Origin of the sequence: Pseudomonas sp. R38(2017) (assembly GCF_002112395.1) — a bacterium.
In the GTDB taxonomy this organism is placed as follows: Bacteria; Pseudomonadota; Gammaproteobacteria; order Pseudomonadales; family Pseudomonadaceae; genus Aquipseudomonas.
This window is the reverse complement of the sequence record NZ_NEHN01000006.1, coordinates 228,485-599,437: the sequence shown is the minus strand read 5'-3', so window position 1 is coordinate 599,437 and position 370,953 is coordinate 228,485. Positions and strand designations below refer to the sequence as shown.

The 370,953-nt window shown below is 60.5% G+C and carries 300 protein-coding genes, 11 tRNA genes and 1 other RNA gene (1 of these 312 running past the window's edge); 134 read left to right on the top strand and 178 right to left on the bottom strand.

The window, feature by feature from the left end; translation table 11 throughout:
* Positions 1 to 172 precede the first annotated feature (172 nt).
* Positions 173 to 1,096: a LysR family transcriptional regulator gene (locus CAF87_RS18685; protein ID WP_085732531.1), complete on the bottom strand. Its 924-nt coding sequence runs from the start codon at positions 1,094 to 1,096 to the stop codon at positions 173 to 175.
* 45 nt (positions 1,097 to 1,141) lie between these two features.
* Positions 1,142 to 2,125 carry an MBL fold metallo-hydrolase gene (locus tag CAF87_RS18680; RefSeq protein WP_085732530.1) on the bottom strand — a complete coding sequence of 328 codons (984 nt, stop codon included), beginning with the start codon at positions 2,123 to 2,125 and terminating at the stop codon, positions 1,142 to 1,144.
* Between the two features lie 244 nt (positions 2,126 to 2,369).
* Here CAF87_RS18680 and CAF87_RS18675 point away from each other — a divergent pair, with 244 nt between their 5' ends.
* Positions 2,370 to 2,771 carry a helix-turn-helix domain-containing protein gene (locus CAF87_RS18675; protein WP_085701207.1) on the top strand — a complete coding sequence of 134 codons (402 nt, stop codon included), beginning with the start codon at positions 2,370 to 2,372 and terminating at the stop codon, positions 2,769 to 2,771.
* Positions 2,772 to 2,778: 7 nt separating this feature from the next.
* Here the strand turns inward: CAF87_RS18675 and CAF87_RS18670 are convergent, their stop codons facing one another.
* A complete protein-coding gene (locus tag CAF87_RS18670; protein WP_085732529.1) occupies positions 2,779 to 3,348 on the bottom strand; it encodes a flavodoxin family protein in 570 nt (189 codons plus the stop codon).
* Positions 3,349 to 3,680: 332 nt separating this feature from the next.
* On the opposite strand from CAF87_RS18670, the gene CAF87_RS18665 reads away from it, so the two are divergent.
* Positions 3,681 to 6,464, top strand: a complete 2,784-nt coding sequence (locus CAF87_RS18665; RefSeq protein WP_085732528.1) for a winged helix-turn-helix domain-containing protein — start codon at positions 3,681 to 3,683, stop codon at positions 6,462 to 6,464.
* Here CAF87_RS18665 and CAF87_RS18660 read toward each other — a convergent pair.
* Together CAF87_RS18660 and CAF87_RS18655 are read right to left on the bottom strand one after the other, a co-directional pair.
* The gene (locus tag CAF87_RS18660) at positions 6,429 to 7,898 is read right to left on the bottom strand and encodes a winged helix-turn-helix domain-containing protein (RefSeq protein ID WP_085732527.1); all 1,470 of its coding nucleotides are present in this window, start codon (positions 7,896 to 7,898) and stop codon (positions 6,429 to 6,431) included. The genes CAF87_RS18665 and CAF87_RS18660 overlap by 36 nt on opposite strands.
* 90 nt (positions 7,899 to 7,988) lie before the next feature.
* The gene (locus CAF87_RS18655; protein ID WP_085732526.1) at positions 7,989 to 8,939 is read right to left on the bottom strand and encodes a GlxA family transcriptional regulator; all 951 of its coding nucleotides are present in this window, start codon (positions 8,937 to 8,939) and stop codon (positions 7,989 to 7,991) included.
* A gap of 210 nt (positions 8,940 to 9,149) precedes the next feature.
* On the opposite strand from CAF87_RS18655, the gene CAF87_RS18650 reads away from it, so the two are divergent.
* A complete protein-coding gene (locus CAF87_RS18650; protein ID WP_085732525.1) occupies positions 9,150 to 9,872 on the top strand; it encodes a pirin family protein in 723 nt (240 codons plus the stop codon).
* Positions 9,873 to 9,922: 50 nt separating this feature from the next.
* Here the strand turns inward: CAF87_RS18650 and CAF87_RS29545 are convergent, their stop codons facing one another.
* Complete coding sequence (locus CAF87_RS29545) at positions 9,923 to 10,717, bottom strand: hypothetical protein (RefSeq protein WP_256576029.1); 795 nt, start codon at positions 10,715 to 10,717, stop codon at positions 9,923 to 9,925.
* Between the two features lie 328 nt (positions 10,718 to 11,045).
* Entirely contained in the window at positions 11,046 to 11,921 is an 876-nt protein-coding gene (locus CAF87_RS18640) for a LysR family transcriptional regulator (protein ID WP_085732524.1), read from the bottom strand.
* Between the two features lie 112 nt (positions 11,922 to 12,033).
* Between CAF87_RS18640 and CAF87_RS18635 the strand changes: the two genes are divergently transcribed.
* From CAF87_RS18635 to CAF87_RS18620, 4 genes are all read left to right on the top strand, one after another.
* On the top strand, positions 12,034 to 13,254 hold the full coding sequence (locus tag CAF87_RS18635) for a YbfB/YjiJ family MFS transporter (RefSeq protein ID WP_085732523.1): 1,221 nt from the start codon (positions 12,034 to 12,036) through the stop codon (positions 13,252 to 13,254).
* Between the two features lie 64 nt (positions 13,255 to 13,318).
* Complete coding sequence (locus CAF87_RS18630; RefSeq protein WP_085732522.1) at positions 13,319 to 14,317, top strand: NAD(P)H-quinone oxidoreductase; 999 nt, start codon at positions 13,319 to 13,321, stop codon at positions 14,315 to 14,317.
* A 112-nt stretch (positions 14,318 to 14,429) separates the two neighbouring features.
* Positions 14,430 to 15,374, top strand: coding sequence for an alpha/beta hydrolase (locus CAF87_RS18625; protein ID WP_085732521.1), 945 nt, complete (start codon positions 14,430 to 14,432; stop codon positions 15,372 to 15,374).
* Positions 15,375 to 15,532: 158 nt separating this feature from the next.
* Positions 15,533 to 15,946: a VOC family protein gene (locus CAF87_RS18620; RefSeq protein WP_085732520.1), complete on the top strand. Its 414-nt coding sequence runs from the start codon at positions 15,533 to 15,535 to the stop codon at positions 15,944 to 15,946.
* 57 nt (positions 15,947 to 16,003) lie between these two features.
* Here the strand turns inward: CAF87_RS18620 and CAF87_RS18615 are convergent, their stop codons facing one another.
* The 5 genes from CAF87_RS18615 to CAF87_RS18595 all read right to left on the bottom strand — a co-directional run bounded on the left by CAF87_RS18615 (position 16,004) and on the right by CAF87_RS18595 (position 21,288).
* A complete protein-coding gene (locus CAF87_RS18615) occupies positions 16,004 to 16,333 on the bottom strand; it encodes a hypothetical protein (RefSeq protein WP_007956060.1) in 330 nt (109 codons plus the stop codon).
* A gap of 80 nt (positions 16,334 to 16,413) precedes the next feature.
* Complete coding sequence (rtcA, locus tag CAF87_RS18610; RefSeq protein WP_085732519.1) at positions 16,414 to 17,439, bottom strand: RNA 3'-terminal phosphate cyclase; 1,026 nt, start codon at positions 17,437 to 17,439, stop codon at positions 16,414 to 16,416.
* 8 nt (positions 17,440 to 17,447) lie between these two features.
* Positions 17,448 to 18,236 carry a nucleotidyltransferase domain-containing protein gene (locus CAF87_RS18605; RefSeq protein WP_085701219.1) on the bottom strand — a complete coding sequence of 263 codons (789 nt, stop codon included), beginning with the start codon at positions 18,234 to 18,236 and terminating at the stop codon, positions 17,448 to 17,450.
* 39 nt (positions 18,237 to 18,275) lie between these two features.
* Positions 18,276 to 19,502 (bottom strand): RtcB family protein, encoded by a 1,227-nt coding sequence (locus tag CAF87_RS18600; RefSeq protein WP_085732537.1) that lies wholly within the window; start codon positions 19,500 to 19,502, stop codon positions 18,276 to 18,278.
* Between the two features lie 238 nt (positions 19,503 to 19,740).
* Positions 19,741 to 21,288: a TROVE domain-containing protein gene (locus tag CAF87_RS18595; RefSeq protein ID WP_085732518.1), complete on the bottom strand. Its 1,548-nt coding sequence runs from the start codon at positions 21,286 to 21,288 to the stop codon at positions 19,741 to 19,743.
* Positions 21,289 to 21,493: 205 nt separating this feature from the next.
* Between CAF87_RS18595 and rtcR the strand changes: the two genes are divergently transcribed.
* Both rtcR and CAF87_RS18585 read left to right on the top strand, forming a co-directional pair.
* Entirely contained in the window at positions 21,494 to 23,095 is a 1,602-nt protein-coding gene (gene rtcR / locus CAF87_RS18590; RefSeq protein ID WP_085732517.1) for an RNA repair transcriptional activator RtcR, read from the top strand.
* A 131-nt stretch (positions 23,096 to 23,226) separates the two neighbouring features.
* Positions 23,227 to 23,484, top strand: a complete 258-nt coding sequence (locus tag CAF87_RS18585) for a hypothetical protein (protein WP_085732516.1) — start codon at positions 23,227 to 23,229, stop codon at positions 23,482 to 23,484.
* Between the two features lie 93 nt (positions 23,485 to 23,577).
* On the opposite strand, the gene CAF87_RS18580 is transcribed toward CAF87_RS18585, so the two are convergent.
* The 11 genes from CAF87_RS18580 to iolC form a co-directional block, all read right to left on the bottom strand.
* Entirely contained in the window at positions 23,578 to 24,600 is a 1,023-nt protein-coding gene (locus CAF87_RS18580) for an ABC transporter permease (protein WP_007956055.1), read from the bottom strand.
* A 57-nt stretch (positions 24,601 to 24,657) separates the two neighbouring features.
* The gene (locus CAF87_RS18575) at positions 24,658 to 26,223 is read right to left on the bottom strand and encodes a sugar ABC transporter ATP-binding protein (protein WP_085732536.1); all 1,566 of its coding nucleotides are present in this window, start codon (positions 26,221 to 26,223) and stop codon (positions 24,658 to 24,660) included.
* 70 nt (positions 26,224 to 26,293) lie between these two features.
* On the bottom strand, positions 26,294 to 27,220 hold the full coding sequence (locus CAF87_RS18570; protein WP_085732515.1) for a sugar ABC transporter substrate-binding protein: 927 nt from the start codon (positions 27,218 to 27,220) through the stop codon (positions 26,294 to 26,296).
* A 160-nt stretch (positions 27,221 to 27,380) separates the two neighbouring features.
* The gene (locus CAF87_RS18565) at positions 27,381 to 28,430 is read right to left on the bottom strand and encodes a Gfo/Idh/MocA family protein (protein WP_085732514.1); all 1,050 of its coding nucleotides are present in this window, start codon (positions 28,428 to 28,430) and stop codon (positions 27,381 to 27,383) included.
* 67 nt (positions 28,431 to 28,497) lie between these two features.
* Positions 28,498 to 29,523, bottom strand: a complete 1,026-nt coding sequence (locus CAF87_RS18560; RefSeq protein ID WP_085732513.1) for a Gfo/Idh/MocA family protein — start codon at positions 29,521 to 29,523, stop codon at positions 28,498 to 28,500.
* Between the two features lie 36 nt (positions 29,524 to 29,559).
* Positions 29,560 to 31,491 carry a 3D-(3,5/4)-trihydroxycyclohexane-1,2-dione acylhydrolase (decyclizing) gene (iolD, locus tag CAF87_RS18555; RefSeq protein WP_085732512.1) on the bottom strand — a complete coding sequence of 644 codons (1,932 nt, stop codon included), beginning with the start codon at positions 31,489 to 31,491 and terminating at the stop codon, positions 29,560 to 29,562.
* Positions 31,492 to 31,536: 45 nt separating this feature from the next.
* Positions 31,537 to 32,358 (bottom strand): TIM barrel protein, encoded by an 822-nt coding sequence (locus CAF87_RS18550; RefSeq protein WP_085732511.1) that lies wholly within the window; start codon positions 32,356 to 32,358, stop codon positions 31,537 to 31,539.
* 25 nt (positions 32,359 to 32,383) lie between these two features.
* Entirely contained in the window at positions 32,384 to 33,886 is a 1,503-nt protein-coding gene (locus CAF87_RS18545) for a CoA-acylating methylmalonate-semialdehyde dehydrogenase (RefSeq protein ID WP_085732510.1), read from the bottom strand.
* 30 nt (positions 33,887 to 33,916) lie between these two features.
* Positions 33,917 to 34,726 carry a 5-deoxy-glucuronate isomerase gene (gene iolB, locus CAF87_RS18540; protein ID WP_085732509.1) on the bottom strand — a complete coding sequence of 270 codons (810 nt, stop codon included), beginning with the start codon at positions 34,724 to 34,726 and terminating at the stop codon, positions 33,917 to 33,919.
* The gene (gene iolE / locus CAF87_RS18535; RefSeq protein WP_085732508.1) at positions 34,723 to 35,616 is read right to left on the bottom strand and encodes a myo-inosose-2 dehydratase; all 894 of its coding nucleotides are present in this window, start codon (positions 35,614 to 35,616) and stop codon (positions 34,723 to 34,725) included. The genes iolB and iolE overlap by 4 nt, the downstream gene beginning before the upstream one ends.
* A gap of 43 nt (positions 35,617 to 35,659) precedes the next feature.
* On the bottom strand, positions 35,660 to 37,597 hold the full coding sequence (gene iolC / locus CAF87_RS18530) for a 5-dehydro-2-deoxygluconokinase (RefSeq protein ID WP_085732507.1): 1,938 nt from the start codon (positions 37,595 to 37,597) through the stop codon (positions 35,660 to 35,662).
* Positions 37,598 to 37,907: 310 nt separating this feature from the next.
* On the opposite strand from iolC, the gene CAF87_RS18525 reads away from it, so the two are divergent.
* Together CAF87_RS18525 and CAF87_RS18520 are read left to right on the top strand one after the other, a co-directional pair.
* On the top strand, positions 37,908 to 38,828 hold the full coding sequence (locus tag CAF87_RS18525) for a MurR/RpiR family transcriptional regulator (protein WP_085607793.1): 921 nt from the start codon (positions 37,908 to 37,910) through the stop codon (positions 38,826 to 38,828).
* A 117-nt stretch (positions 38,829 to 38,945) separates the two neighbouring features.
* Positions 38,946 to 40,067 (top strand): Gfo/Idh/MocA family protein, encoded by a 1,122-nt coding sequence (locus CAF87_RS18520; protein WP_085732506.1) that lies wholly within the window; start codon positions 38,946 to 38,948, stop codon positions 40,065 to 40,067.
* Between the two features lie 143 nt (positions 40,068 to 40,210).
* On the opposite strand, the gene CAF87_RS18515 is transcribed toward CAF87_RS18520, so the two are convergent.
* The 9 genes from CAF87_RS18515 to thrS form a co-directional block, all read right to left on the bottom strand.
* Positions 40,211 to 40,287 (bottom strand) — tRNA-Pro (locus tag CAF87_RS18515).
* A gap of 89 nt (positions 40,288 to 40,376) precedes the next feature.
* Positions 40,377 to 40,733 (bottom strand): MerR family transcriptional regulator, encoded by a 357-nt coding sequence (locus CAF87_RS18510; protein WP_003179985.1) that lies wholly within the window; start codon positions 40,731 to 40,733, stop codon positions 40,377 to 40,379.
* On the bottom strand, positions 40,714 to 41,016 hold the full coding sequence (ihfA, locus tag CAF87_RS18505) for an integration host factor subunit alpha (protein ID WP_002553164.1): 303 nt from the start codon (positions 41,014 to 41,016) through the stop codon (positions 40,714 to 40,716). Before ihfA ends, CAF87_RS18510 begins: the two co-directional genes overlap by 20 nt.
* A 3-nt stretch (positions 41,017 to 41,019) precedes the next feature.
* On the bottom strand, positions 41,020 to 43,398 hold the full coding sequence (gene pheT / locus CAF87_RS18500; RefSeq protein ID WP_085732505.1) for a phenylalanine--tRNA ligase subunit beta: 2,379 nt from the start codon (positions 43,396 to 43,398) through the stop codon (positions 41,020 to 41,022).
* A 26-nt stretch (positions 43,399 to 43,424) separates the two neighbouring features.
* Positions 43,425 to 44,441: a phenylalanine--tRNA ligase subunit alpha gene (gene pheS, locus CAF87_RS18495; protein ID WP_085732504.1), complete on the bottom strand. Its 1,017-nt coding sequence runs from the start codon at positions 44,439 to 44,441 to the stop codon at positions 43,425 to 43,427.
* Between the two features lie 109 nt (positions 44,442 to 44,550).
* Positions 44,551 to 44,907: a 50S ribosomal protein L20 gene (rplT, locus tag CAF87_RS18490; protein ID WP_007913489.1), complete on the bottom strand. Its 357-nt coding sequence runs from the start codon at positions 44,905 to 44,907 to the stop codon at positions 44,551 to 44,553.
* A 30-nt stretch (positions 44,908 to 44,937) separates the two neighbouring features.
* Positions 44,938 to 45,132 carry a 50S ribosomal protein L35 gene (gene rpmI, locus CAF87_RS18485; RefSeq protein WP_002553160.1) on the bottom strand — a complete coding sequence of 65 codons (195 nt, stop codon included), beginning with the start codon at positions 45,130 to 45,132 and terminating at the stop codon, positions 44,938 to 44,940.
* Positions 45,133 to 45,192: 60 nt separating this feature from the next.
* A complete protein-coding gene (gene infC / locus CAF87_RS18480; protein WP_170929631.1) occupies positions 45,193 to 45,744 on the bottom strand; it encodes a translation initiation factor IF-3 in 552 nt (183 codons plus the stop codon).
* A complete protein-coding gene (gene thrS, locus CAF87_RS18475; RefSeq protein ID WP_085732503.1) occupies positions 45,744 to 47,666 on the bottom strand; it encodes a threonine--tRNA ligase in 1,923 nt (640 codons plus the stop codon). The genes infC and thrS overlap by 1 nt, the downstream gene beginning before the upstream one ends.
* A 371-nt stretch (positions 47,667 to 48,037) precedes the next feature.
* Between thrS and CAF87_RS18470 the strand changes: the two genes are divergently transcribed.
* Complete coding sequence (locus CAF87_RS18470) at positions 48,038 to 48,337, top strand: hypothetical protein (RefSeq protein ID WP_085712030.1); 300 nt, start codon at positions 48,038 to 48,040, stop codon at positions 48,335 to 48,337.
* 292 nt (positions 48,338 to 48,629) lie between these two features.
* Positions 48,630 to 48,842, top strand: a complete 213-nt coding sequence (locus tag CAF87_RS18465; RefSeq protein WP_003179963.1) for a cold-shock protein — start codon at positions 48,630 to 48,632, stop codon at positions 48,840 to 48,842.
* 72 nt (positions 48,843 to 48,914) lie between these two features.
* Here CAF87_RS18465 and CAF87_RS18460 read toward each other — a convergent pair whose 3' ends face one another.
* On the bottom strand, positions 48,915 to 49,232 hold the full coding sequence (locus CAF87_RS18460) for an I78 family peptidase inhibitor (protein ID WP_085732502.1): 318 nt from the start codon (positions 49,230 to 49,232) through the stop codon (positions 48,915 to 48,917).
* Positions 49,233 to 49,398: 166 nt separating this feature from the next.
* Entirely contained in the window at positions 49,399 to 49,704 is a 306-nt protein-coding gene (locus CAF87_RS18455) for a hypothetical protein (protein WP_085732501.1), read from the bottom strand.
* Between the two features lie 132 nt (positions 49,705 to 49,836).
* Between CAF87_RS18455 and CAF87_RS18450 the strand changes: the two genes are divergently transcribed.
* Positions 49,837 to 50,049, top strand: a complete 213-nt coding sequence (locus CAF87_RS18450; RefSeq protein ID WP_085712027.1) for a hypothetical protein — start codon at positions 49,837 to 49,839, stop codon at positions 50,047 to 50,049.
* A gap of 33 nt (positions 50,050 to 50,082) precedes the next feature.
* Here CAF87_RS18450 and CAF87_RS18445 read toward each other — a convergent pair whose 3' ends face one another.
* From CAF87_RS18445 to CAF87_RS18410, 8 genes are all read right to left on the bottom strand, one after another.
* Complete coding sequence (locus tag CAF87_RS18445; protein ID WP_085732500.1) at positions 50,083 to 51,111, bottom strand: nucleoside hydrolase; 1,029 nt, start codon at positions 51,109 to 51,111, stop codon at positions 50,083 to 50,085.
* A gap of 44 nt (positions 51,112 to 51,155) precedes the next feature.
* Complete coding sequence (gene rbsD, locus CAF87_RS18440; RefSeq protein WP_085732499.1) at positions 51,156 to 51,560, bottom strand: D-ribose pyranase; 405 nt, start codon at positions 51,558 to 51,560, stop codon at positions 51,156 to 51,158.
* Positions 51,557 to 52,474 carry a ribokinase gene (gene rbsK, locus CAF87_RS18435; protein WP_085732498.1) on the bottom strand — a complete coding sequence of 306 codons (918 nt, stop codon included), beginning with the start codon at positions 52,472 to 52,474 and terminating at the stop codon, positions 51,557 to 51,559. Before rbsK ends, rbsD begins: the two co-directional genes overlap by 4 nt.
* A gap of 24 nt (positions 52,475 to 52,498) precedes the next feature.
* Positions 52,499 to 53,518 (bottom strand): LacI family DNA-binding transcriptional regulator, encoded by a 1,020-nt coding sequence (locus CAF87_RS18430; protein ID WP_085732497.1) that lies wholly within the window; start codon positions 53,516 to 53,518, stop codon positions 52,499 to 52,501.
* 3 nt (positions 53,519 to 53,521) lie between these two features.
* Positions 53,522 to 54,499 (bottom strand): ABC transporter permease, encoded by a 978-nt coding sequence (locus tag CAF87_RS18425; protein ID WP_025111208.1) that lies wholly within the window; start codon positions 54,497 to 54,499, stop codon positions 53,522 to 53,524.
* Positions 54,496 to 56,049, bottom strand: coding sequence for a sugar ABC transporter ATP-binding protein (locus tag CAF87_RS18420; protein WP_085732496.1), 1,554 nt, complete (start codon positions 56,047 to 56,049; stop codon positions 54,496 to 54,498). Before CAF87_RS18420 ends, CAF87_RS18425 begins: the two co-directional genes overlap by 4 nt.
* A 56-nt stretch (positions 56,050 to 56,105) precedes the next feature.
* Positions 56,106 to 57,065: a sugar ABC transporter substrate-binding protein gene (locus CAF87_RS18415; protein ID WP_085712021.1), complete on the bottom strand. Its 960-nt coding sequence runs from the start codon at positions 57,063 to 57,065 to the stop codon at positions 56,106 to 56,108.
* Between the two features lie 201 nt (positions 57,066 to 57,266).
* Complete coding sequence (locus tag CAF87_RS18410; protein ID WP_085732495.1) at positions 57,267 to 57,716, bottom strand: hypothetical protein; 450 nt, start codon at positions 57,714 to 57,716, stop codon at positions 57,267 to 57,269.
* A 348-nt stretch (positions 57,717 to 58,064) separates the two neighbouring features.
* Here CAF87_RS18410 and CAF87_RS18405 point away from each other — a divergent pair, with 348 nt between their 5' ends.
* The 3 genes from CAF87_RS18405 (at position 58,065) to CAF87_RS18395 (ending at position 60,317) form a co-directional block, all read left to right on the top strand.
* Entirely contained in the window at positions 58,065 to 59,153 is a 1,089-nt protein-coding gene (locus tag CAF87_RS18405; RefSeq protein WP_085732494.1) for an asparaginase, read from the top strand.
* Between the two features lie 179 nt (positions 59,154 to 59,332).
* Positions 59,333 to 59,623 carry a DUF1654 domain-containing protein gene (locus tag CAF87_RS18400; RefSeq protein WP_085732493.1) on the top strand — a complete coding sequence of 97 codons (291 nt, stop codon included), beginning with the start codon at positions 59,333 to 59,335 and terminating at the stop codon, positions 59,621 to 59,623.
* 4 nt (positions 59,624 to 59,627) lie between these two features.
* Complete coding sequence (locus CAF87_RS18395) at positions 59,628 to 60,317, top strand: endonuclease (protein WP_085732492.1); 690 nt, start codon at positions 59,628 to 59,630, stop codon at positions 60,315 to 60,317.
* 55 nt (positions 60,318 to 60,372) lie between these two features.
* Here CAF87_RS18395 and CAF87_RS18390 read toward each other — a convergent pair whose 3' ends face one another.
* Together CAF87_RS18390 and CAF87_RS18385 are read right to left on the bottom strand one after the other, a co-directional pair.
* Entirely contained in the window at positions 60,373 to 61,284 is a 912-nt protein-coding gene (locus tag CAF87_RS18390) for a siderophore-interacting protein (RefSeq protein WP_085732491.1), read from the bottom strand.
* An 87-nt stretch (positions 61,285 to 61,371) separates the two neighbouring features.
* Positions 61,372 to 61,740: a penicillin-binding protein activator LpoB gene (locus tag CAF87_RS18385; protein WP_085732490.1), complete on the bottom strand. Its 369-nt coding sequence runs from the start codon at positions 61,738 to 61,740 to the stop codon at positions 61,372 to 61,374.
* Between the two features lie 250 nt (positions 61,741 to 61,990).
* Here CAF87_RS18385 and csrA point away from each other — a divergent pair, with 250 nt between their 5' ends.
* Positions 61,991 to 62,185, top strand: coding sequence for a carbon storage regulator CsrA (gene csrA, locus CAF87_RS18380; protein ID WP_003179932.1), 195 nt, complete (start codon positions 61,991 to 61,993; stop codon positions 62,183 to 62,185).
* A 223-nt stretch (positions 62,186 to 62,408) separates the two neighbouring features.
* Here csrA and CAF87_RS18375 read toward each other — a convergent pair whose 3' ends face one another.
* Both CAF87_RS18375 and CAF87_RS18365 read right to left on the bottom strand, forming a co-directional pair.
* Positions 62,409 to 62,864, bottom strand: coding sequence for a DUF2214 family protein (locus CAF87_RS18375; protein ID WP_085732489.1), 456 nt, complete (start codon positions 62,862 to 62,864; stop codon positions 62,409 to 62,411).
* Positions 62,865 to 63,833: 969 nt separating this feature from the next.
* Positions 63,834 to 63,910 (bottom strand) — tRNA-Val (locus CAF87_RS18365).
* Between the two features lie 184 nt (positions 63,911 to 64,094).
* On the opposite strand from CAF87_RS18365, the gene CAF87_RS18360 reads away from it, so the two are divergent.
* Positions 64,095 to 65,378, top strand: a complete 1,284-nt coding sequence (locus CAF87_RS18360) for an FAD-binding oxidoreductase (protein ID WP_085732488.1) — start codon at positions 64,095 to 64,097, stop codon at positions 65,376 to 65,378.
* Between the two features lie 53 nt (positions 65,379 to 65,431).
* Here CAF87_RS18360 and CAF87_RS18355 read toward each other — a convergent pair whose 3' ends face one another.
* The 23 genes from CAF87_RS18355 to leuC all read right to left on the bottom strand — a co-directional run bounded on the left by CAF87_RS18355 (position 65,432) and on the right by leuC (position 90,150).
* Entirely contained in the window at positions 65,432 to 66,403 is a 972-nt protein-coding gene (locus CAF87_RS18355; RefSeq protein ID WP_085732487.1) for an XdhC family protein, read from the bottom strand.
* 2 nt (positions 66,404 to 66,405) lie between these two features.
* Complete coding sequence (locus CAF87_RS18350) at positions 66,406 to 67,641, bottom strand: cytochrome c (protein WP_085732486.1); 1,236 nt, start codon at positions 67,639 to 67,641, stop codon at positions 66,406 to 66,408.
* A 2-nt stretch (positions 67,642 to 67,643) separates the two neighbouring features.
* Positions 67,644 to 68,183 carry a (2Fe-2S)-binding protein gene (locus CAF87_RS18345; RefSeq protein WP_039771584.1) on the bottom strand — a complete coding sequence of 180 codons (540 nt, stop codon included), beginning with the start codon at positions 68,181 to 68,183 and terminating at the stop codon, positions 67,644 to 67,646.
* On the bottom strand, positions 68,176 to 71,007 hold the full coding sequence (locus CAF87_RS18340) for a xanthine dehydrogenase family protein molybdopterin-binding subunit (RefSeq protein ID WP_085732485.1): 2,832 nt from the start codon (positions 71,005 to 71,007) through the stop codon (positions 68,176 to 68,178). The genes CAF87_RS18345 and CAF87_RS18340 overlap by 8 nt, the downstream gene beginning before the upstream one ends.
* A gap of 409 nt (positions 71,008 to 71,416) precedes the next feature.
* Positions 71,417 to 71,493: transfer RNA gene (locus CAF87_RS18335), tRNA-Asp, on the bottom strand.
* Between the two features lie 93 nt (positions 71,494 to 71,586).
* Positions 71,587 to 71,663 (bottom strand) — tRNA-Asp (locus CAF87_RS18330).
* 54 nt (positions 71,664 to 71,717) lie between these two features.
* Positions 71,718 to 71,793: transfer RNA gene (locus CAF87_RS18325), tRNA-Val, on the bottom strand.
* Between the two features lie 90 nt (positions 71,794 to 71,883).
* Entirely contained in the window at positions 71,884 to 72,660 is a 777-nt protein-coding gene (locus tag CAF87_RS18320) for an SDR family oxidoreductase (protein WP_085712008.1), read from the bottom strand.
* The gene (locus tag CAF87_RS18315; protein WP_085712007.1) at positions 72,657 to 73,868 is read right to left on the bottom strand and encodes an O-succinylhomoserine sulfhydrylase; all 1,212 of its coding nucleotides are present in this window, start codon (positions 73,866 to 73,868) and stop codon (positions 72,657 to 72,659) included. Before CAF87_RS18315 ends, CAF87_RS18320 begins: the two co-directional genes overlap by 4 nt.
* An 80-nt stretch (positions 73,869 to 73,948) precedes the next feature.
* Positions 73,949 to 75,454 (bottom strand): amidophosphoribosyltransferase, encoded by a 1,506-nt coding sequence (purF, locus tag CAF87_RS18310; protein WP_007956466.1) that lies wholly within the window; start codon positions 75,452 to 75,454, stop codon positions 73,949 to 73,951.
* Between the two features lie 41 nt (positions 75,455 to 75,495).
* Positions 75,496 to 76,056: a CvpA family protein gene (locus CAF87_RS18305; RefSeq protein ID WP_007956464.1), complete on the bottom strand. Its 561-nt coding sequence runs from the start codon at positions 76,054 to 76,056 to the stop codon at positions 75,496 to 75,498.
* 98 nt (positions 76,057 to 76,154) lie between these two features.
* On the bottom strand, positions 76,155 to 76,829 hold the full coding sequence (locus CAF87_RS18300) for an SPOR domain-containing protein (protein WP_085732484.1): 675 nt from the start codon (positions 76,827 to 76,829) through the stop codon (positions 76,155 to 76,157).
* On the bottom strand, positions 76,813 to 78,120 hold the full coding sequence (gene folC, locus CAF87_RS18295) for a bifunctional tetrahydrofolate synthase/dihydrofolate synthase (RefSeq protein WP_085732483.1): 1,308 nt from the start codon (positions 78,118 to 78,120) through the stop codon (positions 76,813 to 76,815). Before folC ends, CAF87_RS18300 begins: the two co-directional genes overlap by 17 nt.
* Positions 78,117 to 79,037 carry an acetyl-CoA carboxylase, carboxyltransferase subunit beta gene (accD, locus tag CAF87_RS18290; RefSeq protein WP_085712004.1) on the bottom strand — a complete coding sequence of 307 codons (921 nt, stop codon included), beginning with the start codon at positions 79,035 to 79,037 and terminating at the stop codon, positions 78,117 to 78,119. The genes folC and accD overlap by 4 nt, the downstream gene beginning before the upstream one ends.
* 192 nt (positions 79,038 to 79,229) lie before the next feature.
* Positions 79,230 to 79,844: a phosphoribosylanthranilate isomerase gene (locus tag CAF87_RS18285; RefSeq protein ID WP_085732482.1), complete on the bottom strand. Its 615-nt coding sequence runs from the start codon at positions 79,842 to 79,844 to the stop codon at positions 79,230 to 79,232.
* Positions 79,845 to 79,908: 64 nt separating this feature from the next.
* Positions 79,909 to 80,733 carry a tRNA pseudouridine(38-40) synthase TruA gene (gene truA, locus CAF87_RS18280; protein ID WP_085732481.1) on the bottom strand — a complete coding sequence of 275 codons (825 nt, stop codon included), beginning with the start codon at positions 80,731 to 80,733 and terminating at the stop codon, positions 79,909 to 79,911.
* Positions 80,734 to 80,956: 223 nt separating this feature from the next.
* Positions 80,957 to 83,608, bottom strand: coding sequence for a FimV/HubP family polar landmark protein (locus CAF87_RS18275; protein ID WP_085732480.1), 2,652 nt, complete (start codon positions 83,606 to 83,608; stop codon positions 80,957 to 80,959).
* Between the two features lie 209 nt (positions 83,609 to 83,817).
* On the bottom strand, positions 83,818 to 84,828 hold the full coding sequence (locus CAF87_RS18270; protein WP_085732479.1) for an aspartate-semialdehyde dehydrogenase: 1,011 nt from the start codon (positions 84,826 to 84,828) through the stop codon (positions 83,818 to 83,820).
* Between the two features lie 113 nt (positions 84,829 to 84,941).
* Positions 84,942 to 86,054, bottom strand: coding sequence for an aspartate-semialdehyde dehydrogenase (gene asd / locus CAF87_RS18265; protein WP_011333354.1), 1,113 nt, complete (start codon positions 86,052 to 86,054; stop codon positions 84,942 to 84,944).
* Between the two features lie 66 nt (positions 86,055 to 86,120).
* Positions 86,121 to 87,203, bottom strand: a complete 1,083-nt coding sequence (gene leuB, locus CAF87_RS18260) for a 3-isopropylmalate dehydrogenase (RefSeq protein WP_085732478.1) — start codon at positions 87,201 to 87,203, stop codon at positions 86,121 to 86,123.
* A 69-nt stretch (positions 87,204 to 87,272) separates the two neighbouring features.
* Positions 87,273 to 88,040 (bottom strand): class I SAM-dependent methyltransferase, encoded by a 768-nt coding sequence (locus tag CAF87_RS18255; RefSeq protein WP_085732477.1) that lies wholly within the window; start codon positions 88,038 to 88,040, stop codon positions 87,273 to 87,275.
* A gap of 36 nt (positions 88,041 to 88,076) precedes the next feature.
* Positions 88,077 to 88,721 carry a 3-isopropylmalate dehydratase small subunit gene (leuD, locus tag CAF87_RS18250; RefSeq protein ID WP_064594825.1) on the bottom strand — a complete coding sequence of 215 codons (645 nt, stop codon included), beginning with the start codon at positions 88,719 to 88,721 and terminating at the stop codon, positions 88,077 to 88,079.
* Between the two features lie 10 nt (positions 88,722 to 88,731).
* Complete coding sequence (leuC, locus tag CAF87_RS18245; protein ID WP_085732476.1) at positions 88,732 to 90,150, bottom strand: 3-isopropylmalate dehydratase large subunit; 1,419 nt, start codon at positions 90,148 to 90,150, stop codon at positions 88,732 to 88,734.
* Positions 90,151 to 90,290: 140 nt separating this feature from the next.
* Here leuC and CAF87_RS18240 point away from each other — a divergent pair, with 140 nt between their 5' ends.
* Positions 90,291 to 91,181, top strand: a complete 891-nt coding sequence (locus CAF87_RS18240) for a LysR family transcriptional regulator (RefSeq protein WP_085732475.1) — start codon at positions 90,291 to 90,293, stop codon at positions 91,179 to 91,181.
* Positions 91,182 to 91,249: 68 nt separating this feature from the next.
* A complete protein-coding gene (locus CAF87_RS18235; protein WP_085732474.1) occupies positions 91,250 to 94,528 on the top strand; it encodes a PAS domain S-box protein in 3,279 nt (1,092 codons plus the stop codon).
* A 46-nt stretch (positions 94,529 to 94,574) separates the two neighbouring features.
* Here CAF87_RS18235 and CAF87_RS18230 read toward each other — a convergent pair whose 3' ends face one another.
* The 10 genes from CAF87_RS18230 to gltX form a co-directional block, all read right to left on the bottom strand.
* Positions 94,575 to 95,018 carry an Hsp20 family protein gene (locus tag CAF87_RS18230; RefSeq protein WP_085732473.1) on the bottom strand — a complete coding sequence of 148 codons (444 nt, stop codon included), beginning with the start codon at positions 95,016 to 95,018 and terminating at the stop codon, positions 94,575 to 94,577.
* 120 nt (positions 95,019 to 95,138) lie between these two features.
* Positions 95,139 to 96,098, bottom strand: coding sequence for a tRNA-dihydrouridine synthase (locus tag CAF87_RS18225; RefSeq protein ID WP_085732472.1), 960 nt, complete (start codon positions 96,096 to 96,098; stop codon positions 95,139 to 95,141).
* A 35-nt stretch (positions 96,099 to 96,133) separates the two neighbouring features.
* Complete coding sequence (locus CAF87_RS18220) at positions 96,134 to 96,595, bottom strand: thioesterase family protein (protein ID WP_085732471.1); 462 nt, start codon at positions 96,593 to 96,595, stop codon at positions 96,134 to 96,136.
* Between the two features lie 47 nt (positions 96,596 to 96,642).
* Positions 96,643 to 97,476: an alpha/beta fold hydrolase gene (locus CAF87_RS18215; RefSeq protein ID WP_085732470.1), complete on the bottom strand. Its 834-nt coding sequence runs from the start codon at positions 97,474 to 97,476 to the stop codon at positions 96,643 to 96,645.
* Positions 97,477 to 97,506: 30 nt separating this feature from the next.
* Entirely contained in the window at positions 97,507 to 98,046 is a 540-nt protein-coding gene (locus tag CAF87_RS18210; RefSeq protein WP_085732469.1) for a TetR/AcrR family transcriptional regulator, read from the bottom strand.
* 182 nt (positions 98,047 to 98,228) lie between these two features.
* Positions 98,229 to 98,304 (bottom strand) — tRNA-Glu (locus tag CAF87_RS18205).
* Positions 98,305 to 98,382: 78 nt separating this feature from the next.
* Positions 98,383 to 98,458: transfer RNA gene (locus tag CAF87_RS18200), tRNA-Ala, on the bottom strand.
* Positions 98,459 to 98,511: 53 nt separating this feature from the next.
* A tRNA-Glu gene (locus CAF87_RS18195) sits at positions 98,512 to 98,587 on the bottom strand.
* A 79-nt stretch (positions 98,588 to 98,666) separates the two neighbouring features.
* A tRNA-Ala gene (locus tag CAF87_RS18190) sits at positions 98,667 to 98,742 on the bottom strand.
* Positions 98,743 to 98,944: 202 nt separating this feature from the next.
* Positions 98,945 to 100,426, bottom strand: a complete 1,482-nt coding sequence (gltX, locus tag CAF87_RS18185; RefSeq protein WP_085732468.1) for a glutamate--tRNA ligase — start codon at positions 100,424 to 100,426, stop codon at positions 98,945 to 98,947.
* A 230-nt stretch (positions 100,427 to 100,656) separates the two neighbouring features.
* On the opposite strand from gltX, the gene CAF87_RS18180 reads away from it, so the two are divergent.
* Together CAF87_RS18180 and CAF87_RS18175 are read left to right on the top strand one after the other, a co-directional pair.
* Positions 100,657 to 101,706: an HlyD family secretion protein gene (locus CAF87_RS18180; RefSeq protein ID WP_085732467.1), complete on the top strand. Its 1,050-nt coding sequence runs from the start codon at positions 100,657 to 100,659 to the stop codon at positions 101,704 to 101,706.
* Between the two features lie 49 nt (positions 101,707 to 101,755).
* Entirely contained in the window at positions 101,756 to 103,246 is a 1,491-nt protein-coding gene (locus CAF87_RS18175) for an MDR family MFS transporter (RefSeq protein ID WP_170929632.1), read from the top strand.
* Positions 103,247 to 103,252: 6 nt separating this feature from the next.
* Here CAF87_RS18175 and uvrB read toward each other — a convergent pair whose 3' ends face one another.
* Positions 103,253 to 105,268, bottom strand: coding sequence for an excinuclease ABC subunit UvrB (uvrB, locus tag CAF87_RS18170; protein ID WP_085732465.1), 2,016 nt, complete (start codon positions 105,266 to 105,268; stop codon positions 103,253 to 103,255).
* Positions 105,269 to 105,604: 336 nt separating this feature from the next.
* Here uvrB and CAF87_RS18165 point away from each other — a divergent pair, with 336 nt between their 5' ends.
* The 3 genes from CAF87_RS18165 to CAF87_RS18155 all read left to right on the top strand — a co-directional run bounded on the left by CAF87_RS18165 (position 105,605) and on the right by CAF87_RS18155 (position 107,259).
* Positions 105,605 to 106,801, top strand: coding sequence for an amino acid aminotransferase (locus tag CAF87_RS18165; protein ID WP_085711985.1), 1,197 nt, complete (start codon positions 105,605 to 105,607; stop codon positions 106,799 to 106,801).
* Positions 106,802 to 106,912: 111 nt separating this feature from the next.
* Entirely contained in the window at positions 106,913 to 107,113 is a 201-nt protein-coding gene (locus tag CAF87_RS18160) for a hypothetical protein (protein ID WP_065257405.1), read from the top strand.
* A 70-nt stretch (positions 107,114 to 107,183) separates the two neighbouring features.
* Positions 107,184 to 107,259: transfer RNA gene (locus CAF87_RS18155), tRNA-Asn, on the top strand.
* A 124-nt stretch (positions 107,260 to 107,383) separates the two neighbouring features.
* On the opposite strand, the gene CAF87_RS18150 is transcribed toward CAF87_RS18155, so the two are convergent.
* A complete protein-coding gene (locus CAF87_RS18150) occupies positions 107,384 to 108,904 on the bottom strand; it encodes a nucleobase:cation symporter-2 family protein (RefSeq protein WP_085700168.1) in 1,521 nt (506 codons plus the stop codon).
* Positions 108,905 to 109,159: 255 nt separating this feature from the next.
* On the opposite strand from CAF87_RS18150, the gene CAF87_RS18145 reads away from it, so the two are divergent.
* Together CAF87_RS18145 and CAF87_RS18140 are read left to right on the top strand one after the other, a co-directional pair.
* Positions 109,160 to 109,444: a BrnT family toxin gene (locus tag CAF87_RS18145; RefSeq protein ID WP_085732464.1), complete on the top strand. Its 285-nt coding sequence runs from the start codon at positions 109,160 to 109,162 to the stop codon at positions 109,442 to 109,444.
* 3 nt (positions 109,445 to 109,447) lie between these two features.
* Positions 109,448 to 109,777 (top strand): BrnA antitoxin family protein, encoded by a 330-nt coding sequence (locus CAF87_RS18140; protein WP_085732463.1) that lies wholly within the window; start codon positions 109,448 to 109,450, stop codon positions 109,775 to 109,777.
* Positions 109,778 to 109,780: 3 nt separating this feature from the next.
* On the opposite strand, the gene CAF87_RS18135 is transcribed toward CAF87_RS18140, so the two are convergent.
* Positions 109,781 to 110,608 (bottom strand): arylamine N-acetyltransferase, encoded by an 828-nt coding sequence (locus tag CAF87_RS18135; protein WP_085732462.1) that lies wholly within the window; start codon positions 110,606 to 110,608, stop codon positions 109,781 to 109,783.
* Between the two features lie 101 nt (positions 110,609 to 110,709).
* The gene (gene xth, locus CAF87_RS18130; RefSeq protein ID WP_085732461.1) at positions 110,710 to 111,504 is read right to left on the bottom strand and encodes an exodeoxyribonuclease III; all 795 of its coding nucleotides are present in this window, start codon (positions 111,502 to 111,504) and stop codon (positions 110,710 to 110,712) included.
* 118 nt (positions 111,505 to 111,622) lie between these two features.
* Here xth and CAF87_RS18125 point away from each other — a divergent pair, with 118 nt between their 5' ends.
* Complete coding sequence (locus CAF87_RS18125; RefSeq protein WP_085732460.1) at positions 111,623 to 112,210, top strand: GNAT family N-acetyltransferase; 588 nt, start codon at positions 111,623 to 111,625, stop codon at positions 112,208 to 112,210.
* 6 nt (positions 112,211 to 112,216) lie between these two features.
* Here CAF87_RS18125 and CAF87_RS18120 read toward each other — a convergent pair whose 3' ends face one another.
* Together CAF87_RS18120 and CAF87_RS18115 are read right to left on the bottom strand one after the other, a co-directional pair.
* The gene (locus CAF87_RS18120) at positions 112,217 to 113,659 is read right to left on the bottom strand and encodes a mechanosensitive ion channel family protein (protein ID WP_085732459.1); all 1,443 of its coding nucleotides are present in this window, start codon (positions 113,657 to 113,659) and stop codon (positions 112,217 to 112,219) included.
* Between the two features lie 146 nt (positions 113,660 to 113,805).
* Positions 113,806 to 114,672 (bottom strand): pirin family protein, encoded by an 867-nt coding sequence (locus CAF87_RS18115; protein ID WP_085732535.1) that lies wholly within the window; start codon positions 114,670 to 114,672, stop codon positions 113,806 to 113,808.
* A 220-nt stretch (positions 114,673 to 114,892) separates the two neighbouring features.
* Between CAF87_RS18115 and dkgB the strand changes: the two genes are divergently transcribed.
* Positions 114,893 to 115,696 carry a 2,5-didehydrogluconate reductase DkgB gene (gene dkgB / locus CAF87_RS18110; protein WP_085732458.1) on the top strand — a complete coding sequence of 268 codons (804 nt, stop codon included), beginning with the start codon at positions 114,893 to 114,895 and terminating at the stop codon, positions 115,694 to 115,696.
* A 4-nt stretch (positions 115,697 to 115,700) separates the two neighbouring features.
* Here the strand turns inward: dkgB and CAF87_RS18105 are convergent, their stop codons facing one another.
* The 7 genes from CAF87_RS18105 to CAF87_RS18075 all read right to left on the bottom strand — a co-directional run bounded on the left by CAF87_RS18105 (position 115,701) and on the right by CAF87_RS18075 (position 126,192).
* Entirely contained in the window at positions 115,701 to 118,922 is a 3,222-nt protein-coding gene (locus tag CAF87_RS18105; RefSeq protein WP_085732457.1) for an ATP-binding protein, read from the bottom strand.
* A 10-nt stretch (positions 118,923 to 118,932) separates the two neighbouring features.
* Positions 118,933 to 119,559, bottom strand: coding sequence for a response regulator transcription factor (locus CAF87_RS18100; RefSeq protein ID WP_085732456.1), 627 nt, complete (start codon positions 119,557 to 119,559; stop codon positions 118,933 to 118,935).
* Positions 119,560 to 119,694: 135 nt separating this feature from the next.
* Positions 119,695 to 120,132, bottom strand: coding sequence for a chemotaxis protein CheY (locus CAF87_RS18095; protein ID WP_085732455.1), 438 nt, complete (start codon positions 120,130 to 120,132; stop codon positions 119,695 to 119,697).
* Between the two features lie 145 nt (positions 120,133 to 120,277).
* On the bottom strand, positions 120,278 to 120,994 hold the full coding sequence (locus CAF87_RS18090; RefSeq protein WP_085711975.1) for an MgtC/SapB family protein: 717 nt from the start codon (positions 120,992 to 120,994) through the stop codon (positions 120,278 to 120,280).
* A 54-nt stretch (positions 120,995 to 121,048) separates the two neighbouring features.
* Positions 121,049 to 123,748 (bottom strand): magnesium-translocating P-type ATPase, encoded by a 2,700-nt coding sequence (gene mgtA / locus CAF87_RS18085; protein ID WP_085732454.1) that lies wholly within the window; start codon positions 123,746 to 123,748, stop codon positions 121,049 to 121,051.
* Between the two features lie 491 nt (positions 123,749 to 124,239).
* Positions 124,240 to 125,577 (bottom strand): lysine N(6)-hydroxylase/L-ornithine N(5)-oxygenase family protein, encoded by a 1,338-nt coding sequence (locus CAF87_RS18080; RefSeq protein WP_085732453.1) that lies wholly within the window; start codon positions 125,575 to 125,577, stop codon positions 124,240 to 124,242.
* 132 nt (positions 125,578 to 125,709) lie between these two features.
* Positions 125,710 to 126,192 carry a sigma-70 family RNA polymerase sigma factor gene (locus CAF87_RS18075; RefSeq protein ID WP_085732452.1) on the bottom strand — a complete coding sequence of 161 codons (483 nt, stop codon included), beginning with the start codon at positions 126,190 to 126,192 and terminating at the stop codon, positions 125,710 to 125,712.
* A 320-nt stretch (positions 126,193 to 126,512) separates the two neighbouring features.
* Here CAF87_RS18075 and CAF87_RS18070 point away from each other — a divergent pair, with 320 nt between their 5' ends.
* Genes CAF87_RS18070 through CAF87_RS18060 form a run of 3 tightly spaced genes read left to right on the top strand, consistent with a single transcriptional unit; the run spans position 126,513 to position 131,061 of the window.
* Positions 126,513 to 127,685 (top strand): efflux RND transporter periplasmic adaptor subunit, encoded by a 1,173-nt coding sequence (locus tag CAF87_RS18070; protein ID WP_085732451.1) that lies wholly within the window; start codon positions 126,513 to 126,515, stop codon positions 127,683 to 127,685.
* Positions 127,686 to 129,659: a MacB family efflux pump subunit gene (locus CAF87_RS18065; protein ID WP_085732450.1), complete on the top strand. Its 1,974-nt coding sequence runs from the start codon at positions 127,686 to 127,688 to the stop codon at positions 129,657 to 129,659.
* A gap of 7 nt (positions 129,660 to 129,666) precedes the next feature.
* Complete coding sequence (locus tag CAF87_RS18060; RefSeq protein ID WP_085732449.1) at positions 129,667 to 131,061, top strand: efflux transporter outer membrane subunit; 1,395 nt, start codon at positions 129,667 to 129,669, stop codon at positions 131,059 to 131,061.
* 33 nt (positions 131,062 to 131,094) lie between these two features.
* Here CAF87_RS18060 and CAF87_RS18055 read toward each other — a convergent pair whose 3' ends face one another.
* The gene (locus CAF87_RS18055; protein ID WP_085732448.1) at positions 131,095 to 132,705 is read right to left on the bottom strand and encodes a PvdJ/PvdD/PvdP-like protein; all 1,611 of its coding nucleotides are present in this window, start codon (positions 132,703 to 132,705) and stop codon (positions 131,095 to 131,097) included.
* Between the two features lie 184 nt (positions 132,706 to 132,889).
* Between CAF87_RS18055 and pvdM the strand changes: the two genes are divergently transcribed.
* The 5 genes from pvdM to CAF87_RS18030 all read left to right on the top strand — a co-directional run bounded on the left by pvdM (position 132,890) and on the right by CAF87_RS18030 (position 142,431).
* Positions 132,890 to 134,260, top strand: a complete 1,371-nt coding sequence (gene pvdM, locus CAF87_RS18050) for a pyoverdine-tailoring dipeptidase-like protein PvdM (RefSeq protein ID WP_085732447.1) — start codon at positions 132,890 to 132,892, stop codon at positions 134,258 to 134,260.
* Positions 134,257 to 135,552 carry an aminotransferase class V-fold PLP-dependent enzyme gene (locus CAF87_RS18045; protein WP_085732446.1) on the top strand — a complete coding sequence of 432 codons (1,296 nt, stop codon included), beginning with the start codon at positions 134,257 to 134,259 and terminating at the stop codon, positions 135,550 to 135,552. The genes pvdM and CAF87_RS18045 overlap by 4 nt, the downstream gene beginning before the upstream one ends.
* Positions 135,553 to 135,591: 39 nt before the next feature.
* Complete coding sequence (locus CAF87_RS18040) at positions 135,592 to 136,500, top strand: formylglycine-generating enzyme family protein (RefSeq protein ID WP_085732445.1); 909 nt, start codon at positions 135,592 to 135,594, stop codon at positions 136,498 to 136,500.
* A gap of 86 nt (positions 136,501 to 136,586) precedes the next feature.
* A complete protein-coding gene (locus CAF87_RS18035) occupies positions 136,587 to 138,245 on the top strand; it encodes a cyclic peptide export ABC transporter (RefSeq protein ID WP_085732444.1) in 1,659 nt (552 codons plus the stop codon).
* A 34-nt stretch (positions 138,246 to 138,279) separates the two neighbouring features.
* Positions 138,280 to 142,431: a non-ribosomal peptide synthetase gene (locus tag CAF87_RS18030; RefSeq protein WP_085732443.1), complete on the top strand. Its 4,152-nt coding sequence runs from the start codon at positions 138,280 to 138,282 to the stop codon at positions 142,429 to 142,431.
* 163 nt (positions 142,432 to 142,594) lie between these two features.
* On the opposite strand, the gene CAF87_RS18025 is transcribed toward CAF87_RS18030, so the two are convergent.
* The 5 genes from CAF87_RS18025 to CAF87_RS18005 all read right to left on the bottom strand — a co-directional run bounded on the left by CAF87_RS18025 (position 142,595) and on the right by CAF87_RS18005 (position 176,855).
* Positions 142,595 to 145,075 carry a TonB-dependent siderophore receptor gene (locus CAF87_RS18025; RefSeq protein WP_085732442.1) on the bottom strand — a complete coding sequence of 827 codons (2,481 nt, stop codon included), beginning with the start codon at positions 145,073 to 145,075 and terminating at the stop codon, positions 142,595 to 142,597.
* Between the two features lie 346 nt (positions 145,076 to 145,421).
* The gene (locus tag CAF87_RS18020; RefSeq protein ID WP_085732441.1) at positions 145,422 to 148,634 is read right to left on the bottom strand and encodes an amino acid adenylation domain-containing protein; all 3,213 of its coding nucleotides are present in this window, start codon (positions 148,632 to 148,634) and stop codon (positions 145,422 to 145,424) included.
* Positions 148,631 to 158,959, bottom strand: a complete 10,329-nt coding sequence (locus tag CAF87_RS18015; protein ID WP_256576028.1) for a non-ribosomal peptide synthetase — start codon at positions 158,957 to 158,959, stop codon at positions 148,631 to 148,633. The genes CAF87_RS18020 and CAF87_RS18015 overlap by 4 nt, the downstream gene beginning before the upstream one ends.
* Positions 158,959 to 175,923, bottom strand: coding sequence for a non-ribosomal peptide synthase/polyketide synthase (locus CAF87_RS18010; RefSeq protein WP_085732439.1), 16,965 nt, complete (start codon positions 175,921 to 175,923; stop codon positions 158,959 to 158,961). The genes CAF87_RS18015 and CAF87_RS18010 overlap by 1 nt, the downstream gene beginning before the upstream one ends.
* A 194-nt stretch (positions 175,924 to 176,117) precedes the next feature.
* A complete protein-coding gene (locus tag CAF87_RS18005; RefSeq protein WP_085732438.1) occupies positions 176,118 to 176,855 on the bottom strand; it encodes a thioesterase II family protein in 738 nt (245 codons plus the stop codon).
* Between the two features lie 127 nt (positions 176,856 to 176,982).
* Here CAF87_RS18005 and CAF87_RS18000 point away from each other — a divergent pair, with 127 nt between their 5' ends.
* Complete coding sequence (locus CAF87_RS18000) at positions 176,983 to 178,113, top strand: cupin-like domain-containing protein (protein ID WP_085732437.1); 1,131 nt, start codon at positions 176,983 to 176,985, stop codon at positions 178,111 to 178,113.
* Between the two features lie 5 nt (positions 178,114 to 178,118).
* Here CAF87_RS18000 and CAF87_RS17995 read toward each other — a convergent pair whose 3' ends face one another.
* The gene (locus tag CAF87_RS17995) at positions 178,119 to 179,291 is read right to left on the bottom strand and encodes an MFS transporter (protein ID WP_085732436.1); all 1,173 of its coding nucleotides are present in this window, start codon (positions 179,289 to 179,291) and stop codon (positions 178,119 to 178,121) included.
* A 207-nt stretch (positions 179,292 to 179,498) separates the two neighbouring features.
* Between CAF87_RS17995 and CAF87_RS17990 the strand changes: the two genes are divergently transcribed.
* The 4 genes from CAF87_RS17990 to CAF87_RS17975 all read left to right on the top strand — a co-directional run bounded on the left by CAF87_RS17990 (position 179,499) and on the right by CAF87_RS17975 (position 183,726).
* A complete protein-coding gene (locus CAF87_RS17990; protein WP_085732435.1) occupies positions 179,499 to 180,299 on the top strand; it encodes a glucose 1-dehydrogenase in 801 nt (266 codons plus the stop codon).
* On the top strand, positions 180,292 to 182,118 hold the full coding sequence (locus CAF87_RS17985) for a glycoside hydrolase family 15 protein (protein WP_085732434.1): 1,827 nt from the start codon (positions 180,292 to 180,294) through the stop codon (positions 182,116 to 182,118). The genes CAF87_RS17990 and CAF87_RS17985 overlap by 8 nt, the downstream gene beginning before the upstream one ends.
* A gap of 308 nt (positions 182,119 to 182,426) precedes the next feature.
* On the top strand, positions 182,427 to 182,816 hold the full coding sequence (locus CAF87_RS17980; protein WP_085732433.1) for a hypothetical protein: 390 nt from the start codon (positions 182,427 to 182,429) through the stop codon (positions 182,814 to 182,816).
* A 10-nt stretch (positions 182,817 to 182,826) separates the two neighbouring features.
* Positions 182,827 to 183,726: an alpha/beta fold hydrolase gene (locus CAF87_RS17975; RefSeq protein ID WP_085732432.1), complete on the top strand. Its 900-nt coding sequence runs from the start codon at positions 182,827 to 182,829 to the stop codon at positions 183,724 to 183,726.
* Here CAF87_RS17975 and CAF87_RS17970 read toward each other — a convergent pair.
* Positions 183,695 to 184,678: a GlxA family transcriptional regulator gene (locus tag CAF87_RS17970; RefSeq protein WP_085732431.1), complete on the bottom strand. Its 984-nt coding sequence runs from the start codon at positions 184,676 to 184,678 to the stop codon at positions 183,695 to 183,697. The two genes, CAF87_RS17975 and CAF87_RS17970, sit on opposite strands and share 32 nt — an antisense overlap.
* Positions 184,679 to 184,767: 89 nt before the next feature.
* Here CAF87_RS17970 and inhA point away from each other — a divergent pair, with 89 nt between their 5' ends.
* From inhA to CAF87_RS17955, 3 genes are all read left to right on the top strand, one after another.
* Positions 184,768 to 185,454 (top strand): isonitrile hydratase, encoded by a 687-nt coding sequence (gene inhA / locus CAF87_RS17965; protein ID WP_085732430.1) that lies wholly within the window; start codon positions 184,768 to 184,770, stop codon positions 185,452 to 185,454.
* 133 nt (positions 185,455 to 185,587) lie between these two features.
* A complete protein-coding gene (locus tag CAF87_RS17960) occupies positions 185,588 to 186,379 on the top strand; it encodes a CPBP family intramembrane glutamic endopeptidase (protein ID WP_085732429.1) in 792 nt (263 codons plus the stop codon).
* A gap of 102 nt (positions 186,380 to 186,481) precedes the next feature.
* Positions 186,482 to 188,047, top strand: a complete 1,566-nt coding sequence (locus CAF87_RS17955) for a PAS domain-containing methyl-accepting chemotaxis protein (protein WP_085732428.1) — start codon at positions 186,482 to 186,484, stop codon at positions 188,045 to 188,047.
* 76 nt (positions 188,048 to 188,123) lie between these two features.
* Here the strand turns inward: CAF87_RS17955 and CAF87_RS17950 are convergent, their stop codons facing one another.
* Both CAF87_RS17950 and CAF87_RS17945 read right to left on the bottom strand, forming a co-directional pair.
* On the bottom strand, positions 188,124 to 188,483 hold the full coding sequence (locus CAF87_RS17950; protein ID WP_085732427.1) for a DUF6124 family protein: 360 nt from the start codon (positions 188,481 to 188,483) through the stop codon (positions 188,124 to 188,126).
* Positions 188,484 to 189,383: 900 nt separating this feature from the next.
* Complete coding sequence (locus CAF87_RS17945) at positions 189,384 to 190,061, bottom strand: alpha/beta family hydrolase (RefSeq protein ID WP_085732426.1); 678 nt, start codon at positions 190,059 to 190,061, stop codon at positions 189,384 to 189,386.
* Between the two features lie 99 nt (positions 190,062 to 190,160).
* On the opposite strand from CAF87_RS17945, the gene ccoN (CAF87_RS17940) reads away from it, so the two are divergent.
* The 17 genes from ccoN (CAF87_RS17940) (at position 190,161) to CAF87_RS17865 (ending at position 205,997) form a co-directional block, all read left to right on the top strand.
* Positions 190,161 to 191,585 carry a cytochrome-c oxidase, cbb3-type subunit I gene (gene ccoN, locus CAF87_RS17940; protein WP_007969190.1) on the top strand — a complete coding sequence of 475 codons (1,425 nt, stop codon included), beginning with the start codon at positions 190,161 to 190,163 and terminating at the stop codon, positions 191,583 to 191,585.
* A gap of 10 nt (positions 191,586 to 191,595) precedes the next feature.
* On the top strand, positions 191,596 to 192,204 hold the full coding sequence (gene ccoO / locus CAF87_RS17935; RefSeq protein ID WP_007960355.1) for a cytochrome-c oxidase, cbb3-type subunit II: 609 nt from the start codon (positions 191,596 to 191,598) through the stop codon (positions 192,202 to 192,204).
* 5 nt (positions 192,205 to 192,209) lie between these two features.
* Positions 192,210 to 192,407: a cbb3-type cytochrome c oxidase subunit 3 gene (locus tag CAF87_RS17930; RefSeq protein ID WP_085690240.1), complete on the top strand. Its 198-nt coding sequence runs from the start codon at positions 192,210 to 192,212 to the stop codon at positions 192,405 to 192,407.
* Complete coding sequence (gene ccoP, locus CAF87_RS17925; RefSeq protein ID WP_085732425.1) at positions 192,404 to 193,357, top strand: cytochrome-c oxidase, cbb3-type subunit III; 954 nt, start codon at positions 192,404 to 192,406, stop codon at positions 193,355 to 193,357. Before CAF87_RS17930 ends, ccoP (CAF87_RS17925) begins: the two co-directional genes overlap by 4 nt.
* A gap of 481 nt (positions 193,358 to 193,838) precedes the next feature.
* Entirely contained in the window at positions 193,839 to 195,281 is a 1,443-nt protein-coding gene (gene ccoN / locus CAF87_RS17920; RefSeq protein ID WP_085732424.1) for a cytochrome-c oxidase, cbb3-type subunit I, read from the top strand.
* On the top strand, positions 195,281 to 195,889 hold the full coding sequence (gene ccoO, locus CAF87_RS17915) for a cytochrome-c oxidase, cbb3-type subunit II (RefSeq protein WP_007905434.1): 609 nt from the start codon (positions 195,281 to 195,283) through the stop codon (positions 195,887 to 195,889). The genes ccoN (CAF87_RS17920) and ccoO (CAF87_RS17915) overlap by 1 nt, the downstream gene beginning before the upstream one ends.
* Before the next feature lie 6 nt (positions 195,890 to 195,895).
* Entirely contained in the window at positions 195,896 to 196,081 is a 186-nt protein-coding gene (locus CAF87_RS17910) for a CcoQ/FixQ family Cbb3-type cytochrome c oxidase assembly chaperone (RefSeq protein WP_003175465.1), read from the top strand.
* Positions 196,078 to 197,061, top strand: a complete 984-nt coding sequence (ccoP, locus tag CAF87_RS17905) for a cytochrome-c oxidase, cbb3-type subunit III (RefSeq protein WP_065259705.1) — start codon at positions 196,078 to 196,080, stop codon at positions 197,059 to 197,061. Before CAF87_RS17910 ends, ccoP (CAF87_RS17905) begins: the two co-directional genes overlap by 4 nt.
* 170 nt (positions 197,062 to 197,231) lie before the next feature.
* The gene (locus tag CAF87_RS29330) at positions 197,232 to 197,405 is read left to right on the top strand and encodes a hypothetical protein (protein ID WP_170929628.1); all 174 of its coding nucleotides are present in this window, start codon (positions 197,232 to 197,234) and stop codon (positions 197,403 to 197,405) included.
* A gap of 239 nt (positions 197,406 to 197,644) precedes the next feature.
* Complete coding sequence (ccoG, locus tag CAF87_RS17900) at positions 197,645 to 199,060, top strand: cytochrome c oxidase accessory protein CcoG (protein ID WP_085732423.1); 1,416 nt, start codon at positions 197,645 to 197,647, stop codon at positions 199,058 to 199,060.
* 11 nt (positions 199,061 to 199,071) lie between these two features.
* Positions 199,072 to 199,611 (top strand): FixH family protein, encoded by a 540-nt coding sequence (locus tag CAF87_RS17895; RefSeq protein WP_085732422.1) that lies wholly within the window; start codon positions 199,072 to 199,074, stop codon positions 199,609 to 199,611.
* 12 nt (positions 199,612 to 199,623) lie between these two features.
* Positions 199,624 to 202,074, top strand: coding sequence for a heavy metal translocating P-type ATPase (locus CAF87_RS17890; RefSeq protein WP_085732421.1), 2,451 nt, complete (start codon positions 199,624 to 199,626; stop codon positions 202,072 to 202,074).
* Between the two features lie 22 nt (positions 202,075 to 202,096).
* Positions 202,097 to 202,309 carry a cbb3-type cytochrome oxidase assembly protein CcoS gene (ccoS, locus tag CAF87_RS17885; RefSeq protein ID WP_085732420.1) on the top strand — a complete coding sequence of 71 codons (213 nt, stop codon included), beginning with the start codon at positions 202,097 to 202,099 and terminating at the stop codon, positions 202,307 to 202,309.
* Positions 202,302 to 202,985 carry a sulfite exporter TauE/SafE family protein gene (locus CAF87_RS17880; RefSeq protein WP_085711936.1) on the top strand — a complete coding sequence of 228 codons (684 nt, stop codon included), beginning with the start codon at positions 202,302 to 202,304 and terminating at the stop codon, positions 202,983 to 202,985. The genes ccoS and CAF87_RS17880 overlap by 8 nt, the downstream gene beginning before the upstream one ends.
* An 85-nt stretch (positions 202,986 to 203,070) precedes the next feature.
* A complete protein-coding gene (gene hemN, locus CAF87_RS17875) occupies positions 203,071 to 204,453 on the top strand; it encodes an oxygen-independent coproporphyrinogen III oxidase (protein ID WP_085732419.1) in 1,383 nt (460 codons plus the stop codon).
* A gap of 182 nt (positions 204,454 to 204,635) precedes the next feature.
* Positions 204,636 to 205,370, top strand: coding sequence for a fumarate/nitrate reduction transcriptional regulator Fnr (fnr, locus tag CAF87_RS17870; protein ID WP_007951654.1), 735 nt, complete (start codon positions 204,636 to 204,638; stop codon positions 205,368 to 205,370).
* Between the two features lie 78 nt (positions 205,371 to 205,448).
* Positions 205,449 to 205,997: an adenine phosphoribosyltransferase gene (locus CAF87_RS17865; RefSeq protein WP_003223345.1), complete on the top strand. Its 549-nt coding sequence runs from the start codon at positions 205,449 to 205,451 to the stop codon at positions 205,995 to 205,997.
* A gap of 46 nt (positions 205,998 to 206,043) precedes the next feature.
* Here CAF87_RS17865 and CAF87_RS17860 read toward each other — a convergent pair whose 3' ends face one another.
* The 5 genes from CAF87_RS17860 to dnaX all read right to left on the bottom strand — a co-directional run bounded on the left by CAF87_RS17860 (position 206,044) and on the right by dnaX (position 211,618).
* Positions 206,044 to 207,192, bottom strand: a complete 1,149-nt coding sequence (locus CAF87_RS17860; protein WP_085732418.1) for an acyl-CoA dehydrogenase family protein — start codon at positions 207,190 to 207,192, stop codon at positions 206,044 to 206,046.
* 71 nt (positions 207,193 to 207,263) lie between these two features.
* The gene (recR, locus tag CAF87_RS17855; RefSeq protein ID WP_085711931.1) at positions 207,264 to 207,866 is read right to left on the bottom strand and encodes a recombination mediator RecR; all 603 of its coding nucleotides are present in this window, start codon (positions 207,864 to 207,866) and stop codon (positions 207,264 to 207,266) included.
* A 66-nt stretch (positions 207,867 to 207,932) separates the two neighbouring features.
* Positions 207,933 to 208,967 (bottom strand): NADP-dependent oxidoreductase, encoded by a 1,035-nt coding sequence (locus CAF87_RS17850; protein WP_085732417.1) that lies wholly within the window; start codon positions 208,965 to 208,967, stop codon positions 207,933 to 207,935.
* 148 nt (positions 208,968 to 209,115) lie between these two features.
* Positions 209,116 to 209,454, bottom strand: a complete 339-nt coding sequence (locus CAF87_RS17845) for a YbaB/EbfC family nucleoid-associated protein (RefSeq protein WP_007951650.1) — start codon at positions 209,452 to 209,454, stop codon at positions 209,116 to 209,118.
* Positions 209,455 to 209,521: 67 nt separating this feature from the next.
* Positions 209,522 to 211,618, bottom strand: coding sequence for a DNA polymerase III subunit gamma/tau (dnaX, locus tag CAF87_RS17840; protein ID WP_085732416.1), 2,097 nt, complete (start codon positions 211,616 to 211,618; stop codon positions 209,522 to 209,524).
* 145 nt (positions 211,619 to 211,763) lie between these two features.
* Here dnaX and CAF87_RS17835 point away from each other — a divergent pair, with 145 nt between their 5' ends.
* On the top strand, positions 211,764 to 212,513 hold the full coding sequence (locus tag CAF87_RS17835; protein WP_085732415.1) for an ABC transporter substrate-binding protein: 750 nt from the start codon (positions 211,764 to 211,766) through the stop codon (positions 212,511 to 212,513).
* Between the two features lie 23 nt (positions 212,514 to 212,536).
* Here CAF87_RS17835 and CAF87_RS17830 read toward each other — a convergent pair whose 3' ends face one another.
* The 7 genes from CAF87_RS17830 to CAF87_RS17800 all read right to left on the bottom strand — a co-directional run bounded on the left by CAF87_RS17830 (position 212,537) and on the right by CAF87_RS17800 (position 223,917).
* Complete coding sequence (locus tag CAF87_RS17830; protein ID WP_085732414.1) at positions 212,537 to 214,492, bottom strand: hypothetical protein; 1,956 nt, start codon at positions 214,490 to 214,492, stop codon at positions 212,537 to 212,539.
* A 245-nt stretch (positions 214,493 to 214,737) separates the two neighbouring features.
* An RNA gene (ffs, locus tag CAF87_RS17825) (signal recognition particle sRNA small type) lies at positions 214,738 to 214,834 on the bottom strand.
* Positions 214,835 to 214,945: 111 nt separating this feature from the next.
* Complete coding sequence (locus CAF87_RS17820; protein WP_085732413.1) at positions 214,946 to 216,112, bottom strand: putative zinc-binding metallopeptidase; 1,167 nt, start codon at positions 216,110 to 216,112, stop codon at positions 214,946 to 214,948.
* 84 nt (positions 216,113 to 216,196) lie between these two features.
* Complete coding sequence (ligA, locus tag CAF87_RS17815; protein ID WP_085732412.1) at positions 216,197 to 218,554, bottom strand: NAD-dependent DNA ligase LigA; 2,358 nt, start codon at positions 218,552 to 218,554, stop codon at positions 216,197 to 216,199.
* 87 nt (positions 218,555 to 218,641) lie between these two features.
* Positions 218,642 to 219,508 (bottom strand): cell division protein ZipA, encoded by an 867-nt coding sequence (gene zipA / locus CAF87_RS17810; protein ID WP_064378762.1) that lies wholly within the window; start codon positions 219,506 to 219,508, stop codon positions 218,642 to 218,644.
* A 258-nt stretch (positions 219,509 to 219,766) separates the two neighbouring features.
* Positions 219,767 to 223,255, bottom strand: coding sequence for a chromosome segregation protein SMC (gene smc, locus CAF87_RS17805; RefSeq protein WP_085732411.1), 3,489 nt, complete (start codon positions 223,253 to 223,255; stop codon positions 219,767 to 219,769).
* A gap of 2 nt (positions 223,256 to 223,257) precedes the next feature.
* The gene (locus CAF87_RS17800; RefSeq protein WP_065259722.1) at positions 223,258 to 223,917 is read right to left on the bottom strand and encodes a GntR family transcriptional regulator; all 660 of its coding nucleotides are present in this window, start codon (positions 223,915 to 223,917) and stop codon (positions 223,258 to 223,260) included.
* 266 nt (positions 223,918 to 224,183) lie between these two features.
* Here CAF87_RS17800 and xdhA point away from each other — a divergent pair, with 266 nt between their 5' ends.
* The 4 genes from xdhA (at position 224,184) to guaD (ending at position 230,326) form a co-directional block, all read left to right on the top strand.
* Entirely contained in the window at positions 224,184 to 225,638 is a 1,455-nt protein-coding gene (gene xdhA / locus CAF87_RS17795; protein WP_085732410.1) for a xanthine dehydrogenase small subunit, read from the top strand.
* Positions 225,631 to 228,024, top strand: a complete 2,394-nt coding sequence (gene xdhB, locus CAF87_RS17790) for a xanthine dehydrogenase molybdopterin binding subunit (RefSeq protein WP_085732409.1) — start codon at positions 225,631 to 225,633, stop codon at positions 228,022 to 228,024. The genes xdhA and xdhB overlap by 8 nt, the downstream gene beginning before the upstream one ends.
* A gap of 126 nt (positions 228,025 to 228,150) precedes the next feature.
* Entirely contained in the window at positions 228,151 to 229,008 is an 858-nt protein-coding gene (gene xdhC, locus CAF87_RS17785; RefSeq protein WP_085732408.1) for a xanthine dehydrogenase accessory protein XdhC, read from the top strand.
* 13 nt (positions 229,009 to 229,021) lie between these two features.
* Positions 229,022 to 230,326: a guanine deaminase gene (guaD, locus tag CAF87_RS17780; protein ID WP_085732407.1), complete on the top strand. Its 1,305-nt coding sequence runs from the start codon at positions 229,022 to 229,024 to the stop codon at positions 230,324 to 230,326.
* Between the two features lie 69 nt (positions 230,327 to 230,395).
* Here the strand turns inward: guaD and CAF87_RS17775 are convergent, their stop codons facing one another.
* Complete coding sequence (locus tag CAF87_RS17775) at positions 230,396 to 231,160, bottom strand: GntR family transcriptional regulator (protein ID WP_064378756.1); 765 nt, start codon at positions 231,158 to 231,160, stop codon at positions 230,396 to 230,398.
* Between the two features lie 224 nt (positions 231,161 to 231,384).
* Here CAF87_RS17775 and CAF87_RS17770 point away from each other — a divergent pair, with 224 nt between their 5' ends.
* A complete protein-coding gene (locus CAF87_RS17770) occupies positions 231,385 to 232,575 on the top strand; it encodes a benzoate/H(+) symporter BenE family transporter (protein WP_085732406.1) in 1,191 nt (396 codons plus the stop codon).
* Between the two features lie 61 nt (positions 232,576 to 232,636).
* Here the strand turns inward: CAF87_RS17770 and CAF87_RS17765 are convergent, their stop codons facing one another.
* Positions 232,637 to 232,981, bottom strand: coding sequence for a YggL family protein (locus CAF87_RS17765; protein WP_007952029.1), 345 nt, complete (start codon positions 232,979 to 232,981; stop codon positions 232,637 to 232,639).
* Positions 232,982 to 233,214: 233 nt separating this feature from the next.
* Between CAF87_RS17765 and dacB the strand changes: the two genes are divergently transcribed.
* On the top strand, positions 233,215 to 234,675 hold the full coding sequence (gene dacB / locus CAF87_RS17760; RefSeq protein WP_085732405.1) for a D-alanyl-D-alanine carboxypeptidase/D-alanyl-D-alanine-endopeptidase: 1,461 nt from the start codon (positions 233,215 to 233,217) through the stop codon (positions 234,673 to 234,675).
* A gap of 129 nt (positions 234,676 to 234,804) precedes the next feature.
* Here dacB and CAF87_RS17755 read toward each other — a convergent pair whose 3' ends face one another.
* Together CAF87_RS17755 and rlmKL are read right to left on the bottom strand one after the other, a co-directional pair.
* On the bottom strand, positions 234,805 to 237,189 hold the full coding sequence (locus tag CAF87_RS17755; RefSeq protein WP_085732404.1) for a diguanylate cyclase: 2,385 nt from the start codon (positions 237,187 to 237,189) through the stop codon (positions 234,805 to 234,807).
* Positions 237,190 to 237,335: 146 nt separating this feature from the next.
* Entirely contained in the window at positions 237,336 to 239,606 is a 2,271-nt protein-coding gene (rlmKL, locus tag CAF87_RS17750) for a bifunctional 23S rRNA (guanine(2069)-N(7))-methyltransferase RlmK/23S rRNA (guanine(2445)-N(2))-methyltransferase RlmL (RefSeq protein ID WP_085732403.1), read from the bottom strand.
* Between the two features lie 531 nt (positions 239,607 to 240,137).
* On the opposite strand from rlmKL, the gene rmf reads away from it, so the two are divergent.
* A complete protein-coding gene (rmf, locus tag CAF87_RS17745; protein WP_003223300.1) occupies positions 240,138 to 240,353 on the top strand; it encodes a ribosome modulation factor in 216 nt (71 codons plus the stop codon).
* A 138-nt stretch (positions 240,354 to 240,491) separates the two neighbouring features.
* On the opposite strand, the gene CAF87_RS17740 is transcribed toward rmf, so the two are convergent.
* Entirely contained in the window at positions 240,492 to 241,511 is a 1,020-nt protein-coding gene (locus CAF87_RS17740; RefSeq protein ID WP_011333259.1) for a quinone-dependent dihydroorotate dehydrogenase, read from the bottom strand.
* A gap of 223 nt (positions 241,512 to 241,734) precedes the next feature.
* Between CAF87_RS17740 and CAF87_RS17735 the strand changes: the two genes are divergently transcribed.
* The 8 genes from CAF87_RS17735 to cobA all read left to right on the top strand — a co-directional run bounded on the left by CAF87_RS17735 (position 241,735) and on the right by cobA (position 253,205).
* A complete protein-coding gene (locus CAF87_RS17735; RefSeq protein WP_085732402.1) occupies positions 241,735 to 242,946 on the top strand; it encodes a CmpA/NrtA family ABC transporter substrate-binding protein in 1,212 nt (403 codons plus the stop codon).
* Between the two features lie 15 nt (positions 242,947 to 242,961).
* Positions 242,962 to 243,537, top strand: a complete 576-nt coding sequence (locus tag CAF87_RS17730; RefSeq protein WP_085613283.1) for an ANTAR domain-containing response regulator — start codon at positions 242,962 to 242,964, stop codon at positions 243,535 to 243,537.
* 220 nt (positions 243,538 to 243,757) lie between these two features.
* Complete coding sequence (locus CAF87_RS17725; protein WP_007952035.1) at positions 243,758 to 244,969, top strand: NarK/NasA family nitrate transporter; 1,212 nt, start codon at positions 243,758 to 243,760, stop codon at positions 244,967 to 244,969.
* A gap of 7 nt (positions 244,970 to 244,976) precedes the next feature.
* Entirely contained in the window at positions 244,977 to 246,647 is a 1,671-nt protein-coding gene (locus CAF87_RS17720) for a bifunctional protein-serine/threonine kinase/phosphatase (RefSeq protein WP_085732401.1), read from the top strand.
* A gap of 310 nt (positions 246,648 to 246,957) precedes the next feature.
* On the top strand, positions 246,958 to 249,411 hold the full coding sequence (gene nirB / locus CAF87_RS17715) for a nitrite reductase large subunit NirB (RefSeq protein WP_085732400.1): 2,454 nt from the start codon (positions 246,958 to 246,960) through the stop codon (positions 249,409 to 249,411).
* Positions 249,408 to 249,725 carry a nitrite reductase small subunit NirD gene (nirD, locus tag CAF87_RS17710; protein WP_007951992.1) on the top strand — a complete coding sequence of 106 codons (318 nt, stop codon included), beginning with the start codon at positions 249,408 to 249,410 and terminating at the stop codon, positions 249,723 to 249,725. The genes nirB and nirD overlap by 4 nt, the downstream gene beginning before the upstream one ends.
* Positions 249,725 to 252,439 carry a nitrate reductase gene (locus tag CAF87_RS17705; protein WP_085732399.1) on the top strand — a complete coding sequence of 905 codons (2,715 nt, stop codon included), beginning with the start codon at positions 249,725 to 249,727 and terminating at the stop codon, positions 252,437 to 252,439. Before nirD ends, CAF87_RS17705 begins: the two co-directional genes overlap by 1 nt.
* Positions 252,440 to 252,452: 13 nt before the next feature.
* Complete coding sequence (gene cobA / locus CAF87_RS17700) at positions 252,453 to 253,205, top strand: uroporphyrinogen-III C-methyltransferase (protein WP_085732398.1); 753 nt, start codon at positions 252,453 to 252,455, stop codon at positions 253,203 to 253,205.
* Between the two features lie 76 nt (positions 253,206 to 253,281).
* On the opposite strand, the gene CAF87_RS17695 is transcribed toward cobA, so the two are convergent.
* The 8 genes from CAF87_RS17695 to ppsA all read right to left on the bottom strand — a co-directional run bounded on the left by CAF87_RS17695 (position 253,282) and on the right by ppsA (position 261,457).
* Positions 253,282 to 254,331 carry an OmpA family protein gene (locus CAF87_RS17695; protein ID WP_085711904.1) on the bottom strand — a complete coding sequence of 350 codons (1,050 nt, stop codon included), beginning with the start codon at positions 254,329 to 254,331 and terminating at the stop codon, positions 253,282 to 253,284.
* A 107-nt stretch (positions 254,332 to 254,438) separates the two neighbouring features.
* Entirely contained in the window at positions 254,439 to 255,029 is a 591-nt protein-coding gene (sigX, locus tag CAF87_RS17690) for an RNA polymerase sigma factor SigX (protein WP_011333251.1), read from the bottom strand.
* A gap of 90 nt (positions 255,030 to 255,119) precedes the next feature.
* Positions 255,120 to 255,944 (bottom strand): mechanosensitive ion channel domain-containing protein, encoded by an 825-nt coding sequence (locus CAF87_RS17685; protein WP_065259736.1) that lies wholly within the window; start codon positions 255,942 to 255,944, stop codon positions 255,120 to 255,122.
* Between the two features lie 2 nt (positions 255,945 to 255,946).
* The gene (locus CAF87_RS17680; RefSeq protein WP_065259737.1) at positions 255,947 to 256,195 is read right to left on the bottom strand and encodes a CrfX protein; all 249 of its coding nucleotides are present in this window, start codon (positions 256,193 to 256,195) and stop codon (positions 255,947 to 255,949) included.
* A gap of 63 nt (positions 256,196 to 256,258) precedes the next feature.
* Complete coding sequence (locus CAF87_RS17675) at positions 256,259 to 257,254, bottom strand: zinc transporter ZntB (protein WP_085732397.1); 996 nt, start codon at positions 257,252 to 257,254, stop codon at positions 256,259 to 256,261.
* A gap of 25 nt (positions 257,255 to 257,279) precedes the next feature.
* Positions 257,280 to 257,771 carry a ribonuclease E activity regulator RraA gene (gene rraA, locus CAF87_RS17670; RefSeq protein ID WP_085732396.1) on the bottom strand — a complete coding sequence of 164 codons (492 nt, stop codon included), beginning with the start codon at positions 257,769 to 257,771 and terminating at the stop codon, positions 257,280 to 257,282.
* A gap of 226 nt (positions 257,772 to 257,997) precedes the next feature.
* On the bottom strand, positions 257,998 to 258,987 hold the full coding sequence (locus CAF87_RS17665) for an alpha/beta fold hydrolase (protein ID WP_085732395.1): 990 nt from the start codon (positions 258,985 to 258,987) through the stop codon (positions 257,998 to 258,000).
* A 94-nt stretch (positions 258,988 to 259,081) separates the two neighbouring features.
* Positions 259,082 to 261,457, bottom strand: a complete 2,376-nt coding sequence (gene ppsA, locus CAF87_RS17660) for a phosphoenolpyruvate synthase (protein ID WP_085732394.1) — start codon at positions 261,455 to 261,457, stop codon at positions 259,082 to 259,084.
* Positions 261,458 to 261,631: 174 nt separating this feature from the next.
* Between ppsA and CAF87_RS17655 the strand changes: the two genes are divergently transcribed.
* The 3 genes from CAF87_RS17655 (at position 261,632) to CAF87_RS17645 (ending at position 265,828) form a co-directional block, all read left to right on the top strand.
* A complete protein-coding gene (locus CAF87_RS17655; RefSeq protein ID WP_085711899.1) occupies positions 261,632 to 262,450 on the top strand; it encodes a pyruvate, water dikinase regulatory protein in 819 nt (272 codons plus the stop codon).
* Between the two features lie 295 nt (positions 262,451 to 262,745).
* A complete protein-coding gene (locus tag CAF87_RS17650) occupies positions 262,746 to 264,491 on the top strand; it encodes an ABC transporter permease subunit (protein ID WP_085732393.1) in 1,746 nt (581 codons plus the stop codon).
* 14 nt (positions 264,492 to 264,505) lie between these two features.
* A complete protein-coding gene (locus tag CAF87_RS17645) occupies positions 264,506 to 265,828 on the top strand; it encodes an AAA-associated domain-containing protein (protein ID WP_085732392.1) in 1,323 nt (440 codons plus the stop codon).
* Between the two features lie 20 nt (positions 265,829 to 265,848).
* Here the strand turns inward: CAF87_RS17645 and prpD are convergent, their stop codons facing one another.
* The 6 genes from prpD to CAF87_RS17615 all read right to left on the bottom strand — a co-directional run bounded on the left by prpD (position 265,849) and on the right by CAF87_RS17615 (position 274,133).
* Positions 265,849 to 267,333, bottom strand: a complete 1,485-nt coding sequence (prpD, locus tag CAF87_RS17640) for a 2-methylcitrate dehydratase (protein ID WP_085732391.1) — start codon at positions 267,331 to 267,333, stop codon at positions 265,849 to 265,851.
* Between the two features lie 117 nt (positions 267,334 to 267,450).
* On the bottom strand, positions 267,451 to 268,641 hold the full coding sequence (prpF, locus tag CAF87_RS17635; protein WP_085732390.1) for a 2-methylaconitate cis-trans isomerase PrpF: 1,191 nt from the start codon (positions 268,639 to 268,641) through the stop codon (positions 267,451 to 267,453).
* 54 nt (positions 268,642 to 268,695) lie between these two features.
* Positions 268,696 to 271,290 carry a Fe/S-dependent 2-methylisocitrate dehydratase AcnD gene (gene acnD, locus CAF87_RS17630; RefSeq protein ID WP_085732389.1) on the bottom strand — a complete coding sequence of 865 codons (2,595 nt, stop codon included), beginning with the start codon at positions 271,288 to 271,290 and terminating at the stop codon, positions 268,696 to 268,698.
* 62 nt (positions 271,291 to 271,352) lie between these two features.
* Complete coding sequence (prpC, locus tag CAF87_RS17625; protein WP_085732388.1) at positions 271,353 to 272,480, bottom strand: 2-methylcitrate synthase; 1,128 nt, start codon at positions 272,478 to 272,480, stop codon at positions 271,353 to 271,355.
* A 43-nt stretch (positions 272,481 to 272,523) separates the two neighbouring features.
* The gene (prpB, locus tag CAF87_RS17620; protein ID WP_085732387.1) at positions 272,524 to 273,414 is read right to left on the bottom strand and encodes a methylisocitrate lyase; all 891 of its coding nucleotides are present in this window, start codon (positions 273,412 to 273,414) and stop codon (positions 272,524 to 272,526) included.
* Positions 273,411 to 274,133: a GntR family transcriptional regulator gene (locus CAF87_RS17615; protein WP_169432611.1), complete on the bottom strand. Its 723-nt coding sequence runs from the start codon at positions 274,131 to 274,133 to the stop codon at positions 273,411 to 273,413. The genes prpB and CAF87_RS17615 overlap by 4 nt, the downstream gene beginning before the upstream one ends.
* 298 nt (positions 274,134 to 274,431) lie before the next feature.
* Between CAF87_RS17615 and CAF87_RS17610 the strand changes: the two genes are divergently transcribed.
* The 4 genes from CAF87_RS17610 to pabB all read left to right on the top strand — a co-directional run bounded on the left by CAF87_RS17610 (position 274,432) and on the right by pabB (position 278,947).
* Positions 274,432 to 274,968, top strand: coding sequence for an ATP-dependent zinc protease (locus tag CAF87_RS17610; protein WP_085732386.1), 537 nt, complete (start codon positions 274,432 to 274,434; stop codon positions 274,966 to 274,968).
* A gap of 5 nt (positions 274,969 to 274,973) precedes the next feature.
* Positions 274,974 to 276,509: an inactive transglutaminase family protein gene (locus CAF87_RS17605; RefSeq protein WP_085732385.1), complete on the top strand. Its 1,536-nt coding sequence runs from the start codon at positions 274,974 to 274,976 to the stop codon at positions 276,507 to 276,509.
* Positions 276,509 to 277,495: an alpha-L-glutamate ligase-like protein gene (locus CAF87_RS17600; RefSeq protein ID WP_085732384.1), complete on the top strand. Its 987-nt coding sequence runs from the start codon at positions 276,509 to 276,511 to the stop codon at positions 277,493 to 277,495. Before CAF87_RS17605 ends, CAF87_RS17600 begins: the two co-directional genes overlap by 1 nt.
* A 108-nt stretch (positions 277,496 to 277,603) precedes the next feature.
* A complete protein-coding gene (gene pabB / locus CAF87_RS17595; RefSeq protein WP_085732383.1) occupies positions 277,604 to 278,947 on the top strand; it encodes an aminodeoxychorismate synthase component I in 1,344 nt (447 codons plus the stop codon).
* Between the two features lie 41 nt (positions 278,948 to 278,988).
* On the opposite strand, the gene thrH is transcribed toward pabB, so the two are convergent.
* Positions 278,989 to 279,606: a bifunctional phosphoserine phosphatase/homoserine phosphotransferase ThrH gene (thrH, locus tag CAF87_RS17590; RefSeq protein WP_085732382.1), complete on the bottom strand. Its 618-nt coding sequence runs from the start codon at positions 279,604 to 279,606 to the stop codon at positions 278,989 to 278,991.
* 162 nt (positions 279,607 to 279,768) lie between these two features.
* Between thrH and CAF87_RS17585 the strand changes: the two genes are divergently transcribed.
* Complete coding sequence (locus CAF87_RS17585; RefSeq protein WP_085732381.1) at positions 279,769 to 280,503, top strand: phosphoadenylyl-sulfate reductase; 735 nt, start codon at positions 279,769 to 279,771, stop codon at positions 280,501 to 280,503.
* 107 nt (positions 280,504 to 280,610) lie between these two features.
* Here the strand turns inward: CAF87_RS17585 and CAF87_RS17580 are convergent, their stop codons facing one another.
* Positions 280,611 to 280,943, bottom strand: coding sequence for a hypothetical protein (locus CAF87_RS17580; RefSeq protein WP_085732380.1), 333 nt, complete (start codon positions 280,941 to 280,943; stop codon positions 280,611 to 280,613).
* A gap of 39 nt (positions 280,944 to 280,982) precedes the next feature.
* Here CAF87_RS17580 and CAF87_RS17575 point away from each other — a divergent pair, with 39 nt between their 5' ends.
* Together CAF87_RS17575 and CAF87_RS17570 are read left to right on the top strand one after the other, a co-directional pair.
* Complete coding sequence (locus CAF87_RS17575) at positions 280,983 to 282,527, top strand: NCS1 family nucleobase:cation symporter-1 (protein WP_085732379.1); 1,545 nt, start codon at positions 280,983 to 280,985, stop codon at positions 282,525 to 282,527.
* Between the two features lie 54 nt (positions 282,528 to 282,581).
* Positions 282,582 to 283,310: an aspartate/glutamate racemase family protein gene (locus tag CAF87_RS17570; RefSeq protein WP_085732378.1), complete on the top strand. Its 729-nt coding sequence runs from the start codon at positions 282,582 to 282,584 to the stop codon at positions 283,308 to 283,310.
* On the opposite strand, the gene CAF87_RS17565 is transcribed toward CAF87_RS17570, so the two are convergent.
* Positions 283,279 to 284,220, bottom strand: a complete 942-nt coding sequence (locus CAF87_RS17565; RefSeq protein WP_085732377.1) for a LysR family transcriptional regulator — start codon at positions 284,218 to 284,220, stop codon at positions 283,279 to 283,281. The two genes, CAF87_RS17570 and CAF87_RS17565, sit on opposite strands and share 32 nt — an antisense overlap.
* A 125-nt stretch (positions 284,221 to 284,345) precedes the next feature.
* Between CAF87_RS17565 and CAF87_RS17560 the strand changes: the two genes are divergently transcribed.
* Positions 284,346 to 285,092 (top strand): 3-oxoacyl-ACP reductase family protein, encoded by a 747-nt coding sequence (locus CAF87_RS17560; protein ID WP_085732376.1) that lies wholly within the window; start codon positions 284,346 to 284,348, stop codon positions 285,090 to 285,092.
* Positions 285,093 to 285,168: 76 nt separating this feature from the next.
* Here CAF87_RS17560 and CAF87_RS17555 read toward each other — a convergent pair whose 3' ends face one another.
* Positions 285,169 to 285,864: an HAD-IA family hydrolase gene (locus CAF87_RS17555; RefSeq protein ID WP_085732375.1), complete on the bottom strand. Its 696-nt coding sequence runs from the start codon at positions 285,862 to 285,864 to the stop codon at positions 285,169 to 285,171.
* Between the two features lie 247 nt (positions 285,865 to 286,111).
* On the opposite strand from CAF87_RS17555, the gene CAF87_RS17550 reads away from it, so the two are divergent.
* Both CAF87_RS17550 and CAF87_RS17545 read left to right on the top strand, forming a co-directional pair.
* On the top strand, positions 286,112 to 290,899 hold the full coding sequence (locus CAF87_RS17550) for an RHS repeat-associated core domain-containing protein (RefSeq protein ID WP_085732374.1): 4,788 nt from the start codon (positions 286,112 to 286,114) through the stop codon (positions 290,897 to 290,899).
* Positions 290,892 to 291,287: a hypothetical protein gene (locus CAF87_RS17545; protein WP_085732373.1), complete on the top strand. Its 396-nt coding sequence runs from the start codon at positions 290,892 to 290,894 to the stop codon at positions 291,285 to 291,287. The genes CAF87_RS17550 and CAF87_RS17545 overlap by 8 nt, the downstream gene beginning before the upstream one ends.
* 63 nt (positions 291,288 to 291,350) lie before the next feature.
* Here CAF87_RS17545 and CAF87_RS29325 read toward each other — a convergent pair whose 3' ends face one another.
* The 4 genes from CAF87_RS29325 to CAF87_RS17525 all read right to left on the bottom strand — a co-directional run bounded on the left by CAF87_RS29325 (position 291,351) and on the right by CAF87_RS17525 (position 293,059).
* On the bottom strand, positions 291,351 to 291,518 hold the full coding sequence (locus CAF87_RS29325) for a hypothetical protein (RefSeq protein WP_167443766.1): 168 nt from the start codon (positions 291,516 to 291,518) through the stop codon (positions 291,351 to 291,353).
* 120 nt (positions 291,519 to 291,638) lie between these two features.
* Complete coding sequence (locus CAF87_RS17535) at positions 291,639 to 292,055, bottom strand: hypothetical protein (protein WP_085732371.1); 417 nt, start codon at positions 292,053 to 292,055, stop codon at positions 291,639 to 291,641.
* Between the two features lie 135 nt (positions 292,056 to 292,190).
* Complete coding sequence (locus tag CAF87_RS17530; RefSeq protein WP_085710666.1) at positions 292,191 to 292,559, bottom strand: bacteriocin; 369 nt, start codon at positions 292,557 to 292,559, stop codon at positions 292,191 to 292,193.
* A 311-nt stretch (positions 292,560 to 292,870) separates the two neighbouring features.
* Entirely contained in the window at positions 292,871 to 293,059 is a 189-nt protein-coding gene (locus tag CAF87_RS17525; protein WP_085701198.1) for a hypothetical protein, read from the bottom strand.
* A 243-nt stretch (positions 293,060 to 293,302) separates the two neighbouring features.
* On the opposite strand from CAF87_RS17525, the gene CAF87_RS17520 reads away from it, so the two are divergent.
* On the top strand, positions 293,303 to 293,587 hold the full coding sequence (locus CAF87_RS17520; protein WP_085732370.1) for a hypothetical protein: 285 nt from the start codon (positions 293,303 to 293,305) through the stop codon (positions 293,585 to 293,587).
* Between the two features lie 54 nt (positions 293,588 to 293,641).
* Here the strand turns inward: CAF87_RS17520 and CAF87_RS17515 are convergent, their stop codons facing one another.
* The 4 genes from CAF87_RS17515 to CAF87_RS17500 all read right to left on the bottom strand — a co-directional run bounded on the left by CAF87_RS17515 (position 293,642) and on the right by CAF87_RS17500 (position 296,561).
* Entirely contained in the window at positions 293,642 to 293,962 is a 321-nt protein-coding gene (locus tag CAF87_RS17515; protein ID WP_085732369.1) for a YbjQ family protein, read from the bottom strand.
* Between the two features lie 130 nt (positions 293,963 to 294,092).
* Positions 294,093 to 294,716, bottom strand: coding sequence for an adenylyl-sulfate kinase (gene cysC / locus CAF87_RS17510; protein ID WP_085732534.1), 624 nt, complete (start codon positions 294,714 to 294,716; stop codon positions 294,093 to 294,095).
* Positions 294,717 to 294,775: 59 nt separating this feature from the next.
* On the bottom strand, positions 294,776 to 296,239 hold the full coding sequence (locus CAF87_RS17505) for a hypothetical protein (protein ID WP_139831734.1): 1,464 nt from the start codon (positions 296,237 to 296,239) through the stop codon (positions 294,776 to 294,778).
* A 232-nt stretch (positions 296,240 to 296,471) separates the two neighbouring features.
* Positions 296,472 to 296,561 (bottom strand) — tRNA-Ser (locus CAF87_RS17500).
* Positions 296,562 to 296,868: 307 nt separating this feature from the next.
* Between CAF87_RS17500 and CAF87_RS17495 the strand changes: the two genes are divergently transcribed.
* From CAF87_RS17495 to CAF87_RS17485, 3 genes are all read left to right on the top strand, one after another.
* On the top strand, positions 296,869 to 297,558 hold the full coding sequence (locus CAF87_RS17495; RefSeq protein WP_085732367.1) for a crotonase/enoyl-CoA hydratase family protein: 690 nt from the start codon (positions 296,869 to 296,871) through the stop codon (positions 297,556 to 297,558).
* Between the two features lie 215 nt (positions 297,559 to 297,773).
* Positions 297,774 to 298,496, top strand: coding sequence for a 1-acylglycerol-3-phosphate O-acyltransferase (locus tag CAF87_RS17490; protein WP_085732366.1), 723 nt, complete (start codon positions 297,774 to 297,776; stop codon positions 298,494 to 298,496).
* 132 nt (positions 298,497 to 298,628) lie between these two features.
* A complete protein-coding gene (locus CAF87_RS17485; protein ID WP_085732365.1) occupies positions 298,629 to 299,600 on the top strand; it encodes a magnesium and cobalt transport protein CorA in 972 nt (323 codons plus the stop codon).
* A gap of 40 nt (positions 299,601 to 299,640) precedes the next feature.
* Here the strand turns inward: CAF87_RS17485 and CAF87_RS17480 are convergent, their stop codons facing one another.
* The 3 genes from CAF87_RS17480 to CAF87_RS17470 form a co-directional block, all read right to left on the bottom strand.
* On the bottom strand, positions 299,641 to 300,363 hold the full coding sequence (locus CAF87_RS17480; protein WP_085732364.1) for an amidotransferase: 723 nt from the start codon (positions 300,361 to 300,363) through the stop codon (positions 299,641 to 299,643).
* 95 nt (positions 300,364 to 300,458) lie between these two features.
* Entirely contained in the window at positions 300,459 to 302,603 is a 2,145-nt protein-coding gene (locus CAF87_RS17475; RefSeq protein WP_085732363.1) for a 3-hydroxyacyl-CoA dehydrogenase NAD-binding domain-containing protein, read from the bottom strand.
* Positions 302,604 to 302,620: 17 nt separating this feature from the next.
* Positions 302,621 to 303,826: an acetyl-CoA C-acetyltransferase gene (locus CAF87_RS17470; RefSeq protein WP_085732362.1), complete on the bottom strand. Its 1,206-nt coding sequence runs from the start codon at positions 303,824 to 303,826 to the stop codon at positions 302,621 to 302,623.
* 583 nt (positions 303,827 to 304,409) lie between these two features.
* Between CAF87_RS17470 and CAF87_RS17465 the strand changes: the two genes are divergently transcribed.
* Positions 304,410 to 305,237, top strand: a complete 828-nt coding sequence (locus CAF87_RS17465; protein WP_085732361.1) for a cytochrome c — start codon at positions 304,410 to 304,412, stop codon at positions 305,235 to 305,237.
* A 14-nt stretch (positions 305,238 to 305,251) separates the two neighbouring features.
* On the opposite strand, the gene CAF87_RS17460 is transcribed toward CAF87_RS17465, so the two are convergent.
* The 10 genes from CAF87_RS17460 to CAF87_RS17415 all read right to left on the bottom strand — a co-directional run bounded on the left by CAF87_RS17460 (position 305,252) and on the right by CAF87_RS17415 (position 314,203).
* Complete coding sequence (locus CAF87_RS17460; RefSeq protein WP_085705298.1) at positions 305,252 to 306,061, bottom strand: transglutaminase family protein; 810 nt, start codon at positions 306,059 to 306,061, stop codon at positions 305,252 to 305,254.
* Entirely contained in the window at positions 306,058 to 307,008 is a 951-nt protein-coding gene (locus tag CAF87_RS17455; RefSeq protein WP_007959974.1) for an alpha-E domain-containing protein, read from the bottom strand. Before CAF87_RS17455 ends, CAF87_RS17460 begins: the two co-directional genes overlap by 4 nt.
* Positions 307,009 to 307,020: 12 nt before the next feature.
* Positions 307,021 to 308,430: a circularly permuted type 2 ATP-grasp protein gene (locus tag CAF87_RS17450; protein WP_039769936.1), complete on the bottom strand. Its 1,410-nt coding sequence runs from the start codon at positions 308,428 to 308,430 to the stop codon at positions 307,021 to 307,023.
* A gap of 476 nt (positions 308,431 to 308,906) precedes the next feature.
* A complete protein-coding gene (locus tag CAF87_RS17445) occupies positions 308,907 to 309,254 on the bottom strand; it encodes a ribonuclease E inhibitor RraB (RefSeq protein ID WP_007960698.1) in 348 nt (115 codons plus the stop codon).
* 210 nt (positions 309,255 to 309,464) lie between these two features.
* A complete protein-coding gene (locus CAF87_RS17440; RefSeq protein ID WP_085710655.1) occupies positions 309,465 to 309,698 on the bottom strand; it encodes a hypothetical protein in 234 nt (77 codons plus the stop codon).
* A 154-nt stretch (positions 309,699 to 309,852) separates the two neighbouring features.
* The gene (gene speE / locus CAF87_RS17435) at positions 309,853 to 310,728 is read right to left on the bottom strand and encodes a polyamine aminopropyltransferase (RefSeq protein WP_085690505.1); all 876 of its coding nucleotides are present in this window, start codon (positions 310,726 to 310,728) and stop codon (positions 309,853 to 309,855) included.
* A gap of 135 nt (positions 310,729 to 310,863) precedes the next feature.
* Positions 310,864 to 311,055: a PLDc N-terminal domain-containing protein gene (locus tag CAF87_RS17430; protein ID WP_003223221.1), complete on the bottom strand. Its 192-nt coding sequence runs from the start codon at positions 311,053 to 311,055 to the stop codon at positions 310,864 to 310,866.
* A gap of 71 nt (positions 311,056 to 311,126) precedes the next feature.
* The gene (locus tag CAF87_RS17425) at positions 311,127 to 311,657 is read right to left on the bottom strand and encodes a hypothetical protein (RefSeq protein WP_085732360.1); all 531 of its coding nucleotides are present in this window, start codon (positions 311,655 to 311,657) and stop codon (positions 311,127 to 311,129) included.
* Between the two features lie 91 nt (positions 311,658 to 311,748).
* Complete coding sequence (locus tag CAF87_RS17420) at positions 311,749 to 312,267, bottom strand: ankyrin repeat domain-containing protein (protein WP_085608799.1); 519 nt, start codon at positions 312,265 to 312,267, stop codon at positions 311,749 to 311,751.
* Between the two features lie 97 nt (positions 312,268 to 312,364).
* A complete protein-coding gene (locus CAF87_RS17415) occupies positions 312,365 to 314,203 on the bottom strand; it encodes a long-chain-acyl-CoA synthetase (protein WP_085732359.1) in 1,839 nt (612 codons plus the stop codon).
* Between the two features lie 388 nt (positions 314,204 to 314,591).
* On the opposite strand from CAF87_RS17415, the gene CAF87_RS17410 reads away from it, so the two are divergent.
* On the top strand, positions 314,592 to 314,870 hold the full coding sequence (locus tag CAF87_RS17410) for a DUF3509 domain-containing protein (protein ID WP_085732358.1): 279 nt from the start codon (positions 314,592 to 314,594) through the stop codon (positions 314,868 to 314,870).
* A 77-nt stretch (positions 314,871 to 314,947) separates the two neighbouring features.
* On the opposite strand, the gene mtnC is transcribed toward CAF87_RS17410, so the two are convergent.
* The 5 genes from mtnC to aroC form a co-directional block, all read right to left on the bottom strand.
* Positions 314,948 to 315,631, bottom strand: a complete 684-nt coding sequence (mtnC, locus tag CAF87_RS17405) for an acireductone synthase (RefSeq protein ID WP_085732357.1) — start codon at positions 315,629 to 315,631, stop codon at positions 314,948 to 314,950.
* 4 nt (positions 315,632 to 315,635) lie between these two features.
* Positions 315,636 to 316,181 carry an acireductone dioxygenase gene (locus CAF87_RS17400; RefSeq protein ID WP_085710649.1) on the bottom strand — a complete coding sequence of 182 codons (546 nt, stop codon included), beginning with the start codon at positions 316,179 to 316,181 and terminating at the stop codon, positions 315,636 to 315,638.
* 93 nt (positions 316,182 to 316,274) lie between these two features.
* Entirely contained in the window at positions 316,275 to 316,901 is a 627-nt protein-coding gene (locus tag CAF87_RS17395; RefSeq protein WP_085710648.1) for a methylthioribulose 1-phosphate dehydratase, read from the bottom strand.
* Positions 316,898 to 318,043 (bottom strand): MFS transporter, encoded by a 1,146-nt coding sequence (locus CAF87_RS17390; RefSeq protein ID WP_085732356.1) that lies wholly within the window; start codon positions 318,041 to 318,043, stop codon positions 316,898 to 316,900. Before CAF87_RS17390 ends, CAF87_RS17395 begins: the two co-directional genes overlap by 4 nt.
* 31 nt (positions 318,044 to 318,074) lie before the next feature.
* Complete coding sequence (gene aroC, locus CAF87_RS17385) at positions 318,075 to 319,166, bottom strand: chorismate synthase (protein WP_085732355.1); 1,092 nt, start codon at positions 319,164 to 319,166, stop codon at positions 318,075 to 318,077.
* A gap of 130 nt (positions 319,167 to 319,296) precedes the next feature.
* Here aroC and CAF87_RS17380 point away from each other — a divergent pair, with 130 nt between their 5' ends.
* Positions 319,297 to 320,250, top strand: a complete 954-nt coding sequence (locus tag CAF87_RS17380; protein WP_085732354.1) for an alpha/beta hydrolase — start codon at positions 319,297 to 319,299, stop codon at positions 320,248 to 320,250.
* Between the two features lie 97 nt (positions 320,251 to 320,347).
* Positions 320,348 to 321,139 carry a hypothetical protein gene (locus CAF87_RS17375; RefSeq protein ID WP_085732353.1) on the top strand — a complete coding sequence of 264 codons (792 nt, stop codon included), beginning with the start codon at positions 320,348 to 320,350 and terminating at the stop codon, positions 321,137 to 321,139.
* A gap of 42 nt (positions 321,140 to 321,181) precedes the next feature.
* Here the strand turns inward: CAF87_RS17375 and prmB are convergent, their stop codons facing one another.
* Complete coding sequence (gene prmB / locus CAF87_RS17370; protein ID WP_085732352.1) at positions 321,182 to 322,090, bottom strand: 50S ribosomal protein L3 N(5)-glutamine methyltransferase; 909 nt, start codon at positions 322,088 to 322,090, stop codon at positions 321,182 to 321,184.
* A 239-nt stretch (positions 322,091 to 322,329) separates the two neighbouring features.
* Between prmB and CAF87_RS17365 the strand changes: the two genes are divergently transcribed.
* The 5 genes from CAF87_RS17365 (at position 322,330) to CAF87_RS17345 (ending at position 325,101) form a co-directional block, all read left to right on the top strand.
* A complete protein-coding gene (locus CAF87_RS17365; RefSeq protein WP_085732351.1) occupies positions 322,330 to 322,920 on the top strand; it encodes a cysteine hydrolase family protein in 591 nt (196 codons plus the stop codon).
* A gap of 131 nt (positions 322,921 to 323,051) precedes the next feature.
* Entirely contained in the window at positions 323,052 to 323,372 is a 321-nt protein-coding gene (locus CAF87_RS17360) for a hypothetical protein (protein WP_085732350.1), read from the top strand.
* 74 nt (positions 323,373 to 323,446) lie between these two features.
* Positions 323,447 to 324,004, top strand: a complete 558-nt coding sequence (locus CAF87_RS17355) for a Smr/MutS family protein (RefSeq protein ID WP_085732349.1) — start codon at positions 323,447 to 323,449, stop codon at positions 324,002 to 324,004.
* 77 nt (positions 324,005 to 324,081) lie between these two features.
* Positions 324,082 to 324,627, top strand: coding sequence for a GTP cyclohydrolase I FolE (folE, locus tag CAF87_RS17350; RefSeq protein WP_003204506.1), 546 nt, complete (start codon positions 324,082 to 324,084; stop codon positions 324,625 to 324,627).
* A 102-nt stretch (positions 324,628 to 324,729) separates the two neighbouring features.
* Positions 324,730 to 325,101: a glutathione S-transferase N-terminal domain-containing protein gene (locus CAF87_RS17345; protein ID WP_007960011.1), complete on the top strand. Its 372-nt coding sequence runs from the start codon at positions 324,730 to 324,732 to the stop codon at positions 325,099 to 325,101.
* A 30-nt stretch (positions 325,102 to 325,131) separates the two neighbouring features.
* Here the strand turns inward: CAF87_RS17345 and CAF87_RS17340 are convergent, their stop codons facing one another.
* Positions 325,132 to 326,298 (bottom strand): PLP-dependent aminotransferase family protein, encoded by a 1,167-nt coding sequence (locus CAF87_RS17340; RefSeq protein WP_085732348.1) that lies wholly within the window; start codon positions 326,296 to 326,298, stop codon positions 325,132 to 325,134.
* Between the two features lie 82 nt (positions 326,299 to 326,380).
* Between CAF87_RS17340 and CAF87_RS17335 the strand changes: the two genes are divergently transcribed.
* The 4 genes from CAF87_RS17335 to CAF87_RS17320 all read left to right on the top strand — a co-directional run bounded on the left by CAF87_RS17335 (position 326,381) and on the right by CAF87_RS17320 (position 330,888).
* Positions 326,381 to 326,824, top strand: a complete 444-nt coding sequence (locus CAF87_RS17335) for a MarR family winged helix-turn-helix transcriptional regulator (protein WP_085732347.1) — start codon at positions 326,381 to 326,383, stop codon at positions 326,822 to 326,824.
* Between the two features lie 198 nt (positions 326,825 to 327,022).
* Positions 327,023 to 328,372: an NCS2 family permease gene (locus tag CAF87_RS17330; protein ID WP_085732346.1), complete on the top strand. Its 1,350-nt coding sequence runs from the start codon at positions 327,023 to 327,025 to the stop codon at positions 328,370 to 328,372.
* Between the two features lie 87 nt (positions 328,373 to 328,459).
* Positions 328,460 to 329,089, top strand: coding sequence for a LysE family translocator (locus CAF87_RS17325; RefSeq protein WP_085732345.1), 630 nt, complete (start codon positions 328,460 to 328,462; stop codon positions 329,087 to 329,089).
* A 158-nt stretch (positions 329,090 to 329,247) separates the two neighbouring features.
* The gene (locus CAF87_RS17320) at positions 329,248 to 330,888 is read left to right on the top strand and encodes a hypothetical protein (RefSeq protein ID WP_085732344.1); all 1,641 of its coding nucleotides are present in this window, start codon (positions 329,248 to 329,250) and stop codon (positions 330,886 to 330,888) included.
* A 104-nt stretch (positions 330,889 to 330,992) separates the two neighbouring features.
* On the opposite strand, the gene uraH is transcribed toward CAF87_RS17320, so the two are convergent.
* Positions 330,993 to 331,346 carry a hydroxyisourate hydrolase gene (uraH, locus tag CAF87_RS17315; RefSeq protein ID WP_085732343.1) on the bottom strand — a complete coding sequence of 118 codons (354 nt, stop codon included), beginning with the start codon at positions 331,344 to 331,346 and terminating at the stop codon, positions 330,993 to 330,995.
* Positions 331,347 to 331,766: 420 nt separating this feature from the next.
* On the opposite strand from uraH, the gene puuE reads away from it, so the two are divergent.
* The 8 genes from puuE (at position 331,767) to CAF87_RS17270 (ending at position 339,837) form a co-directional block, all read left to right on the top strand.
* Entirely contained in the window at positions 331,767 to 332,693 is a 927-nt protein-coding gene (puuE, locus tag CAF87_RS17305; protein WP_007960032.1) for an allantoinase PuuE, read from the top strand.
* Positions 332,690 to 333,205: a 2-oxo-4-hydroxy-4-carboxy-5-ureidoimidazoline decarboxylase gene (gene uraD / locus CAF87_RS17300; RefSeq protein ID WP_065258076.1), complete on the top strand. Its 516-nt coding sequence runs from the start codon at positions 332,690 to 332,692 to the stop codon at positions 333,203 to 333,205. Before puuE ends, uraD begins: the two co-directional genes overlap by 4 nt.
* A 90-nt stretch (positions 333,206 to 333,295) precedes the next feature.
* Positions 333,296 to 334,291, top strand: coding sequence for an allantoicase (gene alc, locus CAF87_RS17295; RefSeq protein WP_007960036.1), 996 nt, complete (start codon positions 333,296 to 333,298; stop codon positions 334,289 to 334,291).
* A 120-nt stretch (positions 334,292 to 334,411) separates the two neighbouring features.
* Complete coding sequence (locus CAF87_RS17290; RefSeq protein ID WP_027613342.1) at positions 334,412 to 334,915, top strand: ureidoglycolate lyase; 504 nt, start codon at positions 334,412 to 334,414, stop codon at positions 334,913 to 334,915.
* A gap of 51 nt (positions 334,916 to 334,966) precedes the next feature.
* Positions 334,967 to 336,280, top strand: coding sequence for a urate hydroxylase PuuD (locus tag CAF87_RS17285; RefSeq protein ID WP_064378710.1), 1,314 nt, complete (start codon positions 334,967 to 334,969; stop codon positions 336,278 to 336,280).
* Between the two features lie 170 nt (positions 336,281 to 336,450).
* Entirely contained in the window at positions 336,451 to 337,809 is a 1,359-nt protein-coding gene (locus tag CAF87_RS17280; protein WP_085732341.1) for a nucleobase:cation symporter-2 family protein, read from the top strand.
* 84 nt (positions 337,810 to 337,893) lie between these two features.
* The gene (locus tag CAF87_RS17275; protein ID WP_085732340.1) at positions 337,894 to 338,679 is read left to right on the top strand and encodes an outer membrane protein OmpK; all 786 of its coding nucleotides are present in this window, start codon (positions 337,894 to 337,896) and stop codon (positions 338,677 to 338,679) included.
* A 372-nt stretch (positions 338,680 to 339,051) separates the two neighbouring features.
* Positions 339,052 to 339,837, top strand: coding sequence for an outer membrane protein OmpK (locus tag CAF87_RS17270; RefSeq protein ID WP_085732339.1), 786 nt, complete (start codon positions 339,052 to 339,054; stop codon positions 339,835 to 339,837).
* A 38-nt stretch (positions 339,838 to 339,875) separates the two neighbouring features.
* Here the strand turns inward: CAF87_RS17270 and CAF87_RS17265 are convergent, their stop codons facing one another.
* Together CAF87_RS17265 and CAF87_RS17260 are read right to left on the bottom strand one after the other, a co-directional pair.
* Positions 339,876 to 341,048 (bottom strand): patatin-like phospholipase family protein, encoded by a 1,173-nt coding sequence (locus tag CAF87_RS17265; RefSeq protein ID WP_085732338.1) that lies wholly within the window; start codon positions 341,046 to 341,048, stop codon positions 339,876 to 339,878.
* A gap of 35 nt (positions 341,049 to 341,083) precedes the next feature.
* Positions 341,084 to 342,016, bottom strand: coding sequence for a lipid A biosynthesis lauroyl acyltransferase (locus CAF87_RS17260; RefSeq protein ID WP_085732337.1), 933 nt, complete (start codon positions 342,014 to 342,016; stop codon positions 341,084 to 341,086).
* Positions 342,017 to 342,133: 117 nt separating this feature from the next.
* On the opposite strand from CAF87_RS17260, the gene minC reads away from it, so the two are divergent.
* From minC to CAF87_RS17225, 8 genes are all read left to right on the top strand, one after another.
* The gene (gene minC, locus CAF87_RS17255) at positions 342,134 to 342,871 is read left to right on the top strand and encodes a septum site-determining protein MinC (RefSeq protein ID WP_085732533.1); all 738 of its coding nucleotides are present in this window, start codon (positions 342,134 to 342,136) and stop codon (positions 342,869 to 342,871) included.
* Between the two features lie 169 nt (positions 342,872 to 343,040).
* The gene (gene minD / locus CAF87_RS17250; RefSeq protein ID WP_085690474.1) at positions 343,041 to 343,853 is read left to right on the top strand and encodes a septum site-determining protein MinD; all 813 of its coding nucleotides are present in this window, start codon (positions 343,041 to 343,043) and stop codon (positions 343,851 to 343,853) included.
* A complete protein-coding gene (gene minE, locus CAF87_RS17245) occupies positions 343,853 to 344,107 on the top strand; it encodes a cell division topological specificity factor MinE (RefSeq protein ID WP_007960071.1) in 255 nt (84 codons plus the stop codon). Before minD ends, minE begins: the two co-directional genes overlap by 1 nt.
* A 91-nt stretch (positions 344,108 to 344,198) precedes the next feature.
* Positions 344,199 to 344,834 (top strand): RluA family pseudouridine synthase, encoded by a 636-nt coding sequence (locus CAF87_RS17240; RefSeq protein WP_085732336.1) that lies wholly within the window; start codon positions 344,199 to 344,201, stop codon positions 344,832 to 344,834.
* Positions 344,835 to 344,880: 46 nt separating this feature from the next.
* A complete protein-coding gene (locus tag CAF87_RS17235) occupies positions 344,881 to 345,981 on the top strand; it encodes a hypothetical protein (RefSeq protein ID WP_085732335.1) in 1,101 nt (366 codons plus the stop codon).
* Positions 345,982 to 346,057: 76 nt separating this feature from the next.
* On the top strand, positions 346,058 to 347,347 hold the full coding sequence (locus CAF87_RS17230) for a M18 family aminopeptidase (RefSeq protein ID WP_085710626.1): 1,290 nt from the start codon (positions 346,058 to 346,060) through the stop codon (positions 347,345 to 347,347).
* A gap of 126 nt (positions 347,348 to 347,473) precedes the next feature.
* The gene (locus CAF87_RS29320; protein ID WP_170929629.1) at positions 347,474 to 347,650 is read left to right on the top strand and encodes a hypothetical protein; all 177 of its coding nucleotides are present in this window, start codon (positions 347,474 to 347,476) and stop codon (positions 347,648 to 347,650) included.
* 76 nt (positions 347,651 to 347,726) lie between these two features.
* Complete coding sequence (locus tag CAF87_RS17225) at positions 347,727 to 349,886, top strand: mechanosensitive ion channel family protein (protein WP_085732334.1); 2,160 nt, start codon at positions 347,727 to 347,729, stop codon at positions 349,884 to 349,886.
* A 364-nt stretch (positions 349,887 to 350,250) separates the two neighbouring features.
* Here the strand turns inward: CAF87_RS17225 and CAF87_RS17220 are convergent, their stop codons facing one another.
* Positions 350,251 to 350,964: a UTRA domain-containing protein gene (locus CAF87_RS17220; RefSeq protein WP_085732333.1), complete on the bottom strand. Its 714-nt coding sequence runs from the start codon at positions 350,962 to 350,964 to the stop codon at positions 350,251 to 350,253.
* A gap of 351 nt (positions 350,965 to 351,315) precedes the next feature.
* Here CAF87_RS17220 and CAF87_RS17215 point away from each other — a divergent pair, with 351 nt between their 5' ends.
* From CAF87_RS17215 to CAF87_RS17190, 6 genes are all read left to right on the top strand, one after another.
* Positions 351,316 to 352,380 carry an ABC transporter substrate-binding protein gene (locus CAF87_RS17215; RefSeq protein ID WP_007960206.1) on the top strand — a complete coding sequence of 355 codons (1,065 nt, stop codon included), beginning with the start codon at positions 351,316 to 351,318 and terminating at the stop codon, positions 352,378 to 352,380.
* Positions 352,381 to 352,495: 115 nt separating this feature from the next.
* Positions 352,496 to 353,302, top strand: coding sequence for an alkaline phosphatase family protein (locus CAF87_RS17210; protein ID WP_085732332.1), 807 nt, complete (start codon positions 352,496 to 352,498; stop codon positions 353,300 to 353,302).
* A 5-nt stretch (positions 353,303 to 353,307) separates the two neighbouring features.
* Positions 353,308 to 354,144: an ABC transporter permease subunit gene (locus CAF87_RS17205; RefSeq protein ID WP_170929633.1), complete on the top strand. Its 837-nt coding sequence runs from the start codon at positions 353,308 to 353,310 to the stop codon at positions 354,142 to 354,144.
* A complete protein-coding gene (locus CAF87_RS17200; protein ID WP_065261898.1) occupies positions 354,131 to 354,931 on the top strand; it encodes an ABC transporter permease in 801 nt (266 codons plus the stop codon). Before CAF87_RS17205 ends, CAF87_RS17200 begins: the two co-directional genes overlap by 14 nt.
* Positions 354,928 to 355,917 (top strand): ABC transporter ATP-binding protein, encoded by a 990-nt coding sequence (locus CAF87_RS17195; protein WP_085732330.1) that lies wholly within the window; start codon positions 354,928 to 354,930, stop codon positions 355,915 to 355,917. Before CAF87_RS17200 ends, CAF87_RS17195 begins: the two co-directional genes overlap by 4 nt.
* Before the next feature lie 34 nt (positions 355,918 to 355,951).
* Positions 355,952 to 356,605 (top strand): HAD family phosphatase, encoded by a 654-nt coding sequence (locus CAF87_RS17190; RefSeq protein WP_085732329.1) that lies wholly within the window; start codon positions 355,952 to 355,954, stop codon positions 356,603 to 356,605.
* A gap of 45 nt (positions 356,606 to 356,650) precedes the next feature.
* On the opposite strand, the gene CAF87_RS17185 is transcribed toward CAF87_RS17190, so the two are convergent.
* The gene (locus CAF87_RS17185; protein ID WP_085732328.1) at positions 356,651 to 357,613 is read right to left on the bottom strand and encodes a zinc-binding dehydrogenase; all 963 of its coding nucleotides are present in this window, start codon (positions 357,611 to 357,613) and stop codon (positions 356,651 to 356,653) included.
* A 181-nt stretch (positions 357,614 to 357,794) separates the two neighbouring features.
* On the opposite strand from CAF87_RS17185, the gene CAF87_RS17180 reads away from it, so the two are divergent.
* On the top strand, positions 357,795 to 359,879 hold the full coding sequence (locus CAF87_RS17180) for a carboxy terminal-processing peptidase (RefSeq protein WP_170929630.1): 2,085 nt from the start codon (positions 357,795 to 357,797) through the stop codon (positions 359,877 to 359,879).
* A gap of 133 nt (positions 359,880 to 360,012) precedes the next feature.
* Complete coding sequence (locus CAF87_RS17175) at positions 360,013 to 361,803, top strand: bifunctional diguanylate cyclase/phosphodiesterase (RefSeq protein WP_085732326.1); 1,791 nt, start codon at positions 360,013 to 360,015, stop codon at positions 361,801 to 361,803.
* Between the two features lie 16 nt (positions 361,804 to 361,819).
* Here CAF87_RS17175 and CAF87_RS17170 read toward each other — a convergent pair whose 3' ends face one another.
* The 8 genes from CAF87_RS17170 to CAF87_RS17135 all read right to left on the bottom strand — a co-directional run bounded on the left by CAF87_RS17170 (position 361,820) and on the right by CAF87_RS17135 (position 370,354).
* The gene (locus tag CAF87_RS17170; protein WP_349016896.1) at positions 361,820 to 362,236 is read right to left on the bottom strand and encodes a hypothetical protein; all 417 of its coding nucleotides are present in this window, start codon (positions 362,234 to 362,236) and stop codon (positions 361,820 to 361,822) included.
* 72 nt (positions 362,237 to 362,308) lie between these two features.
* Positions 362,309 to 362,656 (bottom strand): hypothetical protein, encoded by a 348-nt coding sequence (locus CAF87_RS17165; protein ID WP_085732324.1) that lies wholly within the window; start codon positions 362,654 to 362,656, stop codon positions 362,309 to 362,311.
* Positions 362,653 to 367,422 carry an RHS repeat-associated core domain-containing protein gene (locus tag CAF87_RS17160; protein WP_085732323.1) on the bottom strand — a complete coding sequence of 1,590 codons (4,770 nt, stop codon included), beginning with the start codon at positions 367,420 to 367,422 and terminating at the stop codon, positions 362,653 to 362,655. Before CAF87_RS17160 ends, CAF87_RS17165 begins: the two co-directional genes overlap by 4 nt.
* 224 nt (positions 367,423 to 367,646) lie before the next feature.
* On the bottom strand, positions 367,647 to 368,054 hold the full coding sequence (locus CAF87_RS17155) for an SEL1-like repeat protein (RefSeq protein ID WP_085732322.1): 408 nt from the start codon (positions 368,052 to 368,054) through the stop codon (positions 367,647 to 367,649).
* Entirely contained in the window at positions 368,055 to 368,426 is a 372-nt protein-coding gene (locus tag CAF87_RS17150; protein ID WP_003223109.1) for a hypothetical protein, read from the bottom strand.
* A complete protein-coding gene (locus CAF87_RS17145) occupies positions 368,423 to 368,764 on the bottom strand; it encodes a helix-turn-helix transcriptional regulator (protein ID WP_007950435.1) in 342 nt (113 codons plus the stop codon). Before CAF87_RS17145 ends, CAF87_RS17150 begins: the two co-directional genes overlap by 4 nt.
* A gap of 114 nt (positions 368,765 to 368,878) precedes the next feature.
* Positions 368,879 to 369,334, bottom strand: a complete 456-nt coding sequence (locus CAF87_RS17140; RefSeq protein WP_085732321.1) for a YkvA family protein — start codon at positions 369,332 to 369,334, stop codon at positions 368,879 to 368,881.
* Positions 369,335 to 369,634: 300 nt separating this feature from the next.
* On the bottom strand, positions 369,635 to 370,354 hold the full coding sequence (locus CAF87_RS17135; RefSeq protein ID WP_085732320.1) for an FKBP-type peptidyl-prolyl cis-trans isomerase: 720 nt from the start codon (positions 370,352 to 370,354) through the stop codon (positions 369,635 to 369,637).
* Positions 370,355 to 370,624: 270 nt separating this feature from the next.
* Here CAF87_RS17135 and CAF87_RS17130 point away from each other — a divergent pair, with 270 nt between their 5' ends.
* On the top strand, positions 370,625 to 370,953 hold the 5' end (the start) of the coding sequence (locus CAF87_RS17130; RefSeq protein WP_085732319.1) for a di-heme-cytochrome C peroxidase. Its footprint extends 1,480 nt past the window's final position; 329 of the gene's 1,809 nt are visible here — the first part of the coding sequence; the start codon lies at positions 370,625 to 370,627; its stop codon lies off the right edge, out of view.

Sequence of the window (370,953 nt, the reverse complement as noted above, 5' to 3'; positions counted from 1 at the left end):
CGCGAACTCCGATCGAATGGCGGGGCGATGGAGGCATTGAACGGCGCTGTAGCGGGGTTGACTACTGTCAGAAATTACAGGTGCGTGTGGGTTTAAGACAAACGGCCCAACAACGCTATATGGCACCGATAAAAAAATGATCCGCTGGCCGTTTTCTTTGTAACCGGAGCAACTAGATCGCCGGAATATCCAGCGACGCCGACATGAATTGACTGATCCGTGAACGCAGCCATTTCTCTGCCGGATCGTTGTCATGCACCCCGCTCCACGCCATCGACAGTTGCGCCGCATCAATCGGAAACGGTGGATCTTCAGCCCGCAACGCACAACCCTCAACCAACGCACACGCCGCGTAATCCGGCACGGTCGCGATCATCTCGGTGCCGGCCAGCAGCGCGCGCAAACCGCTGAATTGCGGCACGCCGAGCACCACACGACGGCTGCGACCGACCTTGGCCAGGTCCACGTCGATGTTGCCGCTCAAATCCCCCGAGAACGACACCATCGCATGAGGCCGCTCGCAATATTCGTCGAGGGTCAGCGGGCCCGGGCGGTTATCGCCGCGCAGGACCTTGCAGGGAATGTCGCGCAGTTTCTTGCGCTTGGCGTTGGCCGGCAGATCGGTGGTGTAACTCACGCCCACGGAGATTTCCCCGGACGCCAACAACGTCGGCATCAGTAGATAGTTGGCGCGGCGCACCACGACCACGATCCCCGGCGCCTCTTCCTGCAACTGGCGCAGCAATGGCGGGAACAGTCCGAACTCGGCGTCATCCGACAGACCGATGCGGAACACATCACAACTGGTCACCGGATCGAATTCCTTGGCCCGGCTGACCGCGCCGGAAATCACGTCCATCGCCGGTTGTAGCTCCTGAAGAATCGCCAGCGCCCGCGCTGTCGGCTCCATGCCGCGACCGTTGCGCAGCAGCAGCGGATCGTCGAACAGATCGCGCAAGCGGCCCAGCGCCGCGCTCACCGCCGGCTGGCCCATGAACAGTTTTTCGGCGACGCGGGTCAGGTTCTTTTCGAACATCAGCGCTTCGAAAATCACCAGCAGGTTCATGTCGACGCGGCGCAGATCGTTTCGGTTCATGGGGCACGTTTTCCTTGTTTGAGCCTGACGTGAAAGGTGGGCACTTTACTCGATCAGCGGCACTTTGGCCGCGCGTTTGTAGGGGCCGTACTCGACCGGTACCCACTGGAAGTGCTTGTCGACCGCCGTGATGTGGCCGATACCCGGAAACGGCAAATGCGCGGCCGTTACCCAGGTTTTGCTCGCGGCCGCTGCGCTGAACACTGCATGACGGCTTTTGATCGCTTGCTGATTGTTGACGTCAAAACTGATCGACACTTCGGGATGATCGAACTGCACCGCGAGGTTGTGCACCAGGTCGCCCATGAACACGATGCTCTGGTTCTGCGAAGTGAAGCGATAGGTGGTGCTGCCCGGCGTGTGCCCGGCTTCCAGTGTAGCTTCGACCACACCCGGCAAAGGCGACTGCCCCTCTGCGAATGTCTTGAAGCGTCCGGCCGCCACGTAAGGCGCGGTGGAGTCCTGAGCGATCTTGAAGAATTCCCGGGCGCCGGCCGGCACCTTGGCCATTGCCTGCGGATCAAGCCAGTAATCGGCTTCAGCCTTGGCGGCGTAGACCGTAGCGTTGGCGAAGATCGGCTGTTGCTGGCCGTCGACCAATCCACAAACGTGATCCAGGTGCAGATGGGTCAGCAGAATCGTATCGACCTGTTCAGGCTTGTATCCGGCGGCCTGCATGTTTGCCGAGAGCTGACCGGCGGTGGCGCCGATGCACTGCCCCGCACCGGTATCGACCAGAATCAGTTGCTTGCCGGTATTGACCAGAAACGCATTGAACGCGGTCTGCACACCCGGCGTTTCAATCGAGCGACGGGCCAGCAGTGCACGGATCTGACTCTGGCTCATGCCCTGCAACAGTTTCGGCGACAGATCGTTGTAGCCGTCGAATAACGCGGTGACTTCGTAATCGCCCAGTGCCAGACGGAAATAACCGGGTGCCTGAGTACCGATCTGTGGCGCTTGCGCCATGGCACTGCTCATCACACCGGCAAGCGCCAGGCCAGTCACTGCGCTGAATAATCCTTTCATGCGTATCCCCTTGGTCGAGCCCGAAACTGCGGCCCCCAATGGCCCGCCTATCCTCGCCATCCTGCCCGCCCTGCGCCGCGAGGACTTGCAGCGGTGTGCTGTGTTCAGGTTCCGCCAGCGTAATTAACAACGTTTAACTCGTCAGCCCTCGCCTCTCGCCGAACAATGAAACCCTCTGCGCAACGTTGTTTTTTGAACCAAGGGAAAGCCTGACAGTGCATTCCCCCCAACACGGACCCTGGCCATGGCTCATTCACAACAAACCGTCGCCCTCGCTCCTGCCATCGAACCACGCAGAACCGGTACGGGCGGCCTCAGCCCGCAGCGCGAGCGGCTGGTGAAGCAGCTGATCCTCGAACGCCTGGGCGACAGCCTTGAGGTCACCGAACTGGCGAGCGCCTGCTCACTCTCACGCAGCCATTTTTCCCGGGCGTTCAAGTGCAGCACCGGGTACTCGCCGCAAGACTGGATTCGTACCCAGCGCATTGCCAGGGCCAAGTTGTTGATCCAGCACACCAACCACAGCCTCACGCAGATCAGTCTGGAATGCGGATTCTGCGATCAGGCGCACTTCTGCCACATCTTCACCCGCAGCGAAGGGATCAATCCGTTTGCGTGGCGGTGTCAGGTCATGAAAAACCGCTGAGGCGGTTTCAGTCCCGAGCCATCCGCTGAGCCAGTCGCGCCACCCGCTCGCCCAGGTGAGCGGCGGTGTGTTGGTCTTCCAGAGGAGGTACCTGCTCGGGCGGTTGTTCGACGCAGGATTGGGACATCGCCCCGAGGGAGCTGCCGAGGCGATTCAACTGGCCGTCGAACACACCTTCGCACGCACGCGCCGGCAGCAGATCGAGTCCGACCCAGATCATCGAATGCTGGGCGGCGAACACTGCCATTTGCAGCAAGGTATTGAGTTTGTCGCCGCACAGACTGCCGGAATTGGTGAAGCCCGCCGCGAGCTTGTCGCGCCATGGCCGAGCGAGATAGAACGAGGCCGTGGCCTCCATGAATTGCTTGAACGCGGCCGAGGCGCTGCCCATGTAAGTCGGCGCGCCGAAGATGATGGCGTCGGCGCGGTGCAGGTCATCCCAGTGGGCTTCGACGTCTTCCACCGCCAGCAACAGGCAGGTGCTGCCCACATGGCGCTCCACACCCTGGGCCACCGCCTGCGCAATGACGCGGGTGTGCCCGTAGCCACTGTGATAGACCACCACTACTTTGCTCATCGCAGCGTCCTCCGGACGTATGCATTCCATTGCCCCGAAGTTTTGGCTTTGACGCGGGCGCGGACGAGTTAATCGTTGTTAATTTTTCCCGGCTGTCGGGTGAGCGGACACAGGTTCTGCCCTTTAAATACAGTGGTGACTGCGCTGGATGCCGAGCGATGCCCGAACGTATGCCTCTCGCGCACGTTGCACTGGCGGCAAATCCTGAGGAATATGCCGGGATACAGCGGATCAGACGGCTTGCGTGACCTTCGAGTCGCTCTGCGCCCTGCCCGTCACGGATTCTTCACCCCGACGGATCAGGATCAAAAAAACGTCGAAGGAGTGAGCGGTTGAGTCTTTCCCCGAATCAGGCCATCGGTTTCGGCCCCTATCGGATCCACCCCGGCCAGCGGCTGGTGCTTGAAGGCGACCAGCCTTTGCGCCTGGGCCGGCGCGCCATGGACATTCTGCTGATCCTGCTGGCCAACGCCGGCGAGGTGGTGAGCAAGCAGCAACTGATCGCTGGGGTATGGCCGGACAGTGTGGTGGAAGACATCAATCTGCGGGTGCACATGGCGGCCCTGCGCAAGGCCCTCGGCGACGGTCAGGCCGGCCAGCGCTACATCGTCACGGTGGCGCAGCGCGGCTACAGTTTCGTCGCGCCGGTCGTGCTGCAATCGATTGAACAACGCCCCGCCGCCAACCTCGGCCAGCATAACCTGCCACTGCGTCGCACACGGATGATCGGTCGCCAGTCGGTGGTCGACAGCCTGATGACCCAACTGCCGCGCCAGCGCTGCATCACCCTGGTCGGCCCCGGTGGCATCGGCAAAACTACCGTGGCCCTGCGGGTCGCCGAGCAACTGATCGGCCATTATCGCAACGGTATTCGTCTGCTGGATCTGGCACCGCTAGATGACCCTGATTCGATCTGCTCGCACCTCGCCGCCCTGTTGGATCTTTCGCTGCACGACAGTGAACCGATGGCGTGCCTGATCAACAGCCTGCGCGAGCGGCAGATGCTGCTGGTGATCGACAACTGCGAGCATTTGATCGATGCCGTGGCATTGCTCAGTGAAAGCATTCTGCGCGGCGCGCCGCAGGTGCATATTCTGGCCACCAGCCGCGAAAGCCTGCGAGCTGAGGGCGAGTATGTGCAGCGTCTGGAATCTCTTGATTGTCCACCGCCGATTGCGGTGCTCGAACGTGATCAGGCGATGGGGTTTTCTGCGCTGCAACTGTTCGTCGAACGGGCGATGGCGGCCCACGAACATTTTGAGCCGGGCAACGCTGATCTGCCCTCGATCATCGAAATCTGCCGCCGACTGGATGGCATCCCGCTGGCACTGGAACTGGCCGCCGCGCAGGTGGCGGGTCTTGGGCTGGACGGTTTGCTGAGTCAACTTCAGGGGCGGTTGCCGGCAGGCAATCAGACGCGTCTCGGCAGGCACGAAACGCTGCGCGCTACGCTGGACTGGAGCTTCAATCTGCTCAACGCCTGCGAACAGACCGGCCTGCGCCGATTGGGTGTGTTCCGTGGCGCGTTCACGCTGGAATCTGCGGCGGCGGTCATTGTCGGTCAGCACATCGAGCCGAACGAAGTGTTCGCCTCGATCACGCAACTGGTGGCCAAGTCGCTGCTCACCGTAGAGGTCGGTGATGAAGAGGTGTTCTATCGCCTGCTCGACACCACCCGCCGCTATGCACTGGAAAAACTCGATCAGGCTGCCGAACTCGGCGAAACCCGCGAACGCCATGCCGAACGCAGCCTGGCGCTGATGCACCAGGCCCAGGCCGACTGGGAGAACACCGCGACTGAAGTCTGGATCGAGCGCTACGCCCGTAGCCTCGAAGACCTGCGCGCGGCGCTGGACTGGACGCTGAATGACGAAGGCTCGCGCCCTCTCGGCGTTCGACTGACGGCGACCTCGGCGCCGTTGTGGCAAGAGTTGTCTCTGCTAAAGGAATACGGCGTTCACGTGCGGCGGGCACTCGCATTGCTGGCGTCATCCGACGAGCCCTGCCCGCGACTGGAAATCGCCTTGAAACTGGCCCTCGGCAGCGCCTGCTATCACACCTGGGGCGGCACACCGGAAACCATCGAAGCCTTCGTCAGCGCCCGTCTGCTGGCGCAACGGCACGACGACATGGCCGGGCAATTGCGCGCCATATCCGGGCACATGGCGGTCAATCTCAGTTGCGGGCATTACCAGATGGCGCTGGAGCAGAGCGAGCAATTCGAAAGCCTCGGCGTGCAGGGCGATGCGCAGTTGTCCTTGAGTACCCACCGTTTGCGAGTGCTCGCGCTGCATTACGCCGGCGATCAGCATCAGGCGCGGATCCACGCCGAACAAGTGATCCAGCGCATGGCCCACAGCGGCCACCTCAACCGCTTCACGCACGGTTTCGGCGTGCAATACGATCAGAGCGTCGCCTCGCTGACCGTCCTCGCCCGGGTGCTGTGGCTGCAGGGTTTTCCCGAGCAGGCCTGGCGCACGGCGCGGCAGGCGCTGGACATCGCGGTGCAGATCAACCACGGCACCTCGATCTGCTACACCCTGGCACTCGCCTCGTGCCTGATCGCCTATTACAACGGCGATGAGCAGAACGCTCGCGCGCTGCTGCAACTGCTGCTCGAACAGGCGCAGAAACATTCGGTGCTGCTGTTCTACACCTGGGCGCGGCATTACGCGCAGGTGATCGACGCCGACAAGGCTCCCGCCATCCCGCCCGCCGATAGCGGTCTGGTCAGGGAGATCATGGTCACGCTGGATCCGGTTTTCGTTGATGATGCTTTGCTCGAACGAGCACAAAGCGGCGCGGCCGGCTGGAGCACTGCGGAGATTTTGCGGGCCCGCGCCGAGCGATTGCTGGCGGCTGAATCGCCCTGCCATCACACGGTCGAAAGCACCTTGCAGCAATCCCTTGAGATCGCCCGGACACAAGGCGCACTGGCTTGGGAACTGCGCAGCGCAACGTCGCTGGCTCAATTGTGGCAGCGCCAGTCGCGTTTCCGTGAAGCACTCGAATTGCTGACACCGATCTACCAGCGCTTCACCGAAGGCTATGCCACCCCCGATTTGCGCAAAGTGCGTTTACTACTCGACGAATTGGGCGGTCAGTCGGCTGCGTGAGGCTGGCCGTGTGCGGCCCAGGTAACGCGCGTGCCGACGCTCGACATCGTTCAGTTCGCCGCCCTGCTCGAGTTGCTCGCGGGCATACCGGCGCGTGGTGTTGAGCATTCGATAGCGCAGTGTTCCGCTGGATCGATCAATTGCCAGCAGCGACTTGGCCGCCAACTGTTCAACCACAGCCACCAGCGTCGAGGGTGGTAATTGCGCACAACTGATCACGCCGATGGCGGCGTCCAGGGTGAATGCCATCTTGAACACCGATAACCTTTGCAGCACACGTTTTTCCTGCTCGCTCAAGCGCTGATAGCTCCAGTCCAGCGCAGCTTTCATCGACTGATGGCGTGGCACAGCGGTACGGCGTCCATGGCTCAGGACTTGCAGACCCTGATCCAGTTGCGTCTGAAGGCCGACCAGCGCCAGCGCATCGATCTGCGCCGCTGCCAGTTCGATCGCCAGCGGCAGGCCGTCGAGGCGTCGACAGATATCGCGCACCGTTTCCAGATCCTGCTCACGCAGACCAAACCCGTGTTGACGCGCACGGGCACGACTGACAAACAGCTGCACCGCCGAATAGCCCATGACCTCATCGACGCTGTTAAGCGCCGTGGCTTTGGGAAGGGTCAGGGACGGCAGTGGTTGCAATACTTCCCGACCGAGGCGCAATGGTTCGCGGCTGGTGGCAAGAATCGACAGACGGGGGGCAACGTCGAGCAGCGTTTCCAGCAGGCTCCGGCAGGCTTCGTGCAGGTGTTCGCAGTTGTCCAGCACCAGCAAGGCGTGGCGCGCGGCCAATGTGGGGAAGTCGATGTCGAGGGTTTTCAGCAGGTGATCGAGGAGCGGAATGTCTTCATCGATCAGCGATAGATCGACCTGCCAAACGCCGTCACGAAAATGTTGCAGCAGCAGTTCCGCTGCGCGCAGCGCCACGGTGCTTTTGCCGACGCCGGCAGGTCCCGTCACCGTCAGGAGCCGGGACAACGGCAGTTGCCGGACCAGACCGCCGACCAGTGAGTCGCGCCCGGTGACCGGCGTAAGCCGTGCGGGCAAGTTATGCTGGGGCGCTTGCAGGCTTTCGAAAACCACCTGAGCGACGCTGTCGCCCTGCACCGGTGCCACGAAGCTGTACCCGCATTGCGGCACATTGACGATGTAGCGCTGACCGTTCTCGCCGTCGCCGAGAGCCCTACGCAACGCGGCGATGTGCACACGCAGGTTGATCTCCTCGACCACCGAGGTCGGCCACACCAGAGCAATCAGTTGCTCTTTGCTGACCACCCGCCCGGCGCGCTCGACCAGCACCTGCAGGATATCCAGCGCACGACCGCCCATGTGCAATTGCCGATCCCCTTCGAGGATCAGCCGTTGGCGCAAATGGAACGCGTACGGGCCGAAACGCAGGACCGACGCCGAGTTCAATTGGTTGAGGCTGTTCATGTCCGTTATCTTCGCAGGCCTCGATGACGGTACAACCGTCACACGGGGCGCAGCACGGACATCCGGGTGCGTTTGACGGACAGAACCGCTCTAGCTGAACTGTTCGCGATATTGCGTGGGGGTCAGCCCGAGCTTTTCGCCGAACAGAAAACGCATGTGCCGCACGCTGCCGAAACCGCTTTTATAGGCAACGGTCTTCAACGGCAGATCGCTGGTTTCCAGCAGATTGCGCGCGCAATCGATGCGCGCACTTTGCAGGAATTCCATGGGTGTCATGTTGACCTCGCGGGCGAACACCCGAGCGAAGTGTCGTGCACTCATATTCGCAAGACTTGCCATGCGCTCGACGGTGAAAGCTTCCTCCAGATGCTCCAGCACATGGTTCTGCACCCGGGTAATCGGTGTTTCCTGGGGCGCCACTGCTGCCATCAACGGGCTGAACTGCGCTTGCCCACCCTGACGTTTCATCACCACCAGCAACACCTTGGCCACGTCCTGGGCAATCTTTTTGCCATGATCGCGAGCGACCACCGCCAACGCCATATCGATGCCGGCCGTAACGCCCCCGGACGTGATCAGATTGCGATCCTCGACAAAAATCTGGTCAGTTGCGACGTTTGCCATTGGAAAGCCCTTGATCAGGCGTTCGGTGTAATTCCAGTGGGTGGTTACACGGTAGCCGTCGAGCAAACCGGCGTGTCCAAGCACGAAGGCGCCGGTACAGATCGAGCCATATTGCCCGGCACGCGTGACCGCGTCCTGCAGCCAGGCGAGCAACGGCGGGTGTTTTTCGTTGTAGGCGCCGGGGCCACCCGGCACCAGCAACAAGTCATAGCACTCATCGGCTTCGTCGATGTGCCGATCGGCGTGCACGAGGACGCCATTGGACGCACGCAACGGCCCACGCTCGGTGCCCAGGGTCGTCAGGTGATAGTGGGCTTGCGGTTTCAGGTAACGGTTGGCAACTGAAAAGACCTCCAGCGGCCCGGCCATGTCGAGCAGCAGAAACTCCGGGAACAGCACCATTGCCACGGTCTTCATGGGAGTATCACCAAAATCCATGCAAAATCATAAGTCTGCGCATTATGGCCAGATACGGTGGAACCGTTGGAAAGAATACGTGATCCAGTGCACACAACTGTCAACTCAAAAGGGACAGTATTTCAATTTTTATCTACTTATTGCATCACAGGGTTACCAGTAACCTTCTCCTCACTCGGACGAATCAACGTCCTGAAAGGAGATTTCATCATGCTGACCCTTCGTAAAGCTTCCGACCGCGGTCTGGCCAATCATGGCTGGTTGAAGTCGTTCCACACCTTTTCCTTCGCCAGCTATCGTGACCCGCGTGAACAGGGTTTCTCCGACCTGCTGGTGATCAACGATGACCGCGTCGCCGCCGGCAAGGGCTTCGGCCAACACCCCCACCGAGACATGGAGATTTTCTCCTATGTGCTCGAAGGCGCCCTGGAACACAAGGACACCCTCGGCACCGGCTCGGTGATTCGCCCCGGCGATGTGCAACTGATGAGCGCCGGCAGCGGCGTGGCCCACAGCGAGTTCAACCATTCGGCGACCAAACCTGTGCACTTCCTGCAGATCTGGATCGTACCGGACGTCAGCGGCGCGAAACCGCGTTACCAGCAAGAGCACTTCAGCGAGCAGAAAAAACGCGGTCGTCTGCAACTGATCATCTCGCCCGAAGGCAACCACGGCTCGCTGAAAGTGCGCCAGGATGCACGGGTGTATGCCGGGCTGTTCGATGGCGAGGAAAGTGCCACCCTCAAGCTGCCTGCCAACCGCTTCGCCTACGTACACGTTGCTCGCGGCAGCGTTGAACTGAACGGCGTGCAGTTGAAGGAAGGCGACGGCGTACGGGTTCGTGAAGAGCAGGCACTGACCCTGAGCAATGGCCATGATGCCGAAGTCCTGGTGTTTGATCTGCGCCCGCAGGAACTGCCGGAAATGCCATGATTCGGTGGTTTCATCGCTCGAAAAAAACGGCCTTCGTTGAAGGCCGTTTTTCATTCTGCCGGCAATATCATCAGCGCTGCCGGCGCAGAGCTTCCAGCCTCTTTCACCGACTGAACCATTGCCAGAGTGGTCTGCATCGTGACGAGTACGTTTGCCTGATTCGCGTAGTAAGAACCCGCGAGTATGGCAACCATCCCGAGAAAATGTACGGCCGTTGCCGCCCAGTAATTCGCCTTGATCGTCGAGACCTGCCTGACGGCTTCGTCAATTCGCTCCAGAGACCTGTCAATGCGAGCCGAAACGATCGCGTAACGCTGGTCGCGCTCAAGGTGAGCCTTTTCCTGCTCCAGTCTGACTTTTTCGTAGGCTTTCTCTCGCTCGACCCGAGCGGTTTCCCGCTCCTGTCGGGCTGTCTCCAAGACCTTTTCAGACCCCAGTTGAGCCTTCAAGCGCTCCTGCCGCAGGTTTTCCATATTCTGCTCATGCGCCAGCTGAATTTTATTCTCAGCCTGCTCCCGTTCAAGGCGCACCTTCTCCAGGGCCTGCTCTCGCTCAAGGCGCACCTTCTCCTGAGCCTCCTCCCGCTCAACGCGCGACTTCTCCTGAGCCTCCTCCCGCTCAACGCGCGACTTCTCCTGAGACTTCTCCCACGTCTGCCGTGAAGCCTCCTGCTCTCGTTTCTGCTCCAGCCGCGCGCCCTCCTGAGATCGCTCCCAACCGAATCGGGCCTCCTCCATGGAGCGTTTTTGCTCCAGTCGGGCCTGCCCCTGACTTTTCTCGAGCTCCAGCCGTGCCTGATCCCGCTCGGCCTGCTGGGTCAGAAAGCCATCGATCTTGGCGGACATGGACTCGATCCGTGCATCGATTCTTGTCTCGATGACTTCGATCCTGGCGCTGAATTCGTCTCGTGTTATGTAGTTCATAGACTCACTACTATCCGTTTGCCCGGCCATGTCGCTTGCTTGAAATTGGCTGAATTCCCTTGCAATCAATTCCGCACCCCTGACGTTTATCAATACTTCCCTGGATTGATCACCTCGGAGCGTTTCACCTGCTCACTCCGGGTGCGAGAAACGATAGGGCCCGGCCAAAAAACTCACAAGCCAGCGGATTCTGGCGCTGTTGTAGGCAAGATCGTCAGCTGATGTAGCCGTCCTACACAGCCTCAATGAACTACTCATTCTCCAGCGCGAACGCCTCGACAATGTGTTCGATCACAGCCCTGACCCGCGCGGTATGGCGCAAATCCGCGTGGGTCACCAGCCACACGTCATAAGGCTCTGGCCGTGTACGCTCCGGCCACAGCCTGACCAGACCATCGCGCTCGCCCATATAGACCGGGATTTCTCCTGCACCCAGCCCGGCGGCAATCGAGCGTCGTACCAGCAAGCTGGAGCTCAGACCGGCGACGATCCGCCCGCGAGTCACGGGCTCGTTCACCAAAGTCAGGTCCTTGTTGCCTTGCAGATAAGGCTGGTACACCACCAGATCATGGCCCTCGAACGCACTGCCAGGCACCGGCACACCATGGCTGTCGACATAGGCCTGCGAGGCGAACAAACCCACCGGCCAACGCGCGATGCGCCGGGCGATCAGGTCCGGGTTGTCCGGACGGGTGTTGCGCACGGCGATGTCTGCTTCGCGCTTGGCCAGGCTGAGGATCTGCGTAGAGGCGTCCAGGTGTACGCGCACGTCCGGATGCCGTTCGTGCAACTGCGCAATGGCCGGGATCAGGAAATCGATGGCCAGCGAATCGGTGGTGCTGACCCGCACGCTGCCGGTCAGGCGATCGTCCAGGCCCTGGATACGCCGCTCCAGCTCCAGCGCCGAATGCTCCATTTTTTCCACCGACTTGAACGCAGCTTCACCGACTGCCGTCAGCGCATAGCCCTCGGAGGTGCGCAGGAACAAGGTTGCGCCCAACGACTTTTCCAAAGCCGTGATGCGTCGCCCGACCGTCGCCTGATCCACGCCCAGCACACGTGCGGCGCCGCGCAATGTCGACTCGCGGCAGACCGCAAGAAAGACCCTTGCATCATCCCAGTTCATAACGTTCTCCATTGATGCATAAACGCATCACAACAACGCAAACTCGCTGCATTAACGCAGCAACGATAGCCGATATGCTGGGCGCCATAAACCTTTCCACAGGACCGCCGTCATGCGCACTTCAACTGCTTCGCCCGAACGTCCGGACACGAGTGTCTGGCTGGCGATCTTCGCCGGACTCTGCGCCAGCCTGGTCAGCATCGGTCTGGCGCGTTTCGCCTACACGCCGCTGATCCCTTCGCTGATTCAGGCGCAATGGTTTTCCGCCCATGATGTGGTCTACCTCGGCGCGGCCAACCTGGTCGGTTACCTGATCGGCGCCCTCCTCGGCCGACCGCTGGCACGCCGGGTCACTCAGAGAAACGCCTTGCGCCTGATGATGCTGGCGGTGACCGCGGCGTTTTTTGCCTGTGCGTACCCGGTGTCGGTGAGCTGGTATTTCGGCTGGCGCCTGCTGTCCGGCATCGCGGGCGGCGCGATCATGGTGCTGGTGGCCGCGACTGTATTGCCCCATGTACCCGCCGCGCGCAAGGGCCTGGCCAGTGGTGCGATTTTCCTCGGCATCGGTCTGGGCATCGCCGGCTCCGGCACGATCGTCCCCATGCTGTTGAGTCTGGGCCTGCAAGCGACCTGGCTGGGACTGGGCGCGCTGTCGCTGGCACTGACGGCATTGAGCTGGTTCGGCTGGCCTTCGGAGCTGCCCCATGCAATTACCACAACGGCTCAGGTGGATCCGGCAGAACCCACACCGCCTGCGGTGTATCTGTTGTTTGCCCAGTACGCGTTCATGGCCGCCGGGCTGGTGCCGGCCATGGTTTTCCTGGTGGATTACGTCGCCCGAGGGCTGGGCGCCGGGGCGCACGTCGGCGCGCTGGTCTGGGTCATGTACGGTCTGGGTGCCATCGTCGGTCCGGTGAGCTATGGTTTTCTCGCCGATCATCTAGGTGCGCGGACCGGCATTCGTCTGGTGCTTGTGATACAGGCGATCACCCTTGGCTTGCTGGCCGTTTCGCATTCGTTCCTGGCGCTGGCACTGCTGGCGGTTGTGCTCGGTTCGTTTCCGCCGGGCATTGTCCCGCTGGCGTTGGCCCGGGTGCATGAACTGGTACCGGATCATCATCGCCAACAGGTGGCGTGGAGCCGCGCCACGGTGTCGTTCGCCACGTTTCAGGCGCTGGCCGGCTTCGCCTACTCGGCGCTGTTCAACGCCACAGGTGGACAGCATGTGCTGCTCTTCGTGATTGCCGGCGGTGCCATCGTGATCGCACTGATACTTGAGCACGTCATGAAACTGCTGCCCTCCTCCATCGAACAACGCCGCTGCGCCCATTGACGGGAATCATTAGGCCCTGACTGCGCTCCCATCTACTGATCACTTGTTTCAAGAGGAATCGAAAATGACATTGCCCACTGAAATGACCCGCATCGAAATCACCGAACCGGGCGGGCCCGAAGTTCTGCAATCCCGACGCGTGCCGCTGCCGATTGCTTCAGAAGGCGAAATACTGATCCGCGTGCACGCCGCCGGCATCAATCGCCCCGACGCTCTGCAACGCGCCGGCAAGTACCCGATGAAACCCGGCATGAACCCGATTCCGGGCCTTGAAGTGGCCGGCGAGGTCGTGGCGATTGGCAGCGGTGTCAGCAGATTTACGGTGGGTGACCGGGTCTGCGCGCTGACCAATGGCGGAGGATATGCCGAGTACTGCACAGTCCCGGCCGGCCAGGCCCTGCCAATCCCCGATGGGCTGGACTGGATTCAGGCAGCGGCCATTCCGGAAACCTTTTTCACGGTGTGGGCCAATCTGTTCGGCCTCGGCGGCGCCAGCCGTGGTCAGCGCGCCCTGATCCACGGCGGCACCAGCGGCATTGGCACCACCGCATTGATGCTGTGCCGCGAGTTTGGCATCGAAGCCTTCGCCACCGCCGGCAGCGCCGACAAATGCGCAGCGATCCGCAATCTGGGCGGCGAAGCGATCAACTACCGGGAACAGGATTTCGCGACTGTCATCGCCGAGAAAACCGCTGGCCAGGGCGTGAATGTGATTCTCGACATCATGGGCGGCTCGTACCTCAACGGGAACATCAGCGCCTTGGGGATGGATGGGCGGTTGGTGATGCTTGGTTTCCTCGGTGGCGCGCGAGCCAATGACATCGATCTGCTGGCGATCCTCGGCAAGCGTGCGGTGGTCACCGGTTCCCTCCTGCGTGCCCGGACCTCTGCGGAAAAGGCAGCCATCGCCGATCAATTGCGCGAACACGTCTGGCCAGTGCTGGCTGCCGGGCGCTGCCTGCCGATCATCGACCAGATCTACCCGCTCGCCGAAGCGGCCAAAGCCCATGCGCACATGGAAGCGGGCGACCACATCGGCAAGATCGTGCTGACGGTCAACTGAGTCGTTGCAGCATTTTGTAATCGTTGCAGGCGTGCGGTGGTCGAAAATGTCACGCGCGGGTCAAGGCATCTGGTAAAAAGCGTTCTTTGTCCACGCCGTGGTGAAACGTTTAATGTTCCTTGCCTTCATGACCCGACTTCGACGCCGCCGTCTGGCGTTCGCCTGCATGGCTGCCCTGATCATCGGCGTGCCGGCGAGTTGTGCTGTGCTGGAACACACCGAGCGCAAACTCTTGTTTCGCATTGAACCGGGCACCGCCGGCTGGTATCACGGATTGCCCGGCAGCGTGCAGGAACTCGACCTGCAACCGAAAAGCTTCAAGGCCGGGCAAAACATTCACGCCTGGTGGTGGCCGGCGGAACGCGCCGATGCGCCGGCGATCCTTTATCTGCACGGCGTACGCTGGAATCTGACCGGGCAACTGTTCCGTATCGAGCAACTGCGCGCGGCGGGTTATTCGGTACTGGCCATCGACTATCGCGGCTTCGGCCAGAGTCATGGCGACCTGCCGTCGGAGAGCACGGTGTATGAGGATGCGCGGGTGGCCTGGGAACGCTTCCAGCTGTTGCAACCCGACCCGAACAAACGTCTGATCTACGGGCATTCATTGGGTGGCGCAGTCGCCATCGATCTGGCTGCCGAACTCGGTCGCGATGCCGCCAGCCATCACACCCCATTGCCGGTGCGCGGACTGGTTATCGAATCCACCTTCACTTCATTGGCAGATGTGGCGGCAGCCGTGGCCAACACCTCCCTTCCGGTCCGTTGGTTACTGTCGCAGAAGTTCGACTCCATCGACAAGATCGCCGAGATCCACATGCCGTTGCTGGTGGTGCACGGTCTGGCCGACGCATTTGTGCCGTCACGCTTCAGCGAGCAACTGTTCGCCGCCGCCCGGCAACCGAAACGCCTGCTGCTGGTGCCCGGTGCTACGCACAACAACAGCATGGCGCTGGGCGGACAGAACTATCGCAAGGCGATTGATGCGCTGATGCAAACCCGACCTGCCGCCCGGGTGGCGGGCGCTGCGGTGCAGAAGAACCCGCGCGACTCCTGACGCCCTTCCAACAGACCATCGGTCACCTTGAACAGAAATTCTTGCAGCATCGGCTGGCAATCCGGCGTTCTAACGCTTTGCTGGATGGAGTCAATCCATGATGCTGCTTCGGCACACCCGGCCGCGCAGCGTTCCACTGCCTATTCGGGAGCACCACCATGAAAATCAACCCGTACCTGATCTTCAACGGCGACTGCCGCGCTGCCTTCACGTTTTACGAGCAATGCCTGCAAGGCAAGCTCGAAGCGATGATGACCTTCGGCGAAACCCCAGCCGCCGAACATGTACCCAAAGAGCATCACAACCTGATCATCCACACCTGCCTGAAAGTCGGCGATCAGATGCTCATGGCCTCGGACACCACTCCCGACCGCCCGACCCAAGGCATGAGCGGTTGCTCGATTTCCCTGAATGTCGACACCATCGCCGAGGCAGAACGGGTGTTCAACGCCCTGGCCAAGGATGGTCGCGTCGACATGCCGCTGGAAGCCACCTTCTGGGCCGCGCGCTTCGGCATGCTGGTGGATCGTTTTGGCGTGTCGTGGATGGTCAATTGCGAAAGTGACAAATGATGCTGCCACTGCTCCGGACATGAAAAAGCCCGACCTCTTCAGGTCGGGCTTTTTCGTTCATCGCTGGGCCAGTTCGTGCCGAACGCACTGTTCGTAATAGGTTTGCTTGACGGCCGCCGGCTTGAGTCGCGACGCGCTGTCGTAAGTCTGCTCGGTAATACCCATGGCGGTCATGCGCATCCACGGTTGCTGGAACTTGCGCGCCTGCAAGCGCTTGCGCGCGCCATACAGGGAAATGCCTGACAGCTTCGACTGTTGCGCACCGGCGGCGATGTCCGAACCCCAGGTACACGCAAAACGATGGCTCTTGCTCAGCTCCCTGGCTTGGGCCTCCAACGCGAACAGAGCGAGGGAAAGCGTTGCTACGGTGATGACAATCGTCCGCATATGGCCCACCTAACCTTTTGAAAAAAGGCGAGTTTGCCGGGACTTGAAACGTTCGGGGGCCAGCAATTTGCCGCCTATTGCTACCGGGTGCGGATTTCCACCTTCAACCGGTCTGTGCCTTCTTCCCGGCACTGGATGACGACGGGGACAAAACGCTGGATTACCGAAATATTGCTGTACAAATGCTCGGTCATCCTGGGCGTGGTAAACGATCCACCCCCGGCCAGCACCATCGGCAACAACAGTTGATCGGCCATATGCTCTGCCACCGCTGCACCGCTGTGCAACCAATCGGCCGCCTGATCGATCGCGGCGTCCGCCACTTTCTCCGAACGCAGTGAGGCTTGACCGAAAGCGCTGAAGATCTCCGTGACGTGTTCAAACGCATATTCCAGCAGCAACACATTGCCCGGGCCACATGCGGGATCAAGGGTGACGGCGTTCAATTCTGCTGACGCCATTTTCAATCGCAGGGCCACCCTGTCGAGCTCGCGCACACCGACGCTCGGTGCCAGTCCGGCCGTTAGCGCAAACGCCTGTTGCGAGAGCGGCAAGCCGCGCTCACACAGGTGCAGTGCTGACAGTTTCGATGGTTGCACCCTGACGTCAATTTCACCGCCGCCCGCCGGTACGAACCCGTGGCGCAGCAACGTCAGTTCAACCTCCGCGCCCATCCGTCGCAGCAGCGGCAACCAGCTGCGGCTGAGAAAATCGGTCGGTGGCGCCAGCGGATTATGCGTGCCGCCGCTGATCCGCACACGGCTGGCTTGCGGCGCCAGCAACAAAGCGGGCAGCAAGGTCTGTAACACCAGTGTGCAACTGCCGGCGGTTCCAATGGCAAAGCGATAATCGCCGCCACGAATCGGCCCCGGCTCGAAGCTCAATGTCTGCGAGCCCAGCTCAGCCCCCTGGATCTTTGCACCGCAGACTTGAGCCGCCGCCATCACGGCGGTCAGGTGCTGGCGTAACAGTCCCGGACGACTGCGTCTGGCCCGAATCCGCTCAATGCGAAACGCCTGGCCCGTCACCATCGACAGACTCAGCGCACTGCGCAACACCTGGCCACCACCGATGGCGCCGTCCAGTTCAATAACGTCCTGTTTCATTTTTTTCCTTATGCGTACAAACCAACGGTTTCCCGCAGATATCGATCGAGCTGCCGCGAATCTTCCCGGGTTCTTGGCAATGCTGGCACCGCACGCTCGAGTTCCGCTTCGATGAACGCATGCAACGCCGGACGACGAGGACCGTAAGCGCTCTCGTCGGCATTGCGTTTGAGCGCGAGCAGTTCGTCGACTTCATCGAGCAATGCACGATCATCGACCGTACTCAGCAGATCGCTGAACGTCATCGGCGGCCGACCCCGCCCCTGATCGATCCAGCGCACCGCCAGCAGCGGCCGCAGTACGTAGAAATACTTCTTGAACCGCACGCTTTCACCCTGCAGATAACCACGGAAGTTCTTCTTCGCCATCGACAGATAATGATTGCGCGCGGCCGGCGGGCTGTAGAACGCCTCGGCCAGCGCCCGCAGTTGCGCAACCGCTGCGGTCTCGCTGCGATAAACCAGCGGGGAGTCGAGCCACTCCAGCAAGGTCGGGTTGGATTTGCGCAACAGCCCGAGGGTCTTGCGCAGCTCCCAGCCACTGACATCCAGCTCGTCATCCAGCGGTCGCTCGATCACATCACTTGGCGCATCGACCTGGACGAACCACTCAGGTTTCTCCACATAAACGAAGCGCACATCGTAATCACTGTCCGGCGAGGCAAAACCCCAGGCCCGGCTGCCTGATTCGCAGGCATACAGCACCGTGACATTGCGTTCGCGTTCTATGCGCGCCAGTTCTTCCAACACCCGAGCGCGCATGGCGCTGCATAGCGGGTGTCGTTCTTCAAATTTCATGTCCTTTAATCCTTTTTCCGGCGCGCCTTGCGGCACGCGTTATCCCTTGACGCACACCACCTGACGCAGGGTGTGCAGCACTTCAACCAGCTCACGCTGGGCGTGCATGACTTTGTCGATGTCCTTGTAGGCCATCGGAATTTCATCGATCACCTCAGCATCCTTGCGGCATTCAACGTGCGCAGTGGCGCGGATCTGGTCTTCGACGGTGAAGGTGTTTTTGGCCTTGGTACGGCTCATGGTCCGACCGGCACCGTGGCTGCAGGAGCAAAACGATTCTTCGTTGCCCAGACCGCGCACGATAAAACTCTTGGTGCCCATCGAACCGGGGATGATCCCCAACTCGCCCTTCTTCGCTGACACCGCGCCTTTGCGGGTAACCAGAATGTCCTCGCCGAAATGCCGTTCTTTCTGCACGTAGTTGTGGTGGCAGTTCACCGCCTCCAGCGCGACTTCGAACGGCTTGCGGATAATCTGCCGCGTGGCCTGAATCACCGCTTGCATCATCAGCGCCCGGTTCTGCTTGGCGAAATCCTGGGCCCAGCCCACGGCTTCTACGTAATCATCAAAGTGTCGGCTGCCTTCTTCGAAGTACGCCAGGTCACGATCCGGCAGGTTGGCGATGTGCTGACGCATATCCGCTTGGGCCATCTGAATGAACAGGTTGCCGATGGCGTTGCCGACACCGCGCGAGCCGCTGTGCAACATGAACCAGACCCGGTTGGCCTCATCCAGGCACACTTCAATGAAGTGGTTACCGCTGCCCAGTGTTCCGAGATGCCCGCGGTTATTGGTGTTGGCCAGTTTCGGGTACTTGTCGGTGATCGCCTTGAACCGTGGACTCAGCGCCGCCCAGGCCTGATCGGCCTGTTGCGGAATCTCGTCCCAGGCGCCTTTGTCCCGGCGCGACCGGGTCGAACTGCGGCCATGAGGCACCGCTTGCTCGATGGCACTGCGCAGGCCATGCAGGTTGTCCGGCAGATCGGCCGCAGTCAGCGAGGTTCGCGCGGCAATCATGCCGCAACCGATGTCCACCCCGACCGCTGCCGGGATGACCGCGCCGACCGTGGGAATCACGCTGCCGATGGTCGAGCCCTTGCCCAGATGAACGTCCGGCATGACCGCCAGATGCTTGAAGATGAAGGGCATCTTCGCCGTGTTCATCAACTGCTCGCGCGCTTCGTTTTCCACCGGGACGCCTTCGGTCCAGAGCTTGATCGGTTTGCCGTTGGCGACTTCCAGCAATTGGTAAGTGTGTTCTTTCATCATCTCGATTCTTCAGGTAGTTCCACCGGCATTCGCCGGCAGATTCAAAAAAGGTGGCACGACAAAAGTTGATGACTGTTGCGCGTTGCCGCGCACCGGGGTTAGCCGGCCTCAGATGTACAGCCATCGGCATTCGTGCCGTCACGCACACTGACAAGGGTTTGGTGAGACGTCTTGGATGTAGTCCCACCGGCATTCAGTGCCCGTGACAAATCAATTCATTGGGTGGCTCATCGCGTCATCCCATGCTTTCAATCGCTTCGACCCAGTGCTGCGGTCCGTACCGGCCGGCGGTGAACTGCTCGATCACATCGAACACCGCGTCACTGAAACCGCCGACATTCAGGATGTCATCACGATCCGCCGCTGGTGTTGCCCAACCCGGTTGCAGGTCAATGCAGACCAGGCGTGCCTGCGGGTTGATCCGCTTTATCCGCTCCCATTGCAGCATCGTCTCGCTGGCGCCCTGGCGTCGCGCATCAATCCAGGATTCGTTGTCCGACACCATGATCAGCGTATCGACCCTGGCCTTGCTGTCCGCCAGTTTCTTCAACGGCGCCGAACAGCAGGTTCCGCCGCCGAAAATGCCCGCAAGTTTTTCGGCATTGCTGATCACACTGTCGCGCGGGTTGAGGGTGATATCCACCACCTTCCATTCGAACGGCATCACCCGTGCCGTCGGCTGTTTACGCAACACCGCCGCCGTAATCAGCGCCGCCACATCGATGCAGCGCACCGCGGTGGTCGCGCCCTGACGATAACCGGTCAGCGGGCTGCCCATCGAGCCGGAAACATCCGGGCAAACCACCACTGCACCCTGAAGGTTCGGCACATTGGTCAACGATAGCTCCAGCGCATCCTGCAAAGCCTCGCGAATCAGCGCCGGCACGTCATCGCCGACCATCCGGTACGCCGCCAGCAACTGGTACGGATACACCCGCGCCCTGGCCACTGCTTCGGGATCCGCCAACCGCGCGGCCACGTATTCGGCGCACCCCGGCACTTCAAAAGCGCCGTGGCGCGCCAGCGTATTGAGGTTGATGCGCAGCCCCTGCCAGCCCATGTTCCGCGCCTGCACCGCCCATTGCTCCTTGCTCAATGTTTCGTTACCGAGCAATTGAAAAGGCACTTCAGGCACTTGATCACTCGCGCCACTGCGAAAGACCAGCAAATCGCGAGTGAGGGCGGGCAACGCCTGTACATCCACCGGTTTGCCGATCAGCCAGGCGAAAAACGCTTCGCGCCAGGCCTCGGACGGTTTTGGGTGAACCATCTTCACCACATCCGCCAGCGAAGGCTGATTGCCGATCGATGCCTGCAACAGCTGTCGTTCGGTTGCGCTGTTCAGCCAGTTCTGCACCAGACGCTTGGGTTGAGAACCCAGGGAGCGGCGACCGGTGGCGCCACTGCGCAGGATCTGCACGAAATTGCGCAGCATCTTGCCGCTGTCCACGACTTGCCCGAACACCTCCGGCACCAAAGCCGAACGCTGAGCCGTCAGCGCCGCCAGCAACAAGGCCGGCATGTCTTTCATATGGCCTTTCTGGCGAGCGTAAAGAGCAGCATTCGCCACGTAGCGGCTGTCCAGCTCCGCCACCAGCTTCAACACCTGATCCAACTGACTTTGAGCAGATGCGTAAAAAGTCGAATTCAGGCAACCGGTGACGGCCAGTTGGGCCAGTTGATGCTTGGGCGTGTAGGCATAAGCCGCAGCTCCGGAAGCATTCAAGGTGTCGCAGGCCGGCAGGCTTTTCGATTGCGTGTTGAAGAGGTTGAAGTTGGCCATCGTGGCATCTCGCTGTGTTGTCCTGTTCGTTGCGACAGGTATTGCAGCCGCTGTGCCAGTTTTTGAAAACATTCGTGAGTTATTTTTATCTATTTGATTTTTAAAGGTTTTATTTCAATAGCGAGTACTCCTGAATTTTCGTCACGACAAATAACGCCCTCGAACACTATCATTGGATATCGTCATTTATCTTTCAGGATAATCAATGTCCAGCAAGCGCACCGTCGCCATCGGTTTCATCGGCGCCACTCTTGATCGCGTCGGCAAAGGCGCCAACCGCTGGAACCATTGGCGCCCGAGCGTGGGCCTGTGTCAGCAACCGGATGTCTTGATCCATCGACTGGAACTGATACACGGCACGGATGTCCGGGACGCGAGCCTGGCCGAACGCATTCGCGAGGATATCCGTCAGGTGTCACCGGACACAGAAGTGCGCCTGCACCCGATGGCGCTGCGCAACCCCTGGGATTTCGAAGAGGTCTACGGCGCCCTCCACGACTTCACCTCCGAATACACCTTCGATACCGAGCGTGAGGACTATCTGGTGCACATCACCACGGGGACCCACGTCGCGCAGATCTGCTGGTTCCTGCTGACCGAGGCGCGCTACCTGCCGGCACGCCTGATCCAGACCTCCCCCGCCCGCCGCAAGAGCGAAGAAGAGCCGGCCACCGGTACCCACGCCCTGATCGACCTGGATCTGTCGCGCTACGACCGGATTGCCTCACGCTTCACCCACAAACGTCTGGAAGGCCTGGAATTTCTCAAGTCCGGCATCGCCACCCGCAACACCGCGTTCAACCGTTCCATCGAGCAGATCGAACGCGTGGCTGTGCGATCCAAAGCGCCGATGCTACTGGTCGGCCCGACCGGCGCCGGCAAGTCCTTTCTCGCCCGACGCATCTACGAGCTCAAACGCAGTCGCCATCAAATGCAGGGGCGTTTCGTTGAAGTCAACTGCGCCACCCTGCGTGGCGACGGTGCAATGTCCGCGCTGTTCGGCCACGTCAAAGGTGCCTTTACCGGCGCGCAAAATGCCCGCGACGGCCTGCTGCGAGCGGCTGACGGCGGCATGTTGTTTCTCGACGAGATCGGCGAACTCGGGGCGGACGAACAAGCCATGCTGCTCAAGGCCATCGAAGAGAAGCGCTTCTTTCCGCTGGGCTCGGACAAGGAGGTCGACAGCGACTTCCTGATCATCGCCGGCACTCACCGCGACCTGCGCAGTCGCGTCGCCGAAGGTCTGTTCCGGGAAGATCTCTACGCTCGGATCAACCTCTGGACGTTCGACCTGCCAGGCCTGGCAGGCCGCCGCGAAGACATCGAACCCAACATCGATTTCGAGCTTGAACGCCACGCGCGCGAACACGGCCAAATGGTGCGCTTCAACCTTGAAGCCCGACGGCGCTACCTGGGGTTCGCCAGCTCACGGGAAGCTGCGTGGCTGGGTAACTTCCGTGAACTTTCGGCCTCGATCACGCGCATGGCGACACTGGCCGACAGCGGGCGAATCGATGAAGCGCAGGTCGAGGAGGAAATTGATCGGCTGCGGTATGCCTGGGGGCTGGCGCAACCGGGCGGTGTTGCGGATGACCTGCCGGGTGATGCCAAGACGCAGGATCTGTTTGATCGATTGCAATTGAAGGCGGTGCTGGAGGTTTGCAGACAGGCAGACAGTCTGTCGGATGCCGGCAGGCGACTGTTCGGCGTCTCGCGACAGGCGAAGGCGCAGCCCAACGATGCCGACCGTTTGAGGAAATACCTCGCACGGTTCGGCATTGACTGGAGCCAGCTGCGCGAGCAGTGAAGCGTCCGTGAACGAATGGATGCCGTCGGGGCTAATGCCGGTGACTCCCGAGTTCCCGCCCGTCAGTTGACCGGCACTTTCCCCCGCGTCAGATCTTCCAACATTTATTCACCTGATGCGGAAGCCCGACGATGAACAGAACCATTGCAGCCCTCATGCTTGGAAGCCTTTTATCCGCCACCGCACCGCTTGCGATGGCGGGAAGCACCGTCCCGCCTACCGGTATTCCCGGGGTCAACCAGGGAGGCACCGAGTCCAAGGAAGAAAAGGCCGACAAAAAGGGTGAAGAGGCCTCGGGCTCGAACTCCGGTGCAGAGGCCCATGAAACCGAGAAGGATGCGCAAACGTCCAGCGGCTCAAAGGATGGGATGAAAGAAAAGAAACCCTGAACGACTTAGCCACCTCAGCAGTTTTCACAGGCATAAAAAAGCCGATCTCTCGATCGGCTTTAATCCCGCCTTGGCAGGCCAGGACGATTAATTTCAGCGCTTGAGCTTGCGTTTGTTGCGGTACTGGTCGATCACTACCGCGACCACGATAATCAGCCCCTTGATGATGTCCTGGATGTACGCATCAACCCCGACGAACGTGAACCCGCTGGCCATCACCCCCAAAATCAGTGCGCCAATCACCGTGCCGGTGATGCGCCCTACCCCGCCCGCCAGACTGGTACCACCGATAACGGCAGCGGCAATCGCGTCCAGCTCATAGGACATGCCCATCCCGGCCTGCCCGGTGGCGGCGCGGGCCGAAGCCACTACGCCTGCCAGCCCCGCCAGCAATCCGGCGATGCTGTAGACGATGACCAGATGGCGTTTGACGTTGATGCCTGAAGTGCGCGCCGCCTGCATGTTGCCGCCGATGGCGTAGGTGTATTTGCCGTACTTGGTGTAGCGCAGCGCGATGTGGAAGATCACCGCCACCACCAGAAAAATGATCACCGGCATCGCGCCGTGGCCGATGGCCGTATAGGAGTCCGAGAGCATGCTCACCGGCTGGCCTTCGGTGTAGTAACGCGCCAGGCCGCGAGCCGAAACCATCATGCCCAGTGTGGCAATGAACGGCGGAATCCCGGTGATGGCGATGATGCTGCCGTTGATCGCCCCCGCCAGCAGCCCGACACCGAGCCCGGCAATCACGGGAATCCAGACCGGCAAATCGGTCAGTGACGGGAACACCGCCCGGGCGAAATCCGAGGTCTGCGCCAGACTGGCCGCGATCATCGCAGACAAGGCGAGGACCGAGCCAGACGACAGGTCGATTCCGGTGGTGATGATCACCTGGGTCACGCCAATCGCCAGCAGGCCGATGATCGACACTTGCAGGATCATCAGCACCAGCCGCTGGGAGTTCATCAGGAAGCTCTGGTCGCGCACGATCCAGCCGAACAGTTCGAACACCAGGCCAATGCCGATCAGCACCAGGAAAATGCTCAGTTCCGTCGGAAAGCGCCGGCGACTCTTGACCGGTGCCGTGGCCGGTTTGTTTTCCAGTATCGCGTTCATAACCACTCACCTTTCTATCGCATCATCGACGGCGGCCTCGGCCACCAGCGGTATCCATTAATGAACCGAGGACAGGCCCGAAGCCAGTTGCATCACCCGCTCCTGAGTCGCCTCGCTGCGGTCGAGGGTGCCCATCAGGTCGCCCTCGTGCATGACCATCACCCGGTCACTCATGCCGAGCACTTCCGGCAGCTCCGAAGAAATCATGATCACCGCCATGCCTTCGCTGGCGAGGTAAGCGATGAGCCGGTAAATCTCGGCCTTGGCGCCGACATCGATGCCGCGGGTCGGCTCGTCGAGAATCAGGATTCGCGGATTGGTCATCAGCCAGCGGGCCAGCAAGGCTTTCTGCTGATTGCCACCCGACAGGGTGTCGATGCACTGCTCCAGCGACGGAGTTTTCACTCGCAGTTTCTTGCACATGTCTTCGCACAAGGTGCGCAAGGCTTTTTGCTGGATGAACCCGTGGCCGGCGTAGTGCGGCAGGACGGCCATTTCCATGTTTTCCAGCACCGAGAGGCACGGGAACAGGCCGCTGAGCTTGCGGTCCTCGGTCAACAGCGCGAAGCCCTTCTCGATCGCCATGTGCGGATCGCTGATGCGCACTACCTCGCCATCGAGACGGATCTCGCCACCGTCGCTGGGCGTGATGCCGAAGATCGCTTCGGCCACGTTGGTCCGGCCGGAGCCCATCAACCCGGCGATGCCGAGGATTTCCCCGGCGTGCAGGTCGAAGGAAACGCCCTTGAAAATGCCATCGAGCTTGAGGTCGCGCACCGACAGCAGCAGATCGCCGATCGGCTTTTCACGCACCGGAAAAAGCTGGCTCAACTCGCGACCGACCATCATCGAGATCAGGCTGTCGCTGTCCATCGAATCGGCCCGCTGCAGGCCGATGTAGGCGCCGTCGCGGAACACCGCCACTTCATCGGCGATCGCGAACACTTCGTTCATTTTGTGGGTGATGTAGATGATGCCTTTGCCCTGGCTTTTCAGGTCGGCAATGATCGAGAACAGGTGGGCGACTTCCTTGTCGGTGATGGCCGACGTCGGTTCGTCCATGATCAGGATGTCGGAGTCGTAGGACACGGCTTTGGCGATCTCGACCATCTGCCGCTCGGCAATACTCAGGTTGCCGACCAGTTCTTCAGGATCGAGATTGATCCGCAGGCGCTCCAGCAGTTTCGCCGTGCAGCGGTGCATCTCCCGGTGGTCGATCATGTGAAAGCCGTTGAGTTGCTCGCGGCCGATCCAGATGTTTTCGGCGATGCTCATGTGCGGCATCAGGTTGAGTTCCTGGTGGATCATCGCGATCCCGGCCTGAAGCGCTGCCAGCGGCGTTTCGAATATCACGGGCTTGCCCCGCAGGCGCAGTTCGCCGGCGTCTGGCTGGTAAATGCCGGCAATGATTTTCATCAGGGTGGATTTGCCCGCGCCATTTTCGCCCATCAGCGCCAGCACGGAACCGGGGCGTACCCGCAGTTGCACATCGGACAACGCCACCACACCGGGGAATCCCTTACTGACGTTGAGGATCTCCAGCAGGTACGGCTCTTCGACAGGTATTGCAGTGGGCGGGCTCCCCGTCACAGGGGTGCTCGAAGCAGTCGCTGAAGCGAACATGGTCAGGTACTCCATCAGCAAGGCAGCGATCGCCACCTTGCGGGCTTATTGTTGTTATTGAACGGACGGACTATTTGAACTGGTCAACGTTTTGCGGCGTGATCAGGCGGAACGGCACCCAGACCGCCGGCTCGACCGGCTCGTTCTTCGCCATTCTCACCGCCGTATCGATGGAACCGTCGGCCTGCCCCTTTGCATCCTGGAACACGGAAGCGGCCAGCGAGCCCTTCTTCACGGCGTTCAAGCCATCCGGCGTACCGTCGACACCCGCAATCAAGACGCTGCCTTTGGCGACGCCGGCCTGTTGCAGGGCCATGGCGGCACCGATCGCCATTTCGTCGTTGTTGGAGACGACCGCGTCGAACTTACGGCCCTGGGTCAGCCAGTCGTTGACCAGCGTCATGCCCTTATCCCGCAGCCAGACGCCGCTCTGCTCCTGCTCGACCTTGATGTCCGGATATTTGGCCAGCACCTCCTTGACGCCCTTGGTGCGGTTGGTGGTGGAGTTGTTCGCCAGATCACCCAGCAGAATCACAATGTCGCCCTTGCCGCCCATCTTGTCGGCCAGGTACTGCATCTGCATCTCGCCGGCCTCCAGGTCGTTGGAAGCAACAGTTACTACGCCTTTGGGCAGGTTCAAGTCATCGGGGCGGCGGTTGACGTAGACCAGCGGAATGCCAGCCTTCACCGCCGCTTCAGTAATCTTTTTGGTGGCGGCTGTATCCACCGGATTGACCACGATGGCGTCGACCTTCTGGCTGATGAAGCTTTCGACCTGGCTCAGTTGCTTGACCACGTCGCTGCGGGCGTCTTCGAACTGCAGCTTGACGCCGTCGGGATAGGACTTGGCTTTCTTGTCCATGGATTCGCGCAGGTAGGTCAGCCAGGTGTCATCGAACTGGGACATGCTGACGCCGATCTTCATATCGGCCAGCACAGCGCCGCTGGCGAACATCAGGGACAAGGCCAGTGAGGCAAAACGGGTCTTGGTCTTCATGAAAAGTCTTTCTCCACATTCTTGTTGGTTTTATGGATGAGGCATGACGATTTCAGTAAGCGGACAAGCAGTCGAGGCGTTGGAACGTGTCGCGAGACAGTGAATCTGGAATCGACTTTATTGGAAAATATTTTCCATATCAACCTGTTTTAGAATTTTATTATGATTTCATTCCATGGCTTGCAAACTCACTCAGTTCCACCACCTGACGGCGCTTGAAACTCAGTCGCGCAGCGTCTAGCACGCGGGTTGTCGCCAGTGCATCACGGGCATCCACGGGCAGGGGGCCCCCGTTTTGCAGCGCGATTTGTAGCTGCAAATAGAACTGACTCCAGCAGCCACGTTCGGAAGGAACCCGTTCGCGCTCTTCTCCGTGTTCTAACCAGCCCCAACGTCGATGTTCCTCGACGCCCCAGCGCTCGCCTTCGGTTTTCGGCGAGAGCCCGGCCAGCGCCTGGGCCTCCTGCCCGTCCAGCCCCTCGACGCTGTAACAACCCAGCGTACCGCTCACCCGAAAGCGCGGGCCGGGGCTGTTTTGCAGGCAACTGCCACCCAGATGCGAGGTCACGCCGTTGGCGTGGGTCAGGGACATGAAGAAGCCGTGATCGCATGCCTGGTCTTTTTCCAGGTAGTCCAGTTCGGCGTAGACCCGCGTCACCGGGCCGAACAGCAACAGCGCCTGATCGACCAGATGACTGCCCAGATCGCGCAGGAAACCACCGCCGCTGCCGTTGTGAACCGATGACGGCGAGTAACGCTCGATCCGCGACTCGAACCGGCCGACCTGGCCCAATGCGCCGGATTCGATGAGTTTGCGCACGGTTAGAAAGTCCGAGTCCCAGCGCCGGTTCTGATAGACGCTGAGCCGTACATTCTGGCGCTCGGCCATGGTGATCAGGGTTTGCGCCTGCTGCCAGTCGGCGGCGAACGGCTTGTCGCTGACCACCGCCACGCCGTGTTCGATGCCGTCCAGCACCAGTGCCGGCCGCCCCTTGAGGGGCGTCGATACCACCAGCACATCGATCCCGGCTTCCACCAACTGGCCGATGCTGTCGAAGGCCGGCACACCCGGATGTTCCGCCGCCAGCAACTGTCGGCGCTCCGGCGAACGGGTGACCACGCCGACGAACGTCGCCGCCGGCAGACTGCTGATCAGCGGAGCATGAAAAAACCGGCCGCCATGGCCGTAACCGACAAGTCCGATGCGCATGTCTGAACTCCTTCTTATTGTTATGTCACCGCGTTTCGGGAAAACCGCGGTGATTGTGGGAGCAGCGTTAGCCGTAGAACCTCGGGCGATCAGGCAGTACAACATTGACGATCGCCCCACTGCTCTGCGCTTCGATGCACGCATCGGCAGCAACAGCGGCGGCGAAGCCATCCCACGCCGAAGGCCCACCGACCTGCCCGGCCCGCACGCCATCGATGAACGCCTGCAACTCGACGTCATAGGCCGCTATGAAGCGATCCTTCCAGTCCATCAGAATCGCGTTGGACAGCTTGGCCCCGCTGCGCAATTGAACCTGGGACGGTTCCGGCAGTTTGGCGATGCCGGTCTCCCCCACCACTTCGCACTGGATGTCGTAGCCGTACTGGCAATTGACGAAAACTTCCACGTCGATGCGCGTGCCCTTGGCGGTTTCCAGCAGCACGATCTGCGGATCCTTCAGGTGCGCGAGCGCCTTGCTGCTCTTGCGCGGGAACACCACCTGCACCGAGACGTAATCGTCGTCGAGCAACCAGCGCAACACGTCCAGCTCATGAATCAGCGTGTCGGTGATCGCCATGTCGGTCTTGTAGTTTTCACCCACTTTCGGGTTGCGGTGCGCGCAATGCAGCATCAACGGCTCGCCGATCTGGCCACTGTCGATCACCGACTTCAACGCCCGATAACCTTCATCGTACGGGCGCATGAAACCGACCTGCACCAGCCGTTTGCCGTGGGCCATTTCAGCCTCGACAATCTTGCGGCAGCCTTCGGCAGTGACCGCCAGCGGCTTCTCGCAGAACACCGGTTTGCCCGCCGCAATCGCGGCCAGCACGAACTCTTCGTGGCTCGGGCCCCAGGAGGTGACGAGGATCGCCTCGACGTCCGGCGCCTGGATCACCGCGTGGCCGTCGGGATAGACCTCGGCGGTCAGTTTCAGGTCATCCACGACCTTGGCCGCCTGCTGCAGATTGATGTCGGTGACCGCCACGACCTGACTGTTGAGCAAGGTCTGGCTGCAACGACGGATGTGGTCCTGGCCGATGGCCCCGGTGCCGATGACGCCTAGCCGCAACGCTTGGGAAAGCAATGACATGAAAGGGATTCCTTGTGGTTGTTCGATTCAGGGCAATCAGTACTGACGGGCCTTGGCCAGTCGTTCGTTCAGGGTTTTGGCCACCGCATCGGTGCGGGCGCTGGTGGAGACTTGCGCCACGCCGACCCGCCACCACGACAGGTAACCGTGAATCATGGTCTTGGGCAGAACCTTGATGTCGATCAGGGTCGAGACCGTCTGCAAGCGCGCATCGGCCAGCGCCGCCTGTAGCTCTTCAACGGTGTTCACCTTGTAGGTCTTGCAGCCGTAAGCCGCCGCGCTCATGGCGAAATCCACCGGCACGAAAGCACCGTCGAGCTTGCCGCTCTGCGGGTTGCGGAACCGGAACTCGGTGGCGAAGCTGTCCATGCCGTTGCCCATCTGCAGGTTGTTGATGCAACCGAAGGTCATGTTGTCGAACAGAACCACGTTGATCTTGCGCCGCTCCTGGATCGAGGTGGCGAGTTCCGAGTGCAGCATCATGTAAGAGCCGTCGCCCACCAGCGCATAGACCTCGCGCTCGGGCTCGGCGAGCTTCACGCCCAGCGCGGCATTCACCTCATAGCCCATGCACGAATATCCATATTCGACGTGATAGGTGTTCACCCCCTTGCTGCGCCAGCTGCGTTGCAAGTCACCGGGCAGGCTGCCGGCGGCGGCGACGATCACCGCGTCATCGGCGAGGCTGTTATTGAGCACGCCGAGCACGCGGCTCTGGGTCAGGCAGGAACCGGTCAACTCGATGAATTCGCGCAACACCGCCGGATCGAGGTGGTCGTTGATTTCCGGGATGAAATCCCGAGCCTGATAGTCGATCTGATACAGCCGATCCACTTCCTCATCCAGTTGCGCCCGAGCCTGACGAGGCTGATCGCCCCAAGCGGAACGGTAGTCGCCCAGCGCTTCGGCCAGCGCCGACAAACCTGTTCGGGCATCCGCCAGCAGTTGCACGCCGTCGAGTTTCAGGGCATCGCACGGGCTGATGTTGAGGTTGAGAAACTGCACGTCAGGGTGCTGGAACAAGGATTTCGACGCCGTGGTGAAATCGCTGTAGCGGGTGCCGACCCCGATGATCAGATCCGCCTCCCTGGCCAGCAGGTTTGCCGCCAGACAACCGGTTTCGCCGATGCCGCCGACGTTCAGCGGATGGCTGGACACCACCGCGCTCTTGCCGGCCTGGGTCTCGGCGAAGGGAATATCGAAACGCTCGGCAAACGCCTGCAACGCCGCGTTGGCGCTCGAGTATTTGACGCCGCCGCCACAGATGATCAGCGGTTTGCGCTTGCCTTTGAACAGCGCCACGGCATCGCCGAGCATTGCTTCAGTAGCCGGGCGACGCTCGATCCGGTGCACACGTTTTTGCAGGAAATAATCGGGATAGTCGTAGGCCTCGGCCTGCACATCCTGCGGCAAGGCCAGGGTCACGGCGCCAGTTTCAGCGGGGTCGGTGAGCACGCGCATGGCGTGAATCGCCGCGGTCATCAATTGCTCGGGACGGTTGATGCGATCCCAGTATTTGCTCACGGCCTTGAACGCATCGTTGGTGCTGATGCTCAAGTCGTGGAACTGCTCAATCTGTTGCAACACCGGGTCCGGTTGACGACAGGCGTAGACATCGCCCGGCAACAACAGCAAGGGAATCCGGTTGGCGGTCGCGGTGGCGGCAGCGGTCAGCATGTTCGCCGCGCCCGGCCCCACGGACGAGGTACAGGCGTAGATCTTGCGCCGCAGATGCTGCTTGGCGAAACCGATCGCCGCATGGGCCATGCCTTGTTCGTTGCGGCCCTGATGGACGATCAGGTCACCGCTGTCCTGCTCCAGCGCCTGCCCCAGACCCAGCACGTTGCCGTGGCCGAAAATGGTAAAGATCCCGGCGACGAACTTGCTCTGAACGCCATCGACCTCGATGTACTGGTTGTCGAGAAATTTCACCAGGGCCTGGGCCATGGTCAATCTTGTTGTGGTCATAACCGCACCTTTCAAATTCAGATCCGATCCCTGCAAGGGGCACTGTCAACTCAGGGATTTGCTCAGGTGGTCCATGCTCGCGCCGATCGCCGTCTGGATATCCGCCAGGCCATGGACGCTGTCGGCGAACGGTTCAAACGACAGATAGCCGCTGTAGCCGCCAGCGAGCAGGCTGTTGATTTGCGCCGCGTTGCCGAGAATGTCATCCGCGCCCACCAGCACCCGGTGGCCATCGCCAAGGGCCGCCAGAGGCGCCTCGTTTTCCTCGACCCCGGAGATGTGCACCAGCCCGGTCAGCTCGGGGAAAAACTCCTGTTCAGCGGCCAGGTGGTGGTGAAAGGTGTCATGCACCAGACGGAACACATCCAGACCGCCGACGGCCTTGATCGCCTCCGCAGCCGTGCGTTTGCGGCGCAGCGAGCAGGCTTTGAAACCCAGCGGCTCGATGAAACCCAGCAGGTCGTGATCACGCAGGATCGGCGCCAGCTCACTCAACGCGGTGCGCAGGCCTGACGAACGTTCGGCGACGCCGCGCGGATCGGCGCGGTCGTTCAACGGACACATCACCAACCCCCGCGCACCACAATCGCGGGCATAGGCCGCCAGCTTCAAGGCCTGCTCGCGGCGCTCGTCGTTCCACACATCAAACGGATACAACGCGTTGATCGACAGCACGCTGATGCCGTTGGCCGCGCACAACTCACGCACATATTCGGGTGCGGTGCCGTCCTCGATCTCGATGCCTTTGAGGTCGTTGCGGATCTCGATGGCGTCGGCCTTGAGGGTCACCGCCAACTCGATGAACGCCGGCAGGGACAAACGTGGAGCGACCATTCGGTTCAGGGCAAAACGCAGTGGAGTAATCATTCTTGTTGTTCTCCGCGCAGATGAGTTATTTGGCCGTCGGCATGCTGAATTCCGGCCCCTTGGCAATGCTGTCGGGCCAGCGCTGCATCACGCTTTTGTAGCGGCTGTAGAAACGAATGCCTTCTTCCCCGTAGGCGTGGTGATCGCCGAACAGCGAGCGCTTCCAGCCTCCGAACGAGTGCCAGGCCATGGGCACCGGAATGGGCACGTTGATGCCGACCATGCCGACCTTGATGCCGCGGGCGAAGGCGCGGGCGATCCCGCCATCGCTGGTGAAGCACGACACGCCGTTGCCGAATTCATGGGCGTTGATCAACGCCACGGCACTGGCGAAATCCGGCACGCGCACGATGCCCAGCACCGGGCCGAAGATTTCCTGTTGATAGATGCTCATGTCGGTGGTGACGTGATCGAACAGCGTCGCGCCGACGAAAAAGCCCGCCTCGGCCCCCGACACCTTGAAGCGGCGGCCGTCGACAATCAGCTGCGCGCCCTGGGCCACGCCCTGATCGATAAAGCCTTCCACCCTGGCCTTGTGTTCGGCGGTGACCAGCGGCCCCATGTCGTTATCGCCTTGCAGACCGTTGCCGACTTTCAACTGATCGATGCGCGGCAACAGTTTGGCGATCAATTGATCGCCGACTTCGCCGACCGCGACTGCAATCGAAATCGCCATGCAGCGCTCACCGGCCGATCCGTAAGCGGCGCCGATCAAAGCATCCGCCGCTTGATCCAGATCCGCGTCGGGCATGACGATCATGTGATTCTTCGCGCCGCCCAGCGCCTGCACCCGCTTGCCGCGCGCGGTGGCCTGCTGGTGGATGTACTCGGCAATCGGCGTTGAGCCGACAAAAGAAATCGCCTCAATGTCCGGGTGCTGCAGCAAGGCGTCGACCGCCGTCTTGTCGCCCTGGACCACATTGAACACGCCGTCCGGCAAACCGGCTTCGGTCAACAGGCGAGCCATCAGCAAACTGGCGGACGGATCGCGCTCGGACGGCTTGAGGATGAAGCAGTTGCCGGTGACCAGCGCCAGCGGAATCATCCACAACGGCACCATCACCGGGAAATTGAACGGCGTGACCCCGGCGCAGACGCCGAGCGGCTGACGCAGGTTCCAGTTGTCGATGCCGCCGCCGATGTTGTCGCTGAACTCGGTTTTCAACAGGTTCGGCGCACCACAGGCGTACTCGACGATTTCAATGCCTCGGGTGACTTCGCCCTTGGCGTCGGAAAACACCTTGCCGTGTTCGCGGCTGATGATTTCGGCCAGTTCGTCGTGATGACGATCAAGCAATTCCTTGAACTTGAACATCACCCGCGAACGGCGCAGGGACGATTGCTCGGACCACGCCGGGAAAGCCTTCAGCGCCGAAGCAACGGCAGCGTCCACGGTCTTCTGGCTGGCCAACCCAACCCGCGCCTGAACAGAGCCGGTGGCCGGATTGAAGACATCGCTGAATCGTTCGCTACCGTTGTCCTGCACCTGACCGTCGAGGTAATGGCCTATGACCGGGGCGTCGCTCATTGTTCTTGTTCTCCGTGCGAAAGTTGGAATTCAGAGATCCAGCAGCCAGCTGTGCTGCGGGTCGTTATGGAACTGCCAGACGCGTTTCGGCCCGGCCATCACGTTCAGGTAGTAGGACTCGTAGCCATACGGCACGCTGACCGGGTGATAGCCCCTGGGCACGACGACGAGGTCGCTGTTTTCCACGGCCATGGCTTGATCGATGCTGCGGTCGTCGGTGTAGACCCGCTGGAACACGAAGCCTTGGGGCGGGTTGATCTGGTGGTAGTAGGTTTCTTCGAGGAAGCTCTGATGCGGCAGGTCGTCGGTGTCGTGTTTGTGCGGCGGGTAGCTCGAGGAATGCCCCGACGGCGTGCGCACTTCCACCACCAGCAGCGAATGCGCCGGCTCGCTGTCCGGCAGGATGTCGCAGACATAGCGGGTGTTGGCGCCCTTGCCGCGCACGCTGCGCTTCATGGTTTCAGGTCTGATCAGGCGCGGGCCCAGGTCCGTGATGGTCGAACCGGGAGCGGCGCAGACCGCCACTTGCGCATCACTCAACGCCACCACTTGAGCCTGACTGCCGGGTGGCAGGTACGCGGCGAACGGAGATTTATCTTCGAACACCGACTGGCGATCACCGATGTTGTCCCAGCTGAACGTACCCTGCCCCGGTGCTTCGCCGTGGATGCCGACCCGACCGCTGAGCAGCACCAGGCACAACTCTTTGTCGCCCGCCGCGACAGGCAAGGTTTCACCCAGGCTCAAGCGATAGGCGGCGAATCCCACGTATTGCAGTTCACCTTCAGCCAACTCGACCATGGTCCGGCCACGGGCATTGCTTTTGACCAGCAGGCTCATCGTGCAGCCCTCTCGTCGAGCAGCGCACGCAAGGTGTCGAAGCCTTTTTTCGCGTAGACATAACTCGGTGCCACTGCCGGATCCTGCTCGGCCTCGACCACCAGCCAGCCGTGGTAATCGGCCGCCAGCAGCACGTCCAGCAACTCGGCGAAGTCGATGTCACCATCCCCCGGCACGGTGAAGGTGCCGTTGATGATGCAGTCGGGGAAACTCCACAGATTGTTGCGCGCCAGTTGCACCACCGGTTTGCGCACGTCCTTGAAATGCACGTGGCAGATGCGCGACAGGTGTTTGCGCAGCACCTGCAAGGGTTCACCGCCGCCCATGTAGCAATGGCCCGAGTCGAACAGCAGCCCGACTTCATTGCCGGTCAACGCCATCAGGGTGTCGATGTCCGACGGCGATTCGACGTAGGCGCCCATATGGTGGTGGTACGCCAGACGCACGCCCTGGGACAGGGTGAAGCGTGCCAGTTCGGTCAGCTTGTCGGCGTATTGTTGCCACGCCTGTTCGGTGTGAAAACGCGGGCGTTCGACCAGCGGAATTCGCTGGCCCTGAATGGAATCGGCGACTTCACCGTAAACCAGCACGTTCGCGCCGTTCTTCGCCAGCAGCTCGACATGGCTGGCAATCGCGTCGATTTCCTCGGCCACCGAACGCCGCGCCAAACGACTGGAATACCAACCGGACACTAGGGCCAGGTCATACGGACGCAGTACATCACCAACGCCTTTGGCGTCCTTGGGAAACTTGCCGTTGAGTTCGAAGCCTTCATAACCGATGGCCTTGCCTTCGCTGAGGGCGGTGCTCAGCGGTGTTTCACCGCCGAGGGACGGCAGGTCGTCGTTGCTCCAGGAAATCGGGTTGATGCCAATTCGGATAGCGGGCATGGCTGCACCTTTTATTGTTATTTCTAGAATGTTCAACCGCGGCTCAGGCCCGGGCCGTTCGCCAGGCATCGATCAGTTCGACGAAGGTGCCCTGTACCTGGCGGATCAGCGTCTCGTCATCGATTTCCCCGGCCAGCCAGGCGCGGCTCGGCTCCTGGAAAATCGTCCGGCCCACGGCAAACCCGCGGCAGGTCTGGCTCTGACTGGCCTGCTGGAAGCCTTCGGCCAATGCTGATGCCGGGGCATTCAGGCCCAGCAGCACCACACCTCGGCAATAGGGATCGCGCGCCTGGATCAGTTCGTCGAGCTGTTGCCATTGCTCGGCACTCTGCGCTTCGATCTTCCACCACGCCGGATAGATGCCCAGGTTGTAGAGGCGCTTGAGCGCGCGATACAACACGTCGGGATGCGCTGAGGGGTGATCCTTAGGCGGGATGATTTCCAGCAGCAGTTCATGACCGCTGACCTGCGATGCTTGATACAGCGCCTTGATCTGCGCTTCCTGCTCCAGGCGCAGCATCGGTTCGTCGTCCGGGTGGAATTGCACCAGGCATTTGATGATTTGCTCCTGCGGCCAGGCGATCAGGTTGCTGCCGATCGAGCGCCCGTGTTCGAAGGCCAGCGGCCGCGAGCCCTGCATCTCGACCGGCCGCGCCACCCACCAGCCACGACCGGTCGCGGCGTTCAGCGAGTCCTGACCGAAACGCTGATCCGCCAGCAGCCCGACATCGGCTTCGATGCCCTGCTCGCGCAAATCACTTTCGACCCGCTCCACGGCCTTGATAAACAGTTGCTTGAGTTCACCGATGGCGCCGAGGTCGCGTCCGCCCTTCTGGGCCAGTTCCACCAGTTGCCCGCGATGGTCGAAGGCAAAGATGAACAGTTGCTTCCACTGTTTGCGCGGCACACTGACCTGATGCAGGCGTTGCAGGGTGGCGTCCTGATCCGGCCGGGTAATCGGTACCGGGCTGCTGAACAGGTAATCGAGTTCGGCCCGGGTCGGCATCGCCGGCGCGCAGGCATGGCGCGACACCACCAGCCCCCCGCAGGCATTGGCCAACTGGCAGCAACGCTCGTCGCTGGCGTCCTCCAGCCAACCGCTGAGGAAACCCGACATGAACGCATCGCCGGCGCCCAGTACGTTCAGCACTTCAACGCGCACCCCGGGATAAATCGCGCCGTCTTCAAGACGCGCCGGAATCTCTCCGTGAATCACCGTGCAACCTTGCGGTCCGAGCTTGACCACCAGGGTTGCCGCGCTCAATCGCCGGACATTGCGCAGGGCGGTGAGCAAATCCTCGGAACCGCCGGCCATCAGAAACTCTTCTTCGGTCCCGACCACAAGGTCGAAGCGCGGGAGGATTTGTTGCACATGCTGAGTGACATTCTGATCGGCAACGAACCGGGTTTCGCCGTCCGCCTTACCGGCGACCCCCCACAGGACCGGGCGGTAATCGATGTCCAGCACCCGTTTGACATTGTGCTTTTCGGCGTAGTCCAGCGCCTGGGTGCTCGCCTTGTAGACGCCGTCGGTGGAGAAATGAGTGCCGGTGATCAGCAAGGCTTTGCTGGAGGCGATAAAGGCTTCGCTGATGTCTTCGGCCCGCAGCGCCATGTCGGCGCAATTCTCACGGTAGAAGACCAGGGGAAAGGTTTCCCGATCCTTGAGACCGAGCAGCACCATGGCGGTCAGTCGCTGCGGATCGACCTTGATGCCGCTGACATCGCAACCTTCACGGGCCAGGGATTCAATCAGGAAACGCCCCATGTGATCGTCGCCGGTGCGGCTCAACATCGCCGACCTGAGCCCCAACCGGGCGGTGCCGAACGCGATGTTGGCGGAGGAGCCTCCAAGGTATTTGGCGAAGCTGCTCACATCCTCCAGCCTTGCCCCGACTTGCTGCGCATAGAGGTCGACGCCAAGGCGTCCGAGGCAAATCAGATCCAATTGACGTCCACTGGCAAAACGAGTCTGGCCCATGCTGGCTCCTGTTATTTTTATCAGCCTGTGCCCGACGCGGTGACCGCGCCGGGCACTCTTGGTGGATGCAGACTAAAACGAGCCGGATCGAACAATCAATAAATATTCCAATTATTTTTCACATGGAATATTTTTTCCAATAAACTTCAGTGCAGGCGCTCCAGACACAGTGCATCGTTTCAGCAGGCATCCTGCTGGCGCAAGCTCAAGATTTTGTCCGGGCCGAGCCTGTAGACTGCGCACAGCCAACCTATTGTCAGGGGACGATACGTACAACCGTCCCTATAAGAACAAGCCAGAAGGATTATTTATGTCCCGCACCGATCAGCCGGCTACCGCCGAGAGCACGCCCGAGAGCGATCTTGCCAGCCCCCCGATCAATGCCGAGCGTCTGCTACAACTCATTACCACTGAATACGAAAGCCTTCCGCGCCAGCTCAAACGTATCGCCAGTTACATGAGCCAGCAGAGTGATCGGATCATGGTCGACCGCATCAGCGACATCGCCCGCGAGTGCGAAGTGCACCCGTCGGCCATCGTGCGTTTTTCCCAGCGTTTCGGTTTCAGCGGTTTCAGTGAAATGCAGGCGCTGTTCCGCGAGGCGTATACCCACAAAGCTACGCCGGTGCAGAACTACCAGCAGCGCATTCGCAGCATGATCGCCAACAAGTCGCAGAAAGCCAGCGGCGGCGACCTGGCCCGCGAATGCATCGACGCCACCCTGTCGGGCATCGAACGTCTGGGACAGGAACTCGATGACCAGGCCTTCGAAAAGGCCGTGGACCTGGTGGTCAATGCCGACAATATCTACGTGGTCGGCGTGCGCCGCTCGTTCGCGGTGGCCGATTATCTCGTCTACAACCTGCAACACACCAACAAGCGCATCCATTTGGTCTCGGGCCTCGGCGGCAGCTATCGCGAACAGATGCGCAGCGTGCGCGCCAATGATCTGGTGATCGCCATCAGCTTCACGCCGTACGGCAAGGAAACCCAGCACTGCCTGCGCATCGCCCAGCACCATCAGGCGAAAACCTTGATCATCACTGACAGCAATCTCTCGCCATTGGCCAAGCGCGCCAACACTTTGCTGCTGGTCAACGAAGGCAGTTCGTTCGCGTTCCGCTCCTTGAGTGCGACCCTGTGCCTGTGCCAGGCACTGTTTATCGCTGTGGCTTATCGACTGGAGTTGAAGGTGGACGAGATTCACGAGCAGGTCGGGTTTGAAGACTGAGCAGATCGCCATCCCAGCAAATACGGCAATTCAAAATATTTATTCCATTATTTGAATGACGGGAATATTTATTCTATAACCAGGATCTCTGAAAACAAGAACTCAAAGGATCCTGTCATGCGTGAACTCGGAATCGGCCTTATCGGCACGGGCTTCATGGGGCGCGCCCACGCCCTGGCCTTTCGCAATGTCAGCGGGGCATTCGAACTGCCCTTCACCCTTCGCCTGGCCGCCTTGGCTGACGCCGATCCCGCACGCGCAAAAGCCTGCGCCACCGCCTGGGGCTTCGAGCAGGCCCATGGCGACTGGCAGAGATTGATCGACGACCCCAAGGTCAACCTGATCGCCATCACCACACCCAATCACCTGCACTATCCGATGGCCATGGCCGCCCTTGCCGCTGGCAAGCCGGTGTACTGCGAAAAGCCGCTGGCGGTGAATCTTGAGCAAGCTCATGCGATGCACGTGGCGGCGAAGCATGCGGGCGTCGTCACCCGGGTCGGCTACAACTATCAGCACAACCCGATTATTGGCCTGGCACGCGATCTGATGCTGAGTGGCGAACTCGGCGAGATCATCAGTTTTCAAGGTGAATTCAGCGAAGACTTCATGGCCGATCCAGCCTCCCCCTGGTCGTGGCGCTGTGAACCCGAACATGCCGGTGGAGCACTGGCGGATCTGGGCAGCCACCTGCTCGCCATGGCGCGCTACCTGCTGGGCGATGTCGAAGCGGTGTGCGCCGATTCCCAGACCGTCCATGATCAACGACCGGCCACAACCGGCAGTCAGGAACAACGCCGCATTGGAGTCGACGATCAGACCCACGCACTATTGCGCTTTGCCAGTGGTGCGCGCGGCACCTTCAGCAGCAGCTGGCTCAAGCATGGCTACAAGAATCATCTGAGCTTCGAAATCAGTGGCACCCGAGGCACCTTGGCGTTCGATCAGGAGCGCCTGAACGAGCTACGCCTGTGTCGCGCCGGCCAAGGCGGCTTCCAGCGTTTACTGGCCGGACCGGACTTGCCCGGCTACGCCGCATTCAGCCCGGCGCCGGGGCATCAGTTGGGTTACAACGAATTGAAGACGCTGGAAGTGCATGAACTGATCGTAGCGTTGGCCGGGAACGGGCAAACCGGGACTGATTTTGAGGAGGCGTTTGAAGTGGAGAGGCTGGCGACGGCGATTCGGATCGCGGCTGAAGAGCGGCGCTGGGTGTCTGTTAGTGAAGTCACTGGCTAGTTTTGTGCGGGTACAAAAAAGCCGATCTGGATGATCGGCTTGAGTGTCTGCCTTCGATGAGGAGGAGAACTGGATCCCCTGCAAAAGTCACTGTGCATGAAAAAGCCCAACTCACTAAAGTTGGGCTAAGTCATTGAATTATATGGTCGGGACGGAGTGATTCGAACACTCGACCCCTAGCACCCCATGCTAGTGCGCTACCGGACTGCGCTACGCCCCGACTAGGCGTGAAACTCGTTCTTCACCTCGAAGAACGCTCAAGAATATATCGCAAGCTTTTGAAAACTGGAAGTATTTAAAAGCAGGAAATTATTTCTTGAGCACCACCAACACATCTTCGAGCTCGGCGATCATCTGGCGGATCATTTGCTTGTATTGGGTGGTGTCGTCTTTGGCTTCATCGCCGGACAGACGCAGGCGCGCGCCGCCGATGGTGAACCCCTGATCGTAAAGGAGCGCGCGGATCTGCCGGATCATCAGCACGTCCTGGCGCTGATAATACCGGCGGTTTCCGCGGCGTTTGACGGGGTTGAGCTGAGGAAACTCCTGCTCCCAGTAGCGCAGCACGTGCGGTTTTACCGCACACAGCTCGCTGACTTCACCAATGGTGAAGTAGCGTTTGCCCGGGATGACGGGTAGTTCGTCGTTATGACTTGGTTCCAGCATAAGCCTCAACTCGGGCCTTCAACTTCTGCCCTGGACGAAAGGTGACCACACGGCGAGCCGTGATCGGGATTTCTTCCCCCGTTTTCGGGTTGCGGCCAGGCCGCTGGCGTTTGTCCCGAAGGTCGAAATTGCCGAAACCCGACAATTTGACTTGCTCGTTGTCTTCAAGAGCGTGCCTGATTTCCTCGAAAAACAATTCAACCAATTCCTTGGCTTCCCGCTTGTTCAGGCCCAGCTCTTCATACAGACGTTCCGCCATCTCAGCTTTCGTCAAAGCCCCCATACGTCACTTCCTTAACGTGGCGTTCAACCTTTGTTCGAGCGAGGTGAGGATATTTTGCGTCGTCGAATTCACCTCATCGTCATTAAGAGTGCGCGATGGATGCTGCCAGGTCAAGCCGACTGCGAGGCTTTTTCTATCAGGATCAATACCTTTACCTTGATACACGTCAAATAGCCTGAGGTCTGTCAGCCATTCGCCTGCATTTTCACGGATTACGTCCAGTACAGCCGAGGCTGCAACGTCTTTGTGCGCAATCAGTGCCAGGTCACGACGCACTTCAGGAAAGCGCGACAACTCATGGAATTTCGGCATTTTACCCAGAGCGACTTCAGCCAGAACCAGCTCGAATACGAAGACCGGACGGTCGAGACCGAGGGATTTCGACAGTTCAGGGTGAATCGCACCGATAAAGCCGACTTCACGCCCTTCACGCTCGATGCGCGCGGTTTGACCCGGGTGGAGCGCTGGGTGCTTGCCCGGAGTGAAAGTGAACGAATCCAGCGCACCGGCAAAACCCAGCACCGCTTCCACGTCAGCCTTGACGTCGAAGAAGTCGACGGTATCACGACCTTGCGCCCAACCCTCCGGCAGACGGCTACCGCAGACAACACCGGCCAGCATCGGCTCTTGCTTCAGGCCTTCCAACTGACCGACGAAGCGCAGACCGCTCTCGAACAGACGGACACGATCCTGCTGACGGTTGAGGTTGTGCTGCAGCGCCTTGACCAGGCCCGGCCACAGCGACGAACGCATGGCGGCCATGTCATTGGAGATCGGGTTCGCCAACAGCAGCGGCTCGACACCTGGATTGAACAGCTCGAATTGCTTTGGATCGATGAAGCTATAGGTGATCGCTTCCTGATAACCACGAGCAACCAACAGACGACGCAGCTCCGGTAGATCGCTGCGCGCTTCAGCCTTGGCTTGCGGCGCCAGACGAGCTTGCGGGTAACGAACCGGCAAACGGTTGTAACCGTACAGACGCGCCAGCTCTTCGATCAGATCGACTTCCAGGCTGATATCGAAGCGATGGCTTGGCACTTCTACGCGCCACTGCCCTGCTCCCTCGGCGGAAACTTTCAGACCCAAAGCGTTGAGCAGACGCTCGACTTCGGCCGAATCCATTTCCATACCCAGCATCTGGGTGATGCGCTGAGCACGCAGAGTGATCGGCGCGATCGACGGCAAGTGCTGCTCGCTGACGGTTTCGATGATCGGGCCGGCTTCGCCACCGGTGATTTCCAGCAGCAGGCCAGTGGCGCGCTCCATGGCTTCACGGGCCAGTTGCCAGTCCACGCCACGCTCGTAGCGGTGCGAAGCATCAGTGTGCAGACCATAGGAACGAGCCTTGCCCGCCACAGCGATCTGGTCGAAGAATGCACTTTCAAGGAACACGTCGCGAGTGGTCGCGGATACACCACTGTGCTCACCACCCATCACGCCGGCAATGGCCAGAGCGCGAGTGTGGTCGGCGATCACCAGCGTATCGCTACGCAGGCTGACTTCCTGGCCGTCGAGCAGAACGAGCTTCTCGCCCTCTTCCGCCATGCGTACACGAATGCCGCCGTTGATTTCAGCGAGGTCGAAAGCGTGCAGCGGCTGACCGAGTTCGAGCATCACGTAGTTGGTGATATCGACCGCGGCATCAATACTGCGGACTTCAGCACGACGCAGGCGCTCAACCATCCACAGCGGCGTAGGCTTGGACAGGTCAACGTTGCGGATGACACGACCCAGGTACCGTGGGCAGGCGGCAGGCGCCAGCACTTCGACCGAGCGCACTTCGTCGTGTACGGCAGGAACCGTGAGAACCACAGGACGAGTGACCGGAGCGTCGTACAACGCGCCGACTTCACGCGCCAGACCGGCCAGGGACAGGCAGTCGCCGCGGTTCGGGGTCAGGTCGACCTCGATGCTGGCGTCTTCCAGATCCAGATAAACGCGGAAATCTTCGCCCACCGGCGCATCGGCCGGCAGCTCCATCAGACCGTCATTGCCCTCACCGACCTGCAGCTCGGTTTGCGAGCACAGCATGCCGTTGGACTCGACACCACGCAGCTTGGCTTTCTTGATCTTGAAGTCGCCCGGCAGCTCGGCACCGATCATCGCGAAAGGAATCTTCAGGCCCGGACGCACGTTTGGTGCACCGCACACGACCTGGAAGGTTTCCGCGCCATTGCTGACCTGACACACACGCAACTTGTCGGCATCCGGGTGCTGCTCGGTGCTCAGCACCTCGCCCACCACCACGCCACTGAAAGCACCGGCGGCCGGCGTAACGCTATCGACCTCAAGACCGGCCATCGACAGACGGGCAACCAGCTCGTCGCGATTTACCTGCGGGCTAACCCAGCCACGCAGCCATTGTTCACTGAATTTCATCCTGCTCTCCTAAGAATTCGTTACGACTAGCGAAATTGCGCGAGGAACCGCAAGTCGTTGTCGAAGAACAGACGCAAGTCGTTCACGCCGTAACGCAGCATGGCCAGACGCTCAACGCCCATGCCGAAGGCAAAGCCCGAGAACTCTTCCGGATCGATCCCGGACATGCGCAACACGTTCGGGTGAACCATGCCGCAGCCCATCACTTCCAGCCAGCCAGTCTGTTTGCAGACGCGGCAGCCTTTACCGCTGCACATCACGCACTCCATGTCGACTTCAGCTGAAGGCTCGGTGAACGGGAAGTACGAAGGACGGAAACGCACGGCCAGTTCTTTTTCGAAGAACACTCGCAGGAACTCTTCGATCGTGCCTTTGAGGTCGGCGAAGTTGATATCGCGATCAACCAGCAGGCCTTCGACCTGGTGGAACATCGGCGAGTGGGTGATATCGGAGTCGCTGCGATACACACGGCCTGGGCAGACGATGCGGATCGGCGGCTGTTGCGATTCCATGGTGCGGACCTGTACCGGTGAGGTATGGGTGCGCAACAGCATGTTCGCATTGAAATAGAAGGTGTCGTGCATCGACCGGGCCGGGTGATGGCCTGGGATGTTGAGCGCTTCGAAGTTGTGATAATCGTCTTCGACCTCAGGGCCTTCGGCAATGCCGTAGCCGATATGGGTGAAGAACTGTTCGATACGTTCCAGAGTCCGGGTTACCGGATGCAGACCACCGGAGGTCTGACCACGGCCCGGCAGGGTTACGTCAATGGACTCGGCGGACAGTTTGGCAGCCAGTTCGGCTTCCTCAAACAGAGCCATGCGCGCATTGAGAACGCCTGTGACACGTTCCTTGGCAACGTTGATCAGGGCGCCGACCTGCGGACGCTCCTCTGCCGGCAAATTCCCCAGGGTCTTCATCACCTGAGTCAATTCACCCTTTTTGCCAAGGTATTGAACCCGGATTTGCTCCAGGGCATTGATATCTTCAGCGCTTTGCACAGCCTCTAGTGCTTGAGAGACCAGCGCATCCAGGTTTTCCATGTACAGACTCCAGATACAAAATAGGGGAAGAGCTTGAAGGCTCTTCCCCTATTTATGACGTTTACCACCTGCCCTCACAGAGGTGAGGTCGGGTGACTGTCGGGGGTACTTAAGCCAAGGTGGCTTTAGCTTTCTCGACAATCGCGGCAAACACCGCTTTTTCGTTCACTGCCAGATCAGCCAGAACCTTACGGTCGATCTCGATGGACGCTTTTTTCAGGCCAGCGATGAAACGGCTGTAGGACAGACCGTTAACACGAGCACCAGCGTTGATACGAGCGATCCACAGAGCGCGGAACTGACGTTTTTTCTGACGACGGTCACGGTAGGCGTATTGGCCTGCCTTGATTACCGCTTGCTTGGCAACACGGAATACGCGCGAGCGAGCGCCGTAGTAGCCTTTAGCAAGTTTCAGAATTTTTTTGTGACGTTTACGGGCAATGACGCCACGCTTTACACGAGCCATGAGTTACTTCCTCTATTCTTGATCCAAAAATTAACGAAGGCGCAGCATGCGCTCGACTTTTGCCACGTCAGACGGATGCAGCAAGCTGCTACCGCGCAGTTGACGCTTACGCTTGGTCGACATTTTGGTCAGGATGTGGCTCTTGAAAGCGTGCTTGTGCTTGATACCGTTAGCAGTTTTCAGAAACCGCTTAGCAGCACCACTTTTGGTTTTCATCTTTGGCATGTTCGGATACTCCGCATTCAGTTGATAAACATAATCAGAAGGCCTGCCGTGCCCTGTTGATTACTTCTTCTTTTTCGGGGCGATGACCATGATCAGCTGGCGTCCTTCCATCTTAGGATGCTGTTCGACCGAACCGTACTCGAGCAGGTCTTGTTCAACCCGCTTGAGGAGTTCCATCCCCAGCTCCTGGTGGGCCATCTCACGGCCGCGGAATCGCAAGGATACCTTGGCCCTGTCCCCGTCACTCAGGAAACGTACCAGGTTGCGCAGTTTTACCTGGTAATCCCCTTCCTCCGTCCCTGGACGAAACTTGATTTCTTTTACCTGAATCTGCTTCTGGTTCTTCTTCGCCGCAGCAATCTGCTTCTTCTTTTCGAAGATCGACTTGCCGTAGTCCATCACACGGCAAACCGGTGGGACTGCGTCTGCGGAGATTTCTACCAGATCAAGCTTTGCTTCTTCAGCGATACGAAGCGCTTCATCAATCGAGACGATGCCAATCTGCTCGCCGTCAGCGCCAATTAACCGAACCTCGCGTGCCGAGATATTCTCGTTGATCGGGGCTTTCGGTGCAGTTCGTTTATCTTGTCTCATTTCACGCTTAATAATAATTACTCCGAATCTGGGCGACCACGCCGGGAAACCGCTTGCGCGAGAAACTCAGCGAACTGGGCGACGGGCATCGAGCCCAGGTCAGCACCTTCACGAGTACGCACAGCGACAGTCTGCATCTCGACTTCCTTATCCCCAATAACCAAGAGATATGGAACCTTGAGCAAAGTATGCTCGCGGATTTTAAAGCCGATCTTTTCATTTCTCAAGTCAGACTTGGCACGAAACCCGCTTTCGTTGAGAGTTTTTTCGACCTGAGCAACAAAATCTGCCTGTTTATCAGTGATATTCATGATCACTGCCTGGGTTGGCGCCAGCCACGCAGGGAATGCACCTTCGTAGTGCTCGATCAGAATCCCGACGAAACGCTCGAACGAACCGAGGATCGCACGGTGCAACATGACCGGATGCTTGCGGCTGTTGTCTTCGGAGACGTATTCGGCGCCGAGACGCACTGGCAGGTTGAAATCGAGCTGCAAAGTACCACATTGCCACACGCGACCGAGGCAATCTTTCAGCGAGAATTCGATTTTCGGACCGTAGAACGCTCCCTCACCCGGCTGCAGATCGTACGGCAGGCCAGCACTGTCAAGTGCAGCAGCCAGTGCCGCTTCGGCGCGATCCCACAGCTCATCGGAGCCAACGCGTTTTTCCGGACGAGTGGACAGTTTCATCTCGACGTCGGTGAAGCCGAAGTCGCGGTAAACATCCATGGTCAGCTTGATGAACGCAGCGGATTCAGCCTGCATCTGCTCTTCAGTGCAGAAGATGTGGGCGTCGTCCTGAGTGAACGCACGCACACGCATGATGCCGTGCAGCGCACCCGATGGTTCGTTACGGTGGCAGGCACCGAACTCGGCCAGGCGCATCGGCAGCTCGCGGTAGCTCTTCAGGCCCTGGTTGAACACCTGCACGTGGCAAGGGCAGTTCATCGGTTTGATGGCGTAGTCGCGGCTTTCCGACTCAGTGGTGAACATGTTGTCGGCGTAGTTGGCCCAGTGCCCGGATTTCTCCCACAGGCTGCGATCAACGACTTGCGGCGTCTTGATTTCGAGATAGCCGTTGTCGCGCTGCACCTTGCGCATGTACTGCTCGAGTACCTGGTACAACGTCCAGCCATTCGGGTGCCAGAACACCATGCCCGGCGCTTCTTCCTGGGTGTGGAACAGGCCCAGGCGCTTGCCGATCTTACGGTGATCGCGTTTTTCAGCTTCTTCAATACGCTGGATGTATGCAGCCAGCTGCTTCTTGTCAGCCCAAGCAGTGCCGTAAACGCGCTGCAGTTGCTCGTTCTTGGCATCACCGCGCCAGTAGGCGCCGGACAGCTTGGTCAACTTGAAGGATTTCAGGAAGCGAGTGTTCGGCACGTGCGGACCGCGGCACATGTCGACGTATTCTTCGTGATAGTACAGGCCCATGGCCTGCTCGTTCGGCATGTCCTCGACAAGGCGCAGCTTGTAATCTTCGCCGCGAGCCTTGAAGACTTCGATCACTTCGGCGCGCGGAGTGACTTTCTTGATGACGTCGTATTCGGTATCGATCAGCTGTTGCATGCGCTGCTCGATGGCAGCCATGTCGTCCGGAGTAAAAGGACGTTCGAAGGCGATGTCGTAATAGAAGCCTTCGTCAATGACCGGACCGATGACCATTTTGGCCGTCGGGTACAGCTGCTTGACCGCATGGCCAACCAGGTGAGCGCAAGAGTGGCGAATGATTTCCAGCCCCTCTTCATCCTTTGGCGTGATGATTTGCAGCGTTGCGTCGCTGTCGATGATGTCGCAGGCGTCGACCAGCTTGCCGTTGACCTTGCCGGCCAGGGTGGCCTTGGCCAGGCCTGCACCGATAGAGGCAGCGACTTCGGCTACGGAAACCGGGTGATCGAATGAACGTTGACTGCCGTCGGGAAGAGTAATAGTTGGCATGGCGCCTCCTCTCCTAGTGGTGACCCCTACCAAAGGTCACGTGGGTTGGGATGAGCCAGTACAAGATCCGATCCAGGCCATTCAATGACGAACGCCTGCCTTACAGCGGCAGGAGCCTTGCGGCCAACCGGAAAACCGAACCAGAGTGACTGGGATTCAAATCAGAGTATTCGTACGCTGCCGCCACCGGGACTGAAGGTCATCCGGAGCCTGCGAACGCCCGAGTCGGCCATGCTAGCACAGATGAACGGTCACACACGCACTCTGGTTTTACCGGCAGGCAAATCGTCAGTTTTATGCCAGAGTGATGAACTTGATCGGCCACTCAGCCATCAGATAACAAGACATCGACCCACAAGGAGCATCCTCGCATGCGTCTGAACACCCTATTCGCCGCAGTCGTCCCTTTAGTTCTGCTGTTGCCGCTGAGCGCGCAGGCTGCATGGCCGAAAGGCGTCAAAGAGCAATACATGAACGACTGCACAAAAGCGGCCAGCCAAAGCGTCAATCCGACCGTAGCCAAACAACATTGCACCTGTGGAGCTGATGTCCTGGAGAAGAAATTCACCACACAGGAAATCTCTCAGCTGATGGACAAGAACACCCCGCCCAGCGGTGAGCTGGGTCAGCGCGCACTGAAGGAAATCTCGGTTTGCCGAGTGCAGAAATAGCCCCTGGCGAGCGGATTTACGGGCATTCAGCGAGCGAAAAACGGCCAGAATGCCCCTGAATCCGATATTTTATGCAGGTTTTATAGCTTTTTTTACACCCCGCCGAATTGGCTGAAAGCCTCTGAAACCGGGGGTTACAGACATTCAAACTGTCGAGACGTCTGCAATATGAAAGCAAACAGCACGTCCGGGGGGCTACCAAAGCGAACATTTCGACTATGATACCCCGGTGTGCCCAGTTGGCCTGAGCAGCACAGTACTACTGAAAATATATGTTTCTTGGAGATACACCATGTCTAATCGCCAAACCGGCACCGTTAAATGGTTCAACGATGAAAAAGGCTTCGGCTTCATCACTCCTCAAGGTGGCGGTGACGACCTGTTCGTACACTTCAAAGCTATCGAATCTGACGGTTTCAAAAGCCTGAAAGAAGGCCAGACCGTTTCCTTCGTGGCTGAGAAAGGCCAAAAGGGTATGCAAGCTGCACAAGTTCGCCCAGAGTAATTTCCCGGCGCACTAAAAAAACCCCGTCCATGTGACGGGGTTTTTTATACGCGTGACAAAAGTCTGTACAACTCAGCCGCAGCTTGCCCGGGTGACCAGCAGATTATTGTCGGTATTGAGGTTCAGCCGATCAGACCGGTACTCAAGGGTGATCATGTCGTCAGGCTTGAGGAACCGGGCATTCTGCGCTCCGGCCTTTTTGCGCGCCTGCTCCAGCAATTCCGGCGAAGCCTTTTTGCCAACGGCGAACTCTGCAGCGGTTGCCTCGCAACGACTGTGACCGGTTTCGGTCGCCACGGGATCCTTCTGCGACTCGCTGGACGTGGTAGTGCAGCCAGCCAGCATGGCAACCGCCATCAGAGTACCCAGTGACGCGAGCTTCCAAGGCATGAAGCCTCCTTTTTTCAATAGTTGAGCGAACATCGTGCGACCGCCAATACAGCGTTTGGTTTCATGACCTGCGTCACGCCCCTGCCCCACGATCAGAAAAACGGCGAGTTTGCCTCAGCAACGCCTGATACTTCCTTACACAATCGTCACTGAATATGACCAGTGCTCAGTAGACGTCAATGTAGTCATAGGGCGGGTTCGGCCAATTGTCCTTGAGCGCGTTGAATATCTGCATCACCCAGACCTCGTCGCTCGCCGCAACGTTACCCACATAGCCCGAACCCTTGGCCCAGGTTTCCAGGCGAAACGACAGCCCGTCGATATCCTGACCACCCGTGACACCCGAAGAAATATAGGCGATGCCGCCCTTGGTCACGCGCAACTGGGTGTGCTCGTCGTCACTGGCTGAAGCCAGCAACAGACGCACAGCGTCCAGCGTCAGGCCGTCGGGGGAATTCAAATCGATCTGCACAGCTCAGTCCTTGGTTTTTTCGGATACGACCAAGTGTCGCATAGCCCTGCGCTCATGCCTAAGTCGCAGTGCCAAACGCCAGACAACGTGGTTAACTCAAGACTCAAATCCTGCGACCTGCCGAGCCCCATGATGACGACCGTAAGCATCTCAGCTGACATCAAGGCCCACTGGCCACAAGGGCACAGCTCTTACAGTCCGGGCAGCCCGGAGGAATTGGCATTGATCAGCATCGACCTGCTGGTCAAGACACTGGGAACGCAAGCCGCGCAATCATTTATCGCCCAGCTGTTCGAGAAGTATCCGGATGACTTCAAAGGCACATCGGACATCGAGAAAGAATAAAGGCCCGCGGGTTCGCACCTGCGGGCCTGTTGCTTACTTCAGACGTTTCAGGCGTTCGGTCAACAGATCGAAAAAGCCTTGAGCATCACCATTTTCCACCCAGAAGGCATTTTTCGGGGCTTTCAGGCCGTCATACCAGTCGACGATGGTCTGCCCGAAGGTCGGACCTTCACGGCTATCAACCACCACGTTCACCGAACGGCCGGTGAACAGTTCTGGCTTGAGCAGGTAAGCCACGACCGTGGCGTCATGCACCGGACCACCCGGAATGCCGTAGTGCTCCATATCGCCCTTGATGTACTCGTTGAGGATATCGCCGACAATCTTGCTCGCATTGTTGTTCAGCGCCGCGATCTGCTTCAGGCGTGCATCGCTGGTGAGGATCTTGTGGGTCACATCCAGCGGCAGATAAGTCAGTTTCACACCGCTTTTGAGCACGACTTCAGCCGCTTGCGGATCGGCATACAGGTTGAACTCAGCCACCGGCGTGATGTTGCCGCCGTTAAAATGGGCGCCGCCCATGATGACCACTTCCTTGATGCCCTGAACGATTTCCGGCTCCTGGATCAGCGCTAGCGCCAGGTTGGTTTGTGGCCCAAGCATGGCAATGGTGATGCTATGCGGCTTGGCTTTTTTCAGGGTGTCGATCAGGTAGTTGACCGCATTGCCTTCAGCCAGGCCTTTTTTCGGTTCGTGCACGGTGACACCCGACAGGCCTTCCTTGCCATGGATGTTCTCGGCGTAGATCGGTGTACGCATCAACGGTTTCGGTGCGCCGGCGTAGACCGGCACCTCTTCGCGCCCTGCCCACTCACGGGCCAGTCGCGCGTTGCGAGAGGTCTTGTCGAGACGCACGTTGCCAGCCACGGTGGTCAGCGCGCGAATATTCAGTTCCTCCGGCGATGCCAGAGCAAACAACAGGGCCACCACATCATCGGCACCCGGATCGGTATCGATGATCAGATCGATCTTTTCCGCCGCCTGGGCGCCGGTCGCGGTTATCACGGACAAAAGCAGCAGGCTCCGGATCAGTTGGTGAATTTTTTGAGCATAGCGGTGCATGGCGCATTCCTTGTGCATTTGAAATTGAAAGGGACTGAACCCCTTTAAAACGTAACCCCGGCCACCAGCACGATGTTGCAGTACGGCTGACATTCGCCTGTACGAACAATCGCTCGTGCCTGTCGGCTGAGAACCTTGAATTGCTCATGACTGAGCAGATCGCGTCGCCCGATTGCACCTTCTTCATTCAATGCGTCCAGCGAAGCCAGCGCAGTGGGTTGTTTGTCGAAGATTTCCTGGGCTAGCACATGACTCTCCACCTGCATTTCGCTGAGCACGACCTTCAAGGTGGTGACGAAATCCGGAATACCGTGGGTCAGCGTGAGGTCGATCAACTCGACGCCCGGCGGCACGGGCAAGCCGGCGTCGCCGATCACGACCATGTCGCCATGGCCAAGGGAGGCGATAAGCCGAGACAGCGCGACATTGAGCAAAGGAGTCTTTTTCATGCGGGTTTGAACGCCTGTACGTCGGACGAAGTGGGAATGGACGGCTGGGCACCCGCCCGAGTAACAGACAGCGCCGCGGCTATCTGACCAAAACGAATGGCCTCGACTTCAGTTTTGCCAGCGGCCAGCGCCGCCGCGAAACCGCCGACGAAGGTATCCCCGGCAGCCGTGGTATCGACCGCTTTCACTTTGGGTGCAGGAAAATGCTGGCTACCCGAGCCGTTGGCGAACAATGCCCCCTGAGCACCCAGCGTGACGATCACGTTGCCCGCCCCCATGGAAATCAGCTGGGCAGCCGCTTTTTCAGCGCTTTCCAGCGAATCAACCGGTAAACCGCTGAGGGCAGCAGCTTCGCTTTCATTGGGAATCAGGTAATCGATGGAGGCAAACCAGTCTGCAGGCAGCGGATGGCTGGCCGGGGCCGGGTTCAGGATGACCGTCTTGCCTAGTTCGCGACCGCGCTTGAGCGCATGACCGACGGTGGCATCGGGAACTTCCAGCTGACAAATGATCACATCCGCCGCCTGCAGCACCGCGTCGAATTGGTCGATCACCGCTGGCGTCATCGAGCCGTTGGCCCCGGCAACGATGACGATTGCGTTCTGACTGTTGTCATCGACCACAATCAGCGCTACGCCACTGGAGTCCTCGACCACGCTGACCGCCTGGCAATCGATCTGCTCGACCAGCAATGCCTCGCGCAATTGCACGCCATAGTCGTCATTGCCGACGCAGCCGATCATCGACACTCGCGCCCCCAGCCGGGCAGCGGCCACCGCCTGGTTGGCACCCTTGCCACCCGACACAGTGGCGAACGAATGACCGATCAGTGTCTCGCCACCCCGAGGCAAACGAGGCGCCCGGGTGACCAGGTCCATGTTCAGGCTGCCTATTACCACTACATTTGCGGGCATACATCACTACTCATCAATTCGGTTTCAACGATATTCGGTAAACACACCGGGCAGCGGCGCAGTCGACTCTCGCAAGACAATACTTGGGGTCACGATCCGCTGATCAGTGGCCAGATCCGGGGTGGCAATTCTTCGCAGCAACACTTCCGCCGCCATTTCACCCAGCTGCAAGATCGATTGGCCAACAGTGGTCAGCGCCGGATAAACGTAACGGCTCATTTGAATATCGTCGAAGCCGATCACCGACAACTCCGCAGGCACGCGCACATTGCGCTCGGCAGCCGCCCGCAGCACACCAATGCCGATCATGTCGTTGCCAGCAAAGATTGCACTGGGAGGATTGCGCTCAAGCAGAACCGCAGCCGCGTTATAACCACCGGTGCTGGTGAAATCGCTCTCCAGCATCCGCGATGGCGGCACTTCAATACCTGCCTCTTTCATGGCGCGGCAAAATCCGGCCTGACGCATTTGCGCAACACTGGTGCTCGCCGGACCGCCAATGGTGGCGATATCACGATGTCCGAGTTCGATCAGGTGTCTTGTTGCCAGATAGGCGCCATATTCATGGTCGATGCGCACGAGATCGGCGTCCACCCCTTCCAGGCCCCGGTCAACGATCACCATCGGCGTCTTGACCCCGGCCAGACCTTGTACCAGGCCACTGTCACCGCCAGCGGAGGCGACGATCAAGCCATCGATACGCTTCTCCAGCAACACCCGAAGGTAACTGCGCTGCTTTTCCGGATTGTCGTCGGAGTTGCAGAGAATTACGCAGTAGCCATTACGCTCACAGTAATCCTCGATCCCCCGGGCCAACTCGGCAAAGTACGGGTTAAGACTGTTGGGCACCAGCAAGCCAATGGTGGCAGTGGTCTTGGCCTTCAGCGATCGGGCAACGGCGCTCGGCACGTAGTCGAGGCTTTTGATCGCCGCCTCGACTTTCAAGCGCACTTCCTGGCTCACCGGCCGGGTGTTGTTCACAACATGGGAGACGGTCGTGTAGGAAATTCCCGCGAGCGCCGCCACATCCTTGATTGTCGCCATGTCTCAGCCCCGCCGGCTTGCGCGTTGGCTGCGATACGTATCAAGCACTACCGCGATGACGATCACTGCGCCGGTGATGATGCGTTTGGTCGGCTCAGTTGCGCCGATCTGCGCCAGACCGGCCGCCAGGACGGAGATGATCAAGACCCCGAAGAATGTACTGATGACCGAACCACGGCCGCCCATCAGGCTGGTGCCGCCGATGACCACCGCAGCGATCACTTGCAGCTCGAGGCCTGAACCGGCATTCGGGTCGGCAGCTTCCAGGCGGGAAATCTGGAACAGCGCCGCGATACCGGCCAGCAGCCCCATCAGGCTGAACACCAGAATCTTGTAGGGCTTGGGATTGATGCCCGCCAGCCGCACCGCTTCCTCGTTGGTACCGATACCGATCAGGTAGCGACCGAACACGGTCCGGGTCAACACCGCCTGAGCAATGAAGATCACCAGCAAGGCAATGATGAACGACGGCGAAATACCAAAAGCGATCGGGTTCGACAGCCACGCGAACGAGTCACCGATGTAGGCCGTGCGCGAACCGGTCATCTGATAGGCCAGGCCCCGGGCCATTTCCAGCACACCGAGCGAAACGATGAACGACGGAATTCGCCACGCAACCGTGATCGAGCCAGTCACCGTGCCGGCCAGTGCCGCCACTGCCATGCCAAGCAGCGCAGCCGGCAAGACACTCCAGCCCCAGCCCAGGATCGCCACGCTGACAGTCGATGCCGCAAGCGCCAGCACCGAACCCACCGACAGGTCGATCCCGCCGATGATCAGCACGAAGGTCATGCCCACCGCCAACACCATCAGGTCGGGGATCTGGTTGGCCAGGGTGCTGAAGGTGTTGTACGACAGGAAGTGGCTGCTCATGACCGAGAACAGCGCAACCATCGCCAGCAAGGCACCGGCCAGGCCCAGGTAAGTACCCAGACCGTAGAAGTTGCCACTACGTTTACCGGCAGAAGATGCAGTTTTCATGGGAGATCCCTAGGCGCTGCTTCGTTGAGCAACGCATCACGTTTTTGGTAGCCGGCGAACGCGGCGGCAAGCAAGTCATCCTGGGTCCAGCTGTCGCGCTCGAACGTGTCGATCAGACGCCCCGCCGACAGCACCCCGATGCGGTCGCAAATCAGCATCAACTCGCGCAGGTCGCTGGAGACAACCACCAACGCCTTGCCCTGCCGGGTCAACTCGCCAAGCAGGTTATAAATGTCGAACTTGGCACCGACATCGATACCGCGGGTTGGCTCATCGAACAGCAACACCGAACAATCGCGCTCTAGCCAGCGGCCGATCACCACTTTCTGCTGATTACCGCCGGACAGTTCGGATACCAGTTGAGTCGGGCTCGAACTGCGGATACGCATGGCATCGATCTGCCGCTTGGCAAGGGAGATTTCGTCGCCATTGTTGACGAACCCACCGCTGGAAATCTCCGGCATATTGCCCAACGCGATGTTCGCACTGATCGATTGGCTCAGCAGCAGGCCTTCACCCTTTCGGTCTTCAGTGATCAGGGCAATGCCGTTACGCACAGCGTCGACCGGGGAGCGGATACTCACCACTTGCGCCGGTGAACCGAGGGCAACGCTGCCGCTGTCGGCGAGATCGGCGCCGAAGATCAGGCGCAGCAATTCCGTGCGCCCTGCTCCGATCAATCCGGAAATGCCGAAAATCTCACCGGCACGTACTTCGAAGGACACATCGCGCACCTTGTCGGAACGGGTGAGGCCTTTCACCGTCAACGCAGGAGCACCGATATTGCGCGGGCCCATGTCCATGTGTTCGCCCAGCTCGCGGCCAACCATCAGGGTGACCAACTGTTCGCTGTTGTAATTGGCCATCGGCTCGACGCAAACAAGATTGCCGTCACGCAGCACGGCAATACGCTGTGCAACTCGGGCCAGCTCTTCAAGACGGTGGGAGATATAGATGATCGCAACCCCGCGCGCCTGCAGCCGGGTGATCTGTTCGAAGAGCATTTCGACTTCGCGAGCGGTGAGCATCGCGGTCGGCTCGTCGAGAATCAGCACATGGCAATCGCCGATCAGGTTACGCGCGATCTCGACCATCTGCTGGTGACCGATACCCAGCTCGCCAACCAGCGTGTCGGGATCGATGGCATCCAGGCCGACTTGAGCCATGGCCTCGATGGCAGCCTTGCGCAGCTGTTTGCGACTGATCCAGCCACCGTTGCTTGGCAGGTTGTCGAGAAACAGGTTTTCCGCCACCGAAAGGGTCGGCAACAGATTAAGTTCTTGCATGACCATGCGCACGCCAAGCTCTTCGGCTTGGGTACGGCTGCCAGGGCGGTACTCCTTGCCCTGGAACTGCATCTGCCCGGTGGTCGGGGTCACCAGACCACCGATAATTTTCGACAGGGTACTTTTACCCGCACCGTTCTCGCCGGTCAGTGCCAGCACTTCACCGCGCATCAACGTCAAGTCGATGCCGGTGAGCACCGGCTGCGCATAGGTCTTACCGATACCGCTGACCGAGAGGACAGCGTTCGGGGCGGAAACTGACATAAAAAACTCTCCATGTGCTCGCCCGGACGGGCGAGCGCCATTGTGTCGCCGAAGGACTACTTCTTGGTGACCAGCTCGACCGGGGTTTCGATGACGCCGTTGGCGCCACTGTCGACTTTCTCGCCCTTGATGATTTTCAGCGCGGTCTCGATGCCGAACACGGCCTGCTTGGCGGCGAACTGATCGGCGGTTGCCAGGACACGACCATCCTGCAGCATCGGCTTGATGGCGTTGATGTTGTCGTAACCGACCACTTGTACCTGCCCCGCCTTGCCGGCAGCACGCACAGCGGAAACAGCGCCGACGGCCATGCTGTCGTTACCGGCCAGCAGTGCCTTGACGTCCGGGTACTCGCTGAGGATCGACGCGGCTACCTTGTTGCCCTTGTCGATTTCCCAATCGCCGGACTGCAGGGAGACAACCTTGATCTGCGCGGCTTCCATCGCATCCTTGAAGCCAGCGGTACGCTGCTGAGCGTTGGTCGTTGTGGAAACGCCTTCGATAATGCCGACTTCGTCACCGGCCTTCAGCTGTTTGGCCAGGTACTCGCCCACCAGACGTGCGCCCTTGCGGTTATCCGGTCCTACGAACGGTACGGAGATATTCTTGCTTTTGATGACGGCGGGATCGAGCTGGTTGTCGATGTTGATCACGGTGATGCCGGCGTCGACGGCTTTCTTGATCACAGGCACCATGGCCTTGGAGTCAGAAGGTGCGATGACCAGTGCATTGACCTTCGCCAGAATCATCTGCTCGACGATGCGGGTCTGGCCTGCTGTGTCGGTTTCGTCCTTGATGCCGTTGGAGATCAGGTCGAAATCGGCGGAGTGTTCTTTCTGGTAAGCCTTGGCGCCGTCTTCCATGGTGAGGAAGAATTCGTTGGCCAAAGACTTCATGACCAGTGCGACCTTGGGTTTTTCGGGGGACTCGGCGAAAGCCGAAGAGACAGGCAGTGCGGCGGATGCGGCAGCCAGCATGGCGACAGCGAGAAGACGTCCAGCGAATGGCAGCTTCATGGGTTCACTCCGATCTTATGATTATTGTGAGCAACGCTTGCGCTGGCGTAAGCTTCGTCGGCATCTTCCAGACAACAGGGTCTCAGGAAAGCCGCGCAAACGTTTGCGTAGACCGAACTATGCGAATCCTGCCAACGTTTGTCAACAATCAGAAATCGGTATTGATTGTAGGGCGAATCTGCAGATTCGCCCCTTAAGTGCTCAAGCCGTAGTGTTGACCACATTACCGGCGGAAGAACCTTTCGACATTTCCTTGACCAACGCGGCGGAGACTTCCAGCAGCGCACCGCTGGTTTGAGCGATCTCCCCCTGAACGGCCATGACCGCCTGCGACTTCGCTTCCGGAGTCGGATAGCTCGCAGCTTGCGCTGCAGCCAGGCGTTGCTGCTGCTCTTGCAATTGCTTCTGTAATTCTTGCATCCGCTTCAGCAGCATCTTTACGGTGATACTCAGGTTATCGCCCCCCCCTTCAGTCTTGCTGTCTTCTTGCGCGGGACCGCCGGTTCTGACCTGATTGCTCTCGGGTTCTTCTACGCCCAGCGCCTCGGCAGAAGCGTCCGCTTGCGCTTCATTCATCGCATTGATCGTTGCTGCGGTTTTGCCACCAATGGTGACGGCACCGGGGTTAGAAAAACCGATCGTCAGTGACATGTGAACTCCCTCAATTCCAGTTTCCTTGAACACCCATCGGCCTGCGAGAAGCTTTCTTTAGCAGAGAATGCAAATCCGGCAACCTCACTTGTCCTGCAAAAGATGTAGTCCTTTTCGGAGAGCCGAACGCGAAAGCCTCCAATGTTCGGAATACCGGATCAACAATTCAGCCCGGAACTCACCATTCCATAAAATCTTGATATAAATCATCAAGTTAAACATTTCTCTAACGCAAAGTACGGCTGGTACAGATCCTGCTCTTTCCCTGCACCCCTGGCATTCAGATCGGCCCGGGGCGCATCTAGATGAACCTGCACCAGCACCGTCTCACTACTAGAGAGAAAAATAATGAAATCTGCTTTCAAGACATTGGTTCCGGGCGCTTTGGCCCTAATGCTGCTCCTGCCCTCCGCCCTCCAGGCAAAAGAAGTCGAAACCCAGACCAAACTGGCCAACGTGGTGGTGCTCGCTACGGGCGGCACCATTGCCGGCGCTGGCGCCAGTGCCGCCAACAGCGCTACCTATCAGGCCGCCAAGGTCGGCATCGAGCAATTGATCGCCGGCATTCCCGAGCTGAGCAAACTGGCCAACGTGCGTGGCGAGCAAGTCATGCAGATCGCGTCGGAAAGCATCACCAATGAAAACCTGCTGCAACTGGGTCGCCGCGTCTCCGAGCTGGCCGACAGCAAAGACGTCGATGGCATCGTCATCACCCACGGCACCGACACCCTGGAAGAAACCGCCTACTTCCTGAACCTGGTGGAGAAAACCGACAAGCCGATCATCGTTGTCGGCTCGATGCGCCCAGGCACCGCCATGTCAGCGGACGGCATGCTCAACCTGTACAACGCCGTCGCCGTCGCCAGCAGCAAAGAAGCCCACGGTAAAGGCGTGCTGGTGACCATGAATGATGAAATCCAGTCCGGCCGCGATGTCAGCAAGATGATCAACATCAAGACTGAAGCATTCAAGAGTCCATGGGGCCCGCTGGGCATGGTGGTCGAAGGCAAATCCTATTGGTTCCGCTTGCCAGCCAAGCGCCACACCATGGATTCGGAATTTGATATCAAGAACATCAAGAGCCTTCCTGACGTAGAAATCGCTTATTCCTACGGCAATGTCGGCGACACCGCCTACAAAGCCCTGGCCCAGTCCGGCGCCAAAGCCATCATCCACGCCGGCACCGGCAATGGTTCGGTGTCTTCCCGTGTCGTCCCGGCCCTGCAGGCTCTGCGCAAGGATGGCGTTCAGATCATTCGTTCTTCCCACGTCAATGCCGGCGGCTTCGTACTGCGTAACGCCGAACAGCCTGACGACAAGTACGACTGGGTCGTGGCCCATGACCTGAACCCACAGAAGGCCCGTATCCTGGCAATGGTCGCCCTGACCAAAACCAACGACAGCAAAGAGCTGCAACGGATGTTCTGGGAGTACTGATTCACCCTCGCCCGGTCAGATCTCGGCCTGGCACCCGCCTCACCACTCGCCGTCCTGGCGGGTGGTGCAATTACCTACACCAGCCCTGCCTCCTTCCTGCACAAAAAATCCGGATGAGCCACATCAAAACCGGAAAACCGTTGTCAGAGGATTTTCTTGATTTTTAAGCAGTTGCGAAAATGCTTACAGTTAAATACTGTATGCACGTACAGCTTAATAAGGATAACCTCGTGGCCTCCTCCTCTGATGCTCCCGATGCTTACGAACGCATGGGCATGCGTGTTCAAAAGATCATCAACTCCCCCACCGCACAAAAAGCCAAAGCCGCTCTGATCTTCCGTCTCCCGGATGAACCGGTGGATGAGTGGGAGCGCCTGCTGGAAGAGATTGACGAGAACGACAACGTCACCCTCGCCTATCGAGACGATGGTGGCGTGCAGATTTTCTGGGTTGTACCGAAGGAAGATTGACTCAATGATTGTCCGTTTTTTTGCTTTGCTTTTACTGCTCATTTCTCTAGGCGCCCACGCTGGCGCGCCCCGCACATTCAACGAGGCCAAGAAGGTCGCCTGGAAGCTGTACGCCCCACAATCCACCGAGTTTTATTGCGGGTGCAAATACACGGGCAACAAGGTCGACCTGGCCGCTTGCGGTTATGTACCGCGTAAAAATGCCAAGCGCGCCTCCCGCATTGAGTGGGAACACATTGTTCCGGCCTGGGAGTTCGGCCATCAGCGCCAGTGCTGGCAGGACGGCGGACGCAAGAATTGCACACGCTATGACCCGAGCTACCAGAAAGCCGAAGCCGACCTGCACAACTTGGTACCCAGCATCGGCGAGGTCAATGGTGATCGCAGCAACTTCAGTTACGGTTGGCTACCGGTCGAAAAGGGTCAGTATGGCTCCTGCCTGACCCAAGTCGACTTCAAGGCGAAGAAGGTCATGCCCCGCCCTTCGATTCGCGGCATGATCGCTCGCACCTATTTCTACATGAGCAAACAATACGGCTTGCGCCTGTCGAAGCAGGATCGCCAATTGTATGAAGCGTGGGACAAGACGTACCCGGTGCAAGACTGGGAGCGCCAGCGCAATCAGAGCGTGGCGTGCGTGATGGGTCGCGGCAACGAGTTTGTCGGGCCGGTGAACATGAAAGCCTGCGGCTGATCGTTCGCATAAAAGAAAAGGCCTCGCGCTGCAAGCTCGAGGCCTTTTTTTGTGGTTAGCTGCCGGGCTTGTTGTAACGCCAGTAGCCCATCAGATTGAGTGATTCGCGAGGAATACCGCGCTCCTTGATCAGGTATCGGCGCAAATTCATGACCGCAGCCGACTCACCGGCGATCCAGCCATAAAAACCGTCAGTAGCGGTTTCAGCGAGTTCCCAGAGAATCTCCTGATCGATATCGACGTCAGCCAGCTCTATAGCCTGATTGACCATCGATGCCTCGACAGGTAGCGCCGCCTTTCGCACCGCCTCCACCATCAGCGTCCCGGCAACCATCGCACCCGCCTGCTCTCGGATCAACCACTGCACCGAAAGGCCAGGCCAGTCCGGGACTGCAAGCATGTCCTGAGCACTGTCGACCTCGAAGAACACTTGAGTCTGGGGTGGCTGTACAAGCGCTGCCAGCTCCTCGAGAATCCCCATCGCGGCGGGCAATGCTGTCGAGTCGGCGACCAACAAGAGTTGTTGAAGGGTTTGCGGCGGCTTCCATTCAAAGCCACCCGCCTCCTCAGCCGAAAACCGGCTGTCGGGCCCCAGAATTTGCATCGACTCGCCAGGCTGCGCTCGAAGAGCCCAGCGAGAAGCCGGCCCGGTTTCGCCATGCAGTACAAAGTCGATGTCGACTTCGCCCCGATCGGCACGCAAATGACGAATGGTGTAGGTGCGCATCGCCGGGCGTCGATCCGCCAGCATTGAGCGGAAACGAGCGTACCAACCCTCACCCTGAGAGAGCCCGGCTGGCGAACCGTCCGCGGCCGGGAAAAACAGTTTGACGCGCTGATCAGGCGCCCAGGTTGCCATCTCGGCAACAGCCTCGCTGGCGAGCGTGATCCGCATGAGGTGCGGACTCAACTGATGCTTATGACGTAAAACAACGTCGAACAACTTGTAGGGACTGGCGGAGGCCATGCGGAGCTCCTTCTGAGAATCTTCGGTGACTCCTGTAAAAACGAATCACATCGGACACCCTTTAGTCAGCTCCGCTGAAAGGAATGTTTACTGTGCTGCGGTACGTTCGATCACAAGCGTCTCGATGTTCTGTTTTTTCGCCTTGATCAGCGCCGCATTCACATCAGCCTGTTTCGCTTCGGCTTCGGCCCTGGAGTTGAATGGTCCCAAAAGGATCCGGGTCTTTCCGCTGGCATCCTTGATGACATTGGCGATAAACGCATGCTCGATCAACCAGCCGCTCAGATCACTGACGGCTTGAGGTGTTTCGCCGCGCACCTCCAGATCCCATTGCGGCCCGGAGACGGCTGCCGGCGCTGTCACCGCTACGGATTTTGACCTTTGCGCATCCACGCTCCTGCCTTCACCACATCCCGCCAATGCCAGTGCTGCGACCAACCAGACCAATTTGCGCACAACGCTTCCCTCTGAATTCTTGAAAGGGGGATCTTAACATTCGCGAATACTTTCAGAGCCCAGCAAAATGGGCACAAAACTACGAGATTGATGATTGCCGCACCTGTATAGTTACGCGCTGGGAATTAATGCCACATCTGCGCGTCAGAAAGAGGCACCCAAACCGTGAGACTTCGCACTAATCTATACGTACCACCGACCTCTGCACTGTCTGAATCAGGTGCCCTACAAAGCAATCAAGGAGAAGACCATGCTGATACTCACCCGCAAAGTCGGTGAAAGCATAAACATTGGTGATGACATTACGATCACCATCCTCGGCGTAAGCGGCCAGCAGGTTCGCATCGGCATCAACGCGCCAAAGAACGTTGCCGTACACCGCGAAGAGATCTACCAGCGCATTCAGGCTGGCCTGACCGCACCGGACAAGCCACAAACCCCCTGAGCCCTTTCGCAGTCAGTAGCCAGTCTGTTCACCCTCGCGTCATGACTGGCTAAAGATCCGAGCGCCGTATTGCCATCCACCCCCCCACCTCATTGGTGACGGCGCAGGCTATTTCCCCTCCTGCTGCAACTCCCTCCCCCCCCTTCTTCGCAACCGATACTAACCATCATTTCAATGGCTGGCTGTCGGACGTTTCCGAATAAAAGCAGGGAATCGCGCCCGCCTAGCCGAACGTCACCCCACGCGCCATCCCGGTGGCCGCTATCACCATCAGAACCAACAACAGCGCCTCGGCATGACTGATTCGTGCAAATACCTTGGCCCGCCCAGTCTCGAGGGGAGTTCCGCGTGCCTGACCGACGCGCCATTTGATCAACGTAATCATCGGTGCAAGCTCCAGAAGCAGAATCAGCACAAACAGCGTCATCTTCAAATGGAACAGCGGCTGATGCAGATAGTAATCGGCGCCCTTTTCGTAACCGCCAAAAGCTCGCATGCCACCCGTGATCAGCAGCACCAGCGCAGATATCCCCCATAGATTGTCAGCGAGCAGAACCCGCCGAACCTCACCAGTCCCAGCAGCCAGGCGGCTGAATGCCGTTCCGCGTGTCAGGACGGCCCAGAACCCCAGGGCAAATGCCAGCAGATGAACCGCAGCAAGAAACCAATGGACCAGCATCGATGACCCCCCGTCAGACTGAGATGAAAAATCGGCCAGACAGTAGTAGTCGAAAAAGTGTGGACTTGCCCGATGCCGCGCCAGAAAGGCGCACGGGTTTAGAGCGTCGGCAGGACGAAAGCCTGGGGGGAGGTAAATCGCAGGCAAAAAAAATCCCAAGCAGCTGATGGAAGCTTGGGATTTAAAAATGCATAAACCGTGGTGGTGAACGCGGGGCGGATAATACTGATTTTCTCAGTATGTAACAACGTATTTTTGATAACCGGATAGTTAAAAAAAACCGTAACCCCTTAAATATCCACACTTTTTAAATGGACGCCAAGGCTTTCGGCGACGAACGGCGGTACGACTATCACGAAACCGCAACCCAATGCCGACACGCGCTTAACTCAAGAACTTGACGAAAATGAGCTCGGGATCGCCCGGATCAAGATTCTCCACCATTCCGCTGAGTCGATAACCAAGACCTGCCAGAAGCTGTCGCATCGGCAAGTTGGACACATTGGTCGAGGTAAAGATCTTTTCCGCCGAGGAGTGGCACTCCATACAGCTCACAATTTGCCGACCTGCGCCGGAGCGCCTGATCTCACTGGAGACAACCACAAGAGGAATAAACCATTCCCCAAAAAACTTCTATCCAGGCAACCATAGCCGATGGGAGCACCAGGATCGTTCCGCTCGCAGACAACCCAACACTCCCCCGCCTGGACAGCCCTCGCAATGTATTTTCGGCGGCCGTCATCTCTTCCGGCGACAGGATCAATCTGCAACAGGCTTTCGATATCGCCCCGGATGGCTTGTCTGACTTGGCGACTCACGCACTCCCCCCTCACAGATGACGTTCGCCGCAGTGTAGCCGTCATGAACCGAGCTGATGCTTCAGGGCCGGGCTTTACAAATCGCAGACAACAAAAAAGGGCCCACCTTTCGGTGAGCCCTTCCAGACCGCCCAGCAGAGCGGATTTTGTTTGGTAGGCGCGATTGGACTCGAACCAACGACCCCCACCATGTCAAGGTGGTGCTCTAACCAACTGAGCTACGTGCCTGCTGTGAGGCGGCATTCTACGGAATTCCGGAGGGGTGTCAACACCTTTTTTTCACCTAACCCTATGAATATGCAAAATATTTAATTTCGACCCATCGCAAGAAGATTTCCCGGTGGCTGGCGGAGGTTTTTCAACTCGGGTAGGATCGTCGCACTCGTAAAATATATTAAACAGAGGCTGCAGGATGGCGAACACCCCTTACCCAGAGTCTTATTACGCTGCGTCGGCCAACGCCGTACCGCCACGTCCTGCCCTGCAGGATGACGTGGAGACGGATGTCTGTGTGATCGGCGCTGGCTATACGGGACTTTCCTCGGCCCTGTTCGTGCTGGAGAACGGTTTCCGCGTGACCGTGCTGGAAGCCGCCAAGGTCGGCTTCGGTGCATCGGGACGCAACGGCGGGCAAATCGTCAACAGCTACAGCCGTGACATCGACGTGATCGAACGCAGTGTCGGCCCGAAGCAGGCTCAGTTGCTCGGGCAGATGGCGTTCGAGGGCGGCCGGATCATTCGTGATCGCGTCAGCAAGTACAACATCCAGTGCGACTTGAAAGACGGCGGCGTATTCGCGGCCCTGTCGGCCAAGCAGATGGGCCACCTGGAATCACAGAAGCGCCTGTGGGAACGCTTCGGCCACACTCAACTTGAACTGCTCGATCAGCGCCGCATCCGCGAAGTGGTAGCCTGCGATCAATACGTCGGCGGCATGCTCGACATGAGCGGCGGCCACATCCACCCGCTGAATCTGGCACTTGGCGAAGCCTCTGCCGTGGAATCTCTGGGTGGCACTATCTATGAACAGTCTCCGGCCGTGCGCATCGAACGCGGCGCCAACCCGGTCGTGCATACACCAAAGGGCAAGGTCAGGGCCAAATTCATTATCGTTGCCGGCAACGCCTACTTGGGCAACCTGGTACCGGAACTGGCAGCCAAGTCGATGCCGTGCGGCACTCAGGTCATCACCACCGAACCGCTCGGCGATGAACTGGCGAAATCCCTGCTGCCACAGGACTACTGCGTCGAGGACTGCAATTATCTGCTCGATTATTACCGCCTCACTGGCGACAAACGGCTGATCTTCGGCGGCGGCGTGGTGTACGGCGCGCGGGATCCGGCGAATATCGAGGCGATCATCCGCCCGAAAATGCTCAAGGCTTTCCCGCAACTCAAGGACGTTAAGATCGACTACGCCTGGACCGGCAATTTCCTGCTGACCCTGTCGCGTCTGCCTCAGGTCGGGCGCCTGGGCGACAACATCTATTATTCTCAGGGCTGCAGTGGCCACGGCGTTACCTACACGCACCTGGCCGGCAAAGTACTGGCCGAGGCGCTACGTGGACAAGCCGAGCGCTTCGATGCATTTGCCGACCTGCCGCACTACCCGTTCCCAGGCGGGCAACTGCTGCGCACACCGTTTGCCGCGCTGGGCGCGTGGTATTACGGACTGCGCGACAAGCTCGGCTTCTGATGCGCAAAAAAAAGGGCCGCTGAAAAGCGGCCCTTTTTTACATTCAGCACAGATTACAACTGATCCCGCGCAATCCCGCTACGAATCCGCAGGATATCCGCGAGCACCGCCAAAGCGATTTCCGACGGCGTCTTGCTGCCCAGGTTAAGACCGATCGGCGCATGAATCCGCGCCAGCTCGTCATCTCCCAATCCGCCAATCCGGCGCAAACGCTCGAAGCGCTTCTGCGACGTCTGCTGCGAGCCCATGACGCCGATGTAGAAAGCCTCTGTACGCACCGCTTCCATCATCGCCAGATCGTCGATACGCGGATCATGGGTCAACGCCACCACCGCCGTATCACGGTGACAGCCGCCATCGGCGATGAACACCGACGGCAGTTGCCGGCGAATTTCCACGCCATTAAGCACCACGCCTTCCAGCACTTCATCACGTGGGTCGCAAAGAATCACCTCGAAACCGAGAGCCACTGCGAATTCCGCACACGCCTGTGCCACGCTGGAATACCCCGCCAGCAGCAAACGCTGGGCAGCGCCGATACGAATCCGTACCCGATCGATTTCACGCTCGATCCGCGCACCCTGCTCGTGATCGGCAAACAGGCTACGCGCGCCGGTCGCCAGATCGACCTCGCGAATCAACCGGCGCTGACCCAGCAATGCCGATTCAAGCTCACGCAGATGCGCCTGCACATCGCAGTCGGCGTCAAATTTCTCTACCAGCACATCGAGAATGCCGCCACAAGGCAGGCTGACCCGCGAGCGCGGATCGTCACCTTCGCCATAACGCACGACGTTGATTGCATCGAAAAATGCACCTTCGGCGACGCGCTCGAGAAAATCTTCCTCGACGCAACCACCGGACAGCGACCCGATCCACTGGCCGTTGTCGTCCACCGCCAGCAGCGAACCCGGCGCACGAGGCGCCGAGCCGTAGGTCGTCAGCACGGTGCAAAGCCAGATGCGTCGCCCCGCTGCCGACCACTCCAACGCCCGCCGCACAACCTGCAGATCGAGATGCTGCATGATCAGTGCACCTTGCGCTCGATAGACGGAGCGTCAGCCTGAAGCTTCTGCACATCGCCCACCGCCAGTTCAGCAGATTGACCACCCCAACCCTGACGGAGGTAGTTCAGCAGATCGGTCAGTTGTTCGGCACTGAGCTTGTCGGCAAAACCCGGCATCGGCTGCATATGTTCGAATCCGGCGAATTTCTGTTCGCCGATACCGTCCTCGATCACTCGAACCAGATTGCGCGGGTCTTCCAGACGCAGCGTGGTATTGCCGCGCATGGCCACCGCGATATGCGGCTTGCCTTCGCCACCGGCCGCGTGACAGCCGGCGCAGACGTTCAAGTATTCCTGACGGCCGCGTTGAGCGCTGGCACTGAGTTTCTCTACTGGCACATCGTTCAGCTCTTTCGCTGCCGGCGGCTTGTCGCCGAGCAGGAAGGTTGCCATCGCCGCCAGATCCGGATCATTCAGGCCCTGGGTGCTGTTGTGGAACACCGGGAACATCTCGTTGAACATCGTGCCTTGGGCGCTCATGCCGTGTTTGAGGAACGTGCTCAGGTCCTGTTGATTCCAGCCGCGAGCCGCCAGATCCGTCGCCAGCAGGCTCGGTGCCAGGTAGCCGTTGAGGATGCCGCCGGTCAGGCGTTTGTCCAGTTGCATCGCGCCAGGCAAGCCGCGTGGCGTGTGGCATTCGCCGCAATGACCGAGCACTTCGACCATGTACTGGCCGTGCTTCCAGGCGTCGCTTTTACCTTCGGCCGGCTCCAGCTTCAAGGCTTTGCCGTACATCATGTTCCAGCCCATCAGGCCCGGACGCACGTTGAACGGAAAGCTCAGGCTCGTCACCGGCGCGGCGCGCTCGATCGGCTCGATGGTTTTCAGATACGCATGAATCGCATCCGAATCCGCACGCGGCATCAAGTGATACGAGGTGTACGGCATCGCCGGGTACAGATTGGCGCCGTCGCGACGCTTGCCTTCGGTGAGCGCGGCGAAGAACTCTTCATCGGTGTAGAGACCGATGCCGTGCTCCTTGCTTGGAGTGATGTTGGTGCCGTAGATCGTGCCGAACGGCGACACGATCGGCAGGCCGCCGGCAAACGGCGCGCCGCCTGGTGCTGTATGGCAAGCCATGCAGTCGGCGGCGCGGGCGAGGTATTCGCCGCGCTTGACCTGATCATCTGCATGCGCCGCCAGCACAGGCACGGCAAACCCGACCGCCAGGGTCAGGCGGGTCAATAAACGCTTCATGCTTAACCCTCCTTGACCAGGCCGAGATCGGTCAGCACGTTGCGTGTGGCGTTGTAGTAACGCACATACCCGGTGCAACGGCAGATGTGATGGCCGAGGCTGTCCTCGATGACTTGTTCCAGTTTGCTTTTGACGATCGGCTGGCGTTGCAGCTTTTCCACCAGCACGGTCGCGGCGTTGACGAAGCCCGGTGCGCAGTAGCTGCACTGGAAAGCAAATTCGTCGACGAAACGCTGCTGGATCGGGTTCAGCTCGGTGACCTGGCCTTGCTCGTCACGCTTGGCGTGGCCTTCGATGGTGCGGACTTTCTTGCCCTCGAAGTAATGCGCGCCGGTGATGCAGGTGCGCACTTCCTCGCTGGTGCCGTCCGGGTTGTCGACGATCACCACACAGGCGTGGCAGATGCCCTGGCCGCAGCCCAGGCGCGAGCCGGTGAGGTTCTTGTATTCGTGCAGGTAATCGATCATCGGCAGGTCATCAGGGATGTCCACCGGGCCGACGGATTGACCGTTGAGGGTCAGTTGAAGCGGACGGTTAGCCATTGAGGGCCTCCTTGATGCGCGCAGCAGTGATTGGAAGATCGCGGACACGTTTGCCGATGGCGTGGGCCACGGCGTTACCGATGGCACCGACCACCGGGATCATCACCACTTCGGCGATGCCTTTTGACGGGTCGCTTGGGGACAGCGGCGGCAGGATTTCCGACGTCTGCTTCCACACCGCCACATGGCGCGCCATCGGCAGGCGATAACGGTTGAAGTTCCAGTCACCCTCCCCCGGCCCGCCTTCGTACAGCGGCATCTCTTCCATCAAGGCGTGACCGATGCCCATGGCGATCCCGCCTTCGAGCTGGCCACGAACCAGTTCTTCAACCAGCACCCGACCGCACTCCAGCCACGAGTGATGGTTGAGCACTTCGACTTCTGCCGAACCTTTGTTGACCTTCAGCTCGACCAGCGTTGCGACCGGGCTGTAGTAGGTCACGGCGGCGTTATTCAGTTGAACCACCGGATAGGCGATGTTCTGCCGATCCAGCAGGTGGAAACCGGCACTGGTCATCTGTGCCTTTTTCGCTTTTGGCGCACCATCACCGTATTTCACCGCCAGACCGTCGAGCGGCAGACGTTCGCGCACGCCGTCGATGCTGTATTCGGCTTCTGCCCAGCTCCAGCGGTTGAAACCGTGAACCGTGGCGCCAGTGACCAGACCGCGCTCGTGCGCACGCTTGGCCAACTCTTCGAAGGTCAGTGGCTGCATGCCGTTGGCGGTCAGTTTGCCGTCAACCCAATGCGCATCTTCGCGACGCACCACGTAAGAATTGGCCTGGCCGCCGTACGGACCCTGACGCCAGATCTCCAGCGCTGCAGGCCACAGACCGTGGTTGAATAGCACGCGCGCCGCTTCACGGGTGGCGTGGCTGAAGTAGTAGGCAGAGTTGGTCGCGGACGACGCGGAAGCCAGCTTGCCGACCCAACGCGGGTTACGCAGGAAGTTGTCCTGCTCGGCCTGGCTCATGATGTAAGGGTTGCCGGCGGTCACCAGCTGCATTTCCTTCCATTCGGTTTCGCCCGTCTTCACGTCGTGCGCCGGGCTGCCGAGGAAATCGGCGACCACCAGGGCTTGCGAAGTGGACATGCCGGTACCGATCTCGATACCGATGTGACGCAGGGAAATGCGTCCTTCAGCGGTGAACTCGATGCTGGCCATCGGCGCTTCGGAACCGGTGCCGAAGTCTTTCTGGCAAATGGCGAAACCCACGCCATACCAGTTGTCCGGGTCTGCTGCTTCACGCTGTTTCTTGATTGCGTCGCGGTTTTTCCAGACTTCGTGCAGCGAAGCCTTGTCGAGAATCTCGTGCAGGCGCAAGGCACCGGCCGGGATCGCGCCCTGGGTGTTTTTCATTCCCGAACGCAGTGCGTTCTTGCGGCGCAGATCGATGGCATCGACACCAAGGCGATCGGCGATTTCGTCGACCATCATTTCGGTGGAGGCCATGCTCTGCAGCGTGCCGTAACCACGCATCGAACCCGCTTCAACGGCGCGGGAATGGTAAGCAGTGACCTGCAGGTCGTTCTGCGGCATGTAGTAGATCGACTGCGCCGCAGTGGCGCCAACAGCGGCCACCGACGGGCTGTAGTTGATCCGGCCGCCACCATCGACGCTCATTTCGGCGCGGAAAATCTTGAAGCTGTGGTCGGTCTTGTCCACCGCCAACTGGTAGCGAATGTCGAACGGGTGACGCTTGATGCCGCTCTGGAACTGCTCGTAGCGGTCGTTGGCCAGGCGAATCGGCACACCTGCGCCGTACAACGCTGCCAGGGCCGCGTAGTAGACGAAAATGTTGTGGTCCTTGGAACCGTAACCGACGGTGTAACCCGGGTGCATGTTCAGGTTGGCCAGGCCGAAGCGCGACGGCGAGATCATCTTCGCGGTCTCGGTTGCCGCTTCCAGCGGGCACTGGGTGGCAACGACGAAGTGCAGGGTCTTGGTGGCCGGGTCGTACCAGCCGTTGCCGTTGTCCGGTTCCATCGCGGCCGGTTCGATCGACGGGGTCTTGTAGCGCTCGTCGAACACCAGCCAGTTGTCCGGTGGGGTGTCGATCTCTTTCTTCATGCGGTCGGCGTAAAACAGGCCGCGCTCGGTCAGATTGCCGTGCAGGTTCGGCTGGGAATTCCACACCGGACGACGGTTTTTCAGCATCGGGAACAGGATCGAGTCCTTGAGGCTGGCAAACTCGTCTTCATCCGCCGACGTCGGGCCACCGACGCGCACGTAGCGGAAGCTGCCATAGGGGTCGCCTTCGTAGAACGGTACTTGAGCACCGTAACGAATCGCTTTGTCATTGAATTTGAGTTTGTTCTTGGCCTGGCGGAACCGCTCGAAGTCGTTCCAGATCAGGATAGCCACCGGGTGACCGATGAACATCGGTACCTTGCCCTCAGGCAGCAGAGGATCCGGGGCGTGCTCCTCAGGGAACACGATACCGTCCTTGTCCAGGTCGGCAGCGGTGACGATGCGGTCAGGCTGCAGATCAGCGCCGAGCCACGACAGGTCATAGCCGTCGTAGATGCGGTCGGCCTTGATGGTTTTCAGCAACATGGCGTGGCCCTGTTGCTGGGGCCAGCCCGGCATGTCCTTGGAACGGATGTCGCGGGCAAACACTTTGCTGCCGCAGACCTTGGACAAGGCATCGTTACGCTGGCGCACCTTGCCGTTGTTGCCGAGCCATTGCTCGGACGGCACGGTCACGCTGTTTTCCATCAAGGCAGCCAGCGCCTGACTGCTGAGCGGCGTGAGCGTAACGCTCACACCCGCCACCAGCCCGCCCTGAAGGAACGAGCGCCGGGATATTTCACGGTTGGACATGGATCATCCTCTGGGCGGTTATGGATCCGCCCTTCTGGTTATCTACTGGGAATCTCGAGTCTTGCAGAAGCCCTTTTTGGCTAAACAAAGGGCGTGATGACAGTGCAAAGCTGACCGAAAGGTTAACTTTAAAGGTTTCTGCGCTCGCAGCAAACAACCAGTTACAAAAATTTGACTAAAGAATCAAAAATCAATGTGGCATTGCATCGCAGTGACCCGATGACGCAGAAGATATTGCCGCGCGGACAACGTGCAGTCGTCGCGAGGCACTGGAGGAGGAATTTGGGAAAGGTCAAATTTCAGACACAAAAAACCCCGGTCTTTCGACCAGGGTCTTTGCTATCGATTCCGAATCAACCAACGGTTGCCTTCGGTGTTTCAAGGCGTTCAGTGGTCCTTGAAACAGATATGGCGCAGCGGACGGGACTCGAACCCGCGACCCCCGGCGTGACAGGCCGGTATTCTAACCGACTGAACTACCGCTGCGTATCGCTTTGAGCTGATGCTCAAGTAACTCGTTTGACTGAAAGCTTCGGTGCTTTTCAATCGCGAACCAGACAGTATCTGACTCGTTAAATATGGCGCAGCGGACGGGACTCGAACCCGCGACCCCCGGCGTGACAGGCCGGTATTCTAACCGACTGAACTACCGCTGCGCGTCGGTGGAGGCACTTTCAGCCTACCTCTTGCTTTCGCAAGTATCTCGGGAGTGGTGGGTGATGACGGGATCGAACCGCCGACATTCTGCTTGTAAGGCAGACGCTCTCCCAGCTGAGCTAATCACCCGTTTGCATCTCCGAGGCCGCGAAATTTACGCAGGTAGCGAACCTAAGTCAATAGCAGGATTGAAGTTTTTCTCAAAAAGACAAAAACATGTCATTCCGAGTAGATCATCTTCTTGGTCATACCGCCGTCGACCACGAATTCCTGCCCCGTCACAAACCCGGCATTCTTCGACAGCAGCCACGCCACCATCGCCGCCACATCCTCGACTGTCCCTACCCTGCCCGCCGGATGCTGGGCATGATCGGTATCAGTCAGTGGTTCGGCACGCCGTGCAGAGGGATCCCGCGCATCGATCCAGCCCGGACTGACCGCATTGACACGAATCTCCGGTCCAAGGCTGATTGCCAGCGCATGAGTCAACGCCAGCAAGCCGCCCTTGCTCGCCGCATAGGCTTCGGTATCAGGTTCTGACTGCGCCGCTCGGGTCGAGGCCAGATTGACGATCGCCCCGTTGTGCGCCCGCAGATAAGGCGCGCAATGCTTGGCCAGCAACATCGGCCCGCTGAGATTCACCGCCAGCACCCGGTTCCAGTAGGCCAGATCCAGGCTTTCCAGGGTGATGTTGTGCGGATCGGCCACCGCCGCGTTACACACCAACGCATCCAGACGACCGAACTGCCCCAGCACTTCCGCAACGCCGAGCGCCACCTGGCTTTCATCCGCCACGTCCATGGCGATGAACCAGGCGTTTTCACCCAGCACTTTCGCGACCTTGGAACCACGCGCCCGGTCCAGGTCTGTCAGCACCACTTGCCAGCCTTCGCTGATCAGCCACGCTGCGATCCCCAGACCGATGCCGCGAGCGGCACCCGTGACCAGCGCAACGCGGCCATGGGTGCCCGTATTTGGCGTGGACAACTCGATCACAACGCCGCCAGACCGCGCGCCAGGTCGGCTTGCAGGTCAGCGACGTCTTCCAGACCGACCGCGATGCGGATCAGGCTGTCACGAATCCCCGCCGCTTCACGCTCCTGCGGCGCCAGACGACCATGGGAGGTAGTGCTCGGGTGGGTGATGGTGGTTTTACTGTCACCCAGGTTGGCAGTGATCGAGATCAAACGGGTTGCATCGATAAAGCGCCACGCGCCCTCTTTGCCACCCTTGACCTCGAAGCTGACGACCGCACCAAAGCCCTTCTGCTGACGCTGGGCCAGCTCGTGCTGCGGATGGCTCTTGAGACCGGCGTAATGCACTTTCTCGATGCCATCCTGCTGCTCCAGCCATTCAGCCAGTTGCTGGGCGTTGGCACAGTGCGCCTTCATCCGCAGATTCAGGGTTTCCAGGCCTTTGAGGAAGATCCAGGCATTGAACGGGCTCAGGGTCGGGCCGGCAGTGCGCAGGAAGCCGACGATTTCTTTCATCTGCTCGCCGCGACCGGCCACCACGCCGCCCATGCAACGGCCCTGGCCATCGATGAACTTGGTGGCCGAGTGCACAACGATGTCTGCACCGAGCTTCAGCGGTTGCTGCAGCGCAGGCGTGCAGAAGCAGTTGTCGACCACCAGCATCGCGCCCTTGGCGTGTGCGATTTCCGACAGCGCAGTGATATCCACCAGCTCAGCCAGCGGGTTGGACGGCGACTCGACGAACAGCAATTTGGTGTTGGACTTGATCGCCGCATCCCAGGCCGACAGATCCGCCAGCGGCACGTAATCGACTTCCACACCGAAGCGCTTGAAATACTTCTCGAACAGACTGATGGTCGAACCGAACACGCTACGCGACACCAGCACATGATCGCCAGCACTGCACAGGCTCATCACCACCGCCATGATCGCGGCCATGCCCGTCGCTGTAGCTACGGCTTGCTCGGCGCCTTCCAACGCAGCAATGCGCTCTTCGAACGAACGAACGGTCGGGTTGGTGTAACGCGAGTAAACGTTGCCCGGCACTTCCCCGGCAAACCGTGCAGCGGCGTCGGCGGCGGTACGGAACACGTAGCTGGAAGTGAAGAACATCGGATCACCGTGCTCGCCTTCCGGCGTACGGTGCTGACCGGCACGTACGGCCAGGGTATCGAACGCTACGCCTTCGAGGTCGCTGTCCAGCCGACCGGCATCCCATTCCTGACTCATGCTGTCACTCCTTGCCCTGTTCTCGATAAATAAAAGTCTTTTGCCAGATACAAAACCGGCCCCTAAGGGCCGGTTGAAACTCAGTTGTTGTACAGATCGATGATCGCACTGACCGCCTGGGTCTTGACCTTCGAGGCATCGTTGCGTGCCTGTTCGATCTTGTTCAGGTAAGCCTCATCGACGTCGCCGGTGACGTACTTGCCGTCAAACACCGCGCAATCGAAGTTTTCGATCTTGATCTTGCCGCCGCCGACCGCTTCGATCAAGTCAGGCAGATCCTGATAGATCAGCCAGTCAGCGCCGATCAGGTCAGCCACATCCTGAGTCGAACGATTGTGCGCGATCAGTTCGTGTGCACTCGGCATGTCGATGCCGTACACGTTCGGGAAGCGCACAGCCGGAGCAGCCGAGCAGAAGTAGACGTTTTTCGCGCCGGCTTCGCGGGCCATCTGGATGATCTGCTTGCAGGTGGTGCCGCGAACGATCGAGTCATCCACCAGCATCACGTTCTTGCCGCGGAATTCCAGCTCGATGGCGTTGAGCTTCTGGCGTACCGACTTCTTGCGCGCAGCCTGGCCGGGCATGATGAAGGTACGGCCGATGTAACGGTTCTTGACGAAGCCTTCGCGGAATTTCACGCCCAGATGGTTCGCCAGCTCCAGCGCGGCAGTGCGGCTGGTGTCCGGAATCGGGATGACTACGTCGATGTCGTGCTCAGGACGTTCGCGCAGGATCTTTTCAGCCAGCTTCTCACCCATGCGCAGACGGGCCTTGTAGACCGATACGCCGTCGATGATCGAATCCGGACGCGCCAGGTAGACGTGTTCGAAGATGCAAGGGGTCAGGGACGGGTTGGTCGCGCACTGACGGGTGTGCAGCTTGCCGTCTTCAGTGATGTAGACCGCCTCGCCTGGCGCCAGGTCGCGAATCAGGGTGAAGCCGAGCACGTCCAGCGAAACGCTTTCGGAGGCGATCATGTACTCGACGCCTTCGTCGGTGTGACGCTGGCCGAACACGATCGGGCGAATGCCGTGCGGGTCACGGAAACCGACGATGCCGTAACCGGTCACCATAGCCACGACAGCGTAACCACCGACGCAACGGTTGTGCACGTCGGTCACGGCGGCAAACACGTCTTCTTCGGTCGGCTGCAGCTTACCGCGCTGGGCCAGCTCGTGGGCGAACACGTTGAGCAACACTTCCGAGTCGGAACTGGTGTTGACGTGACGCAGATCGGATTCGTAGATCTCTTTGGCCAACTGTTCAACGTTGGTCAGGTTACCGTTGTGCGCCAGGGTGATGCCGTACGGCGAGTTGACGTAGAACGGCTGAGCCTCGGCCGACGTCGAGCTGCCGGCAGTCGGGTAACGGACGTGGCCGATACCCATGTGGCCGACCAGGCGCTGCATGTGACGCTGTTGAAACACGTCACGCACCAGGCCATTGTCCTTGCGCAAGAACAACCGGCCATCATGGCTGGTCACGATACCGGCAGCGTCCTGGCCGCGGTGCTGGAGCACGGTTAGCGCGTCATACAGCGCCTGATTGACGTTCGACTTACCGACGATACCGACGATGCCACACATGCGACGCAACCCCTACTTAATGGATCTGAACTGAACAACACTTACTGAGGCGTTTTGGCCGACGGCAAGAGTTGCTCCTTGAACGGAATATCAGCGGGTACGCTGATTCCGCTGGCAAGCCACTGACTGCTCCACCCGAGAATCAGGTTCTTGGACCAGTCGGCGACCAATAGAAACTTTGGCACGAGCTGTGATTCTTTCCACCACCCGTCCTGCTGTACCGGCCCCAGGCTCAACAGCCCGACCGCCACGACCACCAGCAACACGCCACGCGCAGCGCCGAAGGCCATGCCGAGGAATCGATCGGTCCCGGACAATCCGGTGACGCGAACCAACTCGCCGATAAGATAATTGATCATCGCGCCCACGATCAGTGTGGCGACAAACATGATGGCACAGCCCGTGATCACACGAGCCGATGGAGTTTGAATGTATCCGGCGAGGTACTCGGACAGCGAGCCACCGAACATCCAGGCAACAGCTCCTGCGATGATCCAGGTCACCAGCGACAATGCTTCTTTGACGAAGCCGCGGCTCAAACTGATCAAAGCGGAGATGGCGATGATTGCAACGATCGCCCAGTCAACCCAGGTAAATGGCACAGTGCAGCCTACAGACGGATAAGGCGGCGCATTTTAGCAGAGCGCATGGCTGTCGGTAAGCTGCGATTGTCAGTGCATTTCAATCGAGGTGATAGTTTTCAGCCACGCTCGGGCTGGAAGCGCACCACAAACCCCTTGAGGTTCTGCTGACGCCCCAACAGATCGCGCAGACGATCGGCTTCGGCGCGCTCGATCAGCGGACCGACGAACACCCGATTCTTGCCATCGGCGGAGCGGATGTAGGCGTTGTAACCCTGACTGCGCAGGGTTTTCTGCAGGCTTTCGGCGCTGGCGCGACTCGACAGACTGGCCAACTGCACCGACCAACTTACCGACAGGCCATTGGCATCGACGCGGCTCTGGGTGGTATCGGGCTTGGCAGACAGCGCAGCGATCGGCTGGGCCGGGGCTGCAGCAGGCTTGGTCACCGGCGCAGGTGCAGGTGCAGGCGCAACGGCGACTGGCTTGGCTACCGGTGCTGGAGCCGGTGTCGGCGCAGCAGGTGTAATCGGTGCCGCTGGCGCTGCCTGCTCGGCAACCTCGTCGTCACTCGGCACCGGCTCTTGCGGCAGAACCTGCGGCTCAGGCACCGCCACTGTCTCCATCTGGATTTGCGCCACGGCAGGCGCTTGCGGCGCTGCCGGCGCCTCGACGGTTACCTGACGCTGTTCATCCTGACGGGAAAACAGCATCGGCAGGAAAATCACCGCCAGCGCCACCAGCACCAGGGCACCGACCATGCGCTGCTTGTACGCTTTATCCAGCAAAGCCATTTGCCGCTTCCTCCGTGGAGCGCCGAGACAACCATTCCAGGGCCTCGGCGACACAATAAAATGATCCGAACAGCAAGATCTCGTCGTCGCTGGTGGCCACTGCACACTGCCCTTCCAGAGCCGCCGCCACGCTGTCATAAGACGTGACCGAAGCGCCAAGGTTCTGCAATGCGTCATTCAATTCAGCCACCGGACGCGCCCGCGGCGAATCCAGCGGCGCCACCGCCCAATGCTGGACGCTGGCATTCAACTCACCGATGACACCGCCCAGATCCTTGTCCGCCAACAGGCCGAACACCGCCAGACGCTTGCCGACCGGCGGACGCGCAGCCAGACGCCGCGCCAGATACTCCGCCGCATGCGGGTTATGGCCAACGTCCAGCAGCAGATTCAGACGCTTGCCATTCCATTCGAACGAACGACGATCAAGACGACCGACCACGCGAGTCGCCTGCAACGCCGCAACAATCTGCCCGGCATTCCATGGCAAACCGAGCAGCAGATAAGCCTGCAACGCCAGCGCAGCGTTCTCCATCGGCAGATCGAGCAAAGGCAAATCGTGCAGCTCGACGAGCTGACCTTCAGCATCGGTGCCGCGCCACTGCCAGAATTGATCAGTGATGCCGAGATCGAAATCGCGCCCACGCAGGAAGAACGGGCAAGCAAGTTCGCGCACCTTGTCCAGCAAAGGTTGTGGAGGATTCAGATCGCCGCACAGCGCTGGTTTGCCCTGACGGAAAATCCCGGCCTTCTCGAAGGCCACGGATTCGCGGGTGTTGCCCAGGTAATCGGCATGATCGACACCAATGCTGGTGACCAGCGCGACGTCGGCATCGACCACGTTGACCGTGTCCAGACGCCCGCCCAGACCGACTTCCAGCACCACCGCATCGAGCCCGGCCTGCTGAAACAGCCAGAACGCCGCCAGGGTGCCCATTTCGAAGTAAGTCAGGGACGTTTCGCCACGCCCAGCCTCGACCGCCGCGAAGGCTTCGCACAGCTGCGCATCAGTGGCTTCGACGCCATTGAGCTGCACCCGCTCGTTGTAACGCAGCAGGTGCGGGGAATTGTAGACACCAACGCTCAGGCCCTGCGCCCGCAGCAGCGAAGCCACGAAAGCGCAGGTCGAACCCTTGCCGTTGGTGCCGGTGACCGTAATCACCCGAGGCGCCGGCTGGCCCAGCCCCATACGGGACGCTACCTGTTGCGAACGCTCCAGCCCCATGTCGATGGCCGAGGGATGCAACTGCTCAAGGTAGGCGAGCCACTCGCCAAGGGTGCGCTCGGTCATACGTTGGCAGGCACCGGCGGAACGACGATCGGCTCGATCGGCGCAGCAACGAAGGTTGGTGTCGGCTTGCCGGTCAGTTGTGCCAGCAGGTTGCCCAGACGTGGACGCAGCTCGCGACGGTCGATGATCAGGTCGATAGCACCGTGCTCCAGCAGGAATTCGCTGCGCTGGAAGCCTTCCGGCAGTTTTTCACGCACGGTCTGCTCGATCACGCGCGGACCGGCGAAGCCGATCAGGGCTTTCGGCTCGCCGACGATAACGTCGCCCAACATCGCCAGACTGGCGGAAACGCCACCGTAGACCGGATCGGTCAGTACGGAGATGAACGGAATGCCCTCTTCACGCAGACGTGCCAGCACGGCCGATGTCTTGGCCATCTGCATCAACGAGATCAGGGCTTCCTGCATCCGCGCGCCACCGGAGGCGGAGAAGCAGACCATCGGGCAACGGTTTTCCAGGGCGTAGTTGGCGGCGCGCACGAAACGCTCACCGACGATGGCGCCCATGGAGCCGCCCATGAAGCTGAATTCGAACGCCGAAACCACGACAGGCATGCCCAGCAGGGTGCCACTCATGGAAACCAGTGCGTCTTTCTCGCCGGTCTGCTTCTGGGCAGCCACCAGACGATCCTTGTACTTCTTGCCGTCACGGAATTTCAGACGGTCAACCGGTTCCAGATCGGCACCCAGCTCAACACGGCCTTCGGCATCCAGGAAGATGTCGATGCGCGCACGAGCGCCAATACGCATGTGGTGGTTGCATTTAGGGCAAACGTCCAGGGTCTTTTCCAGCTCCGGACGATACAGCACAGCCTCGCAGGACGGGCATTTGTGCCACAGACCTTCAGGCACCGAGCTCTTTTTGACCTCGGAACGCATGATCGAAGGGATCAGCTTGTCTACCAACCAGTTGCTCATGCTTTCTTTCTCCAGTACCGGCGGCCCGAACGCTCTGGTTCGCGGCCCCGTGTATGCCCTTCAGCTAAATTCATGTGTGGCGATGATCGTCTGGGCTGCCGGATCAGCGGAACTGACCTGCGTACAACCCGAAAAAACCCTCAGCCTCTTTTCTACAGAGCTGTGGACGGCGGCAGTCTGCCAGCCGTCACATCAACGTACGGCGTTGATGAACGCCCGAATCTTTGCGTGATCCTTGATGCCCTTGCTCGCCTCTACCCCACCGCTGACGTCCACGGCGTATGGCCGCACCCGGGCAACCGCATCAGCGACGTTCTCCGGCGTCAGTCCGCCTGCCAGAATCAGCGGCTTGCTCAAACCCTGCGGAATCAATGACCAGTCGAACGCCTCGCCGGTTCCACCGGGCACGCCTTCAACATAAGTATCGAGCAGCACACCGCTGGCGCTCGGGTAGGCATCGCAGGCGGCGGCGATGTCATCACCTGCCTTGACCCGCAGGGCCTTGATGTACGGACGGTGCCAGCCTTCGCAGTCGGCGGCGGTCTCATCACCGTGAAATTGCAGCAGATCCAGTGGCACGGCATCGAGGATTTCCCCGAGCTCGCAGCGACTGGCATTGACGAACAGCCCGACCGTGGTCACAAACGGCGGCAATGCGGCGATGATCGCGCGCGCCTGCTGAACGGTTACCGCCCTTGGACTCTTAGCGTAGAACACAAACCCGATGGCATCGGCCCCGGCCTCGACGGCTGCCAACGCATCTTCTATGCGGGTAATCCCGCAAATCTTGCTGCGAACGGCCGACATGTCGATAAAAACCTCAAGGCAAATCCGGGAAAGTCCCGGATGGTAACAAATGCATTCGAGGGCGTCAGCCGTCAAGTTCCGAGAAACCCGTAAGGAAATGTGGCCCGATGAAACGCTCGGGCAACGGGAACTCATCGTGGTACTCGACCTGCACCAGATACAGCCCGAACGGGTGCGCTGTGACGCCGCCGGAGCGCCGCTCGCGGCTCTCAAGGACCTCTTTCATCCACTCCGGCGGCCGTTCGCCGGCACCGATCGTCATCAGCACCCCGGCGATGTTACGCACCATGTGGTGCAGAAAGGCGTTGGCACGGATGTCCAGCACGATCATCTTGCCGTGACGAGTCACGCGCAGATGATGCATCTGCTTGATCGGAGACTTGGCCTGACACTGCCCTGCCCGAAACGCGCTGAAATCATGGGTACCAATCAGATACTGCGCGGCCTCAGCCATGCGCTCCACGTCCAGCGGACGGTGATTCCAGGTGATTTCTTCATTGAGATGCGCCGGACGGATCTGATCGTTGTAGATCACGTAGCGATAGCGCCGGGCAATGGCCTTGAACCGCGCATGGAAGTGCGCAGGCATGACCTTCGCCCAACTGACACTGATGTCGTGGGGCAGATTGATATTGGCCCCCATGACCCAGGCTTTCAGCGAGCGGTCGACCTGGGTGTCGAAATGCACGACTTGCCCGCAGGCATGCACACCGGCGTCCGTGCGCCCGGCGCATTGCAGCGAAACCGGCGAGTTCGCGACCTTCGACAAGGCTTTCTCCAGGGTTTCCTGCACCGTGAGCACACCCGTGGACTGACGCTGCCAGCCGCTGTAGCGCGAGCCCTTGTATTCAACGCCCAGGGCGACACGAAAAAAGCCTTCGGGGGCCATTTCGGCGGCCGGGTTATCTATGTTTGCCAAGTCGGTACAGCCTGCTGATCTACAAAGGCGAGCATTATAAGGCGGCTATCCGGGGATACCAGAGAGTTCTCCATCGACCAACCCGACCTCATCGCTGGCAAGCCAGCGATGGCATTAGCTCAAGCACCATAGAATCCAGCACGAACAAAAACGGCAGCCTTAAATGGGCTGCCGCTTTTGGTTTAGCTCAATATCAAGCCAGATGCGAAAGCATTTCCTTCGCTTCGCTCTTCTGCTTATCGTCACCCTCACTGAGCACTTCGTTGAGGATGTCGCGCGCGCCGTCGTTGTCGCCCATGTCGATGTAGGCCTGAGCCAGATCGAGCTTGGTGGCGGCTTCGTCGGTACCGGCGAGGAAGTCGAAGTCCTCGTCGTTCAGATCACCGCCCAACGCTGCGTCGGATTCAGTGAAGCTCGGCTCGTTGATGCTGCTCGAGAGGCGATCCAGCTCGGCATTGACGTCGTCCAGCTCGGCGGCGAAGGCATCCGGCTCAGACGGGGTCGCATCCATTTCGTCGGCCAGGGACAGGTCGAAATCGGCTGGCAGCTCCAGATCATCCAGAGGCGCTTCAGCCACCACTGGCGGCTCGACCGACGGCAGATCCTTCACGCTCTCGTCGAGATCCAGCAGGAAATCATCGTCAGCCAGTTCAACCGGCACAGGATCGGCACCGAGATCCAGGTCCAGATCGAAGTCAGACAGGTCGTCGAGGTTTTCCTTGATTTCGGTCTGTTGCTGCAGCACCGACTCGAAGCTCAGGTCGTCATCGGCCGGGAATTCGTCCAGCTCTACCGGCGCTTCAGGTTCGACGGCCGCCACCGGCGCAACAGGCTCCACCGGTTTGATGTTGTCGAGATCATCCAGGCTCAGGTCAAAAGCGCTGTCCAGATCGTCGTCCACCTTGGCGGCAGGCGCTTCTGGCTCATCAAGCAGCAATTCCTTGACGTACTCCGCATCCAGTTCGGCAGCGATAGCCGCTGCCGCCAGACCGGCAGCCGCAACGACCGCCATAGCCGGAAAGCGTTTTTTCAGTTCTTCGACCTTGGCGAAGTTGTCGCCATTGGCAACCAGTTGGCGCTCCTGACCGACGAAAGCATCACGATCACCCTGGCGACCGTAGACTTCCATCAGCTTCAGACGCAAATCACTGCGCTGCGGTTCCAGGCTGACGCCCTCCTCCAGCAACGCTGCCGCCTGATTCAGACGACCGCCATCGATATGCGACTGCGCCTTGTCCAACACGTCGTCGGAGCGCTCGGCCGCCGGCGCCACCAGCGGCGCGGCGATCGGCTCGGCCATCACCACCGGAGCCACCACAGGGGCAGGGGCAGGTGCCGGAGCTGGCGCAGGCGTGAGCTTGACGCTTGCCGCAGGGACTTCCAGGCCTTCAAAGCTGTCTTCCGGCAGATCAAGTTCAGGCGAGAACGACTGTTCTTCCAGGGCGCGAGCCATGCGCAGATGTTTCTCGGCTTCCTGTTGCGCTTTGCGACGACGGGCCAGCAGCAACAGCAGAAGCAGGAACACCACCGCGCCACCACCGACCAGACCCAGCAGGATCGGGTTGGTCAGCAGTTCGTTGAAGGTCTTGTCTTGGTCGGCAGCAGACTTCGGCTCGACCACCGGCTCAACCGGTGCCGGTGCCGGTGCGGCGGCTTCAGGCGCAGGTGCGGCAGGTGCCGCCTCGGCCGGCGTCGCCGGTGGAGTTGCAGCCAGTTCCGCAGTAATGGCCGGAACCGGCGCAACGGCTGGCGCAGCCGCGTCAGTTGCCGGCGCCGGAGCAGTGCCCGGGCCTTCAGCCTGCATTTTCGCCAGTTGATTGTTCTTCAGCTCGATCAGGCGTTGCAGTTTGTCCAGCTGGCTTTGCAGGTCAGCCATGCGGCTTTTCAGTTCTGCGTTGTCACGACGGGTCGTATCGAGGCTTTCCTGGGTCACCGCCAGCTTGTTGCTCAGAGCCTTGGCGTCACCAGCCGGCCCCTTGCCGCGAGCCTTGCCGCTTTCGGCGGAAACGAGGCTCAGGTTGTCCTTGGCATTCTGCGCACCGCCGGCATTGGCGCGACCACGCTTGGTGGCATCGAGCTGTTGCTGACCGGCGCCCGGCTTGGCCACGTAACGACGCCCCTGACGCCAGGCTTCGTTCTGCGCGGCAACCTCGGCAATCGCTTTCGACTGCGGCAGCGCAGTGCTTTGCACCTGATCCGGCAGGCGCAGCACCTGGCCGGTTTTCAGGCGGTTGATGTTGCCGTCGATGAATGCGTCAGGGTTCAGCGCCTGAATTGCCAGCATGGTCTGCTGGATCGAACCGCCGGTGCGCGCCTTGGCCGCGATTTCCCACAGGGTATCGCGCGGCGTGGTGGTGTGGCTCGGATGCGTGGCGCCGGTAGTTGGTGCGGTGATCGTCTGCGACGGCGCCGGTTGCGCAGCGGCATCGGCGGTCTGCGGCGAGAATTTCGATGGGTCCAGCAATACGCTGTAATCGCGCAACAGGCGGCCGTTCGGCCACATCACCTGCACGAGGAATTTCACCATCGGTTCCGACAGCGGCTTGCTCGAGGTTACGCGCAGCACGCTTTTGCCGCTGGCGTTGAGCACCGGGGTGAAGGTCAGATCATTGAGGAAGGCCTGGCGATCGACGCCGGCCTTGGCGAAATCTTCCGGCGAGGCCAGGCTCGGCACCACTTCGGCAGCAGTGAGATCCTTGACATCGAGCAGCTCGATTTCCGCCACCAGCGGCTGGTTCAGGGTCGACTTCAGGGTCAGCTCCCCGAGCCCGAGGGCATGCGCCATACCGGAGGACAGCGCCGAGGCGGCCGCTATTGCTAACACCAGTTTGCGAACTTGAACCATAGCCTCTTCCTTTGTTTGAACGTTCCTCGGCGAGCGAGAAGATGTTGATTGTCGCTGCCGTAAGGCATTGCGCGCGACGACGACAGCATGCCGCGCGCGATCATTTCTTTGATGCCCCGGAAAGTCCCGGAGGGTATTACGTCATCAAGCGGTCTGGCCAAGCATAGCGCCCGGCTAGAATCAGTCGACAAATTGTTGCCAAGTATCTTTTACAGCAGGCCTTTTATCAACAACTCGGCCACTTGCACCGCGTTGAGCGCCGCGCCTTTGCGTACGTTATCTGACGTCAGCCACAGATTAAGTTCCGACGGCTCGTCGACACCGCTACGCACCCGCCCGACATAGACCACGTCCTGCCCCACCGCGTCACCGACCGCGGTCGGATAATCACCGGCCTCGACCAGCTCGATCCCCTCGGCATCTTCAAGCGCGGTATTGACCTTTTCCAGGTCGACCGCGTTCGCTGACTGCAAGGTCACGCTAAAGCTATCGCCAAAAAACACCGGGGCTTGAACGCAAGTTGCGGAAATCTTTAATGAAGGTTTGGCCAGCACCTGGCGCAGCTCGCGCACCAGACGCTTTTCCAGCAGCGTGTGGCCGTGCGTGTCCGGCGTACCGACCTGAGCCAACAGGTTGAACGCCACCTGCCGATCGAAGAATGTCGGCTCCAGCGGGCGCATGTTCAGCAGCTCCGTCGTCTGGCGAGCCAGCTCGGAAACCGCCTCACGGCCTTGGGCAGAAACGGCCAGACTGGCGGTGACATGCACATATTGCAGATCGACCAGATCAAGCAACGGCGCCAGTACCACCGCCAGCGTGGTGGCCGACGGACTCGGGCTGCTGACCTGGAACGGCACTTTCAAACCAGCCAGTACATCGGAATTGGCCTCCGGCACCACTTGCGGCGCCTGATCTGCCGGCAAGGCGCCGGACAGATCCACCAGCGAGCAACCCGCCGCATGAGCACGAGCCGCGTAGCTCAGGGTGATGGCCGGGCCGGCGGCAAAGAACGCCAGTTTGACCTTGCTGAAATCGAACTCGTCGACTTCGCGCACACGCACGTTCTTGTTGCGAAAAAGCACCGAGCTGCCGGCGGATTCACTGCTGGCCAGCAGGTGCAGGTTGCCGACCGGGAAGTCGCGCTCCTCGAGAATCTGCACAAGGGTTTCGCCGACAATACCGGTGGCGCCGATCACGGCAATATCAATGGGCTGGCTCATGGTGCGACCTCTGGTGGAACGGGGGGGAGCGGCACTTTACCGGGTGGCTGCCGGACAGGCAAAAAAAACCCGCGCCTCTTGCAAGGCACGGGTTCTTTCATTGCAACAAGCGATCAACGCTCAAGCAGGATCCGCAGCATGCGGCGCAGCGGTTCGGCCGCGCCCCACAGCAACTGGTCGCCGACGGTGAACGCGCCAACGAACTGCGAACCCATGTTCAGCTTGCGCAGACGACCGACCGGTACGTTCAGGGTGCCGGTGACTTTCGTCGGGCTCAGCTCCTGCATGCTGATTTCACGGTTGTTCGGCACCAGCTTGACCCAAGGGTTGTGCTGGCTGATCAGCCCTTCGATGTCGGCGATCGGCACGTCTTTGTTCAGTTTGATGGTCAGCGCCTGGCTGTGGCAGCGCATGGCGCCGATGCGCACGCAGATACCGTCGACCGGGATCGGGCTCTTGAAGCGGCCGAGGATCTTGTTGGTCTCGGCCTGGGCCTTCCACTCTTCGCGGCTCTGGCCGTTCGGCAATTCCTTGTCGATCCACGGGATCAGGCTGCCGGCCAGCGGTACGCCGAAGTTTTCGGTCGGGTAAGCGTCGCTGCGCATGGCTTCGGCCACACGACGGTCGATGTCGAGGATCGCGCTGGCAGGATCGGCCAGTTGATCGGCGACAGCGGCGTGGGTCGCGCCCATCTGCTTGATCAGTTCACGCATGTTCTGCGCGCCGGCACCGGAGGCCGCCTGATAGGTCATGGCGCTCATCCACTCCACCAGACCGGCCTCGAACAGACCGCCCAGCCCCATCAGCATCAGGCTGACGGTGCAGTTGCCGCCGATGTAGTTCTTGGTACCCGCGTCGAGCTGCTGGTCGATGACCTTGCGGTTGACCGGGTCGAGGATGATGACGGCGTCGTCGTTCATCCGCAGGCTCGAGGCCGCGTCGATCCAGTAACCCTGCCAGCCGGCTTCGCGCAGCTTCGGGAACACTTCGCTGGTGTAGTCGCCGCCCTGGCAGGTCAGGATCACGTCGAGGGTCTTCAGCTCTTCAATGCTGTAAGCGTCCTTGAGCGGAGCAATGTCCTTGCCCACGGACGGGCCTTGGCCACCGACATTGGAAGTGGTGAAAAACACCGGCTCGATAAGATCGAAATCCTGCTCTTCCAGCATCCGCTGCATGAGCACGGAACCGACCATACCGCGCCAACCGATCAGACCTACACGTTTCATCGCAACTACACCTTCTTGAAAAGTGGGCCGCTGCTTTGTATTGAATTTCGCAGCGGGCCCGAGAGATTACAGATTCCGCAGCGCGGCGACTACTGCGTCACCCATTTCCTGCGTACCGACTTTAGTGCAACCGGTCGAAAAGATGTCGCCGGTGCGCAGGCCCTGATCCAGCACCACACTGACCGCTTTCTCGATGGCATCCGCCGCTTCGTGCAGATTGAAGCTGTAACGCAGCATCATCGACACCGACAGAATGGTCGCCAGCGGGTTGGCGATGCCTTTGCCGGCGATGTCCGGCGCCGAACCGTGGCAAGGCTCGTACATGCCCTTGTTGTTGGCGTCCAGCGAGGCCGAGGGCAGCATGCCGATGGAGCCGGTGAGCATCGACGCTTCGTCGGACAGGATGTCGCCGAACATGTTGTCGGTGACGATCACATCGAACTGCTTCGGCGCGCGCACCAGTTGCATGGCGGCGTTGTCGACGTACATATGGCTCAGTTCGACTTCAGGGTAATCCTTGGCCACCTGCTCGACCACTTCACGCCACAGTTGGCTGGACGCCAGCACGTTGGCCTTGTCCACCGAGCACAGCTTTTTGCCACGAACCATGGCCATGTCGAAACCGACGCGGGCGATGCGGCGGATTTCGCTTTCACTGTACGGCAGGGTGTCGTAGGACTGACGCTCGCCGTTTTCCAGGGTACGGGTGCCACGCGGCGCACCGAAGTAGATACCGCCAGTCAGCTCACGGACGATCAGGATGTCCAGGCCGGCAACGATTTCCGGTTTCAGGCTCGATGCGTCTGCCAGTTGCGGGTACAGGATCGCCGGACGCAGGTTGCCGAACAGGCCCAGTTGCGCACGGATTTTCAGCAGGCCGCGCTCAGGGCGGATGTCACGCTCGATGGTGTCCCATTTCGGGCCGCCCACGGCGCCCAGCAGCACAGCGTCGGCGGCGCGGGCGCGATCGAGGGTTTCATCGGCCAGCGGCACACCGTGCTTGTCGATGGCGGCGCCACCGATCACGTCATGGCTCAGCTCGAAGCCCAGGCTGTACTTGTCGTTGGCCAGTTCCAGCACCTTGACCGCTTCGGCCATGATTTCCGGACCAATACCGTCGCCTGGGAGAATCAGAATCTGCTTGCTCATGCTTTCCTCGTGTCTTCAGTCGGTGCGCCATCGACTGGCGCGCCCGGAAAAATTCTTATCGTTCCAAGATTACTTCTCAGCCCAAAGCACCAGTACATCTGTACTGAACGAACCATCGGCCTCAATCTCAAAATATTCGCGCACTTCGTTGCCCATCGACCGCTGCAACTCGCGGATCGCGGCACGCATCACCTCGGGCGTACGCATACGCTCGACCCAACTGTTGTACTCCAGACGCAGGCGCTGACGCGTGGTGCTGCGGGTGTGCAGACCAGCCTCGCTGACCTGGCGCAGCCACTCACCGGCAGAATAATCGCGTACATGGCTGGTGTCGCGCAGCACTTCGACACTCTGCAAATAGGTGTCGAACAGCGGACTGCCCGGCGACAGCACATCAATGAACGCCGCCACGCCACCCGGCTTCAGCACCCGACGCACTTCGCGCAGGGCCACGCCGAGGTCACTCCAGTGGTGCGCCGAGTAGCGGCTGAACACGAAATCGAACTCGCCATCGGCGAACGGCAGATGCTCGGCGGCGCCGTTGACCGTGGACACATTGCTCAAACCGCGATCAACGGCAGCGGCGGCCACTACATCAAGCATCTGCTGCGACAAGTCGTAGGCCACCACTTCCTTCACCAGCGAAGCGACGTGAAAACTCACGTGCCCGGCGCCGCAACCCAAGTCCAGCACCCGCGCCTCGCCCTGCCCCGCCAGTTCAGCCTGTAGCAGCGCAAATTCAGTGCCTTGAGCGTGAACGGCGCTGCTCAGGTAGGCGGCGGCCTGTTCACCGAATTGCTTTTGTACAACCTGACTGTGCTGGGCGGTGCTGGTCATGAGTACTTCCTTCGTTGGGGTTTCAACCTTTCAAATTCACGCGTCGCGGAACAACCAAGGCTGGCTCGCACGATGCTTGGCTTCGAACGCGGCAATCGCATCGCCGTCCTGCAGGGTCAGGCCGATGTCGTCCAGGCCGTTGAGCAGGCAGTGTTTGCGGAAGGCGTCGATCTCGAAGCGATAGACCTTGCCGTTCGGGCTGGTCACGGTCTGCTCGTGCAGATCGATCTGCAACTGATAGCCCGGCTCGGCCTCGACCTGTTTGAACAGCTCGTCGACTTCGGCGTCGCTCAAGATGATCGGCAGCAAGCCGTTCTTGAAGCTGTTGTTGAAGAAGATATCGGCATAGCTCGGCGCGATGATGCTGCGGAAACCGTATTCTTCCAGCGCCCAAGGCGCGTGTTCACGGCTGGAACCGCAACCGAAGTTCTCGCGGGCCAGCAACACGCTGGCGCCTTGATAACGCTCGGCGTTGAGCACGAATTCCTTGTTCAGCGGGCGCTTGGAGTTGTCCTGATACGGCTGGCCGACATCCAGGTAACGCCACTCGTCGAACAGGTTCGGGCCGAAGCCGGTGCGCTTGATCGATTTCAAGAACTGCTTCGGGATGATCTGGTCGGTGTCGACGTTGGCACGATCCAGAGGTGCGACAAGGCCGGTGTGCTGGGTAAAAGCTTTCATGCTGCGCTCCTCAGATCAATTCACGAACGTCGATGAAACGACCGTTCACCGCCGCCGCAGCGGCCATGGCCGGGCTGACGAGGTGGGTACGGCCACCGGCACCCTGACGGCCTTCGAAGTTACGGTTGGACGTCGAGGCGCAATGCTCGCCGGACTCCAAACGGTCCGGGTTCATCGCCAGGCACATCGAGCAACCCGGCTCGCGCCATTCGAAACCGGCCTCGAGGAAGATCTTGTCCAGACCTTCGGCCTCGGCCTGCGCCTTCACCAGACCCGAGCCCGGGACCACGATGGCTTGTTTGATGGTCGATGCGACCTTGCGGCCCTTGGCGATCACCGCAGCAGCGCGCAAGTCTTCGATCCGCGAGTTGGTGCAGGAGCCGATGAATACGCGATCGAGCTGGATGTCGGTGATCGCCTGATTGGCAGTCAGACCCATGTATTTCAAGGCGCGGACAATCGAGTCGCGTTTGACCAGATCCATCTCTTTAGTCGGGTCCGGCACGTTCTGATCAACGGCCAATACCATTTCCGGCGAAGTGCCCCAGCTGACTTGCGGCTTGATCTGCGCAGCGTCGAGTTCGACTACGGTGTCGAAATGCGCGTCGGCGTCGGACACCAGGTCTTTCCAGGATTCGACCGCCAGATCCCACTCGGCGCCTTTCGGTGCGAACGGACGGCCCTTGACGTAATCCACAGTCTTTTGGTCCGCTGCCACCAGGCCCACACGGGCGCCGGCTTCGATGGACATGTTGCAGATGGTCATGCGGCCTTCGATGGACAGATCGCGGATCGCACTGCCGGCGAACTCAATGGCATGGCCATTGCCGCCGGCGGTGCCGATCTTGCCGATCACGGCGAGAACGATGTCCTTGGCGGTCACGCCGAACGGCAATTGGCCTTCGACACGCACCAGCATGTTCTTCATTTTCTTGGCAACCAGGCACTGAGTAGCGAGCACGTGCTCGACCTCGGAAGTGCCGATACCGTGAGCCAATGCGCCGAACGCGCCGTGGGTCGAGGTGTGCGAGTCGCCGCAGACCACGGTCATGCCCGGCAAGGTCGCACCCTGCTCCGGGCTGATCACGTGGACGATGCCCTGGCGGACGTCGTTCATCTTGAATTCGACGATGCCGTATTCATCGCAGTTGTCGTCGAGGGTCTGAACCTGCAAACGCGAGACCTGGTCGGCAATGGCGCTGATGCCCCCCTTGCGCTCCGGGGTGGTCGGAACGTTGTGGTCCGGGGTGGCGATGTTGGCATCGATGCGCCATGGCTTGCGCCCGGCCAGACGCAGGCCTTCGAAGGCTTGCGGCGAGGTCACTTCGTGGATGATGTGACGATCGATGTAGATCAGCGCCGAACCATCGTCGCGCTGCTTGACCAAATGCGAATCCCAGAGCTTGTCGTAGAGCGTTTTGCCGGCCATCAGACGTTTCCTCATCAGCTTGTTTCTATGCCCTGGGCTTATCAATAACCCTTTGGCTTGTGAGGCCGATCCTATGGCGTTAGATTGAATAACTCAAATTCATATTTTTTATGCTTTGGATAACCAACTGGAATACGAACATGGATCTGGCCAACCTCAATGCTTTTATCGCGATTGCCGAGTCCGGAAGCTTCTCCGGCGCCGGTGAACGCCTGCACCTGACGCAACCGGCGATCAGCAAACGCATCGCCGGGCTGGAACAGCAATTGAATGTGCGGCTGTTCGACCGGTTGGGCCGTGAAGTGGGCCTGACCGAGGCCGGCCGGGCTCTGCTGCCACGGGCTTATCAGATTCTCAACGTGCTGGACGACACCCGCCGCGCCCTGACCAACCTGACCGGAGAAGTCTCGGGCCGCCTGACCCTGGCCACCAGTCACCACATCGGTCTGCACCGTTTGCCGCCCTTGCTGAGGGAATACACCCGCCGTTACCCACAGGTAGCGCTGGATATTCAGTTCCTCGATTCGGAAGTGGCCTACGAGGAAATTCTCCATGGCCGCGCAGAACTGGCGGTCATTACCCTGGCACCGGAGCCACACACACTGGTCAAAGCCACGCCGGTCTGGGATGACCCGCTGGATTTCGTGGTCGCCCCGGAACACACATTGATCAGCAACGGCGCTGTCACATTGGCGGACATTGCCGGTCATCCGGCGGTTTTCCCCGGCGGCAACACCTTTACCCACCATATTGTCCAACGTCTGTTCGAGGCCCAGGGGCTGACGCCGAACATCGCAATGAGCACTAACTATCTGGAAACCATCAAGATGATGGTGTCGATTGGTCTGGCCTGGAGCGTTTTGCCGCGCACCATGCTCGATGAACAGGTGGCGCGCATACCTTTGCCGGGCATACAGCTCAGTCGCCAGCTAGGCTATATCCTGCACACCGAACGGACGCTGTCGAATGCTGCACGGGCGTTTATGGCCCTGCTGGACGCGCAAATCGATCTGCCAGGGACTCTCGGCTGACTTGTGCTACTCCTATAGAGCTGTCGTCCCTGTGCCTAACGCCCAATTCAGCTCAAGGCCACTTAACAATGCCGAAATCTGTTGACCGTATTCCGCCGATGCCGCGTATTCAGGCCATTGATCCACGGCGTTCCGAGCAGAGCTGGGAGAGCGCGCCACAATTGCTCGCGGCGCTCAATGGCGCCCGACTCGGCGCCTGGTATTGGGACATCGAACGCGGGCAGATCAGTTGGTCGCGGGGCACCCAGGCCTTGTTCGGCTTCGACCCACGGCAGCCGTTGCCCGAAGACCTGGAATACCTCGACCTGCTGCCGCCGGAAGACCGGGCGAAAACCGTTCGCGCCTTCCATGCGGTCATCGCCGGCGCGCCGCTGGAACAGGCGATGCACCACCGCATCCGCTGGCCCGATGGCAGCCTGCACTGGCTGGAGATCAATGGCAGCCTGCTGCCCGACAAGAACGGCCGGCCCCGAATGATCGGGGTGATCCGTGAAATCACCCACCAGCGGCAACGGGAACAAGCCCTCACCAGTTCGGAGAAGCGTTTCGCCACACTGTTTCACCTGTGCCCGAACATGGTGCTGCTGACCCGCCAGGAAGACGGCCTGATCAGCGAGGCCAACCAGTACTTCGAAAGTCTGTTCGGCTGGCCGGTACAAAGCGCTATTGGGCGCACTACCCTGGAACTGGGCCTGTGGGTGCATCCCGAGCAAAGAGCAGAACTGGTCAAGAAAACCAAGGCCAAGGGCGAACTGATCAGCATGGAAGTGCAGTTTCGCGCCAGCAATGGTCAAGTCCATGACGGTATTCTCAGTGCGCAAAAGGTCGAGCTCGAAGGCCAGCCGTACCTGTTAAGCACGTTTCTCGACACCACCGAACGCAAAGCCGCCGAGCACGCGCTCAAGGACAGCCAGGAACGTCTCGATCTGGCGCTGGACTCTGCCCAGCTCGGCACCTGGGACTGGCACATTCCCAGCGGCATGCTTTACGGCTCGGCCCGGGCCGCGCAATTGCACGGGCTGGAGCCGATTCCGTTTCATGAATCGTTCGACGAATTTTTCGAAGGGGTGCCCGGCGAAGAGCGCGACAGCATGCGCGACGCCTATCGCAGCCTGCGCGAGGGCCCGGCGGGCAATTATCAACTGACCTACCGTGTGCAACTGCCCGATGGCAGTTCGCGCTATCTGGAAAGCCGTGCCCGCCTCTATCGTGACGAAAACGGTGCGCCGCTGCGGATGGCCGGCACCCTGCTCGACATCACCGATCAAGTCGAACGCGAACAACGGCTGGTGGCTTCGGAAGAAAAATTCGCCACGCTGTTCCAGGTCAGCCCCGACCCGATCTGCGTGACCCGCCAGGAAACCGGGGAATTCATCGAAATCAACTCCAGCTTCAGCCAGACCTTCGGCTGGAGCGCCACTGACGTCATCGGCCACACCGCCGAAGAAATCGGCCTGTGGGATGCCTCGGCGAAAAGCCTGCAGCGCATCGAACGGGTGATCCGCGAACAGGGCTTGAGTAATGTTGCGATCATCGTCCGGCACAAGGATGGCCAGTCGCTGACGTGTGTAATTTCCAGCCGCCAGATCAGCGTCGGCAACCAGCCGTGCATCGTCACCACGTTGCGTGACATCACCCAACAACAGCGCTCGGAAGCGGCGCTCAAGGCCAGTGAAGAGAAGTTCGCCAAGGCGTTTCACTCGAGCCCCGACGCCATCACCATCACCGAACGCGACACCGGACGCTATCTGGAGGTCAACGACGGTTTCTGCCGCCTGACCGGCTATCGCGCCGACGAAGTGGTGGGCAAAACCGTGTATCAGGTCGGTATCTGGGCCGAAGAAAAACAGCGTTCGGCACTGCTCGCCGAACTGCAGATCAAGGGCCGCGTGCATCATCAGGAAATGCTCGGGCGCAACAAGCGCGGCGAGATCCTGACGGTGGAAGTCTCGGTCGAACCGATCACCCTCAACGAAACCGCCTGCCTGTTGCTGACCGCCCGTGACGTCAGCCTGCTGAAGAATGCCGAAGCGCAGATCCGTCATCTGGCCTATCACGACCCGCTGACCAACCTGCCCAATCGCGCGCTGCTGATGGATCGTCTGAGTCAGCAGATCGCCCTGCTCAAACGCCACAACTTGCGCGGCGCGCTGCTGTTTCTCGATCTCGACCACTTCAAACACATCAACGATTCGCTCGGCCACCCGGTCGGCGACACGGTGCTGAAAATCATCACCGCGCGGCTTGAAGCCAGCGTACGCATGGAAGACACCGTGGCGCGGCTCGGTGGCGATGAATTCGTGGTGCTGCTCAGCGGCCTGGAAGGCACACGCAACGAAGTCAGCGCCCAGGTGCGCGAGTTGGCCGACACCATTCGCGAATTGCTCTCGGAGCCGATGTTCCTCGACGGCCAGCGCCTGCAAGTGACGCCGAGCATTGGTGTGGCGCTGATTCCCGATCACGGCTCGACCCCGACCGACCTGCTCAAACGCGCCGACATCGCGCTGTACCGGGCCAAGGATTCCGGGCGCAACACCACACAGATGTACCACAACACCATGCAGAAAGCGGCCAGCGAACGGCTGCGCATGGAGACCGACTTGCGCCTGGCGCTGTCCCGGGGGGAATTCGACGTTCATTACCAACCGCAGATCGACGCCCGGGACAATCGCATCATCGGCGCTGAAGCCCTGGTGCGCTGGAATCACCCGGAACTCGGCGCGCAATCGCCCGCCGAATTCATCAAGGTTCTGGAGGACAGCGGGCTGATTCTGGAGGTCGGCACCTGGATCCTCGACGAGGCGTGCGAAGCCTTCAAGCAATTGATCGCCGAACAGCTGATCGATCCTCTGGCCTTCACCCTGTGCGTGAACATCAGCCCCCGCCAGTTCCGTCAAAACGACTTCGTGGAGCGCATCGAGCACAGCATGAGCAGCCACGGCCTGCCATGCTCACTGCTGAAACTGGAAATTACCGAAGGCATCGTCATCCAGAACCTGGAAGACACCATCAGCAAAATGCGTCGCCTGAAAAAACTCGGCGTGAGCTTTGCCATGGACGATTTCGGCACCGGCTATTCATCGCTTACCTACCTGAAGCGATTGCCGGTGGACACGCTGAAGATCGATCAATCGTTTATCCGTGACGCTACCAGCGACCCCAACGACGCCGAAATCATCCGCGCCATCGTCGCCATGGCCCGCAGCCTGGAACTGGAAGTGATCGCCGAAGGCGTGGAAACCCCGGAGCAACTGGAATTCCTGCAAGGGCTGGGCTGCCATTTGTACCAGGGCTATCTGCACAGTCGGCCGTTGCCGCTGGAGGGGTTGAAAGGATTGCTGGAATGACGGGCACAAAAAAGGGCGCCTTTCGGCGCCCTTCTTCCCGGTCGGCTTATTGCAGGACCGGCTTCTCCACCCCGTTGATCGGGATGCGCTTGGCTTTCGCCTCTTCCGGGATCACTCGCAGCAGGTCAATGCTCAACAGACCGTTACGCAGGTCGGCAGCCTTGATCTCGATGTGATCGGCCAGACGGAAGGACAGCTTGAATGCACGCTGGGCAATGCCCTGGTGCAGGAAAGTGACGCCTTCGTTCGCGTCACGCTTGCCGCCACTGATGGTCAGCACGCCTTTCTCGACTTGCAGTTCCAGGTCTTCTTCCTGGAAACCGGCCGCCGCTACGACGATGCGATATTGATCGTCACCGTGTTTTTCGACGTTGTAAGGCGGATAGCTGCTGCCTGGCTCGTTGCGCAGGGCAGTTTCGAACAGGTCGTTGAAACGGTCGAAACCTACCGAGGAACGGAACAGTGGAGCGAGGGAAAATGCAGTACTCATGGTTCAAATCTCCTGAAAACAATCAGCAAGTTTTTTTGTCTCCGCGACCCGAATTCGGCATCGCGTAACCCTTAGATAGGGACCTGCGTTTTGTTTTCAAGAGATTATTTGAAGATTTTTTCAGGCGGCCTCGGCGACCGGCAAACCCAGCAAGCGCGAGACCTGATCCGGCTCGGTTTCGCGGCGAAGCACGGTAAACAGCTCGGTGGCCTCGGGATAATTGCGGGTCAGCATCGCCAGCCATTGCTTCAAACGGCCCGGCGATTGGCGCGCAGTCATCTGCGCTTTGGCTTGCAGCCAGAAGTCCTGGATCAGCGGCATCAGCTCGGTCCAGGTCATCTCGACGACTTCCTCGCCGGCACGGGCGGCAGCGATCTGTTTGGCCAGATCGGGACGCGAAACCAGGCCTCGACCGAGCATGATGTCCTCGACGCCGCTGATTTCCCGGCAACGGCGCCAGTCTTCGACGCTCCAGATGTCTCCGTTGGCGAACACTGGCACCTTGACCACGTCCTGCACCCGCGGAATCCACTCCCAGTGGGCCGGCGGCTTGTAGCCGTCCATCTTGGTTCGGGCGTGAACCACGATGTGCTCGGCGCCGCCCTCGGCCAGCGCCGTGGCGCACACCAACGAGCCGTCCGGGCTGTCGAAACCCAGGCGCATCTTGGCGGTGACAGGAATGTGCGCCGGCACCGCACGTCGCACGTGCTCGACGATCTGGTTGAGCAGTTCCGGCTCCTTGAGCAGTACCGCGCCGCCACGGGACTTGTTGACCGTTTTCGCAGGGCAGCCGAAGTTCAGATCGATCACTTCAGAACCCAGTTCGCAAGCCAGCGCAGCGTTTTCCGCCAGGCACACCGGGTCGGAACCGAGCAACTGCACACGCAATGGCACGCCGGAAGCGGTGCGAGCACCGTTGAGCAGTTCAGGGCCGAACTTGTGGAAATAAGCCGGGGTCAGCAACTGATCGTTGACCCGGATGAACTCGGTCACGCACCAGTCAATACCGCCGACACGGGTCAGGACATCGCGCAGGATGTCGTCGACCAACCCTTCCATCGGCGCCAGAGCAATTTGCATGGGAAACACACACTCAAGGAAAAACGTGCGGCAGTTTACTGGGTTTCGCGGGTTAAACCCATGTCCGCTGTCTGGATGGCCGGGCCGTAGCCTTCGATGAACTCGGCGGGCATGCGCTTGGGCCTGCCGGTGGACAACTCGATGCAGACGAAGGTGGTCTGGGCGCGCAATAGCGTGGTGTTATCGCTGGGGCGAATCAGCTGGAAGTGACGAGTCATTTTCAGTCGCTGATCCCAATCGACGATCCAGGTCGCCAGTTGCAGTTCGTCGCCTTCGTAGGCGGCGGCCAGATAGTCGATTTCGTGCCGCACTACCGCCATCGCCCGGTCCAGACGACGGTACTCGACCAGATCCAGGCCCAGCCGCTGCGAGTGACGCCAGGCGCAACGTTCGAGCCAGGACACGTACACTGCGTTGTTCGCGTGCCCCAGCCCGTCGATGTCCTCGGCGCCCACTTGCAGATCAATGGTAAACGGCGTTGCCCGATCCCAGCCCATGCCCTACTCCCGGTCAAATGATTCAACCGGGGCAGTGTAACGGATGACTACGCCGATTGCCGCGCCTGAAGACTGCGACCGGCCAGCAGTGATAACACGCCATCAATCACCCGAGGGTCGGCCAGCACGCGCTGGTGGCCGCCGGCTTCCAGGCGCAGCAATCGGCTGTCGAACCAGGATTCGTGGATCAGTTGGGATTCCTTGACCGAGACGAACGTGTCGTCCTCGGCGTGCACGATCAGACCTGGCATATCCAGTTGATAGTGAGCGACATCGAGGGTCGCGGCGCGCATGCCGACGTCCTGTTCGACTTGCCGAATGAAGGCAGAACGAGCTCTTGGCGGCATCCCGACGTAGCGGGCAAATCCGCGCAACACGCCCAGAATGCGAGCCGGTGCGGCAATACTGACCAGGGTTTCGGTGCGCAGCCCCAACTGCACCGCGAGCATGGCACTGGCACCACCCATGGAGTGGCCGATGACCGCTTGCAGTGGTGGCAACTCAGCAGCGGCTTCGAGCATGGCGCGGGCAAACAGTACGACGTTGGCTTCGCGCCCTGGCGAACGACCGTGGGCCGGACCGTCAAGAGCAACAACGGTGTAACCGGATTCGACCAGCGCCGTGATCAGCGCGGCAAACTGGGTTGGTCGTCCCTCCCAACCGTGCATCAGCAGAACCGTTGGGCCTTGCCCCCAGCGCAGCGCAGAGAGGCCGAAACGCAAAGTGATCCGCTCGGATTTCGCCAGCAGCGGCAATTCCCAATCCCGTGGCGCATTGGCGCGAGGGGTCATGAATGCCAGTCGCATTTTGCTTGCCACCAGTTTCGGTGCAAACCAGCCCAAGGTGCCATTAACGCCACGAACCCACTTCAACGTGCTCATCGCTCTCTCCTCGGGCTTGTAGCCTTCAGGTCAACGCACCGCCGACTTGGCAGCGCGCAGCAATCGATCAGATAAATCTCCAGGGCCCAACGCCCTCGCGAGCGCCAGACCACCCACCATCAAGGCCACATCGGCCAACGCTTTATCGGTGTCTTCCGGCGTTGCGGCCAACTGCGCAATCATCAATTCCAAGTGTTCGCTCAATGCGATCCGGAACGCTTCTGGCAGACGCCCCAGCTCACCAATGGAGGCCGGAATCGGGCAGGCCGAATCGCTGGAATCGCGATGCTTGCGCGACAGGTAGAAAGCGGCCACCAGGGCGCGGCGCTCTTCACCGGTCAGTTCGCTGTCCATGTCGGCAATCAGTTCGCGACGGCGACCGAGCAATTGCTTGAACGCCTCAAGCATCATGGCGTCCTTGCTTTCGAAGTGCGCGTAGAAGCCACCGACGGTCAGGCCGGCCGCACCCATCACTTCCCCCACGCTCGGTTCAGCCGGGCCGCGCTGGATCAGTGCAGCGCTGGCGGCCTTGAGAATGCGTTCGCGGGTTTGAGCTTTCTTGTCGTTCATCGTCGCCTCCGAATATTACGATAGCAATATTATTCTCATAATAATATTCCGCAAGTCACGCGCGTGACCGCTGGTCTGAAGCACAGTGTTAAGGAAAAAGAGGATTTGGCCAAACGCCAGACAAACAAAAGGGCCATTCAATAATTGAATGACCCTTATAAATCCCGCAGAGCGGGTAATCGTGGCGTCCCCTAGGGGACTCGAACCCCTGTTACCGCCGTGAAAGGGCGGTGTCCTAGGCCACTAGACGAAGGGGACACAAACCTTCTGTACAACTGATCAGTGCTGAGACCTGATCGATTCAAGGCCGGTGTGGCCAGACCTTGAACTGTAAATTGGTGGAGCTAAGCGGGATCGAACCGCTGACCTCCTGCATGCCATGCAGGCGCTCTCCCAGCTGAGCTATAGCCCCGGATTTTTCGCCTCACGGCGGAGCGACATCTTGCAACATCGCTTCTGTAAAACTGGCGTCCCCTAGGGGACTCGAACCCCTGTTACCGCCGTGAAAGGGCGGTGTCCTAGGCCACTAGACGAAGGGGACGCAAACCCTTCTATACAGCTGATCAACGCTGAGTGTTGATCGCTTCGAAACCGGTGTGGCCAGGCTTCGAAGTGTAAATTGGTGGAGCTAGACGGGATCGAACCGTCGACCTCTTGCATGCCATGCAAGCGCTCTCCCAGCTGAGCTATAGCCCCTCATCGTTGATGTCATCGCTGAGGACGGGGCGAATCTTAAGGGCGTATCGAAAGCCTGTCAAACTTATTTTTGAAAAATTTCAAAATTTTTTGTCGGCATAACAATCACTTACCGCCCTCCCCCCGTAAATTCGGGGGAAAACGCCGCAGGACGGGATCAAAAAATCCTGACCTGCGGCGCGTCCTGCAGACTCAAACGCAATCAGGCAATAGCGCCCAACAGCTTTTCCCACTCTTTGTTTTCTTTCTTCGACACGCCGCCCAGCAGGTCAAGCGCCTGGCGCAGACGGAAACGGGTCAGGTCCGGCCCGAGGATCTCCATTGCATCGAGCACCGACACCGAACTCGCCTGACCGGTGATTGCCGCGAACATCAGCGGCATCGCATCACGCAGCTTCAGCTCGAGGGATTCCACCACTGCCTGAATCGTCGCAGTGATGCTGTCCTTCTCCCACTGGCGCAGGCTTTCCAGTTTCCACAGGATCAACTGCATCAGTTGACGAACCTGATCACCCGAGAGCTTTTTCGACTCGAACAGCTTGGCATCCGGATTCACGCCACCGGCGAAGAAGAATCCGGCCAGCGGTGCAACCTGGCTGAAAGTTTCGACACGGCCCTGAACGTGCGGCGCGATCTTCATCATGTATTCAGAATTGAACGCCCACTTCTGTATGCGAGCGGCGAACTCTTCGACCGGCAGATCACGCAACCACTGACCGTTGAGCCACGACAGCTTCTCGATGTCGAAAATCGGCCCGCCCAGCGACACGCGCTTGAGGTCGAAGTTGTCGACCATTTCCTGCAGCGAGAACTTCTCGCGCTCGTCCGGCATCGACCAGCCCATGCGGCCCAAGTAGTTGAGCATCGCTTCAGGCATGAAGCCCATGCGCTCGTAGAACGTCACCGAGGTCGGGTTCTTGCGCTTGGACAACTTGCTCTTGTCCGGGTTACGCAGCAGCGGCATGTAACACAGCTCCGGTTGTTCCCAGCCGAAGTATTCGTAAAGCAGGATCAGTTTCGGCGCCGATGGCAGCCATTCTTCACCGCGCAGCACGTGAGTGATGCCCATCAGGTGATCGTCGACCACGTTGGCCAGGAAGTACGTCGGCAGGCCGTCGGTCTTCATCAGCACCTGCATATCCATGCGATCCCACGGGATCTCGACATCGCCACGCAGCATGTCCGGCACCACGCAGACGCCTTCGGTCGGCACTTTCATGCGGATCACGTGCGGCTCGCCGGCAGCCAGGCGACGGGCGACTTCTTCCTTGGACAGCAACAATGCACGGCCGTCGTAACGCGGGGTTTCGCCACGAGCCATTTGCTCGGCGCGCATCTGGTCCAGTTCTTCAGCGGTGCAGAAGCACGGAAAGGCGTGGCCCATGTCGACCAGTTGCTGGCAGTACTTCTGGTAGATATCGCCGCGCTCGCTCTGACGGTAAGGACCGTGCGGGCCGCCGACGTCCGGGCCTTCGCTCCAGTCGATGCCGAGCCAGCGCAGAGCGTCGAAAATCTGCTGTTCGGACTCGCGGGTCGAACGCAACTGATCGGTGTCTTCAATGCGCAGGATGAACTCACCGCCGTGCTGCTTGGCAAAGCAGTAGTTGAACAATGCGATGTAGGCGGTACCTACGTGGGGATCCCCGGTAGGCGATGGCGCGATGCGAGTGCGGACGGTGGTCATGGCATGTCTCGAAAAGAATGAAAAGCAAAGAACAATCAAGCGGCGAATGGTAACAGGCGACACCCGCCCCGCTCCAGCGGGCAGGGCATTTAAGCCAATTTTGCGTCTGTAACGCCCGTAGGCCGTGGCGAATGGCTGAATATCAGCAGACGGCATTTACCGTTCATCGGCTGTATGCCAGATTCGCCTGCAGATAACTTTCCTTACAATTCCTCGACTACAGTTTGCCCATGCCTGCCCAACTCAAGCGTCGCCTGCTCATTTTCCTGCTGCTCGTCCTGCTGATTGCCGGGGGCTTTTTCGCTCATTGGTTTTTCAAAGGACGCTTTTATGAAAGCACCGACAACGCCTATGTCCAAGGTGAAATCACCCGCGTGTCGAGTCAGTTGAGCGCGCGCATCGACGAAGTCCTGGTGCAGGACAACCAGCACGTGGAAAAAGGCCAGTTGCTGGTCCGTCTCGAAGGTGACGACTTCCGCCTCGCCGTCGATCGCGCCAATGCCGCCCTCGCCACCCGTGAAGCCGAGCGCCTGCAGGCCCAGAGCAAACTGACCCAACAAGCCAGCCTGATCGCCGCCAGCGAAGCACAAGTGGCAACTACGCAAGCCACACTGGGTCGTTCGCAAATTGACCTGTCCCGCGCAGAAGCCCTGCGCAAACCCGGTTTCGTTTCCGAGGAGCGGGTCACCACCCTCTCCGCCGACAACCACATCGCCCGCTCGCAAGTGGCCAAGGCCCAGGCCGATGCGCAAAGTCAGCGCCAGCAGGTCAGCGCACTGAATGCCGAGATCAAGCGCCTCGACGCACAGATCGCCAACGCCCGCGCCGACCTCGCCCAGGCCGAACTGAACTTGACCCGCAGCGAAATCCACGCACCGATCAGCGGCCTCGTCGGCCAACGCGCCGCACGCAATGGCCAGATTGTTCAGGCCGGCGCGTATCTGCTGTCGATCGTCCCGGACGAAGACATCTGGGTGCAGGCCAACTTCAAGGAAACCCAGATCGGCCACATGCAACCGGGGCAGAAGGCCGAACTGGTCTTCGATGCCTATGGCGATACGCCGATCGAAGCCAGGGTCGACAGCCTGTTCGCGGCCTCCGGCGCGCAATTCAGTCTGTTGCCTCCGGACAATGCCACCGGCAACTTCACCAAGGTCGTACAGCGGATTCCGGTCAAGCTGACCTTCAAGGCCGATAACCCGCTGCACGGCAAGATCCGTCCGGGCATGTCGGTCACCGCCACCGTGAATATCAAAGACGCCCCAGACAATGGCCGGTGATCAACTGATCCGCCCGGTCGGCGAGCCGACCCGGCGGGACTGGATCGCGGTGATGAGCGTGATGCTCGGCGCCTTCATGGCGGTGCTCGACATCCAGATCACCAACTCGTCGCTCAAGGACATTCAAGGCGCACTGTCGGCGACCCTGGAAGAGGGCTCGTGGATTTCCACCTCGTACCTGGTGGCGGAAATCATCATGATTCCGCTGACTGCGTGGCTGGTGCAGTTGCTTTCAGCACGGCGCCTGGCGGTGTGGGTGTCGCTGGGGTTTCTGATTTCATCCTTGCTGTGTTCGATGGCCTGGAGCCTCGACAGCATGATCGTGTTCCGCGCCATGCAGGGTTTCACTGGCGGCGCGCTGATTCCGCTGGCCTTCACCCTGACCCTGATCAAACTCCCCGAACACCACCGCGCCAAAGGCATGGCGATGTTCGCCATGACCGCTACTTTCGCCCCCTCCATCGGCCCGACCCTCGGCGGCTGGCTCACGGAAAACTGGGGCTGGGAGTACATCTTCTATATCAACATTCCGCCGGGCCTGATCATGATCGCCGGTCTGATGTACGGCCTGGAGAAGAAAGAAGCCCATTGGGAACTGCTGAAAAGCACCGATTACACCGGCATTCTCACACTGGGTATCGGGCTTGGTTGCTTGCAGGTGTTTCTTGAAGAAGGTCATCGCAAGGACTGGCTGGAATCGAGCCTGATCGTGACGCTGGGTAGCATTGCCCTGCTGAGCCTGATCACCTTCGTCATTGTGCAGATCTCCAAGCCCAACCCGCTGATCAACCTCGGGATCCTGCGCAATCGTAACTTCGGTCTATCGAGCATTTCCAGCCTCGGAATGGGCGTCGGACTGTACGGTTCGATCTATTTGCTGCCGCTGTACCTGGCGCAGATCCAGAATTACAACGCGTTGCAGATCGGTGAAGTGATCATGTGGATGGGCGTGCCCCAGCTTTTCCTGATTCCGCTGGTGCCGAAGCTGATGAAGTTCGTGTCGCCCAAATGGCTATGCACACTGGGCTTTGGCCTGTTCGGATTGGCGAGTTTTTCATCCGGCGTGCTCAACCCGGACTTTGCCGGGCCGCAGTTCAATCAGATCCAGATCATCCGCGCCCTCGGCCAGCCGCTGATCATGGTGACCATTTCGCTGATCGCCACGGCTTACATCCTGCCGCAGGACGCGGGCTCGGCATCAAGTCTGTTCAACATTCTGCGCAACCTCGGCGGCGCCATCGGCATCGCCCTGCTCGCGACATTGCTGGATGCTCGCACCAAGACCTATTTCGATTACCTGCGTGAAGCGGTGGTGCCCACCAACCCGCAGGTAGCCGAGCGCCTGGCGTCGATGACCGATCGCTTCGGCAGTGACACGGCGGCGCTGGGGAAATTAAGCGAGATCGTTCATCAGCAGGCGCTGATCATGGCCTACAACGATGCGTTTCGTTTCGTCGGGATTGCGCTGGGGATCAGCATGCTGGCGATCTTGCTGACCAAGAAACTGCCCGCCGGCCTGAAGGCCGGCGAGGCACACTGACTCGACTCAGACTGCCAAAAGCCGCTCGCGCAGCTTGGCGATCTCGTCGCGCATCTGCGCCGCTGCTTCGAACTCCAGGTCGCGAGCCAACTGGTACATCTTCTCTTCCAGTTGGCGGATGCGCTTGGTGATCTCGCTTGGCGAGCGCAATTCGGCTTCGTACTTGGCGTTTTCTTCGGCGGCCTTGGCCATGCCTTTGCGCTTCTTGCTACGCGAGCCAGGCACAGTGGCGCCTTCCATGATGTCGGCGACGTCCTTGAACACGCCCTTCGGCGTGATGCCGTTGGCCAGGTTGAAGGCGATCTGCTTGTCGCGACGCCGCTCGGTTTCGCCGATAGCGCGCTCCATCGAACCGGTCATGCGATCCGCGTAGAGAATCGCCCGGCCATTGAGGTTACGTGCCGCACGCCCGATGGTCTGGATCAGCGAACGCTCGGAACGCAGGAAGCCTTCCTTGTCCGCATCGAGGATCGCCACCAGCGAGACTTCCGGCATGTCCAGGCCTTCACGCAGCAGGTTGATCCCCACCAGCACGTCGAAGGTGCCCAGGCGCAGGTCGCGGATGATTTCGACCCGCTCGACGGTATCGATGTCCGAGTGCAGATAACGCACACGAATGCCGTGGTCGGCCAGGTAATCGGTCAGGTCTTCTGCCATGCGCTTGGTCAGCGTGGTGACTAGCACCCGCTCCTCCAGCGCTACCCGCTTGGTGATTTCCGACAAAAGATCGTCGACCTGAGTCAGCGCCGGTCGTACTTCAACCTGCGGATCGACCAGACCGGTCGGGCGCACCACTTGCTCGATCACCCGACCGGCGTGCTCGGCTTCGTAGTTGCCGGGCGTGGCCGAAACGAAGATCGTCTGCGGGCTCACCCCTTCCCACTCGTCGAAACGCATCGGCCGGTTATCCAGCGCCGATGGCAGGCGGAAACCGTATTCCACCAGTGTTTCCTTACGTGAACGGTCGCCCTTATACATCGCGCCGACCTGCGGCACGCTGACATGGGATTCGTCGATCACCAGCAACGCGTCGGCCGGCAGGTAATCGTAGAGGGTCGGCGGCGGCGCGCCAGCCGGACGGCCCGACAGGTAGCGCGAGTAGTTCTCGATGCCGTTGCAGTAGCCGAGTTCGAGGATCATCTCCAGATCGAACCGGGTGCGCTGCTCCAGCCGCTGGGCTTCCACCAGTTTGTTGTTGTTGCGCAGGTATTCCAGGCGCTCCTGCAACTCGACCTTGATCCCCTCGATGGCGTCGAGCAGGGTTTCCCGGGGCGTCACATAGTGGCTCTTCGGGTAGAAGGTGAAGCGCGGCAGCTTGCGGATGACCTCGCCGGTGAGCGGGTCGAACGCGGAAATGCTCTCCACTTCGTCATCAAACAGCTCGATGCGGATCGCCTCAAGATCAGATTCGGCCGGATAGATGTCGATCACGTCGCCGCGTACCCGAAACGTCGCCCGGGCAAAATCCATGTCATTGCGGGTGTATTGCAGGTCGGCCAGACGCCGCACCAACGCACGCTGATCGAGCTTGTCGCCACGATCGACGTGCAACACCATTTTCAAATAGGTTTCCGGGCTGCCCAGACCGTAAATGCACGACACGGTCGTAACGATGATTGCATCCTTGCGCTCCAGCAAGGCCTTGGTCGCCGACAGACGCATCTGCTCGATGTGGTCGTTGATCGACGCATCCTTCTCGATGAAGGTGTCGGAAGACGGCACATAGGCTTCGGGCTGGTAGTAGTCGTAGTAGGAAACGAAGTATTCGACGGCATTGTTCGGGAAGAACGACTTGAACTCGCCATACAACTGCGCGGCCAGGGTCTTGTTCGGCGCCAGCACCAGGGTCGGACGCTGCACCTGCGCAATCACATTGGCGATGCTGAAGGTCTTGCCCGAACCGGTCACGCCGAGCAACGTCTGGTGCGCCAGCCCGGCTTCAATGCCCTCGACCATCTGGCGAATGGCTTCAGGCTGATCGCCGGCAGGGTCGAATCGGGTGACGAGCTGGAATTCAGACATAAACACCTCTGGAATCGCGACGCTGCGGGCAAACCGCAGCACCACGAGAAAGACCGCAAACGACCGATGTCGCGCAAGGAAAAACGAAGATTGTGCTGAATGTGGAGCCGATTGCCTCGCCTTTCAAGGCAAACGTCCTACATCCGGTAAAGTCTCCGACAAGTCCATTCGACTAACGGTCAAGAAATAATCGGAAAAACTTACCTGAAAACCCGATTCGCCTGTCGCCATTGATCGATGATGGCCTCTATACTAGCTCCCCGTTTGTGCACCGCTCTAGTGCATTCGGCTGGAGCGCCACACGTCCCTCCACTCTCCATTAGAGCTGCCGTAAAAATGAGCCTGTTCTCCGCTGTCGAAATGGCACCCCGCGATCCAATCCTGGGCCTCAACGAAGCATTCAACGCCGATACCCGGACCAATAAGGTCAACCTCGGGGTGGGTGTGTACTGCAACGAAGAGGGGCGAATTCCACTCCTGCGCGCCGTCATCGAAGCCGAAACCATTCGCGCCGCCCAGCACGCTTCCCGCGGCTACCTGCCGATCGACGGAATCGCGGCCTACGACCAGGCCGTGCAAAAGCTGCTGTTCGGCAATGATTCGCCACTGCTGGCGGCTGGCCGCGTTGTCACCACTCAGGCGGTCGGCGGGACCGGCGCACTGAAAATCGGTGCCGACTTCCTCAAGCAACTGCTGCCGAACGCCGTTGTGGCAATCAGCGACCCGAGCTGGGAAAACCACCGCGCGCTGTTCGAAACCGCCGGTTTCCCGGTGCAGAACTACCGTTACTACGACGCCGCCACCCACGACGTGAACCGTGCCGGCCTGCTCGAAGACCTCAACGCCCTGCCGAACGGCTCGATCATCGTGCTGCACGCTTGCTGCCACAACCCGACCGGCGTCGACCTGAGCCCGGCGGACTGGAACAACGTGCTGGAAGCGGTCAAGGCCAAAGGTCACGTGCCGTTCCTCGACATGGCTTACCAGGGTTTCGGTGACGGCATCGCCGAAGACGCCGCTGCCGTGCGTCTGTTCGCCGAATCCGGCCTGACCTTCTTCGTGTCGAGCTCGTTCTCCAAGTCGTTCTCGCTGTACGGCGAGCGCGTCGGCGCCCTGTCGATCGTCAGCGAGTCGAAAGAAGAAAGCGCCCGCGTTCTGTCGCAGGTCAAGCGCGTGATCCGCACCAACTACTCCAACCCGCCAACTCACGGTGCAAGCGTTGTCGCCGCTGTGTTGAACAGCCCGGAACTGCGCGCCCAGTGGGAAGCCGAACTGGCTGAAATGCGCCTGCGCATTCGCGGCATGCGCGAGCAGATGGTTGCTCTGCTGGCGAAGAAAGCCCCGCAGCGTGATTTCAGCTTCGTTGGCCGTCAGCGTGGCATGTTCTCCTACTCCGGCCTGACCACCGAGCAGGTTCACCGCCTGCGCAACGAGTTCGGTATCTACGCCCTGGACACCGGCCGCATCTGCGTCGCCGCGCTGAACCAGAGCAACATCGAAGTCGTGACGGACGCCATCGTTCAGGTCATCTGATCTGACGCTGCACTGAAAACGGGAAACCTTCGGGCTTCCCGTTTTTATTTGTCTGAAGAAAAGCTGCAACACCCTCTAGACTGCACACAGACGATAATTCAGAGAACCGACATGAAAAACGATGACCTGCGCGCCGACCGCGATGAGCTGGACTACTATCCACCCCGCACCTCGGGCAAACGCGAAAAGAGCCTGGTACTGCAAGTGGCGGCCGGCGTGTTTCTCGGTGGACTGGCCCTTTGGCTGGTGCAACTGGCGGCCACGGCGCTGTACGCCAAACTGCTGATGGGCACCTTCACATTCGGTGGCTGAAAGCCGCTCAGCAAAAAAACATCCGGCAAAGCTTGACTAGTCTTTTTAAATCAGTAACATACGCACCAATTCCGCAATAGCTCAGTTGGTAGAGCAAGTGACTGTTAATCACTGGGTCCCTGGTTCGAGTCCAGGTTGTGGAGCCAAATACAGAGCCCCTGAATCGAAAGATTCAGGGGCTTTTTTTGTGGGCGTTGAAAAAGTACGCGCCATAAAAAGGGCCGATCAGTTTCCCGACTGATCGGCCCTTTTCTGTTTCAAAAACAGCGATCAGACGTGCTCGCTGCTCTTGGCATGTACCTTTGGTGCGCCATGACCGTGATCCGAATCCGGATCGATCACCGGCACTTCATTGCCATCGCAGTCATGCAGCTTGCCATCGCTGAAGTAGTCGCCTTCACGCAGCGCCGCCAGATCCCGATAACGCAGGGTCCGCTCTTCCGCCGCCGCGAACACCGATTGCTGATCCGAGTTACCCGCCGTGAAGTGGTTGAACGCCAGGTTCAGCAGGATCGCCATGATCGCCGACGAGCTGATGCCCGAATGGAAAATGGTCGCGAACCAGCTCGGGAAGTGATCGTAGAAGTTCGGCGCGGCAATCGGAATCATACCGAAGCCGATCGAGGTGGCGACGATGATCAGGTTGACGTTGTTGCGGTAATCAACCTTGGACAGCGTGCGAATGCCGCTCGCCGCCACGGTGCCGAACAGTACGATACCGGCGCCGCCGAGCACCGAAGTCGGTACTGCCGCGATGACCCGGCCCATGAACGGCAGCAGGCCGAGGATCACCAGGAAGATACCGCCGGTGGCCACCACATAACGGCTCTTGATCCCGGTCACCGCCACCAGCCCGACGTTCTGGGCGAAGGCGCTCTGGGTGAACGAGCCGAAGATCGGCGCAAACATGCTCGACAGCATGTCCGCCCGCAGACCATTGCCCAGACGCTTGGAGTCGACCTTGGTGCCGATGATTTCACCGACCGCCAGGATGTCCGCCGAGGTTTCCACCAGGGTCACCATGACCACGATGCACATCGACAGGATTGCAGCGAAGTGGAAGGTTGGCATGCCGAAATGGAACGGTGTCGGGAAGCCGAACATCGGGCCCTGGGTGACGTTGGAGAAGTCCGCCATGCCGAGGAACACCGCCAGCACCGTGCCGATCACCATGGCCAACAGGATCGACAGACGCGAGATGGTTGAGCTGCCGACTTTGCTCAGCAGCAACACCAACACCAGCGTGACCGCCGCCAGACCAATGTTCTGCATGCTGCCGAAGTCAGGCGCGTGACTGTTGCCGCCCATGGCCCAGCGTGCAGCCACCGGCATCAGCGTCAGACCGATGGTGGTGATCACGATGCCCGTGACCAGCGGCGGGAAAAACTTGGTGATTCGTGAAAACACCGGCGTGATCAGCAAGCCAATCAGCGACGCCGCGATCACCGCGCCAAGTACCGACTGAAAGCCGCCCTCCCCACCGCTGCTGACAATCGCCACCATCGTGGCAACACCGGAGAACGACACGCCCTGCACCAGCGGTAACTGACATCCGAAAAACGGTAGACCCAGGGTTTGCAGCAACGTGGCCAGCCCCCCCGCAAACAATGAAGCAGCAATCAACAGACCAATGTCCGCGGGCGAAAGCCCGGCGGCCTGACCGATGATCAATGGCACCGCGACGATACCGCCATACATGGTCAGAACGTGTTGCAGGCCGTAAGCCATATTCGCGCCGACCCCGAGATTCTCGTCCTCGGGCCGTTGGTGTGAAACATGGGGCGTTTTCATGGTGGGGGAGTTCCCTGGTTTTTGTTATGCGCACACTGTATGCAAGAGTCAGGACAAATGTCCATAGACTTGTATACAACTTATCAGTCACATAATGGTTAGCTAGCCACCCAACCTTCTATCTCGCTGCTTTAGTCCCCCACAAATCCGGCAACACATCGTTGACTGCCCCCCCTTTTTATCCACCTAGGCTGAAGTGTTCATGGCGACCGACGGCGCGGTCGCACTCTTTTTTATACATATAAAGTATGCATAATGAAGTCATTCAAGATTCAGTTCGACAAAAGCAAGAATGCTGCCAACAAACTCAAGCACAGAGGGATCAGCCTCGCCGAGGCTGAACCGGTCTTCTACGACGACCGAGCACTGACGATTGAAGACAACGACCATGACGAGCAACGCTGGATCACACTCGGCAACGACGGCAAAGGACGTTTGCTGGTTGTTGCGTACAGTTACCGCGAACCGAATTTCGTTCGAATCATTTCCGCACGTGTCGCTACACCGAGCGAACGTCGCAAATATCTTCTGGAGGCTTGACCTATGAAAGACGAATACGACTTCTCTCAGGGAAAACGCGGCGCATTGGCGTCCAACAAGGGTAAGACGCGCATCACCATCATGCTTGATGATGCAGTCATCGAGGCCGCACGTACGGTCGCCGAAGAGGAAGGGTTTGGTTATCAGACGGTAATCAACAACACCCTGCGCCACGCATTACTTAACAGCCGTGGCGCCACCGATGAACTCGAGCACTCCAGCGGGCAATTCAAGCAAGGAATCACCGCCACCGACCTCAAAAGTCTTGAGAAAAAACTGTCGGCAGCAGTGAACGAGATCCGCCGGGTGCTGGAGCCGGAGGCAAAACCTTAGACTTCAAACCGGTTGAATCAAGCGCGCCAGCGCCAGACGCGCACCGGGCTGGTGCGGCAAGCGCAGGCCGAACTCCCTTTCCAGCAGTTCGATCAGTTCATCGATATCCGTTACCTCACGCCGCTCGCTCTCGGCGCCCATGCGGTGGATCGCGAAACTGCCGTTGTTCAACGTGCGCCGCCAGCCGTCGCCGGTACGCGCGACCATCAGGCGCTGAGCGAACGGTGAATCCGGATGAGTCGAGACGTACCAGTTGCCGAGGGTGTAATCGATGTCTTCCTGGCGTTGCAGGTCGAACAGGTACATCGGCCGCCATTCGCCAGCGACCCTGGCCCGCAACATGTAGCCATCGGCCTGCACTTCGATGCGATAAGGCTCGTGGGGTGTGGACTGCTCGGCCTCGGTATCCAGAATCAGCGGAGCAGTCGGGACCATGCCGCCAAAACCCACGTCGGTGATGTACCGCACGCCGTCCAGGGTCACCAGACTCAAACGGTGAGTCCGTGCCGTCCAGCTGCCTTCGGGCTGATTCATGACCACACGGCCGCTGATGCCTCGTGCATCGAACCCCAGCTCCAGCAACAAGGCCAGAAACAGATTGTTGAGTTCGTAGCAGTAACCGCCACGGGCATCCTCCAGAACCTTGCGCTGTATTGACGGCAGATCGATCAGTACAGGTTCGCCGCTGAGCGTCGAAAGATTCTCGAAGGGAAATGCCCCGGTATGGCGCAACTGCAACAGGCGCAGCGTTTCGAGGGTCGGTGCCGGGGGCGTGTCGAATCCCAACCGTTGCAGATACTGTTCCAGATTCGTCAGGCGTGGCTCGCTCATTGCTCGGTCCTTATGCATGGAGACGCGGATCACTCCGCCGATGGTCGCCATGTATACGGGATCAGAGCCCCGGATCGACAATTGAAATAACCAATCGCCTGTCAGCGTTTCTTGCGTGAGCCAATTCGAATCCAGGTCGGCGCATGATCACTGGCATGGGGCTCGTTCCGCACCCAGGCATCGACGCCTGCCTCCAGCAAATAGGGCGTCAATGCCGGATTGAGCAGCAAATGGTCGATGCGCAATCCGGAGTTCTTCTGCCAGTGCTGGCGGAAGTAATCCCAGAACGTGTACAGCCGATCTTCGGGATACAGGTGCCGCAACGAATCCGTCCAGCCCTGATCCAGCAGACGCTGGTAGCACTCTCGGCTTTGCGGTTGCAACAGCGCATCCTTGAGCCACGAGCGGGTGTTGTAGATATCCAGATCAGTGGGCACTACATTGTAATCACCGGCCAGCACCACCGGGTGATCGCTGCTTTGCAAAGCCTGGGCGTAGGTGATCAGGCGCTCGAACCAGGCCAGTTTGTAATCGAACTTCGGCCCCGGTTGCGGATTGCCATTGGGCAGATACAGGCACCCCACCAACACCCCGTGCACCGCCGCTTCGAGATAGCGACTGTGTTTATCGTCAGGATCGCCGGGCAGACCGCGCCGGCTCTCCAGCGGTTGCGCATCGCGGGCAAGAATCGCCACGCCGTTCCATGACGCCTGACCGTGCCAGATGGCACCGTAACCGGCGGCCTCCAGATCGGCGGCAGGAAACGCGCCGTCCACCATTTTGAGTTCCTGTAAACAGACGATGTCCGGCTGCTCGCGCCTGAGCCACTCCAGCAGATTCGGCAGACGGGCACGCAGGCCGTTGACGTTGAACGTGGCAATCCGCATTTTTTTCATCGTCCGTGTTCCTGCTGTTGACCGATAAAAACTGTGACATCAGCCCCCCGCGACGGTTGCGTGGGATCCTTTCCATACGGCGTAATAGGGCCTCGCCTGATCCGTCGAGAATCGCCACATGCACACCACACTGCAAGGCCAGGGCATCGTCCTGCGCCCTCTCCAATACACCGATGCCGACGCCCTGCTCCACGCTGCAGCCGACGGCGAGTTATGGAATCTCACCGTCACCGTGGTGCCCTCCGCCACCACCATCGACAGCTATCTGAAAAAGGCCCTCGACGGGCGTGAGGCCGGCACGGTCATGCCGTTTGCGATCGTGTTGAAAAAGACCGGTGAAGTGATCGGCTCGACTCGCTTCTGGAAGATAGACCCGCTCAATCGCAAACTGGAGATCGGCAGCAGCTGGATCGCGGCACGCTTTCAGAAAACCTTCGTCAACACCGAGGCCAAGTACCTGATGCTGCGCCACGCCTTCGAGGTGCTTGATTGCGTGCGCGTGCAATTCACCACCGACGAAAACAACCAGAAATCACGCCATGCGATCCTGCGCCTGGGCGCACATCAGGAAGGCATCGTGCGACACGAGCGGATCATGCCCGACGGCCGCAAGCGCAACTCGGTGCGCTTCAGCATCATCGATGACGAATGGCCGCAGGTGCGTCAGAACCTCGAACAGAAACTTGCCGGATACAAACACCACTGATCCGATTCAGGCGCGATTGCGCAGCCACTGCAGGAAGCCTCTTTTCGGTGCGGCTACCGGCGTTTCCTGAGTCAGCGCCTGTGCCTTGAGCAGGCGGAAATCGAGCAGCGCCTTCATTGCATCGTTGATGTCATGACGAGCATCCAGGCAAGGCTTGAGATACGACTTCTCGATGCGGTACAGAGCGCAGAACGTCTTGGCGGAAAAGTCGGCCGGCAACGAGGTATCGGAAAGAATCCCGGCCTCGCCGATCACTTCTCCCGGTCCCATGCGCCCTGATTCGAACGGAACGCCGTGCCGGTTCAAAGTCACCGAGACCACACCGGACTCGATGATGAACAGGTGGTCGCTGACCTCGCCGCCCGCCAGAATGATCTCGCCGGCGCGGAAGGTTTGCAGGGCCATGTTCTGGCTGAAGGTCTCTTTCTCTTCCTGGCGCAGGGTCGAGAAGATCGGCGAACTGTCGAGCAGCGCCCGTGGCCGTGAGAGATGGGCCGGGGCGGCGGGTTCATCGCTCGACAACAGATTGACCCCGGACGCCTGCAAGTGTCGGTAAGCCAGATCGAACAACTGATTACGCACTGCACGCTTCTCGCTCATCGAAGCCACGAAGCCGCTGATCTCGTACTCCGCGCCGGCACTGCTCGAGCTCTTCAACGCGACGCTTGGCGCCGGGCTGTCCAGCAACGGGCGACAGCCCTGCATCGCCCGTTCCAGTGCATCGATCACCGAATTCGGCCGAGCATGGGGGCTGACCTGCACGCTGACGGAAACGCCGAACATGTTGCTCGGCCGGCTGAAGTTGATGATCTTGGCCTTGGCCGCCAGCGAGTTGGGAATCACCGCCATGCTGCCCTGAGAAGTCTGCAGGCGTGTGGCGCGCCAATCGATGTCGGTGACCCGCCCTTCGGTGCCATCGATGGAAATCCAGTCATCGAGCTGGTACGGCTTGGTGGTGTTCAAGACAATCCCGGAGAACACGTCGCTCAAGGTGCTCTGCAACGCCAGACCGACGATGATCGCCAAGGCCCCGGACGTGGCCAGCACGCCTTTGACCGGCAGGTCCAGCACATAGGCCAGTGCCGCAATAATGGCGATCAGGAAAATCACCGCGCCGAGCAGATCCTGCAACAACCGTCCGGTGTGTCCGACTCGCTGCATCATCACCGCCCCGATCAACACCGTCAGGGTGCGCGCACCGAACAGCCACCAGCCGATCTGCAACCCGGTCGCCGCCAGATGCAGCGGCACGTTGTCGGCCCACGGCGCTGGTTCCATCGGATTGAGGCCTTCGTTGAACAGCAGCACGCTGAACAGGCTGAAAATCAGCACCCGCACCAGCAGCTTCCATTCGCTGCCCCGGGAGCTGATCAGGCGCCACAGGCCCAGGTCGAGCAGGATCAGGATCAACGCGCAGAACAACGGATGTTCAGTCAGCAAAGACAGCATCAAACAACTCCGACAGAGGTCAATCGCGAGAAGATCGCACAGATTGGGCTTAGTGTAGGAGCAATTGATTTGGCGGGATAAGGGCGATTGAATGCCCCTCTGAAAAAAACTGTGGGAGCCAGCACGCTGACTCCCACAATGTCGATCTACGCAGGCATCCGTCCGAACCGGCCAGACTGGAAATCAACGAACGCCTGGTGAATTTCCTGCTCTGTATTCATCACGAACGGGCCGTGACCGACGATCGGCTCATCGATGGGCTCGCCACTGAGCAGCAACACCATCGCATCTTCGCTGGCCTCAAGCGTCAGGCGGTCACCCTCACGCTCGAACAACGCCAGTTGCCCTACGCCCGCCGACTCCTCGCCGTTGATCCGGACCGAGCCACGCAGCACCACCAGCGCAGTGTTGCGGCCTTCTTGCAGCCCCAACGTCAGCAACTTGCCGGCATTGAGGCGCAGGTCCCAGACGTCGATTGGCGTAAAGGTCCGGGAAGGCCCCTTGTGACCGTCGAATTCACCCGCGATCAGACGCAGGTTGCCGGCACCGTCCCGGAGGGCGACGTTCGGGATATCGCTATCGAGAATAGTCTGGTAACCCGGGGCGGCCATTTTGTCTTTGGCCGGGAGGTTGACCCACAGCTGCACCATTTCCAGGTTGCCACCCGTTCTGGCGAAATCTGCGGAATGAAACTCCTCGTGCAGGATTCCGGAAGCAGCGGTCATCCACTGCACGTCGCCGGGGCCGATCTTGCCACCGCTGCCCGTGGAATCGCGGTGCTCCACTTCGCCGTCATAAACGATGGTCACGGTTTCGAAACCACGGTGTGGATGCTGACCCACCCCACGCCGTTCAGTGGTCGGGGTGAAATGCGCGGGACCTGCGTGATCGAGCAGCAGGAACGGGCTGATGTGCTTGCCCAGGTTGTCGTAGGAAAACAGGGTACGCACCGGAAACCCATCGCCGACCCAGTGGCCGCGAGGGCTGGTGTAGATACCGATGAGGTTTTTCATGGTGGGCTCCGAATTGAGGTTGATCATGGACTGATCATAAATTCGCCACGTATTTAGCACTAGTCAGCCAAAACCGGCCTCATCGTTCTACGGATGGAACGATACTCCATCCAACGATTCGTGATTTTTGATCAACAGTACTTTGTCCCGACAGCGGTTTTTCTCAAGGAAACAGCAGCGGATACTCCCGCCCATTCCCACTGCACCCCTGGAGTCCTGCATGTCTGTTCCCGCTTTCGGTCTTGGTACGTTTCGCCTGCAAGGTCAGGTGGTCATCGATTCGGTGAGCACCGCCCTTGAACTCGGTTACCGGGTCATCGACACCGCGCAAATCTATGAGAACGAAGCGGAGGTCGGCCAGGCCATCGTTGCCAGCGGCATCCCTCGCGAAGAACTGTTCATCACCAGCAAGATCTGGATCGCCAACTTTGCCGGTGAGCGCCTGGTCGAGAGCCTCAAGGAGAGCCTGCAAAAGCTGCAGACCGACTACCTCGACCTGACGCTGATCCACTGGCCGTCGCCGGAAGATCAGGTGCCGGTCGAAGAATTCATGGGTGCCCTGCTGGAGGCCAGGCGCCTGGGCCTGACCCGGCAGATCGGTGTGTCCAACTTCACAATCGACTTGATGAAACAAGCCATCGCAGCAGTCGGCGCGGAAAACATCGCTACCAACCAGATCGAGTTGCACCCGTACCTGCAAAACCGCCAGGTCGTCGAGTTCGCGCAGAGTCAGGGCATCCAGATCACGTCATACATGACCCTGGCCTATGGCGAAGTGCTGAAGGATCCCCTGATCGTGCAGATCGCCGAACGCCTGCAAGCTACCCCGGCGCAAGTCACGCTGGCGTGGGCGATGCAATCGGGTTACGCGGTGATTCCGTCGTCGACCAAGCGCGCCAACCTGCAAGGCAACCTCGGCGCCACCGCGCTGACCCTGAGCGATGCCGACATGGCGCTGATTTCCACTCTCGATCGCGGCCATCGCCTGACCTGTCCCCAAGGCATAGCGCCGCAGTGGGACTGATCGATCAGGCCTGAAGTTGCTGTGCGAGGTCGTGCATGGCCTTGCGCAGTGAATCAATGGCGGCCATAAGTGCAGCCTCGGGCTCGTCGTCGCGGCAGGCCTGTTCGAGTATCCGGCAGGCCGAGACCACGCGCTCGGCACCGATCATGCGCGCCCCGCCCGTGACGTGGTGTGCCAGATCACGCAAGCCTGCACGGTCTCTTTTGCGGCCTGACACGTCCAGCCGTTTGAGGTCGGCGTGCAGGCTGTTCAGTACCTCCTCACGCAATTGCCCGATCAGCGGGTTGTCCGCCCCCGCCAGTTGCAAAAGCGTACTCAGGTCGAATTCAGCCGATCCCTGATCGTCCAAGTGCTCGACCTGCGCTTCACCGGCCCCTGCGGCCATCAAGGCATGGCTCAGCTCGCGCAGCAGAATCGGCTTGAACAGGCAATCGTCCATGCCGGCTGCCAGGCATCGCTGTTTTTCTTCGATCTGCGCATTGGCGGTAAAGCCAAGTATCAGGCAAGGCGCACTGCCCGTCGCCGCCTCGTTTTCACGAATCGTTCGCGCCAATTCATAACCATTGGTTCCGGGCATGTTGATATCGGTGATCAATGCATCGAAAGATTCACCACGCCACACCGCCAGCCCCTGCTCACCGTCTCCGGTGTCAACGGCGCGGTGCCCGAGCTCACTCAATTGCCGGCACAGTAACAAGCGATTGACCGGATGATCATCCACCACCAGCACCTTGAGCGACTTTTGTTCTGTCGCCGCTGGCTCCGTCAGCGCCTCCTGTACACGTGGTTCCAGAACGGGTAGCGCCAGTCGCAGCATGACCTGTGTGCCGCGACCCGGCTCGCTGCTCATCCACAGATCGCCTCCCATCATCTGGCACAGGTTACGACTGATCACCAGCCCCAGACCTGAACCGCTGCGCCCCGAAGATTGATGAATGCCGACTTGTTCGAACGGTCTGAACAATCGCTCCTGATCCTCGGCAGTGATACCGCGACCGCTGTCTTCGATGATCACCCCCACTTCCACCTGTCCATCCTGCGCGGTGAACACTTGCAGCAGCAGGCTCACCTCTCCGTCATCGGTGAACTTGATCGCGTTGCTCATCAGGTTCGCCAGCACTTGCTTGAAACGCAGGGGATCTAGCATCACCTCAACGTTGCTGCGCTTATCCAGTTCTACGTGCCACGACAAATGCTTTTGCCGCGCCAGGCCTTCGAAAATCTGGCACACCGAGGCCACCACCTCGCGCAGATTGGTACGCTCGGGACTCAGTGACAAACGCCCGGATTCAATGCGCGCAATGTCGAGAATATCGCCGATCAATGCCAATAACTGCCGCCCCGCACTGGATGCCACCTCAATGGCCGGGCGATCAGTCACGCCTTCTTCGGCACGCTTGAGCGCCAGCTCGAGCATGCCCAGCAACGCGTTCATGGGTGTGCGGATTTCGTGGCTCATGACCGCGAGAAACGTGCTTTTGGCACGGTTGGCGTCATCGGCCGCATCCTTGGCCTCCTGCAATTGGCGTAGCCATTGCTGGCGCTGGCGAATCTGTCGGCGCTGAAAAGCGATCCAGCCCAATGCCAGCAATAGCAATCCCGACGCACCGGCGAATCCAAACAGAATTTCCCGTCGATGGCGCTGCCAGTAACTGTCATCGGCAACCGCGTCACGGCCCCAGCGCTCGACCAGATCGTCGAGTTCCTTGGGGGCAATGCTCAACAACGCCTTGTTCAGAATCGAGTACAACACCACGGCATCCGGGGCGGTGGCCAATGCAATCCGGGCAGGCTGATCCCCCACCGTGCCGACAATCCGGGTACGCCCCCGGTACTGACGGGAAATCAGATAGCGCGCCACCATCAACGAACTCAACGTGGCATCGGCCTGCCCGCTGACAATCGCTTCCATTCCGGCAGCCGGGCTTGGTACTTCAACCAATTTGAGCTGCGGTACTCGCTCCAGCAGATAATCGCGCAACGGGTGACCGCGATAGATCGCCAGCCGTTTGCCGGCCATGTCGTCCAGGGTTCTCACGCCCGACGCCGATACCCCGCTGACCAGCACGAACGGATTGTTCAGATAGGCCCGGGAGAAGCGCATTTCGAGTTCACGCTCGCTGCTGGGTGTCACCACGGGCAGCAGATCAAGCTCCCCGGCCTTCAACTGTTCGATCTGTCGGTCCAGTGACTGCCCCCGTACGATCTCGAACTTCAGGCCGCTGCGCTGACTGATCAGGCTCAACAACTGCGCCGTGAGCCCCTGCACTTTTCCCTCGGCATCAAAGAACGTCAGTGGGGCGAAATCCTCGATCGCACCGACCCGCACGCTCGGATGCCGACCGAGCCACGCCTTTTCACTGCTGCTGAGACTTACCCGCGCTTGTCCCGTAATGTCCGCACGCCCGGCACTCCAGCGCAGCTCCATGGCCAGGCGTTGCTCCATGGGAATGGCCAGCAAGGCCTTGTCGACCAGTCGTTTCAAGCGTGTGTTGCTGCGAGTCAGGGCAAAGGCGAACGGGTTGGCGTCGAGACCCGAGGGGCCGGCCAGTTGCAGATCGTTGTGGAAGTTGATGTTGATCAGATAGCTGGCGCTGATGATATCGCCGAGATACAGGTCATCCCGCCCGAATGCCACGGCGCCGAGGGCATCGAGAATCGAGCGATAACGCTGCAAGGTGGCTTGCGGGTAAGCCCTTTCGATGGTCGAGGCCGGCAGGTAGTCATCCACTATGGCGATACGCTTCCCTGACAGATCATCGGGCACCGGTTCGTCGAGCCGGGTCACCCACATCGGCTGATCTTCGGCGTAGGCACGAGAAAGCATCAGGTCGGGATCGGCAATCTCAAAGTTGTTCGAGGTGCCCAGCAAGTCCAGTTCCCCGGCCTTGAGCGCGGCCATGGCGGTTTCGCGGTCGGGGTAGCACAAGACCTCGATCCGGACATTCAGCACCTGTGCGATCGCGTCGGCGTACTCGGCCGTGAGGCCTTCCAGTTCATGCCGGTTGCGGGTCAACTCAAAGGGAGGATAGTCCGGCCCGGAAGCGCCGATGCGCAATACCGGGTGTGCCCGGAGCCACTGCCGATCCTGGTCGTCGAGGCGAACCCGCACGCCCTCCAGCCGGGTGCGAGAGATGATTTCCAGCGGCTGCGCAACGTTGATCGCCTGCACTGCTGTGGCAAACATCAACAGCAACAGGCAAACGAAACGCTGCGCTCTTTTCATCGGCAGCCCCTCAGAACAGACCGTTGCGTTTGACGAACTCTCGCAGCAACACCAGCGAACTCATTCCAAGCTTGAGCATCAAGCGGGTCTTGTAGGTACTGATGGTCTTGTGGCTCAGGCTCATTTCTTCGGCGATGAGTTTGTTGGATTTGCCGTGAGCCAGTTGCAGCAGGATGTACATTTCGCGGTTGGACAGCCGTTCGATCAGCGCTTTCTCATTACTGTGTACACCGGGTTGTCCTGCATTGACCGCCGGCAGTTCGGGAAAGTAGCTATAGCCTGAGCGGACAGCTTTTATTGCATTCTGCAACTGCCGCAATTCGGCAGATTTGTTGACAAAAGCCATGGCCCCCGCCTGACGGCAACGCACCATGAAATGCGCCGGATCGGCCGAAGTGAAAATCACCACCTTGCAGACGATTCCGATGATCTGGATACGCTCCAGCACCGCCAGTCCGCCCGTTCCGGGGAGATTCAAGTCGAGTATGACCAGCTCCGGCGAATGTTTACGGATCATCGGCACGACGTCGACTCCGCGCGACACAACGTGAATCTCTTTGTAACCCAACTCCTGCAACAGAATTCGGATGGCCAAGGCCACCACCGGATGGTCTTCGGCGAACACTACTGAACCCATGTCCACTCCCGGTGCGAATACATGATTACGCCAACGATCTTGACTGAACGGAACAAATGGCGCCCGCGCGACGACTGTTACACGAGACGCCCACTGTGGCACCTGTCAAACCTGACAGTTGTGCCATCGCCTCAACTATGATCCGGCATGCAATTGCACCCGAGGTTTAACCGGGCAGCCCTCTGAAGAGCGCACCCGGGAAGCCTCGACCGACGCCATCAATTGTGAGATGGCGCTTATTGAGGGCAACGCGGCGTCGCAGGTGGTGATCTTTGACCGAAAGTATCCGGGAACATCCGATGAGTTCAGCGCTTCGCCGTAGACCAGTGCATGCCGGACCTGCGCCAGATCGAACAGAAATCCGTGCAGTTCCGGCATTGCGCCTGCCAGTTGAGAATCGGTCACCAGTACATCGAACGGCTCGCAGCCGAAATCGATCAGTGACAGCAGTTCGGTGAAGTTCTGCACCGGTGCAATGCGGTAGTAATCGAGGGCATTGAACATCCGCTCGATCTTCATCCGGTGAAAGTGCCGGGTGTCAGCGATCAAAATACGCAAGGTTTTGTCGGCCATCGTGAAAGTCCCGCCAGTCGCTTCAAGTGGCGGCAAGACTACCCAAGCATCGAGGCATGCTCTGTAGGACTATTCCGAAAATAACCGTCACTCATCCGGATTGATGGCCACCTTTGCCATTGCCCGACAATGGGCATTCGCTTGCTTACTCCGTGGTACTCGGACTCCAGAACGCCTGAACCACCAGGTTCGAAGTTGAAATCCGCTTCACCAGTGCGTCCAGTTCATCGCCGTCCACCGATGTCGTTGCGAGCGTGGCTTCGATCTCGATTTCATCGGCACCGAAAGCGTGTACATCGACGTCACTGGCCGGGTAGTTGCTGCGTTCGAGCTCGGCCTCAAGCAAGGCAAACACGGCGGTCTGCTGCGAGCGCCGGGCGATGACGTAGACGATGTTGGTGACTTCCGCCGAGACCACATCCAGTGGCTGGCGGTTGATGTTGTTGACGATCGGTCGCAGCAACGTATTCGCGGCGAGCACGAACAAGGTGCCGAGCACGGCTTCGGCCAGCAGGTCGGCGCCGGCACAGGCGCCGACCGCTGCCGAAGTCCAAAGCGTGGCGGCGGTGTTGAGACCGCGCACGTTGCCCTCTTCGCGCATGATCACACCGGCGCCGAGGAAACCGATCCCGGACACCACATAGGCAACCACCCGGACTGCGCCTTCGGCCCCGCCGAGACGGTTGGCCATATCGACGAAAATCGCCGCACCGACCGCCACCAGCACGTTTGTGCGCAAGCCCGCCGTACGTTGCCGGTACTGGCGCTCGAAACCGATCAGCCCACCGAGAATGAACGCCGCGCTGAGGCTGACCAGAGTATCGAGCAGCGAATCGAGGTTGATGTTGTTGATGGCTTGCATGTTGAACTCCTTGAAACCGCCCCCCTTGCTCCCACAAGGGGGGAATCATTCCTGTTACTGCCAGCCGAACCGACGGATGTAAAAGCCTTTAACAGCCTGAGTCAGTGCCATGTACGCCAGCAGGATCACCGGCAGGAACACGAAGTACATCGACGGCAGTGCCTGCAGTTTGAAGTAGTGCGCCAGCGGCCCCATCGGCAGGAAGATGCCCACGGCCATGATGATTCCGGTCATCACCAGCAGCGGCATGGCCGCGCGGCTTTGCAGGAACGGAATCTTCGGCGTGCGGATCATGTGCACGATCAGCGTCTGGGTCAGCAGCCCCACCACGAACCAGCCGGACTGGAACAGGGTCTGGTGATCCGGGGTGTTGGCATCGAACACGTACCACATCAAGGCGAACGTTGTGATGTCGAAGATCGAACTGATCGGGCCGAAGAACAGCATGAAGCGCCCGACATCCCCAGGCTGCCAGCGCTGTGGCTGTTTCAGCATTTCGTCGTCGACGTTGTCGAACGGGATCGCGATCTGCGAAATGTCATACAGCAGGTTCTGCACCAGCAGGTGCATCGGCAGCATCGGCAGGAACGGAATGAACGCACTGGCCACCAGTACCGAGAACACGTTGCCGAAGTTCGAGCTGGCAGTCATCTTGATGTACTTGAGCATGTTGGCGAAGGTCCGGCGCCCTTCCAGCACGCCCTCCTCCAGCACCATCAGGCTCTTTTCCAGCAGGATGATGTCGGCCGCTTCCTTGGCGATATCGACTGCGCTGTCCACGGAAATACCGATGTCCGCGGTGCGCAGGGCCGGCGCGTCGTTGATGCCGTCGCCCATGAACCCGACCACATGGCCGTTGCCCTTGAGGATGCGCACGATGCGTTCCTTGTGGGTCGGCGTCAGCTTGGCGAACACGTTGGTGGTTTCTACCGCCACTGCCAGTTGCGCATCGCTCATGCGTTCGATGTCGTTGCCCATCAACAGGCCTTGCTGGGCCAGGCCCACTTCACGGCAGATCTTAGCGGTCACCAGCTCGTTGTCGCCGGTCAGCACTTTTACGGCCACACCGTGTTCGGCCAGAGCCTTGAGTGCCGGCGCGGTGCTTTCCTTCGGAGGATCGAGGAATGCCACGTAACCGATCAGCGTCAGCTCCTGCTCGTCGCCCAGGCTGTAAGTGTCGCGCCCTTCAGGCATCGACCGTGCCGCCACCGCGACCACGCGCAAGCCTTCAGCGTTGAATGCTGCTGTGACCTGACGAATTCTCGCCAGCAATTCATCGCTCAAGGCTTCGTCGACTTCACCGTGACGAACCCGGGTGCACACCGACAACACTTCTTCCACCGCGCCTTTGCAGATCAACTGATGCGGTTGGCCGTGTCCTTCCACCACCACCGACATGCGCCGGCGATTGAAGTCGAACGGGATCTCGTCGACCTTGCGATACGCCGTGCCGACTTTCAGTTCACGGTGGATTTCCACGTGCTCCAGCACTGCCACATCGAGCAGGTTTTTCAGGCCGGTCTGGTAGTAGCTGTTCAGATAAGCCATTTCCAGCACGTCATCGGAGTCTTCACCCCAGACATCGACATTGCGCGCGAGGAAGATCTTGTCCTGGGTCAACGTGCCGGTCTTGTCGGTGCACAGCACGTCCATGGCGCCGAAGTTCTGGATCGCGTCCAGGCGTTTGACGATGACCTTCTTGCGCGACAGGAATACCGCACCCTTGGCCAGGGTCGAGGTGACAATCATCGGCAGCATTTCCGGGGTCAGGCCCACGGCGATCGACAGCGCGAACAGCAACGCTTCGGTCCAGTCACCCTTGGTGAAACCGTTGATGAACAACACCAGCGGCGCCATGACGAACATGAAGCGGATCAACAGCCAGCTGACCTTGTTCACACCTTGCTGGAACGAAGTCACCGCCCGATCGGTTGCCCCGACCCGCAGCGCCAGCGCACCGAAATAGGTGCTGTTGCCGGTGGTGAGAATCACCGCCACCGCTGTCCCGGACACCACGTTGGTGCCCATGAACAGGATGTTGTCCAGCTCCAGCGGGTTGCGCGTATCGCGATCCGCCTGACGGGGGAATTTCTCCACCGGCATCGATTCGCCGGTCATCGCGGCCTGACTGACAAACAGATCCTTGGCGCTGAGCACCCGGCAATCGGCGGGAATCATGTCGCCGGCCGAGAGCACGATCAGATCCCCGGGCACCAGTTGTTTGATCGGCAGTTCAGCACGCGGCGCATCCCGGCGCAGCACGGTGGCGGTGTTGCTGACCATCGCCTTGAGCGCGTCGGCCGCCTGGTTGGATTTGCTTTCCTGCCAGAAGCGCAGCAGGGTCGAGAGCACCACCATCGAGAAAATCACGATGGCAGCCTTGAGGTCGTCCGTCAGCCACGAGATCACTGCCAACAGGGTCAGCAGCAGGTTGAACGGGTTTTTGTAGCAGTGCCACAGGTGGGTCCACCACGGCAGCGGTTGCTCATGCTCGACTTCGTTGAGGCCATGCTGTGCACGCAGCACATCGACTTCGAAATCGGTGAGGCCATCAGTGTGGGTGCCGAGGTTCGACAGCAGCACACCGCTGTCGCAATGGGCGGCGTCCACCAGCGTATTGGCCAGGGTGGGCGGCACCTCACGGCTGACCGTGGTGTCTTTGAGGGTTTCCAGCAACGCCAGGCGACGGAAGTGCCGGGCGATGTGGCGTGTGCGCAGGAAGCCTGCGAAAAATTCCTTGAGCGTAAGTTTCATGGCTGTTGCCCCTATGGTCAGCCGGGAAACCGTCAAGCAGGTACGTCCAGCCCTCTTGCACCGCAAAACCGGCACGGCAAGGGTTGGCGCGCCGGTCAAAAAGACAGGCGTGTCGATAGGGCTGCGATTGCGACAATGAAGTCGAAACCACGCTCTTTTCAGCGTCGATGAGAAGGACGTCGGGACATGGTCTCAACTGACCATGATCGGGATGCCGCTGCTCGCTGTTCGGCGAGACAACGGCACAAAGGAATGCGCGTTATCTTGCCGAGAATCTGCCGGTTACAAGGACCGGCCGACAACTGTCACTCGAACAAGTACCCACTGTGGGTCTCCGCTATTGATGAAAACGCGCGAAGCTTACGCCCCGGTGCCTGGAGAGTAAACCCGCAAAAAGAAGTGTGTCGGGCAAATGCAGGGCCATTCAGGAAGGGTTCAGGATTGACCTCGAAACGACTCCCGCGCTCGGCGCGGGAGTCGTCAGTAAGTCATTAGCTGGCAGTCGCCAACAACAGATCCAACACCGAACGGCTGTGCCCGCGACTCTTGCCATGCTCATACAGCGAGCCGGCAATCTCGTCCGCACGAATCGGCAGGATCGACAGCAGCGTATCGCTCAGGCCGTGGCTGGCCTGGCAGAAGCCCTGCATGTACAGACCGGCCTTGCAGCGCTCGTCGGTGATCAGTTTGTAGTTGCGATCGACCTCGAAATCACCCAAGTACTCTTCCAGCGGCGCCAACAGTTTGCGGTGCATCTGACGCTCGTAACCAGTGGCCAGCACGACTGCATCGTAGGCACGCACGGTGACTTCGCCGGTGGCGTTGTTGCGCACGGTCAGTTCGATGCCGTGCTCGGTAGCAGTGGCTTTCTCGACAGTGGTCAGGGTGCGGAACGCATGGCGTGCCACGCCGGAGACTTTCTGCCGATAGAAGATGCCGTAGATGCGCTCGATCAGGTCGATATCGACCACCGAGTAATTGGTGTTGTGGTACTCGTTGACCAGACGCTCACGCTCGCTGCTCTTCTGCTGGAAGATCAGGTCGGTGAATTCCGGCGAGAACACTTCGTTGACGAACGGGCTGTCGTCCGCCGGCTTCAGCGCCGAGCCGCGCAGGATCATGTCGACCTGCACCGACGGGAACGAATCGTTCAGATCGATGAAGGCTTCCGCCGCGCTCTGGCCGGCGCCGATGATCGCGATGCTCATCGGCTGGTTGTTGACGCACGGTTGTTTGGCCATCTCGGCCAGATACTGCGAGTGGTGGAACACCCGGGCATCACCTTTCAGCGCCTTGAACGCCTCAGGAATACGCGGCGTGCCACCGGCGCTGACCACCACCGAGCGCGCGGTGCGCACGAATTGCTGGCCGTCCACACCACGGGAAATCACTCGCAACGCTTCAACCTGATGGTTGTGCAGGACTGGCTCGATGGTCAGCACTTCTTCGCCATAACGGCTCTGTTCGGTGAACTGCGCGGCGACCCAGCGCAGGTAGTCGTTGTACTCCATGCGGCACGGGTAAAAGGTGCCGAGGTTGATGAAGTCCACCAGACGACCGTGGTGCTTGAGGTAATTGACGAACGAATACGGGCTGGTCGGGTTGCGCAGGGTCACCAGATCCTTGAGGAAGGAAATCTGCAACTCGCTCTGGGTCGACAGGGTGTTGCCGTGCCAGCTGTAGGTCGGTTGCTTGTCGAGAAACAGCACATCCAGTTCGCCCAGGGTCGGGGCTCGCTCCTGCAGAGCGATGGCCAGCGCCAGGTTCGAAGGGCCGAAACCGACGCCGATCAAGTCGTGAACGATGGGCGATGCAATTGCCTGTGTCATTTCCAGTGTCCTCTGGATGAACCCCTCAACAGCGGGGATGAAGCCTGGGTGACCTGACCGGCCTTGTGCAGGACAGCAGATCGTCTGTTGAGTAGGAACGAGGACGGTGAAAAAAAATTTAACCGGGAACGATCAATGTCCATCCCATTGCTTGATGCGCACCCGGCAATGTTTCATGGCGTTGACGATGTGTTTTTCAACCAGTGCCTTGGAAATGCCAAGGTGTTCGGCGATTTCCGGGTGCGACAGCCCTTCTATCTTGCGCAGTAAAAAGCTCTCGCGGCACAGCGCCGGCAACTCGGCCAGTGCACGCTGCAACAGCGCCAGGCGCTGGCCATGATCGAGGCTGTGATGAGGAGAAGGACTGAAATAGCGCTCTTCGCTATCGAGCACATCAAGGGATTCGACCTGACGCGAGGCATTGCGCCGATGGTCATCGATTACCAGGTTGAGAGCTGTGCGGTAGAGAAACGCGCGGGGCTGCTCGATCGGCGTGTCGCTGGACCGCTCCAGTACCCGCAGATAAGCGTCATGCACTACATCTTCGGCCACCTGGCGGTTGCCTAGCTTGGCGTTCAGGAAACACACCAGCTCGCGATAGTAGTTTTCCAACATGACTCCCGGCCGCAGGGTGCGGTTTCGATCCTTGAGCCAGACCGGCGATCTGCCAAAACAGGCAGTGGCACGATGGTGGCAAATTCAGACACGTAATTTATAGTAATTCTCATATAGATTTAAAGTGCTCTTTCCATTTGCCCGACAAATTGTTGCCAGCTATACCTGTTACCGCGTTTTTCAGCGCTTAAATTCCCCACCTCGTCTCTCGTTTAAAGGACAGCCCCCCGTATCTGTCGCGCCCTGCGACAGCGTTCGACCGTGGCCCGTTCGCGGTGCCTGCTGAACGACGGGCCGATTTCCACTGGCCGGAACCCTGCATGAAACGTCCCCGCCCCGCCCGACGCGCCCTGCTCATCGCCCTTTGTCTGATTCCCGTTATTGCCGTTGCCGCCTGGCAAGTCTTGCCGCCCGGCCGGGACAAATTCGCCACCGTACAAGTCTCCCGTGGCGATATAGAAAGCAGCGTGACCGCACTCGGCACCCTTCAACCACGGCGCTATGTGGACGTCGGCGCCCAGGCTTCGGGGCAGATTCGCAAGATCCACGTGGAAGTCGGCGACGTGGTCAAGGAAGGCCAGTTGCTGGTGGAGATCGACCCGGCCACGCAAAAGGCCAAGCTCGACGCCAGCCAGTTTTCCATCGAAAACCTAAAGGCGCAGTTGCAGGAACAACAGGCCCAACACGAACTGGCGCGCCAGAAATATCAGCGCCAGCAGAATCTGGCCGCCGGCGGCGCCACCCGTGAAGAAGACGTACAGACTGCCCGCGCCGAGCTGAAAGCCACGCAAGCGCGCATCGACATGTTCCAGGCGCAGATCCGTCAGGCACAGGCGAGCCTGCGCAGCGATCAGGCCGAACTCGGCTACACCCGGATCTTCGCGCCGATGGCCGGCACCGTGGTTGCGCTGGACGCTCGTGAGGGCCAGACACTCAACGCGCAACAACAGACGCCACTGATCCTGCGGATTGCCAAGCTGTCGCCAATGACGGTCTGGGCTGAAGTTTCCGAGGCTGACATCGGCCACGTCAAACCGGGCATGACCGCTTATTTCACCACCCTCAGCGGCGGCAACCGGCGCTGGAGCAGCACCGTGCGGCAGATCCTGCCGGTGCCACCCAAACCGCTGGATCAAACCAGCCAGGGCGGCGGCAGCCCGACCAGCACCAGTAAAAGCGGTGCCGGCCGCGTGGTGCTGTACACCGTGTTGCTGGATGTCGACAACGCCGACAACGCGTTGATGGCGGAGATGACCACGCAAGTGTTTTTCGTCTCCAACGAGGCAAAAAACGTCCTCACCGCACCGATTGCCGCCCTGCATGGCAGCGCCAAACCCGACAGCCAGGTCGCCCGGGTCGTGGCGCAGAACGGCGACATCGAGCAGCGCACCGTGCGCACCGGCATCAGCGATCGCTTGAAAGTGCAGATCCTCGATGGCCTAAGCGAGGGCGATCATCTGTTGATCGGCCCGGCCGACGGTAGCGGAGGTTGAATGCAAACGCCCCTGATCGACCTGCAGGACATCCGCAAATCCTACGGCGGCGGTGACGCGCCCGAAGTTCACGTGCTGCGCGGCATCGACCTGTCGATCCATGCCGGCGAGTTCGTGGCGATCGTCGGCGCGTCCGGCTCCGGCAAATCGACGCTGATGAACATCCTCGGCTGCCTCGACCGGCCCACGTCCGGCGAATACCGGTTTGCCGGGGAAAACGTCGCGGGCCTGGACACCGATGAACTGGCCTGGCTGCGTCGCGAGGCCTTCGGTTTTGTGTTTCAGGGTTACCACCTGATTCCGTCCGGCTCCGCCCAGGAAAACGTCGAGATGCCGGCCATCTATGCCGGCACTCCTGCCGCCGAGCGCCATGCACGGGCCGCCGTCCTGCTCGAGCGCCTCGGCCTGGCCTCGCGCACTGGCAATCGCCCCCATCAACTTTCCGGTGGCCAGCAACAACGGGTGTCGATTGCCCGCGCCTTGATGAACGGCGGTCATATCATTCTGGCGGACGAACCGACCGGCGCCCTCGACAGCCACAGCGGCAAGGAAGTCATGGCGCTGCTCGACGAGCTGGCGAGCCAGGGCCATGTGGTCATCCTCATCACCCACGACCGTGAAGTGGCGGCCCGGGCCAAGCGCATCATTGAAATCAGCGACGGCCTGATCATCCGCGACAGCGCCAAGGAACACCCCACCGTGCAGGCCAGCGCCAACCCCGGTGCCTTGCAGGCAGTGGATCTGCGCAAGCGCCTGAGCGAGGGCAGCGAAGCGAGCGGCGCCTGGAAAGGTGAGCTGATCGATGCGGTACAGGCGGCGTGGCGCGTCATGTGGATCAACCGCTTCCGTACCGCGCTGACGCTGCTGGGGATCATCATCGGCGTGGCGTCGGTGGTGGTCATGCTCGCGGTCGGTGAAGGCAGCAAGCGCCAGGTCATGGCGCAGATGGGCGCCTTCGGCTCCAACATCATTTACCTCAGCGGCGCCGCGCCGAACCCGCGCACGCCGCCGGGCATCGTCACCCTCGATGAAGTCTCCGCACTGGCCAGCCTGCCGCAGATCACTCGCATCATGCCGGTCAACGGCGCCGAAGCCGGGGTGCGCTTCGGCAACCTCGACCACATGAGTTACATCGGCGGCAATGACACCAATTTCCCCGACATCTTCAACTGGCCGGTGGTCGAAGGCAGCTACTTCACCGAGGCCGACGAGCGCAACGGTGCGGCCGTCGCGGTGATCGGCAAAAAGGTCCGCGACAAGTTGCTCAAGAACGTGAGCAACCCCATCGGCCAATACATCCTGATCGAGAATGTGCCGTTCCAGGTGGTCGGTGTACTCGCCGGTAAAGGCGCCAGCTCCGGCGATCAGGACAGCGACAATCGCATCGCCATCCCCTACTCCGCCGCGAGCGTGCGGTTGTTCGGCACGCATAACCCCGAGTACGTGGTGATCGCCGCCGCCGATGCGCGCAAGGTCCATGAAACCGAAATGGCCATCGAGCAATTGATGTTGCAGTTGCACAACGGCAAGAAGGATTTCGAACTGACCAACAATGCCGCGATGATTCAGGCCGAAGCCCGCACGCAAAACACCCTGTCGCTGATGCTCGGTTCCATTGCCGCGATTTCGCTGCTGGTCGGCGGCATCGGGGTGATGAACATCATGCTCATGACGGTGCGCGAACGCACTCGCGAAATCGGTATCCGTATGGCTACCGGCGCCCGTCAGCGCGACATCCTGCGTCAGTTCCTGACCGAAGCGGTGATGCTGTCGGTGGTTGGCGGCATTGCCGGTATTGGCCTGGCGCTGCTCGTGGGCGGCGTGTTGATACTCAGCGAAGTCGCCGTCGCATTTTCCCTGGTGGCAATCGCCGGCGCTTTCGCCTGCGCACTGATCACCGGGGTCGTTTTCGGCTTCATGCCCGCCCGCAAAGCTGCCCGGCTCGACCCGGTCACGGCCCTCACCAGTGAATGATCGATCTATGAAACCGCAACTGAGCCTGTTGACCCTTTGCCTGATGCTGAGCGGCTGCGGCAGCCCCGCTCCACGCCCGGAAAGTGGCGTGATCGCCCCCGCCGCGTGGCAATCGCCTACCGGTCAATCGGTGGCGCAGACCAACCAGCAATGGTGGACGCACTTCGCCAGCCCGCACCTGAACCAACTGATCGGACAGGCGCAAAGCGGCAGCCACGACCTCGCCGCCGCCATCGCCCGCGTGCGTCAGGCTCGCGCCAGCACGGTCATCGCCGGCGGTTCGCAATTGCCGGAAATAACCGCCGGCCTGAACGCCAACCGCCAGAAACTGCTGCGCGGCAACGGCTACAGCCAACTGGATGCCGACAGCAGCAACAAGGCCGTGGATTACTTCGACGCCAACCTCAGCGCCAGTTATGAAATCGACTTCTGGGGCGGTCAGGCCGCCACCCGCGAAAGCGCCCGTCAGGGTTTGCGCGCCAGTGAGTTCGATCAGGCCACCGTGGAATTGACCCTGCTCAGCGACGTCGCCAACCGCTACACCCAGGCGCTGTCATTGCAGGAACAAAGCCGCATTGCCGCGTTGAACCTGACCAACGCGCAGAGTGTTTTGCAACTGGTGCAGACTCGCTTCAACGCCGGTTCCGCCACTGCGCTGGAACTGGCCCAACAGAAAAGTCTGGTGGCCGCGCAACAGCGGCAACTGCCGACGGTGCAGCAACAGGCCGAGGACGCGCGAATCGGTCTTGCGGCTCTGCTCGGGCGACCAGTGCAGGAGTTGCCGCCGAGCCTCGAATCGTTCGATCAACTGCAATGGCCACAAATCGCTGCCGGATTGCCTAGCGACCTGCTGACCCGGCGCCCGGACATCGCCCGCGCCGAAGCGCAACTGGCAGCCGCACAGGCAGACGTCAACGTCGCCCGCGCCGCCATGCTACCCAAGGTCACCCTGAGCGCACAGTTGGGCTCCGGCGCTAACCGCTTCGACGATGTAATGCGTAGCCCGTTCTACAATTTCACCGCCGGGCTGATCACACCGATCTTCAATAACGGTCGGCTGTCCGCAGAACGCGACAAGGCAATCGCCCGCCAGGAAGAACTGCTGGAAACCTATCGCAGCGCGATCATCAATGGCTTCGCTGACGTGGAAAAAGCCCTGAACAGCATTCAAGGTCTGGATCAGCAGCGGCAATGGCAGACCGAAGAGCTGAATCAGGCACAGACGGCGTTCAACCTTTCGCAAAGCCGTTACCAGGCCGGGGCCGAAGACTTGCTGACCGTGCTGGAAACCCAGCGCACGCTGTACGCCGCGCAGGATCTCAACGTGCAACTGCGACTGGCACGGATGCAGGCGAGCATTGCGTTGTACAAAGCGTTGGGTGGGGGTTGGGAGACGCGCTGAAAAACAAAAGATCGCAAGCTGCGATCTTTTGCTTCAAACCTTGGCTTTCAAATGACGCGCATACCACGGCCGTTGCGGCACGCGGCGGAACAGCGCGGCGAGCTTCTTCTCGTCGCCGATGAAGGTGATGCGCAGCGCCAGTTTCATGGTCTCGGGATCCATCTCCACTGACTTGCCCACCTGCAACCCCGGCGTGGTGCTGCAACCGTGGGTGGTCGGCCCCAGCCACGGATCCGCGACTTCGTTCCAGCGCCCCGGCGCAAACCACTGCACACCGTTGACCACTTGCCGCGTGACTTCACCCGGGTGGAAACGCTCGTGAGCGCGGAACCAGTCTTCGATGCGGTCATCGATCCAGCCGTGGAAACGCCAGAACACCGGATTGACGTGGGATGAAAACGGATCGCCGAGGAAGTCGTTTTCCGCCGCAAACCAGCGTGCGGCGAAATCCGCCGGATCCCGGGCAAACGGTACCGGTTGGCCGTTGGACGGATCGCGCGGCACCGAGGCCCAGCGCATGTGCAACCAGTCATGCAGCCCCAGTTCGACTTCAGAACCGAACTGCCCCAGCGTGAGTTTGGCCAGATAAGCCGGATCGCGGTACTGCGACTCCCAGACCTGAAAGTTGCTTTCGTAGGTCTCAGCGGTTTTCAGGTCGCTGACCCATTGGCTGTACTCGTTGTCGCCGTCGGCCAGCCAGGTCGGCGGCAGTGCCGTGCCGTCGTGGTTATCGAAGTAACGGGCGAAGCCGATCCGGTCGCGGATCAATTCAGGCTGCGGGAGCGGGAAATACTCCCACGACGGCAGATCCTGCATCGAACGCGCCGTGCCCAGCATGTGCCGGTGCATGAAGAAAAAGTCGACGCCCGAACCGTTGCGATCCTTACGGTCGCCACGAGCATCGCGCTCGTTGTCGCGCGGGCCGGGCTGCCAGCCGAGACCGCGCAACGCGTTGCGCTTGTCTTCAGCCAAGGTGTGCCATTTGTCTCGCGTGGCGTGCCAGACCTGGTGAAACAACCGATGCTCGGGAGAGATCAGCCACGCCAGCAGCGTCGGGTTCAGCGGCGTGCGCTGCCGTGCTTCGGGGAACAGATGTTTGACGGCAATGAAGCGGTTGTCCTGCATCGGCAGTGCCAACGGCCGATCCAGGCGTGACACCCGACCGCTGAGGCTGCCGCTGCCGGCGTTGCCGAAATCGGCCCAGACTTCGTCGAGGATCATTTGCAGTTCGTAGTCGATATGGCCGCCTGCACTGATCAGCCGCCAGCTCAACTTCGCCGCGTCACCCTCGGCCAGATCACCGATTATTCGGTAACGCGGTGTTTCGCCAGAGCGCAGACGCTCGGGTGTATCCAGAAAACCGCAGACACCGCGCCCCTTCTGGCCGATGTCGAGAAACACTTGCAGACCGTTTGCCGGCAGCCCTTCGACGCCGGCGTCGCGGCCCTCGAAACGGATGTCCCAGACTCCGCGCAGTTTGTTCGCCAAACGCTGACCAGCCATGTCGGCCACGTCGAACGACGCTTCGCCGGGGGTGATCGTGGGGTCCGGTCTGGTCCATTCACGATGACCAAAATAAGCCGCAGGCACCGCAGCGCCAGTCAGCGCCAGGCCTGCCATGAACCATCGTCGAGAAATCTTCATTGCCCTACCTGTGTCAGCCATGAAGCAGGCTTTATCCAAGCTAGAACGTACGCTGCCCCGACAAATTTAAGGGCGCCCTCGCCACAGGGCGATGCGACTAAATTTCGTTACCAATCACTCGTTCTTTCCAGATAGCAATGGCCCCTGCGCCAGCACCTCGACGGCGAACCTGACTGAGATGGCAATGACAAAACCACGTTCGAAAAAGGCTCTTTTCATTGGCCTGCCACTGGCCTTGGCGATCAGTGCCGCAGCAGGCTTCGCAGCCTGGGATTACTGGCTCAACGACAATCCCGGCTATCCGGCCAAGGTGATGGAGCAGGCCCGCGAGATGCACCAGCACCTGCTGTCGTTCGACAGCCACATCACCGTCCTCCAGGACTTCGGCACCCACGGCAATGAAGCCGACAAGGACGGCCCCGGGCAGTTCGATCTGATCAAGGCCAATCGCGGGCAACTGTCCGGTGCGGCGCTGACTATTTTCGGTTGGCCGGAACTGTGGAACGGCGCCAATGCGCCGCACAAGCCGACCGCGGGTTTCGTTGAAGAGGCGCGCAACCAGCAGGAGATCCGCTACAAGATCATCTCCGGCATGGTCCGCGATTTTCCCAATCAGGTCGGGATTGCCTACACGCCCGATGATTTCCGCCGCCTGCATGGCGAAGGCAAGTTCGCGATCTTCATCAGCATGCTCAACGCCTACCCGCTGGGCCACGACCTGAACCTGCTGGACTTGTGGACGGCGCGCGGCATGCGCATGTTCGGCTTCAGCTACATCGGCAACAACGACTGGGCCGATTCGTCCCGGCCGCTGCCGTTCTTCAATGATTCTCCGGATGCACTCGACGGCCTCTCCGACATCGGCAAGCAAGCAGTCAAGCGTCTCAACGATCTGGGCGTGATCATCGACGTGTCACAGATGTCGACCAAAGCCCTGGAGCAAGTCGCACAACTGAGCCGTACGCCGATGGTGGCCTCGCACTCGGCGCCACGGGCGATGGTCGACATCCCCCGCAACCTCAGCGACAAAGAACTGCAACTGATCAAGAACAGCGGCGGCGTGGTGCAGGTGGTGGGCTTCTCGCAGTACTTGCGCCCGCTGACCCAGACCACCCAGGACAAACTCAACGAACTGCGCAAGAGCTTCGACCTGCCGCCCCTGCCCAATCTGGCCGTGGCGCTGATGCCGGGCGACCCGATCATCGCCGCGTGGCCCGAGGCCAAGTTCGGCCAGTACGCCAGCCGTCTCTACGCGATCCTCGATGAAGAACCCAAAGCCACGCTCAAGGATTACGGCGACGCCATCGATTACACCGTACGCAAGATCGGCATCGACCATGTCGGCATCAGCTCCGACTTCAACGAAGGCGGCGGCGTCAAAGGCTGGGAGAACGTCGGCGACATCCCCAACGTCACCGCCGAGCTGATTTCGCGCGGCTACTCCGAAGCCGACATCGCCAAGCTCTGGGGCGGCAACTTCCTGCGGGTCTGGGATCAGGTGCAGAAAGCCGCCCGACCTGCGTTGATTTCACAGCAGGACAAGACCACGCCATGAGTGATCGTCGTACGTTTCTCAAGCAGGCGGGGATTCTCGCCGCCGGCCTGCCACTGGCCTCGGGTATCGTCCAGGGCGCCAGCCCCGTCAACACCGCGAACGTTGCGCCAGCAGCGCCGGCACAGGACAAATGGGCGCAGTTGCGCACGCTGTTCGAGCAAGACCCGGACTGCCTGCACTTCTCCAACTTCCTGATCACCTCACACCCCAAACCGGTGCGTGACGCCATCGCCCTGCACCGCGCTGCCCTCGACAAAAATCCAGGGCTGGCGATGGACTGGGACCTGGGCGTGATCGAGCAGCGCGAAGAAGAGGTGCGCGTCTGGGCCGGACGCTATCTGCAAGCCGACGCCAGACAGATCGCCCTGACCGGCAGCACCACCGAGGGCCTGGCGATGATTTACGGCGGCGCCCATGTGCGTGCCGATCAGGAAATCCTCACCACTCAACACGAACACTACGCCACCCACACCATCCTCGCGCTGCGCACACAGCGTGAAGGCACCAAGGTGCGCAAGATCCGTCTGTTCAAGGATCCGCACACGGCAACCAAGACCGAAATCCTCGCGGCCATCGACAGCAACATCCGCCCCGAAACCCGTGTGTTGGGCATGTGCTGGGTGCATTCGGGCAGCGGCGTGAAACTGCCGATCGCTGAAATCGGCGCACTGGTCGACAAGCACAACAAGGGCCGTTCGGACGACAACCGGATCATCTATCTGGTGGACGGCGTGCACGGCTTCGGCGTCGATGATTTGAGTTTTCCGGCGATGAACTGCGACTTCTTTATTGCCGGCACCCACAAATGGATGTTCGGCCCGCGTGGTACCGGCATCGTCTGCAGCCGTTTCGATCAGGTCAGGTACGTCACGCCGATCATTCCGACCTTCTCCGAAGCCACCGCGTTTTCCACCACCATGACCCCCGGCGGCTATCACGCCTTCGAGCACCGCTGGGCCCTGAACGAAGCGTTCAAATTGCACCTGCAACTGGGTAAGGCCGACGTCCAGGCGCGCATTCACGCCTTGAACAGCTACCTGAAAAAGCGCCTGCAGGAACACCCGCAGATCGAACTGGTCACGCCGCTGAGCCCCGAGCTCTCCGCCGGTTTCACCTTCTTCCGGGTCAAGGGCAAGGACTGCGACAAGATCGCCGCCTACCTGATGCAGAACAAGGTGATCGCCGACGCCGTCGACCGCGACGTCGGGCCGGTCATTCGCAGCGCACCGGGCCTGCTGAACAACGAACAAGAAATCGACCGCTTCATGACCGTGCTCGTCAGCCAGATCTGAGCACCGCGAACTCCTTTAAACCTGTTATCGAGAGAAATGATGAACAGTGAGCTACGTAGTTTTTCCATCAAGTCGCTCCCGGCGCTGACCCTCGCCGCCCTGCTCGCCAGCCTGTTGCCGGGGCTGGCGCAGGCGGCTGAACCGCTGCAGCCGGGCAAGGTGTTCAAAGATTGCAAGGACTGCCCGGAAATGGTCGTGCTGCCCACCGGCACCTTCACCATGGGCACCCCGGAAGACGAAGTCGGTCGCGAGCCGGACGAAGGTCCGATGCACCCGGTGACGTTCGCCAAACCGCTGGCCATCAGCCGCTTCCAGGTCCTTCGGGGGCAGTGGGACGCCTACCTCAAGGACACCGGTTATCAGATGCCCGACGGTGATGATCGCAAGGGCCGAGCGTGCAAGGCCGGGATTCCGGATTACGCGGGCAGCGACCCGCGCAAGCAGTACACCGACAGGCATCCGGCCGTGTGCATGGACTTCGCCGAGGTCAACGCGTACGTGGCGTGGCTCTCGAAAAAGACTGGCAAGCAATACCGTCTGGTCAGTGAGTCCCTGCGCGAATACGCCGCGCGTGCCGGCAGCACCGGGCCCTTCCCGTTCCCATTCGATGAGGGCAAGGAATACAGCATCGCCAAACATGCCAACACCTATGGCGCCGCAGATGGCTTTAACTTCACCGCACCGGCCGGCAGCTTCCCGGCCAACGCCTTTGGCGTCTATGACATGCACGGCAACGTCTACGAATGGACCGCCGACTGCTACAACGAAAACTACGTCGGCGCTCCGAGTGACGGCAGTGCGTGGCGGAGCGGCGACTGCACCATCCAGCGCATCCGTGGCAATGACTGGGGCGAAGCGCCGGTGTTCTCGCGTTCCGGCAACCGCAACGCGGTCTACCCCAAAGTGCGGGGCGACTGGCTGGGCTTTCGTGTAGCCCGCGACCTCTGATCCACCCCGGCGTCGGCCATCGGATCGACGCCCTCCCGGTTTTTCTCGAATCATCGCCCCAGCGGCCTCCAAAAGCGGAATCCCCCATGACCACTAAATCCCGTGGCGCCATCAGCGAAGTTCTCAGCCTGCTCAAGCCCTATTGGCTGGTGGTCATGATCTCGATCATGCTCGGCATGGTCGGCGGCCTCAGCGTCACGGCGCTGCTGGCGACCATCAATGACGCCCTGAACGCCAACGGCAGCCCGTCGCTGGGTGTGCTCGCCAGTTTCGCCGGGCTCTGTGCACTGGCGCTGTTGAGCTCGATCCTGTCCGACATTGGCACGAACCATGTCGGACAGCACATCATTGCCGGACTGCGAAAATCCCTTGGCGAAAAAGTCCTGCTGGCGCCGATCGAACAGATCGAACGCTTCCGCAGCCATCGCCTGATCCCGGTGCTGACCCATGACGTCGACACCGTCAGCGACTTCGCGTTTTCCTTCGCGCCACTGGCCATCGCCTTCACCGTCACCCTCGGTTGCCTGGGTTACCTGGCTTACCTCTCGGTGCCGATGTTCGCGCTGCTGCTGGTGGCGATCATCATCGGCACCGTCGTGCAATACGTCGCCCGGGCCAAAGGCATCAAGGGTTTCGAAGCGGCCCGTGAAGCCGAAGACGAACTGCAAAAGCATTACAGCGCCATCGCGGCCGGCGCCAAGGAACTGCGCATCCATCGCCCGCGCCGTCAGCGCATGTTCAGTCAGCGCATCGAAGGCACCGCCGATTACATCTGCAACACCCACATCCGTTCGATCAACACCTTCGTGGTCGCCAAGACGTTTGGCTCGATGCTGTTCTTCGTGGTGATCGGCCTGGCACTCGCCCTGCAATCCTTCTGGCTGGGTACCGACAAAGCGGTGCTCAGCGGTTTCGTGCTGGTGCTGCTGTACATGAAAGGCCCGCTGGAATACCTGGTGACCACCCTGCCGGTGGTCAGTCGCGCCAACATCGCCTTCAAACGCATTGCCGATCTGGCGGAGCAGTTTTCCTCCCCGGAACCCCACCTGCTGCTGAGCGACACCGCCAGCGCCAAACCGGTGGTCGAGCATCTGGAACTGCGCGACGTTCACTACGCATTCGCCGCCGTGGACAACAACAAACCGTTCACCCTCGGCCCGGTCAATCTGTCGATCCGTCAGGGTGAAATCGTGTTCATCGTCGGCGAGAACGGCGGCGGCAAAACCACCCTGATCAAATTGCTGTTGGGGCTGTACGCGCCAAAGGGCGGGGAAATCCTGCTCAACGGTGCGCCCGTGGTGGCCGAGAACCGTGACGATTACCGTCAATTGTTCACCACGATTTTTGCCGACTACTACCTGTTTGACGAACTGGTGCAGGGCGATCAGCAAGTACCCGAGGACGCCAACCGCTACCTCGAACGCCTGGAGATTTCGCACAAGGTCAGCATTCGCGATGGCGCGTTCAGCACCACCGATCTGTCCACCGGCCAGCGCAAGCGACTGGCCCTGCTCAACGCCTGGCTGGAGGAACGTCCGGTGCTGGTGTTCGACGAATGGGCGGCCGATCAGGACCCGGTGTTCCGGCGGATTTTCTACACCGAGCTGCTGCCGGAACTCAAATACCTGGGCAAGACCATCATCGTGATCTCCCACGACGACCGTTATTTCGACGTCGCCGACCAACTGGTGCGCATGCAAGGCGGCCAGGTCATCAGCGAAAAAGCCCCGGCAGCCGTCTGCTGACCGGCCCGCCCCTGTCGAGTGTTAAGAGAAAGCCATGAACGAACTTCTTGATGATGACCTGCTGGCACTGCTGTTGGCCGATGCCGACGCCGTCGAGCCAGACCCGGTAGACAACCGCCGCGCGCGCCTGGATCGGGCGCCGCTGTCATACGCCCAGCAACGTCTGTGGCTGGTGCAGCAACAGGCGCCGGCGAATGCCGCCTACAACTTGCCACGCGCCTTGCGCCTGGACGGCGACCTCGATCCGCAGGCGCTGGAAACCGCGCTCAACGCGGTGATCGACCGCCACGACATCCTGCGCACTGCCTTTCGCGAAATCGACGGCGTGCCGACCCAGGTGGTCGAGCGCCAGGCACGCCTGAACCTCAAGCGCCAGGACCTTTCCTTGCTGGATGAGGACACCCGTAGCCTGCACCTCGAACAACGCCTGCAAACCCAGGCCCTGCAACCGTTCGACCTGAGCCGCGCACCGCTGATCCGCACCACCCTGATCAAGACAGCCGAGCGTGAACACGTGTTGCTGCTGAACATGCACCACATCGTGTCCGACGCCTGGTCCAACGCAATCCTCATGCAGGATCTGGCGCGCGCCTATGCGCAAGCCAGTGCCGGCCTCAGCCCGGTGCTGAGCGAGTTGCCGCTCCAGTACAGCGACTACGCGCAGTGGCAACGCGGCGAGTACATCGACAGCGTGGCCTGCAAGCGCGCCGACCATTACTGGCGTCAGTATCTGGGCCGCGAACTGCCAGCGCTTGAGCTGCCGGTCGATTATGCCCGCGTCGAAGGCCAGCAACATTTGGCCGGGCGTCATTCCCTGAGCCTTGCGCCCACAGCGCTGCAAGCCCTCAACCGTTTCTGCCAAAACGAGGGCCTGACCCCGTTCGTGCTGGCGATGGGCGCGTGGCAACTGCTGCTCGGCCGTTACAGTCAGCAGCGCGAATTCACCGTCGGCGTGCCCAATGCCAGCCGCAACCGCAGTGACAGCCAGGAACTGGTGGGCTTTTTTGTCAGCAGTCAGGTGTACAAGGCGACGCTCGACGGCCAGCAATCGGTGCGGGACTTCCTGCAAGCCTTGCGCGCGCATTCGCTGGCGACGCTGGAACACGCCGATTACCCGCTGGAGTTGTTGTTCGATCAACTGCAACGCGGCAGTGCCACCTCGCTCAATCCGCTGTTCCAGGTGTTGTTCAACTGGCGCACGGACGGCGGCGAGCCGGCGGCCGTGGAATGGGGCGGGCTGAACCTGCAGTTTCTGGATGCCGGCGAAAGCCAGGCCAAGTTTGATCTGTCGCTGGACGTCGACTTCAGCCCGCAGAACCTGCAAGCCACGTTCGAATACAGCCGCGACCTCTACACCCCCGCCACCATCGAGCGCATGGCCCGGCACTGGCAGCAACTGCTGCTGCAACTGATCGCCCGTCCCGATTGGCGCCTGGACGAATTGCAACTGCTTGATGCCGAAGAGCAGCGGCAGACCCTCGCCGAATGGAACCCGCAACAGGCTCGAATCGCCCCGTCGCTGTGCCTGCACCAGTTGATCGAAGCCCAGGTCGCGCGCAATGGCACCGCCATCGCCCTGACCTTCGGCGAACAACAGGTCAGTTACGCCGAGCTCAACCGCCAGGCCAACCGTCTGGCCCACCGCTTGATCGCCAACGGTGTCGGCCCGGATGTGCTGGTGGGCATCGCCGCCGAGCGCTCGCCGCAGATGCTGATCGGCCTGCTGGCGGTTCTCAAGGCCGGCGGCGCCTATGTGCCACTGGACCCGGCCTACCCGGCTGATCGTCTGGCCTACATGATCGAGGACAGCCGCATCGATTGGGTCCTGACCCAGAGCCATCTGCGCGAGCAATTGCCATTGCCCGCCCACGTACGCTGCGTGCTGCTCGACGATGCCACGAGCCTGACCGACGTCGCCGAGCACAACCCCGAAGTGGCCGTGCAGCCGGACAATCTGGCGTACGTGATCTACACCTCCGGCTCGACCGGCAAACCCAAGGGCGCCCTGCTCGCGCATCACAACGTGGTGCGCCTGTTCGAAGCCACCAGCGGTTGGTTCGGCTTCGATCAGAACGATGTCTGGAGCCTGTTCCATTCCTATGCCTTCGACTTCTCGGTCTGGGAGATCTTTGGTGCGCTGCTGTACGGAGGTCGCCTGGTCATCGTGCCGCACGCAGTCAGCCGCTCTCCGCAAGACGTCTACATGCTGCTCTGCGAAGAGAACGTCAGCGTGCTGAACCAGACGCCGTCGGCGTTCAAACAACTGATGAAAGTAGCCTGCGAACCTGACCAGCCGTTGACCCAGCAACTGCGCTACGTGATTTTCGGCGGAGAGGCGATCGAGGTGAAAAGCCTGCGCCCCTGGTTCGAGCGCTTCGGCGATCAGGCCCCGCAACTGATCAACATGTACGGCATCACCGAAACCACCGTTCACGTCACCTACCGGCCGCTGTCACTGGCTGACCTGGATACCGAATCCGCCAGCCCCATCGGCGTGCCGATTGCCGACCTGTCCTGGTATCTGCTGGATGAAGGCCTCAACCCGGTCGCCAAAGGCTGCACCGGCGAGCTGTACATCGGTCGCGCCGGGCTCGCCCGAGGCTACCTGAACCGCACCGACCTGACCGCCACACGTTTCATCCCCGACCCGTTCGACAGTGTTCAGGGTGGGCGTCTGTACCGTACCGGCGACCTCGCGAAGTACTGCAACGACGGCAGCATCGAATACGTCGGGCGAATCGACCATCAAGTAAAAATCCGTGGTTTCCGCATCGAACTGGGCGAGATCGAAGCGCGTCTGCTCGATCAGCCGCAGGTGCAGGATTGCGCGGTGCTGACCCACGAAGGCCCGAGCGGCCTGCAATTGGTGGCCTACGTCATCGCTGCGGATTCGACGGAACTGCGCGACACCCTGATCACCGCACTGCGTGCGCAATTGCCCGATTACATGGTGCCTGCGCACCTGTTGTTCCTTGAGCGCTTCCCGTTGAACGCCAACGGCAAACTTGACCGCAAGGCACTGCCGGAACCGGACGCCAGCCTCTGGCAACGCAGCTACGTGGCGCCGGGCAATCCGCTGGAAGAAGCGCTGGCCAGTCTTTGGCAGCAGTCGTTGAACATCGAACGCGTGGGGATCACCGACAACTTCTTCGAGTTAGGCGGCCATTCGATTCTCGCGATCCAGTTGATCGCCCAACTCAAGGCGCAGCTCGATATCGAAGTACGTCTGCAAGAGCTGCTGGCTAACCCGACCATCGGCGAACTGTCCGCTTTCGTCGCCCGCCAGCATTTCGCAACCGCGCAATGCGTGATCGAACTCAACAACGCACCGGCCGATGCACCGGCGCTGTTCTGCCTGCACCCCAGCGGTGGCATCGTATTCTGCTATCAGCCGCTGGCCAAACGCTTGAACAATCGGGCGAAAGTCTACGGCGTGATGCATCGCGGCTTCTCGCAACAACACAACGACGCGCAAACCTGGTCGGAGATGATCGCCGACTACAGCCGTGAAATCGTCAACACTCAGCCGCAGGGGCCTTATCACCTGATGGGCTGGTCGCTGGGTGGCCCGCTGGCCATGGACGTGGCCGCGACGCTGGAGTCTCAGGGTCATGAAGTGGCGTTCCTCGGGCTGGTCGACGGCACCGTGCCGGCTTCGGCCTTCCCCGCCGACCTGTCACGCTTCCAGCGACCGGACGACGAAGCGCTCGGCATCACCTCGGAAGAAGTGCTCGACGCCGTGCACTACTTCAACCTGTTGTTCCCGACCCTGGCACTGCGCACCACCGCCTACCTGCAAACGACGCCGCACGGCAGCGTCAAAGACTTCTATGACTGGGCAGCCGGTCAGGTCGAACCGGGTCAAGGTGACTTGCTGGCCACCGTGCAGAACATCAAGAGTGAAGTCATGAACGCCCAGGCGTTCTCGGTGCACGAGCGTCTGGTGGAAGCCTTCGAGACCTTCACCTACAAGCCACTTCGGGTCAAACCGAGTTGCTGGTGGGCGGTACCGGAAAAAACCGCAGAGGAACTGGTCTTCAGCCAGGCGCTGATCCAGCGCTACAGCCAAACGGGCGAACTGAACTGCTCGCAGCTGTCACCGCTGGAACACCGCAGCATGATCTTTCAGGATGAATTGCTTGACCCCCTGATCGATACGTTCCTGAGCAACAGTCGAGTGCGCTGAGCCCTCCGCGCAAGCCCCAAAAACCCCGTCAGTCCTTGATTGACGGGGTTTTTCTTTGGAGGCCTTTCGTGCATCCACCCTGAAGCCAGGCGCCGCCGATTTATTCAGGGCAATAAAAAACCCGGCCTGCAATGGCAGACCGGGTTTGGGTATGACCGATGGATCAGAACTGCGGTTTGTACGTCACGCTGAACATCACGTTACGCGGGTCGCCGTAGTAGCTGTTGCTGTTGATCTGGGCGAAGGCCGGAATGATGTAGCGCTTGTCGAACATGTTGTTCAGGTTGACGGCCAGGTTGACCTCGTCGGTGGCCTGGTAGGCAACGCGCGAACCCCAGATGGCAAAGCCCGGCAGGTCGAAGCTGCGGTCGAAGCTGAGCGTGCTGCTCTGGGCATTCACGCCGGCACCGACGCTGACCTTGTGGAAATCACCCGGCAGGGTGTAGTCGCCCCACAGGCGGAACATGTGCATCGGCGTACCAGTGGCGAAACGCTTGCCCTTGAGGTCGGAGTCTTCGAGGAACTTGGTGGTGTTGTAGGTATAGCCGCTGGAGATCTGCATGCCATCGAACAGTTCACCGGCGATTTCCGCTTCCAGACCCTGGCTGCGAACCTTGCCCGACGCTGTCGAGCAGTACCAGCCGTTGCAGGCCTCCGGCCCTTCGATGTCGGTGGTCAGGTCAGACACGGCGCGGTTTTTCTGGATGTAGCGGAACAACGCCAGGGAGGTGTTGAAGCGGCCATCCATCAGCTCGCCCTTGATACCCAGCTCGTAGTTGGTGCCTTCGATCGGCTTGAGCGCGGTCTTCTCTTTGGTCAGCTGGGTTTGCGGAATGAACACCTCGGCAACACTGCCGTAGGCCGACCACTGTTCGTTCAGCGCATACACCATGCCGACGTAAGGCGTTACGCGGCCGGTGCTCTTGATCGAGTTCTTCTCGCCGCCTTCCTGCAGTTCGCGGGCGAAGTAGTTGTCCTGGTCGAAGGAGTAGTCGTACCAGCTGGTACGCGCACCGAGAATCAGGGTCAGTGGGTCGGTCAGGTTGATCCGGTAACTGCCGTAAAGACCTTTCTGGCGAACATCGTAGGTGCTCACGGCCAGGTTGGCGGCGTCGGCGATCATGTCGAACGACTTCTGCGGACGGTTGTGATCGATGTCAAAGATGTCTACGCCCGGGGTGAACTGGCGAGCGTATTGATCATCGCTGGTGAACTTGGAGTAGTTGGCGCCAACGGTCAGGCCTTGCTTGAAGCCGAAGCTTTCAAACTGGCCGTCGAGGTAGATGTCGAACGCACGGTTCTTGTTGGAAAAGTCGGTCGCGTAGTCGGAGAAACGCGGACCGGTGCTGCCACCGACCGGTACCACGCCGGCGATGAACTGGTAGGTCGCCTCGTTCGACTCGTTCATGGCGATGGCCGAGGCCTTGATTTTCCAGCTGTCGTTGAAGTGGTGTTCAAGATCGGCGTACACCGCGGTCTGGTCGTTCATCGAACGGTTCCAGGTTGCACCGGTGTAGGTCGAGCGCGGCAAGTTGATGTTGCTAGCGTCGGCGTAGCGCGGCAGGCCCAGCAGGTACGGACGGCCGTGGCTCTTCTTGTTGCTGAAACCGATGCCGAGCACGGTGTCTTCGTCCAGGTCGAAGTCCAGGGCGCCGTACACGGTCTGTTCCCAGTTCCAGGCGTAGTCGGTGAACGAGTGGTCTTTTTCATAGTTGACCACTGCGCGACCACGAATGGTGCCGGCATCGTTCAACGGGCCGCCCACGTCAGCCTGTGAGCCATAACGATCCCAGCTGCCCGCCTTGGCGGTGAGGGTTACGGTCGGTTCGGCCTGGCCGCGCTTGCGCACCATGTTGATCGCGCCGCCCGGGCTGTTCGCGCCTTGCAGCAGGCCGGCCGCGCCACGGATTACTTCCATGCGGTCGTAGATCGCCATGTTTTCGGTGATGTAGCTGCCCAGCGCATACACGTTGCGCGGGATCGGCACGCCGTCGTACTGGATCGCTTCGATGTCGAAACCACGGGAGTAAATGAAGATACCCGGGCCCGGTGACTTCAGCGCGGTCAGGCCAGTGGTGGCCTCGACGGCCTGGGTCAGATTGCTGATGTTCTGGTCATCCATGCGCTTGCGGGTCAGGACGCTGACCGACTGCGGGATGTCCTTGAGTTTCTGCTGGCCCTTGCCGATGGTCACTGCACCGGTGGTGTAGGAATTGGTGCCTTCGGTGGTGGTGCCCAGCGAGGTGGCGTTGATCGTGGTGGCACCCAGTTCCAGACCTTTGGCGCTGCCACTGCGCACCAGCATCAGGGTGTTGCCTTCCACGGTGAAACGCACATCGGTGCCGCGCAGGAGCTGGCCGATGGCCGACTCCGGCGTCATGTTGCCTTTGACTGCAAAGCTCTTGAGGCCCGCCAGATCATCGGCGCTGTAGATGACTTGCATGTTGCTCTGCTCGCCAAACGCTTGCAGCGCCTGTGGCAGGGACTGTGCCGCGATATTGAAGGCTTTGTCTTCGGCCTGGACCTGAGCGCTGAGCGGCAGCAGGCACGCCATGCCCATCCCCGCCAGCACAGAGCGCGAGCGCAACGTTCGGGAAATCACCAGGGCCTTGAACAGGGGTTTCAATTCGTGAATTGCGGACATTGTGCTCTCTATTATTGGTCGAAGTGGAAAAGCCTGCGGGCCGCCGAGCGCCCCTCGAAATGCACATCCGCGCGCCGGGATCGTTCAATCATGTGAATCGATCGACTGGCCCCTCCCCGGGCAGCAGTCGCCCGCGCAGTGGCGCGAGCCGGTCATGGGTTGCGTAAGAAATCCGTTTGTTGCCGCGTGAAAACCTGACTGAAAAGGCCCTTTTTCGAGTCATTTCACGCGCTTACGTTAGTAAGACGGAGCAGACCGGAAAAACCGGAATGCGTTTGTTTATCATTTGTGAAATAAATTAAAAAAAACCGTCGCACTGAGGCGACGGTTTTTCCTGGCCGGACGGTTAAACGTCCTGGGCCACCTTGGCGGCTTGCAGCTGCCGGGCCTTTTCGGTCAGCAGGGCTTTTTCCTCGGGACTCATCGATTCAAGACGCAGCCGCGCCTGAGCCAGTTTGTCCAGTTGCCCGGGACTCGCTTCCTGACCGCGCAACGCCTGCGCGAGCCCGGCCACGGTCGGATGGTCGAAGACCACGCCGGGATGGATTTCGCACTGCAACAGCTTGCGAATACCCGCGACCAGTTTGATCACCAGCAACGAGTGGCCACCGGCGGCGAAAAAGTCGCGTTCGATGCTCAGGCGATCCTGACCGAGCAGTTGCGCCATGCGCCCGGCCAGCAAGATTTCAAGAGCGTCTCGCGGCGCGACGTAATCGCCGTCGACGCCTTGATCGGCCAGTTGCTGCAAAGCCTTGCGGTCGATCTTGCCGTTGGCCAGCCGTGGCAGGCGCTCGATGAAGCGAATCTGCTGCGGCACCATCACCGCCGGCAGTTGTTGAGCCAATTGCTCACGCAGACTGTCCGCCGCCAGCGATTCACGCGCCACGACAAATGCCTGCAAGCCTTGCTCGGGACTGTCCCCGGCAATCACCACCGCCTCCTGCACGGATGGCAGGCGAAGCAGTTGCGCCTCGACTTCGGTCAGTTCGATGCGGAAACCGCGCACCTTGATCTGATGATCGCGCCGCCCGTGCAGGACAATCGCGCCTTCAGGTGAGTAGCGCGCAAGATCGCCCGTGCGATACAGGCGTTCGCCGTTGATGAACGGGTTATCGATCAACAATCCCGCCTCGGCGTCGACATTGACGTAGCCGCGAAACAGCTGCGCACCGCCAACATACAACTCGCCAACGACACCGACCGGTGCCAATTGCTGCTGCGCGTCGAGCACGTACACCTGATTGTTGTCGAGCATCTGGCTCAGCAGACCGGCGCCCTGCCCCGGCGCAAGCTTGTGCACCATCACGCCGACCGTGGTTTCGGTCGGGCCGTAGTGGTTGAACACCTGACAGTCGCTGCGCACCTGCGCGATTCGCTGGATCAGCGGTGCGGCAATGGCTTCCCCGCCCAGTACCAGGGTTCGCGGCAAACGCGGCGTGTCGCTGTCGAGCAGCGCCGCCAGATGCGACGGCACGATTTTCAGGCAGTCGATGGCACGCTCTTGCAGATAACCGGCGAATGCCTGTGCGTCCTGCATGCATTCATCGCTGGCCACGTGCAGCGCCGCCCCGTTGAACAGCGCACCGAACAACGTGGTGTTGCCCAGATCTGCCGCCACCGTGGAGGTCAGACCGAAGTGCCGGTGACTGTCCAGCCCCAGTGCCGTGCTGACACTGGCGGTGTAATTGAGCAGGTGCCGATGTTCGATCAACACGCCTTTCGGCATGCCGGTAGAACCCGAAGTGAACAGCACGTAGGCGAGATCACTGCCCTGGGCCTCATGGGCCGGCGCCGGTACAGCTTCCGCTGCCAGCAATTGATCGATGGAACGCACCGGCAGCGTGCTGTCGTGCCATTCAGCGATCTGCGTGGCATCGGTCAGCAACAGGCCTGCACGCGCTTGCTCGATCATCAGTTGCTGACGTGCCAGCGGCCATTGGCGATCCAGAGGCAGATACGCCGCGCCGACCCGCCAGATCGCGAGCATCGCCACCACCAGTGCCGCTGAACGCGGCAACGCCAGTGCGACGACCGAATCACTGCCCACACCCTCGGCATGCAAGCCTGCCGCCAGTCGCTCGACCTGCGCCTGTAACTGCGCGTAATTCAGGCGGCCGGCCTCATCGGTCAGTGCCAGCGCCTCTGGCGTGGACTGCGCCCATTTGGCGATGCGTTGTGGCAGCAACGGGGTATCGGCCCAGACACGTGCCGACGGATTGATCGACAGCAAGCGCTGACGCTCGGCCTCGGTCAGCAGGCTGATCGCATTCAACGGCGCGTGTGCGTCGGCAACGAGCTGACCCAGCAGCGTGACGTATTGACCCAGCAGCACCTGCATCGACGCCACACTGTAGCGCTGCGCGGCATATTCAAGCGCCACCGCGCTGGCCACGTTTTCCGCGTTCAACTGCACTTGCAGCAGCAACTCGAATACGCCACCACGCCCGGTTTCCACCCGTTGCGCTGTGCAGCGGGTCGCGCCGATCGCCACCGGCTGTGCCTGACGATGCAACGCAAAACCATAGGCCGGGCGCGCAGCCGCCGGTTGCAGTTCAGGGCCCCAGTATTCCTGCCAGAGCCGATGTTCTTCCAGGCGCGCGGCGACTGTCGGCAGCCATTGCGTGAACGACTGATCGGCATCCACAGGCAGATTCAGCGGCAAGGTTTTCTCGAACACGCCAAGCGCGCCAGAGAAATACTCATAGTCTTCACGACCATCGTGGCGCCACCCCATCAACACTTCGTCACGACCGCTCAAACGCGCCAGCAACAACCACCAGGCGCTTTGCATCAGCACCGCAACCGGTTGTGCAACGGTCTGCGCCAGACGCTCAAGCCCGGCGATCAATGCTGCGTCGAGTGGGTTATTGAGGGTTGCCGAATCAGTGCCCGACACCGTGGATTCGCGCGCCGCCAGCCAAGGCGTCGACAAGCTCGCATCGACGCCATTGAGTTGTGCCTGCCAATACGCCCGGGCGGTCGCGGCATCCTCGTCGAGGATCACTTCGCTACGCCATTCCAGATACTGACCAAACTCACCCGCCTCTTCGTCCTCAGGCCATTCAGGCTGTTCATACGCGCGCAGCAACTGCTGATAGACCAGTGTCAGCGCGTTGTCGTCCAGGCTGTGACGGGCCGCGCCCAGCAGCAGCGTCCAACGCTGTTCGGGCAGCGCGTACAACACCGCTTGCACGCCGGCGGATTCGCCGGGCACAAAGGCGCGCTGTGCCCATTCGGTCAATTGCGCCTGAATCTCGGCTTCGCTGGCCGGTGCGTTTTGCACCGTCAGCGGAAAGCTCTCGGCGACGACGGTGAACTGACGCAGGCCATGAAAACCCGGAGCCTTGGCCAGCCGGGCCAACAACATCGGTTGCTGCGCCAGCACGTGGTCGAAGGCCGCTTGCAGGCGCGCCACGTCGAGTTCGCCAGCAACATCGATGCGCAGGAAACGTGCGGCATCGGCCCAGCACGCAGCGCCCGGCAGTTGATCGCAGAGCATCTGCTGCTCGGGGGTCAACGCTTGCCCCACGTCCTGTTGTTCCATCACCACCTCGTTCATGCCTCTGTTCCTTCGGTTGCGCGGACCGGCTCGCCACGGGCGCCTTGCAAGTCGCTGTGGTCGAACATGTCACCCATGGCCACGACAATCTTGCGTGGGCCTTCGAACGGATCGCGGGCATGCGCAACCAGCATGTTGTCGAGCAGAATGGCGTCGCCCTTCTGCCAGTCGAACCGCACCGCGCACGCTTCGTAGAGCTCGCCGATACGCCGCATCACCTCGTCTTCGATCGGCGTGCCATCCCCGTAGTAAACATGGCGCGGCATGCGCTCCAGACCGAACATCGACAACAGATCTTCACGCACATCCGGCTCCAGCCAGTAGATGTGGTGCAGTTGCACCTGATTGAAGAACGATTTCGCACCGGTCACCGGGTGGCGAATGATCGCCGGGGCCGGGGTGCGGGTTTGCAGTTCGTCATTGTCCAGCCAGCGCCATTCGATACCGCCAGCCCGGCAACGAGCCTCGACTTCGGCGCGATCTTCGGTCTTGAAGAAGTGCTGCCACGACACGTCCAGTTTGTCGGTGAAGGTGCGCACATACAGCAGGCCTTTTTCCTCGAACTTGTCGCGCAGATCCGCCGGCAGTTTTTCGTACATCAAGCGGCAATCCACCACCGGTGTCGCGCCGCCAATCGGTGCCGCCACTTCGCAATAGAACATCTGCTTGCGCGGCCAGCGGTCCTGATGGGAGCTCTCGTTGTGGAACAGAATCATCTTGCGTTCCGGGTACGGCGTGGAGCGGTAGGTGTTCTTGCCGCCCTCCTTCTTCGGCAGATCGCCGTACTGGCCATACAGACCGGGCTGGATCGCTTCGGCGAAAGCTTCAAAACCCTGAATGCCGTCGAGTTCGAAACCGCGGAACAGAATGCCGGCGTGGGTGGCGAGCTTCGACTCGATCAGCGGCCGGTTGTTCTTGATCCACTCAATCAGGTCCAGCTGCGGCTCGTTCGGTTCCACCAGCAGCGGGAACGGTTGTGGCGCCGCCATCAACGTTTCACGCACCGGCGCCGGGCGTACCTTGGCCACCGGGGCGGCGCCGCGCTTGAGGAATTTGCCCAATTTGTCGGCCTTGGGTCCGGGGGCAGCCGGCCGGGTGGCCGCTGCTAAATTGTCGACTGGCATGCTGATAGCTCCCAATTGAATGTCCTGATCAGCGACGATCTGTTCCAACAGGGCTATCCAGGCCTTGACCAGGTACTGAATGCGCTCATGTCCGAACAAGCTTGTGGCGAATTGCCAATTACCCAGCAATTGCCCTTCTTCTTCGTCAACGAACAATGCCATGTCGAATTTAGAATGGGTCTCCAGCGACGGCAGCGCTTCGACGTTCAAACCGCCCATGGCCTGGGTGCGTCCCGGCAGGTTGTTCATCACGAACAGCACCTGCACCAGTGGGTTCATGCCCTTGTGACGCGGCACGCCCGACGCATCGACGATCATGTCGAACGGCAGGTCCTGGTGCTCCAGCGCTTGCAACAGCGTGTCCTGGGTCTGCGTCAGGAAGCCGCGGAACGAGGCCTCACTCGCAAACCGCGAACGCAGCGGCAGCACGTTGACGAAGAAGCCGATCAAGTGCTCCAGCTCCGCCCGCTCGCGCCCGGCCACGTCGGCACCAACCAACACGTCGGTGCCTTCGCTGACGCGGTGCAGCAATACCTGGAACGACGCCAGCAACGTGCTGTACAGCGTGACACCGGCCCGTGAGGCCAGCGCCCGGACGTCGCGACTCAACTGAGCGCCGAGGGCAAACTGCACCGCGTCGCCAGCGTAGGACGGCGTCGCACCGCGCGGATTGTCCAGCGGCAGGCCGAGCTGGCCGTTGTAGCCCGCCAGTTGTTCTTTCCAGAACGTCGCCTGCTGACCGAGCACTCCTTGCTGTTCCAGCGCCTGTTGCCACAAGGCAAAGTCTGAATACTGCACGGCGAGTGCCGGCAAGGCATGCGGTTCGCCAGCGCTGGCACGGTCGTAGATCTCCACCAGTTCGTTGATCAACACGCCCATCGACCAACCATCGGAAATGATGTGGTGCATCGAATACAGCAACACATGTTCGCTCGCACTCAGGTGCAGGATGCGTCCGCGCAACAGCGGCGCCTGCTCCATGTCGATCGGCGTGTTGGCATTGTCGAGGACGGCTTGCGCCACCTGTTCTTCCTGATCGCTGCGCGACAGGCCGGACAGATCGACCAGCGGGAAATCCAGCTCGACCTCATCGACGATCACGGCAATCGGATCACCTTCGTCGTCCTGCACATAGGCGGTGCGCAACACCTCATGGCGCCGCACCACTTCGGCGAAACTCGCCAGCAGACGCCGTACCGACAAATCACCGCGCAAGCGCAACGCCATCGGCATGCCATAAGCGGACGTGCCGCCGGACAACTGCTCGGCAATCCACAAGCGGCGCTGCACCAGCGACAACGGCGCGCTGCTCTTGGTGCCATGAGCCTTGAGCTCGACCTGACGCGAATCGAACGCCGCCAGCTCCGCCCCGACGTTGGCCTGCATGACCACCGCCAGATCCTTGAGCACCGGCGCGCCGAACAAATCGCGCAGGCTCAGCGTCAGACCGGTGACCTTGCGCAAGCGCGAGACGGCCTGGGTCGCCAGCAACGAATGACCGCCGGCTTCGAAGAAATGCTCGTTGCGCCCGATCTGCTCGCGCTCCAGCACGTCCTGCCAGACCTGAGCGATCTGTTGCTCCAGCTGGCCCTGTGGCGCGACGAAATCTTCGCTCGACACCTGGCTGTCCGGCAGTGGCAAGGCCTTGCGATCCAGCTTGCCGCTCGGGCCGATTGGCAATTGCGTCAGCAGCAGGATATGGCTTGGTTGCATGTAGTCCGGCAGGCGGTTTTTCAGCCCGTCGCGCAATGCTTGCAGCCATGTCGCATCAGCGTTGCTGGCCAATGATTCGTCGTGCGGCACGACATAAGCCACCAGTTGCTGACCACCCGCCCCCGGCTGTGCCAGCACCAGCGCCTGACGCACACCGTCCTGATGCAACAGGCAAGTCTCGATCTCGCCCAGTTCGATGCGGAAACCGCGCACCTTGACCTGATGATCGAGACGCCCGACGTATTCGATCAATCCGTCGGCGTTGACCCGCGCCAGATCGCCGGTGCGATACAGCCGTCCGCCCACCGTGCTGAACGGATCAGGCAGGAAGCGATCAGCCGTCAGCTCAGGACGCTGGAAATAGCCCCGCGCCAACAGCTCGCCACCGATCAGCAACTCGCCCACCACACCTTTCGGCACCGGCTGTCCGGCGCTGTCGAGGATATGAATCGTGCGCCCTGCCAGACCATGACCGATCGGCAATGCCACCGGCAGCGGCTGGCCGCCCTGCACGTAGTCGACGCAGTCGAGTACGGTGCTGGTGACCGTCGCTTCAGTCGGGCCATAGGCGTTGATCAGTTGCACCTGCTCAAGCCCGGCACGCTGGTACGCCGCGATGCCTTGCGGCGGCATGGCTTCACCGCCCACCACCATCTGGCGCAGACGGCCGTAGTCACGCGGGCCGTGGTCGGCGAAGTCCTGCACCACCACGTTCCAGTACGCCGTGGTCAGGTCGGCGATGCTGATGTCCCGGTCGATAATTTGCTGATACAGGGTTTCGCTGTCCCACACCTCGTTGCCGCGCAACACCACCGCCGCGCCGCAGATCAGCGCCGGGTAGACCTGCTCGACAAAACTGTCGAAGTTGAACGTAGCAAATTGCAGCACCCGATCACTGGCCGACAGGCCTTTGTAGGCTTCGGACACACGGGCGTGTCGCGCCAGCGTGGCGCGGCTGATGCCCACGCCTTTCGGGCGCCCGGTCGAGCCGGAGGTGAACATCACGTAAGCCAGGCTCTGCCCGTGCACGACGGGTGTCGGGTTGCTGTCGAGCAACGGCCATGCATCGCCGTCCACGGTCAGCGTGCGCACACCGGCCACCGAGGGCAGCCACTGCAGCAGGTGTTGCTGACTGAGCATCAGGCGCAGGCCGCTGTCTTCGATCATTGCCAGCAGACGGTCGGCAGGGTAGCCAGGGTCCAGCGGCACATAGGCGCCGCCCGCCTTGAGCACGGCCAACAGGCTGATGATCATGTCCATCGAACGATCAACCGCAATCCCCACCAGCACATCGCTGCCGACGTCGTGTTGCAACAAGCCGTAGGCCACGCGGTTGGCGGCCGCATTGAGCTCGGCGTAAGTCAGTTGCCGGTCTTCGAATATCAGCGCAATGGCGTCCGGGGTTTGCGCCACTTGCTGCTCAAACCACTGATGCACGCAATGTTCGCTGACCGGTGCGTCGATCGCGGTGAGCATCGGCCCGGCCGCCAGGGCCAGTTCGCCGAGACAGGTCGACGCCGGTGCCTGCACCATCTGCTGCAACAGGTGATCGAGCTGGCTCGCCAGTTGTTCGACCGAACGTCCGTCGAACTGCTCACAGTCGAAACTCAGGTGCAGCGACAGCTGTGCGTCGAGGCTGACCGCCAGGGTCAGCGGGTAGTTGGTCTGTTCGTGATTGGCCACTTCGCCAAAGCGCAGATCCTGCGGCGCACCTTGTTGCAGCGCTTTGGACACCGGATAGTTTTCGAACACCAGAATGTTGTCGAACAGCGCTTCACCGCCCTGCCCGGCCCAGCGCTGGATCTCGAACAGCGGCGTGTGTTCCTGCTCGCGCAGTGCGAGGTTCTGCGCCTGCACCTGTTGCAACCAGGCACTCAGCGTTTGCTCGGCACGCGGACTGGCGATCACCGGCAAGGTGTTGATGAACAGGCCGATCTGTTGCTCGACGCCGGCCAGTTGCGCCGGACGCCCGGACACGGTCGCACCGAAGCTGACGGTGTCGAGCCCGGTGAAGCGTTGCAACAGCAGCAGCCAGGCACTTTGCACCAGCGTGTTGAGGGTGACTTTGTGGCCACGGGCAAACTCGTTGAGCTGGCGCGTGCGCACCTCGTCCAGCACATGGAAACGCTCGCCACGGCCCTTGACCGGTTGCACTGCGACAAACGCGCGCGCCAGTCGGGTCGGCTCCTGCAGATCGGCCAGCTGCGCGTTCCAGAACGCTTCGCTGACGTGCGCGTCCTGTCGCGACAGCCACTGAATGTAATCGCGATAACGACCCGCGCCGCTGGCCGGTGGCTGACCGCTGTAGCGTTGCAGCACTTCGCCGAGCAACTGCGAATTGCTCCAGCCATCCATCAGGATGTGATGGCTGGTGTAGATCAGGCGGCAGACATCGGCCGCGGTACGCACCACCCGCAGACGCAACAACGGCGCGGCACCCAGTTCGAAACCTTGTTGCTGTTCGGCCAGCGCCAGGGCGGCGATGGCTTGCTGCAGGTCCGCGCGTTCGCGCCAGTCGAGCACGCTGAACGGCACGGTCAGATGCTTGTGGATGACTTGCACCGGACGCTGGAATTCACCGTCCCAGACAAAACTGCTGCGCAGCACATCGTGGGCATCCAGCGCGTCTTGCCACGCCGCACGGAAGCGTTCGATGTCCAGGCCTTGAACGTCGACGCACATCTGATTGATGTAATCGCCGGCCTGTTGCTCGTACAGGGTGTGGAACAACATGCCCTGCTGCATCGGCGACAGTGGATAGATGTCTTCGATCTGTTGCGGCGCCAGCGCCAGCGAATCGAGCTGCTGCTGAGTCAGGTGCGCCAGCGGGAAGTCCGACGGTGTTACGCCGTGGCTATCGCTCTGGCAGCAATGCTCCAGCAACGCCTTCAATTCCTGCGCGTAGGCATCGGCCAGCGTCTGAATGGTCGCGATATCGAACATCTGCGAACTGAACGTCCAGCCGACACTCAACTCACCGCCATACACCTGACCGTTGAGGGTCAGCCAGTTACCCAGCGTCGCCAACGGGCTCTGTTCGGCGCCGGCCGGTTCATTGGCCGGGCTGAACAGCGCGCCGCCATCTTCCGCAAAACCGGCGTCGAACTGCCCGAGGTAGTTGAAGGTGATGCGCGGCATCGGCAGTGCTTGCAGGGTCTGACGCGCCGCGTCGTCGCCCAGATAACGCAAGGCACCGAAACCGATGCCTTTGGCCGGAATCTCGCGCAGTTGCTCCTTGATTGCCTTGATCGACCCGGCGAGGTCGGCAGTCGGCGTCAACCGGACCGGGAACAGGCTGGTGAACCAGCCCACGGTGCGGCTCAGGTCCAGCTCATCGAACAGGTCTTCACGGCCGTGGCCTTCGAGCTGAATCAGGGTCGATTCGCTGGCGGTCCAGCGGGAAATGACCCGTGCCAGCGCGGTCAGCAACAGGTCGTTGACCTGCGTGCGATAGGCCGCCGGTGCCTGTTGCAGCAGTTGGCGGGTCTGCTCTTTGTCGAGGCGGGTTTCGACGCTCGCGGCGTAACGGTTTTGTAGCGCGCCGTCAGCGTGATCCAGCGGCAGTTCAACCTTCGCACCTTGCAACTGCGCCTGCCAGAAACCCAGCTCTGCTTGCAGGGCCGGGCTGGCGGCGTAGGTTTGCAAACGTTGCGCCCAGGTTTTCGCAGCGCTGGTCTTGGCCGGCAACTTGAGTGCCTGACCGGCCTGCAACTGCTGATACGCCTGTTGCAGGTCTTCCAGCAGAATCCGCCACGACACCCCGTCGACCGCCAGGTGATGGATCACCAGCAGCAAGCGCTGGCTGCCATCGGCCAGCGTCGCCAGCAGTGCCCGCAGTAACGGGCCGTTTGTCAGGTCGAGGCTGCGTTGTGCCTGTTCGCCCAGTTGTTCCAGCGCGGCATCATCCGCCACCGTGTGTTGCCAGAGCAGCGGTTCGGTGCCCGGAACACGGTGAGTTGCTGACCACTGCCCATCACGCTGACTGAACGCCAGTCGCAAGGCATCGTGCTGCACCAGCAGTGCCTGCAACGCTTGTTCAACATGGGCGGCATCCAGTGTTTCGCGCGGTTTAAGCAACACCGACTGGTTCCAGTGATGCGGCTCCGCCATTGCGCTGTCGAAGAACAATTGCTGGAACGGCAGCAACGGACTGTCGCCCACCACCGGGCCCTGATCGATGCTCGGACCGGTCACACCGACCTTGGCCACCGCCGCCAGACTCTGCACGTTCTGGTGCAGGAACAGATCCTTGGGACTGAAATGAATCCCGGCCTGACGCGCGCGGCTGACCACCTGAATCGAGATGATCGAGTCACCGCCCAGCTCGAAGAAGTTGTCGTGAATGCCTACCTGCTCCAGGCCCAGCACGTTCTGCCAGATCGCCGCCAGCGCTTGCTCGATCTCACTGGTCGGCGCGCTGTAGGCTTTCTGGCTGACACTCAGATCGGCCTTCGGCAGGGCTTTGCGTTCGAGTTTGCCGTTGGGGCTGACCGGCATCTTCGCCAGCAACAGCCAGTGTTGCGGGATCATGTATTCCGGCAGGTTCTGGCTCAGGTGTTCCTTGAGACGGCGCTGGAAGGCCTGACGACGATCTTCATCCGCTTCAAGCAGCGATTCGTCGTTCGGCACCACGTAGGCCACCAGCAACGAGCCGTCCTGAGCGATGACCACGGTCTCGCGCACATCATCGTGCTCGGCCAGACGCGCTTCGATTTCACCCAGCTCGATACGCAGGCCACGGATTTTCACCTGATGGTCCATACGCCCGGCGTACTCGATCACGCCGTCAGCGCGGTAGCGCGCCAGGTCGCCGGTGCGGTAAAGGCGCTGGCCGTCACCGAACGGACTGGTGACGAAACGCTCTGCCGTCAGCGCCGGACGACGGTGGTAACCACGGGCCAGGCCTTCGCCGCCCAAGTACAACTCACCGATCACACCCACCGGCAACGGCGCCAGGCTGTTGTCGAGGATGTAGGTGCTCAGATTCGCGATCGGCTGACCGATCGGCACGCTGTCACGGCCTTCGTCGCGGCAAGTCCAATGGGTCACGTCGATCGCCGCTTCGGTCGGGCCGTAGAGGTTGAACAACCCGGCGTTCGGCAGTTTGGCAAACACCTGCTGCTGCGCATCGACCTGCAACGCTTCACCGCTGCACACGATCCGGGTCAGGCTGGTGCACTCCGCCACCGCCGGGTCTTGCAGGAACGCCTGCAACATCGACGGCACGAAGTGCAGCGTGGTGATGCGTTGTTCGGTGATCACCTGAATCAACTGCGCCGGATCACGGTGCGCGCCCGGAGCCGCCACCACCAACGACGAACCGGTCATCAGCGGCCAGAAGAATTCCCAGACCGACACGTCGAAACTGAACGGGGTCTTTTGCAGCACGCTGTCTTCAGCCGTCAGCTGATAAGCCTGCTGCATCCAGCACAAGCGGTTGACCAGTGCTGAATGACGGTTGCCCGCGCCTTTCGGTTTGCCGGTCGAACCGGAGGTGTAGATCACGTAGGCGAGGTTTTCCGGATCGATGTTCAGCTCCGGGTTGGCTTCGCTGCGACCTTCCAGCCAGTCACCGTCCTGATCCAGCACCAGACTGCGCAGCCCCGCTGGGACCGGCAGTTGCGCCAGCAGATGACTTTGGGTCAGCAGCAAGGCGATGCCACTGTCCTCGAACATGTAGGCCAGACGATCCTGCGGGTACTCAGGATCAAGCGGCAAGTAAGCACCGCCAGCCTTGAGAATCGCCAACAGGCCGACAACCATTTCCAGCGAACGCTCGACCGAGATGCCGACCAAGACTTCCGGGCCAACGCCGTGTTCGATCAGTACCGCTGCCAACTGGTTGGCGCGGGCGTTGAGCTGGGCGTAAGTCAGGCGTTGCTCGCCAAACACCAGCGCCAACGCGTCCGGTGTGGCACGTACCTGATCCTCGATCAGCGAATGTACGCTGCGCGACAGCGGGTATTCGGTGGCCGTGGCGTTCCAGCCTTCAACAATCAGCTCGCGTTCCGCGGCGTCGAGCAACACCAGTTCGGCCAGTGAGCAACTCGCGTCGGCTACAACCGCTGCCAGCAGGTTTTGCCAATGCGCGGCCATCCGTTCGATGGTCGCGGCGCTGAACAGGTCGGTGGCGAAAGTCAGCTGTGCGCCGAGACCTTGCGGGGTCTCGAAGGTGTCCAGGCTCAGGTCGAACTGGGCGGTCTGGCTGTCCATGCTCAGCGGATCGATTTGTAGCCCCGGCAAGCGCGCGCCTTGCTGGGACTCGCCGGTCGCGAGGTTCTGGTGGTTGAACATCACCTGGAACAGCGGGCTGTGGCTCAGGCTGCGTTCCGGTTGTAGGGCTTCCACCAATTGTTCGAACGGCAGTTCCTGATGCGCTTGTGCGCCCATCGCCGATTGCTTGACCTGTTGCAGCAGGCTGCGAAAACTCGCCTGCGGGTCAATGCGTGCCTTGAGAACCTGAGTGTTGACGAAGAAGCCGATCAAGCGCTCGGTCTCGACCCGGTTGCGGTTGGCGTTGGGCACGCCGACGCTGATTTCGCTCTGGCCGCTGTAACGGTGCAACAATGCCTGGAACGAGGCCAGCAAGACCATGAACACGGTCATGCCTTCGCGCTGGGAAAGGGTTTTCAAACCGGCGGCCAATTGATGGTCGAGGGTCACGTCGAGCCGCTGGCCACGGAAACTCTGCACCGACGGCCGAGGAAAATCGGTCGGCAGTTGCAGCACCGAATGGTCGGTGCCCAGTTGTTCCTGCCAGTAAGCCAGTTGCCGCGCGCGCTCGCCCGCCTCCATCCAGTGCCGCTGCCAGATGGCGTAGTCGGCATACTGGATCGGCAATTCGGCGAGACTGACGTCGCGCCACTGTGCATAACCGGAATACAACTGCACCAGCTCTTCGACCATGACCCGCATCGACCAGCCGTCGGCCGCAATGTGGTGCACGGTGACGGCCAGCACATGGTCGTCATCCGCCATGCGCAGCAGACTCGCGCGCATCAGCGGGCCGGTCTGCAGATCGAACGGAAGGTGCAACTGTTCGTTGATGTAGGCCTGAATCTGCTGCTCGCGCTGAGCCGGGGCCGCCGCGACTTCCAGCGCATCCACCGAGATGGTCAGCGGCAACTGCGCGTGAATTACCTGCACAGCACCCTCGTCGTCCTGACCGAAAGTGGTGCGCAGGCTGTCGTGACGGGCGATCACGGCGTTGAACGCACGCTCCAGCGCCGGCACGTCCAGGGCGCCGCGCAACTGCAGCGCGGTCGGAATGTTGTAGGCCGCACTGTGTGGGTCCATCTGCCAGACAAACCATTGCCGGTCCTGAGCGAACGACAACGGGATCGCGGTGAACTCCTCGCGGGTCTGCGGGATCGGCAGGTTCGCGGGGGAAACCCCTTCCTGGAGCATCTTTTCAAGATAGAGCGTGCGCTTTTCCAGGGGCAGACAAATGAACCGCCTGGCAATCTTCAGTGCGACATTCCTATCCATCAAGCCTCCTCCATTTCATCAAGCAGGGATTCCAGCTTGCTCAGTTTCAACATATCGACTTGCTCATCGGCGGCATCCAGCTGGCTGACGAAATCGCCAAGCGCGGGGTACTGGAAAATCAATTGCGGTGTCAGCTTCAGGCCCAGTTCCAGTTGCAGGCGCGAAACCACGGTGACGGCCAGCAAAGAGTGGCCGCCCAGTTCGAAGAAGTTGTCGTTGAGGCCGATGCGCTCCAGTTGCAGCACGCCCTGCCAGATAGCCGCCACTTGTTGTTGCAGTTCGGTGGACGGCGCGACAAAGGCCTGCTGCGCCTGGCTGGCATCGAACTTGGGCAGTGCCTTACGTTCGAGTTTGCCGTTCGGGCTGACCGGCATTTTCGCCAGCAGCACCCAGTGCAGCGGAACCATATAGTCAGGAACGTTCCGGGCGAGGTGTTCTTTAAGCCGCTGGATCAGTTCGCTGCGGCTGGCCTCGTCGGCCTCCACCAGACGGGCGTTGTTCGGCACCACATAACCCACCAGCAACGAACCGTCCTGAGCGATGACCACGGTCTCGCGCACATCATCGTGTTCGGCCAGACGCGCTTCGATTTCACCCAGCTCGATACGCAGGCCACGGATTTTCACCTGATGGTCCATGCGCCCGGCGTACTCGATCACACCGTCAGCGCGATAGCGCGCCAGGTCGCCGGTGCGGTAAAGGCGCTGGCCGTCACCGAACGGACTGGTGACGAAACGCTCTGCCGTCAGCGCCGGACGACGGTGGTAACCACGGGCCAGGCCTTCGCCGCCCAGGTACAACTCACCGATCACACCCACCGGCAACGGCGCCAGGCTGTTGTCGAGGATGTAGGTGCTCAGATTCGCGATCGGCTGACCGATCGGCACGCTGTCACGGCCTTCGTCGCGGCAAGTCCAATGGGTCACGTCGATCGCCGCTTCGGTCGGGCCGTAGAGGTTGAACAACCCGGCGTTCGGCAGTTTGGCAAACACCTGCTGCTGCGCATCGACCTGCAACGCTTCACCGCTGCACACGATCCGGGTCAGGCTGGTGCACTCCGCCACTGCTGGATCCTGCAGGAAGGCCTGCAACATCGACGGCACGAAGTGCAGCGTGGTGATGCGTTGTTCGGTGATCACCTGAATCAACTGCGCCGGATCACGGTGCGCGCCCGGAGCCGCTACCACCAACGACGAACCGGTCATCAGCGGCCAGAAGAATTCCCACACCGACACGTCGAAACTGAACGGGGTCTTTTGCAGCACGCTGTCTTCAGCCGTCAGCTGATACGCCTGCTGCATCCAGCACAAACGGTTGACCAGCGCCGAATGACGGTTGCCCGCGCCTTTCGGTTTGCCGGTCGAACCGGAGGTGTAGATCACGTAGGCGAGGTTTTCCGGATCGATGTTCAGCTCCGGGTTGGCTTCGCTGCGACCTTCCAGCCAGTCACCGTCCTGATCCAGCACCAGACTGCGCAGCCCCGCCGGGACCGGCAGTTGCGCCAGCAGATGACTTTGGGTCAGCAGCAAGGCGATGCCACTGTCCTCGAACATGTAAGCCAGACGATCCTGCGGGTACTCCGGATCCAGCGGCAGGTACGCGCCGCCCGCCTTGAGAATCGCCAGCAGGCTGACAACCATTTCCAGCGAACGCTCGACCGAGATGCCGACCAAGACTTCCGGGCCAACACCGTGTTCGATCAGTACCGCTGCCAACTGGTTGGCGCGGGCGTTGAGCTGGGCGTAAGTCAGGCGTTGCTCGCCAAACACCAGCGCCAAGGCGTCCGGTGTGGCACGTACCTGATCCTCGATCAGCGAATGCACGCTGCGCGACAGCGGATATTCGGTGGCCGTGGCGTTCCATTGTTCGACCTGCTGCTGGTGCTCCTCGTCGGAGAGCAATTCCAGTTGGCCCAACGCCAGAGCACCACCCTGCATCATCTGCGTCAGCAGGTTGTGCAAGTGTTCGCCCAGTCGCGCAATGTCGACTTCGGCGAAGTACGCACGGCCGTAGCTGAAGTGCAGCGACAGGGTGTCGCCCATGCTCACGGCGAGGGTCAACGGGTAGTTGGTCTGTTCGTGGTTGGTGACGTCGGTGAAGCGCAATCCGGCCGGCGCGCCTTGTTGCATGGCCTCGGACACCGGGTAGTTCTCGAACACCAGAATGCTGTCGAACAGGGCATCGCCGCCCTTGCCGGCCCAGCGCTGGATCTCGAACAGCGGCGTGTGTTCGTGCTCGCGCAGGCTCAGGTTTTGCGTCTGCACGGTGTGCAGCCACTGGCCAACACTCTGCTCGGCGCGCGGGGTGCCGATCACCGGCAAGGTGTTGATGAACAGCCCGATCTGCTGCTCGATGCCTTTGAGATCCGCCGGACGCCCGGCCACCGTCGCACCGAACTCGACCGTGTCCTGACCGCTGTAGCGTTGCAGCAACAGCAGCCACGCCGCTTGCACCAGGGTGTTGAGGGTGACTTTCTGTTCACGGGCGAACTCGGCCAGTTGCCGGGTCGCAGCGGCATTCAGGACGCACTGATGATCGGCATACCCTGCAACGTCCATCAGGTCATCACGACGGGCGATGGCTTGCGTCAGGCGAGTCGGCTCTTGCAGGTCGGCCAACTGGGTTTTCCAGAAGGACTCGCTGACGCTGCCGTCCTGACGTTGCAGCCAGGCGATGTAGTCGCGATAACGCCCCACCGATTGCGCCAGCGGCTGACCGCTGTAGCGGTGCAGCACTTCGCCCATCAACTGCGAGTTGCCCCAGCCATCCATCAGGATGTGATGGTTGGTGTAAATCAGGTGATACGTGTCATCGTCGATGCGCACCAGACACAGGCGCAGCAACGGCGCGGCCGTCAGCTCGAAGCCGTGTTTGCGCTCCTGCGCGGCGAGTGCGTCGAGGTCGGCCTGATAGTCATGGCGACCACGCCAGTCCTGCACGCTGAACGGCAGTTCGACCTGTTTTTGCACCACTTGCACCGGACGCTCGCCCTGCCACAGGAAACCGCTGCGCAGCACGTCGTGCGCCTGCAACGCCGCCTGCCAGGCGGCCCGGAAGCGCTCGACATCCAGACCCTGCACATCGGCGCGGGTCTGGTTGATGTAATCTCCCGCCTCCTCCTCGTACAACGTGTGGAACAGCATGCCTTGCTGCATCGGCGACAGCGGGTAGATGTCTTCGATCAACGACGCCGGCAGCGGCAATCCATCGAGTTGTGCCTGGCTCAGCGGCGCCAGCGGGAAGTCCGACGGCGTCACACCGTGCACGCCGTCGCGGCAGCAATGTTCGATCAGCGCCGTCAGTTCCTGGGCGTAATCATCGGCCAGGGCCTGAACGGTGCCGCGCTCGAACATGCGCTCACTGAAGGTCCAGCCGAGGCTGAATTCGCCACCGTAAATGCCGCCGTTGAGGGTCAACGGGCTGCTGAGCAAGGCGTCCAGGCTTTGCTCGGCACCGCGTGCTTCACTGGACGGCGTGAACAGGGTGGCCTGCCCAGCATCGAAGCTGCTGTCGAACTGCCCGAGGTAGTTGAAAGTGATCGCCGGTTGCGGCAAGGCACGCAGGGTTTCGCGTACCGCGTCGCTGCCCAGATAACGCAACACACCGAAGCCGATGCCTTTGTTCGGGATGGCGCGCAGTTGTTCCTTGACCGCTTTGAGCGATGCGCCGAGCTCGGCGCCGGCAGTCAGCTTGACCGGGAACAGACTGGTGAACCAGCCGACGCTGCGGCTCAGGTCGATGTCGGCGAACAGATCTTCGCGGCCATGGCCTTCGAGTTGAATCAGCGCCGAATCCTCACCGGTCCAACGGCTGATCACCCGTGCCAGTGCGGTCAGCAACAGGTCGTTGACCTGCGTGCGATAGGCCGCCGGTGCCTGTTGCAGCAGTTGGCGGGTCTGCTCGGCGCCGAGGCGGGTCTGTACCGTGTGTTCATAACGGCTCTGCAAGCTGCCCTCGGCGTGATCCACCGGCAACTGGCTGGACACGTTTTGCAGCTGTTCGAACCAGTAAGGTTGCTCGGCCAGCAGCACTTCACTGTTCGCAAAGGCATGCAGGCGCTCGGCCCAGGTTTTGAACGCGCTGGTCCGGGCCGGCAGTTTCACCGGCTGAGCGCTGCTGATTTGCTGGTAAAGCCCTTGCAGGTCTTCCAGCAGAACACGCCACGAAACGCCGTCGACCACCAGGTGATGAATCACCAGCAACAGCCGCTGAGTACCGTCCGCCAGTGTCGCCAGTACGGCGCGCAACAACGGCCCGCCGAGGACGAGGCTGCGTTGCGCTTCAAGGCCCAGCGCTTCGAGTTCTGCGGCGTTTGCGACCTGGGCTTGCCACAGCAGGTCCTCCGGCTGCTCGCCGACTTCCTGGTGTTGCGCGACCCATTGGCCATCGACAGACGCAAACGACAAGCGCAGTGCATCGTGGTGTTCGATCAACGCGTCTAGGGCGGCCTTCAGATGCCCGGCCTCCAGGGTCTGCGAGGTGTTGAGCAGCACCGACTGGTTCCAGTGATGTGGCTCGGCCACGCCCTCTTCGAAGAACTGCAACTGCGCCGGCAGCAACAGCGATGCACCGGTGACCGGCGACTGGTCGATGACAAAACCGCCCTCGCCGACCCGCGCGACACTGGCCAGACCTTGAATGGTCTGGTGCTGGAACAGGTCTTTCGGACTGAAATGAATACCCGCCTGACGGGCGCGGCTGACCGCTTGAATCGAGACGATCGAGTCACCGCCCAGTTCGAAGAAGTTGTCGGTTACACCGACTTGCGCCAGGCCCAGCACCGCTTGCCAGATGTCCACCAGCGTTTGCTCGGTGGCATTGGTAGCGGCCAGATAATCCTTCTGCGTTTGCGCCGCATCGGGTTTCGACAACGCATGACGATCGAGTTTGCCGTTGGGCGACAGCGGCATTTTCGCCAGGAACAACAGGTGCGTCGGCACCATGTAGTCCGGCAGGGTTTGCTGAAGCTGTTCGCGCAATGCACGGCGCAGCTCACTTTGCAGATCGCTGTTGGCCATGACCGGTTCGGCGTCGGTCGGCACCACATAGGCCACCAGTTGCTGACCGCTTGGCCCGGCCACCGCCATCACCAGCGTTTCGCGGACAGTCTGGGCATCCAGCAGACGCGCTTCGATTTCACCCAGTTCGATACGGAAACCGCGAATCTTCACCTGATGGTCGACACGACCGATGTACTCGATCACCCCGTCGGCACGGAACCGCGCCAGGTCACCGGTGCGATACAGACGTGCGCCCGGTTGCACCGAAAATGGGTCCGGCATGAAGCGCTCGGCGCTCAAGTCCGGACGGTTGAAGTAACCGCGAGCAAGCAATTCGCCGCCGATCATCAGCTCGCCCACCGCGCCCACCGGCACCGGTTGGCCGGCGATGTCCAACAGGTAGATGGAACGACCCGGCAACGCCGAACCGATCGGCAAGGTCGATGGCGTTGGCTCGACACCGGTCACGTAGTCGCCGCAATCCAGCGACGTGGCGGTCACGGTGGCTTCGGTCGGGCCGTAGGTGTTGAGCAAACGAACGTGGGCCAGACCGGCCTTGTTCCAGGCCGCCATGCCTTCGGGCGGCATCGCTTCACCGCCGGCATGCACCTGACGCAACACGCCGTAGTCACGCGGGCCGACTTCGGCGAAGTCCTTGGCCAGCATGCCCCAGTAGGCGGTGGTCAGGTCGATCACGCTGATGCGCTTGTCGAGCATCTCACGGTAAAGGGTTTCGCTGTCCCAGATCTCGGTGCCGCGCAGCACGACCGAAGCACCGGTGATCAGCGCCGGGTACAGCTGCTCGACGAAGCCGTCGAAGTTGAACGTCGAGAATTGCAGCACGCAGTCCTGCGCGGTCAACGCCATCAAGTCCACGGTCACGTAGGCGTGCTTGGTCAGCGAGGCCTGATTGATCCCCACGCCTTTCGGACGTCCAGTTGAGCCCGAAGTGAACATCACGTAAGCGAGGTTATCGGCCAGGGTCAGATTCGGCAGATCAGCGCTTTCGAGCTGCTCCGGTAGACGTTCAACGCACAGCACCTCGACGCCTGCGACCTGCGGCAGACGCTCAAGCAAATGGCTCTGGCTCAGCAACAGCAGCAGACCACTGTCTTCAATCATGCAGGTCAGTCGATCACCCGGGTATTGCGGGTCCAGCGGCACATACGCACCGCCGGCCTTGAGCACCGCCAGCAGGCTGATGATCATCTCCAGCGAACGCTCGACCGCGATTCCCACCAGTACGTCTGGGCCAACGCCGCGTTGACGCAAGGTGTGCGCCAGACGGTTGGCCTGCTGGTTGAGTTCGGCGTACGTCAGACGATGATCGGCAAAGTACAGCGCGACCTGATCTGGTGCGCGTTGCACTTGCTGTTCGAACAATTGATGCACGTGCAGCGCAGTTGGGTAGTGCCCTGCGCAATAGCCCCAATCGTTGAGCGCCAGCTCCCGTGCGGCCGCATCGAGCAGTTGCAGGTCGCCCAGGCAACGTTGATCGGAACCGCCGGCCATCTGCATCAGCACATGGTTCAACTGAGCGCCCAGTTGCTCGACGGTGGCGTCGGCAAAGTGCAAGCGGTCAAAGCTGTAATGCACTTCCAGCGTGCCTTCAAGGCTTACGCCCAGGGTCAGCGGATAGTTGGTCTGTTCGTGGTTGGCCACCGGGCCGAAGCGCAGACCTTGCGGTGCGCCCTGCTCCAGCGCCTGGGCAATCGGGTAGTTTTCGAACACCAGAATGTTGTCGAACAGCGCTTCACCGCCCTGCCCGGCCCAGCGCTGGATATCGAACAGCGCGGTGTGTTCGAACTCGCGCAGCGCGAGGTTTTGCGCCTGCACCGCTTGCAGCCAGCTGCCGAGCGATTGCTCGGGCCGTGGGCTGGCGATCACCGGCAAGGTGTTGATGAACAGACCGATCTGTTGCTCGATCCCCGGCAAGTCCGCCGGACGCCCCGCCACGGTGGCGCCGAACGCGACGCTGGCCTTGCCGGTGTAGCGTTGCAGCACCAGCAGCCATGCGGCCTGGACGAGAGTGTTGACGGTGACTTTGGAAGCGCGGGCAAACTCGCCCAGGCGCGCGGTCTGCTCGCTGTCGAGCACGCGATAATGGTCGCCGTAGCCTTGCACCGCCGGCGCATCTTTCGGCCGGGCAATGGCGTGAGCCAGACGCGTCGGCTCGTCCAGCGTGCGCAACGCCGGCAGCCAGAACGCTTCGCTCGCCGCCGCGTCCTGACGCTGCAACCAGCCGATGTAATCGCCGTAGCGACCGGCGTGCGCGGCACTGAACTTGCCGCTGTAGCGCTGCAGCACTTCACCGAGCAACTGCGAGTTGCTCCAGCCATCCATCAGGATGTGGTGGTTGGTGTAGATCACGTGATGACGCTGGTCATCGATGCGCACGATCACCAGACGCAGCAGGGTCGACGCATTCAGATCGAGGCTCTGACGCTCGGCGTCGGCCAGGGTCTGCAACGCGTCTTCCAGATGCGGCTGCGCGCGCCAGTCGTGCAGGCTGTAAGGCATTTGCGCGTGCTTGCTGACCACTTGCACCGGCGCATCCAGCTCACCTTGCCAGACGAATCGCGTGCGCAGAATGTCGTGCGCATCGACGGCGGCCTGCCAGGCCTGATGGAAACGCTCGGGGTCGAGGCCTTCGACGTCCAGGCGCATCTGGTTGATGTAGTTACCGGTGGATTCTTCATAGACTGCGTGGAACAGCATGCCCTGCTGCATCGGCGACAGCGGATAAACGTCTTCGATCAACTGCGGCGCCAGCGGCAAACCGTCCAGTTGAGCCTGGCTCAAGCGCGCCAACGGGAAGTCCGACGGCGTGACACCGTAATGATCGGCCTGACAGCAATGCGCGATCAGCGCTTGCAACTCCTGGGTGTAATCATCGGCCAAACGCTGAATCGTTGCCTCATCGAACATCTCGTGGCTGAACGTCCAGCCCAGGTTCAGTTCGCCGCCATACACCTGGCCGTTGAGCGCCAAGTGGTTGGCCAGCGGCGCATTGGCATCCAGCTCATCGCCCGCCGCTTCGCTGGATGGCACAAACAGCGCGCCATCGGCGGCATCGAAGCTGCCGTCGAACTGGCCCAGGTAGTTGAAGGTCAGGCGCGGAACCGGCAGCTGCGCGAGAGAGGCGCGATCGGCGTCCTCGCCCAGATATGCCAGCGCTCCAAAACCAATGCCTTTGTTGGGGATCGCGCGCAGTTGTTCCTTGATCTGTTTCAGCGACGCTCCCAGCTCTGCAACCGGCGTCAGTTTGGCCGGGTACACCGTGGTGAACCAGCCCACGGTGCGGGTCAGGTCGATACTGTCGAACAGCTCTTCACGGCCATGGCCTTCGAGTTGAATCAACGCACTGTCGGCGCCGGTCCAGCGCACCATCACGCGGGCCAGTGCAGTCAGCAGCAAGTCATTGACCTGGGTGCGATAGGCCGCCGGAGCGTCTTGCAGCAACTGGCGGGTCTGGGCCTTGTCCAGACGGGTACGCACGGTCAGCGCATGACGGTTTTGCAGACCACCGTCGGCGTTGTCCAGCGGCAGCGCGACATCGACACCCTGAAGCTGCTCCTGCCAGTACGCCAGTTCAGAGCGCAGCTCGCTGCTGCGGGCGTAGGTTTGCAGGTGCTCGGCCCAGGCCTTGGCGGCGCTGGTTTTGGCCGGCAATCGCAGGGGCTCGCCCGCTGCGATCTGCCGGTAAGCGCTTTGCAGATCATCGAACAGAATCCGCCACGACACGCCGTCCACCACCAGGTGATGGATCGCCAGCAGCAACCGCTGGCTGCCGTCGTCGAGGTTCGCCAGCACTGCTCGCAGCAGCGGGCCGGCTTGCAGATCGAGGCTGCGTTGCGCCTCGTTGGCCACCGCTTCCAGCGAGGCGGCATCGGCGACATCGACACTCCACAACAGAGCGTCATTACGGCTGTCGACGCCACGGTACTCGGCGTGCCAGCCATCGGCCTGCTCAACGAAACTCAGACGCAAACCATCATGGTGCGCGACCAGCGCATCGAGCGCCTGCTCCAGTGCCGCCGCTTCCAATGGCTGAGTCGGCTTGAGCATCACCGCCTGGTTCCAGTGCTGACGCTCAGGAATGTCCTGTTCGAAGAAGGCCTGTTGCACCGCCAGCAACGGCAGCGCACCGGTCACCGGGCCCTGATCGATGACTTGCGTCTGCTCGCCCACCTTGGCCACCGCCGCCAGTGCGGCGATGGTCTGGTGCTGGAACAAGTCTTTCGGGGTGAAGCGGATTGCGGCCTGCCGCGCACGGCTGACCACCTGGATCGAGATGATCGAATCGCCACCGAGTTCAAAGAAGTTATCGCTGACACCGACCTGCTGAAGTTTCAACACGTCCTGCCAGATCGTCGCCAGTTGCTGCTCCAGTACGGTTTGCGGCGCGACGTAGGCTTGTTGCAGTTGGCTGACATCCGGTTTCGGCAGGTTCTTGCGATCGAGTTTGCCGTTCGGCGTCAGCGGCATGCGCTCCAGACGCAGCACGTAGGCCGGCACCATGTGCGTCGGCAGTGTGGCTTTGAGTTGCTCGCGCAGGTCTTCGGCGAAATCTTCGCGCGCCGAATCACCGACCACGTAGGCCACCAGACGCTTGCCGCTGCCGGCGCTGCCTTCCTGCGCCACGACCACCGCTTCGCGCACACCGTCGAGGGCTTGCAGGCAGGCTTCGATTTCCCCCAGTTCGATACGGAAACCACGGATCTTCACCTGATTGTCGATGCGATCCAGGTAGTCGAACGTACCGTCGGCACGCTGGCGCACCAGGTCGCCAGTGCGGTACAGCAAGCCACCGGTGTGGCTGAACGGATCTGCGACAAAACGCTCGGCCGTCAACCCCGGACGGTTCAGATAACCCCGCGCCAGCCCCGTGCCGCCGAGGTACAACTCACCGGCCATGCCTTGCGGCAGCAAGTTCAGATCGGCATCGAGAACATAGGCGCTGCGATCACCGATACGGCTGCCGATCGGCGCGTAGGCCGCACCGCACGGCACTTCGCGACCGGCCTTCCAGATCAGCGGCGTGACCACGGTTTCGGTCGGCCCGTAACCGTTGATGATGTAGTCCGGATCGAGGGCACGTTTGACCCGTTCGAAACTGGCGCTCGGCACCGCGTCACCGCCGAAGCAGTAGATGCGCACCTTGGGTGGGTTGCCCTCACGCTCAGCGTGTTCGGCCAGTTGTTGCAAGTAAACCGGCGGGAACGCGACCACGGTCACGCCGTGTTCGCGCATCGCGTTGTAAGTCTGTTCCGGGGTCCACAGCGTGTCGTCGCGGATCAAAAGCGAGGCACCGTGGGTCAGGCTGGTCAGCCAGCGCTCGTGAGCACCGTCGAAGGCGAACGACATGAAGTGGAATTCGCAATCGCTGTCACGCATTTCATAGCGCTGACCGATGGCCTGACAGTGCATCGCCAGCGGGCCGTGGGCAACGCTGACGCCCTTCGGATTGCCGGTGGAGCCGGAGGTGTAGATCACGTAAGCGAGGTTGTCCGGATCGAGCTGCACCTGCGGTGCCTTGATCGGCCACTCGCGCAAGTCGAGGCGGTCGAGCTCCAGCACCGGCACCGATTCGGCGACCGGCAATTGCGCCGACACCGACGAATCGCTGATCAACAACGCCAGCCCCGAATCCTCGATCAGGTACGCCAGGCGCTCGCGCGGATAACTGGTGTCCAGCGGCACATAGGCACCGCCCGCCTTGAGCACGGCCAGCAAGGCGATGATCACCGCTTCGCTGCGCGGCAAGGCCACACCAACCCGAGTTTCGGCACCGACACCGCGGGCGATCAGCGCGTGGGCCAGTTGATTGGCGCGCTGATCGATCTCGCCATAGCTGAAGTGCTGGCCATTGAAAATCACCGCGGTGCGCTGCGGACGCTCGGCGGCCAGGGTGCTGATCCGCTGGTGTACAGCGACGTCCACCGGGTACGGCTGCGGGTGGTTATCGGCTAGTTGACGGGCGTGTTCACCGGCGTCGGCCAGGGCGATTTCACCGAGGCTGCGCTCGGCGGACACGGCAAACTGTTCAAGCAATTGCAGCAGATGCGCGCTGATCCCTTCGATGGCAGCGCCGGCGAAATGGCCACGATCGAAACTGTAGTGCAGCGCCAGTTGTTCGCCGAGGGTGACGGCGACGCTCAACGCATAGTGGGTCTGTTCCAGGTTGGCGACTTCGCCGAACACCACGCCCTGATCGACACCTTGTTTCAGGGCCTGGGCAATCGGATAGTTTTCAAACACCAGAATGTTGTCGAACAGCGCTTCACCGCCCTGCCCGGCCCAACGCTGAATGTCCGCCAGCGGCGTGTGCTCGAAATCGCGCAGGCTGAGGTTCTGCCCCTGCACGGCTTGCAGCCAGCTGCCAACGCTCTGATCGGGACGCGGCGCACCGATCACCGGCAAGGTGTTGATGAACAGTCCAACTTGCTGCTCGATGCCAGGCAGGTCCGCCGGACGCCCGGCGACCGTGGCACCGAACGCCACGGCTTCGTGACCGGTGTAGCGTTGCAGCAACAGCAGCCACGCGGCCTGAATCAATGTGTTGACGGTGACTTTCTGCTGGCGGGCGAAGGTCTCCAGCGCCTGAGTGTGCGCCACGTCCAGAGTCTGGAAGTGATCGCCGTGACCGCTCTGGCTGTCGCTGGTCGAGGCCACGCGGGCCAGACGGGTCGGCTCTTGCAGGGCAGCCAGTTGCTCGCCCCAGAAGTTTTCGCTGAGTTGAGCGTCCTGACGTTGCAGCCAGGCGATGTAGTCGCGATAGCGTCCGCCGGCATTCGCCGGAATCTGCCTGCTGTAGCGCTGCAGCACTTCACCGAGCAACTGCGAGTTGCTCCAGCCATCCATCAGGATATGGTGATGGGTGTAGATCAGGTGCCACTGCTCGGCGCCGGTCTGCACCAGCACCAGACGCAGCAACGGCGCGCAGGTCAGGTCGAACCCTTGTTGGCGCTCGTCATCGGCCAGCGCCGCGAGGGCTTTTGGCTGATCGTCACGGGAGCGCCAGTCCAGCGCGGTGAACGGCAATTGCACCTGCTTGTGGACGATTTGCACCGGCTCGGCCAGCTCGCCCTGCCAGACAAACCCGCTGCGCAGGATGTCCTGGGCATCGACCGTGGCCTGCCACGCATCGCGGAAACGTTGCGGGTCGATACCTTGAACGTCGACACGCATCTGGTTGATGTACTCGCCCGCCGCTTGCTCGTACAGGGTATGGAACAGCAGACCCTGCTGCATCGGCGACAGCGGATAGAGATCGTCCAGCTCACCGGCCGGCACCGGCAGCGCATCGAGTTGCGCCTGCGTCACGCGCGCCAGCGGGAAGTCCGACGGTGTCGCCTGCGGCGCGTCAAGCGCACAGCAGTGATCGATCAAAGCATTGAGTTCGAGGGCGTATTGATCCGCCAGTTGCTGCACGGTCGCCGTGTCGAACATCTCACGGCTGAAGCCCCAGTTCAGCGCCAGCTTGCCGCCGTACACCTGGCCTTCGACCGTCAGCCAGTTGGCCAGCGGCGCCGAAGGATCTTGCGCCGCACCGCCACCTTCACCGGACGGCACAAACAGTGCCGCCTCATCGAACTGACGGTCGAACTGGCCGAGGTAGTTGAAGGTAATACGCGGTTTGACGTCGCTGTCCAGCGACGCCGCCGTTTGCGCATCCGCCAGATAACGCAGTGCGCCGTAGCTCAGGCCTTTGTCCGGGACAGCACGCAGCTGTTCCTTGATCGCTTTGATCGAGGCACCGAGATTGTCCGCCGGACGAAGATTGACCGGGAACAGACTGGTGAACCAGCCAAGGGTGCGGGTCAGGTCGATGTCATCGAACAGGTCTTCGCGACCGTGACCTTCCAGTTGAATCAGGGTACTGGCCTGGCCGCTCCAGCGGCAGACCACGCGGGCCAGCGCGGTCAGCAGCAGGTCGTTGACCTGGGTGCGATAGGCCGCCGGCGCCTGTTGCAGCAACTTGCGGGTCTGTTCGGTACTGAGCTTGAGCTCGACCTTGTGTTCGAAACGGTTTTCCAGTGCGCCGTCAGGACGCTCGCAAGGCAGTTCGGTACGCGGTGCGTCACGCAGTTGCGCCTGCCAGTAATCGAGGCTTTCGGCGAAAGTCGGCAGGTGCCCTTGCAGGCGAGCGACCCACTGCTGATACGAACTGGTTTTGCCTGGCAAGGCGCCAACCGCGCCGCTCAGGGCCTGGGTGTAAGCGGATTGCAAGTCCTCCAGCAAAACGCGCCACGACACGCCGTCGATCACCAGGTGATGCGCGACCAGCAGCAAACGCTGGCCGCCATCGGCCATATTCACCAGCAACGCGCGCAGCAAAGGGCCATTGCTCAGGTCTAGGCTGCGCTGGGCTTCATCGCACAAGGCCTTGAGGTCTTCCAGCGATTGCGCGTTGCGTTGCCACAACACCGACTCGCCGGTTGGCGCGGCATACGCCTGCTGCCAACCCTCGGCGGTCGATGCGTAGCGCAGGCGCAGCGCATCGTGATGATTGAGCAACTGGCTCAGCGCGCGATCCAGCGCGCCAGCGTCCACAGGCTGTTGCGCCGTCAGCAACAGCGACTGGTTCCAGCGCTGACGCTGAGGAATGTCCAGTTCGAAGAACCACTGCTGCACCGGCGCCAGCGCCACGACACCCACGGCCGGGCCTTGGTCGATCAAGGTCTGTTGGCCCTGACGGGCGACTTGCGCGAGGCTGCGAATGGTCTGGTGCTGGAACAGTTCCTTGGGGCTCAGCACGATCCCGGCCTGACGGGCGCGGCTGACCACTTGCATCGACACGATGGAGTCGCCGCCCAGTTCAAAGAAGTTGTCTTCGAGGCCGACGTTTTCAATCGACAACACGTCCTGCCAGATCGCTGCCAGGGATTTTTCCAGAGCGCTGCGTGGCGCCACGTGTTCGCGTTGTTGCTGGCTGCCATCGACGGCCGGCAGCGCTTTGCGATCGAGTTTGCCGTTGGGCGTCAGCGGCAATTGCTCGAGGAACAGCAGGTAGGCCGGCACCATGTAGTCCGGCAAATGTTGGCGCAGCGCCGCTTTCAGGGTTTCGCGCAGGCTCGCCTGGGCATCGGCATCCGCCGCCAGCACGGCCGCGTCGGTCGGCACGATGTAGGCCACCAATTGTTGGCCGCTGGCGCCCTCCTGAGCCAGTACCGCCAGCTCGCGCACGGTCTCTTGCTGCAACAGCCGCGCTTCGATTTCGCCGAGTTCGATGCGGAAACCCCGCACCTTCACTTGATGGTCGATCCGCCCGACATATTGCAGCGCGCCATCGGCCTGATAACGCGTCAGGTCGCCGGTGCGGTACAGACGCTCGCCGTTTTGGGCGAATGGATTGGGCACGTACTTCTCGGCGGTCATCGCCGCGCGGCCCAGATAGCCACGGGTAATACCGGCACCCGCCAGATACAGCTCGGCCGCTGCGCCTTGCGGCACCGGTTGCAGATCGGCGTCCAGCAGATAGCTGGCGGTGCCGGTCAGTGGTCGACCGATGCTCGGCGTGCCGCCCGCCGCACGACGGGTCCAGGTGGAATAGGTGGTGTCTTCCGAAGGGCCGTACAGGTCGTAAACGTGTTCGACGCTGGCCTGCTGATACAGCGATTCCACCAGGCTTTGTTTCAGCGGTTCACCCGCAAGGTTGATGATGCGCACGCTCGACGGAATCGCACCGTCGCGCTGCAAGGCATTGATCGCCGAAGGCACGGTGTTGATCAACCGCACCTGATCGCGCGCCGGCAGTTGCGGCAACTCCAGGGCGTTGCGCGCGAGGATCACCGAGCCGCCGTTGGCGAGGGTGACAAACAGCTCCCACACCGACAGGTCGAAACACACCGACGTCGACGCCAGCACACCTTGAATGTCATCACGGCTGTAGACCGTGCGCGACCAGTCGATCAGAGCCTGCACGTTGCGGTGCGCGATGGCCACGCCTTTGGGTTTGCCGGTGGAGCCCGAGGTGTAGATCACGTAGGCGAGGTTGTCCGGCGTCACCGCCGTGACGGGTGCGCTGGACGGATACGCCGCCAGTTCTGCAGCGATCCGGTCCAGCAACAGGACTTGGGTTTCGGCGCTGACGGAAAGCGTCGCGGCCACATCGTGCTCGGTCAGCAGCACCAGCGCGCGACTGTCCTCAAGCATGTAGGCGACGCGATCCGCCGGGTAATCCGGGTCCAGCGGCACGTATGCGCCGCCGGCCTTGAGCACCGCCAGCAATGCCACCAGCAAGCTGTCGGAGCGCTGCATGGCAACGCCGACCCGGACTTCCGGGCCAACGCCGCATTCGATCAGTTTGTGCGCCAGCGCATTGGCCCGCGCATCGATCTCGGCGTAGGTGAAGGCTTGCTCGCCAAAGGTCACGGCCAGTGCGTCCGGCTGGGCGGCAACTTGTTGCTCGATCAAGCGATGGATGCTCGACGCCTCGGCAGTGCCGGCCTCCACGCTGTTCCAGTCGAACACCATGCGTTGATATTCGGCCGCTTCCAGCAGCGGCAGATCGCTGATGCGCTGATTGCTGTTCTGCACCATCCCGCGCAACAGATTCAGCCAGTGCTGTGCCATGCGCGTGATGGTCTGCGGGTCAAACAGATCATTGGCATAGGTCAGCGCGGCGTGCAGCCTGCCGCCCTTCTCGTAGGTGTCCAGGGTCAGATCGAATTGCGTGGTGCGACCCTGCCATTCGATGACACCCAGTTCCAGCCCGGAAGCGGTGCTCACCGTGCTGATGTCGGCGACTTGCGGCTGATGGTTGTACATCACCTGAAACAGCGGCGTGTGGCTGAGGCTGCGTTCCAGTTTCAGCGCTTCGACCAGCCGTTCGAACGGCAAGTCCTGATGAGCCTGGGCACCGAGCGCGGTTTCTTTGACGGCGCGCAGCAGGTCGCCGACGCACGTCTGCCCGTCCAGTTCGGTACGCAATACCTGGGTATTGACGAAGAAGCCGATCAGGCCTTCGATCTCACCCCGGTTGCGGTTGGCGATCGGCACGCCGACGCGGATGTCCGACTGCCCGGTGTAGCGATGCAGCAGCACGTTGAAAGCGCCGAGCAGCAACATGAACAAGGTGATGTTGTGCTGCTGGGCACTGCTGCGCAGTTGCTCTGCCAGCGCGCCGTCGATGGTGAATTCATACCGCGTGCCGCGGTAGCTCGGCATCGCCGGGCGCGGGTAATCGGTTGGCAATTCCAGCACCGGGTGCTCATTGCCCAACTGCGCCTGCCAGTACTCCAGCTGCCGCGCCTGCTCGCCCGCTTCCAGCCAGCGGCGCTGCCACAGCGCGTAGTCGCTGTACTGGATCGGCAACGGTGTCAGTTGCGGCGACTGCCCGGCTTCATGGGCGTCATAGCAACGAATGAATTCGTCGATCAGCACGTTCATCGACCAGCCATCGGAAACGATGTGGTGCAGGGTCAGCAGCAGCACATGTTCCTGCTCGTCGAGCTTGAGCAGCTTGACCCGCAGCAGCGGGCCGACAGCCAGATCGAATGGCTGTAGGGATTGTTGCTGAGCGGCGTCGGCCACCGCGACTTCGCGCTCGGGTGCGGCGAGACCGCTGAAATCCACGTGTTCGATTACCAGCGGAGCATCGGCCGGCACTTGCAGCAGGCTGTCGTCGGCCTGTCGCTGGAACACCGTGCGCAGGGTTTCGTGACGCGCCACCAGGCTGGCAAATGCCGCGTCAAGGGCGGCCAGGCTCAGGCGCCCCGTCAGGCGCACCGCGCCCGGCAAGTTGTAGGCGCCGCTGTGCGGGTCCAGTTGCCAGAGAAACCACATGCGCTGCTGCGCGTAGGACAGCGCCTGCCGATCATCGGCCTCGACCCCTTGAGGAATCGGAAAACGGGCAAAATCCACGCCCTCCTTGTGCAGGGCCGCGAGGAACATCTGGCGCTTTTCCAGGGGCAACCCGATAAACCGGCGAGCAAGTTTCAAGGAGTCTTCAGCATTCATTTCTTGGTATCCGAATCAGTAGGCTGGCAGCACAAAGGCACGTCGTCCCTATAAAACGAATGCAAAGCGCAAAAATTAGCGATTGAGAAGAACTATCAGAATGGAGGTGCAGCGAGGATTTACGGGCGATAAAAAACCCTGCGGGAGCAAGCCTGCTCGCTCCTCACAGGGTTCTGGACAGCGATGAATTCGGGTTAAACGGCGGCCATCAAGCCGTGCCGACGATGATGCACGTCGAGCTGATCCTTGATTACCCGCAGCACCTTGGCTTCGTGTTCATGAATAAAGAAGTGCCCGCCGGCCAGCATGTCCACCGAGAAACTGCCACGGGTTTCCTTGCTCCAGCCGATCAACTGCTCGGTGGTCGCCTTGTCGGCCTTGCCGCCGAGCACATGCACCGGGCAGTTGAGAGGCGGCCGCTGCAACGGCTGGAATTTGCCGCAGAGCAGGAAGTCGGCGCGCAGGATCGGCAGCGTCAGGCTCATCAACTCTTTATTAGCCAGCACTTCCTCACTGGTGCCGTTGAGCGTGCGCAGTTGATCGATCAGCTCGGCGTCCGTCTTGGGCTCGGCAAAACCGCGGTCGTAGTCGGCGCGCAACGTCGGCGCCGCGGTGCCAGAGGCAAACAGCGCCACCGGTTCCGGGCAACCCAGTGCGCGCAAGGCGTGAGCGATTTCGCAGGCCAGCAAGGCGCCCAGACTATGGCCGAACAGTGCGTAAGGGGCCTTGAGTGTCGGGCGCAATTCCCGGGCCAATTGCATCGCCAGTGCACGCATGTCGGTGTGCAACGGTTCGCCGAACCGGGCGCCGCGCCCCGGCAATTCCACCGGTTGCAATTGCAGCCACTGCGGCAGCTTCGGCCGCCAGCGGCTGTAGACCATGGCACTGGCGCCGGAATACGGCAGGCACAGCAGGGTCAACTTGGTCACCACGCATCCCTCGAAAAAAGTCTCTTCAAGGGGTACGGATTGCTGCCCGGGCAAATTAGTCGGCAGTTTGTAAATTTCCGATACAAATGCTCGTTAACCGTTCAGACCAAAACAACAACGAGGATTCACCGTGGACCTGCAGACCATCCTGGGCAAGCTGTTCGCCAATGCCGGCGCGGTCGGTATCGAAGGCGTTTTCCAATTCGTGTTGGGTTCACAGGCGTTCTGGTCCGAGGTCAGCGCGAGCAGCCGCACCGAGGCCGGTCGCCATGCCAGCCCCGACGTGACCATCGAAGTCGCCGAGCAGGACTTTCTCGCAACCATGGCCGGTATCGCCAACGTCGAGGAACTATTTGCCAGCGGTCGCCTGAAGATCAGCGGCAACATGGGCCTGGCGACAATGCTGCCGCAGATCATCGACCACGCTCGCCGGGGTGCAGCGCCGGTAGAAAAGGTCGACATGAACAAGCGCTATCCGACGCCACCGCGCTTCAGCGAAAAACTCACCGCCAGCCTGCCAGCGCAAACCGTCGTCGAGCGCAGACCGCGCAGCGAGTTGTCGCTGATCGAATTCGAGAGCCGCTACCTGCCCAACGGTATTCCGGTGGTGATCAGCAATGCCTTGCACGACTGGCCGCTGTTCAAGCTCAGCCGCGAAGAATCACTGGTGCACTTCGCCGAACTGCAAGGCATCACCCGCCACGGCGATTACGTGAAGAAGACGTTCTCGACCGAACGGGATTTCCGCTCCACCTCGATGGCCGATTTCATCGCCTCGCTGGACAGCCCGGCGGTCAAAGGCGCGGACGGAGAGCCACCGGCCTACATGGGCAACAACATTCTGCCGGCGGCGTTGATGCAGCAGATTCAATACCCGCCCTACTTCGACGCTTCTTTGTTCATCCCGCCGCGCATCTGGATCGGCCCCAAAGGCACGCTGACCCCGTTGCACCGCGACGACACCGATAACCTGTTCGCCCAGGTCTGGGGCCAAAAGAAGTTCACCCTCGCCGCGCCTCATCATCGTGAAGCGTTGGGCACTTGGTCCACCGTACCCGAGGGTGGCCTGGACGGCTGCGATTTCAACCCGGATGCGCCGGACTACGAACGCTTCCCCAAGGCCCGCGACGTGACCTTTCTGCGGGTGACGCTGGAGGCCGGCGACCTGTTGTTCCTGCCCGAAGGCTGGTTCCATCAGGTGGAGTCGGTGTCGACCTCGCTCTCGGTGAACTTCTGGGTGAATTCGGGCCGGGGCTGGTAACCCGATCACTTGAGGTGGCGGAAGCTCTGCACCGCCGAACACAACACCACCGCCCCGGCCACTATCGCCAGCCAGAACCCGCTGCGGGCACCGAACGCATCCACCAGCGCGCCGGAACCGGCGGCGCCGATGGCCACGCCAATGCTCAGGCCAGTCACCAGCCAGGTCAGGCCTTCGGTGAGTTTGGCCGGCGGCACGATGCGTTCGATCAACGCCATCGCCACGATCAGGGTCGGCGAGAAAAACAGCCCGGCGATGAACACCGCCACAGCCAAGCCGAAGATGTTGGTCGCCAGCAACAGCGGCAGCGTGGTCAATGCGGTCGCCAGACCGCCATAAAGGAACAGGCGTGGCAACGGCAGCTTCGAGCGCATCGCCCCGAACGCGATGCCGGCCAGGCAGGAACCGATGGCGTACACCGACAACACGATGCTCGCCGCTGCCGGTTGCCCTTGCTGCTGGGCGAACGCGACGCTGACCACATCGACCACGCCGACGATCATGCCCATGGCGACCATCAACAGCAGAAGCCATTGCACGTCGGTGGAACGAATGATCGAACCTTGATGATGCGATTCGTGAGGATGCACCGGCGGCTCGGTGCCGCGCTGGGCAACGAATGCCGTCACGCCAATCGCCAGCATTATCAGCGCCGCCAGCGGCCCGGCTTCGGGAAACACGGCGACGCACAGGCCTACCGACAGCGGCGGGCCGACGATGAAACAGACCTCATCGAGCACCGATTCCAGCGCGTAAGCGGTCTGCAATTGCGGCTGGCCGCGATAGATTTCCGTCCAGCGCGCCCGCACCATCGCCGACATGCTCGGCATGCAACCGGCCAAAGCGGCACAGACGAACAGCGTCCAGTTCGGCGCCTGCAAACGGGTGCACAGCAGCAACATCAGCAACGCCCCGCCACCGATCAGCGCCGACACCGGCAGAATCCGCCCCTGACCGTAACGGTCCACCAGCCGCGACACCTGCGGCGCGCAGAACGCCGTGGCCAAAGCAAAGGTCGCCGCCACCCCGCCTGCCAACGCATAACCGCCGGTCAATTGCGAGAGCATGGTGATCACGCCGATGCCAGTCATGGAAATCGGCATGCGCGCGATCATCCCGGCCATCACAAAGGCCCGGGCGCCGGGGGCGTTGAACAGTTCGCGGTAAGGGTTTGCCATCGGATACAGCCTCATCAGGGGCGGCCAACTTGCCACAAAGCCTGACGGGCGGCAAAGCGAGGAATTGTTGGTGGAGTGTGAAGTCCCTGTGGCGTGCAGGGCCAATCGCTGTGGCACGAAACTGTCGATCTTTTCATGTCTGCGGATGAACTCTCGTCGCCAGCCATCAGTCAGCTAAGTAAGCCCCAACCCAAGGCGCGACCCTGCATGCAGATTTCCCTCGCCCGCCAAGTTGCTCTTGTCACCGGTGCCAGTTCCGGCATCGGCCACGGTGCCGCCAAAGCGCTGGCCGCTGCCGGTGCCGCCGTCGTCATCAATTACAACCGCCAGGCCGAGCCGGCCGAAGCGTTGGCCCGACAGATCGTCGCCGACGGTGGTCAGGCCATCGCCATCGGCGCCGATGTTTCGAAGGAAGAGGATGTGGAGCGACTGTTCCGGCAGACCCTCGACGCCTTCGGCACGCTGGACATTCTGGTAGCCAATTCCGGTCTGCAAAAAGACGCGGCAGCTGTGGATATGTCGCTGGCCGACTGGAACACGGTGATCGGCGTCAACCTCACCGGCCAGTTCCTTTGCGCCCGCGCCGCGCTGCGGATATTCAACCGCCAGGGCGTGCGCGAAGGCGTGTCGCGGGCTGCCGGCAAGATCATCCACATGAGTTCGGTGCACCAGCGCATTCCCTGGGCCGGGCACGTCAATTACGCAGCGTCCAAGGGCGGCGTCGATCAACTGATGCAGACCCTGGCCCAGGAAGTCAGCCACCAGCGCATCCGCATCAACGGCATCGCACCGGGAGCGATTCGCACGGCGATCAATAAGGACGCCACCGAAGGCGACGCCGGCCAGGCCCTGCTCAAACTCATTCCTTACGGGCGCATCGGCGATGTCGAGGACGTGGCCAACGCGGTGGTGTTCCTCGCCTCCGATGCCTCCGACTACATCGTCGGCACCACCCTGTTCATCGACGGCGGCATGAGCCTCTATCCGGAGTTCCGTGGCAATGGCTGAGCATCTTTCCGAACGACAAAGCCCCATCGACGCCCACGGCATCATTGGCGACATGCGCAGCGCCGCGCTGATCAATGACAAGGGCAGTGTTGATTTCTTCTGCTGGCCGGAGTTCGACAGCCCGTCGATCTTCTGTTCGCTGCTGGACACACCCGATGCCGGGATTTTCCAGCTCGCGCCGGACTTGCCTGATGCCCGACGCGAACAGATTTACCTGCCGGACACCAACGTTCTGCAAACCCGCTGGCTCAGCGATCACGCCGTGGTGGAAATCACCGACCTGTTGCCCATTGGCGACAACGATGAAGCGTTGCCGCTGTTGATCCGCCGAGTGCGAGTGGTCAGTGGAGAGGCGACGTTTCATCTGCGCTGCGCCGTTCGGCATGACTACGCCCGCGCTGAAACGCGCGCCGTAATCAACAAGAAGGATGTGCTGTTCAGCGCCAGCGGCCAGCCGACATTACGGCTGGCCTCGGATCAAGCCTTGAGCGTCGATCACGATGCGGCAGTCGGGCAATTCACTCTCAAACAGGATCAAACCGCCGCGTTCATGCTCGGCGACAGCGATGATCCGCGTTTTGCCGAAGGCGCCGCGCAGTTGTGCATCGAACGCACCCTGAAGTTCTGGCGCGACTGGATCGGCCAGTCCAACTATCGCGGTCGCTGGCGGGAAATGGTCAACCGCTCGGCCCTGGCCCTGAAGCTGCTGACCTCGCGCCAACACGGCGCAATCCTCGCCGCCGCCACGTTCGGTCTGCCGGAAACACCCGGCGGCGAACGCAACTGGGACTATCGCTACACCTGGATCCGCGACGCCTCGTTCACTGTTTACGCCTTCATGCGCCTGGGTTTTGTCGACGAAGCCAACGGCTACATGCGCTGGCTGCGCGGGCGGGTCAGTGATTGCAGCGGTCAGCCGATGAAACTCAACATCCTCTACGCCATCGACGGCCGCCAGGAACTGCCGGAAACCGAACTCACGCATTTGTCCGGGCATGGCGGCGCGAAACCGGTGCGCATCGGCAATGGCGCCTACGACCAGATTCAACTGGATATCTTCGGCGAACTGATGGATGCCGTTTACCTGGTTAACAAGTACGGCGACGCGATTTCCCACGAGGGCTGGAAACACGTGATGGAAGTGGTCGATCAGGTCTGTGAGACCTGGCAGACCAAGGACGTAGGCATCTGGGAAATGCGTGGTGAGCAACATCACTTCCTGCATTCGCGCCTGATGTGCTGGGTGGCGCTGGACCGGGCCATCCGCCTCGCCTCGAAACGCTCGCTGCCGGCGCCCTTCGCCCGCTGGGACCAGACCCGCCAAGCGATCCACGCCGACATCTGGGACAACTTCTGGAACCAAGAGCGCGGGCATTTCGTGCAGTACCAGGGCGGCACCGCGCTGGATGGCTCGATGTTGTTGATGCCGCTGGTGCGTTTCGTCAGCGCCAAGGATCCGAAATGGCTGGCGACGCTGGAGGCCATCGAAAAACACCTGGTGCGTGACGGCATGGTTTACCGCTATCGCAATGACGATGCCGGCATTGACGGATTGTCCGGCACTGAAGGCGCCTTCGCTGCGTGCTCGTTCTGGTATGTCGAATGCCTGGCCCGGGCCGGGCAAGTGGAAAAGGCTCATTTGGAATTCGAGCAACTGCTGCGTTATGCCAATCCGTTGGGGCTGTACGCGGAGGAATTCGACAACCGTGGCCGGCATCTGGGCAATACGCCGCAGGCGTTGACGCATCTGGCGCTGATCAGTGCGGCGAGCTTTCTTGATCGCAAGTTGAGTGGGGAGAAGAATTACTGGCAGCCGTAGTCATCCTTATTCGCCAGAGCCTGTAAGAAAGATCTCAACCTCAATCGCCGCTTGTAGGATGGCCACCTACGAGCGGCAAACACCCCCGAGCCTTGTCGTTGAAGGGCTGGCCCACACAATCGATTCCTTTCGATACAACTTGTTGATGGCACGGCCTACAAAAACCTGCCAAGCCCGTGTAACGCTTGGCCCGCAACTCGCACTTACACCCCGAAATACCTTGTTGCCAGCTATTACATCCCCCCCTACCATCCACCGCAACGGGCACAGCGGAGCTGTCCAATAAAAACCCGATTCAAGGAACCAGAATGAGCCAACGCATCCACCGCCCCATCGATTCCCCCCTGCGTACGGGCCTGACCCGCGACGAACTGTGGGAAGCCGCCGACAAGGGCCTGATCAAATGTTGGGAAATCGGCCGCCAGCGCGCCGCCCGCTTCCCCGACCTGGCCCAGCGCTGCAGCGCCGATGAACTGCCGGTGCTGGGCTGGAAAGGTGGCGTGAGTCGCAGCCTGAAGAAGAATGAAAAGTACGGATCGCTGAAGTACCTGGCCCAGTGGCAGGGGTTGCGCGGGGAAGATCTGGATATCGATCTGGGTGCCGAACGGGTCATGACCTGTTCGCGGACGAAAATGGTGGTGACGTTTACGCCGGATCGCAGCAAGTATTTCAATCAGGTGGCGGACGCTGAAACTTGAGGAATCCCGTATGACCCAAGCCGTGATGCAGTTTTGCAAGACTGAAAGTCTGACCATCGCCTATGAGCATCACGGCCCGGAAAACGGCACGCCGGTCATCCTGCTTCACGGCTTCCCCTACTCCCCCCGCGCCTACGACGAAATCGCCCCGCCTCTCGCCGCCGAGGGTTACCGGGTGATCGTGCCGTACTTGCGCGGTTACGGCCCGACCCGCTTCAACAGCCCGGACACGCTGCGCTCCGGCCAACAAGCGGCGCTGGCTCAGGATCTGCTGGATCTGATGGACGCACTGGGTATCGAGCAAGCGACGTTGTGCGGTTACGACTGGGGTGGTCGGGCGGCGTGCATTGTGGCGGCGTTGTTCCCGGAGCGGGTGCGCGGGTTGGTGACGGGCGATGGCTACAACCTGCAAGACATTCCGCATTCGATCCAGCCGCTGGATCCCGAGACCGAGCATCGCTTCTGGTATCAGTATTACTTCCACACGCCCCGTGGCGTTGAAGGGCTTACGCAGAATCGACGGGCGCTGTGCGAGTTGCTGTGGCAGTTGTGGTCACCGACCTGGGCGCGGAACGCCGAGCGCTATCCGCTGAGCGCACCGGCTTTCGACAATCCGGATTTCGTCGAGGTGGTGATTCACTCTTATCGCCATCGTTTCATGTATGCGCCGGGCGATCAGGCGCTGGAAGGGATGGAGCAGGCGCTGGAGAAACAACCGGCGATCAGTGTTCCGACGATTTCGCTGTGCGGTGCGGATGATGGCGTCGGACCGGCGCCGGTAGACGATGAAGATGCGCACCACTTCACAGGGTTTTACGAGCGGCGGGTGTTGGCCGGTGTCGGGCATAACATTCCCGAGGAAGCGCCGGCCGAAACGCTCAAGGCATTACTGGATCTGCTCCGGCGCTGACCGAAAACCGCTCCCGATACGCCTGCGGCGTCACGCCCATGGCCCGCAGGAAACTGCGTCTCAGGGTTTCTTCACTGCCAAATCCACAATTGGCCGCGACCCGTTTGATCGGCAAACCCGTATCGCTCAGCAACCGGCGGGCGGTTTCGACGCGGATCAGTTCGATGGCGCGGGCCGGGGTCTGGCCGGTGTCGGCGCGGTAGTGGCGCACGAAACTGCGTTCGCTCATACCGGCCTGTTCGGCGAGGGTCGGGATGCCCAGATCGCAGGTCAGGTGTTCGGCGATCCACGCGTGCAGGTCGTCGAAGCGGTTGCCCTGTTTTTGCAGTGACAGCGTCACGCTGAATTGCGACTGCCCGCCCGGTCGCTTGAGGAACACCACCAGTTGCCGGGCGACGTCCAGGGCCATGTCGCGACCGAGGTCGTCTTCGACCATGGCCAGCGCCAGGTCGATGCCGGCGGTGACACCCGCCGAGGTCCAGACCGGGCCGTCATTGATGAAGATCGGATTGGGCTCGACCTGCAAGCGCGGGTGTTTCTGTGCCAGTTGCTCGCAGCGGGTCCAGTGGGTGACGACCCGGCGGCCGTCGAGCCAGCCGCTGGCCGCCAGCAGAAATGCGCCGGTGCAGACCGAGGCCACGCGCCGGCATCCGTTGGCATGTTCACGCACCCAACTGACCAACTCGACATCTTCGGAGGCCGCATACACACCCCAGCCTCCGGCGATGATCAGGGTATCGCTGGCCTGTTCCGGCAGCGGTTCGACCAGCATCGCCAACCCTGCCGAAGAGTTCACCACCCCGCCGCCACTGGCAATGACCGTTGGCGCATAGGGCGCAGGCAAACTCTGCTGGCGGGCAATGTCGTTGGCCGAGGCGAATACCTGCAAAGGCCCGGTGACATCGAGCAATTGCACATTGGCGAACGCGAGTACGTGGATGGTTTTCAGCATTTGGCGTAATTCGAGGGCTGATTGGCGTATGCGCCAAAACCTACGCGCCTACAGTGAAGCCGTCTACCCCCTTTTCACGGAGAAGAATCATGGCGTTGCAGATCGGTTTTCTGTTGTTTCCCCAGGTGCAGCAACTCGACCTGACCGGCCCGTATGACGTGCTGGCCTCGCTGCCGGACGTGCAGGTGCATCTGGTCTGGAAGGATCTGGTGCCGGTGACTTCCAGCACCGGGCTGCTGCTGAAACCGACCACCACCTTTGAGGATTGCCCGGATCTGGAAGTGATCTGCGTACCCGGCGGCGCCGGGGTCGGGGCGTTGATGGAAGATGAGCAGACGCTGGCGTTCATCAAGGCGCAAGCCGCGCAGGCGCGTTACGTGACGTCGGTGTGCACCGGTTCGCTGGTACTCGGCGCGGCGGGCCTGCTGCGAGGCAAGCGCGCGACCACGCATTGGGCTTATCACGATCTGCTGCCAACACTGGGCGCAATTGCGGTGAAGGATCGGGTGGTGCGTGACGGCAATCTGTTTACCGGGGGCGGTATCACCGCCGGGATCGATTTTGCCCTGACCCTGGCGCAGGAACTGGTCGGCGTCGATACGGCGCAATTGGTGCAGTTGCAGCTGGAATATGCGCCGGCGCCGCCGTTTGATTCGGGCAGCCCGGACACTGCGCCGAGCGGGATTGTCGATGAGGCGCGCAAGCGTGCGGCGCCTTCGCTGAAACTGCGCCGGGAAATCACCGAGCGCGCGGCGGCGAAGCTCAATCTGCGCTGATTCGTGCGCAGCACAGGCCCTGTGGGGATCAACCCACAGGGCCCGCGTCCCGGTTTTCCCCTACACCTTCACTTGTCCCCTCGCCCCCACCCGTGTAGAAAGCCTGTCCACAAATCGTGCACAAGGACTTTCCATGACAGCTCTGCCATGGCTCTATCTCGGGCTTCTCAGCCTTGGTTACGGATTGGCGCTGAGTTTCGGCCAGCTCGGCTGGCTGGCGCTGATCTCCATTGCACTGCTGGTTTTCGCCGGTTACGCCGTGCGCCAGCAAACCGTGCCGGTCGGGCGTTATCTCGGCCATGGCCTGTTTATCGTGCTGGCCGTGGCGTTGGCCATGCACTGGCTGCCGGGCTTCTATAACGGCCGGGCCATCCCGGCGCAACGCTTCACCGACAACGCCGTGCCGTTCTCGATGTACCTGAATCTCGACAAACCACTGATTGGCTTCTGGCTGCTGCTGGTCTGCCCATGGATTGTCGCGCGGCGCTCGTTGCGCCTGACCGTGTACGCCACCGCACTGGCACTGACGTTGAGCGTGATTCTGGCGTTGGGCGGCGCGGTGTTGCTGGGCATGATCACCTGGGCGCCGAAATGGCCCGACCAAGCGTGGCTGTGGGTGCTGAACAATCTGCTGCTGGTGACGCTGGTCGAAGAAGCGCTGTTTCGTGGCTATATACAGGGCGGCCTCAGCCGGCGTTTCAAACACCTGCCTTACGGCGAAAACCTCGCGCTGCTGCTCGCGTCCCTGCTGTTCGGTCTGGTGCATGTGGGCGCCGGCTGGCAATGGGTGTTGCTGGCAGGTCTGGCGGGGCTCGGCTATGGTCTGGCCTACCGATTTGGCGGGCTTGCTGCCGCGATCGCCACGCACTTTGGTCTGAACCTGCTGCATTTCGGCCTGTTCACCTATCCGATGCTCGCGGGTTGAAGCAAGGGCCGTTTTGCGACGCCGTACTGATAAATGAAAAAAAACTTCAACAAATCGCCGACCCCGCCGACAACCTTTCAAAGCCTTGCGGATTGAAAAACCATGCGTAATAACCAGCCCATTACACAACGCGAACGGACTTTCCCGGCTCAGCAACGGTTGATTTCCACGACCGACGCCAAGGGCGTGATCACCTACTGCAACGACGCTTTCGTCGAAATCAGCGGGTTTTCGCGTGAGGAACTGATCCGTGCGCCGCACAACCTGGTTCGTCACCCCGACGTCCCGGCTGCGGTGTTTGCGCACATGTGGGGCACACTGAAACAAGGCTTGCCATGGATGGGCATTGTCAAGAATCGCTGCAAGACCGGTGATCATTACTGGGTGAACGCCTATGTAACGCCGGTGTTCGATGGCAATCAGGTGGTCGGTTACGAGTCGGTGCGGGTCAAACCCACCGCCGAACAGATCCGTCGTGCCGAAGCGCTCTACCAACGCATCAACCAGGGCAAGTCGGCGATTCCTTCTAGCGACAAATGGCTGCCGATCGTGCAGGACTGGCTGCCGTTCATTCTGGTCAGCCAGTTGAGCTTCATGATCGGCGCCACCCTGAACTCGCAGTGGGGCTTCGCCCTCGCTGCCGGTCTGTCGGTGCCGCTGGGCCTGCTGGGCCTGCAATGGCAACAACGCGGGCTCAAGCGCCTGCTGCGTCTGGCCGAGCAGACCACGTCCGACCCGTTGATCGCGCAGATGTACACCGACAGCCGTGGCGCCCAGGCGCGTCTGGAGATGTCGATCCTCAGCCAGGAAGCCCGCCTGAAAACCTGCCTGACCCGTCTGCAGGACACCGCCGAGCACCTGACCGATCAGGCCAAGCAGTCCGACGCCCTGGCGCACAACAGCTCCAGCGGTCTGGAACGTCAGCGCGTGGAAACCGAACAGGTCGCCACCGCCGTCAACCAGATGGCCGCCACCACGCAAGAAGTGGCGAGCCACGTTCAACGCACCGCCGACGCCACCCAGGAAGCCAATCGCCTGACCGGTCGCGGCCGCGACATCGCCGGCGAAACCCGCGAAGCCATCCAGCGCCTGTCGGTCGTCGTCGGCGAAACCGGCCTGACCGTAACCCAACTGGCCAAGGACAGCGACGAAATCGGCGGCGTGGTCGATGTGATCAAAGGCATCGCCGACCAGACCAACCTGCTGGCGCTCAACGCTGCAATTGAAGCCGCCCGCGCTGGCGAAATGGGCCGCGGTTTTGCCGTGGTGGCCGACGAAGTCCGCCAACTGGCGCAACGCACCAGCGAATCCACCGGCCAGATCCACGCCCTGATCGCCAAGCTGCAACAGACTGCCTCCAGCGCCGTACAAACCATGGAAGCCGGCCATCGCCAGGCGGAAGAAGGTGTGGCGCGGGTGCTGGAAGCGGATCAGGCGTTGGTGGGCATCAGCGAAGCGGTGGCCAACATCACCGACATGACCACCCAGATCGCCGCCGCGACCGAAGAGCAAAGTGCCGTGGCTGAAGAAATCAGCCGCAACATCAGCAACATCTCGGAACTGGCGGACCAGACCTCGGAACAGGCGCATAACTCGGCGTTGCTGAGTGAAGAGCTGACCAAGACTGCCAACACGCAGTATTCGTTGGTGGAGCGGTTTAACCGCTGATTGTTCTGGCAATAAAGAAACCCCGGACAGCGAAAGCTTCCGGGGTTTTTTGTTTGTTATTTACGGCGATTGACGACTACTGCGGCAAACGAAGCCTGTCCAGCAACCGATTCACCAGCAGCTCATTCAACATGATCAGTTGTTGCAGCGCCAGCAGCGGTTTGCGTTCCGGGCCTTTCACCGAGTTGGCGATATTGCCGGCCATGGCGTTGGCTGACGACAGCGATTCGCTGGCTTCGACGAGCAGCGTTTCGTCATCGAGCGTGGGATCGACCATGTAGATCGGACGGGCCTTGGGTGGGAAGTACTTCGGGATTTCAGGGCCGAGATAAAAGTCGAGTGCGCGGTCGGCGGCTTCTTTTGTCTTTTGGGACTCAAGCTCGGGGTCGTTGGAGGTTGGATCGGTTTCTGGCGGGTTGGGTGTGGCTTTGAACATAGATGTAATTCCTATCGCAGACTTCAAGGAGCCATCACCCACGCTACCAAACGATGGGTGGCGGCCATACGCGGGTTGGTAGACCGGCTGCAATAGGAACCCGGCGCTCACGAATGAGCCCCACGCATGACCACCATAAAACAGAGCCCCCAAAAGGGACGGCATACGGTGTTGCCATACAGCTATTACAGACGGGCTACCAAACCCGATCACTGTTTTTCAGTGACAGGGAAACGATATAGCCCACCCCATAGCCGCGTAAGCCGGCGGATTCTGGCGTACGCGTAGGCAACGACGCAAGGTGTTGTAGCCCTTTTGGCGTAACGGTTCGTGTACTTTAAACGTGCTTGCAGAATTACGTTTATTCGCCAAAAAGCCGGATGTTTGACTGTTCCTTTGCGGTGCTGTGGCAGACCGCTTTCGTCGGATCGCCGCCCGGACCAAGCCCGCTCCCACAGGGATCGCATGCAGTCTGCAAGAGATTGGTCGGCTCGTAGGCCGCCATCGCCAGCAGGCTGGCTCCCACAGAAAACGAAAGCAGCTCCCATCCGCTTCTCACCACTCAAAACGATGAGCGTTAGCTCGAGTACCGCTTTTGATCTTGATCCACGGGCGACGTCGGAAGGCTGAGTGGAGGGATTTATCCGGGGGTGGGAGCGCAGCGACCGTTTGGCGAAGCCAAACACATCGAGAGGAGGTGCAGCGAAGCAAACCGTAGGCGATGCCCCCCGGATGAATCCCGGAGCGAAGGAACCCCGAGCCTCAGCGAGCGGGCCGAACGTAGGAGCAAGCCTTTTTTTGCTTACTTTTTTGAGGCGTTTGTCAAAAAAGTGAGTCGCCGTAAGGGCGAAACCCTAAGCAGCCGTTACCGCAGCAACGGATATGCCCCCCCAGAAAGCCTCAACAAAGAAACCCGGCAACCTTCTCCGCCGCCGAAGCCAAATACTGCTCATGCGTAAACCCGGAAACCTTGAGCGGCTTCAAATCATGATCCCCAGAGGCCAACCAAAACACCTCAATACTCGGCGATAGATCGTAAGCCTCAACGGCGTCCCGATTGCCAAGCGCATCCCGTTCCCCCTGAACAATCAACGTCCGAGTCCGCAAAGAAGCCAGATGTTCGACCCGCGGCTTCTCCGGTTTCCCAACCGCATAAAACGGATACCCCAGACAAACCAACGCATCCGCGCCAAGCTCATCGGCAAGCAGACTGGCCATCCGCCCCCCCATGGACTTCCCACCAATCGCCAGTGAACCAGCGACATGAAGTCGCACCAAGCCATAAACCTCACGCCAACATTCCAGCAACTTCGGCGCAGGATTCGGCGGTCGCTTAACCCCATCAACCCGCCGCTGCGCCATATAAGGAAACTCAAACCGCAACACATTCACCCCAAGCCCAGCAAGGCGCCCAGCCACATCCGTCATCCACTCACTGTCCATCGGTGCCCCCGCCCCATGCGCGAGGATGAGCGTCGCCGAAGCCTCCCCAACAGCGGCATCCCAAAGCCACCCGTGATCCCGCAGGCACTGCGCCCATTGATCCCCGTCAATACTGGCCTTGTGCTGTTTGTCCATGCTTGCCTCGCTTTTAGTCTGCCTATAACTCCAGGCGAAGGACGCGCTGCCTGTTTGTCGCAAGCGCACTCACTTCGGCTGAACCGTGGATGGGGAACCATGAACACTTCTATCAGTACCGCCTACAACTACAAGGTGGTCCGCCAATTCGCCATTATGACGGTGGTGTGGGGCATCGTCGGCATGGGCCTCGGGGTTTTTCTCGCGGCTCAATTGGTCTGGCCCGAACTCAACTTCAACCTGCCGTGGACCAGCTTCGGACGCCTGCGCCCGTTGCACACCAACGCGGTGATCTTCGCGTTCGGTGGCTGTGCCTTGTTCGCCAGTTCGTTCTACTCGGTGCAGCGCACCTGCCAGACGCAATTGTTTGCGCCGAAAATCGCCGCCTTCTGCTTCTGGGGCTGGCAGCTTGTGATTCTATTGGCGGCCATCAGCCTGCCGCTGGGTTATACCAGCTCCAAAGAGTACGCCGAGCTGGAATGGCCGATCGACATTCTGATCACCATCGTCTGGGTCGCCTACGCCATCGTGTTCTTCGGCACGATCATGCAGCGCAAGACCAAGCACATTTATGTGGGCAACTGGTTCTTCGGCGCGTTCATCATCACCGTGGCGATCCTGCACATCGTCAACAACCTTGAGTTGCCGGTGAGCTTCACCAAGTCCTACTCGGTGTACGCCGGTGCAACCGATGCGATGGTGCAATGGTGGTACGGCCACAACGCCGTAGGCTTTTTCCTCACCGCCGGGTTCCTCGGGATGATGTACTACTTCGTGCCGAAACAGGCCGAACGTCCGGTGTATTCGTATCGCCTGTCGATCGTGCACTTCTGGGCGCTGATCACCCTGTACATCTGGGCCGGTCCCCACCACTTGCACTACACCGCGCTGCCGGACTGGGCGCAGTCGCTGGGCATGGTGATGTCGCTGATTCTGCTGGCGCCGAGCTGGGGCGGCATGATCAACGGGATGATGACCCTGTCGGGCGCCTGGCATAAGTTGCGCAGCGACCCGATCCTGCGCTTCCTCGTGGTGTCGCTGGCGTTCTACGGCATGTCGACCTTCGAAGGTCCGATGATGGCGATCAAGACCGTGAACGCCCTCTCCCACTACACCGACTGGACCATCGGCCACGTACACGCCGGCGCGCTCGGCTGGGTGGCGATGATCTCGATCGGCGCGCTGTACCACATGATCCCGAAAGTGTTTGGCAAAGAGCAGATGCACAGCATCGGCCTGATCAACGCGCACTTCTGGCTCGCGACCATCGGCACCGTGCTCTACATCGCCTCGATGTGGGTCAACGGCATCGCCCAGGGCCTGATGTGGCGTGCGGTGAACGAGGACGGCACGCTGACCTACTCCTTCGTCGAAACCCTGGTGGCCAGCCACCCAGGCTTCGTCGTGCGGCTGATTGGCGGGGCGATCTTCCTCAGCGGCATGTTCCTGATGGCTTACAACACCTGGCGCACCGTGCGGGCCTCGCAGCCTGCTGACGTCGTTGCTGCCGCGCAGATGGCCTGAGGAGTCCGCCATGAAACACGAAACGATTGAAAAGAACGTCGGCCTGCTGATGCTGCTGATGGTGTTCGCCGTGAGCATCGGCGGCCTGACCCAGATCGTCCCGCTGTTCTTCCAGGACGTGACCAACAAACCGGTGGAAGGCATGAAGCCCTACACCGCGCTGCAACTGGAAGGCCGCGACATCTACATCCGCGAAGGCTGCGTCGGTTGCCACTCGCAGATGATCCGTCCGTTCCGCGCCGAAACCGAACGCTACGGCCACTACTCGGTGGCCGGTGAAAGCGTCTGGGATCACCCGTTCCTGTGGGGTTCCAAGCGTACCGGTCCGGACCTGGCCCGCGTTGGCGCGCGCTACTCGGATGACTGGCACCGTGCGCACTTGTACAACCCGCGCAACGTCGTACCGGAATCGAAAATGCCGGCCTACCCATGGCTGGTCACTCAACCGGTCGACAGCAGCCACACCGAAACCAAGCTCAAGGTCATGCGCACCCTCGGCGTGCCATACACCGACGACGACATCAGCGGCGCGGTGGCCAGCCTCAAGGGCAAGACTGAAATGGACGCCCTCGTCTCCTACCTGCAAGTGCTTGGCACTGCGATCAAGAGCAAGAGGTGATCGAGATGGCCTTAGAAATGAGCGCGGGGCTGATTCGCGGCCTCGGCACGGTCGTGGTGTTCGTGGCCTTCGTCGGCCTGACCCTGTGGGTGTTCAACCGCAAGCGCACGCCGGAATTCGCCGAAGCGCGCCTGCTGCCGTTTGCCGACGAGCCGCAACCCGACCCAACCCAAGCATCTGAAACAAGGAGTACCCGGCCATGACCACCTTCTGGAGTACGTGGATCTGCGTACTGACCATCGGCAGCCTGATCGGCCTGACCTGGCTGCTGGTCGGCACTCGTCGGGGCGAGACCAAGGGCAGCGTCGACCAGACCATGGGCCACAGCTTCGACGGCATCGAGGAGTACGACAACCCGCTGCCGCAGTGGTGGTTCATGCTGTTCGCCGGCACGCTGGTGTTTTCCGTGGGCTATCTGATCCTTTACCCGGGCCTGGGCAACTGGAAAGGCATCCTGCCCGGCTACGAGGACGGCTGGACCGGCGTCCACGAGTGGGAAAAGGAAATGAGCAAGGCTGACGCCAAGTTCGGGCCGATCTTCGCCAAATTCGCCGCCATGCCGGTGGAAGAAGTGGCGAAGGATCCGCAGGCGCTGAAAATGGGTGGCCGTCTGTTCGCCTCCAACTGCTCGGTGTGCCACGGCTCGGATGCCAAAGGCGCGTTCGGTTTCCCTAACCTCGCCGACCAGGACTGGCGCTGGGGCGGCAGTGCCGAGACGATCAAGACCACCATCATGGGTGGCCGGATCGCGGCGATGCCGGCCTGGGGCGAGTCACTCGGTGAGGTGGGCGTGAAAAACGTCGCCGCCTACGTGCGTCACGAACTGGCCGGGCTGCCACTGCCGGCGGACAACAAGGCCGACCTGCAAGCCGGACAGCAGACGTTCAGCACCATGTGCGTAGCCTGTCATGGGGCAACCGGCCAGGGCACTGAAGCCATGGGTGCGCCGAATCTGACGCACCCGGCCGGATTTATCTATGGCACCAGCCTGACCCAGCTTGAGCAGACCATTCGCCATGGTCGTCAGGGTCACATGCCGGCTCAGAACGAGCTGCTGGGCAACGATAAAGTGCAATTGCTTGCCGCTTATGTGTACAGCTTAAGCCATGGATTGAATACAGAAAAACTGATTACAGAAGACAAAAAACAGTAAGCATTGAGTACAGCACTGCCGCACGTTTCCAGTGCGGCAGTTTCCAGCCTCTTTGCGACGCATTGTCGCACCCCTTCACACCCTCTCCTTTCGGTTACCCGGATTCGGGTCTACGCTTGCTCGATGCGGACTGGCCCGTGCCGGTTCCAGGTCGACCCTGAGCGAGGCGTTGAACGAATCGGCTGAGTGACATGGCCGCAAAGGCCGGTAGATACCGGCTGTCGTGCCGATTACCGTCCGTCACCCGAACCGAGCGTTCGAACACACCCCGTTACATCCGACCGGGACCCCTCGCTTTTTTCGTCCGCTGCGACATTTTGCCCGAGGGCAATTTTGTCCTTACGCGGCGCATGGAAAGGCCGCAGAATCAGCGTTGGAAAGCATTGACCCAGGTCATGGCGCGTTGCATTGACCCCCTGCTTTCTACATACTTGCGGCCGATTTTAATCCTAATAAAACACCCAAACCGTGGAACCTTAGAATGAGCACAGCAATCAGTCCGACTGCTTATAACTATAAGGTAGTCCGCCAGTTCGCCATCATGACGGTGGTCTGGGGGATCCTTGGCATGGGGCTCGGTGTCTTCATTGCCTCGCAACTGGTCTGGCCGGAGTTGAACTTCGGTCTGCCGTGGACGAGCTTTGGACGCTTGCGCCCGTTGCACACAAACCTGGTGATTTTCGCCTTCGGTGGTTGTGCACTGTTTGCCACTTCCTACTATGTCGTGCAGCGAACCTGCCAGACGCGACTGATTTCCGACAGCCTCGCGGCCTTCACCTTCTGGGGATGGCAAGCGGTCATCGTCGGCGCGATCATTACCTTGCCGCTGGGTTACACCACCACCAAGGAATACGCGGAGCTGGAGTGGCCTCTCGCCATTCTGCTGGCCATTGTCTGGGTCACCTACGGTCTGGTGTTCTTCGGCACCATCACCAAGCGCAAGACCAAACACATCTACGTCGGTAACTGGTTCTACGGCGCGTTCATCGTCGTGACCGCGATGCTGCACATCGTCAACCACGCCTCTCTGCCGGTCAGCTTCTTCAAGTCCTACTCGGCCTACGCCGGTGCGACCGACGCGATGATCCAGTGGTGGTACGGCCACAACGCCGTGGGTTTCTTCCTGACCACCGGCTTCCTGGGGATGATGTACTACTTCGTGCCGAAACAGGCCGAACGTCCGATCTACTCCTATCGCCTGTCGATCGTGCACTTCTGGGCACTGATCACCCTGTACATCTGGGCCGGCCCGCACCACCTGCACTACACCGCTCTGCCGGACTGGGCGCAATCGCTGGGCATGGCGATGTCGATCATCCTGCTGGCACCGAGCTGGGGCGGCATGATCAACGGCATGATGACGCTCTCGGGCGCCTGGCATAAGCTGCGCACCGACCCGATCCTGCGCTTCCTCGTGGTCTCCCTGGCGTTCTACGGCATGTCGACCTTCGAAGGTCCGATGATGGCGATCAAGACCGTCAACTCGCTCTCGCACTACACCGACTGGACCATCGGCCACGTACACGCCGGCGCGCTCGGCTGGGTGGCAATGATCTCGATCGGCGCGATCTACCACATGATCCCGAAACTGTTCGGCCGCGCGCAGATGCACAGCGTGGGTCTGATCAACGCGCACTTCTGGCTCGCGACCATCGGCACCGTGCTCTACATCGCTTCGATGTGGGTAAACGGCATCACTCAAGGCCTGATGTGGCGTGCAATCAACGACGACGGCACCCTCACCTACTCGTTCGTCGAAGCGCTGCAGGCCAGCCACCCTGGCTACATCGTCCGTGCCCTGGGCGGTGCGTTCTTCGCCAGCGGCATGCTGTTGATGGCCTACAACGTGTGGCGCACCGTTCGCGCCTCGGACCCGGCTGAAGCTGAAGCCGCCGCCAAGATCGCCGTAGTTGGAGCTCACTGATGAAGCATGAAGCTGTCGAGAAGAATATTGGCCTGCTGGCCTTCTTCATGGTCATCGCCGTCAGCGTCGGTGGCCTGACCCAAATCGTTCCGCTGTTTTTCCAGGACGTCACCAACAAGCCGGTCGAAGGCATGAAGCCGCGCACCGCCCTTGAACTGGAAGGCCGCGACGTTTACATCGCCAACGGCTGTGTCGGCTGCCACTCGCAGATGATCCGTCCGTTCCGTGCCGAAACCGAACGCTACGGCCACTACTCGGTCGCTGGTGAAAGCGTCTGGGATCACCCGTTCCTGTGGGGTTCCAAACGTACCGGTCCTGACCTGGCCCGTGTCGGCGGTCGTTACTCCGATGACTGGCAGCGTGCGCACTTGTACAACCCGCGCAACGTCGTGCCTGAATCGAAAATGCCGGCTTACCCGTTCCTCGTGGAAAACAAGCTCGACGGCAAAGACACGGCCAAGAAAATGGAAGTGTTGCGCACGCTCGGCGTCCCTTACACCGACGAAGACATTGCCGGTGCAAAAGACGCTGTGAAGGGTAAAACCGAAATGGACGCGCTGGTGGCCTATCTGCAAGGCCTGGGCACCATCATCAAAAGCAAACGGTGATTCTTAATGGATATCGGGATGATTCGAGGCCTGGGCACCGTTGTCGTGATGGTTGCCTTCATCGGCCTGGCGTTGTGGGTGTTCAGCCCCAAGCGCAAGTCGGAGTTTGAAGACGCGACCTTGCTGCCCTTCGCGGATGATCCCGAAGCCATCAAGCACGTCGAGCAAGCTTCTAGGAGTAACAAAGAATGACTACATTCTGGAGTCTGTACGTCACAGTCCTCAGTCTCGGTACGATCTTTTCCCTGACCTGGCTGTTGCTGTCGACCCGCAAGGGTCAGCGCGCCGAGCAGACCGACGAGACGGTCGGCCACTCCTTCGACGGGATCGAGGAGTACGACAACCCGCTGCCGAAATGGTGGTTCATGCTGTTCGTGGGCACCATCGTCTTCGCTCTGGGTTATCTGGTGCTGTACCCGGGCCTGGGCAGCTGGAAAGGTCTGCTGCCGGGCTACAACTACCTCGATAACGAAAAGCAGACCCCGTTCGCCAACGGCCAGACCGGCTGGACTGGCGTTCACGAGTGGGAAAAGGAAATGGCTCGCTCGGACGCCAAGTTCGGTCCGATCTTCGCCAAGTTCGCGGCCATGCCGATCGAGGAAGTGGCGAAGGATCCGCAAGCCCTGAAGATGGGTGGCCGTCTGTTCGCCTCCAACTGCTCGGTCTGCCACGGCTCCGACGCCAAGGGCGCTTATGGTTTCCCTAACCTGACCGACGCCGACTGGCGCTGGGGCGGCGAGCCGGAAACCATCAAGACCACCATCATGGGCGGTCGTCACGCGGTAATGCCGGCCTGGGCGGAAGTGATCGGTGAGCAAGGCGTGGCCGACGTGGCTGCGTTCGTGCTGACCAACCTCGATGGTCGCAAGCTGCCGGAAGGCACCAAGGCAGATCCGGCCAACGGCCAGAAACTGTTTGCGGCCAACTGCGTGGCCTGCCACGGTCCGGAAGGCAAAGGCACCCCGGCAATGGGCGCCCCTAACCTGACCCACCCGGCCGCGTTCATCTACGGTTCGAGCTTCGCGCAACTGCAGCAGACCATCCGTTACGGCCGTCAGGGCCAGATGCCTGCTCAGGAACAACTGCAAGGCAACGACAAGGTTCACCTGTTGGCAGCGTATGTTTACAGCCTGTCCCATGGTGAAAAAGCACCGGAAGCCGAGGCTCAGTAAGGCCGACGCTTGAAGCAAAAAACGGCCCCGTCAGTGAAAACTGGCGGGGCCGTTTTGCATTCCAGCCACTTCATGATTTGAGACGAATGCTCGATGGACGATCAATGATGTGCCCTGTAGCTTGCTCCTCTGCCTGACAAACGACCTACTCATTTCAAGGACGAAAACCGATGCGAGAATCCGATCACGACTGTGTGCAGCCCCGTGATGATTTCACTTATGGCTATCGGGATGTTGGAGATACGCCAGCAAAAGACCACAACGACGACACGAAATCCGTCGAACGTACCGGGAAGAATCAAAACAGCAGGCTGGACAGTCTTGGTGGTGGAAAGCTGACGTGACGTCGGCACAATCCGGGGAGCCGTTCGCGAAAGCAGGATCAGAGATCGTCTATAGTCAATTGATCTGCATCATGCTTTGCGACATTCGCTACACCATTCAAGATTTTTCCCCAACGCGACCAAAGGTCGCACCCGTTCGTCGGCATCACAGGCGTATCATTGCGCCACTGCAACACCCTTTCTGACCCCGGCCGGCACGTATCGACCGAGGCATTTTTCCACTGCCGTGGGATGCAATGATGAGTAATCAGATTCCGGTACACGACGTCACGCCCCCCAACAAGAACGCGAACAACAGCGTTGACCTTTACGCCTCTCGAGAAAAAATCTACACCCGTGCTTTCACCGGCCTGTTCCGCAATCTGCGGATGATGGGCGGCACGGCACTGTTCCTGCTGTATTTCGGTACGGTGTGGTTGAACTGGGGCGGCCACCAGGCCGTGTGGTGGAACCTGCCGGAGCGCAAGTTCTTCATTTTCGGCGCCACGTTCTGGCCACAGGATTTCATTCTGCTTTCGGGCCTGCTGATCATTGCCGCGTTCGGCCTGTTCTTCATCACGGTGTATGCCGGCCGGGTCTGGTGTGGCTACACCTGCCCGCAAAGCGTGTGGACGTGGATTTTCATGTGGTGCGAGAAGGTCACCGAAGGCGACCGCAACCAGCGCATCAAGCTCGACAAGGCGCCAATGAGTGCCAACAAGTTCCTGCGCAAGTTCGCCAAGCACGCCATGTGGCTGCTGATCGGTTTCGTCACCGGCATGACCTTCGTCGGCTACTTCTCGCCGATCCGTGAACTGGTGTTCGACTTCTTCACAGGCCAGGCCGATGGCTGGTCGTATTTCTGGGTCGGTTTCTTCACCCTCGCCACGTACGGCAACGCCGGTTGGTTGCGTGAGCAGGTATGCATCTACATGTGCCCGTATGCGCGCTTCCAGAGCGTGATGTTCGACAAGGACACCCTGATCGTTTCCTATGATCCGCGTCGCGGCGAAAGCCGTGGCCCGCGCAAGAAAGGCGTCGACTACAAGGCTCAGGGCCTGGGCGACTGCATCGATTGCACCATGTGCGTCCAGGTCTGCCCGACCGGCATCGACATTCGCGATGGCCTGCAGATCGAGTGCATCGGTTGCGCCGCCTGCATCGACGCCTGCGACAGCATCATGGACAAGATGGATTACCCGCGCGGGCTGATCAGCTACACCACCGAACACAACCTGTCCGGCCAGAAGACCCATAAACTGCGTCCACGCCTGATCGGCTATGCCGTGGTGCTGCTGGCGATGATCAGTCTCTTGGTGACGGCATTCTTCATGCGTTCGCTGGTGGGTTTCGATGTCAGCAAGGACCGCGTGCTGTACCGTGAAAACGCGGAAGGCCGGATCGAAAACGTCTACAGCCTGAAGATCATGAACAAGGATCAGCGCGACCACACCTACTTGCTGGAAGCCGCCGGGCTGCCGGATCTGCGCCTGCAAGGCAAGCGCGAGATCAAGGTACCGGCCGGGGAAATCTTCAACATGCCGGTCGAGTTGTCGAGCGCGCCCGAACAACTGCCGTCGAGCACCAACGAGGTAAAATTCATCCTCAAGGATGCCGATGACGACAGCGTCCACGTAGAAGCCAAGAGCCGGTTCATCGGCCCACAAAATCGTTGAGAGAACTGAACATGCCCGCAGCAAACGCCGCAAGCCCTTGGTACAAGCATCTCTGGCCGTGGATCATCATCGGGATCCTCGCTTGCTCGGTGACCCTGACGCTGTCCATGGTGACCATTGCGGTGAACAACCCGGACAATCTGGTCAACGACAACTACTACGAGGCGGGCAAGGGCATCAACCGCTCGCTGGATCGCGAACTGCTGGCGCAGAACCTGAAGATGCGCGCCAACGTTCATCTGGACGACATCACCGGGGAAGTCGACCTGCGCCTGAGCGGCGACAGCCAGCCGAAAACCCTGGAACTGAACCTTATCTCGCCGACCCAGCCAGACAAGGATCGCAAGATTGTCCTGACCCGCAGTGAAACCGAGCAGGGTCGTTACATTGGCCAGGTGAACGACAAGGTTGAAGGCCGTCGTTTTGTTGAGTTGCTCGGATCGCAAGGTGACCAGGTGTGGCGCATGTTCGAGGAAGAAGTGGTCAGCCATGACAAGGATCTGCTGCTCGGTGACGAACCGCTGCAAGGCGCGGAAGACCTGGACAAGTAAGCAACTCTCCTGATGACCACCCCACTCCCCTGCTACCACTGCGCCCTGCCCGTTCCGGCGGGCAGCCGCTTCACCGCTGTCGTGCTCGGGGAGTCCCGCGAGTTCTGCTGCCCGGGTTGCCAAGCCGTGGCCGAAGCCATCGTCGCCGGCGGGCTGGACAGTTATTACCAGCACCGCAGCGAAGCCTCGGCCAACCCTGAAGCACTGCCGGTGCAACTGGTGGACGAACTGGCGCTGTATGACCGCGCCGACGTGCAGCAACCCTTCGTCCGTCACGAAGGTGAACTGGCTGAGACCACGTTGTTGATGGAGGGCATCAGTTGCGCCGCGTGCGGCTGGCTGATCGAGAAACACTTGCGCACCCTGCCCGCCGTGGCCGAGGCGCGGCTGAACCTGTCCAATCATCGCCTGCATGTGCGCTGGGCTGACGCTCAGTTGCCGCTGAGCCAGATCCTCGGCGAACTGCGCCACATAGGCTACGCGGCGCACCCGTATCAGGCCGACCGTGCCAGCGAACAACTGGCCAGCGAAAACCGCCTCGCCTTGCGCCAACTCGGCGTCGCCGGACTGCTGTGGTTTCAGGCGATGATGGCGACCATGGCCACCTGGCCGGAATTCAACATCGATCTCAGCCCGGAGTTGCACACCATCCTGCGCTGGGTCGCGCTGTTCCTCACCACGCCGATCGTGTTCTACAGCTGCGCACCGTTTTTCAAAGGCGCCATGCGCGACTTGCGCACTCGCCACCTGACCATGGACGTTTCGGTATCGCTGGCGATCGGAGCGGCTTATGTCGCCGGGATCTGGACGTCGATCACCGGAGTCGGCGAGCTGTATTTCGATGCGGTGGGCATGTTCGCCCTGTTCCTGTTGGCCGGGCGCTATCTGGAACGCCGCGCCCGGGAACGCACCGCTGCCGCCACCGCGCAACTGGTCAATCTGTTGCCCGCCTCGTGCCTGCGCCTCGACGCCGCCGGCCAGAGCGAACGCATCCTGCTAAGCGAACTGCGCCTCGGTGACCGGGTGCTGGTGCAACCGGGTTCTGTGCTGCCGGCGGACGGCAAGATCCTCGACGGCCAGTCGAGTATTGATGAATCGCTGCTGACCGGCGAATACCTGCCACAGCCGCGCACACTGGGCGATGCGGTCACCGCCGGCACGCTGAACGTGGAAGGTGCGCTGACCGTCGAAGTGCAGGCGCTGGGTCAGGACACGCGGCTGTCGGCCATCGTTCGCCTGCTGGATCGCGCCCAGGCGGAGAAACCACGACTGGCGGAAATCGCCGACCGTGCCGCGCAATGGTTTCTGCTGCTGTCGTTGATCGCGGCAGCCGCCATCGGCCTGCTGTGGTGGGAACTGGATTCTTCGCGGGCGTTCTGGATCGTCCTCGCCATGTTGGTCGCCACTTGCCCGTGCGCGTTGTCACTGGCGACACCGACCGCGCTCACCGCCGCCACCGGCACCCTGCACAAACTTGGCCTGTTGCTCACGCGCGGCCATGTGCTGGAAGGCCTGAACCAGATCGACACCGTGATTTTCGACAAGACCGGCACCCTCACCGAGGGACGTCTGGTACTGCGTTCGATCCGCCCGCTCGGCGCTGTCGACAGCGATCATTGCCTGAGCCTGGCCGCCGCGCTGGAGAACCGCTCCGAACACCCGATTGCCCGGGCTTTCGGCCGGGCGCCGCTGGCCGCCGAAGAGGTTCACAGCACGCCGGGAGTCGGGCTTGAAGGCTTGGTCGGCGAACAGCGATTGCGCATTGGCCAGGCGGATTTTGTCTGTGACCTCAGCGGTGCGCCTGTGCCCTCTATGCCCGACGAACCGGGCCAATGGTTGTTGCTCGGCGACAGCAAAGGGCCGCTGGCGTGGTTTGTCCTTGATGATCGCCTGCGCGCCGACGCCCCTGCCCTGCTCGCCGCGTGCAAGGCGCGCGGCTGGCACACGCTGCTGCTGTCGGGCGACAGCTCGCCGATGGTCGCCAGTGTCGCTGCCGAACTGGGCATCGACGAGGCCCGGGGCGGCCTGCGCCCGGACGACAAGCTGCAAGTGTTGCAACAACTGCACAATAACGGCCGCAAGGTATTGATGCTCGGTGACGGGGTCAACGACGTGCCAGTGCTGGCCGCTGCCGACATCAGCGTGGCCATGGGCTCGGCCACTGATCTGGCGAAAACCAGTGCCGACGCGGTGCTGCTGTCCAATCGTCTCGACGCGTTGGTGCAAGCCTTTTCGCTTGCCCGCCGCACACGCCGGGTAATCATCGAGAACCTGTTGTGGGCCGCGCTGTACAATGGCCTCATGTTGCCGTTCGCCGCCCTCGGCTGGATCACTCCGGTGTGGGCCGCCGTCGGCATGTCGATCAGTTCGCTGACCGTGGTGCTCAACGCCTTGCGCCTGACTCGCCTGCCGAGTGCGCCGACCGTCAACGCCACGTCAGAAACCCGCCCGCTGCCGGCCTGAGCCGCGCGGGCATGGAGTACAGATGCCAGCTCTCTACGTGATGATCCCGGCCGCGCTACTGATCGTGGCTATCGCCGTCTACATCTTCTTCTGGGCGGTGGACAGCGGCCAGTACGACGACCTCGACGGCCCGGCCCACAGCATCCTGTTCGATGACCAGGACCCGAACCACACCGCCGCGGTGGACGAAGCCAACCCGACCAGACCGGACGACAAGGCGCCGCCCCATGCTTGAACTGGCGCCGCTGTTGGTGTCTGCGTTGATTCTCGGCCTGCTCGGTGGCGGGCATTGCCTGGGTATGTGCGGCGGCCTGATGGGCGCGCTGACCCTGGCGATTCCCAAGGAACAACGCAGCCGACGCTTTCGATTGCTGCTGGCCTACAACCTGGGGCGAATCCTCAGTTATGCCACGGCCGGATTGCTGATCGGATTGGCCGGATGGGCCGTGGCCAACAGCCCTGCGGCGTTGTTCATGCGCGTGCTCGCCGGGTTACTACTGATCGCCATGGGCTTGTACCTGGCGGGCTGGTGGAGCGGTCTGACCCGCATCGAAAGCCTCGGGCGCGGACTGTGGCGCTACATTCAACCGGTGGCCAACCGCTTGCTGCCGGTGTCGAGCCTGCCCCGGGCCCTGTTGCTCGGCGCGTTGTGGGGCTGGTTGCCCTGCGGGCTGGTTTACAGCACGTTGCTGTGGTCGGCCAGTCAGGGCAATGCGTTCGACAGCGCATTGTTGATGCTCGCCTTCGGGCTCGGCACATGGCCGGTATTGCTGGCGACCGGCCTCGCGGCCGAGCGGGTCACGGCACTGTTGCGCAAACGCAGCGTGCGCATGGCCGGGGGATTACTGGTGATCCTGTTCGGTATCTGGACCCTGCCGGGGCCGCACCAGCACTGGCTGATGGGCCACTGACCCAGGCTTGATGCAAATCAAGATGCCCCGCCACGCCCTCCCCTAGACTCGCTCACACTGCCAGCCTATCCGGGGGAATGCCCGCATGCTCGACGCCATTCGTTGGGACACCGATTTGATCCGCCGCTACGACCTGGCGGGGCCACGCTACACCTCGTACCCGACGGCCGTGCAATTCAACAGTCAGGTCGGCACCTTCGACCTGTTTCATGCCCTACGCGACAGCCGCAAGGCCCTGCGCCCATTGTCGCTGTATGTGCACGTGCCGTTTTGCGCGAACATTTGCTACTACTGCGCCTGCAACAAGGTCATCACCAAGGATCGCGGCCGCGCGCTGCCGTATCTGCAACGGCTCGAGCAGGAAATCCAGTTGATCGCCTGCCACCTCGACCCGGCGCAGAAAGTCGAGCAACTGCATTTCGGCGGCGGCACCCCGACCTTTCTCAGCCACGATGAATTGCGGCAACTGATGGCGCACCTGCGCAAACATTTCAATCTGCTGGACGATGACTCCGGGGATTACGGCATCGAGATCGACCCACGTGAAGCCGACTGGTCGACCATGGGCCTGCTGCGGGAACTGGGCTTCAACCGGGTCAGCATCGGCCTGCAAGACCTCGACCCGGCGGTGCAACGGGCGGTCAATCGCCTGCAAAGCCTGGAAGAAACCCGCGCGGTGATCGACGCGGCGCGTACCCTGCAATTTCGCTCGATCAACATCGACCTGATCTACGGCCTGCCCAAGCAGACCCCGGACAACTTCGCCCGTACCGTCGAGGAAGTCATCAGCCTGCAACCGGATCGGCTCTCGGTGTTCAACTACGCGCACCTGCCGGAACGCTTCATGCCGCAGCGACGGATCAACGGCAACGAACTGCCGAGCCCGACGCAGAAACTGGAAATGCTGCAACGCACCATCGAACAACTGACCGCCGCCGGCTATCGCTACATCGGCATGGACCACTTCGCCCTGCCCGACGATGAACTGGCGATTGCTCAGGAAGAATCGACCCTGCAACGCAACTTCCAGGGCTACACCACCCACGGTCATTGCGACCTTATCGGGCTGGGCGTATCGGCCATCAGCCAGATCGGCGACCTGTACTGCCAGAACAGCAGCGACCTCAATCACTACCAGAACACCCTGGCTGGCGCGCAACTGGCCACCAGTCGTGGCCTGGTGTGCAACGCCGATGATCGCTTGCGCCGCGCGGTGATCCAGCAACTGATCTGCAATTTCAGTCTGGATTTCGCCGAGATCGAGCGCACGTTCAACATCGATTTCCAGGGTTACTTCGGTACGCTCTGGCCGCAGTTACAAGACATGGCAAAGGATGGGTTGATCGAACTGGATCGCGAAGGAATCAACGTGCTGCCCGCGGGGCGCCTGCTGGTGCGTTCGGTGTGCATGGTGTTCGACGCGTATCTGGAACAGCAGAACCGCCAGCGTTTTTCGCGGGTGATCTGAACCGTCGTCAATTGCGTGCGCACCATCAAGCCATTTCCTTGCGGGTCAACCCATATCAACAGGTCTGCGCTTTGCCATGCGGCTTTTTGCCCGTGGGAGCAATCTCGCCGTAGGCTGGCCTGAATGTCCTCCCCTGGGTTACCCTTACGGCTTATGTGTGTTTTCCCACAAGGATTTAAGAAATGTCCGAGCCAGTCAAACTGCGCGCTCACAACCAGGCTAATTGCAAGGATTGCAGCCTGGCCCCTCTCTGCCTGCCACTTTCGCTGAATCTGGAAGACATGGATGCGCTGGACGAAATCGTTAAACGTGGCCGCCCGTTGAAGAAGGGTGAGTTCCTGTTCCGCCAGGGCGACACCTTCGATTCCGTTTATGCAGTACGCTCCGGCGCCCTGAAGACCTTCAGCCTGAGCGATACCGGCGAAGAACAACTGACCGGTTTCCACCTGCCGAGCGAACTGGTCGGCCTGTCCGGCATGGACACCGAGAAGCACCCGGTTTCCGCCCAGGCCCTGGAAACCACTTCGGTCTGCGAGATTCCGTTCGAACGCCTCGACGAACTGGCCCTGCAACTGCCGCAACTGCGCCGTCAGTTAATGCGCGTGATGAGCCGGGAAATCCGCGACGACCAGCAAATGATGCTGCTGCTGTCGAAGAAGACTGCCGACGAGCGCATCGCCACGTTCCTGGTCAACCTGTCGGCCCGTTTCCGCGCTCGCGGGTTCTCGGCCAACCAGTTCCGCCTGAGCATGTCGCGCAATGAAATCGGCAATTATCTGGGGCTGGCGGTGGAAACCGTGTCCCGGGTCTTCACCCGCTTCCAGCAGAACGAACTGATCGCCGCCGAGGGCAAGGAAATCCATATCCTCGACCCGATCCAGCTCTGCGCCCTGGCCGGTGGCTCGCTCGAAGTGTGATCTCGACCCGCGGCCGAGCGTATCGTTTCAGCCGCGGGTATACTGCGCCGTTTGCAGCCCTGCCAGGACACCTCGACGATGGTCTTCGATTCCTTCGACATCAAATCCCTGATCCGCCCTGTGATCGATTTCCCGAAACCGGGCGTGATCTTTCGCGACATCACCCCGCTGTTCCAGTCTCCCAAGGCTTTGCGCCTGGTGATGGACAGCTTCGCCCACCGTTACGTGGAAGCTGACTTCACCCACATCGGCGCGATGGATGCGCGGGGTTTCCTGATCGGTTCGGTGCTGGCCTATCAGCTGAACAAGCCGCTGGTGCTGTTTCGCAAGCAAGGCAAACTGCCGGCGGACGTGCTGGCCGAAGGTTACGCGACCGAGTACGGCGAAGCGTTCCTCGAAGTGCATGCCGACAGTCTGTGCGAAGGCGATTCGGTGGTGATGTTCGATGACCTGATCGCCACCGGCGGCACGCTGATCGCGGCGGCCAACCTGATCCGCCGCATGGGCGCCCGCGTTCATGAAGCGGCGGCGATCATTGATCTGCCGGAGCTGGGTGGTTCGCAGCGCCTTGAGGACATGGGGATTCCGACGTTCTGCCTGACGCAGTTTGCGTTGACCGATAAGTAAGCAACACCGCGACGCCGATCGTTCCCGCTCGCGTGGGAACGATCATTCAAAGCCCCATCTGCTTGCTGATGATCTCGTTCATCACTTCCCGCGTCCCGCCGCCAATCGACAGGATGCGGTTATCCCGATACAGCCGTTCCACCAGGCTTTCGCGCATGTAACCCAGCCCGCCGAGAATCTGCACCGCTTCGGTGGTAATGCGGTCCGAGGTGTCCGTGGCAAAGTTCTTGGCCATGGAGATTTCCTTGATCACGCCCTGACCCGCCGCCATCTTCGCCGCCTGCCGGTAGGTGAACTCCCGGGAGACTTCCAGCGCCGTGGCCATTTCGGCGAGGCGATGTTTGATCACCTGGAACTTGCCGATGGGTTTGCCGAACGCCTCACGCTCCTTCGCCCACTTCAGGCTCTCTTCCAGCGCCAGTTGCGCGGTCATGTTGGCCATCAATGCCAGGGCCAGACGCTCGCTTTGGAAGTTGCCCATGATGCAGGCAAAACCCATGTTCTCCGCGCCGATCAGGTTTCCCACAGGCACCCGGCAATCGTCGAAGAACAATTCAGCCGTGTCCGACGCCCACCAGCCCATTTTCTTCAGCTGCCGGCCGACGGTGAAACCGGGCGTGCCCTTCTCGATCAGCAGCAGGCTGATGCCGCCAAAACCGGGCGCACCGGTACGCACCGCGACGGTGTAAAAGTCGGCGCGCACGCCACTGGTGATGAAGGTTTTACTGCCGCTGACCCGGTAATGATCGCCATCACGTACGGCGCGGGTCTGCAGGTTGGCGACGTCGGAACCGCCGCCCGGCTCGGTCACCGCGAGCGCACTGATTTTCTCGCCGCTGAGTACCAGAGGCACAACGCGTTCACGCACTTCGGGCCGGGCCCATTTGACGATGGGCGGCAAACCGATATCCAGCGAACCAAGCCCGGCCACCAGCCCGCCGGAGCCGCAACGCATGAGTTCTTCGCTGGCGGCGATCTTGGCGAACAGATCACCTTCGTGACTGCCACCCAGCGCTTCGGGATAACCGATACCGAGGATGCCGGCCGCACCGGCCTTGAGGTATAGCTCACGAGGGAAGCTTTCGGCTTCTTCCCACGCGTCGATGTCCGGCAGGATCTCGCGCTCGACGAAACGTCTGACGCTGTCGCGGACTATTTGGTGGCTGGGGTCGAAGTATTCCTGGAAGGCGGGCATCGGCGAACTCCATGGAAGGGTTCGCCGAACTTAACCGAGCGCTTGCTTGGTTTTCAACCGGATTGTGTAGATCAGAGGGAAATCGGCTTGCGCCCGGCAAACGAGTGGGCCAGCGTGCCGCCGTCCACCAGTTCCAGTTCACCACCCAACGGTACGCCGTGAGCGATACGCGAGGCGATCAGGCCTTTGTTGTTGAGCAATTGCGCGATGTAATGCGCGGTCGCTTCACCTTCCACGGTCGGGTTGGTGGCGAGGATGACTTCGGTGAAAGTGCCCGCCTCTTCAATCCGCGCCATCAGTTGCGGAATGCCGATGGCCTCCGGTCCGAGCCCGTCCAGCGGCGACAGGTGCCCCTTGAGCACAAAGTAACGGCCGCGGAACCCGGTCTGCTCGACCGCGTACACGTCCATCGGACCTTCCACCACGCACAGCAACGTGTCGTCGCGGCGGGTGTCGGCGCATTGCGGGCACAGATCGTCTTCGGTCAGCGTGCGGCACTGGCGACAGTGTCCGACCCCTTCCATGGCCTGGCTCAAGGCCTGGGCCAGGCGCGTGCCGCCGCTGCGGTCACGTTCGAGCAACTGCAACGCCATACGCTGGGCAGTTTTCTGACCCACGCCCGGCAGAATTCGCAGGGCGTCGATCAGTTGGCGAATCAAAGGGCTGAAGCTCATGGGGAAAAAGTCCGACAAAACAACGAGACGCGGTTTATACCCGCGCCTCCGGCCAGCGTCAAATCCTCAGTCCTGGGCGACCCGCACCACCAGTTTGCCGAAGTTGCGCCCCTCCAGCAGACCGATAAACGCCTGCGGCGCCTGCTCCAGGCCATCGACCACGTCTTCGCGGAATTTCACCTTGCCCTCGCGCACCCACGGCACCATGGCGCTGATGAATTCCGGCTGACGGTCGCCGTAGTCGTCGAACACGATGAAGCCCTGAATGCGTACACGCTTGGTCAGCAGGGTGCGTTGCAAGGCAGGCAAGCGATCCGGGCCTTTCGGCACTTCGGTGGCGTTGTAGCCGGCGATCAGGCCGCACAACGGGATCCGCGCCTTGGGATTGAGCAGCGGCACGACCGCATCGAAGACATGGCCGCCGACGTTTTCGTAATAGATGTCGATGCCTTTCGGGCATGCCTTGGCCAGTTGTTCGACGAAGTCCGGCGCCTTGTGATCGATACAGGCGTCGAAACCCAACTCTTCGACCACGTACTTGCACTTCTCGGCACCACCGGCCACGCCGACGGCGCGCAGGCCTTTGATCTTGGCGACCTGACCCACCACCGAGCCGACCGCGCCCGACGCAGCAGCGACTACCAGGGTCTCCCCTGCTTTCGGCTGGCCAATATCCATCAGCCCCATGTAAGCGGTCATACCCGGCATGCCCAGCACACCGAGGGCCATCGACGGACTCGGCAGCCCCGAAGGGATCGGGATGATGTTGCGACCGTCGCTTAGGCTGTGGCTTTGCCAGCCCGTGGCGCCGACCACCAGATCACCGACCTGGAATTTCGGATGACGCGATTGCTCGACCCGACTGACAGCCCCACCGGTCATCACCTCACCGATTTGTACCGGTGCCGCGTAGGACGGTGCGTCACTCATGCGTCCGCGCATGTAGGGATCGAGCGACAGGTAAAGGGTCTTGAGCAACAACTGGCCGTCTTCAAGATCCGGCAACGCCTCGCGCTCCAGACGGAAATTCTCGGGCGTCGGCGCGCCCACCGGCCGCGAGGCCAGCACGAAGCGTTGATTGAGGGTCAGAGGGTCGGACATGTCAGCGTCTCCTGTGAGCAGTGAATCCGTAGGTATAGGGAGCAGACCGTTGCAGCAATTGCGCGTTCGATGCTTCGTCAGCCGGAAACAAAAATGCCAGGCGCGATGCCTGGCATTTTTTGTAGCTCATCTGCCACCCGAAGGCGAATCAGAACGGCAGTTTCATACCGGCCGGCAGGTTCATGCCAGCGGTCATGCTGCCCATTTTTGCCTGGCTGTTGGCTTCGATCTGACGCACGGCGGCGTTGACGGCAGCGGCCACCAGATCTTCGACCACTTCGCGGTCGTCTTCGTCCAGGCCCGGCAGAACGCTTGGGTCGATGCTGACTTTTTTCACGTCATGACGGCCGGTCATCACCACGGTGACCAGATCGCCGCCGGCCTTGCCGGTGACTTCTGCGTTGGCCAGTTCTTCCTGCATCTTGGCCATTTTTTCCTGCATCTGCTGCGCCTGCTTCATCAGGCCGGCCATGCCACCTTTCATCATGGTAATCACCTCAAAAGTACTTGGATCAATACAGCGCCCGGCGACTTGCGCCAAACGCCTTCAGTTATTAGCCCTGGCTGACCAGGGCGTCGACAGGTTCAATAGTATCGTGTCGCACGACCGCACCGAACTGCTGCACCATCTGCTGGATGAACGGATCGCCGTGGATCGACTCCTCCGCCTCGCGCTGACGGTTGGCACGGCGCCGGGATGCAGCCTGGGCCGGGGTTTCCTGCTCGGGCTTGATCAGCTCCATGCTCAGGTTGATCGTGCGACCGTGGTACTGGTTCAAGGCATCGTTCAGACGACGCTGCTGAGTGGCGTTGAACAAGGCGCTGTGGGCCGGGTCCAGGTGCATCAGCCAGTTGTCGCCATCGACCGCGATCAGCGTGCAGTTGGCGGCGATGCTGCCGGTCATGCCGGAAATCGGCAGTTTCGGGAACAGCTCCAGCCATTGCAGGGCCAGACCGGTGGCCGGCGCGGCGGCGGGTTCCGGCTCGGGCTCCGGAACCGGATCGGCCGCCTGTTCGCTGGCCAGATCGTCGAGGTAACTGTAGGCCGAATCCATGTCCGGCTCGATGTAGTCCTCGTCGAGCGGCGGCTCGTCGTCCATGTCCATGCCCGGCGTAAAGGCATCGACTTCGGCCACGGACGGCTCGGGGATCGGCGCAGCGGCCCATTCAGGCGCATCCGGCACGACGCTGTCCGGGGTCGGCAGCGGCATTGGCGGCAGATCAGGCTGCTCGGCGGTGGTTTCCAGAACCGGCTCTACCGCTGGCTGCTGGATAGACGCTGGTTCTACCGGGTCATTCCACGGCAGATCGACGACTTCTTCGACAGCGACCGGTTCGGGCTCCGGCTCAGGTACGGGTTCAGGCGCAATCACCGGGGCTACCGGGGCAGGCTCGGGAGCAGGCTCGGGAGCAGGCGCAGGTGCAACCACCGGCGCTGGCGCTGGCGCAACAGCCGCAGCAACTACCGGCGCAGGTTTCGGCGCGGCAGCCACTGAGTTTGCGGAATCAACTGTGGCCTGGCTGATCCCCACTGGCTTTAGCGGTTGCCTCGGGGCATCCGCCGTGTCCGCCGGCCGGAAGGCCAGCATCCGCAGCAGCACCATTTCAAAACCGCCTCGCGGGTCCGGCGCCAGTGGCAAGTCGCGGCGGCCGATCAGGCCCATCTGGTAATAGAACTGCACGTCTTCGGCCGGCAAGGCTTGGGCCAGCGCCAACACCCGGTCACGGTCGCCGTGACCATTGTCGACACCTTCCGGCAAGGCCTGGGCGATGGCGACGCGGTGCAGCACGTTAAGAATTTCCGAGAGCACGCCATTCCAGTCCGGCCCTTGTTCGGCCAAGTGGCGCACGGCTTCGAGCAACGCCTTGGCGTCGCCCTCGATCAGTGCGTGCAGCACGTCGTAAACCTGGCCGTGATCCAGCGTACCGAGCATTGCCCGTACGTCGGTAGCCAGCACCTTGCCTTCACCGAAGGCGATGGCCTGGTCGGTCAGGCTCATGGCGTCACGCATCGAACCGTCGGCCGCGCGGCCGAGCAGCCACAGTGCGTCGTCTTCGAACGGTACGTTTTCGGCGGTCAGGACATGAGTCAAATGCTCGACCACACGCTCGGGCGTCATGTTCTTCAGGGAGAACTGCAGGCATCGCGACAAAATCGTTGCCGGAAGTTTCTGCGGGTCGGTGGTCGCAAGGATGAACTTGACGTAGGGCGGCGGCTCTTCGAGGGTTTTCAGCAGCGCATTGAAGGAATGGCTGGAGAGCATGTGCACTTCGTCGATCAGGTAGACCTTGAAGCGCCCGCGGCTCGGGGCGTACTGCACGTTATCGAGCAGCTCGCGGGTGTCCTCGACCTTGGTCCGGCTCGCGGCGTCGATCTCGATCAGGTCGACGAAGCGGCCTTCATCGATCTCGCGGCACACCGAACACTCGCCACAAGGGCTTGAAGTGATACCTGTTTCACAGTTCAGACATTTGGCGATGATCCGCGCAATCGTCGTCTTGCCGACGCCCCGCGTCCCGGTGAACAGGTAGGCGTGGTGCAGGCGCTGGCTGTCCAAGGCATTGATCAGAGCCTTGAGCACATGGGTCTGGCCGACCATTTCGCGGAACGAGCGCGGACGCCATTTACGTGCAAGAACCTGATAACTCATCGAAAACCGTCGCGGCAAAGGAAGCAGAAGCGGCTAATGCTAGCGGAGCAAGGGCAAAATTGCATCCGGTGCGCTCTTCTATTCTGGCTAAGCTGCATGGGCGGAGGCATTTGTCGGCACGGGAACGGGAATTACCGGAGCATTTATGCGGTGGGCCGTGGGGGCAATACTGGGAATCAGCCTGAACGCGATGGCCGCGCAGCCGCCGCTGCGTTTTGCCATGGCCGACAGCTGGGCGATGCCGCTGGTGCAATATGAACGTGGCCGACCGACCCAAGGCATTCTTTACGACATGATGCTCAGCCTCGCGACCCAGGTCGGCATGCCAGCAGAGTTTCACGTCCTGCCCCGCACCCGGGTGCAGAACGCCATGGAACACGGCGAAGTCGACGTGCGCTGTTATGCCGCGCAATCCTGGCTGCCGAACCAGTCCGGTGATTACATCTGGAGCATTCCGCTTTTTTTCCAGCGTGATCTGCTGATCAGCCGCCAGGATCAACCCTCCAGCGTCGATCCGGCCCACCTGCCCCGCCAGTCGATCGGCACCGTGCTCGGCTACAGCTATCCTACCTTGCAACCACTGTTCGACGCCGACCGCTTATGGCGCGAAGACGCGCGCAACCAGGAACAGGTGCTGGACAAGCTGCTGGCCGGCCGATACCGCTACGCCGTGAGCAACCAATGGACACTGGACTGGTTCAACCAGCGCCTGCTGCCGGGGCAACAACTGCAAGGGGTGGCGGTGTTGCAGGAGCAGCAGGTCGGTTGCTACGTCCGCAACGACCCGGTCGTGCCGGTGCAGCGGATATTGAGAACGTTGCTGCGGATGAAAATGTCGGGGGAGATTGATGACATTATCCGGTTGTATACCGGCGCCCCCGAAAGCGCCCCATGACCCTGCGCAAACGAGCCGAATAATCAGTGCCCCGCCGTATCGCGGAATTTCTGGTATTCGTGATATTCGACCCAGGCAACCACATCGTACGGCACGTAAAGCTTCAGCCTGGCGCGGGAAATGGCGATGTACACGGCGCAGATCCGCTGATCGAACGCATAGGCATCCTTGAATTTCTCGTTGGTCAGCAGGCCGGGAGTCAGCAGAACCTTGTCGAACTCCATTCCCCCCGCCTCTTCCGCCAGCATCAGCATGCAGCCGTTGCCAGTGTTGTCGATCATTCGGTTCAGGCGTGTCAGATCGGCAATCATGAAGCCGTTTTCCAGCTTGGCCCTGACCCGCAGAAACGACTCGTCGAACCGGTTCGCGTCGCACACCGCTTGCCAGTCGGGCAAGTCGCTGAAGTACGGATGCACGCCGTTTTCGCTGAATTCGGAACGGTAGAATTCCGGTTTGAACAACTCGATGGCAGTGGCCATGAAATGCTTCAGATCATCCTGAGTTAGCTTGTCCGGGAATCTGAACTTGCAGTTGGAATCGTGCAGGTGGATGGCCCAGATCATGGTGTCCCACGGCGATGCCGTCAGCACCACGCAACCTTCTGACGGCACGAAGCCTTCCGGGTATTCCTTGATAACGACGTCAGCATCACTGGCGCCTTCGAACGGAATCTTGCCCTTCTGCGAGTGCCGGGCGATCAGCGGGTTGACCAGCCGTTCGACATTGCGGCCCGAGCGCACGGAATAGCTGATATCGCTTTGGCGAACCTCTCGGTGGCGCTTGACTGGCACGCCGCTGGCCTGTTGATACTCGTCGCCGAGGGTGATCAACACCTGGCGACCACGTTCGATGATCTGCAACAACGACCCGGGAATGTCCTGACTCTCGTCGATCAGCACATGGGTATAGCGCGCCGGCACCACGCAACCGGCAATGCAGGCCCGTTTGATCACCAGCAGCGCTTCGAACCCGGTCTGGCTGCCCCATGCCGGATTGAGCTCAAGGTAGCCCCACACCCGGCTCGAATACTCCAGCAACACCTGAGCTTCGACGCTGGAGAGCGGCTGGTTGAAATGCGGCAGATGCTTCGCCGAAAAGGTGTGATCGCGGAAGCGGCAGTAGCGTTCGATCACTTTGAGGCAGAGTTCAAGAGTCGCCTGCCCGTCGTGATGACGAAAACCGAAGATATTCAGTTCCTGCGCCAGCGCCTGCCGGGTCGGGATTCGCCCTCCCTGCGCCTGAGGTCTATGCCCGAGCATCAGCGACTGCGCAAACGCCAGGAAGGTCTTGCCGGCCTTCTTCTCGCTCGGCCCCACCATCCGCTGGCGAAGCACCTCCAGTTTGGCCGGGGTGCGCGCCAGCAACAGAGTCTTTTCCGGGCGTAGATGCTCCAGCAACGCCACCAGCAGATGGCTTTTGCCGATCCCCGCGTAACCTTGAACGTGGAGGTCTTCGTCCAGGTTGGCGCGGAAGGTTCTGACCAGTTTGTCCTGTGCCGGGCTCAACCAGCGCTCGCGGTAACGGGGCGTCACTATCGGCTGGCTGAACGGGTCATGGCTGCGATGACGCCGGACTTTGTAGTCGAAATCCCAATGACCATCGGGCAACAAGTAGTCGCGTGCGGACACTTCTTCAGGCAGCAGAAAACGCAGGTTCAGCGGTTGGAGGACCTTCAGGCCGAAATACAGTTTGCGCGGGTCGAACAATCGCTGGGCTTCTGACAGCAGGCCCGCCTTCGTTGACTGACGATTTTCGGCAGCCCAAGACAAAAGCTTGGCCAGAATCTTCTCTGCTGCCACAGCGCCGAGATCCTGCTCTTTTGTTTGCACCAGGTTCTGGATGACCAGCACTGCCGCCAACTCTGGATCGGTCAGGGCTTCGAGGGCATTGGTGCCACTCGCCTGCAACAGGTTCGCGCAGGTTTCATCCGTGACGGGCAAGAACACAGGGCTGGATAAATCGGAATGTTCGGGGAGCATAAAACCTCGCGGTCAGGATGCAGACCTTACAAGGTTGTTCCTGGCCAGACTCTTCATTTAGTTCGGTGGCTGCGAGTATGCGGGATTGAAGAGCAAATGATTACCCCGTGTCGGGCTCATCGCGAGCAGGCTCGCTCCCACAGGGTGTGCTGATTCGAACGCCAAATCGCAGGCATAAAAAAACCGCAGTGGGCGAAACCCATGCAGTTCGGTGTTGATTCGTTTGGCGTTCGTTAAGGTGGTAACCCTACCAGCCACACCCCGGCACACAATGTTCCCGCTATGGCTGCTGCCTTCCGGCTCTGACCAGGTTCACGGGTAATCGTTGCGGGGGGACCGATAGGGTCACCATAACGACACTCGCCTGTCGGCGAGCCGCGCCATTGTACCTATCTGAGACGAAGTTACAACCGCTGGTTGCAGATAAAAAATATGAAGGGCTTCAAGCACTTGCTATTGCGCCTGAAGCACCTCGTCCGCACGGCCGCCCTCTTGCTGGATCACCAGATGAATGAAGTGCAGCTTGGCGATTGCCGCTGGCGGCAGGACGAACGGATAGAAATCCGGCTGGCCCATGCTGCGCGACAGCTCATTGAGCATGCCCGCCAGTTCGATCCACGCATTGACGAACGACAGGAACGCAGCGCCGCCGGGATGCTCGGGGTCGTACAGCGTGCTCGACGGAAACGGCTGATAGTCGAGATCCATCTCCCGGGCGCTCATGCCGAAACTCAGCGCCGTGTCGACCGCATCCATCATGTGCAGGTAATGCGCCCAGGTTTCCGCCCAGTCTTCCCACGGGTGCATGGTGGCGTAGGCGCTGACGTAATGCTGCGACCAGTCCGCCGGCGCGCCCTGTTGATAATGCCGCTCCAGCGCCTCGGCATAACTGGCGCGTTCGTCGCCGAACAGGTTCCGGAATGAACCGAGCCAGGGGCCGTTGGCGATCAACCGATCCCAGTAGTAATGCCCGACTTCATGGCGAAAATGCCCGAGTAGCGTGCGATAGGGTTCGTGCATCTGCGCCCGGACCTGCTCGCGGTGCGCGTCGTCGGCTTCTGCGATGTCGAGGGTGATCAAGCCATTGGCATGGCCGGTCATGGGAGCATTGCCCTCCAGATCGACACCGATGAAATCGAACGCCAGGCCGGTTTCTTCATCGACCGTTTTCGGGATGACCGGCAGGCCGAGGCCAATCAGTTGCGCCACCAGTCGCCGCTTGGCGATTTCCACCTTGCGCCAGCGCTCGGGGTTTTCCGGGACGGACAGGTCGGGAATGGTGCGATTCAGAGCGCAGGCCGCGCACAGGGTGTCTTGATCGTTGGCGGGCAGCAGCCAGTTGCAGGCGGCCGGAGTGTCGAGGTTGGCGCAACGCCGAAACAGCCCGGCCTCGGGATCGACGTCCAGCGTCCAGGTACCCTCTTGCGGCCCGGGTTGCAGCGAGGTCAGCCGACTGTGTTCCGGTTGATAACCCAGCGCCGCGTTGCAGGCCAGGCACTGGCTGTTGCGAAAGAACAGCGACTGGCCGCAGCGGCACGGCCAGACTTTGCTGTTGCGCGAGGATTCGCCCATGAACGGCGCGACGATGCGGGAACTGAGCTGCTCGAAAAAGCGGTACATGGCGATCTCTCCCTGGGGCTTGCCAAGACTAGATCATTCCTGCGCGCAGATCGTTCCCACGCTCTGCGTGGGAACGATCATCGGTTAAGCGCTGATACCGTGTCCTTTCAGGAACGCGATAAACGCCTCTTCATCCATCACTTTCACGCCCAGCTCGTTGGCCTTGGTCAGTTTCGACCCGGCCCCCGGCCCCGCGACCACGCAATGGGTCTTGGCCGACACGGAACCGGCGACCTTGGCGCCGAGGCTTTCCAGATGCTCCTTGGCGACGTCGCGGCTCATCAGCTCGACCTTGCCGGTCAGCACCCAGGTCTCACCGGCCAGCGGCAAGCCTTCGACGACTTTCTTTTCGCTCTGCCAGTGCATGCCGAAATCGCGAAGCTGCTTTTCAGCGTCTTCTGCCAGTTGCCGATGCTCGGGCAATTCGAAGAACCCGCGAACCGAGTTGGCCTGTTTCTCCGGCAATGCCTGGCGCATGTCCAGCCAGTCAGCGTTCATCACCCCTTCCAGCGATTCGAACTTGTCCGCCAGTTTCTGCGCCCCGCCCGGGCCCACCGAAGGAATGTTCAACTTGTCGAGGAAGCCGCCCAGCGTAGTGCTTGCGGCAAACTCGGCGCCCAGCTCGCCCTGATCCTGAATCTGCAAACCATGGCCCAGCAATTCGGTAATCACCTGCTGGTTGTGCGCATCTTCAAAGAAGCTGTGGATCTCGTGCGCCACCTCCAGGCCGATGTCCGGCAAGTACGTCAGCACTTGCGGCAAGGCTTGCTGGACGCGCTCCAGCGAACCCAGCGAACGCGCCAGCACCTTGGCCGTTTCCTCGCCAACATCCGGAATGCCGAGCGCATAGATGAACCGCGCCAGACCCGGCTTCTTGCTGTCTTCGATGGCGGCCAGCAACTTGTTGCTCGACACCTCGGCAAAGCCTTCGAGGTCGACGATGTCGTCGAACTTCAGCGCGTAAAGATCGGCAGGTGAACTTACCAGACCTTCGTCCACCAGTTGCTCGACGCTCTTGTCACCGAGGCCTTCAATGTCCATCGCCCGACGGGAAACGAAGTGAATGATCGCCTGCTTGAGCTGCGCACCGCAGGCCAGTCGGCCAACACAGCGATACACCGCGCCCTCGCTGATGGTTTCCTTGCCCTTGCTGCGCTTGACCAGTTGCGTGCGCTCGACATGGGATCCGCAGACCGGGCAGCTTTCGGGAATCTGCACCGGTCGCGCATCTTCCGGGCGGCGCTCGATGACCACTTGAACCACTTGCGGAATCACGTCACCGGCGCGGCGAATGATCACCGTGTCGCCGATCATGAGGCCCAGCCGGGCGACTTCGTCCATGTTGTGCAGCGTGGCGTTGGCCACGGTGACGCCGGCAACTTTCACTGGTTTCAAGCGCGCCACAGGCGTGACGGCGCCGGTGCGGCCGACCTGAAACTCCACATCAAGCAGTTCGGTGAGCTCTTCCATGGCCGGGAATTTGTGCGCGATGGCCCAGCGCGGTTCGCGGGCGCGGAAGCCCAGTTCGCGCTGGTCGGCAATACTGTTGACCTTGAACACCACGCCGTCGATTTCATAGGCCAGCGAGTTACGGCGTTCACCGATATCGCGGTAGTACTCCAGGCATTCGCCAATGCCCTTGGCCAGTTTCAGTTCGTGGCTGATCGGCATGCCCCAGGCTTGCAGTTGCTTGAGGTTGCCGATGTGGGTGTCGGAAATATCGTGAGAGACCTGGCCGATGCCGTAACAGCAGAACTCCAGCGGACGGTTGGCGGTGATCTTCGAATCCAGCTGGCGCAAGCTGCCAGCGGCGGCGTTGCGCGGGTTGGCGAAGGTCTTGCCGCCGATTTCCAGTTGCGAGGCGTTGAGACGCTCGAAACCGGCCTTGGACATGAACACTTCGCCGCGCACTTCCAGCGTCGCCGGCCAGCCTTCGCCGTGCAGCTTCAGCGGAATGTTGCGCACGGTGCGCACGTTGACGCTGATGTCTTCGCCGGTGGTGCCGTCGCCGCGCGTGGCGCCGCGTACCAGCACACCATCCTGATACAGCAGACTGACCGCCAGGCCATCGAGTTTCGGCTCGCAGCTGTATTCCACCGCCGCGCTACCGCCGAACAGATCACCGGCCGGCAGGTCCAGACCTTCGGTCACCCGACGGTCGAACTCGCGCATGTCGTTTTCTTCGAAGGCGTTGCCGAGGCTGAGCATCGGCACTTCGTGACGCACCTGAGTGAACGCGGTCAATGCTACGCTGCCGACGCGTTGGGTCGGCGAGTCGCTGGTGATCAGTTCAGGGTTGGCCGCTTCCAGCGCCTTGAGCTCGTGGAACAACCGGTCGTACTCGGCATCCGGAATGCTCGGCTCATCGAGGACGTGGTAACGGTAGTTGTGCTGATCGAGTTCAGCGCGCAGCTCTAGAATGCGGTCTTTGGCGGCAGTCATGGGTGTTCTCTCATAAAGCAAAAGAGCAGCCGAGGCTGCTCAATCTATTTTGCCGATTGCCCCTTTATTGCGAGGCAACCTTTTCAATCAACGCTTCTGGGTCAGGGCGCGACGTTCGAATTCGACGATGCGCTGACGGTAGTGCTCGATGGTCTGCGCGGTCAGGACGCTGCGCTGGTCATCTTTCAATTCGCCGTTCAGTTCCTGGGACAGCTTGCGGGCTGCTGCGACCATCACGTCGAAGGCCTGCTTCGGATGACGCGGGCCTGGCAGGCCGAGGAAGAAGCTCACCGCCGGGGTGCTGAAATGGTCGATGTCGTCCAGATCGAAGATGCCCGGCTTGACCGCGTTGGCCATGGAGAACAGCACTTCGCCGTTGCCGGCCATGCTTTCGTGACGGTGGAAAATGTCCATCTCGCCGAAACGCAGACCGCTTTCCAGAATGTTCTGCAACAGTGCCGGGCCTTTGAAGCCAGCCGGGTCGCGGCAGATCACGCTGATCACCAGCACTTCTTCGGCTTGCGGCTGATCTTTATCGGCCACTGCCGGCGACGACTTGGCGGCAGGCTCGACGAAATCATCATCGCGGCTGCTGAAGCTCGGACCGCCGTCCAGATCCAGATCAAGGTTCAGGTCGCCCTGGGCCGGACCGTTGCTGCCACGCTTGCCGCGCTTGGAACCGGATTCGCGAGGCTCTCGTGCTTCGCGGGCCGGCATGCTCACCGATGGCAGATCGTGTTCGTCCAGTTGCGGCTCTTTATGGGTGTCCAGCACGCGGGCCGGGCCCAACAGCTCAGCGCTGGTGTCCTCGTCCGGCAGGTTGGACAGGCTTCGGTCAAGACGGAATTTCAGTTTTCCCTTGCCGCCGCGCATACGGCGCCAGCCATCGAAAAGAATACCGGCTATCACAATGATGCCGATGACGATCAGCCACTCGCGCAGACCGATTTCCATGTAATCCCGTGCCTCTATAAAAAATGCTGAAAAATAAGGGGTTTACAATGTGCAAACCGCTTTAAAACGTGGCGCCAACTCTATGTTCTGACAGGCGTTTTGCCCACGTATACGAAAAATTGACATTAAACTAGCACGACCAAAGACAACTTTACACCGTCTGTCTCATTGGCTTGCGCGATTATGTCGATTGGCCAGCAAGCCGAAGCCGGTAAATATGTCCTACAGACTACAAATACCTTTTCCGACAGCGCCGGCTCAGGCATCCACCATCGCCATCGCCTCCTCGACATCCACGGCTACCAGTCGCGAACAACCCGGCTCGTGCATCGTTACGCCCATCAACTGCTCGGCCATTTCCATGGCGATCTTGTTGTGGGTGATATAGATGAACTGTACGGTCTGCGACATCTCTTTGACCAATCGTGCGTAGCGTCCAACGTTAGCGTCATCCAGTGGCGCGTCAACCTCATCGAGCATGCAGAACGGCGCCGGGTTCAACTTGAAGATCGCAAAAACCAGCGCCAGTGCGGTCAGGGCTTTTTCGCCGCCGGAGAGCAAATGGATGGTGCTGTTCTTCTTTCCGGGCGGCTGCGCCATGATCGTCACCCCTGTATCGAGTAGATCTTCGCCCGTCAGTTCCAAATACGCGCGCCCGCCACCGAAAACTTTCGGGAAAAGCGCCTGTAAACCGCCATTGATCTGATCAAAGGTATCTTTGAAACGGTTACGGGTTTCTTTGTCGATCTTGCGGATGACGTTTTCCAGCGTCTCCAGCGCTTCGACCAGATCGGCGTCCTGCGCATCCAGATAACGTTTACGTTCGGATTGTTGTGTGTATTCGTCGATCGCCGCGAGGTTGATCGCGCCCAGCCGCTGAATGCGCGCGGCGATGCGTTCAAGTTCTTCTTCGGCCTCCTTTTCGCTGGCCTCGGCGGTCAGGGTGTTGAGCACGCCGTGCAAATCGTAGCCGTCTTCCAGCAGTTGATCCTGCAGGGCCTTGCGGCGCACGGTCAGGGCTTGCCATTCCATGCGTTGCTGTTCGAGCTGGCCACGGATCAATTGCGATTGCTGCTCGGCCTGGGTCCGGCGTTTTTCCGCGTCGCGCAATTCGCGGTCGGCGTCTTCCAGGGCGATCTGTGCGGTCTTGAGTTCGTCGTCGACGCTCATGCGCTTGTCGAGCAACTCTTCGAGCTTGAGGCGCAGCTCTTCCAACGGTGCCTCACCCTCCTCCAGATTGAGGCTGAGCTGTTCACGCTTTTCGGTGAGACGCTCGGCCTGCATTTCCAGACGCTCAAGCGCCTGTCGTGTCGAATCATGTTGCGCCCGCAGTGAGCCGAGGCGAACGGCCAACTGATGCGCATGATCCTTGTGCTGACGGGCTTCCTGACGCACGCGGTCGAGGCGTTCGCGCAGGCTGTCACGCTGGGCAAGCAGCAACTCGCGCTGCTCGGTATCGAGGGCCATGGCGTCGAGGGCGTCCTGTAACTGGATCCGCGCTTCGCCGATGTTTTCGTGTTCCAGTTCGCGTTGCTCAGCGAGCTCGACCAGTTCTTCGTCGAGTCGGGTGCGACGCAGGTTCAACTGCTCGGCTTTGGCTTTACCGGCGGACAGTTGAGCTTTCAGCTCGCCTTGCTGACGAGCTTCGTCTTGCAGCAAACGACGCAAATGTTCGCGACCGTTTTCCTGCTGACGCTGTTGCGCGCGCAAAGTCTGCAAACGGGTTTCCATGGCCTCGACCGTGGCTTCGCGCTCTTCGCGTTCCGCATGCAGCGCTTCGATTTCCTGACCGCGCGCGAGCATGCCGCTTTCGGCTTCGCTGGCGCGGCGTACCCGCAGGAAATGCCGGCCAACCCAGTAACCGTCACGGCTGATCAAACTCTGCCCGGCAGCCAGTTGGCCACGCAGGGCCAGTGCCTGCTCAAGGCTGTCGACCGGTTTGACCTGAGCCAGCCATGGCGACAGATCAACCTGCGCCTCGACCTTGTCCAGCAGGCTGCCGGCCACGCGCACGCCGTCGTTGCCGGGGCTGAGCAAACGCAGATCGCCCTGGGCAAAACCGGACAAATCGAAACCGCCGAAGTCTTCCACCAACACCGCTTGCAGGTCGGCGCCGAGCACGGTTTCCACCGCCAGCTCCCAACCGGCCTCGACCTTCAGGCCTTCGGCCAGACGCGGGCGTTCGGCGAGGTTGTGCTCCTTCAGCCATTCGGCGGTGCCAGTACCCGGATCGAGCGCGGCCTGCTGTAAGGCTTCGAGGGATGCGAGGCGACCGTTCAAACGCTGCAAATCGCCCTGCGCCTGTTGCTGTGCAGTGAGCGCCTGCTGCAATTCCTGGCGCAGTTGCTCAAGCTTTTCGACTTGGGCTTCTTCGCTGGTCTGCAAATCTTCAAGGGTGGCTTCGGACTCGGCGAGCTGTTCGCTGAGCTCCATGATCGCCGCGTCTTCCGGATCGGCCGAGAGCAACGCCCGCTCTTCGCCCAGACGCTTTTGCCGATCGGCCAGACGCTCCATGCTGGTTTCCAGCTGCTGGATGCGCGACTGCTGCACTTCGGCCTGACGGCGGGGTTCGGCGGCGGTCAGGTTGAAGGCGTCCCACTGCTCCTGCCAGCCGTGCATGACGGCTTCGGAATCTTCCAGCGCCGCGGCGGCCTCTTCGGCGGCGGCGTTGGTGATTTCCTGCTCGGGGGTCAGTTGATCGAGCTCTTCGCCGAGGGTCAGCAGCAAGGTGCGGTCATGGCCCAGGTGCGATTCGGTTTCGAGGCGCGCGCGCTCTGCTTCTTTCAGATCGTCCTGCAATTGGCGCAAACGCTGCTGGCCGTGCTGGATGCTCTGCTCGACCCGGGCGATGTCGCCGCCGACCGAATAGAAACGCCCCTGCACCAGATTGAAGCGCTCGGACAGGTCATGGTGACCGTCGCGCAGGCGCTCAATCGCTGCGTCAGCGTTGCGCTGCTCGGCGACCAGCGCTTCAAAGCTGATTTCCTGGTTGCCGATGATCGACTCGCGCTGACCGACCTGATCGTTCAGATCCTGCCAGCGCAGGGCCGACAGTTGCGCCTTGAGCTGGCGTTCTTCGGCCTTGAATTCCTGATACTTCTTCGCCGCCTCAGCCTGACGATGCAGACGTTCGAGCTGGCGCTCGAGTTCTTCGCGCAGGTCGGTCAGACGGGCAAGGTTTTCGTGGGTACGGCGGATGCGGTTTTCGGTCTCGCGCCGGCGCTCCTTGTACTTGGAGATGCCGGCGGCTTCTTCGATGAAGTTACGCAGGTCTTCCGGCTTGGACTCGATCAGCTTGGAGATCATCCCCTGCTCGATGATCGAGTAGCTGCGCGGGCCGAGGCCGGTGCCGAGGAAGATGTCGGTGATGTCACGACGACGGCATTTGGCGCCGTTGAGGTAATAAGTCGTCTGGCTGTCGCGGGTCACTTTGCGGCGGATCGAAATTTCCGCGTACGCCGCCCACTCGCCCAAAAGCGTACCGTCGGAGTTGTCGAACACCAGCTCGATGCTCGCCTGGCTCACCGGTTTGCGGCTGGTCGAGCCGTTGAAGATGACGTCGGTCATCGACTCGCCGCGTAGGTTCTTGGCCGAGCTTTCGCCCATCACCCAGCGCACGGCGTCGATGATGTTCGACTTGCCGCAACCGTTCGGCCCGACGACTGCCGCCATATTGCTGGGGAAGTTCACCGTGGTCGGGTCGACGAAGGATTTGAACCCCGCCAGTTTGATGCACTTGAGGCGCAAGGTCAGGCAACCGTCAGGGCGGACACCACCAGATCGCAACTGCGCTGGGCATAAGCCGTCAGCACGATGCGGATCTGCGGCAGGTCACGGGCGAGGACGGCGGCCAGCAAGCGCTCGAACAGTTCGAGGAACTCGCTCATCTCGGCCTTGCGCTGTTCAAGCGCGAGGAAGTATGCACGGCTCATGGCCGGTTGCAGGTTTTCGACGGTTTCCTGCAGGTACGGGTTGTTGGCGAACGGATACGCGGCGCGCATCACGTTGAAGCTGTCATCGACGAAGGTGCGGATGTCCTGACGCTCGTAGCTGGCGGTCAGACGCTGCTGGATCTGCACGAACGGCGCCATGTCGGCCTGGACTTGCCAGCCATTGGCCACTGCGTTGCCGAGCAGGATGTACAGCTCGCTCATCAACGTGCACAGGCTCTGCACCTTGTGCGCCGTCAGCTCGGTGACGTGGGCACCGCGGCGCGGCAGGATCGCGATCAGATGACGGCGCTCCAGGATCAGCAAGGCTTCGCGGACCGAGCCGCGGCTGACGTTCAGCGCCAGCGTGACCTTCTGTTCCTGAATGCGCTCACCCGGCTTCATTTCGCCGCGAATGATCCGTTCGGCGAGGTGGTGAGCGATTTGCTCGGCGAGGCTGTCCGGCGCCTTGAACGTCATGGTTGTCCTTCAAACTCTTCGATCTGCACAAGCGGCGCAGTGTAGCGCAATGCGCGGTCATGGCGGAGTGCCCGCACAGCGGTTTTTGGCACGAATCCCGCAAAAAAGCGCTTGATCCAATGAGGGTCAATACTGAAGAGACACGTGGTTGAGCGACAAAACAGTTTTTCCTGACCTTTAAGTCAGAAAACCATTGACCGAAAAGTCAGACCTGCTAAATTCGGCTCTAGTCGCTCAACAACAATAATGAGTCTGCGAGGCCTTCCGTGATCCAGTTTTTACTTAACCAGGAACTCCGTAGCGAGCACGCCCTGGACCCGAACCTGACTGTGCTCAACTACCTGCGTGAACACGTGGGCAAATCCGGCACCAAAGAAGGCTGCGCCAGCGGTGACTGCGGCGCCTGTACGGTGGTGGTCGGCGAGTTGCAGACGGATGACGATGGCCGCGAGCACATCCGCTATCGCAGCCTTAACTCGTGCCTGACCTTCGTTTCGTCGCTGCACGGCAAGCAATTGATCAGCGTCGAAGACCTCAAGCACCAGGGCGAACTGCACAGCGTGCAGAAAGCCATGGTCGAGTGCCACGGTTCGCAGTGCGGTTTCTGCACCCCCGGCTTCGTGATGTCGTTGTTCGCCCTGCAAAAGAACAGCGATGCACCGGATCATGCCAAGGCCCACGAAGCGCTGGCCGGCAACCTCTGCCGCTGCACCGGCTACCGGCCGATTCTGGCCGCCGCCGAGCAATCCTGCTGCGGCAAGCAGCCGGACCAGTTCGACGCCCGGGAAGCGGAAACCATCGCCCGCCTCAAAGCCATTGCCCCGACATCGATTGGCGAACTCAACAGCGGCGACAAACGCTGCCTGGTGCCGCTGACCGTAGCCGACCTGGCCGATCTCTATGACGCTTATCCACAAGCCCGCCTGCTGGCCGGCGGCACCGATCTGGCGCTGGAAGTCACTCAGTTCCACCGCACCCTGCCGGTGATGATCTACGTCGGCAACGTCGCCGAAATGAAGCGCATCGAGCATTTCGAGGATCGCATTGAAATCGGCGCCGCCACTGCCCTCTCCGACTGCTACGAAGCGTTGAACGCCGAGTACCCGGACTTCGGCGAACTGCTGCACCGCTTCGCCTCCCTGCAGATCCGCAACCAGGGCACCCTTGGTGGCAACATCGGCAACGCCTCGCCGATCGGTGACTCACCACCGCTGCTGATCGCCCTCGGCGCGCAGATCGTGCTGTGCAAGGGCGAAACCCGCCGCACGCTGAACCTGGAAGACTACTTCATCGATTACCGGGTCACCGCGCGTCAGGAAAGCGAGTTCATCGAGACGATCATCGTCCCTCGTGCCACGGCCGAGCAGCGCTTCCGCGCCTACAAAGTCTCCAAGCGTCTGGACGATGACATCTCCGCCGTCTGCGCCGCGTTCAACCTGCGCGTCGAAAACGGCGTGATCACCGACGCCCGAGTCGCCTTCGGCGGCATGGCCGCGATCCCGAAACGCGCCGCTCACTGCGAAGCCGTGTTGCTCGGTCAGCCGTTCAACAACGCTGTCGTCGAACGCGCCTGCACCGCGCTGGGCGAGGATTTCACCCCGCTCTCGGACTTCCGCGCCAGCAAGGAATATCGCCTGCTCAGCGCGCAGAACCTGCTGCGCAAATACTTCATCGAACTGCAAACACCGCACATCGAGACTCGGGTGACCGCTTATGTCTAACCATCACGGCGTAGAGAAAACACAAGCTGAACTGGCTGAATTGTTCGCCAGGGACCTGACCACCGGTGTCGGCCGCAGCGTCAAGCACGACAGCGCCGCCAAGCATGTGTCCGGCGAAGCGCAGTACATCGATGACCGCCTGGAATTCCCCAACCAGTTGCACGTTTACGCACGGTTGTCGGATCGCGCCCACGCGAAAATCATCAGCATCGACACCAAACCCTGCTATGCCTTCGAAGGCGTGCGCATCGCCATCACCCACGAAGACGTGCCGGGCCTGAAAGACATCGGCCCGCTGCTGCCGGGCGATCCGCTGCTGGCCATCGATGACGTTCAGTTCGTCGGCCAACCGGTATTGGCCGTGGCCGCGAAAGATCTGGAAACCGCACGTAAGGCTGCGATGGCCGCGATCATCGAATACGAAGATCTGGAACCGGTGCTCGACGTGGTCGAAGCCCTGCGCAAACGCCACTTCGTGCTCGACAGCCACACCCACCAGCGCGGCGATTCGGCCAACGCCCTGGCCACCGCTGAACATCGAATCCAAGGCACGCTGCACATCGGCGGCCAGGAACACTTCTATCTGGAAACCCAGATCTCTTCGGTGATGCCAACCGAAGATGGCGGCATGATCGTCTACTGCTCGACCCAGAACCCCACCGAAGTGCAGAAACTGGTGGCCGAGGTCCTAGACGTATCCATGAACAAGATCGTGGTCGACATGCGCCGCATGGGCGGTGGTTTCGGCGGCAAGGAAACCCAGGCCGCAAGCCCTGCATGCCTGTGCGCAGTGGTCGCGCACCTCACCGGCCAGCCGACCAAGATGCGTCTGCCACGGGTCGAAGACATGCTGATGACCGGCAAGCGTCACCCGTTCTATGTCGAGTACGACGTCGGCTTCGACAGCACCGGGCGCCTGCACGGGATTGCGATGGATCTGGCCGGTAACTGCGGATGTTCACCTGACCTGTCGGCCTCGATTGTCGACCGGGCGATGTTCCACTCGGACAACTCGTACTACCTCGGCGATGCGACCATCAACGGTCACCGCTGCAAGACCAACACCGCATCGAACACCGCCTACCGTGGTTTCGGCGGTCCGCAAGGGATGGTCGCGATCGAAGAAGTGATGGACGCCATCGCCCGTCACCTCAACCTCGATCCGCTGGCTGTGCGCAAGGCCAACTACTACGGCAAGACCGAGCGCAACGTCACCCATTACTACCAGACCGTCGAGCACAACATGCTCGAAGAAATGACCGCCGAACTGGAAGAAAGCAGCCAGTACGCCGAACGCCGCGAAGCGATCCGTCGCTACAACGCCAACAGCCCGATCCTGAAAAAAGGCCTGGCGCTGACCCCGGTGAAATTCGGCATTTCCTTCACCGCCAGCTTCCTCAACCAGGCCGGTGCGCTGGTGCACGTCTACACCGACGGCAGCATCCACCTGAACCACGGCGGCACGGAAATGGGCCAGGGCCTGAACACCAAAGTCGCGCAGGTCGTGGCCGAAGTGTTCCAGGTGGAAATGGACCGCGTGCAGATCACCGCGACCAACACCGACAAAGTGCCGAACACTTCGCCGACGGCAGCTTCCAGCGGTGCCGACCTGAACGGTAAAGCCGCGCAGAACGCGGCGGAAATCATCAAGCAACGCCTCGTTGAATTTGCGGCGCGGCATTACAAGGTCAGCGAAGAAGACGTGGAATTCCACAACGGCCACGTCCGTGTGCGCGACCACATCATGACCTTCGAAGCGCTGATCCAGCTGGCGTATTTCAATCAGGTCTCGCTGTCGAGCACCGGGTTCTACAAGACCCCGAAAATCTACTACGACCGCAGCCAGGCCCGTGGCCGGCCCTTCTACTACTTCGCGTTTGGCGCGGCGTGCTGCGAAGTGATCGTCGACACCCTGACCGGCGAGTACAAGATGCTGCGCACCGATATCCTCCACGACGTCGGCGCCTCGCTGAACCCGGCCATCGACATCGGCCAGGTCGAGGGCGGCTTTGTCCAGGGCATGGGCTGGCTGACCATGGAAGAACTGGTCTGGAACAACAAGGGCAAGCTGATGACCAACGGCCCGGCCAGCTACAAGATCCCGGCCGTGGCGGACATGCCGCTCGACCTGCGGGTGAAACTGGTGGAAAACCGCAAGAACCCGGAAGACACGGTGTTTCACTCCAAGGCTGTGGGTGAGCCGCCGTTCATGCTCGGCATCGCCGCGTGGTGCGCGATCAAGGATGCGGTGGCCAGCCTCGGCGACTACAAGCATCAGCCGAAGATCGACGCGCCGGCGACTCCGGAGCGGGTGTTGTGGGGTTGCGAGCAGATGCGCCAGCTCAAAGCGGTTAAGGCCGTCGAAGCTGAAACCGAGGTTGTTTGATGATCGTTCCCACGCCTGCGTGGGAATGCAGCCCGCGACGCTCTGCGTCGCATCCTGAACAGCGGACGCGGAGCGTCCAGTGATGCATTCCCACGCAGAGCGTGGGAACGATCTGAGAGGTGAGATATGTACAACTGGATCGACGCCCTCGCCGACCTGCAGAACCAGGGCGAACCCTGCGTTCTGGTGACGATCATCGAAGAGCTCGGCTCGACGCCGCGCAATGCCGGCTCGAAAATGGTCGTCAGCGCCCGCCAGACGTTCGACACCATCGGTGGCGGGCACCTGGAATACAAAGCCATGCAGATCGCCCGCGAGATGCTCGCCAGCGGCAAGCAGGACACTCATCTTGAGCGCTTCAGCCTCGGCGCCAGTCTGGGCCAGTGCTGCGGCGGCGCCACGGTGCTGTTGTTCGAACCGATGGGCCAGGTGCAGGCGCAGATCGCCGTTTTCGGCGCCGGTCATGTCGGTCGCGCACTGGTTCCATTGCTCGCCAGCCTGCCATGTCGGGTGCGCTGGATCGATTCCCGGGAAGAGGAATTCCCCGAGCAGATTCCCCACGGCGTGCGCAAAATCGTCGCCGAGGAGCCTGCGGATGAAATCGACGACCTGCCCGCCGGCAGCTACTGCATCGTCATGACCCACAATCATCAGTTGGATCTGGAACTCACCGCCGCGATCCTCAAGCGCAACGACTTCACCTGGTTCGGCCTGATCGGCTCGAAGACCAAACGGGCCAAGTTCGAACATCGTCTGCGTGATCGTGGTTTCGACGCCAGTGTCGTGCAACGCATGCGCTGCCCGATGGGCATCAGCGAAGTCAAAGGCAAATTGCCTGTGGAAATCGCCATCTCCATCGCCGGCGAGATCATCGCCACCTATAACGCCAATTTCGGCCAGCACACCGCCAGCGCCGAACCGATTGCCAAACTGCTGCCGGTTTCGCGCCGCAGTCAGGCCGCCACACTCAAAGCCTCAAACTGATTAGAGAACCCTCATGCCTCTGACTCGCAAAGCCTACCGCGCCGCCATCCTGCACAGCATCGCCGACCCTGCCGAGGTTGGCATCGAAGCCTCCTACGAGTATTTCGAGGACGGCCTGCTGGTGGTCGATGGCGGCAAGATCAGCGCCCTCGGCCACGCCAGCGAACTGCTGCCGACCCTGCCGGCGGACATCGAGATCACGCATCACAAGGATGCCCTGATCACCCCGGGCTTCATCGACACCCACATCCACCTGCCGCAGACCGGCATGGTCGGCGCCTACGGCGAACAGCTGCTGGACTGGCTGAATACCTACACCTTCCCGTGCGAAAGCCAGTTCGGCGACAAGGCCCACGCCGATGAAGTGGCGGACATTTTCATCAAGGAACTACTGCGCAACGGCACGACTACCGCACTGGTGTTCGGCAGCGTGCACCCGCAATCGGTGAACTCGTTCTTCGAAGCGGCCGAGAAGCTCGACCTGCGGATGATCGCCGGCAAGGTGATGATGGACCGCAACGCCCCGGACTACCTGACCGACACCGCTGAATCCAGCTATGTCGACAGCAAGGCGCTGATCGAGCGCTGGCACGGCAAGGGTCGCCTGCACTATGCCGTCACCCCACGTTTCGCTCCGACCAGTACCCCGGAACAACTGACCCTCGCCGGCCAGTTGCTGACCGAATACCCGGATCTGTACATGCAGACCCACATCAGCGAGAACCTCAAGGAAATCGAGTGGGTCAAGGAGCTGTTCCCGGAGCGCAAGGGTTACCTCGACGTCTACGATCACTACCAGTTGCTCGGCGAGCGCTCGGTGTTCGCCCACGGCGTGCACCTGTGCGACGACGAATGCGCACGACTGGCGGAAACCGGCTCGGCGATTTCGTTCTGCCCGACCTCGAACTTCTTCCTCGGCAGCGGCCTGTTCAACCTGCCGATGGCCGAGAAGCACAAACTGAACGTCGGCCTCGGGACTGACGTCGGTGGCGGCACCAGTTTCTCGCTGCTGCAGACCCTGAACGAAGCCTACAAAGTGATGCAGCTGCAAGGTGCGCGCCTGAGCCCGTTCAAGTCGCTGTACCTGGCCACCCTCGGCGGCGCGCGGGCGCTGCGTCTGGAAGACAAGATCGGCAACCTGCAACCGGGCTCCGACGCCGACTTCCTGGTGCTGGACTACAACGCCACGCCGCTGCTGAGCTACCGCTTGAAGCAGGCCAACAATATTGCCGAGACGTTGTTCGTGCTGATGACGCTGGGCGATGACCGCACCGTTGCCCAGACTTATGCGGCGGGTGCGCTGGTACATCAGCGTTAGTTTTCTGCAGACAAAAAAATCCCCCGGTACTTTTCAGTCCGGGGGATTTTTATTGCCTGTCGATTCGCTTTAGAGCTTGGCCGCAGGGCGCCCCGGCTTCTTGGTCTGCAACAGATGCGAGAACACCGCATGCAGATCGTCCGAAGCGCTTTCCTCGTCGAGGTTGAGCTTGCTGTCGATGTGATCCATGTGATGCATCATCAGGTCCACCGCCAGCTCGCCGTTGCGTGCTTCTATGGCGTCGATCAACTGGGTGTGCTCGTCGTAGGAACAGTGCGAACGGTTGCCGCTTTCATATTGGGCGATGATCAGCGACGTCTGCGAAACCAGGCTGCGCTGGAAGCTGATCAACGGCGCGTTCTTCGCCGCTTCGGCCAGTTTCAGGTGGAACTCGCCCGAGAGGCGGATGCCGGCGCCGCGATCGCCACGAGAGAAGCTGTCGCGTTCATCGTTGACCATCTGCCGCAGTTCGGCGATCTGCTCGGCCGTGGCGTGCTGCACCGCCAGTTCAGTGATCGCGCGCTCCACCAGACGCCGGGCAAGGAACACCTGACGCGCCTCTTCGACGCTCGGGCTCGCCACCACCGCGCCACGGTTCGGCCGCAACAGCACCACGCCTTCATGGGCCAGGCGCGAGAGTGCGCGGCGAATGATGGTACGGCTGACCCCGAAAATTTCCCCCAGCGCTTCTTCGCTCAACTTTGTACCGGGCGCCAGACGCTGTTCGAGGATAGCCTCGAAGATATGCGCATAGACAATATCGTCCTGGGTTCCGCTGCGGCCGGCTTTGCCTGCTCGCGGTTGTTTCTTGAGGGGTTGCAACTGTTCGTTCATGGGCACTCGAGTCGGGAAGAACTGCGGCGAATTGACCGTGACTGTAATACGGCACAGTGGGTCGCTGGCAAGTATCGCGTAAAAAACAGCGCGATTGTACACAATGGAAGGTGGCAACACGACTGTACGGCTGTTTGTGACTTCGGCTGTATTGCAACGCATCGTTACGTTTGAGTTTAGGCTTAAACCCGAAATCCGTGGCTTGAACAAGGAACGCCGCTGTCATGAACGAAATCACCCACACCCGACCGCGCCCCTTCGCGGACACATCGCCCTCCGCCATCGTCGCCGGATTCATCGCGATGATGACCGGTTACACCAGTTCGCTGGTGCTGATGTTCCAGGCCGGGCAGGCCGCGGGCCTGACCAGCGGGCAGATTTCCTCGTGGATCTGGGCGATCTCCATCGGCATGGCGGTGTGTTCGATCGGCCTGTCGCTGCGCTATCGCACGCCGATCACCATTGCCTGGTCGACGCCCGGCGCAGCCCTGCTGATCACCAGCCTGGGCGGCGTCACCTACGGCGAAGCCATCGGTGCCTACATTACCTGCGCGGTGCTGGTGACGATCTGCGGCCTGACCGGCAGCTTCGAACGTCTGGTGAAAAAGATCCCGGCCTCTCTGGCGGCCGCGTTGCTGGCGGGGATTCTGTTCAAGATCGGCAGCGAAATTTTCGTCGCCGCGCAGCACCGCACCGGCCTGGTGCTGGGGATGTTCTTCACTTATCTGCTGGTCAAACGCCTGACGCCGCGTTATGCGGTGCTTGCCGCGCTGCTGATCGGCACTGCGTTGTCGGGCTTCATGGGATTGTTGGATTTCAGCGGCTTTCACCTGGAAGTGGCAACCCCGGTCTGGACCACGCCGCACTTCTCCCTCGCAGCGACCATCAGCATCGGCATTCCGTTGTTTGTGGTAGCGATGACCTCGCAGAACATGCCTGGCGTCGCCGTGCTGCGCGCCGACGGCTACAACGTCCCGGCCTCGCCCTTGATCACCACCACCGGCATTGCCTCGCTGCTGTTGGCGCCGTTCGGTTCCCACGGCATCAACCTCGCAGCGATCAGCGCCGCGATCTGCACCGGGCGCCATGCCCATGAGGATCGCAACAAACGCTATACCGCAGCGGTGTGGTGCGGGGTTTTCTACGGGATTGCCGGGGTGTTCGGCGCCACGCTGGCGGCGTTGTTTGCCGCTCTGCCCAAGGAGCTGGTGCTGTCGATCGCCGCGCTGGCGCTGTTCGGCTCGATCATCAATGGCTTGAGCATTGCCATGACCGAAGTGAAGGAACGGGAAGCGGCGCTGATCACCTTCATGGTCACGGCGTCGGGGCTGACGCTGTTTTCCATCGGTTCGGCCTTCTGGGGGATTGTCGCGGGGGTGCTGACCTTGCTGATTCTGAACTGGCGCAAGGCCTGAGGCCTGGTTAAAACGCAGGCATAAAAAAACGGCGACCCTCAGGTCGCCGTTTTTTTCAGTATCACTTGGCCGCGTTGATCGGCTTTTCCGGATACCAAACGTCCAGCAGCGGGCTGATTTCAGTAGAAGTCAGCTCGGAGCGGGTTTTCAGCCAGGCTTCAACAGCAGCGCGCTGCTCTTCGGAGACCGAACCACGCTTCTGCAGGCAAACCAGACCGAAGTCGTCGCCGCCGACATAGCCCAGACCGTTGGCTTCCATGGCTTCTTTGATGAATGCTTCGAGGAAAGCGTCAATGGCTTCTTCGGACAGGTCTTCTTTGAAGCCCAGGTTCAGTTCGAAACCCAGCTCTTGAAATTCATCGACGCACAGTTTTTTGCGCAGACGCTGGGAACGGTTAGTCGCCATTGGAACAATCCTCTTAAGTAATAACGGCCGGCACTTTACCAGTTTAAGGCGGCGATTGCCCGCCTATCCGGGACGAGCGTGCGACCGCCCGTAAAAAAATAACGAATTGCCCCCCTTGCGAGAGGCACAAGCTGTTACACCTTGGGGCATAATGCCGACACTTTCATGACCACTGAGGGCCTTTTCATCCATGTCCTCGTCTTTTTCCCCTCGGCTGTAGGGTTTTATTTCATATGATCAAATCGTTGCGTCCTCTGCTCCTGGCCGGCCTTCTTCTGCCGCTGGCTCTGCCTGTTTCAGCTGCCACCATCAATACCGCTCTGACCCCCAACGTCGAAAAAGCCCTCAAGGCCAGCAAGCTGCAACCCAGCGCCCTGTCGCTGGTGATGGTGCCGCTGGACGGCCCGGGCACACCGACCGTGTACAACGCCGATGTATCGGTCAACCCGGCCTCGACCATGAAACTGGTCACCACCTACGCGGCGCTGGAAATGCTCGGCCCCAACCATCAGTGGAAAACCGAGTTCTACACCGACGGCGACCTGAACAGCGGCATCCTCAACGGCAACCTCTACCTCAAGGGTGGCGGCGATCCGAAGCTGAACATGGAAAAACTCTGGCTGCTGATGCGCGACCTGCGCGCCAACGGCGTGACTCAGATCACCGGCGACCTGGTGCTGGACCGCAGCTTCTTCATTCAGCCGCAACTGCCTGAGTTCAATGATGACGGCAACGACGAGAACAAGCCGTTCCTGGTCAAGCCCGACTCGCTGCTGGTCAACCTCAAGGCCCTGCGCTTCGTGGCCCGCAATGACAATGGCCGGGTATTGGTCTCGGTCGAACCGCCGATTGCCAGCATCAACATCGAAAACACCGTCAAGGCGCTGAACTCCAAACAGTGCACCGGTGGCGTGCGCTACAACCCGGTGCCGCAGGCCGATGGCAGCGTCACCGTGACCGTTGCCGGTCAGTTGGGCGAAGGCTGCAGCTCGCAGACTTATCTGTCGCTGCTCGACCACGCGACCTACACCGCCGGCGCCGTGCGGGCGATCTGGAAGGAACTGGGCGGCAGCATCCAGGGCAAGGATCGCCTGGCCCCGACGCCGAGCAACGCCAAAGTGCTGGCCCGCGCGTTCTCGCCGGACCTGGCGGAAATCATCCGCGACATCAACAAATACAGTAACAACACCATGGCTCAGCAGCTGTTCCTGAGCCTGGGCCAGAAATTCCGCAACGACGCCGACGGCGATGACGCCAAGGCCGCGCAACGCGTGGTCCGTCAGTGGCTGGCGAAGAAAGGCATCACTGCGCCGCATCTGGTGATGGAGAACGGCTCCGGCCTGTCCCGTGCCGAACGCGTCAGCGCCCGGGAAATGGCCGCCATGCTGCAAGCCGCGTGGCACAGCCCGTATGCCGCCGAATACATCAGTTCGCTGCCGATTGCCGGCACCGACGGCACCATGCGCAAACGTCTGAAGACTACCGCGATGCGTGGTGAAGCCCACGTCAAGACCGGCACACTGAACACCGTGCGCGCCATCGCCGGCTTCAGCCGCGACGTCAACGGCAATACCTGGGCGGTGGTGGCGATCCTCAACGACAAGGCACCGTTCGGTGCATCGTCGGTGCTGGATCAGGTGCTGCTGGATCTCTATAAACAGCCGAAAATGCCACAGACAGCTTCGGTTCTGTAAGCACCCCACAAACAGTGTGCGAGCGAGCCTGCTCGCGAAGGCGTCCAGTCGGTCGATGAAGATGCACAGACCTTGTCTGACTCATTCGCGAGCAAGCTCGCTCCCGCAGGGGGTCAACGGCAGATGGAATCAGTTCATCTGCCGCTCGACCCGATCCCGCCCGCCCTGCTTCGCCGCGTACACCCCTGAGTCAGCCCGCAGCAACAAGGCATCAGCCCCCTCTCCCGGGCGCCAACTGGCAATTCCGAAACTCGCGGTCACCACACCGACCACATCTACCGGCGCACTGCGCAAGCCCTGCCACAATTCTCTGGCCAACATGTAGGCGTGCTCACCGTCGATGTCCGGGCACAACACCATGAACTCCTCGCCGCCCAAACGGCAAAACACGTCGGTACGCCGAAGGCGATGACCGATTCGCTCGCACACGGCCTGCAACACCCGGTCGCCGACCGCATGGCCATACTGGTCATTGATCCGTTTGAAATGATCGATATCAAGCATGATCACCGACAATTCGCCACCTCCGCGCTCGACCCGTGCCATTTCGCTGGTAAGGCGTTCCTGGAAATAACGGCGGTTGTGGATACCCGTCAACGCATCGGTGACCGACAGGGCGCGCAGTTCTTCCTCCACCCGCTTCAAGTCGGAAATGTCCGAAATGTAGCCATGCCATAGCACGCCGCCGCCCGGCAGTTCCTCGGGGGTCGCTTCGCCGCGCACCCAGCGCAGGCCACGCTCGGGTAATTGCACGCGATATTCCTCGCGCCACGGACTGAGGTTATCGGCCGAGGCGCGGATCGACTTGCGCACGCGGCTGACATCCTGCGGATGAATGCGGGTGAAGATCGCTTCGGCGTTGAGCAACAGCACGTCCGGCTCCAGCTCGTAAATCTCGCGGATGCCGTCGCTGGCGTAGATCACACTGAAGCGCCCGTCGAACTCCATCTTGAACTGATAGATCCCGCCCGGAACATGGGCGCTGAGCTTCTTCAACAACACGTCCCGTGCCGCCAGGGCTTCGTGCACGCGCTTGCGTTCGGTGATGTCGATGCAGATCGCCAGGTGCCCGACCCACAGCCCTTGCTCGTCGAGTACCGGGGTGGCCAGCATGTTCACCGGCAAATGACTGCCGTCCTTGCGCACCAGCGTCCACTCGCGCGCTTCATGCCCGCCGACCTCGCCACCCTCGACCAGCATGGCCTGGCAGGTCGGGATGGTTTTGCCATAGCGGGCACTCAACTCCGCCGCACGAGCAATGAGCTCCCGAGGGAAATGCAGGTTTTCCAGGGTCATGTGGCCGATGACTTCGCAGCTGCGGTAACCGAGCATCTGCTCGGCACCCGGATTGAAGGTGTTGATCACACCGCGCAGGTCGGTGGCGATGATCGCCACCTGGGTAGCCGCATTGAGCACTCCGCGCAACTGGCCGTGGGTACCTCTGAGTTCCTGCTCACGCTCATGCAGTTCCTGGGTGCGCAATTGGACCATGCGCAACGCGCGCTGGCGCTGACTGACCAGGACATACAGCAGCGCACTGAGCAGCAGGCTGAGCAGGCCACCCAGAATGACCACGCTGCCTACCGACGAATGGTTGGCTTGCAGGAAAGCCTCGCTGGGCGCGATATCGACTTGATAGTCGTGATCGGCCATGCGCAACAGCCGCGTGGTCGACAAATCGCTGGCGACCGGCTCGTTGGATGACTCGAACAGCACCTCATGCTGATCATTGGTCGACAGGTCGAGGATGCGCACCGAAAGATAATCATGCAGGACATCCGGCAAACCGTCGGCGAGCAACTGACGCATGCTGATCACTGCCATCACATAACCGAACGACTTACTTTCGTCGGGGCGCTTGACCGGTGCCACCAACAGTACGCCCCGCGCGTAAGCCGGTTCGATACTGACCAAATGCATCGGTTGCGACACTGCCAGGCCACCGAGTTGATCCGCACGCTCCAGGGTCGAACGGCGCAATGGCTGGGCCAGCAAGTCATAACCCAGAGGGGAGCCGAGGCGGCTCTGCGTCTGGCTGTACACCACGACGACGTATTCGTCGCGGGCCGAGGCCAACTGCAGATCGCCGTGGGCATTGAGTTCGCGCACGCTAAACGTGGGCTGCCCCTCATCGCGCACACGTTGCTCGAACGCGGCGCGCTCGTCTCCCCTCACCCGCAGCGCAAAGGAATAAGCTTGGGTACGCAGTAATAAAGGTTGGGTATAGCCATCGAATTCGGCACGGGACACCGATTCGGAGTTGGTGAAAAACCGCCGCAGGCCGTCGAGGCGTTGCTCCTGATCCTGAAACCGCTCTTCGATGCGGCTATAGCGTTCATTGGCCAGCAGTTGAAAGCGCTGACGCAATTGGTTGTGAAACTGATTGAGGGTGGCCCAGGCGAGCAACCCCGTGAGAATCCCGCCGGCGAGCAATACCAGCAGCGCGACCAGCCAGGCCGAGACTTCTTCGCTGATGAAACCCAGTATTTTTGGGCGCACGGGGTGCAACGACATAAAGGCAACTCACTACGCCAGCATCTGCGGGAAAAACCCCATTGGCCGTGTGTGAGTTATAGCTATTAGCCACTAATTTGGCTAGCACTGATCGGATCCAAGAGCCTTTAAAAATCAAGGCTCTGTGGATCCAATTGAGCAGAGTGTCAACGAGCCGTGATTTTCCAGGCGCGGTGGATCTTGCCGTTGCGGGCGAAATCCGGATCGATGGTGCTGGCGGTGATTTCTTCCACCACATAGCGCTCGGCCAGATTTTCCTCAAGCTGGAACTTGCGGAAGTTGTTGGAGAAGTACAACACCCCGCCCGGTGCCAGTCGGGCCATGGCCAGGTCGATCAACTGCACCTGGTCACGCTGCACATCGAAGATGCCTTCCATGCGCTTGGAGTTGGAGAAGGTCGGCGGGTCGATGAAGATCAGGTCGTACTCTTCCCGGCTGCTTTCCAGCCACGCCATCACATCGCCCTGCTCCAGACGGTTCTTGTCGGAGAAACCGTTGAGCGACAGGTTGCGGCGAGCCCAGTCGAGGTAGGTTTTCGACAGGTCGACGCTGGTGGTGCTGCGCGCACCGCCCTTGGCTGCATGCACGCTAGCGGTCGCGGTGTAGCAGAACAGGTTGAGGAAGCGCTTGCCGGCCGCCTCTTTCTGGATCCGCATGCGCATTGGCCGGTGATCGAGGAACAGCCCTGTGTCGAGGTAGTCGGTGAGATTCACCAGCAGCTTCACGCCGCCTTCGCTGACTTCGTTGAACTTGCCCTGGGCCGCCTGACGCTCGTACTGCTTGGTGCCGCTCTGACGCTCGCGGCGCTTGACCACCACGCGGCTCTTGTCGATGTTCAGCGCCTGAGGAATGGCCGCCAGGGCGTCGAACATGCGGATCGAGGCTTTTTCCGGATCAATCGACTTCGGCGCGGCGTACTCCTGGACGTGCACCCAGTCGTGATACAGGTCAATGGCCATGGCGTATTCCGGCATGTCCGCATCGTAGATGCGGTAGCAGTCGATGCCTTCGCGCTTGACCCATTTGCCCATCGCCTTGAGGTTCTTCTGCAGGCGGTTGGCAAACATCTGCCCTCCCTCGCTCAGGCGCGGCTGCTCGATCACCGGAGCCGGGGCTGGTGTCGGTTTGATCGGGTTACCGTTCTTGTTGTACTTGCGCTCTTGCGGCTCGTTCGGTGCCTGATCGTATTCAGCTTGCTCGCGCTCGGCCTGGCGTTGCTCCGGGGTGCGACGCTCGCCGGTGACGAACTGATCCGGCAGCACTTTGATCAACAGCAGCTTGCACGGCAGCGCGCCGTTCCAGAACGAATACTGTTTGTGGCTGCGGATGCCCATGCGCTTGCCCAGATCCGGCGCGCCGGTGAACACCGCCGCTTCCCAGTTCAGGCAGGCCTGACGCAGACGCTCGCCGAGGTTCTGGTAGAGGTACAACAGGCTGGCTTCGTCACCCAGACGCTCGCCGTACGGCGGGTTGCAGATGACCAGGCCTTTCTGGTTCTGGTCCGGACGCGGTTCGAAGGTCGCGACTTCGCCCTGATAGATCTTGATCCATTCGCTCAGGCCGGCGCGCTCGACGTTGTTGCGGCCTGGCTGGATCAGCCGTGGGTCGGCTTCATAACCACGGATCCACAGCGGTGGCTTGGCCAGACCGACGGCGGCACGCTCGACGGCTTCTTCGTGCAGTTTCTTCCACAGCGCCGGGACGTGACCGAGCCAGGCGGTGAAGCCCCACTGCTCACGACGCAGGTTCGGCGCCATGTCGGCGGCGATCATGCCGGCTTCGACCAGGAACGTGCCGACACCGCACATCGGGTCAGCCAGCGCACCACCTTCGGCGGCAATGCGCGGCCAGCCGGAACGGATCAGGATCGCCGCCGCGAGGTTTTCCTTCAGCGGCGCAGCGCCCTGCTGCAAGCGGTAGCCGCGCTGGTGCAGGCTGTGGCCGGAGAGGTCGAGGGACAGGATCGCTTCGCCGCGATCCAGACGCAGGTGAATGCGCAGGTCCGGGTTGAGCTTGTCGATGCTCGGGCGGTCGCCCTGCGGAGTGCGCAGTTTGTCGACGATGGCGTCCTTGACCTTCAAGGCGCCGAAATGGGTGTTGTCGATGCCCGAGCCGTGGCCGCTGAATTCAACAGCCAGGGTGCCGTCAGCGAGCATGTGGTCCTGCCAGTCGACGTCTAGCACGCCGTGGTAAAGGTCTTCGGCGTTTTTCATCGGGAAGCGCTTGAGCACCAGCAACACGCGGTTGGCCAGACGCGACCAGAGGCACAGGCGATAAGCGGTTTCCATGGTCGCCATGCCACGCACGGCGGAGGTGTGCTCGCGGGCTTCTTCAAGGCCAAGCCCGACGGCTTCCTCGATGAGCAGGCCTTCAAGGCCTTTGGGGCAAGTGAGGAAGAGTTCGAAACGGTCGGACATGGTTTTTCCAGAGCCTTTGGCTAATGAACCGGCAACGCATTGCCGATCCGGTTTTCAATCAGGCGCTTTTCTACAAGAGCGCCCGCGTGGCACGAAGGTGTGCCGTTCCATCCCCCGCTGCTCGGGTCAAAGGAGCTTAGATGCCGGGACAGATAAAAAAGTTGATGCAACAAAATGACTCAAAGCAACCCTTCGTCGAAAAGTACCCGATGGTAAACGTGGGTCATTCTCACTAAGGCATTAAACCTGTCATACAGCGCAGGGCCGATCATACCGGGGTTTGGTGAATAAACATTCATGAAACCTGCCGTTACTTATCGCCATAGCACCCTTTTCGTTACGTCCTTATGACAAAACGGTCATTCCCTCGATGTGACTCATTGGTTAGAACTGGACACAGGTTGACGTCGCAACGGCGTCAACACCTTGGCTCGCCACGCCGGCAGCGAGCCGCCAACGGCAGAGTTTTTCTGCCAGACCTCAATTGAGGTCGACGCGACAAAAACAGTCAACAAGTGAGGGAAACACCCTATGAGAAGACTTAAGCGTGATCCGTTGGAAAGAGCATTTTTGCGCGGATATCAATATGGCGTTGGTGGCAAATCCCGTGAGCTTTGCCCATTTACTCTACCGTCGGTACGTCAAGCCTGGATCAACGGCTGGCGAGAAGGACGCGGCGACAACTGGGACGGTATGACCGGCACTGCGGGAATCCACAGACTCAACGAACTTCACGCCGTCGGCTGACACAGGGCACTTATTGCGACACGACAATCTGATTTCGTAACTACCTGATCACCATGCACGTCCTTCCCGGACGGCGGGCTACGGCCCAGGGGCTCCTTCGAGGAGCCCTTTTTTATGCCTGCCGTTTATGTCCGATGATCAGCGCTTGGCGGCGATGGCGTCCACGGACTCACGAATCAGCGCCGGGCCCTTATAGATGAAGCCGGAGTAAATCTGCACCAGGCTTGCGCCGGCAGCGATCTTCTCGGCCGCATGCTTGCCTTCGGTGATACCGCCCGCCGCAATGATCGGCAGTTTGCCGCCCAGCTCGGACGCCAACACTTTCACGGTGTGGGTGCTCTTCTCACGCACCGGCGCACCGGACAGACCGCCCGCCTCGTCACCGTGCTCCATGCCTTCGACGCCTACACGGCTGAGGGTGGTGTTGGTGGCAATCACCGCGTCCATCCCGGTTTCGATCAGCGCTTGCGCCACTTGCGCGGTTTCTTCGTCGGTCATGTCCGGCGCGATCTTGATCGCCAGCGGTACATGTTTGCCGTGACGCAGGGCCAGTTCGGCGCGGCGCGTGGCCAGGTCCGCCAGCAATTGCTTGAGCGAATCGCCGAACTGCAGGCTGCGCAGGCCCGGGGTGTTCGGCGAACTGACGTTGACCGTGACGTAACTGGCGTGGGCGTAGACCTTGTCCAGGCAGATCAGGTAGTCATCCACTGCGCGCTCGACCGGGGTGTCGAAGTTCTTGCCGATGTTGATCCCCAGCACGCCCTTGTATTTGGCCGCCGCCACACGCGCCAGCAGGTTATCCACGCCGAGGTTGTTGAACCCCATGCGATTGATGATCGCCTCGGCTTCCGGCAGGCGGAAGATCCGTGGTTTCGGGTTGCCCGGCTGCGGACGCGGGGTCACGGTGCCGATTTCGACAAAACCGAAACCCAGCTGCGCGAAGCCGTCGATGGCCGCGCCGTTCTTGTCCAGACCGGCCGCCAGACCCACCGGGTTCGGGAACTGCAGGCCCATGACATTGACCGGCAGCGACGCCGGCGCCTTGCACAACAAGCCGTTGAGGCCCAAACGCCCGCCCGCGCCGATCAGATCCAGCGACAGATCGTGGGAGGTTTCCGGGGAAAGTTTGAACAACAGCTGACGGGCCAGGGTGTACATGGGCGGCTATGACTCGGGCGGCGAAAAGAGGCGGCGATTATAGCCGGGCATCGCCCCGCCGCGCGAGGCGCATGGGTAAATCCGTGCGCATGGCATATGCCTTGCACCTTCCTCGGCATCAGCCCGCAGGCCAATGGTGGTGTGCAGGCAAGGACAATGGCGTCGTCTCTCGGTTTTGCGCGGGCAAAGCCTCGGACGACGTTTTTTTTGAAGGTGGTTTTTCATGACTCAAACCTCCGTCGGGCCACTGGCCTGGGTCAACGGCAGCGATGCCCCGGAAAAAAGCGCAATCAACCTGGGTTTCATGGCCCTGAGCGACTGCGCCTCGGTGGTGGTCGCCGCCACGCAGGGCTTTGCCCAGCCTTACGGCCTGACCCTGAATCTCAAGCGCCAGAACTCATGGGCCAACCTGCGGGACAATCTGGTCAGCGGTGAACTCGACGCCGCACACAGCCTGTACGGTCTGATCTACGCGGTCCACCTGGGTATCGGTGGCATCGCGCCGACCGACATGGCGGTGCTGATGGGGCTGAACCAGAACGGCCAGAGCCTCAACCTGTCCCACGGCTTGCAGGGGCTGGGCGTGACCGGTCCTGAGGCGCTGGACCGTCATGTGCACCAAACCCGCGCAAGGCTGACCTTTGCCCAGACCTTCCCCACCGGCACCCATGCCATGTGGCTTTATTACTGGCTGGCGAGCCAGGGGATTCATCCATTGCAGGATGTCGACAGCGTGGTAGTGCCACCGCCGCAAATGGTCGCGCACCTGCAAGCCGGTCGCATCGACGGTTTCTGCGTTGGTGAGCCGTGGGCAGCCAGCGCCGTACAGCAAAATCTCGGGTTCACCCTGGCGACCAGCCAGACTATCTGGCCCGACCATCCGGAAAAAGTCCTCGGCTGCACCCGCGCCTTCGTCGAGCAATACCCCAACACGGCCCGGGCGCTGGTGATGGCGATCCTCGAAGCCAGCCGTTTTATCGAAGAAAGCCCGGAAAACCGCCGCAGCACCGCGCACCTGCTCAGCGCCGCCGAGTACCTCGACGCCCCGGTTTCCTGCATCGAGCCGCGTTTTCTCGGCGACTACGACGACGGTCTGGGCAACCGCTGGCAGGATCCGCACGCCCTGCGCTTTCACGGCGATGGCAAGGTGAATCTGCCATACCTGTCAGATGGCATGTGGTTCATGACCCAGTTCCGCCGTTGGGGTTTGCTGCGTGACGACCCGGATTACCTCGCCGTCGCCCGTCAAGTGCAGCAACTGACGCTGTACCGCGACGCGGCCAGCACTGTCGGTGTGCCAGTTGGCACCGAGGATATGCGCAGCAGCCAGCTGATCGACGGCAAGGTCTGGGACGGCAGCGACCCGGCCGCTTACGCGCAAAGCTTCAAGCTGCACGCGTTGAGCAACAACGCCCCTCTGCTCGCCCACCGCTGACAGGAGACCGCGAACATGTTGCGCATTCTACTGATCAACGACACAGCGAAAAAAGTCGGGCGCCTTAAAGCTGCGCTGGCCGAGGCCGGTTTCGAGGTCATCGATGAGTCCGGCCTGACCATCGACCTGCCCGCACGCGTCGAAACGGTGCGCCCGGACGTGATCCTGATCGATACCGAGTCACCAAGCCGCGATGTGATGGAACAAGTGGTGCTGGTCAGCCGCGACCAGCCACGGCCGATCGTGATGTTCACCGACGAGCACGACCCCGGCGTGATGCGTCAGGCGATCAAATCCGGGGTCAGTGCCTACATCGTCGAAGGCATTCACGCACAACGCTTGCAGCCGATTCTCGACGTGGCCATGGCCCGCTTCGAAAGCGACCAGGCCCTGCGCGCCCAGCTTCAGGCCCGCGACCAGCAACTGGCCGAGCGCAAACGCATCGAACTGGCCAAAGGGCTGCTGATGAAAATGAAGGACTGCAACGAAGAAGAGGCCTACACCCTGATGCGCCGCCAGGCCATGAGCCGCCAGCAGAAACTGATTCAGGTGGCGGAGCAGATCATTGCCATGAGCGAGTTGCTTGGCTGAGCTGGCACAGATCTCGCTAAGCAATCCCTACAGGTAACCAACGGCGGTTGCCCCACCCACGACAAAGACGTCGCTCACCTTCCTCGCCCCTTTCGGCGATCCGGGTAGCGGCGTTTTTGCGTTTTGGCCCCATTGACCGGGGCCGGTGGTGCGGCCGTGGCGGCGCCCCACTGTGCTGGTTCTGACTCCTTCTCGAGATTCTCTACCGCTGAGGTGCGCGATGAATAAAAGCTTCTGGAAATCCGGCCACACCCCGACCCTGTTCGCGGCCTTCCTGTATTTCGACCTGAGCTTCATGGTCTGGTACCTGCTCGGCCCGCTGGCGGTGCAGATTGCCGCCGACCTGCACCTGACGACCCAGCAGCGCGGCCTCGTGGTGGCCACGCCGATTCTGGCCGGCGCCGTGCTGCGCTTTGCGATGGGCATGCTTGCCGATCGCCTGTCGCCGAAAACCGCCGGGCTGATTGGTCAGGTGATCGTGATCTGCGCGCTGTTCGGCGCCTGGAAACTCGGTATCCACAGTTACGAACAGGCGCTTCTGCTTGGCTTGTTCCTCGGCATGGCCGGCGCTTCGTTTGCCGTGGCGCTGCCGCTGGCCTCGCAGTGGTATCCGCCGGAGCATCAGGGCAAGGCGATGGGGATTGCCGGGGCCGGCAATTCCGGGACCGTGTTCGCGGCGTTGATTGCCCCGGTTTTGGCGGCGGCGTTCGGCTGGAGCAATGTATTCGGTTTCGCCCTGATCCCGCTGATCCTGACCCTGGTGCTGTTTGCCTGGCTGGCGAAAAACGCCCCGGAGCGACCAAAAGCCAAATCCATGGCCGACTACTTCAAAGCCCTGGGCGACCGCGACAGTTGGTGGTTCATGTTTTTCTACAGCGTCACCTTCGGCGGCTTCATCGGCCTGGCCAGCGCCCTGCCCGGTTACTTCAACGATCAATACGGTTTGAGCCCGGTGACCGCCGGTTATTACACCGCGGCCTGTGTGTTCGGCGGCAGCCTGATGCGCCCGCTGGGCGGCGCGCTGGCTGACCGTTTCGGCGGGATTCGCACGTTACTGGCGATGTATACGGTGGCGGCGGTCTGCATCGCGGCCGTCGGCTTCAATCTGCCCAGTTCCTATGCGGCGCTGGCACTTTTCGTCTGCACCATGCTCGGTCTCGGCGCAGGTAATGGCGCGGTGTTCCAACTGGTGCCTCAGCGTTTTCGCCGCGAGATCGGTGTGATGACTGGCCTGATCGGAATGGCCGGCGGCATCGGCGGTTTCGCTCTGGCAGCAGGCATGGGCGCTATCAAACAGAGCACCGGCAGCTATCAACTGGCGCTGTGGTTGTTCGCCAGCCTGGGTGTGTTGGCGTGGTTCGGTCTGCACGGGGTCAAACGTCGCTGGAGAACCACTTGGGGTTCGGCGGCCGTGACCGCTGCCCGGGTCTGAGGCCCGAATGGCTCTGCAACTGAGCTTTGCCGAAGCCAGCGCCACCGGCCCCCGCGTGGAAAACCAGGATGCCTTGCGCCTGGTGACTCCGGCCCCGGCGCTGGCTGCCAGCAAGGGGTTTCTGTTCGCCATCGCCGACGGCGTCAGCCAGTGCGCCGATGGCGGTCTGGCGGCGCGTTCGACCTTGCAGGCACTGGCGCTGGACTACTACGCCACCCCGGAAACCTGGAGCGTGGCCCAGGCCCTCGATCGTCTGCTGCTCGCGCAAAACCGCTGGTTGCAGGTCAACGGTGGCGGCCAGCCGCTGCTCACTACGGTCAGTGCGCTGGTCCTGCGGGGCCGGCGATTTACCTTGGCGCATGTCGGTGATTGCCGGGTCTATCGCTGGCACAACGAGACCTTGCAGCGGATCAGCGAGGATCACGTCTGGGATCAACCGGGCATGCAGCATGTGCTCAAGCGCGCACTGGGGCTGGATCAGCATCTGGTGCTGGATTTTCTCGACGGTGAACTGTGTGAGGGCGAATGTTTCGTGCTGCTCAGTGATGGCGTGTGGGCGTCGCTCGGCGATACCGCTATCGGCGGGATTCTCCGCGATCAACCGGACCTGCAAAGTGCCGCGCAGACTCTGGTCAACGCCGCGCATCTGGCCGGCAGTCAGGACAATGCCAGTGCCTTATTGGTGCGCGTGGATGCCGTGGGCGAGGCCAGCCTTGGCGATGCGCTGATTCATTTGCAGCAGTGGCCGCTGCCCCCGCCGCTGAAACCGGGTCAGGCATTCGAAGGCTGGCAGGTGCAAGGGATCGTCGGTCAGAGCCAGCAATCATTGCTGTATCGCGTGCTCGATGGCCAGGGCCAAGCCTGGCTTTTGAAAACGTTGCCTGCACAACTGGCAGACGATGCCCAGGCCGGTCAAGCCTTGCTGGCGGAGGAGTGGTTTCTCAAACGCGTCGCCGGGCGGCACTTTCCCGAAGTCCATAGCGCCGGTCAGCGTCAGCATTTGTACTACGTGATGCGTGAATATTCAGGGACGACCCTGGCTCAGCTATTCGAACAAAGCGGCCCTCTGCCACTGGCCCAGTGGCAGGATCTGGCCGAACGCCTGTTGCGGGCTATCGGCCTGTTGCATCGACGGCAGATCCTGCACCGCGACATCAAACCGGAAAACCTGCACCTGGGGGACGACGGCGAGTTGCGTCTGCTGGATTTCGGTCTGGCGTATTGCCCCGGTCTGTCGCAGGACGCCCCGTCGACCCTGCCCGGAACCCCGAGCTTTATCGCGCCGGAAGCCTTTCAGGGCGCAGTACCCAGCGCACAACAGGATCTGTATGCGGTGGGCGTGACCTTGTATTTCTTGCTCACCGGACATTTTCCCTACGGCGAGATCGAAGCCTTCCAGCGCCCGCGTTTCGGGGTGCCGGTCAGCGCCGGTCGCTATCGCCCGGATCTGCCGGAGTGGCTGGCGCAGTGTCTGGAACGCGGTGTGGCGGCCGATCCATTGCAACGGTATGAAACCGCCGAGGAATGGCTGCTGATTCTGGAGCAAGGTGAACGCCGCAGCCTGAATGTACGCCCTCGTCCCTTGCTCGAACGGGAACCGCTGAAGGTCTGGCGGACATTGGCGTTACTGGCGCTGCTGGGCAACCTGGTGCTGCTGTTGCTGTTGTTTCATGGCTGACTTGTCGCTCCATTAACGGGCAAGCCGCATCCAATCGGTGCAAAAACCACGATGATTCTCTGGCCAATGCCCGCGCCACATCAATGAATTCAAGGCTCAGCGCGACTTGGCACAACCACTGCATTACCGCTTTCAACTGACATAAAGCCCGACCTTCAACGACGAAGACCAGGCTTCCCGAGAGAACGGGACAAGGACAAAGGCGTCCTCGCTAGGTAACTGGCGGGACGCCTTTTTTGTTTGCGCCATTTTTGTCGAGCAAGGCCTGACTGCCCACAAGAGGCAAGCCCGAAGCTCCCCGGAGAACCTGATGAAAAAACTCAAACTGGTGATGATCGGCAATGGCATGGCCGGGGTCCGTACCCTGGAAGAATTGCTCAAGCTGAGCAACGAGCTGTACGACATCACGGTCTTCGGCGCCGAACCCCACACCAACTACAACCGTATCCTGTTGTCACCGGTACTGGCCGGCGAACAGACCTTCGAAGAGATCGTGCTCAACGATCTCGACTGGTATCTGCAAAACAACATCAAGTTGCTGCTCAACCGCAAAGTGGTCGAGATCGACCGGGTCAAACGCCGGGTGATCGCCGAGGACGGCACCGAGGCCGAATACGATCGCCTGCTGATCGCCACCGGTTCAACCCCGTTCATCCTGCCGATCCCCGGCAACACCTTGCAGGGCGTGATCGGTTACCGTGACATCGCCGACACCCAAGCCATGATCGACACCGCCAAGACCCACAAGCACGCCGTGGTGATCGGCGGCGGCCTACTCGGTCTCGAAGCAGCCAACGGCCTGATGCTGCGCGGCATGCACGTCACCGTGGTGCACCTCGGTGAATGGCTGCTGGAACGGCAATTGGACAAGACCAGCGGCCAGCTCCTGCAAACCGCCCTCGAATCCCGTGGCCTGCACTTTCGCCTGTGCGAACAGACCCAGGCCCTGCACGACGCCGGCAACGGCCGGGTCGGCTCGGTGCAATTCAAGAACGGCGACATCATTCCTGCCGATCTCGTCGTCATGGCCGCCGGCATCCGCCCCAATACCGAACTGGCGGAAAAGGCCGGCATCCCGTGCAATCGCGGGATTCTGGTCAACGACACCCTGCAGACCTACGACCCGCGCATCTATGCCATCGGCGAATGCGCCAGCCACCGTGGCATCGCCTACGGCTTGGTTGCACCGCTGTTCGAACAGGCCAAGGTTTGCGCCAACCACCTGGCGCAACTGGGTTTCGCCCGCTATCAGGGTTCGGTGACGTCGACCAAACTGAAGGTCACCGGCATCGACCTGTTTTCCGCTGGCGACTTCATGGGCGGCGAAGGCACCGAGACCATCACCCTCTCCGACCCGATCGGCGGGGTGTACAAAAAACTGGTGATCAAGGATGACGTTCTGGTCGGTGCCTGTCTGTACGGCGATACGGCAGATGGCGGTTGGTATTTCCGGCAGATTCGTGAGAATCACGCCATCGGAGAGATCCGCGATCACTTGATGTTTGGCGAAAACGCCTTGGGCGACGTAGGACATCAAGGCCAGGACAAAGCCATGAGCATGGCCGACAACGCCGAAGTCTGCGGCTGCAACGGCGTGTGCAAAGGCACCATCGTCAAGGCCATTCAGGAACATGGCCTGTTCAGCGTCGACGAAGTGAAGAAACACACCAAGGCTGCGAGCTCCTGCGGTTCCTGTGCCGGACTGGTCGAGCAGATCCTGATCAACACCGTCGGCGGCGCGGCAGACGTCAAACCGAAAAGCGAAAAAGCCATCTGCGGTTGCAGTGATCTCAACCATGGCCAGATCCGTCAGGCCATTCGCGAACAGCATTTGCTGACCATCGCCGGCACCATGAGCTACCTCAACTGGCGCACCCCGAACGGCTGCGCCACCTGCCGCCCGGCCCTCAACTATTACCTGATTTCCACCTGGCCCGGCGAAGCCAAGGATGATCCGCAGTCGCGCCTGATCAACGAGCGGGCCCACGCCAACATCCAGAAGGACGGCACCTACTCGGTCGTGCCGAGGATGTGGGGCGGCGTGACCAACCCGTCGGAACTGCGACGGATCGCCGACGTGGCGGACAAATACCAGGTGCCGATGGTCAAGGTTACCGGCGGCCAGCGCATCGACCTGTTGGGGATCAAGAAGCAGGACCTGCCCGGTGTGTGGAAAGACCTCGACATGCCGTCCGGCCACGCCTACGGCAAATCCATCCGCACCGTGAAGACCTGCGTCGGCAGCGAGTTCTGCCGCTTCGGCACGCAGAATTCGACTCAGTTGGGCATCGACCTCGAACACGACCTGTTCAACATGTGGTCGCCGCACAAAGTGAAACTGGCAGTCTCCGGATGCCCACGCAACTGTTCGGAAGCGGGGATCAAGGACGTAGGAATCATCGGCGTCGATTCCGGATGGGAGATGTACATCGGTGGCAACGGCGGGATCAAGACCGAAGTCGCCGAGTTCTTCGTCAAGCTCAAGACCGCCGAGGAAGTGCGCGAATACAACGGCGCGTTCCTGCAGCTGTACCGCGAGGAAGCCTTCTACCTCGAACGCACCGTGCACTACCTGCAACGGGTCGGCATGGAGCACATCAAGAAAGCCGTGCTGGAAGATCCCGAGCGCCGCAAGGCCCTGAACGAACGCCTGCAATTCTCCCTGTCGTTCGAACAGGACCCGTGGAAAGAGCGCCTCGCCCAGCCGCAACTGAAGAAAGAGTTCGACGTGATCCCCGTGAAAAACCTGGAGGTGCCGGCATGAACTGGCTCGATATCTGTGCCCTGGAAGAGATCAACGCCCTCGGTTCGCGGATCATCGCCGGGCCCAAAGGTGACATTGCGATCTTTCGCACAAGCGATGACGAAGTTTTCGCACTCGACGACCGCTGCCCGCACAAGGGCGGCCCGTTGTCCCAGGGCCTGATCTACGGCAAGCGCGTGGCCTGCCCGCTGCACAACTGGCAGATCGACCTGCAATCCGGCGAAGCCCAGGCACCGGACGTTGGTTGCGCGCACCATCACCCGGCCCGGGTCGAAAACGGACGCGTGCAACTGGCCCTGCGGGACGCCGTCTGATGAACCGCCAGACGACCGCCTCGACCTGCTGCTATTGCGGGGTCGGCTGCGGCGTGCTGATCGAGCATGACGGCGAGCGCATTCTCGGCGTCAGCGGCGATCCGGCGCACCCTGCCAACTTCGGCAAACTGTGCAGCAAAGGCTCGACCCTGCACCTGACCGGCGATCTGGCGGCACGGGCGTTGTACCCGGAATTGCGCCTGGGCAAAGGCCTGGTGCGTAGCCGCTGCGATTGGGACACCGCGCTGGAACACGCCGCCAATGTGTTCGCCAACACCATCACCGAACATGGCCCGGACAGCGTGGCGTTCTACATCTCCGGGCAGTTGCTGACCGAGGATTACTACGCCTTCAACAAACTGGCGCGGGCGCTGGTCGGCACCAACAACATCGACAGTAATTCACGGCTGTGCATGTCCTCGGCAGTGGTCGGTTACAAGCGCAGCCTCGGCGCCGACGCACCGCCGTGCAGCTATGAAGATCTGGAGCTGAGCGATTGCGTGATGATCGTCGGCAGTAACATGGCCTACGCCCACCCGGTACTTTTTCGTCGGCTCGAAGAGGCCAAATCCCGCCGCCCGCAGATGAAAGTCATCGTCATCGACCCTCGGCGTACCGACACTTGCGACCTTGCCGACCTGCATCTGGCAATTCTGCCGGGCACCGATGTCGCGTTGTTCCATGGGATTTTGCATTTGCTGTTGTGGGAAGACTGGATCGACCGCGACTTCATCCAGACTCACACCGAAGGCCTCGCCGAGCTGAAAAGCCTGGTGCGCGATTACACGCCGGCCATGGTTTCGCAGTTGTGCGGGATCAGTGTCGAGCAGTTGCAGCAATGCGCCGAATGGATCGGTACCGCGCCGAGTTTCCTGTCGCTGTGGTGCATGGGCCTGAATCAGTCCTCCGCCGGTAGCGCGAAGAACAGCGCGCTGATCAATCTGCACCTGGCCACCGGGCAAATCGGCCGGCCCGGTGCAGGACCTTTCTCCCTGACCGGTCAGCCGAATGCCATGGGCGGGCGGGAAACCGGAAGCCTCTCCAACCTGTTGCCCGGTCATCGTGAGGCTGCCAATCCGGAGCATCGCGCAGAAGTGGCGGCGTATTGGGGCGTGGATTCGCTGCCGGAAAACACTGGTCTCAGCGCCATCGAATTGTTCGAGCAAGTGCGCAGCGGCAAGATCAAGGCGCTGTGGATTGCCTGCACCAACCCGGCGCAATCGATGCCAGACCAGAACGCTGTACTGGCTGCGCTGGAGGCTTGTCCATTCGTAGTGTTGCAGGAGGCGTTTCGCACCACTGAAACCGCAGCGTTTGCCGATCTGCTGCTGCCAGCAGCCAGTTGGGGCGAGAAGGAAGGCTCGGTGACCAACTCCGAGCGGCGCATTTCCCACGTCCGCAAAGCCATTGCCGCACCGGGTGAAGCGCGACCGGACTGGGCGATCACAGTGGATTTCGCACAACGTCTGGAGAAACGTCTGCGCCCGCAACAGCCGAGCCTGTTTGCGTTCGATCGCCCCGCTCAGTTGTTTGATGAATTCAAATCGCTGACCCGTGACCGCGATCTGGATTTGTCCGGCATCAGCCATGAATTGCTCGATGAAATCGGCCCACAACAATGGCCGTTTCCTCAGGGCGCCCGGCAAGGTACGCCACGGCTGTACTGCGACGGCATATTTCCTACGTCCAGTGGTCGCGCGCAGTTCGTTGCCGATCCCTATCGCGCGGCAAAAGAGCAACGCGACGCGCGTTTTCCACTGACCCTGATCACCGGCCGTCTGCGCGATCAATGGCACGGTATGAGCCGCACCGGCACGGCGGCGCAGTTGTTCGGGCATGTCAGCGAAGCCTTACTGAGCCTGCACCCGGACGAATTACGCCGGCACCGTTTGCAGCCGGGGGATCTGGTGAATTTGAAGAGTCGCCGGGGAGCGCTGATCGTGGCGGTCGCCAGCGATGACAGTGTGCGTCCGGGCCAGGCCTTTTTGCCGATGCACTGGGGCGATCGCTTTCTCAAGGGAGGCGTGAACTGCCTGACCCTGCCCGCCTTCGATCCCTTGTCGAAACAACCGGAACTCAAGCACAGCGGGATACGCCTAGAGCCGGTGAATCTGCCCTGGCGGCTTTTCGCACTGATCGAGGGCGATGTTCAACGGCACTTTGAGGCGCTTCGACCGCTGTGTGAGGCGTTTTCCTACGTCAGCCTCAGCCTTGTCGGTCGCGAGCGTCCGGCGTTGCTGATACGCGCTGCCAGCGCTGCCGCACCCGATCCGCAATTGCTGCGTGAAATCGATCAATGCCTGGCCCTGATCGACGGCCCGGTACTGGCCTATGACGATCCGCGCCGGGCCATCGGCAAACGGGTACGCATCGAGAGCGGGCGAATCACGGCCATCCGCCTCGCCGGCGAAACCCTCGCCCAGCATTGGCTGCAAGGCTTGTGGCTGGAGGGCCGCGCAGACGAACAACTGCGGCGCTGGCTGTTGGCGCCGATGAGTGCGCCGCCGGGCAATGCCGGTGTGCAGAGCGTTGCCGACAAGACCTTGTGCAATTGCAAGAACGTCAGCCACAGCGCGATCTGCGCCGGCATTCGAGAAGGTCTGGATTTGCAGGGTTTGAAAAACACACTGGGCTGCGGCACGCAATGCGGCTCCTGCGTCCCGGAAATCAAGCGTTTGCTGGCCGCCGAAGCACGACCGGTCGCCGTCATCTGAAGAGGAAAACACCATGAACGCAAAAGTCTGGCTGGTGGGCGCAGGTCCCGGCGATCCTGAACTGCTGACGCTCAAAGCCGTGCGTGCCTTGCGCGAAGCGGATGTGGTGCTGATCGACGATCTGGTCAACGACGCGGTGCTGGAGCACTGCCCGGCTGCGCGGATCATTGCCGTAGGCAAGCGCGGCGGCTGTCGTTCGACGCCCCAGGCATTCATTCATCGGCTGATGCTGCGTTATGCGCGCCAGGGCAAATGCGTGGTTCGCCTCAAGGGTGGTGATCCCTGCATCTTCGGCCGTGGCGGTGAGGAAGCGCGGTGGTTGCGTGAACACGGTATTGAAGTGGAGCTGGTCAATGGCATCACCGCCGGGCTGGCCGGGGCGACTCAATGCGATATTCCGCTGACATTACGCGGCGTGGCGCGGGGCGTAACGCTGGTTACCGCGCACACTCAGGATGACAGCCAGTTGAATTGGCGAGCCTTGGCGCAGGGCGGGACGACGCTGGTGATTTACATGGGGGTGGCGAAGCTCGGCGAGATTCGCGGGCAACTGCTGGCGGGCGGTATGGCGTCGGATACGCCGGTGGCGATGATCGAGAATGCCTCGTTGCCAGAGCAACGCGAATGTCGCAGTGATCTGACAGCGATGGAAGACGATGCCCTTGGTTTCCAGCTCAAGAGCCCTGCGATTCTGCTGATCGGCGCCGTCGCCGCCGCTGCAACCCGGCTCGATTCGATTGGCTGGGCAGCCGATCGACTGGCCTGACAATCCCCGGTTTCACCAAATCGCAGACAAAGAAAAGCCCGGCATAAGCCGGGCTTTTCTCAAAGCAGCGAGCTAATTACTTAGCTTGAGCTTCAACCTGAGCTTCTACGCGACGGTTAACGGCGCGGCCAGCTTCGGTTTTGTTGTCAGCAACTGGACGGGTTTCGCCGTAGCCAATCGACTGAACGCGGGACGATTCAACACCGTACTGGTTAACCAGAACTTGCTTAACGGCGTTTGCACGACGCTCGGACAGTTTCTGGTTGTAAGCGTCAGGACCGACGGAGTCAGTGTGACCTTCAACAGTGGTGTGAGTCGATGGGTACTGCTTCATGAAGTCAGCCAGGTTCTTGATGTCAGCGTAGCTGTTTGGCTTGACGACCGACTTGTCAAAGTCGAACTTCACGTCCAGCTCTACACGAACAACTTCAGCAACTGCCGGGCAGCCATCAGCGTCAACAGTTACGTTGGCTGGGGTGTTCGGGCACTTGTCAACGTTGTCGCAAACGCCATCGTTGTCGCTGTCGGAGCAGACTTCAGCTGGAGCTGGAACTGGAGCAGCAGCAGGCTTGTTGCCGCCACCGAAGTTCACGCCCAGACCGATTACTGGAGCGTAGTTCCAGCGACCGTTGTCCAGTTTGTAGTCAGCGTCTACACCAGCACGGGCGTAGAAGTTTTCAGCGAAGTAGTACTTAACGCCAGCGCCAGCGTTCAGGTAGGTCGACTGGTCGCGACCGGTGTGGCCGTCAGCGGCTACGTTGGTCAGGCTGCCGTGCTTCACACCGCCAGCAACGTAAGGACGCAGAGCGTCACCAGCGTTATTGAAGTGGTACTGAGCGATCAGGCCGAAGTTGTCGCCATCCAGCTTCTGGCTGCCAGTGCCGTCGTTCGAACGGGTGTGGTTGTTCTTGTCGTAGGTGAAGTTCAACGACACGTCGTCGGTCAAGAAGTAACCGATAGAGGCGCCTGGGTTGAAGCCGTCTTCGACATGGTTAACGCTGTCGTTGTACTGCTTCTTGTAGAACAGTTCGCCTTCAACTGCGCCTTGGCCTTGTGCCAGTGCGCCGAACGAAGTAGCGGCAATCAAAGAACCAATGGCCAAGCCCAAGGTGTTTTTCAGTTTCATCCGTTAAATCCCCATCTGGTGATTGTGAAGCAGTCCCGCAAACCGGGGGACAACTCGGCGGCAAGTCTATCAGAACTTGCCTACACGTAAGAGATATTTGCGCCGAACTAAGTTTCAGCAATGCCTGCAAATTTCTCACGCAATTTATCTAGAGCACGTTTGTACCGCATTTTTGTAGCACTCAAACCCATGTGCATGATGTCTGCGATCTCCTGAAATTCCAGCTCTGCGACAAAACGTAGCACCAGAATTTCACGGTCAATCGGGTTCACATACACCAGCCAGCGATCAAGCCCGCCCTTCTCCTCGGGTTTCGGCGCCTTTTCTTCGGACGCTTCCTCGAGGGGGTCAAGACTCAGTGCGTCCATCAAGCGACGCTTTCGCCGTTCCTTCCGATACTGCGTGATGCATTCGTTGTAAGTGATGCTATATAGCCATGTCTTGAACTTCGATTTCCCCTCGAAGTTCTTCAGGCCGTACAGCACCTTCAGCATCACTTCCTGACAGACATCGTCTGCGTCGCGATCGTTCCCAAGATACCGCGCACAAACGTTAAATAGTGTTCGCTGGTAACGCCGCATCAGTTCTTCATAGGCGCGCGTCACGTGAAACAGCTCGGTATGCGAGCGCGCGACCAACTCCTCGTCAGAGAGCTCGCGGGGGTCGTAGCGCGTGGATAGCGTTTGGGCTTTATTCAAAACAAGTCGTGCCGACAGTCAGGTCAATGTCCACCGCTGCCAGCATCAGCTGGCATTTTGCGGCGGCATACATTAGCAGGGTTTGCCGGGTTAGCGGCTACTCACATGCTGTTCCAGCAGGATCCGATTGGAGAGTGAGACTAGCTCACCCTCATCGGTCAGCAATGTGGTTTTAACCGTGCCGATCTCTTCGATCTGGCCTTCGACCTCGCCAACACGCACTTGTTGCCCAACCTGATACAACTCACGCACATAGATTCCCGCAAGAATCTGACCGGCAATTTCCCGGCTTCCCAGGCCCATGGCCAGCGCAACCGCCAGACCAACGGTAATCAATACGATAACGATCACATGGTTCAGCAGGTCGGTCTTGACCTCGAGCTGACTGATCGCGACCGAGATACTGATGATGATCACCAGGCCCTGGGCAATTCGCCCAAGTCCTGAAGCGTAGTCCAGACCAACGCCTTCTGCCGCACCGCGTACCAGACCGTTGGCCAGTTGCGCCAGCAATACACCCACCAGCAGTACCAACGCGGCGCCAAAAACTTTCGGCACATACAGCGCCAACATGTCCAGCGTAGCTGAAACTCGCTCAAGCCCGAGAGATTCTGCCGCAGAAACCAGGAAAATCAACAAAACGAACCAATAGACGATTTTTCCGATCAGGGTCGAGATCGGCACTTGCAGTCCCGCACGGGACATCAATTTGGTCAGGCCGGTGCCGCCCATCAGGCGGTCGAGGCCGAGTTTAGCGAGCAACTTGGACAGCAAGGTGTCCAGCAACTTGGCCACGACGAAGCCCAACAGCAGCACTACCAGTGCGCCGAACAGGTTCGGGATGAAATTAGCGACTTTGGTCCACAACGCAGTCATTGCCGTGACGAGGCTCTGAGTCCAGAGATCAAGTTCCATATTCAATCAGCCTTATCAGCAGTGCGAGCGTTAGGTTTACGGAGACGGGAAACCGGCGCGACATGAGCCGAGCCGTTGTTCAGGGCGATCATCAGCGCGGGCAGCCAGCGGCCCAGCAGGCTGAACAGATCACCGGCGCCGACCTGGCGGTTGGCGGTTTTGAGTACGCGCCCCAGGCAGGCATCGTCGTCGCGGCCGGACGGCGAGGCGTTGAGCATGTCGCGCAAAGACTGTTCAAACGGATCGTGCATACGCACCTCTCGTGATGTCTGTGAAAGACGCGGGCAAATTTGGTCGGGTCACATGGCGCATCGTCATACCCAGCGCAAACGGCGGAACAACCACCATTGTCCGAGCGCCACCGAGACCATCAGCAGGCAAGCCACAAGGAATCCGTAGGGGCTCCCGGAAAGCGGAATTCCGCCGACATTGATCCCCAGCAGGCCGGTGAGAAAACTCATCGGCAAAAAGATCCCGGTGATGATTCCGAAGCGGTACATGGTGCGATTCATGCGCACGCTCAAACGCCGGTCTTCGGTGTCCAGCACAAGCCCCACGCGCTCTCGGGTCAATTCGAGCTCTTCGAGATAGCGGGTCAGGCTGTTGTTCAATTCGTTCCAGTAGTCGGCGTCGTCATCGACGAACCAAGGCAGTTTTATCCGCGTCAGCTGTCCGAAAATATCCCGCTGCGGCGCAAGAAAACGCTTCAGCCCGGCCGCCCGGCGACGGATGTGCAAAATGGCACCGTGCTCGGGAGTATACCGTTCGTCGGCATCCAGCTTTTCTTCCTCTTCATCGACCACTTCCGAGAGGCAAGTGACCAGATCCTGCACCTTGTTGGTGAGGTATTGGGCGAGATAGAGAATGAGTTCGGACGAGGTTTTCGGGCCTTTGCCCTCACCCAGCATCGCCAACAGTTCATCGGTGGCGCGCAAGGGGCGCAGACGCAGGGAAATCACACGCTGGGCCGAAGCGAAAATTCGTACCGAGACCATATCTTCCGGCTCGGCACCCGGATTGAGGTTGACCCCGCGCAGAAACAGCAGCAATTCGGAATCGGGCAGCGGCAACAGCCGTGGACGTGTGTTCTCTTCCAGCAGCAGATCGCAGGTGAATTCGTTGAGTCCACTGGATTTGCGCAGCCAGGTCTGGGTCTGCGGGTGACTGCGATCCCAGTGCAGCCACAGGCTTTCGTGTGCCTGCAACTGCAAACTGTCGAGATCAGTCCGGGCTATCGAACGCGCACCGCCTTTACCGTCCAGCACCAGGGCATGCACCAACCCCCATTGCGCGTTTTCTTCCTCGAACATCCTCACCCCAGTGCTTACCGCGATTTTATTCAGGCATCTTCAGCGGGCTCGGCGAAATGATCACACCGTTGTTGTCCGCATAGATGTATTGGCCCGGATGAAAGGTGACACCCGCAAACGTTACCGGCACGTTGAGGTCGCCGAGACCGCGTTTGTCGGTCTTCTTCGGGTGGCTGGCCAGCGCCTGAACGCCGAGATCGGTCTGGGCGATGACGTCCACATCACGGATGCAGCCGTAGATCACCAGCCCTTCCCAGCCGTTTTTCGAGGCTTTCTCGGCGATCATGTCGCCCAGCAGCGCGCAGCGCAGAGAACCACCACCATCGACCACCAACACTTTGCCGTTGCCCTTGAGTTCGGCTTGTTCCTTGACCAGCGAGTTGTCTTCGAAGCACTTGATGGTCACGATTTCGCCACCGAAGGAATCACGGCCGCCGAAATTGCTGAACATCGGTTCCAGCACCTGCACCAGCTCCGGATAGGCGTCGCACAGGTCAGGCGTGAGGTAATGGTTCATCGAATAACTCCTGTAACAAGGAAGACGATCAAGGATGTCGCACGCTTTTGAAACGAGATCCGGCGGTCGCTGTTTACCTTAGTTCATGCAATGGTCGCTGAGCGAACCTGAACACAAGCTGAAACGTAATAGCGAAACAGCCACCAAATGTGACCGGAACCGCCCAGTGCGTCATATCTTAGCCGCAAGCCGACTCGAACGAAATGCCCTTTTCAGAGCCTTCCGCTCATCCCGCCACCGCCAGATCCACCTTTTCGCCGAGTAATGGCGTGTGCTGGTCAGCCAACCAGCGCGCCACCAGCGGCCAGACTTCAGCCTGGGCAGGCTTGCTCACCAGCATCTCGACATGGCCGAAATTTTCGCTGAAGCCCTGCTCACGTCCCAGATTGATGAACTGCTTGTGCTCGGAGCCGATTTGCTCGAACAGCTTGCGGCAGGCCCAGGCCGGATCCTGATGATCGCCAGCCGCGGTCACCGCCAAAACCGGCACCTGAACATCGGCGAGCCCCGCCCACCAATCCTTGTCCTTGTCCCCGAAACGCCCGAACAGGCCGTACCAGCGCATGCTTTCCAGGGCCAGGCCAATCGGCTCGTCTTCCGGGCCGCGCTTGAGCCGCGAGCCCGACAACTGGGCAAAACGCTTGAGAATGAAGCGCCCGCTCCACTCCACCGGTGGAATTTTCAGCGGCCAGTATGTGCGGCTGACCTGCGTGCCGAAAAATGCCGCCGACGCCACCGCCGGCTCGCCCAGGTATTCGCCGCCCAGCGCTGCCGCCAGGGTAATGCCGCCCAGCGAATGGCCGATCCAGTGCGGCACCTGCCCGCTCTGCTCACGCACGAACGCGGCGATGGCCGGCAAATCGTAACGGGCGTAGTCGGCGACGCGATTGCGGCGATAGTCCTCGTTGCGCTGGGACATGCCGTGGCCGCGCATTTCCGGGATCCACACATCGAAACCCAGTCGGGTCAGATAGGCGCCCAGCCCCAAACCTTTCGGGGAAAACCAGAAGCGCCGGTTGGAGAAGCTGCCATGCAGCAAGATCACCGGCACACCGCGAATCGCCGGCTCATCGGCCATGCCGAGACGGGTCACCGCGATTTCCACGGACCAGTCGGGACTGTTGCCCGGTTTCAAACGGTAGACATCTTCGCTCAGATCGCCGCGTCGTTCGGCGCTGATCAGAGCGACAGGAAACAGGTTGCTGCTGCTTTGCATAATGCTCTTGCACAAAAAAGGGCGGCATCCAGAGGAGCCCGCCCTACTTGAATCCTGAAGCAGCCGGTCAATCACCGGCCGCTTCGCTCACTGATCAGGCCTGAGCCTGACCCTCAGCCAGGAAGAACCAGGTTTCCAGCACGGTGTCCGGGTTCAGCGACACGCTTTCAATGCCCTGTTCCATCAGCCACTTGGCCAGGTCCGGGTGGTCCGAAGGACCCTGACCGCAGATGCCGATGTACTTGCCAGCCTTGTTGCACGCGGCAATTGCGTTGGCCAGCAGTTTCTTGACCGCTGGATTACGCTCGTCGAACAGGTGCGCGATGATCCCGGAATCACGGTCCAGACCCAGTGTCAGTTGAGTCAGGTCGTTGGAACCGATCGAGAAACCGTCGAAAAATTCGAGGAATTCTTCAGCGAGAATCGCGTTGGACGGCAGTTCGCACATCATGATCACACGCAGGCCATTGTCGCCGCGCTTCAAGCCGTTTTCGGCCAGCAGATCGACCACCTGGCTGGCTTCGCCCAGGGTACGCACGAACGGCACCATGATTTCGACGTTGGTCAGGCCCATCTCGTTGCGCACGCGTTTCAGCGCACGGCACTCGAGTTCGAAGCAGTCACGGAACGATTCGCTGATGTAACGCGAAGCCCCACGGAAGCCCAGCATCGGGTTTTCTTCTTCCGGCTCGTACAGTTTGCCGCCGATCAGGTTGGCGTATTCGTTGGACTTGAAGTCCGACAGACGCACGATGACCTTCTTCGGTGCGAACGCAGCCGCCAGGGTGCTGATGCCTTCAACCAGTTTTTCGACATAGAAGCCGACCGGATCGTCGTAACCTGCGATGCGCTTGTCGACGCTGTCCTTGATTTCCTGCGGCAGGCCGTCGTAGTTCAACAGCGCTTTCGGGTGCACGCCGATCATGCGATTGATGATGAATTCCAGACGGGCAAGGCCCACACCGGCGTTCGGCAGCTGCGCGAAATCGAAGGCGCGGTCCGGGTTGCCGACGTTCATCATGATCTTGAACGGCAGCTCCGGCATGGCGTCCACGGAGTTCTTCTTGATGTCGAAGCCCAGTTCGCCTTCGAAGATGTAACCGGTATCGCCTTCGGCGCAGGACACGGTCACGCCCTGGCCATCCTTCAGCAGTTGGGTGGCGTTGCCGCAACCGACCACTGCCGGAATACCCAGCTCACGGGCGATGATCGCCGCGTGGCAGGTACGGCCGCCACGGTTGGTGACGATGGCGCTGGCGCGCTTCATGACCGGTTCCCAGTCCGGGTCGGTCATGTCGGAGACCAGCACGTCGCCAGGCTGGACTTTGTCCATTTCCGACACGTCGCGGATGATCCGCACCTTGCCCGCGCCGATGCGCTGACCGATGGCACGACCTTCCACCAGCACGGTGCCGGTTTCTTTCAGCAGGTAACGTTCCATGACGTTGGCCTGGGTACGGCTCTTCACGGTTTCCGGACGGGCCTGCACGATGTACAGCTTGCCGTCATCACCGTCCTTGGCCCACTCGATGTCCATCGGGCAGCCGTAGTGCTTCTCGATGATCATCGCCTGTTTGGCCAGTTCGCTGACTTCAGCGTCGGTCAGGCAGAAACGTGCACGGTCGGCCTTGTCGACATCGACGGTCTTCACGGAACGACCGGCCTTGGCCTCGTCGCCGTAGATCATCTTGATGGCCTTGCTGCCCAGGTTGCGACGCAGGATCGCCGGACGACCGGCCTCCAGCGTGCCCTTGTGAACATAGAATTCGTCCGGGTTCACCGCGCCTTGTACGACGGTTTCGCCCAGGCCGTAGGCGCCGGTGATGAACACCACGTCACGGAAGCCGGATTCGGTATCGAGGGTGAACATCACGCCGGCGGTGCCGGTTTCCGAACGCACCATGCGCTGCACGCCAGCCGACAGGGCGACCAGCTTGTGGTCGAAGCCCTGGTGCACGCGGTAGGAAATGGCACGGTCGTTGAACAGGGAAGCGAACACTTCCTTGGCCGCGCGAATGACGTTTTCAACGCCACGGATGTTCAGGAAGGTTTCCTGCTGACCGGCGAACGAAGCGTCCGGCAAGTCTTCGGCGGTGGCGGAGGAACGTACTGCCACGGCCACGTCAGGATTGCCGGCCGACAGCGCGGCGAACGCGGTGCGGATCTCGGTGTTCAGTTTTTCAGGGAATTCGGCTTCCATGATCCATTGGCGGATCTGGGCACCAGTCTTGGCCAGGGCATTGACGTCATCGACGTCCAGCGCATCGAGGGCCTTGTGGATCTGATCGTTCAGACCGCTCAGTTCCAGGAAGTCGCGATAGGCCTGCGCCGTGGTGGCGAAGCCGCCGGGGACCGAAACACCGGCACCGGCCAGGTTACTGATCATCTCGCCCAGGGATGCGTTCTTGCCCCCCACATGCTCAACATCGTGTTTGCCGAGCTTATCGAGGGAAACTACGTACTCTACCAAGGTGATCTCTCCACTAACTGTGTTGGAAAAGCTCAGAAACCGGCGGCTCGGGGGAGCGTTGGCCGGCTGTATGGCCTGGACCTGGAAAATAAGTGAGAATGCGGGCCAATGGCGGCCGGCAAATCGCGCCTATCATATCCAGAAATACTCATTAGCTTAAGGCCCAAGGTGCAAATGAAACGATCTGCTTTCTTTATCTCCGATGGCACCGGCATCACCGCCGAAACCCTGGGTCAAAGCCTTCTGGCGCAGTTCGAAAACATCACCTTCACCAAACTCACGCGGCCCTACATCGACAACGCGGACAAAGCGCGGGCCATGGTACAACAAATCAACAAAGCCGCTGAAACCGACGGTTTCCGGCCGATCATCTTCGACACCATCGTCAATCAGGACATTCGTGAGATTCTCGCAACCTCCAATGGTTTCATGATCGACATTTTCTCAACCTTCCTCGCCCCTCTCGAGCAGGAGCTGACCGAGCATTCTTCCTACACTGTCGGCAAATCCCATTCGATCGGTCACAACTCCAACTACATGGAGCGGATCGAGGCGGTGAACTTCGCCCTCGACAACGACGACGGCGCCCGCACCCACTATTACGACAAGGCCGACCTGATACTAGTGGGCGTGTCGCGTTGTGGTAAGACGCCGACGTGTCTGTACATGGCGATGCAATTCGGCATCCGTGCGGCCAACTACCCGCTGACCGAAGACGACATGGAACGCCTGCAACTGCCGGCCGCCCTGCGCGCCCACCAGCACAAGCTGTTCGGCCTGACCATCGACCCGGACCGCCTCACTGCGATCCGCAACGAGCGCAAGCCCAACAGCCGCTATTCGAGCTACGCCCAGTGCGAATTCGAAGTGCGCGAAGTGGAGAACCTGTTCCGCCGCGAGAACATCCCGCACATCAATTCCACGCATTTTTCCGTGGAAGAGATTTCGGCGAAGATCCTGGTGGAAAAAGGCGTGGAGCGGCGGTTCAAGTAACCCGGCCCCGCCCAACCTGTCCGCAGGCTGAATGAAGTATCACAAGCCCGCTCCCGGACCGTGTTTTTTACGCCTCTGTAACATTTCGAAATATACAATCCGCGCAAGTTGCGTATCCGGCCCGAAACCGGATGCGCCAACCCTCTCGACCCGGTGAATTCACCGGGTCCGCAGCATCCGCTTCCCACTTGAAGTCATGGAATGAGCGCCCGCTCCTTCCCGGGTGCGCAATGCAGACAGAAGCTACGCTCAGACAGCCGCGCCTCCATTCAGAACGCTGCAGGACTCACTGCCTATGAACAAAGTGTTCCGCCACTACATCCCGGCCTCGACACGGCGCCTGTTGCCCAATCGCTGGGACTTGATCGCCCTGCCGCTGGTGATCGGCTTTTTGCTGTTTTTCTCCATCGTTGCCCGGGAAACCTGGGCCCCGATCGGCTCCCTGCAAAGTGAAGTGGTGTCCCTCGACCCGAGCAATTTACCCGAATACGCCATGCGCACCACCCTGCGCATGCTCGCGGCAATGGTCGCGTCACTGGTGTTCACCCTGCTCTACGGCACGTTGGCCGCAAAAAGCCGTCGGGCCGAAAAGCTGCTGGTGCCGGTGCTGGACATCCTGCAATCGGTGCCGGTGCTGGGTTACATCTCCTTTACCGTGACCTTCTTTTTATTGCTGTTTCCGGGCCGGGTACTGGGCGCGGAACTCGCCGCGATCTTTGCCATTTTCACCAGCCAGGCGTGGAACATGACCTTCAGCTTCTACCAATCGTTGCGCATGCTGCCGCGGGACCTGGTGGAAGTGTCGACCAACCTGCAACTGTCCGGCTGGCAGAAGTTCTGGAAGCTCGACGTGCCTTTCGCCATGCCCGGACTGGTCTGGAACATGATGATGAGCATGTCCGGCGGCTGGTTTTTCGTTGTGGCCTCGGAAGCGATCACCGTCGGTGACCAAACCATCACCCTGCCGGGGATCGGCTCGTTCCTGGCCATGGCCATCGCGCAAAAGGACATGCACGCGGTGGGCTACGTCATCCTGACAATGGTCGTGGTCATCCTGATCTATGACCAGTTCCTGTTCCGCCCTCTGGTTGCGTGGGCGGACAAGTTCCGCATGGAAAACACCGCCTCACAGACCACCGCACCGGAGTCCTGGGTACTGAATCTGATCCAGCGTACCCGGCTGGTCCAGCGCATTTTGCGCCCCATCACTCGCGTCATCAGCCGAATCGGCAATATGCGCCTGAACCTGCCGCGCACCGCGCGCAAGGTCATGGCCTCGGAAAGCCCCGCCACCACCAAAGTGATCGACTGGATCTGGGGCTCGCTGATCGGGTTGCTGACCGCGTATGCGCTCTATCACATCGTTTTGTACGTCGGCACCGAAGTAACGTTTGCCGAGGTCGGACATGTGTTGCTGATGGGGGTGTTTACCCTGTTGCGAGTGGCCGGGCTGATCTTCATCGCCTCGCTGATCTGGGTGCCGCTGGGCGTGATGATCGGCCTGCGACCGGCGCTGGCGGAAAAAATCCAGCCACTGGCGCAGTTCCTCGCGGCGTTCCCGGCGAATCTGCTGTTCCCGGTATTCGTCATCGTGATCCTGCGTTACCAGTTGAACCCGGATATATGGCTCAGTCCGCTGATCGTGCTCGGCACCCAGTGGTACATCCTGTTCAACGTGATCGCCGGGGCCAGCGCCTTCCCCAATGACTTCAAGGAAGCCGCCGCCAACTTCCGCATTCACGGCTGGCTGTGGTGGCGCAAGGTGATGCTGCCGGGGATCTTCCCGTATTACGTGACGGGTGCAATTACCGCCTCGGGTGGTGCGTGGAACGCCAGCATCGTTTCCGAATTCGTTTCCTGGGGGCAAGACAAGGTCGTCGCCCATGGCCTGGGCGCCTACATCGCGCAAACCACGGCCGCCGGCGACTTCCCGAAAATCACCCTCGGCGTGGTGGTGATGTCGTTCTTTGTCGTGGCCTTCAATCGCGTGGTCTGGCGGCCGATGTACGCCATGGCCGAAAACAAACTTCGCCTGAACTGACGGGATTCGATGTGATGAATACCTATACCGAACACGCGGGCACCACACCCGAAATCTACTCGCTCACCGACGTCAACCGGGTGTTTGGCAAGGGCAAGGACGAGTTGCAAGTGCTCAGCGGGGTCAACCTGGCCCTGCACGAAGGCGAGATCGTTGGCATGCTCGGCCGCTCCGGCTCGGGCAAGTCGACCCTGCTGCGGATCATCGCGGGCCTGATCGAGCCTTCGTCGGGCGAGGTTCTGTACAACGGCAAGCCGCTGGACGGCCCGGCCGAAGGTGTGGCCATGGTGTTCCAGACCTTTGCCCTGTTCCCGTGGCTGACGGTGCTGGAAAACGTCGAGGCCGGCCTGCAAGCCTTGCAGGTCGAACGCAAGGAAGCGCGCAAGCGTGCGCTGGCGGCCATCGACCTGATCGGCCTGGACGGTTTCGAAAACGCCTATCCTCGCGAACTGTCCGGCGGCATGCGCCAGCGCGTGGGATTCGCTCGCGGGCTGGTGGTCAACCCGACGCTACTGTTGATGGACGAGCCCTTCTCGGCGCTGGACGTGTTGACCGCCGAAACCCTGAGAAACGACTTGCTGGATCTGTGGAGCGGCAAGCAACTGCCGATCAAATCGATCCTGATCGTGACCCACAACATTGAAGAAGCGGTGTTGATGTGCGACCGCATTATGGTGCTGTCTTCCAACCCCGGGCGGCTGGTGGCGGAAATCAAGGTGCCCTTCGCCCACCCACGCAATCGCCTGGATCCGGCGTTCCGGCAGATGGTCGATGACATCTACGCGCAGATGACCGACCGCCGCAGCGCCGATGCCAGCACCGGCAAACCCGAACTGAAGATCAGCAGCCCGCTGCAGGAAGTGTCCACCAACTTGATGGCGGGCCTTATCGAAACCCTCGCGGCCGAGCCCTACAACGGCCACGCCGGTCTGCCCACCGTAGCCGAGCGTCGCTTGCTGGAAGTGGACGACCTGTTCCCGGTGGCCGAGATGCTCGAATACCTGGGTTTCGCCGAACTCAAGGGCGCGGACATCACCCTGACGGACGCCGGCAAACTGTTCGCCGACTACGGCACCCAGGAGCGCAAGACCCTGTTTGCCGAACATCTGATCCGCTACATACCGCTGGCCGCGCGGATCCGCCAGGTATTGCTGGAGCGCAACGGCCACCGGGCGCCACGGGTGCGTTTCGAGCAGGAACTGGAAGACTCGCTGACCGAAGCCTTCGTCGAGAAAAACCTGGAAATCGTGATTGCCTGGGGTCGCTATGCGGAGATTTTCTCCTACGACGACCATACGGAGACCTTCAGCCTGGACGATGTCGAGGGCAGCCTGTAGCCCTCGACAATCCCGGCGTTTCAGATCACGAACAAGTCGACAAAACGATTCACCGGCGTCGCCTCGAGCCGCGTCTGATCCTTGCACAGCGCAAGGATCTCGGCGCTGCGCTGGCCGGTGAAACGCGTGGCCAGGTTCGCCCTGAACTTGTCCTCCAGCAACGGAATGCCCTCGGCCCGACGCCGGCGGTGACCGATCGGGTACTCCACCACCACGTTTTCGGTGCTGGAGCCGTCCTTGAAAAACACCTGCACCGCGTTGGCAATCGAGCGCTTGTCGGCTTCGAGATATTCGCGGGTGAAACGCGGATCTTCGACGATGACCATTTTTTCGCGCAGCACATCGATGACCGGATGAGCTGCGTGGAAATCGTCTTCGTACTGCTCGGCCACCAGATTGCCAAACGCCAGCGGCACGGCGGTCATGTACTGAATGCAGTGATCGCGGTCGGCGGCGTTGGCCAACGGGCCGACCTTGGAAATGATGCGGATCGCCGATTCGTGGGTGGTGATGACGATGCGGTCGATCTCATGCAGACGATTGCGCACCTGCGGGTGCAGGGTCACCGCGGCTTCGCAGGCGGTTTGCGCGTGGAATTCGGCGGGGAAGCTGATCTTGAACAGCACGTTTTCCATCACGTAACTGCCGAAGGGTCGCGAGAAACTGAAGGCTCGCTTGCCTTCAGGCTTGAGCGCCAGATCGTTGTTGGTGTGGCTGAACAGCACGTCGTAGAAGCCCCACTGCTTGGCCGTCAGCACACCGGGAATTCCCATTTCACCGCGCATCGCGATATCCGCCAGACGCACGCCACGACTGGACGCATCCCCCGCCGCCCAGGATTTGCGTGAGCCGGCATTCGGCGCATGGCGGTAAGTACGCAATGCCTGACCGTCGGCGAACGCGTGGGACAACGCAGACAACAGCTGCTCGCGATGGGCGCCCATCAGTTTGGCGACAACTGCTGTGGAGGCCACTTTCACCAGGATCACATGGTCGAGGCCTACGCGGTTGAAGGAGTTTTCCAGTGCGATTACGCCCTGAATCTCGTGAGCCATGATCATTGCTTCAAGCACATCGCGCACCGTCAGCGGCGATTCGCCATTGGCCAGGCGTTTCTGCGACAGGTGATCGGCCACCGCGAGAATCCCGCCGAGGTTGTCCGACGGATGCCCCCATTCGGCGGCGAGCCAGGTGTCGTTGTAATCGAGCCAGCGCACGATGCAGCCGATGTCCCACGCGGCTTTTACCGGGTCGAGGCGATAGGAAGTGCCCGGCACCCGCGCGCCGAAGGGCACGACGGTGCCTTCGACGATGGGGCCAAGGTGTTTGATGCACTCGGGGAAACGCAGGGCCAGCAGGCCGCAGCCCAGGGTGTCCATCAGACAGTTGCGGGCGGTGTCGAGAGCTTCGGTGGATTCGATTTTGAAGGTCAGAACGTAATCGGCGATGTCCTGCAGGACACGGTCGTAGTCGGGGCGGTTGTTCAGGTCGACGTTGGTGCTCATGTTCGATTCACTCTTGGAAGTGGTTCGTTGATGGGACCTCGGTTCAGGGCTGATTTTCTTCTTATTGAAATGCGCATGGCGGTGAGAGCGAACGGGCTCGCTCTCACCGGTTGTTCATTAGAACGAATCTCCAGGCACGCGGACGTAACCTTCCATCAGCACGCGCGCACTGCGGCTCATGATCGCCCTCTTCACGACCCACTCACCGTTTTCCAGACTCGCTTCAGCCCCGACGCGCAACGTCCCGGACGGATGCCCGAAGCGCACGGCGTTACGCTCAACACCGCCGGCCGCGAGGTTGACCAAGGTGCCGGAAATGGCCGCTGCGGTGCCAATCGCCACCGCCGCCGTCCCCATCATCGCGTGGTGCAACTTGCCCATCGACAACGCACGCACCAGCAAATCTACATCCCCGGCGCCAATGGTTTTTCCACTGGACGCCACGTAATCCGCAGGCTTGGCGACAAACGCTACTTTCGGCGTGTGTTGACGCTTGGCCGCTTCATCCAGATTGGAAATCAGCCCCATACGCAACGCACCGTAGGCGCGGATGGTCTCGAACATCTGCAGCGCTTTCGGATCGCTGTTGATCGCGCTCTGCAGTTCGGTGCCGGTGTAGCCGATGTCTTCGGCGTTGACGAAGATCGTCGGGATACCCGCGTTGATCATGGTCGCCTTGAAGGTGCCGACGCCCGGCACTTCCAGTTCATCGATCAGATTGCCGGTGGGGAACATCGAACCACCGCCGCCCTCTTCTTCCGCCGCCGGGTCCATGAATTCGACCTGCACTTCGGCGGCCGGGAAAGTCACGCCGTCGAGTTCGAAATCACCGGTTTCCTGGACTTCGCCGTTGGTGATCGGCACGTGGGCGATGATCGTCTTGCCGATGTTGGCCTGCCACACGCGCACCACCGCCACACCGTTGTGCGGAATGCGGCTGGCGTCCACCAGACCATTGCTGATGGCGAACGAGCCGACCGCCGCCGACAGGTTGCCGCAGTTGCCGCTCCAGTCCACGAACGGCTTGTCGATGGACACCTGACCGAACAGGTAATCGACGTCGTGATCGGCCTTGATGCTTTTCGACAGGATCACGGTTTTGCTGGTGCTGGAAGTGGCGCCGCCCATGCCGTCGATCTGTTTGTCGTACGGGTCGGGGCTGCCGATCACCCGCAGTAACAGCGCATCGCGGGTCGGGCCGGGGATTTGCGCGGCTTCGGGCAGATCATTCAGGCTGAAAAACACGCCTTTGCTGGTACCGCCGCGCATGTAGGTGGCGGGGATCTTGATTTGCGGTGCGTGAGCCATGGTGCTCCTTAACGAAGGCATGGGACTTGAAGTCCCATGCCCACATCAGTTGATTTAAACGGCAACCGCCGACTCTTCGAGGAAGTCCTGAGCGAAGCGCTGCAGCACGCCGCCGGCCTCGTAGATCGACACTTCTTCGGCGGTGTCTAGGCGGCAGGTCACCGGCACTTCGACGCGCTCACCGTTCTTGCGATGGATCACCAGCGTCAGGTCGGCACGCGGTGTGCGCTCACCGATCACGTCGTAGGTTTCGCTGCCGTCGATGCCCAGGGTCTTGCGGTCGGTGCCCGGTTTGAACTCCAGCGGCAACACGCCCATGCCCACCAGGTTGGTGCGGTGAATGCGCTCGAAACCTTCGGCGGCAATCGCTTCCACACCCGCCAGACGCACGCCTTTGGCCGCCCAGTCCCGGGACGAGCCCTGACCGTAGTCGGCGCCGGCAATGATGATCAGCGGCTGCTTGCGTTCCATGTAGGTTTCGATGGCTTCCCACATGCGCATCACTTTGCCTTCCGGCTCGACGCGTGCCAGCGAACCCTGCTTGACCTTGCCGTTTTCCACGACCATTTCGTTGAACAGTTTCGGGTTGGCAAACGTCGCGCGCTGCGCGGTCAAGTGGTCGCCACGGTGGGTCGCGTAAGAGTTGAAGTCCTCTTCCGGCAGGCCCATTTTCGCCAGATATTCGCCGGCAGCACTGTCGAGCATGATCGCGTTCGAAGGCGACAGGTGATCGGTGGTGATGTTGTCAGGCAGCACCGCCAGCGGACGCATGCCCTTGAGCGGCCGAGCCCCGGCCAGCGCACCTTCCCAGTAGGGCGGACGACGGATATAGGTGCTCATTTCACGCCAGTCGTACAGCGGCGCGACTTTCGGGCCGGTGTCTTCGTGAACGGCAAACATCGGAATGTAAACCTGACGGAACTGCTCCGGCTTCACCGAGGATTTCACCACCGCGTCGATTTCTTCGTCGCTCGGCCAGATGTCCTTCAGGCGGATTTCCTTGCCGTCGACCACGCCGAGCACATCTTTTTCGATGTCGAAACGGATGGTGCCGGCAATCGCATAAGCCACCACCAGCGGCGGCGAAGCGAGGAACGCCTGCTTGGCGTACGGGTGAATCCGGCCGTCGAAGTTGCGGTTGCCGGACAGCACAGCGGTGGCGTACAAGTCGCGGTCGATGATCTCTTGTTGAATCACCGGATCCAGCGCACCGGACATACCGTTGCAGGTGGTGCAGGCGAAAGCGACGACGCCAAAACCGAGCTGTTCCAGCTCCGTGGTCAGTCCCGCTTCATCGAGGTACAGCGCCACGGTTTTCGAGCCCGGCGCCAGCGACGACTTGACCCACGGTTTGCGAGTCAAGCCGAGCTTGTTGGCGTTGCGCGCCAGCAGGCCGGCGGCGATTACGTTGCGCGGGTTGCTGGTGTTGGTGCAACTGGTGATGGCAGCGATGATCACCGCGCCGTCGGGCATTTGCCCCGGAACGTCTTCCCATTTCCCGGAGATGCCTTTGGCCGCCAGATCCGACACCGCCACACGGGCGTGCGGGTTGCTCGGGCCGGCCATGTTGCGCACCACCGAAGACAGGTCGAACGTCAGCCCGCGCTCGTATTGCGCGCCTTTCAGGCTGTCGGCCCACAGGCCTATCTGCTTGGCATATTGCTCGACGAGCTGCACTTGCTGGTCTTCGCGACCGGTGAGTTTCAGGTAGTCGATGGTCTGCTGGTCGATGTAGAACATCGCCGCCGTGGCTCCGTATTCCGGGGCCATGTTGGAGATGGTCGCGCGGTCACCGAGGGTCAGCGCGGAGGCACCTTCACCGAAGAATTCCAGCCACGCGCCGACCACTTTCTGTTTGCGCAGGTACTCGGTCAGCGCCAGCACCATGTCGGTGGCGGTAATGCCCGGTTGCAGCTTGCCGGTCAGTTCGACGCCGACGCTTTCCGGCAGACGCATCCACGACGCGCGGCCGAGCATCACGCTTTCGGCTTCAAGCCCACCAACGCCGATGGCAATCACGCCCAGCGCATCAACGTGCGGGGTGTGGCTGTCGGTGCCGACGCAGGTATCCGGGAACGCCACACCGTCACGCACCTGGATCACCGGAGACATTTTCTCCAGGTTGATCTGGTGCATGATGCCGTTGCCCGGCGGGATCACGTCGACGTTCTTGAACGCCTTCTTGGTCCAGTTGATGAAGTGGAAACGGTCTTCGTTGCGACGGTCTTCGATGGCGCGGTTTTTCTCGAACGCCAGCTTGTCAAAACCGCCCGCCTCTACCGCCAGCGAGTGGTCGACGATCAATTGCGTCGGCACCACCGGGTTGACTTGCGCCGGGTCGCCGCCCTGCTGGGCAATCGCGTCACGCAGGCCGGCCAGATCCACCAGCGCGGTCTGGCCGAGAATGTCGTGGCACACCACGCGAGCCGGGAACCACGGGAAGTCGAGGTCGCGTTTGCGCTCGATCAGTTGCTTCAGGGAATCGGTGAGCGTGGCCGGGTCGCAGCGACGCACGAGGTTTTCCGCCAGCACGCGAGAGGTGTACGGCAGGGTGTCGTAGCTGCCGGGCTGGATCGCATCGACAGCCGCACGGACGTCGAAAAAGTCCAGCGGCGTGCCAGGCAGGTTCTTGCGAAATTCTGTGTTCATCGGTCAGGACTCGGTCACGGTAGTTTCAAAGAGGGGGCGCCTGTACCGGCGCCCTCCCCCGGTCAGCGCTGTTCGATTGGCACGAACTTGCGCTGTTCGACGCCAACATACTCGGCGCTTGGACGGATGATGCGGTTGTTGGCGCGCTGTTCGAACACGTGCGCCGCCCAGCCGGTCAGGCGCGAGCAGACGAAGATCGGCGTGAACAGCTTGGTCGGGATGCCCATGAAGTGGTACGCCGAGGCATGGTAGAAGTCGGCGTTGGGGAACAGTTTCTTCTGCTCCCACATGGTCTTGTCGATGGCTTCCGAAACCGGGAACAGCACCTTGTCGCCCACTTCGTCGGCGAGTTGTTTCGACCAGCCCTTGATCACCTCGTTGCGCGGATCGCTGTCCTTATAGATCGCGTGGCCGAAGCCCATGATCTTGTCCTTGCGCTCCAACATGCCGAGGGTGCCCTTGATCGCCTCTTCCGGCGACGAGAAGCGCTCGATCATCTCCATCGCCGCTTCGTTGGCGCCGCCGTGCAGCGGGCCGCGCAGCGAGCCGATGGCTGCCGTGACGCACGAGTACAGATCGGACAGCGTCGAAGCGCACACCCGAGCAGTGAAGGTCGAGGCGTTGAACTCGTGTTCGGCGTAGAGGATCAGCGACACGTTCATCACCTTGACGTGCAGTTCGCTCGGCTTCTTGTCGTGCAGCAGGTGCAGGAAGTGGCCGCCGATGGACGGCTCGTCCGTCACGCAATTGATGCGTTTGCCGTCGTGGCTGAAGCGATACCAGTAGCACATGATCGCCGGGAACGCGGCCAACAGCCGGTCGGTCTTGTCGCGTTGCTCGGAGAAGTCTTTCTCCGGCTCGATGTTGCCCAGGAACGAGCAACCGGTACGCATCACGTCCATCGGGTGGGCTTCGGCGGGGATGCGTTCCAGCACTTCCTTCAGCGCTTGCGGCAGGTTGCGCAGCTTGCTCAGCTTGCCTTGATACTCGGCGAGTTGGGCCTTGGTCGGCAGCTCTCCGTAGAGCAGCAGGTACGCCACTTCTTCAAATTGTGCGTCTGCCGCCAGTTCACGCACGTCGTAGCCGCGATAGGTCAGCCCGGCACCGGTCTGGCCCACGGTGGACAGTGCGGTTTGCCCGGCGACCTGGCCCCGGAGCCCGGCGCCACTGAGTACTTTTGCTTCGGCCATTGTTGTCTCCAATCTTGAATTTGTTAGGGAGTACGGTTGCGGCTTACTTCTTCGCCGCAAACAACGCGTCGAGCTTCTGCTCGAAGGTGTGGTAATCGATGCGATCGTAGAGCTCCATGCGAGTCTGCATGGTGTCGATGACATTCTGCTGGGTACCGTCGCGGCGGATCGCGGTGTAGACGTTTTCTGCCGCCTTGTTCATCGCGCGGAACGCCGACAGCGGATACAGCACCAGCGACACATCTGCTCCCGCAAGCTGCTCGGTGGTGTACAGCGGCGTCGAGCCGAATTCGGTGATATTGGCCAGGATCGGCGCTTTCACACGGTTGGCGAACAGCTTGTACATCTCCAGTTCAGTGATGGCTTCCGGGAAAATCATGTCGGCGCCAGCCTCGATGCACGCGGCGGCGCGATCCAGTGCCGAGTCCAGGCCTTCAACGGCCAACGCGTCGGTGCGGGCCATGATCACGAAGCTGTCGTCGGTACGGGCATCGACGGCGGCCTTGATGCGGTCGACCATTTCCTGCTGGGTCACGATCTCTTTGTTCGGACGATGGCCGCAGCGCTTGGCGCCTACCTGATCTTCGATGTGAATCGCAGCGGCGCCGAACTTGATCATCGACTTGACGGTGCGGGCCACGTTGAACGCCGAGGCGCCGAAACCGGTGTCGACGTCTACCAGCAGTGGCAGGTCGCAGACGTCGGTGATGCGGCGCACGTCGGTCAGCACGTCATCCAGGCCGGTGATGCCCAGGTCCGGCACGCCGAGGGAGCCGGCAGCTACCCCGCCACCGGAGAGGTAAATCGCCTTGAAACCGGCGCGCTTGGCCAGCAGCGCGTGGTTGGCGTTGATCGCGCCGACCACTTGCAGCGGATGTTCGCTGGCGACCGCATCGCGGAAACGCTGGCCTGGAGTGCTCTTGTTGGAACTCATGACTCACCTCGTTCAGTGGCTGTCTTATTGTCGGCGCCGTCCTGGTAATGACGGGCGATGTTGCGTTTCGAGGCGCCGATGTGGCGGCGCATCAACAATTCCGCGAGCTCGCCGTCACGGTCGGCGATGGCATCGAGAATCCGGTGGTGTTCGGCAAAAGCCTGGCGCGGGCGGTTGGGCGTGGTGGAAAACTGGATGCGGTACATGCGCACCAGTTGATAGAGCTCGCCGCAAAGCATTTGCGTAAGGGTGCGATTACCGCTGCCCTGGATGATCCGGTAGTGAAAGTCGAAATCGCCTTCCTGCTGGTAGTAGCCGACGCCGGCCTGGAACGCGGCATCGCGCTCGTGGGTTTCCAGCACCCGGCGCAGTTCGTCGATTTCTTCGACGCTCATGCGTTCAGCCGCCAGACGGCAGGCCATGCCTTCAAGGGACTCGCGAATTTCGTAGAGTTCGAGCAGTTCGGCGTGGCTCAGCGAGACCACCCGCGCGCCGACGTGCGGCACGCGCACCAGCAGGCGCTGGCCTTCGAGCCGGTGGATCGCCTCACGCAGCGGCCCACGACTGATGCCATAGGTGCGCGCCAGTTCAGGCTCGGAGATCTTGCTGCCCGGGGCGATCTCGCCTTTGACGATGGCCGCCTGGATACGTCGGAAGACGTTTTCGGACAGGGTTTCCGAATCGTCGCCGCTGATGACCGGGGGATCGAGTTGATCCAGCATATTGTCGACACCTTTAAATCCAATGCGGCAAAAACTAGCGAATCAGCCCGCTCCAGTCAAAGGATAAATGGATATTGTCGACAATCGTCTAATAACGCCCGATATCAGCCCCAAGGGTTATAGACCCGCTCGGGCGCTGGCGCCATAAAACCACCGTGCTAGAATGCCGCCCGCATTTGCCAGTCACTTGCACGGCTTGTCATAAAAAGCTGATAGGCACACGAAGGCGCGCGCAGACAGGATCTCCTGATGCCGTGGCCCTGAACCGAGAACGGACCGCTGCTCGCCAGGATTTATGAGACTCAAGCCCTTCCCCACCTTCTTTTATCTGTTGTGCCTGCCCGGCCTGGCTGTGGCGGGGGAAAAGACTGTGTACGGCCTCAACGAGTACGCCTCCCTCGACGGGATCAACCTGGAAGTGGCGGCGAAACTCGATACCGGGGCGAAGACCGCCTCCCTGAGCGCCCGCGACATCAAACGCTTCAAGCGCAACGGTGAATCCTGGGTGCGCTTCTACCTGGCCATCGACGCTGCGCATTCGCACCCGATCGAACGGCCGCTGGCCCGGGTCAGCAAGATCAAGCGCCGTGCCGGCGACTACGACCCGGAAGAAGGCAAGAAGTACACCGCGCGCCCGGTGATCGAGCTGGATATCTGCATGGGTTCGGCAATGCGCAGCATCGAAGTGAACCTGACCGACCGCAGTGCGTTCCAATATCCGCTTTTGATCGGCTCCGAGGCGCTGAAACGCTTCGATGCGCTGGTCGATCCCAGTCTTAAATACGCTGCCGGCAAACCCGCCTGCGCCATCGCCGCTCATACCGCCGAGTAATTTCCATGCGTTCTCTAACCTTCCACCTGAAAATCCTGATCACCATCCTGGTGCTCCTGGGCGTTTCGGTTACGGCCTATCAGATTTTCGTGCTCGGCATCCCGGTGACCGAAGACGCCACCGACGACTTGTGGAACATCGACGCCAAGGTCGAGTTCGTCGCCAGCACCAAGGATCCGGTGAAGATCCAGATGTTCGTACCGCCCCTGAGCCGCGATTACGTCAGCCTCAATGAAAGCTTCATCTCCAACAACTATGGCGTGGCGGTCAACCGTGTCGACGGCAACCGCAAGGTCACGTGGTCGGCGCGCCGGGCCAAGGGCAATCAGACTCTTTATTACCGTCTGGTGCTGACCAAGCGCTACACCGCTGAAAAAACCAAGATCAAAGGCCCGACCTTCCGCGACAGCATGGCCATCGAAGGCCCGGAAAAAATCGCCGCCGAAGCCCTGCTCGCGCCGATCCGCCAGCACTCGGCAGACGTCGAAACCTTTATTGGCGAGGCGATCAAACGCGTCAACAACGTCAACGACGACAACGTGAAACTGCTGCTGGCCGGCGATCCGTCGACACCACACAAGGCAAAAATCGTCGAACTGCTGCTGTCCATCGCCCACGTGCCGGTGGAAAAGGTCCACACCATCCGCCTCGTTGCCGATCAGCCGCAAACACCTGAACTGTGGCTGCGCAGTTTCAACGGCAACGACTGGCTGTACTTCAATCCGGAAACCGGTGAACAAGGCCTGCCGACTGACCGTCTGCTGTGGTGGACCGGCGATGAAAACCTGATCACCATCGATGGCGCGAAAAAAGCCAATGTGACCTTCAGCCTGAACAACAGCGAAATGAACGCGATTCGTCTGGCCAAGCTGACCGATGAAAACACCGACGCCAACTTCCTCGAATATTCGCTGTACGGCCTGCCGCTGCAGACCCAGCAAACCTTCATGATCATGGTGATGATCCCGATCGGCGTGCTGGTGATCCTGATCCTGCGCAACCTGGTCGGCTTGCAGACCCTCGGTACATTCACTCCGGTACTGATTGCCCTCGCCTTCCGCGAGACGCAGCTGGGCTTCGGTATTCTGCTGTTTACCGTGATCACGGCATTGGGGCTGTCGCTGCGCTCCTATCTGGAACACCTGAAGCTGCAAATGCTGCCGCGCCTGTCGGTGGTGCTGACGTTCGTGGTGGTGCTGATCGCGGCGATCAGCCTGTTCAGCCACAAGCTCGGCCTGGAACGCGGCCTGTCGGTAGCACTGTTCCCGATGGTGATTCTGACCATGACCATCGAACGCCTGTCGATCACCTGGGAAGAGCGCGGCGCCAGCCATGCGCTGAAAGTGGCGATCGGCACGCTGTTCGCGGCGTCCCTGGCGCACCTGATCATGACCGTTCCGGAGCTGGTGTACTTCGTGTTCACCTTCCCGGCGATCCTGCTGATCCTGGTGGGCTTCATGCTGGCCATGGGTCGCTATCGCGGATATCGCCTGACCGAACTGGTGCGCTTCAAGGCCTTCCTGAAGAAGGCTGACGCCTGATGTTCGGTTTCTGGAAGACCTGGAAGGCCCTGGAAGCCCGGGGCATCATGGGCATCAATCGGCGTAACGCGGACTACGTGCTCAAGTACAACAAGCGCAGTCTGTATCCGATCGTCGATGACAAGATCATCACCAAGGAGCGCGCGATCAAGGCCGGCATTCATGTGCCGGAACTGTATGGCGTGATTTCCACGGAGAAGGAAATCGACAAGCTCGACGAGATCATCGGCGGGCGTAACGACTTCGTGATCAAGCCGGCCCAGGGTGCCGGCGGTGACGGCATCATCGTCATCGCCGACCGTTTCGAAGGTCGCTATCGCACGGTGTCGGGCAAGATCCTCACCCACGAAGAGCTGGAGCACCATATCTCCAGCATCCTCACCGGCCTGTATTCCCTGGGCGGCCACCGCGACCGGGCGCTGATCGAATACCGGGTGACCCCGGACCAGATCTTCAAGAGCATCAGCTACGAAGGCGTGCCGGACATCCGCATCATCGTGCTGATGGGCTACCCGGTGATGGCGATGCTGCGCCTGCCGACCCGTCAGTCCGGCGGCAAGGCCAACCTGCACCAGGGCGCCATCGGCGTCGGTGTCGATCTGGCCACCGGCCTGACGTTGCGCGGTACCTGGCTTAACAACATCATCGCCAAACACCCGGACACCACCAACGCGGTGGACGGCGTGCAACTGCCCTACTGGGACGGTTTCATGAAGCTTGCGGCTGGTTGTTATGAGTTGTGCGGGCTTGGTTACATCGGCGTGGACATGGTGCTGGACCAGGAGAAAGGCCCGCTGATTCTGGAACTGAATGCGCGGCCGGGACTGAATATACAGATTGCCAATGACTGCGGGCTGACGGCACGTACCCATGCGGTGGAAGCGCATCTGGAGGATCTCAAGACCCGCGGCGTGACTGAAACGGTTGAAGAGCGCGTAGCATTTGCTCAGGAATTGTTTGGGCATATTCCGGCGATCGAGGGCTGAGTCGCGTTACCGGCCTCTGATCTGCCAATCCCCGACATCCCCTCTAGGAGCAATTCCCCGAGGGGACTACAATCCCCACCCCGCCTCGATGGCCGATCTGCCCCGCCCATGTTGACCTGTTCCGTACACCCGCTGCCCTACCGCGCCAACCCCGCCGACTATTTCGCGGCCGTCCGCCATGCGCCCGGCGCCGTGCTGCTCGACAGCGGCCGGCCCAGTGCCGATCGTGGCCGTTATGACCTGCTCAGTGCCTGGCCGCTGGAACAACTGGCGGTGATGCCGGACGAGCGCGGCGACGATTTCCTGCAACGCCTGCGGGATAATCTGACGCGGTTGGGCGACACACAATTACCCGATGGATATGAACTGCCATTCGCCGGCGGCCTGATCGGTTACCTGAGTTACGACTTCGGCCGACATCTGGAAAACCTGCCGAGTCAGGCGCTGGATGATCTGCAACTGCCGGATGCGCGTTTTGGTCTGTACGACTGGGCTTTAATCAGTGATCACCACAAGGCCACCAGCCAGCTGGTGTTTCACCCGTCGGTCAGCGCTAGCGAAAAACAACGCCTGATCGATGTGTTCAGCCAACCGGCAGTCGACAAGCTGACCCCGTTCAAGCTGAACAGCCCGATGGCGGCCGACCTCTCGGCCGATGAATACCGCCAAGCACTCGAACGCATTCATCAATACATCCAGGCCGGGGACTGCTATCAGGTCAACTTCGCCCAGCGTTTCCGTGCGCCGTGCCAGGGCGATCCATGGCTGGCCTACTGCAAATTGCGCGAGGCCTGCCCGACACCGTTTTCCGGGTTCCAGAGCCTGCCTGACGGCAACGCGGTGCTGAGTCTGTCGCCCGAGCGCTTCGTCAAAGTCAGCCAGCGTCAGGTGGAAACCCGTCCGATCAAGGGTACCCGCCCCCGTGGCGCGACCCCGGCCGAAGACGCTGCCAACGCCGCCGAACTGCTGGCCAGCCCCAAGGATCGCGCGGAAAACCTGATGATCGTCGACCTGCTGCGCAACGATCTTGGCCGCACCTGCCGAATCGGCTCCGTGCGAGTGCCGGAGCTGTTCAGCCTGGAAAGCTATCCGAACGTGCATCACCTGGTGAGCAGCGTGACCGGTGAACTGGCGGAGGATCGCGATGCCCTGGACCTGATCGCCGGCAGCTTCCCCGGCGGCTCGATCACCGGCGCGCCGAAGATCCGCGCGATGCAGATCATCGACGAACTGGAACCGACCCGACGCGGCTTGTATTGCGGCTCGTTGCTGTACCTGGACGTGCGCGGCGAGATGGACAGCTCCATCGCCATTCGCAGCCTGCTGGTGAAGGATGGGCAGGTGTGCTGCTGGGGTGGTGGCGGGATCGTCGCTGATTCGGATTGGGAGGCGGAATATCAGGAGTCGATTACCAAGGTCAGAGTCCTGCTCGAAACCTTGCAGAACCTCTGACGCTTGTGGCGAGGGCCGTTGCGCCCTCGCCACAGCATGACTTACAGGCTCAGATCGCGATTCGAAGCCTTGAGAAACTCCTGCTTCAACTCGGCAAACGTATGCACCGCCGGAAACTGCGGGAACTCGCGGATCACGTTATCCGGTGCATGGAACAGAATCCCCGCATCTGCTTCACCCAGCATGCTGGTGTCGTTGTAGGAATCCCCTGCCGCAATCACACGGTAATACAGGCTCTTGAAGGACAGGACCGACTGACGCTTCGGATCTTTCTGACGCAACTGATAGCCCGTGACCCGCCCGCTGTCGTCAGTGATCAGGCGGTGGCAGAGCAAGGTCGGGAAACCCAGTTGACGCATCAACGGCTGGGAAAACTCATAAAACGTATCCGACAGAATCACCACCTGAAACCGCTCGCGCAGCCAGTTGACGAACTCCACCGCGCCGTCCAGCGGCTTGAGGGTGGCGATCACTTCCTGAATGTCCGAAAGCTTGAGGCCATGCTCGTCGAGGATACGCAGGCGCTGCTTCATCAGCACGTCGTAGTCGGGAATGTCCCGGGTGGTGGCCTTGAGCGATTCGATTCCGGTTTTTTCGGCGAAGGCGATCCAGATTTCCGGGACCAGCACTCCTTCAAGGTCAAGACAGGCAATTTCCACAGGACACTCCGTTTGTAATGTTTATTGAGTCGAGCGAGCCCGAACTCTAGCGGCTCGACCTGGACCGTGCAACGCAGAGGCTGCCCCGGCGGGCGTTGCTTTTTGTTAACATCGCCGCCATATAGAGCGCCCAGCGCCACCGACCTGTAGGAAGCCGCCCTGATGAGCCCAACGTTCGACGTCGTGGAACTCGCCACGACCTATGCCAACAAATCCGCCCAGGACATCCTCAAGCTCGCATTCGCCGAGTTCGGCGATGACCTGTGGATATCTTTCAGCGGCGCCGAGGATGTGGTGCTGGTGGACATGGCCTGGAAGCTGAACAAGAACGTCAAGGTGTTCAGCCTTGACACCGGCCGTCTGCACCCGGAAACCTACCGTTTCATTGATCAGGTGCGTGAGCACTACAAGATCGATATCGAACTGGTCTCGCCGGACTACACGAAACTTGAACCGTTCGTGAAGGAAAAAGGCCTGTTCAGTTTCTACAAGGACGGCCATGGCGAATGCTGCGGCATCCGCAAGATCGAGCCGCTACGCCGCAAACTGTCCGGTGTCAAAGCCTGGGCCACCGGCCAGCGCCGCGACCAGAGTCCTGGTACCCGCAGCGCGGTGGCGGTGATGGAAATCGACATCGCGTTCTCCACCCCCGAGCGCACGCTGTACAAGTTCAACCCGCTAGCGCAGATGACCAGCGAGGAAATCTGGGGCTACATCCGCATGCTGGAGCTGCCGTACAACAGCCTGCATGAACGCGGTTTCATCAGCATCGGCTGCGAACCGTGCACCCGCCCTGTCCTGCCGAACCAGCACGAGCGCGAAGGCCGCTGGTGGTGGGAAGAAGCGACCCAGAAAGAATGCGGGTTGCACGCCGGGAATATCATCAGCAAGGCGTAAACCGCTAGTCCCACAGTTGTCTCTGCCAGATATGAAAAATGTGTACACACGAATGTCACCATCGGTGCCATTTATGTGTGCACTTTTCATTTCCGCGCCCTGAAAAGTTACATCCCGCTGCCAAAGCGATCCCTTCCGGCGTCCGCCAAAATCCCTTCCGAAAAATAAATATCTGTTCGAACGGTCAATTTATATCGCCCGTATTTCAGCGACTTAGCGCCATTCAATAACTTTTCGAAATCAGTGGTGGTTTTCATAGATCGCTGGCTGGCATAGATCTGGCTTAAGTGCATACATGTTTTGTATACAAAATCGCAAAACATGAACCCACACTTTCGATCCGCAAGCCTGAAGCGCCCTATCCCGTACAGGCTGCAGATGCCCCGTAACCAGTGATGTTTCAGCGTTGCGACGAAGATCTGCCGAGCCTGAGCGCTCATGCACAGTCATCGCGGCCCGAACATCAGGAGCCTGCCGGAATGCGTACGAGTCTTTCGAACAACAACATCGCGCTGAATCTGCCCTCCTCCTCAACCCTCGATCACACCGTGCCCGGTGATGGCATCACCGAACCGCTGCAACTGAGCCCGCGTCTGCACAACAGCGACCTTGCACCGACCAAGGTCGAAGGACGGCGCTGGGGCAAATACAGCATCTTCGCCCTGTGGACCAACGATGTGCACAACATCGCCAACTATTCGTTTGCCATCGGTCTGTACGCCCTGGGCCTGGGTGGCTGGCAGATTCTGCTGTCGCTGGGGATCGGCGCGGCGCTGGTGTATTTCTTCATGAACCTGTCCGGCTACATGGGACAGAAAACCGGCGTGCCGTTTCCGGTCATCAGCCGCATCAGTTTCGGCATTCACGGGGCGCAGATTCCTGCGTTGATCCGGGCAATTATCGCCATCGCCTGGTTCGGAATTCAGACGTACCTCGCGTCGGTGGTGTTTCGCGTATTGCTCACGGCGGTTCACCCCGGTTTCGCCGACTACGACCACAACTCGATCCTCGGCCTGTCGAGCCTGGGCTGGGTGTGTTTCGTGGCGATCTGGTTCGTGCAACTGGGGATTCTGGCCTACGGCATGGAAATGGTCCGCCGCTACGAAGCCTTCGCCGGTCCGGTGATTCTGCTGACCGTTGCCTGCCTCGCCGCCTGGATGTACACCCAGGCCAACGCGACCATTGCCTGGTCGATCCGCGAACCGCTGACCGGCGGCGAGATGTGGCGCAACATCTTTGCCGGCGGCGCCTTGTGGCTGGCGATCTACGGCACGCTGATCCTCAACTTCTGCGACTTCGCTCGCTCCTCGCCGTGCCGCAAAACCATCAAAATCGGAAACTTCTGGGGCCTGCCGGTGAATATTCTGGTGTTCGCCGGGATCACCGTCCTGCTGTGCGGCGCGCAATTTCAGATCAACGGCCGGATCATCGAGAGCCCGACCGAGATCATCGCGTCGATCCCCAATACGTTCTTTCTGGTGCTCGGTTGCCTGGCCTTCCTGATCGTCACCGTGGCGGTGAACATCATGGCCAACTTCGTTGCGCCAGCCTTCGTGCTCAGCAACCTGGCGCCGAAATACCTGACCTTTCGCCGCGCCGGGCTGATCAGCGCCACCATCGCCGTGCTGATCCTGCCGTGGAATCTCTACAACAGCCCGCTGGTGATCGTGTACTTCCTGTCCGGCCTCGGCGCCCTGCTCGGCCCGCTGTACGGTGTGATCATGGTCGACTACTGGCTGATCCGCAAAGGCCGGATCCACGTGCCGCAGTTGTACAGCGAAGACCCGAACGGCGCGTATTTCTACAGCCGCGGGGTCAATCTGAGGGCGGTGGCGGCGTTCATTCCGGCCGCGCTGATCGCCATCGTCCTGGCACTGGTGCCGGGCTTTCACAGCGTTTCGCCCTTCTCCTGGCTGATCGGTGCCGGCATTGCCGGGATGCTTTACCTGATCGTCGCCAAACGCCAGCCGCACTACGCCGACGTCGACGGTGAAGCCATCGCCGTCGACAACGTCAGCCACTGAATCTTTTGGCGGCCCTTCGCGGGGCCGCAGAACCAACCGTAATAAGGACTTCCCATGCGTATTCTCGTGGTCAACGTCAACACCACCGAATCCATCACCCAGGCCATCGCCCGCTCGGCGCAGGCTGTGGCCTCCCCCGGCACCGAAATTGTCGGCCTGACGCCGTACTTCGGCGCCGATTCGGTGGAAGGCAATTTCGAAAGTTACCTGGCGGCCATCGCTGTGATGGACCGGGTGATGTCCTACGAGCAGCCGTTCGACGCAGTAATCCAGGCCGGCTACGGCGAGCACGGTCGCGAAGGTTTGCAGGAGTTGCTCAATGTGCCGGTGGTGGACATCACCGATGCGGCGGCCAGCACCGCGATGTTCCTCGGCCACGCCTATTCGGTGGTCACCACGCTGGATCGCACCGTGCCGTTGATTGAGGATCGCCTGAAACTGTCCGGCCTCTGGGATCGCTGCGCCTCGGTGCGCGCCAGTGGTCTTGCGGTTCTGGAGCTGGAACACCAACCGCAGCGGGCACTGGAAGCGATCGTGCATCAGGCCGAACTGGCGGTGGTTCAGGATAAAGCTGAAGTGATCTGCCTCGGTTGCGGCGGCATGGCCGGGCTCGACGAGAAGATCCGCCAGCGCACCGGGGTGCCTGTGATCGATGGCGTCACCGCCGCTGTGACCATCGCCGAATCGTTGGTGCGCCTGGGGCTGTCGACGTCCAAGGTGCGGACGTATGCAACGCCGCGGCCGAAGACCATCATCGGCTGGCCAGCACGTTTTGCGCGTTGAACCGCTCTGCGAGGCCCAAGGTTGAAAATTGCTCGATAATGAAATCGACGAACGCCCGGGTCTTGCCCGGCAGCAGTTTGTGTTCGGCGTAATAGATGGAGATGTTGCCGTCGTCGACGTACCAGTCGGGCAAGACCCGCTGCAACGTTCCCGCCTCCAGATAACCGACGGCAAAAGGCATGCTCACCAACGCAATCCCTAGCCCCTGCGTCGCCGTGGCGCAGGCGGCTTCGGAATCGCTCATGGTCATTCGTGCCTTGAGGGTCAGCGGGCTGTGTTGCTGCGTTCGATGAGTTAACTGCCAGGAACGCACGCGACCGGTCTGCGGTGAGCGAATCAGGATGCCCTCGTGCAGCTTGAGGTCGTCCGGCTCGCTGATCGGCGCGTACCGATCCAGATAATCCGCCGAAGCCACCAACACCCGATGCGCCGGCGTAAGCCGGCGCGCCACCACGCCCTGAGGCAACTCGAAACCACCGCCAATCGCCGCATCGAAACCCTGGCCAATCAGATCGACCTGCCGGTTATCGAAGTGCCAGTCCGGATTGATCGCCGGAAACCTTGTCAGGAACTCACCCAGAAGCGGCACGATGTACAAGCGGCCGAACACCGTGCCCATGCTGACTTTCAGCGTACCCGCCGGTTGACCGCCGGCGCTGGCCAGATTGTTCACGGCATTCTGGATGGTTGTGAGACTGCCGCTGACCTCACTCAAAAACAATTGCCCCGCTTCCGTCAGGGTCAACCGACGGGTGCTACGCTGGAACAGCCTCACGCCGAGGCGCGCTTCCAGTTTCGCCACGCTTTTGCCCACGGCGGCCGGTGTCAGGCTCAGGCGACGCGCAGCTTCGGCAAAGCTGCCGACTTCGGCACTACGCACGAAGCATTCGATACTGCTGAAGGTTTCCATGGCCGCCACTCTAAACTTTTGGTTTACACAGACTATAGCAACCACGGTCTACTCGCCCGGTGGCGAGGGGCAGATACTCGACACCACACCAAGGCAGCCTGCCTTGAAATTTCTGGAGATCGAACATGACCACTCAACACCTCAGCGGTAAAGTTGCTCTGATTCAAGGCGGCTCTCGCGGCATCGGTGCCGCCATCGTCAAACGCCTGGCGGCCGAAGGCGCCACGGTTGCCTTCACATACGTCAGCTCCGCCGCCAAGGCTGAGGAACTGCAAAACAGCATCACCGCGACCGGCGGCAAAGCTCTCGCGATCAAGGCCGACAGCGCCGATGCCGGTGCCATCCGCAACGCCGTGAACGCGACCGTCGAAACCTTTGGCCGCCTCGACATTCTGGTCAACAACGCCGGCGTACTGGCCGTCGCCCCGCTGGAAGACTTCAAACTGGAAGACTTCGACCAGACCCTGGCGATCAACGTGCGCAGCGTGTTCATCGCCAGTCAGGAAGCCGCCAAACACATGGGCGAAGGCTCACGCATCATCAACATCGGCAGCACCAACGCCGACCGTATGCCCTTCGCCGGTGGCGGCGTGTATGCGATGAGCAAATCCGCGCTGGTCGGCCTGACCAAAGGCCTGGCCCGCGACCTCGGCCCACGGGGCATCACCATCAACAACGTGCAGCCCGGCCCGGTGGACACCGACATGAACCCGGCCCACGGCGACTTTGCCGAAAGCCTGATTCCGCTGATGGCGGTCGGTCGCTACGGCAAAGCCGAGGAAATCGCCAGCTTCGTCGCCTACCTCGCAGGCCCGGAGGCCGGTTACATCACCGGTGCCAGTCTGACCATCGACGGTGGTTTCGGCGCCTGATTGATCAGATTGTCGATAACGAAAAACACCGCCCCTCCTTTAACAGAGGGGCGGCGTTTTTATATCGGCAGTTTGATCAGGCCCAATCCAGCGCCGGCAAACCACAGGCACTCGGCGTGAACGCTTTCAACGTACGAAGAATCCCGTCGGCGTGTGCATATTTTTCATCGGCCATGGCGGCATCAGGGATCGCGATGGCGGTCATGCCTGCCGCTTTCGCCGCCGTCACGCCGAATGGCGAATCCTCGAACACCAGGCAATCTTCCGGCGCCACACCGAGGCGGCGAGCCGCCGTGAGGAAAATGTCCGGCGCCGGTTTGGCCGCGCCGACTTCCGGGTCGTCGGCTGTGACAATGAAATCGAACAACGCAAACCAGTCACGGTGCAACGTGGTTTTCTGACCGAACGACTGGCGCGACGAACTGGTGCCGACGGCAATCGGAATGTTGTGCGCCTTGAGATGGCGGATCAGTTCCTCGGCCCCCGGCATCGCTTGTGCGGTGGGAAAACGCTCGCGCATCAGCGGCTCGCGAATCACCAGAAACTCTTCGGCGGTAATCGGCAGATCCAGCGCTTCGACCACATAACGGGCCAGATCGCCGGCACCGCGACCGATGATGTTCTGCTTGATGCTCCAGTCGAAGGTGCGCCCGTAACGCTCGGCAATCAGCGAGGTGACCTCGGTGTAGATGCCCTCGGTGTCAAGCAGCAAACCGTCCATATCGAAAATCACGGCCTTGATCGGGCCGAACGCTTTCATTGGTGCATTCATCATCGGATCCGTTATCAAAAACATCCCAGGCGGCATGAGATACCGCTGCTCGGATCTGATTAAAGGGTTCAGCAGCATAGCGAGCGCGGCCGAGGTTGAGCAACGGGCAATGTCGGTTGTCCGCCGAATGCCCTCTCGCACATTTAGAGAATCCCCCTACAGACATCGCCTACTCGGCTGACTTCTTTCCTGTTTGATCCCCCGCAATGTTTCGCGCCACCCCCTTGATGCGCGCGAGTGACTGCGAATGCTTCCATCCGATCGGCTCCTGTACCTGAACAACAGCATTGGTTTACTCGTAGTCGCTGCGCTGAACCCTGATCAGCCTGACGTCGAAACGCTGTTCCAGGAATTCCGCCTCTGCCTCAACGACTATGAAAGCTGGGCCGAGCAGTTCTGGACAGGAACCGCGCTGGACGTCGATCAAGTATTCAAGGTCGGCAACGATGTCCAGCTCATTGCGCCGATTACCAGCCGAAAACCCATCAGCTCCTCAGTAGCCATGTGTTCTGCGACTGGCTCCCTGACGCTGGTGCACATGTTCGAAGCTGCGCGCTTCGTGCCGATCGGCGATACGCCGGTGGCCCTGGAACCAGTCATTTCCGATGTCGGCGGTGTTCTGGAATTCGGCGAACCGCAGCATTACACCATCGGCCCCAGCGGCATTCTCGAGGTCGACAAATGCGACCGGGGCCAGCGTTATCACATCACCTTCTTTCCCGATGTTTCTACCGCGCATGTCCAGACGCTGTACGCCTCGTATCAGGGGCTCATCGATGGCCTGGAAAAATGGTTGCGTGAGGAATGGCTCGGATTTCAACCGCAATGGGCCGAGTTTTCCAGCGCGGGTTTCCTGGGGCGTTACGGTCAGTTGCAGCAGGCCGACTGGCGCGGTTTCGAATCCGCCCTGAATAGCGTCTGGGATGACGTGAAACAGCTGTTCGCCCTGCTCGCCGACTGGCAGGCCAACAGCGAAAAGCTTCTGCAGTACCTGTCCGCCGCTGAGCTGGATGCCTTGCTCGAGGCTTCTACCGAGGCCATCGCCAATGGCTTGCTGATGCTCAGCGACGAGCCGTTGCTGTTCATTCATCTGGCGGCCTTCACCAGTTGGCTGAAGATGTTGCCCCCGCAGTATCTGGCCGAGGTGGTGGCCGAAGTCCGGGTCGAATTACTGATCAGCTTCCTGTTGATGCGCGTGTCGGCGGGCATGGGCGTGCCGCTGCGGTTGAGCGCCAAGGTGCTCGGCAAGGTCAAGTCGCCGCGCGCCCGGGAGTGGCTGGCGGCGTCGGCGTTGCGGTTGGCGGAGCTGACTTCGACACCCGATCTGACCCGGCATGCGGGCGCTTTGAAACCGCTGGTGGTCAATGCAGGTCCGGCGCCGTTGCGGCCGACACCGGCGGTTCCGATGGAGATTCGCACGGCGGATGCGCAGGTGCTGACGGTGCCCAATCCCGCGGCCATTGCGCGTAACAAATCACACGGCACAACGCGAATGGAGCGGCATGAGCCTCGCGACGATGCGTCGGCTCAGGCGAAGAATCCCAACGGCGACAGTGCTGACTGCGTGCCCCGGACCTGCACCAACGGTTGCCCCGTGTCGATGGTCACCGGCGAAGAGTTGCTGACGCTGACTGACGGCGTGCTCGATGGGCTGCTGCCGTTCGAGTTTAGCCGCTTGTATCGCACCAGTGCCGCCGAGATCGATGTCGGGTTGGGGTTTGGCTGGAGCCATTCGCTGGCGCATCGGCTGGAGGTTGATGGCGACGGTGTGGTCTGGGTTGACCATGAGAACCGGCGCACGCGGTTTCCCTTGCCGAGTAGTGAGCGGCCGGCGATTCACAACAGTTTGTCGCGGGCGGCGATCTTTCTCGGGGATGAGCCTGAGGAGTTGATCGTTGCGCTGGCGGGTGAGGCGGCGCGGTTTTATCACTTTCGGGCTGGGCGTCTGACGGCTGTCAGCGATGCGTACGGCAACCGGCTGCGTATTACGCGGGATCGTCTGGATCGCGTTGAGCGCCTCGACAGCGGGGCTGGTCGTTCCCTGTTGCTGCGTTATGAGCGGGCGCATCTGATCGCGGTCGATTATCAGGTTTTTCGGGAGTCTGCCTGGCGTACCGAGCAGACGCTGGCCAGCTACCGCTTCGATGCCCGTCATCGATTGATCGAAGCGACCAACGCCGTCGGCGAGAGCGAGCGTTACGACTACGACGATCAGCACGTCATTCTGCAACGGCAGTTAACGGGTGGCGCGAGCTTCTTCTGGGAGTGGGAGCGTGCCGGCAAGGCGGCGCGGTGCGTGCGGCACTGGGCGTCGTTTTCGCAGATGGATACGCGTTACGTCTGGGATGACGCCGGCAGCGTCACCGTGCATTACGTCGATGGGACTGAGGAAACTTACGTCCACGACGACACCGCGCGGCTGGTGCGTCAGGTTGCCGCCGATGGTGGCGAACAGCTCAAGGCCTACGATTCGGCGGGCCGGCTGGTTGCCGAGCAGGATGCGCTGGGGGCGGTTACCGAGTACCGCTACGACGATGCCGGACGGCTGATCGCGCTGATTCCGCCGGACGATGCGCCGACGTCCTACGAGTACCGCAATGGTTTCCTGCACAGCCGCTCGCGTGGTGATGCGCAGTGGACCTACCGGCGTAATGCGCAGGGGGATATCACCGAGGCGGTCGATCCCGACGGCCATGTCACCCATTATCACTACGACCCGCAGGGGCGGTTGCTGTCGGTCCGCTATCCGGACAGTGGTCGGCATGTGTTCGTGTGGAATGACCTTGGGCAACTGGTCGAGGAAAGTCTGCCAGACGGTGGGATTCGGAAGTTTTCCTACGATGCCTTGGGGCGGCGGATTGCTGCGCAGGACGAACATGGCGCCGTCACCCGCCATGTGTGGGACGCCGTTGGCCGGCTGATCCAGACCACTTCGCCAAATGGCGCCACCCGCGCCTGGTCCTACAGCGCCTACGGCCAGATCACCGCCGAACGTGATGAACAGGGGCGGATCACCCGCTACGAGTATGACGATGATCTGCATCTGGTCAGCCGGCGGATCAACCCTGACGGCACGCGGCTGCAATACCGCTACGACCATGCGCAGCTGCTGCTGACGGAGATCGAGAACGAGTCCGGCGAAAAGTACCGGCTGGACTACACGCCCACCGGATTGATCCGACAGGAAACCGGTTTTGACGGGCGACGCACCGCGTACGCCTACGACCGCAACGGCCACCTGCTGGAAAAGACCGAGTTCGGTGACGACGGCTCGACGCTGGTCACCGGCTATCAACGCGATGCTGCTGGGCGTCTGCTGCTCAAGACCCTGCCCGATGCCAGCACGGTTGAATACCGCTACGACCGTCTAGGCCGCTTGGTCGGCGTGGATGACGGCCAGAATCACCCGCTGGCCTTCGAGTACGACCTGCAGGACCGACTGGTACGCGAGCATCAGGGCTGGGGCACCTTGCGTTACACCTACGACGCTTGCGGCCAGCTCAGCCGGATGCGCCTGCCGGACAACAGTAAGCTCGACTACCACTACGCCAAGGGCGGCACGCTGACCGCGATCGACCTCAACGGCGCCTTGCTCACCCGTCACGTCTACCAGAACGGTCGCGAACAGCAGCGCCAGCAGGGTTTGCTGCTCAGCGAATATGCCTACGACGAGCAGGGCCGTTTGCGAGTGCATTCGGTTCATCAACATGACCGAGCACTGTACCTGCGTCACTACAGCTACGCGGTCAACGGCAACCTGGCGTCTATCGCCGACAGCCGTCACGGTCAACGCAGTTACTACTACGACGCTCTCGACCGTCTGGCCAGCGTGCGCCATACCCGTGACGACCTGCCGGAAAACTTCGCCCACGACCCGGCCGGCAACTTGCTGCAGCAGGATCGCCCCGGCCCGGCCAGCATCAAGGGCAACCGCCTGCTGATGCAGGGCGACCGCCATTACGACTACGACGCCTTCGGCAACCTGATCCGCGAACGCCGTGGCCGCGCCCAACAGCTCGTCACTGCATACCGCTACGACAGCCAGCACCGCCTGATCGGCCTGACCCGCCCCGACGGCACCAGCGCCACCTATCAATACGACGCCTTCGGCCGCCGCATCCGCAAAACCGTCGATGGCCAGACCACCGAGTTCTTCTGGCAAGGCGACCATCTGATCGCCGAAAGTAGTCCGACCCAACACCGCAGCTTCATCTACGAACCCGGCACCTTCCGCCCGCTGGCGATGCTGGACGGCCAAGGCCCGAAACGCGCCTGCCCGTTCTACTACCAACTCGACCACCTCGGCACCCCGCAAGAACTGACCGACTACAGCGGCGACATCGTCTGGTCAGCCAAATACAGCGCCTACGGCAAGGTCACCTCGCTGCAGCTCGCGACCGAGGACTACCTCGACCAGCCGCTGCGCTTTCAGGGGCAGTATTTCGATGACGAAAGCGGGCTGCATTACAACCGGCACCGGTATTACGACCCGGACGTGGGACGGTACTTGACGCCGGATCCGGTGAAGCTGGCGGGTGGGTTGAATCAGTACCGGTACGTGCCGAATCCGACCGGGTGGGTGGATCCGTTAGGACTGACCTCCAACTGCCCGCCGCCGAATAGGCCGGGATGTTCGGTGCCGGATGGGGTGGGCGGTTCGATTGTTGACGAAGGTGAACCGCTGACTCCAAAGCCCAAATCTCGACCGAAAAATTTTGGTAGTGATGAAAAGCTTGCCGGGCATTTTGAAAAGCATGGCGCCGAATTCAAGGCGATGACCAACGAGGAGTACTTACTCATCGCACGAGGAGTAGTGAATCAGGGCACGCGTGTGGAGTACTTATACAAAGGAGAGATGCGAGCAGGGTATATCCAATTGATGGGGAATAACCGGAAAGGTGAAGCGAAATTTGCTTTCGTGGGCACCAACACAAATGATGAAATTACGACTCTACACACCAAAAGTGGAAAAGAGTTTTGGCGGACAATCAACGGTAATGCACAAGATAAAACAGTGAGGCCTGCCCATGACTAAGACACACAAAGTATTGGTCGTCGAAATAGACCATTTGGTAGAGGACGCTATTTTGCTGGTTGTTGAGGGCGTTGAGGTCAGATGCTTCGTAGGCTACAGCCCCTCGAAAATTGAGGTCGGAAAAACTTACGAAGCTGAGTTCGAAATGGTGTTGTCTGATGAGGAATTTGTATCACCTGCACAATGCGAAAAAATGCAGATCAAGATGCTCGGTAGTGGATTCCACTGTGAAGTTTATGGCTACCTGGATGGCGAGGTTTTCCGGTCGTTTGTTGATTTTATGGATCAGGATATCCACTACGAATACCCACATCTGAATGGGCAGTTCGTCAAAATTAACGCGGACAGGATTGACGTCTCGTTGTTTGATAGCGAATGGCGGGGTTAGACCGCAGCTCACTCCCTTAACTCTCTACATAGAATTTCCAATATTCAACGAAACAAGTGCCCATCACTCATCATCATCAAAATCCTCATACTCAAGCTCCTCCCCCTCACCCTCCCAAAGCGGAACCGTCGCATCATCCATCAACGACCCCGGATCTTCATTCCCCGGATCATTGATAAACGGCAACCCGCTCGGGCCTTTTTCTTCCTTGCCTTCGGTTTCGGGAGTCATGGTGCACCTCGGAAGCTCAACGTGTAGACGTTCGAAAAGTATGGCCGCTAAACGTTCCGGCGCATTACGCCGGAACACAAAAAACCCGGCACAAGGCCGGGTTTCAGTCATTCCGCTTGCTCAGCGGTGACGATATTTGTGTTTGTGCTTGTGGCCGCCACCGGAATGCGATTTTCCACCATCGCCTCCCAGGCTGTTGCCCACTGCACCACCTGCCGCGCCGCCGAGCCCGGCACCGACAGCCGAGCCGGTAGACCCACCGAGGCTGTTGCCCAGCACTGAACCACCCGCCGCGCCAAGACCGCCGCCAATCGCGGCCTCCGTACGATTGCGCTTGTTAGCTCCGACGGCACTGCCAGCCGCGCCACCAACGCCCGCTCCCACTGCGGCGCCGGTGCTGCCGCCGAGTTGTCCGCCGACCACGTTACCCAGCACACCACCCAGACCACCGCCGACCGCCGCGGAACCATCGCCGGCAGCCATGGCGCCTTGCGCCACAAGCAATCCTAAAACCAACGCAGTTAATGTCGATCGCATACAGACCTCGCAGATCCCGGATCGGGACGGTACGCCCGGAAGGGGCTATACGGAATTGGAGGCGAATTCTGGAAAAACGTTCAGCAACGAAAAGGCCCGACATATAGCCGGGCCTTTTCAGACATGCATTCGCAATCAGTGACGCTTGTGACCCTTCGACAGGTTGCTACCCACCGCGCCGCCCGCTGCGCCGCCCAGGCCGGCGCCGATGGTCGCGCCGTTCTTGCCACCCAGGCTGTTGCCGATGATCGAACCGCCTGCCGCGCCAACACCGCCGCCAATGGCCGCTTTGGTACGGGCACCTTTCTTCGCTGCCAAAGCACCGCCAGCCGCGCCAGCCAGGCCAGCGCCGATGGCCGCGCCGCTGCTGCCGCCCATTTTCTGGCCGACCACATTACCCAGCGCGCCACCCAAGCCACCACCCAGTGCGGCGGTACCATCACCGGCCATTGCACCTTGAGCGACCAGAAGCCCCAGAACCAGAGCAGGCAGAGTTAAACGCATGACGAAAACCTCAAAAGAAGGAAGAAAAAGGGCGCAGATTGAATGCTGTTGCCGCGGCAATGTCCAGTGCCACAGCGCACTTGGCGCCGATTGGACAGCGATTTTGGAAAAGGTTTTATCGGAGGCAAAAAAAAAGCCCGCTGGGGAGACGGGCTGGAGACTTGCTTTCTAACGGATGCCTTCACCCTACGTAGACCGGTGTGAAAAGTTTGTGAAAGAAACCGGACGATTCCGCAATTTTCGTAGGACGCTTCTCCAGAAAATCAGCAATCAAAAACCCCGCTCAATGGCGGGGTTCTGTGGCATCCGGATTACTTCCTGGAACGTGTCGTCACCTTGGGCAGAAATTTCGCTTTCGGCCCCTTGGGTGCTGTCGACTTGATCTTGCCGGTCTGCACCGGATCTTCGCCAAAGCCCGCCTGATACTCAGTCTGGCCGCAGCGCACGCAATTGTTGAATGGAAATTCAGCCCCGTCGTCTTCGATGTACGGATCAGTCATCTCTTCACCCCTTTCAAAAGCGGACCGATACCGGCAAGACCCTTTTGCCTGAAAAAATATCGACCTCCAAGGCTTTTGAGACTAGCCGGTCATTCCTGGACTTGTGATTCAGATGGCCCGAAGCCCGACGAATGGCCTACAGAAATTAAACACAATGTTCACACCGCTGGTCCTACGGAGCTAAAGATTGCCAACCACAGGCCGTTGCCCTTTTTCCTACGCAATGAATCTCAAGGAGAGAACATGGAAATCAAAGGATTCCCACCGATGCCTGTTGTAAAGCTCACGGACGAGCAGATCGCCGCCGCTAAAGCCGCGGCGGAAAAATTCAAGGAGAAGGTCGCCTCGGGTGAAATCGTCATCAAGCCGCTGGACGGACCAAGTCCAGTACAGCCTGGCAAACCTGGCGCCATCTACTATCCAGACTCGGTTCAGCCTGGCCAGTCCACTGGCACTCCACTCGTCGCGATCGACACCCCGCTGACCTACGACTCGAAAGGCACCATCCTGCTCAAACCGCAGGGCTGATCGATGGTAAAGAGCCCATTCCTTTGAATGGGCTCACACGCAGCAAACCAATACTCAGCGCAGCTTGACCGCCGTGCCAGTCGCAAACACCACAACCATGCCGCCCTTCCCCGCTGGCATGCTGATCTCGAAATCCACCCCAACCAACGCGTCCGCCTGCAAGGCACGTGCTCGCTCCTTGATCTCATCAGTCGCCTGAATACGAGCCTCTTTCAACGCGCGCTCCAGGGTCTGCGAACGCCCACCGAAAAAGTCCCGCATGCCGGCAAACATATCGCGAATAACATTCACGCCCTGTACCGACTCAGCGCTGACAATATCGATATACGCCGTAATTTGCCGACCTTCGACACCTGAAGTTGTTGTAACAATCATAAAAACAAGCCTTGGCAGAAAGTGAGGTCGACAATGGTAAGCCACCCCTACATCATTGCCCTAATATGAAAATGGGCGACCCAGTGGGGCCGCCCATTCAAATGTACAATTTTGCACTTTCCCTGATAGTTCAGATAGGGCTACCCGAGCTATCCAGCCCCCAGCTTTCAGCCTTGTTCACAACCTCTTGCAAACACTCTGCAATAGACTTCTGACTGGCATCAAGAACCAATGAAGGAGCGATAGGTTCTTCATACGCTGCACTGATCCCTGTAAACTCGGGTATTAGTCCCGCCCGGGCTTTACGATACAAACCTTTTGGATCCAGGCTTTCACATACATTTAAAGGGGTATTTAAATAGACTTCGATAAAATTTTCTTCGCCGATGATCACTTTGGCCTGCTCTCTCTGCAACCGACAAGGAGAAATGCAGGCAACGAGGACAATCACCCCCGCCTCGTTCATCAATCGAGCAACTTCAGCGATACGACGAATATTTTCCGAACGATCCTCGGGCGAAAACCCCAGTCCTTTACAAAGCCCGTGGCGGACATTATCCCCGTCCAGTACAAAAGCATGCCTTCCACTGTCGACCAACAGCTTCTCCATGGAGAAAGCCAATGTCGACTTGCCGGCACCACTCAATCCGGTAAACCAAAGGGTGTAAGGTTTCTGCGAAAAAAGCCGGTTACGGTCTGCCGCCGTTACCTGCGGCGTTTGCAACGACAGATTTCCACTGGAATCTTTTGTTATTTTAGTCACGCCAATACCTCATCTCGAGTGGAGTCTGAGCTCAAGCTTCAAGATCGTCGTTATTCAGAAAAACGATTGATGGTAGAACCAATCCAGCGCACGCCCAGTGAACCATTCAGGTATGGCAACTTGCTCGGGTCCACGCTGATCAACAGTTCCTTGTTCAAATAAAGCTCAAGACCACGCTCGCTCGCCACAACGTTCAGGTCTCCACTGAACGGTAGACCCGTCACCGAGATATCCGCCTCCGGAGCCCATTGAGTCCCGTCATGCGTCCACATCACCAACCTCGCTCCATCGGCTTTATGAGGCTGAATCACCAAGGCATTCATATCGGTGTCATCACCGGTGCCTTGATAAACGACGGCTGCTACATGAGAGTCCGGCAGCGCGGGATCAATCGAATAACCGAACGACATGCTGCGCTCAGGACCGTCTGAAACCTCACGCTGTTTCAACAGACACAAGCTATCGGGCGCCGCAATTTTTTCGCCTGTTTCCAATTGTTTGTGGGAACCAAAAACACTTTCCCATGCCACCCAGGCCTTTTGATTTTTATAACTGATATGAAAATTCGCCAAGCGCTCTTCGGCGTTGCGTCGGAACAGATCTTTTTCGAGTAGTTCCGGGGTGCCTGCAAACACATGACCATGGTGTGCAAAATCCCTGGCATTCAACAATCTGACCTCATTTACCGCCCCATAAGGGCCCAGGCACAGATAGTCCAGCGGCTTGTAGGTATCACGCTCCAACACCCACAATCCACTCATTGAACTGCGGCGGGATTCGCGTCCTGTCATTTGACTTTCGCCAACCAACACCACGTCGGACGACACCGCAAGTCCTCGGGCATATATCGAGCTGCCGGCGTGCCAGATGACATCGTTGGTATCCAGATCGACCAGCGAACCGATGGAGCTGTGACAGGCGATTTTTTGACCTTCGTCCGACACCCATACGTTATGCAGCCCTGTGCGCTGATCGATAGGGTCAAGACTGACCAGCTCCAGCTCAGGATAAGTCAGGACTGCGAGCAACGAACCGTTGTGGTGTCCATGGGCGATGACATAGAGATGTCCGTCTTTCTCGAATACTGAATTGAGGTGATCACCCGTGATCTCCTGCAATGACAGTCGATCCCAGCGCACGCTGGTCAGTCGTTTCTCCTGAAAGTGCCCCGGTTTTTCCAGGTCGACTACCGAGATGGCGTTTCTTCCGGTGTTGGTACAAATAATACGTCCGTCGGAAGCGCAAAGAATCTGGTGGGGCTGGGACAGGAAAGGTTCTGAGTGAAAAGAACCTCGGGAAAGAAAACCAACTTCAGAGTTTGCATAAGTCTGAATATCGACAAGCTTCAGATTATCCAGCCCCGAATGAGATAAAACGAGGTCTTTGCCTTCTGGGAACCACGTCACACCATAATATTCAGGGCGGTCGCTCTCAATGGGCGTAACTTTTCTGGAGTGCAAATCAACGAGAAGCAAATATCCGGTTGTAGCGACAACTGCAAACAATTTATCCAACTTGTTACACCTCAAGCTACTTACTCGGCTCAGAAACATCTACAGGAAGCGGAGAGCCACCGCACGGAATTTTAACTGTTCAGTTAAAAAAAACTCAATAAATGCCGACGAAGCGAAATGTTCACTACGTCACGCTTGGGATATTCATCGGCCAACGAGCTCATTTCATGACGTGCACGCAAAAAAAAACCCCCGATTTTTTTTCAAAATCAGGGGTTTTCTATGCTTAATTTGGCGGTGAAGGAGAGATTCGAACTCTCGATACAGTTTCCTGTATACACACTTTCCAGGCGTGCTCCTTAAGCCACTCGGACACTTCACCGTATCTCTTCAAACATGTTCTGTCTGTCGAGGCGCGCTAATGTAGTCGAAAGCTTTTCTGATGGCAAACTTTTTTTCAGAATTTTCATGCGGTTAAGAGAAAAAGTCGTTTCCGCTGTCGATGGACCCTGGCGATCCGGCCAATCTTGGGTGGGCGCGGCCCTTCTATATAGGCATGCAGGCGTTTGTCGTGGGGCATGTTGCGGTGGATCAGCCGCTCGAGGGTGACCGGCGGGTCAGTCACAGTGCTTTACCTGACCGGCGGCGGTGGGTAACGTCTGCCCATCTTTCTTATAAGGAATTGCGCCATGAGCGACCTGATTGCCTACCACCTCGAAGACGGTATCGCGACCCTGACCCTGAGCAACGGCAAGGTCAACGCCATTTCCCCGGACGTGATCGCGGCCTTCAACGCGGCGCTGGATCAGGCGGTGGCAGATCGTGCAATCGTGATCATTACCGGCCAGCCGGGCATTCTCTCGGGCGGCTACGATTTGAAAGTGATGACCGCCGGCCCCAAAGAAGCCGTGTCCCTGGTAACCGCCGGTTCGACCCTCGCCCGTCGTTTGCTGTCGCACCCGTTCCCGGTGATCGTGGCCTGCCCGGGTCATGCCGTGGCCAAAGGTGCGTTCATTCTGTTGTCTGCCGATTACCGGATCGGTGTCGATGGCCCGTTCAGCATTGGTCTGAACGAAGTGCAGATCGGCATGACCATGCACCACGCCGGCATCGAGCTGGCCCGTGATCGCCTGCGTCGCTCGGCCTTCCACCGTTCGGTGATCAACGGCGAGATGTTCGATCCGCAAAGCGCTGTGGATGCCGGTTTCCTCGACAAGGTGGTTTCTGCCGAAGAACTGCAAGGTGCCGCCCTCGCCGCCGCGCGTCAGTTGAAGAAGATCAACATGACCGCACACAAGAACACCAAGCTCAAAGTACGCAAGGCGCTGCTGGAAACCCTGGATAACGCGATCATTCAGGATCAGGAACACCTGGGCTGAATCCTGTTCTCTGCGATACAGAAAAGCCCGACCGTCGTGTCGGGCTTTTTCTTGCGCGCAAGGTTTAAATCTCTGCGGCAGCTCTAGAACGCCTCTGACCGACAAGTCGGAAACATGCGCTTAAACATCGCCCATCTCCTGACTCTATAGCGGCAATTGCCGAAAACAGTGCACATCCGTACACTGCGCCACCTTTTGTCCCGGTGGGCCTGAAAATGCTGTTCGTGTTTCGTATGTTATTGATGGGCCTGCACTTTATGCTGGCGGGTGTGCTCGGGGTGATTCTCGGGCTTTGCCGGCCATTCAATCCGGACAACAGTCGTCTGTGCGCCCGTCTCTATGCCCTGCCGGCGATGTGCATTCTGCGCCTGCGAGTGAAGGCCGACGTCGGTCAGCTGATGAACAAGCCCGACAGCTGCGTGATCATCGCCAACCACCAGTCCAACTATGACCTGTTCGTGTTCGGCAACGTGGTGCCGCGACGTACCGTGTGCATCGGCAAAAAAAGCCTGAAATGGGTGCCGCTGTTTGGCCAGTTGTTCTGGCTGGCGGGAAATGTGTTGATCGATCGCGGGAACGCGCACAAGGCGCGTCAGTCGATGCTGACGACCACTGATACCTTGCAGCACAAAGACACCTCGATCTGGGTTTTCCCGGAAGGCACGCGCAACCTGGGTGAAGAACTGTTGCCGTTTAAAAAAGGTGCGTTCCAGATGGCCATCGCCGCCGGTGTGCCGATCGTTCCAGTCTGCGTCAGCAGCTACATCAAGCACATGCGCCTGAACCGCTGGCGCAGCGGGAAAATTCTCATACGCTCGCTGCCGGCAATTCCTACCGCCGGCCTGACCATGGACGACATGCCCATGCTCATCAGCCAGTGCCGCGAGCAGATGCGCGAATGCATCAATGCGATGGATCGGCAGCTTCAAGCTGCATGAAGAAAACCCGCCTTGCGCGGGTTTTCTTTTGCCCGGTGAACTGTGCAGATTTCACTGACTCTCAAGCAGCGACACGGCTAAGCTGAAGCCATGCCTCCCCTGCCATCTGCCAAGAAGAAGTGAACCACCACCATGGGTCGAGTTGTTGCTGCTGCGGTTTACAGCGCCGGTAAGAAAGTCACCAATATTTCCCTCGATGAAGGCGCCGCCTGGGCCGCCAAGACCGGGCACTTTGTCTGGATCGGCCTCGAAGAGCCGAACGCCCAGGAGCTGGCCAACCTGCAACGCCAGTTCAACCTGCATGAACTGGCCATCGAGGACGCCCTGGAAAAACACAGTCGTCCGAAACTGGAAACCTTCGGCGACGCCCTGTTTATCGTCACTTACTCTCCCGTGCGCCAGCACGGGATTTTGCAGTTCATCGAAACTCATATCTTCGCCGGCAAGGGCTACATCATCACTGCGCGCAATGGCCATTCGGCGTCCTACGCGCATGTCCGTCAGCGCTGTGAGGCGCGGCCGCTGTTGCTGGAACACGGGGAAGATTTCGTACTGTATGCGCTGCTGGATTTCGTCATCGAAAACTATCAGCCGGTAGGTGAAGCGATCCACGCCGAGATCGATGAACTGGAGCGCAACGTGTTGTGCAGCGCGCTGAATGAGCACGACATCCAGAAGCTTCATGGCCTGCGCCGTGACGTGCTGCGCTTGCGTCGATACGCGGCGCCGATGGTGGAAATCGGCGAAGAATTGCAGAAGCTGAGCTTCCCCTTCATCGACAAGAACATGCGCCCTTACTTCCGCGATGTGCAGATCCATGTCACGCGGCAGATGGAAGACCTGACCACGCTGGCCGACATTGCGAGCCAGACCATCGAGATCGGTGTACTGCTGGAAGCGTCACGGCAAAGCGTGGTGCAGCGCAAGTTTGCGGCTTGGGCGGCGATTCTGGCGTTCCCGACAGCGGTCGCCGGGATCTACGGGATGAACTTCCAGAACATGCCGGAGCTGAGCTGGCATTACGGCTATTTCGCCGTGCTGGGCTTTATCACCGTGGGTTGCGTGGGGCTGTGGGCGAGCTTCAAGAAATCAGGCTGGCTGTAAGGAAAAAAGCCCCCGTGCAGGATGCGGGGGGCTTACGGATTCAAGCCGCGTCTGGCTTGTGCGCCACGAAACGCATCATCCATTCCGCCACCGTGGTGCCGTGGTGATCGTTCTCAAGGCTGGCCACGCCCTTGCTGTAGATCTGTTCGCCCAACGCTTCCTGACGCAAATCCAGCAGCGCCCGCGAATAATCGTGAATGAATTCCGGATGCCCCTGGAAGCAAAGCACCTGATCGTTGATGTGATACGCGGCGAACGGGCAGAAATCGCTGGAAGCAATCACCGTGGCGTTCTCCGGCAGCGCCGTGACCTGATCCTGGTGGCTGATCAACAGGGTCAGCTCTTCACGCACCGGGCTCATCCACGGCGCCTTGGCCGCGAGTTTGTAGTTGTGGGTACCGACGCCCCAACCCTGGATCGCGCGCTCGCTCTTGCCGCCCAGCAGCAGCGCCAGCAGTTGATGGCCAAAGCACACACCGAGCAGTTTGTCGCCACGCTTATAACGGGTCAGCAGGTACTGCTTGAGGGTCTGGATCCACGGGTCGGTACCGAACGAGTCGGCTTTGCTGCCCGTGACCAGATACGCATCGAACGTCAGGTCATCACTCGGATAGTCGCCCTGCATCACGTTGTACACCGTGAACTCGGCGGCGATCGGTTGTTGCGAGAACAAGCGCTGGAACATCTGCCCGTAACCCTGATATTGATCGACCAGTTCCGGACGCAGGATGTCGGTTTCCAGAATGCAGATGCGTAGCGACATAAAAAATACCTGACACGTGATGGGAATAATGCACACCCCAGAGCCTGCCTTGAAACCACCCGGCAAGGCAAGCCCCGAAATGCGTCCCCAACCCGTTAGAACAACTCGCCTTTCGCTGCCTTTTCCAGCAACAAGGCTGGCGGCGCGAAACGTTCGCCGTATTGCTCAGCCAGGTACTGCGCCCGCGCGACAAAGTCCTTCACGCCATATTGATTGATGAACTGCAACGCGCCGCCCGTCCATGCCGCGAAGCCGATGCCGAAGATCGAGCCGACGTTGGCGTCCGCCGTCGACGTCAGTACTCCCTCCTCCACACAGCGCACGGTTTCGATGGCCTGCACGAACAGCAACCGATCACGCACATCCTTCGGCGAAATCTGCCCGTCGGCTTTTTCGAAACGGGTTTTCAGTTCGGGCCACAGATGCTTCTGACCTCCCGCCGGGTAATCGTAAAAACCGCCTCCCGCTGCCTTGCCCGGCCGCTTGTATTCGTTGAGCAACAAGTCAATCACGGCGAACGCCGGGTGCTCAATCAGCGGTTTCCCTTCCGCTTGCAGGTCTTTGGCCGTTTGCTGACGGATATGGCTCATCAGGCTGAGGGAAACTTCGTCAGAGATCGCCAGAGGCCCGATGGGCATGCCGGCCTTGCGTGCTTCGGTCTCGATCATCGGGGCGCTGACGCCCTCACCCAGCATCGCGATGCCTTCGTTGGTGAAAGTGCCGAACACCCGCGAGGTGAAGAAGCCACGACTGTCGTTGACCACAATCGGCGTTTTCTTGATTTGCAGGACGAAATCGAACCCGCGCGCGAGGGTTTCGTCGCTGGTTTGCGCGCCTTTGATGATTTCTACCAACGGCATTTTTTCCACCGGACTGAAGAAGTGCAGGCCGATGAACTTGCTCTGATCCGGCACCGCAGCCGCCAGGCCGGTGATGGGCAAGGTCGAAGTATTGGAGGCAATCACCGCGTCGGCACCGACCACTTGCTGCGCCGCTGCCGAGACTTTGGCCTTGAGCTGACGATCCTCGAACACCGCCTCAATGATCAAATCGCAACCCGCCAGATCGGCATCGCGTTCAGTCGTCTGGATGCGCGCCAGCACCGCTTCACGCTGCTGTGCAGACATTTGCCCGCGAGCGACTTTCTTGTCCAGCAGTGCCGCCGAATGCGCCTTGCCCTTTTCGGCGGCGGCAAGATTGATGTCCTTGAGCACCACATCGATTCCAGCCGAGGCGCTGACATAGGCGATGCCGGCGCCCATCATGCCCGCGCCGAGGACGCCCACACGCTTCGTCACATAAGGTGCAAAACCCTGCGGACGCGAACCGCCGGCATTGATTTCATTGAGCTGGAACCAGAAGGTGCCGATCAGGTTCTTCGAGATCTGGCCCGTGGTCAGTTCAGTGAAGTAACGGGTCTCGATCAGGTGCGCGGTGTCGAAATCCACCTGCGCGCCTTCCACCGCGGCGCACAGAATCTTCTCCGGCGCCGGCAGCGTGCCCTGGGTTTTGCTGCGCAGGATCGACGGCGCAATCGCCAGCATCTGCGCGACTTTCGGGTTCGACGGCGTACCGCCGGGAATCTGATAGCCCTTCACATCCCAACGCTGCACCGCCGCAGGGTTGGCCAAAATCCAGGCCCGGGCCTTGGCCAGCAATTCATCGCGATCCGCCGCCAGCTCATCGATCAAACCTGCCTGCAATGCCTGTTGCGGACGGACCTTCTTGCCTTCGAGCAGATATGGCAGAGCCTTTTCAATACCGAGCATGCGCACCATCCGCACCACTCCGCCGCCGCCCGGCAGCAGCCCGAGGGTCACTTCCGGCAATCCGAGTTGCACCGACGCATCGTCCAGCGCCACGCGGTGGTGGCAGGCCAGGCAGATTTCCCAGCCTCCGCCGAGCGCCGCGCCGTTGATCGCCGCGACCACCGGTTTGCCGAGGGTTTCCAGGGTGCGCAACTGACCCTTGAGAGTCAGCACCATGTCGTAGAAAGCCTTGGCTTCGGGCTTGCCGACCTTGATCAGTTCATTCAGGTCGCCGCCGGCGAAGAAGGTTTTCTTGGCCGAGGTGATGACCACCCCGACGATGTCATCTTTTTCCGCCTGCAATCGGGCGACGCTGTCGGCCATGGCCTCGCGGTACACCGCGTTCATGGTGTTGGCGCTCTGGCCCGGCATGTCGATGGTCAGGAGAACGATGCCGTCCTGGCCTTTTTCGTAACGAATGGCTTGGGTCATGACAGTTTTCCTTGGGGTCAGAGGCGTTCGATGATGGTGGCGATGCCCATGCCACCGCCAACGCACAGCGTCGCGAGGCCGTAGCGCAGGCGCCGGGCTTCCAGTTCATCGAGCAAGGTGCCGAGGATCGCGCAACCGGTGGCGCCCAGCGGGTGGCCCATGGCGATCGAGCCGCCATTGACGTTGACCTTGTCCGGGTCGACGGCCATGTCTTTGATGAATTTCAGCACCACCGAGGCGAACGCCTCGTTGACCTCGAACAGGTCGATGTCCTCCACCCGCAGCCCGGCCTTGGCCAACGCCTTGCGAGTGGCCGGCGCGGGGCCGGTGAGCATGATGGTCGGGTCGGTACTGGTGACCGCCGTGGCTACGATTCGCGCCCGGGGTTGCAGGCCCAACTCGCGCCCCTTGGCTTCGGAGCCGATCAACATCAGCGCCGCGCCATCAACGATCCCCGAACTGTTACCGGGCGTGTGCACATGATTGATGCGCTCGACATGGCTGTAGACCCGCAGCGCCGTGGCGTCGAAGCCCATCTGGCCGATCATCTCGAAGCTCGGCTTGAGCTTGCCCAGGCCTTCAAGGGTCGACTCGGCACGAATGAATTCATCGTGATCGAGCAGGATGATGCCGTTCTGGTCCTGCACCGGCACCAACGATTTGTTGAACGAACCGTCGGCCCGGGCCCGGGCGGCCTTCTGTTGCGAATGCAGCGCATAGGCATCGACGTCTTGACGGCTGAAACCTTCAAGTGTGGCGATCAGATCCGCGCCGACGCCTTGCGGTGTGAAATGGCTGTGCAAATTGGTTTGCGGATCCAGCGCCCAAGCGCCACCGTCGCTACCCATCAGCACGCGGGACATGGATTCGACACCGCCGACCACCACCAGGTCTTCGAACCCGGAGCGCACTTTCATCGCCCCCAGGTTCACCGCTTCCAGCCCCGAGGCGCAGAAGCGGTTGATCTGCACGCCCGCGACGCTGACATCCCAATCGGCCACCTGCACCGCGGTCTTGGCGATGTCCGAGCCCTGATCGCCAATCGGCGTGACACAACCGAGCACGACGTCATCGACTTGGCTGGTGTCCAGTTCGGTACGAACCTGCAAAGCGGTCAAGAGCCCGGCCACCAGGTTCACCGGTTTGACGCTGTGCAGCGAACCGTCGGCCTTGCCCTTGCCACGGGGCGTGCGTAACGCGTCGAAAATCAAAGCTTGGGTCATGGCGTTCTCGAACCTGTGCGGTGAGTGAATTTCGTGCCTCCACTCTTGGCCGGGACGGTCACGGATTCAATGACCACAGCGCTCAATGACGTTGACGCGCACGCTCAGACGGACGGTCATTACCGGCCAGGTTAACCGGTTCAGGTCACCGAGCTGTCTAGCAAAAGGGCGGCAAAGAAGCTGGCAATGGGCCTCATGCCTTTTTAATCGCGACTGGTAGCAAATACATATGAAATGGATCTAAGCCAAGCGTGACGCGGGCCCTAAGGTGAACATGTACGTCTTTGTCGTCGGGTTTTGCCGAGGCAGGCGTTCTTCAACAGGAAGTGCAGCGCTTGCCATCATGGACATGCAGGCAAGCATCAGGAAATAACAAAAAAGGCGGTCTAGCCATGTTCAAACAACCGAAAGTTCGTCAAGCAGGGCTCATTCTTTTCGCCACGACGCTGTTGTTGATTCTGCCGAATCTGACCAAGGTCATCGGCTGATTCAAGCGGCAGGTATAGTTCATCGCCACTGAAAATGTGACTGGCCCGCTACCCGGGCCAGCGTGGCTGTGCCAATCTCTGCGCACTTCCACGACATGGACGGCGATCACTTGAAAACGCTCATTATGTTCGGGGCCATGCTGCTGAGCTTGCCCCTGTCTGCCGCACAGTTGAATTTGGAGCTGGGCGAGAACAACCGCATCTGGCAGACCGAGGAATTGCTCAAGCATCCTCAGGTACAAACCCTCACGATCAAGAATGATGTGTCCTACAAGAAGGACATGACTTATCGCGCCGTGCCGATGGCCGCGCTGCTGCCCGGCATCAAACCGGACGATCACCTGCAAGCCGTAGCGCTGGACGGTTTTGCCGCTGAGCTGTCCGCCGCGCCGCTACTGAACAACAAGGGTTCGCGCGCCTGGCTGGCCATCGAAGATCCGGCACAGCCCTGGCCGCCGCTGTCGGAGGGCAAGCACAGCGCCGGGCCGTTCTATCTGGTGTGGACCGATCCGCAGGCCGGCAATATCAGTCCGGAACAATGGCCATTTGAAGTCGCGAGCATCAAGCGCATGGCGCCAGTGGCCGAGCGCTTCCCTGCCCTGCTGCCGGATCCTGCGCTGAAGGCCGATGATCCGGTGAATCAAGGTTTCGCGCTATTCCAGAAGAACTGCCTGGCCTGCCATCGCCTCAATGGTGCGGGCGATGCGCAATTCGGGCCGGACCTGAATATTCCATACAACCCGACCGAATACTTCGGCGCGGACTTCCTCAAGCGCTACATCCGCGATCCACAGAGTCTGCGCCAGTGGCCACAGGCGAAGATGCCGGGGTTTTCCGCCGAGGTGTTACCGGACGCGGATCTGCAGAAACTGGTGGGGTACTTACAGCACATGGCCGGGCGCAAGGTTGCGCCCGCCAAGTAAACCGACAACATCGTTTACTGCTGTTGCACCGAGATAACCGGCGCAGGTGTCGGCGACACCAGCACTTTCGCGTGCATCTGCTCTGACCCGCCGCCCCGACGCATGCCCCGCACCGGGCAGGCGTCGAGGTAATCCAGGCCCACCGCCAATTTCAAGTGTCGTTCCGGCCGCGCCAGTTCATTGGTCACGTCAAAGCTGTACCAGGCGTCATCGATCCAGGCTTCGGCCCAGGCGTGACTGGCCAGGTGTTCGCAATCCTCGCTGTACAGATAACCCGACACATAGCGCGACGGCACACCGAGGCTGCGCGCGCAGGCCAGAAATGCGTGGGCGTGGTCCTGGCAAACACCCGCACGTCCGGCGAAGGCCTCGGCGGCGCTGGTGTCGACCTCGGTGGAACCCGGCGTGTAGGTCATGTGCTGGTTCAGCCCATGCATCAGGTCAATCAATGCGTTGCGGTCCCGTCGTTGTTTGCAGGACTTCTCGGCGAACGCCCGCAGCGCCTCGTCAGCCTCGGTCAGCCGGGTGAAACGCAGGAACGGCAGCGCCGACTGGCTCTCATGCTCCGCTTCGCGCAATTCGTCGATATCAACCTGCCCACGGGCACCGATGATGATCGCTTCGTGGGGCTCGTCCATGGTCAGCACATGCAGGATGTTGCCGAACGGATCGAGCTGGGCCCGCACCGGGCGCGGCAGGTCGAGCTGCCAGCTCAGCACATGCTGACGCTCGCTGTCGTGGGGTGTCAGGCGCAGGTACTGGATGCTCGCGCGCACCTGATCTTCGTAGTGATAGGTGGTCTCGTGGCTGATGGAAAGTCTCATGCGGCCTCCAGGTAGGAACTGTGAATGGCGTTGCCCAACTGGCGAACCAGCGGGATGAACTCGGTGAGCCAGGCGTGCAGCCCTTCCTCGAGAATTTCTTGAATGCCGGTGTAGCGCAGGCGTGCGTCCATTTCCGCTGCAAGCCGTTGCGCGGGACGACCGTTTGCCCCCGGCAACTGCGCCAGAATCTGGTCGATTTCTTCAGTGCAGGCCCGCAGCGAACGCGGCACATCGGCACGCAACAGCAGCAACTCGGCCACATGCCGGGCGCCCGGCGCATCGCGATAGATCTCGGTGTAGGCCTCGAACGATGACAGCGCTCGCAACAGCGCACTCCACTGGTAATAGGCGTGAGCGGTGCCATCGCTGACCGCTTCGGCTTGATCACCCGCCATTTCATAGCGAGCATCGAGTAGTCGCAGCGTGTTGTCCGCGCGCTCGATGAACGTGCCCAGGCGAATGAAACGAAACGCATCGTTACGCATGATGGTGCCGTAGGACGCCCCCCGGAACAGATGCGAACGTTCCTTGATCCACTCGCAGAAGCGGCTCATGCCATAGCGGCTGAGGCCCTGATTGGCAATCCCGCGGATCTCCAGCCAGGTGGCGTTGATGTTCTCCCACATGTCGGCGGTGATCCGACCGCGCACCGCGTGGGCGCTGGCTCGCGCCGCACCGAGACAGCTGTAGATGCTCGCGGGGTTGGCCGCGTCGAGGGCGAAAAAGTGCAGCAATCGTTCGGCATGCAACTCGCCGTGGCGTTCCAGGTAATCGTCCAGCGTGCCGGTGATCAGCAGCGGCATCGCCAGTTCGTGCAGACCGTCGCCACGGCCGTCCTGCGGCATCAGCGACAGCGAATAGCTGACATCGAGCATGCGGGCGAGGTTTTCCGCCCGCTCCAGGTAACGCGACATCCAGTACAGATCCGAGGCAGTTCTACTTAACATGGCAGGCTTCCTTCAATCCTCGACCACCCAGGTGTCCTTGGTTCCGCCACCCTGGGATGAATTCACCACCAGAGAGCCTTCACGCAGGGCCACACGGGTCAAACCGCCGGGCACGACCCGGGTTTCGCGGCCGGACAATACGAACGGGCGCAGGTCGATATGGCGCGGCGCAATGCCGTTTTCGACAAAGGTCGGACAAGTCGACAGCGACAGCGTCGGTTGGGCGATGTACGCGTGGGGCTTGGCTTTGATCCGCTCGCGGAACGCATCGATTTCCGCGGTTGTCGCCGCCGGCCCCACGAGCATTCCGTAACCGCCGGAGCCCTGGGTTTCCTTGACCACCAGATCCGGAAGATTGGCCAGTACATGGGATAGTTCAGACGGATTACGGCATTGCCAGGTCGGCACGTTCTTCAGGATCGGCTCTTCATCGAGGTAAAAACGGATCATTTCGGTGACGAACGGATACACCGACTTGTCGTCCGCCACCCCGGTGCCGATGGCATTGGCCAGCACCACGTTGCCGGAGCGATACGACGACAGCAGGCCCGGCACGCCGAGCATCGAATCCGGGCGGAATGCCAATGGATCAAGAAACGCGTCGTCGAGTCGGCGGTAGATCACGTCCACCGCTTTCGGGCCGTCGGTGGTGCGCATGAAAACCTTGTCGTCGCGCACGAACAGATCCGCGCCCTCCACCAGCTCCACGCCCATTTCCCGGGCCAGGAACGCATGTTCGAAAAACGCGCTGTTGAACCGCCCCGGTGTCAGCACCACGACACTCGGATCGTCGATCGGGCTTGAGCTTTTCAGGGTGTCGAGCAGCAGATTCGGGTAATGGTCGATCGGAGCGATGCGCTGGGCTGCGAACAGTTCAGGGAACAGGCGCATCATCATCTTGCGGTCTTCGAGCATGTAGCTCACGCCGCTGGGCGTGCGCAGGTTGTCCTCGAGCACGTAATAGGTGCCGTCGCCGTCGCGCACCAGATCGACGCCGGAGATGTGCGAATAGATATCGCGGTGCAGATCCAGCCCCTGCATCGCCAACTGGTATTGCTCGTTGGCCAGCACCTGCTCGGCGGGAATGATCCCGGCCTTGATGATGCGTTGCTCGTGATAAAGGTCGGCGAGAAACATGTTCAACGCCTTGACCCGCTGGATGCAGCCGCGCTCGACGATCCGCCACTCGCTGGCGGGTATGCTGCGCGGAATGGTGTCGAAGGGAATCAGACGTTCTGTCCCTTGCTCGTCCCCGTAGAGCGTGAAAGTGATCCCGGCACGATGGAACAGCAGATCGGCCTCGCGTCGCCGCTGGGCTAGCAGTTCGTCAGGCGTTTCCGCCAGCCAGCGGGCAAACTCCCGGTAATGCGGGCGGATCTGGCCGCCGGCATCGTACATTTCATCAAAATAGGTGCGGATCATGCCGTACTCCTTGTCACTCCGGACCTACAGGCCTTCGCAAGGCCCGTGCCATCGGCATAAACGCTTTGATTTCAATCGGTTGGATATTCACGCCACACGCACCGCACCATTCCTGTGCGGCAAATGCCCCAACCTGATCGCCCCCGCCTCATTGCGACGCAGTCCCGTCGCCTATCACCAGCATAGTCAGAGTTGATTTCACTGCCCGGCGCCGGCTGCGGATAATCCGCGCATCCGCTGCAAAACGTCCCTGACGAAGCACGCAGCCCAACTGATCCGGACTGCCCCGGCAGCCCTCCCGGCCGTAACCCTGACCGGTTTCCTCTCCTTCCGGTCTTCCCTTTCAGCCACCTCTTCAGGTGGCTTTTTTTTGCGCCGGATTCTTGTTTCAGGGTTTTGCCATGCAATGTTCAAGCTGCAGAAACGACAACGGCCGACCCGAAGGTCAGCCGTTGCTCGACGTGTTGCGAGGGTGATCAGTTCAAACGATGGCGGTTGCGCACCTCCTGCTTCACGCCCCAACCTTCGATGATGCCGCCCAGAGGCTCGACCACCGCCGAAAAGCCCTGTTCGAAATCGCCGATGTCGTCGTAGGTTGCGTACATCACCTTGCTCAATTCCAGGGACCACGCGCCGTCGTCGCGCGCACTGACCTGGGCATTGATCGATTCACCGCGAAACTTGCCTGCCGCCCTGCGCGCCCGCTCCTCGTCCGGGAAAATGGCGTAGAACTCGATGGGATGGAATCGGGAAAAATCGAAACCGCCTTCTTTCATGCGGCGCAGCACGTTGCTGCTGATGTCTTCTTGATAGGCTGTGCTCATGAACGTCCCCCTCGCATAGATGGATAGACTTTCCGTATTCCCTGCACCTGGCCGAACGGCTCAGGCGTTACGGCAACCGTGTTGCCGACGGGAAACAAGCATGTAGCTGACAAGACCAGACCTTAGCGATCCGTTCGCTGATCTCGCTTGCAGAGTAGCCCCAAGATAGAGCCGCTGCCAAGGCCTGGTGCGTTACGGGCAAGAAGATTTTCAGATGGGTGTGATGCTGCGGATTTCGATGCTGTTCTGGGTTTTCAGGCTTTTGGCGCCAGCATCGGAGGTTCGCCCTTCCAGATCGTTCAAATCCAGTGCGGCGGCGACAGGAAGGAGTCGTTCCTTGATCAGTCGTGCGGCCTCATCATCGCTGGGGCATTCCGCACGCTCGAAGACTTCATCGACAATTTCACCGTGATCATCCACGAAAGTGACTTTCCACTTTTGCATTGGAGCCTCCTCGAACAAACCCGCAAATGGGCTTACATCTATCTCGACTTTTGTCAGGATTGATCGTTCAAAAGCTTGACACAGATGAAACATGAAAAACATTTCATCTGCGGGAGCGAAGCCGCTCGCTCCCGCAGTGATGACGGCTGAGTGATCAGTCGTTGCTTGGCTTGTTTACCGCTTGCAGCACGTATTGCGGCAAGGCGAAGGCGCCGATGTGGATTTCCGGGTTGTAGTAGCGGGTGACGATGCCGCTGCCGATAAAGCGCTGCTGCAGGGTTTCGCGGCTCAGCTTGCGGTAGGCCGGGTTGGTCGAGCCCCAGGCGAAGGTCATCGAACCGCCGATGTAGGTCGGCACGGCTGCCTGATAGAAGTGCCAGTCCGGGAACAGGCTGCGCAGGCGACCGGCGGTGGTTTTCACTTCTTCGATCTGCATGAACGGCGTGCCGTTCTGGGTCACGAGGATGCCGCCCTCGTTCAGGCAGCGGTGGCAGGCCTGGTAGAAGTTTTCCGAGAACAGCACTTCGCCCGGGCCGATCGGGTCGGTGGAGTCGGAAATGATCACGTCGAACTTTTCAGTGGTGGTCGCGACGAAACGCATGCCGTCATCGATCACCAGGTTCAGGCGTGGATCGTCGTAAGCGCCCTTGGAGTGGTTCGGCAGAAATTCCTTGCACATGTCGACCACGGTGCCGTCGATCTCGACCATGGTGATGTGCTCGACGCTGGCGTGTTTGGTCACTTCGCGCAGCATGCCGCCGTCGCCGCCACCGATGATCAGCACGCGCTTGGCGGTGCCATGGGCAAGGATCGGCACGTGGGTGAGCATTTCGTGGTAGATGAATTCATCGGCTTCGGTGGTCTGGATCACGCCGTCCAGCGCCATCACCCGACCCATGCGCGGGTTCTGGAAGATCACCAGGTGCTGGTGTTCGGTGCGCACTTCGTGCAGCAGTTTTTCCATGCGAAAACGCTGGCCGTAGCCTTCGTAGAGGGTTTCCAGGTATTCGCTGGTCTTGGTGACGGTCATGGTGAAGTGCTCCGATGAATGCGCGGGCGCCAATCGTCAGGTTCGATTGCCCGGGAAAGGCGCGCATTCTACGTTGCCGAAGATGACAGGTCGAACCTCAGTTCATCGGCCCCGCGCAATCCATGGTGCGAACGGTCAGATCCGCACATTGCCCCGCGGCCCGGCGATCGCCCAGATGATCAGGCCCAGCACCGGCAGGAGGATGATCAACAGCACCCAGAGGATTTTCATCCCGGTCTCGGCGCCGCTTTTCAGCACGTTGATGATCGCCCAGATGTCGAGGGCAAGGATGATCAGGCCGATCAGGCCGTTGAACGTGGAACCCATAGTGTCGCTCCAGAATAGTGGCGTGCACTTTTAGGATAGACGGTCGCGCGCAGGGTTCCCTTTTATTGCGTTCAGACGTGAACGGCGACCTTCAAGGCTTCCAGCGATGGCGCGGCGGCGATGCCGACTTCGGCGCACAGCTCCAGCACGCGCGGCACGTCGTTGCCGTAGACCAGCACCATTTGCAGCTCGTCGTCGAGCAACTGGCTGAAGTTCATCAGCGTGTAACCGCCGTTTTCCTTGTTCAGGCTGCTCATCTGCACCTGAATGCGGTTAAGCGCAGTCAGCGCCTCAGTCTTGGCCAGTTGCTTGGGCTTGAGGTTGAACTCCACACCCGGGCCGAACGAAGCCACGATCTGCGCGAACAGGTCAACATAGGTGTCAGCCTGAAACAGCACGGTCTCCGGCAGACTGCCGACCACGACCCACTCGCCCAACGGAATCGGGAAGGTGTCGTCGTAGTTGATGTCCGGATTGGCGGTCAGAAAAGCGTCGGCATCGGCGTAGGCCTGTGCGGCTTCATCGGCGACTTTCTGGATCTCGTCTTCGCCCATGCAGCCGGAGCTGATTTTGCTGATGAGTTCGGCGAGTGCGGCTTTCATGAGGGCAGGTCCTGTGGCTTGAGGAATTTCGAGGGCGCGAAGGATAGCGTATTCTCGCCCTCGCCACAGAGCCGGCTGCGGACCGACGGTGTCAGCCCAGCAGTTTTTCCAGCTGCGCAGTGGTGTCCACAGCGCCCATGGTGCGGGCCGCGTCCAGCGCGGTGATGCCGTTGGCGTCCTTGGCCTTCGGGTCGGCGCCCTGGTCGATCAGGAAGTCGACGATTTCAACGCGGTTGAACATCGCCGCCATCATCAGCGCCGTGCGGCCATCGAACGATGCGCCTTCAATCTGCGCGCCACCGGCCACCAACGCCTTGACCACCGCCAGATCACCCTTGAACGCCGCGCCGGCAATCGGGCTCTGGCCGTTGCCATTGCGTTGTTCCGGGTCCGCCTTGTGCTTGAGCAGCACTTGCACCGCGTCCACATGTCCGTAGTAACTGGCGAGCATCAACAGAGTGTCGCCCTTGCTGTTGGTCAGGTTCACCGGCAGACCGGCCGTGATCAGGCGATCCAGCATCACCGCATCGCCTTCGCGCGCCTTGTTGAATACCTGCTCGGTGAATTCGGCAGCTTCTTCGGGGGTCATCTGGCGGCTTTGGTCGGACATGGGGCAACTCCACTTTCGGTCAATCGGAAAGCCGCTAGTTTCCCGAGCGCGGCGATAGCTGTCACCCCCTTTTTTCCAAGCATCGCGATAGCCAATATCAATAACGGAACTTGCCTGCCTGGATGCCCGCCAAGATTTCATCCGTGACCTGCACGTAGGTTTCGGTGCCCGGCAGCCAGGCATAGATCGGATCATCGCCCGTCAGGCCGGGATCGAAGCCTTCGTTTTTCAGGCGCGTCTTCTGATATTTGAAGGTGCCGGTGGTTTCCATCTTCACCTTGACCCGCAGGAACAGCGGCACCGCATAGGCCGGCATGCGCTGGCGGGCGAAGGCCAGCAGCTCGGTGAAGTCCAGCGTCGCCAGAGATTCGGCCGGGGTGATCGCCGCCATGCCGGCGCGACCATTAGTGTTGGGGATTTCCACGCCATAGGCCACGGCTTCGGAAATGTGCGGATGCTGGAGCAGCAGGTTCTCGACCTCGGTGGTCGAGACGTTCTCGCCCTTCCAGCGGTAGGTGTCGCCGAGGCGATCGACAAACTGCGCATGGCCGAAACCGATGTTGCGCAACAGATCACCGGTATTGAAGAAGCGGTCGCCCTTGGTGAACACGTCTTGCAGCACGACTTTCGCGGTTTTCTGCGGATCGGTGTAGCCGTCCAGCGGCGCCTTGTCGTCGATTCGCGCCAGCAACAGGCCGCGCTCGCCCCGGCCGACCTTGCGCATGAAGCCGTCGCCACCGCGAATCGGCTCGCCGCTGTCCTGATCGTAGGCGACCAGTTCCCAGGCCATCAGCGAGAAGCCGATGGTGTTGTCGAAATTGAGAATGTTGGTGAAACCGATATTGCCGTCGCTGGCCGCGTACAGTTCGCAGATGTGATCCACCGCAAACCGGGTCTTGAACTCGGCCCAGGCACCGGGCCGCAAACCGTTGCCGATCATCTTGCGCACGTCATGGCGGCTGTCATCGCTGCTGACCGGTTGATCCACCAGATAACGGCACAACTCGCCGACGTAGCCGATGGTGGTGGCGCGGTAGCGGCGTACGTCGTTCCAGAACTGGCGGGCGCTGAACTTGCGGCGAATCGCGAAACCCGACGCGCCATTGACCGCCGAACCCCAGCACACGCAAAGCCCGGTGGCGTGATAAAGCGGCAAGGTGCAATAGACGATGTCGTCCGGGCGCATGTCGAGGGCTATCATGCCGAAGCTCGCCGAGCTGCGCATCCAGCGTCCGTGCTTGAACACCCCGGCCTTGGGCAAGCCGGTGGTGCCGGAGGTGTAGATGTAGAAGCACGGGTCATCGAAAAAAATCTGCCGGCTGCTGGCCGGGTTGTCGCCCGGTGCGTCGGCACTGGCGCTGATCAGGTTGATGTAACCCTCTGGAGCGATGCCCGGATGGCTGAAAGTATCCTGATCGGCGACGAACCAGACGCGCGCTGTCGGAATCGACACTTCCTCGCGCACAGCCGCGAAGGCTGGCAGCAACTCCTCGCCGACGACAATCGCCACCGGCGCCACCAGATTGATGCTGTGGATCAGCGTGTCGCGGGTCTGCGAGGTATTGAGCAGCGCGCTGACGGCACCGACCTTGGCCAGCGCCAGAATCGTTACCAGCAGTTCCGGGCGGTTTTCGATGAACACCGCTACCACATCGCCTTTGCCGATGCCCTGCCCGATCAGATAGTGGGCGATGCGGTTGGCCCACTGGTTGACCTGTGAATAACTCAGCACCACGTCGCCGGACAGCAGCGCGGGGCCTTCGGGATTGCGCAGGGTCGCTTGCTCGAATGTCCAGCCCAGGCCACAGGTTTGGGTCGGATCCTTGACGTTGGCCACCTTCATGCCTTTCACCACCCGAGGGATGGCTTTGGCGATCATCGGCAGTTTGCGGAGCATCATGCCCCAGGTAATCGTGTCGCTAGGCGCGTGACTCATGGCAGCTCCCGTTCGGCCTTGACGTGCAGGCCGGATTTTTATTGTCGGGCAATTGGGTGAGGCAACCGGCGCTTCTCGAGCGAGGGTCGAGGCCGAAAATACGTCAGGGCTTCTCGGGCTGTACACGCGGTTTTTGCAATGTTTTGTATCCGCCTGCGATACAAGGCGAAACGTGATTGCGGCCGCAGGGAATGGTTCCATCGGATCGACTGCGATCCCGCAAAATGCAGGATGCACGATGGCCATTCATGCAGATTGCACGACAAGCTGAATTTGCAAAATTTTTAACTTATTGATTTATAAGGGATTTACAAAAACAAAATACTGGCACAATCGCTGCAACCTTCTCCGCATGCTTGCCATTCAAGTGCATACGGAGCTGAAAGACATGAGCCTGATCCAAGAAAAATTTACCTCCCTGTTCTCCAACTTCGACGTCACCACCCAACCGCGCCCCGATGGCGGGATCCTGCTGACGCTCAAGAGTGCCGACGGCAAAGTGTTCAAACGTGCGCTCACCTATCAGCAATTGCATACCGCCGACCAACTGTCGTGGGCGATCAGCGCGATTCGCCGTGACCTGGCGGAACAGGCCAGTGAGCTGCCGCAGATCGGCATGCTGCAAAGCCAGCAGCGTTTTGCCCTGCCGACCTATCACTCGATGTAATTCGAACGCCGCATAAACAAACAGGCCGTGGAGCTTTCGCTTCACGGCCTGTTTTTTTGCGCGTCGATTGTGTGGAGTCAGAACGCTTCCGGTTCGATCCCGGTAAAGCTGTCGACCGTTACATGGCCTTCCAGCTCTCCGCCTTCACGGGCCAACCCGCAGGTCTGCAGGCCGGCGGCCTGGGCGGCGTCGAGTTCCTGCACGATGTCGGACAGGAACAGGATTTCCTGCGGCTCGACCCCGATGGCCTGCTGGATATTGCTGTAGGACTGCGCTTCGCGTTTGGGGCCCGACGTGGTGTCGAAGTAGCCACTGAACAGCGGCGTCAGATCCCCGGCTTCCGAGCAGCCGAAAATCAGCTTCTGCGCCTGGATCGAGCCGGACGAGTAAACAAACAGTTGATACCCGGCCTGATGCCAGCGCTGGAGCGCTTCGACAGCGTCCGGGTAAACATGCCCCTTCAACTGCCCGGCCTGATAACCCTGCTCCCAGACCATCCCTTGTAACGCTTTGAGCGGTGTGGCTTTGCGGTCTTCGGCGATCCAGCTCAACAGAATCTCGACCACACGTTCGACATCCGCTTGCAGCTCATTACTGTCGCGGCGCACGGCGTCCAGTTGTTCGCCGACGTCGGCGCGCTGGACGTTCTGGCGAACGAAATCCGGCAGGTGCTTCGCCGCATACGGGAACAGCACGTCGAACACAAAACTCACCGCACTGGTGGTGCCTTCGATATCGGTGAGGATGACCTTGATCGACATCGACTCAGTCCTCCAGACGCGGGAAGCGACCGGCGATGTCTTCGCCGGTGAAATTGGCAACCCAGCCTTCAGGGTTGTTGAACAGGCGGATCGCGACAAAGTGCGGGTTCTCGCCCATGTCGAACCAGTGTTTGGTGCCCGCCGGCACCGAAATCAGATCGTTCTTCTCGCACAGCACGGCGTAGACGTAATCGTCGATGTGCAGGGTAAACAGGCCACGGCCGGCAACGAAAAAGCGTACTTCGTCTTCACCATGGCGATGTTCTTCGAGGAACTTGGCGCGCAACTCGGCTTTTTGCGGGTGATCGCTGTTGAGGCTGACCACATCGACGGTGATGTAACCGCGCTCGGTCATCAGCTTGTCGATCTGCTCTTTATAGGCGCCGATCACTTCTTCCTGGCTGGCACCGGGCTGGATCTTCGCGGCGGCTTGCCAGCGGTCGAAACGCACGCCCTGCTCGGCCAGGGTCGAGGCGATATCTTCGAAATGGGTCAGCACCTTGTTCGGAATCTCAGGGCTGGAAACGTGATAGACGGACAGGCTGCTCATGGGGGCAATTCCTCGGTATCGGCCTTGCCGTCCGGTTCTTCGAGACCGGTCGGGCACTGCATTCATCAGGCAAATGGGCTGGTTCTGGTGACGTCAGCCTTGGCGGTTCATGACACTGCGGGTCTTCAACTCGCATTCAAACAGGAATTCAAAGGCCTCGATCTGGCGCAACGCGTCGCTCATCTGCGCGCCCCAGGTGTAGAGACCGTGGCCGCGAATCAGATAACCGACGCAATCGGGATGGGCGTCGAGCCAAGGCTGCACCTTGGCGGCGAGGCGCGCAATGTCCTGATCGTTGTCGAAGATCGGCACCCGCACCCGGGATTCGTGGGTCGAAATGCCGCTGAAGGCTTTTTGCAACTCGTAGTCTTCGAACTCGATGAAGTCTTCGGGCGTCAGGCGCGACAGCACCGTGGCATTCACCGAGTGGGTGTGCAGCACCGCGCCGATCTCCGGACGCCAGCTATAGAGCTGGGTGTGCAGCAGGGTTTCGGCGGACGGCTTTTTGCCCGGTTCCAGACTGTTGCCGGACAGGTCGGTGGCGAGCACGTCGTCCAGGCCCAACTGGCCCTTGTGCTTGCCGGACACGGTCAGCAGCGCTTCGCTCGGCGACAGGCGCGTCGAATAGTTACTGCTGGTGGCCGGCGACCAGCCGCGACCATAAAGAAAACGCCCGGCATCGACGATTTGCTGGGCAAGCTGTTCACGGGTAAGGCTCATGGCCTGTCCTCTTGCATACGTGTGGCAATGATAACGGCAGCAGCGAGCGCTGCGAGACTGGCAATACTAAAGGTCAATGTCGCGCCGAGGGCATTCCAGCTGTAGCCGGAATACAACGCACCGAGCGCACCGCCGGTGCCGGCCAGCGCCGCGTACAACGCCTGGCCCTGCCCTTGCTGACGAGCACCGAAGCTACGTTGCACGAACTGGATGGCAGCGGCATGAAAGCTGCCGAACGTCGCAGCGTGCAACACCTGGGCAAACAGCAGCGCCCAGAGGAATTCGGCGAACGAACCTAGCAGCAACCAGCGCAGCGCCGCCAGCAGAAAACTCGCCATCAGCACGCGACGCAGGGAAAAACGCGCGAGGATCCGGCTCATCGCCATGAACATCAGCACTTCCGCCACCACGCCGACCGCCCAGAGCATGCCAATCACGCCTCGGCTGTAACCCAGTCGCTCGAGGTGCAAGGTCAGGAAGGTGTAATACGGCCCGTGGCTCATCTGCATCAGCGCCACGCAACCGTAGAACGCCAGTACCCCGGGACTGCGCAACTGTTGGAGAAAACCCTCGCCCGTCGGCCGGTTGCCCTGAGGCGGCTGGGCGTTCGGCACCCACAGACTGCTGAGCACAATGCCGGCCATGATCAACACCAGCGCCGCCGGGTAGATGTCGAGGCTGAGCCATTCGAACAATCGCCCGAGCGCGACCACGGTGATGATAAAACCGATGGAGCCCCACAGCCGGATCTGGCTGTAACGGGAGGTCTGGCCTTGCAGATGCGCGAGGGTAATGACTTCGAACTGCGGCAACACCGCGTGCCAGAAGAACGCATGCAACGCCATGACCATTGCCAGCCAGGCGTAGGTCTTGCTGACGAAAATCAGTGAGAAGGTCAGCAGCGTGCACACTGCGCCGAAGCGCACGATGGCCAGGCGTTTGCCGGTGTAGTCGCCGAGCCAGCCCCAGATGTTCGGCGCCACGCAGCGCATCAGCATCGGGATCGCCACCAGCTCGCCGATACGTGCGGCGCTGAATCCGAGGTGATCGAAGTACAGCGCCAGAAACGGCGCCGTCGAGCCGAGCAAGGCGAAATAGAACAGATAGAAACTGGACAGCCGCCAGTACGGGAGCGCCGCCACGGTCAGACCGCGGCGGCTGTGAGTTGAGCCATCAGAGCTGGCCCAGAACCGGGGTGTTCACGCGCACATCGGCGTTCTGGCCACGGTGACGCAGCAGGTGATCCATCAGCACGATGGCCATCATCGCCTCGGCAATCGGTGTGGCGCGGATGCCGACGCACGGATCGTGACGGCCCTTGGTGATAACTTCCGCTGGGTTGCCATGAATGTCGATCGAACGGCCCGGCGTGGTGATGCTCGACGTCGGCTTCAACGCCAGATGGGCGACGATCGGTTGACCGGATGAGATACCGCCGAGAATGCCGCCAGCGTTGTTGCTGAGGAAACCTTCCGGAGTCATTTCATCGCGGTGCTCGGTGCCACGCTGGGCGACCGAGGCGAAACCGGCGCCGATTTCCACGCCTTTGACCGCATTGATGCTCATCAGCGCGTGGGCCAGTTCGGCGTCGAGACGGTCGAAGATCGGCTCGCCCAAGCCCGGCATCACACCTTCGGCGACCACAGTGATCTTGGCCCCGACCGAGTCCTGATCGCGGCGCAGCTGGTCCATGTAGGCTTCCAGTTCCGGAACCTTGTCCGGGTCCGGGCTGAAGAAGGCGTTCTGCTCCACCGATTCCCAGGTCTTGAACGGAATTTCGATCGGACCAAGCTGGCTCATGTAGCCGCGAATGACGATGCCCTGGGTCGCCAGGTATTTCTTGGCAATCGCACCGGCCGCCACGCGCATCGCAGTTTCCCGCGCCGAGCTGCGACCGCCGCCGCGGTAATCGCGCTCGCCGTATTTGTGGTGGTAGGTGTAGTCGGCATGGGCCGGACGGAACAAATCCTTGATTGCCGAGTAATCCTTGGACTTCTGGTCGGTGTTGCGGATCAGCAGGCCGATGGAGCAGCCGGTGGTGCGGCCCTCGAACACGCCGGAGAGGATTTCGACTTCGTCCGCTTCCTGGCGCTGGGTGGTGTGGCGGCTGGTGCCCGGCTTGCGGCGATCGAGGTCGCGTTGCAGGTCCTCAAGGGAAATCTCCAGGCCCGGCGGGCAGCCGTCGACAATGGCGACCAACGCCGGACCATGGCTTTCGCCCGCGGTGGTGACAGTGAACAACTTGCCGTAGGTATTGCCGGACATGCAGGACGCTCCGTGAAATCAAACCCAAATTCATGATGCGCGCCAGTATACGCAGGCTAACCGAGTAGTTCATCCTCGAACCTTGGCGGTGTTGGTGAGTCCAACCGGCACCTTTGCAAATGATGGCGTGATGATGCTGCGAGTTTTGATCTTGAGCCTTACCCTGTTTACTGGCTTCGTCCAGGCAACTGTCCTGCAACGTCCGGTGACTCTGGACACCGGCAGCGGCGAACTTTTCGGCTCGCTGTTGCTGCCAAAGTCTGACAATCCGGTGCCGGTTGTCCTCATTCTTTCTGGCTCGGGTCCTACGGATCGTGACGGAAACAACCCCGACGGCGGGCGCAACGACAGCCTCAAGCGGCTGGCCTGGGTGCTGGCCAAACACAATATCGCCAGCGTGCGTTTCGACAAGCGCGGGGTGGCCGCGAGCCTGGCCGCGACGCCGGATGAGCGCAATCTGTCGGTGGACGCCTATGTCGCGGACGCCGTGGCCTGGGGCCAGAAGCTCAAGGCTGACCCGCGTTTCGGTCCGTTGATCCTGCTCGGCCACAGCGAGGGGGCGCTGATCGCCAGCCTGGCCGCACCGAAAGTCGACGCCGCTGCGGTCATTTCGCTGTCCGGCACCGCCCGGCCGATCGATCAGGTTTTGCGCCGGCAACTGGCCCGCAGCCTTCCACCGCCGTTGATGCAGCGCAGCAATGAACTGCTCGACAGCCTCAAGGCCGGCCACACCGACGACAATGTGCCAGCGCCGTTGCAGGCGATTTTCCGCCCGAGCGTGCAGCCGTATCTGATTTCGCTGTTCCGGCAGGATCCGTCCGCCGCCTTCGCCCAACTGAAAATGCCGGCCCTGATCGTCCAGGGCAGCAACGACATTCAGGTTCAGGTCGATGACGCCAACCTGCTCAAGGCGGCAAAACCCGATGCGACCCTGGCATTGATCGAAGGGATGAACCACGTGATGCGCATTGTGCCCAACGACGTGAAGCGGCAAGTGGCCTCCTACAAAGACCCGAATCTGCCCCTGGCGTCGGAACTGGGCACCCGGATCCTCGAATTTATTGACGGACTTCGCACCCGTTAAGGTCTTTTCACCCTCCAGTCCTGAAAAAAACGGCCGATAAGCCTTTGTCGCCAGCGTACTGGCTGGCGACAAGCAGCTTGGACAGGATCTCGCCGTTATGACTGATACCCAGACTTCACCCGACACCACCGCTGAAAAAGACGCTTTGCCAGCGGTCGAGCTGCCATGGGCGGATGTCCACGTCGAGCACCACAAGATGCTCCGCCTGGCGCCGTTGCAGACCGACCGCAACACTGGCGGGCGGCCGTTGCGCTTTGTCGAATTCGGTTACGCCGAGCGCAACAGCAAAGAACACAGCCTGATGCGCATGGCGATCAAACTGCCCGCGCAGCGCGTGCGCAAGGAACAGAATCAGCTCGATGTTTGGGTCGACCACAAGACCAAACGCGTGCATTTCGGCCCGGACAGCGGCTTGCAGATCGAACCGCTGAACCGTGGCATCGGCCGCTTCATGGCCGCCCAGGGCATCAACTGGGCGAAAAAACGCTGGCCCACCTACACCGTCGACGGCATGGACTTGAACAACAAGGACGCGCTGAACGAAGACACCCGCCTGCGCCGCGATCACTTTCTGCGGGTGCATGGCTTTGACGTGGTTTACGCCGACGCCCAGCATTTGAAGGGCAGCGTCAAGGAAGTCCAGGTCGGTGACTTGCTGGGCGACTGGAACAGCGAAAAACTGCAGATCGTCGAGATTCTCGAGGCCGCGCAGATGTTGCAGCAGGCCGAGCAGAACCTGGCCGAGCAGGAAGTGAAGCTGAAGAAACAGGAAGACAAGGTCAGCAAGTTCAAGCGTGAAGACGCCGGGCTGCGCTTCACTATTACGTGTCTGGTGGCGTTTGCGGTGTTCCAGGCGGGTTTGCTGATCTGGATTGCCACGCACCGCTGAGCCAATGATCGTTCCCACCGAGGTGGGAACGATCAATTCAGGTCAGACGCGGGAAGCGAACAGCGCCTGATGATCGCGGCATTGTTCGGCGGTCAGCATGAACACGCCATGCCCGCCGCGCTGGAATTCCAGCCAGGCGAAATCGACTTCCGGGTACAGCGCTTCGACGTGTACCTGGCTGTTGCCCACCTCGACAATCAGCAACCCCTTCTCCGTCAGATGATCCGCCGCTTCGGCGAGCATCCGGCGCACCAGGTTCAAACCATCATCGCCGCAGGCCAGGCCCAGTTCAGGCTCGTGCTGGTATTCGTCCGGCATATCGGCGAAATCTTCCGCATCGACGTAGGGCGGGTTCGACACGATCAGGTCGAAACGTTGGCCCGGCAGACCGTCAAAACCATCACCCTGCACAGTGAACACACGCTCATCAACGCCATGACGCTCGATGTTCTGGTTCGCCACTTCCAACGCTTCGAACGACAGATCCGTCAGCACCACTTCGGCGTTCTGGAACTCGTAGGCGCAAGCAATGCCGATGCAACCAGAGCCGGTGCACAGGTCGAGAATCCGCGCCGGTTCGTCGCCGATCCACGGTGCAAAACGGTTTTCGATCAACTCGCCAATCGGCGAACGCGGAATCAGCACGCGCTCATCGACGATGAACGACATGCCGCAGAACCACGCTTCGCCCAGCAGGTAGGCAGTCGGAATGCGTTCTTCGATGCGGCGCTTGAGCAGGCGTTGCAGGTTGACCAGTTCGTCGTCTTCCAGCGCGCAGTCCAGATAACTGTCGGCGATTTCCCATGGCAGGTGCAAGGCACCGAGCACTAGCTGCCGGGCTTCGTCCCAGGCATTGTCGGTGCCATGGCCGAAAAACAGATCCTCCCCATGGAAGCGGCTGACGGCCCAACGGATGTGGTCGCGCAGGGTACGAAGTCGGGAAGTGATCACGGGGCAGAACTCCAGAAAAAACGACTGGCGATTCTACCAGCCAAAACGCGCCACGACGACGCAGGAAAAATCCCGGGGCGACGGTAGGAGTGTTCCGAATTCCTTATCAGCTATTGAACAGAACGTGTAACTTGACGAGGCTGCAGGCCAGTAACGACGGTGCCTACGATCGTAGCGATTCACAGAACCGCTCAGCCAGAGGACAATGTCGCAAAAGCCCCACCCCAAGGAGCCCCAGAATGTCCGTTCCAAAAACGATGTTTCAACTCAGCGGTCGCGGTTACGCAGCGGCCACGTTGAGCCATGCCACCGTGGTCATCATCGATGCCCAGAAAGAGTACCTCAGCGGCCCGCTGGCCCTGAGCGGCATGGACGCGGCTGTCGCGAACATCAAACAACTGGTTGCCGCCGCCCGCGCGGCCGGCCGTCCGATCGTGCATGTGCGCCACCTCGGCACCGTCGGCGGTCTGTTCGACCCGCAAGGCGAACGCGGCGAATTCATCCCCGGTCTGGAACCCCAGGGTGATGAAACCATCATCGGCAAACTGCTGCCGAGCGCTTTCCACGGCACCGAACTCTACGATCGTCTGCAAACCCTCGGTTCGCTCGATCTGATCGTCTGCGGTTTCATGAGCCACTCCAGTGTCAGCACTACCGTGCGTGCCGCGAAAAACCTGGGTTTCCGTTGCACCCTGGTCGAAGACGCCTGCGCCACCCGGGACCTGCCGTTCAAGGGCCGCGTGCTCAGTGCCGAACAGGTTCAGGAGGCGGAAATGGCGATCATGGCCGACAACTTCGCCACCCTCGCGCTGACCAATGACCTGATCTGATCGACCGCCAATGAGCGGCCCGGCCCGCCGCTCATCCGCAAAAGCCTCGCATTTGCTTCAATTACCCTAGCCTCAGGAACAACCCGGTCAACTCCCGGTCGAAGGGCCGATACCCATTGAGGAAGGTCGGAATGAAGTTATCCGATGGATTTGACGCACGCCGCTTGCGGCCCAAAGGCCAAAGCAACTGGCGTTTTCGATTCGGCGCAGCGATCGCCGCCATCCTGGCGACGTTCGGTGTGCTGTTGGCGATGGCCGGGGCTGCCAGCCTGATCGGGCATCCGCCAGCACTCGGCGACTTGAATGCGACGCCGATGGGTTCGGCGATCATTCTGGCTGTCGGCCTGTTGTTCCTGTATTTCGGCGTGGCCCTGTGGCGCCGTTGCCGGCGTCGCGCACGGCAATCGCGGGAACTGAACATGTCCCCGCACCTGATGAAAAAACACGACTGAATCGACGGCCTGGCTTTTTGCCGGGCCGTTTTGTGTCTGTTTGGGTAAACTGGCCGCCCTTCGCGGAGGCTGATATGCAAGACGACGATTTTTCCCTGTTCAAAAGTGCGATCCAAGGTGTCAAGCCGATCAAGCACGACCGCGCCGACACCGGCAAACCCAAGGCTGACCGTGCACAGATCGCCAAGCTGCGCCAGTCCGCCACCATCCGTACCGAAACCACCACCGTTGATGGTCTGTCCGATCAGTTCGTGATCGACGTCGGTCCCGAAGACGAGCTGATGTGGGCCCGCGACGGCGTGCAGGAAAGCCAGATGCGCAAGCTCAAAGTCGGGCAGATCCCGTTCGAAGGCAGCCTCGACCTGCACGGCATGAGCGTCGAAAAAGCCCGCGAAACCCTGTGGGCCTTTCTCGCCGAAGCGACCAAATTCGAAATCCGCTGCGTACGCGTCACCCACGGCAAGGCTGTGCGTCTGGACGGCAAGCGGCCGATGATCAAAAGCCACGTCAACACCTGGCTGCGCCAGCATGCGCAAGTGCTCGGTTTCTGCTCGTGCCAGGCGAAACACGGCGGCGCCGGCGCGGTTTACGTGATGCTCAAACGCACCATGATGGAAGGCCGCGACGAATAATCCCGTTACACCGAACTTGCAGGGTTGTGTCCGCCACCGTACCCTTGCCCTTTGCGAAAATCCCCACAGGTAGTTTCATGTCCCTGGAACAGAATTACACCGCGATTCTCGGCCAACTGGGCGAGGACGTCTCCCGCGAGGGCCTGCTCGACACGCCAAAGCGTGCCGCCAAAGCCATGCAGTACCTCTGCCGCGGTTATGAACAGACGCTCGAAGAGGTCACCAACGGTGCCCTGTTCAGCTCCGACAACAGCGAAATGGTGCTGGTCAAGGACATCGAGCTGTACTCGTTGTGCGAACACCACCTGCTGCCGTTCATCGGCAAGGCCCACGTCGCGTATATCCCGAGCGGCAAAGTGCTGGGCCTGTCGAAGGTCGCGCGGATCGTCGACATGTACGCCCGCCGCCTGCAGATCCAGGAAAACCTCAGCCGCCAGATCGCCGATGCGGTCCAGCAGGTCACCGGCGCGCTGGGCGTGGCCGTGGTGATCGAGGCCAAGCACATGTGCATGATGATGCGCGGTGTGGAGAAGCAGAATTCGTCGATGATCACTTCGGTGATGCTCGGTGAGTTCCGCGAGAACGCAGCGACTCGCAGCGAGTTTCTCAGCCTGATCAAGTAATTCGTGACACAAAAAAACCGGCGTTGATCGCCGGTTTTTTTTCGTCCGTGAAAAATCGGGTAAGCTGCGCGCCTTCTTCAATGTCCCTGTGAGGCTTGTAACGTGTTCGTCAAAGCGCTTCGTGTCGGCCTCGGCCAACTGATCATCTTCGTTGATTTCCTGACCCGCCCGGGCAAGAAGCAGCGCCCCGCCGCTGCCCAGGCCCAGGTTGACGCCGCCGCCAAGGACCTGACCCTGTATCAGTTCCACGCTTGCCCGTTCTGCGTGAAGACCCGCCGCAGCCTGCGTCGCCTGAACGTTCCGGTAGCCCTGAAGGATGCGAAGAACAACGAGCAGGATCGCCAGACCCTGCTGGAACAGGGTGGCAAGATCAAGGTGCCGTGCTTGCGCATCGAAGAGAACGGCCAGACCACCTGGATGTATGAGTCCAACACCATCATCGAATATCTGAACAAGCGGTTCGCCGCGGTCTGACTCAAAAAACCGGCCTGATGGCCGGTTTTTTTATGCGGCCTGGGCGGCCTGTGCCTGGCGCACCACCGCTGCCAGACGTTTGAGGCCTTCGTCCAGACGAGCCGGATCGATGTGACTGAAGTTCAGGCGCAGATGGCCGTGGTTGCGGTCCGGGTCGGGGAAAAACGGCTCGCCCGGCATGAACGCCACATCGTTGGCCAGCGCGGTGTTCAGCAGCGTGCGCGTATCCAGCGGTTGCTTCAGGGTCAGCCAGAAAAACAGTCCGCCCTGCGGCGTGTTCCAGTCCGCCAGGTCGGAGAAATGCGTTTCCAGCGCCGTTTGAAACGCATCGCGGCGCTGGCGGTAGAAGCCGCGCAATTCACTCAAGTGCTGCTGATATTTCTCACTGCCGATCCATTGCAACGCCTGCCACTGACCGATGCGGTTGGTGTGCAGATCCGCCGATTGTTTGAGTTTGAGCAGGTGCGGAAACAGATCCGGGCTGGCGATCAGGTAACCGACGCGCAGACCCGGCAACAGGGTTTTCGACACGGTGCCTGTGTAGATCCAGCTGGACTTCTTCAAACGACCGGCAATCGGTTGGGCGCTGCCGCCGTCGAACGTCAGCTCGCGGTAGGGTTCGTCTTCGATCAGGGTTACGCCGAATTCGTCGAGCAGTGCTGCGACAGCTTCGCGCTTGGCTTCGCTGTAGCGTACGGCGGACGGGTTCTGGAAGGTCGGGATCAGGTAGATGAACGCCGGGCGATGCTGCTCCAGACGCTGACGCAATTGCGCAAGGTTCGGACCGTCAGCCTCCAGCGGCACGGTCAGGCAATCGGCGCCGAACAGCTGGAAAATCTGCAACGCCGCCAGATAAGTCGGCGCTTCGAGCAGGATTTCAGTGCCCTTGTCGATGTACAGCTTGGCCGCCAGATCGAGAGTCTGCTGAGAACCACTGACCACCAGCACCTGACTCGCCTCACACGGCAAACCCAGCGCCCTCGCCTCTGCCGCCAGCGCTTCGCGCAATGCCGGCTCACCTTCGCTCATACCGTACTGGCCGAGAGACAGCGGCATGTCGGCCCATTGAACCTTCGGCAGCATCGCTTCAGCCGGTAAACCGCCGGCGAACGACATTACTTCCGGGCGCTGGGCCGCAGCAAGGATTTCACGGATCAGAGAACTTTTGAGACGCGAGACACGTTCGGAAAAAGCCATGGAAGTCACCGCTAGCGAGGCATGAGAAAAATGAGTCAAACTTGTTGACTGAAATTACGACAGCCTCAGCGGAAACGTCAATATGCTTGACCTTAAAAACTGCACCAGCCAACAGCAAGCCATGGAAGCGTTCTTCTTCGGTTATCAGGCGTTCACAGCCAAGGCTGACGAAATGCTTGAGCGTCGCGGCCTGTCCCGAGTGCATCAGCGCATCGTGTTTTTCATCGCCCGCTACCCGAACCTGAGCGTCAAGGAATTGCTCGCGCTGCTCGGCGTCAGCAAGCAGGCGCTGAACATGCCGTTGAGGCAACTGCAGGAAATGCATCTGGTGGACAGCGTGGCGTCGGAGACCGACAAGCGTAAACGCCTGCTGGAACTGACCGTTGAAGGCGCGAAATTTGAACAGGCGCTGCGCCGGGAACAGGTGAAATTGCTCGAACGCGTCTTTGCCGAAGCCGGCGAGACGGCGGTAAACGGCTGGCTGGCGGTGAATCTGGCGTTGGGAACCAACCGCTCGAACGAGTGATATAGCTCGGTCACCAGTATTTTCGTCTACAAAACCAAAAACAATATTTGCTTTATTTGTACACAAAAGCATAATCCACAGCGTGCGAGTTCCTGACCGCATGGTCAACAAATTCGCGTATGCCTCAAAGGGCCGCTGCCACCCCCTCATAGGGTCCGGCCCTGGAAATAACAATAAAACTCTTGAGGAGTACTCGCTGTGGAAAGCCGCAAATCCGAAGCATCGACGCTGGAACTCTCGCCGCCGTTACGCAATGGCCTGCTTGAGCGCCTCTTTAAACTCAGCTTGCATGGCACCACGGTGAAGACCGAGCTGATCGCTGGTCTGACAACCTTCATCACCATGGCCTACATCATCTTCGTCAACCCGAACATCATGGCCGATGCCGGGATCGATCACGGTGCGGCCTTCGTCGCCACCTGCATCGCCGCCGCGCTGGGCTGCCTGCTGATGGGCCTGTACGCCAACTGGCCGGTGGGCCTGGCGCCAGGCATGGGCCTCAACGCGTTTTTCACCTACACCGTGGTCGGCACCATGGGCTACAACTGGGAAACCGCCCTCGGTGCGGTGTTTGTCTCGGGCGTGCTGTTCATGATCCTGACCTTTTCGCGGATTCGCGAATGGCTGCTCAACAGCATCCCGGTCAGCCTGCGCTTTGCGATGGGCGCCGGCGTGGGTCTGTTCCTCGGGCTGATCGGCCTGAAAACCGCCGGTATCGTTGTCGACAGCCCGGCCACGCTGATCAAGCTCGGCTCGCTGCGTGAACCCGGCCCGCTGCTTGCCGCCATCTGCTTCCTGATGATCGCGATCCTCAGCTACCACAAAGTGTTCGGCGCGATCCTCATCAGCATCATCACCGTTACACTCGCCGGTTGGGGCATCGGTCTGGTGCACTACGAGGGCATCATGTCCGCCCCGCCAAGCCTGGCGCCGACCTTCATGGCCATGAACATCGCCGGCGTGTTCAACGTCAGCATGATCAGCGTGGTACTGGCCTTCCTCTTCGTGCACATGTTCGACACCGCCGGCACCCTGATGGGCGTCGCCCAGCGCGCCAATCTGGTGGGCGCTGACGGCCGCATCGAAAACCTCTCCCGCGCGATGAAAGCCGACTCCGCTTCCAGCGTTTTCGGTGCAGTGGTCGGTGTTCCGCCGGTCACAAGCTACGTGGAAAGTGCCGCCGGTGTAGCGGCTGGTGGTCGGACTGGTCTTACCGCAGTGACCGTGGGTGTGCTATTTATAGCCGCGATGTTCTTTGCCCCGCTGGCCGGCATGATTCCCGCCTACGCCACCGCCGGCGCGCTGATTTATGTAGCGATGCTGATGATGGGCGGCATGGCGCACATCGAATGGGACGAAGCGACCGACAGCATTCCGGCCATCGTTACCGCGATCATGATGCCGTTGACCTTCTCGGTCGCCGACGGTATCGCGCTGGGCTTCATTACCTATGTCGCGCTGAAGGCCGGCACCGGTAAATACAAAGAGATCTCCGTCAGCCTGTGGGTGCTCTGCGCGATTTTCATCGCCAAGTTCATCTTCTTGTAAGCGTCACGCGGTTTGAGCGTCAAAACAGCCTCACCCTTGCGGGTGGGGCTTTTGCACATTCTTGATAACGATAAAAAGGAGCAAGTGATGAGTCTGGAAACCTGGCTGCTGTTCAGCGGCGCCGCGCTGGTGGTGATCCTGATTCCGGGGCCACTGTCGTTGCTGATGATCAGCAACAGTCTGAATTACGGTCTGCGCCGGTCGTATCCGGCCTTTCTCGGCGGAGTGATCGCATCGATCTGCCTGCTTAGCGCTTCGGCACTGGGGCTGGGCGCCCTGCTGCTGGCGTCGGAGAAACTGTTCAGTGCGCTGAAAATCGTCGGCGCGCTGTACCTGTTCTTCCTTGCCTGGCAGAGCTGGCAGCAATCGCGCCAGCCATCGGTGGGTGCCGAGGTACCGCAAGCAGCGCCGGTTCCGCGATTCCGCGCACTGTTCGGACGGGCCTTCGTATTGGGTGCCAGCAATCCGAAAGACATTCTGTTTTTCGCCGCATTCCTGCCGCAGTTCCTCAGCGCCGAACAACCTTTCCTGCCACAGCTGTTGGTGATGATCGCCACATGGACCGTCCTCGACCTGCTGTGCAAGCTGACCTATGGACTTGGAGCCCACGGCGCAGCGCGTTACCTGCGTAGCGGCAAGGGTCAGAGCTGGTTCAACCGAATCAGCGCCGGATTGTTTGGTGGTGCAGGTGCAGCTTCCTTGCTGAGCAGCCACTGATTTCCGATGGGCATGCCGCCATTTCCCGTCGAAGTGGCGGCACCGGAAACACCGGGTATCAACTGCGCCAGCCAATAGACATATGTACTACACGGGACAGCCCCGGCTTGAAGATGATCGAGCGCACCATCAACTGGATGCACTGAGCAAAACGATCAATGAGCCCGAAAAAGCCGATCCGCCCGAAAACCTCACCTGCTTCAGATCAAAGCACCCCGACTCTCCGCGACACGACGCCTGAAATATCCGTCAGGCAGCCGCTGCATGTCGAATATCAGCAACTCGATCAGGCAGCCACTTCGCATAACGGACAGAGCGATCCGTCCCCCTTCACACCGCCACCACTCCAGATCGCCGATCTACCCGCCGAAACCCATATTGCTCGTATCGAAAACGAGCGTCCGGTCGCCGACTACTTTCTTGCTCCGCGAATCGTCGACAGATTGCCCCAGCCCGATCTACTGACGGGGTTTCGCAAGGCCGGGCCGCACACCTACGTCGACCTGACCGATGGCAGAACCGTTCTGCTCGGCACGGATCTGCAAAGTCGGCTCAGAGCCCGGTTGGCGACCGAACTCTGGGCGTCCGGCCCTCGACTCGAGCAGGTGCCAGGTACCCTGCAATGGCGCGCCGTGGCACCGGAGAGGTCCCTGGACACTGACGCCTCCCGATTGTCTGTCACCCGCATCGCCCTATCCGATGACCGCACGCACGTCACACCCTCCAAACGCCCTCGTATGACCAATGATGGACAACCGAGCGGCGAATCGATCGGCCCGGACCGCACGATTACCGACATCGGTGCACAGCAGATCACAGCGTTTGATACCTTGATCGATCCCTGGAAGACCTGGGGCATTACCGTCCATCATGTTTCACCTGACGACATCAACATCAAAGGGGTCAATTACAAGGCCCTGCCCCGCGGCACCGAGCCCAATCATCCCATTGTCTACGTCAAGCATCCGAACCACATGATCTACGACTATGCGTCGCTGGATCGGACATTGCGGGTCGATTTTCTGCAGCAACCTCGCGGCGCCATTCGTGTTCCTCCCGAACTTCAATGGGAAATCGATCCGACCCTTCCATTCCAGAGACCGATGAGGGATACCGTCGCGACCTACTTCCCCGAACTGGCGGACGTCACCCTGCACAACGTCGCCAAACGACAATTCATGCTTGCCAATGGCTCCGAGCTGGCGACCGGCACCGGCCTGACCTTGTTGCGCCAAGCATTCAATGACTGGAAAACCGGCACCGTCAATCCGCGTCCAGAACTGATCGACCCGCTGCTGATGCTCGAATCACTGCCACGCGCCGGATCCAGTATCAACCGCAAGGTCGAGCTGCCCGTTGCCGGCGTGAAAAACGGCCTGCGTCGACTGGACTTCGACCCGGCCCGGTTTCGACAGGAATGGAGCTATTTCATGCCGAGTCAATCGGCGGTCGATATAAAGCGCTTCGCGGCGGGGCTTCTGACACGCAATGGCTACAGCGTTTTCGAGCCCAGCTCTGCGCAAAGCTTCGCGGCGGTGGTCTTCAAGCGCACAGGGCACGATTTCGTTTTTTTCCTCAGCCTGCATCGCATCAAAGGCCGACAGATACATCAGCCGCTGAAGCAGGATCCGAAGGCCTCCAATATCAGGTTGATCGATCAGGTCGGCCTGGACGCCGCGCAAACCGTAGAAGCGGCCCATGCAGTGAACAAGGTGATCTGGCTCAGAGGAGGCGTACAGGCACTCGCCACCTATCCGGATACGTTTTTCATCATCAGGGATGATTACCCCAGACTTTGACGCTTTGCAGACGCGAGGATAAAAAAAGCCCGCAGTGTGAGCGGGCGAAAGACCAAAGAAGCTATATGCGCAGTCGCTTCCCGGCAGGGGCAGCTGCTTGGGGGTCAGCTGCCCCGGTACGTGGAATAGCTGTAAGGCGAGATCAGCAACGGTACGTGGTAGTGATCCTGTTCGGCAGAGATGCCGAACCGCAGCACCACCACCTCCAGGAATGCCGGCTCCGGCAACTGGACGCCGCGGGCGCGGTAGTAATCGCCGGCGTGGAACTGAACCTGATAGACACCGGTACGGTAGTCATCGCCTTGCAGCAGCGGCGCATCGACCCGGCCATCGCTGTTGGTAAGCGCACTGGCGACCAATTCCAGTTGTGAACCTTCAACGCGGTACAGCTCGACCTTGATCGAGCTGCCCGGGCAACCGTGTGCAGCGTCCAAAACGTGTGTTGTCAAACGTCCCATTGATTCTGCGCGCCTGCCTGCGTGGAGCAGTCAGACTTCGCGCCTCCCGAAGTCAGTTGAAAAGGAGACCGCACCGTTTCGGAGCACGAAAAGCTGCGGCGAGCGATTGATTAAGACATTTTTCAAAAAAATTGTACACAATAAAAACGACATTTTTCCTCTCATCCCCGCCGTCCTTCGATTTCCCGGTGATCTGCCCTTGCGCCATGCATTCATTGAACCCCAAGTCCATTAGCTGACTGGTCAGGCAGGTTTCTTGCAGGTTCACGCCATTAGCAGTAAAAGATGACAGCCGGTGAAAAATGCGAAAATTCAGGCTTACAAATTGAGAATAAAGTTGTATACAATCAGCCCATCACTGTGACGCCAGCCTGTGCAGGCCGTTACACAACCTGTCAACGAATAAGAAGGAAGACTGCAGTGAGCGCTGACTACCCACGCGACCTGATCGGTTACGGCAGTAACCCTCCTCACCCACACTGGCCGGGCAATGCCCGGATCGCACTGTCGTTCGTACTCAATTACGAGGAAGGCGGCGAGCGCAACATTCTGCACGGCGACAAAGAATCGGAAGCCTTCCTCTCGGAAATGGTCGCGGCCCAGCCTCTGCAAGGCGCGCGCAACATGAGCATGGAATCGCTTTACGAGTATGGCAGCCGTGCCGGCGTCTGGCGGATCCTGAAACTGTTCAAGGAATTCGACATTCCGCTGACCATCTTCGCCGTGGCCATGGCCGCCCAGCGTCACCCGGACGTGATCCGCGCGATGGTCGAGGCCGGTCACGAGATCTGCAGCCACGGCTACCGCTGGATCGACTACCAGTACATGGACGAAGCGCAGGAACGCGAGCACATGCTCGAAGCGATCCGCATCCTCACCGAACTCACAGGCGAACGCCCGCTGGGCTGGTACACCGGCCGCACCGGCCCGAACACCCGTCGTCTGGTGATGGAAGAAGGTGGTTTCCTTTACGACTGCGACACCTACGACGACGACCTGCCCTACTGGGAACCGAACAACCCGACCGGCAAGCCGCACCTGGTGATCCCGTACACCCTGGACACCAACGATATGCGCTTCACCCAGGTCCAGGGTTTCAACAAGGGCGACGACTTCTTCGAATACCTCAAAGACGCGTTCGACGTACTTTATGCCGAAGGCGCCGAAGCACCGAAGATGCTGTCGATCGGTCTGCACTGCCGTCTGGTGGGCCGTCCGGCGCGTCTGGCTTCGCTCAAGCGCTTTATCGAATACGCTAAAAGTCATGAACAGGTGTGGTTCAGCCGCCGCGTCGACATCGCACGTCACTGGCACGAAACCCACCCGTACCAAGGGGCTGCCAAATGAGCACCTTTCAAACCCTGAAACCGTCGACCCTGAGCCGCGACGCCTTCGTCAAAGCCTTCGCCGACATCTACGAACATTCGCCATGGGTGGCCGAGAAGGCCTTCGACCTGGGACAGGACGCGTCGATCGACCAGATCGAAACCCTGCACCAGCGCATGAGCGACATCCTGTTGAGCGCCGATCACGCCAGTCAACTGGCACTGATCAACGCTCACCCGGACCTGGCCGGCAAAGCTGCCGTTCAGGGCCAGTTGACCGAAGCCAGCACCAATGAACAGGCTGGCGCCGGTATTCACCAATGCACGGCCGAAGAGTTCCAGCGCTTCACCGAGCTGAACGACGCCTACAAGGCCAAGTTCAAGTTTCCCTTCATCATGGCGGTAAAAGGCAGCAACCGGCATCAGATCCTCGCGGCGTTCGAAACGCGCATTCACAACCCGGTCGACACCGAGTTCAAATGTGCGCTGGCGGAGATCAACAAGATTGCCCTGTTCCGTTTACTGACTCTCTAGCAAGCCTGGCCCGAGAAACCTCTAGAACGCTTGTGTTTCCCAGGGCCCTGCAAGCATCCCAAGCCACTTATTTAAAGGCAGACAAGAAGAATGAAAGCTTACGCCGTACCTTTCGAGAAGTTCGTCAACCTGGCCGATGCCCGTCTGGGCACCAAAATCATCTCGGTCACCGATGACTGGTTCGCAGACGCCAATCGTCTGTTTCAGCCGACACCGGCCGTGTGGAAGGAGGGCGTGTTCGATGACAACGGCAAGTGGATGGACGGCTGGGAATCGCGCCGCAAGCGCTTCGAAGGCTACGACAGCGCGGTAATCCGCCTGGGTGTACCGGGTTCGATCAAAGGCGTGGACATCGACACTTCATTCTTTACCGGCAACTTCCCGCCATCGGCCTCGCTGGAAGCGTGCTTCCTGGCGTCGGGCGAACCGGACGAAAACACTCAGTGGACTGAAGTACTGTCGGCCGTCGAGCTCCAGGGTAACAGTCACCACTACCACGAAATCAGCAACGACAAGGCATTCAGCCACCTGCGCTTCAACATCTACCCGGACGGCGGTGTTGCCCGTCTGCGCGTGTACGGCATTCCGTTCCGCGACTGGTCGGCTGTTGGCGACAACGAGCAAGTCGACCTGGCTGCAGCCCTCAACGGTGGCCGCGCCCTCGCCTGCTCCGACGAACACTTCGGCCGCATGAGCAACATCCTCAACCCGGGCCGTGGCATCAACATGGGCGACGGCTGGGAAACTGCACGTCGTCGTACCCCCGGCAATGACTGGGTGATCGTCGCACTGGGTCACCCGGGCGAGATCGAGAAAATCATCGTCGACACCCTGCACTTCAAGGGCAACTACCCGGATACCTGCTCGATCCAGGGCGCATTCGTCAAGGGCGGCACCGACAGCCAGATCGAAACCCAATCGCTGTTCTGGCGCGAACTGCTGCCAAGCCAGAAGCTGGAAATGCACGCCGAACACACCTTCGTCGAGCAGATCAAGGCACTGGGCCCGATCACCCACATCCGTCTGAACGTGTTCCCGGATGGTGGTGTGAGCCGCCTGCGCGTTTTGGGCAAGGTCGCTAAATAAGCGCTGAACCCGATCGCCAGCAGGCTGGCTCCCACAAGGGAATGTATTCCAGATGTGGGAGCTGGCCTGCCAGCGATAGCAACAGAACCAACAACACAGAATTCGGATAAGAAGAACAGCATGCGCACACTGACGATTGAACCGCTGACCAAAGAAGCCTTCGCCCCTTTCGGTGACGTGATCGAAACCGACGGCAGCGATCACTTCATGATCAACAACGGTTCGACCATGCGCTTCCACAAACTGGCGACGGTCGAAACCGCGACGCCTGAGGACAACGCGATCATCAGCATCTTCCGCGCCGACGCGCAGGACATGCCGCTGACCGTCAGCATGCTGGAACGCCATCCGCTGGGCAGCCAGGCTTTCATTCCGCTGCTCGGCAACCCCTTTCTGATCGTGGTCGCGCCACTTGGCGATGTACCTGTATCAGGCTTGGTCCGCGCCTTCGTCACCAACGGCAGGCAGGGCATCAATTACCATCGCGGCGTCTGGCACCACCCGGTGCTGACGATCGAAAAGCGGGATGACTTCCTGGTGGTTGATCGCAGTGGCACAGGCAATAACTGCGATGAGCATTTTTTCAAAGAGGATGAGCGGTTGATCCTCGCCCCCCACCAATAAGAGAAGGTCCGATCACTCGACAACAAGAGTGACGGGCGAGAGGTAAAGACTGTGGAAGCACATCTGTTGGAATGGCTGAACCTGAGCGTGCGCTGGGTTCACATGATCACTGGCGTGGCCTGGATCGGCGCGTCGTTCTACTTTGTCTGGCTGGAGAACAACCTCAACCGCGTCAACCCGAAAACCGGTCTTGCCGGTGATCTGTGGGCGATCCACGGCGGCGGTATCTATCACCTGGAAAAATACAAACTGGCCCCTCCGTCGATGCCGGAGAACCTGCACTGGTTCAAATGGGAAGCCTATTTCACCTGGATGTCGGGGATCGCGCTGCTTTGCGTGGTGTTCTACTCCAACCCCGTGCTCTACCTCGTGGCACCCGGCAGCGGCCTGACCGGCCCTGAAGGCGTGGCCATCGGCATCGGTTCGCTGATCGCCGGCTGGTTCATCTACGATTTCCTCTGCGATTCACCCCTCGGCAAGAAACCCGCCCTGCTCGGCTTCATCCTGTTCGTGCTGATCATCGGCGCGGCGTATGGCTTCAGCAAGGTGTTCAGCGGTCGTGGTGCGTACCTGCACGTCGGCGCGATCATCGGCACCATCATGGTCGGCAACGTGTTCCGCATCATCATGCCGGCGCAGCGCGCACTGGTTGCCGCGATTGCCGAGAACCGCACGCCGGATCCGGCGCTGCCGGCCAAAGGCCTGCTGCGTTCGCGTCACAACAACTACTTCACCCTGCCGGTGCTGTTCATCATGATCAGCAACCACTTCCCGAGCACTTACGGCAGCCAGTACAACTGGCTGATCCTGGCCGGGATCGCAGTGTTGGCGGTGTTGGTGCGTCACTACTTCAACACCCGTCACGACAGCCACAAGTTTGCCTGGACCCTGCCAGTGGCAGCGGTGGGCATGATCAGTCTGGCGTACGTCACCGGTCCTGCGCCGATGTCGACCGCTCCTGACGTGGCCAAGGCGCCTGCAAAAATCGAGTACCAGCCGCTGCCGGAAACGGCTTTGGGTGGTGGCGCGAAACCGGCTGAAGCGGCGCAACCAGCAGCCCCTGCTGCACCGGCCGCAGCTCCCGCTCAGGCCTCCAACGCCGGCCCTGCGTTCGACAAGGTGCACAACGTGATCCAGGAACGCTGCGCGGTCTGCCACTCGGCCAAACCGACCAGCCCGCTGTTCAGCGCTGCACCGGCCGGTGTGATGTTCGACACCCCCGAGCAAATCCGCCAGAACGCGGCGCGGATCCAGGCGCAAGCCATCACCACGCAGATCATGCCACTGGGCAACATCACGCAGATGACCCAGCAGGAACGTGACCTGATCGGTGCATGGATCGCCCAGGGAGCCCAGACCAACTAAGTAGCAAAAAAGCTTCGCGAGCAAGCTCGCTCCCACACAGGTCATGCAGTACCTGTGGGAGCGAGCCTGCTCGCGAATCGCCGCAACGCGGTTTACCTGATGCAAAGAGGACAGCGGCAAGCAACCCGGCCGCTGTTCATCACAAGAATAAAAAAGATCCGAGGTGTTGCATGTCCGAGCTGTCCAAAGCGCGCATCCCCGACGCACCCGCCATTCAGCGTTTGCCCCTTTTGCAACTGATCCTGGTCGGTTTGCAACATGTACTGCTGATGTACGGCGGCGCCATCGCGGTACCGCTGATCATCGGACAGGCCGCTGGCCTGAGTCGTGAAGAAATCGCCTTCCTGATCAACGCCGACCTGCTGGTCGCCGGCATCGCCACCATCGTGCAATCCTTAGGCATCGGCCCGATGGGCATTCGCATGCCGGTGATGATGGGCGCCAGTTTCGCCGCCGTCGGCAGCATGGTCGCCATGGCCGGCATGCCCGGCATCGGTTTGCAGGGAATCTTCGGCGCAACCATCGCCGCCGGGTTCTTCGGCATGATCATCGCCCCGTTCATGTCCAAGGTGGTGCGATTCTTCCCGCCGCTGGTGACCGGCACGGTCATCACCTCGATCGGTCTGTCGCTGTTCCCCGTGGCCGTGAACTGGGCCGGTGGCGGCGCTGGTGCCGCTCAATTCGGTTCACCGATTTACCTGGCCATTGCCGCACTGGTGCTGGCCACCATTTTGTTGATCCATCGCTTCATGCGTGGTTTCTGGGTCAACATTTCCGTGCTGATCGGTATGTGTCTGGGCTACGTGCTCTGCGGCGCCATCGGCATGGTCGACCTGAGCGGCATGGCCAACGCGCCATGGGTTCAGTTCGTCACCCCGCTGCATTTCGGCATGCCGAAGTTCGAACTGGCACCGATCCTGTCGATGTGTCTGGTGGTGGTGATCATCTTTGTCGAGTCCACCGGGATGTTCCTGGCGCTGGGCAAGATCACCGGCCAGGAAGTCTGCCCGCGCATGCTGCGTCGCGGTTTGCTGTGTGATGCCGGCGCATCGTTTGTCGCCGGTTTCTTGAACACCTTCACCCACTCCTCCTTCGCACAGAACATCGGCCTGGTGCAGATGACCGGCGTGCGCTGCCGCTCAGTGACCATCGTTGCCGGCGGCTTGCTGATCGTCCTGAGTCTGCTGCCGAAAGCGGCGTTTCTGGTGGCATCGATTCCACCGGCGGTGCTGGGTGGCGCAGCGATCGCGATGTTCGGCATGGTGGCGGCGACCGGCATCAAGATTTTGCAGGAAGCCGACATTGGCGACCGTCGCAATCAATTGCTGGTGGCGGTGAGTATCGGCATGGGCCTGATCCCGGTGGTACGTCCGGAATTCTTCGCCCACCTGCCGTTGTGGATGAGCCCGATCACCCACAGCGGTATCGCCATGGCCACCCTCAGCGCGCTGACGCTGAACCTGTTGTTCAACATTCTCGGTGGCGCCGAACGCGCCGCGATCAACGACTGCCACGCACACCCGCACTGATCCGAAGAGTAAAAAAGGGGCTCGCCAACGCCAGCCCCTAGCGACAGCTTTGCCTCAAACAATAAAAACAAGAGGGAGCAACAGATGATCCGGACTCAAACCAACGTGTTGTTGAGCGGCGGCCTGCTGGCCGCATCGCAAGCCATGGCTGGCGATTTATTACTGTGGCAGACCAACAGCCTGAGCTACCTGTACGGCAAGAACTTCGCGATCAACCCGTCGATCCAGCAGACGGTGACGTTCGAGCACGCCGACAAGTGGAAGTACGGCGACAACTTCCTGTTCGTCGACAAGATCTTCTACAACGGCCAGGAAGACCGTAACAAAGGCCCGCACACCTTCTACGGCGAATTCACCCCGCGCTTCTCGTTCGGCAAGATCTTCGATCGAAAGCTCGAGTTCGGGCCGATCAAGGACGTGTTGCTGGCGATGACCTACGAGTACGGCGAAGGTGAGAGCGAGGCCTATCTGATCGGTCCCGGCTTTGACCTGAAGGTACCGGGCTTCAACTACGTCACCCTGAACATCTTCCGTCGCCAGACCGAAGGCCCGCGCCCGGGCGATGGTGTCTGGCAGATCACCCCGGGCTGGTCCTACAGCTTTCCGCTGGGCAATTCCGACGTGCTGATCGACGGCTATCTCGACTGGGTCGTCGACAACGACGAGAACTCGCGCGGCACCTATCACGCCAACCTGCACATCAACCCGCAGATCAAATACGACCTGGGCAAAGCTCTCGGCTGGCGTCAGAAGCAGCTGTATGTCGGCACCGAATACAGCTACTGGAAGAACAAATACGGGGTCGAAAGCAGCCACACCCTCGACACCAATCAGAACACCGCCAGCCTGCTGGTGAAGGTGCACTTCTAAGATGACCCGCAACCGTGCCCCCTACCTATCGTCGGTGCTCTGTTGCGGGGCACTTGAGACCTGGCCGTTGAGTCAGTATTCTCCGCGGCCTCCTGAATTCGGTCTAAAAAAAAGCCCGGATTTAATTCCTGACCAACGGGCCAACTTATCCCGGCCCGGTCAGTACCGAGGCAACCCGAAAACACGCTCAGTCGACTGTTTTTTCAGCAGCCGACGGGCGTTTTTTTGCTTTTCGAAAAGCCTTGGCTCAGCTCTTGCTAACAGCACACAAGCTGACCGATCGGATGACTTTTGCAGCAATGAAAAAAGGCGCCACACCAGAGCGCCGACTCAAAAAAACAAACGTGGAATACCTACTTTGGGAGCAACCGAATGAAACGTATGAGCACCAGCCTGATGCTTGCGGGAACCATGCTGGCGGGGGGCCAGGCCATGGCCGACGGCCTGCTGCAATGGCAGAACAACAGCCTGACCTACCTTTATGGCAAGGACTTCAAGGTCAACCCGGCCATCCAGCAGACCGTCACCTTCGAGCACGCCGATGCCTGGAAGTACGGGGACAACTTCCTGTTCGTCGACAAGATTTTCTACAACGGCAAGCCTGACGGTGGTGTCGGCAACAACACTTACTACGGCGAATTCAGTCCACGCCTGTCGTTAGGCAAGATCCTCGATCAGAAGATCGAATTCGGCCCGATCAAAGACGTGCTGCTGGCGATGACCTACGAGTTCGGCGAAGGCGACGTCGAGTCCTACCTGATCGGTCCAGGCTTCGACCTGGCGATTCCCGGCTTCGACTACTTCCAGTTGAACTTCTATCAGCGTCACACCGAAGGCTCGCGTCCGGGCGACAATGTCTGGCAGATCACACCGGTCTGGTCTTACACCATTCCGGTCGGCGACTCGGACATCCTGATCGATGGTTTCATGGACTGGGTGGTCGACAACGACGTTAACAGCAAGGGCGAATACCACGCCAACCTGCACTTCAACCCACAGGTCAAATACGACCTGGGCAAGGCGCTGAATTTCGGCGAGAAGCAGCTGTACGTCGGTGTTGAATACGACTACTGGAAAGACAAGTACGGGATCGATGACACCCGTGCCTTCACCACCAATCAGAACGTGACCAGCTTCCTGGTGAAGTTCCACTTCTGATAGTGCTGCGGATGGCGCCCGCCCGGGCGCCATCTGTTTCAGGCCGGAACCACCGCCTCGCCGATTCCGAGAAACCGGCACAGCTCATCGCGCTTGGCCAGTGCATCGCGCCGCCCCAGGTCGATCAACTCGCTGCAATACCCCGCCTCGAACAGCAAGTAACTCAACACTCCTGCCCCGCTCGTTTTGGTCGCCCCCGGCCCGCGCAAGAACAGTCGCAACGCCGCCGGCAGTTCCTGACGATGCCGCGCCGCGATTTCATCGATCGGCTGGCTTGGCGAGATCACCAGCACTTCAACCGGCGCCACGCCCAAAGCACGCGTCGGTGTTCCGTCGGGCATCAGGTGGCTGAACTGGTTCAGACGCTGAAGCAGCTCGATGTCGCTTTCCAGGCTGTCAATGAACGTACTGTTGAGCATGTGCCCGCCGATCTGCGCCAGTGTCGGCTGTTGACCGGTGTAGGTGCGCTCCAGTGGTTGCGCTGGGTCGAACCCGCGCGGGTTGCCGCTGACGCCGACCACCAGCACCCGGCTCGCCCCCAGGTGCAAGGCCGGACTGATCGGCGCGGACTGCCGCACCGCGCCATCGCCGAAATATTCCTCGCCGATTTTCACCGGCGCGAACAACAGCGGAATCGCTGAACTGGCGAGCAAGTGCTCCACGGTCAATTGCGTCGGCACGCCAATGCGCCGATGACGCAGCCATGAGTCGATGGTGCCGCCGCCCTGATAGAAGGTCACCGCTTGCCCGGATTCGTAGCCGAACGCCGTCACCGCCACTGCGTGCAGTTGCTTGCGGGCGATGGATTCGGCAATGCCGGGCATGTGCAGTTTTTCATTGAGCAGATGGCGCAGTGGCGAGCTGTCGAGCAACGCCACCGGCAGTTGCCGGCCCATCCCCAACAGGCTGTGGCTGACGAAACGGCTGGCTTGACGAATCACCCCCGGCCAGTCGCTGCGCAGTACGCGGTGGCTGCGAAAGCCTTGCCAGAACAGAGTCAGACGTTCGATGGCGGCGCGAAAGTCCGTGGCGCCGCTGGCGAGGCTGACCGCGTTGATCGCCCCGGCCGATGTGCCGACGATCACCGGGAACGGATTGTCCGCGCCCAGCGGCAGCAATTCGGCAATCGCCGCCAGCACCCCCACCTGATACGCCGCCCGAGCCCCGCCGCCGGAAAGAATCAAACCTGTGACCGGTTCAACTGGGCTCATCGCAACGCTCCGTGGTGCTTATAGGAATGGAAGGTTCAACCGCGCTTGGCGTACAGCTTCGGCTCGCCCGGTGGGCGACTCTTGAAGCGCCGATGCGCCCACAAATATTGCTCGGGGCAATCACGCAACACGCCTTCGACCCACTGATTGATGCGGATGCAATCGGCCTCTTCAGTCTCGCCCGGAAAACCTTCCAGCGGCGGATGGATCACCAGACGATAGCCGCTGCCGTCGGCCAGACGCTCCTGAGTGAACGGCACCACCAGTGCCTTGCCCAGCCGGGCGAACTTGCTGGTGGCAGTGACCGTTGCGGCCTGAATGCCGAACAGCGGCACGAAGATGCTTTGCTTGGCGCCGTAGTCCTGATCCGGCGCGTACCAGATCGCGCGCCCGGAACGCAGCAGCTTGAGCATGCCGCGCACGTCGTCGCGCTCCACCGCCAGCGAATCGAGATTGTGCCGCTCGCGGCCCTGCCGCTGGATAAAGTCGAACAGCGGGTTCTTGTGCTCGCGGTACATGCCGTCGATGGTGTGCTGTTGGCCGAGCAGCGCCGCGCCGATTTCCAGGGTGGTGAAATGCACCGCCATCAGAATCACGCCCTTGCCTTCGCGCTGGGCCTTTTGCAGATGCTCCAGGCCTTCGACGTGGGCCAGTTTCGCCAGACGCTGACGCGACCACCACCAGCTCATCGCCATTTCAAAGAACGCGATGCCGGTGGAGGCGAAGTTCTCCTTGAGCAGCCGTTTGCGTTCGGCGGCGGATTTTTCCGGGAAACACAGTTCCAGATTGCGCTTGGCGATGCGCCGCCGGTCGCCGGCGAAGCGATACATCAAGGCACCGAGAAAGCGACCGATGGCCAGCAATGCCGGATACGGCAGCTGCACGATCAGCCACAACAGCCCCAAGCCGCACCATAGCGGCCAGAAGCGTGGAGCAAGAAATGCTTTTCGAAAACGCGGGCGATCCATTAAAGCTTCCGTAAATACAGTGGCCGCGCATTCTACATCGTTCGACCCGGCTTGCGGCTGGCGGGCGTTCTCGTTATAAGTCTCGGCACTTTTAGTGACAAGCCGTTGTATGCCGACATGAGCCAAACCGAATCGCCAGACCAAGATCCCGTGTTCCAGCTGAAGGGCAGCATGCTCGCCATTACGGTGCTGGAACTGTCCCGCAACGACCTGGACAGCCTCGATCGGCAATTGGCCGCCAAAGTCGCCCAGGCACCGAATTTCTTCAGCAACGCGCCGTTGGTCCTGGCGCTGGACAAGCTGCCGCCGAGCGAAGGCGCGGTCGATCTGCCAGGCCTGATGCGCGTGTGCCGCCAGCATGGCCTGCGCACCCTGGCGATTCGCGCCAGCCGCATCGAAGACATCGCCGCCGCCATCGCCATCGACATCCCGGTGCTACCGCCGTCCGGCGCCCGCGAGCGGCCACTGGAAACTGCCGAGCCTGTTGCTCCGAAGAAGCCGGAAAAACCGCCGGAGCCGACCGTCAAACCGACCCGCGTCATCACCACGCCAGTACGTGGCGGCCAACAGATATATGCGCAAGGTGGCGATCTGGTGGTGGTGTCCTCGGTCAGCCCGGGGGCGGAACTTCTCGCCGATGGCAACATCCATGTATACGGCCCGATGCGCGGTCGTGCGCTGGCCGGGGTCAAGGGTGACACCAAGGCGCGGATTTTCTGTCAGCAATTGAGCGCTGAACTGATCTCCATCGCAGGCCATTACAAGGTTTCCGAAGACCTGCGTCGCGATCCGATGTGGGGTTCGGGCGTACAGGTCAGCCTGTCGGGCGACGTGTTGAACATCATTCGGCTTTAACGGATACTGCCGCATTTTCCAAGCATCTCTAAAACGTAGCGAAAACGGCTCAAACGAAGTAGGAAAAAGGCCAAAAGCCGAATTCCAGCCAAGGCTGTCCGACTGCAGTAGTTTTCAAGAGATGTTTTTCAGGGGCTGAACAGTCCTTCTTCCTTAGGGGTGAAACACCTTGGCCAAGATTCTCGTGGTTACATCCGGCAAGGGTGGTGTGGGTAAGACCACCACCAGCGCCGCTATCGGTACCGGCCTCGCTCTGCGCGGCCACAAAACAGTGATCGTCGACTTCGACGTGGGCTTGCGTAACCTCGACCTGATCATGGGTTGCGAGCGCCGTGTGGTGTATGACTTCGTCAACGTGGTCAACGGCGAAGCCAACCTGCAACAGGCCCTGATCAAAGACAAGCGCCTGGAAAACCTTTACGTACTGGCCGCCAGCCAGACCCGCGACAAAGACGCGCTGACCCAGGAAGGCGTGGAAAAAGTCCTGATGGAGCTCAAGGAACAATTCGAGTTCGTCGTCTGCGACTCCCCGGCGGGCATCGAGAAAGGCGCCCACCTGGCCATGTACTTCGCTGACGAAGCGATCGTCGTGACCAACCCTGAAGTCTCCTCGGTACGTGACTCGGACCGCATGCTCGGCCTGCTGGCCAGCAAGTCCCGTCGCGCCGAAAAAGGCGAAGAACCGATCCAGGAACACCTGCTGATCACTCGCTACCACCCGGAGCGCGTCGAAAAAGGGGAAATGCTGGGCGTCGAAGACGTCAAGGAAATCCTCGCCGTGCGCCTGCTGGGTGTCATTCCGGAATCCCAGGCCGTGCTCAAGGCTTCCAACCAGGGCGTCCCGGTTATCCTCGACGACCAGAGCGACGCCGGCCAGGCCTACAGCGATACCGTTGATCGCTTGCTGGGCAAGGAAAAAGAACACCGGTTCCTGAATGTCGAGAAGAAGGGATTCTTCGAGCGTCTGTTTGGAGGTAGGTAATGAACCTTTTTGACTTCTTTCGTGCCAACAAAAAGCCAAGTACCGCCTCGGTCGCGAAAGAGCGTCTACAGATCATCGTGGCGCATGAACGCGGCCAGCGCAGTACCCCTGACTATCTGCCATCCCTGCAAAAGGAACTGGTGGAAGTGATCCGCAAGTACGTCAACATCGGCAACGACGACGTCCACGTGGCACTGGAAAGCCAGGGCAGCTGCTCGATTCTGGAACTCAACATCACCCTGCCAGATCGCTGAGTCGATCCGGCAGGAACGACGGCGGCTCAGGGCCCTTCCGATACCGGAAGGGCCCTGAGCCGCCGTTGGCATTTGTTACGAGGCTGTTTTAATGCCGCTGTCCAACATCCACATCATCCATCAGGACGCCGCCGTACTGGTGGTGAACAAACCGACCCTGTTGCTCTCGGTGCCCGGCCGGGCCGACGACAACAAGGACTGCCTGATCACTCGCCTGCAGGAAAACGGCTACCCCGAAGCGCGTATCGTCCATCGTCTGGACTGGGAAACTTCAGGGATCATTCTGCTGGCTCGCGACGCGGACACTCACCGCGAACTGTCGCGGCAGTTTCACGACCGCGAAACCGAAAAGGCCTACACCGCCCTGTGCTGGGGTCAGCCGGAACTGGACAGCGGCAGCATCGACCTGCCCCTGCGCTATGACCCGCCGACCAAGCCGCGCCACGTGGTCGACCACGAATTCGGCAAACACGCCCTGACTTTCTGGCGCGTGCTGGAACGCTGTGGCGACTGGTGCCGCGTCGAACTGACGCCGATCACTGGCCGTTCGCACCAGTTGCGCGTGCACATGCTGTCCATCGGTCACCCGCTGCTTGGTGACGGACTCTATGCCCATGAACAAGCCCTGGCCGCCTGGCCGCGCCTGTGCCTGCACGCGAGCATGCTCAGCTTCACCCACCCTCAGTCCGGCGAACGCTTGCGCTTCGAATGCCCGGCTCCGTTTTAAGCACTGCCTGACCGGCAGTCGCCTGTTTTAAAGGATTTTGTTCCGGATGAGTTGTACTGATTCCCTGGCAACACCTGTCAAGAAGACGCGTCACCAACTGCTCTACCTGATTTACGGCAACCAGGATGTTTACCGGCGCGAAGCCAAGTTCAGCATCCTGACGGCCCTGTCCCAAGCCAAGACCGGCAAACGCCCGGCGATCAGGATTCTGACTGACCGACCACAGAACTACGAAGGCTGGCCTGTCGATACCGTGCTGCTCGACGAACCGACACTGACTCGCTGGCAGGGCGATAACGGCTATCACCACCGGCGCAAGGCCTGTGCGATTGCCGCCGGTTTGCCATTGGCCGAAAAGACCTTGTTCGTCGACACCGACACCCTGTTCACCAGTGACCCGAACCGCCTGTTCCGGGAGATCACTACCGAACAATCGGTGATGGACCGTTTCGAATACGACTGGAAAGATGTCTTCGAGCGCGACGACTATCTGAAGCTCGGTCGCGACCTCAGCGCCCACGGTGTAACCCCGGACAACGGCTTCAAGCTCTACAACAGTGGGCTGTGCGGCGTAACCGACAGCGACGGGGAATTGTTCGAAGAGTCGATCCGTCTGATCGACGAATGGACGGCCGACGGTTTCGAGATCCATACCATCGAACAGATCGCTCTGTCGTTCGCCCTGCGCAAGCGGCCGGTGGTCGAGGCGCGCAAGTACATCTATCACTACTTCGCGGAAAAGCGTTTCTTCCATGCGATGCAGGCATTTTTCTTCGCCAAGCACGGCGAGCAGTTCAGCCAGCGCCTGGTGGATCTGTGCAAGGACGTACCAAGAGTCAAACCGTTCCCGTCCGCCTGGCAGCGCCTGAAAATCAAATGGAAGCTGCGCAACCAGAAAGGCACCCTGCGCAAGGTCGGTCGTGATCTGCTGTACGGCAGCGCCGCGCCGGATCATCCGTACTACAGCGCCTGTCGCCATGAATGGTGGGAATGCGCCTCGCGGGAGATTATTCGCTGGGACGAAAGCCGTCAGAAAAAGCTCCTGAACCAGAACCGCTGGCCGCAACAACTGCCTCGCCCGGAGAAAACCGAAGACGAAAAAGTCATCATGTCCTACCTGAAAAAACGCGTGGCCGCCGCTCGTTGACGCGAGCGGTACATGTCATGTCCCAAGCATCAGGCCGATGCGTTAAACTCCCGCCCATTGCTGTCTGGAGCTTCTTATGCGCGAAGAGTTGAACCAAGGCCTGATCGACTTCCTCAAGGCCTCCCCTACCCCGTTCCACGCCACCGCCAGCCTTGTTCAACGCCTGGAGGCCGCCGGTTATGTGCGCCTCGACGAGCGCGAGACCTGGCACACCGAAGCCAATGGCCGTTACTACGTCACCCGTAACGACTCTTCGATCGTCGCGATCAAGATGGGCCGCAACTCTCCGCTGCACGACGGCATCCGCCTGGTCGGCGCCCATACCGACAGCCCGTGCCTGCGAGTCAAGCCGCAACCTGAATTGCAGCGCCAGGGTTTCTGGCAGCTGGGCGTCGAAGTCTACGGCGGCGCGCTGCTGGCGCCGTGGTTCGACCGCGATCTGTCGCTGGCCGGTCGCGTCACCTTCCGTCGCGACGGCAAGGTCGAGAGCCAGTTGATCGACTTCAAGGCCCCGATCGCGATCATTCCCAACCTGGCAATCCACCTCAATCGCGAAGCCAATCAGGGCTGGGCGATCAATGCCCAGACCGAACTGCCGCCGATTCTCGCGCAGTTCGCCGGTGACGAACGCGTGGATTTCCGCGCGGTGCTGACCGATCAACTGGCCCGCGAACACGGCCTCAATGCCGACGTGGTGCTCGATTACGAGCTGAGTTTCTACGACACCCAGAGCGCCGCCGTCATCGGCCTGAACGGTGACTTCATCGCCGGCGCCCGCCTGGACAATCTGCTGTCGTGCTACGCCGGCCTGCAAGCCCTGCTGACCGCCGATACCGAAGAAACCTGCGTGCTGGTTTGCAACGACCACGAAGAAGTCGGCTCTTGCTCGGCCTGCGGCGCCGACGGCCCGATGCTGGAACAGACCCTGCGTCGCCTGCTGCCGGAAGGCGACGAATTCGTCCGCACCATCCAGAAATCCCTGCTGGTCTCGGCCGACAACGCCCACGGCGTGCACCCGAACTACGCCGAAAAGCACGACGCCAACCACGGCCCGAAACTCAACGCCGGCCCGGTGATCAAGGTCAACAGCAACCAGCGCTACGCCACCAACAGCGAAACCGCCGGCTTCTTCCGTCATCTGTGCATGGCCGAAGAAGTCCCGGTGCAAAGCTTCGTGGTGCGCAGTGACATGGGCTGCGGTTCGACCATCGGCCCGATCACCGCCAGCCACCTGGGCGTGCGCACCGTCGACATCGGCCTGCCGACGTTCGCCATGCACTCGATCCGCGAACTGTGCGGCAGCCATGACCTGGCCCACCTGGTCAAAGTGTTGAGCGCGTTCTACGCCAGCCGCGAATTGCCGTAACCGATCCTGTGGCGAGGGCGCTTGCTCCCTCGCCACGGCGACTGCGCAGTGACTGTGATACACATCACCACCGGTCGGTAAAATTCCACCTAGACTTAAATCATCCCCTTCGACAAGGCTGTCGCCATGATCTCGATGTCTGCGTTCCACTCCATGCTCATTCCGATACTGTCCGGAATGATTCTGCTGGCGTTCGGCTTCAACTTCCGCGACAAGAACGCCGGAGTGTTCGCCATGTGGATCGGCATGCTGTTGATCCTGGCCACCGTGGTCTACAAGATCCTCGCCAAACTCAACGAATAAATCCGCGCCCGGCTCGCATTGATTCAGGCGGGCTCGTACACTCGCCCGATCCACCCCTTGCGAGGTTGACCGCCTAGTGTTCGCTCGTTTCTTTGCCCTGCCCTGTCTCTTCCTTGTCTGCCTGATGACGCTGCTGCCATCGGCGTCTGCCCACGCGGTGAGTCTGCCCGGTCTGCTCAATGGCTCGAACAAGGCGCAACCGGAGGCTCAGGAACCGCTCGGCCAGTCCCTCGACGAAGTCATCAAGTCGCTGGAAAACGACAAGCAACGCGCCCAGTTGCTGAGCGACCTGAAAAAACTGCGCGACGCCACGAAAAAAGCCCAGGCCACCCCGGAAGAAGGCGTGCTGGGCCTGATCGGCGGCACCCTGGCCAATTTCGAAAAGCAGTTCACCGGCAGCGACAGCCCGCTCAATCGCTGGTCCGCCGAATTCGATCTGGCCAAGGACGAGCTGTCCGACCTGATGCTGCCGGCCAGTGAATGGCTGCCGATCATCTTCGCTTTCGCCGTGATCCTCGCGGTCTGGAGCCTGCTGGCCGCCGCGCTGATCTGGCTCGGCCATCGGGTTCGCATGCGCTTCGGCCTGACCGAAGAGCTCCCGCAAAACCCCCGGGCTCTCGACATGCTGCGCTTCGCCCTGCGCAAGCTCGGACCATGGATGATTGCCCTGGCCATCACGGTTTACATGAGCTACGCGCTGCCGTCGTCGCTGGGCAAAAGCCTGGCAATGGTCCTGGCTTACGCGTTGGTAGTCGGCACCTGTTTCTCGGCGATCTGCGTGATTGCCTTCTCCGTACTCGACGGCCCGCACCGCCATCGCGCGTTGTACATCCTGCGCCATCAGGCCTTTCGCCCTCTGTGGCTGATCGGCAGCTTCGCCGCGTTCGGCGAAGCCCTGAACGACCCACGACTGGTATCCGGCCTCGGCGTACACCTGGCACACACCGCCGCCACCGTCGCCAACGTCCTCGCGGCCCTGTCGACCGGCCTGTTCATCCTGCGCTTCCGCCGCCCCATCGCGCACCTGATCCGCAACCAGCCACTCTCCCGCCGCCTGACCCGCCGCGCCCTCAGCGACACCATCGAAATCCTCGGCACCTTCTGGTTCGTCCCCGCGCTTGTGCTGGTCGGGATTTCCCTGTTCGCCACCTTCGTCTCCGCCGGCGACACCAGCACGGCCTTGCGCCAGTCGCTGATCTGCACCGTGCTGCTGGTGTTGTGCATGGTGATCAACGGCCTCGTGCGCCGCCACGCCCTCAAACCGCAACGCGGACCGAAACGCCACGCGTTGTATTCCGAACGCCTGAAAAGCTTCTTCTACACCCTTGTGCATTTGCTGGTGTGGCTGGCCTTCATCGAACTCGGCCTGCGGGTCTGGGGCATGTCGCTGATCGGCTTCACCGAAGGCGAAGGCCACGACGTCAGCGTCAAACTGTTCAGCCTGATCGGCACGCTGATCTTCGCGTGGCTGATCTGGATCCTCAGCGACACCGCCGTCCACCACGCCCTCACCCGTTCCCGCAAGGGCGTGGCCAACGCCCGCGCACAAACCATGATGCCGCTGATCCGCAACGTGCTGTTCGTGGCGATTTTCATCATTGCGCTGATCGTCGCTCTGGCGAACATGGGTATGAACGTCACGCCGCTGCTGGCCGGTGCCGGCGTGATCGGCCTGGCGATCGGCTTTGGCGCACAATCGCTGGTGGCCGACCTGATCACCGGCCTGTTCATCATCATCGAAGATTCCCTGGCCATCGACGACTACGTCGACGTCGGCGGACACCTGGGCACCGTCGAAGGCCTGACCATCCGCACCGTTCGCCTGCGGGACATTGACGGCATCGTCCACACCATCCCGTTCAGCGAAATCAAAAGCATCAAAAACTACTCCCGCGAATTCGGCTACGCGATCTTCCGCGTGGCCGTGCCGTTCAACATGAGCATCGACGAAGCCATCAAACTGATGCGCGACGTCGGCCAGAAAATGCGCACAGATCCGCTGCAGCGGCGCAACATCTGGTCGCCATTGGAGATTCAGGGGGTGGAAAGTTTTGAATCGGGTAATGCGATATTGCGCGCCCGGTTCAAGACCGCACCGATCAAACAGTGGGAAGTTTCACGGGCGTTCAATTTGTCGTTGAAAAGGCATCTGGATGAGGCCGGGCTGGATTTGGCGACGCCGAGGATGAATGTGCAAGTGATCACAGCGGGTGGTGGTGGCCAGACTCAAGAATAGGGCCACCGTCAAAGCCCTCTTCGCTGGCAAGCCAACTCCCACCACTCAAAACGATGAGCGTTAGCTCGAGTAAAGCTTTTGACGTGCCGGCCCCATCGGAAGGCTGAGTGGAGGGATTTATCCGGGGGTGGGAGCGCAGCGACCGTGCGGCGAAGCCGCATGCATCGAGAGGAGGTGCAGCGAAGCAAACCGTAGGCGATGCCCCCGGATGAATCACGTAACGAAGGGACACCGAGCCTAGGCGAGGTGCCGAACGCCGGGGCCCAGCGTTTTGGTTACTTTGGGGCGTTTGCCAAAGTGACTCGCCGTAAGGGCGAAACCGCCAGCCGCAACACCCGAAGCAACGGATATTCACCCCAAACGATCAAACAACATCCACACCGACGTGAATCGCATCATGCCGCCAAAACTCCAGATCACAATCAATCAACCGCCCCGACTGATCATAATTGACCCGAGCAATCCTCAACCCCGGACTCCCCACCGAAACCCGTAAAGCCGCTGCCGCATCCACCGACAACGACGTAGGCACAATCTCGAACCGCACCCGCCCATAGTGCAAATCGTAATGCCGCGCATACAACTCGGTAATCGACTGATTCAGATCAAACTCCAGAATCCCCGGAAAAAACTGCGGATTCAGATAATGCTCCACATACAACACCAGCCGCCCGTCGATCCGCCGCGACCGGCAGATCTGAATCACGCTCGACAACGCCGGCAACTGCAACCACGCACACACCGCCGCTGACGCCGGTTGCAACCGCGCCGAAATCACCTCGGTCGACGGCACCCGCCCTTGCGCACTGACCATCGCGTGAAAGTGACTACGTTGCATCAGGTTGTAGGCCAGACGCGGTGGCGATACGAACCAGCCCCGCCGCTCCTCACGATAGATCTGCCCTTGCGCCTCCAGTTGCAACAAGGCTTCACGCACAGTGATCCGGGTCGTGCCGAACAACTCGCTGAGCTTGCGCTCGGCCGGCAGCTTGCTGCCCGCCGCGAGCAAGCCATGGTCGAGCTGCTCCTGAAGGATCTGCCCAATGGCTGTCACCGCTTTTGTTGCCTCATCGCGCATCAACGTTACCTATCTGGACTAGACCAGCACTGTTTCGGGGCAAAACCGCACGACTATTGCGCCGTTCGGTCGTGCTGCAAGCCTAGGCAGTGCAGATGACCGAGAGATGACAAAACTACCGAACGGTCGCCCTGACAACTTGCAATACATCGGCCAAGTCCCTTGCCAACCGGGACTTTGAGGGTGGTCTACGCTTACCGGGCAGCCGTCGATACCGGAGAAATAAATGGCGGGCCGGGTATCCGCCGACATCAAAGTGTCATCCAGCCCCCCTACATTGGCTCAGGTATTGCTGACCTAGACCAACACAAACCGCAATCGCAGCGTTGAACACGACCAAGGAGCTTCGGAATGAAACAGCTTTTCCTGGCAACACTGTTAGGCTCGACCATTGCCATGTGCACAGCCGCCATGGCGGCTGATGATCTGAAAACCCTCGAAGCCGCTGCGAAAGCGGAAGGCGCCGTCAACAGCGTCGGCATGCCCGATGACTGGGCCAACTGGAAAGGCACCTGGGAAGACCTGGCCAAGACCTACGGCCTGAAACACATTGACACCGACATGAGCTCGGCCCAGGAAATCGCCAAGTTCGCCGCCGAGAAAGACAACGCCACCGCCGACATCGGCGACGTTGGCGCGGCTTTCGGCCCGATCGCGGTCAAGCAAGGCGTGGTGCAACCGTACAAGCCAACCACCTGGGATCAGGTTCCGGCCTGGGCCAAGGACAAGGACGGTAACTGGGCACTGGCCTACACCGGCACCATCGCTTTCATCGTCAACAAGAAGCTGCTGCACGGCTCCGAAGTTCCGACCAAATGGGCTGACCTCAAGGGCGGCAAATACAAGGTCTCCATCGGTGACGTGAGCACCGCTGCACAAGCTGCCAACGGTGTGCTCGCCGCTGCGCTGGCCAACGGCGGCGACGAGAAAAACCTCCAGCCTGCCCTGCTGCTGTTCGCAGACATCGCCAAGCAGGGTCGCCTGTCGATGGCCAACCCGACCATCGCCACCATGGAAAAAGGCGAGATCGAAGTCGGCGTGGTCTGGGACTTCAACGGCCTGAGCTACAAGGCCAAGATGGCCAACCCGGATGACTACGTGGTGCTGATCCCGTCCGACGGCTCGGTGATTTCCGGCTACACCACCATCATCAACAAATACGCGAAGAACCCGAACGCCGCCAAGCTGACCCGCGAATACATCTTCAGCGACGCTGGCCAGACCAACCTCGCCCGCGGCAATGCCCGTCCGATCCGCGCCGAGCATCTGCAACTGCCGGAAGACGTGAAAGCCAAACTGCTGCCGAACGAGCAGTACAAGAAGGTCACGCCGATCAAGGACGCCGATGCGTGGGAAAAAACCTCCAAGGCCCTGCCGCAAAAGTGGAACGAAGAAGTCATCGTAGAAATGAAGTGATGCTATAGATCCCGTTTTCGGGGTTACTGAAGATCCCCTATGGGAGCGAGTTCGCTCCCATAGGGGAATCTGCGTTGAAGTCAAAATCTGATCTGTTCGCGGAGTTTTTGCCCCTATGAAGCACACCGTCATCCTTGTCGTGCTCGACGGCCTCAATTACGAGGTCGCGCGTCACGCCATGGGGCATCTGCAGGCTTACGTTGGCGCAGGACGCGCCGCACTCTACCAGTTGGAGTGCGAGCTGCCGGCCCTGTCCCGACCGCTTTACGAATGCATCCTCACGGGCGTGCCACCGATCGACAGCGGCATCGTCCACAACAACGTCTCGCGCCTGTCCAACCAGCGCAGCATCTATCACTACGCACGTGATGCCGGTCTGAAAACCGCCGCTGCGGCGTACCACTGGGTCAGCGAGCTCTATAACCGCTCGCCCTTCGTGGATGCACGAGATCGGCATACCGATGACCCGACACTGCCGATCCAGCACGGCCACTTCTACTGGAACGATCACTATCCGGACTCGCACCTGTTCGCCGACGCGGAAAACCTGCGCCTGCGCCACGCCCCGGACTTTCTGCTGATCCATCCGATGAACATCGATGACGCCGGCCACAAGCACGGCCTCGACACCCCGCAATACCGCAACAGCGCGCGCAGCGCCGACATCATCCTCGCCGACTACCTGCAAGGCTGGCTCGACGCCGGTTATCAAGTGCTGGTGACTGCCGACCACGGCATGAACAACGACCGCTCGCACAACGGCCTGCTGCCGGAAGAACGCCAGGTGCCGTTGTTCGTACTCGGTGACGCCTTCAGCCTGAACGCCGGCGCCATGCCGAAGCAGACCGACATCTGCGGCACCGTCTGCGAACTGCTCGGCGTACCCCACGACAAACCTGTGTGCCGGGAGTTGCTCAAGTGAACTCAATGACTCGCGGCAAATGGCTGGCCGCCCTGTGCCTGGTGCCTTTCGCGCTGTTCTTTATCGTGTTCGAAATCGCCCCGCTGATCTGGGTGATGATCAACAGCCTGCAATCGGAAGAATTCGGTTGGGGCTTCGCCAACTTCAGCAGGATCTTCAGCTCGAAGTTCTATCTGCAGGCGATCCAGTACAGCCTCGAAATCAGTTTCTGGTCGAGTGTGTTCGGGATCATCATCGCGGTGCTGGGTGCGTACTCCCTGCGTCGGGTCGATTCGAAACTGCGCAACTTCGTCAACGCCTTCGCCAACATGACCAGCAACTTCGCCGGCGTGCCGCTGGCGTTTGCGTTCATCATCCTGCTCGGCTTCAACGGCAGCATCACGATCATGTTGAAGCAGGCCGGAATCATCGAGGACTTCAACCTTTATTCGAAAACCGGGCTGATCATCCTCTACACGTACTTCCAGATTCCCCTTGGAGTCCTGCTGTTGTACCCGGCGTTCGATGCTTTGCGCGAAGACTGGCGCGAATCTGCGGCGCTGCTGGGTGCTGACGGTTGGCAGTTCTGGCGCCATATCGGCCTGCCAGTGTTGACCCCGGCCCTGCTCGGCACCTTCGTGATCCTGCTGGCCAACGCCCTTGGCGCCTATGCCACGGTCTACGCGTTGACTACCGGCAACTTCAACGTGCTGCCGATCCGCATTGCGGCGATGGTGTCCGGTGACATTTCCCTCGATCCGAACCTGGCCAGCGCCCTGGCCGTGGTACTGGTGGCGCTGATGACCCTGGTGACCGTCGTGCATCAACTGCTGTTGAAGAGGAGCTACCATGTCTCGCGCTGAATCCGGCCCGGCCGGCGTCTACCACCGCGTCGTGGTCTACCTGCTGTTCGCCATTCTGCTGCTGCCGCTGCTTGGCACTCTGATCTATTCGATCGCCAGCAGCTGGTCGGCCACCGTGCTGCCCAGCGGCTTCACCTTCAAGTGGTACATCCAGTTGTGGAGCGACCCGCGCTTCCTGCACGCCTTCGGCCAATCGTTGCTGGTGTGCGTCGGCGCGCTGATCCTCTCGGTGGTGCTGATCCTGCCGCTGCTGTTCGTGGTGCATTACCACTTCCCCAAACTCGATGCGCTGATGAACATCCTGATCCTGCTGCCCTTTGCGGTGCCGCCGGTGGTGTCGTCGGTGGGTCTGTTGCAGCTCTATGGTTCCGGGCCGTTCGCGATGGTCGGCACGCCGTGGATCCTGATCGGTTGCTACTTCACCGTAGCGCTGCCGTTCATGTACAGGGCGATCACCAACAACCTGCAAGCGATCAACCTGCGCGACCTGATGGACGCCGCCCAACTGCTCGGCGCCAGCACTTTTCAGGCAGCTTTTCTGGTAGTCCTGCCGAATCTGCGCAAAGGCCTGATGGTCGCGTTGCTGCTGTCGTTCTCGTTCCTGTTCGGTGAGTTCGTGTTCGCCAACATCCTGGTCGGCACCCGCTACGAAACCCTGCAGGTCTACCTCAACAACATGCGCAACAGCAGCGGCCACTTCACCAGTGCGCTGGTGATCTCCTACTTCTTTTTCGTGCTGGTCCTGACCTGGGTCGCCAACATCTTGAACAAGGACAAAAGCGAATGAGCTATGTCAGCGTCCAACATCTTCAGAAAAACTATGCGGGCACCACGGTGTTCAGCGACATCAACTGCGAGATCCAGAAGGGTGAATTTGTCACCCTGCTCGGCCCGTCCGGTTGCGGCAAATCCACCCTGCTGCGCTGCATCGCCGGCCTGACGCCAGTGGATGGCGGCAAAATCCTGCTCGATGGCGTCGACATCGTGCCGCTCACCCCGCAGAAACGCGGGATCGGCATGGTGTTCCAGAGCTATGCGCTGTTTCCCAACATGACCGTGGAGCAGAACGTCGCCTTTGGTCTGCGCATGCAGAAGGTCAATCCGGACGACAGCCACAAGCGTGTCACCGAGGCGTTAAAACTGGTTGAGCTCAACGACTTCGCCAGTCGTTATCCGCATCAGCTCTCCGGCGGTCAGTGCCAGCGTGTCGCCCTCGCCCGCTCTTTGGTCACCCGTCCGCGTCTGTTGTTGCTGGATGAACCGCTGTCGGCCCTCGATGCACGGATTCGCAAACACCTGCGCGAACAGATCCGTCAGATCCAGCGCGAGCTCGGCCTGACCACGATTTTCGTCACCCACGATCAGGAAGAAGCCCTGACCATGTCTGACCGGATTTTCCTGATGAATCAGGGAAAGATCGTACAAAGCGGCGACGCCGAAACCCTCTACACCGCACCGGTCGATGTGTTCGCCGCGGGTTTCATCGGCAACTACAACCTGCTGGATGCCGAGAGTGCTTCGAAGCTGTTGCAGCGACCGATCAGCCACCGCATCGCCATTCGCCCGGAGGCCATCGAACTGAGCCTGAACGGCGAACTCGATGCACAGATTCGTAGCCACAGCCTGCTGGGCAACGTGATCCGCTACCGCATCGAGGCCCGGGGCGTGGAACTGGTGGTGGATGTGCTCAACCGTTCGGCGGCGGATCTGCATCCCGACGGTCAGCGCCTGGCGCTTTCCATCGATCCGACGGCCCTGTGTGAGGTAGCCTGATGACTTTGCTGACGTTGAAGAGAGAACTGCACTGATGGCCCTGGCAATTTTTGATCTGGACGAAACCCTGATCCACGGCGACTGCGCCACCCTCTGGAGCGAGCAGATGGGGCGCTTGGGCTGGGTCGATCCCGAGTCGTTCATGCGCAAGAACAACGAGCTCATGGACGCCTACAGCCACGGCAAGTTGCGCATGGAAGACTACATGGACTTCAGCCTCGAACCGCTGATCGGTCGCACCCCGGAAGAGGTGCAGTATCTGGTCGGCCCCTGGGTTGAAGACTTCATCGAGCCGATCATCTTCAGTGATGCGACCAAAACCATCGCCGCTCACCGCAAGGCCGGTGACCGGATTCTGGTGATCTCGGCCTCGGGTACGCACCTGGTCAAACCGATTGCCGAGCGACTGGGTATCGACGAAGTTCTGGGCATCGAACTGGAAGTGGCCAGTGGCGTGTACAGCGGCCTAACCGTGGGCACCCTGACCTACCGCGAAGGCAAGATCACTCGTCTGCTGGAATGGCTGGATGCCGAAGAGGAAAACCTTGAGGGCGCGAGTTTCTATTCCGACTCACGCAATGACCTGCCGCTGCTGCTGAAAGTGGATTACCCGCATGTGGTCAATCCGGATCCGATGTTGCGCGAGCAGGCCGAGAAAGCTGGCTGGCCGATCCATCTCTGGAAGTAAGCGATTGGCTTGTGGGAGCACACTTGCTCCCACAAGCTTTAGTGATCAGCTCAGGCTGTCGTCGATCACCAGTACCAACTTCCCGGCGACCGTGTTGCTCGCCAGCTCGGCGAACGCCGCTTCGGCATCCTTGATCGCAAAGGTCCTGGCCAGTTGCGGCTTCAGGCGCCCTTCGGAAAACAGCGGCCACACATGCTGGCTCAGATCGCTGAACAGATCGGCCTTGAACTGATCGTCGCGGCTGCGCAGGGTCGAGCCCAGCAGTTGCACGCGCTTGGCCAATACTTGGGCCAGATCCAGTTTTGCCTCGCGGCCGCCCATCAGGCCGATCAGCACCCAGCGTCCATCCTGAGCCATCAACTTCAGATTAAGCGCCGAGTAATTACCGCCGACCGGATCCAGAATCACATTGAACGGCCCGAAATCCCGCAGGCTTTCCAGATCGTCAGTGCGCACCACACCGCCCTGGGCGCCCAGCGCTTCACAGTAGGCCAAACGCTCGCCCGACCCGACGCTGACCCAGCAAGGATTGCCAAACGCCTTGCACAGTTGAATGGCAGCTGAACCGATGCCACTGGCCCCGGCATGCAGCAGAACTTTCTCACCCGGTTTGAGCGCAGCGAGTTGGAAAATATTCAGCCAGACGGTCGCGTACACCTCAGGCAACGCTGCCGCTTCGATCAGCGTCACGCCTTCCGGAACCGGCAGCACATGCCGTCCGTCGACGACCACTTCTTCGGCCATCCCGCCCCCGGCCAGCAAGGCGCAGACCCGATCACCAACCTGCCAGGACGATCCGGCGCCGACTTCGCTGATCACCCCGGAACACTCAAGACCGAGCACCTGACTGGCACCCGGCGGCGGTGGATAAAGGCCCGCCTTCTGTAATAAGTCCGCGCGATTGAGGCCGGCTGCCGCCACCCGGATGCGAACTTGTCCTACATCACACGTAGGACTCGGCTCATCAACCCATGCCACTTGACCTTCAACGCCTTGCAATGCCTTCACAGTGCCTCCATAGTGAGTCTGGACTGAGCCCGAAGCTGAAGCGCCGGGCTTTTTGCATTATGCGACCGGCCCTGGGGTCTGAACGAACGCTGAACAGCAGTTATCGTACAGAGCGTAGAGGTACCGGCGACTTCAAAGACGGCCTAATATGCGTTATCAATTGTCCCCGCGTCGAATCAGCATGAAGCATTTGCTCCCCAGCACCGCCCTCGCTCTTTTCATCGGTATCGGCCTCTTGCCGGTGTCGGGCACCACATTCGCAGCCAACAGCTGGGACAAGTTGCAGCCTGATCGCGATGAAGTGATCGCCAGTCTGAACGTCGTCGAGTTGCTCAAACGTCATCACTACAGCAAGCCGCCGCTCGACGATGCGCGCTCGGCGATCATCTACGACAGCTATATCAAGCTGCTGGATCCGTCGCGCAGCTACTTCATGGCCAGCGACATTACCGAATTCGACAAGTGGAAGTTCCAGTTCGACGACTTCCTCAAGAGCGGCGACCTCAACGCCGGCTTCACCATCTACAAGCGCTATCTGGATCGCGTGAAAGCGCGCCTGGACTTCGCCATTGCCGAGTTGAACAAAGGCGTCGACAAGATGGACTTCACCACGAAGGAAACCTTGCTGATCGATCGCAAGGACGCCCCGTGGCTCAAATCCACCGCAGAACTCGATGACCTGTGGCGCAAACGCGTCAAGGACGAAGTGCTGCGGCAGAAGATCGCCGGCAAAGAGCCGAAGCAGATCCAGGAAACCCTGACCAAGCGCTACAAGAACCAGTTGGCGCGCCTGGACCAGACCCGTGCCGAAGACATCTTCCAGGCGTACATCAACACCTTCGCCATGTCTTACGACCCGCACACCAACTATCTGTCGCCGGATAACGCGGAAAACTTCGACATCAACATGAGCCTGTCCCTCGAGGGCATCGGCGCCGTGTTGCAGAGCGACAACGATCAAGTGAAGGTCGTGCGTCTGGTGCCGGCAGGTCCTGCCGACAAGACCAAGCAGGTCGCCCCGGCCGACAAGATCATCGGCGTTGCCCAGGGCAACAAAGAGATGGTCGACGTGGTCGGCTGGCGCCTGGACGAAGTGGTCAAGCTGATCCGAGGTCCGAAAGGCACCGTGGTGCGTCTGGAAGTCATCCCGGCCAGCAATGCGCCGAATGACCAGACCAGCAAGATCGTGCCGATCACCCGTGAAGCGGTGAAGCTCGAAGACCAGGCCGTGAAGAAATCCATCCTGAGCCTCAAACAGGACGGCAAGGACTACAAGCTCGGCGTGATCGAGATTCCGGCCTTCTACCTGGACTTCAAGGCGTTCCGTGCCGGTGATCCGGATTACAAGAGCACCACTCGCGACGTCAAGAAACTGCTGACCGAACTGCAGAAAGAGAAAGTCGACGGCGTGGTCATCGACCTGCGCAACAACGGCGGCGGTTCCCTGCAGGAAGCCACCGAGCTGACCAGCCTGTTCATCGACAAGGGCCCTACCGTGCTCGTGCGTAACGCCGATGGCCGGGTCGATGTGCTTGAAGATGAAAACCCGGGCGCGTTCTACAAAGGCCCGATGGCACTGCTGGTCAACCGCCTGTCCGCCTCGGCTTCGGAGATCTTCGCCGGTGCCATGCAGGACTACCACCGCGCGCTGATCATCGGCGGCCAGACCTTCGGCAAAGGCACCGTGCAGACCATTCAGCCGCTGAACCATGGCGAACTGAAACTGACCCTGGCCAAGTTCTACCGGGTTTCCGGGCAGAGCACCCAGCATCAGGGCGTACTGCCGGACATCGACTACCCGTCGATCATCGACACCAAGGAAATCGGCGAGAGCGCCCTGCCGGAAGCCATGCCGTGGGACACCATCCGCGCGGCGATCAAACCGGCGGTCGACCCGTTCAAGCCGTACCTGGCCCAGCTCAAGTCCGAGCATGATGCCCGCTCGGCGAAGGACGCGGAGTTCGTGTTCATCCGCGACAAGCTGGCCCTGGCGCAGAAGCTGCTGGAAGAAAAAACCGTCAGCCTCAATGAAGCCGACCGTCGTGCCCAGCACGCCGACATCGACGCCAAGCAACTGGCGATGGAAAACATCCGTCGCAAGGCCAAAGGCGAAGAACCGCTCAAAGAACTGAAGAAAGAAGACGACGATGCCCTCGCGGCAGCCGAGCCGGACAAGGTCAAACCGGAAGACGACGCCTACCTGAGCGAGACCGGGCGCGTGCTGCTGGATTACCTGAAGCTGAGCAATCAGGTGGCCAAGAAGTAAGGTGATGGCAATTTAATGGTGACGATCCCCGGATCGTCATCAAACAGTCATCATTCTGTCGTGCAATAAAGGACTGGGAGCGGTTCTCTTCATCGAGAACGCTCCCAGTCCTTTTTTATCGCCAGAGATTGCCATGACCACGACCGAACAGCTGAGTGCCTTGAGCTCGATCCTGACTCAAAGCGGTTTGCACAGCCTGTTCCAGCCGATCATTTGCCTCTCTGAACGACGCATCCTCGGTTATGAAGCCCTGACTCGCGGCCCGTCCAACAGCCCGCTGCACTCCCCCATCGCCCTGTTCGCCGTTGCCCGCCAGGCCGGGCGTTTGAGCGAACTGGAAATCGCCTGCCGCCAAAGCGCTTGCCGCCGTTTCAATGAACAACAACTGCCGGGCAAGCTGTTTCTCAACGTTTCTCCCGAATCCCTGCTCGAAGCGGCGCACCAGCCGGGGCGAACCCTGCAACTGCTGCAGGATTTCGGTATTCCGCCAAGCCAGGTGGTGATCGAACTCACCGAACAGACGCCGATCGATGATTTCCAGTTGCTGCAAACAGCACTGCATCACTATCGGGCGATGGGGTTTTCGATTGCCCTCGATGATCTGGGCGCGGGTTATTCAAGCCTGCGTCTATGGTCGGAGCTGCGGCCGGATTACGTGAAGATCGACCGACACTTTATCGACGGCATTCACCAGGATGCGTTGAAACGCGAGTTCGTCGGATCGATCCTGCAAATCGCCAAGGCCTCCCGGGCGCAAGTGATTGCCGAGGGCATTGAATTGCCGGGAGAACTGGCGGTGCTGACCGAAATGGGTGTCGATCTGGTGCAGGGCTACCTGCTTGGACGCCCTCAGGAACACCCTCCGCGCGATGCCCGCGTTCTGCTACCCAAACACGACAGCAGCGCCGTGGCGCTGAATGACGAAGGCAGCGATCTCAGCGCCTTGCTCAACGACCAACCAGCCGTGAATCGCGACACACCGACCGCCACCGTACTCGAAGCCTTCCGCCGCCAGGCCAACCTCAACTCGCTGGCGGTGCTCGACGAACAAGGCCAGCCCTGCGGCATTGTCCACCGCCACTCGTTGTCCGACGCGCTGCTCAAGCCGTTCGCCACAGACCTCTTCGCCCGCAAACCGATCAGCCGTCTGATGAACGACGACTTCCTCGCCGTGGAAATGAGCCAGTCGCTGCAACAGGTCAGCCGCCTGATCACCAGCCGCGCCCGGCAGCGCATCGAAGAAGACTTCATCATTACACTCAACGGCAGCTACCTAGGACTGGGGCGGGTGATCGATGTGCTCAAATTGATCACCGAGCTGAAAATTCAGCAGGCCCGGTATGCCAACCCACTGACTCTACTACCCGGCAACGTACCGATCCAGCAATGCCTGACAAGGTTGCTGCAACAAGGGCGGGAATCGGTTATTTGCTATGTCGATATCGATAGCTTCAAGCCCTTTAACGATATCTATGGGTATGGTCGGGGGGATGAAGTGTTGTTGTGTCTGGCGCAGTGCCTGAACGAACGTGTAGACCCGTCCCGTGATTTCGTCGGGCATATTGGTGGGGATGATTTTCTGTTGGTGCTCGGCCCGGAGGACTGGCGCAAACGGCTCAACCAATTGCTTGATGATTTCCAGAGCCAATGCCGACGCTTCTACCGCCCTGAACACCTTGAGGCTGGGTGTTTTGTTGCGCCGAATCGCCAGGGTATTCGTCAGGAGTTTCCGTTGCTTTCATTGTCCATTGGGGTCGTCCATCTGCACCCTGAAGCTTGTGCGCAACTGGATGCGAGTCAGTTGGCAGAGATGGCTTCGCAGGCGAAGCATCATGCGAAGAATGTTCCGGGGTATAGCGTGCATGTTATCGACAGCATAAGCGCGCAACCTTTTCACGAGGCGTTTGTTTCAGGTCATCGCTGATGTAAAAGCTCGATAATTACCATGTGGACCGATCCTCACCAGCGGCTTTCGCAAGGTCTTCCCCCCAAGCTTCCTTCGCAAGCTTATAAAGATCTTGGAAGAAGCCACGCGGATCTTCTAGAGAGTACCATTCTCCCCGCGGCCAACTTGCGGCTTCGCACTCGTCGATCTCGAATAGTTCTTGAAAGTCATAATCTTGCTCCAAGAGCAGCAATTCCAAACCTTCAACTAGAACTAGCTTATGCCTACAGGAAAGGTATGACAGATTAAGACAATACTTCCTGATAAGAAGCTCTCTATCAGCAGAATCATTAGGATTGTATACATCGAGTTCCGCACCTCGAGTTCCCTCACGATCATAAACGTCGAAAACGCCTATAAACCACATCAAGTCCGGTTCAAACTCTTCACTCAAATATGGGTCTTTCAACATCATTTCACCTCGGACAGAAAGCCTAGAAACGGGTTTTATGGGTCACAAAAAAACAGCCCTCATTCTTGCTCATCAACCATCACGACGATATCTTGAAAGACATTCTAAAAGCACGGTCATAAACTGCTTCCTGTCTTCGACCTCATCATCAAAGTAGGTTGTCATCCTTCCAAAAACCCGCTCAAAATCATCGCCTTCATTTAAGAAGTATCTAACAGTCTCGATTAACAAATCCTGCTCACTTGTTGTGTATTCAAAAAACTCAACACGCAACAAATCGTCAAACAGCTCGGCAAGCTCTAATCGATTATTCACATCTTTCGAAACTATCAATCTCTCTCTAGCATCATCCGTCGTATTCTCTATATCAAAAACAAAAAGCAAATTTTTAATATCTACAATTTTATATAACCTATTCATTGGTCAAAATCCGTATAAGCTGTCCTAACACGCTGCTGCGGCGTAAGAATCACCACAGCCTTAGATTGCCTACCATATTCAAGACTTCCTTTCTTATACCCTTCACCAACAATCTTACCCATATCAATAGGCCTCTTGGAAACTTGCAAGTTCGTATACTTAAAAATCAATTGCGCTCTATAGATAGCATTCAACTGATCCCTATGACTCAAAAAGTGTGTTGCTGCAGACGGAATTTTTGGTTCCCCATCTTTACTACCACCAATGTATCTCTCTATTTCACCCGTGGTGGGATTCCTGCCTGAATTCAACCTTTCAAGTTGAGATCCCGATGTAGTTTGAGCACCATGCTTTTCCAAAAAATGCTCTCCATTATCTGCATCTTCCATTTCATATAAACGCCGATAAGCATTCTCCTCCGCCAATTCATCAATCCGCGCCCGTCGTTCTTGCGCGGTCATCTTCGGTAGTGGTGGCTCCCCTTCATTAACGACCGAGCCAGTTGTCCCATGTTTCACTGGTCGACACGGTTTTTTCGGTGGCGGACAGTTGGACGTCAACCCCAACGGATCCACCCACCCCGTCGGATTCGGCACGTACCGGTACTGGTTCACCCCACCCGCCAACTTCACCGGATCCGGCGTCAGGTACCGTCCCACGTCCGGGTCGTAATACCGGTGCCGGTTGTAATGCAGTCCGCTTTCCGCGTCGAAATACTGCCCCTGAAAGCGCAGCGGCTGGTCGAGGTAGTCCTCGGTCGCCAGCTCCAGCGAGGTGACCTTGCCGTAGGCGCTGTATTTGGCTGACCAGACGATGTCGCCGCTGTAGTCGGTCAGTTCTTGCGGGGTGCCGAGGTGGTCGAGTTGGTAGTAGAACGGGCAGGCGCGTTTCGGGCCTTGGCCGTCCAGCATCGCCAGCGGGCGGAAGGTGCCGGGTTCGTAGATGAAGCTGCGGTGTTGGGTCGGACTGCTTTCGGCGATCAGATGGTCGCCTTGCCAGAAGAACTCGGTGGTCTGGCCATCGACGGTTTTGCGGATGCGGCGGCCGAAGGCGTCGTATTGGTAGCTCGTGGTTTTGCCGTCGGGACGGGTGAGGCCGATCAGGCGGTGCTGGCTGTCGTAGCGGTATTCGGTGACCAGTTGTTGGCCGCGGCCGCGGCGTTCGCGGATCAGGTTGCCGAAGGCGTCGTAGTCATAATGGCGGTCGCCCTGCATCAGCAGGCGGTTGCCTTTGATGCTGGTCGGGCCGGGCCGATCCTGCAGCAACAGGTTGCCGGCCGGGTCGTGGGCAAAGTTTTCCGGCACATCGTCACGGGTGTGACGCACGCGGATCAGCCGGTCGAGGGCGTCGTACTGGTAGCTGCGCTGGCCGTGGCGGGTGTCGGCGATGTGTTCGAGGTTGCCGTTGGCGCTGTAGGCAAAGTCGCGGCGGTACAGCGCACTGCGTTGATGGCCTACGGCGTGGGACAACAAGCGGCCCTGTTCGTCGTAGGCATATTCGCTGAGCAACAGGCCTTGCTGGCGCTGCTGTTCGCGACCGTTCTGGTAGACGTGACGGGTGAGCAAGGCGCCGTTGAGGTCGATCGCGGTCAGCGTGCCGCCCTTGGCGTAGTGGTAGTCGAGCTTGCTGTTGTCCGGCAGACGCATCCGGCTGAGCTGGCCGCAAGCATCGTAGGTGTAACGTAAGGTGCCCCAGCCCTGATGCTCGCGCACCAGTCGGTCCTGCAGGTCGTATTCGAAGGCCAGCGGGTGATTCTGGCCGTCATCCACGCCGACCAAGCGGCCCAAACGGTCATAGCGATAGCTGACCTCGACTCCGTCCGGCAGGGTCTTGCGCAGCAGGCGTCCGGCAGCATCACGTTGGTAAGCGGTGACCAGCGTCGAGCCGTCATCGCCGTACTCGGTCTTCTCCAGCAGGTGGCCGTTGCGGTCGTAGGCGTACGCGGTGCGTCGCCCGTCAAAACCGGTTTCCTGTCGGATCAATCCGGTGGGCGTGTAGTCCAGCCGGTACTTTTCGCCGGACTCGTTCTCGATCTCCGTCAGCAGCAGCTGCGCATGGTCGTAGCGATACTGCAGCCGCGTGCCATCAGGATTGATCCGCCGGCTGACCAGATGCAGGTCGTCGTCATACTCGTAGCGGGTGATCCGCCCCTGTTCATCACGTTCGGCGGTGATCTGGCCATAGGCGCTGTAGGACCAGGCGCGGGTGGCGCCATTTGGCGAAGTGGTCTGGATCAGCCGGCCGACGGCGTCCCACACATGACGGGTGATCGCGCCATGTTCGTCCTGCACAGTAATCCGCCGCCCCAAGGCATCGTAGGAAAACTTCCGAATCCCACCGTCTGGCAGACTTTCCTCGACCAGTTGCCCAAGGTCGTTCCACACGAACACATGCCGACCACTGTCCGGATAACGGATTGACAGCAACCGTCCCTGCGGGTCGTAGTGGTAATGGGTGACATGGCCGTCGGGATCGACCGCCTCGGTAACGTCACCCTGCGCATTGCGCCGGTACGTCCACACCGCATCGCCACGTGAGCGGCTGTGCAAGAAGCCATTGCGGTACTCGTAGGACGTCGGCGCATCGTCCGGCGGAATCAGCGCAACTAACCGTCCGGCATCGTCGTAGCGGTACTCGGTTATCGCCCCCAGCGCATCCTGCTCGGCGACCAGTCGGCCCTGCGTGTCGTAGGCCTTGAGCTGTTCGCCACCATCGGCGGCAACCTGACGCACCCGCCGCGCGGTGTCGTCGTGGACGTAAACCTCTTCGCGACCGTCGACGTACTGCACCGTCACGCTGCCGGCGTCATCCCAGACGTAACGCGTATCCATCTGCGAAAACGACGCCCAGTGCCGCACGCACCGCGCCGCCTTGCCGGAGCGCTCCCACTCCCAGAAGAAGCTCGCGCCACCCGTTAACTGCCGTTGCAGAATGACGTGCTGATCGTCGTAGTCGTAACGCTCGCTCTCGCCGACGGCGTTGGTCACCTCGATCAACCGATGGCGGGCATCAAAGCGGTAGCTGGCCAGCGTCTGTTCGGTACGCCAGGCAGACTCCCGAAAAACCTGATAATCGACCGCGATCAGATGTGCCCGCTCGTAGCGCAACAGCAGCGAACGCCCGGCCCCGCTGTCGAGGCGCTCAACGCGATCCAGACGATCCCGCGTAATACGCAGCCGGTTGCCATAGGCATCGCTGACAGCCGTCAGACGCCCAACCCGAAAGTGATAAAACCGCGCCGCCTCACCCGCCAGCGCAACAATCAACTCCTCCGGCTCATCCCCGAGAAAGATCGCCGCCCGCGACAGACTATTGTGAATCGCCGGCCGCTCGACACTCGGCAACGGAAACCGCGTGCGCCGGTTCTCATGGTCAACCCAGACCACACCGTCGCCATCAACCTCCAGCCGATGCGCCAGCGAATGGCTCCAGCCAAACCCCAACCCGACATCGATCTCGGCGGCACTGGTGCGATACAAGCGGCTGAACTCGAACGGCAACAGCCCGTCGAGCACGCCGTCAGTCAGCGTCAGCAACTCTTCGCCGGTGACCATCGACACGGGGCAACCGTTGGTGCAGGTCAGCGGCGCACAATCGACACTGTCGCCGTTGGGATTTTTCGCCTGATCCGGCGTGTCGTCGTGTCGCTCATCCTTTTTCAGGGAAGCATTACGCCGGGCATCCCAGCGCAATTGCATGCGGCCCTTTTTCACCCCGGCGGCGATGCCCCGTGCGGCGACGGATTTGTACTGGTTCACATAGCCGATGAAGGTGCTGACGATGCCGAACATCGCCTTCACCAGGCGCGTCACCGCCGACAGCAACTGAGCGCCACGTTCCGCCAGACGCAAGGTCAGATACGCGATCCCCGCACCGGCGCCAACGAAGGTCAACACAACGCCGATCAACACATCGATCAGCAGCTGCACCACCACCATCGATACCGCCTCGGCGGTTTTCCCGGCAACTTCACTGGGTGGCAGCATCTCCAGCCAGAGGCTGGCAGTCCGCAGCAACAAACACAGCGCCGCTTCGTCACTGACCAGTAACTGAAGCTTCTCCATCATTTCCGGCGCTGTTTCCGCCAGCGCGATCAGCTGCGTGGCGCCACTGCCCAACCGCTCGGCGAACTTTCCGGGATCCTGGAGAATTTCCGACAACAGTCCGATGCTATCCCACACTCCCTCGATCGCCGCCCAGCTCCCCGCCAGCATGCCGTTGCCGGCTGCTGTGGCCACCGACTGCGACCATTGCGGCTTGAAGCCCTGCCACTCGCTGCGCAGCCAACTATCCAGTTGCTGAGTCAGGCCATCGTAGGATTCGAAAAGCGCATCGACCTGCTGCTCGCTGGCCTCACTGTGCACCACCACCCGGTAGAACTTGCCCGCCTGACCGGTGAACACGCCCTTGCCCTGAGCATCGAGTGTGACGGACTTGACCTCGCCGCTATCCACCGCCACCACATCGACAGCGATGCCGCCCAATGGAATGTCGTACACCGACTCGAACTTGCTCTCGATCTCCATCGGCCCGGTTTTCGTGCATTGCACGACGGCCGAAGAGAAACGCTTGTCGTCAATGGCGACCGCCGTGCTGTGTTCGCCGAAACGGATGATCCGCTCCATCCCCATCAGTGACGGCAAATCAGCCGCATGGCTGACACTGTCTGCCGAGCGACTGAGCCAGTGCTTCAGCTGTTTGCGATAGAGATCAAGGGTACGGGGAAAGCTGTCGAGTTCTTGCTCGATGCGGACGACGGCATCCATCAGCGCATTCCCATGCGCATGGCGAAACGAAAAACCGGGTCAAACATGTGCGTTCCCTCGCGCAAAAATCAGGCGAGGGACTTTGCGGGGGATCAATCAGAAAAGAAGTCAGGCGAGTAGGCAGAGGCTGTAGGAGAAGTCTGTAACTGTTTTTATAGAATTGCAGACGCAGAAACGGGGCGGGAGGTTTCCCTCACGCCCCGTTCACGGAACAGATGATTTGTTTACCGAGAAGAATCCCGGCCGGCCAGCTCTTTCAACTTGAGCTCGGCCAACGGATGTCCAGCCTTGGCCGCCATGGTCCACCAGCGAGCCGCTTCGGAAGGATCGGGCGCTTTACTGGGCGTACCAGCCAGACTGATGACACCGACCTGATAAGCCGCTTTGCCATCACCGGCCAAAGCCGCCAGTCTCAGCAGTCGCACACCTTCTTCACGCGCGCCCAGGCCCACCCCGCGAAACGTCAGGATGTGCCCGTAAAAGCTTTGCGCGCCGACATCGCCCAAGTTGGCCATACGCGCAAACTGCCCTTCGAGCCAGCGCCAGCCTCGGGGCTGACGGACAAACCACGACCAGTGAAACAGCCTACGGGCCAGCCAGTAACTTGCCCGCGCCTTGAGTCGTAAAAACACTCAGGCCTCCGCCGATTCCGGGTACTCGTACTCAAAGACCCGGACCACTTCAGAGGCATGCCAAGAGGCGGCGGCAACACCATCGGACGGCCCGGAAAAGCGCCCCAGTCGCTCGACACATTCAAAGAAACCGGTGCGTGGCAGGCGACTGGCGCCCTGGCTGATCACCAGCGAACTGCGCAACGGTTGTTCGGCTTTTGCGTCCAGCGCAGCGAGATGCTCCAGTGCAGCGGTCAATGTCTGCATTGCCGGCGTGGGCAGTTGCAGACGCTCGAGCAAGGCTCGATAGGTCAGAAGATGGCGCTGCCTGCGCGCCTGGTCCAGCTCCCCCAGCAATCCGTCCCAATGTTGACGACTGATGCGTACGCTCACGATTGTTCCCTCCACCCTGGCACCGTCAACTCCCAGGCCAGGCTGCGGCGAATCGCAGCGTCGGGCAGACGCTCACCGCTTTCGATCATGGCCAGGTAAGACGGGCTGATGCCTACCGTGCGGGCGAGCGCCTCGATGGCGATGCCCTTCCCTTCGCGCAAACTGCGTAACTGATCCAGACCTGGAAGAATCGGGTCCGGTGTGGCCGCAAGCGGCGCTGGAGCCGGTTGCGACGGTGCTTCATTGATGCCTGCTGCTTTCAGTAGAGCCTGATACTGAGCCCATGGCAGAACCGCATACTCGGGCTCGCCATCGCGTGCAATTATCTGAATATCCATGACTACCCCGTAGGACAACAACACTTAGCGAGTCGGCACTTTTCCCTAGAAGTGTAATCCTAACAGCGGCCAAGGTCGTGGGGGGTATCTATCTGAATAAGAGGCTGTCGCAATTCAGGACTTTTTCGGGCCCTGAAGCTGAAGTTGCTCGGGGGTATCGGGCAGGCGCTCGACAACCCTGAGCTTTTCTGGCGATTGTCGCTGACGCCACAAGCGGAATGCGTTGAGTTCGTCGTCGAGGGTTTTCATCACCCAGGCAAGGACGGCGATGTCATCGAGCATGCCAAAAACGGGAATGAAATCCGGGATCGCATCCACCGGACTGAGGAAGTACATCAGGCCCGCAACGACCGAAATCATTGCCTTTGGACTGATCGCGCGATACTCGCCACGCCAGTACGCCAGGCACAGCGCCTGGAGCAATCGCAGATCATCCTTCAGCTTGCCGAGACGATTGCCTTGGGCGGCGCCTTTGCTGGCCACGGCAAACAACAGCGTCGGCAAGCGGCCACGGGCCAGGAGTCGTCCGGCCAAAGGCAGGAACCGGGCGAAATTCCATGGAGCTTTCATCTATTTCTCCCGTTGAAATGTTATCCACACAAATTGTGGATAACCTTGTGAACAGAGCTGCATTTCCACGCTGAGAGCCCCGGTTCATAAGGGCTGCGCTCAGATCGGGCGTTTTTTACTCACATAAAAAACCCCAATATTTCATTGACTTGGCGGCTCAGGACGTCTAGCGCGGGCGGCCTCAAGGTCTAGGACTGTCATGACGCGTATCGGTTCGGTCTGTTTACGCTGGCCGTGGCCCGGATGCAACAACGCCCCGCATAGGCGAGGCGTTGTTGTTGAAGCCGGTGCCGATGCCTGTTACTTGGTAGCAGCAGCGTCTTCTTTGGCTGGATCCTTGATGCCCAGCAGTTCCAGGTCGAAGACCAGAACCGAGTTGGCCGGGATCGCCGGGCTTGGCGATTGGGCGCCGTAAGCCAGATCGCTAGGGATGTACAGCTTGTACTTCTCGCCAACGTGCATCAGTTGCAGGCCTTCGACCCAACCCGGGATCACACCGCTGACCGGCAGATCGATCGGGCTGCCGCGCTCGACGGAGCTGTCGAATACGGTGCCGTTGGTCAGCTTGCCAGTATAGTGAACGGTCACTACGTCGGTAGGTTTAGGCTGTGGGCCGTCGGCTTTCTTGACCACTTCGTACTGCAGACCGGACGCGGTGGTGGTCACGCCTGGTTTCTTGCCGTTTTCTTCGAGGAATTTCTTGCCGGCAGCTGCCGACTCTTCGCTCATTTTGGCCATACGCTCTTCGGCACGCTTCTGAAGCGCGGCGAAAGCTTCGACCAGTTCTTCATCTTTCAGCTTCTGTTCTTTCTTGCCGACGGCATCTTCGATGCCCTGGGCTACCGCTTTGGAGTCCAGATCATCCATGCCTTCCTGAGCAAGGCTCTTGCCCATGTTCAGGCCGATACCGTAGGAAGCTTTTTGCGCCGGGGTTTTCAGCTCTACGCTGGTCTGCGAATCACAACCCGCGAGGACCAGGCTAACCAGGGCAACCGCCGCCGCCAACCGATGCTGTTTCATGCTATTTCCTTGTTCATGCGCCGAAAGGGCAATCGAGTAAAGCCGCGAGCTTATCAGGCCGCCACGACCAATGGCTACCGGCATGAGAGCAGGAATCTTCCGATAAGTTCAGGGATTAAAAAGCATTTGGCGAAAGGCACGATGAAGCTTCTGTCATCTTTCGCCGACAGCGATTGATGCCGCTTCCCACAACACTTGGCGTAATGGCCACTTGCCGCACACGGCTTGGCTCAGGCATAACAGCGCAACAACTCGACAAGGATGTTTATCTTGCGCCTCTTATACCGTGTGTTGACGCTGATCGTGGTGCTGCTGGGGCTGGTTCTGGCAGTGGTTCTTTACTATGTCGCCAATCCCAGATTGCCCTTCCCCGCGCCCGCAAAACAGGTGCATTACCTGAACCAATGGACTGAGCAAGAGCGCCAGACCTACTACTTCACCCCGCAGGGGACGCAGGTCAAAGGCCTGCGTTACGAATGGTTTCAGGCGCTCGAACTGCCATTCTCGCAGCAACGCTTTGCCTCCCCGGAATACCTCGCGCGCTTCGGCTTTCTGATCGATCCGCAGCAGAAAGCCACGCCGGACAACCCGGGCAATCT

Coding starts and splice junctions, on each gene's coding strand:
- CAF87_RS17770 (WP_085732406.1), top strand. CDS start 231,385: ATGAACGAAATCACCCACACCCGACCGCGCCCCTTCGCGGACACATCG.
- CAF87_RS18285 (WP_085732482.1), bottom strand. CDS start 79,844: ATGTCGGCCGTTCGCAGCAAGATTTGCGGGATTACCCGCATAGAAGAT.
- fnr (WP_007951654.1), top strand. CDS start 204,636: ATGTCCGAGCCAGTCAAACTGCGCGCTCACAACCAGGCTAATTGCAAG.
- prpF (WP_085732390.1), bottom strand. CDS start 268,641: ATGGCTCACGCACCGCAAATCAAGATCCCCGCCACCTACATGCGCGGC.
- CAF87_RS17395 (WP_085710648.1), bottom strand. CDS start 316,901: ATGAGCCTTACCCGTGAACAGCTTGCCCAGCAAATCGTCGATGCCGGG.
- CAF87_RS17740 (WP_011333259.1), bottom strand. CDS start 241,511: ATGTACACCCTGGCCCGTCAGCTGTTGTTCAAACTTTCCCCGGAAACC.
- CAF87_RS18595 (WP_085732518.1), bottom strand. CDS start 21,288: ATGGCCAACTTCAACCTCTTCAACACGCAATCGAAAAGCCTGCCGGCC.
- CAF87_RS18425 (WP_025111208.1), bottom strand. CDS start 54,499: ATGAAAACTGCATCTTCTGCCGGTAAACGTAGTGGCAACTTCTACGGT.
- CAF87_RS17975 (WP_085732432.1), top strand. CDS start 182,827: ATGACCCAAGCCGTGATGCAGTTTTGCAAGACTGAAAGTCTGACCATC.
- CAF87_RS18225 (WP_085732472.1), bottom strand. CDS start 96,098: ATGCAAATTGCTCTGGCGCCGATGGAAGGGTTGGTCGACGACATCCTG.
- CAF87_RS18105 (WP_085732457.1), bottom strand. CDS start 118,922: ATGAAAAGAGCGCAGCGTTTCGTTTGCCTGTTGCTGTTGATGTTTGCC.
- CAF87_RS17470 (WP_085732362.1), bottom strand. CDS start 303,826: ATGACCCAAGCTTTGATTTTCGACGCGTTACGCACGCCCCGTGGCAAG.
- CAF87_RS18275 (WP_085732480.1), bottom strand. CDS start 83,608: ATGGTTCAAGTTCGCAAACTGGTGTTAGCAATAGCGGCCGCCTCGGCG.
- CAF87_RS18270 (WP_085732479.1), bottom strand. CDS start 84,828: ATGAGCCAGCCCATTGATATTGCCGTGATCGGCGCCACCGGTATTGTC.
- CAF87_RS17320 (WP_085732344.1), top strand. CDS start 329,248: ATGAGCCCGAAAAAGCCGATCCGCCCGAAAACCTCACCTGCTTCAGAT.
- ccoG (WP_085732423.1), top strand. CDS start 197,645: ATGAGTAATCAGATTCCGGTACACGACGTCACGCCCCCCAACAAGAAC.
- dkgB (WP_085732458.1), top strand. CDS start 114,893: ATGTCTGTTCCCGCTTTCGGTCTTGGTACGTTTCGCCTGCAAGGTCAG.
- CAF87_RS17190 (WP_085732329.1), top strand. CDS start 355,952: ATGGCCCTGGCAATTTTTGATCTGGACGAAACCCTGATCCACGGCGAC.
- prpB (WP_085732387.1), bottom strand. CDS start 273,414: ATGAGTTCCAACAAGAGCACTCCAGGCCAGCGTTTCCGCGATGCGGTC.
- CAF87_RS18635 (WP_085732523.1), top strand. CDS start 12,034: ATGCGCACTTCAACTGCTTCGCCCGAACGTCCGGACACGAGTGTCTGG.
- CAF87_RS17220 (WP_085732333.1), bottom strand. CDS start 350,964: ATGCGCGATGAGGCAACAAAAGCGGTGACAGCCATTGGGCAGATCCTT.
- CAF87_RS17400 (WP_085710649.1), bottom strand. CDS start 316,181: ATGAGCAGCCTGTCCGTCTATCACGTTTCCAGCCCTGAGATTCCGAAC.
- rraA (WP_085732396.1), bottom strand. CDS start 257,771: ATGAACCATTACCTCACGCCTGACCTGTGCGACGCCTATCCGGAGCTG.
- CAF87_RS18585 (WP_085732516.1), top strand. CDS start 23,227: ATGAACAGAACCATTGCAGCCCTCATGCTTGGAAGCCTTTTATCCGCC.
- csrA (WP_003179932.1), top strand. CDS start 61,991: ATGCTGATACTCACCCGCAAAGTCGGTGAAAGCATAAACATTGGTGAT.
- zipA (WP_064378762.1), bottom strand. CDS start 219,508: ATGGAAATCGGTCTGCGCGAGTGGCTGATCGTCATCGGCATCATTGTG.
- CAF87_RS17535 (WP_085732371.1), bottom strand. CDS start 292,055: ATGCGATCGACATTAACTGCGTTGGTTTTAGGATTGCTTGTGGCGCAA.
- leuB (WP_085732478.1), bottom strand. CDS start 87,203: ATGAGCAAGCAGATTCTGATTCTCCCAGGCGACGGTATTGGTCCGGAA.
- nirB (WP_085732400.1), top strand. CDS start 246,958: ATGAAAAAACTCAAACTGGTGATGATCGGCAATGGCATGGCCGGGGTC.
- CAF87_RS17520 (WP_085732370.1), top strand. CDS start 293,303: ATGGAAATCAAAGGATTCCCACCGATGCCTGTTGTAAAGCTCACGGAC.
- CAF87_RS18145 (WP_085732464.1), top strand. CDS start 109,160: ATGAAGTCATTCAAGATTCAGTTCGACAAAAGCAAGAATGCTGCCAAC.
- CAF87_RS17645 (WP_085732392.1), top strand. CDS start 264,506: ATGAATACCTATACCGAACACGCGGGCACCACACCCGAAATCTACTCG.
- CAF87_RS18605 (WP_085701219.1), bottom strand. CDS start 18,236: ATGAAATTTGAAGAACGACACCCGCTATGCAGCGCCATGCGCGCTCGG.
- mgtA (WP_085732454.1), bottom strand. CDS start 123,748: ATGAAACTTACGCTCAAGGAATTTTTCGCAGGCTTCCTGCGCACACGC.
- dacB (WP_085732405.1), top strand. CDS start 233,215: ATGATCAAATCGTTGCGTCCTCTGCTCCTGGCCGGCCTTCTTCTGCCG.
- dnaX (WP_085732416.1), bottom strand. CDS start 211,618: ATGAGTTATCAGGTTCTTGCACGTAAATGGCGTCCGCGCTCGTTCCGC.
- CAF87_RS18040 (WP_085732445.1), top strand. CDS start 135,592: ATGAACAGTGAGCTACGTAGTTTTTCCATCAAGTCGCTCCCGGCGCTG.
- CAF87_RS18415 (WP_085712021.1), bottom strand. CDS start 57,065: ATGAAGCTGCCATTCGCTGGACGTCTTCTCGCTGTCGCCATGCTGGCT.
- CAF87_RS17265 (WP_085732338.1), bottom strand. CDS start 341,048: ATGAGCCCAGTTGAACCGGTCACAGGTTTGATTCTTTCCGGCGGCGGG.
- folE (WP_003204506.1), top strand. CDS start 324,082: ATGTCCCTGGAACAGAATTACACCGCGATTCTCGGCCAACTGGGCGAG.
- CAF87_RS18210 (WP_085732469.1), bottom strand. CDS start 98,046: ATGAACGACAAGAAAGCTCAAACCCGCGAACGCATTCTCAAGGCCGCC.
- CAF87_RS18685 (WP_085732531.1), bottom strand. CDS start 1,096: ATGAACCGAAACGATCTGCGCCGCGTCGACATGAACCTGCTGGTGATT.
- CAF87_RS18035 (WP_085732444.1), top strand. CDS start 136,587: ATGACCACTAAATCCCGTGGCGCCATCAGCGAAGTTCTCAGCCTGCTC.
- CAF87_RS17865 (WP_003223345.1), top strand. CDS start 205,449: ATGGTCTTCGATTCCTTCGACATCAAATCCCTGATCCGCCCTGTGATC.
- inhA (WP_085732430.1), top strand. CDS start 184,768: ATGGCGTTGCAGATCGGTTTTCTGTTGTTTCCCCAGGTGCAGCAACTC.
- CAF87_RS17720 (WP_085732401.1), top strand. CDS start 244,977: ATGGCTCTGCAACTGAGCTTTGCCGAAGCCAGCGCCACCGGCCCCCGC.
- speE (WP_085690505.1), bottom strand. CDS start 310,728: ATGACCGTCACCAAGACCAGCGAATACCTGGAAACCCTCTACGAAGGC.
- CAF87_RS17880 (WP_085711936.1), top strand. CDS start 202,302: ATGCTTGAACTGGCGCCGCTGTTGGTGTCTGCGTTGATTCTCGGCCTG.
- hemN (WP_085732419.1), top strand. CDS start 203,071: ATGCTCGACGCCATTCGTTGGGACACCGATTTGATCCGCCGCTACGAC.
- uraD (WP_065258076.1), top strand. CDS start 332,690: ATGAGCACCTTTCAAACCCTGAAACCGTCGACCCTGAGCCGCGACGCC.
- CAF87_RS17860 (WP_085732418.1), bottom strand. CDS start 207,192: ATGCCCGCCTTCCAGGAATACTTCGACCCCAGCCACCAAATAGTCCGC.
- CAF87_RS18125 (WP_085732460.1), top strand. CDS start 111,623: ATGCACACCACACTGCAAGGCCAGGGCATCGTCCTGCGCCCTCTCCAA.
- iolE (WP_085732508.1), bottom strand. CDS start 35,616: ATGCCCGCTATCCGAATTGGCATCAACCCGATTTCCTGGAGCAACGAC.
- CAF87_RS17340 (WP_085732348.1), bottom strand. CDS start 326,298: ATGGCTTTTTCCGAACGTGTCTCGCGTCTCAAAAGTTCTCTGATCCGT.
- CAF87_RS17605 (WP_085732385.1), top strand. CDS start 274,974: ATGCGTTCTCTAACCTTCCACCTGAAAATCCTGATCACCATCCTGGTG.
- CAF87_RS17175 (WP_085732326.1), top strand. CDS start 360,013: ATGACCACGACCGAACAGCTGAGTGCCTTGAGCTCGATCCTGACTCAA.
- CAF87_RS18525 (WP_085607793.1), top strand. CDS start 37,908: ATGTCCCGCACCGATCAGCCGGCTACCGCCGAGAGCACGCCCGAGAGC.
- CAF87_RS18430 (WP_085732497.1), bottom strand. CDS start 53,518: ATGGCGACAATCAAGGATGTGGCGGCGCTCGCGGGAATTTCCTACACG.
- CAF87_RS18675 (WP_085701207.1), top strand. CDS start 2,370: ATGGCTCATTCACAACAAACCGTCGCCCTCGCTCCTGCCATCGAACCA.
- CAF87_RS17600 (WP_085732384.1), top strand. CDS start 276,509: ATGTTCGGTTTCTGGAAGACCTGGAAGGCCCTGGAAGCCCGGGGCATC.
- uraH (WP_085732343.1), bottom strand. CDS start 331,346: ATGGGACGTTTGACAACACACGTTTTGGACGCTGCACACGGTTGCCCG.
- CAF87_RS17380 (WP_085732354.1), top strand. CDS start 319,297: ATGATGCTGCGAGTTTTGATCTTGAGCCTTACCCTGTTTACTGGCTTC.
- CAF87_RS17850 (WP_085732417.1), bottom strand. CDS start 208,967: ATGTCCGACCCTCTGACCCTCAATCAACGCTTCGTGCTGGCCTCGCGG.
- CAF87_RS18255 (WP_085732477.1), bottom strand. CDS start 88,040: ATGACCAGCACCGCCCAGCACAGTCAGGTTGTACAAAAGCAATTCGGT.
- CAF87_RS17680 (WP_065259737.1), bottom strand. CDS start 256,195: ATGCACGATCCGTTTGAACAGTCTTTGCGCGACATGCTCAACGCCTCG.
- CAF87_RS18450 (WP_085712027.1), top strand. CDS start 49,837: ATGACGACCGTAAGCATCTCAGCTGACATCAAGGCCCACTGGCCACAA.
- CAF87_RS17895 (WP_085732422.1), top strand. CDS start 199,072: ATGCCCGCAGCAAACGCCGCAAGCCCTTGGTACAAGCATCTCTGGCCG.
- CAF87_RS17830 (WP_085732414.1), bottom strand. CDS start 214,492: ATGCTCCCCGAACATTCCGATTTATCCAGCCCTGTGTTCTTGCCCGTC.
- CAF87_RS18670 (WP_085732529.1), bottom strand. CDS start 3,348: ATGAGCAAAGTAGTGGTGGTCTATCACAGTGGCTACGGGCACACCCGC.
- CAF87_RS17270 (WP_085732339.1), top strand. CDS start 339,052: ATGAAACGTATGAGCACCAGCCTGATGCTTGCGGGAACCATGCTGGCG.
- CAF87_RS17530 (WP_085710666.1), bottom strand. CDS start 292,559: ATGCGTTTAACTCTGCCTGCTCTGGTTCTGGGGCTTCTGGTCGCTCAA.
- CAF87_RS17235 (WP_085732335.1), top strand. CDS start 344,881: ATGAGTTGTACTGATTCCCTGGCAACACCTGTCAAGAAGACGCGTCAC.
- CAF87_RS18030 (WP_085732443.1), top strand. CDS start 138,280: ATGAACGAACTTCTTGATGATGACCTGCTGGCACTGCTGTTGGCCGAT.
- CAF87_RS17415 (WP_085732359.1), bottom strand. CDS start 314,203: ATGAGTCACGCGCCTAGCGACACGATTACCTGGGGCATGATGCTCCGC.
- CAF87_RS17170 (WP_349016896.1), bottom strand. CDS start 362,236: ATGTTGAAAGACCCATATTTGAGTGAAGAGTTTGAACCGGACTTGATG.
- CAF87_RS17985 (WP_085732434.1), top strand. CDS start 180,292: ATGGCTGAGCATCTTTCCGAACGACAAAGCCCCATCGACGCCCACGGC.
- CAF87_RS18520 (WP_085732506.1), top strand. CDS start 38,946: ATGCGTGAACTCGGAATCGGCCTTATCGGCACGGGCTTCATGGGGCGC.
- ccoO (WP_007960355.1), top strand. CDS start 191,596: ATGAAACACGAAACGATTGAAAAGAACGTCGGCCTGCTGATGCTGCTG.
- CAF87_RS17135 (WP_085732320.1), bottom strand. CDS start 370,354: ATGAAACAGCATCGGTTGGCGGCGGCGGTTGCCCTGGTTAGCCTGGTC.
- alc (WP_007960036.1), top strand. CDS start 333,296: ATGAAAGCTTACGCCGTACCTTTCGAGAAGTTCGTCAACCTGGCCGAT.
- CAF87_RS17970 (WP_085732431.1), bottom strand. CDS start 184,678: ATGCTGAAAACCATCCACGTACTCGCGTTCGCCAATGTGCAATTGCTC.
- CAF87_RS17180 (WP_170929630.1), top strand. CDS start 357,795: ATGAAGCATTTGCTCCCCAGCACCGCCCTCGCTCTTTTCATCGGTATC.
- CAF87_RS17685 (WP_065259736.1), bottom strand. CDS start 255,944: ATGGAACTTGATCTCTGGACTCAGAGCCTCGTCACGGCAATGACTGCG.
- CAF87_RS18220 (WP_085732471.1), bottom strand. CDS start 96,595: ATGGGCTGGGATCGGGCAACGCCGTTTACCATTGATCTGCAAGTGGGC.
- CAF87_RS17140 (WP_085732321.1), bottom strand. CDS start 369,334: ATGAAAGCTCCATGGAATTTCGCCCGGTTCCTGCCTTTGGCCGGACGA.
- mtnC (WP_085732357.1), bottom strand. CDS start 315,631: ATGTCGATCAAGGTCATCCTCACCGATATCGAAGGCACCACCAGTGCG.
- CAF87_RS18405 (WP_085732494.1), top strand. CDS start 58,065: ATGAAATCTGCTTTCAAGACATTGGTTCCGGGCGCTTTGGCCCTAATG.
- ccoN (WP_085732424.1), top strand. CDS start 193,839: ATGAGCACAGCAATCAGTCCGACTGCTTATAACTATAAGGTAGTCCGC.
- CAF87_RS18090 (WP_085711975.1), bottom strand. CDS start 120,994: ATGCAAGCCATCAACAACATCAACCTCGATTCGCTGCTCGATACTCTG.
- rmf (WP_003223300.1), top strand. CDS start 240,138: ATGAGAAGACTTAAGCGTGATCCGTTGGAAAGAGCATTTTTGCGCGGA.
- CAF87_RS18630 (WP_085732522.1), top strand. CDS start 13,319: ATGACATTGCCCACTGAAATGACCCGCATCGAAATCACCGAACCGGGC.
- CAF87_RS18510 (WP_003179985.1), bottom strand. CDS start 40,733: ATGCTGGAACCAAGTCATAACGACGAACTACCCGTCATCCCGGGCAAA.
- CAF87_RS18625 (WP_085732521.1), top strand. CDS start 14,430: ATGTTCCTTGCCTTCATGACCCGACTTCGACGCCGCCGTCTGGCGTTC.
- CAF87_RS18020 (WP_085732441.1), bottom strand. CDS start 148,634: ATGAACGAGGTGGTGATGGAACAACAGGACGTGGGGCAAGCGTTGACC.
- CAF87_RS18400 (WP_085732493.1), top strand. CDS start 59,333: ATGCTTACAGTTAAATACTGTATGCACGTACAGCTTAATAAGGATAAC.
- CAF87_RS18240 (WP_085732475.1), top strand. CDS start 90,291: ATGGATCTGGCCAACCTCAATGCTTTTATCGCGATTGCCGAGTCCGGA.
- CAF87_RS17665 (WP_085732395.1), bottom strand. CDS start 258,987: ATGCAAAGCAGCAGCAACCTGTTTCCTGTCGCTCTGATCAGCGCCGAA.
- CAF87_RS18045 (WP_085732446.1), top strand. CDS start 134,257: ATGAGTGATCGTCGTACGTTTCTCAAGCAGGCGGGGATTCTCGCCGCC.
- CAF87_RS29330 (WP_170929628.1), top strand. CDS start 197,232: ATGCGAGAATCCGATCACGACTGTGTGCAGCCCCGTGATGATTTCACT.
- iolD (WP_085732512.1), bottom strand. CDS start 31,491: ATGACCACAACAAGATTGACCATGGCCCAGGCCCTGGTGAAATTTCTC.
- CAF87_RS18445 (WP_085732500.1), bottom strand. CDS start 51,111: ATGCACCGCTATGCTCAAAAAATTCACCAACTGATCCGGAGCCTGCTG.
- CAF87_RS17675 (WP_085732397.1), bottom strand. CDS start 257,254: ATGTTCGAGGAAGAAAACGCGCAATGGGGGTTGGTGCATGCCCTGGTG.
- CAF87_RS17800 (WP_065259722.1), bottom strand. CDS start 223,917: ATGACGTTCAAGGCGCCGGACAGCCTCGCCGAGCAAATCGCTCACCAC.
- rbsD (WP_085732499.1), bottom strand. CDS start 51,560: ATGAAAAAGACTCCTTTGCTCAATGTCGCGCTGTCTCGGCTTATCGCC.
- CAF87_RS17455 (WP_007959974.1), bottom strand. CDS start 307,008: ATGTTAAGTAGAACTGCCTCGGATCTGTACTGGATGTCGCGTTACCTG.
- CAF87_RS17545 (WP_085732373.1), top strand. CDS start 290,892: ATGACTAAGACACACAAAGTATTGGTCGTCGAAATAGACCATTTGGTA.
- CAF87_RS17160 (WP_085732323.1), bottom strand. CDS start 367,422: ATGGATGCCGTCGTCCGCATCGAGCAAGAACTCGACAGCTTTCCCCGT.
- ccoP (WP_065259705.1), top strand. CDS start 196,078: ATGACTACATTCTGGAGTCTGTACGTCACAGTCCTCAGTCTCGGTACG.
- ccoP (WP_085732425.1), top strand. CDS start 192,404: ATGACCACCTTCTGGAGTACGTGGATCTGCGTACTGACCATCGGCAGC.
- CAF87_RS29320 (WP_170929629.1), top strand. CDS start 347,474: ATGATCTCGATGTCTGCGTTCCACTCCATGCTCATTCCGATACTGTCC.
- truA (WP_085732481.1), bottom strand. CDS start 80,733: ATGGCCCCCGAAGGCTTTTTTCGTGTCGCCCTGGGCGTTGAATACAAG.
- CAF87_RS18570 (WP_085732515.1), bottom strand. CDS start 27,220: ATGAAGACCAAGACCCGTTTTGCCTCACTGGCCTTGTCCCTGATGTTC.
- CAF87_RS18355 (WP_085732487.1), bottom strand. CDS start 66,403: ATGCAGCATCTCGATCTGCAGGTTGTGCGGCGGGCGTTGGAGTGGTCG.
- CAF87_RS17485 (WP_085732365.1), top strand. CDS start 298,629: ATGGGTCGAGTTGTTGCTGCTGCGGTTTACAGCGCCGGTAAGAAAGTC.
- CAF87_RS18350 (WP_085732486.1), bottom strand. CDS start 67,641: ATGAAGCGTTTATTGACCCGCCTGACCCTGGCGGTCGGGTTTGCCGTG.
- CAF87_RS17890 (WP_085732421.1), top strand. CDS start 199,624: ATGACCACCCCACTCCCCTGCTACCACTGCGCCCTGCCCGTTCCGGCG.
- CAF87_RS18395 (WP_085732492.1), top strand. CDS start 59,628: ATGATTGTCCGTTTTTTTGCTTTGCTTTTACTGCTCATTTCTCTAGGC.
- CAF87_RS17560 (WP_085732376.1), top strand. CDS start 284,346: ATGACCACTCAACACCTCAGCGGTAAAGTTGCTCTGATTCAAGGCGGC.
- CAF87_RS17575 (WP_085732379.1), top strand. CDS start 280,983: ATGCGTACGAGTCTTTCGAACAACAACATCGCGCTGAATCTGCCCTCC.
- CAF87_RS17210 (WP_085732332.1), top strand. CDS start 352,496: ATGAAGCACACCGTCATCCTTGTCGTGCTCGACGGCCTCAATTACGAG.
- CAF87_RS17440 (WP_085710655.1), bottom strand. CDS start 309,698: ATGCAAAAGTGGAAAGTCACTTTCGTGGATGATCACGGTGAAATTGTC.
- CAF87_RS18100 (WP_085732456.1), bottom strand. CDS start 119,559: ATGGGTTCAGTAGTGTTCGCCGAAGACCATCCGGTGGTGGCCTTGGCC.
- CAF87_RS17420 (WP_085608799.1), bottom strand. CDS start 312,267: ATGTCCGACCAAAGCCGCCAGATGACCCCCGAAGAAGCTGCCGAATTC.
- gltX (WP_085732468.1), bottom strand. CDS start 100,426: ATGACCACCGTCCGCACTCGCATCGCGCCATCGCCTACCGGGGATCCC.
- CAF87_RS18160 (WP_065257405.1), top strand. CDS start 106,913: ATGAAAAACGATGACCTGCGCGCCGACCGCGATGAGCTGGACTACTAT.
- CAF87_RS17260 (WP_085732337.1), bottom strand. CDS start 342,016: ATGGATCGCCCGCGTTTTCGAAAAGCATTTCTTGCTCCACGCTTCTGG.
- CAF87_RS18565 (WP_085732514.1), bottom strand. CDS start 28,430: ATGCGCATCGGACTTGTCGGTTACGGCCATGGCGGCCGGTTTTTTCAT.
- xth (WP_085732461.1), bottom strand. CDS start 111,504: ATGAAAAAAATGCGGATTGCCACGTTCAACGTCAACGGCCTGCGTGCC.
- CAF87_RS18345 (WP_039771584.1), bottom strand. CDS start 68,183: ATGGCTAACCGTCCGCTTCAACTGACCCTCAACGGTCAATCCGTCGGC.
- CAF87_RS18015 (WP_256576028.1), bottom strand. CDS start 158,959: ATGGATAGGAATGTCGCACTGAAGATTGCCAGGCGGTTCATTTGTCTG.
- CAF87_RS17765 (WP_007952029.1), bottom strand. CDS start 232,981: ATGGCGACTAACCGTTCCCAGCGTCTGCGCAAAAAACTGTGCGTCGAT.
- thrS (WP_085732503.1), bottom strand. CDS start 47,666: ATGCCAACTATTACTCTTCCCGACGGCAGTCAACGTTCATTCGATCAC.
- CAF87_RS18340 (WP_085732485.1), bottom strand. CDS start 71,007: ATGTCCAACCGTGAAATATCCCGGCGCTCGTTCCTTCAGGGCGGGCTG.
- CAF87_RS18070 (WP_085732451.1), top strand. CDS start 126,513: ATGAAACGTCCCCGCCCCGCCCGACGCGCCCTGCTCATCGCCCTTTGT.
- rpmI (WP_002553160.1), bottom strand. CDS start 45,132: ATGCCAAAGATGAAAACCAAAAGTGGTGCTGCTAAGCGGTTTCTGAAA.
- CAF87_RS18660 (WP_085732527.1), bottom strand. CDS start 7,898: ATGAACAGCCTCAACCAATTGAACTCGGCGTCGGTCCTGCGTTTCGGC.
- folC (WP_085732483.1), bottom strand. CDS start 78,120: ATGACCGAGCGCACCCTTGGCGAGTGGCTCGCCTACCTTGAGCAGTTG.
- guaD (WP_085732407.1), top strand. CDS start 229,022: ATGCCTCTGACTCGCAAAGCCTACCGCGCCGCCATCCTGCACAGCATC.
- iolB (WP_085732509.1), bottom strand. CDS start 34,726: ATGAGCCTGCTGGTCAAAAGCAATGCCCGTGGCCGGACCATGGTCGAG.
- CAF87_RS17730 (WP_085613283.1), top strand. CDS start 242,962: ATGTTGCGCATTCTACTGATCAACGACACAGCGAAAAAAGTCGGGCGC.
- CAF87_RS17845 (WP_007951650.1), bottom strand. CDS start 209,454: ATGATGAAAGGTGGCATGGCCGGCCTGATGAAGCAGGCGCAGCAGATG.
- CAF87_RS17365 (WP_085732351.1), top strand. CDS start 322,330: ATGTCCGTTCCAAAAACGATGTTTCAACTCAGCGGTCGCGGTTACGCA.
- CAF87_RS17695 (WP_085711904.1), bottom strand. CDS start 254,331: ATGAAACTGAAAAACACCTTGGGCTTGGCCATTGGTTCTTTGATTGCC.
- pabB (WP_085732383.1), top strand. CDS start 277,604: ATGTTGACCTGTTCCGTACACCCGCTGCCCTACCGCGCCAACCCCGCC.
- CAF87_RS17290 (WP_027613342.1), top strand. CDS start 334,412: ATGCGCACACTGACGATTGAACCGCTGACCAAAGAAGCCTTCGCCCCT.
- CAF87_RS17490 (WP_085732366.1), top strand. CDS start 297,774: ATGCTGTTCGTGTTTCGTATGTTATTGATGGGCCTGCACTTTATGCTG.
- CAF87_RS17835 (WP_085732415.1), top strand. CDS start 211,764: ATGCGGTGGGCCGTGGGGGCAATACTGGGAATCAGCCTGAACGCGATG.
- CAF87_RS18095 (WP_085732455.1), bottom strand. CDS start 120,132: ATGGCCGACAAAACCTTGCGTATTTTGATCGCTGACACCCGGCACTTT.
- CAF87_RS17525 (WP_085701198.1), bottom strand. CDS start 293,059: ATGACTGATCCGTACATCGAAGACGACGGGGCTGAATTTCCATTCAAC.
- CAF87_RS17725 (WP_007952035.1), top strand. CDS start 243,758: ATGAATAAAAGCTTCTGGAAATCCGGCCACACCCCGACCCTGTTCGCG.
- rtcA (WP_085732519.1), bottom strand. CDS start 17,439: ATGAAACAGGACGTTATTGAACTGGACGGCGCCATCGGTGGTGGCCAG.
- CAF87_RS17280 (WP_085732341.1), top strand. CDS start 336,451: ATGTCCGAGCTGTCCAAAGCGCGCATCCCCGACGCACCCGCCATTCAG.
- CAF87_RS18055 (WP_085732448.1), bottom strand. CDS start 132,705: ATGAAGATTTCTCGACGATGGTTCATGGCAGGCCTGGCGCTGACTGGC.
- CAF87_RS17650 (WP_085732393.1), top strand. CDS start 262,746: ATGAACAAAGTGTTCCGCCACTACATCCCGGCCTCGACACGGCGCCTG.
- CAF87_RS17495 (WP_085732367.1), top strand. CDS start 296,869: ATGAGCGACCTGATTGCCTACCACCTCGAAGACGGTATCGCGACCCTG.
- CAF87_RS17360 (WP_085732350.1), top strand. CDS start 323,052: ATGAAGTTATCCGATGGATTTGACGCACGCCGCTTGCGGCCCAAAGGC.
- ligA (WP_085732412.1), bottom strand. CDS start 218,554: ATGACTGCCGCCAAAGACCGCATTCTAGAGCTGCGCGCTGAACTCGAT.
- CAF87_RS17735 (WP_085732402.1), top strand. CDS start 241,735: ATGACTCAAACCTCCGTCGGGCCACTGGCCTGGGTCAACGGCAGCGAT.
- CAF87_RS18470 (WP_085712030.1), top strand. CDS start 48,038: ATGCGTCTGAACACCCTATTCGCCGCAGTCGTCCCTTTAGTTCTGCTG.
- CAF87_RS17550 (WP_085732374.1), top strand. CDS start 286,112: ATGCTTCCATCCGATCGGCTCCTGTACCTGAACAACAGCATTGGTTTA.
- CAF87_RS17425 (WP_085732360.1), bottom strand. CDS start 311,657: ATGAAAGCCGCACTCGCCGAACTCATCAGCAAAATCAGCTCCGGCTGC.
- CAF87_RS18230 (WP_085732473.1), bottom strand. CDS start 95,018: ATGAGTACTGCATTTTCCCTCGCTCCACTGTTCCGTTCCTCGGTAGGT.
- prpC (WP_085732388.1), bottom strand. CDS start 272,480: ATGGCCGAAGCAAAAGTACTCAGTGGCGCCGGGCTCCGGGGCCAGGTC.
- CAF87_RS17240 (WP_085732336.1), top strand. CDS start 344,199: ATGCCGCTGTCCAACATCCACATCATCCATCAGGACGCCGCCGTACTG.
- CAF87_RS18135 (WP_085732462.1), bottom strand. CDS start 110,608: ATGAGCGAGCCACGCCTGACGAATCTGGAACAGTATCTGCAACGGTTG.
- accD (WP_085712004.1), bottom strand. CDS start 79,037: ATGAGCAACTGGTTGGTAGACAAGCTGATCCCTTCGATCATGCGTTCC.
- nirD (WP_007951992.1), top strand. CDS start 249,408: ATGAACTGGCTCGATATCTGTGCCCTGGAAGAGATCAACGCCCTCGGT.
- purF (WP_007956466.1), bottom strand. CDS start 75,454: ATGTGTGGCATCGTCGGTATCGTCGGTAAGTCGAACGTCAATCAGGCG.
- ihfA (WP_002553164.1), bottom strand. CDS start 41,016: ATGGGGGCTTTGACGAAAGCTGAGATGGCGGAACGTCTGTATGAAGAG.
- CAF87_RS18640 (WP_085732524.1), bottom strand. CDS start 11,921: ATGAACTGGGATGATGCAAGGGTCTTTCTTGCGGTCTGCCGCGAGTCG.
- CAF87_RS18180 (WP_085732467.1), top strand. CDS start 100,657: ATGCCTGCCCAACTCAAGCGTCGCCTGCTCATTTTCCTGCTGCTCGTC.
- CAF87_RS18115 (WP_085732535.1), bottom strand. CDS start 114,672: ATGAAAAACCTCATCGGTATCTACACCAGCCCTCGCGGCCACTGGGTC.
- CAF87_RS18420 (WP_085732496.1), bottom strand. CDS start 56,049: ATGTCAGTTTCCGCCCCGAACGCTGTCCTCTCGGTCAGCGGTATCGGT.
- CAF87_RS18315 (WP_085712007.1), bottom strand. CDS start 73,868: ATGAGTCAGGAATGGGATGCCGGTCGGCTGGACAGCGACCTCGAAGGC.
- CAF87_RS18025 (WP_085732442.1), bottom strand. CDS start 145,075: ATGTCCGCAATTCACGAATTGAAACCCCTGTTCAAGGCCCTGGTGATT.
- CAF87_RS17465 (WP_085732361.1), top strand. CDS start 304,410: ATGGACGGCGATCACTTGAAAACGCTCATTATGTTCGGGGCCATGCTG.
- CAF87_RS17960 (WP_085732429.1), top strand. CDS start 185,588: ATGACAGCTCTGCCATGGCTCTATCTCGGGCTTCTCAGCCTTGGTTAC.
- CAF87_RS17460 (WP_085705298.1), bottom strand. CDS start 306,061: ATGAGACTTTCCATCAGCCACGAGACCACCTATCACTACGAAGATCAG.
- CAF87_RS17930 (WP_085690240.1), top strand. CDS start 192,210: ATGGCCTTAGAAATGAGCGCGGGGCTGATTCGCGGCCTCGGCACGGTC.
- CAF87_RS17705 (WP_085732399.1), top strand. CDS start 249,725: ATGAACCGCCAGACGACCGCCTCGACCTGCTGCTATTGCGGGGTCGGC.
- ccoS (WP_085732420.1), top strand. CDS start 202,097: ATGCCAGCTCTCTACGTGATGATCCCGGCCGCGCTACTGATCGTGGCT.
- CAF87_RS17215 (WP_007960206.1), top strand. CDS start 351,316: ATGAAACAGCTTTTCCTGGCAACACTGTTAGGCTCGACCATTGCCATG.
- CAF87_RS18575 (WP_085732536.1), bottom strand. CDS start 26,223: ATGTTCGCTTCAGCGACTGCTTCGAGCACCCCTGTGACGGGGAGCCCG.
- CAF87_RS17945 (WP_085732426.1), bottom strand. CDS start 190,061: ATGGACAAACAGCACAAGGCCAGTATTGACGGGGATCAATGGGCGCAG.
- minC (WP_085732533.1), top strand. CDS start 342,134: ATGAGCCAAACCGAATCGCCAGACCAAGATCCCGTGTTCCAGCTGAAG.
- prpD (WP_085732391.1), bottom strand. CDS start 267,333: ATGAGCACCAACGTCGACCTGAACAACCGCCCCGACTACGACCGTGTC.
- iolC (WP_085732507.1), bottom strand. CDS start 37,597: ATGGGCCAGACTCGTTTTGCCAGTGGACGTCAATTGGATCTGATTTGC.
- CAF87_RS17610 (WP_085732386.1), top strand. CDS start 274,432: ATGAGACTCAAGCCCTTCCCCACCTTCTTTTATCTGTTGTGCCTGCCC.
- CAF87_RS17200 (WP_065261898.1), top strand. CDS start 354,131: ATGTCTCGCGCTGAATCCGGCCCGGCCGGCGTCTACCACCGCGTCGTG.
- ccoO (WP_007905434.1), top strand. CDS start 195,281: ATGAAGCATGAAGCTGTCGAGAAGAATATTGGCCTGCTGGCCTTCTTC.
- CAF87_RS17195 (WP_085732330.1), top strand. CDS start 354,928: ATGAGCTATGTCAGCGTCCAACATCTTCAGAAAAACTATGCGGGCACC.
- aroC (WP_085732355.1), bottom strand. CDS start 319,166: ATGTCCGGCAATACCTACGGCAAGTTGTTCACTGTCACCACCGCGGGC.
- CAF87_RS17515 (WP_085732369.1), bottom strand. CDS start 293,962: ATGATTGTTACAACAACTTCAGGTGTCGAAGGTCGGCAAATTACGGCG.
- CAF87_RS18390 (WP_085732491.1), bottom strand. CDS start 61,284: ATGGCCTCCGCCAGTCCCTACAAGTTGTTCGACGTTGTTTTACGTCAT.
- CAF87_RS17580 (WP_085732380.1), bottom strand. CDS start 280,943: ATGAGCGCTCAGGCTCGGCAGATCTTCGTCGCAACGCTGAAACATCAC.
- CAF87_RS17655 (WP_085711899.1), top strand. CDS start 261,632: ATGAAACGATCTGCTTTCTTTATCTCCGATGGCACCGGCATCACCGCC.
- CAF87_RS18615 (WP_007956060.1), bottom strand. CDS start 16,333: ATGCGGACGATTGTCATCACCGTAGCAACGCTTTCCCTCGCTCTGTTC.
- CAF87_RS18560 (WP_085732513.1), bottom strand. CDS start 29,523: ATGTCATTGCTTTCCCAAGCGTTGCGGCTAGGCGTCATCGGCACCGGG.
- CAF87_RS17450 (WP_039769936.1), bottom strand. CDS start 308,430: ATGATCCGCACCTATTTTGATGAAATGTACGATGCCGGCGGCCAGATC.
- CAF87_RS17755 (WP_085732404.1), bottom strand. CDS start 237,189: ATGTCGTTGCACCCCGTGCGCCCAAAAATACTGGGTTTCATCAGCGAA.
- CAF87_RS18680 (WP_085732530.1), bottom strand. CDS start 2,125: ATGAAAGGATTATTCAGCGCAGTGACTGGCCTGGCGCTTGCCGGTGTG.
- CAF87_RS17445 (WP_007960698.1), bottom strand. CDS start 309,254: ATGAGCACAGCCTATCAAGAAGACATCAGCAGCAACGTGCTGCGCCGC.
- asd (WP_011333354.1), bottom strand. CDS start 86,054: ATGAAACGTGTAGGTCTGATCGGTTGGCGCGGTATGGTCGGTTCCGTG.
- pvdM (WP_085732447.1), top strand. CDS start 132,890: ATGACAAAACCACGTTCGAAAAAGGCTCTTTTCATTGGCCTGCCACTG.
- recR (WP_085711931.1), bottom strand. CDS start 207,866: ATGAGCTTCAGCCCTTTGATTCGCCAACTGATCGACGCCCTGCGAATT.
- CAF87_RS18165 (WP_085711985.1), top strand. CDS start 105,605: ATGAGCCTGTTCTCCGCTGTCGAAATGGCACCCCGCGATCCAATCCTG.
- CAF87_RS18140 (WP_085732463.1), top strand. CDS start 109,448: ATGAAAGACGAATACGACTTCTCTCAGGGAAAACGCGGCGCATTGGCG.
- CAF87_RS18150 (WP_085700168.1), bottom strand. CDS start 108,904: ATGAAAACGCCCCATGTTTCACACCAACGGCCCGAGGACGAGAATCTC.
- CAF87_RS17955 (WP_085732428.1), top strand. CDS start 186,482: ATGCGTAATAACCAGCCCATTACACAACGCGAACGGACTTTCCCGGCT.
- CAF87_RS18075 (WP_085732452.1), bottom strand. CDS start 126,192: ATGTTGGAAAACTACTATCGCGAGCTGGTGTGTTTCCTGAACGCCAAG.
- CAF87_RS17570 (WP_085732378.1), top strand. CDS start 282,582: ATGCGTATTCTCGTGGTCAACGTCAACACCACCGAATCCATCACCCAG.
- rtcR (WP_085732517.1), top strand. CDS start 21,494: ATGTCCAGCAAGCGCACCGTCGCCATCGGTTTCATCGGCGCCACTCTT.
- CAF87_RS18300 (WP_085732484.1), bottom strand. CDS start 76,829: ATGGCTTTGCTGGATAAAGCGTACAAGCAGCGCATGGTCGGTGCCCTG.
- pheS (WP_085732504.1), bottom strand. CDS start 44,441: ATGGAAAACCTGGATGCGCTGGTCTCTCAAGCACTAGAGGCTGTGCAA.
- CAF87_RS17165 (WP_085732324.1), bottom strand. CDS start 362,656: ATGAATAGGTTATATAAAATTGTAGATATTAAAAATTTGCTTTTTGTT.
- CAF87_RS18465 (WP_003179963.1), top strand. CDS start 48,630: ATGTCTAATCGCCAAACCGGCACCGTTAAATGGTTCAACGATGAAAAA.
- CAF87_RS17430 (WP_003223221.1), bottom strand. CDS start 311,055: ATGGGTTCCACGTTCAACGGCCTGATCGGCCTGATCATCCTTGCCCTC.
- acnD (WP_085732389.1), bottom strand. CDS start 271,290: ATGAACACAGAATTTCGCAAGAACCTGCCTGGCACGCCGCTGGACTTT.
- CAF87_RS17820 (WP_085732413.1), bottom strand. CDS start 216,112: ATGTACCGCTTTTTCGAGCAGCTCAGTTCCCGCATCGTCGCGCCGTTC.
- CAF87_RS17995 (WP_085732436.1), bottom strand. CDS start 179,291: ATGGCAAACCCTTACCGCGAACTGTTCAACGCCCCCGGCGCCCGGGCC.
- CAF87_RS17230 (WP_085710626.1), top strand. CDS start 346,058: ATGCGCGAAGAGTTGAACCAAGGCCTGATCGACTTCCTCAAGGCCTCC.
- CAF87_RS17335 (WP_085732347.1), top strand. CDS start 326,381: ATGCTTGACCTTAAAAACTGCACCAGCCAACAGCAAGCCATGGAAGCG.
- CAF87_RS29545 (WP_256576029.1), bottom strand. CDS start 10,717: ATGTCCGCCAAGATCGATGGCTTTCTGACCCAGCAGGCCGAGCGGGAT.
- CAF87_RS17565 (WP_085732377.1), bottom strand. CDS start 284,220: ATGGAAACCTTCAGCAGTATCGAATGCTTCGTGCGTAGTGCCGAAGTC.
- CAF87_RS18060 (WP_085732449.1), top strand. CDS start 129,667: ATGAAACCGCAACTGAGCCTGTTGACCCTTTGCCTGATGCTGAGCGGC.
- CAF87_RS17145 (WP_007950435.1), bottom strand. CDS start 368,764: ATGGATATTCAGATAATTGCACGCGATGGCGAGCCCGAGTATGCGGTT.
- CAF87_RS18550 (WP_085732511.1), bottom strand. CDS start 32,358: ATGATTACTCCACTGCGTTTTGCCCTGAACCGAATGGTCGCTCCACGT.
- minE (WP_007960071.1), top strand. CDS start 343,853: ATGAACCTTTTTGACTTCTTTCGTGCCAACAAAAAGCCAAGTACCGCC.
- CAF87_RS17910 (WP_003175465.1), top strand. CDS start 195,896: ATGGATATCGGGATGATTCGAGGCCTGGGCACCGTTGTCGTGATGGTT.
- CAF87_RS17355 (WP_085732349.1), top strand. CDS start 323,447: ATGCAAGACGACGATTTTTCCCTGTTCAAAAGTGCGATCCAAGGTGTC.
- uvrB (WP_085732465.1), bottom strand. CDS start 105,268: ATGTCTGAATTCCAGCTCGTCACCCGATTCGACCCTGCCGGCGATCAG.
- rlmKL (WP_085732403.1), bottom strand. CDS start 239,606: ATGTCCGACCGTTTCGAACTCTTCCTCACTTGCCCCAAAGGCCTTGAA.
- CAF87_RS17325 (WP_085732345.1), top strand. CDS start 328,460: ATGAGTCTGGAAACCTGGCTGCTGTTCAGCGGCGCCGCGCTGGTGGTG.
- CAF87_RS17990 (WP_085732435.1), top strand. CDS start 179,499: ATGCAGATTTCCCTCGCCCGCCAAGTTGCTCTTGTCACCGGTGCCAGT.
- ccoN (WP_007969190.1), top strand. CDS start 190,161: ATGAACACTTCTATCAGTACCGCCTACAACTACAAGGTGGTCCGCCAA.
- CAF87_RS29325 (WP_167443766.1), bottom strand. CDS start 291,518: ATGACTCCCGAAACCGAAGGCAAGGAAGAAAAAGGCCCGAGCGGGTTG.
- CAF87_RS17205 (WP_170929633.1), top strand. CDS start 353,308: ATGACTCGCGGCAAATGGCTGGCCGCCCTGTGCCTGGTGCCTTTCGCG.
- CAF87_RS17475 (WP_085732363.1), bottom strand. CDS start 302,603: ATGACCCAAGCCATTCGTTACGAAAAAGGCCAGGACGGCATCGTTCTC.
- CAF87_RS18065 (WP_085732450.1), top strand. CDS start 127,686: ATGCAAACGCCCCTGATCGACCTGCAGGACATCCGCAAATCCTACGGC.
- CAF87_RS17950 (WP_085732427.1), bottom strand. CDS start 188,483: ATGTTCAAAGCCACACCCAACCCGCCAGAAACCGATCCAACCTCCAAC.
- CAF87_RS18410 (WP_085732495.1), bottom strand. CDS start 57,716: ATGTCACTGACGATCGGTTTTTCTAACCCCGGTGCCGTCACCATTGGT.
- CAF87_RS17275 (WP_085732340.1), top strand. CDS start 337,894: ATGATCCGGACTCAAACCAACGTGTTGTTGAGCGGCGGCCTGCTGGCC.
- CAF87_RS18215 (WP_085732470.1), bottom strand. CDS start 97,476: ATGAGCACGTTGAAGTGGGTTCGTGGCGTTAATGGCACCTTGGGCTGG.
- CAF87_RS18375 (WP_085732489.1), bottom strand. CDS start 62,864: ATGCTGGTCCATTGGTTTCTTGCTGCGGTTCATCTGCTGGCATTTGCC.
- CAF87_RS18460 (WP_085732502.1), bottom strand. CDS start 49,232: ATGCCTTGGAAGCTCGCGTCACTGGGTACTCTGATGGCGGTTGCCATG.
- CAF87_RS17585 (WP_085732381.1), top strand. CDS start 279,769: ATGAGCCCAACGTTCGACGTCGTGGAACTCGCCACGACCTATGCCAAC.
- leuD (WP_064594825.1), bottom strand. CDS start 88,721: ATGAAAGCTTTTACCCAGCACACCGGCCTTGTCGCACCTCTGGATCGT.
- CAF87_RS18010 (WP_085732439.1), bottom strand. CDS start 175,923: ATGAATGCTGAAGACTCCTTGAAACTTGCTCGCCGGTTTATCGGGTTG.
- CAF87_RS18120 (WP_085732459.1), bottom strand. CDS start 113,659: ATGCTGTCTTTGCTGACTGAACATCCGTTGTTCTGCGCGTTGATCCTG.
- CAF87_RS17555 (WP_085732375.1), bottom strand. CDS start 285,864: ATGAATGCACCAATGAAAGCGTTCGGCCCGATCAAGGCCGTGATTTTC.
- CAF87_RS17375 (WP_085732353.1), top strand. CDS start 320,348: ATGACTGATACCCAGACTTCACCCGACACCACCGCTGAAAAAGACGCT.
- xdhB (WP_085732409.1), top strand. CDS start 225,631: ATGTCTAACCATCACGGCGTAGAGAAAACACAAGCTGAACTGGCTGAA.
- CAF87_RS18545 (WP_085732510.1), bottom strand. CDS start 33,886: ATGAGCGACGCCCCGGTCATAGGCCATTACCTCGACGGTCAGGTGCAG.
- pheT (WP_085732505.1), bottom strand. CDS start 43,398: ATGAAATTCAGTGAACAATGGCTGCGTGGCTGGGTTAGCCCGCAGGTA.
- CAF87_RS18600 (WP_085732537.1), bottom strand. CDS start 19,502: ATGAAAGAACACACTTACCAATTGCTGGAAGTCGCCAACGGCAAACCG.
- leuC (WP_085732476.1), bottom strand. CDS start 90,150: ATGGCCGGCAAAACGCTCTACGACAAGCTCTGGGATTCGCATTTGGTC.
- CAF87_RS18620 (WP_085732520.1), top strand. CDS start 15,533: ATGAAAATCAACCCGTACCTGATCTTCAACGGCGACTGCCGCGCTGCC.
- CAF87_RS18580 (WP_007956055.1), bottom strand. CDS start 24,600: ATGAACGCGATACTGGAAAACAAACCGGCCACGGCACCGGTCAAGAGT.
- CAF87_RS18235 (WP_085732474.1), top strand. CDS start 91,250: ATGCCGAAATCTGTTGACCGTATTCCGCCGATGCCGCGTATTCAGGCC.
- rplT (WP_007913489.1), bottom strand. CDS start 44,907: ATGGCTCGTGTAAAGCGTGGCGTCATTGCCCGTAAACGTCACAAAAAA.
- rbsK (WP_085732498.1), bottom strand. CDS start 52,474: ATGCCCGCAAATGTAGTGGTAATAGGCAGCCTGAACATGGACCTGGTC.
- CAF87_RS18655 (WP_085732526.1), bottom strand. CDS start 8,939: ATGAAGACCGTGGCAATGGTGCTGTTCCCGGAGTTTCTGCTGCTCGAC.
- CAF87_RS17980 (WP_085732433.1), top strand. CDS start 182,427: ATGAGCCAACGCATCCACCGCCCCATCGATTCCCCCCTGCGTACGGGC.
- CAF87_RS18650 (WP_085732525.1), top strand. CDS start 9,150: ATGCTGACCCTTCGTAAAGCTTCCGACCGCGGTCTGGCCAATCATGGC.
- cobA (WP_085732398.1), top strand. CDS start 252,453: ATGAACGCAAAAGTCTGGCTGGTGGGCGCAGGTCCCGGCGATCCTGAA.
- CAF87_RS18360 (WP_085732488.1), top strand. CDS start 64,095: ATGGCGAACACCCCTTACCCAGAGTCTTATTACGCTGCGTCGGCCAAC.
- CAF87_RS17410 (WP_085732358.1), top strand. CDS start 314,592: ATGAGCCTGATCCAAGAAAAATTTACCTCCCTGTTCTCCAACTTCGAC.
- CAF87_RS17775 (WP_064378756.1), bottom strand. CDS start 231,160: ATGAACGAACAGTTGCAACCCCTCAAGAAACAACCGCGAGCAGGCAAA.
- CAF87_RS17480 (WP_085732364.1), bottom strand. CDS start 300,363: ATGTCGCTACGCATCTGCATTCTGGAAACCGACATCCTGCGTCCGGAA.
- CAF87_RS18080 (WP_085732453.1), bottom strand. CDS start 125,577: ATGACACAGGCAATTGCATCGCCCATCGTTCACGACTTGATCGGCGTC.
- xdhC (WP_085732408.1), top strand. CDS start 228,151: ATGTACAACTGGATCGACGCCCTCGCCGACCTGCAGAACCAGGGCGAA.